Origin of the sequence: Mycobacterium sp. TY815, from assembly GCF_030755135.1 — a bacterium.
Classification (GTDB): Bacteria; Actinomycetota; Actinomycetes; order Mycobacteriales; family Mycobacteriaceae; genus Mycobacterium.
The window spans coordinates 1,612,723-2,074,095 of the sequence record NZ_JAUFRX010000001.1; the positions used below are offsets into that span (position 1 = coordinate 1,612,723).

Below are 461,373 nucleotides of genomic sequence, written 5' to 3' on the forward strand. Positions count from 1 at the left end.
CAGATCACGGTGCGTGGCCGCCCACTCGGCCCGCCCGGCAGGCACCGACATCACTACAGTGATCCGGTCGGACACCTCGAGGCCGGTCGACTTACGCAGCTCCTGCAGTTCGCGGATGCGGTCTTTGGCCCAGCCCTCTGCCTCGAGCTCCGGGGTTACCGTTCCGTCCAGTACCACCAGCCCGGCACCACCCGGCAGGGCCGCGGTGAATTCCGGGTCGGCGGCCACCAGTCGGGAGCTGTACTCCTCCGGCTGCAGGATCGCGGGTCCCGCGGTCAGGGTGCCGTCCGGGTTGACCACGCCCTCCCCCGCTTTGACGGCCTTGATCGCGGCCTGCACGTCCTTGCCCAGCCGCGGGCCGGCGACCCGCGCGTTGACGGTCAGCTCGAACCGGCCGTAGGTGTCGATCGCATCGGTCAGCTCGACCTGCTTGACGTTGAGTTCATCCCCGATCAGCCCGGTGAACGGCTGCAACTGAGCCGGATTCTCCACGGCCACCGTCAGTTTGGGCAACGGCAACCGCACCCGCAGCTTCTTGGCCTTGCGCAGTGACGACGCCGCCGAGCACACGTCCCGCACCTGGTCCATGGCGGCCACCAGTTCGGGGTCGGCGGGCAGTTCGGCCGCCTCCGGCCAGTCCGTCAGGTGCACCGAACGGCCGCCGGTCAGCCCGCGCCAGATCAGCTCGGTCATGAGCGGCAGTAGCGGTGCCGCCAGTCGTGCCGTCACCTCCAGCACCGTGTGCAGTGTGTCTATGGCGTCGACGGCTTCCACCCAGAAGCGTGAACGTGACCGTCGCACATACCAGTTCGTCAACGCCTCGGTGAACTGACGCAGCTGTTCGCAGGCGCCTGAGATGTCGCAGATATCCAGCGAAGCGGTCAGGTCGTCGCGCAGTACCGCAAGTTTGGCCAGGATGTAGCGGTCGAGCACATGCGCCGAATCGGTGCGCCATACACCGACCTTCGGCGCGTAGAGCGCCAGGAACGTGTACGCGTTCCAGAACGGCAGCAATACCTGCCGCACCCCGTCGCGGATACCTTGCTCGGTGACAATCAGGTTGCCGCCACGCAGGATCGGTGACGCCATCAGGAACCAGCGCATGGCATCGGAGCCGTCGCGGTCGAACACCTCGGTGACATCCGGGTAGTTGCGCAGCGACTTGCTCATCTTCTGGCCGTCCGAGCCCAGCACAATGCCATGCGCCACACAGGTTTTGAACGACGGCCTGTCGAACAAGGCGGTGGCCAGCACGTGCAGCGTGTAGAACCAGCCGCGGGTCTGGCCGATGTACTCGACGATGAAGTCGCCCGGATAGTGGCCGTCGACCTGCTTGTCAGGGTCGTCGCTCTGGACCCCGTCGAACCACTCCTTGTTCTCGAACGGGTAATGGACCTGTGCGTAGGGCATCGAACCGGAGTCGAACCACACGTCGAGCACGTCGGAGATGCGCCGCATCGTGCTGTGGCCGGTGGGGTCGTCGGGGTTGGGCCGGGTGAGTTCGTCGATAAATGGCCGGTGCAGGTTGTCCGGGCGCACTCCGAAGTCCCGTTCCAGCTCGTCCAGGCTTCCGTAGACGTCGATGCGCGGATAGGCCGGGTCGTCGGATTTCCACACCGGAATCGGGGTGCCCCAGTAGCGGTTTCGCGAGATGGACCAGTCGCGGGCGCCCTGCAGCCACTTGCCGAACTGTCCGTCCTTGACGTGTTCGGGGTACCAGGTGATCTGCTGGTTGAGCTCCACCATCCGGTCCCGGAACTGGGTCACCCGCACGAACCACGACGACACCGCACGGTAGATCAGCGGGTTGCGGCAGCGCCAGCAGTGCGGGTAGGGGTGCTCGTAGGTCTCGTGCCGTAGCAGCACCGCGCCGTTGGTCGCGGCGGGACCGCTCTGGCTTTTCAGGTCGCGGATGATCTGCGGGTTGGCGTCAAAGACATGCTGCCCCTGGTAGTCCGGAACCGTCGCGTCGAATCGGCCCTTGGAATCGACGGGCGTGACAGGCACGATGCCGACCGGGTCGGTGGTGGCCATGTCGTCCTCGCCGTAGGCCGGCGCCATGTGCACCAGCCCGGTGCCGTCCTCCGTGGTGACGAAGTCGGCGGACAACACCTGAAAGGCCTTGGGCGAGTCCAGGAAATAGGCGAACGGCGGTAGGTACCGGGTGCCCAACAACTCGGCGCCGTGATAGGTGCCGAGAACTTCGGGGTCCTCCCCGAGTTCGCGGGAATATGCGGCCAGCCGCGCCTCGGCCAGGATGAAGCGCCGTTCGCCGGACTGCACCTGGACGTAGCTCACGTCGGGATTGACCGCGACGGCGAGGTTCGACGGCAGGGTCCACGGCGTCGTCGTCCAGATCAGCAGGTAGGCACCGTCCAGTCCATTTTGTGAGTCGCCACCCACGACCTTGAACCCGACCGTGAGGGCGGGGTCCTGGCGGCTCTGATAGACGTCGTCGTCCATCCGCAGTTCGTGATTGGACAACGGGGTCTCGTCACGCCAGCAGTACGGCAACACCCGGTAGCCCTCGTAGGCCAGGCCCTTGTCCCACAGCTGTTTGAAGGCCCAGATCACCGACTCCATGTAGCTGGGATCGAGTGTCTTGTAGTCGTTGTCGAAATCGACCCAGCGCGCCTGGCGGGTCACATACTGCTGCCACTCGTCGGTGTAGCGCAGTACTGAGGCACGGCAGGCATCGTTGAAGGCGGCGATGCCCATCGAGTCGATCTGGGACTTGTCGGTGATGCCCAGTTGCCGCTCGACTTCCAGCTCGGCAGGCAGACCATGTGTGTCCCAGCCGAATCGGCGTTCCACCTTGTTTCCGCGCATGGTGCGATAGCGCGGCACGATGTCTTTGACGTAGCCGGTCAGCAGGTGCCCGTAGTGCGGCAGGCCGTTGGCGAACGGCGGGCCGTCGTAGAAAACATACTCCGGAGCGCCGTCGCGGCGGGCGATGCTGGCCCGGAACGTGTCGTCCCGGAACCAGTAATCGAGCACCTCGAGTTCGAGCGCCGGGAAATCCGGCGCGCCGCTGGCCAGCTTGGGGTAGGCCGTACGGCCGGCTTCGAGTTCAGCCTCGAATTCAGCTTCGTCGCTCACGTGGGTCGTCTCCGGTGCCTCGAGATCTTCAGGCACGGGGACGACGGGCGCGCTGGTGCGCGAACGCCGCGGTACCACCCCGCTTGCCACGCTGACGCGTGACCACTCGAAAGGCTGTGACGGGCCCGCCCGTTCGGTTCTACTGGGCCGATTGGCTGTTCTTCCGAAAGCTCCCCGGTGATGGCCGGATCGACGCTGGTCTGCCGTTGATTCTAATTGCGATCGCAAACCCGGCGAAGCCGGGTGCCGCGGGTCGCAATCATAACGGTCCAGTGCGATCGCAAACCCGGCGAAGCCGGGTGCCGCGGGTCGCAATCATAACGGTCCAGTGCGATCGCAAACCCGGCGAAGCCGGGTGCCGCGGGTCGCAATCAGAAGACGGGAAGCACTCCAAGGGGCCGGCCCGCCGCAGGACGCTCCTGCGGTCGGCTAGCCCCTTGGAGTGCCGGGTAGCGCACTATCCATGGGCGTCACGCCTGGACTTCGAGAACGCCGATCCGCCACAGCGCGGCGTACATGTGCCGCAGCGGGATGTTCAGCAGGCGGGCGGCGCCGGCCACCAGCGGGTCGCCTCCGGCCGCGAGCACCTGCTCGGTGCGACGGGCTTTCTTCGGCGCCGGAGCGACCGGCAGGTCGCGCACCACGTGCAGCTTGGGCGCAGCGGGAACGGCAACTACTTCGTCATACAGTGCAGCGGTCATGATCGCCTCCTCGGATAAGACGTTGGCAGGTGGAACTCAAAGGAATCTTGGGAAGTCCCGTCCCGCAACGGTTCCGACGTGGAGGCTGTGTGAAGACTCAGCCGAGAACGTCGCGCCGGAGACCGGTCAGGGACGAAACAGCGCCCGGATATCGACCCGGACTGCCACTGGAACTCATGCGTCCCTCACCTCCTCTCGGTCACGACCCACGCGAGTGCTCGCGTGATCTGCTGCGCGCACAAGGAGAACAGAATGCCGGCGATCCGCCGGAAAACCGCACCCCTCTCGTCAGAGCTTTGGCACTACCCGACGTGTCCGGTAACCCGGAAGCCACCTGGGCTCAACCCTTAAGCCGGGAGGAGCTGTCCTGACCCGGGGCGTCTTTCGACGTTCGGGGTCAGTGGCCTGTGTTCGTGTAGCCGCCTCACCTAACGAGGTGCCTGCCTGACCGATAATGCACGACGTACGGGCGCCGGTCAACGCGGCACCCCCGGGTTTCGGGATCTTTATGCTTTCACTACGCACGCCCACAGCTTCCATTCAGCAAAAACGCATCTGAGCTGCGGAAACGAGAAAGCCGCGGGACGATCTCCCAGGTTACGTTTCGGTATGAGTTCGCTATGTCACATCGTTGAGCCGGCCGATGGTGTCGATGTATTCCTCCACCATGTCGAGCACCACCGCGCGGGTCGGACGGACCCGGTCCAGCGAGCCGACCACCTGGCCGACGAAGTACGTCGCCAGCTCGCGCGCTTTCGCCCCGGGATGGGCAGCCGCCTGGTTGATCCGGACCTGAGAGTCGGTGATCAGCGCCGTCTGCAGCGGCATTCCCAACGGGTTGGGGGTGTCGGGGCGTCCCCACTCTTCGGTCCAGGCGGTGCGCAGCATGCGGGCCGGCTTCCCGGTCATGGACCGCGACCGCACGGTGTCCGACGACGTCGCCGCCAGGAACTTGTCCTTCACCACTGGCGCGGTCTCGGCTTCCTCGGTGGTGAGCCATACCGAACCGCACCACACCCCCTCGGCACCCAGGGCCATGGCGGCCGCGATCTGGCGTCCGCGGGCGATCCCACCGGCCGCCAGCACGGGCGTCGGGGCCACCGCGTCCACCACCTCGGGCACCAGCACCATGGTCGCGACCTCACCGGTGTGTCCGCCTGCCTCGGTGCCCTGCGCGACGATCAGGTCGACCCCGGCCGCCGCGTGCCGGCGGGCATGTTCGGTGGTGCCGGCCAGCGCGGCCACCAGGACGTCGTGGCTGTGCGCCCGCTCGACGAGATCGTGCGGCGGCGGACCGAGTGCACTGGCGATCAGCCGTATCTTGTGGGCGAAGGCCACCTCCAGCAGCGGTTCGTAGCCCTTGGGTGAGATGTTGAGCCCACCTCTGATCGTCTGCTCCTGTTCGCCATGTGGCGCAACGCCGTAACGGTTCAGCATCTCCTCGACGAAAGCGCGGTGCTCGGCCGGCAACAGGTCCTGGGCCTGCCGTGAGTTGACGCCACCGGTGTCGGCGCCGACGTATTTCGGCGGTAGCAGCAGATCGACACCGTAGGGCTTGCCGTGCGTCTGCTCCTCGATCCAGGTGAGCTCGCTTTCCAGCCGCTTCGGGCTGTGGGCGGTGGCACCGAGCACCCCGAACCCGCCCGCATTGGTCACTGCGGCCACCACGTCGCGGCAGTGACTGAAGGCGCAAATCGGAAACTCGACGCCGAGCATCTCGGCAACTCTGGTTCGCATGTCGCCGACGCTACGCCCTACCGATCAGGGGAGGACGGAGCCCGGCCGTCGGGCGGCCACGCGGCCACCCCGTCTTCCAGCGGCACCTCGAGGCTCTGCAAAATCGACGCAACCATCCGCCACGCACCGATGACGGTGACCAGTTCGATGAGAGCGGCTTTGCCGCCGCCCAATTCGTGTTCGCAGGCAGCCCAGTTCGCGGCACTCACCGCGCCGTCGTGCACGACGTCGTCGGTCGCCGCCAACACGGCTCGCTCGGTCGGCCCGAAACCGCTGTAGCCCTGCCAATCTCGCACGCCCAGCAGGTCGTCTGCCGAGACGCCGAGGCGGGTGGCCACCCGCCAGTGCTGTGTCCACTCGTAGGTGCACTCGGTAAGCCACCCGATCCGCATGATCACCAGTTCGCGCAGCCTGCGGTCCAGGACACCGTGCCAGAGCATGCTGGCGAGCAGGTCGTTGAATGGTCCCGCCAACACTGGATGGTTCAGCAGCGTCTGAAAGATGCTGAGTTCGGCCATGTAGTCCGGGACGCCGGCCTGGTCGGCGGCGGCCTTGGCCTCTTCGACAGGCAGCAACGGTATCCGGGCGGGCTTGCTCATGCGGGCCTGTCAGGCGTCCAACCGGGCGAACGCCTTGTCCTCGTACATCTGAACCGACTGCTGCCGGCGGATCTTGCCGCTGGTGGTGATGGGGATGGACCCGGGTGACACGAGCACCAGGTCGGCCACATTCAGCCCGTGCGAGTCGAAGATGGCGGCAGTGATGTCGCGTTTGAGCACAGCCAGTCGCTCCGCCAGCTCCTGCGCCGATTCGTCGGATTTCTGCTTGACTTCCACGATCGCCGCCAGCTTTTCGACACCGTCCTGCGGAACGGCGATTGCGGCGCAACGGCCGGCGCTGATCTCCTGAATGGTCGCTTCGATGTCGTCGGGAGAATGGTTGCGCCCGTAGACAATCAGCAGGTCCTTGATCCGGCCCATGATGAAAAGCTCACCGTTGGAAAAGAAACCGGAGTCTCCGGTACGCAACCACGGGCCTTCGGGAGTTCCCTCCGGCGGATTGACGATCGTCGCACCAAACGTGTCCGCTGTGGTCTCCGGTTTGTCCCAGTACCCCGACGCGACGTTGCCGCCCTGCACCCAGATCTCGCCGACCTTGCCTTCCGGGCACTCGGTGCGGGTGTCGCCGTCGACGATGCGAACCAGCTGTGATTTCGGCACGCCGTAGCTGACAAGCGGTGTGCCGCTGCCGCTTTCGACCCGCACGGCCTCCCCGTCCGGCAGCTTCTGTGAGTCGAAATCGACGATCTCCGGTGGATCACCCACCTTGCGCGTGGCGATGTACACGGTCGCTTCGGCCATGCCGTAGGCCGGGCGTAATGCCTTGGCGGCGAACCCGAAGCGGGCGAACCGGTCGGCGAAGCGCTTGAGGGTCGCGGGCTGGACCCTCTCGCTGCCGTTGAGCACGGTGTGCACACCGCTGAGGTCGAACCCGGTCAGGTCCTCGTCGGAGGTCTTGCGTACCGCGATGTCGAACGCGAAGTTCGGCCCCGCCGAGATGGTGGTCCCGTAGCGCGCCAGCAACTGCGGCCAGCGGGCCGGGCGCTGCAGAAACGCCACCGGGCTGGTGAGCACCGTCCGTCGGCCGGCGAGGATCGGCATGATCGCCCCGAGCAGGAGACCCATGTCGTGGTATAGCGGAAGCCAGGACACCACGTCCAGGTCCGCCGGCGGCACTCCCCCTTCGTTGACGAAGAAGTCGGCCATGATCTGCTCGAAATTGGCGAAAACGTTCGCGTTCGAGACGGTGACGCCGGCTGGCGTCCGGGTCGATCCGGACGTGTATTGCAGATACGACGTGCGCGCACCCTCGTCTGCGATGCGTTCCGGCCGGGAAGATTTCGGCCGGGAATCCAGGTCCAGCAGGTCGACCTCGATGATGGCCGGTGGATTTTCGCCGGCCTGCGGTTCGACGCACTCCTTGACGTTGGTGATGGCGGCCGACGTCGTCAGGATCACCGACGGCGCGGTATCGGCCAGCACCGAAATGGTGCGCTCGTCGTGGGCGCCGCCGTAGGGCACCGAGAGCGGTACCCCGATGAATCCGGCCTGCAGCGCACCGAGGAATCCGACGACGTACTCGAGTCCCTGCGGGGCCAGGATCAGCGCGCGGTCACCGGGCGAACCGGTCTGCTTGAGCTGCTCGGCGATGTTGAGGGTGCGACGGTGCAGCTGCGCCCAGGTGAGCGTCTCCTCGACGCCTTCCCAGTCCAGGTCGTAGTTGAGGTAGGTGAGCGCCGCACCGTTCGGATTGAGACTCGCGCGTTCGCGCAGCACAGCAGGGATAGAAGAGCCAACCACGGGATCGCACACTACCCGCCGGAACACGCCCCTCGTGGTCCGTATCGCCGAAGTCAGGCGGCCACGTCCCGGAATCACACCGGAAGCGATCACGGCGGCCCCGCGGCCAGCGCTACCCACACGGCCTGTTGGCACTGGTGGCCGATCTCTACAGCGCAGGTGCCGCCCCGGATTTCGCGGCGCTCAATCCGGACGGCCGCCTGGTGGACGCACCGCTGCCGGCATAGACCAAGCGGCCGCTGCTGCCGACTGCGCAGCCGGGCCCCGGCCACGGCCACGGCCACGGCCACGGCCACGGCCACGAATACCGTTGCAGCACAACCGCTTCCTTCCCGCGCAATCCGATCGCTTAGGATTCCGTCGCCCGGCATCTGGACACGGTGAAATCGGTCTTTCGGCGGGTGGCCGCGGGACACGAACGCGCGCCATTGCGCGACACCGCACGATTGCAGTCACAGCCGTATTGAGCCATGCCGGAAACAGGTCGACCGGATGACGCCGGTTCACCATCTCAAGGCAGGGAAGGCTGCTGCGGGCCGCATACCGCCCGGCCGTGTCGGCACAACCGTCCCACTTTCCGGTTCGAGGGCCCTATGCTGGCGTTTTGCCGCTGATCGCGAGGCTTATCCGGCCGGCTGCGGGCGGTGTGATCAGCGTCACCTTGATCGAAATTTTTTGTACGTTCGCACGATTTTTCTACATGCGGCGGAGCGACCCGATACGCTTCTGATCGCGCCTGACTATGACGTGGGCGCCGAAATGTGGGGGTCGGCGATTGCGTCCGCTGCTGCGGGTTGGGGCAGCAGGGAGCGAAGTTCGACGAGAACTTGCCGAAGATGACTTGGACGCGGGCTAAGGAGATGACGTACCACCGTGGAAAAAGCACGCTTAACGCCGGTTGCGGTCATTGGTCTGGCGTGCCGGCTGCCGGGGGGCATCGACTCACCTGACCAGCTGTGGCAGGCGTTGCTCCGAGGCGAAGACTTCGTCACCGAGGTCCCGCTCGACCGCTGGGACATCGACGAGTACTACGACCCCGAACCCGGCGTGCCCGGCCGCTCCCACTGCAAGTGGGGCGCCTTCATGGACAACCTCGGCGACTTCGATCCCGAGTTCTTCGGCATCTCCGAACGCGAAGCCATCGCCATGGATCCCCAGCACCGTCTGTTGCTGGAGACCTCATGGGAGGCCATGGAGCACGCCGGCCTCACCCCCACCCAGATGGCTGACTCCCTCACCGGAGTGTTCATCGGCTTCACCCACGCCGACTACCAGTTCGTGCAAGCCGAGACCGGCGCCCTGGAAGGCCCGTACGGCAACACCGGCACCAACTCCTGCATGGCCTCCGGCCGGGTGTCCTATGCCCTCGGACTGCGTGGTCCCGCGGTCACCGTCGACACCGCGTGCTCGTCGGGTCTGTTCGCCGCACATCTGGCCGCCCGCAGCTTGAGCGAGGGCGAAAGCGACCTGGCCTTCGCCGGCGGTGTCTACGCGATGCTCGAGCCACGCCGCTTCGCGTCTGGTTCGGCCAACGGCATGCTGTCGCGCAGCGGCCGCTGCCACGCGTTCGATGTCGAGGCCGACGGGTTCGTCTCCGGCGAGGGCGCCGTGATGCTGCTCCTCAAGCGACTGCCGGACGCGCAGCGCGACGGCGACCGGATCCTGGCGGTCATCCGCGGAACGGCCGCCAACCAGGACGGCCACACCGTCAACATCGTCACGCCCTCGGCTGAAGCGCAGGAAGCGGTGTACCGGGCGGCGCTTTCGGCCGGCGGCGTGGACCCCGCCACCGTCGGCATGGTCGAAGCCCACGGACCCGGTACCCCGGTGGGTGACCCCCTGGAATACGCGAGCCTGGCTGCCGTCTACGGGATTGACGGGCCGTGCGCGGTCGGTTCGGTCAAGACAAACTTCGGCCACACCCAATCGACCGCCGGTGCGCTCGGGTTGCTGAAGGCCATCCTGGCCGTCCAGCACGGGGTGGTGCCGCAGAACCTGCACTTCCACACCATGCCGGACAAGATGGCCGAGATTGAGACCAATCTGTTTGTGCCGCAAGAGGTTACACCGTGGCCAATCAACGACCCGAATCAGCCGCGACGGGCCGCCGTGTCGTCGTACGGCATGTCGGGCACCAACGTGCACGCGGTGTTGGAGCAGGCCCCGGCGCCGACCCCGGAACCCGTTACCGTGTCACCGGACGGCAGCACCGGCCTGGAAGGCACGCTGGTCTTTCCCGTGTCGGCGAGTTCGGAAGAGGCGCTGCGCACGACGGCCGGGCGGCTTGCCGACTGGATCGACGCGCAGGAGGACCTGTCGCTGCCGGATCTCGCCTACACACTGGCACGCCGCCGCGGTCACCGCTCGGTGCGCACGGCCGTGCTGGCCGGCACCACAACCGAGTTGTCCGAGGCGCTGCGCGAGCTCGCCGGTGGCGAGCTGCCCCTTCCGCCCGCGGTGAGCCAGGATGACCGCGGTCCGGTCTGGGTGTTCTCCGGGCAGGGTTCGCAGTGGGCCGGGATGGGCAAGGACCTGCTGGCCAACGAGCCGGTGTTCGCGGCCACCATCGCCGAGATCGAGCCGCTGATCGCCGCGGAGTCCGGTTTCTCGGTCACCGAGGCGCTGACCGCACCCGAGAAGGTCACCGGCATCGACCGCGTCCAGCCCACCATCTTCGCCATGCAGGTGGCCCTGGCCGCCACCATGAAGGACTACGGCGTCACCCCCGGCGCGGTGATCGGGCACTCCCTCGGGGAGTCCGCAGCCTCCGTCGTCGCCGGCGCGCTGTCGCTGGAAGACGGCGTCAAGGTGATCTGCCGGCGCTCCAAGCTGATGACCCGCATCGCCGGCGCCGGCGCCATGGCATCGGTGGAACTGCCCGCGCAGCAAGTCTTTTCGGAGCTCCTGGGCAGCGGCATCACCGATGTGACCGTCGCGGTGGTCGCCTCGCCGCAGTCCACCGTGATCGGCGGGGCCACGGATGCGGTCCGCGAGTTGATCGCCGCCTGGGAAGAGCGCGACGTGATGGCCCGCGAGGTGGCCGTCGACGTGGCCTCCCACTCCCCCCAGGTCGACCCGATCCTCGACGACCTGACCGAGGCGTTGGAAGAGATCAGCGGCCAGGAGCTCGCAGTCCCCTATTACTCGTCGACCTCCTTCGACCCGCGCGAGGAGCCCTACTTCGACGCGTACTACTGGGCCGACAACCTGCGCCACACCGTGCGCTTCGCCGCAGCGGTCCAGGCCGCCCTCGAAGACGGCTTCCGGGTCTTCACCGAGCTGTCCCCGCACCCGCTACTCACCCACGCCGTCGACCAGACCGCCCGGGGTATCGACATGTCGGCGGCCGCACTGGCCGCCATGCGCCGCGAGCAACCGCTGCCACACGGCCTGCGCGGCCTGGTCGGCGACCTGTACATCGCGGGCGCCGCGGTGGACTTCGCCGTGCTCTACCCGAATGGCAATCTGCTGGAGACACCGCTGCCGGCGTGGACCCACCGCCGCCTGCTGCTCGAAGAGAGCACCGACCGGCTCGCCCACGCCAACACCGTGGCAGTGCACCCGCTGCTGGGCGCGCACGTGCGCCTGCCCGAGGAGCCGGAGCGCCACGTCTGGCAGGGCGACGTCGGCACCGAAGCGCAGCCCTGGCTGGGCGATCATCAAATCCACCGCGCCGCAGCGCTTCCCGGCGCCGCGTACTGCGAGATGGCACTGGCCGCAGCCCGTACGGTGCTCGGCGACAACGCCGAGGTCCGTGACGTCCGATTCGAGCGGTTGCTGCTCCTCGACGAGGTGAGTCTTGTCGGGGCTACCGCGACGGTCGAGGCACCCGGTGTCGTTCCGTTCGTGGTGGAGACCAACGACGATGGCGAACGGTCCCGGCGGGCCTCGGCAATGCTGCATGCCGGGTCCGACGAAGACGCCGGCGCAGCACCGGCCGCCCATGACATCGAGGCGTTGCTGGCGTCGCACACGAACCCCGCCGACGGCGACGACCTTCGCCACGAGTTCGACGGGCGGGGCATCCAGTACGGTCCGGCCTTCAGCGGCCTGACCGCGGCGCACGTCACCGAGGAAGCCGGTGACACGGTGCTGGCCGAGGTCGCCGTTCCCAGCTCGATCCGCGCCCAGCAGGGCGCCTACGGCGTGCACCCCGCACTGCTGGACGCATGCTTCCAATCGGTGGCCGCGCACCCCAGCGTCGCCAGCGCCGGCGGTGGCGGCCTGCTGCTCCCGCTGGGGGTCCGGCGACTGCGGGCCTACGGTTCGGCCCGCCATGCCCGCTACTGCCTGACGACGGTGACCCCGGACGGTTCGGGGGTCAACGCCGATATCGACATCCTCGACGAGCACGGCACCGTGCTCCTGACGGTCCGCGGCCTGCAGATGGGCACCGGCGCCGCGCCCGGCAGCGAGCGCGACCGCGTGCTGGCCGAGCGGCTGCTGACTATCGAATGGCAGCAGCGCGACCTGCCGGACAAGACCGTGACCGAGCCCGGCAACTGGTTGTTGATCAGCACTTCCGACGCGGCCGACATGATGGCGACCCAGCTGACCGACACCCTGAAGATGCACGACGCCGACAGCGCGACGATCTCCTGGCTGCTGCGCGACGATCACCAGGCGCAGGCCGGACTCCTGCGCGACCAGCTCAGCGCCAATGCGTTCAACGGCGTGGTCGTTCTCACCGCACCGCAGAGCGCGGACGCGGAGGCCGGCAGCTTTGTCGACCGGGGCAGGGAATACGTCGAGCACCTCGTGCGCATCGCGCGTGAACTGCCCGACATCGAGGGCCAGACCGCCCGCCTGTACGTCGTGACCCGCAACGCCCAGACGGTGCTGACCGACGATTGCGCAAATCTCGAACAAGGCGGTCTGCGGGGCCTGCTGCGCGTCATCAGCGCCGAACACCCCCACCTGAAGGTCACCTACGTCGACGTCGACGAGCACACCGGCGCCGAGCAGGTGACCCGCCAGCTCCTGCTCACCGAGTCCGAGGAAGACGAGACGGCCTGGCGCCACGACGAGTGGTACACCGCGCGCCTGAGCCCGACCCCGCTGGGACCCGACGAGCGCCGGACCACTGTGGTCGAACACGAGAACCAGGGCATGCGCCTGCAGATCCGCACCCCGGGTGACCTGCAGACGCTGGAGTTCGCCGCATTCCAGCGCGTGGCACCCGGGCCCGGCGAAATCGAGGTCGCCGTCGGTGCCTCCAGCATCAACTTCGCCGATGTGCTGGTCACTTTCGGCCGCTACCAGACGGCCGACGGGCAGCAGCCCCAGTTGGGTACCGACTTCGCCGGGGTGGTGACCGCGGTGGGACCCGACGTCACCGACATCAAGGTCGGCGACCGCGTCGGCGGCCTGTCCGCCAGCGGCTGCTGGGCCACCTTCGTCACCTGTGACGCGCGCCTGGCCACCCCCATTCCCGACGGCCTGACCGATGCCCAGGCGGCCGCGATCACCACCGCGTCGGCCACCGCCTGGTACGGCCTGCAGGATCTGGCCCGCATCAGGCCGGGCGACAAGGTGCTCATCCACTCCGCGACCGGCGGTGTCGGGCAGGCCGCGATCGCGATCGCGCGCGCCGTCGGCGCCGAGATCTTTGCCACCGCGGGCAGCGAGCAGCGGCGAGAACTGTTGCGCTCCATGGGAATCGAGCACGTCTACGATTCGCGCAGCGTCGAGTTCGCCGAGCAGATCCGCCACGACACCGACGGCTACGGCGTGGACATCGTGCTGAACTCGGTGTTCGGCGCCGCCCAATTGGCGGGGGTCAAGCTGCTGGCCCGCGGCGGACAGTTCGTCGAGATCGGCAAACGTGACATCTACGGCGACACCAAGCTCGGGCTCTTCCCGTTCCGGCAGAACCTGTCGTTCCACGGCCTGGACCTCGGCTTGCTGTCTGCCACCGACCCGGGCGCGGTCCGCGAGTTGTTGACCACGGTGTACAACGCGACCGCCGAAGGCGTGTTGCCGATCCCCGAGAGCACCAGTTACCCGTTGGCCGATGCGGCGACCGCGATCCGCGTGATGGGTGCGGCCGAACACACCGGCAAGCTCATCCTCGAGGTGCCGCACGCGGGCCGCAGCAGCGTGGTGTTGCCGCCCGAGCAGTCGCAGGTGTTCCGTGGTGACGGCGCCTACATCATCACCGGCGGCCTGGGTGGTCTCGGCTTGTTCCTGGCCGAGAAGATGGCCGATGCCGGCGCCGGGCGCATCGTGCTGAGCTCGCGCTCTACGCCCAGCGAAAAAGCCTTGGAGACAATCGAATTGATTCGCTCCATCGGGTCGGACGTCGTCGTGGAATGCGGGGACATCACCCAGGCCGGCACGGCCGGCCGGCTGGTGTCCGCGGCCACCGCCACGGGCCTGCCGTTGCGCGGCATTCTGCACGCGGCCGCGGTCGTGGAGGACGCCACCCTGCCCAACATCACCGAAGAGCTCATCCAGCGCGACTGGGCTCCCAAGGTGCACGGCGCCTGGCACCTGCACGAGGCGACCGCAGGACATGACCTGGACTGGTTCTGCTCCTTCTCGTCGGCGGCGGCGCTGGTGGGATCGCCGGGCCAGGGTGCCTACGCCGCCGCCAACAGCTGGCTGGACGCCTTCACCCTGTGGCGGCGCGCCCAGGGGCTGCCGGCGATTTCGATCGCCTGGGGCGCCTGGGAGGAGATCGGCCGGGCGACGGCTTTCGTCGAGCAGTCCAGCGAAGGCGAGGCCATCGCCCCGGACGAAGGCGCGTACGCGTTCGATGCGCTGCTGCGTCACAACCGGGCGTACACGGGTTATGCGCCGGTGATCGGCTCGCCCTGGTTGACCGCCTTCGCTCAGCGCAGTCCGTTCGCCGAATTGTTCAAGTCGGCGAAAGGCCGCTCGGGCACCAACAAGCTCGTCGCCAAGCTCATGGAGATGCCGGTCGAAGAGTGGCCGGGCCAGTTGCGGCGGGTCATCTCCGAGGGTGTGAGCCTGATTCTGCGGCGTGCGGTCGACCCGGACTGGGCACTGTCGGAGTACGGACTCGACTCGCTGGGCAACCTCGAACTGCGCACGCACATCGAGACGGAAACCGGAATCCGGTTGACGTCCAACGAGATCACCACGGTGCGTGACCTGGCTGACCGGATCGCGGAAAGGCTCGCGGCGGCCCAGGATGTCTCGACGCCTGCTTGACGGTCGGCGGGCAACGCCGCTCCCCGGTCAGCTTGCCGCGCTGGTGTGCGAGTCGTTAACTGCACTCAAGCCGCGAGCCCAGGTTGCGCCGACTGAATCGCCCTGGAAATCCCGGAGACTGGCCTTGCAAACGGGGATGCAGGTGTGCCAAAGGAACAGTCGTCGCGGAACCTTGAGGCGCGTCGCTAGAGCCCGGCGGAAAAGGCCGCGTGCCTGGGTGCGCCAGGCAGACATCGACGATGGGTATGCGCCTGGGGTGTCTACCGCGGAGTCTCAGCGTGTCAATTTCAAGGCCGAATGGATTACCGACTGCCCGCAACGGCCCCTGGATGGACCGTCGAGGACGTCGAATTAGCGACCCTGGGCTGGGCGCACTGGCACAACATCGCCCGGCTAACTCGGCGACCTTCCGGCGGCCGAGTTCGAAGCCGGCCAACCACTGGTCGAAGTCCAATTACCGGAGCCTCCAGCACAATCAGGGCCATCCACTTGGCTCACTCTCTCCATTTGAGTCAACGCCAACGCAGGCCGAAGAAGGCATTTGTCCCATTCTCTCCTAGGCTGCCACCCGACGCACCGCCACCAGTGCCGGCCCAGCCGAGATATAGGGCATTGCCGCCATTCCCTCCGTTGCCCGACCCAACAAAGGGAAATCCACCCGTCCCACCCCTCCCGCCGAAGCCGATCACCGCATCGCCGCCGTTTCCACCCTGACCCATTGCAGAGAAGGACGCCCCCGTCCCGCCCCATCCGCCGAGGCCGATCAGCGCGTTACCACCGTTACCCCCGACCGTGCCACCGCCTCCGCTTCCACCGACGCCGAAGATGCGGGCATCGCCGCCGGCCGCACCGGTCCCGCCTTTCCCGCCCATACCGAAAAGACCGACGTCGCCGCCGACACCACTGGCGTAGCTGCTGTTTCCCGAAGCGCCGCCTTCCCCACCGAAACCGAATACCGGAGCGAGCCCGCCGGTGCCACCCCTACCGTCGACGGCGAACCCGCCCCTGCCACCCGTCCCGAACAGCCCGGCGGCACCGCCTGTGCCCCCGGCCACTCCGGCCGCTGTGCTCGCGCCCCCGCGACCGCCGTTGCCCAGCAACCACCCACCGTCGCCGCCGGCCTGCCCAACTCCGTCAACTGTTCCTCCGTCGACACCGTCGCCGATCATCGGACGACCCAACAACGCCATCGAGGGCGCATTGACCACATCCAACAGCTGTCCCTCAAACCGCTCCAACCATCCCGCCGCCGCCTGCTCGGTCTGCTCGTAAGCTCCCACCCCCGCGCCCAGCAACTGCACGAAATCTTGGTGAAACAGCGCTGCCTGCGCACCGGCCGCCTGATACTCACGCCCTAAACCGCCGAACAGCGCCGCAATCGCTGCCGACACTTCATCCCCCGCCGCCGGCAACACACCCACCGTCGCCTCCAACGCGACCACATTCGCCTGCTGCAGCCCCTCTCCCAAGCCCACAAAATCGCGCACAGCTGCGTGCACCACATCTGGAACCACACCAACGAACGACACCACACCACTCCCCTCAGCAACGGCAACATAGACGCAATATGGGCCGACCCACAGAGCGCATAAGGTCTGCAGGACAGTACAAGTCGATTCGCCCGACGACGGTTTCTAAAGCCAGACCGGACTAGATTCGCCGCACTCGAGTCGTAACTGCGCATGAATCAGACTCAGAAGCGACGAACCCGTCTTCGCCAGTGTCTCGAGCGCCGCCCTCCGCCGATGTCGGCGAGCAAGTCAGAAACCCCCCGCGTGACAACGAACACGAACACACACCCGGCTACGCCATAACGATGACCGGCGCTCAACGCGCTACTGACACACGCGACTTCGTGTTGCATCACCTACCTGCTCCGCGCACAGTGTGCTGACCGAAACCCTGGTCAACTCGTTCTTGCTCTATGCGACAGGAACTTTGGCATCTCAATACCCGCAGGTGAGATCCTCGCTCGGGACGTTCAGAGGGAGGGCCAGCTACCTAAGTCGATGCATCCACAAAGGACCGTTCACCATCACGGCGCCGGGCTTGACCAAGCGGGCCGCGCGCCGCCCAGCGACCACCGACTGAACCTCCGCGTGGGTTGCCACCTCTGTAACCTGCGGTTTTGTTGCCACCCAACGACCGGACCAGCGAGCGCGCGTTCGATGTGATTGCTGTCACCTTGGCTGATTATTTTTGTACGTTCGCACGATTTTTCCACATGTGACCAATCAACCGGTTACGCTTCTGAACGCGCCCAACTATGTAGTTGGCGCCGAAATCTGGGGGTCGGTGTACGCGTCCGTAGCTGCGGTTGGAGCAGTGCGGACCGAAGTTCGACGAGAACTTTACCGAAGAGGGTTCGAAGCGCGGGCTAAGGAGATGACGTACCACCGTGGATAAGACACGCGTACCGGTTGCGGTCATTGGTCTGGCGTGCCGGTTGCCGGGGGGCATCAATTCACCTGAACAGCTCTGGCAGGCGCTGCTGCGGGGCGAGGATTTCGTCACCGAGGTGCCGCTCGACCGCTGGGATATCGACGAGTACTACGACCCCGAGCCTGGCGTGCCCGGTCGCTCCCACTGCAAGTGGGGCGCCTTCGTGGACAATATCGGCGACTTCGACCCCGAGTTCTTCGCTATCGCGGAGAAAGAAGCAGTGGCGATGGACCCCCAGCACCGCATGCTGCTGGAAACGTCCTGGGAAGCCATGGAACATGCCGGCCTGACTCCGGCGCAGCTGGCCAACACTCAAACCGGGGTGTTCATCGGCCTCAACCACGGCGACTACCAGTTCGTGCAGGCCGAGACCGGCACCCTGGAAGGCCCGTACGGCAACACCGGCACCAACTCCTGCATGGCGTCCGGCCGGGTGTCCTATGCCCTGAGCCTGCGCGGCCCGTCGGTCACCGTGGACACCGCGTGCTCCTCCGGTCTGTTCGCCGCGCATCTGGCGTTCCGCAGCATCAATGACGGCGAGAGCGACCTCGCCTTTGCCGGTGGTGTCTACGCGATGCTCGAGCCGCGCCGCTTCGCGTCGGGTTCGGCCAACGGCATGCTGTCGCGCAGCGGCCGCTGCCACGCGTTCGACGTCGAGGCCGACGGGTTCGTCTCCGGCGAGGGCGCGGCCGTGCTGCTGCTCAAGCGCCTCGACCACGCCCAGCGCGACGGCGACCGGATTCTGGCCGTGCTGCGTGGCACCGCGGCCAACCAGGACGGTCACACCGTCAACATCGTGACTCCCTCGGTGGAGGCCCAGGAGGCCGTGTACCGCACCGCACTGGACGCCGCCGACGTAGACCCCGGCACCGTCGGCATGGTCGAGGCGCACGGGACCGGAACGCCGGTCGGCGACCCCGTCGAGTTCGAGAGCCTGGCCGCCGTCTACGGCAACGACGGCCCGTGCGCGCTCGGGTCGGTGAAGACCAACTTCGGGCACACTCAGTCGACCGCCGGTGCGCTGGGGCTCATGAAGGCGGTGCTGGCCGTTCAGCACGGCGTGGTGCCGCAGAACCTGCACTTCAACACGATGCCCGAAAAGATTGCCGCGATCGAGAGCAATCTTTTTGTGCCGCAAGAAGTTACGCCATGGCCCAAGGACGACCAGGCCGTTCCCCGGCGGGCGGCGGTGTCGTCCTACGGCATGTCGGGTACCAACGTCCACGCCATCCTGGAGCAAGCGCCGGCGGAAGCGCCCCGGGCCGGGGACGCGGGCGCCACCGGGCTGGCAGGCACCTTGATCTTCCCGGTATCGGCCAGCTCCGAGGAAGCGCTGCGCACGACCGCCGGCCAGCTCGCGGACTGGGTCGAAGCGCAGGGCCCGGACCTTCAGATCTCCGACCTGGCCTACACGCTGGCCCGTCGGCGTAGTCACCGGCCGATGCGCACCTCGGTGCTGGCCGCGTCCTCCGCCGAGCTGCGAGACGCCCTGCGTGCGGTGGCCGACGGCGAAACGCCGTACCCGCCCGCGGTCGGCCAGGACAAGCTGGGGCCCGTCTGGGTGTTCTCCGGGCAGGGTTCGCAGTGGGCCGGGATGGGCAAGGACCTGCTGGCCAACGAGCCGGTGTTCGCGGCCACCATCGCCGAGATCGAGCCGCTGATCGCCGCGGAGTCCGGTTTCTCGGTCACCGAGGCACTGACCGCACCCGAGAAGGTCACCGGCATCGACCGCGTCCAGCCCACCATCTTCGCCATGCAGGTGGCCCTGGCCGCCACCATGAAGGACTACGGCGTCACCCCCGGCGCGGTGATCGGGCACTCCCTCGGGGAGTCCGCAGCCTCCGTCGTCGCCGGCGCGCTGTCGCTGGAAGACGGCGTCAAGGTGATCTGCCGGCGCTCCAAGCTGATGACCCGCATCGCCGGAGCCGGCGCCATGGCATCGGTCGAACTGCCCGCCCAACAGGTGCTGTCGGAACTGATGGCGCGCGGTGTCAACGACGCCGTGGTCGCCGTCGTCGCCTCGCCGCAGTCCACCGTGATCGGCGGGGCCACCCACACGGTGCGCGAGCTGGTCGCCGCCTGGGAAGAGCGCGACGTGATGGCCCGCGAAGTGGCCGTCGATGTGGCCTCCCACTCCCCCCAGGTCGACCCCATCCTTGACGACCTGACCGAGGCACTCGAAGACATCACCGCACTGGAACCGCAGGTTCCCTACTACTCCGCCACGTCGTTCGACCCCCGTGAAGAGCCGTACTGCGACGCCTACTACTGGGCCGACAACCTGCGCCACACCGTACGTTTCGCCGCCGCGGTGCAGGCCGCCCTCGAAGATGGCTACCGGGTCTTCACCGAGCTGTCCCCGCACCCGCTGCTCACCCACGCCGTCGACCAGACCGCCCGCAGCCTGGACATGTCGGCTGCCGCACTGGCCGCCATGCGCCGCGAGCAACCGCTGCCGCACGGCCTGCGCGGCCTGGTGGGCGACCTGTACGCAGCGGGTGCCGCCGTGGACTTCGCGGAGCTTTACCCGGCCGGGCGCCTGGTCGATGCGACGCTGCCGGCGTGGGCCCACCGGCGTCTGATGCTGCTGGAAAGCACCGACCGCCTCGCGCACACCCATGCCGTCGCCGTGCATCCGCTGCTGGGGGCGCATGTACGCCTGCCCGAGGAGCCGGAGCGCCACGTCTGGCAGAGCGACATCGGCACCGAGGCCCTGCCCTGGCTCGCCGACCACCAGATCCACGGTGCCGCCGCGCTTCCCGGCGCCGCGTACTGCGAGATGGCGCTGACCGCGGCCCGCACCGTGCTGGGCGACGCGGCCGAGGTGCGTGACGTCACCTTCGAGCAGCTGCTGCTGCTGGACGAAGAAACCTACGTCGGCGCCACCGCCACGGTCGAGGCACCCGGAACGGTTCCGTTCACGGTGGAGACCACCCAGGGCGGGGAACGCACCCGGCGGGCGTCGGCCGTCCTGCACGCCCTGAGCGACGAAGAGGCTGCCGATCAGCCGGCTCCACGCGACATCGCTGCCCTTCTGGCCAGCCACCAGAGCGCCGTCGAGGGCGATGACCTCCGGCTCGAAGCCGACCTGCGCGGCATCCAGTTCGGGCCCGCCTTCTGCGGCCTGGCCACCGCCTACACCGCCGAAACCGACGACACCGTGCTGGCCGAGGTCGCACTGCCCGGATCCATCCGGTCACAGCAGGGCGGTTACGGCATCCATCCGGCCCTGCTGGACGCGTGCTTCCAGTCCGTCGCGGCGCACCCCAGCGCCCGCACCGCCGGTAATGGCGGCCTACTGCTGCCGTTGGGCGTCAGCCGGATTCGCTCGTACGGCTCCGCGCGCAACGCTCACTACTGCCTCACCACGGTGACCCCCGACGGCACCGGGGTGCTCGCCGACATCGACGTCCTCGACGAGCAGGGCACCGTGCTCCTGGCGGTGCGCGGCCTGCAGATGGGCACCGGCGTATCCCAGAGCGATGAGCGCGATCGCCTGCTGAGTGAGCGGCTGCTGGCCATCGAATGGCAGCAACGCGAGCTGCCCGAGAAGACCGTCACGGAGCCCGGCAACTGGCTGCTGATCAGCACCTCCGAAGCCACCGACATGATGGCCACCCAGTTGACCGACGCCCTGAAGATGCACGACGCACAGAGCACCACGATGTCCTGGCCGCTGCACGGCGACCACGACGCCGCTGCCGAGCGGCTGCGCACGCAATTCGAATCCGCCAGCTTCTCCGGTTTGGTGGTGCTCACCGAACGGCAGAGCGGCACCGATGCGGATTCGATCGTCCGCGGCCAGGAGTACGTCAAGCTTGCGGTGCGCATCGCCCGCGAACTTCCCGAACTGGTAGGCCAAGCGCCGCGGCTGTACGTGGTGACGCGCAACGCCCAGACGGTGCTGGCCGACGACTGCCCGAATCTCGAACAGGGCGGACTGCGTGGCCTGCTGCGGGTGATCGGTGCCGAACACCCCCACCTGAAGGTCAGCTACGTCGATTTGCCAAACGAGCTTGGCGACCAGAGCACCGAGAACGTGGCGCGCCAGTTGCTGCTGGCCACCGAAGAAGACGAGACCGCCTGGCGCGATGGCCAGTGGTACACCGCGCGGCTGTACCCGACGCCGCTGCGACCGGAGGAACGCCGCAACACCGTCGTCGACCACCGGGAAGAGGGCATGCGGCTGCAGGTCCGTGTTCCCGGTGACCTACAGACGATGGAGTTCACCGCGTTCGACCGGGTGCCACCGGGCCCGAACGAGATCGAGGTTGCGGTCAACGCCGCCAGCATCAACTTCGCCGACGTGCTGGCGGCCTACGGCCGCTGCCCGACCTTCGACGGCAAGCAGCCGCCACTCGGCCTCGATTTCGCCGGTGTGGTGACCGCGATCGGCTCCGACGTCACCGACCACAAGGTGGGTGACCACGTGGGCGGCCTGTCTCCGGACGGCTGCTGGTCGACTTTCGTCACGTGTGACGCAGGCCTGGCCGCCACGTTGCCCGAAGGGCTGACCGATGCCCAGGCTGCCGCTGTGACGACGGCCTCGGCCACCGCCTGGTACGGCCTGCAGGATCTGGCCCGGATCCGTTCCGGCGACAAGGTGCTCATTCACTCCGGCACGGGCGGTGTTGGCCAGGCGGCAATCGCGATCGCGCGCGCCGCCGGCGCCGAGATCTTCGCCACCGCCGGTAGCGAGAAGCGCCGGCAGATTCTGCGAGACATGGGTATCGAGCACGTCTACGACTCCCGCAGCACCGACTTCGCCGAGCAGATCCGGCGCGACACCGACGGCTACGGCGTCGACATCGTGCTCAACTCCGTGACCGGGGCCGCCCAGCTGGCCGGGATAAGGCTGCTGGCCATGGGCGGGCGGTTCGTCGAGATCGGCAAGCTGGACATCTATCAGGACACGAAGGTCGGCCTCTTCCCGTTCCGGCAGAACCTCGCGTTCTTCGGCGTCGACCTGGCGCTGATGTCGCGCACGCATCCCGCCCAGGTCCGCGGACTGCTGCAGCAGGTCTACCAGCAGACCGCCGACGGCGTGCTGCCGCTGCCCGAGGCCACCCACTACCCGTTGGCCGAGGCCGCCACCGCGGTACGGATCATGGGCGCGGCCGAGCACACCGGCAAGCTGATCCTCGACGTCCCGCACGCCGGCCGGAGCAGCGTCGTGCTTCCTCCGGAGCACGCGCAGGTGTTCCGCGGCGACGCCTCCTACATCATCACCGGTGGCCTCGGCGGCCTTGGACTGTTCCTGGCAGAGAAGATGGCCGGCGCCGGCGCGGGCCGGATAGTGCTCAGCTCCCGCTCACAGCCCAGCCAGAAGGCGCTGGAAACCATCGAGTTGATCCGCTCCATCGGCGCCGACGTCGTCGTGGAATGCGGCGACATCGCCGAACCCGGCACCGCGCAGCGGCTGGTGTCCGCCGCCACCGCTACCGGCCTGCCGCTGCGCGGTGTGCTGCACGGAGCCGCCGTGGTCGAGGACGCCACCCTGCCCAACATCACCGAGGAACTCATCGAGCGCGACTGGGCACCCAAGGTGCGTGGCGCGTGGCATCTGCACGAAGCGACCCAGGGCTGTGACCTTGACTGGTTCTGCTCCTTCTCCTCGGCGGCAGCGCTGGCCGGCTCTCCCGGTCAGGGCGCCTACGCGGCAGCCAACAGCTGGCTGGACGCCTTCACCCTGTGGCGGCGTGCTCAGGGACTCCCGGCCACCTCGGTCGCGTGGGGAGCCTGGGGCGAGATCGGCCGCGCCACCTCGTTCGCCGAGGCGGCGGGCGACGCGATCCAGCCCGAGGAGGGGGCCTACGCGTTCGAGGCGCTGCTGCGGCACAACCGCGCCTACACCGGCTACGCCCCTGTCATCGGGTCGGCGTGGCTCACCGCCTTTGCCCAGCGCACTCCGTTCGCCGAGGCATTCAAGTCCGCCGGAAAGGGTCGGTCAGGCACCAGCAAGTTCCTGGCCGAGCTCGCCGAGCTGGACCGTGAGGAATGGCCGGCCCGGCTGCGCCGGATGATCTCCGAACAAGTCGGCCTGATTCTGCGTCGATCGGTCGACGTCGACCGTCCGATTTCCGAGTTCGGTATGGACTCGCTGGGCAACCTGGAACTGCGCACCCATATCGAGTCTGAGGTCAAGATCCGCGTCACGACTACCGACATCACCACCGTTCGGGGCTTGGCAGATCACCTTTACGAGCAATTGACATCAAAAGGCGACGCAGCAACACCTGTATGAGGTAGAAAAGACCAAGCGCCGCTGCTTGGCAGCCGGCAGAAATCGAGGAGGAAGCGTGATCATAGGCGGGGGATCAGCAGACGTCACTCTCGGCGTAGGAATCGTCTACGACTGGGAGCCTGGCCCTGGTTCGGTCGTGACGTGGCAGCCGACACCGGCCTCACGCGCGAAAGCTGCAAAAGCGCCTGTCGTTGACGTGCCGCCCAGTTCGATGCAGGCCGGCCATTTGCGCGGCTATGTGGAATTCGGCGAGCGCGGACTCGACTATTCGCGTTTGGTAATGGGCTCGTGGGAAATTCCGGGCAAGTGCGATATCCGGACTATGACGCACGTCATCAACGCGCACGTGCGCCGGCACGAAACGTACCGCAGCTGGTTCGAATACAACGGTCCGAAGGACATTGTTCGGCACAAGATTCAAAACCCGCGCGACATCCAGCTCGCTCCGGTTCAGCACGGTGAAATGACGCAGCCGGAATGGCGTGAGCTGGTCGTCTCCACTCCGCCTCCGCTGGAATGGGACTGCTTCCGCTTCGGTCTGATTCAGCACGAGAACCACTGCTCGTTGTTCGCCATTGTCGACCACCTGCATTGCGACCCGGCCGTGGTCTCGTCGCTGTACGTCGAGATTCTGACCAACTACCGCGCGCTGCTTGAGGGCAAACCGCCGCTGGTCATGCCGGAACCGGGCAGCCACGACAACTTCTGCATTCGTGAAGCGAAGATCTCGGCCGAGGCGACGCTGGACACCCCCGAGGTCCGCAAATGGATCGACTTCGCCGAGAGCAACGGCGGTGGCCTGCCGGAATTCCCGTTGCCGCTGGGTGAGCAGTCACACGCCTGCGGTGGCGACATCATGATTGAGAAGCTGATGACTCCGCAGCAAACGGCCAAGTTCGAGGCCACCTGCATGGCGGCGAATGCTCGCTTCAGCGGCGGGCTGTTCGGCTGCGTGGCGCTGGCGCACTACGAGCTGACCGGCCAGGAAACCTACAGCGGCATGACTCCGGTCGACAAACGGAATTCGCCCGAGGAATACCTCTCGATGGGCTGGTTCACCGGCGCGGTGCCTTTCACCGTTGCCGTCGACCCGAATTCCTTCGCGGAAACCGCTCGCTCCACCCAGGCGTCATTCGACGACAACATGGACATGGCGAACGTGCCTTACGAGCGGGTTCTGGAATTGGCCCCCTGGCTCAAGCGGAATTCGTCGCAGTTCTTCATGACGAATTACATGGACGCCGGCCTGCCGCCCCTTTCCGCCGTAGTTGCCACCGCACTGAAGGGTGCGAATGCAACGGCTTACAACGACGGCCGGAACCCCGCTTATCTGTACTTCTCGGTGATCCGGCTTTTCGACGAGGTTTCCATCATGGTGAACTTCCCGAACAACCCGGTGGCCCGCGAATCGGTGAGCCGCTACCTTGAGGTTCTGAAGTCCGTATTCGCCCGCGCCTGCGAGGGTCAGTACGCAAAGGCAGCTGTCCAGCTGGCGCAATAGCCCTTTGTTTTACGGCCCCGTCAATCGGAACTCATCCGAATGGCGGGGCCGTAAAACGAAAAAGGGCCGGACACGGCCCGTATTCAAGCACCAAAAATCGAATTGGAACGCGCGAGAATAGAATGGTCGCGCGCTGAGCGATAACCGTCAGCAACATCGAGCGATAGCAACGCTCCAGCTACGAAGCTGCGGTGCTGAGAACCGAAGTCTATGACGCCGCTGCGCGGCTCGTGGGCGGTTTCGCAAAATCCGGCCAACTTTGCCGGTGGCGGGCGCCCAGCCGCGGGCGCATCCCGAACCGTCGCGCGGGCAGGTAAACCGCCCGGTAGCTACGTTTGCCGAACCGGCCGTTTCGGTCGTTCCTCCTTACGAACGGGTCCGCCGGCCCCGGGCGCACCGCTGCCAGACCCCACCCGGAGCGCTCGGTCCGTTCGTCACGGCGATCGTCGGCGCAGCACGCGAAGCACAGGATCCCGCAACCGCGAAAGGTCCCGCCGGCGAACCGCGAAAAAAGCCTCTACCAGCAACGTTCGCCCAGGACGCGGATGTGCGACCTGGTCTCTGATCCCTGGCGACCACGCATTCAGCCGGTTGATTGCCACTCGATTGCGGGCCCGGCCACCGCGCACGGTGCCGACCTGGCGACGAGGTGAAGATACGCACAATTCTTGTACGTCTGCACGATTTTTCCACATCCACCGAGCAAAGCGGATACGCTGCTGATCACCTCATGAATGTGAGTTGGCTTCGGCGCGGGGGCAGAGCTTGTTCGGGGCTTGATGGACGGGCTCGCTCACTCGCGCAGCGCAGCGGCGCCCCCCGAAACGAATCGAGATTCGAGCTGACCGCCGGGAAAAGCTGCACCGAGGCCTGGGTTGGACGCGCGGGTATGCACGCGGGTATGGAGAGGTGAACGACGTGGACAGGACGGGTGTCACTCCGGTTGCCGTCATCGGTATGGCGTGCAGACTGCCGGGAGGCATCGACTCCCCGGAACGGCTGTGGGAAGCGTTGCTCCGCGGCGAAGACTTCGTCACCGAGGTTCCTTCCCACCGCTGGGACGTCGAGGAGTTCTACGACCCCGAGCCGGGTGTGCCGGGCCGTACGGTCTGCAAGTGGGGCGCCTTCCTGGACGACGTCGCCGACTTCGACCCGGAGTTCTTCGGCATCACCGAGCGCGAAGCCACCGAGATGGACCCGCAGCACCGTCTGCTGCTGCAGACGTCGTGGGAGGCCATGGAGCACGCCGGCCTCACCCGTGACGCGCTGACCGCCGTCCAGACCGGCGTTTTCGTCGGTCTGATGCACGACGACTACCTGTTCATGCACGCCGATGCCGACACCCTGAGCGGCCCCTACGGATACATGGGCAACAGCTTCGCGATGGGCTCGGGCCGGGTCTCCTACGCCATGGGCCTGAGCGGCCCGGCGATGACGGTCGACACCGCGTGTTCGTCGGGTTTGTCGGCCATCCACCTGGCCTGCCAGAGCCTGGACGACGGTGAAAGCGACATCGCGCTGGCCGGCGGCGCCTCGGTGACGCTGGAGCCCCGCAAGGCGGCGTCGGGTTCTGCCATCGGGATGCTGTCCGCCACCGGCCATTGTCACGCGTTCGACGTGAAAGCAGACGGCTTCGTGTCCGGCGAGGGCGCCGTGATGCTGCTGCTCAAGCGACTCGCGGACGCCGAGCGCGACGGCGACCGGATCCTCGCGGTGATCCGCGGCACGGCCGCGAACCAGGACGGCCGCACCGTCAACATCGTCACCCCGTCGCTGCCCGCGCAGGTCGCGGCGTACCGGGCTGCGCTGGCCGCCGGCGGCGTCGACCCGGCTACCGTCGGCATGGTCGAGGCGCATGGCACCGGCACCCCGATCGGCGATCCGATCGAATACGCCAGCCTCGCCGAGGTCTACGGCACTACCGGGCCGTGCGCCCTGGCGTCGGTGAAGACCAACTTCGGGCACACCCAGTCTGCGGCCGGCGCGCTGGGCATGATGAAGGCCGTGCTGGCCGTGCAGCACGGGGTGATCCCACAGAATCTGCACTTCACCCAGCTGCCCGAGAAGTTCGCCGAGATTGAAACCAATCTCTTTGTGCCGCAAGAGAACACACCGTGGCCCCGGGGCGACGAGTCGACGCCGCGGCGGGCCGCCGTGTCGTCGTACGGCTTCTCGGGCACCAACGTGCACGCCATCATCGAACAAGCACCGCAACCACAGGCGCCCAAGACCGTCGAGCCGGACGGCGCCTCCGCGTTGCAGGGCGCGCTGATCTTCCCGATCTCGGCGAGCTCGGAAGACGGCCTGCACCAAACGGCCACCCGCCTGGCCGATTGGGTGGACGCACAGGAGGACCTGGACATCCGGGATCTGGCGTACACACTGGCCCGGCGACGTTCCCCACGCGCGGTCCGCACCACCGTCATCGCCGAAAGCCGCAGCGAGCTGACCGAGGCACTGCGCGCGGTCGCCCGGGGCGAGGTGCCCTACCCGCCGGCCACCGGGCAGGACGACAAGGGCCCGGTCTGGGTGTTCTCCGGACAGGGATCGCAGTGGGCCGAGATGGGCAAGGACCTGCTGGCCACCGAACCGGTGTTCGCGGCCAAGGTCGCCGAGATCGAGCCGCTGATCGCCGAGGAGTCCGGCTTCTCGGTCACCGAGGCGATGACCGCACCGGAGAAGGTGACCGGCATCGACCGCGTCCAGCCCACGATCTTCGCCATGCAGGTGGCGCTGGCCGCGGCGATGAAGTCCTACGGCGCCAACCCCGGCGCCGTCATCGGACACTCGCTCGGCGAGTCCGCCGCATCCGTCGTCGCCGGCGCGCTGTCGCTCGAAGACGGCGTCAGGGTGATCTGCCGGCGGTCCAAGCTGATGACCAGGATCTCCGGCGCGGGTGCCATGGCATCGGTCGAACTGCCCGCCGAGGAAGTGATCACCCAACTGGTGGCGCGCGGGGTCAGCGACGTCGTGGTCGCGGTGGTCGCCTCGCCGCAGTCCACCGTGATCGGCGGCGACACCCAGTCCGTGCGTGACCTCGTCGCCGCCTGGGAAGAGCGCGGCGTGATGGCCCGCGAAGTGGCCGTGGACGTGGCTTCGCACTCGCCGCAGGTGGACCCGATCCTCGACGAACTCTACGAAGTGCTCGCCGACATCGAACCGCTGGAGCCGGAGGTGCCCTACTACTCGGCGACCTCCTTCGACCCGCGCGAAGAACCGTACTGCGACGCCGGCTACTGGGCCGACAACCTGCGCCACACCGTGCGGTTCGCCGCGGCGGTACAGGCCGCGCTGGAGGACGACTACCGGGTGTTCACCGAGTTGTCCCCGCACCCGCTGCTGACCAATGCGGTGGACCAGACGGCGCGCAGCCTGGACAAGGCGGCCGCCGCGCTGGCGAGCATGCGCCGCGAACAGCCGCTGCCGCACGGCCTGCGCGCGCTGCTGGGCGACCTGTATGCCGCCGGCGCCGCGCTCGACTGGTCGGTGCTCTACCCCGACGGCCGGCTGCTGGATGCGCCGCTGCCCGTCTGGAGCCAGCGGTCGCTGTTCCTGGCCGGCAGCGGCCTGGACTCGGTGGCTCGCCGCAGCGCGCTGGTGCCCGCGCATCCTTTGATGGGCGTGCACGTGCGGCTGCCCGAGGAGCCGGAGCGCCACGTGTGGCAGGGCGAGGTCGGCACCGACGCACTGCCGTGGCTCAGCGATCACCAGATTCGCAACGCCGACGTGTTGCCCGGCGCCGCGTACTGCGAAATGGCGCTGGTCGCGGCCCGCACCGTGCTCGGCGACGCCGCGGAGGTACGCGAGCTGCGCTTCGAACAGACGCTGCCCCTGGACAAGCAGACCCCCGTCGGAATCACCGCCACCTTCCAGGGACCCGACGTCGTCGACTTCACGGTGGAGAGCAACCGGGAAGGGCGTTACGAGCGGCAGGCGACGGCGGTGCTGCATGCGGCCAACCCGGCGGATCAGCCGCCCGCGCTCAACCTGCCCGAGCTGCTGGCCAACCACCCGCGCCCAGTGGACGGCGACGACATCCGCAAGTGGATGGACAAGCGCGGCCACCGGCTGGGGCCCGCGTTCGCGGGCCTCGGTGGCGCGCACATCGCCGAGAACGCCGGCAACACCGTGCTGGCCGAGGTCTCGCTGCCGGGTCCGCTGCGTCCGCAGCAGGGCACCTACGGCCTGGTGCACCCGGCGTTGCTGGATGCCTGCTTCCAGGCGGTGGCCGCACACCCCAGCGTGGGCAGCGCCCTCAACGGCGGCCTGCTGCTGCCGTTGAGCATCCGCCGGCTACGCGCCTACGGTTCGGTTCGGCACGCCCGCTACTGCTACGCGACGGTGACGGCATGCGGAGCCGGCGGCGTGGAAGCCGACCTGGACATCGTCGACGAGAGCGGCACCGTCCTGATGACGGTGCGCGGCCTGCAGCTGGGCACCGGCGCTTCGCCGGACAGCGAGCGAGACCGCGTCCTGGGTGAGCGGTTGCTGACCATCGAATGGCAACCACGCGAGCTGCCCGACGTCACGGTGACCGAACCCGGCAGCTGGCTGTTAATCACCACCTCCGAGACCGCCGACCTGACGGCCACCGCACTGACCGACGCCCTGAAGGTGCACGACGCCCAGGCCACCACGCTGTTCTGGCCGTTCGCCGGCAACCATGCCGCGCATGCCGAGCAACTGCGCGCTCAACTGCAGGAAGGCGCCTTCCACGGCGTCGTGCTGATCACCGCACCGCAGCAGAACGCCGTCAACGAGTCCGGCGACCGCGGCGGGCAGTACGTCGAACACGTGGTGCGCATCGCCCGTGAGCTCCCGGACCTACTCGGATCTCCGCCGCGGCTGTACGCGTTGACGCGCAACGCGCAAACGGTGCTGGCCGAGGACCACGCCAACCTCGAGCAGGGCGGTCTGCGTGGCCTGCTGCGGGTGATCAGCTCGGAGAATCCGCAGTTGAAGGTCAGCTACATCGACCTGCCGAACGACCTTGGCGACCAGGGCGCCGAGCAGGTGGCGCGCCAGTTGTTGCAGAACACCGGCGAGGACGAGACCGCGTGGCGCAACGACGAGTGGTACACCGCCCGGATGCTGCCCACTCCCCTGCAGCCCGAGGAGCGACGCTCCACGGTCGTCGATCACGCGGACGCCGGCATGCGCCTGCAGATCCGTACGCCAGGCGATCTGGAAACGCTGGAGTTCGCCGCGTTCGACCGGGTGCCACCCGGGCCCAATGAGATCGAGGTCGCGGTGAGCGCATCCAGCGTGAACTTCGCCGACGTGCTGGCCACCTTCGGCCGCTATCAGACGTTCGACGGCCAATTGCCGGATCTGGGACTCGATTTCGGCGGCGTGGTGACCGCGGTCGGCTCCGACGTCACCGACCACAAGGTCGGCGACCGCGTGGCCGGGCTGTCCACCAACGGCTGCTGGGCCACCTTCGTCACCTGCGACGCCCGGCTGGCCGCCACCGTGCCGGACGGCATGACCGACGCCGAAGCGGCCGCGGCGACCACCGCGTACGCCACCGCCTGGTACGGCCTGACAGACCTGGCCCGGATCCGCTCCGGGGACAAGGTGTTGATCCACTCGGCCACGGGTGGCGTCGGCCAGGCGGCCATCGCCATCGCGCGCACGGTCGGAGCCCAGATCTTCGCTACGGCGGGTAGTCCGGAACGCCGGGAGAAGTTGCGCGCCATGGGAATCGAGCATGTCTACGACTCCCGCAGCAACGAGTTCGCCGAACAGATCCGCCGCGACACCAACGGCTACGGCGTAGACATCGTGCTCAACTCGCTGACCGGCGCCGCGCAACAGGCCGGGATCAAGCTGCTGGCTCTCGGTGGACGCTTCATCGAGATCGGCAAGCGCGACATCTACTCCAACACGCGGCTGGAGCTGTTCCCGTTCCGGCAGAACCTGGCGTTCTACGGTGTCGACCTGGCCCTGATGGCCGAGAGCCACCCGGCGCAGGTCCACGAGTTGCTGAGCACCGTCTACCAGCAGATCGCCGCCGGCGCGCTGCCGACGCCGGAGGTCACGCACTACCCGATGGCCGACGCCGCGACCGCGATCCGGGTGATGGGCGCGGCCGAGCACACCGGCAAGCTGGTGCTCGACGTTCCGCATGTCGGGCGCAGCAGCGTGGTGATGCCGCCCGAGCAGGCGCCGGTCTTCCGGGGCGACGGTTCCTACATCATCACCGGTGGCCTCGGCGGCCTCGGCCTGTTCCTGGCCGAAAAGATGGCCAGCGCCGGCGCCGGCCGCATCGTGCTCACCTCACGCTCCCAGCCCAACCAAAAGGCTTTGGAGACAATCGAATTGGTCCGGTCCATCGGATCCGACGTGGTGGTGGAGTGCGGCGACATCGCTGCAGCCGGTACCGCGGAAAAGCTGGTGGCCACCGCCACCGCGACGGGTCTGCCGCTGCGCGGCGTGTTGCACGCGGCCGCCGTCGTCGAGGACGCCACACTGCCCAACATCACCGAGGAACTCATCCGCCGGGACTGGGCGCCCAAGGTGCACGGCGCGTGGAACCTGCACGAGGCCACGACGGCGCAGCCACTGGACTGGTTCTGCTCGTTCTCCTCGGCGGCAGCCCTGGTGGGTTCGCCCGGCCAGGGTGCCTACGCGGCAGCCAACAGCTGGCTGGACGCCTTCACCCACTGGCGGCGGGCCCAGGGTCTGCCGGCCACTTCGATCGCGTGGGGTCCGTGGGGCGAGATCGGCCGCGCCACCTCGTTCGCCGAGGCGGCGGGCGACGCGATCCAGCCCGAGGAGGGGGCCTACGCGTTCGAGGCGCTGCTGCGGCACAACCGCGCGTACACCGGCTACGCCCCCATCATCGGATCGCCGTGGCTGAATGCGTTCGCCCAGCACAGTCCGTTCGCGGAGGCGTTCAAGGCGACCGTCAAGCACGGTGGCAACAGCAAGTTCCTCAGCGAACTGGACAAGCTTCCGCAGGAAGAGTGGCCGGCCCGGTTGCGACGCATGGTTTCCGAGCAGATCGGGCTGATCCTGCGCCGGACCATCGATGTGGACAAGATGCTCACCGAGTACGGCCTGGATTCGCTGAGCAGCCAGGAACTGCGAACCCGCATCGAGTCGGAGACGGGTGTCCGCATCACGGCGACCAACATCAACACCACGGTGCGCAGCCTGGCCGACCTGCTGTACGAGGAGCTGGCGGGGGAAGCAGTCGCGTCGGCGTGAAGTTCGTACTGGCAGTCCACGGCACCCGCGGCGATGTCGAACCCTGCGCCGCCGTCGGAATGGAGTTACAGCGGCGCGGCCATGACGTGCGAATGGCGGTGCCGCCCAACCTGATCGGGTTCGTCGAGGCGGCGGGTCTGAGCGGCGTGGCGTACGGACCGGACTCCGGGATCCAGATCAACCAGGTCGCGGCGTTCGTCCGCAACCTGACCAAGGCACAGAACCCGCTGAACCTGGCGCAGGCGGGCAAGGAGCTGTTCGTCGAAGGCTGGGCCGAGATGGGCGCGACGCTGGCCGATCTGGCCGAGGGTGCCGACCTGTTGATGACTGGCCAGACCTATCACGGCGTCGTCGCCAATGTCGCTGAATACCACGACATCCCGATGGCGGCATTGCATCACTTCCCGATGCACGTCAACGGGCAGGTCGGCATCCCGTCGCTCCCACTGCCCAGCAACGTGGTCCGTACCGTCGCCAAAGCATCATGGCGACTGTATTCGTACACCACCGGCGACGCCGATCGCACCCAGCGCCGCGAACTGGGCCTGCCGTCCACCTCGGTCCCCGCCCTGCAGCGGATCGTGAGCCGTGGTGCGCCCGAGATCCAGGCGTACGACCCGGCGCTGTTTCCGGGAATCGCGCACGAATGGAAAGTGCAGCGGCCCTTCGTCGGTGCGTTGTCGATGCGGCTGCACACCGAGCCGAACCCCGAACTGGAGGAATGGATCGCCGCGGGCACTGCCCCGATCTATTTCGGTTTCGGCAGCACCCCGGTCCAATCGCCCACCGAGACCGTCGACATGATCGCCGATGTGTGTGCCGAACTGGGCGAGCGCGCGCTGGTGTACTCCCCCGCCGCGACTGCCGCGGTACAGCCCAGTCATGTGAAATTGGTTGGGCTGGTCGACTATTCGACGGTGCTGCCGCAGTGCCGTGCGGTGGTCCACCACGGCGGGGCCGGCACCACCGCGGCCGGGTTGCGTGCCGGGATGCCCACGATGATCCTGTGGGACGTCGCCGATCAACCGATCTGGGCGGCCGCGGTGCAGCGCGTGAAAGTCGGCACGGCGAAACGTTTTGCACACGTCACCCGAAAGTCGCTGCTGCGCGGGGTGAAGACCATTCTCGAGCCAAGCTACGCCGCGCGCGCCCGCGAGATATCAACGCGGATGAGCGATCCGGCCGACGCCGTGGCCAAGGCCGCCGACCTCTTGGAAGAGGCGGTACGGGTCAGCGCTTAGCAGCTGGTGGTGCAGTTGAGCGGAAACGACTTGTACCACTTGCGCCGATGGGCAGCACCCATCTCCCGCAGGATCCCCATCGCCGCGGGCCAGCCGTGGGTGCGACTCAACCCCCGGATCATCGACGCACTCGCGCCGTACTGGTAACGCCGACCACCGAAATGGGTGTTGGCCGTCTTGCGTCCGAAGTGGTTGATGTAGGCCATTTCGGTTGTGTACAAGCCGAACCCAGCCTTGCGCGCCCGCAGCGCCAGATCGAGGTCGAGCCCCCAACCGTAGCGGCCGAAGGTGGTCAGATCCATACCGCCGACCGCATCCCAGCATTGGCGGGACATCACCAGCGCGGTTCCCTCGACAGCGGGCACGACGCGGTACAACGGTCGCGGAGTGTAGTTTTCGGCGTCCGGCTTCTCATCGGTGACCGAGTACGGGAATCCCAGATCGAACATCGGTCCCACGATTCCCACGTCGGCCGGCAGCCGCCGGTCCAGCAGGGCGTCGACGAATCCCTTAGAAATGCGGGTGTCGTTGTTCAACGTCATCGCGTGGGAGTAGCCCTCGGAGAACGCAATTCGGAAGCCGAGCTCGCTGCCGCCGGCCCAGCCCAGGTTCTCTCCGGGAGTGTTGACCCGCTCGTTGCCGATCTTGGGGTAGTCGCCACGATTGTCGACGATCAGGTACTCGGCGCCCTCCCGCTCCAAGTCGGCCACGAGTGCATGCGTGTACTCGTGCTGACCGAATACCGGCACCGTAATCAGTAGGGACACAGGCGAAGCCTACACCGACGGCCCCATGTCCGAGGCCCGTTCGGGAAGCCCTAACAGCGGCGCCGGAAGGTGTCTTCCAGCAGGTCCGCGACGGCGCAGACACTGGCGGCGGGTTTGGTCATCCGGCCCGCGAGGTCGCGGGCCCGGGATACGAATTCCGGCGCGAGAACCTTCTCCAGGTCGGACGCCAGCGAATCCGCGGTGCTGCTTGAGAAGCGCCTGCCCCAGCCGACTTTCAACTGTTTGATCTGAGCCGACCAGATCGGTTGATCGGAGGTGACCCACAGAACCAGGGTCGGAACTCCGGCGCGCAATCCCGCGGCAGTGGTCCCGGCGCCACCATGGTGAACGACGGCACGGCAGGTGGGAAAGACCGCGGCGTGGCTGACCGCACTCACCACCTTGACGTGGTCGGGCAACCGCATCCCCGCGGCGTCGTCGCGGGGGCCCGAACAGATCAACGCCCGCTCCCCCAGCCGCGCGCACGCCGCACTGATCATCGCGACCCGGTCGGCCAGTGAGCCGACCGGCATACTGCCGAATCCGAAGTAGATGGGCGGTGTGCCCGCCGCGATCCACGACGCGACTTCGTCGTCCACTTCGGTGGGCCGCTCCATGGTCAGGGCGCCGACGAACGGTCGCCGCTCATCCCACTCGGCCACCAGGCCGGGGAAGCAGAGTTCGTCATACGCCTGGATCTCCAGCACCCCGCGTTCGGCCATCCGCTGCGGCGCCGGACTCGACGCGTCCGGCAGGCCCAAGTCTCGACGCTGGGCATTCTCGACGCCCTTGGTCATGCGCCAGTACAGCTGGTCGAGCGTCTTCATCGTGGCGCGCACCACCGGGGCGGGAAACCGCGCCGGGAACGCGACCTGGCCGTTGGGCCGCATCGGGAAGAAATGCAGCGCGGCCAGCGGAATGTCATGGCGCTCAGCGACATTGGCGACGACTTCCTGATAGATCTGGCCGGTCAACAAGACGTCGGCGCCCTCGGCCAGCGGGGCCAGCGTCGTAGCCAGCTCCGCCCAGCCCCGGGTGACCGGCGCCATCGCTTCGCGCGCCAGCTTCACCGGGTTCTGAAACCGCCACCCGTTATGCAGAAACTGCTCGTCCAACTCCTGCTGCGAGTCGCGCCGCCCGTATGCGGCGGCCGCCAGACCGGCCGACTCGACGAAGCCGATCAAGTTCGGCGGGACCGCCAGCAGCACGTCATGGCCGCGACGCTGCAATTCGAGCCCCACCGCGGCGCACGGCTCGATATCGCCGCGGGTGCCGTAGCTGGCGACGACGGCCTTCATCGTCGAAGCATTTCTGAAGTGACCGTCAATCCTTCACGAAGTGGTAGATGCGGTAGGTGAAGCCGCCGTCCTTGCGCAGGTCGCGGTCCATCAGGTTGGCGGCATAGCGGGTCACTGCCCCGACGAATGCCGGCGCCCGGCTGCCGACCTGTTCCTGCGTCCGCCGGGTGATGGCAGCAAGGCCGCGCTTGGCCTCCGCCTCGATGTCGCGTTCGGAGACCTTGCGCAGTGGGGCGGCCGCCAAGACCGCTTCCCATCCGGCGATATGGGGAATCCGGCGCGAGTCGGTGTACAGGAAGTGGCCGCCCGGACGGAGCACCCGCACCACCTCTTCGAGGAACTTCGGGAAGTCGGGGTACTGGTGCGAGGCCTCGACATTGAGCAGCACGTCAAACGATCCGTCGGGGAACGGCAGGTTCATCGCATCGCCCTGGACGAAGTCCAGCCCGGGCAGCTTGTGCCGCTTCTGGCACAGCTCGATGCTGGCCGGATTGAGGTCGAGACCGGTGTACGACGCCGGGCCCAGGGTGCGCACGATGTAGGACGCTCCGCCGCCGGCGCCACAGCTGACTTCCAGCACCTTCTTGCCGGTGAGATCGATCTGGCTGGCGGTCTGGTGGTAGAGCTGGATGCCGTACCGGTTCTGCTCGTCGGCGTCTGACAGGGGCAGACCCAGCGGCGGATCTTCCTCGTAGCCGAAGTTGAAGAACACCACGTCATTGCCCACCTGGCGGGTGCCTAGCGGCAGAAAGTACTTCGTGGTGAGCTTCGCGACGATCGGGTTGGATTGCAGGCGGTATCTGAGAGCCACCGGGAGAGTGTCGCATGACTCCCGCGCGCGGCGGGCCGAAAGCGGCAACCTCGATGACCCCCGGATCAGCACATCCGTCCAACTTTACGCATGTCAAGCAACCGTTCGAGCCCGCTGAATTGAGGCCGGAAACTTCGCGAATCCTCGGCGTCGCGGCCGATCGCAAAGCTCTGATCAGGAGTTTTGTCCGGAAGGGTGTCGACACCCGAGCGTTGGAGCCGCGCAGTCTCCGAAACTCCGGAATCTTCCGTTCCCCCACCTGACCAGCGCTCCTGCCTGTACGGTGATTACGTGGCGCGGCAGGTGAAATCGCACGACGAGGCCAAGGTCGGGGGGATCTTCGACCGCGTAGGCGACTTCGTCGTCAAGCAACCATGGCTGGTGATCGGTTCCTGGATCGCGGTGGCCGTGGTGCTCGTCCTGAGTTTCCCGCCTCTGCAGGTTCAGGCCGCCAAGCACGAACCGAAGCAGCTTCCCGATAATGCGCCGACCATGATCGCCCAGCACGAGATGGCCAAGGCATTCAGCGGCGGTGCCAGCGTCGGCGGCAAGGGCGGCTCACTGCTGCTGGTCATCCTGACCGACGAAAAGGGTCTCAGTGCCGCCGACGAGGACACGTATCACAAACTGATCGACAACCTGCACGCCGATACGGCAGACAAGATGCAGGTGCAGGATTTCCTGGGCACGCCGAAAGCGCGTGAGGTCTTCGAAAGCAAGGATAAGAAGGCCTGGAACCTTCCTATTCAACTTCCGGGTGACGCCACCTCCCCCGAAAGCCAGGCGGCGCTGCGCAACATCACCGCGATCGCCAAGAAGACCGTCGCGGGAACCTCGCTCAACGCCTACATGAGCGGACCGGTCGCGACCGTCGCCGACGTGCAGAAGATCGGCGAAGAGGACGTCCAGATCATCGAGACCGGCACCATCATCAGCGTGCTGGTCATCCTGATCATCGTCTACCGAAATCTGGTCACGATGATGATGCCGCTGGCCACCATCGGTGTGTCCATCGTCGGTGCGCAGGGCCTGTTGTCCGCACTGGCCGAGATGGGCTTTGTGGTCAACATGCAGAGCATCGTGTTCATGAGCGCCGTCATGATCGGTGCCGGGACCGACTATGCCGTCTTCTTGATAAGCCGATATCACGACTTCGTCAGACACGGCGAAACATCGGACGTCGCCGTCAAAAAGGCGTTGATGTCGATCGGCAAGGTGATCGCCGCCTCGGCGGCCACGGTCGCGGTTACCTTCCTCGCGATGATCTTCACCAAGCTGGAAGTGTTCTCGGCCGTCGGCCCGGCGATCTCGATCTCGATCGTGGTGACGCTGATCGCCGCGACCACCTTCCTGCCGGCCGTCCTGGTGATCGTCGGACGACGGGGCTGGATCAAGCCGCGTCGCGATATGACCACTCGGTTCTGGCGCATCTCGGGATCGCGCATTGTGCGGCGTCCCGTGATTCACCTGGTCGGCAGCCTGGTCATCCTGCTCGCCCTGGCCGGCAGCACCAGCCTGATCAGGTTCAACTACGACGACCTCAAGACCGTCCCGCAGGACATGGACAGCGTCCGGGGGTTCAACGCCCTCAACCGGCACTTCCCGATGAACTCGATGAGTCCGATGGTGCTGTTCGTCCAGTCCAAGAACGACCTGCGGACCCCGGCAGCGCTGGCCGACCTGGAGATGATGTCCCGCCGGATCGCCGACCTACCGGACATCGTGATGGTGCGTGGCCTGACCCGGCCCAACGGCGAACCGCTGAAAGAGACCAAGGTGTCCTTCCAGGCCGGTGAGGTCGGCAGCAAGCTCAACGAGGCGTCCTCGGCCATCTCCGAACACGGCGGTGAGCTGGACCATCTGGTCGGGGGCTCCCGGCAATTGGCCGACGCGCTGGCCCAGATCAGGAGCCAGGTCAACGAAGCTGTCGCCAGCTCGGCCGGCCTGGTCAGCATGCTGCAGAACATGCTGCAGCTGATGGGTGGCGACAAGACCATCCAGCAGCTCGACCAAGCGTCCGGCGCTGTCAGCCGCATGCGGGCGCTCGGCAACAATCTGAGCGGGACCGTCAGCGATGCCCAGACCACGGCGGTGTGGGCCGCCCCCATGGTGACGGCCCTCAACGAAAGTCCGTCCTGCAACGCAGACCCCGCGTGTGTGCGATCGCGCGGACAGCTGGCGGCCATCGTCGAGTCCGGCAACAACGGCCTGCTTCGCTCGATTCAAGCGTTTGCCGTCACGCTGCAGCAGACCGATCAGTACCAGACGTTGGCGCAGACGGTCGGCAAGCTGGATGACCAACTGAAACAGATCGTCAACACCATGAAGATGGTGAAGGGCCTGCCCAATACCCTCTCGCAACTGCAGCAGGGTGCCGGCGCCCTCGCCGACGGCAGTGGCGCCGTCGCGGACGGCGTCCAGGCTCTGGTCGACCAGGTGAAAAAGATGGGCGGCGGTCTGAACGAGGCCTCCGACTTCCTGTTGGGAATGCGGCGCGACGCCGAACGTCCGAACATGGCCGGGTTCAACATTCCGCCGCAGATCCTGACCCGTGACGACTTCAAGCAGGGCGCCCAGGCGTTCCTGTCGCCCGACGGGCACGCCGCGCAGTACCTGGTGCAGAGCGGGCTGAACGGGTTCACCGTCGAGGGCATGAACCAGATCAGAAAGATCGTGGAGGTCGCCAACTCCGCGTTGCCGAACACCGAGCTCTCGGACGCCAAGATCGCCCTGATCGGCATGCCGACCGTGATGGCAGATACCCGCGATTACTACAACAGCGACATCCGGTTCATCGTCATCGCGACCATCATCATCGTGTTCCTGATTCTGGTGGCGCTGCTGCGTGCCGTCGTGGCGCCTTTGTATCTGATTGCGTCCGTTCTGGTTTCGTACCTCTCGGCGCTGGGTCTGGGCGTCATCGTCTTCCAGCTGATCTTGGGCCAGGACCTGCACTGGAGCCTGCCCGGTCTGTCGTTCATCCTCTTGGTTGCCGTCGGCGCCGACTACAACATGCTGCTCATCTCCCGAATACGTGATGAGTCGCCGCACGGGGTGCGGGTCGGCGTCATCCGTACCGTAGGCTCCACCGGTGGGGTGATTACCTCGGCGGGTCTGATCTTTGCCGCGTCCATGTTCGGTTTGTTGGCCGCCAGTGTGACCACGATGGCTCAGGCCGGCTTCACCATCGGTATCGGCATCGTGATCGACACCTTCCTGGTGCGCACCATCACCGTTCCCGCGCTGGCCGCGATGATCGGCCAGAAGAACTGGTGGCCGTCAAAGATGGGCCAGAGCAACAAGTTCCGCAAGAAGAGCAAGTGGGAGCAGCAGGCCGAGGTGTGGGTCGACCGCACCAAGCGGTTTGTCACGGGCAAAGCCCCGGCCCCACCGCCGCCCAAACCCCGCGTGGTACGGCCACCGAAACCGAAACCGGTGGGCAGCACCATCGACCTGCTGCCGGCGCATTCGCTCCCGTTGTTCGGCCTGAGCACGGTGCCCGACTACGATCTGTCGAAGTGCGCATCGCAGACCAAGCGCAAGCGCAAGGCGAAAAATATGCGCTTGGGCAAGCAACAGGCCGACCAGCTCCTCACTCATTCGTTGCCCCTATTCGGGCTCGCCGAAATGCCGGGTTATCAAGAGCTGCAACGGGAATTGAACGGCGACAGCCCGGTGGTCCAGCCCAAGCCGGACACGCCGGTCATTACCTGACTCCGTCTGCTGACCGCCTGCCCGGGTATTGCCGCCGGCCGCAGGCCGAATCTGCAGTAGCGCACTACGTAAATCGTTTCCCCTGCCACGCGTGACGATTCCCTTGGCGGGCCGCACAGTCCGCGGCCGCAGCGGGGAGACGTACGGTGGCAACTCATCCTTCAAGTCATTCGATCAGGTCCACCACGGTGGCCGCCGCCCGCCCTGTTCAGATTCTGGCGGCACAGCACCGTGTCGCACACGTAGTGGTCGCCGGTTGGACAGCGGCGTGGGCGGTCGTGCATCTCTACGTGGTGACGGTCGGATTCTCCAACGCCCTCTTCTGGCTGACGTACTACGTACCCAACTATCGGTTCGGTTTCGTGCGCCGGGGTTTGGGCGGCCAGATCATTTCCTGGCTGCCCGAGTCCTATTACTTCGCGGCCGCCCGTACCCTGCTGTGGACGTCGACCGTTTTGTGGCTGGTCTCCCTGGCCGTACTGATGTGGCGGGTGAAGTCTGCGGGCGCCCGTTGCGAGCGTCGGACGATGCTGATTCTGGCGATACCGGTATTGCCCTTCGGGTTGTCCTATGCGCTGTATTCGCCGCACCCCGAACTGTTCGGAATGGCAGCGCTGCTGGCCTTCGCCAACGGCCTCACCCGCTGTCGAACTCCCCGCGCCAGAACGGTTCTGAGCGCAGCCTATGGCGGCGCGATCGCCGTTCTGGCCTTGGCGCACGAGGCGATCCCCCTGCAACTCGCACTGGGTGCCGTGCTGGCGATAGTGGCGCTGCCCGACGGGGTGACGCGCGCCGGTACACGCGTGTGCGCCGCATTGGCCGCGGGCCCGGGCCTCGTCGCTACTGCCCTGGTGGCGGCGTTCGGCCACCGCGACGTGTCGGCGAAACTGTGTGCTCAACTGCCACACGGGAAGCTCGACAATCCCTGGGCGGTCGTCAAAACGCCTGGCGCAGCAATTGATTACCTGTTCGGCCGGATAGAAAATACGTCGGACTTCCACGACTGGGTGTGCGAGAACGCGTTGCCGATTCTTGATGCCGACACCACCGCCGCGATGCATCTGGTGGCGAGTTACGGCGCGGTACGACTGCTCGGTTCGTTCACCCTCGGACTGCTCTTCTTCCTCGGCACGATGTGGGCAATTCGCTACATCTGCGCCGTCCCGATCCAGGTTTTGTCGGGCGCGGTGCGAAGCAACACCGTGTTGGTCGCGACGGCGGCGGCGTTGTATGTCCCGATATTCGCGACCGGTGTGGACTGGACCCGTTGGTGGATCATCATCACCGCCGATGTCGCGATCGTCTACATCGTCTGCGCCGGCGCACGCCCGGAAATCGATCGAGCCCCGTCACACAGAACCGTCACCGTTTTCGTCTGGGCGGTGATGGCGTTGGCGGTGCTTCCCCTCGGCGCCGCCAATAACGTTGGCGTATAAGGGCTAAGCGTCCAGGCGGACGAACTCGCCCCTGCGGTAGAGCTCCCCGCACTGCGCGCGCCGGGGCTTGCCGCTGGTGGTGATCGGAATCGAACCCTGGGCCACTAGCACGAGGTCGGAGGCGCTCAGCCCGTGCGCTTTCGAAATGGCAGACGTCACTTCACGTTTCACGAAGCTGTAGCGCTCGGCCGCCTCCTCGGGCGTCTCGTCCTTTTGCTTGAGCTCGATAATGGCGACGAGTTTCTCGACCCCGTCCTGGGGAACCGCGATCGCCACACACCGGCCCGGACTGACCGTCTGGATGGTCGCCTCGATGTCGTCGGGCGAGTGGTTGCGCCCGTACACGATCAACAGGTCCTTGATGCGGCCCAGGATGAACAACTCACCCTCGGAATAGAACCCGGAATCGCCGGTGCGCAGCCACGGACCCTCCGGTGTACCGGGGGTGGGGTTGACGATCGACGCGCCGAAGGTGGCCGCGGTGGTCTCGGGGTTCTGCCAGTAGCCGGACGCGACGTTGCCGCCGTGCACCCACAGTTCACCGACGGTCCCCTCCGGGCATTCGATGCCGGTGTCGGGATCGACGATGCGCACTTCCTGGGTGTCCACCACGCCGTAGCTGACCAGCGGTGTGCTGCTTTCGCTGTCGCCTTCGATCCGTTCGGCGTGGCCGTCCGGCAACTTCGTCGCGTCGAAGTTGACGATCTTCGGCGGTTGCCCCGCCTGGCGGGTCGCGACGTACACCGTGGTTTCGGCCATCCCGTAGGACGGGCGGATGACCTTGGGGTCCAGCCCGTACGGGGCGAACCGGTCGACGAAACGCTTCAGCGTGACGGGCTGCACCCGCTCACTGCCGTTGAGGATCGCGTGGATCTTGCTGAGGTCGAGGCCTTCGAGGTCTTCGTCCTTGGTCTTGCGCGAGGCCAGATCGAAGGCGAAGTTCGGCGCGGCGGTGAATCCCAGTGTGTTGTTGGCAAGCATCTGCATCCACCGGGCGGGGCGCTGCAGAAATCCGATGGGGCTGGTCAGCTTCGCCGGCATGCCGGTGAGGATGGGCATGATCAGACCCAGGATGAATCCCATGTCGTGATAGAAGGGCAGCCACGACACCACGGTCGATCCCGGCGGGGCGAGTTTCCCGTAGACGCCGTAGTAGGCGGTCATGATCTGCTCGAAATTGGCCATCAGATTCTTGTTCGACACCATGACCCCGGCCGGGGTGCGGGTGGAGCCGGACGTGTACTGCAGATAGATGGTTTCCGGCTGCTCGTAGCGGGCGCGGCCGGCCGCACCGGGCCGACCGTCCAGTTGCAGCTTGTCGAGCTCGATGATCTCGGTCTTGACGTCGCCAGGCTGCGCTCGCACGTACTCGGCCACGTTGTCGACGATCGAGGAGGCGGTGAAGACCACCGCCGGCGAGGTGTCAGCGAGCACCGATGCCGTGCGTTCGTCGTGGGCGCCGCCCATCGGAACGGAAAGGGGCACCGCGATCACGCCGGCGTGCAATGACGCGAGGAAGCTCACGATGTAATCCAGGCTTTGCGGCGCCAGGATCAGCGCACGATCTCCGGTCGTCGCATGCTCCCGGATCAGCGCGGCAAGGTTGAGCATTCGCACATACAGCTGTGACCACGTCAGAGTCAGCTCGACGCCGTCCCAGGAGTGGTCATAGTCGATATAGGTCAGCGCAATGTCGTTGGGCTGCAGACTCGCACGCTCACGCACGACATTGGGAAGTGAGGATTCAACCACGGACATCAGACTACCGTTGACGGGGACTCATCTTGGGAAAACGGGATTGCGACCTTCCACATCGCCCGGGTGGACACACCCCGGTGAATAATCGCCATATCGTGGACAACCGGCTTGCGCACATGGATCAGGTGTCGTTTCTGGGTGTGCGGGCGCTCGGTTACGGGACGCTGGCCCAGGTTGTCTGGTTGTACAACCGCCAAGTCGATATCGATGCGCTGCGCCGATTCCACCGCAACCTGGGCCGCGGTCTTTTGGGCCGTCGAATCGAGCGGTCCCCCTTGCCCTTCGCGCGTGATCGATGGGTGCTGTCGCCGGGTCCCGCGGACATCGAGTCAGCAGAAGCACCACGTCCGCGCAGCGAAGTGAACGCGTGGGCCTACGAGCGGGCCTGCCTACCGATCGATCCCGAATTCGGCCCCGGCTGGCACCTTGGCGTGCTGCCGCTGCATGACAGCGGGACGGCCATCAGTCTGGTGGCCTCACACACGCTGGTCGATGGACTGGGGTTGGTGGAGGTGATCGCCGACGCGGTTACAGGTAAGACCCGCGATCTGGGCTATCCCCTTCCGGGCTCGCGCAACCGGCGGCGGGCGGTACTCGAGGATGCCCGCCTGACCCTGGCCTCCGTGCCTGAACTGGCTAAAGCGCTGGCCGCGGGGCTGCGACTGGCCCGTCAGGGTCGGCAGGAGTTCGCTTCCTCGATCGCGGGGGCTCCGCCCGCTCCGCGCGCGGCCCGCGACAACGAGCCCGTGATGGTGCCGACCCTGGTCGCCTATGTCGACCTGGCCGAGTGGGACGCGTGCGCGGCACGCCTGGGTGGCACCAGCAACTCGCTGTTCGCCGGATTCGCTGCCAAGCTCGGTGTGCGGATGGGCCGCCAGGCCGCCGACGGGACCGTCGCCCTGGCGTTTCCGGTGGGACAACGGCTGCCGGACGATACCCGCGGCAACGCGATGACCTTCGCCAATATCACCGTCGACCCCGCCGGCGCGGCATCGGATCTGGCCGAGATACGCGCCAAGCTCAAGCTCGCGCTCACCGAACGGGCAGCTCAGGCCTACGAGCTGTTGGCGCCGCTGCCGCTGGCCGCGCTCACCCCTACGTGGGCGGCGCGCAAGCTCGTGGGTGTCGGCCTGGGCTCGTCTGTTCTGCCGGTCGGCTGTTCCAACCTGGGGCCACTCGATCCTGCGGTGATCCGACCGGACGGTTCCGAGGCCGACTACGCCTACGGGCGACTGATCGAACCCGGCATCAGCAAGCGCGCGTTGGAAGGCATGGGCGGCCAGCTTTTCGTGGCGTCCGGACGTACCCCCGGAAAGGTCTTCGTCAGCGTGGTCGCCTACCAACCCGGCCGGGAGAACTCTCCGGAGGCGTTGCGCAGGCTCGTATCCGAGACGTTTGCCGAGTTCGGACTGACGGCCGAACTCGACGGTTAACCGATCGTGTCGCGGATCTGACGCGCGAGACGGAATTCCCGGAAGGGCGCCGTCGCCAGCGTCGTGACGTGCAGGCGCCGCTGCGGCCCGAGAATGGCGACTTCGATCAGCAGCGCGAGCCACGCCGGGATCCACCAGAGCGCCGCGGCGATGCGAATCCGCTTGGGCGACAACGGGTCCACCATCAACCAGGTGAGAACGCGCTGCCGGTCGAGCAGGTTGCGCCGGGTAGCCATGACTCGCGTCGTCGCCGTTGCGGTGGTGTGATTGCGCACCGAAAGCTCTTGCGGGACAAAGCGCACCGCCGATCGCAGCATCAGGCGCATCCAGAAGTCCACATCGACCAATTGAAAGATGTCGGTGCGGAAACCGCCGGCATCCAGCGCCAGCCGCCTGCGGAACATGACGCACGTCGGTTCGCCGATCCAGTTGTCCTTGGCTCCACGCGCCACCATCTGGGCGACCAACGACGCCCCCTGGTTGTACTCGCCGAGCTTGCGGAAGTGGGTGTGAATGCTGCCGTAGCGCCGCGCCCAGTCCCGGTCGTCGGTCTCCACCTGCCGGGGCGCGAACGCCACGCCCACACCCGGGTCGTCGAAGCATGCGACCAGGGTTTTCAGCGCGCCGGGAAGCAGCCAGTCGTCGCCGTGCACGAACTGGATGAGGTCGCCGCGCGCGGCCTGCAGGCACCTGTTGTGATTGGCGTTGAGACCCAGTCGGGGCTGGTTGCGAATCAATCGGTCCCCGGGTCGCAGCATCGCCGCAGCGATGGCGGCGCAATCGTCAGTGGAGTCGTCGTCGACAACCACGATCTCGAAATCGGTGCCGTCCTGATCCAGGATGCTGCGCAGGGCGCGCTCGATCGTGTCGCTGTTGTTGTACATGGGAATGCACACCGACACCCGCGGACAAGCTTCTGATTCATCCATGCTGTCGGGCTGCAACGATCATCCTCGATGCGTCAGCGCGCATCCGGCAACGGCTCAGAGAGCCGCCACACCCTGGGCCAGGAAAATGCATCCCACGCCGAAGAGGATGGTCAGGGTCATCTGACGGCGGTAGGTGCGGACCCAGTTCTGGACCCGCAGCATCACCTGCTCGGTCTTCTGGGGCACCGTCAGATGTGCGATCAGGGGAATTTCGATGACCGCGAGCACCAGGAGGACGAAGACGAAGAAGGCACTGAGCTGGGTCCCGATTCCTGAACCGGACGCCATGATGAAGGTCAGCGCGATCAGGCTCTCCAACGGCGGCACGGATGTCGCGATCCCGACGAGGAACGCCGGCCAGACCACGTCGCAGTTCAGCATCTCCTGCATGCGGGCCGACGTGCGGGCGACCAGTCCCGGCGGGCGCTGTTCCAGCACCATCGTCGGCATGCCGGGACCCCCCACGGGCACCGGGATGCCGGCCTGCGCGCGAGACCGGGCCACCGAGCGCGCCGCCAGCAGCAGGATGATCACGCCGACGATGACCTGCAGGCGTCCACCCGACAACACCACGGTCGCTTCTCTGAAGTCCTGGGCCATCGCGCCTGCGCTGTGGATCACGACGATGGCGAACTCACGAATGAAGAGCAGCACTGCCAGTGCCACCGCCGCGGCCGCCACGATGCCGCCAAGCCAGAAGGCAAACAGGTTGGTCATCGGGCGTTTGCGGGACAGCATGACCAGCGCGAGCCCCAGCCGAGCGGGGTCCAACGCCATCCCGAAGCCCATGTACAGCACCATTTGCCACATCACCGAGGACGTTACTAAAACCAAACGTCTCCCGTGGCGTTACTGAGAAACTGCTAAAAAATCGTGCCTGAGCAGCAAGGATATTCGTGTCGCGCGCCCACCCGACGCGGGCGTGGATCGAACACCCGGGCGAGTTGGCAGCACTGCACCGCCGCAGGTTCGCCAATGGTGAACACACGTTCGGTTGCGAACGGCGCCGCCGACCGCTGGCTATACTCCGCGAGCGTATGGCGGTGCCCGCCCTCTGATCCCTGGCGCAGCACATAAAGGAGGCTCGCGGTGACCGAACCAGCCGCCGGCCTGCCCGAAGCCAGCCCCAATGTCAGCCCCAAAGTCAGCATCGTCACGACCACACACAACCAGGAGGAGTACGTCCGGCAGGCCTTCGACAGCTTCGTCGAACAGCAGACCGACTTTCCTGTAGAGATCGTTGTCGCCGACGACGCCTCGACCGACAGCACCCCCGCGATCATCCGTGAGTACACCGACCGGCATCCGCACCTGTTCCGACCGATCTTCCGGCCGCAGAATCTGGGTCTCAACCGCAACCTGGTGGGAGCACTGGCGGCGTCCCGCGGCGAGTACATCGCGTTGTGCGAGGGCGACGACTACTGGATCGACCCCTTGAAGCTGAGCAAGCAGGTGGCGTTTCTCGATGAGCATCCACAGACGGCGGTGTGCTTCCATCCGGTGCGGGTGGTGTGGGAGGACGGCTACGCCAAAGACTCGAAGTTCCCTCCGATGCACGTGCGGGGCAACCTCAGCGTCGACGGGCTCATCCTGATGAACTTCATCCAGACAAACTCGGTCATGTACCGGCGCCTGCCCCGTTATGACGACATCCCCGCGGATGTCATGCCGCTGGACTGGCACCTGCATGTCCGGCACGCCGCCCGCGGCGAGATCGCGATGCTGCCCGACACCATGTCCGTCTATCGCCGCCACGCTCAGGGCATGTGGCACAACCAGGTGATGGACCCGGCGAAGTTCTGGCTGACGCAGGGCCCCGGCCATGCGGCGACGTTCGACGCGATGCTCGACGTGTTCGAAGGCGATGCGCCGCGTGAGGAGTTGATCGCGTTCATGGCCGACTGGGTGCTGCGCCACATCGCCGATATCCCGGGCCCGGACGGCGAAGCGGCTTTGCAAAACACCATCGCCGCACACCCCAGATTTGCCATGCTGGCTCTGCAACACCGCTGGGCGACGCCGGCGCGGCGGCTTAAGATCCAGTGGCGCAAGCTAGCCGCCGCCGCCCCGACCCGGAAAGGGTTGGTGGATGTTTGGCCATCCCGACTGCGACACTCAGCCGGGTCCCGCTGATCGCTCAGCAGGCACGACAAGACTACGGAAGGATCTGAGCAACACCATGGGGGCAGGAAAATCCGAGGCCGCGGTGCAATTCACCGCGCACAATGTGCGCCTTGACGACGGCACTTACACCATCCCCGGGGCAGCGCAGTCGGTGGACGAGTATTCGTGGTTCAAGTCCTCGCGCGGGATCCTCGAGACCGTATTTCCCGGAGACAAGAGCCACTTGCGTCTGGTCGACATCGGATGCCTGGAAGGCGGGTACGCAACCGAGTTCGCACGCTTGGGTTTTCAGGCCCTGGGCATCGAGATACGCGAGCTGAACATCGCTGCGTGCAACTACATCAAGTCGAAGACCGATCTGCCCAATCTGCAGTTCGTCCAAGACAACGCGCTGAACGTCGCAAATCACGGCGTCTTCGACGCAGTGTTCTGCTGCGGCCTGTACTACCACCTGGAGAACCCCAGGGAATACCTGGAAACGCTGTCGTCCGTCACCAACAAGCTGCTGATTCTGCAGACGCATTTCTCGCTCATCAACCGCAGCGACAAGCTGCTGCGGCTACCCACGACGGCGCGGCAGTTCACCGACCGGGTGCTCAGAAGGCCCGAACCGGTGAAGTTCATGCTCTCGGCGCCTACCGAACACGAGGGACTGCCGGGCAGGTGGTTCACCGAATTTTCCGACGACCGATCATTCGGCAAACGGGAAACCGCGAAATGGGCATCCTGGGACAACCGCCGATCGTTCTGGATTCAGCGCGAATACCTGCTTCAGGCGATGAAAGACGTCGGATTCGACCTGGTGTTGGAGGAGTACGCCAACCTGGAGCCCAGCATCGCGGAGTCGTTGCTCGGCGGTTCATACGCGGCGAATCTGCGCGGAACCTTCATCGGCATCAAGACCAGTTGACTTCGCGGATCGTCGCGGCGGCATTAAGGGGGAATTCGGTGACGTCGGCTCCGACCGTCTCGGTGATCACGATCTCCTTCAAGGACCTCGACGGGCTGAAGCGCACTGTCGAAAGCGTGCGGGCCCAGCGCTATGAGGGACGCATCGAGCACATCATCATCGACGGCGGGTCCGGCGACGAGGTGCGCGACTATCTGTCCGGAGTGGAGCCGCCGTTCACGTACTGGCAGTCCGAGCCCGACGGTGGACGCTACGACGCGATGAACCAGGGCATTGCGCGAGCCTCGGGTGATCTGTTGTGGTTCCTGCATTCCGCCGACCGTTTCTCCGAGCCCGACGTGGTCGCATGCGCGGTAGAAGCGCTTTCCGGCAAGGGTCCGGCCCGCGACGTGTGGGGCTTCGGCATGGATCGCCTGATCGGAATGGACCGGGTGCGCGGGCCGATACCTTTCAGCCTCCGCAAGTTCCTGGCCGGCAAGCAGGTGGTCCCGCACCAGGCCTCGTTCTTCGGATCTGCGCTGGTGGACAAGATCGGCGGCTATGACCTGGACTTCGGAATCGCCGCCGACCAGGAATTCATTCTGCGGGCAGCGTTACAACGCGAGCCCGTCACAATCCAGCGGGTGTTCTGCGAGTTCGACACCACCGGCGTGGGATCGCACCGGGAACCCAGCGCGGTGTTCGGCGACCTGCGCCGCATGGGCGATCTGCATGGCCGCTATCCCTATGGGGGAAAGCTGCTTTCGCGGGCGTACCTGCGCGGTCGCGAGCTTTACGCCTACAACAGCCGATTCTGGGAGAACGCGTTCGGGCGGTTGTCGGCGCGTAACACCGGTTAGCGGCGCGCGCGTTCAGGTCAGTCGCTGCTCCGGAAGAAGATGCCGTCGGCCTGCAACATTCGGCCGTTGCGGGGATCTGTGAAGCCGGGCACCAGGCCGGCGAGGGTGAAGCCCAGCGATTCCACCAGCTCGAGCGCTTCCCGGATCAGCATCCCCCCCTCATAGAGGGGCTGGAAGGACAGCTCGAGCTGCATACCGACACAACGGTCGCTCACTGTCGACTTGGCCCCGTCTATCACATGTTTCTCGAAGCCTTGGACGTCGATCTTCAGGAACGCAACATCGTTCGGCCCCAGAATCTCCGGAGCAACGGAGTCAAGGCGATGAATCGGTACCTGTTCGGTGCCAACGTAATTGGCCGGCGGAAACGCGTCCTGGTGCCGTTGCAACATCGGCAGTGCCGAGCTGCTGGCGCCCTCGTTGCCTGCGACGTTGATGGAAATGGTCCCGTCGGTGTCACCCAGTGCGCAGTGCCGGGTGTCCCACTTGGGGTCGGCCGAAGCGCTGCGCTGCATCACGGAATACGGCCCGGAGAGCGGTTCGAACGACACGATGCGGCCGGTGTATCCGGTCTCGCGCAGACCGGTGGCGTACTGGCCGGAGTTGGCTCCCACGTCGAGCACCACATTGACCTGGTGCGCGTGCAGTTGACGCAGAAAGTTGAGTTCCCAGTCCAGCTCCGGGAAATAGTGCGAAACCTCGATGCCTCTGCGACGCAGCGTGTTTCGCAGAATGCGCTCCAGCCTGTTCACTGCCGGACCGTGTCCGCATGCTCGCGATACCAGGCCACCGTCGCCTCAACCCCCTCGCGCAGCCCGACTTTCGGCTGCCATCCCGAATTCCGCAGTAGTGAAACGTCAAGCAGCTTGCGCGGTGTCCCATCGGGCTTGGTTGTGTCCCAACGGGTTTCGCCACTGTATCCCACCGCGTCGGCGACCATCTGTGCGATCTCGCTGATGGTGTGGTCGATGCCGGTTCCGACGTTGACCTGAGTGGGCCCGTCGAAGTGCTCGAGCAGGTGCAGACACGCGCCGGCCATGTCGTCGACGTGCAGCAGCTCGCGCCGGGGAGTTCCGGTGCCCCAGTTGGTCACTGCCGGGGCCCCGCTGGCTCTCGCCTCCTCATACCGGCGGATCAGCGCCGGCAGCAGGTGGGAGCCGGACGGTGAGAAGTTGTCGCCGGGCCCGTAGAGGTTGGTGGGCATCGCCGAGATCCACGGCAGGCCGTGCTGCCGGCGCACCGCCTGAACCTGAAGGATCCCGGCGATCTTGGCGATGGCGTACGCGTCGTTGGTCGGCTCCAGCGGGCCGGTGAGCAGGGCGCTCTCCGGGATCGGCTGGGGGCTCAGCTTCGGGTAGATGCACGACGAGCCGAGGAACAGCAATCGGGGAACCCGCGCGGCCACCGCTGCATCGAGCAGGTTGACTTGAATCTGCAGGTTTTCCGATAGGAAGTCGGCGGGATAGGTGTTGTTGGCCATGATGCCGCCGACCCTGGCCGCCGCGTCGATGACCACCTGCGGGCGCGCCTCACGGATGAAGTCGAAGGTGGCCGCGCGGTCGGTCAGATCGAGTTCAGTGCGCGACCGCAGCAGCAGATTGCTGAAGCCCTCCTCTTGAAACCGACGCAGCAGGGCCGATCCGACGAGGCCGCGATGCCCGGCGATGTAGACCGGGGCCGAGCGGTCCAGCTTGCCGATCGGGCCGGTCACGTAAGGCCCGCCAGCATCGGCTTGTCGATCCAGGGCTTGCCCTCGCACTCGAGCGCGGCGATGTCGGCATCCACCATGATCCTGGCCAATTCGCCGGTGTGCACCGACGCGCGCCAGCCCAGCGAATCAGCCGCCTTGGTCGCGTCGCCGATCAACGAGTCCACCTCGGTGGGCCGCAGATAGCGTTCGTCGAATTTGACGTATTGCTGCCAGTCCAGACCGGCGTGCCGGAATGCCGCCTCGGCGAAATCGCGCACGGTGTAACCGCGCCCGGTCGCCAGCACATAATCGTCGGGCTCGGGGGCCTGCAGCATGCGCCACATTCCTTCGACGTACTCGGGCGCGTAGCCCCAGTCCCGGACCGCGTCGAGATTGCCCATGTAAAGCTCGGATTGGACGCCGGCCTTGATCCGCGCCACCGCCCGGGTGATCTTGCGGGTTACGAATGTCTCACCGCGCCGCGGTGATTCGTGATTGAACAGGATGCCGTTGACCGCGAACAAGCCGTAGGCCTCACGGTAATTCCTTGTCGCCCAATAGGAGTAGACCTTGGCCGCGCCGTAGGGCGACCGCGGGTAGAAAGGGGTCAACTCGTTCTGCGGTGGTGGCGTGGCGCCGAACATCTCCGACGACGACGCTTGATAGAAGCGGCACTGCACGCGAGACAGCCGAACGGCTTCGAGCAGGCGCATGGATCCCATGCCGGTGGTGTCGCCGGTGTGCACCGGTTCGTCGAAGCTGACTCTCACATGTGACTGTGCTGCAAGGTTGTAGACCTCGTCGGGTTCGATGGTGCTCAACAGGGTGACCAGGCGGGTTCCGTCGATGAGGTCGCCGTAGTGCAGGAACAGTCTGGCGTCCGGCTGGTGTGGGTCGACGTAGAGATGATCGATCCGGGATGTGTTGAACGTCGAGGCACGGCGGATGAGCCCGTGCACCTCGTAACCCTTGCTGAGCAGCAGTTCGGCGAGATACGAACCGTCCTGTCCGGTGATTCCGGTGATGAGCGCCCGTTTCATCCGATTGCCTTTTCTGTCGGTGCATGCGCGTCGTCGCATGTCCGGCGATTCATCATTGAGGCCGTCTCACTTCTCGTTGGCTGCCGCGGCACGGCGCCGCTGTGGATTCATAGTAAATGTCGGGGGCGGGCGGCCGTGGAGCGATGAAGAATCGGAAGCCAGACTGCCCGTTGGCTGACCTGACGGCCACCGCTCCTGCTACCGTGTCGCGCAGAACTGGGGAGGAGCATCCAGATGAATCGACCCCTTGAGGTGCTGCGTGGTGCGGCAACCGCGTCCCGGGAGCGGATCTCGACGGTCACCTCCCAGTCCGAGCGGACGCTGCTACTCGGCACGATCCTGCTGGGGTCGGCACTCTCGGCGGTGACGGCCTACGTCCTCATCCAGTGCTACGCGGTCGACGTGGTGTCCACGCTTCTGCTGGTGCCCCAAGACTGCTGGATCGACTGGGACATGAGGATTGGTAGACACTGCTTCAGCGACTACGCCATGGTCGTTAGTGCTGGGGTCAAGCCCAACCCCGCGGACTATGTCATCTCGTTACCCCCCGATTACAAGCCGACTCCAATGGGGACATGGGCGCCCGCACGGCTGCCGTACTCCCTGTTCGGGTCGCCAGCCCATTGGCTAGGTGCCCCGCGCCTCGGTCTGATCTGTTATCTGCTTGCGTTGACCATCGCACTGATCTCACCGGCCGTTTGGGCGGCGCGACAAGCCTGTGGACCCGAGCGGGTGGCGGTCCTGCTCGCCCTAAGCGTGGCCGCGATCCCGGCGTGGGGTGCGATCGATCGTGGCAACTCGACAGGATTTTTAGTACCCATAGCTTTGGTGTTTTTCGTGGCGTTGGCTCGGGAGCGGTGGGGCCTCGTTACAGTCATGGTGATTCTGGCCGCCCTGTTAAAACCGCAGTTCGTCGTTCTCGGCGTAGTGTTGTTGGCGGCACGACAATGGCGCTGGGCCGGCATCGGCATTATCGGCGTAATTTTTTCAAATATCGGAGCTTTTCTCTTATGGCCGCGGGGCTTCCCGGGGACTATCCCCCGGTCGGTCCAGGACCTAGCGAACTTCAACAGTTCGTTTGGCGGGCTGCAGGACACACGCAACGTTTCCTTTGCTCGAGCGCTATTACTAATTCCGGACAGCATTAAGACCGCCCAGGCAGGCACGCTTCCGCAGGACTTTCTCGCTGGTCCGCGAACATTGATCGGGTTTGCCATACTGCTTGCCGTAGTTGCCGCAGTCCTGGCTCTCGGTCGGCGCATCCCGCCGGTGATGGCTGGCATTGTATTGCTAGCCACCGCTACGCTCGCCCCTTCGTACGCTGCCTTCTATTACTTGGTGTTCGCTCTCCCTATCGCGGCGATTATTGTCCGGGACCCGAATGGACCCCCTGGCGCAGGAATTTTCGACCAATTCGCCACCCACGGCGGCCGCCGTCGCTCAGTTGGCATCTGCGTGACTGCAGCAGCGGTGATCAGCATTGTCAACATCGCCCTTCCAAGCCGACCGTTCCAAGTACCGATTTACGGACAGCTGGGTGCCAGAGGCGTCATGGGCAGCACGACGCTTGTCGGGACCACTGTCACGTATACGGCTGTTTTTTGGCTAGTGGCGGTCGCTGCGATCATCGTCTCGTACGCACGACGACCGGTTGACTCAAGCGACAGTGTCGAAATATCAGTCCGCAAGGCAAGCGGGCACAATCCTGTTGGCGTCCACATCATGGACAGCTAGCCTTGTGCGAGATTCCGCGAGAGAGCAAGCACGCAGCATCGTCCGAACAGTGCGTCGTAGAGCGGGTCCGAGTCGCCCACCGACAAATGACCCGGCGCCCGGACCAATTTCACCGGACGCTCCACCCAATTCCGTGAGTGGTTGCACCCTAGAATTTCTGGTCGCGACCCAACGGCCACCCGGCAGCAGCGACGAGCGGTCCGCGCACCTCGCCTGCAGGTCAGTACATCCGGCTCGGTCAGTACACCCGGCCCTTGCGCGACGGGCGGGCCCACACAGCGCATACAGCCCAGACAGAAGGACCCACGCCCTTGGCCGCTCGCGCCTATCGATCCTGCTCGTCAACCACGACGGCAGATCCCAACGCCGGCGCACCGCCCGCTTCGACTGGTGCGGTGCCGCGTGCTCCAAGCCCGTTCGCACCACCAGCGGAGTAGGCGGTACGTAACATCGTCGCCATGCATCAAACAGCCCCGATCTCTAGAAGCACGCTCACGAGACCACTCCGGTACGACAGGGGTTTCGCGACACCGCGGCGACCGCGCCAGAAGGGCTGCACCTGGAGAACGCTTCGCTCGATCGTGCCTGCAGGGCGGCTTTGATGTTGCGCCATATCCGCATCGCCCGGAGGTTGCGTCCATGAGTCCGTCACTTGCTTTCAAATTGCTCTTTAGGCGTTTCCTCTGTCTTAAGCTCTCAAACCTCTGCCCGTTCACATCCGGGCGCATCTTCCTATACCGCCTGATGGGCATTCGGATCGGTACAGACGTCTACATGGGGTTCGACATCGAACTCGAGACAAATTTTCCCGAGCAGGTGCGAATCGGAGACCATGTCACGATCTCTCATCGGTGCATCATCACAGCTCACATGGGTAGCCCTTCGGACACACCTGTGAAACGCTCCTTTCCCCCTGGCTCGAAGCCCGTCGTCATCGAAGACGGAGCGTGGATTTGCATCGGCGCGACCATCCTGCCCGGAGTGACGATCGGCAAAAACGCGGTAGTCGCGGCAGGAGCAGTGGTATCGAGAGACGTCCCAGCTGACACTATGGTCGGCGGCATCCCAGCGCGGCATATCAAGCACCTCGCCGCACCTATCGCGGAGACCGGAGAATGACTACGGTCGGCATCGTCGGTTCCGGACACACAGCCATTGCCGTCGCGAAGGTGCTCGTCGGGCGCGGCGTACATCCGATCATTCTCGACGTGGGAGAGACGCTCGACGCGGACCGACAAGCCGTCGTATCGCGGATGAGCGGGCAAAGAAAGACAGAGTGGAGCGCCGAGGATCTGGCCGTTGTCACGCACAACCCCACTGTTTCGCAAAAGAAGGTGCTGCGACTCGCGTTTGGGTCGGAATACCCGTACGCCGGCACAAGGCCGAGTGCACCGCTAGACGTGGTCGAGGATGGCCCGAGCCCCTCGATGGCGCGCGGTGGTTACAGCACGATTTGGGGAGCCGCAATGCTACCCGCCGCGTCGTGCGACCTTCAGGCGTGGCCCTTTCCTGCGCGCGATCTCGACCAGTACTACAAGCTCGTCTTGCGGGGCTTGCCATTCTCCGCAACGAATGACGCGTTGGCCCGTCAGTTCCCCTTGTATCGAGACGACACTCAACCGCTCACCCCGTCCCCGATCGTGCAATCCTTTCTGCGGACGCTCGATAGTTCGACGTTCCTCCGAGGGCGCGACGATGTGGCCTACGGACAAGCGCGCATTGCGGTACGTACCGAAGACGGGCTGGACGGTCCCGGATGCATCTACTGCGGGCGTTGCCTCTCGGGATGCGTGTACGGATCGATCTACTCCGCGGAACAAGACCTTCAAAAGTTGATTCGAGCGGGGCAAGTCGAATACCGACCCGGCCGAACAGTGATCGAATTTTCGGAACGCGGCAACGAAGTGGAAGTCCTCTGCGATACCAGCGGAGGTCCTGAACGTGTCGTGGTGAATCGTCTGTTTGTGGCTGCCGGCGCTCTCAACTCGACTCGCCTCGTCCTAGAGTCGAAACGCCTTTACGACCGTCCAACGGTATTGAGGACGACACAGGGCTTCGTGGTCCCGATGGTCAACGTTCGGGGCGCGCCGTTTGAGTGGCCCAACGCTAACACCCTTTCAGGAGCATTCTTCGAGTTCAAACACCCGTCCCTTTCTGACAATTGGATCCATTCGCAGATCAGCCCGGCCAACGAGCTCATCCTGGCAAAATTGGGTTACCAAGCGAGTAGCGGACTTTTCGACAACGTTCGCAAGCTCGCGCTCCGACGCCTCCTTATCGCGCTAGTCAATTTTCACTCTGACCTCGCGGGTTCTTATTCGCTGCGCCTACGCGCAGGAGTCACGAGCGGGCGAAGCGTTCTTTCGGTGACAACTCAGCCTTCGAAATACTTTGCGGAAACTATGAAAAAAGGGTCGCGGCGCTTCACGCGACTCCTGTCGAGGGTCGGCGTTGTGCCTGTCACCCCGTTTATGTACGGCGACCCGCTAAAGCCGATCGGCTGGCACTTCGGCGGTACGCTGCCCATGAGGAAAGCTCCCAGCGACGAGATGCACACGGACCTACTTGGACGGCCAAAGGGATGGCAGCAAATCCATGTCGTCGATAGCAGCATCTTTCCTTCCGTGCCCGCAACGACTGTTGCGTTGCTTGCGATGGCAAACGCGTCGCGAATCGCCCAAACCACTCCACTCGAAAACTGAGGACCCCTTGGCTATTCCCCGTAGCATCGTCTACCACCCTGTGTGGTTCGACGTTAGAAACTACTTCGCTTCGTTCGGCGGCACGAACCGCGTCTCCCCCGCACAAGCGAGCCAGAAGGTCGCGGAGTTTGAACGCGCTTTTGCTCGTCACATGGGCATGAGCAGCGCGCACGCGTTTCCGTATGCACGAACCGCGCTCTACTTTGCTTTGAAGGCGCAGAACTTCGAACGGGGTTCGGAGATCATCATGCCGCCCGTCACGATCAAGCCCATGATGGATATCGTGATCAGCCTGGGCCTGAAGCCGGTCTTCGCCGACATCGAGCTTGACACGCTCTGCTTCGATCTCGACGAACTGAAGAAGGCAATCAGTCCCAAGACTCGGGCGATCCTCGTAACCTATCTGTTCGGAATCGCTCCCAACATGGAGCCGCTCATGGCTTTATGCCGCGAGCACGATTTATTCGTAGTCGAAGACTTCTCGCACGCTTTGAACGCCTCGTGGAACGACAGGAAGCTCGGCACATTCGGCGCCGTTGGCATCTACTCGTGTTCTCGGACCAAGACCGTCGACGCCTATGGCGGCGGACTGGCAATCACCAACGACCCGGTTCTCGCCAAGCGTCTAGACGAGGCGAAGGCCTCTTTGAAGCCGACGCCCCCAGCGAGACTCCGCGCGAAGATCACCCAAACCCTCATCACGAACGTCGCCACACGTCGTCCCGTCTTCACCACGGCCGTTTCGCCGATGCTCTCACTGGTCGGAAGGATCAACCCAGACAAGGCAAAGGCACTCACCGGAGCGCGGCAGAACCTCAAGCCCGATACCATGCTTCCGGAGGACTACTTCGAGCAATTCACCTGGGCTCAGGCGAAAGCCGGGTTGGCGATGCTGGAGAAGGTTGAAAGAGAAGACGACAAGCGAATCGCTAACGTTTCGGAGCTGCGCCAGCCTCTGATGGCTTTGGGTGAACCTTGCGCTAAAAGCGTCAAACACGGACGGAGCGTGTACTGGCAGTTTGTGGTGTTCGCCGCTGACGCGGAGCGTTTCCGAGAGGCCCTTGCGAGGCGCGGCATCGACACGGGGACGACCAACCTCTCGCTCGTCTGCAGCTTGGGGATCTACCCGGATTACGAAAAGACCTGTCCCAATGCTGAGCGCGTCAAGAACAACGCCATGTACATCCCCGTCTACCCGCGGCTCGGCGAGAGGGCTCTCAACCACATCATCGACGCGATTCCCTACGCACTCGAGCAATCGGGCTAATCGAAAGTCCACGAGCGACGGCCGAATCCGCGGCGCACGGTCCTCCTCTGGCCGAAGTGGCAGGCGCTGCGCAGAGTTAGCCGGGTGCTCGCGCCAGGGCGACCAGATGGATGATAATTCCTAACAAAGGACCACATAGCAGCGCAATCACGGTGCGCGTCTCCAGCGCCGACGGCAGCAACAATAGCAAGGCCGACGCAACCGTCGCGCCGACCCAACCCAGCGAATAGGCTCCGTGGAGGGCAGCCGCGACCACAGCGGTACCGGTGAGCGTAAGCATGGCTATAACTACGGCCGCCGCCGTCAACCACGCCATTAACGCTCCGCTGGCGCGGTAGTCGGGACCGAAGCCGACGCGAAGCAACCAGGGGCCAATAAGTTCTCCGGCAAGCACCCCGACCAGGCCAATCCCGCCAATGAACAGCGCCGGCGCGATCAAGGCCTTGAACCGATGGCTGCGGTTGTCAACGAAACTTGCGATCAGGTTGCCTTGCATCGCCGTCAGCGGGACCAGCAGCGGCGCACGGGTCAATGTAACCGCGAGTATGATCACGCCACCCTGCGTTCCCAAATGGTCGGAGGTTGCCTTGAGTAAGACAGGAAAACCCATCATCAGGATCGCGCTGGCACCGGCGGCGGTGATTGAATGAGCGGCACCACGCACGAAGGCCGCAAGCCCCCCGGGCGTCAGCAACCGGGCAGCAGCACGCGTCGCGGGCGATGCAAGAAGCATAAGTAGCCACACCCCTGCGCCCGCGGATGCGGCCCACAAGAAGCCGGCTAGACCCCACCCCATAACGACCGCCGCCACAGCGACCGCCATCCGGGTGGCGCCGTCGGTCACCATTAGCGTTGCGTATTGCGTCCACCGGTCAGTTCCGGCCAAGGCGCCCATCAGGGTCGCTTGCACACAGAAACCGACAAGCCCGACACTCACTAGCCCCACTGATAGCCAGTTCGCCTCGCCAAATACTTCTCGGCTCCATAGCGGTGAGCTACCTGCGATCACGGCTGCAGCGACGATACCGATCAAGCCGGCGGCCCGAAGCGGATGAGTACGGGGGCCTGCGACCATTTCGATGTCTCGCGCTAACCGGACCTCCCGGGTGGTCTCCTGAAGGAGACCGTAAGCAGCGCCGGTGACCACACCGAGCGCCCCCCAGAACACCCCAAATACCGCAAAACGATCCGGGGATAGGTCACGGGCTGCCAGGCAAAAGACCGCATAGACGCAGCCAACCGTCAACACTGTCGACATGCCGACCCGAGCAACGCTACCCCGCGCGACTGGCCCAGTGGAGGTCGTGGCGCCCCCGACGTCAGTCATCGCGATGACACGGCCGGGCCGGGCAATACGGACTAAATCTGGCCCAAAAATCAGGTCCCAACATAATTACCGCCGCGGTGTCGAAGACCAAAGGCGGGGAACACCGTGGGCGGGAAGCAGGTCACGGGCTTGTCGTACTCGTCCTGCACATTGCCAATCAGCAACGAACACCTGCCTTCATCCGCTGCACTCCATAGACCAGTGGGTGTAGGGAATCCAAGCCTGATGTCGCACTGTGCCAGCGATGCCCGTGAAAATCCCCTCTGCCAATTTACGGTAGCCCGCTTCATTTCGCACATGCTGACCGCGATCCTTGCTGATGATGAAGCGCGCAATGGGATTCTGATTTGGCGCGTAGCACGCATCGAGTGTCAGCACCCGCCCACCCGGCTTCAACGCCGCCTTCGCCAGTGTCATGAATTGCCGCGCCGTGCCGTCATCGAGGTGATGCAGCACGCCTATACCCATAACGAGGTCGAACGGTTCCAGCGTCACCGCTTCAGCCTGTTCGAGCAGGCGGCAACAGAACGTCCCGCGAGCTCCGAATTTCGCGTTTGCGGCCGCAATATACTCCGCGCTCATGTCGTACCCCGTATATGCCACATCCTGCGGCAGGAAGTCGAGTATCTCCGCTGGGCCGCAGCCGAGATCGAGAATGCGCATACCCGGAAAGGGACGAATTAAATCGCGCACGATCCGCTCGCGACCGCGTGTGGCACCCATGATCCGCTGGAACGCCTCATATACGGCTGGATGCGAAAGTACCGCGCGGACACCCGAAGTCACCTGAGCCATGCCACAACTTTCTTGCCTGAAGCACATCCACCTTGTGGTTCCGTATCGCGGGAAAACAACTTGCCAGATGATGAAGGCGTAATGCCTTCGCAGCTCGAGATTGCCAGCCATTCACTTGCCCGGCGTGCAGTTGCATTCGTTATTTGCATATCCGGTATTCGTTGCCTCCGCCGGACTGCCCAGAGAGCGCCATTCGAGTCGAAGTAATTCATTACAACTGCCGGCCGGTGCGGTGGACCCAGAACAAGCGATCGACAATCGGCACGCAGGCCGCGGTTAAATCCCTCCGGATAAGGCACTCGCGCCTGCTGACATACGAACGCTTTAACACGAAAATGCTGTCCGCTGCTTGCGCTCAAAATAGAAAATTCCATGTCATGTGCTCTCCATCTTTGAATATGCGGTGTTTTAATAGAAGCCAAATACGGCGTGGCATCCTCCGCTTCCCCGTTCTATTTTCACTTTGTTGTCGATAATTGGGGAAACCCTGCCCCTCGCGCCAATTATGAGCTGGAGGATTGGTTCGAGATAGCTGAGCCGAAAGATGTACGAAGCATCAAGGATTGCCCACTCAAGTCTCTCTCCGTCCACGTTGATTCTCGTCCATAGCAAGCGTGAGCACCAGCCGTCCACCGCTACGTTCCAGAACCACGAATCCTTCTTCGTCGATCGCCCCATTGTCGTTACCAGTCAGCAAGGTTTGTTCGATGAAAGTCGAGCTTCGAACTATGCGGTCGATGCCACGGAGGTTAACGGTTACACCCGGGTACGGGGCGACCGCCCGGACGACCTTGTGCAACTCACGAAGATCTTGCGTCTGATCTAGCGAGACGCGCTCGGCAAATCGCCGATTGGCGGGCGTCGGCGTGCCGCGTTGAGGCGTCCCTGCCGGCCGGGACTCGTCAGCAAAAAGATCAATCACCCGCGGTAGGTGGCTGGCCGCTAGCCGTGCTAGCTCGAGTCTCAATGACGCATTCGTTTCATCGGGACTGATCCGATACCTTGCTTGCACCAATATGTTCCCAGCGTCGACCTCCGGGACAGCGTAGTGAAACGTAACGCCCGTTTCGGTTGCTTCGTCGAGCAACACCGCCTGGATCGGATCGGCCCCGCGAAACTTCGGCAGAAGTGAAGGATGCATGTTAACAGCGCCTAGCCGCGGCAAATCGAGGACCGGCCGCGTAAGGATCTGATTGAATCCTGTCATCAAGATAAGGTCCGGCTCGCAGCTTCGCAGCAGCTCGAACCCGGTGCCCGAAGTGACGCGGAGATTTGTATGGCAGGGGATATCGAGCCCAGCGCACATCTCGTGAACCTGGGGAATCGGATAGTAGGGAAATGGCGCGTCGTAGCGACGCGTGAAGACGGCGCACAGCTTCAACCGCTCGTCCGCCAAGATCGCCGGAAGGACTTCGTTTGTGTAACCGGTTAAACCCAATAAGACAATTCGCATTAGCGCTCCGAAAGGTGACTGTTTAACGTCCGGCGCCGCCGCACGCCGCAGCCTCGCTCACCAGGTAAGTGGGTCTATCCATGCTGCGGAAGTGCATGCGAGCGAGGTACTCGCCGATAATTCCGAGTGCAAAAAGTTGCGCACCCGAGAAGACGGCAATAATCGAGGCCAGGAAAGCGAAGCCTGGGACAGCACTGCCATTGATTAGGAAGTTGGCGGTGACGAAGGCAAAAACTGAAATGCCGAACAATACTAAGGCAAAACCAATGTAGCTCGAGATTTGCAGTGGCAGCGTACTGAATCCAGTCATCAGGTCGACCGCATGCCGAATGAGGCGGGTGACCTTGTAGCCACTGACGCCGGCAGCGCGCGGAGCATGTCGCACCTTGATCGTGGTGAATCGAGTGGTCGTCCACGTGAGCAATACGTCGATGGAAACAGTCGGGCTACGATAGTCGCAGAAACCATCTCGCAAGCGGGTACGGAAGGCGCGGAAGGCGCTAACATTGCGGGCAGTTTCAGCTCCCATTGCGCTAGCCAGCGCCAACTTCGTAAGGCGCGAGGCCGCATTTCGAAGCAACCCGTGTTGTTCGGTCCTCGGAGCGCCATAGACTACGTCAACCTCTGGCCCAAGTGCTGCGACAAGTGGAGCAATTTCGCTTACGGGGTGCTGTAGGTCGTCGTCCATTGTAACTATCACGTCGGAATTCGCAGCGCGGATGCCGCAGAGCAAAGCATTGTGTTGACCATAGTTGCGGCTCATGCGGATGCCGCGTACCTTCCCGTCAACCGCCGCCAGTTCGCTGATGATCGACCACGACTCGTCTCCCCCGTCATCCTCCACAAAGATAATTTCGAAGTCAGGGGTTATTTGCTCCATCGCAGCCTTCAACTGTCCGTATAAGTCGCGCAAAGTCGAGGCTGCGCGATACACGGGAATAACAACACTCACACTGAGCACGACGACGCCTCCAAGATCACGTATCGAAGTCTGCCATATGCTGTACTAACAAATGCTTGTACGAACATGCCTTAAACGCCCAAAATACTGGTAGCTTGTCCGGGTATTGCGCGAGATTTACGACGATTACCAACGCAGGTCCCCCTACGGCGTCTGGAATTTCTTGGCAGATTACCGCTAAATATATGATGATCACCGCGCACCCGGTGTTTCACGAACGGCAGCGAGCGATACAATGAGCCCTCATCCAACAACACTAACTTGTAGTCGTCAGTGATCGCGATCCTTCCCGCGGTCTTACATAGGCAATATTCTTCCAAGCAGCATGATGATTGGCGCAGCTCCGTGACGATTGAAAGCTTCATCCCGGCACATAGCTGAGGTTGTAACGGAGCCTGCTCCCGCGAATGAGCAAATATGCAACAATTTTGAGATTCCTCAATTGACAGAGCTACTGACGTCGAATCAAGAATAGAATACTGAAAGTTCACGAGTCAGCCTTCTGTCAAATTGTGACGGGCTCGATAGAAATCCAAAACAGCATCACCCACTTCTTCAACCTCCGAATCAGTGAGATCGAAGTACATGGGCAATCGAAGCAATCGAGCACTTAATTCCTCGGTTACTGGCAGATCCTTCGAGATGAGGTCCAGTGTTTGCGCGAACGGCGAGGAATGCAACGGCACGTAATGGAACACAGCAAGGATCCCTCTTGCTCTCAAATGTGCTATCAGTGCGGTTCGTTCATCTATGTTTGCAGTCAAAAGGTAGAACATGTGATAATTGGGGGTGCAGGCCTCAGGCACAGCAGGAATTCTAATTAATCCACGCTGCACAAGCGGAGCCAGCATTGCTGCGTAACGGTCAAATATCTCCCCACGCCGCCTGGTTATCTTTTCCATGTTTTCGATCTGGCCCAGCAGGAATGCAGCGAGCATATCGGAAGGAAGGTAGGACGAGCCCACGTCCACCCAGGTGTACTTATCAGACTGCCCGCGCAGGAATTGGCTTCTATTAGTTCCCTTTTCCCGCAGGATTTCGGCACGTTGCTCCATGGCCGGATCGTTGATGACTAAGGCGCCGCCTTCACCGCAAGACAGATTTTTGGTCTCATGAAAGCTGTAGCAGCCGAAGTGACCAATTGTGCCCAGGTAGCGATTCTTGTAGCGGGCGTGCACGCCCTGCGCTGCATCTTCGACCACCAGTAGTCCGTGGCGGTCAGCAATATCCATGATCACGTCCATCTCACACGCCACACCTGCGTAGTGGATCGGGAAGATGGCGCGGGTGCGCGGCGTGATCGCCTGCTCGATTAAGCGCTCATCAATGTTGAGCGTGTCCGGCCTGACATCCACGAACACCGGTTGGGCGCCTCTGAGTACGAACGCATTGGCGGTGGAGACGAAGGTATAGGACGGAACGATGACCTCGTCGCCGGGTTGCAGGTCGCACAGCAATGCGGCCAGCTCGAGGGCGGAAGTGCATGATGTGGTCAGCAAGACACGGTTTGCGCCGAAGCTCTTCTCCAGCATGGCCTGTGCGCGTTTAGTGAAGGGTCCGTCGCCGCTGGCGTGTCCACCTACGACCGCTTGGCCGACGTAGGTCAGTTCCGAGCCGACCAGTGCAGGCTTGTTGAACGGAATTCGGATATTCACCAAGCTGCCCCTGTCGGCCGAAGCAGCATCGGGTCAGGCAACCACGAAGCCGGCGCAGGCCTCCTCCATCGAATAGTCATAGGGACGCCCCACTCCCCCATATGAAGCGCGGCGCGTCAGGTCCGGCCATCATCAGCAAATCTAGGATTGAGACCTGGGGATCGAAGGGTGGATGAAGCTGACCATACGGTTCGTAACCATAGTTCATGTATTCCAGCGAAATTCCGGCGTCGGCCAACTTCTCTTCCTCGAGATAGTCACGAGCCGAAGGGCCGCTGACGTAATGGGTGGCTCCGACTTGCTGCAGGATCGACACTAGCCGATCGGTTTTAGCGCCATCCGCGGTGAGCTGCGAGGAGCGGACGAATCGCCTGTCGCTGAGCCCCAGGAGTCCGGCGATCTCTATCGTCGTGTCGATCGTGAAGTCGGCAAGCATCTCGGGCTGTCGGCTGTAGATGTCTTCCAACAGGTCGCGGTAGGTCTCGAAGAAGGGCGCCTTCGCATAGGCCTGCCGGATTGTGGTCCAATGCGACTTCGTCCACGGTCGCTTCCAGTCGATGCGGATCGAGTTGATCGTCGCCCCGGTCTCGACCGAACCCTTCTTGGCCACGGGAATCGTCAGCCATACCGGGCCATTAGCCGTCTTCACGCGGTTACGGTTGCGCCAACCACCACGATCGTATTGCACGTCGTCGTAGAACACGAACACATCAGACTTCTGAATCTGATGGAAGTAACCGCGCCATGGGATGTACGAAGGCTGAAGGACCACGCAGTTCGTTACCGGTTTGGTCCCCGCTAACTGCCGTTCAACCACGTGTAATCACCGGCCGCACGCCTCCCTTTCCCGGACGGTCTGTCGTTTCCCAACAATCGGATCAGCGTGCTCCGACGACGGCAGGCCGAGGTGTAAGGTAACCCGCCGTTGCTGATGCGCTCGCCGGCTGATGTGCCACGCGAAACCACCACCTCCCCCCATCTCCCCGACCCCCGCGCATTCGTCGGCGAGATCGAACCGTCCCGGCCGCGGGGCGATCGTTGGGACGAGCGTACGAGATTTCCTCCGCCTAGATGTTGCGTTTCGCGCAAATAACGATGGTGCGCCGGTCACAGAAATTCGATGCCTTCGGCATGCGTGGGGTTTCGCTGCAGTCCGATCATGCAACTTCTACCTGTGGCGTCGCGAGATAGAAACAGGGGTCAGCTGCCCTCAGGACGGAATGTCGCCGATTCGGCGGCCGAAACTGATATCGCCGCTGTTCAGCGCTCTCTCATCTCTGACGCGACCCGGCCTGCCATCCAGCGGTGGCCGCTCCGCGATCCGGCCAGCCGCGCCGGCTACGCGTACAGCGATTGCCTTCAAAAGGCCACAAATCGACAATCGCGATTCTGCGCCAGCCCCGGGTGACGCACTCGATACACTCGTTGTCCAGATTGTCATAGTTCGTCCGGCTTCGGCCTCGGTAACGAGGAAGGCCGCGTGAGCCCAAGTCGGCACCCGGCACATCTCCTCACATTTGACTGCTGTCGGTATCACAGGCCGTGGTGAAGTGCGACTATGGATCCTCAGTAGGATCACCGTGTCGGAGGCAGGTGGCTAGGGAGGGTCAGGTGGTTCCCTGATGGGAGGGGTCCGACTCGACACGCCCGCTATCGTCACCGGTGGCCGCAGACCCGACATCCAAGGGCTTCGAGCGGTCGCGGTGCTGCTTGTTGCGTTCTTTCACGGGGGACTTCCCGTGCCCGGCGGATTTGTGGGCGTCGACGTCTTCTTCGTGATCTCCGGTTTCGTGATCACTGGCATGATCTATCGCGAGCGATCGACCACCGGGCGTTTTCGACTGGGTCACTTCTACTTCCGGCGCTTCAAACGGCTCACGCCGGCGCTGGCGCTGACAGTTGCGGTGACGATGGTCCTGTCCTTCTGCTTAATGTCGCCATTTGAAGTTCAGCAAAAGGCCGCCTCTGCTGGCGCTGCGGCAATGCTCCTGGTGGCTAATTTTGAGATCGCCCGCAGCACGGGAGATTACTTCGCGCAGCCCGCGAAAGTGAACCCGATGCTGCACACCTGGTCCCTATCGGTCGAGGAACAGTTCTACCTGGTTTTCCCCGCGATTTTGCTGCTCGGCTGGGCGCTCTCGACGCAAGGGGTGCGACGATCGCGGCGAGCAATTGTGCTGGTGAGCTTGGTGTCAGCCGCATCTTTCTGGCTGGCGGTCGCGCAACCGGGTGGGCAGACCGCGATGCAGATGAACATCACCGGCTTCTACAGCCCCTTCACCCGTGCCTGGGAGTTCGCGGTGGGTGCGTTGCTGGCGCTTGCGTTGACCAATCGCGTTTTCCGCTCGAATAAGCTCGCCGAGATCCTCGCCTGGCTCGGCGTGGCATTGCTGGTCTTCTCAGCCGCGAAAATCGACGAGGCGACGCCTTTCCCGAGCACGTGGACTTTACTTCCGGTTGGCGGTACCCTCCTGCTGATCGCCGCAGGCACCCAGCACATAACCTCGATCGGCCGGGTGCTCACGCTGCCGCCCGTCGTCAAGTTGGGCGACTGGTCGTATTCGATCTACCTCTGGCACTGGCCACTGGATGTGTTCGCCGTCCAGCTGTGGCCGGAGTCTTCGTACGCGACGGTTCTGGCAACATTACTGGCGATCGTGATCGCGGCGGCCTCCTACCGATGGGTCGAACAGCCGATACGACGGCTTCCGCCGCTCAACCGGGCCCGGAGTGGCGCTCTGATCGCTGCGGTCGTATTGCCTCCTGTGCTTCTGGCAGAAGTCGCCCTGTTCGGCGCGAACGACTTCTGGTTGCCGCGGTACGAATCCGGTGCTGTTCCGACGACGCACCACGGCAGCACCGATTGGGACGATTTCTACCAACTGTTGGGACGAATATCGTTTCCGTGTTCTGATCAGGCCGCACGAGACAGTGCTGTGCAATGGAAAGGGCTCAGCCATTGCCGACAATCCAAAGCTAGCTCGCGTGTGGATGTCGCAGTCATCGGCGATAGCCACGCCGAGCATTTGTTTCTCGGCTTGACTGAAGCGTTGCCGGATAAAAACATAATGTACTACATGGCGAACGGCCTACCGGTCGAAACCACTACTGGAATGAGCGAGGTTGTCGCCCATTTTCGCTCTGACCCGGCAATTCAAACTGTCATCATAAACGGAAGTTGGGCCGGCCGAGGTATCGGACGTGGAAATCAGCTGGCAACGACTCTCAGAGCCTTCGCGACCAAAGGCAAAGCGGTGTTTGTGACTGACGATGTTCCTTGGTTCCGCTTCGACGCGGTGGCTTGCAAATACCGCATTGCACCCGTCCTACCTTTCCCGAAATGCAGTCAGGCTCGGCAACGATTCGAGGCGGATTACGCGACCTTCTTCCCCGCGTTAAAGTCGATGGTGGACGCTGTACCAGGTGTAACGCTTCTCGAGACGGCGAAGAATTTCTGCGACAGGGACACATGTCGGATGAATGAGGGCGATGTTCTCTACTTCCGCGATTCCAATCACCTGAACGAAACGGGTAGCAGATTCCTGGCCGGCCGCATGCTCGCCGACAATCCGCAATTCCGGGCTGCCGTCACCCGCTCGTCGAATCACTGAGGTTAGAGGCAGGGGCGACCAGACTCCGAGCCGTCCCGACAGCGAAGAATAAACCGACGCCGATCGCCAGAAAAGCAGGTCCGCCCGTCAGTAAGCTGTGAGTAACCGTCGCCGTGGCGGCGGCGGGCGCACCCCGAAGCAGCAGGTGACTGCGCGCCACGCGGTTGTCCGCATCGGCGGGCCGGATATCGGGCGGCAGGATTGCCCTCAGATCAGGATCGCCGAGCACCTTTGCCTGTCGTTCTGGATACGGATGGGCAAGTGTGACACCGTGATTGGCGCTCCCGCGCTCCTTGAGCTGTTTCAGGTCTCCGGTCGCCAGATAGGCCCGAACATTGGCGGTCTGTCGATCTGCCGCCTTGCTCCAGTAACTGCAGGCGAGCACCGACACGCAACCTGCCACCGTGAATGCGGCGGCAACGGCAATCACCCAGAGCACCGGGCCACGTTGGACCCTTTTGCCCGCCTCGGCGCTGCGCGCCCTGTCTGACAGTGCGAACACGCTTACGAACGCCATGGGATACACCATCAGCACCACGTCCAAGTAGCGGGGTGCTACCACACTTCCGCGTCCGTAGGCGAACAGAACTAGTTGAATGGTGACCCAACCGGAGATTCCGAGGACGACCCAGGCGCCGTCGGAAATACTCGGGCGGGTCTTCAAGGTACGCCGACAGTACAGGGCGATCGGGATTCCTCCGGCAATCGTCAGAGCCGCGAAAATCCCAAGTCCTGCAACGAAACCCGCAGGGGTGGACATTGACTTGGCGCTTTCAGCTCCCCACGCGGTCATCGCGACGGCGATCGACGCCATTACGACGACAGCTGCGATTTCGCGGTTGCTGCGCTTCCTGCTGTTCGTCACGATTTGCAGTGCCACCAGCATCGCAGCGGCCGGCAGGGTGGCGACGCCCGTGGCAAAGGTGAAGTAGCTGAGGATTGCCGCCGATAAACCGGCAAACCAGCGCACCGAGAATGCTGGCGCAGTGGAGAAAGCGGCTAGTGCGATCAGGCCGAAGAGCAACGACAGATAGACCTGCGATTGAAATCCCCACACGGTGTTCTCGAAGTCGATCGGAAACGCGAAAATCAGCGCGACAAGACAGGTCAGGAGCACCTGAAGGTGCGGTGCGACAAGAGGAATCAGCAGGGCGGCGAGCAACGTGACTAAACCGGTGAGGACGGCTGCGCCGAAAATCATTTCGAGGCGGGTGTTCCACTCACCGGCCATCTCGAGGTGAGCCAAGGCAACGAGGCGGGTGATCAGAATGCGGTGACCGTTGTGCGATGCGACGAGATCGGCAAAGGATATGGTGCCTTTGAGGTAAGGCGAATACAGGGCTTGCCCCTCAGCGTCCCATTGATCGAGCAGTGGCACTGATGAGCTGAACGCGGAAACGATGATGAGCCGGGACCCGAAAACCGTGCAGGCCAAAGCCGCGAGCAAAGCAGACAAGCGTCGTCGTCCGACCGGCGGCCGAGTGTTTGCCTCGGTTGACATAACCTCGTCGTCTCCACGCATTGTCAGTCCCCTGGTCGTCCGGGTGCCAACTCGTCAGGACGAAAGGCTCTTTCGCCGTCGGTATCGCTGTAGCGCATTCACCGCCCCCAGCCCGGCGGCACCGCTTCCGGCCCAACGCATCACCGGACGCCGCATTGCCAGGCCATACCAGCGCAGATACGCAGGCAACCACCCGACCAGATCGAATTTGCTTTCCCCGGCGGTACGGTCCTCCCAGCTGCTCGGGACCTCGTCCACCCGGTAGCCCAGCAGATGCGCCTTCGTCGTGAGCTCCAGACCCACCTCGAATCCGCGCTCGCTTTCGACCGCGACTTCGCTGAGGAGTCGACGACTGTAGCCGCGGAAATTCGTGGTGGCGTCGTGTGTGGGCAAGCGACCGACGTAGTGCAGACTCAGGCCCGCGGTGCGCGACATGGCAGTCTTCAATCGAGGCCCACCGGCCTGCGAGCCACCCGGCATATAGCGCGAACCGCTCACGACGTCTGCGCCCTTGTCGCGAATCTTGGCCGCCATCAACGGAATCACCGATGGCGGGTCCGACAGATCAGCCATACTGCTGACAATGACATCACCCCGCGCCGCCGCAAAGCCGGCGATCAGAGCATTGGCCACGCCCTTGCCCAGGGAGTTGCGCACCAGACGGACCGTGGCGGGGCGGTCGTCCATCGCAGCCAATGCCGGCAGTGTGGTGTCCTCGTCGAAGTCGTAACAGATCAGCAATTCGTGCGGTGTGTCCACCAGTGTCTTAGCGAGCCGCCTGACGCAGACCTGGATGTTCTCGCCTTCGTTGTAGACCGGTATCACCACGCTGATCAGCCGCTCGTTGTCAGCCGAATCGGCCGGCTTGCGGGCGCGAATGACGAACTGCTTGCCGAACACCGGCCAGGCCCACCTGGATCGCACGTACAGCTGGACCAGGATCGGCGCCTTGGGCAAGGGTGAGTATGTCGAATACGGGAGAAAACGTTGGTGGGTGTCGACCACCTCAAAGTCGTTGAGCTGCAACAGCTCCGTTAAAGAGCGATCGCTGATCGGCACCGAATGATCCCAGAAATCCCAGTAGGCGCCGGCTAGGAATCTGATATTGGGCCCCAGGGCGATGAAATGTCCCCCCGGTCGCAGCACCCGCCGAACTTCGGCGATGGTGCGCTCCACTTGCGCCTTGTCCTGTAGGTGCTCCAGCATGTTGCTGCTGAAGACGACGTCCACCGAGCCGTCGGCGAGAAAGCCGAGTTCGTCTGCCCGGCTTTCGTGAAATTCGATGTCGGCATTGAGCTTGCTCGCGCTGTCGGGGTTCAGATCGACCCCGATCCGCCGTGCCGCCTTGACCTGGTTCAGGAATTCACCGTAGCCGCAACCCAGGTCGACGACGGTGTCGCTTCTTCTGATCCACGCCTGAAAGAAGTCTTGTACCAGAACGGTCCATATCTCGGATCGCGCCTCGAGGTCATGACCGAATCGGTTGCGGTACAGCTGTTGTAGGTCGGTTTCACCAGCGATTCGCATATTGTCCTCTGGGTCAGCTCGACCGCGCGTCAGATGGTGCCCGCTTCAACGGCGCTGACGACCCAGGGGATGACCTCGTCGAGCATGGCATCGAGGGATGTCGCCGCGGAAAACCCAAGCACCTCCGAAGCCTTCTGAACATCCGGCGAGCGCAACTGGACGTCGTGCTCGAACGGCGGGTCGCTTTCGTAGCGAAAGGGTGTGTCCGGACGCATCTTGCGCCAGATCACTTCCGCGAGTTCCACGACGGTGGTTGCCTCCGGGGTGGACAGGTTGAAGTCGCCGTTGAGCGCCGCAGGGTGTTCCATACAGGTACGGATACCGCGGGCCAGATCCCCGCCGTAGGTGTAGTGCCGCACCTGCGTGCCGTCGCCGAGTATGTGCAGCGGGTCCTGACCCTTCGCCACCTTCTGGATCAGATCCGGGACGACGTGACTCATGGCGAGTTTGACGTTTCCACTGGGTATTTCACGTCCGCCGATAGCCCGCTGCTCCCCCGTCCCGACACAGTTGAAGGGACGGATGATGGTGTACGGCAATCCGTACTGCTCGTAGGCGCCGTGCGCGAAGTACTCGCACGCCAGCTTCTGGAATCCGTAAGTGCTTGTCGGAGGCGGGCATTCGGTGATGTGCTTCTCCGGCGTCGGAAAGATGGTCGCGTTCTCGAACACCATCGACGAGCTGATCACGTTGATCTTCTTCAACCAGCCCTTCTTGTATGCGTAGATCGCGGCATCGAAGTGAGCGGCGGCGATGCGCTCGTTTTCAGCGAGCAGGTCGTAGGCGTACTCGTGGAAGTAGGTGATGCCGCCGATGCGTGCCGCGCTGGCGACCATCTGATCGCACCCCTCCACCAGGCGGAACATCAGGTCGACGTCTTTGACGTCACCCTCGACGAACTGATAGTTCGGATGATCGTCGTAGCTTTTCGTGACGGGGCCATATTTCGAGTAGTTGTCGATGCCGACGACTTCGTGACCCGCCCGCAGCAACTCGTCGACTACGTAACCGTTGATGAATCCCGCACTGCCCGTCACGAATACTCTCACCGGGCTGCAGCTCCCATTCCCAGGGTTGCCAATTCGGCTCCGTTGAGTGCGTTGTCATCTGCCTCGGTGAGGTCAAGGCAACCCCACACGTCCTCGACGATAGTGCCTTCGGGCACCCGCAGGCCTCGGTATTCAGAGTGCGGAACTCCGACGACGATGACGTCGGCGCGACGGATAACGGTGTCCAGGGGCAGGTAATCCGGACCGTCGAGGAACGGGTCGTGACGGATCACTTCCTTCGCTTCGAGCATCAACAGATGCCGTAATTTGAAGCTGAGCGAATCGCGCGTGTCGTCGCAATCGGCCTTGAACGTCATTCCCAGGATGCCAACGGTCTTGTCGCGCAGGTCGACTCGGCGCTTGAGCATGTTGACGATGAACTGCGGCTGGCCTTCGTTGATCAGCATGGCCGAGTGACCCAGCATGAAGTTGTTGTTGCTGAAGGCCGCCAGCTGCATCGTGTCTTTCAACAGGCAGGGGCCGGCGGCCAGGCCGGCCCTCGGCAAGCTGTCGACTCGACCGTTCTTGTGCGTTGCCGCGTGGTGGACGCGGTTGTAGTCCACCCCGGCCTCGCGGCTGAGCAGGTAGAACTGGTTGGCAACCGCGAACTGGATGTAGCGGTAGCTGTTGCAGAACAGTTTGGCCAATTCGGCTTCTTGCGGCTCCACCTCGATGATCTCGCTGGTGATCCCGGAAAACAGCTCCCGCACCACTCGCAGACCCTCGTCGTCGAATCCGCTGATGATCTGCGGAATGATCCTCAACTCACGGAGCGAGTGTCCTTGCGCGATGCGCTCCGGGCAGAAGGTCACGTGCACGCCGATGCCACGCTCCTGGAAAAGGTCATGCACGCGCTGGGTGAGCCCCGGGTACACCGTGCTTCTGAGCACCAGCGTCTGCTCGTCGTGGAAGTACGGGCTGATCTCGTTGATGATCCGAAAGAAGGTGTGCGCCTGCGGAGTCAGGAACTCATCGACCGGTGTGCCGACGACGCAGATCACGATGTCTGCATTCCTGACGATCCATGAATCTGTGCTCGCCGAGAGGCGTCCGGTGGGCAGCAGACGCTTGAGCAGTTCCTCGGCGCCGTTCTCGATGAAGGGCATGTTGCCGGCCATGATCGTCTTCAACGCCAGCGCGTTCGTATCCAGGATGTCGACCGTGTAGCCCTCGTCGGCCAGGACCAGCGCGAGCGGTAAACCGACGTGCCCCGCACCGCCGACGATGCAGATGCGCTTGTTGTGCTGATTCGCCACGCGAATCGCCCCTCCCTTTGCATACCAGGTCCCGTCCGAATGCGGACGCGACCAAACTGTCCCCAACAGCCAGGCGAAAGTGCTGGCCTGAGCGTACGAAATTTCTTGTGAGCAGATACGGCGTTTGGCGCATATACCGCAGGTATGCCGACGGCGGCCATTCCGTGCCGAATGCATGCTGTAGGTTCGGATGCTGCCCGTCTGACGTGATGCACCGTGAGGAGACCTCATATGCACTACCTCATCACCGGGCACACCGGCTTCAAGGGCCCGTGGCTTTTGCTGCTGCTCCTCGGCCGCGGCCACCAGGTGTCCGGTCTCGCTCTGGATCCACCCGGCGGCAGCCTTTTCACCCGGGCGGGCCTCGCCGACCAGATGCTGAATGACTACCGGGTTGACATCCGCGACGCCACCGCCACCGCATCAGCGATCCAGGCCGCCGCCCCAGACGTCGTGGTGCACATGGCCGCCCAATCGTTGGTACGCGAGTCCTACCGCGAACCACGCTTCACCTATGAGACCAACGCGATGGGCACGATGAACGTGCTGGAGGCGGTCGGAGCCACCCCCTCGGTCCGCGCGCATGTGGTCATCACCACCGACAAGGTCTACCGTAACGTCGACCAGGAAGCCGGCTATGTCGAAACCGATCCACTCGGCGGTGACGATCCCTACAGCGCTTCCAAAGCGATGGCCGATCTGCTGACCCAGTCCTGGATCCGCAGCTTTCCGGGGTGCCCCACCGCAATTGCCCGGGGCGGCAACGTCATCGGAGGCGGCGACGTCAGCCACGAGCGGTTGATGCCCGACCTGGTACGTGCCTATGCAAGCGGCCGGGCGCCGCTGTTGCGGTTCCCCAAGGCCGTGCGCCCCTGGCAGCACGTGCTCGACTGCCTCAACGGGTACCTCACCATCGCCGACGCACTGCTAAGCGGTACGGGGTTGGGCCAGTGGAACATCGGGCCCGGCCGGGACAGCTTCGTCGAAGTCGGCCGGGTGGCCGGACTGGCCGCGGACCTGTGGGGCGGCGGCGCCCACTGGGACCGCCAACCCGGCGAGCACCCGCACGAGGCGAACCTGCTGGCCCTCGACGCCACCAAAGCGCAGGCCGAACTCGGCTGGCGCAACCGCCTCGGCTTCCGTGACGCCGTCTCCTGGACCATCGAGTGGGAACGCCGCGTGCACGATGGCGCCGACCCGCTCACGGTCACCACGGAGCAAATCGCCGCGTTCGAAAGCCTCGATTGACCCCCGCGGCCGTATAAGGTCGCCACGATGAGCAACCACACCTACCGGGTCATCGAGATCGTCGGCACCTCACCCGACGGGATCGACGCCGCCATCCAAAGCGGTCTCACCCGAGCGAAGCAGACAATGCGGAATCTGGACTGGTTCGAGGTGGAATCCGTTCGTGGTCACCTGGTAGACGGCGAGGTTGCGCACTACCAGGTGACCATGAAAGTCGGCTTCCGCCTGGAAGATTCGTAGACCGGCTCAGCCCGCGACCTTCAATGCAAGGACGCCGTTACTTGCGTGACGAATTGTTCTAGGTCACGCAAATCTCCTAGCCTGGAGACAACGACCTCGTCCGACACCTTGACGTACTCGTGAACGAGGACATTCCTAAATCCAACTGCTTTACGCATGGAATCAGACACGTCCGCCGTGAGCATTCCATGGCGTCCAAGCACTTTCATGGCGTCCCCGTTATCAGCAGGCGGACCCCATCCTTGTGCCGCACAGATGTGCTGAGCGATGTCGATACACGCCTCGATTGACGTGATAAAGGTGTACTTCACACCGCGTAGCCACATCGGGTCGGCACGACGTTCTTCGCCGGCGTTGGCTTCTTGACGCAACACGTCGAGATCGTCTGTGATCGCACGCAGCAGCCTGAATATGCGGACGTCATCCACCACGGTGCAGCACCGCTTCAGCGAAGTCCCGGTGAGCGCGATGCAGCCGCGGCAGCTCATCGAGATAGATTTTGCGGGTGGTCGCTTCCCACACCACGCGAGCGCTCTGGTCCCGCGCGAACAGCAGCTTCCCCTGCATCGCGATCCGGCCGGCGAGTTCGAGGGGCGCGTCATTGAGTACCACTAGGTCGACGCCGGTAGGTAGGAGGACCTCGAAGGCCTCCGGATGGGGCTCATCGAAATAGGCCGCAATATCTACATCGGATTGTGGCTTGCCAGCGCCCGCGGCGCGGCTGCCGTGCAGATAAGCAAACGCGGCGCCATTTTGGCGCAGCACTTCGACTGCGTCCGCAATCCGGCTTTCAACCTGATCCACCGTCCGATTGTCTCACCGCAGCACGTTCCACGGTTGCAAGCGACGCAGACGACCTCAGTCCACCCAGCCCCGCGCCTACCCCGCGACCTGTCCGGGCTCCGTGTACGGCGCACCCAGCCCGTGCACCGGCCGGTAGCCGCGCTTGCGCGCTCTGCCGGCGGCCTGCCGGATCATCTTGTACAGCGCGAGGAACGCGGCGTGGTCGGTGGCGACGAACGGCGTCAACAACCGGTTGTGCACGACGGAGAACGCGACCCCGGTCTCCGGGTCGTTCCATCCCACCGAGCCGCCCAGACCCACGTGACCGAATCCGGGCATCACATTGCCGATCGGCAGGCTGTGGTAGCCGAGATGGAAGGCCATCGGCACGAAGATGTTGCGGTCGCGCTGGACGACCTTCTCCCCCGTCAGGCCGGCCACCAGCCGCCGCGACAGGAACCGGGTGCCGTCGACCTCTCCGCCGTTGGCGATAGCGCCGTACATCCGCGCCAGCGCGCGGGCCGTCACCACCCCGTTGGCCGCAGGGATCTCGGCGTCCAGCATCGCCATGTTGCCCTGCACCGCCGCGATGACGCCGGGAAAGTACATGGACCGGTATCCGCCGGAGAATGAGTTGGCCACCCGCTGCACCGCACAGGTCAGAAGCCGGTTGGCCGCCATGTCCTGCGGCATGATGATCTCGGCCGCGCGGGTGGGCGAGCCGGCGGGTGGGCGGCCCAGGTGGAAACCGTCGGTGCCCAGCGGTTGGGCCAGCTCCTCCCGGAACAGGACGCGCATGTCCTTGCCGGTGACCGCCCGGGCCAGCCCGGACATCAGCCAGCCGAAGGTCAGCGCGTGGTAGGCCGGCTTGCCCAGCAGCCGTCCCGGTGACGCCGCGGCCAGTCGCTCCTCCATCAGCACGTGATCCAGCAGCTCTTCCTGGGTGGCCCCGCGCAGCCCCGACAGGCCGGCGGTGTGCTTCATGACGTCGCGCACCGTCATCTTCGCTTTGCCGTTGGCCCCGAACGAGTGCCAGTACTCGGCGACCGGTGCGTCGTAGTCGATCAGCCCGCGGTCAGCCAGCCGGTGAATCACCGTGGCGGCCATGCCTTTGGTGGCCGAAAAGACCATCGGGGCGGAGTCCGCCGACCACGGCACCTTGCCGTCGCGGTCGGCCCAGCCCTTCCACACGTCGACGACGGGCTGCCCGTCGAGATAGACCGCCAGTGCCCCGCCGCCGAAGCGGTGACCAGGGAACATGGTGGAGAATGCACGAACGACGCAACCAAAGTGGGAGTCCGCGGCACCGAACACACCATGCCCTGCGTCAGGGGCATCGTGAGAAGGAACAGCGCGGCGATCGACTCCGATGTCTACCGTCACGGCTTTGAATTTACTTCGCTTTCGTAGAGTCCATGGGCGAACCCGGACAAATTTACCGATCCGTTAGGTGGTTGCGACCTCAAGTATTTGCTGGGCGGCTAAGGCCGGGGTGAGCTCGCCGTCGCGCACCTGCCGTTCGACGTCCCGGCGGATCTTTCGCACCTCGGGATTGGACATCACCTTGTCCAGCACCGTGTCGCGCACCATCTGCCAGGTCCAGTCGACCTGCTGCTCGCGCCGCCGCGCCTCGAACTGGCCGGCCCCGGTGAGCACTTCGCGATGCTTCTGAATGGTGTCCCACAGCTCGGCCAAGCCGGTACCCTCCACCGCGCTCATGGTGAGAACCGGTGGCCGCCATAGCGATTCGCGCGGATGGATCAGTCTCATCGCCCCGGCGAGTTCCCGGGCCGCCATCCGCGCGTCCTTGAGATGCTCGCCGTCGGCCTTGTTCACCACCACGATGTCGGCGAGCTCCAGCACGCCTTTCTTGATGCCCTGCAACTGATCCCCGGCGCGCGCCAGGGTCAGCAGCACGAATGTGTCGACCATGTTGGCCACCGCCACCTCGGACTGCCCGACACCGACGGTCTCGATCAGGATCACGTCAAAACCGGCCGCTTCCAACAGCACAACGGTCTCCCTGGTGGCCTTTGCTACCCCACCGAGGGTGCCCGACGTCGGAGACGGCCGGATGTAGGCGTCGGGGTGCGTCGCCAGACGCGCCATCCGGGTCTTGTCACCCAGGATGGAGCCCCCGGTGCGCGTCGAGGAGGGGTCGACGGCCAGAACCGCGACCTTGTGGCCCTGCTCGATCAGGTGCATGCCCAGGGCTTCGATGGTGGTGGACTTGCCCACCCCCGGCACCCCGGTGATGCCCACCCGGTGCGCGTTGCCGGCGTCCGGAAGCAGGGCCAGCAGCAGCTGCTGGGACCGTTCGCGATGATCGGCGCGGGTGGATTCGAGCATGGTGATGGCCCGGGGCAGCGCCGCGCGGTCGCCCGAGCGGATCGCGTCGGCGAGCTCTTCGACAGATGTCATCTACGCCGCCTGCCGCGACGTGGCCGCGACACTGAACCTGCGCACCCGACACGCCGCGCGAAGCGTGCGTCGTCGCAGTCTCGGCGAAAACTCAACGTCGCGCCAGCGAGTACGGCGTGGCTCCTGAGACAGGCGTGAAAGTTGTGGCATTCCGCACACTAGTCCAGGTCGTACCCCAGCCGGTCGGCCAGCTTGTGCAGCAGGCCGATCGCGGAGTCGGCGATCACGGTCCCCGGCGGGTAGATGGCGGCGGCACCGGCTTCATACAGCTCGTCGAAGTCGCCGGGCGGAATGACCCCGCCGACCACGATCATGATGTCCGGACGTCCCACCTCGGCCAGCGCGTCCCGCAACGCCGGCACCAGCGTGAGGTGGCCCGCGGCCAGCGAGGACACCCCGACGACGTGCACGTCGTTGTCGGCGGCCTGCCGGGCGACCTCGTCCGGCGTGGAGAACAGCGACCCGACGTCCACGTCGAACCCGATGTCGGCGAACGCCGTCGCGATCACCTTCTGACCGCGGTCGTGTCCGTCCTGGCCCATCTTGGCGATCAGGATCCTGGGACGACGGCCGTCGGCCTCGGCGAATTTCTCGACGAGTTCGGTTGCTTTGGCGATGTTCGGGGCCGTTCCCACCTCGTCACGGTAGACGCCGGCGATGGTGCGGATCTCAGCCTGGTGGCGTCCGTAGACCTTTTCCAGCGCGTCGGAAATCTCCCCCACGGTCGCCTTGGCGCGGGCCGCCTTGATGGCCAGCGCCATCAGGTTGTTGCCCAGCCCGTCATCACCGGCAGGACCTTGTGCGGCGGCTGCACGACTCAGCTCGGCCAGAGCCGCCTCGACGGCCCCCGCGTCCCGGTCTGCCCGCAACTGCTCCAGCTTGGCCAACTGCTCGGCGCGCACCCGGCTGTTCTCGACCTTGAGGACCTCGATCTCTTGGTCCTCGACCACCTGATACTTGTTGACCCCGATCACCGGCTGCTGGCCGGAGTCGATGCGGGCCTGGGTCCGCGCGGCCGCTTCCTCGATGCGCAGCTTCGGGATGCCTTCGCCGATGGCCTGGGCCATGCCGCCGTGCTCGGCGACCTCCTCGATGTGCGCCCGCGCCTTCTGGGCCAGCTGATGAGTCAGCCACTCCACGTAATACGAACCCGCCCAGGGGTCGATCGGCCGGGTGGTGCCCGATTCCTGCTGCAACACCAACTGGGTGTTGCGCGCGATACGGGCGGAGAAGTCGGTGGGCAGCGCCAGCGCCTCGTCGAGTGCGTTGGTGTGCAACGACTGGGTGTGGCCCTGAGTGGCGGCCATCGCCTCGATGCAGGTGCGGGCGACGTTGTTGAACACATCCTGAGCCGTCAGCGACCAGCCCGAGGTTTGCGAATGGGTGCGCAGGGACAGCGATTTGGAGCTCTTGGGATCGAACTTGGCCACCAGCTCGCTCCACAGCAGCCGCCCGGCCCGGAGTTTGGCGACCTCCATGAAGAAGTTCATCCCGATCCCCCAGAAGAAGGACAGTCGCGGGGCGAACTTGTCGATGTCCAGGCCGGCATCCAGGCCCGCCTTGATGTACTCGACACCGTCGGCCAGGGTGTAGGCCAGCTCCAAATCGGCTGTGGCGCCGGCCTCTTGGATGTGGTAGCCGGAGATCGAGATCGAGTTGAACTTCGGCATCTTGGCGCTGGTGTAGGCAAAGATGTCAGAGATGATCCGCATCGACGGCTTGGGCGGGTAGATATAGGTGTTGCGGACCATGAACTCTTTGAGGATGTCGTTCTGGATGGTGCCGGCCAGCTTCTCCGGCGGCACCCCCTGCTCCTCGGCGGCCACCACATACAACGCCAGGATCGGCAGCACCGCGCCGTTCATGGTCATCGACACCGACACCGACGACAGGTCGATGCCGTCGAATAGCTGGCGCATGTCGAGGATGGAATCGATTGCCACACCGGCCATTCCGACGTCACCCTGGACGCGCGGGTGGTCGGAGTCGTAGCCGCGGTGAGTCGCCAGGTCGAAGGCCACCGACAGACCCTTCTGGCCCGCGGCCAGGTTGCGGCGATAGAAAGCGTTGGATTCGGCGGCGGTGGAGAACCCCGCGTACTGCCGGATTGTCCACGGCTGGTTGACATACATGGTCGGGTAGGGCCCGCGAAGGAAGGGCACCTCACCGGGGAACGTGTTGAGTGGATAGCCTTCTTCACCGGCCGCGGCACGGTCTTCGGCGATGTATACCGGCTTGACGTCGATGCCCTCCGGGGTCTGCCACTGCAGCTGGTCGGGGGTGTACCAGTGGGCTTTTGCTGCCGCGGCGACGTGCTCTTCGACCGCCGCCTCGGTGGGCTTCGGCAAGGGCCGGTCGCTGTGCAGCGGAACGTCGGCGAAGCTTCCGATTGAAGGAACTGTAGCCGTCACCGTTATGCCCCCAATCTGGTGAGCAGACTCGAAAGCGCTTCGACTGCATTGATTTTCGCGGTCAAATACTCGTCGGGCCGATATTCGGCATCGCCCACGGCTTTTTCGGGCCCGGCCAGGTACACCCGTTCGATTCCGGCATCGCGGGCGGCCTGCACCACACCGGAAACCTCGTCGGGATAGCGCTTGTCGGTTCCGCAGATCACCGCCGCCGTGGGAGACCCCGCTGCCAGGGCGGCCTGTGCGACGCCCGCGGCGTCGACGGTGCCGGGGTTGATCGCTTCAATACCACCGGATGCCAACAGGTTTGCGGCAAAGGTGGTGCGGATGTTGTGTTCGGCCAGCGGACCCAGCGGCAGTAGCAACACCTGCGGCCGGTGGTCGTGCTCCGCGAGGTAGGCGTCGGAGCGGTCGCGCAGCGCCTCGAACTCAGCGGCGTAACGCCGCAGTTGCCCAGCCCTGCCGAGCGAATCACCCTGTGGCAGCGGAGCTTCGCCGAGGTTCGGGAATTCGTTGACGCCGGTGATCGCGATCCGGCGGTGCGCGATGTCGTCGGCGCGCCGGGCGGCCAGCGAACCGATCTCGCCGGCCAGAAAAGCGTGGGCGTCGACGAATCCACCTCGGGACTCGATGGCCTGGAAGTGTTCCCACGCCCGCTCGGCCAGCTGCCTGGTGAGGTCCTCGACGAACCACGAGCCGCCGGCCGGGTCGAGCACCCGCCCGACGTGCGACTCCTCGAGCAGCAGCAACTGGGTGTTGCGGGCGATGCGGCGCGCGAAGCTGGTGGCCGTGCCCGGCCAGCCACCGGGGATGGACACGTCGAACGCGTAGACCAGCACGGTGTCGGCGCCGCCCACACCCGCGCCGAAGGCCGCCAGCGTGCAGCGCAGCATGTTCACCCAAGGGTCGCGCTGCGTCATCATCGGCAGCGATGTCTCCGCGTGCACGACGGCCGCGCCGCCGTCGGGATCGCCCGCCACCTCGGCGACGCGGGCCCACAACTGTCGCACGGCGCGCATCTTGGCCAGCGTCATGAACTGGTCGTCGTCGGCGGCGAGCCGGAAGCTGATCTGGCGCAGCGCCTGCCCTACCGGCAACCCGGCTTCGGTGAGCTCCCGCAGATAGGCGACCGCCGCGGCGATCGTCGCGCCGAGTTCCCACGCGGCGGTGGCACCCAGGTTGTGGAAGGCGGGTCCGTCGACGGTGACCGCCCGTACCCCCTGCTGATCCGCGGCGCGTTTCGCCACCGCGATCACGTCGTCCAGTGTCGGTGCGGCGCGTTCGCTCAGCGTCGCGGTGAGCGGGTCGGCGCCCAGGTCGACCGACACGGTCGCGCGCTGGTCCGCCTCGACCTGCCCCACCAGCGCCAACACGGCGTCCGCGGCCGCAACGTAATCGGCTCCGGCGTCGATGATGACCGGGGCCATGCTCAGATAGACGCCTTCGAGCAGCCCTGACAGCTGGTCGGGAGCTACACCAGACTCCCCCACCCGCAGCAGCAGTCCGCTGACGCCTTCACCCAGCGCAGCCAGCAGCGCGCCATTGGCCTCCGCGACGGGCGCGCCGGGCAGCGGAAACGCTTCGACGACCTTCCAGCCGGACTTCACGTCGCGCGACGGGTCGCCGCCGCGCACGAAGGGCCACTGGCCCGGCAATGGCGGCTCGGGCAGTTCGTCGAACGCGGTGTACAGCGGCCGGATGACGAACCCGTCGTAGGTCGGGGTCTCCAAGCGCTCTTCGGGGTGGTCGCCCAACTCAGCCGGGTCGATCCGCGCGCTCTTGGCCAACACACCGGCAACTGCACTGCGCCAGCGCCCGCGAACCTGTTCTAGGTCGGCGAGTTCGGGTACGTCAATGGACACCGATTTGCTCCTGTTTCCGCAGCAATAAGCAGTCTTGTTGAGGCTCACTTCCGGGTTGTCGCTTAGCTAATCAGGCTAATTGATCGGCACCGGAATCCAGGAATCGAGGTGCCGCCGAGCGGAACACCGCGCCGGCGAAACGCCAGCCCTGGGAAACTCGATATTCATTTTCGCCCCGTACCCTTGGAAGCCGTGACGACCGCCGCCATCAGCAAAACCACCGATACGGTGCGCGGCATCGCCATTGCTCTGCTCGCGGCCGCACGACAGGCATCGGTGCCGCGAGTGGTGGCAACCGTGGTGGGAATCACAGTTCTGGTGGCCGTCGCACTGCTGGTTCCGCTACCGACAGCGGTGGAAATGCGTGACTGGGCCCGCTCGCTGGGGCCGTGGTTCCCGCTGGTGTTCTGGCTCGTGCACACCGTCGTCACCGTGCCGCCGTTCCCCCGCACCGCATTCACGCTGGCGGCCGGCCTGCTGTTCGGTCCGGTGGTTGGCGTGCTGATCGCGGTGACCGCGAGCACCGCCAGCGCCGTGCTGGCGACGCTGCTGATCCGCGCGACGGGCTGGCGGCTCAACCGCCTGGTGCAAAGCCGCACGATCGGACGGCTCGACCAGCGACTGCGGGAGCGGGGATGGCTGGCCATCCTCTCGCTGCGGTTCATTCCTTTCGTGCCGTTCTCGGCGATCAACTACGCCGCCGGCGCCTCGGCCGTGCGGGTGCTGCCCTACATGTGGTCCACGGTCGCCGGCCTGCTGCCCGGCACCGCGGCCGTCGTCATCCTGGGCAACGCGTTCGCCGGCGACGCCAACCCGCTGATGGTGCTGGTGTCGGTGTGCACCGGCGGGCTCGGGTTGTGCGGGCTGGGTTACGAGATCCACCAGTACCGGCAGCACCACCGGCACACGGCGGAGCAGGCGCCGGTCTCCGAGCCCGAGCAAGAACCGGCGGTGACGCCCTGACGGCTGGGCTGGCCGCGCAGGGTCGGTTCTGATGTCTCAGGCGCAGTTTTTGCGCACGGTGGCACTGCTGGCCGGCGCGTTGGTATCGGCGGTGGTCGCGTTGTGGCCGTTGCTCGCGCGTGGACAGTCGCGCGCCTACAGCTGGCGACTGTCGATCGTCGCGCTGCTGAGCACGGCAGCGTTCGTGGCCGCCATCTTTCTGCCCGGAGTCCGCAGGCCCGTCGCGCAACCCCTCGTCGACCTGCCCCCGTTGCCCACGATCGGACCAGGCACCGCGGTCGCTGTCGCCTTCGCCGACGGGACCGGCGGAATGGCTTGTACAGCAGGGTTTCTCGTGCGGACCACCGGCGGCGACACCGGACTGCTCACCGCGGGGCACTGCAACAAGGCCGGTGAGGCCAGCCGGGTGAGCATGAACTCCGGCGCCCGTCCGTACCAGAGCGTCGGGACGTTCACCCAGACCGTCAGCGAGGGCACGCGCGGCGAGGCGCACGACATCGGTCTGATCACCCTCGACTCCGACACCATCCCCCGCAGCGCCTCGATCGCCGGCTCGATGCCGGTCGCCCGCGTTGCCGACGCGGTGCAGGTCGGTCAGCAGCTGTGCAAATTCGGCATGAAGACGGGCCGGGTCGAATGCGGACAGGTCACCGAGGTCACCGAGAGCAAGGTGGTCTTTCTGGCGGCCAGCCAGTGTGGCGACTCCGGCGGACCCGTCTACCTCATCCAGCCCGACGGCGCGGCGGCGGTCGGAATACACATCCGCGGCGGGCGAATGAATGACCCGAACCCTGGATGCTCAATTCCCGCAACGTTTTCCGTTGCCGAATTGGTGCGGCCGTGGCTCGATCAGTGGGGGCTGACGGTGGTGACGGGCTGACGCGCCCCTTTCCTCTGACGGCGAGATTGCCACCACGGTTGTGCGGTTTGCCCAATGCACAGCCGTCACTGCAATCTCGACATGGACCCGGGCAGCCTGCCCAGTGGCAGACTCAGCCGGAACCGGGCGCCGCCGTCGTGCGGTAGGCATACCAGGTCACCGCCGTGCGCCCGGGCCAACGCGCGCGCGATCGGGAGTCCGAGCCCGGCGCCGCCGTGGTCGCGGGCGCGCCCCGCGTCCAGACGCACCAACCGCTCGAAAATGCGGTGCCGCTCGTCGTCGGGTATGCCCGGTCCGGTGTCGGTGACGGTCAGCTGTGCCGCCGCCGCATCCGCACTCACGTCGACCGTCACAGCGCCATCCGCGGGCGTGTGCCGCCGCGCGTTGTCCAGCAGGTTGGACAGGATCTGCGCCACCCGGGTCGGGTCCGCCGGGACCGTCAGCTGCTCGAGGCCGGTCCGCGCGACCGAGAGCTGCGGCGCCAGCATCGCGGCCCGCTGCACCTCGGCGTCGGCGACGGCCGCGACGTCGGTGTCGTGGATATCGAGCGGCAGTCCGGCGTCGATACGGCTCAGGTCCAGCATGTCTGCGACCAGCCGGCCCGCACGCCGGGCATCGGACTGCAGCAGGCTGGCCCGCCGGTACTGCGCACTCGCCTCCGACTCGCTCTCGTGGGCGGCGAGTTGTTCTGCGGCGGCTTGCATACCCGCGATCGGGGTGCGCAACTCGTGCGCGGCGTCGACCAGGAACTGCCGGGTCGCGGCTTCGGCCCGCTGTGCGGCTTCGGCCGCCTGCTGCGCACGCAACTCCGAATCTTCCAGCGCATCCAGCATGCCGTCGAAAGCGGTTGCCGCTCTGCCCAATTCGGTGTCAGCCCGAGACGGGCGCAGCCGCCGGCCACGATCACCGGTGGCAATGTCCCCGGCCAGCGTGGTCAATCGATCCAACGGCCGCAACGCGGCCTTGCTGACGGCGACGAGCAACAGCGCCGCCACCACAAGCGTCACCAACCCGGCGCCGATCATCAACTGTCGCAGCTGCCGGGTCACCTGGGTGGTCTGCGTGGTGTCCGCAACCAGGATCAAGCGGGCGCCGTCGGGCAACGGGTGCACCACCACGGTGGCACTGCCGTCGGGCGGCGGTCCGGGCGGCGGTGGCGGGGGCATCATCGGCGGCCCCGAATCCGGGCCCGACGGCGGGATCGGCAACGGCCCCGGCGGGCGACCGAGTGGGGGTGGAAACCCCGGCGGCGGCACCACCGAACCGGCTTTTGTGTCGGGGCTGATGCCGGGATCGCCGTAGGTGGCTCCGTCGGCCATGACCACCAGGGCGCGCACGGTGCCCCCGTTGAGCTGCGCGGCGAGCAGATCGGGCGGCGTGTTGGCGGCCACCAGTGCATCGGCCCTCGACGTCGCTGCGAGCAACCGGTCGTGCAAGTCGCGGCGGGCCTGCATGCCCAGCGTGACATCGATGGTCACGCCGAGCACCGCCAGCAGCACGCCGAGCAGCGCCACCACCAGCAGCACCACCCGACGCTGCAGCGACGGGGTGGCGGTGGTGGGGTCGGCGGTCATGATCGCTGCGGCTGCAGGCGGTATCCGATGCCGCGCACGGTCTGCAGAATCCGTGGCCCGTGGGTTTCGAGTTTGCGCCGCAGGCTGCTGACGTGGACCTGCACCAGATTCGCGTCGTAGGCGTCGTAACCCCACACCGCGTTCAGGATCTGGTTGGCGCTGACGATCCGGCCGCGCTGTTCGACCAGGAACTGCAGCAGCCGCAATTCGGTGGCGGTGAGGTCCAGCGGGTGTCCGTCGCGCGCCGCCACCCCGGCGTCGGCGTCGAGGATCACGTCGCCGAACTGCACCACTTTCGGCAGGCGTCCCCGTCGCCGCAGTACCGCGCCCACCCGTGACACCAGCTCGGCGAGTTCGAAGGGTTTGACGACGTAATCGTCGGCACCGCCGTCGAGGCCGCGCAGCCGGTCGGGCAGACCGTCACGCGCCGTGATCAACACGATTCCGACGTCACCGTAGTCGCGCACGACGTCGATGAGTTCGAATCCGTCCCGGCCCGGCAGCATCACGTCCAGCACCACCAGATCGGGACGAAGGCCCGCCAGCGCTTCCTCCAATCCCTCACCGTCGCAACGGGTGTCGGTGTGATAGCCGACGTCGGCCAGGGCCTCGCTGACCATTTCGCGGATGGTCTCGGAGTCCTCGACCACCAATACCCGGGGAGTGCCGACACTGAACTGATCCGTCGCCGTTCGGCTGTCCGTCATGCCCCCATTCTTATGCGCGACCACGACGTGGCCGCGAATTTGGCGCCGTTTTCGCGGTGACGGCGCACAATCCACACATGACCTCCGACCGCACCAACCCCCCAGCACCAGCTCGACGGTATTCCACCGGCGCGCTGGTGGGCGCCGGCCTGGCCGGCGTAGCAATCGGCGCGGCTGCCGCATTCGCGGTGACCGGCCTGGTCTTCACGGTTCGCGTCGAACTACCCCCGCCGCCCTACCCCCAGTTCTCGTCTGCTGTGCCGACCCCGCCCCCGGCGTTGTCGAGCGTGGTGCCGACATCGACGTCGCCCGGGCTGCTACCCGAGCGGCCCGCGCTGCCCGGACCACCCGGGCCGCCCTGATTTCTTCAGATCCACTTCAAGTTCGGCTTCTACCGTCGCGGTTACCAACTCATCCAACGACGTGAGGAGTCGCATGACCTCCGACGACAACACGACTGATCCCGCTGCCGCCCCGTCTTCAGCACCCGTTGCACCCGTTGCACCCGTCGCTGCGGACAAACGCCGCTTCTCCACCCGCGTGGTGCTCGGCGCGGGGCTGCTCGGCGGGCTTTTCGGCGCAGTCTTCACCGCCGGCGCCGCCTTTCTGATCATGGCGTTCGGTTTCGGGCCTCCCCCGCCACCGCCAGGACCCGGATTCGGCCCGCCCGGGATGTCGCACTACGGCTTCCCGCCGGGCGGCCCAGGCGGACCGGGGGGACCGGGCGGTCCCGGCGGGCCGATGGCCGCACCGAAAGGCCCGCTGGGCATGGCACCGCCGATGGGACCGGGTGGCCCCGGCTTGCGGCCGCCATTCCCCGGCGGACCGCCTCCGATGGGGCCAGGCGGACCGGGTGGACAGCCGCCGCCTGCACCGGGTCAGGTGCCGGCGCCTCCGTCAGCCGGCCCGAGCCCGTCCCCCACGGCCCCGCGGTAGTCAGTCCCCAGACCGGCGAGGGTGCGCACGGTGCGCACCCTCGCCGGTCGCGGGTATGCGCGGCGGCACGACCCTCCCCGCTGGCGCGGCGGCACGACCCTCCCCGCTGGCGCGACCATCCCCGCTGGCGCGAGCGTGCACACAATGCCACGCCCAACGGCGTGTCGTTGTACCTACCTGCACGCTCGCGGCGTGATGCAGGGCGCGTGGCATCCTCGATTAGAGGGGAGGCTTGCGATGACATCTCACGCATTCGCCCGGACCGGGGCATGGCTGTTGCGCTCCCGCCACCTGGTGCGCGCGCCGATCTGGATCTACCGGGCGCGAGCCGGGGCACTGTTCGGATCCCGCACACTCATGCTCGAGCACATCGGCCGCAAGACCGGGCGGCCACGCTACGTCGTGCTGGAGGTCGTCGACCGTCCCGCGCCCGGCAGCTACGTAGTCCCCTCGGGATTCGGGCGAAAAGCCCAGTGGTTCCGCAACATTGAGGCCAACCCGCACGTGCGGGTCTTCGTCGGCAGCCATGCGCCGGCACCCGCTACCGCACGGATCCTCAACCCTGACGAGGTGGACCGGGTACTGGCGCGGTACCGCGACCGTCATCCTCGGGCGTGGCAGCAGTTCAAGCATGTGCTGGCGGAGACACTCGGCGCGCCGATCACCGACACCGGCGCCCCGCTGCCGATGGTCGAGCTGCGGCTCGACTAACTGTCCTCGGGGCCCTTCGCCGCCATCGCCGCGAACAGCGCGAGGAACGCCACCGCCGGTGCAGCGTTGGCCACCTTGTCCCGCACCCGGATGTGAGCGCCCACAGCCAGCACGAAATAGAGGGTGAGCATCGCCGTCGTCAGCCGGGCCAACCCCGGGAAGCGGGTGACCGACGCCAGCCCCACCGCGGCGGCGGCCTTGACCACGGGCAGAACGGGCCGCACGTTGTCCGGAACTTCGACGGTGTCCAGCACCTTCTTGATCGGGGGCACCTGGACGGCGCACGCTACCGCGTCGACGGCATGAAAAGTTGCCAGCGCCGCATAGATTTTCGGTGAAGTCAGAGTGCTCATCCCCTGATCCTATTGACGCAACTCCGGGGGCGCGCCCAGCGGCCGGTCTACCGGCTTGTTCGCGATCGCCTCGGCCTTGGCGACCGCCTGAGCGACGGTCGGGTCGGTTTCAGTGGAGAACCAGTCCGCGACCTCGGCGTCCTCGGCATCAGCGGCATGCCGCGGCGGCTCTTCGGCCGGAGACGGTTCGAACCGGAACACCCCGTCCTCACCGGGCTTGCCCAGCATGCGGGTGAAGCCCTGCAACGCCGCATTGAAATCACTGGGCACCACCCACACCTTGTTCGCGTCGCCGCGGGCCATCTCCGGCAGGGTCTGCAGGTACTGGTAGGCCAGCATCTCGGGTGTGGGCCGACCGGCTTTGATCGCGGCAAACGTCTTCTCGATGGCCTTGGCCTCACCCTGGGCGCGCAGATAGGCCGCGGCGCGCTCACCCTGGGCGCGCAGCACCCGGGACTGCCGGTCGGCTTCGGCGGACAGGATCGCGGCCTGCTTGGCACCCTCAGCAGCCAGGATCTGGGACGCTTTCTGGCCTTCTGCCTGCATGATCGCGGCCTGTCGGGTGCCTTCGGCGGTGAGGATCATCGCGCGCTTCTCACGGTCGGCCTTCATCTGCTTTTCCATCGACGCCTGGATGGACGGCGGCGGGTCGATGCTGCGCAGCTCCACGCGGGCGACTCGCAGGCCCCACCGGCCGGTCGCCTCGTCGAGCACGCCACGCAACTGGGCATTGATCTGGTCGCGCGACGTCAGGGTCTGCTCGAGGGTCATGCCGCCGACCACGTTGCGCAACGTAGTGGTGGTCAGCTGCTCGACCCCGACGATGTAGTTGCTGATCTCGTAGACCGCCGCCTGCGGCACGGTGACCTGGAAGTAGACGACGGTGTCGATGTTGAGGGTCAGGTTGTCCTCGGTAATGACGGGCTGCGGCGGGAAGGAGACCACGCGCTCCCGCAGGTCCACCCGTGCCCGGATGCGGTCGATGAACGGCACCAGCAAGGTCAGCTGACCGCTGACCGTGCGGCTGTAACGGCCCAGCCGCTCAATGACCGCCGCCTCGGCCTGCGGGATCAACGCCACCGACTTGGCCACCACAATGATCGCGAAGATCACCAGAACGGCCAGCAACACCAGACCAGCTACCGCACCTTCCACCGGGATTCCCTTTCTCGAAAGCCCTACATACTCTGAAACACCACCGCGGTGGCCCCGTCGATTCTCACCACAGTGACCGACTGTCCGGGTTCGTAGACGTCGGTGTCGTTGAGCGGGCGCGCCGTCCACATCTGGCCGTCCAGCTTCACCCGTCCCTCATCCCGGGCGACCCGGTCGAGGACCACCGCATTCTTGCCCTCCAGCGCCTTGATGCCCATCGGCGGAACTTTCGCCGGCAGCAGCCGCCGCCTGAGGGTCGGGCGAACCACGGAAAGCAGCAGCACAGAGACGATCAGAAACACCAGTCCGTCGGCCCACACCGGCCAGTCGGTCAGCCAGCTGGCGCCGGCCGCGGCCAGCGCGCCGCCGCCCAGCATCAGCAGAAACATGTCTCCGGTGAGCGCTTCGGCACCGGCCAGCACCAGTGCGGCGATCAACCAGATCAGCGCGGCGGGCATGGGCACAGAATACGCGCGATCCACCTCGATGGCGGCGAACAACTACACTGCGAGGTCATGTGGTGCCCAAGTGTTTCGCTGTCCATGTGGGCCAACGCCTGGCTCGCCGGCAAGGCCGCGCCCGACGACGTCTTGGACGCGTTATCACTTTGGGCGCCAAGGCAATCGGTCGCCGCGTATGATGCGGTCGCGGCGGGTCACACCGGCCTGCCCTGGCCTGATGTCAACGATGCCGGTACGGTGTGTCTGCTGCAGACACTGCGTGGGGCGGTCGGCCGCTCCACGTCTTCGCTCCGCGGCTCGATCAACGTGGTGCTGCCGGTACCCGGTGACGTGCGGGGTCTTTTCGCCGGAACGCAGTTCGCCACCGACGCACTGACCGCCGGTGAGGCCGTGATCATCAGCCATCCGACCGATCCTCAGACGGCGATCGGCCTGGTGCCCGATTTCACCTACAGCGATACCGAAGACGGCCACGAAGTCTCGGAGCCCGAATTGTGTGCGCTCACCTGGATGGTGTACTCGCTGCCCGGCCCTCCGGCCTTCGACTACCACGATCTCGGCGGCGCCGAATACGACCTGCGGTCAGCCGTGCGGTCGGCCGCCGACGCGCTGAGTGCGATGGGACTGGGATCGTCCAGCGGCGTCGACAATCCACGCGAACTGGTCGAACAGTTGATGGAATCCCAACGCCAGCACCGGGTTCCCGATCATGCACCATCGCGTGCGCTGCGCGTGCTGGAGAACGCGGCACATGTCGACGCAATCATCGCCGTCAGCGCCGGGCTCAGCCGGCTGCCCGACCGGATGACCGCCGCGCCGGAACTCGTTGGCACCCAATCGTCCTCAGAGGGTCAGATCGCCAACGATGCATTGCGGCCGTTGACTGCCGTGGTGCGCTCAGCCCGGATGGCCGCGGTCGATGAAATCCTCCACTCAGCGTGGACTGACTAGCCGGCTGCGCAGTGCGGTGGACGGCACGGGGCGCCGTCGACACTGCCCAGACAGCCCGGCACCGGGCCGGGACCGTTGACCCGCACCGGCTCTCGGCCGTCGCGCAGTTCGTCGATCAAATCGATTGCCAGCCGGGCGAATCGAGGATCGGCGTTGGGTGTGCCGGCGCGCGCCAAAGCGACGCCCAATTCGTCGGCCTGCAGGCGCAGTTCATGATCGAGATCCCAGACCACCTCGATGTGGTCGGCGACGAACCCGATGGGACAGACGACGACGGCTTCGGTGCCGGCACCGGCCAGCGCCGCGAGATGGTCGCCGACATCCGGTTCCAGCCACGGCACCTGCGGCGGGCCGGAACGTGACTGCCACACCAGGTCGTGTTCGGCGTAGCCGGCCGCCTCGGCGACAAGCCTTGCCGCATAGGCGACTTGGCGACTGTAAAGGTTCGGCCCGCAACGCTGGTCGGCGCCGGTGGGGATGGAATGGGCGGTGAAGACCAGGCGCGCGCCCGGGGGCACCGTCGCGGCGGCCGTGGTGACCGCCTCGGCGAACATCTCGACGAACAGCGGGTGGTCGAAGTAGGTGCGCAGCTTGACCAGCTCCGGTGCCCCGGAACCGGCTGCCGCGCGCGCCCGGGCGATGTCCTCGACGTACTGGGTGCAGCTGGAGTAGCCACTCCACGCCGAGGTGGTGAAGGTGGCCGCACGGCGGATACCGTTGTCCCGCATGGCCGCAACGGTGTCCTCGATGTAAGGCGCCCAGTTCCTGTTGCCGAAGTACACCGGCAGGTCCTGCTGCCTCTGCAACTCGGCTATCAGCGCACGGTTGATGCCGTTGATCGGTGAGACACCGCCGAAATGCAGGTAGTGCTCGGCGACGTCATCGAGGCGTTCCGGCGGCACATTCCTGCCGCGGGTGACGTTCTCGAGGAACGGCCGGACCTGTTCGGGCCCTTCCGGTCCGCCGAACGACAGCAGCAAGACCGCATCGAATTGCATTGTGTGTCAGAGCAACTGAGTGTGGGCGCCGCCGTCGGCGTAGATGATGTCACCCGTGGTCGCCGGGAGCCATTCAGACAGCAGCGCGCACACCGTCTTGGCGACCGGGGTCGGATCCTTCATGTTCCAGCCGATCGGCGCGCGCTGGTCCCAGCCCTCTTCGAGCAGCTGGATCTGGGCACCCGCTTCGTCGCCCAGCGCACCGCCGACGATAGCGGCCATGGCCAGCGTCCGGATCGGCCCTGCCGCAACGAGGTTCGAACGCACGCCGTACTTCCCGGCCTCGCGCGCGACGAACCGGTTGACCGATTCCAGTGCGCTCTTGGCAACCGTCATCCAGTTGTAGGCCGGCATCGCGCGGGTGGGGTCGAAGTCCATGCCGACGATGCCGCCGCCCGGATTCATGATCGGCAGCAACGCTTTTGCCAAGGATGCGTACGAGTACGCGGAGATGTGGATGCCCTTGGACACGTCCTCGTAGGGCGCGTCGAAGAACGGGTTGATGCCCATCCCGCTCTGCGGCATGAACCCGATCGAGTGCACGACACCGTCGAGCTTGTTGCCCTCGCCGATGACCTCGGTCACCCGGGCAGCCAGACTGTCCAGGTGGTCCTGGTTCTGCACGTCGAGTTCGATCAGCGGCGCCTTCTCCGGAAGCCGGTCGCAGATCCGCTGGATCAGCCGCAGCCGGTCGAATCCCGTCAACACCAGCGAAGCGCCCTGCTCCTGAGCGACTTTGGCGATGTGGAACGCGATCGACGAGTCGGTGATGATCCCGGACACCAGGATCCGTTTGCCTTCGAGCAGTCCTGCCATTATTTCGTCCCCTCTTTGCTTCTAGTGGCCCATGCCCATGCCGCCGTCGACCGGGATGACCGCACCGGAGATGTAGCTCGCGTCCTCCGACGCCAGGAAGCTGACCACCCCGGCGACCTCGGCAGCGGTGCCCACCCGTTTCGCCGGGATGAATTGCAATGCGCCCTCCTGGATCCGCTCGTCCAGGGCACGGGTCATGTCCGTGTCGATGTAGCCCGGCGCGACCACATTCGCGGTCACGTTGACCTTCGACAGCTCCCGGGCTATCGAGCGCGCCATCCCGATCACACCGGCCTTGGAAGCCGCGTAGTTGGCCTGGTTGCCGATGCCCCAGCTGCCGGAGACCGACCCGATGTAGATCAGCCGGCCGAACTTCTTGCGCTGCATGCTGCGTGCGGCGCGCTGGGTCACCCGGAAGGCGCCGGTGAGGTTGGCGTCGATGACCTTCTCAAACCGCTCTTCGGTCATCCGGATGAGGAACGCGTCCGCGGACAGACCGGCGTTGGAGACCAGCACCTCGACCGGGCCCTGGTGCTCCTCGACCTCCTTGAAGGCGCGGTCGACGGCGTCGTTGTCGGTGACGTCACACTCGACGGCGAACAGACCCTCGGGCGCGCCCGATCCGCGGTGCGTGACGGCTACCTTGTGGCCGTCGGCGGCCAGCCGCTGCGCGATCGCCAGGCCGATCCCCCGGTTTCCGCCGGTGACCAGGACTGAACGGGATACGAAAGGGGGTCTGCCGCCCTCGGTGGCGGCCTCGCTCGTGGTGTCGGTGGCTGTGTCAGTCACCCCGACAACCTAGCGCCTCGGGGCTTTGCGGCCGAAATTGGGCCTGGGGACGGACGGGCACGTCCACCGGGGTCACCGACCAGCGGTTCGGCGCACGTTGCGCAACACCATGTCCACCGCCGCCTCGATGACGTCGTCGTCGGGCACCGTGCCGAACATCAGCGACGGGCACGCGACCACCCCGGAGAGCATCGAGATCGCCGCTTCCAGTTGCGCACCGCCGAAGGCGCCTTCCAGGATGCCGCGGATGGTCCGCTGACCGTCGGTGTTGATCTTGTCGCGGACCTCTTTCATCACGTCGTCCGTCGCCCACTGCGTCATCGCGGACAGCACCTGGTCGAGCCGGTGGTCGAGCACCGCCTGCCGGAACGTGGTGAGCTCGCCGATCAGGTCGGTGCGGAGATCTCCCGTGGGAACGTGATGCTCAACCTCGCCGAGGGCCTCCAGGGCGATCGCAGCAAGGTCGAACCGGGTAGGCCAGTGCTTGTAGAGCGTGGTCTTGGAGTAGCCGGCCCGCTGGGCCACGTGAGCGTGAGTCAGCGCGTCGGAGCCTTCCTGAACCAGTACGTCGAACGCGGTGCGCGCGACGTCGGCACGGGTTCGGATGATCCGGGCGTCCTCGCCCTGCTCACCACCCGGGGCGCCGCGGCCAGGTGTCATCGAAACGCGTCCTTCCCGCTGCCAACGTTCGCGGTCGATCATGGAGAAAGTTAGCTGATGAACATCCAGGCCAGAAGCGTATTGCCCATTCATTAATGAACGAGTAGTACATTAATGAAAGATCTGTACTGCAATGCTGCCGAGTCAGAAGGTTCGCCGATGAGTCCGAAAATCGATGCCGGCGCGGTGCTGGGCCGCCAGGCCGACGAGATCGATACCCGCTATCACCCGTCCGCGGCGCTCCGGCGTCAGTTGAACAAGGTCTTCCCGACGCACTGGTCGTTCCTGCTGGGCGAGATCGCGCTGTACAGCTTCGTCGTCCTGCTGCTGACTGGCGTCTACCTGACCTTGTTCTTCGACCCGTCGATGAGCGAAGTCACCTACAACGGCGTCTACCAGCCGTTGCGGGGAGTCGAGATGTCGCGAGCCTACGAAACGGCACTCAACATCTCGTTCGAGGTGCGGGGCGGGCTGTTCGTGCGCCAGGTTCACCACTGGGCGGCATTGCTGTTCGCCGCTTCGATCATGGTTCACATGGCGCGCATCTTCTTCACCGGCGCGTTCCGCCGGCCGCGCGAGGCCAACTGGGTGGTCGGGTCGCTGCTGCTGATCCTGGCCATGTTCGAGGGCTTCTTCGGCTACTCGCTGCCCGACGACCTGCTGTCGGGCACCGGACTGCGCGCGGCGCTGTCGTCGATCACCTTGGGAATTCCGGTGGTCGGCACCTGGCTGCACTGGCTGTTGTTCGGCGGCGATTTCCCGGGCAACATCCTGATCCCGCGGCTGTACGCCATCCACATTCTGGTCTTCCCCGGCATCATGCTGGCGCTGATCGGCGTGCACCTGGCGTTGGTGTGGTTCCAGAAGCACACCCAGTTCCCCGGCCCGCGCCGCACCGAACACAACGTCGTCGGCGTGCGGGTGATGCCGGTGTTCGCGATCAAATCGGGAGCCTTCTTCGCCGCGATCGTCGGCGTGCTCGGCCTGATGGGTGGACTGCTGCAGATCAACCCGATCTGGAACCTGGGCCCCTACAAACCTTCTCAGGTCGCGGCGGGCTCACAACCGGATTTCTACATGATGTGGACCGACGGCCTGGTCCGGCTGTGGCCGGCCTGGGAGTTGTACATCGGCCATTACACCGTTCCGGCCGCCGTCGCCGTAGCCGTGCTGATGGGCGTCATCCTGGGCACGCTCGTGGTGTATCCGTTCCTGGAGAAGCGGTTCACCGGTGACAACGCGCATCACAACCTGTTGCAGCGGCCCCGCGACGTTCCGGTGCGAACTTCGATCGGCGCCATGGCAATCGCGTTCTACATCGTGCTGACCTTCTCGTCGTTCAACGACATCATCGCCTACCAGTTCCACATCTCCTTGAACGCGATGACGTGGATTGGGCGGATCGGCATGGTGATACTGCCGCCGGTTGTGTACTTCGTCAGCTACCGCTGGTGCATCAGCCTGCAGCGCAGTGACCGCGCCGTGCTCGAGCACGGTGTCGAGACGGGCATCATCAGACGCCTGCCGCACGGCGCCTACGTCGAACTGCACCAACCGCTGGGCGCGGTCGACGAGCACGGGCATCCGATCCCGCTGGAATATCAGGGCACGCCAATTCCCAAGCGGATGAACAAACTTGGCCTGGGCGGACGACCCGGCTCGGGCAGCTTCCTGTTCGCCGATCCGCCGGCCGAAGCGGCCGCTCTGCGCGAGGCTGCCCACGCCGGGGAGCAGCGGGCCCTGACCGCGCTACGCGAGCGCCGCAATGGCGCCGGGGCCAATGGCGCCGGGGTCAATGGCGCCGACCTCAATGGCGCCCGGGGCAACGGTCACCACGCGGAGGACAGCGAGTCTTCGGTGGAGACGCCAAGATTGCGCTGAGCGCGCGCAGTGCGGCGCCGGTCCCTGTGCTTCATCGCCAGCGGCGCAGGCTCGCCGCCAGAGGCTCTGGCTTGTAGGCGCAGGCTCACCCGGGGAAGATCAGCCAGACCTTTCCGGCTGCGCAGCTGGACTACGTCGGCAAGCGGCGGTTGATCAGCAACGCAGCCAGACCGGCGATAGCCAGGACCAGAGCGCCGAGCCGCAGCCAACCCACGCTCGCGTCGCCCTTGATGGTCTCGTAGCCGATCTGCTGCTGCAGCGACGAGTACACCGCCTTGAGCTCGGCCAACGTGGCGGCGTTATAGGCGTTACCGCCGGACAGTTGCGCGACCTTCTTCAATGTCTCGTCGTCGACTGGCACGGGCTGACGCTGGTCGTTGATCTCGACGAAGCCGTACGGGGTGCCGAAGGAGATCGTCGAGATCGGCACGCCCTGGTCCTTGGCGGTGCGCGCGGCGGTGAAGGCGCCCTTGGGGTTGTCCGGGTTGGTCGGCATCGTCTCCTTGCCGTCGGAGAACAACACGATGCGCGCCGGCGGCGGCGTGTCGCCGCCACCGATCACCGCGCCGACGGTGGCGATCGCCTGCAGCGCGGTGAAGATGCCCTCCCCGGTAGCGGTCCGGTCGGCGAACTGGAGCTTGTCCAGAGCGTTCTTGGTGGCTTCCCGGTTGGTCGTCGGCGACACCAGCACGGTCGCCGTGCCTGCGTAGGCGATCAGCCCCAGGTTGATTCCGGGAGTCAGCTCGTCGGCGAACTGCTTGGCCGCTTCCTGCGCGGCCACCATCCGGTTGGGTTCGACGTCGGTGGCACGCATCGACTGCGACACGTCGATCACCAGCATCACCACGGCGCGGTTACGCGGAATCCGCACATCGTTCGTCGGCCCCGCCATCGCGATGGTGAAGAGCACCAGCGACGCCGCCAACAGAATCGCCGGAATATGCCGCCACTTCGAAGGCCGTTTCGGCGCAACGCTTTCCAGCAACTCCATGTTGGCGAAGCGCAGCATGCGCCGCTGCCGCGCCAGTTGCAGCACCACATACAGCGCGATCAGCCCGGCGACGACGAGCAGAAACAGGAAGAACCAGGAGTGTTCGAAGCCGGACAGCGACATCGGCCCCAGCAGCGGCAACGTCATAACAGACCCGTCATGTTGTAGAAGTCCGTCACCGGCGTCCCGCCATTGCCCCGCGCCGGCGGGAGGAGATGAAACGGACGATGTCTTCGATCCAGTCGCGGTCGGTGCGCAGCGTCATCACCGGGGCGCCGCAACCACGAATGGTGCGGGCCACGTCGTCACGATGTTTCGCCGCAGCCCGAGCGAAATCCGTCTGCAACTGGGCGTCGATGGTGAATTCGCGTACCGCCCCGGATTCGGCGTCCTGCAGCACCACGTCGCCGATGTCGGGCAGTTCAACGTCGCGAGGGTCGAGGACCTCGATGGCGAGCACCTCGTGACGGGCCGCGATCGCCCGCAGCGGACGCATCCAGTTGATCGGGCCCAGGAAGTCACTGATGACCACCGCCATTCCGCGCCGGCGTTCCGGCCGGCGTAGCGCGTCGATCGCCGCGGCCAGGTCGCCGCGTACCCCGACCGGCGCCTTGGGCGTGGTCGCGATGGAGCGCAACAAATTGTGCACGTGCTCCCGGCCGGACCGGGCCGGAACCCGAATCATGTTGTCGCCGTTGGAAATCAACGCGCCAAGACGATTGCCGCCGCCGACGTTGAGGTAAGCGATCGCCGCCGCGGCGGCCACCGCGAGGTCCCGCTTCTCACACACCGAGGTGCCGAAGTCGAGGCTGGCCGACATGTCGACGACCAGCCAGGTTTCCAGCTCACGGTCGGCGATCATCTGCCGGACGTGCGGATGGGTGGTGCGCGCGGTGACCGCCCAGTCCATCCGTCGCACATCGTCACCGGGCTGGTAGATCCGCGACTCCCCCGGCTCGCTGCCCGGCCCCGGGATCAAACCCAGGTGGTCGCCGTGCAGGATGCCGTCCAGCTTGCGGTTGATCGTCAGCTCGAGTGTGCGCAGCGCCGCCGACAACTTCGGGTCGTCGATGGTGCCGCGCAGCATCGAGGGCGGATGGCGAACCGCCTTTTTATCCGTCACCGACCGCCCGCCGCGGCGCCCTGCATCACCGGTGCCACCGAATGTCCTTGCTGCGGAACGGCATTCACCTGCGGCAAGGCCACCGTCTGCAGGACCCGGTTGATCACCGTCTCGGCGGTGATCTCGTCGGCGAGCGCGTCGTAGGTGAGCACCAGCCGGTGCCGCAGCACGTCGGGGATGACGTCGATGATGTCCTGCGGGATCACATAGTCGCGACCGCGCACCAGGCCAAGCGCCCGGGCCGCGGCGATGATGCCCAGCGAGGCACGGGGCGAGGCGCCGAACGCGATCCAGGTCTTGACGTCGTTCATCCCGAGTTGCTCCGGGTGGCGGGTAGCGGTCACGATGCGGACCACGTAGTCGACCAGCGCGTGGTGGACGAAGCTGTTGGCCGCGACACCCTGCAAACGCAGCAGGTCGCCGGTGTCGAGGATCTGCTTGGGCTGCGGCGGGGTGACGCCCATCCGGTAGATGATCTCGCGCTCTTCTTCGGGCGAGGGGTAGCCGACGTTGATCTTGAACAGGAAGCGGTCGCGCTGCGCCTCAGGCAGCGGGTAGACGCCCTCCTGCTCGATCGGGTTCTGCGTCGCCATCACCAGGAACGGGTTGGGCAGCGGGAACGTCTTACCGCCGATCGAGACGTGGCGCTCGGCCATCACCTCGAGCAACGCCGACTGCACCTTGGCGGGTGCACGGTTGATCTCGTCGGCGAGCAGGAAGTTGACCACCACGGGGCCCAGCTCAGTGTCGAATTCCTCTTTGCCCTGCCGGTAGATGCGGGTACCGACGATGTCGGTGGGCACCAGGTCGGGCGTGAACTGGATGCGCGCGAACGTCCCGCCGACCACGCGCGCGAAGGTCTCTACCGCGAGCGTCTTGGCGACGCCCGGAACGCCTTCCAGAAGCACGTGCCCCTTGGCGAGCAGGCCGACCAGCATCCGCTCCACCAGCTGGTCCTGGCCCACAATGATGCGCTTGACCTCGAAGATGGCCCGCTCCAGAGTGTGCACCTCGGCGGCCAACCCGTCGGCACCGCCGATTGGCGCCTCATGGGTGGGTGGGCCCGAATGAGCACCCTGGCCCGGGTAACCGCCACCTGCCGTTGTCATCAATAACCCTCCAGAGCTCATGCGGGACACAACTGCTGTCACGACCACTGTCGCGGGGCAGCGACGTGCCCGCGTTCAACTATTCCAGGCGTCTGGAATTCCGTCGACGTCGCCGGTTCCCTATTAGGCGACTCTCAGGGTCGCCCCACCGGCTCAGTACTCGATAATCCTAGTCAGATACGGCGTCATTCCCGGCTTGCGCACCGGGCTGACGGTGACTTTGCCCGCCAGGCTCGATGCCTCCAGCATCTGACCGTTACCCAGATACATGGTGACGTGCTGGCCGCCGTTCGGGCCGTAGAAGATGAGGTCTCCGCGCCGTGCCTCGTTCTGCGGAATGTGGCGCCCGGCGTTGTACTGGTCGCCGGAGAACCGCGGGATCAGCACGCCGACCCCGGCGAAGGCGTACCGCATCAAGCCGGAGCAGTCGAAACCGGTGGTGCCAGCACCGTCGTCGACGCCTTTGCTCGGACCATCCAGCGAGCCGCCACCCCAGGAGTACGGAACCCCCATCTGGGATCCGGCGCGCCGGATTACGTGCTCGATGGCCTGCCGCCCGTTGGCCCGCGGGATCCGGCTACCGCTGGTGTTGGCGGCCGCCGGAGCGGCCGAACCGCCCAGGTTGATGCCCAGCCCGGAAAGGAACTGCTGGCCGAGGTTGAGCGTGGTCTGGGTCGCCTGAGCGGTGGCCTGCAGCGAGGCGTTAGCCACGGCCAGCGGGTCGCCGGGAGCGCCCGCGCTGATCGCGGCAGGCAGGGTGGGATCCCACTCACCCGGTTCGGCCGAAGCCGGGGCCGGAGCGGCAACAGCGATCAACAGCCCGGTCACCAAGGCGGTGATCCAGACCAAGGAGAAGCGAAATCGCTTGTGACGCATGGAACCTCGTTAATACTCGATGTAGCGGATCACGAACGGCGTCATGCCGCTGGTGCGGACCGGCGCGGTGCGCACCTTCAAACCGATATCGGGCGCCTCGAGCATCTGGCCGTTGCCCAGGTAGATCGTCACGTGCTGGCTACCGCCGGGGCCGTAGAAGATGACGTCACCACGGCGCATCTGGGCGGTCGGGATCTTGCGGCCCAGGTTGTACTGCGAGCCCGAATAGTGCGGCAGCTTGATTCCCACGCCGGCAAACGAGTAGAGGACCAGTCCAGAACAGTCGAAGCCGGTGATGCCGGCACCCGAGTCGATTCCTTTGCTGGGACCCGCCGCGTTGCCACCACCCCAGGAGTAGGGCACCCCGATCTGTGACATGCCGCGCCGAATGACGTACTCGGAGGCCTGTCGCCCGTAGACCCGCGGGATGCGGCCCGACGTCGCCGCCGCCGGCGCATTGGTGATGCCGGTGTCGTCAGGTTTGAGGATGCCGAGCTGCTGCAGGAAGTTGCGCCCCATCTGGGCGGTCACCTGCGCCGACGTCGCCGAATAGCCCAGCACCTGATTCACCACGGCGATCGGGTCACCGGGGATGTTCGCGCTGGGCACCTGCGGCAGCGTGGGGTCCCAGCCGTCCCAGCGACGCCCGCCACCGGGTCCGTCGGCCGAGTCCCACATGCCTGACGGCGGCGTGCCCTGCCCGCCGGCCGCGTGCCATGCGACCAGTTGCGCGGCCTGCAGCTTGGCTTCGGCCTGCTCACGCTCAGCGGCGGCGCGGTTGACCTCTTCGCGCTGCTCGTCGAACTTGCGCCGGGTGTCACCGAGCGCCGCGACCGCCGCGTCTTGGCTGGACTTGGCGTCGGCGGCGGCTTTGTCGGCCTTCTGCTTGGCCTGGCGCGCAACGGATTCCTTATTCACCTGCTCGGTGCGCGCCCGCTGAAGCCTGGCCATCACCGCCTGCGAACTGGTGGTCATGGTCTGGGCCGCCGACGCGGCGGCGATCATGTCTTCGGGACTGCGAGCAGTGAGGAAGCCGTCCGACGGTCCGTTCATGTAGGTGGCCGCGGCGAAGGAGTTGAATCGCTGCTGGGCCGCGGCGATTGCCGCATTCGCGTCCTTGACCGATTGCTGGCTGGTTTCCAGCTCCCGCCCGGCGACCTCAGCCTGTTCCCGTGCTTCTTCGACGGCCACCAGCGCCTTGTTGACGCCCTCTTGCTCCATCTCGACGGCGTTGGCCAGGTCTTCCAGACGCTGGCTCGCCTTGGCGACGTTGGCGATGAGCACCGCCATCGAGTCAGCCGCCGGGTCCGCTCTGGCCATTCCGAGCTCGGGCGTGCCGAACAGCAGCGCGACGCTGAGCACGGTCGGCACAGCTGGCCTGACCAACCTGGCGGCGGTTCGCGAAGCAGAGCCCGGGCGTGTCCGTCTCATGCGACTTGGGTCTCCTATGGGCAAATCGGGTGTACGACGCGGGTTTTCACCTAGAGAGCAATTGGCATCAAGAGCATCAATCGCACCGTACGTCACACTTGTCGCTAAAGAAACGCAAGTCACAAATTGCACTCTGGAAGTGCGTTTACTGTGACCGAACAGTGACCTGTGGGGTTTGCCGCGATGAGCGGCGCCGACGTCGTATCAACGACGCCAAATAGATGAAAGCCAGGTTAAGTGCCCTGGCTATCGCCTGTCGAGGCAGTCTCGCTCGACGCCCCCGACGTTGCTGGCTGGCGGTTACCGAGCTGCAGCAACCTGGTGCCGACGGCTGCCGCAAACACCCCGATCAGCAAAACAATCGTCAGAGCCGTCCAGGGGAACTCGGGCGTGTTGAGTTCGTTGAGGAAATTCTGCGCAGACTGCACGGGATTGCCGGTTTTCGAGTGGTCCTCGCCGGCTTCGAGGGTCACCCGCGGGTAGTGGCTGCTGTAGCTGCCGACGTAGCTCGGACTGAGCACCAACACCGTGGAATCCGGGTAGTCGGCGCCGACAACGGTCGCGATATCGCGCAGTGGCGTGTCATTGGGCGGGTTGTGGTCGAGCAGGACGATCTTGAGGTTGATGCCATCACCGCGGGCCTGGCTGACCACTTCCTGCAGACCGGGTTCGACGTTCGGCGTGGCCGCGACACCGTCGGCGGCGACTTGCGCCTTGATCGAGTTGATGTCGACGTCCTGCGGGATGTATTCGGGCAGGAACGGGATCGTCTGCGGCAAATAGGTCTGCGGCAAATAAGTCAAAGTCGTCGCTCCTCCCACGGTGCTAGGAGCACCGTACCGGCTCCGCTTCGGGCGGCCGCGCCCCCCGCACCGCGACACTGCAACCACGCCCACGACACGCCGCCGACGGTGTGCGTGTGTTCAGTTTCGATGAACAGGGCAGCCGCCCTTTCCCCGCGAAGCCCACTGGACAAGACTGGGGGCTACGGGCAGCCCCCCGTATTGCAGGACAAGCGTACTGTTAAAGTTGCACGGCACCGTCGACACGGCCCGTCGGCGGCACAAACTGAATTTTCGGGAGTTGATGTGAGCAGCAAGAATTCGTTCGGAGCCCGCGACACACTCAAGGTCGGCGACAACAGTTACGAGATTTATCGCCTCGACGCCGTTGAGGGCACCAAGAAACTCCCCTACAGCCTCAAAGTTCTGGCCGAGAACCTGTTGCGCACCGAAGACGGCGCCAATATCACCAAAGAACACATCGAGGCGATCGCCAACTGGGACCCCGACGCCAACCCGAGCATCGAGATCCAGTTCACCCCCGCCCGGGTGGTCATGCAGGACTTCACCGGCGTCCCGTGCATCGTCGACCTGGCCACCATGCGTGAGGCCGTCGCAGATCTGGGTGGCGACCCGGAGAAGGTGAACCCGCTGGCCCCCGCCGAGCTGGTGATCGACCACTCGGTGATCCTCGACGTGTTCGGCCGCGCGGACGCCTTCGAGCGCAACGTCGAGCTGGAATACGAGCGCAACGGCGAGCGCTACCAGTTCCTGCGTTGGGGCCAAGGAGCTTTCGACGACTTCAAGGTGGTGCCCCCGGGCACCGGCATCGTGCACCAGGTCAACATCGAGTACCTGGCCCGTACGGTCATGGTCCGCGACGGCGTGGCCTACCCGGACACCTGCGTAGGCACCGACAGCCACACCACCATGGTCAACGGCCTAGGCGTGCTGGGCTGGGGTGTCGGAGGCATCGAGGCCGAGGCCGCCATGCTGGGCCAGCCCGTGTCGATGCTGATTCCGCGGGTTGTCGGCTTCAAGCTGACCGGTGAAATCAAGCCCGGCGTCACCGCCACCGACGTGGTGCTCACCGTCACCGACATGCTGCGCAAGCACGGCGTCGTCGGCAAGTTCGTCGAGTTCTACGGCAACGGCGTGGCCGAGGTGCCGTTGGCCAACCGCGCCACCCTGGGCAACATGAGCCCCGAATTCGGTTCTACCGCAGCGATTTTCCCGATCGACGAAGAGACCATCAAGTACCTGACCCTGACCGGCCGGTCCGAGGAGCAGCTCGCGCTCGTCGAGGCCTACGCCAAGGCGCAGGGCATGTGGCACGACCCCGACCATGAGCCGAAGTACTCCGAGTACCTCGAACTCGACTTGTCCACGGTGGTGCCCTCGATCGCCGGACCGAAGCGTCCGCAGGACCGGATCCCGTTGTCGGAGGCCAAGGTTGCCTTCCGCAAAGACATTCACAACTACGTGGAGGAGAACCACCCGGCGCCGGAGACCAAGCTCGACGAGGCAGTCGAGGAGTCCTTCCCGGCCAGCGACTCGGCAACGCTGTCCTTCGCCGACGACGGCGAGGGCGACCGGGTTCCCTCCGCCGCGAACGGCCACTCCGGTCGGCCCTCCAAGCCGGTCGACGTGAAGTCGGCCGACCGCGGCGAGTTCGTGCTCGACCATGGCGCCGTCGTTGTCGCGGGCATCACGTCGTGCACCAACACCTCCAACCCGTCGGTGATGCTGGGGGCCGCGCTGCTGGCCCGCAATGCCGTCGAGAAGGGCCTGACGTCCAAGCCGTGGGTGAAGACCAACATGGCTCCCGGCTCGCAGGTGGTGACCGACTACTACAACAAGGCCGGTCTGTGGCCCTACCTGGAGAAGCTGGGCTTCTACCTGGGCGGCTACGGGTGCACCACATGCATCGGCAACACCGGCCCGCTGCCCGACGAGATCTCCCAGGCGATCAACGACAACGACCTGTCGGTGACCGCGGTGCTCTCCGGTAACCGCAATTTCGAGGGCCGCATCTCCCCCGACGTCAAGATGAACTACCTGGCCTCGCCGCCGCTGGTCATCGCCTACGCCATCGCCGGCACCATGGACTTCGACTTCGAAACGGACCCGCTCGGGGTCGACAAGGATGGCACCGAGGTCTATCTCAAGGACATCTGGCCCACCACCCAGGAGATCGAGGAGACGATCGCCTCCTCGATCAACCGGGACATGTTCACCGAGTCCTACGCCGACGTCTTCAAGGGCGACGATCGCTGGCGGTCGCTGCCAACCCCGGAGGGCAACACCTTCGAATGGTCCGACGACTCGACCTACGTCCGCAAGGCGCCGTACTTCGACGGCATGCCCGCCGAGCCGGAGCCGGTCAAGGACATCAAGGGCGCCAGAGTCCTTGCACTGCTGGGTGATTCGGTGACCACCGACCACATCTCGCCGGCCGGCGCGATCAAGAAGGGCACCCCTGCGGCGCAGTACCTCGAGGAGCACGGGGTGCAGCCGAAGGACTTCAACTCCCTCGGCTCGCGACGCGGCAACCACGAGGTGATGATCCGCGGCACGTTCGCCAACATCCGGCTAAGCAACCAGGTGCTTGCCGGATTAGGGGAAGTTGTCTCCGGCGGCTACACCCGCGACTTCACCCAGGACGGCGGTCCGCAGGCGTTCATCTTCGACGCGGCGCAGAACTACGCGGCGCAGAAGATTCCGCTGGTGGTGCTGGGCGGCAAGGAGTACGGATCCGGATCGTCGCGAGACTGGGCGGCCAAGGGCACCTTGCTGCTGGGCGTGCGTGCGGTGATCACCGAATCGTTCGAGCGCATCCACCGGTCCAACCTGATCGGCATGGGCGTCATCCCGCTGCAGTTCCCCGAGGGCGAGTCGGCTAAGTCCCTGAAGCTGGACGGCACCGAGACCTACGACATCACCGGCATCGAGGCGCTCAACGAGGGCAAAACGCCGAAGACGGTGAAGGTGACCGCCACCAAGGAAGACTGCAACAAGGTCGAGTTCGACGCGGTGGTCCGCATCGACACACCTGGTGAAGCCGACTACTACCGCAACGGCGGCATCCTGCAGTACGTGCTGCGCAACATGCTCAAGTCCAGCAAGTCCGGCTAACCGAGCGCTCACACCCGCCAGTGCCGAAGGTCAGCGAGGACCATCTGGAGGCTCGGCGCCGTCAGATCCTCGACGGTGCACGCCGCTGTTTCGCCGAGTACGGCTACGAGCAAGCCACGGTGCGACGGCTGGAGCAAGAGATCGGGATGTCGCGCGGCGCGATCTTCCACCATTACCGGGACAAGGACGCCCTGTTCTTCGCGCTGGCGCGCGAGGACACCCAGCGAATGGCGGAGGTCGCGTCGCGCTCTGGTCTCATCCAGGTGATGCGCGACATGCTCGCCGCACCCGAGCAGTTCGACTGGCTGGCAACCCGACTGGAGATCGCCCGCAAGCTGCGCCATGACCCCGAGTTCAGTCGCGGCTGGGAAGAACGGTCAGCGGAACTGGCGGCGGCGACCACCGATCGGCTGCACCGGCAAAAGCAGGCGGGCCGGGTGCGCGAGGACGTCCCCGCCGACGTGCTGCACTGCTACCTGGATCTAGTGCTGGACGGACTGGTGGCCCGGTTGGCCTCAGGCGAGGATCCGCAGCGCCTGGCAGCGGTGCTCGATCTCGTCGAGAACTCGGTGCGTGTTTCCGGTCTTGACGGTCAGGCCGGGGGTTTGACTGCGCGGTGATTGGGACCGCCACGGCTGCGCATTGTGGTTCCCGACTCGCGCAGCAAGCTGTGTACCGAGCCGTACGACCGCCCGGTCGAAGCGGCCAGTTTACGGATGCTGGCGCCCTTCTCGTAGGCGTTGCGCAACTCGTGCAGCAGCTGATCGCGGGTCTCCTTTGACTTCCGCATGGCAACAGGGTAGGAATCCGCGACCCTTGGCGTGCCGCTTTGACGCAATTCGGGTGAGCGGACGCTCAGGCCAGCTCAATGAGGTCCCGATACTCCTCTGACCAGTAATCCTCGGTGCCGTCGGGCAAGAGCACGACGCGTTGCGGGTCGAGCGCCTCGGCCGCGCCCGGGTCGTGGGTGACCAGCACCACCGCGCCCTGGTAGCTGCGCAGCGCGTCGAGCACCTGCTCGCGGGAGGCGGGGTCGAGGTTGTTGGTCGGTTCGTCGAGCAGCAGGACGTTGGCCGTCGAGGCGACCAAGCCGGCCAGTGCGAGGCGGGTTTTTTCGCCGCCGGACAACGTGCCCGCGGGCTGGTCGAGTTGCGGTCCGGTGAACATGAAGGCGCCGAGCAGACCGCGCAGGTCCTGTTCGCCGGATTCGGGCGCGGCGTGCCGGATGTTCTGCCAGACGGTCGCGTCGTTGTCGAGGGTGTCGTGCTCCTGGGCGAAATAGCCGATCCGCAACCCGTGACCGGGCTCTAGGCCGCCGGTGTCCGGGGTCTCTACACCGGCCAGCAAACGCAGCAGCGTGGTCTTGCCGGCACCGTTGAGCCCGAGCACCACCACGCGCGAGCCGCGGTCGATGGCCAGGTCGAGGCCGGTGAAGACCTCAAGCGAGCCGTACGTCCGGCTCAGCCCCTTGACCACCAACGGCGTCCGCCCGCAGGGGGCCGGCGTGGGGAATTTGATGCGGGCCACCTTGTCGGCGACGCGCTCTTCGTCGAGGGCCGCCATCATGCGGTCGGCACGACGCAACATATTCTGTGCCGCAACAGCTTTCGTCGCTTTCGCACCCAGCTTCGCAGCCTGGTTGCGCAGCGCCGTGGCCTTGCGTTCGGCATTCGCCCGTTCCCGTCGGCGGCGCTGCTCGTCGGTGGCGCGCGCGTCGAGGTACTTCTGCCAGGTCATGTTGTAGACGTCGACCTCGCCCCGCACCGCGTCGAGGAACCAGACCCGGTTGACCACGTCGGCCAGCAGGTCGACGTTGTGGCTGATGATCACCAGTCCCCCGTTATGGGAGCGCAGGAATTCCCGAAGCCAGCCAACCGAATCCGCGTCCAGGTGGTTGGTCGGCTCGTCGAGCAGCAACGTCGTGGAGGACCCGGAACCGCTGTCGGATGCCGCGAACAGGATTCGCGCGAGTTCGACACGGCGGCGCTGCCCACCAGACAGGGTGCGCAGTTGCTGGGTCAGCACCCGGTCGGGCAGTCCGAGGCTGGCGCAGATGCGGCCCGCTTCGCTTTCGGCGCCGTAACCGCCGAGCGCGACGAACCGCTCCTCAAGCTGGCCGTAGCGGCGGATGGCGCGGTCGCGCGCGTCGTCGTCAGCAACCTCGGCCATCAGCGCCTGTTGCTTCTCCAGGTCGGTGAGCAACACGTCCAGACCACGGGCGGACAGCACCCGGTCGCGGGCCAGCACGTCGAGGTCGCCCTCTTTGGGATCCTGTGGCAGATAACCGATGTCGCCCTTACGCGTCACCGAGCCGGCGTATGGCTGGCCCTCCCCCGCCAAAATGCGCATGGTCGTCGTCTTGCCTGCGCCGTTCCGTCCGACCAATCCGATTCGGTCGCCGGGCTGCACCCGCAAGTCCGGACCGTCCGGGGAGAGCAGGATGCGCGCACCAGCGCGGACCTCGAGGTCCGTAGCCGTGATCACATTCGCTCCTTTTGTCCGGCGCTACTCGCCGGCGTTATTTGTCGTCAGTGAATACCGCTGGGCGCTTCTCTGCGCGTGCGGCAACCGCTTCTTCGAAGTTGGAGGTGAGCAGACGGACGAAAAGCTGTCCGAGGCCTTCGGCCTGCATGTGTCCCTCGAGGCTGCCGGCGTCCAGTCCACTCCATAGCGTGCGTTTGGTCAACTCGATACCCGGCCGCGAGAACGCCGCCATGCGCGCGGCAATCGCATAACAGGTGTCCAGCAACTGGGCTTCCGGCACCTGACAGGACACCAATCCGATCCGTTCGGCCTCCTCGGCGGAGACGTCACGGCCGGTCAGCATGATCTCGAATGCCCGCGAGGACCCGATGGCCCGGGGCAGCAGATAACTCAGGCCGAGTTCGCTGGCGGTGAGACCGTTGTTGATGCCGGCCGCCCGGAAATACGCGCTGGTCGAGGCCACCCGGATGTCGGATGCCAGCGCCAGGCACAGTCCCCCGCCGATCGCCGCGCCGTTGACCGCGGCGATCACCGGTTGGTGCAGGCGCCGCAGCTTCAGAATGATCTCGTCGAGCAGTTCCATCGACCGCAGCGCGTACGTCGGGCGGGTGAGGTCTTCGACGTGCGGGACGGTGCCGGCGGACTTGTGGTCGGCGCCCGACGAGAACCCCCGTCCCGCCCCGGTGAGGACCACCACACGCACCGAATTGTCGTAGGTGACCTCGTCGAGAGCCTCCTTGAGCGGCACCATGACGTCGAACGCCATCGAGTTCATCCGCTCGGGACGGTTCAGCGTGATCAGAGCAATCTCGGGCCGCGGGTGTTCCAGGAGGACCAAACTCACCGTGAAACGGTAACGCAGAACGGGCCCGAGTCCGCGAACGTAACCCCGGCCGGGTTCGCGCTCAGACTTCGGTCGCCTCTTCGATGTCGTAGGCCTTGAGCTGCTGCACCAGGTCCTCCAGCGCCGCCGGGGGCAGCGCACCGGCCTGGTTGAAGAGCAGCTTGCCCTTCTTGAAGGCCATCAGGGTAGGGATCGAGCGGATCTGGGCGGCCGCGGCGAGTTCCTGCTCGGCCTCGGTGTCGACCTTGGCGAAGACCACGTCGGGATGCTTCTCCGACGCAGCCTTGAAGGTGGGCGCGAAGGCGCGACACGGGCCGCACCAGGAGGCCCAGAAGTCGACCAGCACCATGTCGTTGCCGTTGACCGTTTCGTTGAACTGCGAGGCAGTGAGGTCTTGGGTAGTCACAACTGCGCTAACGCCGACGTCGTGATCGTTGTTCCCGAGCCGCTCACAACAAGCTCGGCGTCGTCTGCTGATGCCGATAGGCCCGCAACTGCTTGACCAATTCGGCCATCACCCTCGGATTGGCGATCCCCGGCTGCTTGAACACCAATGCGCCCTTTTTGAAAGCCATCAATGTCGGCAACAATGTGACCCCTGCCGTTTCGACCAATTCCTTTTCGGTTTCGAAGTTCACTTTGCCGTGCACGATGTCCGGGCAATTCTGCGCGGAAGTCTCGTAGGTAGGCGTGAACACGTCGCACGGCTGGCACAACGGCGCCCAGAAGTAAACGAACACGTTCTCGTTGCCCCTAACCGCCTGCCGGAAGTCGGCGGCGGTCAGATCACGTGTCGACCCGGTGCCCATCAGCAGTAGAGCGTACGTCAACGCGACGCGGCAGACCGCCAGCTTCGCTTACTCAACAGGCGCATCCCGTTGAGCGCCACCAGCAGTGTGGATCCCTCGTGACCGGCCACTCCCAGCGGTAACGGCAGCTGCCCAAAGAGATCCCACAGCACCAGCACCGCGATGATGCTGCTGGCGAGCGCAAGGTTGACGGTCACCACGCGGCGCGCCTGCCGGGCCAGCCCGATGATCGTCGGGATGGTGTGCAGTTCATCGCGCACCGTCACCGCGTCGGCGGTCTGCAGGGCGATGTCGGAGCCCGCACCCATCGCCATCGAGGCACACGCCGCGGCCATCGCCGGCGCGTCGTTGACGCCATCACCCACCAACAGGACCCGGTGACCGTCCGCCTGCAGCGCACGTACCGCGGCCACCTTCTGCTCGGGCAGCAGCCCGGCGCGCACGTCGGCGATCCCGGCGTCGCGGGCGACAAGTCGGGCCGCGCGGGCATTGTCGCCGGTCAGCAGCACCGGAGGTGCCGACGTCACGGCCGTCATGGCCGCGACGGAGTCCACGGCGTCGGAGCGGATCTGATCGGCGAGTCCCAGCACACCGACGGCCGCCCCGTTGAGGACGATGACCGCGGCTGTGGCCCCGGTATCGACGAGATGTGCCACTTCCCGCGGGAGCGTTCCGCGGAAGCTGTGCGGGCTGCAGACCTCGACGAAATCGCGTCCGACCATCGCACGCACCCCGCGGCCCGGCACCGCGCGGAAGTCATCGGCGGCGGGGATGGCCACACCGCGCCGGCGCGCTTCCCCGACGATCGCCCGGCCCAGCGGATGTTCGCTGAATTGCTCTGCAGCAGCGGCTAATTCGAGCAACCGCGATATGCCGACCGACTCCGGCCGCAGCGCCTGGACGGACGTCAGCCGCGGCGTCCCGCAGGTCAGCGTGCCGGTCTTGTCCAACGCGACGACGGTGGTGTCGGCAAGGCGTTCGACGACGACCGCCGACTTCACCAGGATGCCGTGCCGGCCGGCGTTGGCGATCACCGAAAGCAGCGGCGGCATGGTGGCCAACACCACCGCGCACGGGGAAGCGACGATCATGAACGTCATGGCGCGCAACAGGGTTGGCTGCAACGCAGAGCCCAGCAGCAGCGGACCCGCGATCAGAGCCAGCGAGGCCACCACCACTCCCACCGAGTATCGCTGCTCGATTTTCTCAATGAACAGTTGGGTTTTGGCCTTGGTTGCGGACGCCTCGGATACCAACTCGACGATCCTCGCGACGACGCTCTGAGATGGGTCGCGGGCGACGACCATCTGCAGCACGCCGGACCCGTTGACCGTGCCGGCGAAGACATCGTCACCGGCAGCCTTGATGACCGGCATCGATTCACCGGTGATCGAGCACTGGTCCACCTCGGACTCACCGGACAGCACCACGCCGTCGGCAGGCATCCGTTCTCCCGGCCGCACCACCAACCGGTCGCCCACCTCGAGTTCGCTCGCAGGCACCACCCGCTCGAGGCCTGCCGCGTCGACGATTACGGCCTGATCGGGCGCGAGGTCCATCAGGCCCTGCACCGAATCCGCGGTGTGCTTTGTCGCAACCTCGTCGAGGGCACCCGAGGTCGCGAAAATCACGATGAGCAAAGCTCCGTCGAATATCTGACCGATCGCCACCGCACCGATCGCCGCCACGATCATCAGCAGGTCGACGTCGAGCGCCTTGTTCCGAAGCGCCTGCGCGCCTGCCCATGCCGAGCCCCAGCCGCCGGCCAGATAACAGGCCAGATACAGCGTCCACCAGACGACGGTGGCGCACTGGCGAGTTGCGCCGCCAGCCCGCCCAGGAACAGTGTCAACGCGACGGTGGCCCAGCGCACCGACATGACCGACCACAACGCGACGCGCCAACTCATCCGGCGGACGGCGGGAACGCGGTCGAAGGAAACCTCCGGGGCGGTCTCTTCGAGAGCGGTCAAGGTCATTCCGGCGGCCTCACAACGGCTTGGGACTACGTCTGGATGCACCGAGTCTATTGACGCGGGCGTCGCCGGAGGTCTCGGTTTGGTTCCGTTATGTCATTGAATTGGCTTCTGGCACTTGGGCATACAGACCCGCACCGCAGCAGCCGCCAACTCGTTCAGCTGGGTCGGGATACGGCGCCGAATTCCTTTGATGGACTACTTAAATTCGCCGAAAAATGGTTGCCGAAAAGGATTCATCATTGCCGAATCGCGATACGATTCTGGGATCGCCGGCTCTTCGCTGTGGAGGTGCGAGATGTCGTTTGTGGTCGCCAATACCGATTTCGTATCGCAAGCAGCGGGCAATCTCGCCCGGGTCGGATCACTGATCAGCGAAGCCAACAACGCCGCGGCGGCCCAGACGACCGCCGTCGCCGCCGCCGGCGCGGACGAGGTGTCGGCCGCCGTCGCCGCCATTTTCGGTGCGCACGCGCAGACGTATCAGACCCTCAGCGCCGGAGCCACCGCATTCCACGAACAGTTCGTGCAGTTGCTCTCCGGCGGCGCCAATGCCTATGCCCTCGCCGAAGCGACCAATATCGGTCCGCTGCAGCCGATCCTGGACCTGATCAACGCACCCACGATCGCGCTCTTCGACCGGCCTCTGATCGGCAATGGCGCCGATGGAACGGCGGCGAAACCAAATGGTCAGGGCGGCGGAATCCTGTTTGGCAACGGCGGTAACGGTGTCAACGGCGGCAGCGGTGGATCTGCTCTGTTCTTCGGCAATGGCGGGGCCGGCGGTTTAGGTGTGCCGGGCGGTGCGGGCGGCGCCGGAGGCAATGGTGGGTATCTCTGGGGCAACGGCGGTGCGGGCGGAGCCGGGTTCGCCGGCGGCGGCGCGGGCGGCCGAGCCTGGTTCATCGGAGGTGGCGGCGCGGGAGGCAATTCCTTGTCCTTCGGCGGCGGCGGGGCCGGAGGCGCAGGCGGATTCTTTGTCGGTGACGGCGGCAACGGCGGTAGCGGTGGAACGACGAGCAATGGTGGGATCGGTGGCCAGGCAGGTTTGATCGGCGACGGCGGAGACGGCGGTAGAGGCGGCACGGCGACAGGCAGCGGCGGCAACGGCGGCAATGCTCTGCTGATCGGCAGCGGCGGCAACGGCGGCAACGCTACCGCCGGTAGCTCTCCTGGACTCGGCGGCCAGCGCGGGCTTTTGTTCGGCCAGAACGGTGCTAACGGCTGACATTCCCCCAGCCAAGCCAGGTGTGCGCCTACCTACGGTTGCGTACGTTTTCTCCCAGCAGCAAGACTGTGCCCGATCACCGGGCCGATCAGACTGAGTGGAAGGAACCACAGTGGGGCACTACATCGCCAACGTGCGCGATCTCGAGTTCAATCTGTTCGAGGTTCTTGACGTCGGTGCCGTACTGGGGACCGGCAAGTATGCCGACCTCGACGAAGACACGGTGCGCACCATCCTCTCGGAAGCGGCCCGGTTGGCCGAAGGCCCGGTCGCCGAGTCCTTCGCCTTCGCCGACCGCCATCCTCCGGTCTTCGACCCGGCTACGCACTCCATCAGCGTCGCACCGGAATTGGTGAAGACCGTGCAGGCCATCAAGGACGCGGAATGGTGGCGACTGGGCCTCGCCGAGGAGATCGGCGGCATGGCCGCGCCACCGCCGCTCACCTGGGCGGTCAACGAGATGATCTACTGCGCCAACCCGTCGGTCTGCTTCTTCAACCTCGGCCCCATTCTTTCGCAATCACTGTTCGTCGAGGGCAACGACGAGCAGAAGCGTTGGGCCGCAATGGGAGTCGAGCGCGGCTGGCAATCGACCATGGTACTCACCGAACCCGACGCCGGCTCGGATGTCGGAGCGGGCCGGACCAAGGCCATCGAACAGCCCGACGGCACCTGGCACATCGAGGGCGTCAAGCGATTCATCTCCGGTGGCGACGTCGGCGACACGACCGAGAACATCTTCCATCTGGTGTTGGCTCGCCCTGAGGGCGCGGGACCGGGTACCAAGGGTTTGAGCCTGTTCTACGTTCCCAACTTCCTGTTCGACCCGGACACCGGCGAGCTCGGTGCGCGCAACGGGGTCTACGTCACCGGGGTGGAACACAAGATGGGTCTGAAGTCCTCCCCCACCTGCGAGCTGACCTTCGGGGCCACCGACGTTCCGGCCGTCGGATATCTGGTCGGCGGTGTCCACGACGGGATCGCGCAGATGTTCCACGTGATCGAGAACGCGCGCATGACAATCGGCGTCAAGTCTGCGGGGACCCTGTCGACGGGCTACCTCAACGCCCTCGCCTATGCGAAGGAACGGGTGCAGGGCGCGGACATGACGCAGATGACGGACAAGACCGCGCCGCGCGTCACGATCATGCACCACCCCGACGTGCGTCGCAGCCTGATGACTCAGAAGGCGTACGCGGAGGGCCTGCGAGCCGTCTACATGTATGCCGCAGCGCATCAGGACAGCGCTGTGGCACAACATGTTTCGGGCGCCGACCCCGACCTGGCGCACCGCGTCGACGACCTGCTGCTGCCCATCGTCAAGGGCGTGGGCTCGGAGCGGGCCTACGAGGTGCTGACCGAATCGCTGCAGACGCTCGGCGGGTCCGGTTTCCTCACCGACTACCCGCTGGAGCAGTACATCCGCGACTCGAAGATCGACTCGCTCTACGAAGGCACCACCGCGATCCAGGCGATGGACTTCTTCTTCCGCAAGATCGTGCGCGACCACGGGCAGTCTCTGCAGCACGTGACGACGCAGATCAACAAGACCATCGAGACCACCACGGAGTCATTGAAGGACCAGGCCGAGCTGCTGCAGGCCGCCGTCGAAGACGTCACCGGCATGACTGGTGCGCTGATGGGATACCTGATGTCGGCCGCCCAACACCCCACTGACATCTACAAGGTAGGCCTGGGCTCGGTGCGCTACCTGCTTGCCGTCGGTGACCTGATGATCGGCTGGCGGTTGTTGGCGCAGGCCAACGTGGCGGCGGCGGCGCTGGAGGGCGATCCGTCCGCGAGCGACAAGGCCTTTTACGAGGGCAAGGTCGGTGTGTCGGCGTTCTTCGCCAAGAACATGTTGCCGAAGCTGGCCGGGGTGCGGGCGGTGCTGGAGAACATCGACGACGACATCATGCGGGTCTCCGAAGACGTCTTCTGACGCATAGGGTCCGCACAGCTCCGAGGGGTAGACCGGATCGTCGGGAACCACCGACGATTTGGGGAGACATGTTGTCATTCACTCGTATCGCGATACTTGCCGGCGCCACGGCGCTGTCGGTCGCGTCGTGCAGCTCATCCACCACCTCCAGCCCGACCACATCGCCGAGCACCGTGGTGGCGTCGCCGACGACGTCGGCCCCGGGCAAGGGCGACGCACAAGTTCGTGGCCTAATCGCGTCCGTGGCGGGCAACGCGGCGCAGGTGACGCAGCAAAGCGGAACGGCCACAGTCGACTTCACCGGGTCGACCAAGGTGACCGAGATGACGACGGCGGCCCTGACGGACGTCACTGCGGGCAGCTGTGTCACGGTGAGGACCAACGATGCCGGTCAGGCAGCGACCTGGGTGCGCGTCAGCCCGGCGGTCGACGGCAAATGCCCACAGGGCAAGCAACCCACGACTCCCGGCAAGCATGCGCCGATCCAGGGGAGCGTGGCTTCCGTTGCGGGACAAACTATTACGATCAACACCGCCGCCGCGCCCCAGACGGTGACAGTTACCGACCAGACGAAGTACACCAAAATGGCCCCGGCGACGTCACAGGCGATCGCGCAAGGCAAATGCATCACAGCCCGCGGCAGCGAGGACAACGGCACGTTGCAGGCGACGGTGATCAGCCTGCGCCCGGCCGCCAACGGCAAGTGCCCGGACGGCGTTGGGCCGCACGGGCACTAGGGGGTGCTCCGCGCCCGCCGGCTAGACCGTAAACCCGAGGGCGCGCAACTGCTCGCGGCCGTCCTCGGTGATCTTGTCCGGGCCCCACGGCGGGTTCCAGACCCAATTGATCTTGATTTCGTCGACCAGGCCCGCGCCAACCAGCGCCGACCGCGACTGGTCTTCGATGACGTCGGTCAGCGGGCAGGCCGCCGACGTCAGGGTCATATCGACCAGGGCGACGGTTCCCTCGTCACCCTTCTCCAGATTCAGACCGTAGACGAGGCCGAGGTCGACGACGTTGATCCCCAGTTCCGGGTCGACGACGTCGCGCATCGCCTCTTCCACGTCGGCGAGCAGTAGCTCGTCAGATGCAGCGGCGTCGCTCATTGTGCAACCTCCTCGAAGCCGGCGTGCGCCTGCGCAGGCGCTTGCTTTGCCGCGCTGGCCCGCGCCAGCGCATCCTTGAACGCCATCCAGCCCAGCAGTGCGCATTTGACCCGCGCCGGATACTTGGCCACTCCCGCGAATGCGATCCCGTCCCCCAGTACGTCCTCGTCGCCCTGCACGGTGCCGCGCGAGGAGACCATCTCAGTGAAGGCGTCGATGGTGTCGAGGGCCTGCGACACGCTCTGCCCGATCACCTGTTCGGTGAGCACCGATGTCGCCGCCTGGCTGATCGAACAGCCCTGCCCGTCGTAGGAGATGTCGGCGACTGTCTGGCCGTCCTCAGAGAGGCTGACACGCAGCGTGACCTCGTCACCACAGACCGGGTTGACGTGGAAGACCTCGGCACCGAAGGGTTCCCGCAGCCCGCGGTGGTGCGGGTGCTTGTAGTGGTCCAGGATCACGTCCTGGTACATCTGCTCGAGACGCAACGTCAGCCTCTCCCAAAGAATTCGAGGGATCGTTTCACGCCGGCGATCAGGCGGTCGACTTCCTCCTCGGTGTTGTACAGGGCGAAGGATGCCCGGGCCGTGGCTGCCAGGCCGAACCGGCGGTGCAGTGGCAACGCACAGTGGTGGCCGACGCGCACGGCCACGCCCTCGTCGTCGAGCACCTGGCCGACGTCGTGCGCGTGCACGCCGTCGACGATGAACGAGACTGGCGAGCCGCGGTTCTCCATTGACGTGGGTCCGACGATGCGCACACCGTCGATGCCGGACAGGCCCTCAATGGTCTTGGCAACCAGCTCACGTTCGTGCGCCTCAACGGCTTCCATGCCGACAGCGCTCAAATAGCGCGCCGCAGCCGCCAGTCCGACCACCTGTGACGTCATCGGCGTTCCCGCTTCGAAGCGCTGCGGGGCGGGAGCATAGGTCGAGGTCTCCATGGTGACGGTCTCGATCATCGACCCGCCGGTGAGAAACGGCGGCATCGTGTTGAGCAACTCGCCGCGGGCGTAGAGGACCCCGATACCGTTGGGCCCCAACATCTTGTGCCCGGAGAAGGCGGCGAAGTCCACCCCGAGTGCGTGGAAGTCGACCGGCTGGTGCGGCACCGACTGGCAGGCGTCGAGCACCGTGAGGGCACCGACGGACCGGGCTCGCCCGACCAGCTCGCCGACCGGCGCCAGCGCGCCGGTGACGTTCGAATGATGGCTGAATGTAACGACTTTGACGTTCTCGTCGAGCTGCAACGAGTCGATGTCGATACGACCGTCTTCGGTCACCCCGAACCACTTGAGAGTGGCGCCGGTGCGCCGCGCCAGCTCCTGCCAGGGCACCAGATTGGCGTGGTGCTCGAGTTCGGTGGTGACGATCACGTCGCCGGGCCCGAGGGCGCTGTCGAACCGGCTGTCTCCCAACACATACGACACGAGGTTCAGCGACTCGGTGGCGTTCTTGGTGAACACTAATTCGTCGGGTTCGGCACCCACGAAGGCAGCGATGTCGGCGCGGCCCTGCTCGTAGGCGTCGGTGGCTTCTTCCATCAGCTGGTGCGCGCCCCGGTGCACGCCGCCGTTGGAGGTGACGAGGAACTCACGCTCGGCGTCGAGCACCTGCAGGGGTCGCTGCGACGTAGCTCCGGAATCCAGATACGCCAACTGATTTCCACCGCGCATCACGCGCTTGAGGATGGGGAAATCGGCGCGGATCGCCGTGAGGTCCAACATGCTCAGGCCCCAGCGGTCGCCGTCTGGGTGAAGCGCACGTAGCCGTTTTGCTCGAGTTCGTCGGCCAGCTCCGAGCCGCCGGATTCGGCGATGCGGCCTCCGACGAAGACGTGCACGTACTCGGGCTTGATGTAGCGCAGGATGCGGGTGTAGTGCGTGATCAGCAGGATGCCGCCGTTCTCCGCCTCGGCATAGCGATTGACGCCCTCGCTGACCACCCGCAGGGCATCGACGTCCAGGCCGGAGTCGGTCTCGTCGAGGATCGCGATCTTGGGCTTGAGCAACTCGAGTTGCAGGATCTCGTGCCGCTTCTTCTCACCGCCGGAGAAGCCCTCGTTGACGTTGCGCTCTGCGAACGCCGGGTCGATCTCCAGGGCGGACATCGCGGCCTTGACCTCTTTGACCCAGTGGCGCAGCTTGGGCGCCTCACCACGGATAGCGGTGGCGGCCGAGCGCAGGAAGTTCGACACCGAGACGCCGGGCACCTCGACCGGGTACTGCATGGCCAGGAACAACCCTGCCCGCGCCCGCTCGTCGACGCTCATCGCCAGCACGTCTTCGCCGTCCAGCGTGATCGAGCCTGAGGTGACGACGTATTTGGGGTGTCCGGCGATGGCGTAGGACAGCGTCGATTTGCCGGAACCGTTGGGCCCCATCAAGGCATGCTTCTCACCGGATTTCACGGTCAGGTCGACGCCCTTGAGGATCGGGATCTCGCGTTCGCCTTCGGCGCCGCTCGGGTTTTCGACGCTGACGTGCAGGTCTCTGATTTCCAGGATTGTCATGCGGTTGTTGCCTTCTCCGTCTTTTCCAGTTCGTGTTCGATGGCCGCGGTGAGGCGCTCCCGCACTTCGGGCACCGCGATCTTCGAGATGATCTCGCCGAAGAAACCACGGATCACCAGCCGGCGGGCCTGCTCTTCAGGAATGCCGCGGGAGCGCAGGTAGAACAATTGCTCGTCGTCGAATCGCCCGGTGGCGCTGGCGTGTCCGGCGCCGGCGATTTCGCCGGTCTCGATTTCCAGGTTGGGAACCGAATCGGCGCGCGCCCCGTCGGTGAGCACCAGGTTGCGATTCATCTCGAACGTGTCGGTGCCGGTGGCCTCGGCGCGGATCAGCACGTCGCCGATCCACACGGTGTGCGCATCGGGCAGCTTCGACGACGGATCTCCTTGCAGCGCACCCTTGTACAGCACATTGGATCGGCAGTCCGGCTGGGCGTGGTCCACCAGCAGCCGCGATTCGAGGTGCTGACCGTCGTCGGCGAAGTACAGGCCCAGTAGCTCGGCGTCCCCACCCGGTCCGGCGAACCGCACGTTGGCGGCCAACCGCACCACCTCACCGCCCAGGGTGACGGTGACGTGGCGCAGCACCGCATCTCTGCCGAGGCGGGCGTGGTGTGCGCTGACGTGCGCCGTGTCGTCGGCCCAGTCGGCGATCCAGATGACGGTGAGCCGGGCCGCGTCACCGACGACGAATTCGACGTTGTCGGCATACGTTCCGCTGCCCCGGTGGTCGATGACGACCACGGCCTCACCGAGCTCTTCGACCCGGATCTGCAGGTGCCCGTAGGCGGTGGCGCCCTGACCCGGCCCGGCAACGGTGATGTTGACCGGTTCGCTGACCTGGGTGTCGCGCCCGACGGTCACCAGCGTCGCGGCGTTGAACGACGAAAACGCCTGAGCCGCAACCCGGTCCGCGGGAACGCCGCCCTGACCGAGGCGCTCGTCGCCGCGGCGCACAGACTCGGTTTGCACGCCGGGTTGCTCGCTGACCGTGATGGCCGCGCTTCCCGTGGCTACCGCGCTGCCGTCATGCAGGCCACGCAGCCGCTTGAGGGGGGTGAACCGCCAGAGTTCGTCGCGACCGTGGGGTACTTCGAACGCGTCAACATCGAAGGAGGAGAACAGCTCCCCCTTGTTCAGCGATGCGGTCATCCGACCGCGCCCTCCATCTGCAACTCGATCAGCCGGTTGAGCTCCAGCGCGTACTCCATCGGCAGTTCTTTGGCGATCGGCTCGACGAACCCGCGCACCACCATCGCCATGGCCTCGTCCTCGGTCATGCCGCGGCTCATCAGGTAGAACAGCTGGTTCTCGCTGACCTTCGAGACGGTGGCCTCGTGGCCCATCGTGACGTCGTCCTCGCGGATGTCGACGTAGGGGTAGGTGTCGCTGCGGCTGATCGTATCGACCAGCAGCGCATCGCATTTCACGCTCGACTTGGAGCCGTGCGCGCCTTTGTTCACCTGAACCAGGCCGCGGTAGGAGGTGCGCCCGCCGCCGCGCGCCACCGACTTGGACACGATGTTGCTCGACGTGTTCGGGGCCAGGTGCAGCATCTTGGCGCCGGTGTCCTGGTGCTGGTCCTCACCGGCGAAAGCGATCGACAGCACCTCCCCCTTGGCGTGCTCGCCGGTCATCCAGACCGCCGGGTACTTCATGGTCACCTTGGATCCGATGTTGCCGTCGACCCACTCCATGGTGGCGCCGGCCTCGGCCCGGGCCCGCTTGGTAACCAGGTTGTAGACGTTGTTCGACCAGTTCTGGATCGTCGTGTAACGGCAACGGCCACCGGGCTTTACGATGATCTCCACCACCGCGGAGTGCAGTGAGTCCGACTTGTAGATCGGCGCGGTACAACCCTCGATGTAGTGCACGTAGGCGTTTTCGTCGACGATGATCAGCGTCCGCTCGAACTGGCCCATGTTCTCGGTGTTGATCCGGAAGTAGGCCTGCAGCGGGATGTCGACGTGCACGCCCGGCGGCACGTAGATGAAGCTGCCGCCCGACCACACGGCCGTGTTCAGCGCGGAGAACTTGTTGTCACCCGCCGGGATCACGGTGCCGAAGTACTTCTTGAAGATGTCGGGGTGTTCCCGTAATCCGGTGTCGGTGTCGAGGAAGATGACGCCCTGAGCCTCGAGGTCTTCCCGGATCTGGTGGTACACCACCTCCGACTCGTACTGGGCGGCCACACCGGCGACCAGGCGCTGCTTTTCTGCTTCGGGGATGCCCAGCCGGTCGTAGGTGTTTTTGATGTCCTCCGGCAGTTCATCCCAGCTGGCGGCCTGCTTCTCGGTCGAGCGCACGAAGTACTTGATGTTGTCGAAGTCGATGCCCTCGAGGTTGGAGCCCCAGTTCGGCATGGGCTTCTTGTCGAAGATGCCCAGCGCCTTGAGCCGGATGTTCAGCATCCACTCCGGCTCGTTCTTCTTGGCTGAGATGTCACGCACGACCGCCTCGGACAGCCCGCGTTGCGCGCTGGCGCCCGCGATGTCCGAGTCGGCCCAGCCGTAGCCGTATTTGCCCAGCGACTCGATGGTCTGCTCCTGGGTCAATGGCTCGACGGTCCGTGCAGCTTCGAGTGTCATGAGGACGCTCCCTTGGTGCTCGTTGCGGTTGGGCGCGGGCTGGGCGCCGGGGCTAGAGGTACGTGGGTGGTGCAGGCGCAGTCACCGTTGACGATCGTCGCCAACAACTGCACGTGGGAGCCGAGCACCTCGGACATGGCCTGCTGCTCGGCTTCGCACAACTCGGGGAATTCCTCGGCGACGTGCGACACCGGGCAGTGGTGCTGGCAGATTTGCACACCGTGGATGGGGCCGCCCACCCGGGTGGTGGTGGCGACATATCCGGCTTTGGTCAGCGCTTGGGCGATCCGGTCGGCGGTTTCTTCGACGGCATCCTCGTCGTGGCCGTCAGCCGCCTCGACCCCGGACAGAATCGCGTCGATGCGGCGCCGCGCGAACGTCTTCACCGCGTCCTCGCCGCCGATCTCACGCAATTGCCGCATTGCAGCGGAGGCGAGGTCGTCGTAGGCGTGGTCAAGCTTGGCGCGACCGGCCGCGGTCAATCGGTACCGTTTGGCGGGCCGTCCGCGCCCCACCTGCTGCCAGGACGCCGCCGCAACCGACTCCGCCTCTCCCGCCTCGATCAGCGCGTCGAGATGCCGGCGGACACCCGCGGGCGCCAGGCTTAGCCGGTCGCCGATTTCGGTGGCGGTGATGGAGCCTGATTCGAGCAGCAGGCGTACGATCGTGCGCCGGGTGTGACCGTCCGAACCGACAGCACCGGCTGCGGGCGCCGCAGCAGGCTGTGTGGATTGGATTTTCACAACACCAGTGTGTCGCAATTCCGGTAATCGGTCCAGCAAGGGTGCCCTTACGTGACGAGGGCAACAGCGCTGGTTTCCCGCTCCTCGACCGGCCGCATTTTGCGGCCGGCATCGTCGCCGGCCCGATCGATGGCCCCGCTCCTCAACCGGCCGCATTTTGCGACCGGCATCGTCGCCGGGGCTAGTCTGCTCTGATGGCAGCCCGCCACCACACCCTGAGCTCGTCGATCGCCAGTCTGCACGGCGACGAGCAGACGGTGGGCAAGCCGCTCAACGCCGCCGAGTTCACCGCGATGAAGCGGACCCGGCTGTTCGGCGCAACCGGCACGGTGCTGATGGCGATCGGGGCCCTGGGCGACGGCGCCAGGCCGGTGGTCCAGGATCCGACCTTCGGCGTGCGTCTGCTGAATCTGCCGTCGCGCATCCAGACGGTGTCGCTGACCATGACCACCACCGGCGCGGTGATGATGGCGCTGGCCTGGCTGATGCTCGGGCGGTTCGCGTCCGGCAAGCGCCGGATGTCGCGCGGCGAACTGGACCGCACGCTGGTGTTGTGGATGCTGCCGCTGTTGATCGCACCACCGATGTACAGCAAGGACGTCTATTCCTATTTGGCCCAGAGCCAGATCTCACTGGAAGGACTCGACCCCTACCGGGTGGGGCCGGCGTCCGGCCTGGGCCTGGGGCATGTGTTCACGCTGTCGGTGCCAAGCCTCTGGCGAGAGACGCCGGCGCCCTACGGCCCGCTGTTCCTGTGGATCGGGCGTGGCATCTCGGGTCTCACCGGGGAGAACATCGTCGCCGCCGTGCTGTGTCACCGACTGGTGGTGCTGTGCGGTGTCGCGTTGATCGTGTGGGCGACGCCCCGACTGGCCCGCCGGTGCGGAGTCGCCGAGGTCAGCGCACTGTGGCTCGGCGCGGCCAATCCGCTGCTGTTCATGCACCTGGTCGCCGGTATCCACAATGAGGCGCTGATGCTGGGGCTGATGCTGACGGGTGCGGAGTTCGCGTTGCGCGGCCTGGACGGACAGCGGTCGGATCGCCTTATGCCTCAGTCGTGGCGGATCGGCCCGGACTGGCAACCCCTGGGGCTCCTGCTGGGCGGTTCGATCCTCATTGTGCTCTCGTCGCAGGTGAAGCTGCCGTCGCTGCTGGCGCTGGGATTCGTCACCATGGCACTGGCCTACCGGCTCGGCAGCACGGTGAAGTCCTTCTTGCTGTCGGGCACCGCAATGGCGGCGTTGACGCTGGCGGTGATGGGCCTGGTCGGCTGGGCCAGCGGGCTGGGCTTCGGCTGGATTTTCACCCTCGGCACCGCCAATGTGGTGCGCAGCTGGATGTCGCCGCCGACGCTGTTGGCACTCGGCACCGGACAGGTGGGCATTCTGCTCGGCCTAGGCGATCACACCACCGCCATCTTGTCGCTGACCCGTGCGATCGGCGTGCTGATCATCATGGTCATGGTCTGCTGGCTGCTGTTGGCGGTGTTCCGCGGTCGGCTGCACCCGATCGGCGGCCTGGGGGTTGCGCTGGGCCTCACGGTGCTGCTGTTCCCGGTCGTCCAGCCCTGGTACCTGCTGTGGGCCATCATCCCGCTCGCCGCCTGGGCCACCCGGACGAAATTCCGGGCAGCGGCGATCATCGTCACCCTCATTGTCGGCATCTTCGGCCCGACCGCCAATGGCGACCGCTTCGCGCTGTTCCAGATCGTCGACGCGACCTTGGCCAGTGCCTTCATCGTCGTCGTGCTCATCGCATTGACCTATCACCGGCTACCGTGGCAGCCCCTTCCGGAGGAAACCGTCGAACCGGAGCCCTCGGTGACACCCGTCACTGCGACGCCCACCCCTTCCCCCGCGGCGGCGCCGGACGCCTACGCTGACTCCACGTGAGCTCCATCCCCCACGACCGCGATATCGCGGTACGACTGCGCGGGGTATGCAAGCAGTACGGATCCGTGAAGGCCGTTTCGAGCCTCGATCTCGAGGTGCATGCCGCCGAGGTGTTCGCGCTGCTGGGTCCCAACGGCGCCGGAAAGACGACCACCGTCGAGATGTGCGAGGGCTTCATTCGCCCCGACTCCGGCAGCATCGAGGTGCTCGGATTGGACCCGATCGCCGACAACGCGCGCCTGCGCCCCCGCATCGGGGTGATGTTGCAGGGCGGCGGCGGTTACCCGGCAGCCCGCGCCGGCGAAATGCTGAACCTGGTGGCGTCCTACGCGGCCGATCCGCTGGACCCGAAGTGGCTGCTGGAAACCCTCGGCCTCACCGAAGCCGCGCGTACGACGTACCGGCGCCTCTCCGGTGGCCAGCAGCAACGCCTCGCGTTGGCGTGTGCACTGGTCGGACGGCCCGAGCTGGTTTTCCTCGACGAACCCACCGCGGGCATGGACGCCCACGCCCGGCTGCTGGTGTGGGAGCTGATTGACGCGCTGCGCCGCGACGGCGTCACGGTGGTGCTGACCACCCACCAGCTCAAAGAGGCCGAGGAACTGGCCGATCGGCTGGTGATCATCGACAACGGAACGACAGTCGCCGCGGGGACGCCGGCGGAGCTGATGCGCAGCGGCGCCAAGGACCAGCTGCGGTTCAGCGCACCGCCGCGCCTTGACCTTTCGTTGCTGACCGCTGCGTTGCCCGAGGGATACCGGGCTAGCGAGGTGTCACCCGGCGAGTACCTCGTCGAAGGCGCGGTCGGCCCGCAGGTGCTGGCGACGGTGACGGCATGGTGCGCCCGAATCGACGTCCTGGCCACCGACCTGCGCGTCGAACAGCGCAGCCTGGAGGACGTCTTCCTCGATCTGACCGGCAGGAGTCTGCGATCGTGAGCGACGTCTTCCCGCCCGGCACCTTCACCCCGGACCCGCGTCCCAGTGCCGTACCCCGCATGCTGGCCGCGCAGTTCAGCCTGGAGGCCAAGCTGCTGCTACGCAACGGCGAGCAGTTGCTCTTGACGATGTTCATCCCGATCACGCTGCTGATCGGACTCACCCTGCTGCCCTTCGGATCATTCGGCGAGCATCGCGCCGCGGTGTTCACGCCGGCGATCATGGCGCTCGCGGTGATCTCTACCGCCTTCACCGGCCAGGCGATCGCCGTCGCGTTCGACCGGCGCTACGGCGCATTGAAGCGGCTCGGGGCGACTCCGCTGCCAGTGTGGGGAATCATCGCCGGCAAGGCTCTGGCGGTGGTGTTCACCGTCTTCCTGCAGTCAATTGTCCTGGGCGCCATCGGTTTTGCTTTGGGCTGGCGACCGCCGCTGGCGGCGCTGGCACTCGGTGGCGCAGTGATCGCGCTGGGCACTGCCGGGTTCGCGGCACTGGGCCTGCTGCTCGGTGGCACCCTGCGCGCCGAGATCGTGCTCGCGCTGGCCAACCTGTTGTGGTTCGCCTTCGCCGGGTTCGGCGCGCTGACCCTGGAGACGGGCATGATCCCGTCCGGAGTGAAATGGGCCGCGCGGCTGACACCGTCGGGCGCGCTGACCGAGTCGCTGTCGCAGGCCATGAACCTCTCGGTGGACTGGTTCGGGCTGGCGGTGCTCGCAGTGTGGGGCGGTGTGGGCGCGCTGGCCGCACGACGCTTTTTCCGCTTCACCTGACCTCCCGGCCGCGACACTGCCACCAGGGACACGACACGCCGTCGCAGGTGTGCGTGGCTTCAATCTCGCGGGACCTCGAAGGAACCGGAGCAACGTCCACGCACATCCAAGCCCGTATGGATCGAATGTGCATTGGCAGCGAGGCGTTGCGGCAGGGAAAAGTCAGCCGGTACCAACTACGAACGCAGTACCGGGCGATCTACCCCGACGTCTACGTGGCACGCGACACGCAACTTTCGTTACGCGTTCGCTCGGCTGCGGCATGGTTATGGACCGGTCGCCGCGGGACCCTGGCCGGGTTGACCGCTGCGGCGTTGCACGGCTCGGACTGGATCGACGAGGACGAAGCCGTCGAATTGTTGTGGCGCAATCCTCGGCCGCCCACCGGAATAATCACCCGCAATGACCGGGTGGGCATTGACGAAGTCACCCGGATTGCGGGTTTGCCCGTGACCACATCTGCCCGCACGGCGTTCGACCTGGGGCGGCAACTGACCGCCGCCGATGCGATCGCCCGTCTCGACGCATTGATGCGCGCAACACCGTTCTCCACAGCAACGACGTTGATGCTGAGCACGCGATACGCCGGAGCCCGCGGCGTGCGACAGCTCAGAACGCTGCTTCCCAAGATCGACCCGGGTGCCGCATCACCGAAGGAGACATGGCTCCGGATGCTGCTGGTCGACGCTGGACTGCCCACACCGGAGACCCAGATTCCTGTCGTCGTCAATTACCGGACAGTGGCCCTGCTCGACATGGGATGGGAGCGATTCAACGTCGCCGTCGAATACGACGGCGACCAGCACCGCACCGACCGGCGCCAATACGTGCGTGACGTGCGCAGATTGAAGGAGCTTGGCGACCTCGGCTGGATCGTCATCCGGGTGATCGCCGAGGATCGACCCGACCAGATTGTGCGGCAGGTAGCCGCGGCACTGCAGGCCCGCGGCTACCGCAACACTGAAGGCCCGCGGCTGCCGCGACACTGACGCCACGTACACGACGCGCCGTCGCGGGAGTGCTTAGCGTCAATCTCGCCGCAGATAGCGCGAGAGCCCGCCGCTATGAGCGCGAGGCCCAGTTCTACTACGTGACGTAGTGGTCGTTACGATCGGGCGGTGGCCGTCGGACGATCGCTGATGCGGTTGGTGGACCTGCTCCCCAACCCCAGCCTGCGTGTCCAGCGCATTATCGCGGCACTCGTCATCCTCACACAGGGCGGCATCGCGGTCACCGGGGCGATCGTGCGGGTCACCGCCTCGGGGCTGGGCTGCCCTACCTGGCCGCAGTGTTTCCCCGGCAGCTTCACCCCGGTCGCGGTATCCGAGGTACCGCGCATCCATCAGGCCGTCGAGTTCGGCAATCGCATGATCACCTTCGCGGTCGTCATCACCGCAGCGCTGGCCGTATTGGCGGTCACCCGGGCCCGCCGGCGCAAAGAGGTGCTGTTCTACGCCTGGCTGATGCCCGCCTCGACCGTCGTACAGGCCGTGATCGGCGGCATCACCGTGCGCACCGGGCTGCTGTGGTGGACGGTGGCGATCCACCTGTTGGCGTCGATGACGATGGTGTGGTTGTCCGTATTGCTGTTCGTCAAGGTCGGTGAGCCGGACGACGGCGAGGTACACCAGCGGGTCGCCAGGCCGTTGCGGTTGCTGACGGCGCTGAGCGCGATGAACCTGTCGGTGGTGCTGGTCACCGGCACTCTGGTAACCGCGGCCGGACCGCACGCGGGCGACAAGAGCCCGAGCCGGACGGTCCCGCGGCTCAAAATCGAGATCAATACCCTGGTGCACGCACACTCGTCACTGCTGGTTTCGTATCTGTCGCTGCTGATCGGCCTGGCCTTCGGGTTGTGGGCCGTACAGGCCGACCGCGTGGTGCTGAAGCGGCTCGGCGTACTGGCAGCACTCGTTGTCGCGCAGGCCGGGGTGGGCACCGCGCAGTACTACACGGGGGTGCCCGCCGTGCTGGTGGCGCTCCACGTGGCGGGGGCCGCCGCCTGTACCGCTGCCACCGCGGCGCTATGGGCGTCGATGCGAGAAAGGGCCCAGCCCGAAGCGCTCCAGGGCTGACTCGACCCCCAGAGCGAACTCGCGCTGGGCGAGGCCCCGCGTTTCGGCGTCCAGTCGCAGCCACCCAAGCGACGGGTCGATCAGCTGCAACTCCAGCAGTCGCTGGCCGGCCAGGTGGGCCCGCGCATACAGCACCTCCCCCGGTGCGGCTGCCACCGCGGCTGCTCCCACATCCCACAGTTCGAAGTCCGCCTCCCCCTGATGAAGGCCGCCGTCCTGCGCGGTGAACGCGTGTGAGGGCTTCCCCCCGACGAAGATGAGCACCGTTTCCGGCTCGCCGCCGGCTACTTGCACGAACACACTCTCATCGCACCCGTTGATGTACGCCTCGGCGTCCAACCGGTCGGTGAAGCGCCTCAGCCCGGCGCCGGCCGCGGCACCGACGTAAACGGGGCCGTCAGACGGTAGCCGGACGGGTTGGCCGGGCTGGTGGACCTGATGCGGCACGGTCGGTACCGCCTGCAGCGCAAGGTCGTCCAGATAGCTGCGCCGGGCGTTCCAAGCGACGACGGACGGCGGGTTCAGCAGGTGCTGCACGCTGGTGGTCCAGGCGAGGAATTCGTCGAGCCGGGCGGCGTAGTCGCCGGCGTCCCGCAGGATCACCAGGTGTGCGTCGGTGACCTGCGGGTCGTCCCAGGCCAGCCACCGCGCGTGCAGGCCGCGGGTGCGCAACGCGGCCACCAATCCGGCGTCGTCTCCGGCGGCACGCTGCGCACCGCCGGCAAGCACGATGCGCGGATGGAAGGTGTCCGGTCGGGCTAGCTTCATGCCCGGGCATGATATCGGCATGCATGCGATCGAAGTCAGCGAAGCCGGCGGCCCTGAAGTCCTGAACTACCACGACATCTCCGACCCTCAACCGGGTCCGGGCGAGCTGCTGATCCGCTCCGAAGCGATCGGCGTCAACTTCATCGACACCTACTTCCGCTCCGGGCAGTACCCACGCCCGCTCCCGTTCGTCCTGGGTTCGGAGGTGTGCGGCACCGTGGTGGCGGTAGGCCCGGACACCGCAGGTGACATCGGCGTCGGGGACCGGGTGGTGAGCGCCTCGGCCAACGGTTCCTACGCCGAATCATGCACTGCGCCAGCATTTTTGACAGCCAAAGTGCCCGACGGCATCAGCTCGGAAGTGGCCGCGTCGGCCCTGTTGAAGGGTCTGACGGCGCAGTACCTGGTGAAGTCGGTGTATCCGGTGCAGCGCGGTGACGCCGTGCTGGTGCACGCCGGCGCCGGAGGCGTCGGGCTGATTCTGACGCAGTGGGCGACTCACCTGGGGGCACGGGTCATCACCACGGTGTCGACGCCCGAGAAGGAACGGCTGTCCCGGGAGGCGGGCGCCGCCGAGGTGCTGGCCTACCCCACCGACGCTTACCAGTTCGGCCAGCAGATTCGTGGTCTCACCGACGGCGCCGGGGTGGCCGCGGTCTACGACGGCGTGGGTGCCAGTACCTTCGACGCCAGCCTGGCCAGCCTGGCCGTCCGCGGGACGCTGGCCCTGTTCGGCGCGGCGAGCGGGCCCGTTCCGCCGTTCGACCCGCAGCAACTGAACTACGCCGGATCGGTGTACCTCACCCGGCCCTCGCTGGCCCACTTCATCCGTACCGGCGAGGAGTTCAGCGGGCGGGCCACCGAGCTATTCGACGCGATCGGCAGCGGGGCCGTTCGGGTCGAGATCGGCGGGACTTATCCCCTGGCCGAAGCCGCGCGTGCCCACACCGACCTGGAGGGCCGCAAGACCACCGGCTCGATCGTGTTGCTGCCCTAACTGCCTATTGAGAGGTGCGGCGCACGTACGCGCGAACGGCCATCGGCGCTAACACTACGGCGAAAGTGACGGAGTAGATCAGCGTGAACAGCGCTGGGTGGTGCATCGGTAATTGTGCGCTCGGCGGCGCAGGCGGAGCGTGCGTCGTGAGTTCACGCAGGGCCTGAGAAGCAGCGGATAGCGGGTTCCACTCGGCGATCACACGCAGCACGTGCGGCATCGGCTGTGTCGGCGCGAAGGCATTCGACAGTGCGATGACTGGCAGTGTGATTAGGAACGTTATCGTGCCTATTCCCTCGACTGTCTTCATCAACAGTCCGACGGCCATTCCGAGCCACATAAAGCCCAGACCGAACGTCAGCACCAACCCTAGGGCCAGCGCGGCATCGGCAACGCTGCAGCTGAACCGCCAACCGACAAGAAATCCGACCAGACCGATGACGACATACCCGATCATTGAATAGAGCAACGCAATCAGACCGCGTGCGATGAGCGGCGAATAATTGGAAATCGGAAGCGATCGAAATCTTATGAAGATGCAATTTTCGAGATCAAAGGAAATTGCAGCACCGACAATTACTATTGTGGAGACAATGGCTTGTGCCTGAATTCCGGGCAACAGAAATTCGCGGTAACGCGGCACCAGATCCGCGCTGATCGACCGGCCCACGACAAAAGTAAAGAACAGCACGAAAGCAACCGGCTGCAGCAGCAATTGCAGGAGTGTCTCGGGCTTCCGCCTGACCCTGATCAGGTGCCGCTTCAACATAACCGATATCTGCCGCGCGATACCAGAGCCGTGCCCATCAGAGTAATGCACAGATTGGGGATGAGTTGTGGATGCATCCCGCACAATAGTCATGCCGTCTTACCTTCCCAGGAGCCGGTGCAACGTCGGGTCAGCGCGATGAACACTTCATCAAGAGTCGGCCGCGAAAGCCGGATGTCCTCGATCCGAATCCCGCTGTGATGCAATGCTTTAGCGATTTCAGAAAGGTCCGCCAAACCGTCAGAGGTCACCATCAGTCGCCGGGCGTTTGCGTCGATAAGGACCTCCGCAGCACTCCTCCGCAACACCGCCTCGACCGGTGCGAGATCACTCGCATGAGAAACGGTTACAACCACATTCGCTTCCCCGGCTTGTTGCTTGAGCTCGAACGGTGAGCCCTGCGCGATGACCCTGCCGTTGTCTATAACGACGATATTGTCGGCGAGCCGATCGGCTTCCTCGAGGTACTGGGTAGTTACGACCAAGGTCAGTCCATCATCGACGAGACTGCGCAACAGCTTCCACAACTCGACGCGACTGTGCGGATCCAGCCCGGCAGATGGCTCATCGAGGAACAGCACCTGCGGCCGCGCAAGCAGGCTCACCGCGATATCGAATCGACGGCGCATACCCCCGGAGTAGGAATCAACACGCCTATCGGCAATTTCAGCGACGGAGAATTGTTCCAAAAGCTCATCACTTAAGCGCGTCAACTCTTTTCGCCGAAATCCGTACAAGCTGCCAATCATGTCGATATTCTCGCGGCCCGTTAGTAGCCCATCGAGAGTTGCTTCCTGGCAAGCCAATCCGATTTTTCTGCGGACCATGTCGGGAGCCATGCACACATCGTGGCCAGCGACGCGTGCGGTACCGCTCGTCGGGCGCGTCAACGTGGTCAGCAACTTCATTGTCGTGGTCTTGCCGGCACCGTTGGGTCCAAGCAGGCCCAAAACACCACCTTGCGGCACAGTGAAGCTGACGCCGTCGACAGCTGTGACGTGACCGTACCTCTTACCGAGGTCGATCACTTCCACTGCCGGATCGGACCGCAACATAAGCTTCTCCTTTGCAGCGTTCTGGATCAGCAGCGCTATCACTGTTTCGCACTATTCTTTGGTCCTACTAATTTACTCGAATAATCAGATAACTGGATGCACAAGAATCAAGGTCGAAAAGTGTGTCTATCTGTAGACGAAAATATCTATGATGCGACGTTTACGTTTCAAAATATCGGGTCATCCGCTCGCCACGAACAACTGGTACTACGCCGGTGCCGGCACATGGACGCCGAGTCGCCGGGCGTATCACCGAAAGCCGGGGAAATCAGCGCCTCCAACGAAACTCACGTGGGTCGGGCCGAGCTACCCCCGGATGTATTCGCTCGAAGCTGCAGAGAAAGTCGCATAAAACTTCCGAATCACGCCGACGAGGTGACGAGGTTGTCGGTGGCGGGTTGCGACGGTGCGGAAGTGGGTGCAGGTCTCGGCCAGGGTTGCGGGGCGGGGCGGGGGCGTACGCGTTGTGGCCACCAGAACCAGCGTCCGAGCAGTACGGCGATCGAGGGTGTGATCAGTGCGCGCACGATCAGGGTGTCAAAGAGCAGGCCCAGGCCGATGGTGGTGCCGATCTGGGCGATGGTGGTCAGTTCGCTGACGGCCATCGAGATCATGGTGAAGGCGAATACCAGGCCTGCGGAGGTGACTACCGATCCGGTGGCGCCCAGGGTGCGGATGATCGCCGTGCTGATGCCGGCGTGAATTTCTTCTTTCAGCCGCGAGACCAGCAACAAGTTGTAGTCGGCACCGACCGCCAGCAACACGATCACCGACATCGACAGAACCAGCCAGTTCAAGTCGATGCCCAGCAGGTGTTGCCACAGCAGCACCGACAACCCCAATGAGGCACCCAGTGAAGCCGCCACGGTGCCCACGATCACCAAGGCCGCGATCGCGCTGCGGGTGATGACGAGCATGATGATGAAAATCAAGCTCAACGCTGCGATGGCGGCGATCAACAAGTCATAGTCATTGCCGTCGTTGATGTCCTTGACGGTGGCGGCGGTGCCGGCGAGATAGATCTTGGCGCCTTCCAACGGGGTGCCCTTGATCGCCTCAGTAGCCGCCCGCTTGATCGCCTGCGTACTGGCCATCCCCTCCGGACTCATCGGATCACTTTGATGGGAAATGATGAACCGTACGGACTTGCCATCCGGAGAAATAAAATTCTTCATGGCCCGCTGGAAGTTCTCATTCTTGAATACTTCCGGGGGCAGGTAGAACGAGTCGTCGTTCATCGAGGCATCGAACGCCTTCCCCATGGCATTGGTGTTGTCCATGGTGGCGGCCATCTGATCCAGCATCCCCTTCTGGGAGGCATACATCGTCAGCGTCAGTGCTTTCATGTCCCGTACGGCCTGGGTCATCTGGGGCATCAGGGCCACCATCTGGGGCAGCAGCACATCCAGTCGATCCATTTCCGGAATGATCTGCTGCAGATCTCCGGTCAGCACGTCTACTCCATCAATGGCGTCAAAGATCGACCGCAGCGACCAACACACCGGAATATTGGCGCAGTGTTTCTCCCAATAAAAATAGCTGCGGATCGGCCGGAACGTATCCTCGAAATTCGCCACCGCGTCACGCAGTTCTTCGACGTCCGCCAGCATTGCATGAGTTTTCAGCACCAACCGGTGCGTGGCCGCAGCCATCTCAGCAGCGAGGCGGGTCATCTGCTCCATCGTGTCGATACTGGTTTGCATCTCGTCGGCCTGCGTCAACAGATCGGCCATCCGCTGCTGCTGATAAGGCTGATCAAGCTGCATCATGGAGCCTTGCATTCCGATCATGAACGGAATCGAGGTGTGCTTGATCGGTTTACCGTCCGGGCGGGTGATCACCTGAACCCGGGAAATCCCCTCCACCCGAAACAACGCCTTGGCGATCTTGTCGATTACCAACAAATCCGCGGAGTTCCGCAGATCATGACTCGATTCCACCAACAACACATCCGGATTCATCCGGGCCGCACCGAAACCCCGCTCCGCCGCCGCATACCCGAGATTGGCCGGCAGATCTTTCGGCAGATAATTTCGGTCGTTGAAATTCGGCCGATAACCCGGCAACGCCAACAACCCCACCAACGACAACGCACCGGCCCCGATCAGGATCGGACCCGGCCAGCGCGCAATCGCCGCACCCAGCTTGCGCCACCGACGCACCCGCAACTGCCGCCGCGGCTCCAACACCGCGCCAAACCGGCCAGCCACCGCAACAACCGCCGGCCCCAACGTCAACGCCGCCAAAACCCCCACCGTCATGCCCACCGCCAAGGGAACACCCAGCGTCTGCAAATACGGCAAACGAGTAAAACTCAAACACAACATCGCCCCCGCGATCGTCAACCCCGACCCCAACACCACATGCGCAGTCCCACCAAACATCGTGAAATACGCCGACTCACGATCCTGACCCGCCCCGCGCGCCTCCTGATACCGCCCCACCAAAAAAATCGCGTAATCAGTACCCGCCGCAATCACCAACGTCACCAAAACACTGGTGGCAAACGCCGAAAGCCCGATCAGCTCTTGGTAACCGAGTAAAGCGACCACACCCCGGGCCGCCATCAACTGCAGCACCACCATCACCAACACCACCACCACCGTGGTGACCGAACGGTAAACCAACAACAGCATCACCACGATCACCGCAAGGGTCGCCAGCTCGACGGTTTCCAGACTCCGCTTTGCGGCGATCTGCTGATCCACCATCAACGCCGCGGGCCCGGTGACATACGTTTTGACGCCCTTTGGAGCCGCCGTGCTATCGACGATCCGTTGAATGGCCTTAACCGCGCTCAGAGACCGCGCCTGCCCTTGCAGGCCAACGAGATTGACTGCGACATAAGAGAATTTCCCGTCGGCACTCTCTGCGCCTGACTCGGTGATCGGATCGCTCCAATAGTCCCGCACGTTTATCACGTGCTCTTGGTCAGCCCTGAGCTTCGTGACGAGCTGGTCATAGTAGGCGTGAGCATCGTCGCCGAGCGGTTCCTTGCCTTCAAGTACGAGCATTATCGTGCTGTCCGCACCATGCTCGGCGAACAGCTGGTTGATGCGTTTTGCGCCAATTACGGAGGGAGCGTGAACGGCAGAAGTCGACACCGCACGCATTTCCGCGACCACCTCAAGTGGGGGTACGAAGAGGATGAGGACCGCAACGAGAGCTATCCACCCTACGATGATGGGGATCGCGAGCCGGCGAATCATACTCGCGACCAAGAACCGCCTCGAGTGAGGTCCCGCCAGCTTTTTCTGGCCTACTGTCTCCGTCGATGCGGACGTCATCCCACTTTCACCAAACAAGAGGTCCCCGCATCAGGTCCTGACGCGGTTCGCCCCCGCCGGCCGTGCAATGTATAGCGGTATCCACAGAGGTGACTTCGCCTGGGAACCACTCGGGACTCAATATTCGAAGTGGCAGCTGAATTTTGCGAGCAAACATCCAGACATCATCTCCTGAAATATTTTGACAAGGCTAGTGTGGTTGGCGAGCTCGTGGCCATGAGAATAGTAGCCAGCAAAACCCACGCGCAGAGGTGACCGTTAGCTAACCGAGTGATCAGTTGAGGGCTAATCTTTCCTTCAGGCTCTTGGGCCGTATATCCGTCCAGTTCTGGTCCACGTATTCGACGCAGTCAGCGCGACTGGCTTCACCATAAACTACACGCCAGCCGGCTGGAACTTCAGCGAAAGTTGGCCACAAGCTATGCTGCTCCTCGTCGTTAATCAGGACGAAGAACAAGCCGTCCTCATTGTCGAAAGGATTATCGCTCATTTTCTCTCTACTTTCTCCCAATAATCTCAGCGCTGAAAGCTGAGGTTGTCATCGGACTTATTGATTTGTTTGACGAATGCGGCCGCTCTTAGAGCCCGCTGATGCTTCTTACCCTGACCAATTTCACCTCGCTTCCTGATGCTCACGTATTCCAAGCGCGGCCTGCCGGACAGCGGAGTTGTTGCATCTGTGATGGTTGTCCGCAGATTGGGACGGTTCAGGCCAGGCTTGCGGGGCGGGGCGGGGGCGCGCGCGTTGTGGCCACCAGAACCAGCGTCCGAGCAGTACGGCGATCGAGGGTGTGATCAGTGCGCGCACAATCAGGGTGTCAAAGAGCAGGCCCAGGCCGATGGTGGTGCCGATCTGGGCGATGGTGGTCAATTCGCTGACGGCCATCGAGATCATGGTGAAGGCGAATACCAGGCCTGCGGAGGTGACTACCGATCCGGTGGCGCCCAGGGTGCGGATGATTGCGGTGCGGATCCCGGCCTGAATTTCTTCTCTCAGCCGCGAGACCAGCAACAGGTTGTAGTCGGCACCGACCGCCAGCAACACGATCACCGACATCGACAGAACCAGCCAATGGAGCTCGATGCCCAACACGTGTTGCCACAACAGCACCGACAACCCCAATGAGGCACCCAGTGAAGCCGCCACGGTGCCCACGATCACCAAGGCCGCGATCGCGCTGCGGGTGATGACGAGCATGATGATGAAAATCAAGCTCAACGCTGCGATGGCGGCGATCAACAAGTCATAGTCATTGCCGTCGTTGATGTCCTTGATGACAGCGGCGGTGCCGGCGAGATAGATCTTGGCGCCTTCCAACGGGGTGCCCTTGATCGCCTCAGTAGCCGCCCGCTTGATCGCCTGCGTACTGGCCATCCCCTCCGGACTCATCGGATCACTTTGATGGGAAATGATGAACCGCACCGACTTGCCATCCGGAGAAATAAAATTCTTCATGGCCCGCTGAAAATCGGCATTCTGGAGGACTTCTGGGGGCAGATAGAACGAGTCGTCGTTCATCGAGGCATCGAACGCCTCACCCATGGCATTGGTGTTGTCCATGGTGGCGGCCATCTGATCCAGCATCCCTTTCTGGGTGGCATACATCGTCAGGGCCGCGACCTTCATCGCCCGCATTACCTGGGTCATCTGGGGCATTAGGGCCACCATCTGGGGCAGCAGCACATCCAGTCGATCCATTTCCGGAATGATCTGCTGCAGATCTCCGGTCAGCACGTCCACTCCATCAATGGCGTCAAAGATCGACCGCAGCGACCAACACACCGGAATATCGGCGCAGTGTTTCTCCCAATAAAAATAGCTGCGGATCGGCCGGAACGTATCCTCGAAATTCGCCACCGCGTCACGCAGTTCTTCGACGTCCGCCAGCATTGCATGAGTTTTCAGCACCAACCGGTGCGTGGCCGCGGCCATCTCAGCAGTGAGGGTAGTCATCTGCTCCATCGTGTCGATTGTGGTTTGCATCTCGTCGGCCTGCGTCAACAGATCGGCCATGCGCTGCTGCTGATAGGGCTGGTTGAGCTTTATCACCGAGCTTTGCATTCCGATCATGAACGGAATCGAGGTGTGCTTGATCGGTTTACCATCGGGGCGGGTGATCGCCTGAACCCGAGAAATCCCCTCCACCCGAAACAACGCCTTGGCGATCTTGTCGATTACCAACAATTCTGCCGAATTCCGCAGATCATGACCGGACTCGACTAACAACACATCCGGATTCATCCGCGCCGTACCAAAACTCCGTTCCGCCGCCGCATACCCGACATTGGCGGGTGCGCTTTTCGGCAGATAATTACGGTCATTGAAATTCGCCCGATAACCGGGCAACGCCGACAACCCCACCAACGACAACGCACCGGCCCCGATCAGGATCGGACCCGGCCAGCGTGCAATCGCCGCACCCAGCTTGCGCCACCGACGCACCCGCAACTGCCGCCGCGGCTCCAACACCGCGCCAAACCGGCCAGCCACCGCAATCACCGCCGGCCCCAACGTCAACGCCGCCAAAACCCCCACCGTCATGCCCACCGCCAAGGGAACACCCAGCGTCTGCAAATACGGCAAACGAGTAAAACTCAAACACAACATCGCCCCCGCGATCGTCAACCCCGACCCCAACACCACATGCGCAGTCCCACCAAACATCGTGAAATACGCCGACTCACGATCCTGACCCGCCCCGCCCGCCTCCTGATACCGCCCCACCAAAAAAATCGCGTAATCAGTACCCGCCGCAATCACCAACGTCACCAACATGTTTGTCGTGAAGATGGAGAGACCGATTAATTCGTGATAGGCGAGCAGTGCAACCACACCCCGGGCCGCCGCCAACTGCAGCACCACCATCACCAACACCAACACCACCGTGGTGACCGAACGGTAAACCAACAACAGCATCACCACGATCACCGCAAAAGTGACCACCACGATGACCCGCATGCTGCGGTCGCCGGCAAGCTGCTGATCGGCGATCACTACTGCAGGACCCGTCAGGAATGCTTTGAGTCCGCTGGGTCCGGGCGTGCCATGCAGCATCGCCTGCACGGCTTCCACTGATTCATTGGCCAGCGCCTCCCCTTGTGTGCCATTGAGGTACACCTGCGCATAGACAGATCGACCATCATTGCTTTCCGCGCCGGGAGCGGTAAGCGGGTCGCTCCACAAATCCTGCACATACTGCACATGACGGGTGTCCGCTCTCAGTTTGGCGATTAGCTCGTTGTAATACTTGCGGGAGCGGTCACTGAGCGGCGCTGTGTCCTCAATCAGCAGCATTGCCACGCTGTCGGTGTGATGTTCATTGAACATCGCACCCAGTCGTTGTATCGCGATGATGCCGGGAGCTTTGGCCGGACTCAGCGATACCGAGCGGAGATGACCGACGGTTTCCAGTTGCGGAACGAGGATGTTGAGGGCCGCTACGACGCCGATCCAGGCGACAATGATCGCAACCGCATGCCGGCGGACAAAGGAGGCCACAGAATGCGGGACTGTATCGCCGCCCAGACGCTCGTTGCTGACTTTGTGGCCTGGGTGCGAACTCATCCGGCTTTCACCAGGCAAAAGGTTTGTGCACTGGCGCCGGTCGACGTGCGTTCGTCTTTGATCTTGCCGTCGACGAAGATCCGACACCGAATCGTATCGCCGTCGCCCTGGGCCACCAGGATGGGTGCCACTGATGCGGCGACCGCGGTGATAGTGAGCGACCACGGCAGGCTTGTGTTTTTGAGGTCGCGTGGTATGGCTTCAGGGTCGAGGTAGTTGATGTCGGCGTACGTTCCCGAACCAGACACCTCGTAGGTGACTTTCTTTGGATTATGCGGATCGGGATCCTCACCGAAAACCACTGGGGTAACAATTACCGGAGTCGCCCCGAAAAAGGTACGAATACGGGAGACCGCGAAGCCGGAAGCTGCGACGACAACCGCGATTAAGATCGGAATCCATACTCGTTTAATCACGATCATCGCGACATTCCCACCGTCGCAACCAAATCAGCGATTCCAGCATATTTAGCTGTAGAAAAATGCTGTCTACGCGTGTCGCCATTTTGTTGCCAGCGACGTTGTAAAATATGCGGCGCTGCAGAAAAATGCAACCTCACCGAAACCCCGCGCATAAGTCGTTCGGGACGGCAGATTCCCACGCTGCACGCCACCGATCGCAACCGCATGCCTGGCTCCCGATCACGCCGATCCTCGCTTTACTCCAAAAGATCACCACGTAACCCACCAGCCGTCGGTGGAACCTGTGTGCGAAGTGGGTGTACACAGCGGTGCGACCGACGATAGCGGCCTTCTTATACCTTGAACAGCGCGAATACATTTTCCTCTCATTCGAGACGAGACGTACTCACCAACGCCGTGGCAACGGGCCATCGACTACACGTTGCCTGCTTCACTGAGATTCGCGAGCAAGGTCAAAGCGTCTTGCATCCCCCGGCACCGGTCAGTGGGTCAATCGACTACTCAGCCCAGCTGAGAGCATTGACATATGGTCCCGCAGCCTGCGGCGATTCCCCGCCTGAGCACGAATATCTGCCGGCTAGAGGCTCAAAGGACCGAGTGCCTACAGGCCCGCACCGCACAGCGTCAACAGTCCAATTCACCCCTCTTCGCCGCCGCGTGTGCTGCCTTGCGTAGGCGGTCGGCCCAAAGTTCTTGATGAGACGCTTCCGTCGCACAATAGCAATTTGCGTCCAGTACTGGACATTACTATCGCAATTTTTGACACAGCGTTGGCGCCAGGGATCGAGGGGAGGTATCAAACGTGAGAGAACAGAGATTTTTTCGGGCGAAGCCGACACAGCCTCCACTCCAGATCGGTTTCGTTTACTGCTTTTGGCGCGCCAAAATGTAGAAGACGATCGGCGGTCATGGACGGCACAAAATCGACGCCCGCGTTCCGCAGAACCTCGGAGATGGCCTGTGAATATCCTCCGTCTACGCGATGAACAACTCAGGGTGGGGAGAAATGGATCGGCAGCGTTGAAATCAGCTGTCCTGAGGTGAAGCAATGAACACGCAAGGCCCCTCGTTGCCCGTAACCAGGGGACAGCTCGGCATATGGCTTGATCAGCAGATCAATGGCTTCGATTCCCGCTGGCAGCTGGCCAATTTCGCGGTCATTGCCGGCTCGGTGGACCGGGCGGTCCTGATCCGCGCCGTCGAGCATGCGCTCAGTGAATGCGACGCATTACGCGTTGTTTTCGTCGAACACAACGGCGACGTCCGCCAACACATCGTGCCCAGCGCCCAAATCGACATCCCGTATTGCGACTTGCGCCCCTATTCCGATCCCGTCGACGAGGCATACCACCGCGCTGCACTGCTGCGCACCCAACCGATGCCCCTGGACCAACCGCTGTACCGATTCGCTCTCTATCAGCTCAGCACTCACCAGTTCTACTGGTTCGTCGGCGTTCACCACCTCGTCTCTGACGGCTTCGGCTTAATGCTCTTCTGTAACCGGGTTGCATCGATTTACTCCGCCCTGATCACCAGCAAACCAATTGCGCCCACACCCCTGGGATCGCTGCAAGATCTGATCACCCTGGAAGCCGACTACGAAAACTCCCCGGAGTACCACCGCGACCGCACCTACTGGAGCAACCACCTCCGGATCGCCCCCGAGCGACCCGTCCTCAACGCTGCCACCCCAGCCACCCACACCGGCGGCCTCTGCACACCAGCACCACTACCCCAGCAAGCCATCGACCACGTACAGCAACTCAGCCGAACCCTCGGCATCCGCCAATCAGCGATCTGGACCGCCGCCTGTGCCCTGCTCATCGGCAAACAAAACCCCGCCAGTTCACCCATCGTGATCGACTTCCCGCTCACCCGACGCACCCGAGCACAATCGCTGACGCTGCCCGGCCTGATGATCGGCACCGTTCCCCTCGTCCTCACCGCTGCACCGGCTACCAGCGTGGCCGAATTCTGCCAACACACCCACCAGCAGATCCAAGACGCCGTCCGCCATCAACGCTTCCCCGTCCACACACTCCACACCGGGCCCCCGGCCCTGCCCGAACCCAAAAATCGGGTCGTCGTCAATTTCCTGCCCAGCACCGCCTCACACCCCTTCGGAAATGCCCCCGCCCACGCCGAATGCGTGGCCTTCGGCGGCATTACCGGGTTAGGAGTGTTCTTCCACAGCACCGGTGACCAACTGCTGGTGAGCACTCAGTACACCACCGACCCCGCCACAGACTTCGCCACCACCGAGACCCTGGCTCAACGCCTCCACGAGCTCATCTCAGCAATGGCCACCGACCTCCACCAACCGGTGTCCGCCCTGGACCTGCTCACCCCCCTCGAGCACACCCAACTGGACACCTGGGGCAACCACCGGACACTGCACACCCCAGAACCGGCCCCGCCGGTGTCGATCCCGCAGGTCTTCGCCGAGCGCGTGGCAGCCCACCCCGACGCGCCGGCCCTGACCTTCGACGACCGGACCTGGACCTACCACGAACTCGACGCGGCCAGCACCGCGCTGGCCCAGCAACTGCACACCGCCTACGGCGCCCGCCCAGGGACCGTGGTCGCGCTGCTGCTGCCGCGTAGCGCCCACGCCATCACCGCGATCCTCGCCGTGTTGAAGACCGGCGCCGCCTACCTCCCGATCGATCCGCAGCACCCGAGCGCCCGGGTGGGGTTCATGCTCACCGACACCACCCCGGTCGCGATCCTGACCACCAGCGAACTCAGCGGCCACCTCCCCCGCAGCACGGTCCCGGTGATCACCCTGGACACCCTGACCCTGGACGATTCACCCACCACCACGTCCCCGCTGCCCGGACCCGACCCCCACGACCTGGCGTACCTGATCTACACCTCCGGCACCACCGGCACCCCCAAAGGCGTGGCCACCACCCACCACAACGCCACCGCCCTGATCACCACCTTGTCGCCGCGATTAGGGCTCGACGGCGCCGCCGTCTGGTCCCAATGCCACTCCACCAGCTTCGACTTCTCGGTCTGGGAAATCTTCGGCGCCCTCTTGGGCGGCGGCCGCCTCGTCGTCATCCCCGACCACATCGTGCACTCCCCCACCGACCTGCACCACCTCCTGATCCAGGAGCAGGTCAACATGATCAGCCAAACACCAGCAGCCCTAAACCAACTCCCCTGTGACGGCTTAGACACCGCCTCCATCGTCGTCGGTGGCGAAGCCTACGCACTGGAGTTAATCCATCGCTGGGCGCCACGATGCACACTGCGCGCTGTCTACGGCCCCACCGAAACCACCATCTTCGCAACAGCCAGTACACCCCTGACAGCCGATGAACCAGCAGTGCCCCTCGGCGCCCCCGTCCCCGGAGCTGCCCTGTTCGTCCTGGATGACTGGCTACGTCCCGTGGCCCCGGGAGTGGCCGGGGAGTTGTATGTCGCCGGTAGCGGAGTCGCGGCGGGCTATTGGCTCCGGGGCGGGTTATCGGCAGCCCGGTTTGTGGCGTGCCCGTTCGGGCCGGCGGGGTCGCGGATGTATCGCACCGGAGACCTCGTCTCCTGGGGCCCCGACGGGCAACTGCGCTACCTCGGCCGCGCCGATGAACAAGTCAAAATCCGCGGCTACCGCATCGAATGCGGCGAGATCGCCGCCGCCCTCACCGCACTGGACGGCATCGAGCAAGCCGCCGTCATCGCCCGCCACGACGGCGCGGGTGAACCGCGGCTGGTGGCCTACCTCACCACCACTGACGGTCAGACCGGGCTGGATGTAGCCCGGGTCCGCACCCAACTGAGCGAGGTCCTACCCGCCTATATGATCCCGGCCGCGTTCGTGGTGCTCAAAGCACTGCCGTTGACGGTCAACGGGAAACTCGACCGCCGCGCCCTACCCGCCCCCGACTACACCCCCACCACGCAGACTTATGTGGCCCCAGCCGGCCCCGTCCAAGAAGTCCTGGCCGGCATCTTCTCCCAGATCCTCGGCGTCCAGCGAGTCGGAGCTACCGATTCGTTCTTCGAGCTGGGGGGCGACTCCCTCTCCGCGATGCGCCTGATCGCCGCTCGCCACCACCACCTTGCACGCCGAGCTGCGGGTGGCCGACCTGTTCGAAGCCCCCACGGTGGCCGGACTCGCCCAACGCCTGACCCCCGACACCACCACCCACCTGCCGCTCGCGGCTGGGCTACGCCCAGCCCATATCCCGGTGTCGTTCGCCCAGTCCCGGTTGTGGTTCCTCGCAGCAGTTGCAGGGCCCCTCGGCGGTCTACAACATCCCCGCCGTCCTCCGGCTCGACGGGCCCCTCGATGCTGACGCCCTGAAGGCTGCCCTCGGGGATGTGATCACCCGCCACGAAGCGCTGCGCACCCGCTTCGACACCATCGACGGCATCGGCTACCAACACATCTGCGACCCCGAGAACCTCCACGTGCCCTGGCAGCTCATTGATGCCCGCACCTTCACCCCCGAACAGCTCGAGGCTGTCGTCGGCGATGCTGTGGGCTACTGCTTTGACCTCAGTGCGGAGATCCCGATCCGCACCACCCTGCTGCACACCGGCCACCACCGGCACGTGCTGGTGCTGCTGGTCCACCACATCGCCGCCGACGGCTGGTCGATGGGCCCCCTAGCGCGGGATCTGCACACCGCCTACACCGCCCGCCTGACCGGCACCGCCCCCACCTGGACACCCCTGGCGGTGCAGTACGCAGACTACACCCTGTGGCACCAAAAGGTGCTCGGCGACCCCGACCAGCCCGACAGCCGCCTTGCCGCCGAGCTGGCCTACTGGGAACACACCCTGGCCGGCCTGCCCGAACGCCTCGCTCTGCCCACCGACCGCCCCTACCCGCCCGTCGCGGACTACCGCGGCGCCACCCTGAACTTCGGCTGGCCCGCCGACCTCACCAGTCAGATCCACACCCTGGCCCGCACCCAGCAGGTCTCCCCGTTCATGGTGCTGCACGCCGCCCTGGCCGTGGTCCTGTCCGCGCTGGCCGGCACCACCGATGTCGCGATCGGAGTCCCCACCGCCGGACGCACCCACCCCGCGTTGGATGACCTGATCGGGTTCTTCGTCAACACCCTCGTCCTGCGCACCCCCATCGACCACCACGCCACCCCCACCGCGCTGCTGAACCGCATCCGCACCCGCAGCGTGGAGGCGTTCGAACACCAACACGTCCCCTTCGAACTCCTGGTGGAGCGCCTGCACCCCACCCGCTCGCGCACCCACCACCCCCTGATCCAAGTCATGCTCGCCTACCAAAACCTGCCCTGGACCCACCCAGGAACCTCAGACACCATGCGGCTGGGCGATGCGCAGATCACCGCCCACCCGGTCTCGACCGGCACCGCCCGCATGGACCTCGTCCTATCGCTCAGCGAAACCGTCGACCAGCACGGGGCCCCCACCCTCACCGGGACTGTCGAATACCGCACCGACGTCTACGACCCCGCCACCATCGAAAACCTGCTCACCCACTGGCGCCACACCCTGGAAGTCTTCACCACCACCCCCGACATTCCCCTGCACCAACTCGACCTTCTCACCCCGGTTGAGCACACCCAACTGGACACCTGGGGCAACCACCCCGCACTGCACACCCCACCACCCACCCCTGTCTCGATTCCGCAGGTCTTCGCCCACCAGGTCGCAGCCCACCCCGACGCGCCGGCGCTGACGTTCCAGGACCGGACCTGGACCTACCACCAACTCGACACGGCCAGCACCCAGTTGGCCCACCACCTGCACACCAGCTACGGCGCCGCACCCGGGGCCGTCATCGCCCTGCTGCTGCCCCGCAGCGACACCGCCATCCTGGCCATTTTGGCCGTGCTGAAAACCGGTGCCGCATACCTGCCCATCGACCCGCAGCACCCGAGTGCGCGGGTTGGGTTCATGCTCGCCGACACCACCCCGCTGGCCGTTCTGACCACCACCACCCTCACCGGCCACCTCCCCCCCACCACCGTGCCGGTCCTCACCCTGGACAGCCTGACCCTGGACGACTCGCCCACCACCACGACCCCGCTGCCCGGACCCGACCCCCGCGACCTGGCGTACCTGATCTACACCTCCGGCACCACCGGCACCCCCAAAGGCGTCGCCACCACCCACCACAACATCACTACCCTGCTCACCTCACTGCACCGCCAGCCCCACATCTACCGATCCCTGGCCGGCCCGCAAACCTGGACCCAATGCCACTCCTACGCCTTCGACTACACCATGTGGCAAATCTTCGGCGCCCTCCTCGGCGGCAGCCGGCTCGTCGTCATCCCCGAACACATCGTCAGCTCCCCCCACGACCTGCACGCCCTCCTGATTCAGGAGCAAGTCAGCGTCCTGAGCCACACCCCCACCGCCCTGCAACACCTCAGCGCCGAGGGACTCGACGGCATCACCGTCATCACCTCCGGTGAACCCTGTCCTCCCACCGTCGCCGCCCAATGGGCACCGGGCCGCACACTGCTCAACACCTACGGCCCCACTGAAACCACCATGCACACCACCGCCGCACCCCCACTCACACCCGACACCCCCATCGTCCCCATCGGCACCCCCGTCCCCGGAGCCGCCCTCTTCGTCCTCGACCACTGCCTGCGCCCTGTCCCACCCGGAGTGACCGGGGAGTTGTATGTCGCCGGCAGCGGAGTCGCGACCGGCTACTGGCGCCGCGCAGCCTTGAGCGCGGCCCGGTTTGTGGCCTGCCCCTACGGGCCGCCCGGGTCGCGGATGTACCGCACCGGGGACCTCGTCTCCTGGGGCCCCGACGGACAATTGCAGTACCTCGGCCGCGCGGATGAACAAGTCAAAATCCGCGGCTACCGCATCGAATGCGGCGAGATCGCCACCGCCCTGACCGGATTAGACGGGATCGAACACGCCGCGGTCATCGCCCGCCAAGACACCCCCGGTGAGCCGCGGCTGGTCGCCTACCTCACCACCACCACCGGCGCCGGCATCGACACCTCCCGGCTCCGCAACCAGCTGAGCGAGGTCCTACCCGGCTACATGGTGCCGACCGCGTTCGTAACCCTGGACGTCTTGCCGTTGACCGTCAACGGGAAACTGGACCGCCGCGCCCTTCCCGCCCCGGACTACACCCCCACCGAGACCTATGTGGCCCCGGCCGGCCCCGTCCAAGAAGTCCTGGCCGGCATCTTCGCCCAAATCCTCGGCGTCCAACGAGTCGGAGCCAGCGACTCGTTCTTCGAACTGGGAGGCGACTCGCTCTCAGCGATGCGCCTGATCGCCGCCGCCACCACCACCCTGCACACCGACCTACGCGTCGCCGACCTGTTCGACGCCCCCACCGTCGCCGGACTCGCCCAGCGCCTGACCCCCGACACCACCCAACACCTGCCACTGGTGGCCCAGGAGCGCCCAGCCCGGGTCCCTGTGTCGTTTGCCCAGTCCCGGCTGTGGTTCCTCGAGCAGTTGCAGGGCCCCTCGGCGGTCTACAACATCCCGGCAGTCCTGAAACTGCATGGGCCGCTGGATGCTGACGCCCTGAAGGCTGCCCTGGGCGATGTCATCACCCGCCATGAGGCCCTGCGCACCCGCTTCGACACGATCGACGGCATCGGGTATCAGCACATCGTCGATACCGACGAGCTCAAGGTGCCATGGCAGCTCATTGATGCCCGCGGTTTCACGCCCGAGCAGGTGGAGGCTGTTGTTGCCGAGGGTGTGGGCTACGGCTTTGACCTGAGTTGCGAGATCCCGATCCGCGCCACCCTGCTGCACACCGGCCACAACCGGCACGTGCTGGTGCTGCTGGTGCATCACATCGCCGCCGACGGCTGGTCGATGGGTCCGCTGGCCCGGGATCTGCAGACCGCCTACACCGCCCGCCTGACCGGCGCCGCCCCCACCTGGACACCCCTGGCGGTGCAGTACGCCGACTACACCCTGTGGCACCACCAGGTGCTGGGCGACCCCAACCAGCCCGACAGCCGCCTGGCCGGCGAGCTGGGCTACTGGGAAGACACCCTGGCCGGCCTGCCGGAACGGCTAGAACTGCCCACCGACCGCCCCTACCCGCCGGTCGCGGACTACCGCGGCGCCACCCTGGACTTCGGCTGGCCCGCCGAGCTCACCCGTGAGATCCACGCGCTGGCCCGCACCCAGCAGGTCTCCCCGTTCATGGTGGTGCACGCCGCGCTGGCCGTGGTCCTCTCTGCGCTGGCCGGCACCGACGATGTCGCGATCGGGGTCCCCACCGCCGGACGCACCCACCCCGGCCTCGATGACCTGATCGGGTTCTTCGTCAACACCCTGATCCTGCGCACCCCCATCGACCACCACGACACGGTGACCGCGCTGCTGAACCGCATCCGCACCCGCAGCGTGGAGGCGTTCGAACACCAACACGTCCCTTTCGAACTCCTGGTGGAGCGCCTGCACCCCACCCGCTCGCGCACCCACCACCCCCTGATCCAGGTCATGCTCGTTTACCAAAACCTGCCCTTTACCCACCCCGACACCACCACCGCTCTGAGGCTCGGCGAGGCGCAGGTCACCGCCTACCCGGTCTCGACCGGCACCGCCCGCATGGACCTCGTCCTGTCCCTCAGCGAGAACGTCGACGCACACGGGGCTCCCACCCTCACCGGGACTGTCGAATACCGCACCGACGTCTATGACCCCGCCACCATCAACACCCTGCTCACCCGCTGGCAACACACCCTGCACACCTTCACCACCCACCCCGAACGCCCCCTGCACCAGCTCGACCTGCTCACCACGGTTGAGCACACCCAACTGGACACCTGGGGCAACCACCGGACCCTGCACACCCCACCACCCGCCCCCGTCTCGATTCCGCAGGTCTTCGCCCACCAGGTCGCAGCCCACCCCGACGCGCCGGCGTTAACGTTCCAGGACCGGACTTGGACCTACCACCAACTCGACACGGCCAGCACCCAGTTGGCACACCACCTGCACACCAGCTACGGCGCCGCACCAGGGGCCGTCATCGCCCTGCTGCTGCCCCGCAGCGACACCGCCATCCTGGCCATCCTGGCCGTCCTGAAAACCGGCGCCGCCTACCTCCCGATCGACCCGCAGCACCCGAGTGCGCGGGTGGGGTTCATGCTCGCCGACACCACCCCGCTGGCCGTCCTGACCACCACCACCCTCACCAGCCACCTCCCCGCTAGCACTGTCCCGGTGATCACCCTGGACACCCTGACCCTCGACGATTCACCCACCACGACCCCGCTGCCCGGACCTGACCCGCAGGACCTGGCGTATCTGATCTACACCTCCGGCACCACCGGCACCCCCAAAGGCGTGGCCACCACCCACCACAACGCCACCGCGCTCCTGACTTCCTTGCACCCCCACCTCCCCACCCACGGGGTGTGGACCCAATGCCACTCCTACGCCTTTGACTACTCCGTCTGGGAAGTCTTCGGCGCCCTGCTCGGTGGCAGCCGCCTGGTCGTGGTCCCCGACCACCTCACCGCCTCACCCACAGACCTCCACCACCTCATCACCACCCACCACGTCACCGTCTTAAGCCAAACCCCCGCCGCACTACACCGCCTCCCCCACCACGGACTCGAGAACGTCACCCTCATCACCGCAGGCGAAGCCTGCCCCCCCGAGGTCGTCGCACGCTGGGCCCCACACCGGATCATGCGCAACGGCTACGGCCCCACCGAAACCACCATCTACGCCACCCTCAGCACCCCCCTAACACCCGACACCCCCACCGTCCCCATCGGCACCCCCGTCCCCACCGCCGCCCTCTTCGTCCTCGACAACTGGCTACGCCCCGTCCCGCCGGGGGCGGTGGGTGAGTTGTACGTCGCCGGCACCGGAGTCGGGGCGGGGTATTGGCGCCGCAGCGCGCTCTCCGCCTCAAGGTTCGTCGCCTGCCCCGACGGCCCACCCGGCTCCCGGATGTACCGCACCGGAGACCTCGTCTCCTGGGGTCCCGACGGGCACCTGCACTACCTCGGCCGCGCCGATGAACAAGTCAAAATCCGCGGCTACCGCATCGAATGCGGCGAAATCACCGCCACCCTCACCGCGCTCGACGGCATCGAACAAGCCGCCGTCATCGCCCGCCAAGACACCCCCGGCGAGCCCCGACTGGTCGCCTACCTCACCACCACCACCGAAGCCGGCATCAATGTGGCCCGGGTGCGAGACCAACTCACGCAGATGCTGCCGCCCTATATGGTGCCGGCCGCGTTCGTGGAGCTCAAGGAACTGCCATTGACCGTCAACGGCAAACTCGACCGCCGCGCTCTACCAGCCCCCGACTACAGCACCACCGCACAGGCTTATGTGGCCCCGGCCGGCCCAATTGAAGAGATGCTCTCCACTCTCTACGCCCACATCCTCGGCGCAGAGCAAATCTCAGCCACCGACTCGTTCTTCGACCTCGGTGGGGACTCCCTGTCCGCGATGCGCCTGATCGCCGCCGCCAACACCACCCTCAACACCGACCTCCGCGTCACAGACCTCTTCGATGCCCCTACCCTCACCGCCCTCGCCCGGCGCGTCGAAGGACGCTCCCAAACCACCGACATACCGCCGGTCCAGACCCTGCGCACCGGCAGCGGCACCCCGCTGTTCTGCATTCACGCCACCAGCGGCATCAGCTGGCCCTACCAAACCCTCGGCCACCACCTGACCACCCCCCTGATCGCCATCCACCAACCGCTCGAACCCCACGAAACCCCACCGCAGACCCTCCAAGAAATGGCGAAAAACTACGCCCAACGCATCCACACCGCCCACCCCCACGGCCCCTACCACCTCATCGGCTGGTCCTACGGCGGCGTTCTTGCCCACCACATCGCCATCGAACTCCGCCACCAAGGCCACACCAACACCCGCCTCATCCTGCTCGACTCCCTCCCCGCCCTACCGACCGTCAACCAGGACGACAACCTGCCCCCCCTGCGCTTACCCGACAACGTCGTCCCCGACGACCAACTCATCACCGACCTCACAACCAACCACCATCGAAACATCGCCCTCTACCGAAACCACCAACCCGCCGTCTACGACGGCCCCACCCTGCTCATCGCCGCCGAACACACCCCACCCCCCACCCACACCACCTACGAATCCACCCGCACCAAAGCCGCCCACCTCCTCCGATCCTGGCAACCCCACCTCACCGGCCCCACCACCGCCCACTCCATCAACTGCACACACCACCAACTCCTCAACCCCGACATCGTCATCACCTACGCCCACCACCTCAAAGCCTTCCTTCGCACGACCACCGAGCAAGCCCCACCAACATGACGACACATTCCGCATGAGGACCCCACTCATCTCAGACCCACACGCTGACTGGACGCCTCTGCCGATGCGGTCGCCGGCTACGACACATGTCACAGACCGCCATGACGCGCACCGGGCCTGATCGCGACTACTGCCCCAAGCGTTCCCAAGGCACTGTTCACAACCAGGCTGTCATCGCCCCAACCGGCCAACACACTGAAGGGCTGCGGGCCTGCTCCGCGCGAATTGAATCTAAACCGCATTAGCGCGACCGGGTGCTCGCGCGGCTTGACAGCACCATCGAGATACCCGACGGCCAGTCGATCGGCGCGAAGAGCCAGTCGCGGTCAGCATCGGCTGTTGAAACTGCCACCGGCGCCAACGTGCCCGACGTTCAGCTCGACCGATGCGTAGCAGCGAACGCCGGGACGGCACAAACCGTAAACGCCGCGACAAGCGCGAATTAGATTGATAGACAGCCTAATACGTTCTTTCCGGCATGCCCACATCGATGGATCATTGAGAAAGCGGAGGAACCACGCCGCTGGGCTGGTCCTTGGCGTCGACCCGATGTCGGTGATTACGCGCTCAACGACCGGTTGCGCGCCAATGCAACCCCCAGAACCCCGAGACGCGTCGCCACCACACCGTGAAACCACCGGACACATGCCTTCTGCGACTTGGCGGTTCACGAACGCGATTGCGGTCCCGGTCGGATAGGGGACATGGCATGACGGTCAGCCTTCGCGCGGGCTGTCACGTGATCACCGCATCTGGGACCCGAAAAAAGCTCGGCTAAGACGTCACCGGTTGGTGAGGCAGACCCGCACTTCTGGGCCGCGGCGCTTCCCGCCTAGCGGTCAGCAGAAACTCTGCTTCCGACCACGAAATGCCTTGCAATCAGATCGCTTTTACTCTGCACCCAAACCCGGCCCAGTGCGCCACGCTTGTCCGCGAGCCTGATCTGAGCGGAACCAGTACGCTGACTCTCCAAGTTGCGCAGGGCAAGACTGTATTTGAAAAGCACCATGAGCAGGAACGCGTATACCGGGTTTACTCGGCACGGAGAATCCTCCGTGTTGCCTAGTATGTCCAACGCTGCCAGCATCGTGGACTCGGCCCGCCAACAAGCCGGGAAAATCCCGTCCATCAGGGGACCGCGGTCGTCCATTTCCAGCACTTGTTGAGAATCCAAAATGTCCTGGACGCCAGCAAGATCGCGATTCGCCAGGTCACCGGCCACCCTCAGCTCAAGCTCATCCAACTGGCGGCAAAATTCTACAATCTGATCTGACGTCAGTCGCATCCTCGCACTTGTCATCTATTTCTCTTTCCGTACGTCTCGTTGAATTCATGTTCTGGATGACGTTCCAGGCAGCACGATCGCAACAGAGAGCCGTCACTCGACCGCAAGCCCCGGAACGCGGTCAGCTTCTGACACACGTCCGGCCGACGGGCATTAAGCCATGGGTCCCGCGTTACGGGCACCCGCGTCAAAGCTGCTATGTAAGAGCAAATCCCGACGTCGACATGGGAAAGACTGCTACATATCGCCGCACGCTACCGAGGTGGAATGATCGACCTACGCCGATCGTGACCACTGCCGATACGGTATCCCGTTCTCGTGCAACTCTTTCCGAACGACTCCGCTCAAGGCACTACCCGTGGTGAGGTCCATGAGTATGCAACACGTTCGTTGGCCCGTAGTAGCGAGAACATGAACCAAATGTGCACTCAAAACTACTGTGACACAAGTTGAATAGCGCGACTGTGCCGATGTTCACATGCGAAAGTCACAGTTGTGCTGATGCTCACACCCGCCGATGACATTTTTCGGGATTGAGCAGTAAACGGAGCTGCAGTCGCTTGTCAAGCAGGCATCGTGAACCAGACCAGAACCGGACGAACTCACTACGCCTATCCGGTCCGGTCACCAGCTCGGCAAAGCGCGACACACTTCCGCGGTGCGGAGATACCCTTTGCATCAACACTATTCGGCTTGCCCCAGTCATGCGCGACCCGTCATCACCACTCGACTCAACTCCACAATAGGGTCGGCGTCACCGTGCGCTGCGAATCTCCGTCCGATCTGCTGCTGAAGCAGCCTCGGCGCTCAGCACTTCCGGCGCCGGCACACGAAGCGTGCGATCACGGCCGCCGCCGCGGCACCTCCGGGCCGAGGTCGGCGGGATCATCCCCCGGCCGAAGCCGCGCGTGCGCACACCGACTTGGAGGGCCGCAAGACCACCGGCTCGATCGTGTTGCTGCCCTAAGCCTCCTCGGGCCCCTCGGTGTCCCACGTCGTCGGGATCATCGGCAATGTCGGCCCGCCGCCGAATGAGTCGCCGGCCAGGGTAATCAGGCCAGCCGCCCGCACACCGCCCTTGCGGGCCGTGCCGGTGAAGCCCAGCGCCCCGGCGCCCTGATCGGATTCGACTGCCTGCGGATCCGAATCGTCTGTTATGTCGGCGAATTCGTCGGCACAGGCGCGCTGCGGCTCCCCCTTCTGACGTCGCTTGCGCGCCTTTCTGCGGGCGGCGGCGGCGGCCGCGGCGGCGGCGCTGTCGGGTTCCGGTGCTTTGGCGCGGGCGCTTGCACTCGCGGTGCCGCGATGCACCGGCCCGAGGCCAGGACCCGGGCCGGCTCCGATGGCATAGGGCAGAAACGCGTGCCCGGCCGGTGCGGGCGGCGGCGCGGACGGCGGCGTGCTGACGGTGCTCACCGTCGTCGCGGGAGCGCCCGCCGGAACGGACGGAGATATCGAACCGGCCAGTGCCGGGGCGAAAACGGCTGGCGCCGCCGACGCCGCGGCCGCAACAGGCGCCAGTACCGGCACAACGACGGGCGCGGCGGCGGGTATCGCGGCCAGCGCGGCCAGCGCCGCCACACTGGCCGTGGCCGCGACCGCGGGCAACGTGGCGAGCGTCGACCACAACGGGGACGTTGCGAGCGCCGCCGCCAGCACCGGATGGGCGACCAGGTAGACGATGATCTGCGCGGGGGTGATGCCGCCGAGGGACTGCAGGGCCGCGACGGGGTTGGTCAACAGCAGCTGGATCCAGTTCTGCAGTCCCTGGAAGTCCTGGGCGAACAGGAAGAGTCGGGAAATCCAGTAGCCGGGCTGGCCCGGCACCGTATACGAGGCATACGGAATGCCGTTGAGGGTGCCCGCGGCGGGGTCCCAGTTGATTCCGATCAGCCGCAGGGCGAGCTGGAAGACCTGCTGCGGGATCTGCTGGAGCTGTTCAAGAGGGTTTGAGGCCGCCGCGGGCGAATTGAGAATGAGCGGCGCGGGCTGGCCGGGCGGGACTGACGCCACCGCCGAGGCGGAAACGGCTTCATACCCTGCCATGACGCCGGCGGCCTGGATCCACATGCGGACGTAGTCGGCTTCGTTGAGGGCTATTGGGATGGTGTTGATGCCGAAGAAGTTCGTTGCCACCAGCACCCCGTGTATGGCGTGGTTGGCGGCCAATTCGAGCAGCGTGGGCATGGCCGCCAGCGCGGCGGTGTACGCCGCGGCCGCCGCCTCGTGCTGTAGGGCCGTCGTGGCGCTCTGCGCGGCGGTCGCGGTCAGCCACTGCAGGTACGGCAGGTGGGCGGCGGCATACTCCTGCGCACTCGGACCCTGCCATGCGCCGGCCTGAACCGACGCCAGAATTGTGACGAGTTCGTCTGCTGCTGAGGCATATTCGGCGCTGAGTGCGCTCCATGTCTGCGCAGCGGCCAGCAGCGGGCCGGGGCCCGGGCCGTTACTCAGCAATGCCGAATGCACCTCTGGAGGCGAAGCCATCCAGATGGGGGCGGTCATGGTCAGCCGGCGGTCAACAGATACCCAGTGACCGAACAGGAGATGCACGGCCCTGTGGGAACGACGCAAGACGTCATGCCGAACACTCCTCTCGTTGTCGGGGTACCACAAAATTCGATATCGCGACGGGCGGTATCGCAAATCGTGCACGCCCAGACGGAAGGCAGCGGACGCTGCTGGCCGTTACGCGAAATACGTTGTTAGTAAACGTATTTAGTGATGACCATCGACCCGGACCGCACGCGCACGGGATTTGAATCGGGCTGGTTCTGGATCGACGGAACAACCCGCCGAGAGTGAAAACCACGACGCGTCCACCGGCGAGTCGCGTCGTAAAATTCACAGTCGGCGCCGGGTGGGCCTGGTCGGCGCCGGGTGGGGCCTGGTCGGCGCCGGGTGGGGCCTGGTCGGCGCCCGGCTGGGGCCTGGTCGGCGCCCGGGCGGCGCCCGGTCGGCGTCGGATAGGCGCCGAGGTGCAGGCGGGTCAGAACAGAGTCGGCAGCGCGATCGCCGAGTCAACGGCCAAAGCGCAGAAGACCAGCGCCAAATAGTTATTCGATTGCAGGAACAGCCGCAGCGGCTTCACCGGCTCCCCGGCCCGCACTCCCGCATACAACTGGTGGGCCATCGTGAGGAACCACACGCCGGCCACCAGTGCCACCGCCGCGTACAGCCATCCGGCCGCCAGAGCCAGCACGAACGTCGCCAGCACCGTCAGCCAGGTGTAGATCACAATCTGCTTGGTGACCTGACGCTCGGTCGCCACGGCGGGCAGCATCGGCACACCGGCGACTTTGTAGTCCTCCTTGTACCGCATGGCCAGGGCCCAGGTGTGCGGCGGAGTCCAGAAGAAGATGATCGCGAACATCGCCAGCGCCGGCCAGCCGATGGTGCCGGTGACGGCCGACCACCCGATCATGACCGGCATACAGCCGGCGGCGCCGCCCCACACCACGTTCTGCGCAGTGCGCCGCTTGAGTAGCAGCGTGTAGACGAACACGTAGAACGCGATCGTGGCCACCGCCAGCAGACCAGATAGCAGGTTCGTGGTCCACCACAGCCAGCAGAACGAGGCCACGCTCAATGCCAGGCCGAAGATCAGCGCGTGGCGCGTCGGCACCGCAGCCCGGGCCAGCGGCCGTCGCGCGGTCCGCTTCATCACTTTGTCGATGTCCGCATCGGCCACACAGTTGAGCGTGTTGGCGCCACCGGCGGCCATCATGCCGCCGACCAGTGTGTTGAGGATGAGCAGCGGGTTGACCGAGCCGCGGTGCGCGAGCAGCATCGCCGGTATCGCGGTGACCAGCAGCAGCTCGATCACCCGCGGTTTGGTCAACGCCAGGTACGCCAGAACGGTGCCGGTGATCCGGCCTGAAGTCCGGCTGGGCGCCGCAATCTCTGGGCGGCCGCGAACGCTCACGCATTAACTCCTCGGGAAATCGCAGCCGCGCGCAGCTTCTACTACGCATGATGGTAGACCGCGCCAGCACTGCCACAGCCCCGCAGGGTCGATCTGCCCGAAATTTCTCGACCTGTCTGCCTCCGCGGCGCTGATGACAGCCACCAAACCGCGACACGATATTTTCACACAGGCTTCCGCGGGTACACGCAATCTGGGCCTGCATGCGCCAGCAATCCCGCACTAGGGTGGGATTGATCAGTTTGATGACCCCAGGACTGAGGACTGAATGACCACACTTGAAGAGATCTCCGAGCTCACCCGCCCGCACCACCCCGACGACTGGACCGAGATCGATTCGGCTGCGGTCGACACGGTCCGGGTGCTGGCCGCCGACGCCGTCCAGAAAGTCGGCAACGGTCACCCCGGAACGGCGATGAGCCTGGCTCCACTGGCGTACACGCTGTTTCAGCGCGCGATGCGCCACGACCCGAGTGACGTCCACTGGCTGGGCCGTGACCGCTTCGTCCTGTCGGCCGGACACAGCAGCCTGACCCTCTACCTGCAGCTCTACCTGGGCGGCTTTGGGCTCGAACTGTCCGACATCGAGGCACTGCGCACGTGGAAGTCCAAGACTCCCGGGCACCCGGAATTCCGGCACACCGACGGGGTCGAGATCACTACCGGCCCGCTGGGCCAGGGGTTGGCCTCGGCCGTCGGCATGGCGATGGCGTCCCGCTACGAGCGCGGCCTGTTCGACCCGGACGCCGAACCTGGCACCAGTCCGTTCGACCACTACATCTACGTGATCGCCTCTGACGGCGACATCGAGGAAGGCGTTACGTCGGAAGCGTGTTCGCTGGCCGGGGTGCAGCAGCTGGGCAACCTGATCGTGTTCTACGACCGCAACCAGATCTCCATCGAGGACGACACGAACATCGCCCTCTGTGAAGACACCGCCGAGCGCTACCGCGCGTACGGCTGGCACGTGCAGGAAGTTGAGGGCGGCGAGAACGTCATCGGAATCGAGGAGGCGATCGCGAACGCGAAGGCCGAAACCGGCCGGCCGTCGTTCATCTCGCTGCGTACCATCATCGGCTTCCCGGCGCCCAACCTGATGAACACCGGCAAGGCGCACGGCGCCGCGCTCGGTGAGGACGAGGTGGCGGCCACCAAGAAGATTCTCGGGTTCGACCCGGACAAGACGTTCGAGGTTCGCGACGAGGTCATCGCGCACACCCGCAAGCTGGTGGACCGGGGCCGCGAAGCGCACCAGAAGTGGCAGACCGACTTCGACGCGTGGGCGGAGCGCGAACCCGAGCGCAAGGCACTGCTGGACCGGTTGACGGCCGAGAAGATGCCCGACGGCTGGGATGCCGACCTGCCGCACTGGGAGCCCGGCTCGGACGATGTCGCCACCCGCAAAGCCTCAAACGAGGTGCTCAACGCGGTGGGCCCGAAACTGCCGGAACTGTGGGGCGGTTCGGCCGACCTGGCCGGAAGCAACAACACCACGATCAAAGGCGCCGATTCCTTCGGTCCCCCGTCGATTTCGACCAAGGACTACACGGCGCACTGGTACGGGCGCACGCTGCACTTCGGTGTGCGTGAGCACGCGATGGGCGCCATCCTGTCCGGCATCGTGCTGCACGGCCCCACCCGGGCCTACGGCGGCACGTTCCTGCAGTTCTCCGACTACATGCGCCCCGCGGTGCGGCTCGCGTCGCTGATGGACATCGACACCATCTACGTGTGGACGCACGACTCGGTCGGCCTCGGCGAGGACGGCCCGACCCACCAGCCGATCGAGCACCTTTCGGCACTGCGGGCCATCCCGAACCTGTCGGTGGTCCGCCCGGCCGACGCCAACGAGACGGCCTACGCCTGGCGCACGGTCCTGGCCCGCGGCAACGGCAGCGGGCCGGTCGGCCTGATTCTCACGCGTCAGAACGTGCCGGTGCTGGCGGGCACGAATCTGGACGGCGTGGCCCGCGGCGGCTATGTCCTCGGTGGCACTGACGGCGATGAGGAGCCCGACGTGGTGCTGATCGGCACGGGCTCGGAGGTCCAGCTCGCCGTCGAGGCGCAGAAGTTGTTGGCAGAGCGCGACATTCTCGCGCGAGTCGTCTCGATGCCGTGTGTCGAGTGGTTCGAGTCGCAACCGCAGGACTACCGCGACAGCGTGCTGCCGCCCTCGGTGTCGGCCCGGGTGGCCGTCGAAGCCGGTGTTGCCCAGTCATGGCACAAACTTGTCGGCGACACGGGCAAGATCGTGTCGATCGAGCATTTCGGGGAATCCGCCGATTACAAGACGCTGTTCCGCGAGTACGGCTTCACCGCCGAAGCCGTTGCTGCCGCCGCGGAAGAAGCAATGGATAACTGAGAAAAGGTGATCAGATGACCCAGAACCCCAACCTTGCCGCGCTCAGCGCTGCGGGCGTATCCGTCTGGCTCGACGACTTGTCCCGGGACCGGATCAAATCGGGCAACCTGCAGGAACTGATCGACACCAAGTCCGTCGTCGGGGTGACCACCAACCCGTCGATCTTCCAGAAGGCGCTGGCCGACAGCGATACCTATGACGACCAGATCGCCGAATTGGCCGAGCGGGGCGCCGACGTCGACGCCACCATCCGCACCGTCACCACCGACGACGTCCGCAACGCCTGTGATGTGCTGAGGCCGCAGTGGGAGTCCTCCGACGGGGTCGACGGCCGGGTGTCGATCGAGGTCGACCCGCGCCTGGCCCACGACACCGACAAGACCACCCAGCAGGCGGTCGAGTTGTGGAAGATCGTCGACCGGCCGAATCTGCTGATCAAGATCCCGGCCACCGAGGAGGGCATTCCTGCTATCGCTTCGACCCTGGCGGAAGGCATTTCGGTCAACGTCACGCTGATCTTCTCCGTCGAGCGTTACCGCGCGGTGATGGGCGCCTATCTGGACGGGCTGGAGAAGGCCAAGCAAGCCGGCCACGACCTGTCCAAGATCCATTCGGTGGCTTCGTTTTTCGTCTCGCGGGTGGACACCGAGATCGACAAGCGCCTGGAGAAGATCGACTCCGACGAGGCCCGCGCCCTGCTCGGCCAGGCCGCCGTCGCCAACGCCCGACTGGCTTACGCGGCCTATCAGGAGATCTTCGAGGGCGGCGAGCGATTCAAGGGGCTGCAGGCTGACGGAGCCCGGGTTCAGCGGCCGTTGTGGGCGTCGACCGGCGTCAAGAACCCCGATTACTCCGACACGCTGTACGTCACCGAGTTGGTGGCCCCGAACACGGTGAACACCATGCCGGAGAAGACGATTGACGCCGTCGCCGATCACGGGACGATCCACGGTGACACGATCACCGGGACCGCGTCCGAAGCCCAGAAAGTGTTCGACAAGCTGGACGAGATCGGCATCGATCTGACCGACGTGTTCCTGGTGCTGGAGAACGAAGGGGTGGAGAAGTTCGAGGCTTCCTGGGGCGAACTGCTCGAGGAGACTCAGGCGCAGCTCGACTCCGCCGACAAATGAGCCCAGCCGCACCCGAGGCGCAGTGGCAGAACCCCCTGCGCGACAAGCGGGATAAGCGGCTGCCCAGGATCGCCGGCCCTTGCGGCATGGTGATTTTCGGCGTCACCGGGGACCTGGCCCGCAAGAAGGTGATGCCGGCGATCTACGACCTGGCCAACCGGGGGCTGCTGCCCCCCACCTTCTCGCTGGTGGGATTCGCGCGCCGCGACTGGGACACCGAGGACTTCGGTCAGGTGGTGCATGACGCCGTCAAGGAACACTGCCGGACCCCGTTCCGGCAGGAGAACTGGGACCGGCTGGCCGAGGGGTTCCGTTTCGTACCAGGTGCTTTCGACGACGACGATGCGTTCAGTCGGCTCGCTGAAACGCTGGAGAAGCTCGATGCCGAACGCGGCACGGGCGGGAACCACGCGTTCTATCTGGCGATTCCGCCGAAGTCGTTCCCGGTGGTCTGCGAACAGTTGGAGAAATCGGGATTGGCTCGGCCGCAAGGTAATCGGTGGAGCCGGGTGGTTATCGAGAAGCCCTTCGGCCACGACTTGAAGAGCGCGCAGGATCTCAATAAAACCGTCAACTCCGTCTTCCCGGAGGAGTCGGTCTTCCGCATCGACCACTACCTCGGCAAGGAGACGGTGCAGAACATCCTGGCTCTGCGCTTCGCCAACCAGTTGTTCGATCCGATCTGGAACTCCCACTACGTCGACCACGTGCAGATCACCATGGCCGAAGACATCGGCCTCGGTGGGCGGGCCGGCTACTACGACGGCATCGGCGCCGCCCGCGATGTCATCCAGAACCACTTGATGCAACTGCTGGCGCTCACCGCGATGGTGGAGCCGGTCAGCTTCACTCCGAAAGCGTTGCAGACGGAGAAGATCAAGGTGCTCTCGGCGACACAGCTGGCGCAGCCGCTCGACCAGACAACCAGCCGCGGCCAGTACACCGCCGGTTGGCAGGGTGGCGAGAAGGTGGTCGGACTGCTCGACGAAGAGGGGTTCGCCAAGGACTCCGTGACCGAGACGTTCGCCGCCATCACCCTCGAGGTGGACACCCGGCGCTGGGCCGGGGTGCCGTTCTACCTGCGGACCGGAAAGAGGTTGGGGCGCAGGGTCACTGAGATCGCGCTGGTTTTCAAACGAGCGCCGCACCTGCCGTTCGACGCCACCATGACCGATGAGCTCGGCACCAACGCCATGGTCATTCGGGTGCAGCCCGACGAGGGAATCACATTGCGCTTCGGTTCCAAAGTGCCCGGCACCGCGATGGAAGTCCGCGACGTCAACATGGACTTCTCCTACGGCTCGGCGTTCGCCGAGGAGTCACCGGAAGCATACGAGCGGCTGATCCTCGACGTGCTGCTCGGTGAGCCGTCGCTGTTCCCGGTGAACGAAGAAGTCGAATTGGCCTGGGAGATACTCGATCCCGCTTTGGACAACTGGGCGTCGCACGGTAAACCCGATCCGTACGAAGCGGGCACCTGGGGGCCCGATTCGGCGTTCGAGATGCTGCGCCGCACCGGCCGGGAATGGCGGCGGCCATGAGTCGCGCTGAGAACGAGGAGCGGCGCACATGATTCGCGCCGGCGACGATGCAGAACGAAGTGATGCTGAGGAGCGGCGCACATGATCGTCGAACTGCCTGACACCACCACCACGGCGGTCAACAAGAAGCTCGACGAGATGCGCGAAATGGCCGGCGTGGTCACCATGGGCCGGGTCTTGACGCTGATCATCGCGCCGGACAGCGAAGCCGTGGTGGAGGATTCGATCCAGGCCGCCAACGACGCCAGTCACGAGCATCCGAGCCGCATCATCGTGACGATGCGGGGCAACGCCTACGCCGACGAGCCCCGCCTGGACGCGCAGATCCGCGTAGGCGGTGACGCGGGCGCCGGTGAGGTGGTGGTGCTGCGACTTTCCGGGCCGCTCTCCGGGCACGCCGCCAGCGTCGTCATCCCCTTCCTGCTGCCCGACATCCCGGTGGTGGCCTGGTGGCCGGACAACGCTCCGGCGGTGCCCGCCCAGGATCCGTTGGGCAAGTTGGCTATTCGCCGCATCACCGACGCCACCAACGCGGTCGACCCGTTGGCCGCGATCAAGAGCCGGTTGCCCGGTTACAGCGCCGGCGACACCGACCTGGCCTGGAGCCGGATCACGTACTGGCGCGCGTTGTTGACCTCGGCGATCGACCTGCCACCACACGAACCGATCGAGTCGGCCCGGATCAGCGGCCTGGAAACAGAACCCGCACTTGATATTCTGGCGGGCTGGCTGGCCAGCCGGATCGACGGCCCGGTTCACCGGGAGGTCGGTGAGCTCACGGTGGAACTGGTGCGCAAGAGCGAGACCATCGTGCTCAGCCGGCCGCAGGACGGAACCACGGCAACACTGAGCCGCACGGCCAAGCCTGACGCACTGGTTCCGTTGGCGCGCAGGGTGACTGGCGAGTGCCTCGCCGAAGACCTGCGTCGGCTGGATGCCGACGAGATCTACCACGCGGCCCTGGAGGGCATCAAGAAGGTGCAATACCAATGAGCTCCGAGATCGAAGTATTCCCCGACAGCGAACGTCTGGCGCAGGCCGCGGCGCGGCGCCTGGTCGACACGATCGCCCAGGCGATGACGGCGCGGGGCCGGGCGCTGATCGTGTTGACCGGCGGCGGAAACGGCGTAGCGCTGCTGCGCGAACTCGCTTCGCATCCGGTCGACTGGTCCGGTGTGCACCTGTTCTGGGGGGACGAGCGCTACGTTCCCGAGGACGACGAGGAGCGCAACGAAAGGCAGACCCGCGAGGCGTTGCTCGATCACATCGACATTCCGGCCAGCCAGGTGCACCCGATGGCGGCCAGCGACGGCGAGTTCGGCTCCGATCTCGAGGCTGCGGCTCTGGCGTACGAGCAACTGCTGGCGGCCAACGCCGCACCCGGCGAACTGGCACCGCACTTCGACGTTCACCTCCTCGGTATGGGACCCGAAGGCCACATCAATTCGCTGTTCCCGGACACCACCGCAGTGCGGGAAACCAGCCGCATGGTGGTCTCGGTGGACGACTCCCCCAAGCCGCCACCACAACGAATCACCTTGACCTTGCCCGCAATTCAGCGTTCCCGCGAGGTGTGGCTGTTGGTCTCGGGTGAAGGCAAGGCCGACGCGGTGGCGGCGGCCGTCGGCGGCGCCGACCCGGTGTCGCTACCGGCCGCCGGGGCCATTGGTCGCGAGATCACCCGCTGGCTGCTGGACGAGGCTGCGGCGGGCAAACTCGCTCGTTGACATTGCGGGTGTTCTGACGGGTCTATATCCGCCGGTGTCAAGCTGGTATTAATGACCGCATGGCAGACAGAAGCGGCGGCCGCCCGACTCCGGCTCGGCAAAGAATGAAGACCCTCACCCAGGCGGCATTGAATGCCGACAAGACGGTCGAGCAGGTCGAAGACGTCCTCGACGGACTCGGCACCTCCCTGGTGGAATTGAACAAGTCGCTATCGGCGCTGAACCAGACCGTCTCGCGGCTGGAGAACGGCCTGGACCACCTGGATGGAACCCTGTCCAGCCTCGACGATCTCGCCAAGCGCCTGCTCACCGTGCTGCAGCCGGTGGAGGCCATCCTGGAACGGATGGACAACATCGTGAGCTGGGGCGAGACGATGATGATGCCGATCAACGCCACCGAGCACGTGATGCGCGGGGTACTGGACAGGCTCCGCAATCGGAGTGTGCGCTGACTCCGTGACCCGACCGGTTCCCACCCCGCCGCTTGCGGAAGGTACTGGCCTGCCCTGGGATGTGGCCGTCACAGATGCGGTCGCCACCATCGCTGCTGCCCGCGACCGGTACGGCGACACATTCGCGGTCGAGAGCGGCGGCGACCGCTACCTGTTCACCTTCTCCCCCACCGGCGTCGAGTCGTTCTACGCGCTGCCGGAGGAGAAGGCCAGCAAGGGCGTCGCCGATTTCCTGATGTTGCGCCGCAAGCTACCTGATGAGATCTTCGTCGGCCGCCGCACCTTGCCCACCAACCTTTTTCGCCGCGACGACGTCGCCGGCTATCTCGCAAATCTGGACATCGCGCTGCGGCAGACGACCGCCGAACTGGGTTCGGCCGGTTCCGTCGACGTTTTCGACCTCACCCGCCGGCTCGGCCACCGAATGGGCCTCGCCTCCTGGGCGGGCCCCGGATGCTCCGATGGTGCGGCCTTCGAGCGCCTGGTCCATGCCTTCGACACCTTGGACGGCTCCGATGCGTTCGTCCATCCAGACCGGATGGCGGCCGTGGCGGCCTCGGACAAGCGCGCCGAACGGGGGGCGCTGGCCGATGTCACTGCAACGGTGGCCGAGGCGGTGCGGCGTTACCAGGCCGGCGACCACGAGGGCCAGGATCTGTTCGGCAGGATCGTCAGCGCTTGGACGGGTGAGCCCGACCAGGTGCTCGGCATCGCACACGACGTCGCGCTCATACACGTCGCGTCCATGTCCAACCTCGCCGCCGCACTCGGCTGGGCGCTGGTCGACCTGATCGAACACCCCGCGCACCATCCCCGACTTCGCCACGGCGACAACGACTTTGCGCAACGCTGTGCGCTGGAGTCCACGCGGTTGGCACAGCGTTCGATCATGAGCCGAACGGTGCTCGCCCCGGTCGACCTGGACACCGGCGCCATCACCTACCGGGTGCCGCCGGGCTGGACCATCGCCACGCTGTTGCCGCTGCTCAACACCTCCGCGGCGCCCGGGCTGGCCGTGTGGGATCCGGAGAGATGGACCCGTCACCGGCTCACCGACCCCCCTGACCTGCCGTCTCCGATGCTGGTGACGGCATTCGGCCACGGACGGCATTCCTGCCCGGCGCAACCATTTTCACTGTCCGCGATGACGGCTGCGGTGACGCATCTGCTGCGCGAGTACGAGCTGACAGCAGGCTGGACCGCGCATCCACGGCCGGTCCCGGCTCAGATCGGCGGCGTAGCACGGGCCGACGGCCCCTGCCCGATCGAGTACGTCGCCGTTCGATGACCCAAGCACGCCGATCCGCGTAGCCAACACCCCGATAAGATCGCGTCATGCCGGAATTCGCCACCGCACCGCCGTGCCGCCTGCGGCGCCGCCCGATGTCCTGATCCGGAGCTTCGATGCCCACCGTCGTCGCCTTCCACGCCCATCCTGACGATGAGGTCATCCTCACCGGCGGCACCCTGGCCAAGGCGGTTGCTGCCGGTCATCGGGTAATCGTCGTCACCGCCACCGACGGCCGCATCGACAGCGAGCCCGACCCTACCCGGCTGAACGAATTGCATTCGAGCACAGCCATTCTCGGTGTGCAGCGCACGGAGTGCCTAGGCTACGCCGACAGCGGGTACGGTCCCGATTTCTACCCGGACCCACCGGGCCGGGTGCGATTCGCCAGAGCCGATGTCGAAGAGGCCGCACAACGGCTGGCGGAGATACTTCGCACCGAGGACGCCGACCTCTTGCTGGGCTATCAGGCCAACGGCGGATACGGCCACCGCGACCATATACAGGTGCATCATGTCGGCAAGCGGGCCGCTGAACTGGCCCGCACCCCAAGGGTTCTCGAGGCGACCATGCCGCGCGAAGTACTGCGCCGGTTCAACGACCTCTGCAGTCGGCTGCGGCTGCCCCCGCCGTATGACCCCGACGTGCTCGACGATGCCTATGCGCCCGGTGCCACCATCACACACCGGGTCGACGTCCGGAGGTTCGCCCGGCAGAAGCGGGACGCGGTGGCCGCCCATCGGTCCCAACTCGGTACCGGTCTAGGTGCACGTGTTTACCAGTCGCTGCTACGACTGCCACCGCCGTTGCTGGGCGCGGTTTTCCGGCACGAATGGTTTGTCGATCCCGCGGCCACGCACGGGCCGCTGCGCGACAACATCTTTGCGGGCACCAACCCCTGAGCGCGCACATCGTGGTCGAGCGGGCCGGCACAACACTGTGCGGGTCAAGGCGGCAGCGGGAATCGCCCGTTATCCGCTGTTGCGTAACGCGCTGGCGAGTCCGTTCATCGTCAGCAGGATGCCACGCTGCATCAGTTCGTCGTCTTCACCCGAGCGATAGCGGCGCAGCAGCTCCACCTGCAGGTGGTTCAGCGGCTCCAGGTACGGGAACCGGTTGAACACCGAACGCGCGAGCGCTGGGTTGTCGGCCAGCAGGTCCTCCTGGCCGGTGATGCGCTTGTACATCGCGATCGTGCGGTGGTGCTCGTCGACGATCTTGTCGAAGACCCTGCTGCGCAACGATTCGTCGTCGACCAGCTCGGAGTAGCGGGCGGCCAGCCCCAGGTCGCTCTTGGCCATCACCTGCGCCATGTTGGACAGCACGCTGCGGAAGAACGGCCACCGCTCGTACAGCTCGTGCAGCACCGCGAGCCGATCCTCTTCGCTTTCCGGTCCCGCGGTGATCCACTGCTCGAACGCCGAACCGGTGCCGTACCACCCGGGCAGCATCACCCGCGACTGGCTCCATGCCAGCACCCATGGAATGGCGCGCAGGTCCGAGATGGATTCCGTCGGCTTGCGCGACGACGGCCGGCTGCCGATGTTGAGTGACCCGATCTCACTCACCGGGGTGGAGGCCTTGAAGTACTCGACGAAACCCGGTGTGTCGTGCACCAATTCGGCGTAGGCGCGCTGGGCCAAGGTGGCGATCTCCTCGAGCACCCCATAGGCGGGCTCGGCGGCGTCACCGAGTCCTTCGACGTCGAGCAACGTCGACTCCAGGGTCGCGGCCAGCAGGCTCTCCAGGTTGCGCCGGGCCGTCTGCGGCTCGGCATACTTGGCGGCGATCACCTCGCCCTGCTCGGTGAGCCGCAGGGATCCGTTCACCGCGCCCGGCGGCTGGGCCAGGATGGCCTGGTAACTGGGGCCGCCGCCGCGTCCGACGGTGCCGCCGCGACCATGAAAGAGCCGCAGCCGGATGCCGCCCTTGCGGGCGGCTTCCACCAGGGCCAGTTCGGCGCGGTAGACCGCCCAGTTCGCGGCCAGGTAGCCGCCGTCCTTGTTGGAGTCGGAGTACCCCAGCATGACTTCCTGCATGTCGCCGCGGGCGGCCACCATGCCCCGGTAGAGCGGAAGATCCAGCATCGCCTGCAGGATCGACGCCCCGTTGTGCAGGTCGTCGATCGTCTCGAACAGCGGCGAAATGCCGACCGGGCAATACGGGTCGTCTCCCGACGCGTCCAGCAGTCCGGCCTCCTTCATCAGGATGGCCGCTTCGAGCACGTCCGACACCGACCGGCACATCGAGATGACGTAGTTGGGAACCGCTGCGGGACCGTAGGTTTGGACCGCGTGCGTGGCCGCCCCGATGATGTCGAGTTCCTTTCGGGCCAGCTCCGAGAGCTTGGCGCCGGCGCGTACCAGCGGGCGGCGGGTGCTGAGCTCGCCGACCAGCAATTCGACGCGTTCGTTTTCGGGTAGCGCGGCGTAGTCGGGGTGCACACCGGACCAGGCCAGCAGTTCGGCGACCACTTCCTCGTGCACGTCGGAGTTCTGCCGCAGGTCGAGGGCGGACAGGTGAAAACCAAAGACGTGCACGGCTTCCCGCAAGAGGGCCAGCCGGTCGTCGGCCAGCACCGTGCTGCCGTGCGTGCGCAGCGAGGCGTCGATGGTGTCGAGATCCGCCCGCAGCTCGCCGGGTGCGGCATACGCCGGCAGGCCGAGGTCGAGGGTGTGCAGCGGTTGCTCGTCGAGGATGTCGGTCGCGGTGGCGCTCAGCCGGGAACGGATCACCCGCAACGCGCGCCGGTACGGCTCGTCGTCGCGGGCCTTGTCCTGGCAGCCCTCGGCGAGTTCGGCGAGTTCGGGCGTCACCCGGAGCAGCCGCGACGACATCGACAACTCCTGCTCGAGCTGGTCGAGTTCGGCCAGGTAGTGGGCGAGCGCGGTGTAGGCCGCGCTGCCGGTCGCGAGCCGGACCACGTCGGCAGTGACATTGGGATTGCCGTCCCGGTCGCCACCGATCCAGGATCCCGGCTGCAGTATCGGGCCGGACAGCAGATCGGCGTCGGGCCAGCGGGCCCGCAGTGCCTCTCGGACTTCGGCGTTGACCTTGGGCATCACCTCGAAGAACGAGGCGGGGTAATAGCGCAGGCCCGCGGCGATCTCGTCACTGATCTGCAACCGGGACAACCGGATGATCGCGGTCTGCCACAGGGTGAGAATCTGGCGGCGCAGTTCGGTTTCCACACTGCGGCCGCTGTCGGTCTGGGTGTGACCCTCCGCGTGCAACCGCATCAGCTCGGTGATCCGGTGCTGGGTCACGAAGACGGTTCGCCGCCGGGTCTCGGTGGGGTGTGCGGTGATCACCGGAGCGACCAGCGCGCCCCTCAGGGCACCTGCGACGGTCGCCGAATCCAGTTCCGCACGATCGAGTTTCGCGTAGGTGGCGGCCAGACTACTGTCCTGCGGCGGCTCACCGGCGGCGACGTGAATGCTGCGGCGACGCTCGCGGTGGATGTCCTCGGCGACGTTGGCCAGCAGGGCGAAGTGGGTGAACGCGCGGATGACGGGGATGGCCTGGTGGATGTCGATGCCGTCGAACATGCGGGACACCTCGTTGCGGTCGATCTCCGATCGCCGCACCCGAAACGATTCCACCCGCGCTCGTTCGACGAGGTCGAAGACCTCTTCACCGTTCTGCTCGCGCACGGTGTCGCCGAGGATGGCGCCCAGCATCCTGATGTCGGCGCGCATCGGCTCGGTCGCCTCGCGTCCCAACTTGGTGCGATGGACGTCGCCGATCGGGTCCAGGGCGGTGTCGGTCACGTCAACCATGCGTCTAAGTATCAGTGCAGACCGTCGAGTCGGCTATTTGGGCGCGGGTACCGCCCTGCGCCTTGCCGGTCGTGAGCCTTTTGTCCCCGTTCGGTAGGCTGCCCGGTATGGAATTGGCTCTACAGATCACTCTGGTGGTCACCAGCGTGCTGGTGGTGTTGCTGGTGCTGCTGCACCGCGCCAAGGGTGGTGGTCTGTCGACGCTGTTCGGTGGCGGGGTTCAGTCCAGCCTTTCCGGGTCGACGGTCGTGGAGAAGAACCTGGACCGGTTGACGCTGTTCATCGTCGGTATCTGGCTGGTTTCCATCGTGGGCATGGCCCTGCTGATCAAGTACCGCTAGCCGCAGCATGAGCTGGCCCGCCCAGCAGGGACACCCGGCCTGGTCGGCTGAGGGCGTCGTTATCACCACCCAGTACATGCCGCTGTCGTTCATGCTGGCGCTGTTCAAGCCCAAACTTCTGATCGACGGCTACCAGGGGCCGCCGATGTCGTGGGGTCGCAACGTCGTGCCGGTGCGGCCCGGTCAGCACCGGGTCCACGTGCACGTGCCGTACTGGCTGCCGCCTCAGATCGGGCCGGCGGACACCCTGGTCGACATCTACCCGGGGCGATGGGTCGAACTCGAATACAAGGCGCCGGTGTGGGGCTTCAGCCCCGGTTCGCTGGGCACCCCGCCGCAGAGCTACAACGGCGTCGGAATCACCGTGGCAATGCTGGTGATCCTGCTGGCTCTGGCGTTCGTGTTTCCGCTGTTGCTGTTGCTCATCGCGATCTGACGTCGCGATATCGCGCGGTTTACGGCAGCGGTCCCCCGGCGGCGATCGCCGCCAGCGTCGCGAACTGTTCCCCGTCCAAGGACGCACCGCCGACCAGACCGCCGTCGATGTCGTCCTGAGCGACCAGGTCGCCGACGTTCTTGGCGTTCATCGAGCCGCCGTAGAGCACCCGGACGGACTGGGCGATCTGCGGTGAGGCCAGCGCGGCAAGCTCTTTGCGGATCGCCGCGCACACCTCCTGAGCGTCGGCCGAACTGGCCACCCGGCCGGTGCCGATCGCCCAGACCGGTTCGTAGGCGATGACGACCTTGTCGATCTGCTCGGCAGACAATCCGGCCAGGGACCCGCGCAGCTGCTCGACATTGTGCGACACGTGGTTTCCGGCCTCGCGGACCTCGAGATGCTCGCCGACGCAGACGATGGGGGTCAGCTCGTGCTTGAGAGCGGCAGCGGCTTTGGCGGCCACCAGCGCGTCGTCCTCGTGGTGGTAGGTGCGGCGTTCGGAGTGCCCGACCACCACGAAGCTGCATCCCAGCTTCGCCAGGAATGCCCCGCTGATCTCACCCGTGTAGGCGCCGGAGTCGTGCTGCGACAGGTCCTGCGCGCCGTAGGTCAGGCGCAGTTTGTCGCCGTCGACCAGGGTCTGCACGCTGCGCAGGTCGGTGAACGGCGGGATGACCGTGACGTCGACCTTGTCGAAGTACTTGTCCGGCAACGAGAACGCGATCTTCTGCACCAGCGCGATCGCCTCGAAGTGATTGAGGTTCATCTTCCAGTTGCCGGCGATCAACGGCTTGCGGCTCACGAGTCTCCTCCGGTCGGCTGGGGCTCACCGAGCACTTCGATGCCCGGGAGTGATTTGCCCTCAAGGTATTCCAGCGACGCGCCGCCGCCGGTGGATATGTGGGAGAACGCGTCTTCGGGGATCTTCAGGGCGCGGACCGCAGCAGCGGAGTCGCCGCCGCCGACGACGCTGAACGCGCCCTTTCCGGTCGCCTTGACGATGGCCTCGGCAACACCCCGGGTGCCCTCCGCGTAGGCCGGAAACTCGAACACCCCCATCGGCCCGTTCCAGAACACCGTCTTGGCGTTGGACAGCAGGGTGGTGAACCGCTTGACCGATCCCGGGCCGATGTCCAGACCCATCAGGTCATCCGGAATCTCGTTGGCGGACACCGTCTGTGGCGGTGATCCGGCCTCGAACTTCTCGGTCACCACGATGTCGACCGGCAGCCGCAACACGTCGTGGTAGGTCTCCAGCAGATTGCGGCAGGTCTCGACCATCTCTTCTTCCAGCAGCGACTTGCCGACCGAATAGCCTTGGGCGGCAAGGAAGGTGAAGCACATGCCGCCACCGATCACGATGCTGTCGGCTTTGGTCGCCAGCGATTCGATCACGCCCAGCTTGTCCGACACCTTCGACCCGCCCAGCACCACCGCATACGGCCGCTCGGTGGAACTGGTCAACTGCTGCAGCACCTTGATCTCGTCGGCGACGAGGTTGCCCGCATAGTGCGGAAGAAGCGTCGCGACGTCGTACACCGATGCCTGTTTGCGGTGCACCACACCGAAGCCGTCGGAGACGAAAGCTCCCCCGGGCCATACCAATTCGGCGAGCTGCCGGGCCAGGGCGAGGCGTTCTCCGTCGTCCTTGCTGGTCTCACGCTTGTCGAAGCGGATGTTCTCCAGCAGCAGGATGTCGCCGTCGGTGAGTCCTTCGGCGCGCGCCAGCGCGTCGGTGCCGACCACATCTCCGGCCAACTGCACATGCCGGCCCAACTGCTCACCGAGCGCCGCGGCCACCGGCGCCAGCGAGTACTTCGGGTCGGGCCCGTCCTTGGGACGGCCGAGGTGCGCGGTGACGACCACCTTGGCGCCGGCGTCCAGCAGCGCCTTCAACGTCGGCACCGATGCGGTGATCCGTCCGGCGTCGGTGATGTTGCCTTGCCCACCAGCAGAGTCGTCCAGGGGCACGTTCAGGTCCGAACGCACCAGCACCCCGCGGCCCGAAACACCCTCGGCCAGCAGGTCTTTGAGAGTCGGGACGCCCACGGCTAGAGCGACTTGCCGACGAGCTTGACGAGGTCGATGAGGCGGTTGGAGTAGCCCCATTCGTTGTCGTACCAGGAGACGACTTTGGCCTGGTTGTCGATGACCTTGGTCAGCCCGGAGTCGAAGATCGAGCTGTGTGGGTCGGTGACGATGTCGCTGGAGACGATCGGGGCGTCGTAGTACTTCAGGATGCCCTTCATCGGGCCGTCGGCGGCGGCCTTCATCGCGGCGTTGATCTGCTCGGCGGTGCCCGGCTTGGCCAGCTCGGCAGTCAGGTCGGTCACCGAGCCGGTAGGGATCGGCACCCGCAGCGCGTACCCGTCGAGCTTGCCCTTGAGCTCGGGCAACACCAGTCCGATGGCCTTGGCCGCCCCGGTGGAGGTCGGCACGATGTTCAGCGCCGCCGCCCGCGCGCGCCGCAGGTCCTTGTGCGGGCCGTCCTGCAGGTTCTGGTCCTGGGTGTAGGCGTGGATGGTGGTCATCAGGCCCTTGACGATGCCGAACTCGTCGTTGAGGACCTTGGCGATCGGGCCCAGGCAGTTTGTGGTGCACGAGGCGTTGGAGATGATGTTCTGGCTGCCGTCGTACTTGTCGTCATTGACCCCGAGCACGATGGTGATGTCCTCATCGGTGGCCGGGGCAGAGATGATGACTTTCTTGGCACCGGCGTCGAGGTGCCCCTTGGCCTTGGCCGCATTGGTGAACAGGCCGGTGGATTCGACCACCACGTCCACGCCCAGATCACCCCAGGGCAGCGCGGCCGGTCCCTCGCGGACCTCCAGCGCCTTGATCTTGGCCGGACCCACCACGATGGTGTCCTCGCCCTCCAGGCTGACGTCGTAGGGCAGCCGGCCCAGGATCGAGTCGAACTTCAACAGATGCGCCAGGGTGTGGTTGTCGGTGATGTCGTTGACGGCCACCACCTCGATGTCCGCGGTACCTTGCTCCTGCTGAGCCAGTAGGGCCCGGTAGAAGTTGCGTCCGATTCGACCAAAGCCGTTGATGCCAACTCGGACCGTCACGTGTCTCTCCTCTTTCCTTGTGTCCGCTGCTAAGCGCTCGTGGTCAGCCTAGATCAGTGCGGAAATCGTGGCGCGGCCTGACCGGTGACGGCGTTGTCATTTAACGATCGCAACGTGTGACGGGAGTCAAATCATCCCGAACGTCACCATTTGGAAACGGCACGGTGCGGCGCGGTTGGAGTGGTGGATCGGCGTCTAACAATCGAACCGGTCATCACGACCAGACGGATCTGCTGGAGCGCGAATAAAGGAGTTGACGTTGATGACGATCTTCGATCGATTCAACCTCAAAGTGATCGCTGCCGCCGCGGGGGTGTGCGGGGCCGCATTGTCGCTGAGCCCGACTGCGGCGGCCGTGCCGCTGAAGACGGGTGGCCACGCGTGCATCCAGGGAATGTCGGGAACGGCCGGCGCGGTCGAAGGCGCGCCCGCGGGAGCCGCCGGAGCCGGAGCTGCCGGAGCGGGAGGAGCCGCGGCCGGAGCACCGGCGTGCTGCGCCTACGGAGGCCCGGCCGCAGCTGCGGGCGGAGCGCCGGCCGCTGGCGGAGCCGCCGGGGCCGGTGGAGCCCCGGCCGGTGGGCCGGCAGCCCCCGCAGGTGGGCCCGGTGGACCGGCCCCCGCCGCGGGAACCACGCCGGTGGAGAACTGCGGCCCGGCAAGCGCTCCCATCACCGGCATGTCCGGCGTCGGTGCGCCTGTGGTGGTGCCCGGACCGGTGGGCGCAGCAGCCGTACCGGCCGCCGCCCCGGTCGTGGTGCCCGGGCCGATCGCGGCTCCGGTGCCGGTAGGCGCCCCGGTCCCGATCGGCGCACCCGTGCCCGTCGGCGCCCCGGTCCCCGTCGGCGCACCCGTGCCGGTCGGGGCACCCGTGCCGATCGGCGCACCCGTGCCCGTCGGCGCACCCGTCCCCGTCGGCGCACCCGTCCCCATCGGCGCACCCGTGCCCGTCGGGGCCCCGGTCCCCGTCGCCGGACCCGTCCCGGTGGGGGCACCAGTGCCGGCCGGCGTGCCGGTGGCCCCGATCACCACGATGTCCGGGACCGGGAAGGGCGCACCGACCGGACCGGCGCCGGCGGGTGGACCGGTGGCCGGCCAGCCCGTCATGCCCGGTCCGACCGGGTGACTCTTCCCGCAGCTGACGCTGAGGGGGCGGTGTCACGTCGTCTGCAGCCAGCGCAGCGCTGACTCGGCGGCGTGGTAACCGCACAGACCGTGAATGCCGGCTCCCGGCGGCGCCGATTGTGAGCAGAGATACACCCCCGGCACGCCGATCCGGTAGGGATCGACGGCGATCCGCGGCCGGAACAGGATCTGCAGCTTGTCGTTGGAACCGCCGATGATGTCGCCGCCGATGTGGGTGGCGTTGCGGGCCTCCAGTTCGGCCGTGCCGGTGCTCACGGTGGCGACGATGCGGTCGCGGAATCCCGGGGCGAACCGCTCGATCTGGTCCACGACCGCCGCGGTCGCGTCGCCGGTGTAACCGAACGGCACATGCGCGTAGGCGTAGATCGGGTTGATGTTGCCCGCCGATCGCGTCGGGTCGGCCAGATACTGCTGACCGAGCAGCACGAACGGGCGCTCGACCATGGCGCCTTGGGCGCGCCGCCGTTCGGTGTCGGCGACCTCCGCGAAGCTGCCGCCGAGATGCACGGTGCCCGCTTTGGCACAGTCGGGATTGGTCCAGGGGATGTCACCTTCGATGGCGAAGTCGACTTTGAAAGCCGAGGAACCTTCGCGGTACCGGCGATAGGACCGCCTGATCCGGGTGGGCATCGCATCGCCGTAGATCCCCAGCACCTGGGCGGGACTCAGGTCGAGCATGACGATGTCGGCGGTCGGGATGTCGCGACGGCGGGTCACCTTGACACCGGTGGTGACCCGTCCGCCCGCGGCGTCCAGGGCCGCGGCCAGCGCCCGGGTGATCGCGCCGGACCCGCCTTCGGCCACGGGCCAGCCGTACCGGTGCCCACTGGCCAGGATCATCAACCCCAGGGAGGCGGTCAGGGGCCGGTCCAGCCGGGTGTAGGCGTGCGCGGCCGCTCCGCCGTACAGCGCGCGTGCCTGCTCGGTGCGGAAATAGCCGGCCACCGCGGTGGCGGGCAGCAGTGCGCGCGGACCGAACGACGCAAGCCGCAGCGGATGCCGCGGAATATTGATGACCGGCCGCAGCAGGTCCTCGGCCAGGTCGTCGAAACCCTTGGCCAACCCGCCCACGGCAGCCCGCCAGCGTCGGCGGTCGGCACCCAACCCCTTGGCGGTCTTGGCGACCGACTGATACAACACCCCGGCGGAACCGTCGTCGAGCGGATGGGCGCAGTCGGCCTCCGGCCATTTCCAGGTCAATCCGTAGCTGAGCAGGTCGATCTCCTGCCAGAACGGTGATCCGACACCCAGCGGGTGGAAGGCGGAGCAGTGGTCGTGGATGACGCCGGGCACCGTCAGTTCGCCCGACCGCACTCCCCCGCCGATGGTGTCCTGCGCTTCCAGGACGTGCACGTCGATGCCCTGGCGGGCAAGGTGGATCGCCGCGGCCAGACCATTGGGACCGGCGCCGACGATGATCGCCTTCGTCATGAGGTTCCGTGCACGACGGGCTCGGTCGTGACGTGCACCGGAAACCGATCACCCGGCTCGGGCCACGGTTGACGCGTCAGCATGTCGCTAACGTCGACGTAGCCGGACTCGATGACACCGGTCTTGGCGTCGACGATCCGGTACCACTGCTTCTGAATGTGGATCGGCTGACCCTCGAGGACGATGACACGGACGTCGCCGTCCTCGAAGTTGCAGCGCCGCTGCAGCGCCTCCAGGAGTTGCTCATTGTGCAGGTGTCCTTCGCCGAAGTTCCATCCGACCAACGGTCCGGCCACGATTTCGCCGTCCCGCACCCGGTAATCGGCTTCGTTGTCGATTGCCCGGGCCAGCAGGCCGTTGAGCGCGCGTCCGTGGGTATGCATGGCCCGGAACGCCCCCACTTTGTCCGACATCACCTCGGCGGTGGCCGCGCCGTACAGCTTGGTGAGCTGATTGACCACCAGCGCAGAGCTTTTCACCACGTCGGCTTCGATCTTGTCCTCGGCCCCGGCGCGGAAGCACCAGGTACTCGTCGCCCAGTTGCCGGCGTAGTAGCGCATCGACGGCAGGAACGAAATCTTTTCGGGGAACATGTTTCCTACGATGACAATGGCGACCGCGATCGCGATCAGCGCCAGCAACAGCGGCGATCTCAGATCGGTGGCGCGGATCGCGCCGTAATGCCCGAACAGATAGAACAGCGAAAAGATGAAGAACACGTTCCACTCCAACGGCACCCCCATCGGGAGGTTGGACAGGATGTTGAGGTGGAACAGCACCATGAAGCCGATCAGGAACCACCGCCACGGATGGTCGCCGGCGAAGAAGACCAGCACCGTGGGAACGATGAATTCCGCTGTGGTGCCGCCGACATGGGCCATCAGTTTCGGTAACCAGGTGGGTCGCAGGTCGTTGACGTGGTCCCGGTAGAGCAGGTGCTTGACCGGGAGGAACAGCCGGCTGCGCAGTAGCGCGTTGTTGCTCGTCATCACGGCCACGACATAGGGGAAGTGGTGGTTGAGCTTGGACGTCGCCGCGCCCCACCACAGGCACAGCATGATGATCTTGAACGCCGCGACCTGGTCGGTGAACGGGAAGAAGAAGACGAACAGCTTGAGCCAGTAGTGTTCGCCGCGCGCGGCCAGAAATATGGTCTTGTCACGCAAGCCGAGTAGCGCCAGCGCGACGATCGTCGGGATGACCAGGACCGGGTCGATCAGGCCGACGTCACCGGTACCGGTCACCGGGCCGCCGTGTCCGGGCGATATCAGCGCCCACACCGCGCTGGCCAGCACGATGGCATACAACGCAACGTCGACGATGCCGCGGGAATCGCCACGGGTCAAGGGCACCTTGTCAGGCCAGGCCGGCAGGCGAATTGTCTTGGGACGCAACCAGTACAGGACACCGCCGATCGGCGGCATGAAGCGCCCGGTGAGTGGTCCGGACCCGCAACCCAACCCGAGCACCTCGAACAGCAGCGTGAAGACAACGACCTTCTGATACACGATCGGTTGCGTCCACCACTGGGCGATGTGGCTGAGCCCGCCCAGACCAGGAGTCAGCGAGATGATCGCGGCCGGAACCGCCACATACAGGCCGATCTTGATCAGGTAGAGCAGGTAGACCGCATACGGCGTACCGAAGCCGTTCTCCGCCCAGTGCCGGGTGACGACCTGCAGTCGCGTTGCCCGTGGCAGCGTCAGCCAGGTTTCGTGATCGACGTCGGGAAGGTCCGGTGAGATGAATCCCATGGCTGGCCCCATTCCAAGAGCGTTCGTGGCCATTCCAATGTATCGGCACGATAAGGCCCACCCGAAGGCCCATCGGCGAGTTCTCGGAAGCCCGACCCCGTCCCGGTGAAAGCTATTGCCATAAAGGGTGATTCACCGAGACACCGGACCTCCCGCGCCTTCAGGGCCGGACAGCGCCGGCCGGTCACCCGGTCGGACGCGCTGTGCCGCCCCGGAAGCCTGCCGGCGGGAACGCCATCCGCGCGACCCCTCAGCGCGCACGGATGGCTTGCCCGCCGCCACCCCCAGCGGCCGCGGGCGGTCACCACCCGCACACCGTGGCCGCTGCGAAACCTTCGGATCCCTCAGTCGTTCAATCAACTCCAGCAGGAGTTTTCGGTCCTGGCGCTGGATGCCGAGAAACCGCCGCAGATCACGTGCCTGGTCAGGACGGCCCGCTGCCTCGGCGAGGACGATCGCCCTGTGATAGATGTCCATCTGCAAGTTGGTTCTCTTGCAGATCTGGGTGATCAGGCGCAGCACAACATCGGCCTGGCTACTGCTATCGGTGGCCCGGTCCATGTGTGCCTCTTTCGGTTTGGCGCTTGACGTTGGCAAACGCTAACCGGCCGGAGCCGTTGCACGGCTATGCGCCGAAACCGAACTTGACCTTTACTTTTGTGCGCGCAGCACAGCCGGCGACATCCAGCGGCAGACCTCCAGCGCGGTCTGGACCTTGAACACCGCGTCAGGGTCGTCGAAATCCTGACCGCACAGTTCCATTGCCTGGCCAACGCGGTATTGAATAGTGTTGCGGTGCAAGATCATTGCGTCCGCCGTCGCCACATAGCTGCGGTTGCGGACCAGGAATTCGCGCAGTGTGGCACGCAACCATTCGTTGCGCTCGTCGGCGCCGGCCAGGTCGCCCAATACGTCACCGACGAACCGCCGCAGCTCGTCCACGTCGCCGGCCATCAACGCCACCGGGGCGACGTCGTCGTAGAAGACAACGGGCTCGCCGTGACGGTCCCCGCCCGCCAGCACGACCGTCTTCACCAGCTCGGCCTGCTTTATGGACGCCCGGAAACCGCGCAACCCGCTACCGGACCGGCCGCACGCCACCCGGGCACCGATACATGCCGACTCGAACGCGCCGCGCAGGGCCGACAGATCGGGGGTACCCGCGACCGAGAACCACAGCTTGGCCTCCCGCTCGTCGGTGGGCACCAGCAGCGATCGGCCGGCCGCATCCAGCTCGGCGGCCATCAGGCAGCGCACCTCGTCGAAGCGTGCCACGACCTGGTCGATCGGCACCGCGTCGTCCACCCACACCACGGCGGCCACGTGCCGTCCGTCAAGCCCGTAGCGCAGCACCTTTTCGGCACGCTGCACATCGACCGGAGTCCCGGCGAGCACCTCGCTGATCCAGTGCTGCTGCAATCCGCTGCGCCGGCTCAGCCAGCGGTCGTGCTCCTCCTCATAGGCGCGGATCAGCTGGTCAGCGACCAGATCGATCACCCGGGCGGACCGGTTCACCAAGGCGATGATCGTCGGAAGCTGCTGGTGGGGCTCCAGACGCAGCACATACTGCATCGCCACTTCCAGGAACCGCGCGTGCCCGAGCCGATGTGCCCGGACCAACGGCGCCAACGGGATGTCCCGCTGCGCGGAGGCCCGCGCGTAGGCGAGTGCGGCAGCGGGCGCCTCGAGCAGCGCTGTCGGCACATCCCGCTCCAGGTAGTGCACCGCGGCGACGAAGTTCTCGGTCAGGCTCGCGCGCCACAGCTCCATCATCCGCGGGTCGTGTTTGAGCCCTTGAATCTCGCCCTTCATCATGTCGAACAGCTCGGCGGTGAAAGTGTCGCGGATCGCGTCCATCTGTCGGGCGATCACCGAAACGCACCCGGGACCCACCGCATTGCCCGCTTCGGCCACCCTCGGTGTCCCTTCTACAGCCGCGTGAACCTGGAACCCAAGCACACTGTGCACCTTCGGGCGCTTCCACGCGACCGTTTCGGGCACGATGCCGGCACACAATCGCAGAGGTGGTCGCTACGATCTGAGGGACTCGACGGCAAGGGAGCCTCAGTGAGCAACGAGAACGACGACCCGCACAGCGGCGATATCGCGAAGTTCGATCCGGGAATGACCCGACGCATGATCAGCGTCATGCGGCCCGTCCTGAAGACCTATTTCCGGTCGGAGGTGCACGGGCTCGACGGCTTCCCGCCCGGAGGGGCGCTGGTGGTCGCCAATCACTCCGGCGGTCAATTCCCGATGGACGTCCCGATCTTCAGCACCGACTTCTACGACAAGTTCGGCTACGACCGCCCGGTACTGACACTGAGCCACGACATCCTCTTCATGGGTCCGACCGCCGACTTCTTCCGCAAGACGGGCTACATCCGGGCCAACCGGGAGAACGCCGCGGCGGCGCTGCGCTCCGGCGGCGTGGTCGTCGTCTTCCCGGGCGGCGACTACGACGCCTACCGCCCGACCACGGTGGAGAACGTCATCGACTTCAACGGCCGCAAGGGCTACGTCCGCACCGCGATCGAGGCGGGCGTTCCCATCGTGCCGATGGTCGGAATCGGCGGTCAGGAAACCCAGCTGTATCTCACCCGCGGTACCTGGCTGGCGCGCAATCTGGGCATCAAGAAGTTGCTCCGCAGCGATATCCTGCCGCTCTCTTTCGGATTCCCGTTCGGCTTCAGCGCCGCCATCCCGCCCAATCTGCCCCTGCCGGCCAAGATTGTGATGCAGGTGCTCAAACCCATCGACATCGCAGCACAATTCGGCGACGACCCGGACGTCGACCAAGTCGACGAGTATGTGCGGTCGGTGATGCAAGAGGGGCTCAACCAGCTCGCCGCCAAGCGTCGATTCCCGATTGTGGGCTGAGCCATGGCATCTCGTCTTGAAGAGGGCCTCGCAGAGATGCTGGGCGTGTTCTCCACGCTGAGGCGTGCGGGCATGATCGCGCCCATGCGCCCCGACCGCTACCTGCGGGTGGTTGCGGCGATGCGCCGTGAGGGCATCGGTTTCACCTCGGGCTTCGCCGGCGCGGCGCAACGCTGCCCTGATCGCCCCGGCTTCATCGACGAACTCGGCACTCTGACCTGGCGGGAGCTCGACGACCGCGGCGACGCCTTCGCTGCCGCGCTGCAAGCCCAGCCGGGTGGACCTCCCAAGGTGGTCGGCATCATGTGCCGCAATCACCGCGGATTCGTCGATGCACTCCTGGCGGCCAATCGGGTCGGCGCCGACGTCCTGCTGCTCAACACCTCCTTCGCCGGTCCCGCGCTGGCCGAGGTGGTCAGCCGCGAGGGTGTCGACGCGATCGTGTACGACGAGGAGTTCACCCCCACGGTGGATCGGGCACTGGCCGACGCGCCGAACGCGACCCGCATCGTGGCGTGGGCCGACCAGCCGCACGAGCTGACCGTGGAGAAACTCATCACATCGCATGCCGGCCAGCGGCCGCAGCGCACCGGCGGCAAGGGCAAGTTGATTCTGCTCACCTCCGGAACCACCGGAACACCGAAGGGCGCCAAGCATTCCGGCGGCAGCGGAGGGATCAAGACCCTCAAGGGGGTGCTGGACCGCACGCCCTGGCGCGCCGAGGAGCCGATCGTGATCGTGGCGCCGATGTTCCACGCCTGGGGTTTCTCGCAATTGGTGCTCGCCTCGTCGCTGGCCTGCACGGTGGTGACCAGACGCAAGTTCGATCCGGAGGCCACGCTGGCACTGGTCGACAAGTACCGGGCGACCGGTTTGGCGGTGGTGCCGGTGATGTTCGACCGCATCATGGAGTTGCCCGAAGAGGTCCGAAACAAGTACAGCTGCCGGTCGTTGCGTTTCGCCGCGGCATCGGGTTCGCGGATGCGGCCCGACGTCGTCGTTGCTTTCATGGACCAGTTCGGCGACGTGATCTACAACAACTACAACGCCACCGAAGCGGGAATGATCGCGACCGCCACTCCGGCCGACCTGCGCGCGGCCCCCGATACCGCGGGCAAGCCGGCCGACGGAACCGACATCCGGATCCTGGACTCCGATTTCAAGGAAGTGCCCACCGGCGAGGTCGGAACCATCTACGTGCACAACGGCAGTCAGTTCGACGGCTATACGTCCGGCACCACCAAGGATTTTCACGCCGGCTACATGTCGTCGGGTGACGTCGGCTACCTCGACGCGAACGGGCGGCTGTTCGTGGTGGGCCGTGACGACGAGATGATCGTCTCCGGCGGGGAGAACATCTATCCGATCGAAGTGGAGAAGACGCTGGCCGCCCACCCCGAGGTCGCCGAGGCGTCGGTGATCGGCGTGGACGACGAGCAGTACGGCCAGCGGTTGTCGGCGTTCGTGGTGCTCGAGCCGGGTGCCTCGGCGACGGTCGAGACGCTCAAGCAGCATGTCCGGGACAACCTCGCCAACTACAAAGTGCCGCGCGAAATCACGGTGCTCGACGAGCTCCCCCGCGGCAGTACCGGCAAGATCCTGCGCAACGAGCTCAAGGCCCGGGTGAGCGGCTCATGATGCGGCGGCTGTTGCAGCAACTGCGCCGGCCCCGCCCGCTGACCCGGGCGACAGTGGAACTGGTGAATGCGGCCAACGGATTACACCCGATCACCCGCAACCCGTACGCGTCGCCGACGGTGTTCTGGTTCGGCTGGCCCACTTCCGAGGTGCCCGGCCTGTATGCGTCGGTGTCCGCGCTGGACGCGGTGCGCCGGGGCCGCCGGGGTGACTTCGCCGGCCCGAAGGGCAAGCTGGCGCTGGCAATGACGGCGGCGTCCTGGGCGATCCTGGCCGTCATCCGCTATCGCGGAATCACCACTCCGGGACCGATATTGGAAGCCGGGCCGACCGAGCAGCTCGGGTCCGACTACGCCGACCAGCTCAAGGCCCTGCCCACCGAGCCGACCCGGCGGGGGCGGCGCAATCTGCCGCTGCGCACCACCGTGGCACGGCGCCGCTTCGTCGACAAGCAGAACATCGTCTCCTACGGACCGCACGGCCGAGCGAACCTGGCCGACATATGGCGCCGCAGGGATCTGCCGCGGGACGGCAAAGCACCTGTCCTGCTACAGATTCCCGGCGGCGCCTGGATGATCGGGTGGCGCCGTCCACAGGCGTATCCCTTGATGAGTCACCTGGTTTCACGGGGCTGGGTGTGTGTGTCAATGAACTACCGCGTGTCACCCTGGCACACCTGGCCCGCCCACATCGTCGACGTCAAACGCGCGCTGGCCTGGGTCAAGGAGAACATCGCCGCCTACGGGGGTGACCCGAATTTCGTTGTGCTCAGCGGTGGTTCGGCTGGCGGTCACCTGACCGCACTGGCCGCGCTGACCCCCAACGACCCCAAGTTCCAGCCCGGCTTCGAAGACGCCGATACGTCGGTGATGGCGGCCGTGCCGTTCTACGGCCGCTACGACTGGTACTCCACCGAGGCCCCCGGGCGCGCCCAGTTCGTGCAGGTGCTCGAAAGATTGGTGGTCAAGCACAAACTCGACACCCACCGGGAGATCTACGAAGAGGCGTCGCCGTTGCGCTACGTCCACGTGGACGCACCACCGTTTTTCGTGTTGCACGGTACCGACGACTCCCTGATCCCGGTGGCCGAGGCACGGGAGTTCGTCGAAGAGCTGCGATCGGTGTCGAAGGCCCCGGTCGCGTACGCCGAGCTGCCCAACGCGCAGCACGCATTCGACATCTTCGGATCCCCGCGCGCCAACAAAGCCGCCGAGGCGGTCGCGCGGTTCCTGTCCTGGGTGTACGTGACGAACTATTCCAGCGACCGCTAAAGGCCGGCGGCGCGCTCCAGCTCGGCCAGCGCAGGCTCGATGGCATCGGCCATTTCGTCGATGTCGCTGGCAACCTCCGGCGTCGTGACAAATCCGAAGTCCAGGTGCTTCTGGTAGGAGAAGCAGGTGATGTTGAGCGCCACGTCCATCACCGGCGGTCCCAGCGGCACCAGCGAATCGAGCTTGGCCCCGGCCATGTAGAGCGGGATCGGCGGACCGGGCACATTGGACACGACCAGGTTGATCGGAGCCAGGTTGCGCGACAGCCCGGTGGCTGTGTAGGCGCGCGCCGCCAGCTGCAACAGGCCCGGGGGTGTGGTCTCGGTGAGGCCCATGATCTGGTGCGCGGACAGCGCTTTGGCCATCTCCTTGGCGTTCTGCGTGCTCTCGTGAATGGCTTTGAGCCGCTCGGCCGGGTCGTCGATGTCGGTGGCCAGCGATGCGGTCATCGAGCTGATCTGGTTGCCGACGTCCGATTTGCTCTCCTCGGTGCGGGTGGACACCGGAATCTGGGCGATCAGCGGCTTGTAGGGCAGCTCGTCGCGCTTCTGCAGGTATTCGCGCGCCGCACCGGCCACCAGCGCGAGAACCACGTCGTTGAGCTTGACCCCGAAGGCGTCCTTGACCGCCTTGACCCTGTCCAGCTCCACCCGGCACCCCGTGATGCGCCGGTGCGGCGACACCGGTGCGTTGAACCGGGTCTTGGGGGCCTCGAAGTAGCGTGGCGGCCGCGCGCCGACGCCGAGGGCGGCGATCTGCTGGCGCACCGTCTGCTCGAGCAACCGGGCGATACGGAACGGGGTCATGACGCCGACGTTGATCAGTGCGCCGAGCGCACGCCGCTCCAGTCCGGGGATGGTGAAGCCGACAAATCCCACCGTTTCCTTCTGCGGCGGCCGCGGTTCGACAGTGACGTCCAGCAGGATCTCGCCGAGGCCGGCGCCCGAGACGCCGTCGACGATCGCGTGGTGCATCTTGGTCAAGGTGGCGATACGGCCGCCTTCGACGCCTTCGATGACCCACAGTTCCCACAGTGGCCGCGAGCGGTCCAGCTTGTAGGACATCAGTCGGCCGACGAGTTCCTCGAGTTCGCGCCGGCCACCCGGAGCCGGTACACCGATTCGCCGGACGTGGAAGTCGATGTCGAGTTCTTCGTCCTCGACGAACCACGGCCGGTCCAGGCCGAGCGGAGCGCCGGTCACCCGCCAGCGCAACTGAGGTATCTCGGGCAACCGCTCGATGAGCAGTTCACGCAGGCGTTGGAAGCTGTAGTCGGGCGCTTTGCGTGGATCGCAGATCGCCAGGGCACCGACATGCATGTGCCAGCCTGCAGTTTCGGCAGACCAGAACGCCGCGTCAACACTCGAGAGCCGTTTCATCCCACGACCGTAGCCCGCAGCCACCCGACGAAGCCAATATTTCTTTCTCCCCGGGCGCGCCAGTCGTTCTCACAGCGCGCATCAGTCAGGCCGAGCAGACGGAATCTCGCACAGAAACTAGCGGTTCTGTGCGAGATTCCGTCTGCTCGCCGAAATTAGGCGACTCAGGCGTCTTCGAGGAGGTCCGGAGTGACCGCGGATTCGGTGTCCGGAATCCCGTCCACTTTCGCCTTCCGGTCGGCCATCGACAGTAAGCGCCGAATCCGTCCTGCCACAGCATCTTTGGTCATCGGCGGATCGGCGAGCCGGCCGAGTTCTTCCAGCGATGCCTGCCGGTGCTCGACCCGCAGCTGGCCCGCGGTGGCCAGGTGGTCGGGCACCGTGTCACCGAGTATCTCCAGCGCGCGCTCCACCCGGGCCGCTGCGGCCACGGCCGCACGCGCCGAGCGGCGCAGGTTGGCGTCGTCGAAATTCGCCAGGCGGTTGGCCGTGGCGCGAACCTCACGACGCAGCCGCCGCTCCTCCCAGACCAGCCGGGTGTCCTGGGCACCCATCCGGGTGAGCAGGGCGCCGATCGCCTCGCCGTCGCGCACCACCACCCGGTCCGCGCCGCGCACCTCGCGGGCCTTGGCGCTGACCCCGAGCCGCCGCGCCGCACCGACAAGCGCCAGGGCCGCCTCCGGCCCGGGGCAGCTCACCTCCAGAGCCGAGGAACGCCCGGGTTCGGTCAGCGACCCGTGCGCCAGGAAAGCTCCCCGCCACGCGGCCTCGGCGTCCGCGATGCTGCCGCCGACGACCTGCGCCGGCAGGCCGCGCACCGGACGTCCGCGCATGTCCAGCAAGCCGGTCTGCCGGGCCAGCGCCTCACCGTCGTTGGCCACCCGCAACACATACCGGGTGTTCTTGCGGATTCCGCTGGCCGACAACACATGCACCACCGCGTTGTAGCCGTACAGGTCGAAGATGTCCTTGCGCAGCCGCCGCGCGATGCTGCCCAGATCGACCTCGGCCTCGACGACCACGCGGCCCGCCACGATGTGCAGGCCGCCGGCGAACCGAAGCAAGGACGTGACTTCCGCACGCCGCGCGCTGACCGACTTGACTACCAGACGGCTCAGCTCGTCCTTGACTTCAGTCGTCATCGCCACGCGTCGTCACCCCTCGGTAGTACACCGTCGATCGGTATCTCTTCTGTGGCCTTCACCGCGGGCGCCGCCGGATCCCTGTCTCGCACACGCACCCCGTCCAGGACTGCCGCCAGCTTGCCCGGGTCATGTAAAGGTGTACCAGGTCGGGCCACGTCGGCGAAGTGGACCTCGGCCTGCAGCAGTGTCGCGGTGCGTCGCAGTTGGTCGCGTTCGCGGTCGCTGGGGACTCGCTCGGCGTCGATGATGATGTCGTCCACGGTGAATCCCGGCGCATGCTGCGCCAGGACGTGGAGATGACGTTCCACCGAGAAACCCGCCGTCTCCCCCGGCTCGGCGACGAGGTTGAGCACCAGGGCCTTGCGGGCCGTCGTGGCCTGCAACGCCTGCAGCAGGCCGGGAACCATGACGTGAGGGATCACGCTGGTGAACCAGGAACCCGGTCCCAGCACCACCAACTCGGCCGCCATGATGGCGTCGACGGCCTGCCGGGTCGCCGGCGGAGCGGCCGGCAACAGGCGCACCCGGCGCACCTTGCCCGGCGTCGATGCGATGGCGACCTGACCGCGGATGACCCGGAACATGCGCGGGTCGGACTCCAGCCCGGACACGTCGGCCTCGATCTGCAGGGCGATTGGGCACATCGGCAGCACCCGGCCTTTGACGCCGAGAATGCGCCCGATCTCGTCGAGGGCGGCGACCGGATCGGCCAGCACCTCCGAGAGCCCGGCCAGCAACAGGTTTCCGATCGGGTGCCCGGCCAGCGCGCCGCTCCCGCCGAACCGGTGTTGCAGGATGGTGGCCCACAGCCTGCCGTGCGGACTGTCGGATGCCAACGCGGCCAACGCCATTCGTAAATCACCCGGCGGAACCACGTCCAGCTCGCTGCGGAGCCGGCCCGATGAGCCGCCGTCGTCGGCGACCGTCACGATCGCGGTCACGTGCGGGGTCAGGCGGCGCGCCGCCGACAGCGTCGCGTACAGGCCGTGTCCGCCGCCGAGCGCGACGATGCTGTCACTCATTCGCGACCCAGATCCCGGTGCAGCGCCCGTACGGTCAGCTGCGGATCGGATCCCAGCAGGCCCATCAAGGCCTCCGCGATTGCCACGCTGCGGTGCTTACCGCCGGTGCAGCCGATCGCGACCGTCATGTAACGCTTCCCCTCCCGGCGGTAGCCGTCGACCACCAGCGATAGCAACCGATGGTAAGTCTCCAGGAACTCCGCCGCGCCCGGTTGGCTCAAGACGTAGTCGCGCACCGGCTCATGCTGGCCGGTCAGCGGGCGCAACTCGTCCACCCAGTGCGGGTTGGGGAGGAACCGCACATCCATCACCATGTCTGCGTCCATCGGCAGGCCGTATTTGAAGCCGAAGGACTCGACCGTGACGCTGGTGGTCGCGCCCCCGTTGCCGCCGAACGCCCGCTCGATGCTCTCCCGCAGACCGCGCACCGACAGGGTCGACGTGTCGATGATCAGATCCGCGGTGGCACGCACCGGAGCCAGCATCCGACGTTCCGCGGCGATGCCTTCGGCCAGGGTCTGTTCGCCCTGCAGTGGATGACTGCGGCGATTGTTCTCATAGCGGCGCACCAGCATGTCGTCGGACGCCTCCATGAACACCACCCGCGGCGTGATGTTGCGGGTCGCCAATTCGTTGCGCACCTCGTCCAGATCCCCGGTGAACCCGCGGGACCGCACGTCCATGACGACCGCGAGCTGGGTGATCCGGGATCCGGCGGCCAAGCCGAAATCGACCATGCGAGTGATCAACTGGGGTGGCAGATTGTCGGCCACGTACCACCCGAGGTCCTCGAGCACCTTGGCGGCGGTGCCGCGTCCGGCACCCGACAATCCGGTCACCAGAACGACATCGATGCCGCTGGAGTTCTCGCCGTTGGTCATTCCGCAGCTCCCGTCGCGTCAGGCCGTAGTGCCTCGAGTACGGCGGTGGCGGTGGCGACACCGATACCCGGAACGGCGGTGATCTGGTCGACAGTGGCCTCCTTGAGGCGGGCTATCGATCCGAAGTGGGTGACCAGCGCCTTGCGCCGGTGCTCGCCCAATCCGGGTACGGAGTCCAGCGCCGACGCCGTCATTCGCTTGGATCGCTTGCTGCGATGGTAGGCGATGGCGAAACGGTGCGCCTCGTCGCGCACCCGCTGCAACAGGTACAGCCCCTCGCTGTTGCGGGGCATGATGACCGGATCGGGCTCGGCGGGCACCCAGATCTCTTCGAGCCGCTTGGCCAGCCCGATCACCGCGACGTCGGTGATGCCCAGCTCCTCCAGCACGGCGCTGGCCGCGTTGACCTGCGGCGCCCCGCCGTCCACCACGTAGAGGTTGGGCGGGTAGGCGAACCGGCGCGACTTGCCTTCTGGGGAAAGCACATTCGTGTCACTCTGGTCGCTGAGATGCCGCACGAAGCGGCGCCGCGTCACCTCGGCGATCGAGGCCACATCATCCGAGCGACCCTCCCCCGCGGCCTCCCGGATGCCGAAGTGCCGGTAATCGGACTTGCGCGGCAGGCCGTCTTCGAACACCACCAATGAGCCGACGACGTCGGTGCCCTGCACGTGGCTGATATCGACGCACTCGATGCGCAACGGCGCGTCGGCCAGACCGAGCGCATCCTGAATATTCTGCAGCGCAGCCGATCTGGCGTTGAAGTCACCCGCCCGTTTCAGCTTGTGTTGCTGCAGAGCCTCTTTCGCATTGCGTTCCACCGTTTCGGCGAGCGCGCGCTTGTCGCCGCGGCGCGGCACCCGCAGGGTGACCTTGGCGCCACGCAGCCCGGACAGCCAGCTGGCCAGCTCATCGTGGTTGGACGGCAGGCACGGCACCAGCACCTCGCGCGGCACCGGATTGACGGATTCGTCGGCCGCTCCGCCCAATTCAGCCTGCTCACCGTAGAACTGCGTCAGGAACTGCTCGACCAGCTGCTCGGCGCCGGAATCCCCCGGGTCGCCGGACTTTTCGACGATCCAGCCCCGCTGACCCCGGACCCGTCCCCCGCGGACGTGGAAGACCTGCACCGCGGCCTCGAGATCGTCGTCGGCGAAGGCGACGACGTCGGCGTCGGTACCGTCGCCGAACACCACGGCCTGCTTCTCCATCGCCCGCCGCAACGCACCCAGGTCGTCACGTAACCGGGCCGCGCGCTCGAAGTCCAGCTCGGCGGACGCCGCGTGCATCTGTTGCTCCAGCTCGCGCGCGAAGCGTTCGGTCTTGCCGGACAGGAAGTCGCAGAAGTCGAGCACGATCTGGCGGTGCTGCTCGGCGCTCACCCGGCCGACGCACGGCGCCGAGCATTTGTCGATGTAGCCGAGCAAGCAGGGACGGTCGATCTGGTTGTGCCGCTTGAAGACTCCGTTGGAGCAGGTGCGGGCGGGGAACACCCGGGTAAGTAGGTCGAGCGTTTCGCGGATGGCCCACGCGTGGGAGTAGGGCCCGAAATAGCGCACCCCTTTGCGCCGCGGTCCGCGGTAGACCATCAACCGCGGGTACTCCTCGTTGAGGGTGACGGCCAGCACCGGGTAGGACTTGTCGTCGCGGTAGCGGACGTTGAAGCGCGGGTCGAATTCTTTGATCCAGTTGTATTCCAGCTGGAGCGCCTCGACCTCGGTGTTGACCACCGTCCACTCGACCTTGGCGGCCGTGGTCACCATCTGGCGGGTCCGTGGGTGCAGTCCGGCGATGTCGGCGAAGTATGACGTGAGCCGACTGCGCAGGCTCTTGGCCTTTCCGACGTAGATCACGCGGCCGTGCGTATCCCGGAACCGGTAGACGCCCGGCTCGACCGGGATGGACCCGGGCGCGGGACGGTAAGTAGCGGGATCTGGCACGTGTCCAGGCTAATGGTCGGCGGAAGACGACTTGGAGAGACCGTAGCTCTGTCGCGCGGGTGGTCCCGCAGCCAGAAGGCATTTTACGACTTGCGCGAACTCCCATGAAACACGAACGGAGCGCAGGTCTTTCTGTTTATCGTGGATGGGCTAGGGGGGCATGCACGTAACACTGCGTGGGGGGTCAAATGTCTTTTCTCACAGTCGTGCCGGACATCGTGACGGGCGCGGCGGCCGATGTCGCCGGCATCGAGTCGGTGCTTCGCAGGGCCAATCAAGCGGCCGCCGCTTCCACCACCGAGGTCCTGTCCGCAGCCGGCGACGAAGTGTCCAGGGCGATCGCCCAAATGTTCTCCGGTCACGCCCAGGAGTACCAGGCGCTCAGCATGCGGGCAACGGCCTTTCAGAGCGAGCTGGCGCGGACGCTGAGCGCGGCCGCGAGCCGGTACGTGGCGGCCGAGGCCGCCGCCGCTGCTGACATGTCGGCGCAGAGCATCGAGCAGGGCCTGCTCGACGTCATCAACCTGCCCACCAATGCGTTGCTGGGGCGGCCCCTGATCGGGGACGGCGCCAGCGGGACGACGAACGCGCAGGGGGTCGGAACGCCCGGTGGCGGCGGTGGCCTCCTGATCGGAAACGGCGGCCGCGGCGGCGACAGCATCGCAGCGGGCGTCGTGGGGGGCGCCGGCGGTCCGGCCGGGCTGCTGGGCACGGGCGGCACCGGCGGCATGGGCGGCTTCGGTGCCGCAGGCGGAGTCGGCGGCACCGGAGGCTGGCTGTACGGAAACGGCGGTATCGGTGGCATCGGCGGTCCCTACAGCACCGGCGGCACCGGCGGTAGCGCACTGTTGTTCGGCGCCGGAGGAACCGGTGGCCTGGGTGGGGCACTCGGCGGCGCCGGCGGGATGGGTGGCCGCGGCGGGTGGCTGATCGGAGATGGCGGCACCGGCGGCACCGGCGGAGTCTCCGGCGGGCCCGGTGGAGCCGCCGCGGGCCCGGGCGGAGCTGGAGGCGCCGCGAGCCTCGGCGCACCCGGCGCTACCGGCGCCACCGGCGGCCCGCCCGCCATTGCGGTAGTGGTTGACCAGCAGTTGCACCGACCGTATGTCAACGTGTCCATCGGTGGCGGTCCGATTTCGCAGGTGGTTCTCGACACCGGGTCGGTAGGCCTGATCGTTCCGCCGCAGGATGTGAACTTCGCGTCGCTCGGGCCGGTCACTCATGCGGGGTACAGCATCACCTACGGCGACTTCGCCAATCAGATCACCGAAACGTACGACACCTACGCGACGACTGTGAATTTCGGGAACGGGATCATCACCGCGCCCACCACCATCGGGGTGATCACGTCCGTCGCCCAGACAGTCAACGGTGTGACCACCTTTCTCCCGACATCAGCAGGGGTGCCAGTGCTCGGAATCGGAGCAACCCAGTTGGGCGGGTCACCCATTGCCGGTCCGATACAGGCACTTCCGGGCACCTTGAACCAGGGCATCCTGATCAACGAGCCCGCGGGGCTCGTTCAGTTCGGTGCTAACCCGGGCACCGCCTTCGCCCTCTCGAATGGCGCTCCGATCACCAACCTGCTGGTGAGCGTCAACGGAGGCGCTCCGCTGCCGGTCTTCGGCGCGCTGGTCGATACCGGTGGCCTGTCGGGTCTCCTGCCCTTTTACCTGGGGACCGGAGCGGTCAACGGGTTGGTACCGGCCGGCACCCACCTGACGTTCTACAACGACGGCGGCGTGCTGCTGTATCAGCAGACCGTCGGCACGGGCTCCGACGCGCCGCGCGTCGGGTTCCTGAGTCTGAATACCGGCAACACACCCTTCGAACTGATGCCGATCTATTTCTCCTACAGCACGCCGGCGGGAACCATTTTCTACAACCGCTAAGCCACGCGACTGTTCAACTGCGCCTTGCGGATTGGCGCCCACTCGGCCATCGGGAAACCAGCCGAGGAATTGCACGCCGTGATCACCAGGACCACCTTGGGCACGGCGACCAAGCCAAAACTGCATGTCCAGTCCGGACGCCCCATGCTCCACATCATGACGTCGTCCTGTGGCGCGCCGAACTCGGTGACACGCATCGGCTGGAAGTCCCCGCGCGGGCTTACCCCGATCGCGTCGTCCCGGCAGTCGGAGACTTCACTGAAAGCCCGCCAGGCCACACCGTAGGGATTCAGTTCGTAGTCGTACACGCTGATCGATTCGGCGTACATCGACGGACCGCCGAACGTATAGGCCGACTCGGCGTAGTCCGCAGCATCCGACGGCCGCAGCGGCGATCCCCGGAAAAGCAGGGCCGCCGCGCATTCCTTGGGGCGGACGCTGGTGAAATAGTCGTCGCCCACGGGCGCCGGGCGGCCGGGCCCCCACGGCGTCTCGTCCCCGTCCCGGAGCAGCAAGTCGCGAGCCGAAGCCGCTTGTCCAGACTGGCCAGTCGCTCGCATGCCGTGCCCGTCGACCGCTCGGGTGCAGCCGACCAGCATCAGCGCGGCGAGACAGACGGTGATGATCCGGCGCTGCCGGGCACGTGTCATCAGCGAGCGTGCAGGTCCGGCCGGTAGCGGGCCAGTTGCGCGCGAACGGCGTCCATTGCCTGCACGGCGCGCTCCTTGTCCACCGACTGAATCGCCATGATGGGAATGTATTCGTCGTCGGGTAGATCCACGCGAGCCCAGCGGCTGCCCACCGGGAAGGACACACCGACCACGTCGCCCCACGGTATCAGCTTGTCGCTGAACACATTCCGCACCGAAAGCCCGGCGGCGCCGACGCGCAACCGGGGCCGCGTGAACAGTAGGGCCAGGCCGGCCAGCACCACACCCAGCACACCCATCGCCACCTGGTCGGCCGTCTGGAAAACGACGCCACTGGAGCCGACCTTGAGGACCAACCCGATCGCGATGTGCGCCACCACGAGCAGAACCGCCGCGGCGTAGGCGAACATCGGCGTCAGGTGGGGACGGCAGACCAGGTCCCAGGTGGGGCTCCGGTCGTCGGGCGACTCGGTCACGATCGAGCGCGCAGATCGCGCAGGGTCAGCGCGGTGGTCAGGGCCGCGGCGGCCGCCTGGGCGCCCTTGTCTTCGGCGGACGACGGCAGGCCGGCCCGATCCAGGGCCTGCGCCTCGGTGTTAGTGGTCAGCACGCCGTTGGCGACCGGCGTCGACGCGTCCAACGAGACCCGTGTGAGGCCCTGGGTGACCGCGTCGCAGACGTAGTCGAAGTGCGGTGTCTCGCCCCGGATTACCACCCCGAGCGCGACGACGGCGTCATGAGTGCGGGCCAACTCCTGGGCGACCACCGGGATCTCGATCGCGCCGAGCACCCGCACCACTGTCGGATTGTCGATGCCGGAGTCGGTTGCCACCTTGCGGGCGCCGGCCAACAGGGCGTCGCAGATCTTGTCGTGCCAGGTGCTGGCGACGATGGCCAGCTTGGTGCCGGACGCGTCCAGCACCGGCATATCCGGCACGCCGGCGCCACCACTCATTTGCGCCGCTCCTTCTCATTGCTGCGCAATGCATCGTCGCCGCCGCGCCCGCTCATTTGCGCCGCTCCTTCTCATTGCTGCGCAATGCATCGTCGCCGCCGCGCCCACTCATTTGCGCCGCTCCTTCTCATTGCTGCGCAATGCATCGTCGCCGGCGCGCCCGCTCATTTGCGCCTCACAGAGCACCGCCGAATTCGCCTGGCAGATGCACGGATTCGTGGAAGTCGTCCAGGCCGGCCAGGTCGTGGCCCATCTTGTCGCGCTTGGTCATCAGGTACCGGATATTCTCCGCGTTGGCGCGCACCGGCAACGGCACCCTTTCGATGATGTGCAATCCGTAACCGTCCAGGCCGACCCGCTTGGCCGGATTGTTGGTCAGCAACCGCATCGAGCGGACCCCGAGGTCGACGAGGATCTGCGCACCGATGCCGTAATCCCTTGCGTCAGCCGGCAATCCGAGCTTGAGGTTGGCGTCCACGGTGTCTTCGCCGGCGTCCTGCAGCTGATAGGCCTGCAATTTGTGCATCAGGCCGATGCCACGGCCCTCGTGTCCGCGCATGTACAGCACCACACCACGCCCCTCACGGGCCACCATGGCCATCGCGGCGTCCAGCTGCGGCCCGCAGTCGCACCGGCGCGACCCGAACACGTCGCCGGTCAGGCACTCCGAGTGCACGCGCACCAGCACGTCGTCGCCGTCACCGGTGGGCCCGGCGATGTCACCGCGGACCAGCGCCACATGCTCGACGTCCTCGTAAAGGCTGGAATATCCGATCGCGCGGAACTCCCCGTGCCGGGTGGGGATCCGGGCCTCGGCGATGCGCTCGATGTGCTTTTCGTGCTTGCGGCGCCACTCGATCAGGTCCGCGATGGTGATCAGGGCGAGCCCGTGTTCGTCGGCGAACACCCGCAACTCATCGGTCTGGGCCATCGAGCCCTCGTCTTTTTGGCTGACGATCTCGCAGATCGCGCCGGCCGGTTGCAGTCCGGCCATCCGGGCCAGGTCGACCGCAGCCTCGGTGTGTCCGGGGCGGCGCAGCACCCCGCCGTCCTTGGCCCGCAACGGAACCACGTGCCCGGGGCGGGTGAAATCGGTGGCGATACTGGCCGGATCGGCCAGCAGGCGCATCGTCGTCGCCCGGTCGGAGGCCGAAATTCCGGTTCCCACACCAATTCTCGCGTCGACCGTCACGGTGTAGGCGGTGCCGTGCTTGTCCTGGTTCACCGCGTACATGGGCAACAGACCCAGCCGGTCGCAGATATCGCCGTCCAACGGCACGCATAGATATCCGGAGGTGTAGCGGACCATGAAGGCGACCAGTTCGGGAGTGGCCTTTTCGGCCGCAAAGATCAGGTCGCCTTCGTTCTCGCGATCCTCGTCATCGATGACGACGACGGCCTTGCCCGCCGCAATGTCGGCAACCGCCCTTTCGACGGAGTCCAACCTCGTCATCTTGTGTCCTCACCTGGCTGCTGTTGCTCTCAAGTATGAACCACCGCAGCCCCGCAGTTATTGCCCCTGCTCGTTGAGCGGGAGCCGCAGCCTCAGCTTCCGGCCTGCAAAAGCCGTTCCACGTACTTTGCAATCACGTCCACCTCGAGGTTCACCTGGGTGCCCACCGGCGCCGAACCGAGCGTCGTCAGCTCGCGCGTGGTCGGGATCAGCGAGACCTCGAACCAGTCCCTGGGCTCGGCGCCCAGCCCGGAGACGGTCAGCGATATCCCGTCGACGGTGATCGAGCCCTTCTCCACCACGTAGCGCGCCACCGGGGCGGGCATCTCGATCCGCACCACCTCCCAGTGCTCGGAGGGGGTCCGGGCCACGATCTCGCCGGTGCCGTCGACGTGCCCCTGCACGATGTGCCCACCCAGCCGGCTGTTGATCGCCGCGGCGCGTTCCAGGTTCACCCGGCTGCCGGGCCGCAGCTCACCCAGGTTGGACCGATTAAGCGTCTCGGCCATCACGTCGGCGCTGAACTGGCCGTCCGGCAGCACGTCCACCACGGTCAGGCACACCCCGTTGACGGCGATCGAGTCCCCGTGGCCGGCATCGGAGGTGACCCGCGGACCGCGGATGATCAGTCGCGAAGCGTCGGCCAGCGCATCGCGGCCGGTCACCTCTCCGAGCTCCTCGACAATTCCGGTGAACATCGCACCAGGTTAATGAGTGTCCGACCGGGCCTGCACCCGCCTGGCTCCCTGGCCGGGTCGGGGGCACCCTCTACGATGCAGGGTATGCAAAAATCCCGCCGCCTTCTGGCTGTCCTGGCTGCGCTGGTCGTCGCGATCACGTTTGCCGCAGGGTGCTCGATCAAAAAGAAAGACAGCGGCGGGCCACTTCCGGACGCCGCAGCCACCCAGACTCTGGTCACCCAGGCCACCCAAACCAGCAAGGGCGTCAAGAGCGCACACATCGTTCTGACGGTCAACGGCAAGATCCCGGGACTGTCTATCAAGACCCTGACCGGCGACCTCAACACCGAGCCCACCGCCGCCAAGGGCAACGTCAAGCTGACGTTCGCCGGATCGGACATCGACGCCGACTTCGTGGTGATCGACGGAATCCTGTACGCCACGCTCACCCCGAACAAATGGAGCGACTTCGGAAAGGCGTCGGACGTCTACGACCCCTCGCAGATCCTGAGCCAGGACAAGGGCGTGGCCAACGTGCTGGCGAACTTCAGCGAGGCGAAAGCCGATGGGCGCGAGAACATCAACGGCCTGAACACCGTGCGGATCACCGGGAAGACCACTGCCGAGGCGGTGAACGCGATCGCACCGCCGTTCAGCGCGTCGGAGGCGGTCCCGACGACGATCTGGGTTCAAGACGGCGGTGATCACCAGCTGGTGCAGGCCCGATTGGAGCGCGGCACCGGCAACTGGGTGCAGATGACCCTGTCGAACTGGGGCCAGCAGGTCCAGGTCACCAAGCCCCCGCTGAGCTGATGACCATGCGGGCAGGACGTCGAATCGCAATCAGTGCGGGCAGCCTCGCGGTGCTGCTGGGTGCCCTCGACACCTATGTCGTGGTCACGATCATGCGCGACATCATGAACAGCGTCGGCATTCCGGTGAACCAGCTGCAGCGGATCACCTGGATCGTGACGATGTACCTGCTGGGTTACATCGCCGCGATGCCGCTTCTGGGCCGGGCCTCTGACCGGTTCGGCCGCAAGTTCGTGCTGCAGGCCAGTCTGCTGATGTTCATTGTCGGCTCGGTGGTGACCGCGCTGTCGGTGCAGATCGGAAACTGGACCATCGAGGCCGGCGACTACATCCTGCTGTCACCGGATCCGAACCGGGCTTTCCACGTGCTGATCGTCGGCCGCACCATTCAGGGCATCGCCAGCGGCGCCCTGTTGCCGGTGACGCTGGCCCTGGGTGCCGACCTGTGGTCGGAGCGCAACCGCGCCGGCGTCCTCGGCGGCATCGGAGCGGCACAGGAACTGGGCAGCGTGCTGGGCCCGCTGTACGGCATCTTCATCGTCTTTCTGTTCCACGACTGGCGCCACGTGTTCTGGATCAACGTCCCGTTGACCCTGATCGCCATGGTGATGATCCATTTCAGCCTGCCCTCGCACGACCGCAGCGACTCGCCGGAGAAGATCGACATCACCGGCGGCCTGCTGCTGGCGCTCGCGCTGGGTCTGGCCGTGATCGGTCTGTACAACCCCAACCCCGACGGCAAGCAGGTGCTGCCGAGTTACGGGTTGCCGCTGGTGATCGGGGCGGTCGTCGCCGCCGTCGCGTTCTTCGCCTGGGAGCGTTTCGCCCGTACCCGGCTCATCGAGCCCGCCGGCGTCCATTTCCGTCCGTTCCTGTCTGCGCTGGGCACGTCGGTCTGCGCCGGCGCGGCCCTGATGGTGACGCTGGTGAACGTCGAGTTGTTCGGCCAGGGCGTGCTGCAGATGGACCAGACCCAGGCGGCGGGCCTGCTGTTGTGGTTCCTGATCGCGCTGCCGATCGGCGCGGTACTCGGCGGGTGGATCGCCACCCGGGCCGGCGACCGGGTCGTGGCGTTCGTCGGGATGCTGATCGCGGGCGCCGGCTACTGGCTGATCTCGCACTGGCGCGGCGACCTGATGCAGCGCAAGCACGACATCTTGGGGCTGATGCTGCCCGCCGTACACACCGACCTGCTGGTCGCAGGCCTGGGACTCGGTCTGGTGATCGGACCGCTGTCCTCGGCGGCGCTGCGCGTGGTGCCCGCGGCCCAGCACGGTATCGCCTCAGCCGCCGTGGTGGTGGCCCGCATGACCGGCATGCTGATCGGCGTCGCGGCACTGAGCGCGTGGGGGCTCTACCGGTTCAACCAGAACCTGGCTCACCTCTCGGCGACCATTCCTCCGGACGCCAGCGTGTTGGAGCGCGTCAGCATTCAGGGCAAGCAGTACCTGCAGGCGTTCGCCGATATGTACGGCGACATCTTCGAGGTCACCGTGGTGATCTGCGTCGTGGGTGCGCTGCTGGGACTGCTGATCGGCGGCCGCAATGAGCACGCCGACGACGACGTGGACGACGTGGACGAGCGGCCGGCCGTCGAGGCGCAGCCGGTGCGGGAGCCCGCTAGCGAGCCACCAGGCTGAGCAGCAGGTCCGGTCCGACCTGCTCGACGCTGTCGAACTGCCAGCGCAACGCGTGCGACATGCTGGACACTCCGACATCGTCGACGGCCGTCACCGGACCGCCCAGCAGGATCGGCGCGACATAGGCCAGGATCCGGTTGATCGCACCCGCCCGCAGGAACGCCCCGGCCAGGGTGGGTCCGCCTTCCAACAGCACATCGGTGCGGTCCGCGAGCGCCCTGAGCACCTCGATGGGTTCACGGGTGCGGATCACCATGGTGCGTGAATCGTCGTTGAGCACATTGGCTTCCGGCGGGATCTCGCGTCTGCCCACCACCACCCGCAGCGGTTGCTGCGGGGCCAACGAACCGTCCGGCAACCGCGCAGTCAGGGTCGGATTGTCGGCCAGCACGGTGCCGGTGCCGACGATGATCGCGTCCGCGATCGCGCGGCGCCGATGCAAATCTGCGCGCGCGGCCTCGCTGGAAATCCACTGACTCGATCCGTCGGCCGCGGCGCTGCGCCCGTCGATGCTGGTCGCGTACTTCCAGGTGACATGCGGAAAACCGGTGCGCTGCTTGAACAGCCACTCCCGTAGCGGACCGGCGGCCACCTGATCGGCCATGATGCCCGACCGCACCTGCAGCCCCGCCGCCGTCAGTCGCCCGGCCCCGCCACCGGCAATGCCGTTCGGGTCGTTGAGGGCGTAGATCACCGTGCCCACCCGCGCCTCGATGAGTGCGTTCACGCACGGCGGTGTCTTGCCGTAGTGGTTGCACGGCTCCATGGTGATCACCGCGATACCACCGGCGGCCAGACCGCCGGCCCGGCGCAGCGCGATGACCTCGGCGTGGTCGCCGCCGGCCGGCTGGGTGGCGCCGACGCCGACGACCCGGCCTTCCTGGTCCACGATCACGGCCCCGACCGGCGGATTCGGATAGGTGGTGCCCTTGACCTGATAGGAGTGCTCGATGGCCAGCTTCATGGCCTCTTCGATGCTTTTGACCTGCTCGGGGACGTTCGGTCCGGTCATGACCGGCTCCCCAGGTGGCGTGACGCCGCGCTGGCCTGCCGGCGCAGCGCCGCCACCGCGGCGGCCGGATCCTGCGCGCCGTACACCGACGAACCGGCGACGAAACAGTCGACGCCGGCTTCGGCGGCCTGCTCGATGGTGTCCTCGTTGATACCGCCGTCGATCTCGACCAGGATCGTCAGCTCCCCCGCGTCGACCAGCTTGCGCACTGTCCGCACCTTGCTCAGCACCTCCGGGATGAAGCTCTGCCCGCCGAAACCGGGCTCGACGGACATGATCAGCAGGGTGTCGAACTGGGGCAGGATTTCCAGGTACGGCTCCAACGCGGTGCCGGGCTTGACGCTAATTCCGGCCTTGGCCCCGGCGGCGCGGATGTCACGGGCGACGCCGACCGGGTTGTCGGTGGCCTCGGCGTGGAAGGTGACGTTGTAAGCGCCGGCCTCGGCGTACGGCGGTGCCCAGCGGTCCGGGTTCTCGATCATCAGATGGCAGTCCATCGGAATGTCGGTGGCCGCCAGCAGGCTCTCCACCACCGGCAGACCGATGGTCAGGTTGGGCACGAAGTGAGCGTCCATCACGTCGACGTGCAGCCAGTCGGCGCCGTGCACTGCGGCGGCTTCGTCGGCAAGCCGAGCGAAGTCAGCCGCCAGGATTGACGGCGCTATCAGCGGACCCCCCGTACCAGGCATGTGCGACAGACTACTAATCCTCCGGAAGCCGGCGCAGGGCAGCCGCGAACATGGCGTCCGTGCCGTGCCGGTGCGGCCACAACTGCACGTACGGACCCTCACCCAACCCATCGACCGGTTCGAACAGCGGCCGGGTGTCCAGCGCCGCCACCGGGTGCCGGCGCAGCGCGTCGGCGACCACTCCCACCGTCTCGGCCAGGTGTGGAGAGCACGTCGCGTACAGCACCACCCCACCCGGGCGGGTGAGCGAGATCGCGGCGGCCAGCAGTTCACGTTGCAACCTGGCCAGTGCGGGCACGTCCGACGGCTGTCGTCGCCAGCGTGCCTCGGGCCTGCGTCGCAGCGCGCCCAGCCCGGTGCACGGCACGTCGACCAATACCCGGTCGAACACCGGTTCCAGTCCCGTCTCCCGACCGTCGGCCCGCAATACCTCGACGGGCAGGCCCCGGGTGTTCTCCACGACCAGATCCGCCCGATGCTCGGCGGGTTCCACCGCGGTCACCGTCGCGCCCCGTTGCGCGGCGAGGGCGGCCAGCAGTGCGGTCTTGCCGCCCGGGCCAGCGCACAGATCCAGCCAGCGCCCGGTGTCGCCGTCGACCGGAACCAGGGTCAGCGCCCGCGCCACCAACTGGCTGCCCTCGTCCTGCACCAGCGCCTGCGCCTGGCGTACCGGCTCCAGCTGCCCGGGGTCACCTCCGGGCAGGTATACCGCGTAGGGCGAGTACCGCCCGACGGTGCCGTGCACCGTCTCGGCGAGATCGGCGGCCGACAGTACCCCGGGGCGGGCCGCCAGATGCACCAGGGGTCGTTCGTCGTCGCTGGCCAGCACGTCGTCCAGCTCGGCGGCCGATGCTCCCAGCGCATCGGCGAACGCCTGAGCGATCCAGCGTGGGTGAGCGTGCACGAAGGCCGAGTGACCGACCGGGTCGTTGCGCGGTGCCAATTCCTGCACCCAGGACTGCTCGTCCCTGCCCGAGATGGTGCGCAACACGCCGTTGACGAAACCGGCTCGCGCCGAATCGAATTCGATACCCGCCTGGTCGACGGTGGTCGATACCGCGGCATGCGCATCGACCCGGGTGCGCAGCAGCTGATATGCCCCGAGCCGCAGCAGGTCAAGCAGAACCGGACTGATCGTGTCCGGCGCACGGCCGGCGGCGGCCCCGATCACGGCGTCCAGCAGCCCGGCGCTGCGGCACGTTCCGTAGGTGAGTTCGGTTGCGAACGCGGCGTCACGGCCGGTGATCCCGCGTTCGCGCAGCAGCGCCGGCAGCACCAGATTCGCGTAGGCGTTGCGTTCCCGGACCGCACGCAGCGCATCGAACGCGGCCCGGCGAGCGGGGTCCAGCGGCTTCCGGCGCGGTCGCTGCTGGGGCTTCTGCGGTTTGCGGTCGGGCCGTTTGTGGTAGGGCCGGTCCTGGGTCATGACGCCCGGATCTCAGGGGCGAGCCGGGCACCTCGCGCCCAGTCGGCGGCGTTCATCGGCTTCTTCCCGGGAGGCTGGATCTGGCCGAGCCGCACCGGTTGGGACGCCGTGCCGACCCACACCTGGTTGCGGCCGATGTGTATGCCACCCGGCGACAGGGGCTGCGGAGCTTCCGAATCCACTTGCACCGGACCAACTTTCACTCTCATGTCACCGATGAGGGTCCACGCCCCGGGGTTCGGTGTGACGGCCCGGATGCGCCGCTCGACCACCTGCGCAGGCAGGTCCCAGCGCACCCGGGCCTGCTCGACGGTGATCTTGGGCGCCAGGCTGACCCCGTCGGCGGGCTGCGGGCGTGGGGTCAACGCCCGGTCCTCGATACCGTCCATGGTCGCCGCCAGGAGCTCCGCACCGGACACCGCAAGTCGCCCCAGCAGATCACCGGCCGTGTCGGTCGGCCGGATGGTTTCGGTGACGGTGCCATACACCGGCCCGGAGTCCAGGCTCGGCTCGATCTGGAAGGTGGTGGCCCCGGTGACGGTGTCACCCGCGGCGATCGCGGCCTGTACCGGTGCGGCGCCTCGCCAGGCCGGCAGCAGCGAGAAGTGCAGGTTGACCCAACCGTCCGGAGGAACCGCCAGCAGCGGAACGCCGAGCAGCGCGCCGTAGGCCACCACCGCGCAACACTGCGGGGCCAGCTCCGCCAGTTCGGCCACGAACTCCGGCGAGTTCGGCCGCGCAGGCCGCAACACCGGGATCCCGCGGTCGAGGGCCTCCCGCGCCACCGGCGACGGTTGCGGTGTGCCGCGGCGCCCCGCCGCCGCATCGGGCCGGGTCAGGACCGCGATGACCTCGTGTCGGGGCGAGTCCATGAGCCGACGTAGGGCGGGCAACGCGGGTTCGGGGGTACCGGCGAAGACGAGGCGCACCGGCACAGTCTATGAACTTCGGACTCAGGCAACGCGCCCCGCAGTCACCCAGCGACATCACAGCTATCTACAAACTTGCCTATGCATACTGTGTCCGTACGACACAAATTCCGGGTCTTTACTCCCTCAAAGGAGCCACGCATGACAATTGACACCCCCGTTCTCGCCTACGAGACACTCGAGGCCACCCACCGGGCCATGTGGGCGCTGGGCGACTACGCACTGATGGCCGAAGAGGTGATGGCACCCCTGGGCCCCCTGCTGGTGGCCGCCGCAGGTATCGGACCGGGTGTCCGGGTGCTCGACGTCGCCGCCGGGTCGGGCAACATCTCGCTGCCCGCGGCCCGGACGGGCGCCACCGTCACGTCGACCGATCTCACCCCGGAGCTGCTGCAGCGCTCCCAGACGCGCGCGTTCGCGGAGCGCCTGAAGCTGCACTACCAGGAGGCCAACGCTCAGGCACTTCCGTTCGGCGACAACACATTCGACGCAGTGATCTCCGCGATCGGGGTGATGTTCGCTCCGGATCACCAGTGTGCCGCCGATGAGCTTGTCCGGGTGTGCCGGCCGGACGGAACGATCGGGCTGATCAGCTGGACACAGGAGGGCTTCTTCGGCCGGATGCTGGCGACCATCAGGCCCTACCGGCCCAGTCTGTCGTCGGACCTGCCGCCCTCTGCGCTGTGGGGGCGTGAGGCCTACATCACCGGACTGCTCGGCGACCGCGTCACCGACGTCGACACGCGGCGCGGGCTGCTCGAGGTGACGCGGTTCGACACCGCCCGCGACGTGCACGACTACTTCAAGAACAACTACGGCCCGACGATCGAGGCGTACGAGAACATCGGTGGGAATCGGGTGCTGGCAGCCGAACTCGACGCCCAGCTCGTCGAACTCGCCGACGAGTACCTGACGAACGGCGTGATGGAGTGGGAGTACCTGCTGCTCACCGCACACAAGCGCTGAGAGCCGCGGCGGTCCGGCGCTTACAGCTCGCTGAAGTCGACGTGAGCGTCGGGTTCGCCGCCGGCGGCGGTGAACGCGGTGAGCGCCCGGACCAGTCCGTGCCGCTCCGCCGGCGGCATCTTCTCGACGATGCGGGCGATCTCGCTCCGCCGGTTTGCCGTCACCTTTGCGACCACTTCACGACCGCGCTTGGTCAGCGAAGCGAGCAACTCCCGGCGGGACGTCGGATGTGGCAGGCGGTCGATCAAGCCGGCGCTGACCAGCCGGTCGACCATCCGGCCGGTGGCCGAGGGTTGCACACCCAGGGAAGTCGCCAGTGTCGCCAGATTCACCGGACCGCGGTTGGACAGGATGACCAAGGTGCGGAACTGCGGGATGGTGATGGAGTCGTCTACTGCCGCAATCGAATTCGCCGAAATCCCAACTAACAGCCTGGACGCTGTCAACAACGCGTCGGTGATCATGTCCAGCGACTCTGTCGTCGCGTTCTCTGTTGCCATCGAAGCCCCCTTCCCCGGTGCCGAGCTAGAGCACAGAAATTGTAACAGCCTCCTACAATCGAACACCTTAATTGTTGCTTGCCCATATAATTTCCTATGGATCCGTTCGCGACCGGGGCAGGCGCCACAACCGCAGGAGATCCGATGACCAGCTACGTCTGTGAGGCGCCCGTCACCGTCACCCGATGTGCAGCGGATCGATCTGGACCCGAACCGGCTCACTGGTCTGCCGGGCACTGAGCACCCCGACGGCGCCGCGCAGCGCCGCCGCCAGTCGCAGTCCGTCCGCACGCGGGACCCGCACCAGCATCCTGGTGACCGCGGCATCGGCCGCGATGCCCGCCGGGCGGCGTGCGCCCGCCGGCAGGTCCACCGGGCCCAGCAACTCCGCGTGGTCGGGCAGCCGCGCTTCCTCGAGCAGGGCGGCCACCGCCTCGGCGGTGCCGTCCAAGGCGGCGATGTGCACACTCGGCGGTAGGCCCACTTCGGCGCGCGCCGCGAGTTCGGCATCGGCGTGGCCCACCGGATCCCAGCGAATCAGCGACTGAACCGTCGGAAGCGCCGACTCGGCGATCACCGTCACCACCCCGCCGTCACCGCGGGGCCGCACCAGGGCGGCCGCGTTCATCCATCGCCATAACGCGTCCTCGGCCGCGCGCAGGTCCTGGCGGCCCAGCAGCGCCCAGGTATCCAGCAGCAGCGCCGCCCCGTAACCACCCGCGGCGCACGGTTCGGCGCCGGGCGTGGCGACGACCAGGGCCGGACGTGCCGGAACCTGAGGCACGATGACATCAGCCGCTGAGGTCACCACGGGGGTGCCCGGGAACGCCCTGCCGAGTTCCTCAGCGGTGCGGCGGGCACCGACCACCACCGCACGTACCGCGTCGGACCCGCATTTCGAGCAGCGCACCGCCGGATCCACCCGACCGCACCACCGGCACATCGCAGCGCCGCCGCGATCCGTCAACCCCAATGGACCGGTGCAGTGCCGGCAGCGTGCGATCGTCCGGCAGCGCCCACACGCCAGCGACGGCACATATCCGCGCCGGGGCACCTGGACCAGCACCGGCGCCCCTGCCTCCAGCGCGGAGCGGGCGGCGCGCAGCGCGATCGAGGGCAGTCGTGCCGTGTGCGCCGCCGGGTCGCGCTCCTCGGCATATCCGCTGTCGTCGAGCGCCACCACTCGCGGCGTACGGGCGCGCACCACCGGCCGTGGCGCGACCACATCCTGGGCCCACCCGCTGCGCACCAGCGCCTGCGCCTCCGCGGTACGGGAGTAGCCGCCGATCAGCGCGGCGCAGCGGGCCTGGTGTGCGCGCAGCATCGCCACCTCACGGGCATGCGGGTAGGGCGCCCGCGGTTCGGCCAGGCTGTCGTCGGCGTCGGACCAGACCATGACCAGCCCGAGGTCGGTGACCGGGGCAAAGACCGCACTACGGGTGCCGATCACCACGCGTGCGCTGCCGCGGAGCGCGGCCAGCCACCGCCGGTAGCGGGCCGCGGGCCCGAGCCCGGCTGACAACGCCACGACGCTGGACTCGTCGACCCATGCCACGGCCGCCTGCCATAACATGTCCAGATCGCGCTGATCGGGCACGATCGCCAGCACCGAATGCCCGGCCGCGACCGTCTGGGCCGCCGCCTCGGCGAACCGGTCCGCCCACCGCTCCCCCGGCAACGCCTGCCACACCGCGCGAGCGGCCCGCGATTGCGCCAGCGCATCCAGGAACTGACCGCCCCGGCCGTAGCCCTGCCAGCCGGCGGGGTCCACCGGCTGCACCACCGGCAGGGCCGGAATCGGGGCTAGTTCCTTCTCGACCCTGGCGTGCCGGGCCGGCACCGCCAGGCGCAGCACGTCCGGCCTGGTGCCGGCATAGCGGGCGGCGACCGCTTCGACCAGTCGGCGGATCTCCGGAGTGAGAACGGGCTCGGCCGATACCACCCGGTCCAGCCAGCCAAGCCTGCCCTGATGGTCGGTGTCGTGGCGGCGTTCCAGCACGAACGCGTCGACCAGCCGGCCGTGGAAACGCACCCGGACCCGCACCCCGGGCTGGGCATCGTCGGACTGCTCCGGCGGTACCAGGTAGTCGAATTCGCGATCCAGGTGTGGCACCGACAGCATGGGCAGCACCCGCGCGATCGGCTCCACGTCGGCGACCGCGCCGGCGGTATGCCGAGTTATGTTGTCAGACAGGCTTTTTCTCGTCACGGTGGGTCCACCGTAACCACAGGCAGCGACAACTAGCTGTCGGCGGCCGCGGCAATGTCGGTACGACCGAAGAAGAAACCGGCCGTGATCAGGATCTCGGCGGCGGCGTACGACCACCAGATCGGCACCGCCAATGCCTCGTTGCCGAGGATGAATCGGCTGATCGCGATCATCGAATCCGATGCCGCGAAGCACACCGCGCCCACGGCGGTCCAGATGGTGGGCAGCTTGGCCAGCAGCGCGGCGCACACCATTGCCGACAACACGGTGATGTAGACCGTCACGGGCAGAGCCAGGTTTTCCTTGCCGTCGTCCAGGTGTGGCCAGAACCAGATCAGCATCGACGCCGACGCCACCACCATCAGCGCGGCAGCGGCGACGCGGGGCCGCGTCGGAGCGGCGTGGGGTACCAGCGCTCCGAGAAAACAGATGTGCGCCAACAGGAATGAACCAAGGCCGAGGACGAACGACTGCGTCCACCACGGGATCGCCAGCAGCCAGTCACCGCCGGCCGAGAACAGCAACGCCGGCACCAGCCAGCGCCGCTCGCGGACGACGGGGTGCGCGAACGCGGCGACCATCAGCAGCAGCGCCATCGACGCCTTGAACGGCGGCTGCAGGATCCAATGTCCGGTGAGTTCGCTGCCGGGCGGCACGCGCAGTGCGATGACCGTCAGATAGACGCCGTAGGCGATCCCCGCCCAGCCGGCCGCCACCCAGCCGCCGACCATCAGACGCGATGCGTACGGTACCTCCATGCCGAATTTCGACAACACCGCATTACCTCGGGATGATGAGAAACCCGGAGTCGATCCCATCCTGCTGAAGGTACTGGATGCGGTTCCGTTTCGGCTATCAACCGACGACGGAATCGATGCGGTGCGACAGCGGCTGCGCGACCTGCCGCGCCGGGCGCTTCATCCCGAGCTACGCGTCGAAGACCGGGCGATCCCGGGACCGACTGGGTCCATCGGTGTGCGAATCTATTGGCCACCAACGAAATCCGTTGCACCGGTCGTCTTGTTCTTCCACGGCGGCGGCTTCGTGATGGGCGACCTCGACACGCACGACGGCACCTCACGCCAGCACGCCGTCGGCGCCGAGGCCATTGTGGTGTCCGTCGACTACCGCCTGGCACCCGAGCACCCCTACCCCGCCGCCGTGGAGGATGCCTGGGCCGCGGTGCGGTGGGTGGCCGAGTTCGGTGCTGAGATCGGCGCCGACACCAGCCGCATCGCCGTCTCGGGGGATTCGGCGGGCGGCACGATCGCCGCGGCGGTGGCACAGCGGGCCCGCGACGAAGGCGCGCCGGCCATCACCTTTCAATTGCTGTGGTACCCCTCCACCATGTGGGACTCGTCGCTGCCGTCGTTCACCGAGAATGCCGACGCGCTGATCCTGGACGCGAAGGCCATTTCCGACTTCTCCCGTTGGTACGCAGGCGAAGTCGACATGGCCAACCCACCGGCAGCCATGGCGCCGGGACGGGCTGACGACTTGTCGGGGCTGCCGGCCGCCTATATCGCCGTCGCCGGTTTCGACCCGCTGCGCGACGACGGCATCAAGTACGGCGAGCTGCTGGCGAACGCCGGCGTGCCCACCGAGGTGCACAACGCGGAGACGATGGTGCACGGCTACGTGGGCTACGCCGGAGTGGTGCCCGCGGCCACCGCAGCGATGGAGCGCGGTCTGTCCGCATTGCGCGTTGCGCTACATGGATAGTTGCCCGCATGCATACGCTAGTTGCATGACGGAGCCGACCGATGCCCGACCAGAGATCGATCCGCTGCTGAAGATGCTGCTCGATGCCGTGCCGATGACGTTCAAGGCGTCCGACGGCGTCGAAGTGGCCCGCGCCCAGCTCGCCGCGCTGAAGGCGCCACCCGAGTTGCTGCCGGACCTGCGCATCGAGGACCGGACGGTGGGATACGGCGAACACGCCGACATCCCGGTGCGGATCTACTGGCCGCCCACCGCAGCGGTGGACAACCTGCCGGTGGTCGTCTTCTATCACGGTGGCGGGTGGGCACTGGGCGACCTGGACACCCACGACCACGTGGCGAGGGCCCATGCCGTGGGCGCGGAGGCCATCGTGGTGTCGGTGGACTACCGGCTTGCCCCGGAGCACCCGCACCCGGCCGCAGTCGAGGACAGTTGGGCCGCCCTGCGCTGGGTCGGCGAGAACGCCGCCGAGCTGGGTGGTGACCCGAGCCGGATCGCCGTGGCCGGCGACTCGGCCGGCGGGAATCTTTCCGCGATCATGGCGCACTTGGCCCGCGACCACGGCGGACCGTCGGTGGTCTTCCAACTGCTGTGGTACCCGTCGTGCATCGGCGATCGGACGCTGCCCTCGTTCAGCGAGAACGCCAACGCGCACATCCTCGACGACGACGTGATCGACGCATTCCTGAGCTGGTACGTCCCGCACCTCGACGTCAGCGACCACACCACGCTGCCAACCAACCTGGCTCCCGGCAACGGCGTGCTGGCCGGCCTGCCGCCGGCGTTCATCGGCACGGCCCATCACGATCCGTTGCGTGACGACGGCGCCTTATATGCCGAATTGCTCAGCGCTGCAGGCGTTCCGGTGGAATTGGTCAACGAGCCGAACATGGTGCACGGCTACGTCAGCTTCGGGCTGGTGGTGCCGGCGGCCGCCGAGGCGACCAACCGCGGCCTGGCCGCGCTGAAGAAGGCCTTGTACCCCTGAGATTCGCTCTCTGGCAATGTCTTTCGCGCATTTCACGGAATTGGCACTCTAACGCGGTGGTGACAATACGATATCCCGATCGGGCTTGACGCTACCTGTCGGGAGGTACGCAATGTCGTTTGTGATCGCTGCGCCGGAGTGGGTGGCTGCGGCAGCTTCGGACCTGGCGAATATCGGGTCGACGCTCAGCGCGGCCAATGCCGCCGCAGCGTTTCCCACCAGCACCGTGCTGGCCGCTGGCGCCGACGAGGTGTCCGTGCTCATCGCGGCCATGTTCGGCGGTCACGCGCAGGCGTATCAAGCGTTGAGCGTGCAGGCATCGGCCTTCCACGCCCAGTTCGTCGAGTTGATGACCGGCGGTGCGGGCGCCTATGCGGCCGCCGAAGCCTCCAACGTCGAGCAGACGCTGCTCAACGCCATCAACACCCCCACTCAGTTGCTGCTCGGTCGGCCGCTGATCGGCAACGGCGCCGACGGCGCCACACCCGGGGCGGCCGGCGGGGCGGGCGGGCTGCTGTACGGCAATGGCGGCAACGGAGCGGCCGGAGTGTTTGGCGGGGTGGCCGGCGGCCCGGGCGGGTCTGCCGGTCTGATCGGCAATGGTGGCGCCGGCGGGGTCGGTGGCGCCGGGGCGGCGGGCGGTACCGGGGGCAATGGGGGGTGGCTGTACGGCAACGGCGGCGCCGGCGGGACGGGCGGTACAGGCATCGTCTCCACCGGTATCGGTCGTGCCGGTGGACTCGGAGGAGCCGGCGGCATGGCCGGTTTGTTCGGTGACGGGGGCGCCGGCGGGGCGGGCGGTGCGGGCGGCGGCGGCCCCGACGCCGGTTTCGGTGGTGCCGGTGCGGCTGGCGGTGCGGGTGGTATGGCGTTCTTCGGCAATGGTGGCGCCGGCGGATCGGGCGGCACCGGGGGTGCCGGCTCGCTCGGCGCCGCCGCTGGCGGCGCGGGGGGCACTGGCGGCGCGGTTCAGTTGGTCGGTCACGGTGGCGCCGGCGGCAACGGCGGCACCGAAGTCGGCGGCGGCAGTAGCGGCGGCGGCGCAGGTGGTGCGGGTGGTTCCGTCGGCCTCCTCGGCGATGGTGGGGCAGGTGGCGCCGGTGGAACCGGCGTGTCCAGCGACGCGGGCGGCGGCGGCAATGGGGGCATCGGCGGGTTGCTGGGAGGCAACGGAGGGGCCGGCGGAATTGGCGGCGAGACGGACTACAGTGCCGGCGGTGCCGGCGGGTCCGGCGGCGCAGCCCGGCTGTTCGGCAATGGCGGTGCTGGCGGCGCAGGCGGCTTCGGGCCTCGGGCCGGCGGAAACGGCGGCGCGGGTGGCACCGCCGGGCAGTTCGGAGACGGTGGGTCTGGTGGGAACGCCGGAGATGGAACGGGCTCACGGGGCCTCGGCGGAATCGGCGGGGTCGGCGGTTCGGCCAACCTGTTCGGCAACGGTGGGGTCGGCGGTGCCGGCGGAACCAGCGGCTTTGAGCCCCTTGCCTTTGCCGGTCTCAAGGGCGGCGCAGGCGGCGCGGGTGGATCCGCCGGCCTAATCGGTGCTGGTGGGGCAGGCGGCGCCGGGGGTGCCGGAGGAGATGCCAGCGCATTCCTCAACGCTGACGGAGGTGCCGGTGGGCCGGGCGGAACTGGCGGCGCCGCAAAACTGCTGGGCACTGGCGGCAACGGCGGGAACGGCGGGTCCGGTGGGGCTGCCGGTGGGGGTGGCGCCCCCGGAGCTGGCGGAACCGCCGGCAACGGCGGCACTCGGGGCCTGCTGCTCGGCGCGGGCGGCGCCACCGGTCTGCCCGGCGCACCGGGCTGAACAATTCAGCGCGAATATCCGCTGGGCGCAACGCCATACCAGCGCTTGAACGCGTGCGAGAAGGTCGAGACTTCGGTGTAACCCAGCCGCCTGGACACCTCGTCGACGGTCAGCCCCACATTGCACAGCAAATCGACCGCCACCGCCGAGCGCGCCTCGTTGAGCAGGTCACGAAAGGACGTGCCCTCCTCGGCCAGCCGGCGCCGCAGCGTCCGCGGATGCATGTCGAGCCCGGCGGCGATGTCGGAAAGCGTTGGGAATGAACCGGAGTCGCGAAACAGTTTGGTGCGCACCAATGCGGTAATGCCGCGTCGCTGCTCGTTGCGCTGCATCAGCACGTCGCATTGCGCAATACACATCTCCAAGGTGTGCCGGTCGGCCTGCGGCAGTGGCTCGTCGAACATGGCGCGCGGGAAGTGCAGCCGGTTGTGGGCGCGGCCGAACGCGACGTCGTGCACGGGGATCACCCCGAGCAGCGGACGCAGCAGTTCCTCGTCGATGGCCAGTTCGGCCGACACCTGTTCCGCGTATTTCTCGGCCACCGATATCGCGAAGCTCATTGTCGTGGTGAGTATTCCGGCGATGTCGCGTTCGATGAAAAAGGTGCGGACATCGTCAGGGAGGTGGCTGGCGTCCAGTTCGATCAGGCAGTCGTCGGCGGTTTCGAGGAAGGTGATGCCGATATGCATGGTGGTCAGGGCGAAGTAGCGCATCGCGATACCGAGTAGTTCGCGCAGGGTGCCGCAGGACATCACCGCGAACCCGAACAAGCCGAAGTGGGTAAGCGTGAACCGGCTCCCCACGTCGATGCCCAGGCCGGTTGCGTCGGGCAGTCGGCTCAGCACCCGGCGAACCACCGTGATTTCATCCAGCCCACTGACCACGGCGTCGGGATCGTCCAGGTCCGCCGGGCCGATCGCCGTGCCCGCCAGGACGTCGGCGGTCGGGACTCCCCGCTCGCGGGCGACCTCGCACAGCACCCGGGTCGGATACACCGGATGCCGTACCTCGGCCGGCGGTGGCAAGTGCTGCATGTGTCCCAAAATCCCAACTCTGTGTCCCATAGTCCCATTACGGGTCGCGGTCACCGTCCCTAGGGTGGGGACCATGGCCACCCTCACCGCCGAACGGCCCCTGCGCGGCCCGGCCAGAAGACTGAGCACCTGGACGATGACCCGGGAGGCACTCACCATCGGATTCGACGCCGGCGACGGGTTCCTGGGCCGGTTGCGCGGCAGCGATATCACCAGGTTCCGTTGTGGTGGAAGGCGATTCGTTGCGCTCAGCCATCCCGACTACGTCGACCATGTGCTGCACGAGGCCCGGCTGAAGTACGTCAAGTCCAACGAGTACGCGCCGATCAAGGCTGCCGCCGGCATCAATCTGCTGACCGACGAGGGCGACTCGTGGGCCGGTCACCGCGGTGTGCTGAACCCGACGTTCGCCCGCCGCCACCTCAACGAACTCGTCGACCTGATGATCGACCCGATCGCCGACGTCACCGCAGCGCTGCCCGTCGGCGCACCGTTCGACATGCACGAGATCATGGTCGAAACGACGTTACGGGTGGTGGCCAACGCCTTGTTCAGCCAGGACTTCGGGCCGCTGATCGAGAGCATGAACGATCTCGCCACCCGCGGATTGCGCCGGGCCGAGAAGCTGGAGCGCCTGGGGCTGTGGGGACTGATGCCGCAGCCGGTTTACGACGCCCTGGTGTGGCGCACCTATTCGGGTGTACACCTGCCTCCGCCGTTACGTGAGGTCCAGGAGATCACCCTCGAACTCGACCGCGCTGTGAATGCGGTGATCGACCAGCGGTTGGCGGCGCCGACCGAATCCGCCGACCTGCTCAACGTGCTGTTGCGGGCCGACGGCGGCACGTGGCCACGACAGCGCGTCCGTGACGAGGCGCTGACGTTCATGCTGGCCGGTCATGAGACCACCGCCAACGCCATGTCCTGGTTCTGGCATCTGATGACGCTCAACCCGGCAGCCCGCGACCGGATGATCGCCGAGGTCGACGACGTGCTGGGCACGCGCCGCCCGGTCGCCGCGGATCTGGGCAACCTCCCGTGGACTACCGCATGCTTGCAGGAGGCGCAGCGCTATTTCTCCGCGGTGTGGATCATCGCGCGTGAGGCCGTCGAGGACGACGTGATCGACGGGCACCACATCCGCCGGGGCACCACCGTCGTCATCCCGATCCATCACATTCACCACGACCCGCGGTGGTGGCCCGACCCGGAAACGTTCGACCCGAACAGGTTTCTTGATACCGTCCGGGCTCGCCCCCGGTCGGCCTACTTGCCGTTCGGCGGCGGCCGGCGCATCTGCATCGGGCAGAGCTTCGCGCTGATGGAGATGGTGCTGATCGCCGCGATCATGAGCCAGCGGTTCACTATGGCCACCGCACCTGGCCATCCGGTCGAACTCGAAGCAACATTGACACTGCGCCCCAAATACGGGGTCCACCTCATCGCGGAGAGCCGTTCATGACAATCACGCCTGACCACCAAGTCCTGATCGTCGGCGCCGGGTTCTCCGGCATCGGCGCCGCCATCAAGCTCGATGAGGCGGGATTCTCCGACTACCAGATCGTCGAGGCCGGCGACGGCGTCGGCGGCACCTGGTACTGGAACACCTACCCGGGGATTGCCGTCGACATCCCATCGTTCTCCTACCAGTTCTCGTTCGAGCAGAGCCCGGACTGGTCGCGCACCTACGCGCCCGGGCGCGAACTACGCGCCTACGCCGAGCACTGCGTCGACAAGTACCGCATTCGCTCCCGAATCCGGTTCAACACCAAGGTGATTGCCGCCGAGTTCGACGAACAACACAATCTGTGGCGGGTCCAGACCGACCCGGGCGGTGAAATCACCGCGCGCTACATCATCAGCGCCAGCGGCGTCCTGACGGTGCCCAAGCTGCCCGACATCGACGGAGTCGACTCGTTCGACGGCATCACCATGCACACCGCGCGCTGGGATCACAGCCAGGACTTGACCGGCAAGCGCGTCGGGATCATCGGCACCGGCGCCTCGGCCGTCCAGATCATTCCGGAGATCGCACCCGTCGTCTCGAACCTGACCGTTTTCCAGCGCACACCGATCTGGTGCTTCCCCAAGTTCGATGTCCCGCTGCCCGCCGCGGCGCGCTGGGCAATGCGGATTCCCGGCGGCAAAGCGGTGCAGCGGGCACTCAGCCAGGCTTTCGTCGAAGCGACATTCCCGATCTCGGCGCACTACTTCAAGGTGTTCCCGCTGGCCAAGTGGACGGCGGCGGCGGGACGGCGGTACCTGCGTCAGGAGGTCGACGACCCCGAGGTTCGTGCGCAACTCACGCCGCAATATGCGGTCGGATGCAAACGGCCGGGTTTCCACAACACGTACCTGTCCACCTTCAACCGCGACAACGTGCAGCTGGTCACCACCCCTATCGACAAGATCACCCCGTCGTCGGTCGCCACCGACGACGGCACGCATTTCGACGTCGACGTGCTGATCCTGGCCACCGGGTTCAAGGTGCTCGACAGCGACGACGTGCTGACCTACGCCGTGTCCGGCGTCGGCGGGCAGTCGTTGAGCCGGTTCTGGGACGAGCACCGCACGCAGGCCTACGAGGGCGTCAGCGTTCCGGGTTTCCCGAACTTCTTCGCCGTGTTCGGGCCCTACGGTTACGTCGGCTCGTCGTACTTCGCGCTGATCGAGACCCAGACGCATCACATCCTGCGTTGTTTGAAGCGGGCGCGCGCCAAGGGTTCGACGCGGGTGGAGGTCACCGCGGAGGCCAACGACCGCTACTTCGCCGAGATGATGCGCAAGCGCTACCGTCAGGTGTTCTGGCAGGACAGCTGCCGGCTGGCCAACAGCTACTACTTCGACAAGAACGGCGACGTACCGCTGCGGCCCACGACGACCGTCGAGGCACACTGGCGGAGTAGGCATTTCGATCTGGACGACTACCGATACACGGGATAGCCCGCGCCGCTCTCGCGACACTGAACCTGCGCACATGACACGCGGTGCGAGGTGTACCTGGTTTATGTTTCGACGAGGCCGTCGGCTGCCAGCGGCCTGCCGCTAGGCTTTGGCCATGGCGAAAGTGTTCTCCCATATCGACGACTCGCTGCGGGCATTCATCGACGAACAGGCGATGTTCTTCGTCGCCACCGCTCCGTCTGAGGGTGGCCGAATCAATCTGTCGCCCAAGGGATACGCCGATACCTTCGCGGTGCTCGACGACCACACGGTCGCCTATCTGGACCTGTTCGGCAGCGGCGTGGAGACCATCGCACACCTGCGGGACAACGGCCGCATCACGCTGATGTTCTGCTCGTTCACCCGCAACTCACGCATTCTGCGGCTGTTCGGCACCGGGCGGGTGCTGCGCCCGGACGACGACGAATTCGCTCGCGTGCGAAGCCATTTCGGGGAACTGCGGCCGGGCATTCGGGCGGCCATTGTCGTCGACGTGGAACGGATCGCGGACGCGTGCGGGTTCGCGGTGCCCTACTACGAGCTCGTCGATGACCGGCCGGTGCTCGACAACTATCACGGCAAGCAGCCGCTCGAGGCCTACGCCGGCACGATCGGGCGCAATCAGCACAGCATCGATGGCCTGGCCGGGCTGGAACCGGACCACCCGCTACCGCCCCGTTAGTTGCCCAGCAGACGCAAACTCGCACGAACCCTAGGGGGTTTCGTGCGAGTTTGCGACTGCTCGCGGTGAAACGCTAGATCGCGCGCTTGAGGTCGTCGACCTTGTTCAGCTGCTCCCACGGCAACTCGATGTCGGTCCGCCCGAAGTGCCCGTACGCGGCGGTCGGCGCGTAAATGGGGCGCAGCAGGTCCAGGTCGCGGATGATCGCGCCGGGCCGCAGGTCGAACACCTCCGGAATGATCTTCTCGATCTTGACCGGGTCGACCGCCTCGGTGCCAAAGGTCTCGATGAACAGCCCCACCGGGGCGGCCTTGCCGATGGCGTAGGCCACCTGCACCTCGACGCGCTCCGCGAGCCCGGCGGCGACGACGTTCTTGGCCACCCAGCGCATCGCGTACGCAGCCGAGCGGTCCACCTTCGACGGGTCCTTGCCGGAGAACGCCCCACCACCGTGCCGGGCCCAGCCGCCGTAGGTGTCGACGATGATCTTGCGGCCGGTCAGGCCGGCGTCGCCCATCGGGCCGCCGAGGACGAACTTGCCGGTCGGGTTCACCAGCACGCGTGTCGACGACGAGTCCAGGGTTTCGTGGGCCAGTTCCTCGAGCACGGTCTGCAGCACGTGCCGGCGGATGTCTGGGTCCAGCGTGTTCTCCAGGTCGATGCCGTCGGCGTGCTGGGTGGAGACGACGACGGTGTCCAGCCGCACCGGGACATTGTCCTCGTAGGCGATGGTGACCTGGGTCTTGCCGTCCGGCCGCAGATAGTCCAGCGTGCCGTTCTTGCGAACCTCGGTCAGCTTCCGCGACAGCCGGTGCGCCAGCGCGATCGGCAGCGGCATCAGCTCCGGGGTGTCGTTGATCGCATAGCCGAACATCAGGCCCTGGTCGCCGGCGCCCTGGGAGTCCAGCGGGTCCGCCGCGCCCTCGACGCGTGCCTCGTGGGCGGTGTCAACGCCCTGGGCGATGTCCGGCGACTGCGCGCCGATCCCGATGTTGACCCCGCACGACGCGCCGTCGAAGCCCTTGTCCGACGAGTCGTAGCCGATGTCGAGGATGCGGGCGCGCACCGTGTTGGTGATGTCGGCGAACGCCTCCTTCGCCGAGGTCGTCACCTCCCCCACCACGTGCACCTGCCCGGTGGTCACCAGCGTCTCGACCGCCACACGTGAGCGCGGGTCGCCCGCCAGCAGCGCGTCGAGGACCGAGTCACTGATCGCGTCACAGATCTTGTCTGGATGCCCCTCGGTCACCGACTCGCTGGTAAATAGCCGACCCTTCTCGCTCACCCTGGTACGTCCTTCCAGTCCATGCCCGCCCAACGGTTAGTTAGGCGAATTATTTTCCGATGCCTTCAAGCAAACCGGACCTGACGGCCCGTCTGCAAATTCTCGGGGCTTCCCGACGGGCCACGCTGCCCGGCACACGTTATCTGTCTGAGGCCCCGTCCCCATGCAAGTCCCCGTGCAGGAACGTGGCGATCGCATCAACGATACGACTCGCCATCAGCGTCTTGGACCCGTGCTGCAGCGCCGATTCGGTTCCATCGGCAGCCAGCAGCCAGCCGTCGTTGCTGTCCACCTCGAACGCCCTGCCGTCACCGACCGCGTTGACGACCAGCAGGTCGCACCCCTTGCGCCGGAGTTTGGCGCGGGCGTGGAACAGCACGTCGCCGTTGGCGTCACCGGTCTCGGCCGCGAACCCGACGATCGCCCGCATATTGGGCAGCTGACCGTGTGAGCGGGCCTGCACCGCGCCGGCCAGCACGTCGTCGTTGCGAACCAGCTCGATGGTCGGGGGGCCCTGGTCACTCTTTTTGATCTTTGCGGTGGCAACCTGGGTCGGCCGGAAATCGGCCACCGCCGCCGCCATCACCAGCACGTTGGCCTCCGGGGCGTGCTTGGACACCGCACTGCCGAGCTGTTCGGCGGAGCTGACGTGCACCACGTTCACCCCGGCCGGATCGATGAGCCCCGCGGTGTGCCCGGCGATGAGCGTGACCTCGGCGCCACGCTGTGCGGCCACCCGCGCGACGGCATAACCCTGCTTGCCGGAGCTGCGGTTGCCGATGAAGCGCACCGGGTCGATCGCCTCGCGGGTACCGCCGGCCGTCACCAGCATCTTGCAGCCCGCCAGGTCATACGGCAGCGCATCATGGCGCTCCAGCAACAGGTGGGCCAGCGTGGTGATCTCCTCGGCCTCGGGCAGGCGGCCCGCGCCGCTGTCCGAGCCGGTGAGACGACCCGAGGCGGGTTCCAGCACCACCGCGCCGCGGCGCCGCAAAGTCGCGACGTTGTCGACGGTGGCGGGGTGCAACCACATTTCGGTGTGCATGGCCGGTGCGAACATCACCGGACAGCGGGCGGTGAGCAGTGTTCCGGTCAGCAGGTCGTCAGCGCGGCCGGCGACCGCCCGGGCCAGCAGATCCGCGGTCGCCGGAGCGACGACCACCAGATCGGCCTGCTGGCCGAGCCGGACGTGCGGCACTTGGGGGACGTCCTGGAAGACACCGGTGCGCACCGGCTCGCCCGACAGCGCCTCGAAAGTGGCGGCTCCGACGAAGTTCAGCGCGGAGTCGGTGGGGATGACCCGGACGCGGTGGCCGGCTTCAGCGAGCTGACGGACGACAGTGCAGGCCTTGTAGGCCGCGATACCGCCGGATACGCCGACGATGACGCGCTTGCTGCGCTCACTGTCCACGGCGCGCCAGACCCTGTTACTCGCCCTCGGTGTGTTCGAGCAGGTCGGCGTGGATTTCGCGCATCGCGATCGAAAGCGGCTTCTCCTGCAAACCGGGCTCGACCAACGGGCCGACGTACTCGAGGATGCCTTCGCCGAGCTGGTTGTAGTAGTCGTTGATCTGGCGGGCCCGCTTGGCCGCGTAGATCACCAGCGCGTACTTGCTCGAGACGCGGTCCAGCAACTCGTCGATGGGCGGGTTGGTGATGCCCAGCGGGGTGTCGTAGGCGCCCGCCACACCGGCCGACGAATCGAACTGATCTGCGGCTGCGACGGCGGCCAACGACGTGTCGGACTGCGGAATGGTCACGTAAAAAATCTCCTGGCGCTCGGACGTTCGTAGTGCGTTCAAAGGTTTTGAACGGTTGAAAAAATCGATTGTGAAATTTCGGGGACCCGCTAAACGGAGTCAGGGACGGTTCCCACCAGCAAGGATACCAATTCGGCGCACGCAGACTCTAATCGACTGTTCACCACCACCACGTCGAAGTCGCCTTGTGCAGCCAATTCGATGCGGGCGGTGTCCAGCCGGCGCTCGATGACGTCGGGTGTTTCGGTGCCCCGGCCGATCAGCCGGGCTTCCAGATCCGCCCAGCTGGGCGGGGCCAGAAACACGGTGAGGGCTTCCGGCATTGCCTGCTTGACCGCGCGGGCCCCGGCCAGATCGACCTCGATCAGTACCGGAAAACCGGCCGCCGTAGCGGCACGCACCGGTGCGGCCAGAGTGCCCGAGCGGTGCAATCCCCCGTGGATTTCCGCCCATTCCAGCAGTTCGCCCTGATCAATGAGCTGCTGGAATCGGGCGGGGCTGACGAAGTGATAGTCGACGCCGTCGACCTCCCCCGGCCTTGGTGCTCGCGTCGTGGCCGAGACGCTGAAGTGCAGGTTCGGTATCTGCTCGCGCAGACACCGGACCACCGTCGACTTGCCGACCGCGGAGGGACCGGACAGTACGACTGTTCTCCCAACAGGCGTCGTACCTTCCGGTCCCTCGCCGGCGCTCACCGGCGCTCCTGGGTCGGGGGCCCGACTAGGAGCCGAACTTTTCCAGCAGAGCCTTGCGCTGGCGGTCACCCAGACCGCGCAGGCGACGGGTCGGCGCGATCTCGAGCTCGGTCATGATCTCCTGCGCCTTGACCTTGCCCACCTTCGGCAACGCTTCCAGCAGCGCAGAGACCTTCATCTTGCCGAGAACTTCGTCGCTCTCGGCGTCCTTGAGCACCTGGGTGAGGTTGGTGCCGCCACGCTTGAGCCGATCCTTGAGCTCAGCTCGTGCTCGACGTGCGGCAGCAGCCTTCTCCAACGCGGCAGCGCGCTGCTCGTCGGTCAACTGGGGAAGGGCCACGATTCCTCCGTCTCTCGTCGATAACTATCGATCGTTTCTTGTCTTGGCCGGGTACTCCAGCCAGCGCAGACGACCGTACCCACGCTTCCTGACGAAATCTAACCCGACCCCCCGGTTTCCGGGTCATTTGTCCAGCGTGGCGAGGCAGGGAGGCACCTGACGCGCCCGCGCGGCGATCCACCCAGCAACGTCGGCGAACGGTCCTGAAACGGCGCGCGACGGGTGCCCACGGCGCCGCTGCGATCCCGAAAAAGCGCCTTCACCTGCGAATTATTGGTTTCCGGCGAGGCCCGCCGGTCGACCGGGAGCTCCCGAGGTGGCGACGGCAGCAGACACCCGCAGGTCACAGTGCCGCGGATCACGCATTTGCGCGGCGCGTCGCGCGTGTCGCGCCGTCAGCTCCCGTTCAGGTAGCCGACAGCGTCGAGCATGCGTTCACCGGCGGCACGCAACTCGGCCACGCCGGGCCCGGCCCTCAGCACCTCGCGCGACACCGCGGGCCACAGCTGGCTCAACGGCGCCCCGCCCAGGCCGGCCAGCGCCTCGGCACGCCCGCCCTGGGCCCCCACGCCGGGCACCAGCACCGGGCCGCCCAGTTCGCTCAGATCGGGGGCCTGCAGCACCGTGGCGCCGACGACCACGCCCACGGAACCCGGGCTGGCCCCCTTATTAGCCGACGCCACGTGGTCCACGATCAGCTGCGCCACCGTGCGTCCACCGGCATCGGCGCGCTGCACCGTCGGGCCCTCGGGGTTGGAGGTTGCCGCCAGGACGAACACTCCGCGGTCGTGTGCCGCGGCGACTTCCAGCAACGGCCGCAGCGAGCCGAACCCCAGATAGGGCGACGCCGTCACCGCGTCGGCGGCCAGCGGCGAGTCGCCGGCCCATGCAGTCGCATAGGCCGCCATGGTCGACCCGATGTCGCCGCGCTTGGCGTCGGCCAGCACCAGCACACCGTTGGAACGCAGCGCGGCGGTGGTGCGCTCGAGCACCGCGAAACCGGCCGACCCGTACGCCTCGAAGAACGCGACTTGGGGCTTCACCATCGCGAAGCCCGCGTAGGCCTCGACGCAGACGTCGCAGAACGCGGCGAGGCCCTCGGCAGTGACCGGCAGCTCCCAGGCCCGTAACAGCTCGGGATGCGGGTCGATGCCCAGGCACAGCGGTCCGCGACTCGACCGCGCCTGCGCCAGCCGCGCCCCGAAACCGGTCACCTTCTGGTACCGATGGCGCGATGCAGTTCCTGCAGTGATTGCACGTCGATGTCGCCGCGGATCCCGGCTTCGATCCCCTGCACGGCGGCCGAGGCGCCCTGCACCGTGGTGATGCAGGGAATGTTGACGGCCACCGCCACCGACCGGATCTCATAGCCGTCCACCCGGGGACCCGAGTTGCCGTAGGGCGTGTTGATCACCATGTCGACCTCACCGGCCCGGATGGCGTCGACCGCCGACATCGCCGGACGGCCTTCCTGCGGCGCCTCGAAGTGCTTTCGCACCTCGTCGCAGGGAATCCCGTTGCGCCGCAGCATCTCTGCCGTCCCCTCGGTGGCCAGCACCCGAAAGCCCAAGTCCGCCAGCCGTTTCACCGGAAAAACCAGGGATCGCTTGTCCCGGTTGGCAACCGAGACGAATACCGTGCCCTGGGCGGGCAATGAGCCGTAGGCGGCCGTCTGGCTCTTGGCGAAGGCGCTGCCGAAGTCCCGGTCGATGCCCATCACCTCGCCGGTGGACTTCATCTCCGGGCCGAGCAGCGAGTCGATCGCGGCACCGTCGGCGCGCCGGAACCGGTGGAATGGCAGCACCGCTTCCTTGACCGCGATCGGGGCGTCCGGCGGAACACTCGCGCCGTCTCCGGACTCGGCCAGCAATCCCTCTTCACGAAGCTTAGAAATGCTGGCGCCCAACATGACTCGTGCGCAGGCTTTGGCCAGCGGGATCGCGGTGGCCTTGGACACGAAGGGAACGGTACGGCTCGCTCTCGGATTGGCTTCCAGCACGTAGAGCACGTCGTCCTTGAGTGCGTACTGCACGTTGAGCAGGCCGACCACACCGATACCGTGCGCGATGGCCTCGGTGGCCTTGCGCACCTTCTCGATATCGCTGCGGCCCAGCGTCACCGGCGGGAGCGCGCACGCCGAGTCCCCGGAGTGGATTCCGGCCTCCTCGATGTGCTCCATGATGCCGCCGATGTAGACCTCGGTGCCGTCGCACAGCGCGTCGACGTCGATCTCGACCGCGTCCTCGAGGAAGCGGTCGACGAGCACCGGATGTTCCGGGGACAGTTCGGTGGCCCGGGTGATGTAGCCCTTGAGGGTCTCCTCGTCGTAGACGATCTCCATGCCGCGACCGCCGAGCACGTAGGAGGGCCGCACCAGCACCGGGTATCCGATGTCGGCGGCGATGCGGCGGGCCTGCTCGAATGTGGTTGCCGTGCCGTACTTGGGCGCGGGCAGACCGGCCGAGTTCAGCACGTCACCGAAGGCGCCGCGGTCCTCGGCCAGGTCGATAGCTTCCGGCGGGGTGCCGACGATGGGCACCCCGGCATCAGCGAGCCGTTGCGCCAGACCGAGAGGGGTCTGGCCGCCCAGCTGCACGATGACCCCGACCACGCCCGGTCCGCCGGTGCCGGACTGTTCCTCGGCGTGGTAGACCTCGAGCACGTCCTCGAACGTCAGCGGCTCGAAGTACAACCGGTCGGCGGTGTCGTAGTCGGTGGACACCGTCTCCGGGTTGCAGTTGACCATCACCGTCTCAAAACCGGCCTGGCTCAACGTGGTTGCCGCGTGCACGCAGCTGTAGTCGAACTCGATGCCCTGTCCGATGCGGTTGGGCCCGGAACCCAGAATCAGCACCTTGGGCCGCTCGGTCTGCGGGGCCACCTCGGTCTCGGCGGCGGGGTCGAGTTCGTAGCTGCTGTAGTGATACGGCGTCCTGGCTTCGAACTCGGCCGCACAGGTGTCCACCGTTTTGTAGACGGGGTGGATGCCCAGCCGCTCACGTAGCGACCGCACCCCGTTCTCGCCCGCCAATTCCGGCCGCAGAGCCGCGATCTGGCGGTCGGACAACCCGCAATGCTTGGCGTGGCGCAGCAGCTCGGCATCGAGGACGGGGGCGTCGACGAGTTCGGCTCGCAGCGCCACCAGTTCGTCGATCTGGGCGACGAACCACGGGTCGACGCCGCTGGCCTGGGCTACCTGTTCCACCGACCCGCCCAGCCGCAGCGCCAGTTCGATGTCGTAGAGCCTGCCCTCGGTGGGAGTCTGCAGCCGGGTCAGCACGTCGTCGAGTTGACCTTCGGCGTCCGGTTTCGTCCAGAATCCCGCGCGGGTGGTTTCCAGCGAGCGCATCACCTTGCCGAGCGCCTCGACGAAGTTGCGGCCCAACGACATCGCCTCACCGACCGACTTCATGGTGGTGGTCAGCGTGTCGTCGGCACCGGGGAACTTCTCGAAGGCGAAGCGCGGCGCCTTGACCACGACGTAGTCGAGCGTCGGCTCGAAGCAGGCCGGGGTTTCCTTGGTGATGTCGTTGACGATCTCGTCGAGGGTGTAGCCGATGGCCAGTTTGGCGGCGATCTTGGCGATCGGGAATCCGGTGGCCTTGGACGCCAGCGCGCTCGATCGCGAGACCCGCGGGTTCATCTCGATGACGATGAGCCGGCCGTCTTTGGGGTTGACCGCGAACTGGATGTTGCAGCCGCCGGTGTCGACGCCGACTTCGCGCAGAATCGCGATGCCCAGATCCCGCATCCGCTGGTATTCGCGGTCGGTCAGCGTCATCGCGGGCGCCACGGTGACCGAGTCACCGGTGTGCACACCCATGGGGTCCACGTTCTCGATCGAGCACACCACCACCACGTTGTCGTGGCCGTCGCGCATCAGCTCGAGTTCGAATTCCTTCCAGCCGTAGATCGATTCCTCGATGAGCACGTTGGCGCTGGGGCTGGCGGCCAGCCCGGCGCCGGCCATCCGGTCGACCTCCTCGACCGACCGCGCCATGCCCGAACCCAGCCCACCCATGGTGAAACTGGGCCGCACCACGACCGGCAGACCGACCTCCTCGACCGTCTCACGCACTTCTTCCATCGTGAAACAGACTCGGCTGCGGGCAGATTCGCCACCGACCTTGGCGACGATGTCCTTGAACTTCTGCCGGTCCTCGCCGCGCTGAATGGCGTCGAAGTCGGCGCCGATGAGTTCGATCCCGTAGCGCTCCAGCGCCCCGTTCTCGTAGAGCGCGACCGCGGTGTTCAGGGCGGTCTGGCCGCCCAGGGTGGCCAACAGTGCGTCGATCTTGTTGCCACGCTCGGCCTGCTGGGCCATCACCCGCTCGACGAATGCGGGCGTGATGGGCTCGACATAGGTGTGATCGGCGAACTCCGGGTCCGTCATGATGGTTGCCGGGTTGGAGTTCACCAGGCTGACCTGCAGCCCCTCGGCTCGCAACACCCGGCAGGCCTGGGTGCCGGAGTAGTCGAACTCGCAGGCCTGGCCGATGACGATCGGCCCGGAGCCGATCACCAGCACGTGGTTGAGGTCAGTGCGGCGCGGCACTAGCGGTTCCCTTCCATGAGGTCGATGAACTGGTCGAACAGGTATTCCGCATCGTGCGGTCCGGCCGCGGCCTCCGGGTGGTACTGCACCGAAAAGGCGCGCCCGTCAACGAGTCTGACTCCTTCGACCACCCCGTCGTTGGCACAGGTATGACTGACCTGCGCCGCGCCGAACGGGGTGTCGAACGTCTGGCCGGCCTCCCCCTCCAGTGCGAAGCCGTGATTCTGGGAGGTCACGGCGACCCGGCCGGTGGCATGGTCGATGACCGGGATGTTGATGCCCCGGTGGCCGAACACCATCTTGTAGGTCGACAAGCCGAGCGCGCGGCCCAGGATCTGGTTCCCGAAACAGATTCCGAACAGCGGTATCCCGGCACTCAGCACCTCGCGGGTGAGCGCGACGGTGTGGTCGGCGGTGGCCGGGTCGCCCGGCCCGTTCGACAGGAACACCCCGTCCGGCTTGATCGCGGCGATCTGGTCGAAGGTTGCCGAACTCGGCAGCACATGGCTGCGGATGCCGCGGCGGGCGAAGTTGCGCGGCGTGTTGGTCTTGATGCCGAGGTCGAGCGCGGCCACGGTGAAGCGCTGTGGGACTTCGGGTTCGACGATGTATGTCTCCGGTGTGCTGACCTCGCCGGCCAGGTCGGCGCCCAGCATCGGCTGCTGTCCGCGGACGCGTTCGACCAGCTGCTCGGGGTCGGCCAGCGCCGCGCCCGAGAAGACACCCGCCTTCATCGAGCCGCGGCTGCGCAGATGGCGCACCACCGCCCGGGTGTCGATTCCGGCGATGCCGACGATGCGCTGGCGGACCAGTTCGGCCTCCAGCGTGCTGGTGGCGCGCCAGTTGGAGGCGCGCGGCGACGGGTCGCGCACCGCATAGCCGGCCACCCAGATCTTGTCGCCGCGACTTTCGGCGTCCTCGTCGTTCCACCCGGTGTTGCCGATCTGCGGGGCGGTGGCCACCACGATCTGACGGTGGTAGCTGGGGTCGGTCAGGGTTTCCTGGTAGCCCGACATGCCGGTGCTGAACACGGCTTCGCCCAGCGTCTGGCCGATCGCCCCGAATGTGGTGCCGGTGAAGACGCGGCCGTCTTCGAGCACCAGCAGAGCTTTACTCATCTGCGCCACTCCTCACGCGGCATCCTCCTCTATCCAGTGCACGTACTCGTCCCGGTTGTCCGCCCGGAACCCGGTGTCGATCTCGGTGCCCGACGGCAGGCGCCAGCGGATCGCCAGGATCCCGTTGCGGGCCGCGACCTTTCCGGCGACTCCGCGCTCGGTGCGGATAGCCGTGATGGACTCCGCCGGAATCCAAATGGGTTGCGCACGAATGCGTTCCACCAGAACGCCCTCGGGGTAGCGGATCAGAAACGCCTTACTCCGGTAACCCAGATCACCCACCGCGACCCGGTCGTTCCAGGCCGGCGACAACGTAGTGCCGACATACAGGCCCTGGGTGGTGACCGCCGGGGCGCCGACCGCGTCGGGCAGGCGGGGCAGCTCGCCGATCAGCTCGACCTGGGCTTCGGCCCGTCGCCGCCAGCCTCGCATCATCAGCTGGATCGCCACCGCCAGCACCACCACCAGCACCGCCGCGAAAATCAGCGAACCCACCAGGGTGCCTGAATTCATGCGGGACTCTTCCCGTCCCGGGCGGTGATCTTGCCGCGCAGCATTGTCGCCGTCACCGTGGCCGGCAGCGTCATCGACTCGTAGGGAGTGTTGTCCGAGCGGCTGGCCAGGTCGGAGCCGGCGACGGTCCAGCTGCCCTCGGGATCGACGACGGTCAGATTCGCCGGCTCGCCCACTTCGAGGGGACGGCCGTGGTCAGGCAGTCCGACGATGCGCGCCGGATTCTCACTCATCACCCGCGCGACATCGCGCCAGGTGAGCAATCCGGGCTGCACCATCGTCTGCACCACCACCGACAGCGCGGTCTGCAGCCCCAGCATGCCCGGGCGGGCGGCGGCGAACTCCACACACTTCTCGTGTTCGGCGTGCGGCGCGTGATCGGTCGCCACACAATCGATGACCCCTTCGGCCAGCGCCTGGCGAAGCGCCTGCGCGTCGGAGGCCTCACGCAGCGGCGGGTTGACCCGGTTACGCCCGTCGTAGCTGACCAGCCGGGCGTCATCGAGCAGCAGGTGGTGCGGTGTGACCTCAGCGGTGATCGAAATGCCTTGTTCCTTGGCCCATTTCACGATCTCCACGGTGCCCGCGGTGGAAGCGTGGCAGATGTGCACCCGGGCGCCGGCATCACGGGCCAGCAGGGCGTCGCGGGCCACGATGGATTCCTCGGCGGCCCTGGGCCATCCGGCGAGTCCGAGGCGGGCGGCGGTAGGCCCTTCGTGCGCGACCGCGCCGACGGTGAGCCGGGGTTCCTCGGCGTGCTGGGCGATCAGCAGGCCCAGGCCGGTGGCGTATTCCAGCGCCCGGCGCATCACCAGCGGATCGTGCACGCAGATGCCGTCATCGGAGAACATCCGCACCTGCGCGGCGCCGGCGTGCATCATGCCCATCTCGGTCAGCTCGACGCCGGCCAATCCGACGGTGACCGCACCGACGGGATGGACGTCGACCAGGCCGATCTGGCGACCGCGGTGCCACACATGGTCGGTCACCACCGGGCTGTCGGCCACCGGGTTGGTGTTCGCCATCGCGAACACCGCGGTGTAACCGCCCAGAGCCGCTGCCGCCGAACCGGTTTCGATGTCTTCGGCGTATTCCCGGCCGGGTTCACGCAGGTGGGTGTGCAGGTCGACGAAGCCGGGCAACAGCACCTGGCCGGTGGCGTCGATGACATCTGCAGTGTCGGGAATGTCGAGCCCGGCACCGATGTCCGCGATCTGACCGTCATCGACCAGGACGTCGACCGGGTCTCCTTCGCCGTACAACCGGACACCCCGGATCAGCACACTCATGCCGCGACTTCCTCCGCCCCGACCAGCACGTGGAACAGCACCGCCATCCGCACGTGCACTCCGTTGGAAACCTGTTGCAGCACAGCGGATTGCGACGAGTCAGCCACCGACGACGAGATCTCCATGCCGCGCAGCATCGGCCCCGGGTGCAGCACCACGGCGTGATCGGGCAGCAGCGCCTGGCGCCGGGCGGACAAACCGTAGAGCGTCGAGTACTCCCGCACCGACGGGAAGAAGCCGCCGTTCATCCGCTCGGCCTGCACCCGCAGCATCAGGACTGCGTCCGCGGCGGGAAGTTCGGCGTCGAAGTCGTTGGAGACGGTGACCGGCCACCCCTCGACGCCGCGCGGCAGCAGCGTCGGCGGAGCCACCAGCACGACCTCGGCGCCCAGCGTGTCCAGCAGCATCACATTGGAACGCGCGACCCGGCTGTGCAGGATGTCGCCGACGATCACGATGCGCCGCCCCTCGATCCCGCCGAGGCGCTGGCGGATGGTCAACGCGTCCAGCAACGCCTGGGTGGGGTGCTCGTGCGTGCCGTCCCCGGCGTTGATCACCGATGGAGACCCATCGGCGACGCGGGTCCAGTCGGCGAGCAGGTGCGCGGCCCCCGATGCGGGGTGCCGGATGATCAGCGCGTCGGCGCCGGCGGCCCGCAGCGTGAGCGCGGTGTCGCGCAGCGACTCTCCTTTGCCCACAGACGATCCGGATGCGCTGACGTTGACCACGTCGGCGCTCATCCACTTGCCGGCCACCTCGAACGACACCCGCGTGCGGGTGGAGTTCTCGTAGAACATCGTGACCACGGTGCGGCCGCGCAGCGTCGGCAGCTTCTTGACGTCCCTGCCGACCAGCGCCTGGGCGAAGCGGTCGGCGTCGTCGAGGATCGCGGTGGCTTCGTCGCGGCTCAGGTCGCCCGCGGCCAGCAGATGTCTTGGGGTCATCGGGTGATCACCACGCCGTCTCGTCCGTCGTCTTCCTTGAGTTGCACGTGCACGCTTTCGTTACGTGAGGTGGGCACGTTCTTGCCGACGTAGTCGGCACGTATCGGTAGTTCGCGGTGGCCGCGGTCGACCAGTACGGCCAGCTGCACGGCCCGCGGCCGGCCCACGTCACGCAGCGCGTCAAGAGCGGAGCGGGTGGAGCGTCCGGAGTACAGCACGTCGTCGACGAGGATCACCAGCGCGTCGTCGATGCCGCCGGCCGGGATCGAGGTGGCTTCCAGCGGACGCGGCGGTTTGATCATCAGGTCGTCGCGGTAGAGCGTGATGTCCAGCGAGCCGTGGCCGACGTCCACGCCGCTGTATTCGGCGATGTTGGCGGCCAGGCGGCTGGCCAGCGTCACTCCGCGTGTCGGAATCCCGAGCAGCACCACCCGGTTGGAATCAGGATTGTCCAGCGCGGTCTTTTCGATGATCTGGTGCGCCATACGGGAAATGGTGCGACCGACATCGGCCGCTGACATCAATTCCCGCGGATCGTTAGCACCCATGCGAGATCTTGACCTCCTTCTCCGCCTCTCCGGACGGATCGTTAAAGGATGTCGACTTGCGGGGGCAGCCTAACACGGTCTGACCCCGGGTACGCGAGGCGCTCAGCCGGCGCGGGCGCGACGGACGGCATCGCCGTATCGATCGCCGTCTGATCTACTGGCCGAACGAGATGTCGAGCAGAACCTTCTTCTGCTCGGTGTATTCCTGTTCGCTCAGCAGTCCAGCGGCGCGCTGTGCGGCGATATCGCGGATCGCGGCGGCAACGCCGGTCATGACGGTCCGCGGCGCTGGCATTACCTCGACCTCCTCAGCCGGCGCATCCTCGTTGCGGCCAATGAGCTGCGCCGCAGCGGTGTTCTTCTGCCCACCCGCGGCGGCAGGTGGGCCTACCATCGGTTGCCCGGCCATGGCGCCGATTCCCATCTGATTCAACGTGTTCGCCTCGTTGAATTCTGCCGCAGGCCCCGCTGCCGTGTTCGCACTCGTCAGCGGTGTGACCAGTGCGGTCGGGCGTACTTCGGATACGGCAGGGGCGATTTGGGTCCAGCTCGGCGGCACCCTCAATCCCCCGACCGTGTTCGCCGCGCCGAAGGCCGCTGACATCGTCGCCGTGGAAATGCCTACAGTCGGCAGGTTCGCAACGGGCGCCACAAACGGCTCTTCCGGCGTCGGTTCGGTCCCCAACAAGGGCTCTACCCCGTCCCAGTCACTGACGGTCTCATCGTCATCGGCACCGGAAACAGCCATGAAGGCGGCGAGAGGAAAATCCCCGAATGTACCGATCACGTCCGCCGGGACGATCGCGAAGAGGGCCGCCGCGTCGATTGGCGCAATGAAAAAGAGATCGAGCAAGAGCGTCACGAATTCCAACTCGACCGGTACCGCCATCGCCGACAAGGCCTGTGGCACAACCGATATGGCATCTTGCGCGGCACCGGCGAGGGTGCCGATCTGGCTGATCGCGGCGGCCTGGCCGGCCGTCCCGCCCGGGTCGGTGTTCTGGTGCGGAGGGGTGAAGGGAGTCAGCACCGACGCGGCCGCCGACGAAGCTGCGTAGTTGTACATCGCCAGGCTGTCCTGCGCCCACATCTCGGCGTAAACCGCCTCGGTGGCCGCGATCGCCGGTGTGTTCTGTCCCAGAAAGTTGGTCGCCACCAGCACCGTCAGCAGGGCACGGTTGGCGGCGATCTCCGGCGGTGGCACCGTGGCTGCGAACGCCGCCTCGTAGGCGGCGACCGCGGTCCATGCCTGGGCGGCGGTCTGTTCCGTCCGCGCAGCGGTGGCGCTCAGCCATTCCACGTAGGAACCCGCCGCTGCGCTCATCGCCGCGGCCGACGGACCCGACCAAGCCCCCTCCGTGAGTTCGGACACCGCCGACTGATATCCGCCGACCGTCGTGTACAGCTGGTCCGCCACGCTCTGCCAGGCCTGTGCGGCCGCCAGCATCGGCCCCGCGCCCGGACCGGCATAGATCCGACCGGAGTTGATCTCCGGCGGATAGATCCCGAAATCCATTGCTGCGCTTACCTTTTCTCGATGACCGCGGCAGTTGCCCGACGGGCGGTTCAGCGACCGAGCAACCGGTTCTTCTGCTCGGTGTATTCCTCGTCGGTCAAAATCCCCTCGTCACGGAGCTTGGTGAACTCACGTAGCTCGGCCGCGACTCCGGTGACCACAGCCCGAGGCTTGTCGCTGGGTGCCTCGTCGACTTCGCGAGATGCCTTATCACCGGCGGCCGCCGCGGTTCTGGCGCGAGCGGCCCCGGTTGCCTCCTTGGCCTCCTTGCCGGCGCTCCGGCCGGTACCAACAGTTCCGGCCATCGCCCGTCCGGCCATGCCCGCCATCGCCATCTGGGCCAGCATGGTGCCTGTCCCGGCTCCCGCCGCCGGCGCGGCGGCGGCGCCGGACGGGGTCCCGCCCAGCGCCGGCAGCGAGTACGCCACTGGGCGCACCGCCGGCGTTGCAGCGGTCCACGCTGCCGGCACCGATAACGCCCCGACGGCGTTCGCCTCGCCCAGTCCCGCCGACAACCTTTGCGCCGGAACGGCGCCTGCCTGCAAGTTGAGCGGCGGCGACGGCAACGGCTTCACTGGCGCCACCTCCGAACCCGGAAAGGCCTCCACGTCATCCAAATCGCTGAGGACCTCGTCGCTGTGTAATCCCACCAGGGTGCTGTAGACAGCCACCGGAAGATTCACTATGCCGAGCACAGCGGCAGGCACGCCGATACCAATGGTGGCGACTCCCGCCGATACGCCGAAGGTGAGGGCGGACAGATCGGCCAGCAGGGACAGCAGGAACAAAGGGTCGTCCGTGGCCGCTGCCGGGGCCGCCGCGCTCTGCAGCGCGCTGGGCACCGCGGAGAAGGCTTGCTGGACTTTGCTCGCCACGGTGCCGGCGATACCGTTGGCAGGGACAGCGGCGGCTTGGTTGGCCAGGCCCTCCGGGTTAGTGGTCTGCGGGGGTGGGTTGAACGGCGTCAGCGACGTCGACGAGGCCGACGAGGCGGCGTAGCCGTACATCGCCGCCGCGTCCTGGGCCCACATCTCCGCGTACTGCGCTTCGGTGGCCGCGATCGCCGGGGTGTTTATTCCGAACACATCGGTCGCTATCAGGATCATCAGTTGACTGCGGTTGGCCGCCACGATCGGCGGCGGAACCGTCGCGGAAAATGCGGTTTGATAGGCAGCGGCCGCGACCTTGGCCTGCGCAGAGGTTTCTTCGGCCTGTGCGGCGGTGACTCGCAACCACGCCGCATACGACGCCGCTGCGGCGCTCATCGACGCCGACGACGGCCCCAACCAGGGACCAGCGGTCAATGCCGATACCACCGACTGGAAAGAATTCGCCGCCGATTGCAGTCCGGCGGCAAGCGCAGCCCACGCCTCGGCCGCGGCCAAGAACGGTCCTGACCCGGCACCGGCATACATGCGGCCCGAGTTGACCTCCGGCGGATAGCTCCCGAAATCCATGGCTCGTTGCTCCCTGTAACGCACCGCGGTCACGGCGAGCTTAGCGGCACCGCTCACGCTCTGCGACCCGACAGCGAAACCCCCTGCGAGTCAACGCTACATTAGCTGGCCGGGTGGCGGGCTGCGTTCGGCTACGGGATGCGCCGCAACCATTTTCGCCACTGCGACAACTTCGCCTCCCGATCTTGTGCGCCTCGGCGCGAAAATGACCGGGCTGAAGGCACTCTCAACACGCGCGAGAGTGCCCCCAGCCCGCACAGGCTTACCATGGCGGAAATGAGCTCTTCCAGTTCCACCCCACACATCGATTTCGACGCCCTCTACCGCGGTGAGAGTCCGGGCGAAGGACTTGCGCCGGTGCACACGCCACCGTGGGATACCAAGGCGCCCAAGGAGAACGTCGTCGCCTGGCACAACGCCGGTTGGGTGCATGGCGATGTGCTCGACATCGGCTGCGGGCTCGGCGACAACGCGATCTACCTGGCTCAGCAGGGCTACCACGTGACGGGTCTGGACATCTCCCCGACGGCGCTGATCACCGCCGAGCGGCGCGCCCACGACGCCGGCGTCGATATCCGGTTCGCGGTGGCCGACTCCACCAAACTCGACGGCTACTCCGACCGATTCGACACCGTCATCGACAGCGGCATGTTCCACTGCCTGGACGACGACGGCAAACGCAGCTACGCCGCCGCTGTACATGGGGCGACCCGGTCCGGCGCGACCTTGTTGATCAGCTGCTTCTCCGACGCCAACCAGCCTAGCGAGCAGTGGCCGCGGCCCTCGGTGTCAGAGCAGACCCTTCATGACGTCCTGGGCGGCGCCGGTTGGGACATCGACTCGGCCGATCAGGTCACGCTGACCCGCGAGATGGACGGCGCCGAGGTCGAGATGACGTTCTGGTACGTGCGCGCACTGCGGCACGATTTAACCGGGTAAGCCGGCTAAACCAGCGGTGCCGAACAGCGACCCACCGTTGCCGCCAAGCCCGCCGGCCGCATCGACCCCGTCCGTCCCGCCGCTGTTGCCGGCCCCGCCGGACCCGCCCGCGCCACCGGACCCGCCATTGCCGATCAGTTGTGCGGTGCCGCCGACACCGCCGGCACCGCCGTCGCCGCCGTCGCTGGTGGCACCGACGCCGTTGTTCCCGCCGCCTCCGCCGGCGCCACCGGACCCACCGGCACCGCCGTTGCCGTTGAGCATTCCGCCACTGCCGCCGCCACCGCCGGCTCCGCCAGCACCGCCGTCGCCGCCGGGGATCCCGAGAGCGTTTCCTGGGCCGATGCCGATCCGGCCGCCCTTGCCGCCGCCGCCGCCGGACCCACCCGCGCCGCCATTGCCGATCAGTGTTCCGCCGGCACCGCCGCTGCCGCCGGCCCCGCCCCGACTGCCGTTACCGCCGGCGCCATTGTTGCCACCGCCTCCGGGTCCCCCGTCACCACCGTTGCTGCCGAGCCCGCCGGAGCCTCCTGCCCCACCGTCGCCGAACATCCCAGCGGAACCGCCCCTGCCGCCACCGCCGGCGGCGCCGGCCGAACCGCCGGCGGCTCCTTCGCCACCTTTGCCAGGGCCGGCACCAAGCCCGCCGGAGCCAGCGTTTCCGCCCTCCGCACCGGTCCCGCCAGTGCCGCCGGCCCCCCCGTTGCCATAGAGCATGCCGCCGTCACCGCCCAGGCCACCGGTGCCGCCCGCCCCTCCGTTACCGCCGGCGCCGGCGGCTCCCCCGACCGTGCCGTCCGTGCCGTTGCCACCCAACCCACCGACCCCGCCGGCCCCACCGCTGCCACCGGCACCGCCATGTCCGAACAGCATTCCGCCACGAGCACCCGCGCCGGCGGCCCCGCCGGTGCCGCCGTTGCCGGCAGCCCCGCCGGCCGAGCCTGCGGATGTCGGGTCGATACCGGCGCTACCGGCCCCGCCATGCCCACCGGCCCCACCCACCCCGCCGTTGCCTATCAATCCGGCCACACCACCGGTCCCACCAACGCCGCCGATGCCGCCGTCCCCACTGGGTAGTCCGACAACACTGGCCGCGCCGGCCCCGCCTGCTCCCCCGGCGCCGCCCGCCCCACCATTGCCGGACAAGGAGCCGCCAGAACCTCCAGCACCACCCGCACCGCCCAGGCCGCCGGTCCCCCCCGCCGGGCCAAATATCGCGCCCTGACCACCGACCCCGCCCTGCCCGGCGTCACCGCCATTGCCCCAGAGGCCCGCATTTCCGCCGGCACCGCCTACCCCGCCGGCTCCGCCGGCGGCCCCGACAGGCGCATTGCCCTCTCCGCCCATACCGCCTCCCCCGCCGTAACCGCCCATCCCGCCGTCACCCCACAACCACCCACCGTGCCCACCTGCCCCACCTATCCCACCAATCCCACCAGCACCGCCAATGGCCTGCGGGCCCGACGGACTCATCGTCGTGCCGCCAATGCCACCGGTGCCGGCCATACCCCCAGCTCCACCCGCACCGATCAATCCGGCGGCACCGCCGTGGCCGCCGTTGCCCCCGGCCCCACCAATTACCGCGAGGGCGGGACCCATTTCGCCCCGAAAGCCGGCACCGCCAGAGCCGCCGGTCCCTCCGTCGCCGAGAAGCCAACCGCCGGCTCCTCCATTGCCGCCCGCGCCTCCGGCCATGCCGAACTCGCCGTTAGGGCCGAGCCCGGCGTTGCCGCCATTCCCGCCCGCCCCACCGTTGCCGATAAGACCCGCGGCACCACCGTTGCCGCCCTTTTGACCTGCCGCGCCCGATCCACCGGCCCCGCCGTTGCCGTACAACAGACCGCCGGCCCCGCCGTCGGCCCCGGTCCCTGCCGCGCCGTCGGTGCCGTTACCGATCAACGGACGGCCCAGGAGCAGCTGGGTGGGCCCGTTGATCGCGTCGAGGACTTGCTGAGCGACATTGGCCGATTCGGCTGCCGCATAAGCGTTTCCGCCTGCATGGAGCGCCTGCACGAATTGCTCGTGCACCGCCGCCGCCTGGACGCTGATCGCTTGATATGCCTGCCCGTGCGACCCGAACAGCGCCGCGATGGCCCGCGACACCTCATCGGCGCCCGCGGCCAACACCGCAGTGGTTGAGCGCGCGGCGGCCGCATTGACCGCGTTGATCGTGGAACCGATATCGGCTGCCTGCGCGGCCGCCGCCACCATCACCTCGGGCATCACCACGACATATGACATCGACTGTCCTCCGAACGCCCGCGCAATGCATTTAATTCCGGGTATTTTTTTCGCGCGCGAAATAACGGCGTCCACGCATCAATCCAACGCCCGTAATCGCGAGATCAGCTCAGCGTAGAGACCTTTCGGAAAGTCACGCCGATGCGTTATGGATATGAAATTATTTCGTTATACGAAAGTTATCAGAAATACCGCACCTGACAAATTGCTTTACAAAATCGCCAAAATGCCATTTGGAAGCATTCCAGTTTTCGCCCTGCCGCACGAATCTCGCGGCAACGCCTCGATGGAACCGCTCAACAAAAAACGCCAGCGGCGGCGGGTTCGCGCCCGCGACGACCCTCATGCGCCCACGCCAACAGGTCCGGCGGGGCGAGCTGGTTGATGCGGTCGTTGTAACGCCGGTACTCGGCGGGACCGAAATAGTGTTGCCACTCCCCACAGCCCCCGTTGCGGAAAAACCGCTCGTTGCTGTGCCAGATGCCGTCGGTGGTGTTCGGCGCGACGTCGGCCGCTCGCGAGCGCATCTCATCCAATGACGCGTACCGGGCCAACTCGCGCGCCCGATCGTCATTGACATCGAAACCGAGGACAGCGCCGAGCCGGATCAGTTCACCGACCAGGTCTTGCTGGAGATCCGCGTAGTGGAACAACGCGACGTTGGGCAGATGCCGGCGCTCCCAGCTCTTGCCGAACTGGTCGAGAATGTTGGCGAGCGTTCCGATTCCCCTCGGCGGCGCGAAACCGACACCCGGGGGCGGGTGCGCAGGACCTTCCATCCAGTCGCGGAACTCCTCGACAGGGCCGCGTTCAGCGGGCTCGTGGGCGGGTGCGGGGCCGGGCGGTCCATGCCGGTGCTGCGCGGGTACGGCGGCATCATGCAGCACGCGCATCCGGTCCCGATCCATATTGGCGGTTTGGAACAACATCGACACCGCCGCGTCGCGCGGATCGCGTCCGACACAGATGTAGGTCACCCGGTCGTCGAGGATCAGCCCGTCCAGTGGGGTGTGCGTCTTCATGAACCGGCGATGGGTCTGAGCCTCCAGAACCGCGACCACCTCATCGAGCGGCCGGATGGTCTGGTCGAACCAGGGCGACACCGTCGACAGCGGCCCCGGCAGGTCCGGCCCGTCGAAGACGAGCAGCGACACCAGCCGCTGCATCCAGGTCATCCCGCACTTCGACGGCGTCGAGATGATGATGTCGCCCTCGCGCAACCGCAGTGCGTCCCAACGCAGGTTGTCGCTCATCAGCGAGCGGTACAAGACACGGGTCATCTCAGTCACCGCCGGACGATGTCGAAGAGGATGCCCTCGACGGTAACCCCCGGCGCGAACGCGAAGGCGATGCCCGTCGAAATGGGTTTGGCCGATTCCTGTTGCCGCACCATCGTTTCCAGCACGAAGATCAGCGACACGCTCAGCATGTTGCCGAACCGGGCCAGCACATCCCAGCTCTGGGCCGCACAGTCAGCCGGAATCCCCAGCGATCGCACGGACTGCTCGATGATCTTCGGCCCACCCGGATGAACGGCCCACAGATCGATGTCGGATTTCGCCAAGCCGTTGTCCCGCAACACCTCCGCGACCACCGGTTCGACTCCGCGGTAGATGTAGTCGGGCAGATTCTCGGATAGCTCGCAGGTGATGCCGTTGTGGTTGACGCCGAGCACGATGCCGTCTTCGGCGTCGTCGAGCAACTGGGTGAAGCTGCTGCGGATCACCACACTGCCGACCGGCAGCGGCTGCTGAACCTGGCTGGCGCCGATCACCAGCGCACCGCAACCGTCGCCGAACAGGCTGTGAATGACGACGTCGTTGATGTCGTCAGCGAAAACGGCGTTCACCGAGCACAATTCGATGCACACCACCAACGCCTTCATGCTCGGATGAGCGCGCACATAGGTAGCGGCGGTACGGATCGCGTTCATCGCGGCCGCGCACCCCATGAAGTTGACCACCACGCGCGACACCGAGCGGGACAACCCCAGCTCCTTGACGACCGCGACATCCACTCCCGGCGCGATGAACCCGGTGCTGGTGACAAACACCAGCAGACCGATCTCGTCGGCGCCGTACGGGAGGCCGGCCAGTGCACGCCTGGCCGTGTCGACCGCCAGTGGCACCGCGTTCTCGAAGAAGAGGTTCATCCGGTCCCGGATGGTCCCGGGATTGCGCCGGAATTCGTCGAAATCAGGATTGAGCGGGTCGACCGCCATGCGGCGGGTGTCGATTCGCGTCTTCTGGTATAGGCGCGGAATTCGTTCCCGCTGTTCGGGATCGACGAAAAGCTCGGCGACCCGGCCGGCGGCGGAAGTCTGCTCCACTTCACGCTGCGGGCCACCAGTCGCGATGCCCTCGATAACCGCCACCGTTGTCGGTGGAGCGGGCGGCAACTGGGTCAGATCGATTGCGGACTGCTCTGCACGCGGCGACACGATGCCGCTCTCGGCTGCGGTGCTCATACCGACCCGATTCCAACGAATCCGGCGGCCACGTACTGGGCACTCTCTTTGAAGGCCGCGGGCGACAGGTGCTCGCGCACAACACCCCAGCGGTTTTCGCGGGCAACACGCGACGGCGACAACAGGTAGGTGCGGCACAGCTTGGGCAGCCGGTCGGTGAGGAAACTCTTCGCGGGTAGCCACTCGACACCGGACTTCGCCGCTTCTTCGCGCAACACATCCTCGGTGACGATGTTGGCGAATCCACTGCGCTGGAACGGCAGTACGTGATGGACGCGGTGCGAACTGAGCCCCGCCGACAGGAAGCAGTCGACATAGCGGTTTCCGATCACCATAAGGTCGTTGGCGTGCTCGACCTGATCGACTCCCCAATCCGGCCCGGCTGCGTCATCGGAATCGTCGTCCTCGAACTCGTGGCTGGCCACGACCAGGAACGTGCTGACCCACAACGTCGCCACGAATTGCAGTGCCCAGGCCCAGAAATCGCCGGCTGCAAGGAAGATGACCATCTCCGTCACCAGCATCAGACGCACCCCCGACGAGCCGAGAAAGTGCGGCAACGCGTTGCGCCAGCTTCCATACCCTTCCTGCACACCGACTTTGCGTGTCATGTTCCACACGTCGGCAATCCGGATGGCCATACCGGTGACCAGGTGGCCGAACTTGTGCAGGGTATGCACCGGAACGCGATACAGCCGCGGCAGCCGCATCATCATGGTGAACACGTTCTTCTTGATGTCCACGTCGCTCTGGGTGTAGGGATGGTGCAGCAGCGTGTGCCCGTCGGCGACCACCAGGGCGAGCGCGATGTAGTTCAGATCGAAGGTGTTGGAGAACACCCGATTCAGTCCGCGCTGGGCCCGGTGCAACGCGTAGTGACCGTACCCCACCAGCGAGCTGCGCAGTAGCACCATCGCAATCACGAAGGCCCACAGCGGCATCCACGCCGGTTCGACCAGTCGCACACCCTGAACGGCGAAGTAGGCGACGGCCAGCAGGGCGACCACGATGTTGAAAAGCCGGTCCATCCACTTGATCCGGGCGGCCAGCGCGGGTTCGGTCAGCCGCGCCTTGACCCGATGCATCAGGTCGTCTTTGTTGTCGAAGCAGTATTTCGGAGTGTCGCGCCAGCTGTTGAAGTCGTCCTTGAACAGGAAAGGCGGTGCGTTGTGCTTGGGGTGAATATCGCGCGGCTTCGCCTCACGGCCGAGCGAGTACCTGCTTTCCAGGATCCGCTCCACGACGGCCGGGTCGCGATGATAGGAGGCGATGATCGCAGTGATGTCACGGTTTTTGGTGCGCCCGATAAAGAAGGCGCCGCCCGGATGCTTGGATATCCAGTCACTCAGGTCGTAGGCCCGCCCGTTGTACACCCACACATCCGGCAGCACGGGAGGCCCACCCGGCGGCGGCCCGAGGTGTGGACCCGGGCCGCGCTCCTGAACTTCAGGGAGGTCGTTGGTCATTCGTGCTCCTGCAGATTCGTCGGGGTGATGTCGGCTGCGCGCCGGCAAGCCCGGCGAGCTGGCCCAATCGTCGGAGCGCGACCTCAAAGGATTCTCGGCGGATTCTCAAAGGGTGTGTGCCGATCACCAAACCGTCACTGCCCCAAGCACGCTCACCCGACTGAAGCGTGACCAGAACCCCCCGGCCCGTAGTAAGGCCGGCTCCGACGCCGATCGAGCCGCGCCGCGGAAGTGAACCGACCCGGCGCGCATGACTTGTCGCCATGCCGCACGTCCGGGCCGGTTCCTGATCCGCCGCTACCCGGCCGGGTTCGGGATGGTAACCGGCGCTCCCCAGTTGGACAGCGTGATCGTGACGTGGCCCTGGTCCTTGTCGATCACCATTCGGACCAGGTAGGCGCTCGGCGGCGTTCCGGGCGCACCTGGCGCCTTGACGTCGGCGATGTACAGGGTCACCGGGAGCGGGCCCTTCGCGTCCTTGCCGATCTGCGGCACCAGCGGGTCGATGATCGCCGGGTCGATGGTCCCCGTCACCTTGGTGGTGGCGACGCCGTCGATGGTTTCACTGCCGCCGGCCTGCGGGTTCGCGACCTTGCCGATCACCGCACCGATGCCCTTGTCCTTGTCCAAAACGACACCCGGGTCATAGATCTTGTCGGCCGGCCCGACCGACGTGTAGGCCCCGGACTCGTTCTTGGTGTACATGGTCTTGTTGGTGACGATGAACTGCTTGGGCACCGCCGGGGTCTTGGGCTGCAGCCTGATCATGGCGTCACCGACGGCCTGGCCGTTGCCTTCCGGCTGATTGGTGACGTCGGCGTTGACCGCTTCCATCGGCAAGGTGGTGATATCGGCGGTCTGCAGGTTGACGTGCAGGGAGTGCAACGCGGTGGTCGCCTTGGAGGCGTCCTTGAGGAGCTGCTGCGCTTCCGGCGACTGGGCGGCGGAAGTTCCGGATGCTCCGGAGGTCGCCCCGGACGACGTCGCAGCAGAGGTTCCCGATGAACCTGAAGTCTGGGAGGTCGCAGTGGAGGATTTGTGTCCACATCCGGCGATCGCCGCGACAAGAGCTGCTGCGAACACGATCGCAACAACGGGAGTCGAGTGTCGACGGGAGACACGTCGGTGGGAGATTTGCGCTTGTGACATCAAGCCATTCATGGCCAGCCTTTGCTGAGTTATCCAACCGGTGGTGATGACCAGCGGGTCGCTACCTTCGTCGTACGGTTTGAACGAGGCCCGTTATCCGGCCCCCGGCCAATGGTCGCGGATCTCGGTGACTGCACACCCGCACCCTGGTTCACCAGCAACGACAATGCGGTCTACCGCACGCCGCCGCCCTCGCAGCACGTTCCCCAGATTGCTTTTGCCGGAGAGCGCGACACTAACACGAGGCTGCTGCCCTGCAAACCGATTCGCGGAAGTAACTGTCGCCGGACCACCAGGCCCGCTGCGAGCCGCTCCGTTCTTTGCCGCAGTTCATATAGATTTCATACTCGCGCAGCGGCGATCCCACCTCGAGCACGATTACTTCGACCGGCTAACCTCATCCCGGTGAAGCTCGAAGGCAATCAGGCAACCATCCGTGAGGTCTGCGACGCGGGGCTGCTCTCGGGCGCGGTCACCGTCGTCTGGCAGCACGGAGAAATGTTGCAGGTCAACGAGATCGGCTACCGCGACGTCGACGCGAAGCTGCCGATGCAGCGCGACACCCTGTTTCGTATCGCATCGATGACCAAGCCCGTCACCGTAGCGGTGATCATGAGCATGGTCGACGAAGGGAAACTCGCGCTGCACGATCCGATCGCCCGGTGGGTGCCGGAGCTGGCGAACCTGCGGGTGCTCGACGACCCGCATGGCGAGCTGGACCGCACCCACCCCGCCCGGCGCCCCATCGTGATCGAAGATCTGCTCACCCACACCAGCGGTCTGGCCTACGGCTTCTCGGTGACCGGGCCGATCGCGCGGGCCTACCTGCGGCTGCCGTTCAACCAGGGCTCGGATGTCTGGCTGTCCGAGCTGGCCGCGCTCCCCCTCGTTCACCAGCCCGGCGAGAAGATGACCTACAGCCACTCCACCGATGTGTTGGGCGTGATCGCGTCCCGCATCGACGGCAAGCCGCTGTACGAGGTGTTCGACGATCGGGTGCTGGGCCCGGTGGGGATGCCGGACACCGGCTTCTTCGTCACGCCCGAGTCGCGACCGCGGGCGGCGACCATGTACCGCCATGACGAGCACGACCGCCTGCAGCACGACGTGATGGGGCCGCCGCACGTCAAACCCCCGTCGTTCTGCAACGCAGGAGGCGGGTTGTGGTCGTCGGCAGACGACTACCTGCGCTTTGCGCGAATGCTGCTGGGCGACGGTTCAATCGACGGCGTGCAGGTGCTGTCGCAGGACTCGGCGCGGCTGATGCGTACCGACCAATTGACGGACGACCACAAACGCCACAATTTTCTAGGGGCGCCGTACTGGGTGGGCCGGGGGTTCGGGCTGAACCTGTCGGTGGTGACCGATCCCGTCAAGTCCACGCCGTTGTTCGGACCGGGCGGCGTCGGGACATTCGGCTGGCCCGGCGCGTACGGAACGTGGTGGCAGGCCGACCCGGGCGCGGACCTGATTCTGCTGTACCTCATTCAGTACTGCCCCGACATAACCGCCAACGCCGCCGCCGCCGTCGCGGGCAACCCGGTAATGGCCCGGCTGCGTACCGCGCAGCCGAACTTCGTTCGCCACACCTATCGCGCTCTCGGCCTGCTGTGAGCGGTTACTCCTACAGCCGGCCGCCGACGCATCTGGAAGGGCCCCGGCTGCTGCTGCGCCCAGCCGTCGTCGAGGACGCCGACGAGATATTCGAAAGCGTGTCCGGCGATCCCGAAGTCACGCGGTTCCTGCTGTGGACCGCCCACCCGGATGCGGTCGAGACGCGCCGGGTGCTCATCGAGCAGCTCATCTCGACGAAGAACGACCGGAACTGGGTGATCGCGTTGCGCAACACCGGCGATATCGTCGGCCTGATCAGCTGCCGTCGTCCGGTGAGCCACTCCGTCGAGGTCGGCTACTGCCTCGGCCGTCGCTGGTGGGACATGGGCTACATGGCGGAAGCGATCAAGCTGGTGCTCGACGAGTTGGCAGCCGACCCCAGCGTGTTCCGCGTATGGGCGACCTGCCATGTCGACAACTCGCGGTCGGCGCGACTGCTGCAGCGTGCGGGGTTCGTCCTGGAAGGACGGCTACGCCGGCACGCGGTTTACCCCATGATGGGGACCGACCCGCACGACAGCCTGATCTACGCCAAGATCATGCACTGAGCGCTCCCGCCCGCCGCCAGCGCCGAGCGTGAAGCTGGCCGCACGTTCGGCGCCGAGCGTGAAGCTGGCCGCACGTTCGGCGGGTGCGGGGACCGCCGCTAATTCACCTGGACCGCATGCTCGTTGGCCAGCATCGGCGCTTCGGGCGCCCGGGCGGGCTCGGAGGACCCATTCGCGGACACTTTGGTGGCGCGGGTGACCGCTTCGCGGGCCGCCTCCATACGGGCCAGCGCCTCCTGGGTGAACACCGAAAGACCGAGCTCGTGGTTGTAGCCGTGGATCTCCTTGACGTCGAGCTGGGCCAGGAAGTACACGATCTCCTTGGACACCACCTGACCCGGCACCAGCACCGGGAAGCCCGGCGGATACGGCACCACAAAAGTAGTGGAAACCAACGTCTTTCCCTCGGCGATGCGACGTCCCGCCGTGCCGATCAGCACGTATTCGCGGTCCTTCTCCTCGTAGCCCGCGTAGAACGCCGAGCGGGTGTCGCCGTAGACGCTGCCCTCGTCGGGCCGGAAGGCCACGTCGAACTGGCTGAAGTCGGGCAGGTGCGGGAGATCCTCGGTGATCTCCTCGACCCGGCGCTCGTGCAGTTTCCAGTCGGCGGCGCTGGCTGCGGCTTGCGTGCGATCGAAATCGGTTGCCACCCTGCGCAGTACATCCAGCAGATGGTGAACGCTCGACCAGGTGACGCCGATGGTGAAGATCAGTAGCACGCTGTTGATCGACGTCTTGTTGATCTGAATGCCGAAGCGGTCCATCAGGATCTTCTCGCGGAAGTCGTAGCCGTTCATCCCGGTCTTGCCCAGGAACAGCGTGACCCGCGTCGGGTCCAGCACGAACTGATCCGAACGCCACGCCTCGTTCCACTCGTCGAGTGCGCCCTGCCTGACTTCGCGGTAGGAGCTGACATGGGAGGCTTGGCGATACTCCTCGGGCACCAGATCGGACTCGTCGAGGATGCGGAACCACTTGCTGATCAGGCGGTCCTTGCGGACCCGGTGCCGAAATACCAGGGCCATGTCGTAGGTCTGCCGCACCAGTTGGAAGCCTTCGATGTCGACCTGGCGGCGGGCCAGGTCCAGCGACGCCAGCAGTTGCTGGTTCGGCGACGTCGACGTGTGCGTCAGGAACGCCTCGCCGAACGCGTCCCGGGCCAGGGCGTTGAAGTCCTGGTCGCGCACGTGGATCATCGAGGCCTGCCGGAACGCGGAAAGCGATTTGTGGGTGGAGTGCGTGGCATATACCCGCACCCTGGCCTTCGCGGGATCGGGCAGCAGGCGGTGGTTCACCCACTCCGAACGGGGCACCCCTTCCATGGACGCCTGCCAATTGCGGTATTCCTCAGCGTATTCCGGCGACGCGAGCATCTGCTCGAGCCGCTCGGCCGACACCATCGCGGTGCGCTGCCGGGCCCAGGGCACGGCGGTAGCGAACGCGTACCACGCCTCGTCCCAGAGGAAGACGATGTCGGGCTTGATCGCCAGCACCTCTTCCATCACCCGCCGCGGGTTGTAGACGACACCGTCGAAGATGCAGTTGGTCAGCAGCAGCATGCGGACCTTGTCCAGGTGCCCGGCCTCTTCGAGATCGAGCAGCGCCTTCTTGATGGTGCTCAGCGGCACCGCCCCGTAGATGGCGAACTCCGGCAGCGCGTAGGACTCCAGGTACCGGGGATACGCGCCGGCCAGTACCAGGCCGTAGTGGTGGGATTTGTGGCAGTTCCGGTCGATCAGCACGATGTCACCCGGCCGCGTCAACGACTGCACCACAATCTTGTTGGCGGTGGAGGTGCCGTTGGTGACGAAGTAGGTGTGGTTGGCGTTCCAGGTGACCGCGGCCTTGTCCATCGCCTTCTTGATGTTGCCGTGCGGGTCCAGCAGCGAGTCCAATCCACCTGAGGTGGTTGATGTTTCGGCCATAAATATGTTGCGGCCGTAGAACTCGCCCATGTCCTGCAACGACTTCGAGTTGAAGATGCTGGCGCCGCGCGCGACGGGCAACGCGTGGAACTGACCGACCGGCGCCGACGCATACGCCCGCAATGCGTCGAAAAACGGTGTGGAGAACCGGTTGCGGAGTCCTGCGATCACGGTGCTGTGCAGGTCGGTGACGTCGTTGAGCCGGTAGAAGGTGCGGTCGTAGACATCGGGCTCGTCGTCGTTGCCCGCGGCGATCGACTCGTCGGTGAGCAGGTAGAGGTCGATGTGGGGCCGCAGTTCGCGGATCCACGCGCCGCATTCGACCCAGTCGTGCGACCGGTCGGACACCCTGGATGTCGAAGTGTCGTCGTTGGCGCCCAGCAACGTGTTCATCAACGGCACCCGGTCGCGCGAGCGCAGCGGCAGGTCGTGGCGGATGATGGCGGCCTGGATTTCACCGTTGAGGGCCACCGCGGTGATGGCGTCCTCGACGCTGGGGGCCAACAACACCTCGAACTGAATGTCGTCGGACGCGGTGCGCAGCGCGCGCAGCGCTTCGGCCAGGCAGTCGGGCGCCGTGCACGGGGAATCGTCGGCGAGCAGCACCGTGTAGAACTGCTGCTGTTTGGCCTGCGCTACCAGTTCCTGGTCGGCGAGCGGCGCCGAGAGGTCGAATAGCGCTGTGCGGTCGCCGTATTCGGACAGCAGCCGCACGGCCTGCGACACCTCTTCGGCAAGGCGGACCGTGGACAGGCTTTCCAGGTGCGCGCGGAAGATGGCCAGGTTTGCCGCGCCGGGGTACAGCCAGTACCGCTCGTAGGCCGCGATGCGGTCCATCAGCCGCTTTACCTTGGCCAGGTCGTGGGTTTTGTCGAGGCCGGCCAGATCCACCTCGGCGAGGTGACGGCAGGCGTCGTCGAGCAGGTTCCAGGTGTCGACGCGCGTGTACGACGGATTGGCCACCGCCGCAAGAGCGGAGACGCGGAGTCGTCGGGTGCGGGCACTGTCACGATTCATGTCGTCACCTGTTCTCGAGCGTCAGTTCAGCTCGTAGGTATCGCGGGAGAGTTGGAAAGAATGGCCCGAAGCGTCGTCAGTACATGTGATGCCGGACTGCCGGCTCTCGCAGGTTATCGAGTTGAGTGAGCGGGTCTGGCCGTACTGCAGCACCGGGTATCCGGTGCCCCGGACAGTATCGCTGTGGCAGCTCATCTTGGCCGCGCTGCCCTGGCGCAAGCTGAGCCGATCCCCGAACGCGCCCATGCAGGGCGACGGGCGCGCCGGCACCGCATAGGTGTAATCGCTGATCTCGCACTGGGCAAGGGCGGAGCCGTCCACCAGGCCCAGGGCGCAGCCGATGTTGCCCGACGGCGTCTGGAAGAACTCGAAGCCGTCGGCGTGCGCCGTGGCCGGCGCAACAGCTGCCACCGCCATCCAGGCGGCGATCAGAACGACCGCGGATCTCATTGACTTCACTGTCGACAGCTTTCCGTTGGTAACCAACGGCCATTCTGTCGCGCCCGCGCGCAAAGCGCGATCATTTCGATCGGTTATTTTGACGGCCGCGACCTCACCGAGGAATCAGCCCTCGAACTCGTCGTCGCTGTCGATGATCTGTCGATTGCCTTTGCTCAGCGGGTTTTCCATCCACTTGAACAGCGGCAGTTGCGGAAGCTCGAACCGCTTGCCGGGCAGGTCGGTGACGTCACCGAGCGAACGCACCACGCCCTGGGTCAGGCCCATGATCGCTGCCATGACCGGCAGCAGCGGCTGCAGCGGCTTGGCGGCGGTGCGCACGGTACTGATGCGGCGGGCCAGGATCAGACGTTCGACCGTGTGGTAAACCGCGGCACCCACGCCAAGCCCGAAGATCGCCAGCACCGAGGCGACGATCGTCCAGCCGAAGGCGGCGCTGACCACCGCTCCCACGACGACCGTCACCGCGGCCACGACGGCCATGACGACACGCAGTTCCAGCCGGGTCATGAGGCACCTCCTCGCACGGCCCGAGCAGCCGCGCGGATTTGCGGTGTCACCAACATCACCTGACCCAGCACGCCGTTGATGAAGCCCGGGGAATCATCGGTGGACAGTTCCTTGGCCAGCTCCACAGCCTCGTCGACGGCGACCGGCTCCGGTACGTCGTCGGCGTAGAGCAACTCCCACACGGCGACCCGCAGGATCGCGCGGTCCACCGCGGGCAGGCGGTCCAATGTCCAGGACTGCAGGTGCGAGGTGATCAGCTCGTCGACGTGTGCCGCGTGCTCGGCGACACCGCGAGCGACGACCGCAGCGTACGGAAGCAACGGGGACACGTCGGAATTCGACTGCGCCAACGCGTTGCGCATGTCGACCATCTCGAGTGGACTCAGGCCGCGTGCCTCGGCCTCGAACAGCACATCGACCGCGCCCTTGCGCGCCAGATGCCGGCCTTTGAAAGGTCGCGCCGGTCGCGACGGCCGCTCAGCCCGTTTAGCCGCGTGTTCATCCTGCATGGTCAGGTGTTGACCCGCCCCAGGTAGCTGCCGTCGCGGGTGTCCACCTTGAGCTTGTCGCCGGTGTTGATGAACAACGGCACCTGGATCTCCGCACCGGTTTCCACGGTGGCCGGCTTGGTTCCCGCGCTGGACCGGTCGCCCTGCAATCCGGGCTCGGTGTGGGACACCACGAGTTCGACGGACACCGGCAGCTCGATGTAGAGCGGCGCGCCGTTGTGGAACGCCACCTGCACCGGCAGGCCCTCCAGCAGGAACCGGGCGGCGTCGCCGACCAACGACTCGGGCAGCGGGTGCTGCTCGTAGTCCTGGCTGTCCATGAACACGAAGTCCGAACCGTCGCGGTACAGGTAGGTGGTGTCGCGCCGGTCGACGGTGGCGGTGTCGACCTTGACGCCGGCGTTATAGGTCTTGTCGACGACCTTGCCGGAGAGCACGTTCTTCAGCTTGGTCCGCACGAAGGCGGGACCCTTGCCGGGTTTGACGTGCTGGAACTCGGTAATGGTCCACAGCTGGCCGTCGATCACCAGGACGAGTCCGTTCTTGAAGTCAGCAGTGGTCGCCACGTCTTCTAAATCTCCTACAAAATGGCCAGTTCCTTCGGGAACCGGGTCAACAATTCCGGGGTCTGCCCGGGGTGCGGGGTGTTGCTGGGCACCACCAATGTGTCCTCGATGCGGACACCGCCACGGCCGGGTAAATAGACGCCGGGCTCCACGGTCACCACGGAGCCCGCAAGTAGTGTACCGGCGGATGTCGCCCCGATGCCCGGCGCTTCGTGTATCTGCAGGCCGACGCCGTGTCCCAGGCCGTGGCCGAAGTGGTCGCCGTAGCCCGCGTCCGCGATCATCCGCCGCGCGGCGCCGTCCACCTCGCGCAGCTCGATGCCGGGGCGCAGCGCCTCCCGGCCCGCGCGTTGGGCCTCGGCGACCAGCTCATAGATCTCCAGCTGCCAGTCGGCGGCGTTGCCGAGCACGAAGGTGCGGGTCATATCGGAGTGGTAGCCCGCGACCAGGGCGCCGAAGTCGATCTTGACGAAGTCGCCCGACGCCAGCACCGCGTCGGTGGGCCGGTGGTGCGGGATGGCCGAATTCGGCCCGGCCGCCACGATCGTCTCGAACGAGATGGCGTCGGCGCCGTGGTCGAGCATCAGACCTTCGAGCTCGCGGCTCACCTCGCGCTCGGTGCGGCCCGGCCGCAGACCACCGCGCTCCACCAGGTCGGCCAGCGCGGCGTCGGCCGCTTCACAGGCCAGGCGCAACAGCGCCAGCTCACCGGCGTCTTTGATTTCGCGCAGCGTCTCCACCGTCCCGGACGCCCGCACCAATTCGGTGTTGCAGCCGTCCAGCTCGCCGGCCAGCGCGTCCAGGCCGTCAACGGTGACCACGTGGCTCTCGTAGCCCAGCTTTCCGACGCCGTCCTGTCCTGCCCGCGCGGCCAGTGAGCGCCCGACTGCGCGCTCGATGGCGACCTCGAGATCGGGTGCCTGCTGCGCGGCCTGGGTGCGGTAGCGACCATCGGTGGCCAGCACGGCCTCGCGGTCGTCAGCAAACACCAGCAACGCGCCGTTGGACCCGCTGAAGCCGGATAGATACCGCACATTTATCAAGTCCGTGACCAGCATCGCGTCTAGTCCGGCGGCACTGATTTTGGTTTTCAGGTTGTGTCGGCGCTGGGAATGTGTCACGACCCTTGACCGTACTCGCTACGCTGTTTGCCCATGAACAAGTGGATGCTGCGTGGATTGATCTTTGCCGCCGGGATGGTCGTTCTTCGCCTGTTTCAAGGGGCGCTGATCAACGCGTGGCAGACACAGTCGGCGCTGATCAGCATAGTGCTGCTGACGATATTCGTAATCTGTGCCGCGATATGGGGCTATTTCGACGGCCGGGCCGACGCGAAGGCCAATCCGGACCCCGACCGCCGCGAGGACCTGGCCATGGTCTGGTTGCTCGGCGGTTTGGTGGCCGGTGTGGTCAGCGGGCTGGTGGCCTGGATCATCGCCCTCTTCTACAAGGGCATCTACACCGGCGGTTTGCTCAACGAGCTAACTACTTTTGCGGCATTCACCGCGCTGATCGTGTTCTTGTTCGCGATCGTCGGGGTGGCCGTCGGACGCTGGCGCGTCGACCGTAACGCCCCCCTCTGGAGAAGCCCGACCACGACCCGAACCGTGATCGCAGCGCCGACACCGATGTGTTCTCCGCGGTGCGCGCCGACGACAGTCCCACCGGGGAGATCCGGACGTCCGGCGCCCAGACCGAGGAGCGGACGTCGTCGGTGGCCACCGTCGAGCGCGAGCACGACGCTCCCACTGAGGTCATCCGCACCGGCGACCACGGCGAAGACTCCAAGACCGAGGTCATACGCACCGGCAGCCACGGTCACGAGGACAAGACCGAGGTCATCCGTACCGGCGACAACAGTGACGCCAAGACCGAGGTAATCAACCTCGACAAGCCGGACAAGAAGTAGCTACGGCGCTGCCAGGTAGCGCAGGGCGAGCAGGTAGCCCTGCACACCCAGGCCCACGATCACCCCGGTCGCCACGGGGCTGAGGTAGGAGTGGTGCCGAAACTCCTCGCGCGCATGCACGTTGGAGATGTGCACCTCGATAAGGGGTGCACTCAACTCCGCGCAGGCGTCGCGCAGGGCCACCGACGTATGCGTCAGACCGCCGGCGTTGAGGATCACCGGTTCCGACGCATCGGCGGCCCGGTGAATCCAGTCCAGGAGTTCGGCTTCGCTGTCGCTCTGCCGCACAACGACTTCGAGTCCGAGTTGGGCGGCTTCGGCTTCGATCAGGGCGACCAGGTCGTCATGCGTCGTGCTGCCGTAGACGGCGGGCTCCCGCTTGCCGAGCCGGCCCAGGTTTGGGCCGTTGATCACGTTGATCGTCATGGGGCACACACTCCCGCGTAGGCCGTGACCAGCAGACCCGGGTCCGGTCCCACCAGCCGGCCGGGCTTGGCCAGGCCGTCCAGCACTACGAACCGCAACACACCGGCGCGGGTTTTCTTGTCTCCCGCCATGTATTCCAGCAGCTGCGGCAGCGCGTCCGGGTCGTAGCTCACCGGCAGGCCCAGCGACGTCAGGATGTCGCGGTGGCGTGCGGCGGTCGCGTCGTCGAGGCGGCCGGTGAGGCGGGCCAGCTCAGCGGCGAACACCAGTCCCACCGAAACGGCGGCCCCGTGGCGCCACTGGTATCGCTCGCGGCGTTCGATCGCGTGGGCCAAAGTGTGCCCGTAGTTCAGGATTTCGCGCAGCTCGGATTCCTTCTCGTCAGCCGCGACCACTTCGGCCTTGACGGCGATCGCGCGGCGGACAAGTTCGGGCAGCACGTCGCCTTCGGGATCCACTGCCGCTTCCGGGTCGGCCTCGATGAGGTCCAGGATTACCGGGTCGGCGATGAATCCGGCCTTCACCACCTCGGCCATGCCCGCGACGATCTCGTTGTGCGGCAACGTTTTCAGCGTCGAAAGATCGACCAGTACGGCCAGCGGCTGGTGGAACGCGCCGACCAGGTTCTTGCCTGCGTCGGTGTTGATGCCGGTCTTGCCGCCGACGGCGGCGTCGACCATGCCGAGCAGCGTGGTGGGCACGTGCACGATCGAGACGCCGCGCAGCCAGGTGGCGGCCGCGAATCCGGCGACGTCGGTGGCGGCCCCGCCACCCAGGCTGACCAGCGCATCCTTGCGGCCAATCCCGATGCGGCCCAACACTTCCCAGATGAAGCCCACGACCGGCAGCTCTTTACCCGCCTCGGCGTCCGGGATTTCGATGCGATGCGCGTCGATCCCGTTGTCCGCCAAGCGAGCTCGCATTTCCTCTGCGGTGTGCGCCAGCACCGGCTGGTGCAGGATCGCGACCTTGTGCCGTCCGGCCAGCAGCTGCTGCAGCTGATCGAGCAGTCCGGTGCCGATCACCACGGGATACGGCGGATCGACGGCCACCTCGACGGTGACCGGTGCGTTGTCTGTCATTTGGTTGCCTCTACCTGGGTCTGCAGCCGGGACACGATGTAGCGGACCACCGCGCCGGGATTGCGGCGGTTGGTGTCCACCCGGATCGTCGCGACCCGGCGGTACAACGGAATGCGTTTGGACATCAGCTCTCGGAACTTCTCGGCGCGGTCGGGCCCGGCCAACAGCGGCCGGACGGTGTTGCCACCGGTGCGCCGCACGCCTTCGGCGGCGCTGATCTCGAGATAGACGACCGTGTGTCCGGCCAGCGCCGCGCACACCCCCGGGCTGGTGACCGCGCCACCGCCCAGCGACAGCACACCGTCGTGCTCGTCGAGCGCCGCACGGATCACCTCTTCCTCGATGCGCCGGAACTCCGGTTCGCCGTCGGTGGCGAAGATGTCGGCAATGGTGCGCCCGGTCTGCTGCTCGATGGCCGCATCGGTGTCGAGCAGACTCACCCCGAGCGCCTTGGCCAACCGACGGCCGATGGTCGACTTGCCCGAACCCGGTAGGCCGACAAGTACCGCCCTGGGAGCCATCTCCGGCTAGCTTCCGGCGGCGCGGGCGGCCGGCGCCTCCCGGTCGGCGACCGTGCGCTGGTAGGAATCGATGTTGCGGCGGGTCTCGGCCAGCGAATCGCCACCGAACTTCTCCAGTGCCGCGCGAGCCAGGACCAGCGCCACCATCGTCTCGACGACCACTCCCGCCGCCGGCACCGCGCACACGTCCGAGCGCTGGTGAATGGCGACAGCCTCGTCGCCCGTCGCTAGATCGACGGTGGCCAGCGCCCGCGGCACGGTGGAGATGGGCTTCATCGCCGCGCGAACCCGCAGCGGCTGCCCGTTGGTCATGCCGCCTTCGAGCCCGCCGGCCCGGTTGGTCGACCGGACCACCCCGTCGGGCCCGGGATACATCTCGTCGTGGGCGCGGCTGCCCCGACGGCGGGCGGTCTCGAAGCCGTCGCCGATCTCGACGCCCTTGATCGCCTGAATGCCCATCACCGCCGCGGCCAGCTGGCTGTCCAGCCGGTTGTCGCCGCTGGTGAACGAGCCCAAGCCGACCGGCAGGCCCGATGCCACTACCTCGACCACGCCACCGAGGGTGTCGCCGTCCTTCTTGGCCGCCTCGATCTCGCTGATCATCGACTTCTCGGCCTCGGCGTCATAGGCGCGGACCGGGCTGGCATCGATCGCGGCCAAGTCCTCGGGGCGCGGCGGCGGGCCGTCGTACGGCGTCGAGGCACCGATGGAGATGACGTGCGAGAGCACCTCCACACCCAGCGCCTGGCGCAGGAACGCCCGGGCGATGGTGCCGGCTGCGACGCGGGCCGCGGTCTCGCGGGCGCTGGCACGCTCGAGCACCGGCCGGGCGTCATCGAATCCGTACTTGAGCATGCCGGCGTAGTCGGCGTGGCCGGGCCGCGGCCGAGTCAGCGGTTCGTTGCGCGCGCTGTCGGCCAGCTGTGCCGGATCGACGGGGTCGGGCGCCATCACCGTCTCCCACTTCGGCCACTCGGTGTTGCCGATCTCGATGGCGATGGGCCCACCCAGCGTGAGGCCGTGCCGAACGCCGGACAACATGGTCACCGCGTCGCGCTCGAACTTCATCCGGGCGCCGCGGCCGTAGCCCAAGCGGCGACGGGCCAACTCGTCGGCGATTTCAGAGGACGTCACCTCGACGCCGGCGACCATGCCCTCGACCATGGCCACCAGCGCGCGGCCATGGGATTCCCCAGCAGTGATCCAGCGCAACACCCGAACATCTTCCCACGTGTGCGGCGGTGTGCTTTCACGCCCTTGAGTCTGCAGCCAGGGTGAAGAAGTTCGAGTAGAAGCGGCACAGGCGCAGAACCAGCGCCACGCCGCGGGGCGCTACGCGATGGCAAGCGCCATTGCGAACCCCGTCGCCACACACATGGACGGCCCGTGCGGCACGGTCCGCAACCCGCAGAGCAACCCGACCGCGGCGGTCAGCAGCGGCGCGCCCAGCGCCGCCAGCAGCCACACCTCGACCCCGAAACAGCCGCTCAACTCGCCGAGGCCCACCGCGAGCTTGACGTCTCCGGCTCCCATGGCCGCCGGCGCCGCCAGATGGACGGCGAGGTACACCGCCGTCAACGCCAACCCACCCATCAGCGCCTGTGTGCCGCGACCGGCCAGCACCGCCGCGATCAGGATCACCGCACCGCCGGGCAGCGTCAGCCAGTTGGGCAACCGCCGCTCCCGAACGTCGTAATAGCTGAGGGCGACCAGCCACGCCGCCACGATCCCGATCCCGATCCCGATCGCGATCCGCATGCGCGGCAGGCTAAATCAATTCCTCGAGTGCGCAAGTCATGGCCTCACGGGGCGCGGGCATCCCGGTGAACTGCTCCACCTGCGCGAAGGCCTGGTGCAGCAGCATCTGCAGGCCGCTGATCACCCGTCCGCCGGCGTCGCGCACCGCGGCGGCAAGCGGTGTGGGCCACGGGTTGTAGATGGCGTCCAGCAGCACCGGGACGGCGGCGAAAGTGGTGGCATAGTGAGCGGCGACATCGGCCGGCAGGGTGCTGACCAGGACCTGCGCGGCCGCCACCTCCTCGGGCAGCGCGCCGTCGTCCAGGCCGCAGTGCCGCGTCGCAACGCCCAACCGGGTGCCCAGCTCCACCAGTCGGGCCGCCTTCTCCGCATTGCGGGCCACCACCGCGATGCTGGCGATCCCGAGGTTGGCCAGCCCCACCACGGCCGCCGGCGCGGTGCCACCCGACCCGGCGACCAGGGCATGTCCCGACGCCTGACCGAGCGCGCCCGCGACACCGTCGATGTCGGTGTTGTCCGCGCGCCACCCGGTGGCCGTGCGTACCAGGGTGTTGGCGGAACCGACCTGCTCGGCGCGGGCGGTGCGCTCGTCGGCGAATCGCAGCGCGGCGAATTTGCCCGGCATGGTCACCGACACGCCGACCCACTCGGGGCCGAATCCCCCGACGATGCCCGGCAGTTGCTCGGCGCTGCACTCGATGCGGTCGTAGGTCCAGTCGTGCAGGCCCAGCGCGCGGTAGGCGGCCAGGTGCAACTGAGGGGACTTAGAATGGGCGATCGGCGAGCCGAGCACCCCGGCCTTTCTAGCGCCGCTCATCGCGCGGAGTCCTCATCGCGCGGAGTCTTCATCGCGCGGAGTCTTCATCGCGCGGAGTCGAGCACACCGTTGCGTTTGGCCAGTTCAATGTTCGCCAGATGCTGCTGATAGTCGCGGGTGAACAGCGTGGTCCCCTGGGCGTCGATGGTGACGAAGTACAACCAGTCACCCGCCGCCGGATGCTCGGCCGCGCGCAGCGCGTCGATCCCGGGTGAGCAGATCGCGGTGGCCGGCAGGCCTTCGGACATGTAGGTGTTCCACGGGGTCCGCTGCGCGCGATCGGCGTCGCTGGTGGCGACCTCCCGGCGGTCCAGCGGATAGTTCACCGTCGAGTCGAACTCCAGCTTCCGGTGCTCATGCAGCCGGTTGTAGATCACCTGCGCGACCTTGGTGAAGTCCTGCACGTTGGCTTCCTGCTGCACCAGCGACGCCACCACCAGGATGTCGTACGGCGACAGGCCGATCGCCTTGGCGGTGTCCTCCAGCCCCGACGTCAGGTATTCCACGGTGCCCGCGCTGATGAGGCTGGCCAGGATGGTTTCCGCCGAAGCGGCCGGGTCGATGTTGAAGGTGCCGGGTGCGATCAGACCCTCCAGCCGGCGGTGATCATCGCGCAGCTCCCCGACCGGCTCAAGAGCCCACTTCGGCACCTGCAGCGCCGCTGGAGTGCTCTTGCTCGCCGACGCCTTGAGGTCGGCCAGCGACACGCACCGCTGATTGCCATCCAGATCCACGCACGTGGCCCGCGAGATCAGGGTGAGGATCCCCGGCGTCGTCTTGTTGGTCTTCATGTCGGTGGTGTCGTCGAGCTGGCGGCCCTCCGGAATCACCAGCTTGCCCACCCGGCTGTTCGGGTCGGCCAGGCGCGACACCGCGTTGGCCGCCGGGATCTCGGTACGCATCCGGTAGTACCCGGGCTGAATCGCCGATATCGCGGCGTTGCCGTGGGCGGCATCGACGAACGCCCGCACGGTGCGCACCACCCCACGCTTGAGCAGCGTCTCCCCCACCGCGGTCGTGGAGTCACCGGCCTGGATCTGGATCACCACGTCGTTCTTGCCGGTACCGGTGTAGTCGTCCTCGTTGCCGGAGAAGACCTGCCAGAGCTTCGCGCCGACGACGACGGCCGCCACCACCACGACGACGAGCACCCCGGCGGCGAACCCGCCGGCCACCCGGCGGCGACGGCGGGTGCGTTGCTCCTTCTTGCGGGCCGCGCGCGTACGGCGGTGCCGGCTCGGCTCGACTGCCATCGGCTTGGCCTTTTCCCGCTCAGACATCGGAGGCCTCTCTGCCGGCGGGGCCTGCGATGAGGGTGCGGCGCTGATCGAGCCAGCCCTGCAGAATCGCCACGGCCGCAGCCTGGTCGATAACCGACCGCTGCTGTTTGGCCCTGACTCCCGCGTCGCGCAGGGACCGTTGCGCGGTGACCGTGGTCAGCCGCTCGTCGGCAAGCCGGACCGGTGTGGGCGCGACCCGTTCGGCCAGTGCGTCGGCCACCTCGATGGCGTCCTGTGCCGACTGGCCGATGCGGTCGGCGAGGGTGCGCGGCAGGCCCACGATCACCTCGACGACCTCGAGATCGGCCGCCAGCGTCGCCAACCGGCGCAGGTGCCTGCCGGACCGGTCGCGGCGCACGGTTTCCACCGGGGTGGCCAGAATGCCGTCCGGATCGCTGGCGGCCACACCGATACGCACCGTGCCCACGTCGACGCCGAGTCGCCGGCCCCTGCCGGGGTCTGATTCGCCCGGCCGGTCAGGCTGGCGCTGCGGCGATCGCGAGGGCGGCGAAGCCGGGCGAAGCGGGTCGCCGCCGTGTGCCTGCGGTAATTCGACCACTCAAGCGACCCGCGCTATCACGGCGATCTCCGAGCGCAGCGCGTCCAGGGCCGCGTCGATGCCGGCCGGGTTCTTGCCCGAACCCTGGGCCAGGTCAGCCTTGCCGCCGCCCCGGCCGTCAACACTTCCGGCGAGCTGTTTGACCAGTTCGTTGGCATTGAGCCCCAGATCCTGAGCGGCCGGGTTGGCGGCCACCGCGTACGGAACCGTCGGCCCGTCACCTTCGGCGATCAGGGCGACCACCGCGGGGTCGCTGCCCAGCTTGCCGCGAATGTCGCCGGCCAAGGAGCGCAGATCCGCCGCCGTCATCCCGGCCGACATGCGCTGCGCGACCACCCGGACGTTGCCGATGCGCTCGGCCCCGGCGGCGGCGTTGGTGGCTGCCGCGCGGGCGGTGGCCAGCCGGGCGCGTTCCAGTTCTTTTTCGGCTGCCTTGAGCCGTTCCACCAGACTCGCCACCCGCGCCGGCACCTCCTCGGACGGCACCTTCAGTGACGACGCCAATCCGGCCATCAGGGCCCGTTCCTTGGCGAGGTGCCGGAAGGAATCCAGCCCGACGTAGGCCTCCACGCGTCGCACCCCGGAACCGATGGAGGATTCGCCGAGGATGGTCACCGGCCCGATCTGCGCCGTGTTGTGCACGTGGGTACCTCCGCACAGCTCCAGCGAGAACGGCCCACCCATCTCGACCACCCGCACCTGTTCGGGGTAGGCCTCGCCGAACAGCGCCATGGCGCCCATCGCCTTGGCCTTCTCGAGCTTCTCGAGGAACGTATGGACCTCGAAGTCGGCCTGGACGGCCTCGTTGGTCACCTCTTCTATCTGGGTGCGCTGGTCCTCCGAGAGCGGTCCCTGCCAGTTGAAGTCGAAGCGCAGGTAGCCCGGGCGGTTCAGCGATCCGGCCTGAACAGCGTTGGGGCCCAACACCTGTCGCAGCGCGGCGTGCACCATGTGGGTGCCGGAATGCCCTTGCGTCGCGCCCTTGCGCCAGCCGGGGTCCACCGCCGCGACGACGGTGTCGCCTTCGACGAACTCCCCGGACTCGACGTTGACGCGGTGAGCGTGCAAGGTCTTGGCGATCTTCTGCACGTCGGTGACCGCGGCGCGGGCGCTGGATCCCGAACCGGTGCCGCTGATGCTGCCGGCGTCGGCGATCTGACCGCCCGACTCGGCGTACAGCGGTGTGCGGTCCAGGATCAGTTCCACCCGGTCGGCGTTCACCGCGTCGGCATGGGCCACCACGGGCACTCGCTTGCCGTCCACGAAGATGCCGAGAATCTTTGCCTCGGAGGTCAATTCGTCGAAGCCGGTGAACTCGGTCGGTCCCGCGTCGACCAGTTCGCGGTAGGCGGTGAGGTCGGCATGCGCGTGCTTACGCGCGGCGGCGTCGGCCTTGGCGCGCCGGCGCTGCTCGGCCATCAGTTCGCGAAAGCCTGCCTCGTCGACCGTCAGGCCGGATTCGGCGGCCATCTCCAGGGTGAGCTCGATCGGGAAGCCGTAGGTGTCGTGCAGGGTGAAGGCATCGGAGCCTTTGACGACCGTGGAGCCCGCGGACTTGGTGGCGCCGGCCACGTCGTCGAACAACTTCGAGCCCGAGGCCAGGGTGCGGTTGAACGCGGTCTCCTCGGCGACGGCGATGCGGTTGATCCGCTCGAAGTCGTTGACCAGTTCGGGATACGACGGGCCCATCGCGTCGCGCACGGTGGCCATCAGGTCGGCGACGATCGGGGTGTCGATGCCCAGCAGTTTGGCCGACCGGATGACCCGGCGCAGCAGCCGCCGCAGCACGTAGCCGCGGCCGTCGTTGCCGGGGCTGACGCCGTCGCCGATCAGGATCGCAGCGGTGCGGCTGTGGTCGGCGATGATGCGGTAGCGCACGTCGTCGGCATGGTTGCCGACGTCATAGCCGCGCGGCGCCCGGCCGGCGACCAGGTCGATGACCGGACGCAGCAGGTCGGTCTCGTAGACGTTGTGCACGTTCTGCAGCACCAGCGCGATGCGCTCGACGCCCATGCCGGTGTCGATGTTCTTGCGGGGCAACGGCCCGAGGATCTCGTAGTCCTCTTTCGAGGTGCCCTCGCCGCGCTCGTTCTGCATGAACACGAGGTTCCACACCTCGAGATAGCGGTCCTCGTTGGCGATCGGGCCGCCGTCGACGCCGAACTCGGGACCGCGGTCGTAGTAGATCTCCGAGGACGGCCCGCACGGACCGGGTATCCCCATCGACCAGTAGTTGTCGGCCATGCCGCGGCGCTGAATGCGCTCGGGCGGCAGACCCGCGATGTCCTGCCACAGCTGAGCGGCCTCGTCATCGTCGAGATAGACTGTCGCCCAGAGCTTTTCGGGATCAAGACCGTAGCCGCCGTCGGCAACCGGATTGGTCAGCAGTGCCCAGGCCAGCTCGATGGCGCCACGCTTGAAGTAGTCGCCGAAAGAGAAGTTGCCGGCCATCTGGAAGAAGGTGTTGTGCCGGGTGGTGATCCCGACCTCGTCGATGTCAGGGGTGCGGATGCACTTCTGGATGCTGGTGGCCGTGGCGTAGGGAGGCGTGCGCTGGCCGAGGAAGAATGGCACGAACTGGACCATGCCGGCGTTGACGAACAACAGGTTGGGGTCGTCGAGGATCACCGAGGCGCTGGGCACCTCGGTGTGGCCCGCCTTCACGAAATGATCAAGGAACCGCTTCCTGATCTCGTGTGTCTGCACTGTGCTTCTTCCTTAGTTTCCTGGGCTGGCTGGCGACAGTCGGGTATCAGCCTATTCGCCGGAGCTTCCCGCCGAACACGCAATGAGGCCCGCTTAGCCTTCCATCTAGCCGTCGACGAAGGTCAACCGGACCGACCGCCGCGGATTATCGCGGTTCAGGTCGACCAGCACGACGCTCTGCCACGTGCCCAACAGCGGCTCGCCGCCACTGACCGGCACCGTCACCGAGGGCGAAACAATCGCCGGCAACACGTGGTCGGCGCCGTGCCCCGGCGAGCCGTGCGAGTGCCGGTACCGGTCGTCGCGGGGCAACAGCCGCTCCAGTGTCTCCACCAGGTCGTCGTCGGACCCGGCACCAGTTTCGATGATGGCCAGCCCGGCGGTCGCGTGGGGGACGAACACATTGCACAGCCCGTCCACGTGGTTGCCGCAAAATTCGCGTACCTCGTCGGTGAGGTCAACGATGCGGCGACGCGCGGTGTCCACATCCAGCACATCGGTATCCATCCTGACCAGCCTACGGGGCTTGATCAGCCGACAGTGCCGGAGGAAGGTGGTGGTGGACCGGTGGCGCCGCCGGTGGCGCCGCCCCGACCGAGAGGAGGGGTCGATCGTGTTTGCACGTTCCACAACCATCCAGGCGCAGCGCTCGTCGATCAACATGGGCATCGAATATGTTCGCGACGTGGTGATGCCGGCCCTCGATGACATGGAGGGCTGCCTGGGCCTCTCGCTGTTGGTCGATCGCGAGTCGGGCCGCTGCATTGCCACCAGCTCATGGGAAACCGAATCGGCGATGCAGCGCAGCGCCGAGCGCGTATGGCCGGTGCGCTACCGCGCGGTCGAGATCTTCGGCGGCAGCGCCGTCGTCGACCAGTGGCGCATCGCGGTGTTGCATCGCGACCACCGCTCCGCCCCGGGCGCCTGTGTGCGCGCCACGTGGTTGCGAACGCGGCCCGAGCAGTTCGAGCGCGGCATCGACTACTACCGGTGGGCGGTGCTGCCGGCCATCGAGGAGTTCGACGGGTTCTGCAGCGCCAGCCTGATGGTCGACCAGACGTCGGCACGGGCTGTCGTCTCGGTGACCTACGACAGCCATGAGGCGATGGAGCGCTGCACAGACGCCGCCCGCTCGATGCGGACGGCGATGATGCGCGATCTCGGCCTCGACCAGGACGACGTCGGGGAGTTCGAGCTGGCGCTGGCGCACCTGCGGGTGCCGGAATTGGTCTGAGGGGCCCAGGCTCACCGAGCCTGCACGATTGGCGGGAAAGTACGCGTAACGCCCACCCGATCTACAGGCTCGACGGGACACGTGGGTTTCTCATGACCTCCCCCGCGTTCCGCGGATGATCGCGCGCAACCGGTCCAGCCGGCCGGCGATCTCCCGTTCCCCACCCCGCCCGGTCGGCCGATAGTAGTCCACACCTACCAGCTCATCCGGTGAATACTGTTGTGCGACAACGCCATCGGGGTCATCGTGGGAGTACTTGTAGCCTTGCGCGTTGCCCAGCTTGGCCGCACCGGAATAGTGTCCGTCGCGCAGATGGGGCGGCACCAGACCGGCCTTACCCGCCTTGATGTCGGCCATCGCCGCGCCCAGCGCCGTCGTCACCGCGTTGGACTTCGGCGCGGTGGCCAGATGGATGGTGGCGTGGGCCAGCGTCAACTGCGCCTCGGGCATGCCGATCAGCGCAACCGTCTGTGCCGCGGAGACGGCCACCAGCAGTGCCGTCGAATCCGCCATGCCGATGTCCTCGCTGGCCAGGATCATCAGCCGCCGGGCAATGAACCGCGGGTCTTCGCCCGCCACCAGCATCCGGGCCAAATAGTGCAGTGCCGCGTCGACGTCCGAGCCGCGCACCGACTTGATGAAGGCGCTGACGACGTCGTAGTGCTGATCGCCGTCCCGGTCGTAGCGCACCGCTGCCCGGTCCAGGGACTGCTCGATGGTTTCGACGACAACGTGATCGGAAGCCTCGGCGGCCACCTCGAGCGCGGTCAGCGCGCGCCGGGCATCACCGGCGGCCAGTTGCACCAACAGCTCGAGAGCCTCGGGCGCGACCGTCACCTTGCCGCCCAGTCCGCGCGGGTCGTCGATCGCCCGCTGCACCACCGTGCGGATGTCGTCGGGGGTCAGCGGCCGCAGCTGCAGGATCAGCGAGCGCGACAGCAACGGGGCGACCACCGAGAACGACGGATTCTCGGTGGTGGCCGCGACCAGCAGCACCACCCGGTTCTCCACCGCAGCCAGCAGGGCGTCCTGCTGGGTCTTGGAGAACCGGTGCACCTCGTCGATGAACAACACCGTCTGCTCGCCACGGAGCAGCCCGGTTCGAGCCGAATCAATAACGGCCCGAACATCTTTGACACCGGCCGACAACGCCGACAGCGCCTCGAAACGTCGTCCGGTGGCGTGTGAGATGAGCGCCGCCAGCGTCGTCTTCCCGCTCCCCGGCGGCCCGTAGAGGATGGCCGACGCGACACCCGACCCTTCAACCAGGCGCCGCAGGGGTGACCCGGCGGCCAGCAGGTGCTCCTGACCCACCACCTCTTCGAGCGAGGCCGGGCGCATCCGCACCGCCAACGGGGCACCGGCACCCGACACACTCAACGCGGAATCGGTCGATTTCGGCGCACCGGGCAGGTCGAACAGACCGTCGGACACGACTTCAGGCATACCACGCAGCGCGGACACGCCAACCACAAGGAAGCCGCCCACGACCAATGCGAGCATCCAGGGCGCACATTTGCTAAGTTCCCGTTTGCTACGCCCCGATCGACCCGAGCGAACTACGAGGCAACGAGGACAGCCATGAGCCAGCCGCCAGAACATCCCGGCAACCCGGCCGACCCTCAGGGCGGCAACCCGCCGGGCTACCAACCCCCGCCGCGGTACAGCCCACCGCCGCCTCCCGGCTACGGGGCGCCCCCGCCCCCGCCGCCCGGCTACGGCGCTCCCCCGCCACCGCCCGAATACGGCCAGCAGAGCCCCGGCGGCTACCAGGCTCCGGGATACGGGACTCCCCCTCCGCCGCCACCACCGCCGGGTTACGGCGCTCCGCCGCAGGGTTACCCGCCGCAGTCAGGCCTGGGAGGAGGTCCCGGCGGCCCACCGTTCAGCGTCGGCGACGCCTTCAACTGGTCGTGGGGCAAGTTCAAGAACAACGCCGCCGCGCTGGCCGCGCCGGTCGCGATCTACTTCCTGATCCTTGCCGCCGTCATCGGCATCCCGCTGGGGATCGCATTCGCGACCGCCGACACCACGACCACCACCACGGATTACGGGTACGGCGTCAGCTACGAGTCGAGCAGCACCGAGTTCGGCCTGATCAGCTGGATCGTGATGACGGTCGGCATCATCCTCGCCCTGGTCGTCGCGGCATTCCTGCAGGCCGGTCTGACCACCGCTGCCCTGGACCTCGCTGACGGCCGTCCAGTCAGCATCGGGACCTTCTTCAAGCCGCGCAACGTGGTCGGAGTGCTGCTCACCACCCTGCTGATCGTGCTGGCGTCGTCGCTGCTGTCCTGCACCATCATCGGGCCGCTGGTCATCGCCTTCTTCACCCAGTTCGCCGTCGCGTACGTCGTCGACAAGAACCTGTCGCCGTTGGACGCGATCAAGGCCAGCTTTGCGACCGTGCGCGCCAACATGGGGCCGAGCGCATTGTCCTGGCTGGTTCAGTACGCGGCCGTGGCGGTCGGCCAGCTCGCCTGCTACATCGGTCTGGTGGTGGGGGCGCCCGTCGCGGCCCTGGTGCAGATCTACACCTACCGCAAGCTGACGGGCGGACACGTCGCCGAGCTGGAGCAGGCCGGTGTTCCGGGCCAGTACCCGCCGGGCCCACCGCCGGGACAGTACCCGCCGGGTCCGCCGCCCGGGCAGTACCCGCCGCCGCAACAGTATTCCTAACTGTCGGGCACAGCTGCCACCAGCGGTAAAACGACCGAAACAGGCCGTTCACACGGAGCGGCCGGACAGCCGAATGACAGCCGCCCGCAACGCAAGCCACCATAGGCGCGCGCTGCGGGCGGCTGTCTCTTGTGATGGGATCAGCGGTTATGAGCATCAAAGTTGCACTGGAGCACCGCACCAGTTACACCTTTGACAAGCTGGTCCAGGTCTATCCGCACGTGGTGCGCCTGCGCCCGGCTCCGCACTCCCGCACGCCCATCGAGGCCTATTCGCTGCGGGTCGAGCCGGCCGAACACTTCATCAACTGGCAGCAGGACGCGCTGGGCAACTTCCTCGCCCGGTTGGTGTTCCCCAAACCCACCCGCGAGCTGACCATCACCGTCGGCCTCATCGCCGACCTCAAGGTGATCAACCCGTTCGACTTCTTCATCGAGGACTGGGCCGAGACGTGGCACCCGGACCGGTCGCTGTACCCCAAGCCGCTGGCCGACGACCTGGAGCCGTACCTGCGGCCCGTCGACGAGGACGGCGAGGGATCCGGTCCCGGTGACCTGGCACAGGCCTGGGTGCGCAACTTCTCGGTGCCCGAGGGCACCCGCACCATCGACTTCCTCGTCGCGCTGAACCGAGCGATCAACGTCGACGTCACCTACAGCCTGCGGATGGAGCCCGGCGTCCAGACTCCGGACTTCACCTTGCGCAGCGGCGTCGGCTCGTGCCGCGACTCGGCGTGGCTGCTGGTGTCGATCCTGCGGCAGCTCGGGCTCGCCGCCCGGTTCGTCTCGGGCTACCTGGTCCAGTTGACCTCCGACATCGAAGCCCTCGACGGCCCGTCCGGGCCCGCCGCCGACTTCACCGACCTGCACGCGTGGACCGAGGTGTACATCCCGGGCGCCGGCTGGATCGGCCTGGACCCGACGTCAGGGCTGTTTGCCGGGGAAGGACACATCCCGCTGGCGGCCACCCCGCACCCGGCGTCCGCGGCTCCCATCACCGGCAGCACCGAACCCTGCAGTTCGGTGATGGAGTTCTCCAACACCGTCACCCGCGTCCACGAGGACCCGCGGGTCACGTTGCCCTACAGCGACGACGCGTGGGACACCATCTGCGCGGTGGGCCACCACGTCGACGAGCGGCTGGCCGCCGGCGATGTCCGGCTGACCGTCGGCGGTGAGCCGACGTTCGTGTCGGTGGACAACCAGGTCGACCCGGAATGGCGCACCGCCGCCGACGGCCCGCACAAGCGGAAGCTGGCATCGGAACTGGCCGCCCGGTTGAAGGCGAAGTGGGCGCCGCAGGGCCTGGTGCAGCGCAGCCAGGGCAAGTGGTATCCGGGAGAGCCGTTGCCGCGCTGGCAGATCGGGCTGTACTGGCGCACCGACGGCCGGCCGCTGTGGACCAACGAGGCACTGTTCGCCGATCCCTGGGGGCCTGACGAGGTCGATCCGGTCGAGATCGACACCGCGCAAGAAGTGCTGGCCGGCATCGCCGAGAGCCTGGGGCTGCCGCTGTCGCAGGTGCGCCCGGCCTTCGAGGACCCGCTGGCCCGGCTGTCCGCCGCGGTGCGGTTGCCGGCGGGCGACGCGGTGGCACCCGACGACGACCTGGCTGACGACGGGGTCGCGCGCCGGGCCGAGTTGCTGGCGCGTCTGGACGAAGCCGTCACCAGCCCGTCGGCCTTCGTGCTGCCCCTGCACCGCCGCGACGACGGCAGCGGCTGGGCCAGCGCCGACTGGCGCCTGCGCCGGGGCCGTCTGGTGCTGACCGAAGGCGACTCGCCGGCAGGTCTGCGGCTGCCGCTGAACTCGATCAGCTGGAGCCCGCCGCCGGCCTCGTTCGCCGTCGACCCGGTGGCCATCAGCGACCCGCTGCCCCCCGCTGCACCCGATCAGGCCGTCCTCGTCGAACCCCACAACGCACCGACGACCGCGCTCGTCGCCGAGGTCCGCAACGGCTTGCTCTATGTGTTCATGCCGCCGACCGAAGCACTGGAAGACTTCGTCGACCTGGTCGCGCGCATCGAGACCGCCGTGGCGAAGGTCGACACCACGGTGGTGATCGAGGGGTACGGCCCGCCGCCGGACCCACGGCTGACCTCGACGACGATCACCCCGGACCCGGGCGTGATCGAGGTCAATGTCGCGCCGACAGCCAGCTTCGACGATCAGCGCCAGCAGCTGGAAACCCTGTACGCGCAGGCGCGGCTGGCGCGGCTGTCCACCGAGTCGTTCGACATCGACGGCACCCACGGCGGCACCGGCGGCGGCAATCACATCACGCTGGGCGGAGTGACTCCCGCCGATTCACCGCTGCTGCGCCGCCCGGACCTGCTGGTGTCGCTGCTGACCTACTGGCAGCGGCACCCGTCGCTGTCGTACCTGTTCGCGGGGCGGTTCGTCGGCACCACTTCACAGGCTCCCCGGGTCGATGAGGGCCGCGCCGAGGCCCTCTACGAACTCGAGATCGCCTTCGCCGAGATCGCCCGCCTGAGTGCGGGTGGGGCCGCCAAGCCGTGGGTGACCGACCGCGCGCTGCGCCATCTGCTCACCGACATCACCGGCAACACCCACCGCGCCGAGTTCTGCATCGACAAGCTCTACAGCCCCGAAGGTGCCCGCGGCCGGCTCGGGCTGCTGGAGCTGCGCGGCTTCGAGATGCCGCCGCACCTGCGGATGGCGATGGTGCAGTCGCTGCTGGTGCGCTCGCTGGTGGCATGGTTCTGGGAGCAGCCGCTGCGCGCCCCGCTGATCCGGCACGGCGCCAACCTGCACGGGCGATACTTGTTGCCGCACTTCCTGATTCACGATATCGCCGATGTGGCGGCCGATCTGCGCGCCCAAGGTATCGCGTTCGAGACCAGCTGGCTGGACCCGTTCACCGAGTTCCGGTTCCCGCGGATCGGCACGGCCGTCTTCGACGGCGTGGAGATCGAGTTGCGGGGTGCCATCGAACCGTGGAACACCCTGGGCGAGGAGTCGACCGCCACCGGAACGGCCCGCTACGTCGACTCGTCGGTGGAACGCGTCCAGGTCCGCGTCATCGGCGCCGACCGGCACCGCTACGCCGTGATCTGCAACGGATATCCCGTCCCCCTGCTGGCCACCGACAACCCCGACATCCACGTCGGCGGGGTGCGGTTCAAGGCCTGGCAGCCGCCCAGCGCCCTGCACCCGACCATCTCGACCGACGTCCCGCTGCAGTTCGAGCTGGTCGACCTGACCGCCGGGACCTCGCGCGGCGGCTGCACCTACCACGTCGCCCACCCCGGCGGGCGCGCCTACGACGAGCCGCCGGTCAACGCCGTGGAAGCCGAATCCCGCCGCGCGCGCCGCTTCGAAGCGGCCGGGTTCACCCCCGGCAAATTCGATCTCGCCGGGCTGCGGGAGAAGCAGGCCCGATTCCTCACCGACATCGGCGCGCCGGGCATCCTCGACCTGCGGCGCGTGCGTACCGTGCAGCAGTAATGGCGCTTCCAGATTTCTCGGTCGGTGACCGCTACGACGTCGACCGCCTGCTGGCCGGTTACCGGACCGCGCGCGCCCAGGAAGCCCTGTTCGACCTGCGAGACGGCCCGGGCGGCGGGTACGACGAGTTCGTCGACGCCGACGGCGACGTGCGCGAGACCTGGACGGAGCTGGCCGACACCATCTCCCACGGCGGCCGGGTGGGGCTGGACCGGATGCGTTCGGTGGTGCACAGCCTCATCGACCATGACGGCATCACCTACACCGGCGTGGACCCGTCGCGCGAGGCGCAGCCGGCCCCCGGCCACGGGCCGGAGCCGGGGCCCTGGAGTCTGGACACGTTGCCACTGGTCGTCTCCGCAGCCGACTGGGAAGTGCTGGAAGCCGGGCTGGTACAACGCTCGCGCCTGCTCGATGCCGTGCTCGCCGACCTGTACGGGCCGCGCAGCCTGCTCACCGAGGGCCTGCTGCCGGCCCCGCTGGTGTTCGCCCATCCGGGCTATGTGCGGCCCGCCAACGGCATCAAGGTGCCCGGACACCACCAGCTGTTCATGCACGGCTGCGATCTGAGCCGGTTGCCTTATGGCGGGTTCCAGGTCAACGCCGACTGGACACAGGCTCCCTCGGGCGCCGGTTATGCGCTGGCCGACCGCCGGGTGCTGGCCCACGCGATTCCCGATCTGTACGAGCGCATCGCACCGCGGCCGACCACGCCGTTCGCGCAGGCGCTGCGGCTCGGCCTGATCGATGCCGCGCCCGACGTGGTGCAGGACCCGGTGGTGGTGGTACTGAGCCCCGGCATCTACTCCGAGACGGCATTCGACCAGGCGTATCTGGCGACCCTGCTGGGCTTCCCGTTGGTGGAAAGCGCCGACCTGGTGGTGCGCGAGGGCAAGTTGTGGATGCGCTCGCTGGGCACCCTCAAGCGTGTCGACGTCGTGCTGCGGCGGGTCGACGCGCTGTACGCGGACCCGCTGGATCTGCGTGCCGACTCCCGGCTCGGCGTGGTCGGACTGGTCGAAGCGCTGCATCGCGGGACGGTGACCGTGGTCAACACACTGGGCAGCGGCATCCTGGAAAGCCCTGGGCTGCTTCGGTTTCTGCCCGAGATGGCCGAGCGCCTGCTCGGCGAAGAGCCGCTGCTGCCCACCGCGCCGGTCTACTGGGGCGGCATTCCCAACGAACTCTCCCACCTGCTGGCCAACCTGTCGTCGCTGCTGATCAAACCGACCGATGGCGGGGAAACCCTTGTCGGACCGACACTTTCGTCGGCGCAGTTGGCCGAGCTGGCGGCCCAGATCGAGGCGGTGCCCTGGCGCTGGGCCGGCCAGGAACTGCCGACGTTCTCCTCGGCCCCCACCGACCACGCGGGCGTGTTGTCCTCTGCCGGGGTGGGAATGCGGTTGTTCACGGTCGCTCAACGCAGCGGATACGCGCCGATGATCGGCGGACTGGGCTACGTGGTGGCTCCGGAGCCGGATGCCTTCACGCTGAAAACGGTTGCCGCGAAAGATATCTGGGTTCGGCCGACGGAACGGGCGATCGCCGAGAAGGTGATCTCCCTCCCGTCGGCGCCGCAACCCGCCGCCGCGGCCGGCGCGGGGCGATGGACCGTCAGTTCTCCGCGTGTGCTGTCCGACCTGTTCTGGATGGGGCGTTACGGCGAGCGGGCGGAGAACATGGCCCGGTTGCTGATCGTGGCGCGCGAGCGCTACCACGTTTACCGCCACCATCAGGACACCGAAGAAAGCGAGTGCGTGCCGGTCCTGATGGCCGCGCTGGGCCAGATCACCGGGACCGACACCGGGGCCAGCGGCGACGGCGACTCCGACAAGGCCGAGATGATCGCCGTGGCCCCCTCCATGCTGTGGTCGATGACGGTGGATCTGGACCGGCCGGGTTCGCTGATCCAGTCGGTGGAAGGGCTGGCATTGTCCGCCCGGGCGGTGCGCGACCAACTGTCCAACGACACCTGGATGGTGCTGGCCAACGTGGAACGTGCCGTGGGACTGCGATCTGATCCGCCGCAGTCGCTGGCCGAGGCGGACGCGTTGCTGGCCTCGGCACAGTCGCAGGCGCTGGCCGGCATGCTGACGCTGTCCGGGGTGGCCGGCGAGTCCATGGTGCACGACGTCGGCTGGACCATGATGGACATCGGCAAACGCATCGAACGGGGACTGTGGCTGACCGCGTTGCTGGCCGACACACTGAGCGAAGTGCGGGGCACCGTCGCCGAACAGTCGGTGGTCGAGGCGATGCTGGAGGCCTGCGAATCGTCGGTCATCTACCGGCGGCGCACGTTGGGCAAGATCAGCATCGCCGCGGTGACCGACCTGATGCTGTTCGACGGACAGAACCCGCGCTCGCTGCAGTTCCAGCTGGAGCGGCTGCGCATCAACCTCAAAAACCTGCCCAGTTCGACCGGTTCGTCGCGCCCGGAACGGATCGTCGATGAGATCAGCGCCCGGCTGCGGCGTTCGGATCCCGCCGAGCTGGAAGAGATCACCGACGGCGCCCGCGAGGAACTGGCTGAGCTGCTCGGCGCGGTGCATGCCGGGCTGCGCGACCTCTCCGACGTGATCACCGCGACACAGTTGGCCCTGCCCGGCGGGATGCAGCCGCTGTGGGGCGGACCCGACGAGCGCCGGACGATGCCGGCCTAAGTCCGGCAGGTTGCGCGAGCAGACACAAAATCACCACGGAGCGTGCGCTCCACGGTGATTTTGTGTCTGCTCGGCTCGGGGAGGTAACCCCTGCCACATTTCTCACATTTTGTGAGAAATGGGTGCTACGGTGAGTGCATGTCCGATTACGAGTTCTTCGCCCTCGACACCGAAGCCTTGACACCCGAACCGATCGAGGTGTTCGCCTACCCGATGGGTGACGTGACGGTGCGGCGCACCGGCGACGCCGAACTCTCCCCTGGATTCCAGGTGCTGTGGGTTCGCACGCCGGCCCCGGATTGGTCCGTCGTCTTCAACTGGGCATCGCTGGTCGGTGACAGCGACCGACGGGTGCTGGTGATGCCTTACCTGCCGAGCGCACGGGGCGACAAGGATCTGCCGAGCCCCGCCCGCACCAACGCCAGGCTGGCGGCCCTGTCCGGTATCACCGACATCGTCACCGTCGATCCACACTCGACGGTGTGGTTGGACGCGTTGAGTGCCGCTAATCCGGCCGTCGGCCGCTGGGAACTCGACCTGGCGACAATCGTCGGGGACGCCGTCGCCGCCAGCGGCCCCTACCAGGGCGTCATCGGGCCGGATGCCGGATCGAAAGCTCGTGCGTCGCTGGTGGGCGAGCAGCTGGAGATACCGGTACTCATCGCTTCCAAGTCACGAGACCAGGCCACCGGGAAGCTCAAGGGATACCAGGCGCCTGACGGCGTGCAGACCGGCCGGTATCTGGTGATGGACGACATTTGCGACGGTGGAGGGACGTTCGCGTTGTTGCGGGACGCGATGCCTCCCGAGGTGACGCTGGACCTGTGGGTGACCCATGGCGGGTTCACCGGTCCGGAACACTCCCGCAAGGCGCTGTCCGGGTACCGCCGCGTCCACACCACCGACTCGCTGTCCGGGGCCCGTGACGCGCACGTCCACATCACCAGGCTGGCGCCGTACGTGACGCAAACCATCCGCCGCATCGCCGGCAATTCCGAAGGGACACAACGATGATGAACGACCGGCAGGACCGCGCCCTGGACACGCTGCTGTCCACCGACGCCTACAAGCTGGACCACCGCCGCCAGTACCCGAAGGGCACCGAGTTCGTCTACTCGAATCTGACCGCACGCGGAAGCCGGCTTCCCGACGTCGACGCCACCGTGTTCTTCGGGCTGCAAGCCTATCTGCGCCAACTGCAGAAACGCTGGCAAGTGTTCTTCGACCTCTCCCCCGACGAACTCGACGCGGTACTGGCCGGATACGAGGAGTTCGTGACGGCGCTGCTCGGCACGAATGATATTGGTGCAGAACACTTCCGGCAGCTGCACACACTGGGTTACCTACCGCTTCGGGTGCGGGCCGCCAAGGAAGGGGCGCTGATCCCGTTGCGGGTGCCCTACCTGACGGTGGAGAACACCGACAGCCGGTTCTTCTGGCTGACCAACTATCTGGAGACCGAGATGTCGGCCCAGCTGTGGCAGCCGATCACCAGCGCCACCCTCGCCTGGCGCAACCGCGTACTGCTGGACGAGCGCGCGGCGGAGTCCGGCGACGAGGACGCGGTGAAATTCCAGGGGCACGAGTTCGCCTATCGCGGCATGAGCGGTACCGAGGCGGCAGCGGCATCGGGCGCCGGCCACCTGATCAGTTTCAGCGGCACCGACACCCTGCCGGCCATCCGGTATATCCAGCAGTACTACCCGGGGAACGACGGCAAACTGATCGGGGCCAGTGTCCCGGCCACCGAGCACTCGGTGATGTGCGCCGGCGGCCAAGACGGCGAACTGCAGACCTTCGACCGGCTGCTCCAGCTGTACCCGACGGGCACTCTGTCCGTAGTGTCCGACACCTGGAATCTGTGGCGGGTGCTCACCGAGTACCTGCCCGCGCGCGCCGAGGAGATCAGGACCCGCGACGGCAAGCTGGTGATCAGGCCAGACTCCGGCGACCCCGAGCTCATCCTGTGTGGCGATCCGGATGCCCCGGCCGGCACACCCGAAAACAAGGGCGTCGTGCTGCTGCTCGCGGAGACGTTCGGCACCGTCGTCAACGACAAGGGCTACCGCGAACTGGATCCGCACGTGGGCGCGATCTACGGCGACTCGATCACCTATGAACGGGCCGACTCCATCACCGGGAACCTGATGGCCCAGGGATTCGCCTCTACGGCAGTCGTTTTCGGTTTCGGCTCGTACACCTACCAGTATCAGACCCGGGACACGTTCAAAATGGCCGTCAAAGCCACCTGGGTTCAGGTCGACGGGCAGGGCCGCGACATTCTCAAGGATCCCATCACCGACGACGGCTCCAAGAAGTCGGCCACCGGACGCCTCGCGGTCCGTCGTGACACTGACGGCCGCCCGTACCTGATCGAACACGCCGATCGGGAAGCCGACGATGAACTGCAGCTCGTCTTCGAAGACGGAAAGTTGCTGCGCACCCAGACTTTCGCCGAGGTACGCGCAAACCTGAGGCAGGAGAACGCGATCCGCGATCGCTGGAGCCGACCGTGACGCAGACCTGGCTCAGCGTCGACGTGGTGGCGCTCACCGGAGACGAGCCGGTGCCGCGCATCGTTCTGATTCGGCGCGCCGGCACCCCGCACCGCGGGGCCACCACCCTGCCGGGGGGACTGCTGGCCGCCCAGGCCGGTGAAACCGTCGAGCAGGCCGCCAGGAGGATCGTGCGGGAAAAGGCCGGCGCGGAGATCACCAGCGGCGTCACGGTCGTCGACGTGGTCAGCGACCCGGCACGCGACGAACGCGGACACACCGTGTCGATCGTCGTGGCCGCCCGGGTCGCCGCCGGTACCGAGGGCGCGCTATCCGTGACCGAGATCCCCGACGCGATGCCGTTCCACCACACCGCGATGGCGAGGTCTGCGTTGTCCCGGATCGGTGAGCGCCTGCTCACCGATGCCGGCACAACCTACGCGCTGTTGGGCCCGGAAACGACCTTCGTGGAGGTCTTTTCGTTGCTGCGGGCCTGCACCTCGATCACCGATACGGCCGCGCGGGCACGCCTGGACCGCTCCCCGCTCTATGTCCGGACCGACCGGTACCGCAAACCCGCCGGGGCCGGCCGGCCCGCCCGCGTCTACCGCGCCAGACCCGCCTAGGCGGCACCTAGGTGGAAGCCTAGGTGGAGCCGCTTCAGTGGCGCCAGCAGACGCAGAATCGCCCTGGAACGGATGTTCCAGGGCGATTCTGCGTCTGCTCGCCAGGGTCAGCTAGCCGCCTGCAACTGCGAGGTCACCTGCTCGATCACGTTGTGGACGAACTGCATCTTGTCGAGCACCGCGGGCGGCAACACGAACGGATACAGGTCATCGTGACCCATCGACCGGTTCACCATGTTCAGCGACCACGACAGCGGCAGCCACATCTCGATGATGGTGGGAAACGCGCTGGGCCCCAAGGGCGGTCGATCGAACGTGGCGGCCGCCGGGGCCAGACCGCAGGATGCCGAGGTGTCCAGAGTGTCCCGGATGTGCAGGTAGTGCGCGAACGTCTCGGCCCAGTCCTCGGCCGGGTGCATGGTCGCGTACGAGGAGACGAATGTCTCCTGCCAGCCCTCCGGCGCGCCCTGGCTGTAATGACGGTCCAGCGCGGCCTGGTAGTCGGCGTCGGGATCGCCGAACAACTCATTGAACCGCTGCAGGTACTCGGGTGACCTGACCAGTCGGTAGAAGTAGTAGTGCCCGACCTCGTGGCGGAAGTGCCCCAGCAGGGTGCGGTACGGCTCTTCCATCTCGACCCGCAACTGTTCGCGGTGCACATCGTCGCCCTCGGCCAAATCCAAAGTGATGACGCCGTTTTCGTGCCCGGTGATCACATTCTCGTGCGCACTGGACAGCAGCCGAAACGCCAGTCCGTAGTCCGGGTCCTGGTCGCGTCCGATGATCGGCAGGTGCAGTTCGTGCAGTTCGGCGACCAGCCGCCGTTTGGCCGCCTCGGCGCGGGCGAATTCCGCCAGCCCGACGGTGTCATTGTCATTAGGACGTTCGATGGTCAGCGCGCACGACTCGCACAACCCGCCCGGATGACCCACCGGAACGAGCCAATTACATTCGGCGACGTAAAGATTCGCGCAGAGTTGATACTGGTCCGCGGGCACCGCACCGGCGTGGTCGCTTTCTTCGTCGCGTTTGGCGATCACCAGCAGCGCCATCTGGTCCAGGGAGAACCCCAGCGAGCTGCCGCACGACAGGCATTCGGAGTTCTCGAACGCCAGTCGCTGGCCGCAGTTAGGGCAATGGAAGTCACGCATGCAGCGCATCTCCTTCGAACGGGACGACGTCGACACCGACGTCGATCACGCTACGTTCCGAGTTCGTGTAGATGATGCCGCGCAACGGTGGAACGTCTGCGTAGTCGCGGCCGCGGCCGACCACGATGTAGCGCTGGTCGACCAGTTGGTCGTTGGTCGGGTCAAGTCCAAGCCATTCGAACTGACCCGGCTGCTGCGGCGTCCACACCGACGCCCAGGCGTGGGTGGCGTCAATGCCTATCATGCGATCCTTTCCAGGGGGTGGGTCAGTAGCCAGATAACCGGATACGTAGCAGGCCGCCAACCCATGGGCACGCAAGCAGGCGATCGCCAGCCGCGCGAAGTCCTGGCATACCCCTTCCCGGGCCGTCAGAACCTCATTGACGCGTGTCGAAACCGTCGTCGACCCCGAACGGTAGGTGAAATCGCGGAAAATCCGTGATGCGAGGTCACGCAACACCTCCACGAGCGGACGTCCGGGCTCGAAGCTGGGAGCCGCATACTCGCGAACCGCATCGGTGATTTCCGGCGGTGTCAGGTCCAGGACGAAGTCGCTGGCCAGCGCGCCTTGCGCTCCGGTGGGACGCGCCTTCTCCCACGGCTGCAGCGCCGGCCCGGTGGTGTAGATGCCGGTCGCCTGCGGCGCGACGTCGACGATCGAGTCGCTGACGATGGTCAGGGCCCGGTGCGGCTCGGTGACGTGGAAGTAGGAGCTGATGTTGCCGTACGTGTCGCGGCTGGTCGAGCTGTCGGCCGGAGCCGGGTCGATGATCAGTTCGTGCGCCACGCAGCGCTGCCGCAACGAGTCCCGGGGGGTGAGGAACCCGCGCCCGTATGAGCTGGTCACGACGTCGGAGTAGCGGTACTCCGTGCGGTGTGTGACCCGGTAGCGTTTCGCGGCCAACGGCGCCGACCAGCCGTTTAACTCCTCGGACGGCTCCTCAGACGGCAAGACCAACCTCCATGTCTACGGGTGGCGGCATGTAGGGCTCACACCGCATGCTGACAGTCTGTACTCCTGGTCTAGTCCCGGGCGAAACGGGAACCCTATCCGACAAGTCAGAAAGGAGTTGGCCCGTGCAGGGACACGAATTGAAGTCGCTGGCCGACCTTGCGGGTGAAGGCACGCGGGTACTGACGACGCTGGTCCGTGATGTGCATCACGGCATCGCCAGTCGCGTGTTCACCTCGATCGGCCCGGCGGCCAAACCCGTGCAGCTGATCCACGACACCACCGCCTCGACGATCTACACCCTGGTCGACGGCGCGGTCCGCGGTTCTCTCTACGGCGCGGGGGCGCTGGCGGCGCACACCTTGAGCAATGACGACGACGAGACCGTCCTGGCACGCCCGCGAGTTGCCGGGGCGCTCGCCGCGGTCAACGGGATCTACGGCGACGAGATGACCAACCGGGAGAACGGATTCGCGCTGTCCATGCAGGTCCGGCGTCGGGGCCAGCCGGTTGAATTGACCCCCGAGGGAATCGCCGAGGCCTTCCCTCGTGCCACCGGGCGGATCGCGGTGTTCGTCCACGGCTGGTGCATGACCGAACGGTCATGGTGGCGCACGCCGCGCACCGGGGAGACGCTGCGTCCGTACGGAAAACGGCTGCGCAAGGACCTCGGATTCACCCCGGTATTCGTGCGGTCCAACAGCGGTCATCACATCTCCGAAAACGGTCATGCGCTGGCCGGTTTGCTGCACCGGCTGCACGAGGTGTGGCCGACGGCGGTGGAAGACGTCGTGCTGGTCGGCCACTCGATGGGTGGCCTGGTGTCCCGCAGTGCCTGCCACTACGGCCGTGAGCAGCAACACGCCTGGACCGACGCCATCCGGCATGTCGTGTGCCTCGGGTCCCCGCACCTGGGCGCCGACTTGGAGAAGGGCGTCAACATCGCCGCATGGGCGCTGGCCAAGCTGCCCGAGACGCGGGGCGTGGCGGCGTTTCTGAACACCCGCAGCGCCGGGGTGAAGGACCTGCGGTTCGGCGCACTGGTCCACGAGGACTGGCGCGACTGCGACCCGGACGAGTTCCTGCGCGACCGCTGCCGGGAAGTGCCCTTCCTGCCCCACGCGGTGTACCACTTCGTCTCCACCACCGCCGCCCCCAAGGCGGTCGGCCTGCTCATGGGCGACCATCTGGTGCGGCCCAGAAGCGCGTCCGGTCGGGGCAGGTCGCGCAAGGTTCCGTTCGAGGCCGCACACGGGCTCACGTTGACCGGTCTCAACCACTTCGACCTGCTCAACCATCCGTCGATCTACGACAGGCTGGTGACGTGGCTCAGTCACTCGCCGGCGCGGCCGCACGACGACTCGCTGGTTATGAGCACGGCTCTCGAAGCGGGCAGTTCCTCGTGAGTCAGCTGAGCGGCAAGACGGCGCTCGTCACCGGCGGCAACTCGGGCATCGGCCTGGCGGCCGCCCAGCGGCTGGCAGCCGAAGGCGCGCATGTCTTCCTGACCGGCCGCAACCAGCAAACGATCGAGGCCGCGGTGGCCTCGATCGGTGACAATGCGAGCCGCGAGCAAGGCGGCGATTCGCTCGTTCGGCCGTACCTGGGCTGCCGAACTCGTGAGCCGCGGCATCCGCGTCAACACCGTCGTACCGGGACCGGTAGAGACACCGGGCCTCAAAGGCCTCGCGCCCGCCGGCCAGGAGCAGGAACTCCTGGACAACGAGGCTGCGAAAGTTCCGATGAGCCGCCTCGGCAGGCCGGAAGAGATCGCGGCCGCGGTGCTCTTCCTCGCCTCAGATCAAAGTAGCTTCATGACAGGCACCGAATTGTTCGTCGACGGCGGCGCCGAACAGATCTGACCGTGCACGTTTGCCGCCCAGGCAATTCCGGATAATGCGCCGAACTGCGGCGTTGGGGCGCACAATCGAACTGTGGCCACCTGGGAAGACGTGGCCCGCGTCGTCGGTGCACTGCCGCTGACCGCCGAGCAGTCACCGCGCGACTGGCGGGTGGGTAAGAAGTTGATCGCGTGGGAGCGTCCGCTGCGAAAATCCGACATCGACGCGCTGATGAGTAACGGGGTGCATCCCCCGTCTGGCGACATCCTGGGCGTGCGGGTACCGGACGAAGGGGTCAAGTTCGCGCTGGTTGCCGACGAGCCGGAGGTGTACTTCACCACCCCGCACTTTGACGGTTACCCGGCGGTGCTGGTTCGGCTGGCCGAGATCGGCGTCCGTGACCTGCGTGAGCTGATCACCGAAGCCTGGCTGGCCCAGGCGCCGAAACAGCTGGTCAAGGAGTTTTTGGCGCAGTCACCGGCCGATCGATGACCTGTTGCAGATCGTCGGCGCACCCCGAGACGACGTCGGCGACCACCACTTCGGCCCGGTCTCGGGCGCCGGCCTGCAGCTCCGCGGCATAGCGGCGCGCGGCTGCCAGGTGGGCGGCCGCCGCCGCAGGATCGGCATCGGCCAGACCGGTCGCGTGGGTGAGTTCCGCCACCGCTGTCTTCAGCGCCGGTGCGGCTTCTCTCCCCCGCGGCCGGGTGACCGAGCGCGCGAGATGCAGTACGCAACTGGCGAACAGACCCAGCTGCGCGGACTGGGCGTCGATCTCCCGAATCAACCCGCGCGACGCCCACCGGCGTGGTGCGCGACGCGCGGCCACTTCCGCCGTTGACCGCGCCTCGATCAGCGCACCGACTTCCTGATGCAGGTGATCGGAGATCGTCCGGAGCCAAGCCGGAGTGCTGGCGTCGGAATTCTCGAGGATTTCCGCGGTCTGCAGCAGCGTCTGGTGGGCCGCCGCCAGGACAGCCGCACGCGCATCGCTCAACAGCCGCTCGGGATCGGCGGGGAACAGCAGCAGGGCGAACACCAGCGCCAGACCGCCGCCGATCAGCGAGTCGAACAGGCGCTCGGTCACCACGATGCCGGTGTGCGAGAAGACGAGGACCAGCAACGCCGAGACGGCGGTCTGGTTGGCGAACATCAAGCCCTGCCCGATCGCGCCCCGGCCGACGAGCATCGCCACCGTCAGCGCCGCGAATACGGCCACGCCGATACCGAACTGTCCGGGACCGAAGAAGCCGTCCGCCCCGCCACCCACCGCGATACCCAGAGCGACGCCCACCATCATCTGGGTGGCGCGGCGCGCACGCAGGACATTGCTCGCCGACATGCACACCACCGCCGAGATCGGCGCGAAGAACGGTTGCTTGTGGTGCAGCAGGTCGTGGGTCAGGTACCACGCCAGCGCGGCGGCGACCGATGTCTGGGTGATCGGCCACAGCGCGGCACGCAGTCGGTGGACGGCCGCGGTTCCTTCGCCGGCCGCCCCGGCCAGCAGCGAGCTTTTCATCCCGCTTGCTTACCGCATGCCAGGCCCGGCGCGCCTGCCGGGACAATCGCCCAACAGAAGCATCCCCCGGGGCGCTGTGTCGGCCTATACGCGCCGCAACTCGAACAGCGGGATGACCCGTCTGGTCTTGGCCTGGTACTCGGCGAAGCCCGGTGCGGCCGCGGTGATCTGGTCGAAGATCGCGTCACGCTCGGCGCGGTCCAGCTCGTGCGCGGTCGCGTCGAACGCCTCGGTGCCGACTTCCACATGTGCCTGAGGCCGGGCACGTAGGTTGTGCACCCAGCCCGGGTCGACCGGTGCGCCGGCGAACGACCCGATGATGATCAGCCGCCCGTCGACGCGCAAGTAGGCCAGCGGCGCGATCCGGAGCTGGCCCGACTTGGCACCGGTGGTGGTGAGCAGCAGCAGGTCGGCATTGGCGAATTGGCCGCCGACTTTGCCGCCGTTGGCGCGGAATTCCTCGACGATGCCCTGGTTGAACGCTTTGAGGGTGTCGGTGTCAGGCGTTGTCATGCTTGGTCAAGCCGCTTGGGCTTGGCGTCTATTCCCGATTCCTTGCGCTGCTGAGCCGTGATGGGGGCCGGCGCATCGGTCAGCGGGTCGACGCCCCCGCCGGTCTTGGGGAACGCGATCACCTCGCGGATCGAGTCGACGCGCGACAGCAGCGCGTTGATCCGGTCCCAGCCGAAGGCGATTCCGCCGTGCGGCGGCGCACCAAAGGTGAACGCCTCCAACAGGAATCCGAACTTCTCCTCGGCCTCGGCCCGATCCAGGCCCATCACCGCGAACACCCGTTCCTGAATGTCGCGACGGTGGATACGGATCGAACCTCCGCCGATCTCGTTGCCGTTGCAGACGATGTCGTAGGCATCGGCCAGCACGGCACCGGGGTCGTTTTCGATGCTGCCCTCGTGTTCACGCTTGGGCGAGGTGAATGCGTGGTGCACCGCCGTCCAGGCTCCTGCACCGACGGCCACGTCACCCGAGGCAGTGGCGTCCTCCGCGGGCTCGAACAGCGGCGGGTCGACGATCCACACGAACTTCCAGTCGTCCGGATCGATCAGGCCCAGACGGTGCGCGATCTCGATGCGCGCCGCGCCCAACAGCGCCCGAGACGTCTTGACCGGCCCGGCGGAGAAGAAGATGCAGTCACCGGGGTTGGCGCCGACGTGGCCGGCCAGGCCGTCGCGCTCGGCGTCGGACAGGTTCTTGGCCACCGGGCCACCCAGCGTCCCGTCCTCGCCGACGAGGACATAGGCCAGGCCGCGGTGTCCGCGCTGCTTGGCCCACTCCTGCCAACCGTCCAGCGTGCGCCGCGGTTGCGAGGCGCCGCCCGGCATCACGACGGCACCGACGTAGGGCGCCTGGAACACCCGGAATGTGGTGTCTTTGAAGAACTCTGCGCATTCGACCAGCTCCAGCCCGAACCGCAGATCGGGTTTGTCGGACCCGTACCGGCGCATCGCCTCGGCATACGTCATCCGCGGGATGGGCGTCGGGATCTGGTAGCCGATCAGCGCCCAGAGCGCGGACAGGATCTCCTCGGAGACCGCGATGACGTCCTCGACGTCAACGAAGCTGAGCTCCATGTCGAGTTGGGTGAATTCCGGCTGGCGGTCGGCGCGGAAATCCTCGTCTCGGTAGCAGCGTGCGATCTGGTAGTACCGCTCCATCCCGGCCACCATCAGCAGCTGCTTGAACAGCTGGGGGCTCTGCGGCAGCGCGTAGAACATCCCGGGATGCAGCCGCGCCGGGACCAGGAAGTCGCGCGCCCCTTCCGGCGTCGACCGGGTGATCGTCGGCGTCTCGACCTCCACGAAGTCGTGCCGCCCCAGCACCTCACGCGCGGCGGCATTGACCTTGGAGCGCAACCGAATTGCCGCAGCCGGGCCCTCGCGGCGCAGGTCCAGGTAGCGGTATTTCAGCCGCAGCTCCTCCCCCGCCGGCTCATCGAGCTGGAACGGCAGCGGCGCGGATTCACCCAGCACGGTCAGCGACGTGGCGTTGACCTCGATGTCACCGGTGGCGATGTCGGGGTTGGCGTTGCCTTCCGGACGGATCTCGACGACACCGGTGACCGCGACGCAGAACTCCGAGCGCAGCCGGTGCGCCTGCGCCAGCACCTCAGGTTCACGAAACACCACCTGGGCGACGCCCGACGCGTCCCGGAGATCGATGAAGATGACACCGCCGTGGTCGCGGCGGCGGGCCACCCACCCGGCCAAGGTCACCTGCTGCCCGGCATCGCCGTCCCGAAGCGATCCCGCGGCGTGGCTGCGCAGCACAAATACTCCTTTACACCGGGTGAGATTGACTGCTTAGTCTAGAGGGCCGGTTGATTTGCCCGATCCTGCCGGTACTTTTGGCTGCATCGCAACCGAAATTGCACTCGTTGGCCCCGGCGCCGTCGGCACGACCGTCGCGGCGTTGCTTCACGCCGCCGGACACCATGTGCTGCTGTGCGGGCACACACCGCGTGACGGCATCGAACTGCGCCCGGACGACGCCGAACCGATCGTGGTACCGGGCCCGGTGCATACCGATCCCGACGCCGTCAGCGGTCCGGTGGACGTGCTCATCCTCGCGGTCAAAGCCACCCAGAACGCCGCAGCGGCCGGCTGGCTCGCCCGGTTGTGCGACGAAAACAGCGTCGTCGCCGTCCTGCAGAACGGCGTCGAACAGGTCGAGCAGGTGGCGCCGCTCTCGCCGTCCGCGCACGTCATACCGGGCAGCGTGTGGTTCTCGGCCGAGACCCAGCCGGCCGGCTGGGTGCGGTTGCGCGGTGAGGCCGCGCTGGTAGTGCCTACCGGGCGCGCCGCGGAATCATTCGCCGAACTGCTGAGCGGCGCGGGATGCCAAGTGGAGTGCAACCCCGACTTCGTCACCGTCAACTGGCGCAAACTGCTGCTCAACGCGCTGGCCGGACTGATGGCATTATCGGGCCGACGCTCCGGCATGTTCCGCCGGGACGACGTGGCCGAACTGGGCCGCCAATACATGGCCGAGTGTGTGGCGGTGGCGCGCGCCGAGGGCGCCCAACTCAGCGACGATGTGGCCGAGCAACTGGTCGAGTCCTTCCGCGCGGTACCGGAAGACATGGGCACCTCGATCCTGACCGACCGGGAAGCACACCGCCGGATGGAGTGGGACCTGCGCAACGGGGTGATCGTCCGCAAAGCCCGGGCGCACGGCCTGCCCACCCCGATCAGTGACGTGCTGGTACCGCTGCTCGCCGCTGCCAGCGACGGACCCGGTTAAGTTGATGCCATGCATCCCTGCGAACGCGTCGACCTGAGCTTCATCGAGACGGCGCCCTACCGCTTCCGCAACAGTGTCGATCTGGCCATCACACCCGAGCAGCTCTTCGAAGTGCTCGCGGACGCCGACTCCTGGCCGCGCTGGGCCAAGGTGATCACCAAGGTCACCTGGACCAGTCCGGAACCCCGGGGCATCGGCACCACCCGCGTTGTCGAGATGCGGGGCGGAATCGTCGGCGACGAAGAGTTCATCGCCTGGGAGCCGTTCACGCACATGGCATTCCGGTTCAACGAGTGCTCCACCAAGGCGGTCGCGGCGTTCGCCGAGGACTACCGGGTACAGGTGTTACCGGGCGGCTGCCGACTCACCTGGACCATGGCCCAGCGGCCGACCCGCGGCGCGGGCCTGGGCATGGTGCTGTTCGGCCCGCTGCTCAACCTGTCGCTGCGCCGGTTCCTACGCAACCTGCGGACTTACACCGACACCCGGTTCGCTGCCACACAGCAGCGATAGGCTGTGTCGGCGCGGTTGAAACTCTAGCTCCGGGGAGCGTGCGATGACCTTCAACGAGGGTATGCAGATCGACACCAGTTCCGCGACGTCCTCGGGCGGCGGCGGAATGGGCCGGATGGCCATCGGTGGCGGCATCGGCGGCCTGCTGCTGGTCGTCGTGGCCATGCTGCTCGGCGTCGATCCCGGCGGCGTGATCAGCCAGCAGCCGCTGGACTCCCGCGAGGACGTGGCGCCCGGTTTCGACTTGAACCGGTGCAAGACGGGTGCGGACGCCAACAAATACGTGCAGTGCCGCGTGGTCGCCACCAGCAACTCGCTGGACGCGGTGTGGAAGCAGCTGATGCCGAAGTACACCCGCCCACACCTGCGGCTGTTCAGCGGCCAGGTGAGCACCGGGTGCGGGCCCGCCAGCAGTGACGTCGGTCCGTTCTACTGCCCGGTGGACAAGACGGCCTACTTCGACACCGATTTCTTCCAGGTTCTCGTCACCCAATTCGGTTCCAGCGGAGGGCCTTTCGCGGAGGAATACGTGGTGGCCCACGAATACGGGCACCACGTGCAGAACCTGCTCGGGGTGCTCGGACGGGCCCAGTCCGGGGCGCAGGGCGCCACCGGCAGCGGGGTTCGCACCGAGCTGCAGGCCGACTGTTACGCCGGGGTGTGGGCGCACTACGCCTCCACCGTCAAGCAGGACAGCACCGGCCAGCCGTTCCTTCAGCCGTTGACCGACAAGGACATTCAGGATGCCCTGTCGGCGGCGGCATCGGTGGGTGACGACCGGATTCAGCAGCAGGTGAACGGGCGGGTGAACCCGGAGTCCTGGACGCACGGCTCGTCCGCGCAGCGGCAGAAGTGGTTCACCACCGGGTACTCCACCGGCGAACCCAACAAGTGCGACACGTTCAACACCAACGATCTGGGGTGAATCTCGAGCACCCGATCACGGTCGGGACGGCTGAGTTCAACGCGGACCAGCACCGGTATTACGACTGGATGCGCCGGGAGGCGCCGGTTTACCGGGGGCGGCTGGCGCTGCGCCCACCCGATCAGGACGTCTATTTCGTCTCCCGCTACCAGGATTGCGCGAACCTGGTCACCGATCCGCGGATCCGCCGCGTGCTGGACGGTGCCGCCGAAGACGCCTCGGTGGTACCCGAGGCGATCCGCGTGCTGACCACCGACACCATGGTCTACCAGGACGACCCGTCGCACCTGCGCCTGCGCAAGCTGGTGAGCCGGCCGTTCACCCCGCGCGCAATCGAGCGGCTCGGTGACCGGATTCGCACGGTCGCGCGCGAACTGCTGGACGGTTTCGAGCCCGGGCAGCGCATCGAGTTGCATCAGCAGTACGCGCTGCCGGTGCCGACCACAGTGATCAGCGAAATAGTGGGTGTCGCAAGCGAAGACCGGTCCACGTTCTACGCCTTCATCGAGCTGCTGTTCGAGGCGATGCTGAACCACAACGCGGCCGGCGCCGCCCAGCAGATGGAAGCCTTCGTCGCCTATCTGCGCGAAATGGTCGAGCAACGTCGGGCCGACCCCGGCGCGGACATCATCACCGAGTTGATCACCGCCAGGGAAGATGGTGGCCTCACCGACGACGAAATCGTCGCGATGGTGTTCCTGCTCATCACCGGCGACTACCAAACCACCCCCAACGTGATCACCAACGGCGTCGCGGCACTACTCGCCCACCCTGACCAACTGCGCCTGCTGCACCAGCGACCCGAACTCATCGGCAGCGCCGTGGAAGAGATCCTCCGCTACTCCGGCACCGTCGGCGGTACCGAAGCCACCACGTTCGCCGGTGAGGACATCACGCTGCACGGAGTCACGATCCCCCGGGGGTCCATGGTGACGACGCTTCTCACGTCAGCCAATCGCGACCCCGCTCAATTTCCCGACCCCGACCGCTTCGACATCACCCGCAGCCCGAACAACCACCTCGCATTCAGCAAGGGCACCCACTTCTGTCTCGGTTCACATCTGGCACGGCTGGAAACGGGGATCATCATCGGCGAGCTGATCGGGCGTTTCCCGAATCTGACGCTGGCGTTTGCCCCGGAAGATCTTCGGCTGCAACCGATTCCGCTGCTCAACCGGTTCGACGAGGTGCCCTTGGTACTGGCTTGAGGTTCACGAACCGGCCAGCAGAGCCTGCAACTCGGCACGACGCCGCTCGTCGAGTGCCAGCAGCGGCGGCCGCGGGTCGCCGGCCGGGAAGCCGAGCAGATCCAGGCCGGCCTTGACGGTGGTGGGCAGCCCGCCCGCAACGATGAACTGCAGCAACGGCTTTAGGTCGTCGTAGCGGAGCTGCGCCTTCTCGAGGTCGTCGGCGCGCACCGCGTTGTACAGGTCGATACACGGCTGCGGGCGCAGATTCGGTGCGGCCGTGCACCATCCGGACGCGCCCACCCTGAGCGCGTCGAGCACAAGCGGATTGCTGCCGTTGTAGAAGGGCAACTCGCCGCCGCTGAGTTCGGCGATGCGCCGCATCCGGTTCAGGTCACCGGTGGATTCTTTCACCATGGTGACGTTGTCGATGTTGTCGAACAGGGTGACCAGCAGTTCGGGGCTCATGTCCACACCACTGGTGGCCGGGTTGTTGTAGGCCATGATCGGGATTCCGATCGACTCACCGATGCTGCGGTAGTGCTGAGCGATCTCGCGATCGCTGAGCTTCCAGTACGAGACGGGCAGGATCATCACCGCGTCGGCGCCGGCCTGCTCCGCGTACCGGGCGCGCCGAATTGTGTTGGTGGTGGTCAGATCTGACACCCCGACCACCACCGGAGCACGGCCGTTGACGGCGGTCAGCGTGGTGTCGACGACGGCATCGAACTCGGGTTCATCGAGATAGGCCAGTTCGCCGGTGCTGCCGAGCGGGGCGATCGCGTGAACACCGGAGGCCACCAGCCGGTCGACGAGGGCGGCGAGCCGGTCGGTGTCGACGCCGGACGTGTCGGCTGTGAACGGGGTGATCGGGTAGGCGATGATGCCGTGGATCTCGGGCACGTTTCCTCGAATTCAGTTGGCGGGCAGAGTAGTCAGGGCGTCGGGGTGCCGCGTCAGCGCACGCCGGGCGTAGTAGGCGAAATTGGCGCGGCTGCGTGAAGGCGTCAGCGTCCAGTCATGGGCCTCTCGGGCGAGTGCTTCGGGGAGCTCTTTGACGTCGCCTGCGGCCATCGCGGCGAGCTGCAACTTGGCGGCACGTTCCATCAGCACCGCCAGGGAACAGGCCTCCTCGATGCTGGCGCCGGCCACCACCTGTCCGTGATGCGCGAGCAGGACGGCCTTCTTGTCGCCCAGCGCGGCGGAGATGATCTCGCCCTCCTCGTTACCGACGGGCACGCCGGGCCACTGCGCCAGGAACGCGCAATCGTCATAGAGCGGGGTGGTGTCCATGTGCGACACGACCAGGGGCACCTCCAGCATCGACAGGGCTGCCACATGGAAGGGATGCGTGTGCACGATGCACTGGACGTCAGCTCGGGCGCGGTAGATCCAGCTGTGAAAACGATTGGCCGGGTTGGCGATTCCGGAACCTTCCAGGACATCGAGATCCTCGTCGACGAGCAGCAGATTGTCCTCGGTGATCTCGTCGAAGCCCAGACCCAGCCGCTGGGTGTAGTAGGTGCCCGGCTTTTCGGCACGTGCGGTGATCTGACCGGCCAAACCGGACTCATGACCGGCGTCGAACAGCGCGCGGCAGGTGAGCGCGATCTTCTGGCGGGTGCTCAGTCCGGAATCGGCATTCTCGGCATCGAGGAGTTCCTGGGCGCGACGCATCAGGTCGGCTTTTGCCGCGGAAAAAGTGGTTGCCATCAACGACTCCCTCGATCGGGAAAGTGTGACACAATAGTAGCACTATAGGAAACTTTGTGTCATAGGGGGCCTCGCCGATGACCGCTCTCCTGCGGACGGTGCGCAAGCAGCGCGGGCTCACCCTCGAGCAACTGGCCGATCAGACCGGCCTGACCAAGAGCTACCTGTCCAAGATCGAGCGCGGCCAGAGCACGCCGTCGATCGCGGTGGCCCTCAAGGTGGCACGGGCACTCGACGTCGATGTCGGTCGGCTGTTCTCCGACGATGCCACTGAGGAGCGGATCACCGTCGACCGCGCCGATCCGGCCGGCGGTCGCTACCGGGCACTGGCCACCACGCTGCTGGGCAAATCGATGTCACCCTTCCTGGTACGGCCGACCCACGATGCCTCCGACGATCCCCACCCCGAGCACACCGGCCAGGAATTCATTTTCGTGCACGCCGGGAGCATCGAACTGAGCTACGGCGAGCACGTCATCTCATTGGCGCCGGGCGACAGCGCATACTTCGACGCGTCCGTGGGCCACCGACTCAGAGCCGTCGGCGGGCCCGCTGAGGTCGTCGTCATCACCGCACCCGGCCCGTAGCCCGCTGTCCCCCGATTGGGGGACAGAAGACGACCCGGTCGTGGGATACACACCGGGTCGGACTTCGCCCACACTTGACGTTACAGATTGACATGTTTCGTCACTATGTAATGACCACCGGGTCAGAGATTCGTGAAGGAGAAGGATTATGTCCTACGAAATGCTGTTCGCCGCCGAGGAGGCCACGTACGGTTTGATCTCGTTCATCGTCGACGAGATCGCCGAGTGAACACGGCCCGCGGCCGACGGAAGGCCTTCGTCTCCGCGGGCACTCGCCGGCAAACCTCACACGAGTTCGGAACCACTATGGCCTCAGACAACACTTCCGCCAGCCCGATCACCCGCGACGGCAGCCTCGTCGAGATCTACCGACGCGTGTCGGTGACCGACGAGATCAGCCTCATCACCACGCTGCTCGAGCCCGGCGGCTCGGTACTGGACCTGGGCTCCGGCGCCGGACGCATCGCTAATCCGTTGGGAGAAAAAGGATTCGAGGTCACGGCGGTAGACGACTCGGCCGATATGCTCGCGCACGTGCGCGCCGCGAGGACCGTTGAGGCCCGCATCGAGGACCTGCGACTGTCCGAGAAGTACGACCTCGTGCTGCTGGCGAGCAGCCTGGTCAACTACCCCGGCGTGGACGGGCGAAGGGGCCTGCTGGCCACGGTTGCCCACCATCTCAAGCCGACCGGCAAAGCGCTCATCCAGTGGCGACCACCGGAGTGGTTCACCTTGCGACCGGCGGGCAGCTACCACCGCGCCGACGGCGACATGCAGCAGACCATGACCATCCTGCACAACGATGGCGACCGGGTCCTCGGCGAGTTCACCCTCGCCTACGGCGGGCAGAGCCTGACCCAGTCGTTCGAGGCACACCGGATCGGCGTCGACGAGTTCCGCTCGTTGCTCGACGAGGTCGGCCTGACGCTGGAGACTGAGAACCCCGAATCCTCCGAATGGCTCACCGTCTCCGCTCGGAGTTGATCCGCCCGGTGGAGGGCTCTGTACGTCGTTCGGGGGACCAGAATTAGGACCATCCGTAGGCTGCCCAGAACCCCTGGGCGCGTTGCACCATTGAGGCTCAATCACATTGAGCGAAAGGTGGTGTGTGCACCCATGGCACACGAAGTTCTGTTCTTCGACGAAGAGGCCTCGTACTCGTTGTTCGGCTTCGTCGTCGGCGAGATCGCGGAGTAAGCCTGCGAACCCGTCAAGGACTGACGACGCCGGCGGGACCGCATTCCCCCGCCGGCGTTTGTCTGTCTGCTACCAGGGCCGCGTCGAGCAGGTGACGCCGGTGGTGGCGCTGCGGGTATCCACCACCTGGCCGTCGACGGAAATCTCACAGCGCAACTCCGGCGTGCTTCCCGAGCCGCAGTCCGGCCAGTGGCAGCCGCCGCTGGCGCTGACGAAGGCCCACTGGCTCGGGTTCGCGAGAGTGGCGGTGTAGACCAATGGTTGGTCGGCGCTGAAAGTGGCCGCCACGGTCGTCAAGAATTGCGAGGAGTTCGCGTCGAAAGCTCCCTGACTGGGCGGATCGGCGCTCATGTAACGGACGTTGCCGGTGAGGTTGCCGGTGGTGGTGATCGTGTAGGTCACCTGGTGGCCGGCAGGGTCCGCGTGCGCGGTCGGGCTTACGGCCACGAAAGCCGCACCCAGGAGTCCCGCGGCGACCGCGCTGGCCAGTTTGTGCACGTTCGTCATATCGGAAACGCTACCGGATTCGTTACCCGCCGATTTTGGACAAACGTCTCTACCATCTAGCTGTGCCCACAGCGTTCGTGTTGTCCGGTGGCGCCAGCCTGGGAGCAATCCATGTAGGGATGCTGCGTGCCCTCGCCGACGAGGGGATCACCCCTGACCTGATCGTGGGCACGTCCGTGGGCGCGGTCAACGGCGGCTGGCTCGCCTCCCGGGCCGACGCCGCCGGCATCCGCGGGCTCGCCGACCTGTGGATATCGCTGACCCGCCAGCAGGTGTTTCCCGCTCACCCACTGTCGGGTGTGCTGGGCATGTTCGGGCGACGAACACACCTGGTGCCCAATTCCGGCCTGCGACGCATCCTCTCCGAGAAGCTGCAGTTCGCCCGCCTCGAGGACGCCCCGATCCCGCTGCACGTGGTGGCGACGGACGTGGTCTCGGGCACCGACGTGTTGCTTTCGTCGGGCGACGCGGTGGACGCGATCGCGGCCAGCGCCGCCATCCCGGGCATCTTCCCCCCGGTCAAGATCAACGGACGCGACCTGATGGACGGAGGTGTCGTGAACAACACACCGGTTTCGCACGCCGTCGCCCTCGGCGCCGATCGGGTCTGGGTTTTGCCGACGGGCTACTCCTGCAACCTGCCCGCGACACCGAAGTCGGCGGTCAACATGGCGCTGCACGCCATGACGATCGCCCTGAACCACCGCCTCGCTGACGACATCTCCCGCTACGAAACCACCTGCGAGCTGCACGTCATTCGCCCGCTGTGCCCGGTCAGCATCTCCGGGTCGGACTTCTCGCACGCGGCAACGTTGATCGAGCGCTCGCACGCCGCGACCCGAGAGTGGCTGTCGGCGCACGCGCCGTCCACGGGGCAGGGCGCGTTGCTGGAGCCGCACCGGCACTAGCTGCCCGCGCTCACCCAGTTCTGGCGACGTTCACCCGGGTCGGGTAAGAAGCACCCCATGAGCGACGATCCGGAACAGGGCGAACCGCCGGGCTTCAGCCGCCGCGCGCTGATTACGACCGGCGCGGTGGCCGGTGTGCTCGGTGCGGGCGTCGGGGTGGGCGGCGCCACGCTGCTGCGGTCGAATCGCTCGGAGGTCTGGTCGCAGCCGGATCGCGCCGGCGCGCCGCCCGTGGGCGGGCTACATCTGCAGTTCGGCCGGGATGCCGGCACTGAGGCGGTGGTGTCCTGGCACACCACCGACGCCGTCCGCAATCCGCGAGTGATGGTGGGCGCGCCGACGTCCGGATTCGGCAGCACGGTGACGGCCGAAACCCGGACCTACCGAGATGCCAAGTCCAATACGGAGGTTCGCGTCAATCACGCGCGTCTGACGGGCCTTCAGCCGGACACCGACTACATCTATGCCGCGGTGCACGACGGCGCCCAACCCGAGCTGGGCACTTTGCGAACGGCGCCGACGGGACGAAAGCCCTTCCGCTTCACCAGTTTCGGCGATCAGTCGACACCGACGCTGAGCACCCTGACCGACGGCCGCTACGTCAACGACCACCTCGGATCGCCGGCGGCCGGCGACACCACGGCGGCAATCGAACGGATGGCGCCGCTGTTCAACCTCGTCAACGGCGACCTCTGTTACGCCAACCTGGCTCAAGACCGGATTCGCACCTGGTCGGACTGGTTCGTCAACAACAGCCGTTCGGCACGCCACCGGCCGTGGATGCCTGCCGCGGGCAACCATGAGAACGAATTGGGTAACGGCCCCGTGGGTTACGGCGCCTACCAGACATACTTCGCGGTGCCGGACTCAGGAGCGAGTACGCAATTCCGGGGGTTGTGGTACTCGTTCACCGCGGGGGCCGTGCGGGTGATCAGCCTCAACAATGACGACGTGGCCTACCAGGACGGTGGCAACTCCTACATCCACGCCTACTCCGGTGGAGAGCAGAAGCGTTGGCTAGCAGCCGAATTGGACGCCGCGCGGCACGATCCAGGGATCGACTGGGTGGTGGTGTGCATGCACCAGACGGCGATCTCCACCGCCAAAGCCAACGGGGCGGACCTGGGCATCCGCCAGGAGTGGCTGCCGCTGTTCGATCAGTACCAGGTCGACTTGGTGGTGTGCGGGCACGAACACCACTACGAGCGGTCGCATCCGTTGCGCGGCGCCCTCGGTGGTGATACGCGGACACCGATACCCGTGGACACCCGCATGGATGTGATTGACGTGACCAAGGGCACCGTGCACCTGGTGATCGGCGGGGGCGGTACGTCGCACCCGACCAACGGTCTGTTCTTCCCCGACCTGCGCTGCCAGGTGATCACCGGGGTGGGCGCCTTCGACCCGGCGGTCAGGCGCAAGCCGCCGATCTACGTGATGGAGGACGCGCCGTGGTCGGCATTCCGTGACCGCGACAACGCGTACGGATTCGTGGCTTTCGACGTCGATCCGGGTACGCCGGGCGGCCGGACGTCGATCAAGGCGACCTACTACGCGGTGCGGGGACCGTACGGCGCCGTTGTCCCGATCGACCAGTTCACCTTGACCAAGCCGCGCGGGGGCTAGAAGAGGGCCTGCTGCAACGGTTCCGGGTTAGTTGCGATTGCGGCCGGCGGTGTCGACGGTCGCGGATCGCTGCCCAGCCGATATTTGGCGATCAGCGGTCTGGCGCGTTCCCGAAGCATGTCCCGGTAGCTCTGCGGCAGGTACGCACCGCGGCGATAGAGGTCGCGGTACCGGCCGGTCAGCTCAGGGTGCGCGAGAGCCAGCCAGGCCATGAACCAGCCCCGGGTGGCACCGCGCAGGTGTAGCCCGAACACGGTGACGCTGGTGGCGCCGGCGGACGCGATCTGTCCGAGTAGAGCGTCGAGGTGTTCGGTCGAATCGGTCAGGTGCGGCAGCACCGGCGCGACCATGACGTGACAGCCGAGACCTGCTTCGAGAATGGCGGTGATGAGCGCCAGCCGAGCCTGCGGCGTCGGCGTGCCCGGCTCGACATCGCGGTGCAGGTCCGGATCGCCTACCGCGAGCGAGATCGCGACCGACAGCGGAACCTGTTGAGCGGCTTGGGCTATCAGCGGCAGGTCGCGGCGGAGCAGGGTGCCTTTGGTGAGGATGGACATCGGCGTGCCCGACTCGGCGAGCGCCGAGATGATGCCGGGCATCAGTGCGTAGCGGCCCTCGGCGCGCTGGTAAGGGTCGGTGTTGGTGCCCAGCGCGACCGTTTCGCGTTGCCACGACGGCCTGCGCAGTTCCTGCCGCAATACCTCGACGACGTTGGTTTTGACGACGATCTGCGTGTCGAAATCGGTGCCGACGTCGAAGTCCAGGTATTCGTGGGTGGGACGCGCGAAGCAGTATCGGCAGGCGTGTGAGCAGCCGCGATAGCCGTTGACCGTGTAGCGGAATGGCAGGGCGGACGCGTTGGGCACCTTGTTCAGCGCCGACTTGCACAGCACCTCGTGAAACGTCATGCCCTCGAACTGCGGCACCCGCACGCTCTTGACCAGGCCCAGCCGCTGCAGCCCCGGCAGCGCTCCGTCGTCGACCGGCGTCCCGTTGACCGCCACCGCTTGGCCTGCCCAGCGCATGCCTCCATTCGAACAATAGTTCGATGCGGCGTCAAGTGGGTGAGCGAGGCGCGCCGTCGGGTGGCTTGGCGAGGGTGCGCAGATGAACGCGATCGACGACGTGTCGCCGGCATTATGCGCACCCTCGCCGCCCGGCAGCCCAGGCCCCCTCGCCACCGGGCAGCCCAGGCCCCAGTAGCTACAACCGCGAGAGCACCTCAGCGACGACCGAATCCACCGGCACCGACACCTGCTCCCCCGACCTCAGGTCCTTGACGCCGATCGTGCCGGCACCCAGATCCCGATCTCCGGCAACGAGCGCCACCACCGCACCCGAGCGGTCGGCTGCGCGCATCGCACCCTTGAGGCCGCGGTCTCCGTAGGCCAAGTCGACCCGAACTCCGGCGCCCCGCAGCGCGGCACCCAGCACCGCCAACCGCAACTTGGCGGCCTCGCTCAACGGCACACCGAACACGTCACATCGTGCCGCGGACCCCACGCTCTTGCCCTCGGCGCGCAGAGCCAGCAGCGTCCGGTCCACCCCGAGTCCGAAACCGATGCCGGAAAGGTCTTGCCCGCCAAGCTGTTTCATCAGGCCGTCGTAGCGGCCGCCGCCACCGATGCCGGACTGCGCGCCCAATCCGTCGTGCACGAACTCGAAGGTGGTCTTGGTGTAGTAATCCAGGCCGCGGACCATGCGCGGGTTGATGACGTAGGGAACCCCGAGCGCATCCAAATGCGCCAGCACCGTGTCGAAGTGCTGTTTGGCGGCATCGGACAGGTGATCGAGCAGCACCGGCGCATCGGCGGTCATCGCCTTCACCTCCGGACGCTTGTCGTCGAGCACCCGCAGCGGGTTCAACGCAGCCCGCTGTCTGGTCGGCTCATCGAGGTCGAGGCGGAAAAGGAACTCCTGCAACAATTCCCGGTATTGCGGACGGCAGCTCTCGTCACCGAGCGAGGTGATCTCCAACCGGAACCCGTCGAGCCCCAGCGACCGGAACCCGGCGTCGGCCACGGCGATCACCTCGGCGTCCAACGCGGGGTCGTCGACCCCGATCGCTTCGACACCCACCTGCTGCAACTGCCGGTACCGGCCGGCCTGCGGACGTTCGTAGCGGAAGAACGGACCCGCGTAGCACAGCTTGACCGGCAGCGCTCCCCGGTCGAGGCTGTGCTCGATCACCGCGCGCACCACACCGGCAGTGCCCTCGGGTCGCAGCGTCACCGAGCGGTCGCCGCGGTCGGAGAACGTGTACATCTCTTTGGACACCACATCGGTGGACTCCCCCACCCCCCGCGCGAACAGCGCGGTGTCCTCGAAGATCGGTAGCTCGATGTGTCCGTAGCCGGCCCGCCGGGCCGACGCGAGCAACCCGTCGCGCACCGCGACGAACTCCGCTGAATCCGGCGGGATGTAATCCGGAACACCCTTGGGAGCAACGAATTCCGTCACGGGCTCAGGCCTTCGATGAACGGGTTGAAGCGGCGTTCGGCGCCGATCGTGGTGGAGTTGCCATGTCCGGGTAGTACCACGGTCTTGTCCTCGAGCACCAACAGTTTATTGACGATCGAGTGCAACAGGTCCCGTCCACTGCCGCCGAACAGGTCGCTGCGGCCGATGGACCGTTCGAACAAGGTGTCGCCACTGAATACGACGTCAGCCTCCTTCTCCGCCGCCTGCAGCACGCGGAAACACACCGAACCGCGGGTGTGCCCCGGGGTGTGGTCGATATTGACCGAGATGCCTCCCAGGTCGATCTTGTCGCCGTCGCGGTCCAGTTCGACGACCTGCTTGGGCTCCCGGAAGAACGCGCCGGCGAACACCTGCGCGACCCGCGGCCCCATGCCGTAGATCGGGTCTTTCAGCATGAACCGGTCCTCGGGATGAATGTAGGTGGGGCACCCGAAGGTGTCCGAGACCTTCTGGGCCGACCACATGTGGTCGATGTGACCGTGGGTGATCAACACCGCCGCCGGAGTCAACCGATTCTTGTCGAGTATCTGCCGCAACTGGCCCATCGCGCGCTGGCCGGGGTCGACGATGATGGCGTCGGCGCCTGGCCGCTCGGCCAGCACATAGCAGTTGCACTGCAACAACCCGGCCGGAAATCCGGTGATCAACACGGTCCCAGTTTCCCATCCCGCAAGCCATGGAAAGATAGCGGCCGTGCCGACCAATCAGCAGCGACGTGCGACAGCAAAGCGCAAACTCGAGCGGCAGCTGGAGCGCCGCGCCAAGCAGGCCAAGAGGCGCCGCATCCTGACGATCGCCGGTGGCGCGGTCGCCGCGGTGGCGGTGGTGGCGGCCGTGGTGGTTGCCGTCGTCGTCACCAAGGACGACAACAAAGGCAACCCGTCGGCGTCGAGCACGTCGAGCAGCGCCGCGCCCAGCTCGTCGGCCGCCGGCCTGCCGCCGGTGCAGCTCGGTAATGCCGTGCCGTTGCCGCAGTTCAAGGCGCCGGCCAACCTTGGCGCCAACTGCCAATACCCGGCGTCCCCGGACAAGGCTGTCAAGCCCGTCAAGCCGCCGCGCACCGGCAAGGTCCCGACCGAGCCCGCACAGGTCAGCGTCAGCATGGTGACCAGTCAGGGCAATCTGGGCCTGATGCTGGCCAACAACGAATCGCCTTGCACGGTCAACAGTTTCGCCAGCCTGACCAACCAAGGGTTCTTCAAGGACACCAAATGCCACCGGTTGACCACCTCACCGTCGCTGTCGGTGTTGCAGTGCGGCGACCCCAAGGGCGACGGCACCGGCGGGCCGGGCTACCAGTTCGCCAACGAATACCCCACCGACCAGTACCCCGCCAATGACCCGAAGCTCAAGGAGCCGGTGATCTATCCCCGCGGCACCCTGGCCATGGCCAACGCGGGACCCAACACCAACAGCAGTCAGTTCTTCCTGGTCTACCGCGACTCGGCGCTGCCGCCGGAGTACACGGTGTTCGGCAAAATTCAGGACGACGGGCTGGCCACGCTGGACAAGATCGCTGCGGCGGGTGTCGCCGGAGGCGGAGAGGACGGCCCGCCCGCCCTCGACGTGACCATCACCTCGATGTTGCTCGACTAACCTGGGACCCCGGGGCGGCGGCGGCTTACCGGGAGGAGATTCGTGGCCGAGAGCTCGTTCGGTCGGTACCAGCTGCAGGGGCTGCTGGGTCGAGGCGGCATGGGTCAGGTGTATCGCGCCTACGACACCCAGACTGACCGCGTCGTCGCCATCAAGCTGCTGCCACCGAATCTGGCCGAGGACAAAGAGTTCGAGCACCGATTCCGCCGCGAGGCGCGCATCGCAGCCAGCCTCAACGACCCGCACGTGGTGCCGATCCACAGCTTCGGCGAGATCGACGGCCAACTCTATGTCGACATGCGTCTGGTCGAGGGCCGCGATCTGGCGCGGTTCATCGCCGAGAACGGCGGCCGGCTCAGCCCGGCGCAGACCGTCGCGATCATCGAACAGGCCGCGGCTGCGCTCGACAGCGCGCACCAGGCGGGGTTGGTGCACCGCGACGTCAAGCCGTCGAACATCCTGGTCGCCAAAGCCCGCGACTTCGTCTACCTGATCGACTTCGGCATCGCCCGCGCGACCACCGACACGGCCCTGACGCAGACCGGGCTCACGATGGGCACGCTGGCCTATCTGGCTCCCGAACGCTTCCGCGGCATCACCGACCCACGCGCCGATGTCTATGCGCTGGCCTGCACCCTCTATGAATGCCTCACCGGCAAGCGGCCCTATCCCGGTGACAGCTTCGAAGAGCAGATCTCCGGGCACCTCCACGCACCGCCGCCGCGCCCCACGGCCATCGCTCGTGATGTGCCGCCAGCCTTCGACGCGGTGATCGCGCGCGGGATGGCCAAGGACCCGGAGGCCCGGTACCAGACGGTGACCGACCTCGCCGATGCCGCCCGGGCGGCGTTGGGTGGCGCCGGCCTGGCATTGCCTCCCCCGCCGCCCCCCGAGGCACACACCGGCCTGGCCCCGGCGGGCCCCGACGCGCCGGCCCCGGACAAGGCGAGCCGCACCATGCTGATCGCAACGGTCGCGGGCTCAGGGCTGGCGCTGGTCCTGGTCGCTGCCCTGGTCGCGTTTTTCGCCGGCGGCGACGACAACGGCTCGAACACCCCCACGACCCGCACGACAGTGACGACTACGACGCAGGCGCCAGAGACGACCACCGAGACAACCGCGGACCAGTCGGACAGGGGCAAAACCGAGTCCACCGACACGGTCGACACGACCGACGTGTCGGGTACGCCCTAAGAATTACATCCAGCAACCCGAGATAAATATTCTGGGGCGGCCATCATCGCCAATAAAGGCCCCAGTCTGCGCTTATTACGCCAGATATTGAATTCAAATTTCACGCGGGGTCGAAGGCACAAACTTTGAGCTGGGAGTGCCCGATGCAATGTCAGCGTGACGCCTAAACTCCGCTTTCATTGTGTAAGGGCGCAAATCTGTCGGCAGACGGATAGCGAACTTCGCATCATGTCCATTCGAGACAGTAGGTGGTTGCCGTGTCGTGGGTGAACGTTGGGCTGGACAACTTGGCAACGGCCGCAACGGATCTGGGCACGATAAGCGCCGCAATCCAGACTGCCGGTACCGCCGCCGCCCTACCCACGACCGCCATCCTGCCGGCGGCCGCTGATGACGTATCGGCAGCCATTGCGGCATTGTTCGGCGGCTACGCCGTGGATTTTCAACAACTCAATAGCCGCCTGGTGGCAATACAGGAACAATTCGCATCGGGCATCAATGCCGCGGCGAATGCCTATGCGCAGACAGAACTGGCCAGCGTGCAACGGCAGCTCCTGGATGCGACGAATGCGCAGTCGCGGGCGCTGTTAGGCCGGCCACTCATCGGCAACGGTGTCGACGCCACGGCGCCGGGCCAAGCGGGCGAACCCGGTGGGCTGCTGTACGGCAATGGCGGAAAGGGCATGGCCGGGTCCACTCCCGGGATGGCCGGTGGCGCCGGCGGTGCTGCGGGACTGCTCGGAAGCGGCGGACAAGGGGCCGCAGGGGGTGCGGGCGCCCCGGGAGGCGCGGGCGGCGCGGGCGGCTGGTTGTTCGGCAACGGCGGCAGCGGCGGCAGCGGCGGGGTGGCGGGTGGATCAGGTGGGCTGGGCGGACGCGCCTGGCTGGTGGGCAACGGTGGCGCGGGTGGCGCCGGAGGGGCGACAGCGGTTGGCGGCGCAGGCGGCGTAGGCGGATGGCTGTTCGGCAACGGCGGCGCCGGCGGCAGCGCAGCGGCCGGCGGGGTTGGCGGCCAGGGTGGCCAAGCCTGGTTGTTCGGCAACGGCGGCGCCGGCGGTGACGGAGGTGGTGGAGCCGCCGGCGGCAACGGCGGCCGAGGCGGCTGGCTGATCGGCGACGGCGGTGACGGCGGGATCGGCGGGGCGGCCCTCGACCCGGGCCAGGCCGGCGGGAGCGGCGGAAACGGCGGTGCCGCGGGACTGATCGGGGCCGGCGGATTCGGCGGCGCCGGGGGTAACGGCCTGGCCGGAAAGGCCGGACTGGCGGCCACTGTCGCAGGCAACTCCGGCACTGCCGGTAGCACGGGCGGGGCCGGGGGCGACGGGGGTGCAGGCGGCGCCGGCGGGTTGCTGTTCGGCAAAGGCGGACCGGGCGGAGACGGCGGCCTGGGCGGCGCCGGTGGTGCCGCCGGTGCCGGCGCGAACGGAGTAGATGCTGCGGCTGTGCCCGGCGGTACCGGTGGCACGGGTGGTGACGGGGGCGCCGGCGGGACGGGCGGCGCCGGCGGCAATGGCGGGGTCGGTGGTGCCGGTGGTCTGACCGGTAGTGCCGGCAAGAACGGCGTCGGCGGCGCAGGCGGCGCAGGCGGCGCGGGCGGAGACGGCGGTAACGGCGCCGTCGGTGCCCGCGGCATCGACGGCGGTCCCAACGGAGGAACCGGTGGTGACGGCCGGGACGGAGGCGCCGGCGGTGCCGGCGGAAAAGGCGGCGACGGCGGCGCGGGTGGCGCGACGCCGGCGGGCAAGGCCGGCCTACAGGGCGCTGGTGGGGCCGGCGGCAAGGGCGGATCCGGGGCCGCCGGTGGTGACGGCGGGCGCGGTGGCGACGGGTCTGTGGGCCCTGGCGCCGGCGGCAGAGGCGGCAACGGCGGAAATCCGGGTGGCGGCGGCGCAGGCGGGCTAGGCGGCTCTGGCTCCACTCCTGGCGCCAAGGGTCTCGACGGCAGCGCGGCCCTGACCGGGGGTAACGGTGGTGCGGGTGGCAACGGCGGCAACGGCTTCGAATTCGCCGGTGTGAGCACACCAGGCGGTGCCGGTGGCGACGGCGGCAATGGCGGGCTGGTGGGCAATGGCGGGGCAGGCGGCAACGGCGGCGAAGGAGGCCCCGGCGGCGAGGGCGCGATCGAGACCCAACCAGGCGCGAAAGGGCAGGTCGGCGCTACCGGCGCCGCCGGGGGCGACGGCGGGAAAGGGGGCGCCGGCGGAGCACTCGCGGGCAACGGCGGCGCCGGCGGACATGGCGGAACCGGCGGGTCCGGCGGGACTGGCGGCCAAGGCGCCGACGGAGCCGATGCCACAGTCCTGGGTGTCGACGGAAACCGGGGCGGTGACGGAGGCAAAGGGGGTACCGGCGGAGCGGGCGGCAACGGCGGCCTCGGTGGCGCCGCGCCGGCGGGCAAAGCGGGCGCTCAAGGGGTTGGCGGGGCCGGTGGCCAAGGTGGGACCGGTGGCGTCGCGGGCAACGGCGGCAAAGGCCAGCTCGGCGTTCAGGGCACCAACAGCGGCGCGGGCGGCAACGGCGGAAACGGCGGCGATCCCGGACAGGGCGGGGACGGTGGAATCGGAGGTCTCGGGTCCACCCCCGGCGCGAAAGGCGGAATCGGCGCCGGCGCCGTCAGCGGGGGCAACGGCGGCGAGGGCGGACAGGGCGCGGCAGCCACCACGGTCGGCGGCACGGGTGCGACCGGCGGCAAGGGCGGCGACGGCGGTTTGGTCGGCAACGGCGGCAAAGGCGGAACCGGCGGCACCGGCGGGCCGGGCTCGGTATCGAGTGATCCAAACGCGCCGGGTGGCGCCGGTGGAACGGGCGGGATCGGAGGCAGCGGCGGCCGGGGTGGGTCATGGGCCGGCGACGGCGGCGCCGGCGGCGTCGGTGGTACCGGAGGGACCGGCGGCACCGGCGCCAACGGCACCAACGGTGGCCTCGGTGCGCCGTCTGGCGGGGCCGGCGGCGACGGCGGCAAAGGCAGCGATGGCGGCATCGGTGGGAAGGGCGGGACCGGCGGAAGCGGCGGGGCAGCCCCCGCCGGCAAGGCCGGAATCCAGGGTGCCGGCGGAACCGGAGGTGTGGGCGGCACCGGGGGCAACGGCGGAAACGGCGGCAACGGCGGACCCGGGCCCGGGGTCACGATCAACACGCCGCCGAACGGTAGCGGCGGCACCGGCGGACGGGGTGGCGACGCCGGCAACGGCGGAACCGGCGGCGCCGGCGGGTCGGGCTCCAGCGTGGGAGCCACCGGCGCCACTGGCATCCGCGGCAATGGTGGAGACGGCGGAAACGGCGGCAACGGTGGCGACGGCGTCGCAATCTTCTTCCCCGACCCCGGCAACGGTGGTAACGGCGGTTTCGGAGGCAGCGGCAACATCGGCGGTAACGGCGGAAACGGCGGTACCGGCGGCGACGGGGTGCAGGCGCGAATCGGCGGCAAAGGCGGCAGAGGCGGAGACGGCGGCGCCGGTGTGGTCAACGGGGGTAACGGCGGCAACGGCGGCAACGGCGGCAGAGGCTCGGACGGTAGTTCCGGAATCTTTGGCTTTCCCGGCGAAGCCGGGGGTTCCGGGGGTGATGGGGGTAGCGGCGGCAGCGTTTCCGTCAATGGAAAAGCGGTGCCGGGAGGCTTCCCGAGCGGGGGCTTGTCCGGCAACCCGCCCACCGGAATCGGTGGCATCTTCGGCGGGAGCGGCGGCGCCGGCGGAAAGGGTGGGACCGGCGCGAAGGCCTAGGCGGCATCAGACAGCGGACATCACTCGTATCCGTGGTGCACCCCGCAACGGTCGTCCGCGTGTTTCGGCACCGGCGCCTCATGCGCCCGCAGGACGAACTACGAAGCTGACGTCACCCGGTACACGTCGTACACACCCTCGACGTTGCGCACCACGTTGAGCAGATGCCCCAGATGCTTGGGGTCGCCCATCTCGAAAGTGAATCGGCTGATCGCCACCCGGTCACCTGATGTGGTGACCGACGCCGACAGGATGTTCACCTTCTCGTCGGCCAGCACCCGGGTGATGTCGGACAGCAAGCGGTGCCGGTCGAGCGCCTCGACCTGGATCGCCACCAGGAATACCGAGGACGCCGACGGCGCCCACAGCACCTCGATGATGCGCTCGGCCTGCTGCTGGAGCGACGCGGCGTTGGTGCAGTCGGTGCGGTGCACGCTGACACCGCCGCCGCGGGTGACGAACCCCATGATCTGGTCGCCGGGCACCGGCGTGCAGCACTTGGCCAGCTTGGTCAGCACACCCGGCGCCCCGGGCACCGACACCCCGACATCCTCGGTACTGCGGGGACGGCGCAGCATGGTCGTCGGAGTGGAGCGCTCGGCCAGTTCCTCTTCGGCCTGGTCGATGCCGCCGAGTTCGGCCAGCAGCCGCTGTACCACGTGGCGGGCCGAGACGTGACCCTCCCCAATCGCGGTGTACATCGCCGACACGTCGGTATAGTGCAGTTCGCGGGCCACCGCGGCCATCGACTCACCATTGACCAAGCGCTGCAACGGAAGTCCGCCCCGGCGCACCTCGCGGGCCATGACTTCCTTGCCGGCCTCCAGCGCCTCCTCACGGCGCTCCTTGGCGAACCACTGCCGGATCTTCGTCTTCGCCCGCGGCGACACCACGAACTGCTGCCAGTCCCGCGACGGCCCCGCGTTCTGCGCCTTGGAGGTGAAAACCTCGACGACTTCCCCGTTCTCCAGCTTGCGTTCCAGCGCCACCAGTCGTCCATTGACCCGGGCGCCGATGCAGCGGTGGCCGACTTCGGTGTGCACCGCGTACGCGAAGTCCACCGGCGTGGACCCCGCCGGCAACGTGAAGACGTCACCCTTGGGCGAGAACACGAAAATCTCTTGCACCGCAAGGTCGTAACGCAACGACTCGAGGAACTCCCCGGGGTCGGCGGCCTCCCGCTGCCAGTCGAGCAGCTGACGCATCCAGGCCATGTCGTCGATCTCGGCGGCAGCGTGGGGATGCGGAACACCGTTGCGGCCCTTGGCTTCCTTGTACCGCCAGTGCGCGGCGATACCGAACTCGGCCGTCTTGTGCATGTCGCGGGTGCGGATCTGCACCTCCAGCGGCTTGCCCTCCGGTCCGACGACCGTGGTGTGCAGCGACTGGTACACGCCGTAGCGGGGCTGGGCGATGTAGTCCTTGAACCGCCCCGCCATCGGCTGCCACAGCGAATGCACCACGCCCACAGCGGCGTAGCAGTCGCGGATCTCATCGCACAGGATGCGGATGCCGACCAGGTCGTGGATGTCGTCGAAGTCACGGCCCTTGACGATCATCTTCTGATAGATCGACCAGTAGTGCTTGGGCCGGCCCTCCACCGTCGCCTTGATCTTCGACCCGTTCAAGGTGTTGGTGATCTCGGTGCGCACCTTGGCCAGGTAGGTGTCCCGGGACGGAGCGCGGCCGGCGACCAGGCGGACGATCTCTTCGTACTTCTTGGGGTGCAGGATCGCGAACGACAGGTCTTCCAGTTCCCACTTGACGCTCGCCATGCCGAGTCGATGGGCAAGCGGGGCAATGACTTCCAGTGTTTCACGGGCCTTGCGTGCCTGCTTCTCCGGCGGCAGGAAGCGCATGGTGCGCATGTTGTGCAGCCGGTCGGCCACTTTGATCACCAGCACGCGCGGATCGCGGGCCATGGCGGTGATCATTTTGCGGATCGTCTCGCCCTCGGCTGCGCTGCCCAACACGACCCGGTCCAGCTTGGTCACGCCGTCGACGAGGTGGCCCACCTCGTCGCCGAAGTCCTCGGACAGTTGCTCGATGGTGTAGCCGGTGTCCTCGACGGTGTCGTGCAGCAGAGCGGCCACCAGCGTGGTGGTGTCCATGCCCAACTCGGCCAGGATGTTGGCGACGGCCAGCGGGTGGGTGATGTAGGGGTCGCCGGAGTGGCGGAACTGGGTAGCGTGCCGTTGGTCGGCGACCTCGTAGGCACGCTGCAGGATTGCCAGATCCGCTTTCGGATAGACCTCGCGGTGTACCGCCACCAACGGCTCGAGAACCGGGTTGATGGCGCCGCTGCGTGCGGTCATGCGTCGCGCCAACCGGGCGCGAACCCGTCGGGATGCGCTGGTGGTCGTCTTCAGCGGCTCTGCCGGCGGCTCGGGGATCTCCGCGACGGGCAGCGGCTCGGTCGGTGGCGCGGCAGCCTGCAACGTGCTCTGGTCTTCCGCCACGTCAGTCACCTCCGCCTAGAGGATATCCGGTCCGCGCACATCGTTCAGTTATCCGTTGTTCTCGTCGGGGCGGGCTTCATGGTGTGGCCGGCCGGCCGTGCGGCGGTCTTCCTTCATCTCCGATTCGAAAAGATGCCGCAGGCCGCCCTGCAGCTCGTCGCGCACCCGGCGCTCGTGATCGCGTAACACCGACCAGTAGTCGTCGTCGAACTCCTCGACGATCTGAAAGGTCCATCGCCCCTGAAGCACGTTGCGGCCCACCATGTCGGTCTCCAGCCGATCGGCGATGTCGTCGTGTCCTGCGGCACGCAATTTGTCGCACGCTTCGCCGAGCAGCAGATCCGCGTGCCCCATCAATTGGTGAAACGAATACAGGTGTCCGCGGGCCCGTTCCACCCACTCCAGCGCTTCGGTCACCGCCCCGACCGCCTCTACCGTGTCGTCGCTCACCCCGGCGGGACGCGGCCGCGGGTTCTTGGCACCGCTCATCAGACTCCCCTTCCGTTGGCGAACCGCTTACGAGCGGCTCAAGCTGTGCAGGGGCAGCGGAGCGATCGCGTCGCGACCGCCCAGTGCCTCCAGTTCCATGACCACCGCCGCGCCGGTGACGACAGCGCCGACCCGCTCGAGCAACCGCTGCGCGGCTCCCACGCTGCCTCCGGTGGCCAGCACGTCGTCGATGACCATGACGCGCAGACCCGCCAATTCGATTCCGTCGGCGGGAATCTCGATGGTGGCGGCGCCGTACTCCCGCTGGTAGTCCTCGCTCAAGACCGGCGGCGGGAGCTTTCCGCCCTTGCGGATCGCCAGCACGCCGGTGTGCAGCCGGGTGGCGACGGCGGCGGCAAGCAGGAACCCTCGCGAATCGATGCCGGCCACCAGGTCGGCTCCCTCGGAAGCTCGGGCCAGCCCGTCGGTGATGGCGGCCATCGCGTCGCGGTCGGCGAACACCGGGGTGAGGTCGCGAAACAGCACGCCGGGTTCGGGGAAATCAGGGACGGTGCGGGCGAGTGAGGTGATCATGGCGGGGACGCTGCTCACTGCGACCTCATTGCATCAGGGCCCATCGGTCCATGTTCCAGCCGACCCCCCAGCGCGTGGGGTTGCGGCTGACGGCGTACATCTTCTTGGACATCAGCAATGTGCGCTGCTGCCGGTACAGCGGCAAGGTCGGCATGTCACCCCACAGGATCGGGGCGCCTTCACCCAGCAGCCGTGCCCGTTCGGCAGGGTCGGCCGAGACCGCGAGCGCACCGATGATGCCGTCGACCTGCGGGTTCGCATAGCCGGACAAGTTGTTTCCGTTGCCGCTGTGCAGGTCGTAGGCATCTATCGACGACGATCCGGTGGACCCGCTGCCGCTCGCTCCCCCGGTGCTGGCCAGCAGCACGTCGATCTTGCCGTCGCGCAGTGCCTGTGGCCCGGACGTGTCCAGCGTCACGTTGGAGACGGTGATTCCGGCCGGCGCGCACGAGGCCGCGATGGATCCGACGGTGGCGGCCAGGCGGGCATTGGGTCCGCGGTAGCCGATCCGTACCGTCAGCGCCGCGTTGTTCAGCGCAGCCCGTGCGGCGTTCGGGTCGGCCTTGGTGAACTGGGCCGCCTCGTTGGCGCCCTCGGCCGCGGACAGCGCGTCCTCCGCAGCCGGCGACAGCCGCGAGTTGGCGATCGGCACGCCGGCGTCGCGGGCGATCGTGTCCCGCGGTGTGCACAGTGCGAACGCGTGCCGGGCAGCGCTGGTCGCAAGTGGGCCCTGCGCGGCGAAGATCAGCTGCTCGATGCCGGCCGACGGCGCGTCGGAGCGCTCGTAGTTATCCGGAGTGGCCAGCGATCCCGACGATCCGGCGGCCACGTCGACGACGTCGACGCTGCGGTTGTTCACCCGGTCCTGGATGTCACCGCCCTGCGGCCACACCGTGATGCGTTTGGTGATCGCCTTGGCGCCCCACCAGCGGTCGTTGGCCACGAGCACCACCGCGCCGCCGTCGAGCACCCGCTCGATCTTGTACGGGCCGGATGACGGGAAGCGCTTGAGGTCCACACCCGGTTTGAGGTCCCAGGTGCTGTTCCACACCTTCGCGACCTGTTCCACCACCGCGCCCTTGTTGGTCAGGAGCGCCGTGGTGATGTCGGTGCCGAGGGTGTCGGCGATGACGTGTGACGGCATCATCGAGGTGGCGGTGAACAGCTGCGTGTAGTCGACGACGCCGCGATCCGGGATGAACGAGACCCGGGCTTTCTTCTGGCCGGGTGTGCACTCGATGTTGGCGATGTCGACGTAGCCCGCCTGAGTCGCGGCGTCGAACCCGCCGAAGCGCCCGGACTGCGCCGCCCAGGCCAGTACCAGGTCGTCACACGTCACCGGCTTGCCGTCGGAATAGACCGCGTTGTCCGCGATCTGGTAGTCGAGCACCAGCGGCGAGCCGCCCACCACCGAGATGGTTCCGAAGTCGTGGTCAGCGACCACCTGCCCGTCGGGACCGTGATAGCCGAACCCGGTGAGGGTGCGGGCGAACGCCTGGGCACCGGCCGAGGCCGCACCGACCACGGTGTTGGCGTTGTAGGTCGACAGGACGCCGTCCACCACGTAATCGACGCGCCCCGCGGCGCTACCCGAGCATGCGGTGAGGGTGGACGCCGCCAGCACTGCCGTCGCTCCAGTGGCCAGCATGGCGCCCCGCCAGCGAGACCAGGTGGACATGCGAGCTACCGCTTGCCGGCGTTTCGCTTGCCGGTGGGACGCCGCGTGCCGGTGGGACGAGCCGGCCGCGCACCGGGTGCCGGTTTGTTGGTGGCGGCGGGCTTGCTGACGGTGACGGCCTCGGTGACCTGCTCCGGCGCGTCAGAGGCGTCCTCGTCGTCACTGTCGGCGGGCTCATCCTTGGGGGCGGGGTGCTCGGTGACTGCACCGGCACTGCGCCGTCTGAGCACCCGCCGGGTGTGCGTGCGCACCAGCTCGGTGCGTTCCCGCAGCGTGACCAACAGCGGGGTGGCGAAGAAGATCGACGAGTAGGTGCCCACGATGATGCCGATGAGCTGTACCAGAGCCAGGTCCTTCAGCGTGCCCACACCCAGCAACCACACCGCCACCACCATCAGCGCCAGCACCGGCAACACCGAGATCAGGCTGGTGTTGATGGAGCGCATGAACGTCTGGTTGACGGCCAGATTGGCCTGTTCGGCGAAGGTGCGCCGGGTGGTGTGCTGGAAACCGTGGGTGTTCTCCTCGACCTTGTCGAACACGATGACCGTGTCGTAGAGGGAGAACCCGAGGATGGTCAGCAGGCCGATCACCGTCGCCGGGGTGACCTCGAATCCCACCAGTGCATAGACGCCCGCAGTGACGGTCAGGTCGAAGACCATGGCCGCCAGCGCCGACATCGTCATGTAGCGCTCGTAGCGCACGGTGATGTAGACGGCGACCAGCACCAGGAACACCACCAGGGCGATCACCGCCTTGGTGGTGATCTGACCGCCCCAGGTCTCCGACACCGCCGCGTCGCTGATGGCCTTCTTGCTGGGGTTACCGTCGGTGCCCTTGGGGTGGAACGCGTCGAACAGGGCGTTGCGAAGTTGCTCGGTCTGCTGGTTGGACAGGGTCTCCGACCGGATCTGCACGGTGGCCGAGGATCCCTTGCCGACCGTGACCACCGACTCGGGGTCCTTGCCGATCGTCTTGTGGAAGACGTCCACCACCTGGCTGACCTGAATTGTGCCCGACGTGCCCGCAGACGGCATGGAGACCGTTGTGCCGCCCTTGAAGTCGATACCGAACGTGAATCCGCGGATCAGGATCGCCAGGATGGCGATGGCCATGATCGCCCCGCTGACGCCGTACCAGAGCTTGCGACGCCCGACCACCTCGAAAGCGCCGGTGCCGGTGTACAGCCGGGAGAGGAAACTGTGTTGCGACCCAGCGGTTTTCGAGTCGTCGTCGAGTGCGATGACTGTTGTCTTCGTGTCGGCCTTGGACGCCATGGCTCAACCCCGTCCCGTCTTGGCGGCCGAACTCGACGCCCGGCGTTCACGTGCGACCTGCTGGACTGCACCCAGGCCGTTGTACGCCGGCTTGCCCAACCTCGGGGACTTGGAAGCCAGGTACACCAGCGGCCAGGTGACCAGGAATACGACCACGAGGTCGAGGATCGTGGTGAGGCCCAAGGTGAAGGCGAATCCCTTGACCTGCCCGATCGCGAGGAAGTACAGCACGGCGGCGGCCAGGAAGGTCACCGCGTTGCCGGACACGATGGTCTTGCGCGCCCGCGCCCACCCTCGCGGAACGGCTGAGCGGAACGAACGGCCTTCGCGTATCTCATCTTTGATGCGTTCGAAGAACACCACGAACGAGTCGGCGGTGGTACCGATACCGATGATCAGACCCGCGATGCCGGCCAGGTCCAGGGTGTAGTTGATGTACCGGCCCAGCAACACCAGGATCGCGAAAATCATTGCGCCGGAAGCAACCAACGACAACGCGGTGAGTAGCCCCAGCACCCGGTAGTACAGCAGCGAGTACACCAGGACCAGTAGCAGTCCGATTCCGCCGGCGATCAGTCCGGCACGCAGCGACGTCAGACCCAGTGTCGCCGAGACGGTTTGGGCTTCCGACGACTCGAATGACAGCGGCAGCGACCCGTACTTCAGGACGTTGGCCAGCTGCTTGGCGGTGGCCGCGCTGAACGGTGGATCACCGCCACTGATCTGGGTCCGGCCGCCGGGGATGGGTTCCCGGATCATCGGGGCACTGACCACCTGAGAGTCCAGCGTGAAGGCGGTCTGGGTGCCGGTATGGGCTGCGGTGTAGTCGGCCCAGACGTTGGCCGCGGCGCTCTTGAACTGCAGGTCCACCACGTAGCCCAGGCTGCTCTGGTTCATCCCGGAGGTCGCGTCCTGAATCTGGTCACCGCTGATGATCGACGGCCCCAGCAGGTAGGCGGTCTTGTGGTCGGTGGAGCAGGTGACCAACGGCAACTTGGGGTCGTCGTTGCCGGCCAGGATATCGTCCTTGTCGCACCGGGTGGCCTCGAACTGCAGGGCGATCATCTGGATGTACTGGCTGGTGTTCTGCCGCCACTTCTTCTCCTGCGCAATGCGCTCGGCGAGGTCCTTGCGTGGATCCGGTGCGGCGGGTGCATCCGTCGGCGGCACGTCGGACGGTGGCGCCTGACCGGTCGGCGACGGCGCGGGGGCCGGGCTGGGCGCCGGCGAACCGCTGGGCGCCGGGGAACCGCTGGGCGCCGGCGCGGGACTCGGGGCGGGCGAGGGGCTGGGCGCCGGATCTTGCGGGTAGGGCCTGGGCTGCCCGCGGGGCGGCGCCGGAGCGGGGGCGCCCGACTGTGGCGGCGCGGGAGCGGGAGCACCCGGAGCCGGAGCCGGAGCCGGAGCGCCCGGCGCGCCGGCACCGGGGGCGCCCGGAGCGGGACCGGGACCGCCTGGCTCACCGCCGGCGGGCGGTTGACCGGGCTTCGGCTCTTCGGGAGCTTTCTGGGCCGGCATCGAGTTGAGCACCGGCCGGATGTACAGCCGCGCAGTCTGACCGAGGTCACGCGCCTCGTTGCCGTCACTGCCGGGCACGGTGATGACCAGGTTGTCGCCGTCGACGACGACCTCCGAGCCGGAGACACCCAGCCCGTTTACCCGGGAACTGATGATCTGTTGAGCCTGCGCCAGCGCGTCCCGGCTCGGCCGCGAGCCATCCGGGGTGCGCGCCGTCAGCGTCACGCGGGTGCCGCCCTGCAGATCGATGCCCAGCTTGGGCGTGGCCTTTTTATCCCCGGTGAGAAACACCAGCAGGTAGACGCCGACGAGCATGAGCAGGAACACCGACAGGTAGCGGGCAGGCTGCACCGGCGCCGAAGACGATGCCACGTTCCTTCTGTCTCCTTGAGAATCGGTCTTGAGGATCCGTCCAGCCCTGGACAGAACCTCCGAAAAGACTACGTGCCGCGGTGGGGCGCATGTCCCGCACGCGGCAGTCGGTGTCGGTCAGGAGTCCTTGATGACGCGGCTGGTGTCCGAATCCGCGTCTTCGTCTTCATCGGCCGCCTCGAGCGCGGGACTCTCCTCGTAGTCCTCATCGTCGTCGGGCAGGATCCGGTCCCGCACCGCCAGCTTCATCCACGTCGTGATGACGCCGGGTGCGATCTCGAGGTCGACGGTGTCGTCGGTGAAGCTGACGACGGTCGCTTCCAGTCCGGATGTCGTGTGCACCCGATCCCCCGGCTGCAACGACTCGTGCAGGTCGATGGTCGCCTGCATCGCCTTGCGTTGCCGCCGCGACGCGAAGTACATGAACCCGCCCATGATGAGCAGGAACGGCAGAAACAGGACAAAACTCTCCATCAGAACGCCCGTCTTTCATATCGGTGGTGCTCGAATTTCCCCGCATAATCCGGGGCTGGCGCCGGTCTGACCCGGGCTCGCTCGCGTCGCTAGGGGTCCAGTCTGCCATTCCCGCAGGTCGCAAACCGACCGGCATCGTCCTGGCCGGGGGTCGGCACAGCTGAAGCCGCTTGCGCGCCGGTCACCGGCTAGGCTTTTGATCGCGACGTGACCTGCGCGTCCGCGGGAGGAGGAGTCCGTGGCCAGCCTCGAGCAGAGCCGTCATTTGGCCACTGAAATCCCTGGTCCCGCGTCTTTGGAGCTGAACAAGCGACGGACCGCCGCGGTGTCGCACGGCGTCGGGGTCACCCTGCCGGTGTTCGTGGCACGCGCCGGCGGGGGCATCGTCGAGGACGTAGACGGCAACCGGCTCATCGACTTGGGCTCCGGCATCGCCGTGACCACGATCGGCAACGCGGCGCCACCCGTTGTGGAAGCGGTGCGCCAGCAGGTAGCCGAGTTCACCCACACCTGCTTCATGGTGACGCCGTACGAGGGTTACGTCGCCGTGGCCGAGGAACTGAACCGGATCACCCCTGGTGAGGGCGAGAAGCGTTCGGTGCTGTTCAACTCCGGCGCCGAGGCGGTCGAGAGTGCGATCAAGGTCGCGCGGTCCTACACCGGCAGGTCCGCCGTCGTTGCGTTCGACCACGCCTACCACGGCCGCACCAACCTCACGATGGCGCTGACCGCCAAGTCCATGCCCTACAAGAGCGGCTTCGGCCCGTTCGCCCCGGAGATCTATCGGGCGCCGCTGTCCTATCCGTACCGCGACAGCCTGCTCGACAAGGAATTGGCCACCGACGGCGAGAAGGCCGCGGCGCGTGCCATCAGCATGATCGACAAGCAGGTCGGGGCGAAAAACCTGGCGGCGGTCATCATCGAGCCCATCCAGGGCGAGGGCGGGTTCATCGTCCCCGCCGAGGGATTCCTTCCCGCTCTGCTGCGCTGGTGCCGCGAAAACGACGTGGTGTTCATCGCCGACGAGGTGCAATCCGGCTTTGCGCGCACCGGCGCCATGTTCGCCTGCGAGCACGAAGGCATCCAGCCCGACGTCATCGTGACGGCCAAAGGGATTGCCGACGGGCTGCCGCTGTCGGGAATCACCGGCCGGGCCGAGGTGATGGACGCGCCGCACGCGGGCGGCCTGGGCGGAACGTTCGGCGGCAATCCCGTCGCGTGTGCGGCGGCGCTGGCCACCATCGCGACCATCGAGTCCGAGGGACTTATCGGGCGCGCGCAGGAGATCGAGCGCCTGATCACCGAGCCACTGCTGCGATTGCAGGCGGGAGACGACCGGGTCGGCGATGTACGTGGACGCGGCGCGATGATCGCCATGGAGCTGGTCAAGTCCGGCACCTCCGACCCCGATCCTGAGCTCACGTCGAAGCTCGCCACCGCCGCGCACGCGGCTGGGATCATCGTGTTGACCTGCGGGATGTACGGCAACATCATCCGCCTGTTGCCGCCCTTGACGATCAGCGACGAGCTGCTGACCGAGGGGTTGGACGTGCTGACCGGGCTACTCGCGGACCTCTGAGCCGACCCGGCGTTCGAGATTGACACCAGGCACACCCTCGGCGGCGTGTCGTGTGCCTTGGTTCAGTGTCGCGGCGGAGCAGTCGCGGTAGACCAGAAGTCGACCAGCGTCCGCGCGATCGTCTGCGCGTCGATCAGCAGGGGCGCCACCCGGCCGCCACCCCTCACGACGCCGACGCGGGCGTCGCGCATCGCGGCGCAGGCTGCCCTGGCCTGTTCCGGCGGCCAGCCTTCGTCGTCGTCGTGAGCGGCAAGCATCAGGGTCGGTGCCGCGATCTGCGGCAGTCGGTTATGCAGGCTCGGGCGCTTGAGCATCATCGAGCGCACGGCGTGATACATCCCGACGCGGTCGGCCTGGCGGAACGCCTCCATCACGCCGGTCGAGCCGTCCGGCCCCAGCAGCGCGTCCGACAGCGGATCGCAGACGAGGCTGACAGGTCCGAAAAGGCGATACAGAGCCACCAGGGGCAACCCCTTCGTCAGGCGAAATCGGGTGTCGGTGCCGTGTACGGGGGTGCCGATGGTGGTGAGCGTTCGGATCCGCTGCGGTTGCGACGCGGCGAGCACGATGCCGACGTGACCGCCCCAGGCGTTGCCCACCCAGTCCACCGGCCCGCCGCCACACATCCCGTCCAAGACGTCGGCAGCGGCCTGCGCACACTCGTCGAATGTGAAGTCGCGGTTCAGTGGCTCGCTGCGCCCGTGTGACGGCCCGTCGACGGCGATGACGGTGCGATCCGGCGCCAGATCGGCGAGCGCGCCGATCAGCGGAACCCACGAGCGGGAGTCCAGGAACAGGCTGTGCCACAGGAGGGTGACCGGTCCGGTGCCCCGGCGCAGTACGTGAAGCCGCCCCAGATCAGTCTCGACATACTCGTCGTTAAGGCTGCTCATGATCACCCCATTTACTTCGGAAACCGAAACTTCGGTATCCGTAGTATCTTCGTGAACCATGGCGGCGTCAAGTGGGCTCCCGACGGATCGGCAGGCGATCGGTCAATTGCTGGTGCGGCTGACGCGGCAGTTCCGCACCGATCTCGCGGCACCGCATATCGAGCAGGGCTACGGCGACATCCGGGACCCGCACCTGCAGATATTCGGCAACATCCGGATGGGCGGCATCCGGCTGACCGAGCTGGCGGCGCGGGCGCAGCTGAGCCTGGCGGCGACGTCTGAACTGGTCAACGACCTCGCGACACTGGGATATCTGACCCGCCGCCCCGACCCGAACGACGGCCGCGCCAAACTCATCGATCTGACCGACCGCGGACGACGCCTGCTCGCCGATGCCGGCGATCGTGTAGCCGACATTGAGACTCGGTGGTCACGACTGGTCGGCCCCGATGACTTCGCGCACATGTGCGCCACCATGCAACGACTACTCGACGCTCTCGACCCGGCCGACTCCCGGGCGTGAGGCTGGTGGCGCAACTCACAGCGAACTCGCAGTGGCCCACCATTGAGGAATATCTTTACTTTAGCTAACGTTCTTTCTATCAGCGCAGCGTTGCGCCACTTAGATTTCATTCTTTCCAGTTCATTTCAAAGAGGATCTGATATGACGACCACACAAGACGAGCGGATCGCCCGCCGCGCCGAGGAGCTTGCTGCCACCGACCCCCAGTTCGCCGCCGCCCAGCCCGACCCTGCGGTGGCCGAAGCGCTGGAGAACCCCGACCTGCGACTTCCCCAGGTCATCCAGACCGTCCTCGACGGCTACGCCGACCGGCCGGCGCTGGGCCAGCGGGCAGTCGAGTTGGTCGCGGACCCGGTGACCGGCCGCACTTCGCTGAACCTGCTCCCCCGGTTCGAGACCGTCACCTACCGCGAACTGGGCGATCGGATCGCGTCATTCGGGCGCGCCGTGACCGCCGCTGATGTTCAACCGGGCGACCGCGTCTGCGTGCTGGGCTTCAACAGCGTGGACTACGCCACGATCGACATGGCGCTGGGGCAGATCGGGGCCATCTCGGTGCCGCTGCAGACCAGCGCCGCGATCGCCCAGCTACAGCCGATCGTCACGGAGACCGAGCCCAGCCTGATCGCCGCGAGTGTCAACCAGTTGAGCGACGCGGTCGAGCTGATCCGCCGGGCCGAGCAGGCACCCCGGAAGCTGGTGGTGTTCGACTACCACCCGCAGGTCGACGACGAGCGGGAGGCTGTGGACTCCGCCGTGGCCGCCCTGGCGAACACCGGTGTCGCGGTCGAAACGCTGGCCGACATCCTGCAGCGCGGCGCGGACTCGCCGGCGCAACCGCTTACCGAACTGGCCGACGACGCGCTCGCCCTGCTGATCTACACCTCCGGCAGCACCGGCGCCCCCAAGGGCGCGATGTACCCGCAGCAAAACGTCGGCAAAATGTTCCGCCGGTCCGCTAAGAACTGGTTCGGACCGACCGCCGCGTCGATCACGCTGAACTTCATGCCGATGAGCCACGTCATGGGCCGCGGCATCCTGTACGGCACGCTCGGCAACGGTGGCACCGCATACTTCGCCGCCAAGAGCGACCTGTCCACCTTCCTGGAAGACCTGGCCCTGGTGCGGCCCACGGAGATGAACTTCGTGCCGCGAATCTGGGAGACCTTGTACGGCGAATTCCAGAGCGAGGTGGACCGCCGCCTGGCGACGATGCCGACGAGGCACGAGTCGGAGGAGGAGTCAGGCCATCAAGCCCGGCTTCTCGAGGGGGGCGACCGTGCCGCCGTCGAGGCCGAGGTCCTGGTGGACCAACGGGAGAACCTGCTCGGCGGACGATTCATCTTCGCGATGACGGGATCAGCGCCCATCTCCCCCGAGCTCAAGACCTGGGTGGAATCGCTGCTGGAAATGCACCTGCTGGACGGCTACGGCTCCACCGAAGCCGGAATGGTGCTCTTCGACGGCGAGGTGCAGCGCCCGCCGGTGATCGACTACAAGCTGGTCGACGTTCCGGACCTGGGTTACTTCACCACCGACCGGCCTCACCCACGGGGTGAGCTGCTACTGAAGACCGAGAACCTGTTCCCCGGCTACTACAAGCGCCCCGAGATCACGGAAAGCGTGTTCGACGAGGACGGGTACTACCGCACCGGCGACGTCGTGGCCGAGGTGGCGCCGAATCAGGTGCGCTACGTCGACCGCCGCAACAACGTGCTCAAGCTCGCTCAGGGCGAGTTCGTCACCGTCGCCAAGCTGGAGGCGGTGTTCGGCAACAGCCCGCTGGTCCGGCAGATCTACGTCTATGGCAACAGCGCGCACCCTTACCTGCTGGCAGTCGTGGTGCCGACCGCGGACGCACTGGCCGCGCACGGCGTCGAAGCGCTCAAGCCGATGATCGCCGATTCGCTGCAGAGCGTCGCCAAGGAGGCCGGACTGCAGTCCTACGAGGTGCCGCGCGACTTCCTCCTCGAGACCACCCCGTTCACCCTGGAGAACGGTCTGCTGACCGGTATCCGCAAGCTGGCGTGGCCGAAGCTGAAGGCGCACTACGGCGAGCGGCTGGAGCAGCTCTACGCCGACCTGGCCGCCGGCCAGGCCAGCGAACTCAGCGAGCTGCGTCGCGGCGGGGCCGACGGGCCGGTGCTGGAGACGGTGAGCCGGGCCGCGGCCGCAATGCTGGGCACAGCCAGCAGCGATCTGTCCCCCGACTCGCACTTCACCGATCTCGGCGGAGACTCGTTGTCCGCGTTGACCTTCGCCAACCTGCTGCAGGAGATCTTCGGGGTCGAGGTGCCGGTCGGCGTCATCGTCAGCCCGGCCAACGACCTGCAGGCGCTGGCCGCCTACATCGAGGCGGAGCGTCAGCCCGGTTCCAAGCGGCCCACGTTCACCTCGGTGCACGGCCGGGACGCCGTCGAGGTGCACGCCAGTGACCTCACGCTGGACAAGTTCATCGACGCCGACACCCTGGCCGCGGCACCCGGCCTGCCGGCGCCGAGCGACCAGGTGCGCACCGTGCTGCTGACCGGAGCCACCGGCTTCCTGGGCCGCTACCTGGCGCTGGAATGGCTGCAGCGGATGTCCCTGGTCGACGGCAAGGTGATCTGCCTGGTTCGGGCCAAGTCGGACGAGGACGCCCGCGCCCGCCTGGACAGCACCTTCGACAGCGGGGACCCCAAGCTGCTGGCGCACTACCGGGAACTGGCCGACAAGCACCTCGAGGTGCTCGCCGGCGACAAGGGTGAGGCCGACCTCGGCCTGGACCGCGTCACCTGGCAGCGGCTGGCCGACACCGTCGACGTCATCGTGGACCCGGCGGCCCTGGTCAACCACGTGCTGCCCTACAGCCAGTTGTTCGGGCCCAACGCGCTGGGAACCGCGGAGCTGATCCGGTTGGCCCTGACCACCAAGATCAAGCCCTTCAGCTACACCTCGACGATCGCGGTGGGCGGCGGAATCGAGCCGGGTGCGTTCACCGAGGACGCCGACATCCGGACGATCAGTGCCACACGCCAGATCGACGACGGCTACGCCAACGGCTACGCGAACAGCAAGTGGGCCGGCGAGGTGCTGCTGCGGGAGGCGCACGACCTGTGTGGCCTGCCGGTCGCGGTGTTCCGCTGCGACATGATCCTGGCCGACACCACCTGGGCGGGTCAGCTCAACGTGCCGGACATGTTCACCCGGACGATCTTGAGCCTGGCCGCCACCGGTATCGCCCCCGGATCGTTCTACGAACTGGACGACGACGGCAACCGGCAGCGCGCCCACTATGACGGTCTGCCGGTCGAGTTCATCGCCGAAGCCGTGGCCGTGCTCGGCGCACAGAGCGGCGACGGGTTCGCCACCTACCACGTGATGAACCCCTACGACGACGGCATCGGGTTCGACGAGTTCGTCGATTGGATGATCTCTCCGACTAACGGTGCCGGATGCGCCATCCAGCGGATCGCCGACTACGGCGAATGGTTGCAGCGGTTCGAGACGTCGCTGCGGTCGCTGCCGGAGAAGCAGCGTCAGGCCTCGTTGCTGCCGCTGCTGCACAACTACCAGAAGCCGGAACGGCCGATCAACGGATCGATCGCACCGACCGTCGTGTTCCGCTCGGCGGTGCAGGAGGCGAAGATCGGCCCGGACAAGGACATCCCGCATGTCACCCCGGCGATCATCGCCAAGTACGTCAGCGATCTGCGGTTGCTCGGGCTGCTCTGATTCCACAGCCGGGGGCAGGCGTTCGGAGATTTCCGCCGAATGCCTGCCCCCGGCTTTTGGATCGTGGGTCGGTTTGACGACCGGTGGCGGTGGGGAAACTCAAGGCCATGTCTGAGCCGTCCAACCACGATCTGGCAGTGCGCATGGCCGACCTGGCTCGCGTCGTCGCGGCGCCCCGGCGGGCCGGGGACATCCTCGCCGAGGTCACCGCGGCGGCCGTGGAACTGATTGCCGGTGTCGACACCGCGGGCATTCTTCTGATCAGCAAAGGCGGCCAGTTCGAGTCGGTCGCCACCACCGATAACGTGCCGCACGAACTCGACGAACTGCAGTATGCGCTCAACGAAGGACCCTGTATCGAGGCGGCGTCATCGTCGGACTACGACGTAGTGCGCACCGACGACTTTCGTCACGAGACGCGCTGGCCCTCCTACTCGGCAGCCGTCTGCAAGCTGGGCGTGCTCAGCGGCCTGTCTTTCCGGCTGTACACCCATGAGCGCACCGCCGGCGCGCTGAACTTGTTCGGGTACCAGCCGACGACCTGGGATGTCGAGCAGCAGACGATCGGGACGGTCCTGGCCGCCCATGCCGCCGCGGCCATCATGTCGAACAGACAGAGCGAGAATCTGCGCTCCGCGGTGGCCAGCAGGGACCGGATCGGACAGGCCAAGGGCATCATCATGGAACGCTATGACGTCGACGACGTGCGGGCCTTCGACATGCTGCGGCGGCTGTCCCAGGAGAGCAACACCTCGTTGGTGGAGATCGCGCAACGGGTCGTCAACACGCGCGGTGACCGCTGAGCGCTGCGGGTTCGCTCAATTCGCGGCGATCATCCTTGCGGGTGGGGCCACCGCAGATACGCGTTGGAGCGGCCCGCCCCGACGTTTTCACGCGGACGGCGAACCTCCCGCCAGCGCCGGGGGTCGTTGGCGGGGGTGACCTGTCCGCGGGGCTTTGTCGCTGCGTCCGGAGTCGGCTCGGTCTTGGGCGCCACAGCAGCGACGGGCTCGCGGGTGACGTCCTGCGCAACCGGCGCCGGGAGGTCGCGTGCCAACCGGGCGGCGGTGCCGGCCAGCGCGAATCCGCCGATCAAGACGATCAGGGTTCCTAAGCCGGTGAAGTAGCAAAGCTCCAGGACGGCGCGCTTACGTTCGGTCGATGCGACGGGATCGCCGATGGTTCCCAGGTGCAGCAGCGGCGCGATCCGCTGACCGAGAACGAACCAGGCACCGGCCAGCGCCGCCACGAAGCCGCCGGCCATGGCGACAACCCGGTTCCGGGACAGGATCAGGAGCAGACCGCCCAACACCGCGGCCGCTCCGGGCAGCACTTCGAACCACCCGCGTGCCGCTGTCCACGCCCAATCCTGGGCGGGTGTGAAGGCGAAGTGAAAGCGCGGCCCGACGAACGGGATCAGCGCCCCCCAAGCACCCGCGACAACCAGCAGCAGTCCACTGACGGCGCCGCGGGACCGGGGCATCTGCAGTCGATGTTCATGCTCTGCACTTTTCATGGCCGCCGGGTACCCGACATCGCTCGATATAACCGGCGATGCCGACAAGATCATTGCGCCGCCGACGACGACTCCGGATCCGTCCGCATAGGCACGACGCTTGGTCGCCGGTCGCTCCCAAGTGCTCCCGTCCGCGGCCGCAAGAAGGTTGCTGCAAGACGGGACCATAACCAGTGATCGCCGGGATGAATTGAAAACTGATTCTAAAATGAGGTCGGCACATTTTTCGCGCGCCGTCCAAACGCGACCGGCTGACACCACGAAGGTCGACCAGCGACTCTCCAAATTGCTTGCTTCAAAAGCATTTACACGCGATTTAACTGCTTAGTGACCTTTCAACGGTGACCGCCACAGCAATCGCACGAGCGGCGCAAGGTTGACGAGAGCTTTTTTGCGCAACCGGGATCTTTGATTTTGTATGCAAATTGACGGAATCGCTGAAAATTCCTCACGACGCGCGATAACGTTCGCGGCGCAGTCCCATCGGGGATCTGTCCCAAGCGAGGCCAAGGGAGCCGGATTTGTCTTCTTACGTGATCGCTACACCCGAGACCTTGGCCGCAGCGGCGAGCAATTTACGCGGGATCGGAGAGGTACTGCGGGCCGCCGGCGCGACCGCGGCGCCCCTCACGACGAACATCGCCGCGTTGGGCGGTGACGAGGTCTCGGCGGCGGTGACACGACTGTTCGGCGCCTTAGGCGAGGAGTACCAGGCACTCAGCGCACAGGTGGCCCAGTTCCATGGCCAGTTCACGCAAACCGTTGCTGGCGGCGCACACGCCTACGCTGCCGCTGAAGCTCTGAACGCTGCACCGCTGCGCGTGCTTGAGCAGAACGTGCTGGGGTTCATCAATGCACCGACCAACACGTTCTTGGGGCGCCCGCTTATCGGTGACGGCGTCAACGGCGCCGCGGGCACCGGGGCGGCAGGCGGGGCGGGCGGGATTCTCTGGGGCAACGGCGGCGCGGGCGGATCGGGCGCGCCCGGCTCAATCGGTGGGCGTGGTGGCGATGCGGGCCTCTTCGGCAACGGCGGCGCTGGCGGCGCCGGGGGCGTGGGTGCGGCCGGCCTGGTGGGCGGTACCGGTGGAGCGGGCGGCTCCGGTGGTCTGCTGAGTGGGTTCGGTGGAGTGGGAGGTGCCGGAGGCGCCGGCGGTGTTGGTGTGGCTGGTGTCGGGGGTGCCGGCGGGACCGGCGGCCTCGGAGGGGCAGGGCGAGCCCTGTTCGGCGGCGGCGCCGGAGCCGGCGGCGCTGGCGGAACCGGAGGTGCAGGTGCGATCGGCGCTGCCGGCGCCGACGGGGCAGGTCCGCTGGGCGGCCAGGGTGGCCTCGGTTTTGCCGGCGGTGCAGGCGGAGCGGGCGGCGATGGCGGGGCCAGCGCCGGGTTGATGAGTGCCGGTGGCGCCGGCGGAGCCGGCGGACTGGGCGGAGCCGGCGGCCAGGGTGGGTTCGGCGGCAGCGGCGTGGGGTTCGACGCCGACGGCGGCAACGGCGGTACCGGGGGTCACGGCGGCGCGGCAGGGGTGGGAGGAGCCGGCGGATCCGGCGGTTACCTCGGGGCAGCAGGTCACGCGGGTGGCACCGGATCCGGCGGCGTCGGTGGCACCGGCGGCACCGGTGGCCAGGGCGACGCCGGGGCGATCGGCAGCTCCACTGCGACCCCGACGGCCGGCGGCATGGGCCGAATGGGGGGCGCCGGCGGCCAGGGAGGTGGCGGCGGCGCGGGTATCGGCGGACTCAACGGAGGAGCCGGCGGCCAGGGCGGCGACGGTGGCGGCGGCGGCGCCGGCGGCCACGGCGGCAATGCCACCGCCACGACAACCACCGGCGCGACCGGAGGCGGCGCGGGCGCCGACGGCGGACATGGCGGCGCCGGGGGTGCCGCGGGGGCCGCAGGAAGCGGCGTGGACGGCGGGGCGAACGGCGGTGTCGGCACCGGCGGGACGGGCGGCGCGGGTGGTGCCGGCGGATCGGGAGCGAACGGAGCCAGTGGTACCGACGGCGCCACCACGCCCACGGTCGGTTTACAGGGCGGCCACGGAGGCACCGGCGGGACGGGCGGCGACGGCGGCGCCGGGATCGGCGGAATCGGTGGCGGCAAAGCCGGTGCCGGCGGCTCCGGGGGCGAGGGCGGTGCGGGCGGCCAAGGTGGTTCATTTCTGGGCACCACGTCGACCGGCGCCACCGGTGGCGGTATAGGCGCCGCGGGCGGCAAGGGCGGCACCGGCGGCGCTGCCGGTGCCGCCGGCCAGATCACCGACGGCGGAGCTGTCGGCCTCAACGGCACCGGCGGCGCCGGCGGGCACGGCGGCGCAGGCGGCGACGGCGCGACCGGCACTGCCGGCAAGAACTCCATCGCCAACCCGACCTCGGGTAACCAGGGCGGCCAAGGTGGAGCCGGTGGTGCCGGCGGCACCGGCGGTGCCGGGATCAACGGCCTCGGCGGCGGCCAAGCCGGCGACGGCGGCGACGGCGGACGCGGCGGGGGCGGCGGCAACGGCGGTACCAACACCGGCATCACTACGACCGGAGCAACCGGCGGAGGCATCGGCGGCCAGGGCGGACAAGGCGGAACGGGCGGCAGTGCGGGAGCCGCCGGCACCCGCGCCGACGGCGGTGCCGCCGGCGCTCACGGTACCGGCGGCACCGGTGGTCTCGGTGGCAATGGCGGCAACGGCGCCACGGGCGCCAACGGCTCCGATGACGTCATCAACCCGACCGCCGGTCGCCAGGGCGGCCAAGGTGGCACCGGCGGCGCCGGAGGTACCGGCGGTGCGGGCATTGACGGCGCCGGTGGCGGCAAAGCCGGCGGTGGCGGCCGCGGCGGAAACGGCGGCACCGGGGGTAACGGCGGCAGCAACTACGGGTTCACCGCTACCAGCGGCGGGGGCGCCGGCGCTCAAGGAGGTCAGGGCGGCACCGGCGGTAACGCCGGAGCAGCGGGCACCCAAGTCGCAGGAGGTGCGGCTGGCACCCACGGCACCGGTGGCACCGGCGGCCTCGGCGGAAACGGCGGCAACGGCGCAGCCGGCGCGAGCAGCCCCAGCGACCCGGTCAGCCCTGCCCAGGGCATTCAGGGCGGCCAAGGAGGAACCGGCGGGCAGGGCGGTACGAGCGGCGCGGGCTCTAACGGCGTCGGGGGCGGGCAGGCAGGCAACGGCGGCGTCGGCGGAAACGGCGGAAACGGCGGCAATGGCGGCACCAACTCCGGCGTCACCGGCGGCGACGGCGTAGCAGGCGGCCAGGGTGGCACCGGCGGAACTGCCGGCTCGGCCGGCATCACCCGTGACGGCGGCGCGACCGGCCTCAATGGCACCGGCGGCAATGGCGGTCTGGGGGGCAACGGGGGCGATGGCGGCACCGGCGCCAACGGTGTCACCGGCAATCTCGCCACCGCAGGCCAACAGGGCGGCCAGGGTGGTGCCGGCGGCGCCGGCGGCACCAGCGGCGCCGGCTTTAACGGCCTCGGTGGCGGCAAAGCCGGTAACGGCGGCGTCGGCGGAAACGGCGGCATCGGCGGAAACGGCGGCACCAACACCGGCGACAGCGGCGGCGACGGCGGCAACGGCGGACAAGGCGGCACTGGCGGCACAGCCGGCGCAGCGGGCGCCACCCGCGATAGCGGCGCGGCCGGCCTCAATGGCACCGGCGGCAACGGCGGCCTGGGCGGCAACGGCGGCGATGGCGGAACCGGCACCAGCGGCCTCAACAGCGCGACAAATGCCACCGCCGGCGGACAGGGTGGCCAAGGCGGCACCGGCGGCCAGGGTGGCACCAGCGGTGCCGGCATCAACGGCGTCGGCGGCGGGCAAGCGGGCAACGGGGGCGTCGGGGGCAAGGGCGGCATCGGCGGGAACGGCGGCAACAACACCGGCAGCACCAGCGGAGCCGGCGCGGCTGCCGGACATGGCGGCACCGGTGGCACGGCCGGTGCCGCGGGCATTGAGCTCGACGGAGGAGCGGCAGGCGCCAACGGGACGGGGGGCAACGGCGGCACCGGCGGGAAAGGCGGCGCAGGCGGCACCGGGTTGAGCGGCGCCTCGGGCACCACGCCCGCTGTGGGTGGCCGTGGTGGTGACGGCGGCACCGGCGGCACAGGCGGAGCCGGCATAAATGGCGTTGGTGGAGGCGTCGGCGGCAACGGTGGCACCGGAGGCACTGCCGGTAATGGCGGCCAAGGGGCCCCCGACGCCGATGGCAAGGGAGGTACACAGGGCGGGCTAGGAGGCAGGGGCGGCGTTGGTGGCAATGGGGGTGCGCCGGGGTGGGGCAACACTGTTGGAGGACAGGGTGGCCAAGGCGGCACCGGCGGCAATGGCGGCAATGGCGGCAATGATCAAAACATCAGCGGCTCGCTGAACTACGGGGGCGGCGGTGGCGGAGGCGGCGCGGGCGGTCAAGGCGGCAACGGCGGCGGCGGAGCGGCCCTCGGGGGTCAAGGTGGCAGCGGCGGCGCAGGGGGCAACGGCGGCCTCGCCTCCAACTCTGGCACCGCGGTGGCTTACGGCGGCACGGGCGGCGGAGGTGGCGTAGGCGGCGCCATCGCGTCGGCAACTAGCGGCGGAAACGGCGGCGCCGGCGGCGGTGGCGGGGCAGGCGGCACGGCCGCGGAAAATGGGGCGTTCGGCGGGGGCGGAGGCGGAGGAGGCGCTGCAGGAGACATCGGCAGCACCGGCGGATCAGGAGGAACTGGCGGGCTGGCTTCAGTGACCAGTCAGATTCTCATCGCTGAGGGCGGCTCCGGCGGTCGTGGAAGTGTCATCGGGGGCGGCGGGGGCGGCGGCGCGGGCGGATATGCCGCGGCGCCGTCTGGCGGCTCCCCCACCCTCACCAACGGCGCTGCAGGCAAACCGGGTGGCACCTTCAGTGGTGGTGACGGTGGCATCGGACCTGCGGGCATGAACGGAGGCAACGGTAGCGCGCTCGGCTCGGGGAGCGGAGGGATCGGCGGCGTAGGCTACTTCTTCTACGGAGGCGCTGCGGGCGGCGTCGGGCAAGGTAGTTGAGCTCGATCGCGCCAGCCCATCGCGGCGGTGCTTTAGTACTGTCAGCGGGTCGGACGCGCAGCGATCTGCAGGGAAGCGCCGATACGCAGACGATTCCCCCGCGACACAGCGACACAGGCCGACACCTCTTGCGCGGCCAGCCTGTGCGGTGAAGTCCGGCTACGGGTGCGACACCGGCGAGCGATGCCGCCGGAACAGCCCCCGCCGCTGCTCGGTCCCCTCGGCCGGCGCCGCAAATCGGTCCCGCGGCGTGGTCAATGCGTCGGTCGACACCTCGCGTTCGGGTTCGACCAATCCGCTGTACTGCGGCTGCGCCGGGACCTGCTCCACCGGGTGGGCGACGGGCGCAACGGGTTCGAGGGGCCGGACGTCACGTGCCAGCCGGAACGCCATCCGGGCCAACGCGGCCCCGGCGAGGAAGGCGATCAGGACGCCCAGTCCAGAGAAGTACGCGAGTTCCACCGCGACCCGCTTGCGATCGGTGGCACCGACCGGGTCACCGACCGAGCCGATGCCCGACAACGGCGCAAAGGTACGGCCGACCACGAACCAGGCCCCGCCCAGTGCCGCCAGCCAACCACCGAGCATGGCGCTGCCGCGATTACGCGAAACGATGAGCAACAGGCCGCCGACCGCGGTGGCAACACCGGGCAGGACCTCCAGCCAGCCGCGGGCGGCGGTCCAGGCCTGGCCGGGCGTATAAGAAAAGTCGAAGTTCGGGCCGATGAATGGGATCAGTGCTCCCCAGACGCCCAGGATCACCAGCAGCAGTCCGATCACGGCGCCACGCGAGCGCGGGATTCGTCCCCGGGTGGGGCGGTCCTCGATGGTTTTCATGACATCTCCCTCGGTAGGTACCGGGCTGGGTACCCGGACGCGGAGACGTTGAAGCATGCCGCTCAGCGTGTCCTGGTGGCGAAGAAAGTGCCTGATCGCCGCCGTGAGCGCCCGTCCGAGGTGAGCGACTACCGGAGCCCGATCAGCAGCAGCGCAACCGCGATCACCGGGAACAGGCCCTGCGTCACCGCCGCCCGTGCCTTGTCTCGCGCCGAGAGCAGCAACACCACCGCGGCCGCTGCCATCGATCCGACGCCGGCGAAAACCAGCGCCGCCCCGACGTCACGGTGACCGGCGAACATCGCGGCGATACCGATCCCGGAGACGATGGCCAGGAACAGGTTGTAGAAACCCTGGTTGAACGCCAGCAGCTTGGTGGTCTCGGCTTCCTCCGCCGTGGTGCCGAAGGTGGCACGGGTGCGCTTGGAGGTCCACGTCAGCGACTCCATGGTGAAGATGTAGACGTGCAGGACCGCGGCCAGCGCGGCGAAAATCAAAGCGGCGGTGACCATCTGCGTTCTCCTAGTCGAAAAGCCCGGGCTGCGAGACCCCGGCCGGCGGCGTCATGCCCAGATGTGTCCAGGCCAACGCCGTGGCCACCCGGCCTCGCGGCGTGCGCGCGACCATACCGGCGCGCACCAGGAAAGGCTCGCACACCTCTTCCACCGTCGCAGCCTCTTCCCCCACCGCCACCGCCAGCGTCGACACCCCCACCGGACCGCCGCCGAAACTGCGGGTCAACGCCGACAGCACCGCCCGGTCCAGCCGGTCCAACCCCAACTCGTCGACGTCGTAGACCTGCAGCGCGAATTTCGCAACGTCCCGGGTGATGATGCCGTCGGCGCGCACCTCGGCGTAGTCCCGCACCCGGCGCAGCAACCGGTTGGCGATCCGCGGTGTGCCCCGCGAGCGGCGCGCGATCTCCGCCCCCGCCTCGGCACCCAACTCGATACCCAGGATCCGGGCGGAGCGAGCCAGCACCCGCTCCAGTTCGGACGGCTCATAGAAGTCCATATGCGCGGTGAAGCCGAAGCGGTCGCGCAGGGGGCCGGTCAGAGCGCCGGACCGCGTGGTCGCCCCGACCAGCGTGAACGGCGCCACCTCCAGCGGAATCGACGTCGCGCCCGGGCCTTTGCCGACGACCACGTCGACCCGGAAGTCCTCCATCGCCAGATACAGCATCTCCTCGGCGGGCCGGGCAATGCGGTGGATCTCATCGATGAACAGCACGTCGTGTTCCACCAGGTTGGACAGCATGGCGGCCAGGTCGCCGGCGCGTTCCAGCGCCGGCCCCGACGTCACCCGCAGTGAGGACCCGAGTTCTGCGGCGATGATCATGGCCAACGACGTCTTGCCCAGGCCGGGCGGCCCGGACAGCAGAATGTGGTCCGGGGTGCCGCCGCGGTTCTTGGCTCCCTCGATAACCAGTTGCAGCTGCTCACGTACCCGCGGCTGACCGATGAACTCCTGCAGCGAGCGGGGCCGCAGGCTGCCGTCGATGTCGCCTTCGCCGACCGCCAGGGCCGGTGACACGTCGCGCTCGTCGAAGTCTTCGGGATCGTTCATTTCGCCTTGCCCAGCAGCGACAACGCGGCCCGCAGGGCCGTCGACGTCGACGCCTCACGATCGGCGGCGAGCACCTTGTCGGTGGCGTCTTCGGCCTGCTTGGCCGCAAACCCCAGGCCGACCAGCGCCTCCACCACCGGGGCACGCACGGCGTGACCGTTCACCGCCGGTGCGGCGCCGGACCCGGTGACCAGGCCCACCTTGTCGCGCAGTTCCAGCACCATCCGCTCGGCACTGCGCTTGCCGATGCCGGGCACCCGGCAGAGCGCGGTGACGTCGCCGTCTGCCAGGGCCTGGCGCAGCGCCGTCGCATCGTGCACGGCCAGGGTCGCCATCGCCAGCCGCGGCCCGACGCCCGAGACCGACAACAGCGTCTGGAACAGGTCGCGGGTCTCCGCGTCGCAGAACCCGTACAGCGTCATCGAATCCTCGCGCACAATCATCGCCGTGATCAGCCGCGCCTCGCTGCCCGACCGCAGCGTGGCCAGCGTCGACGGCGTCGCATTGACCCGGTATCCGACCCCCGCGGCCTCGATCACGACGTGGTCCAGCGCCACCTCCAGCACCTCACCGCGCACCGAGGCGATCATCGGGCCGCCTTCAACTTGGCCAGATACTTGCTGCGCTGCTGCGCGGCCTGCGCCTCGGCAGCGGCCATCCGAGTCAGCATCGGCGCCCGCCAGCAGTGACAGATCGCCAGCGCCAGCGCGTCGGCGGCGTCGGCCGGGGTCGGTTTGGCCTGTAGCGCAAGGATTCTGGTGACCATCGCGGTGACCTGCGCCTTATCAGCGTTGCCATTGCCGGTGACCGCCGCCTTAACCTCGCTCGGCGTATGGAAGTGGACGTCGATGCCGCGTTTGGCGGCCGCCAGCGCAATCACCCCGCCGGCCTGCGCCGTACCCATCACCGTGCTGACATTCAGCTGCGAGAACACCCGCTCGATGGCAAGCACATCCGGGTGGTGGGTATCGAGCCAGTGATCGACGGCGTCACTGATGGCCAGCAACCGCCGGTGCAGCGGCTCGCCCGACGGAGTGCGCACCACGTCGACGTCCAGCGCGGTGATCTGCCGCCCTCGCCCGCTTTCCACCAGCGACAACCCGCACCGTGTCAAGCCGGGGTCGACGCCCATCACCCGCACCGTAGCTCCCCACGTCATCGTCAGCCGAAGTTCCGAACAGCTGTTCGATAGCGTAGCCGCTGGATGCGACATCACCGATGAGGGACACGCGCTGGGGGCGTGAGTTACGTTATGCGCACTACGGAAGGGTTCGCGTGGGAGCACAACTGATCGTGATAGCGATGGCGCTGTTCATCGCATCGCTTCTGGTTCTCGTCTACGCCCTCAAGAAGAAGCCCAAAACGCCCAAGACGCCCGCACCCCGGCAGGACCCACTCGCGTTCGCCACGCCGCACGAATACGGTCCCCGCCAGCTCGGCCCCGGTGCCATCGTCAGCTACGGCGGCGTCGACTATGTGGTGCGCGGATCGGTCACCTACCGCGAAGGCCCGTTCGTGTGGTGGGAACACCTGCTCGAAGGTGGACCGGAAACCAGCAGCGAGCCGATCTGGTTCAGCGTCGAGGAGGACGACGGCCGACTCGAGCTGGCGATGTGGTTCAAACGTACTGACCTCGACCTGCAACCCGGCGGGCCGCACACGGTCGACGGCACCGCTCTGCATGAAGTGGAGCGCGGTCACGCCGGTTACACAACCGAGGGCACCACCGGCCTCCCGCCCGGCGGCGAGATGGATTACGTCGACTACGCGAGCGCCGACAATGCAGCGCTGCTCTCCTTCGAGCGGTGGGCCCCGGACATGCCGTGGGAGATATCCACCGGCAAGACCGTGCGCACCGGGGAAATGACCGTCTACCCCGCGCCCGCGGGCTGATCGAGGTGCCGCTTCACCACCTGGCGGTGGCTCCGGCCGATGTGTCCGGAGCCCGACTGGCGTTGGTGCTCAACGCGGCGGCGCCGCCCACCCTGGCCAGCTACCGGCTGGAGCACCCCCGCGGCGGCGCCCTGGTGCTCGGCGTCCTGGGCGCCTCGCATGTCGTCACCGTGCAACACGGCATGGGCGAGTTCTCCGAACAGGTCTCCTGCGCCGCGGGGGACGGTCTGCCCGCCCGATCGGAGGCGCCGGGCTATCACCTGGAATCACACAGCACGACGCATAACGAAGCCGCGTTCCGCGCGCTGGCCAGGGACTTGCGGCAACGGTGTGCCCGCGAACCCGGCTGGCTGGGCGGCGTGTTCCCGGGCGACGATGCCGCACTGACCGCCCTGGGCGCCGAGCCCGACGGCGACGGCTGGCAGTGGCGGACCTGGCACCTCTACCCCACCGGCGCGGGGGGGACGGTGGTCTACACGGCAAGCCGGTGGCATCCGTGAGCCGCAACCGACTGCTGCTGCTCGCATTCGGGCTGGCCGTCGCCGGGAGCGCATTCCTGGGCGTCGGGCTGGTGCTGGTCAACCGCGACGTCGGCTCCTACATCGCCGACCACTATCAGGAATACGTGCACGACGCCAATGCACGTCGCTACATCTGCTCGGGATCACCCAGGCAGGTTGCCGACACGCTGGCCCACTACAAAACCCCCGCGGCGCGGGCGTCCAGTGGCGGCACCGAATATCTGCGGTACCGCGACCACATAGTGGTGATCGGACCCGACGGCACGCGCCCCTGCAGCATCCGGGTTGAAGACCTGGGCGCCGGTTACAGCCACGGCTCCTATGTCTTCCTCGGCCCCGGGTTCACCCCCGGATCCCCGTCTGGCGGCTCGGGCGGCAGACCCGGTGGGCCGGGTGGCGTCAAGTAGGTAATCGCGAAGGAGGACTGTCATGTACAACAGCGCGGTGGAGTTCGGCAGCGTCAGCGTCGATCCGATCCTGCACGGGGCCGTCGCCACCGTCCTCTACTTCGCGGTCGGCGTCGTCGTGCTCATCGCAGGGTTCGTGATGGTCGACGTCCTGACACCGGGAAATCTGCGTCGGCTGGTGTTCATCGAGCGCCGGCCCAACGCCGCCATCCTGGCTACCGCGATGTACGCGGCTCTGGGCACGGTGATCATCGCGGCCATCTCCACCAGCTCCAATCAGCTGGGCGAGGGCCTGCTCGGTGTGGCGATCTACGGCGGCATCGGCGTCATCCTGCAGGGACTGGCTCTGGTCATATTGCGGGTCGCGGTGCCGGGCAACTTCCACGAACATGTCCAGGAACCTCAGCTGCATCCGGCGGCCTTCGCCACAGCGGCGATGCTGCTGGCGGTGGGAGGGGTCAACGCGGCCGCGTTGTTATGACGACGACCGCTGCGGCCGAACCCGTCTCGCCGTCACTGGGCCGGTGGCGCGCAGTCCTGCTGGCCGCCGTGGCGGCGTGCGCGGCCTGCGGGATCGTCTACGAGCTGGCGATGCTGACACTCTCGACCAGCCTGAACGGCGGCGGCATCGTGGCGACGTCGCTGATCGTGGCAGGGTATATCGCCGCACTCGGGCTGGGCGCGCTGCTGATCAAGCCGTTGTTGGCGCGCGCTGCGATCACTTTCATCGCAGTGGAGGTGCTGCTCGGCATCGTCGGCGGCCTGTCCGCCGCAGCCCTGTACATCGCCTTCGCCTTCGTCGACGGCTCGACGTTGGTGCTGGCCGTCAGCACCGGGCTGATCGGGTGCCTGGTGGGTGCCGAAGTGCCGCTGCTGATGACGCTGTTGCAGCGCGGACGGGCATCAGGCCCCACCGATCTGGCCACCGACACCGGTCGCACGCTGGCCAATCTGAACGCGGCCGACTACCTGGGCGCACTGGTGGGCGGCCTGGCATGGCCCTTCCTGCTGCTTCCGCATCTGGGGATGATCCGCGGCGCGGCGGCCACCGGCATCATCAACCTGGCGGCAGCGGCGATCGTCGCCGTTTTCCTGCTCCGCCGCGTCGGCTCGGCGCGGCAGTTGGCGGCGGCGCTGACGGCGCTGGCTGCGGCGTTGGCCGTACTGGTGACGCTGCTGATCCGCGCGCAGGACATCGAGGTCTCCACCCGCCAACAGCTCTACGCCGACCCGATCATCGCCCACCGGCACTCGGCGTACCAGGACATCGTGGTCACCCGCCGCGACAGCGATATGCGCCTGTATCTGGACGGCGACCTGCAGTTCTCCACCCGCGACGAATACCGCTACACCGAGAGCCTGGTCTACCCGGCGCTCGGGGCCGGCACCCGCTCGGTGCTGGTGCTCGGCGGCGGCGACGGGCTGGCGGCGCGCGAGCTGCTGCGCCTGCCGGGTCTGCAGCGGATCGTCCAGGTGGAGCTGGACCCGGCGGTCGTCGAACTGGCGCGCACCACCATGCGCGACGCCAACGGCGGGTCGCTGGACAACCCACGGGTGCAGGTGGTGATCGACGACGCGATGACCTGGCTGCGGGGCGGCCGGTCCGACCGCTTCGACGCGGTAATCGTCGATCTGCCCGATCCGGACACCCCGGTGCTCGGGCGCCTCTATTCGACCGAGTTCTATGCGCTGGTCGGGCGGGTGCTGTCCCCCGGCGGGCTGCTGGTGGTGCAGGCAGGCAGCCCCTTCTCGACGCGCACGGCGTTCTGGCGCACCGTCTCGACGATCCATTCCGGCGGCTACGCGGTCACGCCCTACCACGTCTACGTGCCCACCTTCGGCGACTGGGGATTCGTCCTGGCCCGCCGCGGTGATGCCGCTCCCGTGGCGGCGCTCCCGCGAGACGTCCCGCCACTGCGCTACCTCGACCAGCACGTGCTGGACGCCGCCACAGTGTTCTCCGAGGACGTACGGCCGCGTCCGGTGGAGCCGTCGACACTGGAAAACCCGCGGATCGTCGACGACATGCGGCGCGGATACGACTGACTCAGCTGGCGCCCCCGCCACCGGCGCCGCCCTGACCGCCAGTGGTCCCATTCGGCAGCCCTCCGGCTTCTGCCTGGCCCGGGAACTCTCCGTCGCCACTGAAGCCGCCGGCGCCTCCGCCACCGCCCTTGCCGCCGACGCCGGAGCCGAGCGGCACACCGATGCCGTTGCCGCCGTTGCCGCCGCGCCCACCGTTGCCGCCCGCTCCGCCGAGGCCGGGCAAACTCCCCTTGCCCCCGCCTCCGGCGTTGCCGCCGATGCCACCGTCACCTGCATCGAACGCGACAGACGCGTCCCCGCCGTTGCCGCTGTCGCCTCCGTTACCGCCCCTGCCGCCGAAGCCCTGCAGGCCGGTGCCGCCGACACCGCCGGTGCCACCGCGCGCACCGTCGGCGTTGATACCGGTGCCGCCATCACCGCCGCGACCACCGGCGCCGGCGTTGCCACCGTTGGCTCCGGTTCCGCCATTGCCACCGTTACCGCCCTGTCCGCCGGCGGGGTTGATGACGCCACCCACGTCGCCGTTGCCGCCGCTGCCGCCGTTGCCGCCCTGGCCGCCGTTGCCCTGAATACCGGCTCCGCCCGTAGCGCCCTGGTTCGCGCCCGACCCGCCACCGATTCCGCCTGCTCCGGCGGCACCGCCCTCGCCACCGTCACCTCCCCGGCCGCCCTGACCGGCCTGGGGCCGGCCTGCGGTGGACTCGCCCCCGTCGCCGCCGGTGCCCCCGGTGCCGCCGGTGCCACCGGTCCCGCCCTGGCCGCCGGCGCCACCCATGCCGATGGCGCCGTCTTTGCCGTTACCGATGAAACTGCCCTTGCCGGCTGCGCCGCCTTCTCCGCCGGTACCGCCCTGCCCGCCTCTGCCCCCGGTACCGCCGTTGTCGGCAATGCCACCGTCGCCGCCACCGGGACCCCGGTCAGCGCCGTTACCGCCGGTCGTACCCTGTCCGCCCTGGCCACCCTTGCCGCCGACCCCGCCGGCACCACCGTCGCCGCCGTCACCGCCGAACAGTCCGCCGTTGCCGCCGGCGCCGCCCTTGCCGCCGCTCCCGCCGGTGCCGCCCGTCGCCGCGGTGGCAGTCACGTTGGTACCGATGCCACCCCTGCCGCCCGTTCCGCCGTCGCCGCCGTTCCCGACGATGCCCGCGTTGCCACCGGCTCCACCGTTGCCGCCGGTCCCGGTGACGGCGTCGGCACCGTTGCCGCCCTTGCCACCGTCCCCACCGCTGGTACCGAAACTGCCGGACCCCCCGGCGCCGCCGGCGCTTGCACCGGGGCCGCCACCGGCACCTCCTGCGCCGCCGGTACCGCCCGCCCCGCGGTCCCCACCATTGCCGCCCGCTCCGCCGGTGCCATCGCCGCCGGTGAAGGTGCCCCTGGCGCCGTTTCCGCCGTTTCCTGCGTTGCCGCCGTTGCCGCCCTTGCCGCCGGCCCCACCGGTGCCCGCGACACCGTTGCCGTCCTTACCGGTGCCCGCCGCGCCGCCCTTTCCGCCCTGCCCGCCTTGTCCGCCGACGCCGCCGTCCCCACCGTCGCCACCCGCGGCTCCGTTCGAGTTGGCCGAGTTGTCGAGGCCGTTGGTGCCGCTGGCGGCGTTCCCGCCATTGCCACCGATACCGCCGGTCCCCCCGTTTCCGCCCTTGCCGGCGACGCTGCCGCCCTTGCCGCCGGCGCCGCCCGCTCCGCCGGTCCCACCGGTCCCGCCGTCGCCGCCGTTCAGTCCGGCGCCGGCGACCGGAATGCCTGAATTGCCCACTCCACCGGATCCGCCGGTGCCCCCGTTGCCGCCGTTGCCGACCGATCCGGCGTTGCCTCCCGCGCCGCCGGCGGCGCCGCTGAGGCCGGCGGCGGGCGCGTCGGCACCCCTGCCGCCGTTGCCCCCGTTTCCGCCGCTGGTGGGTGCGCTTCCGGCCTTGCCGCCGGCGGCGAAGGTGCCGCCACCGCTGCTGCCGCCGGCGCCACCTGCCCCGCCGTAACCCGGGTTGCCACCGTCACCTCCCCGGCCGCCGACACCGCCATTGACGCTGATCGTGCCGTCGCGGCCGTGACCGCCGTCACCAGGTGTTCCGCCGTTACCGCCATCGCCGCCGGCTCCGCCCACGCCGTGCGCACCGGCTTTGCCGGCGGGCGCGCTGCCGCCGGCGCCACCGGCGCCGCCGGCGCCGCCGTGGCCGCCGTTTCCGCCGCTGGCGCCGTTGCCTCCGTTTGCACCGGGGCTGAACCCGTCGAAGCCGTCGAAACCGTTGCCGCCGTCCGCGCCCCGGCCACCCAGGCCGCCCGCACCACCGGCGCCACCGTTGCCGGCGGCCGCTCCCCCGTTGCCGCCGGCGCCGCCCGCGCCACCTGCGCCGCCGTCGCCACCGTTGCCGGGGGTCGCGCTGGAGAAGGCGGGATTGCCGGACATGCCCCTGCCGCCATCGCCGCCCGCCCCGCCGTTGCCGAACGTTCCGCCGTTGCCGCCGCGCCCGCCGTTGCCGCCGGCCTGACTGGTGCCGATCGCGTCGGAACCGTTGCCCCCGTGGCCGCCGTCGCCGCCACTGGTGGGACGGCTACCCGTCAGCCCGTTCGGACCGGCCCCACCCTTGGCGCTCGTCCCGCCGGCGCCGCCCGCCCCGCCGAAGCCCGGGTTACCGCCGTCGCCGCCATTGCCGCCGGCCCCGCCGTTGGTGCCGTTGGCACCGTTGCCGCCGTTGCCCGGCATGCCGCCGTTACCACCGTTGCCGCCGCTACCGCCCGCGCCTTCGCCGCCGGTAGGTGTCAACAGGCTGTTCAGCCAGCCGCCAGTGCCGCCCGCTCCACCGGTCCCGCCGGCGCCGCCGTTGCCGCCGTTGCCGCCGGACTGGCCATGAGCGCCGGCGGCCGACGGACTGGCGCCGCTGCCGCCCGCACCGCCGTCGCCACCGTGACCGCCGAGACCGCCCGCTCCGCCGGTGCCGATGAGCGCGCCACCGCGGCCGCCCACACCACCCGCGCCGCCAGTTCCCCCGATCAAACCGGACTCTCCCGCTGAGCCAGTGGCGCCCGCGGCCCCGTTGCCCCCGAAGCCGCCGGCACCACCATTGCCGTAGAGAATGCCGCCGAGGCCGCCGCTGCCGCCGGTGCCACCATGTGGGGTTCCCGTGGCGCTACCGTCTCCGCCGGCCCCTCCGGCCCCACCCATTCCCAGGAACCGGGCGTTACCGCCGAGCCCTCCGGCACCACCAGCCTGACCGGCACCTCCCACACCGCCGTCACCGAACCAACCGGCCGTGCCTCCGGCGCCGCCAGCGCCGCCTTGGCCACCGACACCGGCACCGCCCGTCCCACCCGCACCGCCGTTGCCGAACGCGCCGCCTTCACCCCCGGCGCCCCCGGCGCCGCCGAACCGTCCCTCCCCGCCGGCGCCACCGACGGCTCCGGGTCCGAACAATCCGGCGGTACCGCCACCCCCTCCGGCCCCGGCCGTTCCCCCGGGCGCGTTTCCGCCGGCGCCTCCGGCCCCGGGAGCACCAATCAGGTAGGAGTGTCCGCCGCCACCGCCGTTGCCGGCGACACCGAGAGCACCCGCCTGTCCGCCGGTGCCGCCGACGCCGCCGTTGCCCCAGAGCAAGCCGCCGCTACCGCCACTGCCACCGCTGCCGGCCACGCCGTTCGGCGTGGCCGCCGCGCCACCGGCACCGCCGGCACCGCCGTGGCCGATGAGCCCTCCCGCACCACCGGCGCCGCCGGATTGTCCGGCCGCTCCGGACCCGCCGGCGCCACCATTGCCGTACAGAAGCCCCCCGGGCGCGCCTGCCTGACCGGTTCCCGGCGCTCCGTTGGCCCCGTCGCCGATCAGCGCGCGCCCGAACAACAACCGCGTGGGCGCGTTGATCGCGCCCAGTGCCTGCTCTTGGACGGACTGCAGCGGGTTGGCGTTGATCGCCTCGGCCAGGGCATAGGTACCGCTCGATGAGATCATGAGCTGGACGAAACGCTCGTGGAACAGCGCCGCCTGAGCGCTCGCCGCCTGATACTGCTGGGCGTGGGTGCCGAACAGGGCCGCGATGGCGGCGGACACTTCGTCGGCGCCGGCGGCCAGCAAGTCCACCGTCGGCGCCAGCGCGACCGCGTTGGCGGCCTCCACCGCCGTGCCGATTCCGTACAGGTCGGCGGCTGCTGCGCTCAACAATTCTGAATCAGCGACCAAAAAAGCCATCGGACTGCCTCTCATCCCCCCGGGCGACACAGAAATTGGGAATCCCGATGAAGATGATCACGAGCGCCGGACAGGACCCGCAAAGTCAAATTGCACAGAGCCCCGGGGCTGAATAGGGCAATGTGCACAGCGCCCTAGAACACCGCAACGCGGTCAAACGCCGGCGTTGCGGGCGGGGTCCTCCGAAGGTGTGCAGAGTGCACACGCGCGCGTGGCTGGCGAGCAGCTTCTCCGCAGGTCTATGGGGCCTGCTTCCGGCTAACCCGGGCTCAGTCCTCGTCGAGCGCGGCCAGCACCTCGTCGGACAAATCGACGTTGGTCCACACGTTCTGCACGTCGTCGCTGTCCTCCAGCGCGTCGACCAGTTTGAACACCTTGCGGGCACCTTCGACGTCCACCGGGACACTCACGGAGGGCTGGAAGCTCGCCTCGGCCGACTCGTAGTCGATGCCGGCCTCCTGCAGCGCGGTTCGCACGGCCACCAGGTCGGTCGGCTCGGAGATGACCTCGAAACTGTCGCCGAGGTCGTTGACGTCCTCGGCGCCGGCCTCGAGCACGGCGGTCAACACGTCGTCTTCGGTGAGGCCGTTCTTCTCCAACGTCACCATGCCTTTGCGGGAGAACAGGTAGGCGACCGAACCGGGATCGGCCATGGTGCCGCCGTTGCGGGTCATCGCCACCCGCACCTCGCTGGCCGCGCGGTTGCGGTTGTCGGTCAGGCACTCGACCAGAACCGCGACGCCGTTGGGCCCGTAGCCCTCGTACATGATCGTCTGGTAGTCGGCGCCGCCGGCTTCCTCACCCGCGCCGCGCTTGCGCGCCCGCTCGATGTTGTCGTTGGGCACCGAGGTCTTCTTCGCCTTCTGGATGGCGTCGTACAGCGTCGGGTTGCCCGCCGGGTCGCCGCCGCCGGTGCGGGCGGCGACCTCGATGTTCTTGATCAGCCGGGCGAACTCCTTGCCACGGCGCGCGTCTTTCACGGCCTTCTGGTGCTTGGTGGTTGCCCACTTGGAATGGCCGCTCATCGGTGCCTCGTACCTCTTTCGCCGGAAAAGTCGCCTTCAGAGTCTACGTGGCCACTCAGCGACGCCGTCCGCCAGCGCGGCGCCGGCCGGCGAACGTCGCGCGCGATCGCCGATATGAGTTCAACCCACCGAGAACGCGGTCGCAGCCGTCAGTCGACCACCCCTGCCGTACATCCGGAAGAGTTTCATCTTGTGTTGAAACTAGTTTCAACGTACGGTGAAATTAACCTGTTGAGCATTGGTGAGGACCTGAGGATCGCAATGAACGCAACTGTTTCGACGCCCATCTCGACGAACTTTTCGACAACTTTTTCCGCGAAGCCGCATTACACCGAGTTGCCCGAGCGCATCGTGCCGGCGTTGGCCTCCTACCGAGCCGATCCCTCCCTGGTCGAGGAACGGCTCGCGAGACTGGGCGTCCCGGCCCCGCGCGACCCCGACGTCGAGGGCGCCACCGAACTACTCGACGACGTGACCTTCACCCACCGGTTCGTCGACGTCGACGGCACGGACGGCGAAACTGTCCGATTCCACTACGTGGAAGCCGGGCCGGCCGACTCCGAAATAGTCGTCTTTCTCCATGGCCTACCCGACTCCTGGTACCAGTGGCACCACCAGATGGCGGCGTTCGCCGGCGAATACCGTTGCATCGCCTTCGATCTCAAGGGCTACGGACAGTCGAGCAAGGCCGAGGGCGACTACCGCCACGAGGCGGCGGCCGAGCAACTGGTGGCCGCACTGGACCGCGTCGGCGTCGACCGATTCAACTTGATCGCCCACGACCGCGGCAGCGTGCAGGGCGACTTCATCGCCGCCAATCATCCCGACCGCGTGCTGCGGTACGGCCGCGGCGAGCAGCACCTCTACCACTTCCACCCGGCACTGGCCCCGCAGGCCGCGATGTTCCGGGATGCGCCGTTCACCGGACTGATGGCCGACCGGACCCGGTTCGTCGTCCTGGTGTACGCGTGGATAGGCCGCATCGACCTGCCGGACCACGAAATGCTCCGGGTGATCCAGGAATTCAGCTACCCCGACATCGAGAAGGCCGTACCGCGCTACTTCAACACCACCACGTTCCACATGGAGTGGATTGCCCGGCGAACGCGACTCCTCGAGCGCTGGACATGCCCGGTCATGGTGCTACAGAGCTACGAAGGCACCGTCCAGCCCCGCGAGTACTACGTGGACGCCCGCGACCACATCCCCCACGCGGCCGAAGTCCTGGTCCGTTTCGTCGACGCGGGCCACTTCTGGAGTCTGGAAGACCCGACGACCACCACCGCGCATCTGCGCGAACTGCTGGCCCTGCCCATCGCCGGCGTATCGGGGAGCTAGCGCTTCCTGACCATGTCCACGAACAACTGGTGCACCCGCCGGTCGCCCGTCACCTCCGGATGGAACGCCGTCGCCAACACGGCACCTTGGCGCACCGCGACGGGGTGCCCCGCGGCCTCGGCGAGCACCCGCACACCGGCGCCGATCCGCTCGACCCACGGCGCCCGGATGAACACCGCGCGCACCGTCCCGTCCAGCCCCTCGAACCGGATGTCGCCCTCGAACGAATCGACCTGACGTCCGAAAGCGTTGCGCCGCACCGTCATATCGATCCCGCTGAGGGGCACCGCTGCCCGGCCCTCCGCGCCGGCGTCCAGGATCTCGCTGGCCAGCAGAATCATTCCGGCACACGCCCCATAGGCGGGCAGCCCCTCGGCCAACCGGGCCCGCAGCGGGTCGAGCAGATCGAAGTCACGCAGCAGGTGACTCATCGCTGTGGACTCGCCGCCGGGTAGCACCAACCCATCCACGGCGTCCAGTTCGGCGCGGCGGCGCACCGTGACGGCCTCGGCGCCGGCTTCGCGCAGCGCGGCCAGGTGCTCGCGGGTGTCGCCCTGCAGCGCCAGCACACCGACCAGCGGCGCACTCACGGGGTGGTCGGCTGGTATCCGCGCTTGAAGCGGGTCAGCCCCTCCTGCATCACCGCGGCCACCATCTCACCGCTCTGGTTGAAGATCTTGCCCTGGCACAGCGAGCGGCCCCCACTGGCGGACGGCGAGGACTGGTCGTAGAGCAGCCATTCGTCAGCCCGGAAGGCCCGCATGAACCACATCGCGTGGTCCAGTGACGACACCTGCAGGTGCTCGCGCTCGGCCATGTGGGTGACCTGCGCCGAACCCAGCAGTGTCAGATCGCTCATGTAGGCCAGCGCGCAGATGTGCAGGACCGGGTCGTCAGGCAGCGGATCACGATGCCGGAACCATACCTGCTGCTGAGAAGCCTTGCCGGGCAACAGTTTCAAGCGATCACGGGGGACGATGCAGACGTCCCATTCCTCGAACTGCTTGAAACCCGCGTCATCGAAGACCTTGACCGAGGACAGGCCCGGCAGCCCGTCCGGTGGCGGCGCCGCGGGCATGGCGTCCTGGTGGTTGATGCCTTCCTGGTCGACCTGGAAGGAGGCCCCCATGCTGAAGATGATCTCGCCGTGCTGGATCGCGTTGACCCGCCGGGTGGCGAACGATCCGCCGTCTCGGGTGCGCTCCACGATGAAAACCGTGGGCTCCTTTGCGTCCCCGGGCCGCAGGAAATAGCCGTGCAGCGAATGCACCTGGTAGCGCGGGTCGACGGTACGCACCGCCGACACCAGCGACTGCCCGGCCACGTGCCCGCCGAAGGTGCGCTGCAGGAATCCCGATTCGGGGCTGAACACGCTGCCGCGGTAGATATTGACCTCGAGTTGTTCGAGATCGAGGATCTCTTCGATCGCCACGGACTGTTTTTACCAGCCGCCCGTCATCAGCCGCCCGTCACCAACCGCGTTGTGCCAGGCGATGCGGCTGCGGGATCTCCTCCACGTTGATGCCGACCATCGCCTCGCCCAGCCCGCGTGACACCTTGGCCAGCACATCCGGGTCGTCGAAGAACGTGGTCGCCTTGACGATCGCCGCGGCGCGCTGCTCCGGGTCGCCGGCCTTGAAGATCCCGGACCCGACGAACACCCCTTCGGCGCCGAGCTGCATCATCATCGCGGCGTCGGCGGGGGTGGCGATACCGCCGGCGGTGAACAACGTGACCGGCAGCTTGCCGGCCCGGGCCACCTCCACCACCAGATCGTAGGGCGCCTGTAATTCCTTTGCGGCGACAAACAATTCGTCCTCGGACAGCGACGTGAGCCGACGGATCTCCCCACCGATCGCGCGCATGTGCGTCGTGGCATTGGAGACGTCGCCGGTGCCGGCCTCACCCTTGGAGCGGATCATCGCCGCGCCCTCGGCGATACGCCGCAGCGCCTCTCCGAGGTTGGTGGCCCCACACACGAACGGCACGGTGAACTTCCACTTGTCGATGTGGTGGATGTAGTCGGCCGGGGTGAGCACCTCGGACTCGTCGATGTAGTCCACCCCGAGGCTCTGCAGGATCTGCGCCTCGACGAAATGCCCGATGCGGGCCTTGGCCATGACCGGAATGGTCACCGCGTCGATGATGCCCTCGATCATGTCGGGGTCGCTCATCCGCGACACCCCGCCCTGGGCCCGGATATCGGCGGGCACCCGTTCCAGCGCCATGACGGCGACGGCACCCGCGCCTTCGGCGATGCGGGCCTGCTCAGGAGTGACGACGTCCATGATGACGCCGCCCTTGAGCATTTCTGCCATGCCGCGCTTGACGCGCGCGGTTCCGGTTTGGGCCCCGGTTTTGCTCAAAGCCGGCTGGGCGCCGTTCTGCTGGCTGTTCACTACGCTCCTTGAATTTCGGGAAGTGACCACCAGTCTAAAGGGGACCGACAACCGGATTTACCCGCAGCGAAGGCCCACGTTGCCTTAAGCTCCGCGTTGTTGGCCAGCGAGTTGGGGAGCCTCGCGATGAATTTCGCTGTTCTGCCGCCGGAACTCACGTCGGCGCGCATCTTCGCAGGTGCGGGGCTGCAGCCCTTGCTGTCCGCGGCCGGCTCGTGGGACGGGTTGGCAGCCGAGCTGGAGGCCGCGGCGCGCTCGTTCAGCGCGGTCACCTCGGGGCTGGTTGACAGTGCCTGGCAGGGCCCGGCGATGCTGGCGATGACCCGCGCCGCGGCCCCGTATGTGACGTGGTTAACGACGGCGGCGACGCAGGCGGGCCAGACGGCCGCACAGGCGCGAGCGGCGGCGGCCGCGTTCGAGACCGCGCAGGCGGCCGTCGTGCACCCCGCGATGGTCGCCGCCAACCGGTCGGGACTGGTGTCACTGGTGGCGGGCAACCTGTTCGGCCAGAACAGCCCGGCGATCGCCGCCGCCGAGGCCCACTACGAGCAGATGTGGGCCCAGGACGTCGCCGCCATGGCCGGCTATCACGCCGAAGCGTCGGAGGTGGCCGCCCAGCTGGCCGGCGCCTATGCCGCCACCGGGCTGCCGGGCCTGAGCATCGACTGGGCCAACGGCACCTTCAACCTGGGCTCGGGCAACAAGGGCGCCAACAACATCGGGTTCGACAACGTCGGCAACGGAAACATCGGGATCGGAAACCGCGGCGACGGCAACATCGGCGTCCAGAACCGGGGCAACTGGAACGTCGGGCTGATCAACACGGGTAACCGGCTGATCGGGTACGGACTTCCGGGCGACGGCAACATCGGCGTCAACCTCATCGACCTCAACCCGGTGGGCGGTGGCAGCCCGACGACAACCGCCCTGCTGATGGGCGGGACGGGGCCCAGCCCGCTGCCCTGGTCAGGCTTCCAGACGCTGGCGAACAGCTTCATCACCCCGACCCATCCGTCCTACGACGCGCAGTTCCTGGTGACGCCGTCGAAGATGTTCCCACTCACCGGGCCGACCAGCCTGACCTTCGATGCCTCGATCGCCGAGGGCATGCAGCGTCTGAACGCCGCGATCATGAGCCTGCACGCGGCGGGCAAAGACACCGTGGTCTTCGGCCTGTCGCAGAGCTCCACGGTGGCGACGCTGGAAATGCGCTACCTGCAGTCGCTGCCGGCGGCATTGCGCCCGGGGACCGACGAATTGTCTTTCGTGCTGGTGGCCAACCCCAACCGGCCCGACGGCGGCCTGTTGTCGCGCTTTCCGGGCCTGTCGATACCGTTCATGGGCTTCACGTTCAACGGCGCGACGCCGGCCAACGTCTACCCCACCATCGATTACGCGATCCAGTACGACGGCGCCGCCGACTTCCCGCGCTACCCCCTCAATCTGCTGGCAACGGCCAACGCGCTGGCCGGCTTCGCCTACATCCACCCCTCGTACTCGCTGTCAGCGGCCCAGTTCGCGACGGGCATCGTGCAGCCGGTGTCCCCGGACAGCCTCACCACGTACATCCTGATCCCGACGCACGACCTGCCCCTGCTCAACCCGCTGCGCGCCGTGCCGTTCGTGGGCAACCCGCTGGCCGACCTGATCCAGCCGGACCTGCGGGTGCTCGTCGAGCTGGGCTACGACCGCACCGCCTACCAGGATGTGCCGGCGCCGTTCGGGCTGTTCCCGCAGATCGATCCGGCAGCGCTCGCCGCGCAGCTGCAGCAGGGCGCGGTGCAAGGAGTCGACGACGCGCTGAGCGGCCTCGGGTGGCCGCTGCGCTTACCGTGAGGCGGCGGCCGCGGGACTGACTACAGAGCGCCGTAATCCGGGCTCGCAGTCTGCGCGAACGGGGCCTCAGCTGATGGACTGCGGGACGACGGCGTCGCGCGGGGCCGAGTCGACCAGCTCGTTGGCGGTGGGCAGCAGCTCCGCCAGTTGCCGCGGGTACACGATTTCACCGGAGGCGACCAACTCGGCAATATCGGCCGGGCCGCACCACCGGGCGCCGTGAATGTAGCTGCGTTCCAACGCCGTTCGGCCGTCCAGCGCCGGCTCGAAACGCCGGGTGCGGTGCACGAGGTAGAACTCTTCGCTGTCGATCATCGAACCGTTGAACTCGAATACCTCGTCGCGCCGCCAGACGGGTCCGACCAGCGCGGCCGGCGGGACCTGCAGGCCGGTCTCCTCCGCCAGCTCCCGGGCCGCCGCTTCGGCCAGCCGCTCCCCCGGCCTGACTTCGCCGCCGACGGTGAACCACCACCGCGGGGCATGGGCGATCGCGGGATCCGACCCGCACAACAACAACACCGCGCCGCACTCATCGAGCAGTACCACCCGCGCCGAGGTGCGATGGTTGAGCTTGTCGCCGGTATGCCGCTGCGCGTGCGGCCGCTCGGCGATCTCGAAATAGGTTGGCAGCGGCGCCCTTCCGCCCAGATGGAACAACCGCACCATACGGCGCTCGGCCAGCACCAGGGTGTCGCGCACCGCGTCGTTGTGGAACCGGCGAGCCAGCAACACCCGTGCCTCGGCGTCGGCCAGCTCGGCCACCAGGGCCGCCGGCACCGACGCCGGGTCGACCAGTGCCAGGGCGGCCGACAGCTCGTTCTCCGCGGTCTCCCGCATGCCGCGCGGCGCCCGCTCGGCGACATCGGCCAGCGTCGCCAACCGTTGTCCCTCCGGCGAGCCGCCGTAGGCATCGATGGCGACCGCGCGCGCCACCACCGCGCGCCGCGCCAGCGCGCTGTCCAGTGCCTGCCAGGACAGGTCGTAGCGGACGTTGAGCCGGTCCAGCCGGTTGGCCCGCTGGTAGCCCCAGGCGCCGAACACCACCAGCACCACGAACAGCCCGGCAGCCAGAGCCCACAGCAGCCACGTCATCAGCTGGCCACCTGGACCTTCACGCCCGACCCGGCAACCGTCTCGTACACCCGCATGATCTGGCTCGCCACCACCGACCAGTCGTAGCGGTGCACCGCCTCACTGCCCGCGGCGACGTAACGCTCGCGCAGCGCGTCGTCCTGCAGCACCGCGATCAACGCCTCGGCCAGGGCATCTCCGTCTTCGATCGGAACGAGCCGTCCGAGTTCACCGTCCTGAAGCACCCGCCGGAACGCGTCGAGATCACTGGCCACCACGGCGGTGCCGGCGGCCATGGCCTCCACCAGGACGATGCCGAAGCTCTCACCGCCGGTGTTCGGTGCGCAGTACACGTCGGCGCTGCGCATCGCCGACGCCTTTCCGGCGTCGTCGACCTGACCCAGGAATTTCAGGTGGTCCACGAATCCCGTTGCTTGAGAACGTAATTCGTCCTCATCACCGCGGCCCACGATAAGCAGTTGCACGTCCGGAAAACGCTGCACGACGGCAGGCATGGCGGCCAGCAGCGTCGCCATGCCCTTACGCGGCTCGTCGTAGCGCCCGAGGAACAGCACCGTCTTGCCGGGCCGCGGATATCCCTCCAAGAGTGGTGCTGACGCGAAGGAACCGACGTCGACGCCGTTGGGGATCTCCACCGCATCCGATCCCACCGACTCCATCTGCCAGCGCCGCGCCAGGTCGGACACCGCGATCCGGCCGACGATCTTTTCGAACCTGGGGCGCAGCATGCCGCCCAGGACCGACATGGCCATCGACTTGGTGGTCGAGGTGTGAAACGTCGCCACGATCGGGCCTTCGGCGATGTCCAGAGCCAGCAGGGACAGGCTCGGAGCGCCCGGCTCGTGCAGGTGCAGCACGTCGAAATCGCCTTCGGCGAGCCACTTCTTCACCTTGCGATAGGTGACCGGGCCGAACCGCAGCCGGGCCACCGACCCGTTGTAGGGAATCGGGACGGCCTTGCCGGCGGACACGACGTAGTCCGGCAGTGAGGTCTCCGGAGACATCGGCGCCAGCACGCTGACCTGGTGTCCGCGCTCGATCATGACCTCGGCCAGCTGCAACACGTGCGACTGCACCCCGCCGGGCACGTCGAACGAGTAGGGGCAGACCATCCCGATCCGCATCAGCCGTCCTTCAACCAGGCCTGCCGGTCGTCCGACAGATCCGCCAGCCACTGCGGTTGCAGCATGTGCCAGTCTGCGGGATGGGCAGCGATATTGCGCGCGAACTCATCGGCCAGCGCCTGGGTGATGGCGCCGACGTCGCCGCTGCTGCAGTCCAGGGGCTCCTGCATCTTGCATTCCCAGCCGTCGCCGGAGAACCAGCAGTGCGAAGGCAGCAACGCCGCGCCCGTCTCGATCGCAAGCTTGGCCGGCCCGGCGGGCATCCGGGTGGGTTCGCCGAAGAACTCGACCTCGACGCCGGTGCGGGTGAGGTCGCGCTCGGCCATCAAAGCCACGATTTGGTTGCTGCGCAACCGGTCACAGAGCACCTCGAACGGCGGTCGTTTCCCGCCGGAGTGCGGAATGACCTCGAATCCGAGGGTCTCCCGGTAGTCGATGAAGCGCTGGTACAGCGATTCCGGTTTGAGACGCTCGGCCACCGTGGCGAAGGTGCTGTAGGTCTGCGCCAGCCAGACACCGTTCATGTCCCAGTTGCCGCTGTGCGGTAGTGCCAAGACCACGCCGCGGCCAGCGGCCAGCCCGCCGTTGAGATTGTCCTGGCCGTGGGTACCGCTGTCGAGCTGGCGCGTCAGCTCCTGCAGATCCATCGTCGGCAGCCGAAACGCCTCACGCCAGTACCGCGCGTAGGACGCCAGCGAGGCGCGCATCAGCGAGTCCGGAACCCGCGCAGGCGGCACCCCGGTGACGCGCGCCAGGTTCTTGCGTAGCTGCTCGGGCCCCCCGTTGCGGGCCGCATAGCGGGCACCGGCCTCAAAAGCGTTGCGCGCGGCGAACTCCGGCAGCACCCGCACAGCCCGCCATCCGGTGGCATAGGCCCAGTCGGTGGCCTTGCCGGTCAACAGATCACGGGGGCGGCCGGGCAGTTTGAGGCCTACTGATGGCGGAATCACTGCTCGTTCTTTCCTGGGATCTCGTTCTTTCCTGGGATGGGGATACGGTCGACGGCCCCGGGCGAGGTGCGGACCGCGTACAGGCGCTGCCCGCAGGTGACCACGCTGAGCACAGCCAGCAACCACATCGCGATCGGCAGCGCCGGCGGCCAGGGCACGAACGGGAAATCCGAAACCCCGGCCCCGACCAGCACGATGATGAGCCGCTCGGGGCGCTCGATGAACCCGCCGTCACCTCGCAGACCGCTGGCTTCGGCCCGGGCCTTGATATAGGAGATGACCTGCGAGGTGACCAGGCAGATCAACGTCGCCGCGGTCAAGAGCATGTCGTGCATGTGGAAGGCGATCCACCACGCCAGTCCGCAGAACACCGCTCCGTCGCTGATGCGGTCGCAGGTGGCGTCCAGCACCGCGCCGAACCTCGTGCCGCCGCCGCGGATGCGCGCCATCGCCCCGTCAGCCATGTCGAACAGCGTGAAGAACCACACCACACACCCGCCGACGAACAGCTTGCCCATCGGAAAGAACACCAGGGCGCCGGCCATCGAGCCGACGGTGCCGATGACGGTGACGAGGTCCGGGGTCAGGCCGACCTTCAAGGCGCCCCTGGCGACCGGGTCGGTGGCGCGGGCGAAGAACGCCCGGGACAGGAACGGCAATTTGCTCATGAGTGCCTCATGGCTGGTTCGCCCACTCGTCGGCGAGCAACCGGCGGGTTTCGCGCAGCAACTGCGGTATCACCTTGGAGCCGCCGACGATGGTGATGAAGTTGGCGTCGCCACCCCACCGCGGGACGACGTGCACGTGCAGGTGTTCGGCCAGCGAACCACCTGCCGAGGTGCCCAGATTCATGCCGACGTTGAAGCCGTGCGGACGCGACACCGTCTTGATCACCCGGATCGCCTTCTGGGTGAAGGCCATAACCTCGGCACTCTCGGCTTCGGAGAGGTCCTCGAGTTCCGACACCCGCCGGTAGGGCACCACCATCAGGTGACCCGGGTTGTACGGGTAGAGGTTCAGCACGGCGTAGACCAGTTCGCCGCGCGCCACCACCAGTCCCTCTTCGTCGGACATTCGCGGGATGTCAGTGAACGGCTCGCCGCGGCTGGCACTGTCGCGGGTCGCGGGCGCTTCGGCCAGATAGTTCATCCGGTACGGAGTCCACAACCGCTGCAGGTGGTCGCGCTCGCCGGCGCCGCGGTCGTGAATGGTGTCTTCGCCACTCGGATCAGTCACTGCCACTCTCCACGACTTTCACCAGTTCGGCTGTGGGAGTGGCGTTCTCGCGGCGGGCGATCCAGTCGACGATGGCCGCCACCGCGGTGTCCCGGGGCACCCCGTTGATCTGGGTGCGGTCACCGAAGCGGAAACTCACCGCCCCGGCCTGCACGTCGCGGTCACCGGCCAGCAGCATGAACGGCACCTTCTGGTTGGTGTGGTTCACGATCTTCTTGGCCATCCGGTCGTCGCTGGTGTCCACCTCGACCCGCACACCATGCGATCTCAGTTGTGCCGCAACATCTTCCAGGTACGGGATGTGCTCGTCTGCCACGGGTATGCCGACCACTTGATGCGGCGCCAGCCAGGCCGGGAACGCGCCCGCATAGTGTTCGGTGAGGATGCCGAAGAACCGTTCGATCGATCCGAACAGCGCCCGGTGGATCAGCACCGGACGCTGCCGGGTTCCATCGCTGGCGGTGTATTCCAGCTCGAAGCGGTCCGGCATGTTGAAGTCGACCTGCAGCGTCGACATCTGCCAACTGCGACCCAGCGCGTCCTTGACCTGCACGGAGATCTTTGGGCCGTAGAACGCCGCGCCACCCGGGTCGGGCACCAGTTCCAGGCCGGAAGCCTCACCGACCTCTCGCAGGATCTCGGTGGCCTGCTCCCACACCTCGTCGGAGCCGACGTACTTGTCCGGGTCCTTGGTGGAGAGCTCCAGGTAGTAGTCGTCCAGGCCGTAGTCGGCCAGCAGGTCGAGCACGAACCGCAGCACCGAGGTGAGTTCGTCGCGCATCTGGTCGAGGGTGCAGTAGATGTGCGCGTCGTCCTGGGTCATGCCGCGCACCCGGGTCAGGCCGTGGATGACGCCGGATTTCTCATAGCGGTAGACGCTGCCGAACTCGAAGAGCCGCAACGGAAGTTCGCGGTAGGACCGGCCGCGGGAGCGGTAGATCAGGTGGTGCATCGGGCAGTTCATCGGCTTGAGGTAGTAGTCCTGGCCGGGCTTGCGCACGGTGCCGTCCGGGTTGAACTCGGCGTCGAGTTGCATCGGCGGATACATCCCGTCGGCGTACCACTCCAGGTGTCCCGAGGTGATGTACAGCTGTTCCTTGGTGATATGCGGGGTATTGACGAACTCGTACCCGGCCTGCTCGTGCTTACGCCGCGAGTACTCCTCCAGTTCCCGACGGATGATGCCACCCTTGGGGTGGAAAACCGCCAGGCCGGAACCGATTTCGTCCGGGAAGCTGAACAGGTCGAGCTCGACGCCCAGCTTGCGGTGGTCGCGGCGCTGGGCTTCGGCGATCAGCTCCAAATGGTGGTCGAGGGCCTCCTGCGACTCCCATGCGGTGCCGTAGATGCGTTGCAGGCTCGCGTTGTTCTGGTCTCCGCGCCAGTACGCGGCCGAGCTTCGGGTCAGCTTGAACGCGGGGATGTGCTTGGTGGTGGGGATGTGCGGTCCGCGGCACAGATCGCCCCACACCCGTTCGCGGGTGCGCGGATTGAGGTTGTCGTAGGCGGTGAGCTCGTCTCCCCCGACTTCCATGACGTCCGGGTCACCGGACTTGTCGTCGACGAGCTCGAGCTTGAACGGCTCGTTGGCCAGTTCCTCGCGCGCCTCGTCCTTGGACGCGAAGACGCGGCGGTCGAAAAGCTGGCCTTCCTTGACGATCTGGCGCATCCGCTTTTCCAGCTTGTCCAGATCGTCGGGGGTGAACGGTTCGGCGACGTCGAAGTCGTAGTAGAAGCCGTCGGTGATGGGCGGGCCGATGCCGAGTTTGGCGTGTGGAAACAGGTCCTGCACGGCCTGGGCCAGCACGTGTGCCGCCGAGTGCCGGATGACGCTGCGGCCGTCGTCGGTGTTGGCTGCCACCGGGGTGACCTCGGCGTCGGCGTCCGGCACCCAGCTGAGGTCGCGCAGCTTGCCGTCCGCGTCCCGGACGACCACGATCGCGTCGGGCGAACCACGCCTGGGCAGCCCGGCCTCGCCGACAGCGGCCGCCGCGGTAGTCCCGGCGGGAACCCGGATCGGGGCTTCAACGGCTCCTGAGACGGGCTGTGCGGGGACGCTCATTGCGTGGTTCTCCGTGGCTTGGGCATGTTCGCGGGCATGGCGGAATCGATCGCGACCATGCTATGCCGAACGAGACGGGCCCGAGCCGATGCCCCCGGAGCGGTTCACAAATCGGCGGGGCGGGCCCAGTAGCCGCCCAAGAGCGTCCTAGTGGCCGAGCATCGCCACTGCCACTGCCGGCCGCAGCGCGTGGGCGGGCCGGAACGAGCCGGTCCGCGCGCCGACGAGCCTGCCGCTTACCTGCCGGTGCGTGCGCCCGTGGCGCCTCGAGTCGTGCAGCTTCGCCAACGTAAATCGGTTGCTCTCGCCGTCGTAAAACAAGCGCAAGATATGAGCCGGAAAGTATCCCATCAACAGAATCGCGATGGTCATCAGCGCAGTGCGGCTGTTGACGCGGTGCACCTTGGTGGTTCGCAGATAGCGCGTCGCATAGCGGTAGAAATCGCGCGGCGAATTCTCGACCCGCCGTCCGGACAGGCCGGCGATCAAGCTGCGCTCGTATTCGATGTCACAGCCATTCTTGAACAACACCAGGGCGAGGTCGATATCTTCATGCAGTTGGTCTTCGAGGTCCAGCCGGGTGAGGTGGCGAACCGCGCGCCACGCCGACGCCCGGACCGCCATATTGGAGCCGAACAGGAACCGTTGGTCTTTCGCCTTGCGGTGCAACCTGTCGCGCACGGCACGGTCGAGACGAAAGGTCGCTTGCCGCAACGGCATATCGTAATAGAACACCGGACCGGTGACCGCGTCGACAGCCGGATCGCGGAATCGGCGGCGTATCGTCGCGACCCAGTTGGGCGCTATGACGGAATCAGCGTCGATCCGGCCGATGACCGTGCTGCGCACCTGGTCGAAGCCGCAGTTGCGGGTGGGCGTGATGCCCTGATATTCGTTTTGGGTCAATATCCGGATAGGGATATGACGGTTCTCGGCTTGCAGCCGACGCACAATCGTTTCGGTGCCGTCGGTGGACCTGTTGTTGACGACGATGATTTCGTCCGGAAGCGATGTCTGGCGGAGACAGGACGCGACGCACCTGCCGATAAAACGTTCCTCGTTATAGGCGGGAATGACGATTGCGACGGAGGGTCCCGATCGCTCGGCTGACCGCGCTGGACGATTTACCGCATTCACGATTTCGGTCATGGTCCCGACCCATTGCCTCTGCTGCCGCATATTGCCCGATGCGTCCCCACGAGATGCGATAGGGACGCCCAGGTCGATCAGCGAGCGGCCATCGATCGACCTTCATCAATATTCGACACCTATGCAATGATTTGTCAAGGACATTATTTCTGACGAATATTCAGTTTTCGGACAGGTGCATCAACCGCCCCGTGTTACGGCTGCCCCGGCTTGAGTCGCACGAAAAGGGCGTTCGCCTCGGTCAGCAAGGTGTCCCCGTCGCGCAACCGGCCGGACACGAAGATCTTGCGTCCGTCCTCGACATCGACTCCCGCGTCGAACTGCAACTCCCTTTCGATCGGCACGATATTGCGGTAGTCGATCTTGAGGTATGCGGTGCGCTGACGGCGGCTGCCGGTGAGCACCGACGCCGTCAGCCCGAGCACCGTGTCGAACAGCATGCCGAGCGATCCGCCGTGTACGGCTCCGTTGCGGCCGAGGTGGAAGCGGGCGAACCGGGCCCAGCCCTCGATGCGGCCCGCGTCGGTCTTGTGCGCCTGCATCGGGATGGTCAGGACGTTGCCCCGCATCGGCAGGTCCATCCGCCGCCCCGACGGCGACTGCCATTCGTCGGCGTCGAACGGGGCCAGCAGTGCGGACAGTTCTTCGAGCCGGTTGGCTGCTTCCGTGATCACCTCGTCCGGCGCGTCGACAGCCCGGGCGTGGTCCTGCAGCCTGCGCACCCCTTCGATGAAACGGTGGTAATCCGGGCCGCCCTTGTCGGTGGGTTCAGGGGGGTTGAATCCCCCGCCGGGGTGCGGGGCCGCGTTGCTCGTCACCAAGACACCGTATGCGAGCCCCGAGGGGCGCCGGTCGCGCTAACCGGGTTGGCCGGGGGCGCCCTGAACGCCCGCTTTCCCGGAGGCACCGCCGGCTCCGACGCCGGACGACCCGTCACCGCCCTTGCCGCCGGCGCCCAGGGCACCGCCCGCCCCTCCGGCGCCACCCCCGCCACCCCCGCTGGCCGCACCGTTTGTGCCCGTATGACCAAACAACATGCCGGCCGATCCGCCGATCCCACCGCCACCGCTGCCGCCGCCATCGCCGCCGGCGCCACCGGCACCGCCGTCGCCACCCGCGCCGCCCGGTCCGCCCTGTCCGCCCTGACCGGCAAAGCCGCCGCCGCCGTTGCCACCAGTTGCTCCGGCGCCACCCACGCCGCCTGTGCCGCCGACGCCGCCCAGACCCGACCCACCGCCGCTGCCGCCGTCACCGATCAACAGGCCGCCGCGTCCGCCGTTGCCGCCGTCGCCGCCCAGACCGCCGACGCCTCCGGTGCCGCCGGCGCCACCGGGACCCGCGTTGCCGCCAAAACCACCGCTGGCAAAGTTGGCCCCGCCTGCGGTAGCGGAGCCGCCCTCACCGCCACTGCCTGCAGTACCGCCCGTGGCTCCCGAGCCACCTCCACCGCCCGTGCCCCCCAGGCCGCCGGCACCGCCGTTCCCGATAAGCAGCCCCGCATTGCCGCCGTGACCGCCCGCGCCACCGGTCCCGCCGGCACCGCCCGACACCCCGGTTGCGCCACCGCCACCCGCTCCGCCACTGCCGCCAACGCTGTTGCCGGAAATGTTGCTGAGCGCCCCGCCGCCGGCACCGCCTGCACCGCCTGCACCACCGGGCGCGCTGGCGATGTTCCCATTGCCGCCGATGTGCCTCCATTGCTGGCCCCGTTGTCAACGAACACGAACCCACCCTCGCCGCCGGCGCCGCCGTTTCCGCCCGCTCCGCCCGTGCCCCCGTTGCCACCGATACCGTCTCCGACCGCGCCGGCGAAGATTCCCGCGAAACCGCCGGCACCACCGGTACCGCCGGTGGAGCCGAGGCCGACGTCCGCCCCGTCTCCCCCGGTGCCCCCGACCACTCTTCCGTTGACACCGCTCAACACGTCAATGCTGCCGGGGGCGCCCGTGGCGCCGACTCCACTGATGCTCGGATTGATGCCCGCCGCACCGGTGAGGCCGGTACCGCCTTGACCGCCAACTCCGCCGTCGCCGAACAAGAGGGCACTGCCGCCAGCGCCTCCATGCCCGGCGATTCCTCCCTTGATGCCTGCCATCGCCGCCCCGCCGTTTCCTCCCGCGCCACCGTTACCGAACAGCAGTCCACCGGTGCCGCCGGAGCCACCCGCCACGCCGGCGCCACCCGTACCGCCGGCACCGCCGTTACCCAGCAGGCCCGCCGCGCCACCATTGCCGCCCACCTGACCCGGCAGGCCGTCGCCGCCGCGGCCACCGTTGCCGAAGAGCAACCCGCCCGCACCGCCGTTCTGCCCTGGTCCGCCGTTGCTGCCGTCGCCGATCAACGGTCGCCCCAGCAGCGCCTGCGTCGGTGCGTTGACCACACCGAGGATTTGTTGTTCCACGGCTTGCAGCGGCGAGGCGTTGGCCGCCTCGGCGCCCGCGTACGTCCCGGCGCCCGCGATCAATGCCTGCACAAATTGCCCGTGAAACGTCGCGGCCTGCGCGCTGACCACTTGGTACGCCTGCGCGTATCCACCGAATAGAGCTGCAACGGCCTCCGACACCTCGTCGGCCCCGGCGGCCAGCACCGACGTCGTCGGGCCCAGCGCTGTCGCGCCGGCCCCGGCAAGTGCGTCGCCAATACGGCCCACATCCCCTGCCGTGGCGGACAATAACGCCGGTATCGCAACTACGTATGACATGAGAACCTCCTGCAACGAATCAGTGCTGGATGAACACGAACGGCCATATTCAGGGCTCCTTTCGTCGGAGATAGGGAACTCGGAGATAGGGAACAAAGCCCTTCACCGTTGACCATGACGTGGACGCCTGCGTGTCAGGCAACGCATGCATCAACCGTGCTGCCCGGTCCCGCCGGGGCTGCCGGGGCTCCCGTCAGTGCCGTTCAGGCCGCTCGAGGTGTTCCCGACGCCCTTGGCCCCGCCCTTGCCGAAGGCGCCGCCCGCTCCACCCTGCCCACCGGCACCGCCCTGGCCGGCGGTTCCGTTGGTGCCCTCTTCGCCGAAAAGCAGTCCGCCGGCACCGCCCAAGCCCCCGACGCCGCTGCCGCCCCCGGCACCCCCCGTACCACCGGTGCCTCCGTCACCACCTCCGCCCCCGGAGCCGCCCGCGCCGGCAACGCCGGTACCGGTTGCGCCACCTCCGTTACCCCCAAACCCGCCGGCACCGCCCACGCCGCCGGTACCGCCGGCGCCACCAACGCCCGCAGCGCCACCGGCACCGCCATTGCCGAACAGGAAACCGCCGGCACCGCCGTTTCCACCCCGCCCACCCGATCCCCCGGTTCCTCCGAACCCGCCCGTACCGCCGTCTCCTGCGGCGCCGCCATTGCCCCCCTTCGCGCCGCTACTCCCACCGAGGGCTGTCGCCTTCCCACCATTGCCCGCGTCACCACCGTCACCACCGGCCGCACCAACTCCCCCGATCCCGCCCTGCCCACCGACGCCGCCGTGACCCCCCTGCCCGACGAAGACGCCACCACGCCCGCCGTCACCGCCCGCACCCCCGGCACCACCCGCACCGCCAGCGGTGCCGAAGCCACCGTCACCGCCTCTACCGCCGGCACCGCCGAAACCCCCGGCTCCTATGCTGTCGGCGCTGGCGCCATGGCCTCCGGCCCCGCCAACCCCACCGGACGCCTGCGCGGCGGCGCCATCTCCGCCGATGCCGCCGATTGCGGTACCGCCCCCGCCGTACGCCGTTCCGCCACTGCCGCCATTTCCCCCGTTGCCACCGGCGCCGCCGGCGCCGCCGTTGCCGCCGATCGCGAAATTCGTCAGGGAATTGGCGCTGCCACCATTTCCTCCGGTGCCGCCGCCGGCACTGAGCCCACCGTCGCCGCCGGTGCCTCCTGAGGTGCCGTAGGCGCTGCCGCTCACGGAATCATTCAGGCCCGGCGTCCCGGAAGCGGTCGGGCCGTTCACCACCGGATTCACGCCGTTGACTCCCGCCCGGCCGCTACCGCCCTGTCCGCCGGCCCCACCGTCGCCAAACAGCAGGGCGTTGCCGCCATGGCCGCCCTGGCCGGGAATGCCGCCGTTGATACCGGCCAGCGCGGCGCCACCCTGTCCACCCGCGCCTCCGTTGCCGAACAGCCATCCACCGCTGCCACCGTTGCCGCCGACCGCACCGGCTCCCCCGGTGCCTCCGGCTCCGCCGCTGCCAATCAATCCGGCCGCGCCGCCGTTGCCGCCCACCTGTCCCGGCAGCCCGTCGCCCCCGCGCCCGCCGTTGCCGAACAGCAATCCGCCGGCCCCGCCGTTACGGCCGGGCGCGCCGGCGGCGCCGTCGCCGATCAGCGGGCGGCCCAGCAGCGCTTGGGCGGGCGCATTCACCACGCCCAGCAGAAGTTGGTCAGCGCTGGTGGCCTCGGCACCGGAATACGCCAGGGCACCGGCATTGAGTGCCTGCACGAACTGTGCGTGAAATACGGCGCTCTGCGCGCTAACGGCCTGATAGGCCTGCGCGTGCCGACCGAACACGGTCGCGATCGCCGCCGATACTTCGTCGGCCGCTGCAACCAGCACCTCAGCCGTCGGGGCGAAAGCCGCTGCGTTGGCCGCCCCGAGCGCGGCGCGGATGCTGGCGAGATCCGTTGCTGCGGTGGCTAATAGCTGCGGGTGAGCGACGACAAACGGCATGGCGGCCTCCAGTTAGGACCCACTCCCGGTTCGGGCACACGTATTGTGCGCCGCTGGACCGCTATGCGTTTGCGTTTCGGACTGAACCTAAATCAGTTCGCACTCCACCGGCGAAATTGAATTCAATTGCTTTGTGCGGCACCGGCCGCCGACAATGCCTCGAATTCTTCATCGGTGAGGTCGATGTCCGCGGCAGCGACGTTCTCTTCCAGGTGCGCGACCTTGGACGTGCCCGGGATCGGCAGCATCACCGGTGACCGTTTGAGCAGCCAGGCCAGCGCCAGCTGTGACGGCGTCGCGCCGTGCGCGGCGGCGATCTTGTGCAGCGGCCCGTCCGGTGCCGCCAGCGGACCGGACGCCAGCGGAAACCACGGGATGAATCCGATGCCCTGCGTCGTCGCGGCGTCGAGCAGCGGTTCGGCGGTACGGGTCGTCAGGTTGTACATGTTCTGCACCGACACGATCGCGGCGATCTCGCGGGCGGCGTTGAGTTGGTCCACGTCGATTTCGGACAGGCCGATATGGCGGATCTTGCCTTCGCCCTGCAGCGTCACCAATTCACCCAATTGGTCGCTCAGCGGAAAATTCGGGTCGATGCGATGCAACTGGAACAGATCGATCGTCTCGACGCCGAGCCGACGCAGGCTCATCTCGCACTCTTGCCGGAGATAACTCGGATTCCCCAGGGGAATCCAGACATTCGGCCCGGTGCGCAGCAGCCCGGCCTTTGTGGCGATCACCAGACCCGGGTAAGGGTGCAACGCCTCGCGGATGATCTCTTCGGACACGTAGGGGCCGTAGGAATCGGCGGTGTCGATGAAATTCACGCCGAGGTCGACGGCCCGACGCAGCACACGCACACATTCGTCGCGGTCAGCCGGCGGCCCCCAGACGCCGTCGCCGGTCAACCGCATGGCGCCGAATCCGAGTCGATTGACGGTCAGGTCGCTTCCCAGGGTGAATCTTCCCGATACGTGTGCAGCCACGGTGTCGACCGTACGCGCGTTGGGCGGCGAGTTCTGCTCTACAACCGCGCGACCTCAGCTCAACCACGGCGCGACGAAGCGGCGGACGATCGCCTCTTCCGCGCCGTCAATGCCGGTGACCGGCCAATAGAGCAGGCCCAGCACTACCCGCACCATCCATAATGCGGCGAGCTTGTCATCACCGGGTAGGCCGGCGATAACGGCCGCCGCCTCGGGAATGCGCGGCGAACCGATCAGCGTCTGTTCCACCAGTCGGCCCGTCTCCCGCGAAGCACCTACCGACGCGAATACCGGATGCGAGCGAAGGACCTTGAGTGACACCAGGATTGCTCCCACAGTGCGTTCCTCTGCGGGCAGCGCTTTGACCGTCTGCGCCACCGTTTCGGCCACCTGGTTGGTCGCCCGAATCAAGATCGCATCCCGGATCGCGTCAATCCCGCCCGCGTGCCGGTACACAGTCGCGCGTGAACAACCGACGTTCCGGGCAATCAGATCGATACTGAGCCGATCAAAGCCACGAGTCTCCACCAGTGCAGCAGCGGAATCGTAGATGCGCTCCCGCGCGTGATGACGCCTATCGCCGGCCAGCCAATCCACGGCCCTGATACTAACGACATCGATCGCGCGATCGGCGCGCATTTGTGATCAAATGTTCACGGCGTTGCTCAATTGTCCGTGCGTGCCGATGTTTAGCACCGAATCGAGCCCCGTACACCGTTGATCAATATGTCTCGCGCTGAGACGCCGCCGCGCTGCACCCGGGGCAAAAGCGCTGGTCGAGCGGTCGAGGTGAGACACCGCGGCGCCACCGAATTCACGGCCGATTATCGATTCCCGGCAACCGCTTGACACTTTCCATCACTACACCGAATGATCCTGTTATGCAAATGAATTCGGCCGCGTTGCCACAGCATGGCGGCGTGCCGAATGGGCATTGCGCGGCCCCACAACGGTCGGGCACGGCCGGGGTTGCAGTGCGCGACCTCACCTTCTTTCGTGGACATCGAACCCCACGCCACGAATAGGTGACGCGGCCGGCCCCGAATCCGTAAATCGGATAGTGACAGCTCGCGCTGTGGCCTGCACCCGGATCACTTATTGCCGTCGTGCGCCGGTTAACCGTGCGCACGGCTATTTCCGCTCGGCAGATTGAATTAGTTGGAGGATGGCGATGTCTCTGGTAACCGCGACCCCGGAATTGATTGCAGCGGCGGTGACAGATCTCAACCGGCTGGGTGCTGCGATCAGTACGGCGAATGCGACGGCCGCCCGGTCTACCACCACACTGGCCGCCGCCGCCGAGGACGAGGTATCAGCCGCCATTGCAGCGCTTTTCGGCAACCACGGTCGCGAGTACCAGGCTCTGGGCAGTCGACTGTCGGCATTTCACGAGCAGTTTTCGGCCCTCATGACCTCAAGCGCGCAGTCATATGCGAGCGCCGAGCTCGTCAACGCCGAACAGCTGCTGCTCAACGTCATCAATACGCCCACCTCGACATTGCTGGGACGTCCTTTGATCGGTAAGGGCGCCGACGGCACGGCACCGGGCCAGGCGGGCGGCGCCGGCGGGCTGCTGTGGGGCAACGGTGGTAACGGGGCCGACGGGGTCGCCCCCGGGGTCGCCGGCGGCTCCGGAGGCGCAGCCGGGTTGATCGGCCGCGGCGGCGCGGGTGGAACGGGCGGAGCGGGTGCCATGGGCGGCGCGGGCGGCCGCGGTGGGTGGCTGTTCGGTCACGGCGGAACCGGTGGTGCGGGCGGTGTTGCGGCGTTGCCCGGTGCCGTCGGCGGCACCGGGGGTACCGGCGGCGCCGGCGGAATGTTGTGGGGCAACGGCGGAGCGGGTGGCGCGGGCGCAACCGCCACCACGCTCGATGCCGTGGGTGGAGCGGGCGGGCAGGGCGGTCGGGCGGTCCTGTTCGGCAACGGTGGCACCGGCGGCGCGGGCGGCGCCGGTGCCGCCGGCATCGCCGGTATCGCAGGCGGTCTGGGGACAGGCGCCGACGGGACGGCCGGCGGTGCCGGGGGCAACGGTGGTCAGGGCGGCAACGGCGGCTCTGGCGGCTGGCTGATCGGCAACGGCGGCTTCGGCGGCGCAGGCGGGACGGGCGGTGCCGGCGGCTCCGGCGGGGCCGGCGGCAGCGGGGCCGACGCGTTGGTCGCCGGCGGGACAGGCATGACCGGCGGTAACGGGGGCGACGGCGGGTCCGGCGGAGCCGGTGGCGAAGCCGGCACGGGCGGCAGCGGCGGACTGCTGGGCGTGAGTCGCGGACCCGGTGTCGGCGGGGCAGGCGGAGCCGGTGGCGCCGGCGGTGTGGCCGGCGATGGCGGCGCCGGGGCCAACGGTACGGCGGGCCATCTCGACGGCGGCGCCGGCGGTCAGGGCGGTGACCCGGGCTCCGGTGGCAGGGGCGGCGCCGGCGGGACCGGTGCCAACCCCGGAACTGCCGGCGCAACCGGCAGCACTCCCGGCACCGGTGGCAACGGCGGCTCCGGCGGCCGTGGCGCCGATGCCACCACCCCGGGCGGCACCGGCGGTGCCGGCGGCAGAGGCGGTGACGCGGGCAGCGTCGGCAACGGCGGCGCGGGCGGTAACGGTGGCGACGGCCTGGCCGGCGAGGCGGGCGACGCAGCCATCGCAGCGGGAAGTTCGGGTACCGCCGGCACCCACGGCGGGTCCGGCGGCCGCGGCGGGGATGGCGGCCTGGGCGGCACTATTTCCGGTGATGGCGGCGCCGGCGGCGGTGGCGGGAAAGGCGCGGCCGGCGGAGCCGGCGGAGCAGGCGCCTTGGGCACCACCGCCACCACAGCCGGCACCGCGGGCATGACCGGCGGCGATGGCGGCACCGGAGGAGCCGGCGGTGCGGGCGGTGACGGCGGCCAGGGCGGCGCGGCACGGGCCGCCACCGGCCAGACCGGCAGTCACGGGGCCGGCGGCGTAGGCGGCAACGGAGGAGCCGGCGGTCAAGCCGGCGACGGCGGCAACGGCGCCGACGGGACCTTCGCCGGCGGTGGCACCGGCAACGGCGGAGCCGGCGGTTCCGGCGGCAATGCCGGGACCGGTGGAACCGGCGGGAGCGGCGGCGCCAGCGGCGCTACCACCCGCGCCGCCGACGGCGCGGCGGGACTCAGCCCGACCAGTGGCAATGGCGGGACCGGCGGCCGCGGGGCAGACGCCACCACCCCGGGCGGCACTGGCGGTGCCGGTGGCAGGGGCGGCAGCGGCGGGTCGTTCGGCAACGGCGGGGACGGCGGCGCGGGTGGTCGCGGTGCGGCCGGCGGTGTCGGCTCGGATGCCGGGACGCCCGGCGGCACCGGCGGAACCGGGCACAGCGGCGGCGTCGGGGGTGCCGGGGGCAGCGGCGGCGACGGCGGAACCCAGGCGGGCAACGGCGGCGCCGGCGGCGCCGGGGGCGGTGGCGGTGACGGCGGTGCAGGAGGTCGCGGCGCACGGGGCGCCGACGCCACTGCGGCGGGCGCGGCCGGCGATGCGGGCGGCACCGGCGGTACGGGCGGAACCGGCGGGGCCGGGGGCACCGGCGGGGCAGGTGGAGCCGCGCGGTCGGCGTCCGGGCTTGCGGGCAGCCAGGGCGTCGGCGGAGCCGGCGGCACCGGCGGGATCGGGGGCGTCGCCGGCGACGGAGGTACCGGGGCTGCCGGCGACCTGACCGTCAACGGCGGTGTCGGCGGAGCCGGGGGTGCCGGTGGCGACCCGGGCACCGGCGGCGCGGGCGGCGCCGGGGGTGCCGGTGCCAGCACCGGTAAGCAGGGCGCCACCGGCGGCACCGCCACCAGCGGCGGCAACGGCGGCAACGGCGGCGCCGGCGCCTCCGCCTCCACGCCCGGCGGCGCCGGGGCGGCCGGCGGCGAGGGCGGTGACGGCGGGCGAGTCGGCAACGGCGGAGCGGGCGGCACCGGCGGCAACGGCGCAACCGGCACCACGGGATCAGCTGCGGCCGCGGCGGGGGCAACCGGCGGGACCGGTGGCACTGGCGGCGCCGGTGGTCAGGGCGGCGTCGGCGGTCAGGGCGGAACAGAGGCCGGTAACGGCGGTGCCGGTGGCGCCGGCGGACTCGGTGGCGCGGGCGGGACGGGAGGCACCGGTGGACGCGGTGCCGATGCCACCGCTCCGGCCGCAACCGGTGGCGAAGGCGGTGACGGCGGCAGCGGCGGAGCCGGTGGCGTAGGCGGTGCCGGTGGAGCGGGCGGCGCCGCCCGCTCCGGTACGGGCCTGGCCGGCGATCGTGGTGCCGGTGGCACCGGCGGCACCGGCGGCACCGGCGGGACGGCCGGTGACGGCGGCACCGGGGGCAACGGCAGCCTGTCGATCAACGGGGGCACCGGCGGGACCGGCGGCACCGGCGGCGACCCCGGCGCCGGTGGTGCCGGCGGGGCCGGCGGAAAGGGCTCCATCGCCGGCAAAGACGGTGCGGCCGGCAACGCCGCCACCACCGGCGGCAACGGCGGCCGGGGCGGCACTGGCGCCGATGCGACCGTGCTGGGTGGCACGGGCGCGGCGGGGGGTAGAGGTGGCGACGGCGGGCTGGTCGGCAACGGCGGCATGGGCGGGACCGGCGGCGCCGGCGGCACCGGTGTTGCCGGCGACTCGGCGGTCGCCTTCGGCGACTCGGGTCACCAGGGCAAGACCGGCGGTACAGGCGGCGTCGGCGGCGCCGGAGGTAGGGGTGGCACCCTCGCCGGCGACGGCGGAGCCGGCGGCATGGGCGGGACCGGCGGGGTCGGCGGTGCCGGCGGCTTCGGCCAGTCGGGCTTGTCCGGCCTGTTCGCCGACGGCTCGGGGCAAAACGGTGGCAGTGGCGGCGCTGGGGGAACTGGCGGAACCGGCGGGGCGGGCGGCGCCGGCGGAACCGCGGTAGCCGCGAGCGGGAAGAACGGCAGCCAGGGCGCGGGCGGGACCGGCGGGGCGGGCGGTGCCGGAGGTGCCCCCGGTTATGGCGGCGCCGGTCTCGCGGGCGACTGGGCAGTCAACAATGGCGTCGGCGGCACCGGCGGCAACGGTGGCAACCCCGGCGCTGGTGGAACCGGCGGGGCCGGCGGCGCCGGCTCCAGTGCCGGTAAGCAGGGCGCTGCCGGCAGCGCTCCCGGCAGCGGCGGCGACGGTGGTGCGGGCGGCGCCGGCGCGAACGCCACCACTCCCGGGGGCACCGGCGCGGCCGGCGGCCGAGGAGGCAACGGCGGTCTCGTCGGCAACGGAGGTAACGGCGGCAACGGCGGCAACGGCGGAACCGGCAACGCGGGCGCTGACACCTCCCCCGGCGGTACCGGGAATACGGGCGGAGTTGGCGGCACCGGCGGAGCCGGCGGTCAGGGCGGCAAGGGCGGGACCCTGGCCGGCAACGGCGGGAACGGCGGCACGGGCGGAACAGGCGGCACCGGCGGCACCGGGGGCACCGGCGGTCGCGGCACCGACGGCAGCTTGTTCGGCGCAGCAGGCGGCGACGGCGGCGACGGCGGCAAGGGCGGATTCGGTGGTGGCGGCGGCGCCGGCGGAGCCGGTGGCGTCGCCCAGTCCGCGACCGGCAAGGCCGGCAGCCAGGGCGCCGGCGGCGCGGGCGGAGCGGGCGGCACCGGCGGCGTCGCGGGCGACGGCGGCAACGGCGCGGCGAACATCAACGGTGACACGGGCGGTGCGGGCGGCAACGGCGGTGACCCAGGCTCCGGCGGCACCGGCGGCCTGGGCGGGTCCGGCTCGAGCGCCGGCAAACAGGGCGCCGCCGGCGTGTCCCCCACCAGCGGCGGCAACGGCGGGAAGGGCGGCAACGGCGGCGTCGCCGGCACGCCTGGCGGCACCGGCGGCATCGGCGGCAAGGGCGGCAATGGCGGCCTGGTCGGCAATGGCGGCGCCGGAGGGAACGGCGGCGCGGGCGGCCAAGGTCAGCAGGGTCCTGGGGGCGCCTCGCCCGGGGCGTCGGGAGGATCCGGAAGCACCGGTGGAATCGGCGGCGCCGGCGGCGCCGGCGGGTTGGGTGGCGCGCAGGCCGGCAATGGCGGAGCCGGCGGAACCGGTGGCGTCGGCGGAGTCGGCGGCACCGGCGGCACGGGTGCCGACGGCTCTGACGCCACCGCCGCCGGCGCCACCGGCGGGAAAGGTGGCGGCGGCGGTGTCGGAGGCACCGGCGGTAAAGGTGGTGCCGGAGGCCAGGGCGGCCAGGCGCTGGCCGGTTCGGGCAAGAGCGGCGGCCAAGGCGCTGGTGGAGCGGGTGGCGCGGGCGGCACCGGAGGAACTGCCGGTGACGGCGGCCGTGGTGGCGACGGCGGCGTGACGGTCAACGGCGGTGTCGGCGGTCGGGGTGGCGACGGCGGTAACCCCGGCACTGGCGGCTCCGGCGGAGCCGGCGGCACCGGTTCGAGCACCGGCAAGCAGGGCGCCGCGGGTGCCGTGCCTACCAGTGGCGGCAACGGTGGAACGGGCGGCACCGGTGCGGCCGCCACCACGCCGGGCGGTGCCGGAGCTGCTGGCGGCCGAGGTGGTGACGGCGGACAGGTCGGCAACGGCGGAACCGGCGGCACCGGCGGTGCCGGCGCTGACGGCGTCGACGGCGAGAACGGCAGCGCCCCGGGCATCCGCGGTACCGATGCGAGTGCCGGTGGGACAGGCGGCATCGGCGGGGCCGGCGGCAAGGGCGGCACGCTGGCCGGCAACGGCGGACTGGGTGGCGCCGGCGGCGCCGGCGGGAACGGCGGCACCGGCGGGAACGGCGTGGACGGCATGGACGGAATCGGTACCGGCGTGAGCGGTCAGAGCGGCGGCAGCGGAGGGCGCGGCGCAGACGGCGGCGCGGGCGGCGCCGGGGGCGCCGGAGGAGCCGCGCAAGCCGCCACCGGCAAGGCTGGAATCCAGGGCGTCGGCGGGGCCGGCGGCAACGGCGGTAACGGTGGCACCGCAGGCAACGGCGGCAATGGCACCGACGGCAAGGGCGGCGGTGAAGGCGGCGGTTACGGCGGGGCCGGCGGCTACGCAAGCAAGGGCGGCGTGGGCGGTGTCGGGGGCGCCGGCTCCACAGCCGGCAAGACGGGCGCGGCCGGCGTGCAACAAGCGGGCGGCAACGGCGGTCGCGGGGGTGACGGTGGAGGCGCCGGCCTCTCCGGCAAGGGCGGAATGGGTGGCTGGGGCGGCTCCGGCGGCGACGGTGCGACGGGTGGCCACGGCGGCGACGCGGGCAATGGCGGTGCCGGCGGGCTGGTCGGCACGGGCGGTCAGGGCGGAAAGGGCGGCCATGGGGGCTACGGCCAAGTCGGCGCCGGCGGCTCCGGCGGCGACGGCGGCGACGGCGGCAAAGGATCGCAGGGCACCGGCAACGGCGGTGCCGGCGGGGACGGCGGGACCGGCACCACCACGGGCGGCCGCGGCGGCAATGGCGGGCGAGGTGGTGATGGCCTCGGCGGTGAGGCCACCGGAACGGGCGGCGACGGCGGCGACGGCGGCAACGGCGGCTCGGGCCTGACCGGGGCCGGCGGCAAGGGCGGCAACGGCGGTGCCGGCGGTACAGGCGGCAGTGGTCCGTTACCGCCGTTCGGACAGGGTGGCTCACCGGGTGGCAAGGGCGGCGACGGCGGCAACGGCGGCAGCGGCAACATCCTCGGCAACCTGGAACCCGGCGGCGGCGGCCGGACGGGCCAGGACGGCCTCCCCCCCGATGGCTTCAGCGGTGCGGGTGGCAGAGGCGGCGCCGGCGGCACCGGAGGATCCGGCGGCGGATCCTGAGCGGATTAGTGGCAAGCTGGGCCGGGTGGACCTGCACGCGCTCGCCCAGGAACAGCTGACCTATCAGGAAGTGGGCGCCACCGCCGCCGATCAGCTTCCGCCGGGCTACGACCACATGAGCGCGTCGGCGCAGATCGGCACTGGGCGGGACCGCTTCGAGCAGGCAGCCAAGGCGCTCATGCATTGGGGCATGCAACGAGGCGCCGGGCTGCGGGTGAACGCCAGCACCGACACCGTCGCCGTCTCCTCGGTGGTCGTCGTCACGATGCTGGGCGTCCTGCGCGCGCCGTGCCGGGTGGTGTACGTGATCGAAGAGCCCGACGTCCGCGGCTTCGCCTACGGCACACTGCCGGGCCATCCGGAGTCCGGCGAGGAGCGATTCGCCGTCCTCTACGACCCGGGCACCTCGGCGGTCTATGCCGAAGTCTCCGCGTTCTCCCGGCCGGCCACCTGGTACAGCAAGCTGGGCGGGCCTTTCGTCACGGTCGCGCAACGGGTGATCGCCAAGCGCTATCTGCGCGGGGTCTGACGCGCCTTACCCCGTCCACCGGGTCAGCAGGTGTCGGGCTCCCGAACACAGCGCCTCGATGACCTCAGCCACGCTGGCATCGTCGCGAATCATCCCGACCCCCTGGCCCGCGTCGACCGGTGTCAGCGGCCCGGCACACGCCGCCGGGTCGCGGGCAAGAGCCTCCTCACGGCCCGTCCAGCGCGCGACGAACTCGTCGGCCAGCACCCGCGACGGAAACCTCTGCGGCCACGGCAGCCCGGCGGCGACATCGAAGACGCGGGTGACCCGCGTGTCGGTCGCGGCCGCGTCGATCAGGGCTTGCCGGCCCGGGGCGCCGGTCAGCGCCTCCGGACAGGCGGCCAACCGGGTGCCGATCCACGCCCCGTCGGCGCCGGCGGCCAGCACCGCCGCCAGACTTCGCGGTGACGCGATCCCGCCGCCCGCCAGGACCGGGACATCCACGGCATCGAGCACGACGTCCAGCAACGGCAGCGTCGCCAACCGCACCTCGCCGTGGCCGCCGCCTTCCGCCCCGCGCGCCACCAGAACGTCCACCCCTGCATCAACTGCCCGGCGGGCGCCTTCCGCGTCGTAAACCTGTGTGGCGGTGGGTATTCCGACGTCGCGCGCGGCAGAAACCCAGGACAGGTCGGTGCCGAAACTGACCGACAACAGCGCCGGCCGGGCGGCCAGCGCGTCGTCGAGCAGTCCGCCCTGACTCCGCATCACCCAGTCGACCAGGCCGATCCCGAACCGCCCGCGCACCTGGCGCAGTTCGGCCGCCAGCGACGACCGGGTTGCGGTACTGCCCATCCCCACCATGCCCAAACCGCCGGCCGCCGTCACCGCCGTCGCCAGCCGTCCCCCCGCGACCCCGCCCATCGGCGCGTTGACGATCGGTACCCGCAACCCGAGGTCTCGCGACCACGGCGTGGCCAACACGGTCAGTGCGAGGCGCCCGGTTGTGACTTCAGCACGGTCAGCATCACCACCGAGTCCTGCACCGCCAGGAGGGCGTGACGCACCTGAGGGATGGCCAGATAGTCACCTGCCTTGCCCTCCCACGTGTCCTCGGCTGCGGTCAACCGCACATGACCCTCCAGCACCTGCAGGGTCGCCTCACCCGGGCTGTCATGTTCGGACAGCTCGTGCTCGGCCAGCAGGGCCAGCACGGTCTGGCGCAGTTCGTGGGTGTGACCCCCGTGGATGGTGTGGGCGGCGCGGCCGCTGTGCGTCGTGCGCGCCTCGGCAAGCTTTTCGGACGCCAGGTCTGTCAGCGAGATAGATTCCACGGCCCTCACCTTTCAGTTGTTCAGTAGCAGTATCCCCGCCACAAGCAACGCCACCACCTTGACCACCTCTAACCCGACGTAGGCGTAGTGGGCCCGGGAACGTGGTGCATCCAGCCCGGCGAGGACTTGGTCGGAGCGCCGGGTCAGACGGGGTCGCACGGCGATCAACTGCGCGGCCAGGACGACGGCGGCGACCGAAAACGCGGCCACGATCCGCGGCGGGGTCGGACCGGCCACCACCAGAGCCCCGATGGTCAGGGCGAATGCGACTTCTACGGTGTTGAGCGCGCGGAAGACCAGTCGGCCGATACCCAGCCCGATCTGCAATGTCACGTTCGGAGCCCGAAATTTCAGCGGAGCCTCCAGGAACGAGATGGCCAGCACCATGCCGAGCCAGACGAAAGTGACAGCGACCTCGATGGAGCGGCCCGCGTTCATGTCGTTGAGACGGCCGGTGCGAGGTGCGCAAGACACAGGTCGGGTGCGGCGAACGCTTCCAGGCGCTCCACGGTCACCGGCGCCGCCCAGGTTTCCAGGGCGCCGCGCATTAACCCGAGATGGACGGGGCAGATCACGCTCGACTGCCGTTCGGCGAGTTCGAGAAACGGGCAATGCCGCAGACCGAGCTGCCGCTTTCCGTCGGCGGCTTGCAGCTCGGGCTCAAAACCCAGATCGTCGAGAACGCCGATCAGGTGGGCGATGGATTGTTCAGCGTCCGGCTGAGGTCCGGGAGATCCGAGCCGCTCGCCCCACGCGCGGCCGGCAGCCACCGCCCGGGAGGCGGAATCGGGTTCGGCGGCAAGCCCGATGGCGAGGATCTCGGCCAACAGCCGGTATTGCCGGGTGCCTTCACGATCCATCTGCGCCACCGCCCGGAACATCAGGGGCGGGCGACCAGGGCCGCGACGAGACGGCTGCACGTGCTCCACGCGCCCCTCACCGACCAGGGTGTCCAGGTGGAAGCGCACGGTATTCGGGTGCACCCCGAGCTTCTTCGCGATCGCAGCGATGCTCAGCGGTGTGCGGGACGCCCGCAGAATCCGCAGCACCTCGCGACGGCGCCCGGTCGACTCTGGTCCCGAATCAGGATCTGCCATGGCGAGTCACTCACCCCTTCCGAGCGCGTGCGGCGTGGACTAGCGAGTTTACACAAGTAATATTGTACAAATACAGCACTGCCGTCTCCGGTATACCGGCTGCGCTACCTTTCTGTTCAGCAACACACTCCACTATGAACTCCGAAAAAGACCCGCTTCCGCTCTCCGCCCGGGACGATGCACACGTCCCCGGCCATTGGCTGCTGGCGCGGTTGGGCAAGCGGGTGCTGCGGCCCGGCGGCGTGGAGCTCACCCGCACCCTGCTGGCCCGCGCCGAGATCGCCAATGCCGACGTGCTGGAGCTGGCTCCGGGGCTGGGCCGCACGGCTGCGGAGATCATTGCCCGGGGGCCCAGGTCCTACGTCGGTGCGGAAGCCGACCCGGACGCGGCGAACCGGGTTCGCGGTGTGGTGGCGGGGCACGGTGAAGTGAAGAACATCGACGCAGCCGATACCGGTCTGCCCGACGCCAGCGCCGACGTGGTGATCGGCGAGGCGATGCTGACCATGCAAAGCGATACGGCCAAGCACGCCATCGTTGCCGAAGCCGCGCGGGTACTGCGGCCACGGGGACGTTACGCGATCCACGAGCTTGCCCTGACACCCGACGATCTGCCCGAAGAGGTGACCACCGATGTGCGGCAGTCGCTGGCCCGCGCGATCAAAGTCAATGCGCGCCCGCTGACGGTCGCGGAGTGGTCGGAGCTGCTCGGGGGCCATGGGCTGGTGGTGCAGCACGTCGCGACAGCGCCGATGGCGCTGCTGGCACCGCGGCGCGTGATTGCCGACGAAGGACTCCGGGGCGCAATCACATTCGGCAAGAACGTGCTCACCCAACCCGACGCCCGTAAACGGGTGCTGGCGATGCGCGAAACGTTCCGCAGGCACCGCGAGCGGTTGGCCGCGGTGGCCATCGTCGCGCAGAAGCCCGGTTAACCTCCCAGAGCGCGCCGGGCTCGCTGCAGGCTCTGCTCGATCAACCTGTCGGTTGCGCCGACGTAGCTCGGCGAAGGCTGCCGCCCGGCGAGTTCGGCGATCGCCCGTTGCTCTCCGAGAACGTCTGCCTTGCAGAGGTTTTCGTTCATCCGACCGGTGTGCACCTGCAGCCCGGCCAGCAGTTCGCCGCATTGCGAACCCGCCACCAGCGTGCGCCGGCCCAACGTGCGCACGGTGTCCCATTCGACATGCCAGGCGCCGTCGGGTCGCTCATCGTTGGCCAGTGCGGCCACCTGATGCAGCGTGGCGGCCAGCGGCGGGGCCGCCAGCGCGGCCCGCCGGATCAGGATGGACAGCACGGGGTTTCGCTTGTGGGGCATCGCCGACGAACCGCCCCGGCCCTCGGCGGCAGGCTCGTTCAGCTCACCGACCTCGGGGCGGGCCAGGGTGACGACGTCGGAGGCGATGCGACCCCAGCCATCGGTGCATGTCACCAGCGCATCGGCTACGGCGGTGAAGGGAGCCCGTGCGGTATGCCAGGGCGCACGGTAGTCCAGTCCCAACGTCGTCGCTGCGGTGCGCGCGACGCGTTCGGCGAGTTCGCCGGGGTCGGTGGCGCCGGTGCGCAGGGCGGCCAATTCCGCCGTGGCCGCCCACGTTCCGACTGCCCCGCCAAACTGGGCGGGGGTGGACAGGGCAGCAAGCCGGTCATGGGCGTCGAGTACGCCGGCAAGCCAGCCGGCCGCCTTGGCGCCGAACGTGGTCGGCGCGGCATGCTGGGTGAGGGTGCGGGCGACCATGGACGTGTCCCGATGCGTCTCGGCAAGTGCGGACAACGTGCCGATCTGTGTTTCCAGCTGGGTCCGCAGTTCGGCGAGGACGCCGCGCAACGCCAGCATCAGGGCGGTGTCGATGACATCCTGGCTGGTCAGTCCCCGGTGGATCCACGGGCTCACCGCCGGTACTGCCCGCCGGCGCAGCAGGGCCACCAGACCGATCACCGGAGTGCCGCCGTCCTCGGCGGTGACGGCGAGACGCTCGCAGTCCTGCTCCCCCACCAGCTTCCGCAGGTCGGCGCCCGATACGGGTGCCAAGCCGGCAGTCCCCAGCGCGCCCAACCAGGCAGACTCCACCGCGACCATCGACTGCAACAGCGCCCGATCGCTCATCTGCTCACCGGCACGTTCGTCACCGGGCCACAGCAGGTTGCTCACGTCCGGTCGTCCCGATAGGCCAGGAACACCGTCTGGTCAGGACCTTGCAGGCGCACATCGAAACGGTATCGCGTTCGGCGGGAATCACTTTCGGCGACACAGCGCATCGTCATCCGGCGCCGCGGTGCCAGGCCGCCCAGCTCCGGGACGGTGTCCAGGTCGGCATCAGGCAGATAGGCGCGGGTGAACAGCCGATCCAACAATCCCCGGGCGAAGACGGTGACCGCGAAGTACGGCGGCCTCCCGGCACCCGTCGGACCCGGGGCGAGCGTGGTGAACGCGTAGCGTCCGTCCGGGTCGGTCGCCGCCCGGCCCCAGCCGGTAAATGATTGACCGTCACGGCGCAGCAAACCTGACGACCGAAGGATCCGGCCTTCGCTATCGGGCTGCCAGATCTCCACCAGTGCGTCCGGCACCGCAGCTCCGGCGCCGTCGTACACGGTGCCGTACAGTTCCACCGCACCGGGGAATGCGGCGCCGACTAGTTCGCGGTCGCGCGGGAACGGCAGCCCGATGCCGAAGAATGGTCCGACCGTTTGCCCTGGGGTGCAACGGAATTCGGCCATCGCATCAACCCCGGCTCAAGACGATGTCCCAGCGGTAGCCGGTTGCGTACTCCGGCTCGGTGACGTCATGGTCGTAGTGGGCCACCAACTGGTGCCGCGCCACGGGATCGAGGACGGACTGGACGATCGGATCCAGCGCGATGAGCGGGTCACCGGGAAAATACATCTGGGTGACCAGGCGCTGGGTGAAAGCGGTTCCGAACACCGAGAAGTGGATGTGCGCCGGCCGCCACGCGTTGTGGTGGTTGCGCCAGGGATAGGGGCCCGGCTTGATGGTCGTAAAGCGATAGGAACCGTCGGGACCGGTCAGACAGCGGCCGGCGCCGGTGAAATTCGGGTCGAGCGGGGCGGGGTGCTGGTCGCCTTCGTGGCGGTAACGCCCGCCGGCATTGGCCTGCCAGATTTCCAACAGCTGTCCGGCCAGCGGCCGGCCCTCATCGTCCAACAGGCGTCCGGTCACGATGATGCGTTCCCCGATCGGTTCACCCCGGTGCCCGGCCGTCAGGTCGGCGTCAAGCGGGTCGACATCCTGATGGCCGAAACACGGTGCCGATCGCTCGATCTCGTCGGGGTCGATGGCCAACAGTGGGTTGTCGGGGTGGCGCAGGATGCTACTGCGATAGGGCGGGTAATTCAGGCGCGGCGTTGCGTCGGCGCTGCCCGGCTGGTGGCCGGCCGCGAGGGCGGCAATCTGCGCGGAGATGTCACGCTGCGACGCGACGCGCTCCCCGGCCTCCACACCGCGTGAGGCTACTCGCTGCGCCGCCGCCGACAAGTCCGGTTTGGTTGATACCCGCTGCGATCCCGTGTGCCGCCACGGCGAATTGACGTTTTTGTCAAAACGCCAACCCAGAGCAAATGCCAATGTTAGATTCCGGCACGCTGGCAAACACGTTCGTGGCAATTTCTCTCAACTGCTCGTTGGAAGGACATCCATGTCATATGTCGTCACCGTGCCCGAGTTCGTCGGATCTGCCGTCGGAGATCTGACCAACCTCGCGTCATCGATCAACGCGGCCAGGGCTGCGGCGGCAGGCTCGACCACCGGCGTCTTGGCGGCCGGCGCCGACGAGGTGTCGGCGGCTATCGCGAGCGTCTTCAGCTCGCACGCCCACAGCTTTCAGTCGCTGAGCGCGCAGGCTTCGGCCTTCCACAGCCAGTTCGTGTAAACCCTGAGCTCCAGTGCGGCGTCGTACGCCGGGGCCGAAGCCGCGAACCTGGCGAGCATCGCCGCGGCGCAGCCCGGCCTGGAGCTGTTCGGAGTGCTGCTCGTCGGAGACGGCGCAGCTGGGACCGCGGCGAATCCCAACGGCGGCAGAGGCGGCCTGCTGTGGGGCAATGGCGGTGCCGGCTACACCCAAACGGGGGCGTCCGGACTGGCCGGCGGTAACGGCGGCCGCGCGGGTCTGATCGGCAACGGCGGGGCGGGCGGCGGTGGCGGCTTCGGTGCGGCCGGCGGTCAGGGCGGGGCCGGCGGTTGGCTCTACGGCAACGGCGGCGCCGGCGGTGTCGGCGGCGCGGCGGCGTCGGGCTTCAACGGCGGATTGGCTGGCGCCGGCGGCCTCGGTGGAAACGCGGTCTTGTTCGGCAGCGGCGGCGCCGGCGGCAGCGGCGGCGCGGGCCTGGCCGGCGCCAACGCGATTACGCCCAACAACGGCACCGCCGCGTCCGGCGGCGATGGGGCAGCAGCCTCGGGTGGTGCATTTCCGCCGGCCGTTAGCGGTGGCTCAGCCCAGCCCGGCGACCCTGGAACGCTCGGCCAGGTTGGTGGCACCGGCGGAGTCGGCGGTAGCGCGTCCTCAGCCAATGGCGGCATCCCGAGCGGGGTCTACCTGGCCCAAGGGGCGCCCGGTGGCCAGGGCGGTTTCGGCGGGGCCGGGATCGACGCAGGTGTCGCCGGCGCCGGTGGCGTCGGTGGAATCGGCGGAGCCGGTGGCAACGCGGGACTCTTTTACGGTGACGGCGGCAATGGCGGACTCGGCGGCGTCGGTGGAATCGGCGGCTCGGGTGGCACCGCCGCCAACGGCGGCGTCGGCGGTACCGGCGGCGCCGCGACGGTCAGTACCATCGCCAACTTCTCCGCAAGCGGTCAGGCCGTCGGTGGCCAGGGCGGCACCGGCGGCCAGGGCGGAACCGGCGGCACCGGCGGCACCGGCGGCACCGGGGGCGCCGGCGGAGCCGGAGGCCGAGGAGCATTCTTCTTCGGCAGCGGCGGGGACGCGGGCTACGGCGGCGCCGGCGGCGGCGGCGGCACCGGCGGAATCGGCGGCGTCGGAGGCGGAGGTGGAGCCGGGGGCAACGCAGCGATCACCGGTGCAAGTGCGTTCAACGCGTCCGACGGCGGTTTCGGCGGCAACGGCGGCCGGGGCGGGACCGGCGGCGACGGGGGTGCCGGCGGCAGCGGCGGCGCGGCCGGCACGGCCGGGGCAGGCGGGTTGTTCGGCCTGGCGGGCGCCGCCGCCACCGGTGGCGCGGGTGGCTTCGGCGGTGACGGCGGGGCGGCCGGTGCTGCGGGCGCCGGATCGACGGTCGTCGGCACCGCGACCGGAACCAACCCGGCACCGGGGCAGCCGGGCGTCGCGGGTCCCGCGGGCAGCAACGGCAACGACGGCGCCCCCGGCGCGAACGGCTGACCATAGCCAGGAGCAGCACCTTCTTCGACACGGCCGGGCATGGCGTCATCCGTCATGCCCGGCCGTGTCGCATTCCCGCACCGTTGCTGCGCGACTCTGGGCCCGATCATCGCTGAACTAATCTTCGTGGTTGAAGATTTGTTCATAATCGGATAAAACCTTCACTAGATCGGTTCCGCCCGGCGGGCAAAGAAGGTTTTCCGCGATGTCATATCTGCTCAGCACACCGGACTTAATCGGAGTCGCCGTCGGTGACCTGACCACGCTGGCGTCGTCCATCGACGCGGCGAGAGCGGCTGCGGCGTGCTCCACCACCACCATCGCGGCAGCCGGCGCCGACGAAGTCTCGTCGGCCATCGCGGCACTGTTCAGTACGCACGCCCAGAGTTTTCAGGCGCTGAGCAGTCAGGTGTCGGCGTTCCACAATCAGTTCGTCCAGACTCTGCACGACAGCGTGGCGTCCTACGCCAGCGCCGAGGCCACCAACCTCGCCGGCCTCGCCGCCGCCGAACCCAGTCTGGATCTGTTCGGTGTGCGGCTCGTCGGCAACGGAGCCAACGGCACCGCGGCGAATCCGGACGGCGGCAACGGCGGGCTGCTGTGGGGCAACGGCGGCGCCGGCTACACCCAGCCGGGTTCATCCGGACTGACCGGCGGCAACGGCGGCAACGCCGGCCTGTTCGGCAACGGCGGACGCGGCGGTGGTGGCGGATACGGCGCCGCCGGTGGCCGCGGTGGCGCCGGCGGGTGGCTCTTCGGCAACGGCGGCGCGGGCGGAACCGGGGGCGCCGCCGTCGCGGGCTTTCACGCCGGATCCGCCGGCAACGGCGGCGCTGGCGGTAGCGCGAATCTGTTCGGCAATGGCGGCGCCGGCGGCCTGGGCGGCACGGGCCTGGCCGGAACGGGTGTTGCGACACCGGTCAGCGGCCCCGCCGCCATTGGTAGCAGCGGTGGCGATCACATCGGCACGGTGCCCGGGCTGTTCACCGGCGGTGACGGCGCTGTCGGCACGTCCGGATCCGCGGGACAGGTTGGTGGCACCGGTGGCAGCGGCGGTACGGGCGGCAATTCCGGCACCAACAACGCGCTCTACCTCGCCGAAGGCGGCGCCGGGGGCCAGGGCGGTATGGGCGGTCTGGGCAGTAACGCCGCCATCGCGGGAGCCGGCGGTCACGGCGGGGCCGGCGGCAATGCCGGGCTGTTGTTCGGAGACGGTGGGGCCGGTGGGGCCGGCGGTGTCGGCGGCCTCGGCGGCTCGGGCGGCGCCGGCGCGACAGGCGGCGCGGGCGGTGCCGGAGGTGCGGCGTCCGTCAGTGCCGCCGCCCCGGGCATCGGGCAGGCTAGCGGCGGTGTCGGCGGCACCGGAGGCGTCGGCGGCACCGGAGGTGTCGGGGGCACCGGCGGGGCCGGCGGTGACGGGGGCAACGGCGGGCGCGGCGGGATGCTGATCGGCCATGGCGGCGATGCCGGGCACGGCGGCGCCGGCGGCATTGGTGGCGCCGGCGGTGTGGGCGCTGCCGGCGGGGCCGGTGGAGTCGGCGGCAACGCCACCGCTGCCGGTACCGGAGACAACGATTCGACCGGCGGCACCGGCGGCACCGGTGGATCAGGCGGCACAGGCGGGGCCGGTGGCACCGGCGGCACCGGCGGTGCGGCTGGCACGGCGGGGGCCGGGGGGTTGCTCGGCTCGGTGGGTGACGGCGCGACCGGCGGCGCAGGCGGTGCGGGCGGTGCCGGTGGTGCGGGCGGCGCGGGCGGCGCCGGAGGGGCGGGTGGTCGCGCCGCCGGCGGCAACGCGACCGCGGGCAGCGTAGGCGGCAACGGCGCCAACGGAAGCACCGGTAGCCAGGGCGCGAGCGGCGCCAGCGGGTGACACGGGACCCTCGCCGACCGATACCCTGAGCGCCATGCCGAGCGACTACGTGTACGACCAGGACTTCGCCGAGGAACGGACCCGGTTGGGCGCCATGGAGAGCCTGTGGGACGCGGGAACCCAGGCGCTGCTCGAAGAACTCGGGCTCGGTCGTTCCGAAAAGTCCTGGCGCTGTTTGGAAGTCGGTGCCGGGGGCGGGTCACTACTGCACTGGATGACCGGTCGCGGCGCTTCTGTGGTGGCCGTCGACATCGACACCCGCTTCATCGAACCACTGGCCAGTGACGCCATCGACGTGCGCCGCCTCGACATCCGCACCGATGAACTCCCCGAAGGCCAATTCGACCTGGTGCACTCGCGCCTGGTGCTCGAGCATCTGCCGGACCGGCGACAGATCATCGACCGCCTGGCGACGACCCTGCGCCCCGGCGGATGGATGGTGATCGAAGATCTGGACTGGACACCGTTCGGCTTCGACAAAGCCGACGCCCAACTCGAGCTCGTCACCGATGCCATCCTGTCGTTCATGCAGCAGGCCGGTTTCGAGCCGCGTTACGGCCGTCGCGTGGTCGCCGATCTTGCCGCCGCCGGGCTGACCGAAGTCCGCGGCGAAGGCCGGGCGCGGGTAATCGATTCCAGCGCAGCGGGTTTCGACTTTTTCAGGTTGTCCTTCGAGAGTCTGCGCGCGGCCGTCGTCGAGGCTGGGCTGATCGCGAGTGCGGACGCCGATGCGGCCGCGGCACGCTTCACCGGCGACGTCCGCGTTTTCACGCCGATCATGATGGCCGGCATCGGACGACGGCCGCTGGACTAAATCGCCTTGAACAGCGCGGCTTTGCCCCGGGTACGCAGCTTGTGCAGGGACGAACCGCGCAACTGGGCGATCCGCGCCGCCATCTTGTTCCCGAGTTCCTCGAGTTCGGCGTCAGTGATCTGCACCGGCGGCGGCGCGGGAATCATGTCGCGTTCCTCTTCGTCGGCATGCGCCTCCAGCACGGTCTTGAACGTGTTCCACTCGTCCTCGTAAGCCGATGAACTCTGCGGGGTCCGCAGCAGCACGCCCAACTGATCCACCACCTGGCGATGTTCGGCGTGGGCAACCGCGATCAACTCACTGGCCGCCGCCAACGCCGGGTAATACAGGTCATCCTCGATCCGGAAGTGAATATCGAGTTCCAGCAGCATCTCATCGAACAGTTCATGGCGCTCCTGACTGTTCACCGGCGCCTCACTGACCTTGCGCCCCAAGCCTTTCAGCACCACATGGTGATCCTTGAGCACTTCATATGCATTCAATTGGCCACTCCGCGCACTTCCACATTTCCCTCCCTCAATCGAGCCTCGTAGCACGGCAACGGTGCGGCCGACGGACCACGCAGCACTTCGCCGGACTCCAGCGCGAATCGTGATCCATGCCAGGGACACACGATCCGACCGCGATCGACCCAGCCGTCGGCCATCGGCGCCGCCAGGTGGGGACAGAACTCGCCGAATGCCGCCACTTCTCCCGGCTTGCTCTGGCACACAACCAGTCCGACGCCGTCCACCTCCACGCGAACCGGCTTGCCGTTGAGTGCGCCGGCCGGCAGCACCGGTGTCCACTGCCGGGTGCGTAACCGCTCACCGCTCTGGTCGACGCCGATGCCGGAATCGAACACCAACGCACCACCGAGGTAGCTGCCGCCCAGCGTGATCGCATACCCGGCCGCCGCCAGCCCCGCTCCCCGCAGACGGTGCCCGTGGTGGCGGTCCCGCCAGGACAGTACGTAGAGCAGCGTCGCGACGGAATTCACCGCACCGTGCACCAACCCGACGCGTCGATCCGCCTGGTGGGTGTGCTGCCAATCGGACACCCCGGTGACCGACGACGCGATGCTGGCCGCAATCCCGAGGCCGAGGGCATGCGAGGCGATCTGAGCGGTGTTCCGCTCGGCGCCCGGTCGCCGTGCCGGCACCAGACTCAACGCATCCAGCGCCACTGCCGTGCCGAGTGCTCCGCTGGCCAGCGATGCCAGGGGCGGATGCACCGGATGCCCGAGCCAGACGCCGTTCAGCGCGTTCATCACCCGGTCCCTCATCCGCCCCAGAGCGTTGAACAGGAAAGCCATGATGTGCTCGAGGCGATAGCTGGGCCGATCGAGCCACTCCTGTCGTTCGATCATGGCCAGCACCCGCGGACCGAACTTCCGCATGTAATCCTCCCCTGGTGCGACGACCGATTGGGCCGCAAATGCCAGAATTCCCTGTCATCGCCGCGGTTTGAATGTGAGGCGCCTGTGAGTTGCCGTTTGAACTGCTGTGGCCGCAGGGCAGAATGGCTCTCTGTAGAACAGAAGGATGCCGGGAGCGAGGCGAGGTGCAGGTGAGCGATCAACTCTTCGACCATGTCCGTCGGGGCATGATCCCCGCGCACATCTACAACGACGCCGACCTGTTCGCACTGGAAAAGGAGAAGCTTTTCAGCCGAGCGTGGATGTTCGTGGCGCACGAGTCCGAAGTTCCGCACGACGGTGACTACGTGGTGCGCCGGGTGCTCGACGATTCGTTCATCGTCACCCGCGACTCCGGTGGCCGGGTACGGGCCCTGTTCAACATGTGCCTGCACCGCGGGATGCAGGTGTGCCGCGCCGAGATGGGCAACGCCTCCAATTTCCGCTGCCCCTACCACGGTTGGACGTACCGCAACGACGGCCGCCTCACCGGTCTGCCGTTCCATCGGGAAGCCTACGGCGGCGACCAGGGCTTCGACAAAAGCCAAACGCTGCTTCCTGCAACGAATTTGGACAGCTACAACGGCATGATCTTCGTCAGTCTGGACCCGCACGCTCCGCCGTTACGGGAATTTCTCGGCGACTTCGCGTTCTACCTCGACTTCTACACCAAGCAGAGCACCCAGGGACTGCAGGTGCGGGGTCCGCAGCGGTGGCGGATCAAGGCCAACTGGAAGATCGGGGCGGAGAACTTCTCCGGCGACATGTACCACACACCGCACACGCACGCCTCGATCGTCGACATCGGCCTGTTCCGGGAACCCAAGGCGCAGAAGCGCAAAGACGGCGCCACCTACTGGGCCCACCGCGGCGGCGGAACCACCTACAAGCTGCCCCCGGGTGACTTCGACGAGCGCATGCGCTACGTCGGATATCCCGACGAGATGATTGACCGGATCAAGTCGGTCTGGTCGCCGGCACACCAACAGCTGGTGGCCCAGGACGGCTTCATGTTCTCGGCGGCAACCTGTTTCCCGAACCTGAGCTTTGTGCACAACTGGCCCAAGCTCCCTCATAGCGAGCAGGTACTGCCGTTCATCTCGATCAGGCAGTGGCAACCGATCAGCGAGAACGAGACCGAGGTGTGTTCGTGGTTCGCCGTCGACGCGGCCGCCCCGGAGCAGTTCAAGAAAGACTCCTACCAGGCGTATTTGATGTGCTTCGGGTCGACCGGCATGTTCGAGCAGGACGACGTGGAGAACTGGGTGTCGCTGACCACCACCGCGGGCGGTTCGATGGCGCGGCGGCTACTGCTGAACAGCAGGATGGGACTGCTCTCCGACGACAGCCCGGTGATCGAGGCGCTGCCCCCGGAGTCGTTCCACGGGCCCGGCAGGGCGCAGGTCGGCTACAACGAGTACAACCAGCGGGAGCTGCTCAAGCTGTGGGCGCAGCAATTGGAGTCGGTATGAGTAAACCACTGCCTTTCAACGATATTCGGCATAACCAGGCACACCAGTTCTTGGTGGACGAGGCTTACCTGCTGGACGCGCAGCAGTACGAGGCCTGGCTGGACACCATGACCGACGACATCCGCTACGTCATGCCGGTGCGGGTTACCACCGCCCGCAACGCGGGATTCGACACCTCTCCGGGCATGGACCACTTCGCCGAGGACAAGTACTCGCTGACCCAGCGGGTGGCCCGGATGGGCACCGAACACGTATGGGCCGAAGATCCGCCGTCACGACTACGGCACTTCATCACCAACGTGCGCACCTTCGAACAGGATCCGGCGCACCTGCTCGTCGAGTCCGCCGAGCTGCTGTTCCGCAGCCGCGGCGACGTGAACGAGAGCGCCCTGCTGTCCTGCGGGCGCGAAGACCTGCTGCGCTGGGACGAGAGTCAAAGTTCCTGGAAGTTGGCCCGCCGCAGGATCTTTGTCGACGAATCGGTGTTGCGGATGCAGAATTTGGCGGTGTTCCTGTGATCCCTGCCGGTGAGCCCATCATGCTGGCGAATGAATTCACCGAAGTCGTGGTGCAGCGGGTCGACACGCGCAACGGCGCGCGACTGCTGATCCGCTCGCCCCGCATTGGGCGGTCGATCACGCTGGATGCCTTGGAGGTGGAGGCTCTCACCTGGCAGAACCCCCGTACCCTGGCGGCCATGGTCGGCAACTCCCAGGCCCCGCTGCTGCCCGATGAGCCAGAGGACCACGATGACCGGATGGCTTGACGGCAAACGCGCCCTGGTCATCGGCGCCGGGTCGGGAATCGGGCGGGCGGTGGTCGACGCGTTCCTCGGCGAAGGCGCCACAGTGGCTGTGCTGGAACGTGATCCGGACAAATGCGAGCGGCTGCGCGCGGAGCTGCCCGACGTTCCCGTGGTGGAGGGTGACGCCACCACCCGCGCCGACAACGACCGGGCGGTCACCGCGACGGCCGATGCCTATGGCGGCCTGGACACGCTCGTCAACTGCGTCGGAGTGTTCGACTTCTACCGCGGCATCGACGATATCGACGCCGACGACCTGTCCGCGGCGTTCGACGAGATGTTCCGCACCAACGTGCTGAGTCATCTGCAATCGGCCAAAGCCGCGCTGCCGTTGCTGCGTAACGGGACCGGACCCGCGATCGTGCTGACGGAATCCACGTCGGCCTACTACCCGGGCCGTGGCGGCGTGCTGTACGTGCCGTCAAAGTTCGCGGTCCGCGGCCTGGTGACGGCGCTGGCACACGATCTGGCCCCCCAAATCCGGGTCAACGGCGTGGCGCCGGGCGGCACCCTGAACACCGACCTGCGGGGGCTGGCCAGCCTCGGACTCGGCGATGTCCGCCTCGACGACTCTCCTGGCCGGGCAACCGATCTCGCCGCCCGCACCCCGCTCCATGTCGCCCTGACCGGCGCAGATCATGCCTGGAGCTACGTGTTCCTGGCCTCGGATCGGTCACGCGGTATCACCGGCGAGACGGTCCACCCCGACGGCGGATTCCGCTTGGGCGCACCGAAATGAGCCTGGAGGCGCAGCGCGAGCTGGTGGCACAGGGTTGTCGCGTCGCGGCAGCCCGCGGCTTGGTGGACGGCATGCTGGGGCATCTGAGCCTGCGGATCGACGACCATCACTTGCTGGTCCGCTGCCGCAGCGACACCGACACCGGGGTGGCCTTTACCCGGCCCGGCGACATCCGGCTCATCACCTTCGCCGGAACCGAAGGCGCCCCAGGGGAACTCGACGGTTACCGGGTGCCCAACGAGCTACCGATCCACCTCGAAACGATGCGGGCCGACGCCAGGCACCAGGCCGTCGCCCATTTGCACCCGCCGGACGTCGTCGCCGCCGATCTGGCCGGTATCGCCATCCGGCCCCTCTACGGCGCCTTCGATATTCCCGGCGCGTGGCTGGCCCGCGGCGGTGTGCCGGTCTACCAGCGCGCGGTGCTGATCCGGAATGCGCTGCTGGCCAACGAGATGGTGGCCGCCATGGCCGGCAGGCCCGTGGTGATTTTGCGTGGCCACGGCATCACCAGCGCCGCCCCCGGCATCGAACAGGCGGTGTTGCAAGCGATCAGCATCGACGCGCTGGCGCGCATGTCGTTGCGGGTGCGCGCCGCCGGGGGGTCCCTGCGCGATATCGATGACGCCGACTGGGATGAATTGCCGGACTTGGGGTCTGGTTTCAACGTCGAGTCGGCCTGGCGGCATGAGGTCGCTCGACTGGGTGCTCAGCCCAGCTGATCGCCGATCTCTTCGGCAGCCTCGGTTAGTGCGGCCGCCACCGACGAATACTTCGACGTGGGCAAGCGCTGCAACGGCGCGGCGGCATTGAGCGCGAGGCGCAGGCCGGGCGCGCGGGTCGGAATCTGCACCGCGACCGAGGCGACACCCTCCTCACTTTCCTCGCGGTTGGTGGCGTAGCCCTGTCTGCGGATGCGAGACAACTCGCCGCGCAGGCGGGCCCGGGTGTCGATCGACCGCTCGGTGACGCGCTCCAGTGGCTCATGCGAAAAGAGTTGCTGCAGTTCGTCTTCCGGCAATCCGGCCAGCAGGACCTTGCCCGTCGACGTGCAGTGCGCCGGCATGGTGCGCCCCAGCCGGGAGGCCACCCGCACCGCTTTGGGACCCTCGACCGCGGCGACGAAGCGAACCGTGGCACCGTCGAGCATCCCCACGTGGATCGACTCGCCGAGGCGTTCGCTGAGTCGCCGCATGACGGGCATGGCGGTGCGCGGGATGTCGAGGCGGCCGAAGATCGCGAACGCCACGCTGGTCAGCGCCGGCCCCGGGAGGTATGCCTTGGATTCGGGGTCCTGGCGCACGAAGCCGCGGTAGGTCAGCATCGCCAGCAGTCGGTGCGCGGTCGACGACGCGACGCCCAGGTACCGGGTGGCCTCGGTCAATCGGATCTGGGGTTGCTCGCCAAGGAGCAGTAGCAATTTGAGCGCGTTGTCGACCGACTCGATCGGGTACTGCGGCACCTCATTCGGCACTTCGCGAGCGTAGCCCGCCGCCGGCGGGAATCTCTAAACGAACTGCCCGGCCTTCCCGTTACTGCCCGACACCCCCGACAACCCGGTGCTCCCGGTGCTGCCACCTGGACCGCCGGCGGCACCGCCGAGGCCGCCCTGTCCCCCGAGCGCCAGATTTCCGCCTGAGCCGACCGCGCCACCCGTGGTCGCGTCCCCGCCGTTGCCGCCGTTGCCGCCGATGCCACCCTGGCCACCGGTGCCACCGGAGCCGCCGGCTCCCGCGGCGCCCGAGGCGCCGGCCCACCCGATCAGACCTCCGGCTCCCCCGCTGCCGCCGCCGGTTCCCCCGGCACCGCCCGCTCCGCCGGCGCCGCCGTCACCGCCGAGGGCACCGTTGTTGCCCTGGCCGCCGGTCGCTCCCGACGGCGCGGCCGTCATCATGACTCCACCGCCCCCGCCGCCATCGCCCCCGGCACCACCGATGCCACCGACTCCGCCGACTCCCCCGGCGCCGGCGGCGCCGCCGGCGCCGCCGATTCCGAGGAATCCGGCCGCACCGCCATTTCCGCCGATGCCACCGATGCCACCCGTGCCGCCCGTTCCACCGATACCGCCGTGGCCTGCGGTCCCGCCGTCACCACCGATCGCGCTTCCGGTCGCGGTGTTGACGGCAGAGCCGCCTCCGCCGCCGTCGCCACCCGCAAAACCGGACGCCCCGGCACCGCCGGTGCCGCCGATCCCTCCGGCTCCTCCGGCACCTCCATTGCCGACGAACAACCCGCCATGTCCCCCGGTGCCGCCCGCGCCGCCAGTGCCGCCGCTACCGCCGGCGGACCCGGCTGCCGTACTCGCCGCACCACCGGCGCCGCCGTCACCGCCGGTCGCGGTCCCCGCATAGGGGCTGTTCGCGAAGCCGCCCAGGCCGCCCGCGCCACCCGCACCGCCGGTGGGGCCGCCGGAGGCACCGCTTCCGCCGGTCCCGCCGGAAACCGTAGTCACGCCTCCCACGGTGCCGCTCGCCACGATCAGCGAATTGCCGCCCCTTCCGCCCGCGCCCCCGTCGCCGCCAACGCCGGCCGAACCTCCGTTGCCCCCTGGCCCGCTGCCGATGGTGAGGGTCCCCGTGATACCGGGCGACCCAACGGTGACAATAAGATCCATCCCGGTTCCACCGGTGCCGCCCGTCTCGCCCACGCCGCCGGTGCCTCCGGTACCGCCGCCGGTGCCCTGCACAGTTACGTTGCCCAGGTTGCTAATAGTTAGTGGAGCGAGGGTGGGACTGTTGCCGGGTGCGGCCGTGCCGGTCGGCACGGGATTCACCCCCGCGACGCCGGTCAGACCCGTACCACCCTGCCCGCCGGCGCCGCCGGAGCCGAACCAGTTGGCATTGCCGCCGTGACCCCCGGTGCCGGGAGTTCCACCGAGCACCCCCGCGGCCGCGGACCCACCCTGCCCACCCGCACCACCGTCGCCGAACAACGTCCCGCCGGCACCGCCGTTCCCGCCGGCGGCGCCCGCCCCTCCATGGCCACCGGCACCGCCGTTTCCGATCAGCAGCGGTCCCGCGCCACCGTCGCCGCCGTGCGCGCCGGCGCCGCCCACACCGCCGACACCACCGCAACCGACAAAACGTGCCGCACCACCTACACCGCCGACCCCACCGACGGCCGTCGCGCCCTGCGCCCCACCGAGTCCACCGGTGCCGCCGTTGCCGAACAACCAGCCACCTCGACCGCCCGCGCCACCGGCGGCACCCGACACGGTCACACCCGCGCCTCCGGCACCGCCGATGCCGCCGTTACCGAACAGGCCCGCATCTCCACCGGCCCCGCCGGCCTGGCCGGGCGCGCCCGAACCACCGCGACCACCGTTGCCGAACAACAACCCGCCGGCACCACCAGGTGCCCCCGAAAAGTCCGGTGCATCAACGCCATTGCCGATCAACGGGCGCCCCAACAGCGTCTGCGTCGGAGCGTTGACCAACCCCAGCAGACTCTCCAGCGGCGACGCGCCGGCCGCATCGGCGGCGGTGTACGCACCCGCCGCAGCGGCCAACGACCGCACAAACTGCTCGTGAAACGCCGCGGCCTGCGCACTGAGAGCCTGGTAACCGCGACCGTGTGCCGCGAACAACGCCGTAACCGCCGCCGACACCTCGTCCCCGGCCGCCGCAACGATCCCGGTCGTCGGCGCGGCCGCCGCCGCGCCGGCCGAAGACAACGCCGATCCGATCCCCGCCAGATCGCCCACGGCCGTCGCGACCAACTCGGGCACAGCAATGACGAACGACATCAGCAACCTCCCGACAGGCCTGGCGACGGCTTCAGAGTAGACCCGACGCGAACACCGCGATGGACATTGCGTGACGAAGCCGCAGAAAAGCAGCGCGGCTACCCCAGGATTCCCGGTCCTGACCGGATGTCGCGCCCACCCGGCGGGTTCACCACAGCAAAGCCGCAAGCGTTTCAGGATGTGGCCTGCGAGTGCTGGATGCACCTGGGCAGTGTTCTGGCTGGCGCTGCCCCCCGAACAAACTCGACCTGGCCCGGGTGCGCCCCGAGTACCACACCTGGGACTGCGCGCTCGAGGACGACGGCCTGCACCTCCACGGGCTTTACCAGACCTGCCCCGAGCCACAGGCGTTCGACCGGCTGCGCCGGCGCCTGCTGCCGACAACGGTTTTCACCGAAAACGCCCCTATGGACTCGTGATTCTCGGTACGGTTGGCCTGCGTCGCGTTGCAGAGTGGTCGGGGAATCAAGACTGGTTGGCAACGCGGCGCCCACTTTGCCGGGTAATGTCGGCCCGGGCCTCAATCCCCTTCTCTAACTTGCCCTTTCGCTGACAAGCGGTGTTCCGGCGCACCATTTCTACGCGTCGGGCGCCCCGGGCGCCGACTCAGCGCGCGATGGCACCGGTCTGTCGCGCCGAGCTGGCAGATGCGGTGCGGCATCCCGAACGATCCAGCGAAACGCGAATATTAGCCAGGCGCGTCATATACAGTCCCGCGGTATGCAAAACCGGTCATGACGTGACCCGGGGAAGTCGCTGGAGTCTGTTATGAACTTTTTGGTATCGCCGCCGGAGGTGAATTCGCTGCGCATCTTCAGCGGAGCGGGTTCGGCACCGATGTTGGGGGCGTCGGCCGCCTGGGATGGGCTGGCTGCCGAACTGGCCTCGGCGGCCGAGTCCTTCGCATCAGTGACGTCTGTGCTGGCGGGGCAGGCGTGGCAGGGTCCCGCGGCGACGGCCATGACCGCGGTTGCCGCACCCTATGCCCAGTGGCTCAGCGCCGCGGCAACCCGGGCCAGTGAGGCGTCCGGTCAAGCGATGGCGGTGGCCGACTTGTTCGAGGCCGCACGGGCGGGCACCATTCATCCAGCGGTGGTGGCGGCCAATCGCAAAGCGCTTGTCCAGCTGGTGATGTCGAACTTGTTCGGGCAGAACGCGCCCGCGATCGCAGCCGCCGAGAGCAGCTACGAACAGATGTGGATCCAGGACGTGACCGCGATGGTCGGCTATCACTCCGGCGCATCCGCGGCCGCAGCCGAGTTGACACCGTGGCAGTCTCTGGGGGGTCTGGCAGATCTGAACACCAGCATCGGCAACAGCGGTGCATGGAATCTCGGCGTCGGGAACACTGGCGACAACAACCTCGGCAGCGGAAACACCGGAAAAGCCAACGTGGGCAGTGGAAACTACGGCAACGCCAACCTGGGCAGCGGCAACGGCGGCAACACCAATCTGGGCAGCGGAAATACCGGTAACGCCAACCTGGGCAGTGGCAACTGGGGCAACACCAACTTCGGCAACGGCAACTACGGCAATCTCAACCTGGGTGGCGGAAACCAGGGCAATGGAAACCTCGGCCCCGGAAACGTCGGCGACGGCAACCGCGGTGGTGGAAACATCGGCTCCACCAACGTGGGCAGCGGAAGCCTCGGCTCCTTCAACCTCGGTAGCGGCAACGCCGGCGACTCGAATGTCGGCTTCGGGAACAAGGGCAGTTTCAACTTCGGGTTCGGCAACAACGGCAACAACGACGTGGGGTTCGGGCTCACTGGTGACAACCAGGTCGGTATCGGCGCGCTGAATGCCGGCATCGGAAACCTGGGATTCGGCAACTCAGGCAACAACAACATCGGCTTCTTCAACTCCGGCGACAACAACGTCGGCTTCTTCAATTCCGGCAACGGCAACTGGGGATTCGGCAACGCTGGGACCACCAACACCGGCTTCTGGAATGCGGGATCGGTCAACACGGGTTTCGGTAACGGTGGCAGCACCAACTTCGGCTTCGACAACGCCGGCATCGCCAACGTGGGCGCGGGCAACGCGACATACAACAGCGTCGGCTTCGGTAACGCAGGCTCGGGCAACACCGGATTCTTCAACTCGGCCCAATACGGAACGAACACCGGCGCATTCAACTCGGGCTACTGGAACACCGGTCTGTTCAGTTCCGGCAACACCAACACCGGCCTGTTCAATTCAGGAAGTCTGAATACCGGGTTCGCCAGCTCGGAAACACCTGTGGGCGTGACGAATTCAGGATTCGGCAACGTCGGCAGCAATTTGTCCGGCTTCTACAACACCGGCTCGGACTCGTCAGGGTTCCAGAACAGCACCGCTGACGCCTTCGGCTACACCTCCGGTTGGGGCAACTCCGACGGCCGGGGCAATGTCGGGTTCCACAACACGGGCTTCGCACTGTCCGGCTTCGGTAACACGGGTTCCTACAACGCCGGGATCAACAACTCGGGTAGCTCCAACTCCGGTCTGGCCAACGCCGGCAACACCAGTTCCGGCGGCGGGCACCGGGGCGACGACCAGTCGGGATTCTTCAACTAGCCTGTGTCGCCTGCTGTTTCGCCCACCGATAGTCGGCCTTGCCGGACGGCGACCGCTGCAGCTTGGCGCAGAAGATCACCTCTTTGGGCAGCTTGTAGCGCGCGACGTGACGGGCCGCCTCGGCGATGATGCTCTCGGCGTCGACCTGCTCGCCGTCCGCCAGCTGCACCAGCGCGACCACCTCGTTTCCCCACCGCTCACTCGGACGGCCGGTCACCACCACGTCGTAAACGGCAGGGTGCTCGTTGATCGCGGCTTCCACCTCCTCGGCGAAGATCTTCTCGCCGCCAGAGTTGATGGTCACCGAATCCCGGCCCAGCAGTTCGATCTGGCCATCGGCGTCCCACCGGGCGCGATCACCGGGGACCGAATGACGCACCCCGTCGATGACCGGGAACGTCCGGGCGGTCTTGGCCGGATCGCCGAGGTATCCCAACGGGATCGGGCCCTGTTGGGCGAGCCAGCCGATCTCGTCGTCACCGGGTGACAGGATCCGCGTCAGGTCCTCGCTGACCACCACGGCACCCGGATTGGGCGCGAACCTGCCCGACGCCTGCTGGGCCGCACTCGACACCTGGCCCATCTGGGCCCCCGATTCCGACGAGCCGCCCGCGTCCAGGATGGTCAGGTGCGGCAGCAGCTCCACGAACCGCTGCTTCAGCGGGGCGCTCAGCGCCGCACCGCCAGTGACCAGCACGAACAGCCCGGAAAGGTCGTAGTCGCCGGTCTGCAGTTCGTCGAGCAGCGGGCGGCCGAAGGCGTCGCCGACGATCGATAACGACACCACGCGTTCGCGGCTGGCCAGCGCCCACACCTCGGCCGGATCCAGATGGGTGGTTGTCGGCGCCATCACAAACGGCCGTCCCGCGCACAGGTTGATGAACGCCGCCCACTGCGCTGCGCCGTGCATCAGCGGTGCGGCCGTCATCGACCCCGGCCCGTCGGGCCGCGAGCGCTCCACGATCTCCTCCAGGCTGCTCACCGGCTCGCCGGTGCCGAAGGTCCGCCCGCCCATCGCGTTCATGAAGATGTCGTTCTGACGCCACAGCACCGCCTTCGGCATGCCGGTGGTGCCCCCGGTGTAGAGCATGTAGAGGTCGTCGGGTGAGGGCACCACGTCCAGGGGTTCGTCGGACACCGACGCCAGCAGTTCCTCGTAGCGCACCGCCCCGGGCAACGGCGCGTTGCCGGACTCGTCGTCGACGTGGATCAGCCGAACCGGCCGGGACACCCGTTCCAGCGCCTGCGCCAGTGTCGGCGCGAAGCGCGCCTGATAGAGCAGCGCATCCGCATCGGCGTTGCCGATCAGATACACCAACTCGTCGGCGACGTAGCGGTAGTTGACGTTGAACGGAGCGACCCGGGCCTGGTATGCCCCGAGCATCGCCTCCAGAAACTCATTGCAGTTGGCCAGATACAGACCCAGATGACTCTGCCCGGATTCGTGCGGCGCCAACTCGGCGCGTTCCTTGCGGGCACCGAATCCCCACCCGTGCAGCGCACGCGCGAACCGGCGGGCCCGTTCCTCGGTCTGGGCGAAGTTGAAGCGCCGGTCGCCGAACACGATGGCGTCCCGGTCCGGATTAGCCGCGGCGACCGCCGAAACCACCTGGGCGAGGTTGAATTCCACCGGAACCTCCCGAGCCGTCCTGACGTCGTGACCTCACGACAGTATCGACACCGGGATCCGCTGACACCGTTGCGCCGCGCGGCCGGGCGCGGTCAGGCATTCTTTATTCATGGATCTGGACGCCCTGCTGCATTCAATCCCGCCGCTTGCGGTCTATCTGCTGGTCGGCGGCGTCGTCGGAGTGGAGAGCCTGGGCATTCCGCTGCCCGGCGAGATCGTGCTCGTCAGCGCGGCGCTGATGTCCTCGCATCACGAAATCGGGGTCAACCCGATCGGTGTCGGCGCGGCTGCGGTGATCGGCGCGGTGGTGGGCGACTCGATCGGTTACTCGATCGGCCGCCGCTTCGGGATGCCCTTGTTCGACCGCCTGGGCCGCAGGTTCCCGAAGCACTTCGGTCCCGGCCATGTCGCGCTCGCCGAGCGAACGTTCGAGCGCTGGGGTGTCCGCGCGGTGTTCTTCGGACGGTTCATCGCCTTGCTGCGTATCTTCGCCGGGCCGCTGGCCGGGGCGCTGAAGATGCCCTACCCGCGCTTCCTGGCAGCCAACGTGAGCGGCGGCATCTGCTGGGCCGGAGGCACCACCGCCCTGGTCTACTACGCCGGTGTCGCCGCCGAACGCTGGATGTCGCGGTTCTCCTGGGTCGCCCTGGTGATCGCGGTCGTCTGCGGCGTCACCGCGGCGATCCTGCTGCGCGAACGCACGTCGCGCGCGATCGCCGAACTCGAGGAAGAGCACTACCGCAAGACCGGGACTCCAGCTCCGGAAAAGGCCGCCTGACTCAGCTGAGCGCCCCTTGGGGGTCGTGCTCAGGTTGAACGCCGTCCCGCGGCCGGTGCTGCTCGATGAGGCCGCGGGCCATGGTGCGCGAGCGCATGGCGGCGTCGATGTCGCCGACCGCCGCCAGGATGATCGCGCCCTTCATGAGGATCTGCCAGGAGCGCGCGAAGTCCTCGACGTCGCGTAGACCGGCGGCCACCGCCCGCTTAAGGACGATTTCCCGCACGTTGTTGATATGGACGATGCTTGCCTTTCCGGCGGGGTGGTCGGCGCCCAGTTCCAGCAGCACGTTGATGAAGGAGCAGCCCTCGAATCCGTCGCGGTTCTGGAACCACTCGTGCAGGACGTCGAAGATCGCCAGCAACTGTTCCTCCGGGGTGCTGCCGAGCGAGGCGGAGCGCTCCTCGATCAGACCGTGCGTCCACAGCACTTCCCGACGTTCGAGCACCGCCAGGACCAGCGCGTTCTTGGTCGCGAAGTGCCGGTACAGCGTCGCCTTGGCCACGCCGGCGCGCTCGATAACTTCCTCGGTGCCTACCGCCCGGATTCCACGCCGGCTGAACAACTCGTAGGCGGCAGTCAGAATCCGTTCGCGCGCGGGCACGGCGGGCCCCCCGGGACCCGTGACGTCGGGCGTTGTCATAACGAGTTTTACCGTACTCTTACCGAAGCCATGTAGACAGACAGCCCTGTCTTGTTATACAAATGGAACTTACACGGCGATCAAGCTGTCTGTCTTCAGATATGCAGGGCGGGCATCCATCGCGGCGCGATCTGCGCCAGCCGATTAGGAGTGCACCATGAGCCTGGTCATTGCAGAATCTTTTTCCACACATCTCACACTCAGCACCCGCCTGGTCTATCAACTCGGCGAACCACGCAGCACCTTGCGTGCGATCACCGATCGCAGCGGCGATGCGGTGGTGATTCACGCCGGCGGCGAAATTGACGCGTGCAACGAGAACACCTGGCACCAGCTGGTGACCGAAGCGGCCGCCACAGCCACCGCACCGGGTCCCTTCGTCGTCGACGTCACCGACGTCGATTTCATGGGCTGCTGCGCCTACAGCGTGCTCGCCGAAGCCGCCGAGCACTGCCGTCAGCGCGGCGTCGAGTTGCGTCTGGTGAGCCATGCGCCGATCGTCGGCCGCATCGTGGCAGCCTGCGGGCTGAGCGCGGTGCTACCGATCTACCCGACGGTGGACAACGCCCTGGCGATGGCCTGACGACGGTTACGCCGCGCCGTGGCGAGCACCGCTGGTAGCCAGCTCGCGGTCCGGCCCGGCGGGCGGCGGGCCCACCTCCAGCACCGAGCGCACCGCCGCGCGCAGGTACTCACGCAGATTGGGCAGGCTGTACCGCCCGCCACGCAGACCGATCCACTTCGGCAGATCGATGATGCAGGTTGCGATCAGGTCGACCGCCCCGTCGTCGCTGCGTCCCCAAAGCCCTTCTGCCAGTTGGGCCATCACGGCGGCCAGCTCACGCTCGAGAGCCTGCAGGTGCTCGGCGATATCGGCCGGCATCGGCTGACTCACGACGTCGTCACGACGCACGGTCATCAGGCAGGCCGACGAGCCCGGATACAGGTCCGGGTACAGCAACGAGGTCTCGGCGGCGGCGTAGACGGCGTCCAGGGGCTCGCTGCCAGGCTGGGACCTGGCCTCCTCGATCAAACTGATCAGCTGGTCCAGGAAGCGCCGTTCCGCGCGGATCCAGACCCGGCCGAGCAGGCCGCCACGGGATTCAAAGGTGCGGTAGATGGCGCCGTTGGACACGCCGGTGGCCTTGGTGAGCGCACGAATCGTCACCGCTTCGATGCCGTCCTGGGCGACCAGGTCCTCGGTGGAATCAAGGACGTAGTCATGTTCTTGCAACCGGGGACTCAACACTGCTAGATCGCTCCTTCATTGGGACGTGCTTCGCACGCCGCCGAACCCACCCAAGAGACCCCGTAAGAGTCGAACTCTCGGTTCCCTCCGAGGCCATTGTCCCCAACGAGGCGGCTTCGTACTGGGAAATGGCCGACATGGCCAACTTCTCCGTCCTAACGCACATGAACGGCAGGTTTGCCCCGCCGTCGCAGGGGTAGGTTGCGGGCATGAGCACGCGGCGCTCGGGGGGCGGCCTTCCGACGGTGGGTGTGGAGGAAGAGTTTCTCCTGGTCGACCCGGACACCGGGGAACCGGCGCCGCGCAACCGCGAGGTGGCCGCCGAGGCCGCTCGCCGCGGAGTCGAGCTCGAGCTGGAATTGGCCAGCTGCCAGGTGGAGACGACCTCCAGCGTGGCGACCAGCGCCGCACAGCTGCACGAAGAGCTCACCCGGCTGCGGCGCACGGCCGCCCGGGCCGCTGCGGCCGTCGGCGTGCGCCTGCTGGCACTGGGATTGCCTCCCGTGACACCCCACGAGTTCCCGGTCACCGACACACCGCGTTACCGGCAGATCGGTGACCAGTACGGGATGGTGGCCCATGAGCAGGGCATCTGCGGGTGTCACGTCCACGTCGAGGTGCCCGACCGCGCCGCGGCCGTCCACGCCGGCAACTGGCTACGCCCATGGCTCCCGACTTTGCTTGCGCTGTCGGCGAATTCGGCGATCTACCGCAACAGCGACTCCGGTTACGCAAGCTGGCGCAGCGTGCTGTGGCGGCGCTGGCCGGTCGCCGGTCCCCCGCCGTACTTCACCTCCATCGACGAGTACGACCGCACGGTGCGCATGCTGGTCGATACCGGAGTGATCCTGGATAGCGGGATGGTCTACTGGGACGTGCGCCCCTCGGCGGATTTTCCGACCGTAGAGGTCCGGGTGGCCGATGTTCCGGCGACCGCGGCCGACACCGTGCTGCTGGCCACGCTGATCCGGGCGGCCGTGATCACGGCGGTCGACGAGCGCGACCGTAGCGTCGACCGGTTGGCGCCGGCCGCGCTACGGGCCGCGTACTGGAAGGCCGCCCATGACGGTTTGGCCGGCAGCACTTTGGATCTGGTCGGCGACCGCGAGGCAGTGCCGGTGCGCGAGCAATTGAGTGCGTTGGTTCATCGGGTCCGCCCGGCGCTGGACGCGCTCGGCGAATACCACCACGTCGTCGACCAACTCGACCGCGTGACGACGCAGGGCAACGGGGCGATGCGACAACGTCAGGCATGGCACCGCCGGGAGACGGCACTGGACGTCATCGAGGACGCAGCGGCGGCGACGGTCAGCTGAAAAACGTTGCCGCGCCTAGTGTGATGCCTATGGAGTAGGCCGGGTGGTGGTGGTGGGCGCTTGCGCCGGGGCTCCCGGTCGCCCGGGACCCATCGTTGCGCCAGGGCCCATCATTCCCCCCGGTCCCATCCCTCCGCCGGGTTGCATCGTTCCCCCGGAGCCCATCATCGGGCAGGTTCCGGTGCGCCCGCCGCCGGAGCCGCCCTGACCCCATGGGTGGCCATCCTGCGACCACGCCACGGAGAAGCCCGCGAAAAAGACCACCGCAACGATGAAAACGACACCGGCCACGATGCCCACCCAGGCCGCCAATTGCCCCAGCCAACGACCTTCGGTCGCGGAGGCGGCCGCCGAGGTGGATTCGGATTCTTGCGTCATATGTCAACGCTAAGGTGCAGATACCCCTCCGGGGTAGGGCATTAAGTCCCTGATCGTCAGGTGTGCGGCGCTCCCGGGCCACGGTCGACGCCGGCACGCAACTTCACCGACGCGGAGTAGGCCAGGGTGCGGAAGTGCAGCACCGGATCCTCGGAGGGTTCGATGCCGTCGGTGACCCGCATCGGGTCGAAGACCACGATGTCGCCGCCGTGTTCGCGCTCGGTGTCCACGCCGGTGACCTCGATCGTGCCGACGCTGATGGTGTCGGCGCTGTGCCAGGGCGCCGACGGATCAACCGTCGAATCCTCCGGTCCGGCGAGCTGAACACGGAAATCGAACCGCACCGGACCGTCGCCGAGGCGGGTGTGCAGTTCGTCGTCGAGGAAGTCCCGGTCCTTCTTGCGGGCCGCCCGCAGTGGCAGGTGCTGTACTCCGGCCGCCGGAATCAAGTGGTAGCGAACGAATCTGGCGCTGCCGTCGGCGGCGACCCAGCGAAAAGCGTGCAAACCGTGGTATTCGATGGTGGCGTAACTTGCCGGCGTCTTGCCGGCGGCCGCCAGGACCGGCAGAGCACGCAGCAACGCCGGGCGGGTCGCGAAAAGGCGGGCCAGCCGGGCCGGCATCGCCGGGCCGGGCCGCAGCGCCTTGAGCAGATCGACGAATCCCTCCGGCCCGCTCGCCGCGAACAGCCGGGCAGTCTGGGTGGAGACATCGGTCGTCGTGCCGTCCGGCAGCGTGAACTTCACCGCCAGCCCGCGCACGCCCGGCGCCCCGTCCGGCTGGGCGGGGTTGCCCGATCCGTTGGAGAACCGCACCAGCACCGGCACCGGTGAGCCGTCGAGATGCCTTGCGCGCGAGAGACCTGCGGCCTCTGGCGTCGCAATGAAGGTACCCCGGTACAGGGCGCCTTTGGCGTGCAGCGCCCGATAGCCCGGACACGCGCCGCCGCCGTCCCGGATCGCGGCGATTGCGTCATCAGGAGTAACCGGCATTGCCGAATCGTATGTCCTCGCGACCGCATTTACACGGCGAGCAACCGGTACAGACCGATCAACCCGACCACCACGATGGTGCCGCGCAGCGCATTTGACGAGAGCCTTCGTCCGTAGCGCGCGCCGATCAAACCCCCGATCAGTGACCCTACCGCGATCAGTCCGGCCACCGGCCAGCTGATGCGCTCCCAGGCGACGAGCGTATAGCTCACCGCGGCAACGATATTCACAATCAGCGTGAGCAGATTCTTCGCGGCGTTCATGCGCTGCACCGATTCCGGCAGCAGCGCGCCCATCACCCCGACCAATAGAATGCCCTGCGCCGCGGTGAAATAGCCTCCGTAGGCACCCACCAGGAACGTGCCGATCACCAGGGCCGCCATCCTGGCCGGCGTGATGTGCTCGGCGGAGCGGCCCGCGTCTTCAGCGCGCCGGCGCGCCCACGACTGGATGCGCGGTCCGATGACCACCAGGATCAAGGCCAGCACCAGCAGCACGGGCACGATCCGGGTGAAAACCTTCTCGGGCAGGTGCAGCAGCAGGTATGCGCCCAGCACGGCGCCGGCCAGCGATGCAGGGATTTGCCATCGCAACCGGTTCCACTGCCCGCGCAGTTCCCTGCGGTAGCCCCAGGTGCCCGATACGCTGCCGGCCACCAGCCCGATCGCATTCGACATGGTGGACGTCACCGGCGGATAGCCCAGCGCGACCAGTGTCGGAAAGGTGATGAGGGTGCCCGATCCGACGAGCGCATTGATGGCGCCGGCCCCGAGCCCGGCGAGTCCGATCAGGAGCATGTGGGAAACCGACACCCGAAAACCCTAGACTGCCTAGCGAATCAGTGTCTGACCGCCGTATGCACCGATGCGCTCGGGCCGGTCGATGTGGTGTCGATCAGCGATGACGAGCATCCCCTACCCACGGTCTGTCTCAGCGGCGACAACGCCTCGATCGACGGTGGCCAGGCCGGGATCAGCGGTGTGCCCGGGCTGGCCGCCCACGGCGAATGGATCGACTGGATCGACCCGGGCACCCGCTGATTCCGCTTAGCTACCGGTGTAGGGAATGTTGGGGATGTTGGGGATGTGGGGAAGGCTGTCCAGCGACGGCATCGGTCCGCCCTGCTGGAATAGCTGGACCGCGGCGTTCTGACCGTTCTCGTTGGCGACCCAATCCCGCACCGTGGTGTACAGGTTGGTGCTGGCCTGGGTGGCCAGCTTCGCCGCCAGGTCATACATCGTCATGCTCGTGCCCGGGATGACCTGGCTGCCCCGCGGGGTGTGTGGGCCGTCCTTGTTCAGCACCGTGTGGCACTCCTGGAATCCGGGCGGCGGTCCGCCGGCCGGGCAGCCCTCGAGGGGGAACTGCTGGGAGAAGTCGATGTTGTAGTAGCCGGTGTGCAGATCCGCCGGGAAGTCCGCCGGGTTGCAGGTCGGGAAGATCGGCGGTGCGAGCCGGTCCAGTTGGCCGATGGCGACGTTCTCCTCGACCCAGTTGGAGTGCGCGTAGAAGTCCTGCTGCGTATGCAGCAGGGCGCCGAAGGCGGCGCGGGCGCCCGGTCCGTCAGCCTCGACGTTGCCGTTGAGCACCGATCCGCTCAGCACGATGGGCGAGAAGACGTCCCAGGCCTGGCGGGCCCGGTTGCAGATGTCAACGGGGTTGATGGAGTTGTCCAGGTGACGGAACTCGTCCGTGGCGAACACGTCACTGCCCATCGCTCCCCCGCCGGGCGGCGGGCCGATGAGGATCTGGTTGACCGCCAGCTGGCTGACCTGGTCGGCGGGCAGGGCGTTGCGGGTGATCGTCTCGTGGTACTTGACGTAGAAGGCTTGCGCCGTCGGGGCCCCGAAAGATGCGACCGCGGCGAGGCTCGCCACTATCGCGACGAGGACACCCATCGGGCGTCTGCGGATGAGCGTCATGAAATCTCCGTGCTAGTAGGACCGAGAAGGACGTGCTGGCGTGCGCTTTCGTAGACGTTTCCTGATGAACCTTACGAAATCAATAAATGGTCGGCGATATCAGCATGGGCGAATACCAGCGACTCTTACTGCGCAAGCGTCAAATAGGAGTCGGCCGACCGTTACGCAGGCGGACCTTCGGAAGCTCGGAAGATGTTGCGCTGGTGCGTATTAGAGGTACGGCAGCGTGGTGGTGCGGTACGTCTCGCCGGTGTCGGCGAGCAGCTCGGTGAACTTCTCCCGCAACGTCACCGTGGCCTCGCCCACCGGCCTGTCGCAGAATCGGCAGTGCGCCGTGAACTGCGTCTGCTCGCTTTCCTCGGGCCAGAACCGGCGGGGTCCGACCGTGGCCCCGGGGTCGTACTGGACCGACTGGTGCGCGGTTTCGCGCAGGATCCTTCCCACCGGATGAGCCTGCGGGCATTCGAGTTTGAGCGTGCCTATGCCTTCGGAAAAGCTCATGCGGATGAGGGTAGGCCGTCGTGCTGGCGCTCGCCCGCCCTAGACGTCTGCGGTGGTGTACCTCGTCTTGTTCGGCGGCGCAGCCAACAGCGGCGGAAGCTCGGTCACCTTGCCTTCACCGGCACGGAAACGGCGGTACGCCTCATCGGCTTCGACGGATTCCCAGACCTCATAGATGAGCCAGTGCGCTTCGTCGTCCTCGTCGATCCACACATCGGTCTGCAGGTTGCCGTCAAACGCACGGGTGACTTCCAGGGTGCGGCCCATCAGCTCGCGGCCGGCAGCCACCGACTCGGGCTTGAACCGGAGCTCGAGAATCACCGTGACCGCCATGTCGTCTCCCTTTCGCGCATCTGGATGCGTTGCTCAGTCAGGCGCATCACCGAGAATGTATTTCTGCAGGCCTCCACTCGCACTTTCGCTGCAGATTTGCAGCCTCGGCGACTGGACGCGTGCTGGTGGTGCGAGCCAGTCTCTAGTTATAGACGGGCCGACATCTGGGACGTCAGCCGGCAGCCCACTCCTTGGCCTGTTCCAGCTCGTCGAGGCCGAACACGGCAAGCTCGCCGGGAACGAGCCAAGCCAGCGCATGCAGCACGTGAGCGACCCATTCGAGGTCGGTGACGATCGCGATGCGCTTGAAAGCGGCATGGTGCGGCAAGACGGTGCCGAAGCCGAGCTTCAGGTCCTCGATCAGCCCGCCGGGCCCGAAACCCTCGTAGTCGGACGGGATAACCTCGACAATCCTGATCTCGCCGGTGTTCAGCCGCTCCTGCAGGCTTGGCCTCATCTCGCGTAGCTCGTCGCCACGAAGTCGGCCTGATACGCGGATGCCGGTTACTCCCTCCGGCATGTCCGGCAACAGTTCAATCATCGGAATCTTCTTTCTGTGGCGGGGTCCCAACCCCTACCGCCAGTCAACCCCCGCGTCATCATGCGCGCAATGGAGGCCGTTTCATCCGGGCAATGCTGTTGTTCCGTAAGGCATTTCGGGGTGCACGAAGACGTCGTTCAATGTCACGGTGCGGAGCCTGCGCGCGCGGATGATGTCGACCAGTTGACCGTAGACATGCGTGACCGGTGTGTGGTTGAGGTGGCCGATCACGATGTTCTGGGCAGCAAAGTACTGGTATGCCAGCCGGACGATGGTGTCTTCCGGGAGCAGCGCGGAATCCCGCAGGTCGCCGCTCCACAACGTGGGGTTCTGATAGCCCAGATCGGCAGCTACCGCGTCGACCGACGCGTTGTGGTGGCCGTACGGCGGGCGGAAGTACGGCGCGGCATCGACTCCGTAGGTGTTACGCAGGAACACGTCGGTGCTTTTGAGTTCGTCCGCGATCTGTCGCGGCGTGAGTTTCGTCAGGTCCGGGTGCGTCCAGGTGTGATTGGCCAGCTGGATCTGACCGGATTCCACAAGCGGTCGCAGGGATGCGGCATTCTCCGTCCAGGCGCGATAGGCGCCGGTGACGAAGTAGGTGAGCCGCACGCCGGTGTCCCTGGCGAATTGCGTGTAGAGCCGGACCACTTCGGTGTCAGCGCCGTCATCGACCGTCCAGGCCAGCAGATCGCCGGCCCCGGGAAGCTGCTTGAGCACCGCGCCTCGCGCCAGCGGCACCCGCGCGCCCGGATCAGGCGGCGGCAACACCTTCAGTGACGACGGGTTGGGATCAGGCGCCGAACCGAGGACGTCAGCGTGCGCCACCGGCACGCCGGTGGCCGCGACGGTTGCGGCCAGGGCGATCAGGAACCGCCGCCGCTCCAGTTCGCTCACGTCTGCGCTCCTCAGCCCGCGGCGCCGGTCAGGGCGGCACGGCACATCATCGGTCCAAGTGCCAGACAGGTTAGGCCGCCGGCCGCCTCGCGCGGCCGTTCAACAGCCGGGTGTCGCGGTCAGGTACGGACTTGTGACCTCGGGGTGCTCAGGCCGCAACCAGGCCGAGCGTCAAGGACGGTGAGGAGGCAGGGTTTGGGAGTGGTCCCGGCTGGGATCGAACCAGCGACCTTCCGCGTGTGAAGCGGACGCTCTTCCACTGAGCCACGGGACCGGCGCCGAGAGGCGAACGACGTCGAACACTAGCACGGTCACGGCGAGGGCCGGACGGGCCAGGGGTTTCCACGCCCGTCCGGAGCCCCCGTCGACATGCTCTGACCAAGCAATTTGTGCGGGACTGCTCACTGGACTATCGTCGTGCTTCGCACCGGGCGACGATCTCGCCCGTTGCGCGCGGATGTAGCGCAGTTGGTAGCGCATCACCTTGCCAAGGTGAGGGTCGCGGGTTCGAATCCCGTCATCCGCTCGAAGGTGCGAATTGGCATCAATCCCAGCGGTGGAGTGGCCGAGTGGTGAGGCAACGGCCTGCAAAGCCGTGCACACGGGTTCGATTCCCGTCTCCACCTCCGATTTCGATCCCCCAGCGCGATTAGCTCAGCGGGAGAGCGCTTCCCTGACACGGAAGAGGTCACTGGTTCAATCCCAGTATCGCGCACCACGTTCTAACTCCGGTTTCATCCGCAAAATCAGTCCGCGTGAACTCAATGTGAACTGCTCGGCGCAAACCTCAAAGGTTTCGCCATGTCCAGTGCCGCCGCCGAAACGGCGCTGAGCGACCACCTGCACGACGCCCGTAAGCATCTTCTGCACGCCTATGTAGCCGTCGATGAGTCCGACCGCGATGTTGTCGGCGCCCTCATCAACGACGTTGACCGGGTGTTGGCCGGCGTGACTGCGCGGCAGTTGCGCCGTTCCTGAAATATGCCCGCTTCCGGCATTTGCGCTGCTAGCGACATATTTCTGAGTTTCGTTGCAGCCCTTGGCAATTCGCCATTTTCGTGGGTTAGCTTGGCGGCATGACAACTCCCACCAGCACCCCACCGACCGGTCCCGAAACCGCAGCGCTGGACTACCTCGTTCGCATCGGCGAAGCCGTTCCCAAAGCGACGGCCCTCGCCGGTGCGCTGCGCGACTTCGCCGGCGCCCTGCACGTCGAGGGCGCACTTGCCGGCCTCACCACCGCCGCCGATGCACGGCTCGCCGCCGCGACTATCGCCGAGGCGGCCTGCACGGCCGACGATCCCGCCGCCGCGCTCAGGATCCGCGCCGCCGCGATCCGTGCCGGGTGCTGGGACTGCGCCAATCCCGACGGGCTCGCCCAGGCGCTCGACGGCGCCGCAACCGTGCTGGACGTGATGTGAGCGGGCCCGCGCCGCGATCGTTCCCGCCGGCGTGGGCCGGCCTGGTCGACGCCATCCTCAGGGCCTGGGCTGTTCGTACAAACGGCAACGCCCGATGAGGATCTCTGCCAGCCGTTCAGGTTCGCTCACCATCAGCATGTGGCAGGTGTCGATCTCAATGAGCGTCTGCACTCCGCCAAGCGCGGCGATGCACTCGCGTTGAATCTTCACCGAGACGGCGCGATCACGCCGAGTGAGTATCCACGTACGTGGCACATCGTCGGGCATTCCACTGCGGTCAACTTTTTCAATCATTATTGAGGGTGATTCCTGACAGGACCGAGCCAGCGTGAACCTGCGCTGTGCGGGAGTCATTCCGTTGCAGAATACAAACCTCGCCAACGCAGTAGGCAAACCTCCCGGGCGTAATGAACGGGATTTCTGCACATGACGTTTCGCGGTGCGACGTGCGTACCAGCTCTGCGCCCCGGAAAGCGTGTCCACCAGGGCGCTGCCGTTGGTTGGTACTTGCGCGGTGGCCAAGATCATCTCCCGCACCCGCGCCGAGCCGAGCTTGGTGACAACACCGGGGACGATCACGCCCGCCAGCGAATGGCCGACGATCACGAGGTCGTCGAGCGCAGCATTCTCGATGTCCGACACCACCGAATCGACCCACCCATCGACACAAGCGGTGATCAAGTCACCGCCTTTAGTTCCCCGACCCGGCAAATCAACGGTGAGCACCTTTAGTTCCGGCTCCAGGATGCGGATCACGTCGATGGTTGGGTCCCAAGAATCAGCGGCGAACCCGCCTCCGTGCACGAGAACCAATGCGGGCAATCCCATCGCCAGGTCCTCCTTCAGCGTCGTGAGCCCAGGACCGCATCGTAAAGCGCTGCCACGACGGAGCGGTATACCGCGGTCGACAACGACGCGATTCGGGCCGCGGCGTTGTCTGCGCTCCAGGCGTCGTCTGGCCGGCGTTCGGGCGTCTGATCGGCTCCGCCGCGTAGGTACTCGGCCAACGTCTTTCGTATCGCGGCTGGTGTAACACCCAGATTCAGGATTCGTGCGCCAGCAGGTCTCTGAGCGCCCCACCAATCGAGCGCATTCCAGCAACCACCGTGTCCCGCAGATCTGAGCCGCCGGCATCCCAGTTGGCAATGACGGCATAGGAGAACGAGGTGCCATTTCGTTCGACGGTGCCCACGTCGGCTCTGACGGCTGCGTCGGTCCCGGTCTTATTGCGGATGGTGAAGCCGCGATCGGGTTCGGTATGCGCCAGCGGATCAAGGCCGAATGCGGACGCCACCATCGACAGATCCACGCCCGTCGCCAGCCACGCGTTCAACTCGTTGGAGACCGACGACGAGATGAGCCGCTTGGCGGCCAGGTGACACATGAAATCGGACAACTCGGCGGCCGAACCCACCGAGAACGTCCACGCGTCATCGGGGCCGCGCTGGTCCCGAACCCGATCGAGCAGCGCAGTCTTGGTGAAACCAATTGCCCCACCGAGTTCTTGGACGCTCTGCAATCCCACACGGTTCAGCAACACGTTGGTGGCGAGGTTGTCGCTGACCGACGCGACCAGCACGCACAGATCGCGGACACATAACTGCTGAACCTGCAGATGCTGCCAGATACCCGAATCGGCAACGTGCACGGCAGGATTGCGGTCCAGTACTTCGTCGAAGTCCATCGTGCCGTCGTCGCACCGCCGCGCAACTTCGGCTAATAGCAACAGCTTTCCGACACTGGCAGTCTTCATGGCCGCATCGCAATTGTGGTGAACCAGCGGGCGACCGGCGGCGTCTCGAATACAGATCGACCAATTGATGTCGGGCGTGCTGCCGACGGTGTTGCTGATCGACCGGTGCAGCGCGGCGTGCGGAATCGGCAGCCCATGCGGCATCACAGCACCGTAGATCGACTGAGCGTTATGGCGCCAGCGTGATGATCCCCGGCTCCAGAGGCGGCATCGGGGAGACCCCACCGGTGCCACCGCCGGTGCCTCCTCCCCCACCGCCACCGCCGGGCGGAGGGCCGACAACGGGAGGTGCCGGCTTCCTCGGCTGGGGCGGGGCCACTACGGCCGGTGGCGTGAGGTTCTGCGCCTCAACTCCCGGTCCCGGCGGAGCCGGGATTTCCGGATTGGCGCCTTTGATCAGCGAAGAAGCCAGCACCACAACATGTTTCGACTGACTCCAGGCTGCGGGATTGGTGAACACCACCCGTCCCCGGTTGTTCGGGCAGTAGGCCTCCACTGCCGCGTCGAGAAATCGCGATTCGGTACGCACCAGGCGGGCCGGGTCGGCGCCGGGGGTGACGGTGTTCGCGGTATCCACCAGCGCATCCAGTAGGGCGTCCGCCGACATGCCGGACGCGAGCCCGCCGCAAATTTGATGCGCTGTGGCGATGAGGGCCGGCACACCGGAGATGGCCGAGACGCCCTTTTGGTCGAGCAGAGCCAGGAACTGATCATCCTGGGCCGTGTCGGCCCACGATGCGGCGGCGTTCACAGCGGCGGCGCCATACAGCAGCGAGACGCCAGCTAGTAGGGACCCGGCAGCGAGGGTGATGCGGGTGGACATAGCGGGGCTCCGATTGGCTCGAGACCGGTAATCCAGACTCCCAATACATCGGGAGTTAGCAGAAAGTTTACCTCACGTTAACCCTTAAAATCACCCTGCGCTGATGTTCGGCGAGTCTTATCTCGGCGTTGTCAGCGTCGCGTGATCAGCACCGTCGCCGCCCATGTACTGCGCGAACCTGGAAGAGTGACCAGGTATGTCACTGCTCGCAATCCTGCTCGTCGTCGGTCTCGTCGGACTCGGCCTCGTCGCCGGACTCATTGCGTTGGTGGTGCGTATGACGAGATCACCGAAGCCCCAGCCCTACGTGCCGCACGCGTGGCAACCGGCTGCGGGCTGGTATCCCGATCCGTCGACACCGAACGTGTTGCGCTACTTCGATGGTCAGACCTGGACGCAGGCTACGAAGCCCACGGGCCAGGGCTGACCCGAAGCCGCACGGCGATAGTCGGTGACCAACCGGTCTAAGCCGTCAGCGATTCGATGACCTTGACCAGCTCATCGGGGGCCTCCCAGTTCAGCGCGTGCCCCGCGTCGGCCACTGTGACCAGCCGGGCGCCGGGAATGCCGTCAGCCATCCGGCGCGAGTGATTGGGCGGTGTAGTGCGATCCGCCGCCCCGACCATGACGACGGTCGGCACCGTGATCTCGCCTAGGCGCGGATAGCGGTCTTCACGCGAAAAGGCCCGCACGATCGGAATATGCGGACCGTGTTCGTCGACGTGCTGCCGGAAGCCCTCGGTGAACACCGAGACCATTGCCGGGGACGGTCGCTTGCCGCACTGGGCGGCGCCGAATAGCACTGCCATCGTCCGGTAGCGCAGCAACCGCGGCAGTATCCCGCGCTCCAGCAGCGGCATCTGCACCTTGTTCTGAGGCGCTCCGTCCATCACACGGCCGGCCCAGGTGGCGAACAGCACCAGGCCTCGCAGACGCTCCGAGACGTCGGCATGGTCGAGCATTGCGCGGATGGAGACGAATCCGCCCATCGAATGGCCGACGAGCACCGCGTCGTCGACGCCGAAATGTTCGAGCACCGCGGCGATGTCGGCGGCCATGGGCCCAGAACCGATCCCCTCGGAGCCGAGCGTGGACCTGCCGTGCCCGCGCTGATCGAAAGCGATAACGCGATACCCCCTGGCCAACAACGCATCCCACACGACGTTCCACTCGGCGAGGGTGACGGTGTAACCGTGCACGAGTACGACCGGCGAACCCTCGCCCGCGGACAGCGCGCGCAGCACCGTCCCGTCGGGGCGGGTGATCGTGACCTCGTCGCCTTCCGGCTCGGCCAGCAGTTGCTCCCGGGTGAGCGGATCGGGGTTGCGTTCGATCCACCCGACAAGTGCGCGCAGTCCGGCCCAGCTCAACACGCCGGTGGTCCCCAGTGCCGCGCCCGCGGCCAATCCCGTCCTCACCGGCGATAGTCCTGCGTCATCACGGCACACTCTCCCTCACGCACGCGGGTGTCTTCCGCCCTCCTTGGTACACCGGGTGCACACGCCCGGGCTACCGGTGGGGACGCACTTGCCGCGCAGGATGTCGCGGACCCCGCCTGCGCCCGAGGGACGCCGGCTGAGGCTCAGCCGCCGTTGCCGGCCGGTTGTGCCGGCGGCAACTGCGACGGGCAGTACACGCCGGCCGAGATCGCGGTGAAACGGGCCGCATTCACTTGCGACAAAGCGGGGTTCGCGTCCTGCAGCACCTTGACGACCTCGACCCCCGTCTTGCCCTCGTTGGCCATATCGCACACCTTCTTGCCGGCTGCGATCGCACTCTCGGGGTCCTTGTAGGTGAGCCCGGCCGCACCCAGGGAGACCAGAAAGGCCTGATCCTGGTTGGCATCTGCGTGCGCGGGGGCCGCCCAGCCGATGACGGCCACCGCGGCGGCCGCGCAAACGAGGATTCTCATAGCCCTGAGATTCTCCCAAACCCGAGGTCAGGCCGCATCTCGAGCGACGACGAACGCGAGGTGAACTTTCCCGGCGAAGTGCGCTGCGGCCAGCGATAAGCTGGCCGACACCTACGACTACGGTGCGCTGGCGCAGTTGGCCGCCGACATCGTCGGCGTCAACCCCAGGTTGACAAACCAGCAATCGTCAACCTAGCGTTGACGGCATGGTCGAGCCCGCCAAGATCACCCATCCCGTCCGTCTCGACGAGCTGATCGACACCATCAAAAAAGTCCACAGCGACGCCCTGGACCAACTCAGCGACGCCGTCCTCACCGCGGAGAGCCTCGGCGAGGTCGCCGACCACCTCATCGGACACTTCGTCGATCAGGCGCGGCGCTCGGGTGCTTCCTGGACCGACATCGGCAAGGCGATGGGAGTTACCAAGCAGGCTGCCCAGAAACGGTTCGTCCCCAAGGCCGACGCCACCCCGCTCGACCCGGAGCAGGGCTTCTCCCGGTTCACCCCACGGGCCCGAAACGCCGTGGTGGCCGCGCAGAATGCCGCACACGAAGCGGGCAACGACCTGATCACCCCCGACCATCTGCTGCTGGGCACGCTCGGCGACCCCGCGGCGCTGGCCACCGTGTTGATCCGCCAACAGAAGATCGACGCCGAGGCCCTGCAGAAGTCGATAGAACTTCCCGCGCGCGCGGCGGAAATCCCCGCGCTGATCCCCTTCAGCGGCCCGGCCCGCAAAGTGCTCGAGTTGACCTTCCGTGAGGCACTTCGGTTGAGCCACAACTACATCGGGACCGAACACATGCTGCTCGCGCTGCTCGAAGCCGAGGGCGGTGCCGGTCCGCTGCACCGCGCCGGCGTCGACAAGGAACGCGTCGAGGCAGACCTTGCCACCGCTCTGCAATCCTTCACCGCTCCCCCGGACGCACAGACCTGAGGGGACCAACCCTGCCCGCAGCAAAGCTGCGTGTGTAATCATGCGAAGGTCCGGAGAACAGGCAGCCCAGGAGGCGAAGATGCACCGCTGGCTGATCGTCCTTTCCGCGTTCCTCGTCATGGCGGCGGGCGTGTTGTCGGTAGACGCCGCCCTTCCCCGGGCGCGGGCCGGCGACGCACCGATCGGCCACATCGGCGACACGTTGCGAGTGGACACAGGTACCTACGTCGCTGACGTCACCGTGACCAGCGTGGTCCCCGTCGACCCGCCACCGGGATTCGGCTACACCCGCAGCGGCGTTCCGGTGAAAAGCTTCCCGGACAGTTCGGTGAACCGCGCCGACGTGGTGGTCCGTGCGGTCCGGGTGCCCAACTCCTACGTCATGGCGACCAACTTCAGCTTCGACGGTGTCACCCCGTTCGCTGATGCCTACAAGCCGCGGCCGTGTGATGCGCCGGATTGGCTCGACGCCGCGCTGGGCAATGCGCCACAAGGTGCGGTGGTCCGGGGCGGGGTGTACTGGGACGCCTACCGCGACCCGGTGTCGGTGGTCGTGCTGCTGGACCGCAAGACCGGTGAGCACCTCGCACAGTGGAACCTCTGATCTGCGCGACGATCTGCACGAAGCTCGTTACGACGATCCGGATAGCGTAGCCGCCGCCGTTGCCGCGGATGCCGACCAGCTCGCCACCCTTGCGGCCCAGACATTTCCGTTGGCATGCCCGGCTTCGGTGGCGCCCGAGCACGTCGCCGCGTTCGTCGACGCGTACCTGTCCCCGAACCGGTTCGCCGAATACCTGACCGACCCGCAGCGCGCGATTCTGGCCGCCCGCCGTAACGGCCGGATCGTCGGCTACGCGATGCTGGTTCGCTCAGCACCGGGTGAGCCCGTGGAACTGTCAAAGCTCTACACGCTCAGCGACTTCCACGGCACCGGGGTCGCCGCTGCATTGATGACGGCCGCACTCGCCCGCGCCGCCGCCTGGGGAGCACGCCAGGTCTGGCTGGGTGTGAACCAGAAGAATCAACGCGCGCAACGCTTTTACGCGAAGAACGGCTTCGCGGTCAGTGGCACCCGCACCTTCCAGCTGGGCCCCCACCTGGAGGATGACTACATCATGATCCGGGAGGTCGGGTAGTCAATGCGAGCAGCCGCGAGGTGGCCCGCAGGTACTTCTTCCGGTAGCCCCCCGACAGCATCTCCTCGCTGAAGATGGTGTCCAGCTTCGCACCGGAAGCCACCACCGGGATGCCGGCGTCGTAGAGCCGGTCGGTCAGCGCCACCAGCCGCAGCGCCACGTTCTGGTCGTCCAGCGCGTGCACACCGGTGACGAATACCGCTGTCACGCCTTCGATCAGGGTCAGGTAGCGCGACGGGTGCATGGTCGCCAGATGCGCGCACAGCGCATCGAAATCATCGAGCGTCGCCCCGGCAACGCCGATGGCGCGGGCGGCGACCTCCTCATCGCTCAGCGGCGGCGGCGCGGGCGGCAGATCCCGGTGCCGGTAGTCCGGGCCCTCGATCCGAACTGTAGTGAAAATGCTTGCCAGCGTGTTGATTTCACGCAGAAAGTCCTGAGCCGCGAAGCGGCCCTCACCGAGTTGCTCGGGCAGCGTGTTGGAGGTCGCGGCGACCGACACGCCCCGTTCGACCAATGACGACAACATCCGCGAGATCAGCGTGGTGTTGCCCGGATCGTCCAATTCGAACTCGTCGATGCAGACCGCGGTGTAGCCGGCCAACAGGTCGATGCACTCGACGAACCCGAACACCCCGGCCAGTTGGGTCAGCTCACCGAAAGTGGCGAACGCCTTGGGACTGTCGTCGGTGCCCGGTCCGCTGCCAGGCAACTGGTAGTACGCGGATGCCAGCAGGTGCGTCTTGCCCACCCCGAACCCGCCATCCAGATAAAGCCCGACCCCGGGCAGGACCTCGCGCCGGCCGAATAGCTTCTTGCGCCCGGCCCGTCGCTCCTGCGCCTGCCGGCAGAACTCCTGACACGCCACCACGGCCGCGGACTGAGTCGGCTCGGCCGGATCGGGCCGGTAGCTGGCGAAGCTCACCTCCGCGAATGTCGGCGGCGGCCGCAACTGGGCGATCAACCGCTCCGGTGACACCGCCGGACGCCGGTCCACCAAGTGACCCACCGCGGCCGAAGAGGTGGACCCGTGCATGGTGGCACTGTAGCGACGTGCTGCAATCGAGCACATGTCCGACTTCGAGGCCGGTATCGCATCCGGTCTGGCCGCTGAGACGTCACTGAATCTGCTCGGGTCCCAACGCCAACTCGACCACGCCGAATTACCCCAGCTCTATGCCTATCCGGAAGGGGCAGCCCGGGTACGGGCGAACTTCATCACCAGCCTGGACGGCGGCGCCACCGTCGAGGGGCTGTCCGGCGCACTGGCGGGGCCCGGCGACCGGGCCGTTTTCGTGGTGCTGCGCGAACTCGCCGACGTGATCGTGGTCGGGGCGGGCACGGTGCGCTCGGAGGGTTACTCGGGTGCGCAGCTGAGCGTGGGGCAGCGCCAACAACGGCAGGCGCGCGGCCAGAGCGAGATCCCGCCGCTGGCCATCGTCACCAAATCCGGTCATCTGGACCGCGATCTCGCGGTGTTCACTCGCACCGAGGTGCCGCCGCTGATCCTGACCTGCACGGCCGCCGCCGACGACACCCGGCGTCACCTCGTCGGGCTGGGCGCCGAGGTGATCGACTGCTCGGGCGACGATCCCGCCGAGGTCGACGTGTCCGTCCTGGTGACCGCGCTGGCCGACCGGAACCTGCGCCACGTGCTGACCGAGGGTGGCCCGACGTTGCTCGGCGCGTTCATCGAGGCCGACCTGCTTGACGAGTTGTGCCTGACCATCGCGCCGCTGGTGGTCGGTGGCGAGGCGCACCGGATCGCCTCGGGACCCGGGCAGGTGACGACGCGGATGCGCTGCTCCCACGTCCTCACCGATGACGCCGGCTATCTCTACACGCGCTACGTCAAGGAGTAGTCGGCGGTTCCCGCTACTGTGGTCGGCATGCGTCGGCACCTCACGTCCGCCACGATCCTGCTGGCAGTGACCACAGTGCTGGCCGGCTGCGTCCCGGTATTCGGCGCCGACCCGCGCTTCGCCACCAATTCCGGCGCCCGCCCGCAAGGCGCCGTCACCACGAAACCACCACCGAGCGGTCCGCCGCCCATCGCGGCACCGAAGAACGACCTGTCCTGGCGCGACTGCACGTCGAAAGTCAACGCCGACGCGGGCGTCCCCGCCGCACCTGGCGTCAAGCTGGACTGCGCCACATTCGACGCAGACCTGGACCCGGTCAACGGCGGGTCGGGGTCGGTGAGCATCGGCGTGGTCCGCGCCCGCTCCCCCAAGACACCCAAGGACGCGGGACCGCTGGTCTTCACGACCGGCACCGACATCGCGTCTTCCACCCAACTTCCGGTCTGGTTGTCCCGCGCCGGCACCGACGTGCTGGACGCTCACCCGATCGTGGCCATCGACCGCCGCGGCATGGGTACGTCGAGTCCCATCGACTGCCGCGACCGGCTCGACCGCGACAACATGCGCGATCAGGCCCAGTTCGAGACCGGTGACGACCCGGTGGCCAACCTTTCCGAAATCTCCAACACCGCCACCACCAATTGCACCGACGCCATCGCGCCCGGCGATTCCGCCTACGACAACGCGCACGCGGCCTCCGACATCGAGCGCCTGCGCAACCTGTGGGACGTACCGTCGGTCGCGCTCGTCGGTATCGGCAACGGCGCGCAGCTCGCGCTGACCTACGCCGGCTCCCGTCCCGACAAGGTGGCCAGACTGATCCTCGACTCGCCCGTCGCCATCGGCGCCAGCGCTGAGGCCGCGGCCGAACAACAGGTCAAGGGCCAGCAGGCCGCGTTGGACGCCTTCGCGGCGCAGTGCGTGGCGGTGAACTGCGCTCTGGGTCCCGACCCCAAGGGCGCGGTCAGTGCGTTGCTCGCCGACGCCAGGACCAGCAAGGGTGTGCGCGCGTCGGTCGCCTCGATCGCCAACGCGATCAGCACCGCCCTCGGATTTCCCACCGGCGACCGGGTCAACACCACCGTGGAGCTGGCGAACGCGCTGGCGGCAGCCCGTTCCGGTGACGAGAACCCACTGAACAACCTCGTCAACCGCGCCGAAAGTATCCGGGACAGTGACGGCCAGTTCGTCAACCGCTGCAGCGACGCGCTGAACCGGCCCACCCCGGACCGGGTGCGCGAGCTGGTGGTCGCCTGGGGCAAGCTCTACCCGCAGTTCGGTGCCGTCGCCGCCCTGAATCTGGTCAAGTGCGTGCACTGGCCCACCGGCTCGACCCCCCAGGCGCCGAAAGAACTCAAGATCGACGTGCTGCTGCTCGGCGTGCAGAACGACCCGATCGCGGGCAACGAGGGCGTCGCGGCGACGGCGGCCACCGTCATCAACGCGAACGCCGCCAGCAAGCGGGTGATGTGGCAGGGCATCGGTCACGGCGCCAGCATCTATTCGTCGTGCGCGGTTCCTCCGCTGGTCGGCTATCTGGACACCGGAAGGCTGCCCGGCACCGACACCTACTGTCCGGCGTAATCAGCGCCCAGACCGCCTGGCGCCCACCCAGAAGCCGATTTGTCCGGCTTCTCCCCGGCCCCTGCACGGCCGGGCGAACGCGACGCCGGTGTACGGTGCGCTGGTGACGGCAGCTGACTCGACCAGAACCGGCTTACGCGCATCAGTGCAGGCCGCATTCCGTCCCGGCCCATCGACCACCGCATCGGTGCTGCGAGCGGTCCTATGGCCGGCGGCCATTCTGTCGGTGCTCCACCGCAGCATCGTGCTCACCACCAACGGCAACATCACCGACGATTTCAAGCCGGTGTACCGGGCGGTGCTGAATTTCCGGCATGGCTGGGACATCTACAACGAGCACTTCGACTACGTCGACCCGCACTACCTGTATCCGCCCGGCGGCACGCTGCTGATGGCACCCTTCGGCTATCTGCCGTTCGCGCCGTCGCGCTATCTGTTCATTTCCATCAACACCGTCGCCATCCTGGTCGCTGCCTACCTGCTGCTGCGGATGTTCCACTTCACGCTGTCCTCGGTGGCCGCACCGGCGCTGATCCTGGCCATGTTCTGCACCGAGACCGTCACCAACACACTCGTTTTCACCAACATCAACGGCTGCATCCTGCTGCTGGAAGTGCTTTTCCTGCGGTGGCTGCTCGATGGCCGGTCCAGCCGTCAGTGGTGGGCGGGCCTGGCCATCGGGCTGACACTGGTGCTCAAACCGTTGCTGGGACCGCTGTTGTTGCTGCCGTTGCTCAACCGCCAGTGGCGGGCGCTGGTGATGGCGTTCCTGGTGCCGCTGGCCGCCAACCTTGCCGCGCTGCCGCTGGTGCCGCACCCGATGGACTTCTTCACCCGCACGGTGCCCTACATCCTGGGCACCCGCGACTACTTCAACAGCTCGATCGAGGGCAATGGGGTCTATTTCGGCCTGCCCTTCTGGCTGATCATCGCGCTGCGGCTGCTGTTCACCGCGATCGCTATCGGCGCCCTGTGGCTGCTGTACCGGTACTACCGCACCCGCGACCCGCTGTTCTGGTTCACCACGTCCTCCGGGGTGCTGATGCTGTGGTCGTGGCTGGTGATGTCGCTGGCCCAGGGCTACTACTCGATGATGCTGTTCCCGTTCCTGATGACCGTCGTGCTGCCCAACTCGGTGATCCGCAACTGGCCGGCGTGGCTGGGCATCTACGGTTTCATGACGCTGGACCGCTGGCTGCTCTTCAACTGGATGCGATGGGGACGGGCGCTGGAATACCTGAAGATCACCTACGGTTGGTCTCTGGTGCTGATCGTGACGTTCACGGTGCTGTACTTCCGGTTCCTGGATGCCAAGGCGGAGAACAGGCTCGAGGACGGGATCGATCCGCCGTGGCTGCTCGCCGAGCGTGAGCGAGCTAGCGTGGGAGAGGGACCGCCAAGCGATTGAGGAGAAGCGATGACTGAACTCGCGCGACCGAAACTGCAACTCTCCGACGACGAGTGGCGCAAGAAACTCAACCCGCAGGAGTTCGAGGTGCTGCGGCGTGCCGGCACCGAGCGCCCGTTCGTCGGAAAATACACCGACACCAAGACCAGAGGTGTGTACAACTGCCGGGCCTGCGGTGCCGAATTGTTCCGCAGCACAGAAAAATTCGAGTCGCACTGCGGGTGGCCGTCGTTCTTCGACCCGTCGAGCTCCGAGGCGGTGGTGCTGCGTCCCGACCATTCGATGGGCACCACCCGCACCGAGGTGCTGTGCGCGAACTGCCACAGTCATCTGGGCCACGTGTTCGCCGGCGAGGGCTACCCGACGCCGACCGACTTGCGGTATTGCATCAACTCGATTTCGCTGACGCTGGTGCCGGACGAGGGCTGACACCCGCCGCGTCGCCCACATCGCCGCGCCGCGCCGCCCACATCGCCGCGCCGCCCCGCCCACATCGCCGCGCCGCCCCGCCCACATCGCCGCGCCGACTGTGAATTGGGCGACGCTTCGTCGGCTTGTCGCGGCGCCGAATTCACACTCGCCGAGCCGACGCGGCGGCCACACTCCGCGGCCGAGCTCGGCAACCCGATCAATCCACGCGGGTCGCGTGCACTTCCCAGAACGGCGCGTGCACCCGCCCACCGGCCAGCCACGGCTCCATCGCCCGGTACTGCGCGAGCATCGACTCCACCTCTTCGGCCATGTCGGGATTGCGCGCGGCGAGCAACGCGATCGATTCGGGGCTCACGTTGATCAGATAGGTGGTCGGGCCCATATAGGTGATCTCCCAACCGCCCAACGGCAGGATCTCCCGGAAGTCATCGGCGGACACCGACCGCAACATCGTGAATCCGTTGACCTCGCCCACGCCGAACTCGTACATGAACAACCGCGCCCCCGGCCGGGTTGCGCGGTGCAGCGCTTGCACGTAGGACTTCTGCAGTTCCGGCGCGGTGATGAAGGTGTGAAAGAACGCGCAATCCACGACGGTGTCGAAGCGGCCGTCCAAACCTTCCAGCTTGGTGGCGTCGGCGACCTGGAAATCGACAGTCACCCCGGCCTTCGCCGCGTTGTCACGGGCCCGTTCGATCGCGGTGGCCGACCCATCAATGCCCGTCGCCGAAAGGCCTTGCGAGGCATAGTAAATCGCGTGGTGGCCGGGCCCCGTTCCGGGGTCGAGCACCTCCCCCCGCACGGCACCCACAGCGACGAGTTGCTGCACGACGGGCTGCGGGCCGCCGATGTCCCATGGCGTTGCGGCGGGCAGGCCGCGCACGACGCGTTCGTCGCGGTAGCTCTCTTCGAAGCGGGCCGGGTCGGTGGAATCGAAAGGGGCACTCACGGCAGCGCGTTCACCAACTGCTCGACTCCCACCCGGGGGCCGGTGAAGAACGGCGTCTCCTCGCGGGTGTGCCGGCGAGCGTCGGTGGCGCGCAGTTCCCGCATCAGGTCGACGATCCGGTACAACTCGGGCGCCTCGAACGCCAAGAGCCACTCGTAGTCGCCCAGCGCGAAGGCCGGCACGGTGTTGGCGCGCACGTCCTTGTACTCGCGCGCGGCCATCCCGTGCTCGGCGAGCATCCGGCGCCGTTCGTCATCCGGCAGCAGATACCACTCATAGGACCGCACAAAGGGATACACGCAGATGTAGTTCCCCGGCTCCTCGCCCGCGAGGAACGCCGGGATGTGGCTCTTGTTGAATTCGGCCGGCCGGTGCAGCGCCACACTGCTCCACACCGGTGCGCAGGCACGGCCCAGCGTGGTGGTGCGGCGGAAGTCGGCATACGTCGCCTGCAACGCCTCGATCCGTTCGGCGTGGGTCCAGATCATGAAGTCGGCGTCGGCGCGCAGCCCAGCCACGTCGTAAAGGCCGCGCACCACCACGCCGCCCTCTTCCTGCTGCTTGAGGAAGGTGGCGGTCTCGTCGATGATGGCGTCGCGCTGATCGCCCAGCTCACCGGGCCGCACGGAGAACACCGAAAACATCAGGTAGCGAATGGTTGCGTTGAGGGCGTCGAAGTCGAGGCGTGCCATGACTCCTATGGTGCCACCAGGCCGGTGACCGCCCGCCCGGCCGCCCCGACGCAGGCCGGCACACCGATCCCGTCGAGGTAGCTGCCCGCCACGGCCAGCGTCGGCGGCAAACCCGCCCGCAGCTCGGCGATAAGGTCCGCGTGCCCCGGCCCGTACTGCGGCATCGCATCGAGCCAGCGCTGCACGCGCGCGTCGATCGGTTCCACGGTCAGCCCGAACACGTCGGCGATGTCCTGGCGGGCCCAGGCCAGCAGCTCGTCGTCAGGGGTGGCCGCGGCGATGTCATCACCGAACCGTCCATACGACAGCCGCAACAACTGCACGTCGCCACCGCCGCCCCATTTGCGCGACGACAGGGTTATCGCCTTGGCGTGCAAGGGCTCTCCGCTGGCCACCAGCACGCCGGAGGACTGCGGGAAGGCCGTGTCGCCCGGCACCGCCAGGGCCACCACCGCCGCCGAGGCGGTCATGATCCGGCCCGCGGCCGCAGCCGTGCGCGGCGCGATCGTCTGCACCAGGCGGGCCAGCTGTGCCGCCGGGACGGCGAGGATCACGGCGTCCGCGGCCCAGCCGGCGCCGGTCTCGTCGTGCAGGGTCCAGCCGGGTTCCAGACTGCGGATCCCCGTGCGCACCCAACGGATTCGGCTGCGTGCCACGAGTTCGTCGAGCAGCACCTGGTAGCCGCCCTGCAACGACCCGAACACCGCTCCCCCGCCGGCCGGCGGCAGGCAATGCAGGACCGCATCGGTGAGGCTGGTGGCGCCGCGGTCCAGGGCTGCGGCCACGGTGGGCACTGCCGCCCGCAACCCGATCGTCGCCGCGGAGCCCGCGTAGACCCCGGCCAGCAACGGCTCCACCGAGCGGTCCACCACCTGCTCCCCGAACCGGTCTGCCACCAACTCGCCCACTGCGGGATCGCTGCCGGGTGTCCAGTGCAGCGGCCGCTGCGGTTCCGCTTCGATGCGGGCCAGCGTCTCGTCGTCGACCAGCCCGCTCACCGACGCGGCCGATGACGGAATCCCGGCCACGGTGTCCGACGGCAGGGCGTGCAACCGCCGGCCGCTGTAGATCAGTGGCCGCACCCCCGTGGTTGCGCGCTGCAGGTCCGACAGCCCCAGCTCGGCCAGCAGCGCCGGCATCTCGGGCCGGCGCGCCACGAACGCCTCGGCCCCCAGGTCCATGCGCTGGCCGCCCACCACGTCGGTGCGCAGGATGCCGCCGAGTCGGTCGGCCGGCTCGAACAGCGTGATGGTGGCGTCGTCGCCGACCGCGGCGCGCAGCCGGTACGCTGCCGTAAGACCCGAAATGCCGCCGCCTACAACGCAATACGAGCGGGTCATAACGATTGGACCAGCGCCACCAGTTCGGTCAGCACACCGGGGTCGGTTTCCGGCAGCACGCCGTGTCCGAGGTTGAAGACGTGACCCGCCGCTCCCGCGTCGACGGCGCGACGTCCGTCGTCGACGACCGCGCGCGCAGCACGCTGGGCCACATCCCAGCCGGCCAGCACCACCACCGGGTCGAGGTTGCCCTGTAGCGCCGTGCCGGGAACGACCCGGCTCGCGGCGTCGGTCAACGAGGTCCGCCAGTCGACACCGACGACGCGCGCACGCCCGGGTTGCACGGCCTCCGACATGGCGCCCAGCAACTCGGCGGTCCCGACACCGAAATGCGTCATCGGCACGCCGTGCTCGGCCAGGGTGGCGAAAACCCGGGAGCTGTGCGGCAGCACATACCGGCGGTAGTCCGCCAGCGACAGCGTTCCGGCCCACGAGTCGAACATCTGGATCGCGTCCACCCCGGCCTCGATCTGGCCGCGCAGGAACGCGATGGTGAGGTCGGTCAGTTTCGTCAGCAGCGCGTGCCAGGTGTCCGTCTCTGCCAGCATCATCGCCTTGGTGCGGGCGTGATTGCGGCTCGGCCCGCCCTCGACCAGGTATGAGGCCAGCGTGAACGGCGCCCCGGCGAACCCGATCAGCGGTACGTCACCCAGCGCGGCCACCAGCAGGCCGACGGTGTCCAGCACCGGTTGAACCGCTTGCATGTCAAGGGGTTTCATGGCGTCGACATCGGCCGCGGTGCGGATCGGATCGGCGATCACCGGCCCCACGTCGGGGACGATGTCCAGATCCACTCCCGCGGCGCGCAGCGGCACCACGATGTCGGAGAACAGAATTGCGGCGTCCACGCCGTAACGCCGGACCGGCTGCAGGGTGATCTCGCAGGCCACGTCCGGCTCGAAGCACGCGGCCAGCATGCTGTGCTGTTTGCGCAGCGCCCGGTACTCGGGCAGCGAACGGCCGGCCTGCCGCATGAACCACACCGGCACCCGGGTGGGTTTGCGGCCGGCGACCGCGGCCAGATACGGCGACGAGGGGAGGTCGCGACGGGTTGTGTTCATCGCGCTCAATGCTGCCAGAAGCGAACGCCGCCGCCACCGCTGCGTAACATCAGCCGGGATGCCCGCAACCTATGACGACTTCCCCAGCCTGCGCTGCGAACCCGGCGACAACGGAATCCTCAACCTGGTGCTCGACGCCCCCGGGCTGAACTCGGTCGGACCACAGATGCACCGCGACCTCGCCGACGTCTGGCCGGTGATCAACCGCGATCCCAACGTCAACGTCGTCCTGGTCCGAGGCGAAGGCAAGGCGTTCTCCTCCGGCGGCAGCTTCGACCTGATCGACGAGACGATCGGTGACTACGAGGGCCGGATCCGCATCATGCGTGAGGCCCGCGACCTGGTGCTCAACCTGGTCAACTTCGACAAGCCGGTGGTGTCGGCGATCAGGGGCCCCGCCGTCGGCGCCGGCCTGGTGGTGGCGCTGCTGGCTGACATCTCGGTGGCGGGGCGGACGGCGAAGATCATCGACGGGCACACCAAGCTGGGCGTGGCCGCCGGGGACCATGCGGCGATCTGCTGGCCGCTGCTGGTCGGCATGGCCAAGGCCAAGTACTACCTGCTGACCTGCGAGACGCTCTCCGGCGAAGAGGCCGAACGGATCGGCCTGGTGTCGACCTGCGTCGATGACGACGACGTGCTGGCCACCGCCACCAAGCTGGCGGAAAATCTGGCCGCCGGCGCGCAGCAGGCGATCCGCTGGACCAAGCACAGCCTCAACCACTGGTATCGCATGTTCGCCCCGGCCTTCGAGACCTCACTCGGCCTGGAATTCATCGGCTTCAGCGGCCCTGACGTGCAGGAAGGGTTGGCCGCGCACCGCGAGAAGCGCCCGGCCCGGTTTGACAGCCGTCCGTCGAGCTGAGCCCGATTCGGCGCGCCTGTGCGCGCGTGTCGACCGATGGGTCTACCGTCGAAATTCATGACATCAGCGGTCGAACCCGAGCCATTCCGCGAAGCGGTCGCGGCGATGAACGGTGTCACCGTGCGGCCCGAGATCGAGCTGGGCCCGATTCGCCCACCCCAGCGCCTGGCGCCGTTCAGCTATGCGCTGGGCGCCGAGGTCAAGCACCCGGACCTGGAAATCGTTCCCGAGCGATCCGAAGGTGACGCGTTCGGCCGGCTCATCCTGCTGTACGACCCCGAGGGCTCCGATGCCTGGGACGGCACCATCCGCCTGGTCGCCTACATCCAGGCGGACCTGGACTCCCACGAGGCCATTGATCCCCTGCTGCCGGAAGTCGCGTGGAGTTGGCTGTCCGAGGCGCTGGACTCGCACACCAAACACATGACCGCGCTGGGCGGGACGGTCACCGCCACTACGTCGGTGCGTTACGGCGACATCTCCGGTCCTCCGCGCGCCCACCAGCTGGAGCTGCGCGCATCGTGGACTGCCACCACCCCGGATGTGGGCAGCCACGTCCAGGCGTTCTGCGACGTTCTCGAGCACGCCGCGGGTCTGCCGCCGGCCGGTGTCACCGACCTGAGTTCACGGTCACGCGCCTGACATGTGCCCCGACCCGTCTCCGGCGGAGACCGATCCGCCGGGCAGCACGGAGCCCGAAGTTCCGCTGCTCTTGCACCCGGCCGACGGCATGCCGAATCTGTCCGTGTACGCCAGCGACATCGCCGCGGCCGCCGAACAGCTCGACCGGGGCCACGGCCCCTTCGCCGTGGATGCCGAACGGGCCTCGGGGTTCCGCTATTCCAACCGCGCCTATCTGATCCAGATTCGCCGGTCCGGCGCCGGCACCGTGCTGATCGACCCGGTCAGTCACGGCGGTGATCCGCTCGACGTCCTGCAACCGGTGGCCGAGGTGCTCGGCCAAGACGAATGGATTCTGCACTCCGCCGACCAGGACCTGCCCTGCCTGGCCGAGGTCGGCATGCGGCCGCCGGCGCTGTATGACACCGAATTGGCCGGCCGCCTGGCCGGATTCGATCGGGTCAACCTGGCGACCATGGTCGAACGGTTACTGGGCCAGGGCCTGGCCAAAGGACACGGCGCCGCCGACTGGTCCAAACGCCCGCTGCCGTCGGCCTGGCTCAACTACGCCGCACTGGACGTGGAACTGCTCATCGAGTTGCGCCACGCGATCGCTCAGGTGCTCGCCGAGCAAGGCAAAACCGATTGGGCCGCACAGGAATTCGAACATCTGCGGACATCCGAGGAGCGGCTGTCCGCCGCGCCCACCCGGCGTGACCGCTGGCGCCGCACCTCGGGCATCCACAAGGTGCACGATCGCCGGGCGCTGGCCGCGGTCCGCGAGTTGTGGACCACCCGCGACCGGATCGCCCAGCGGCGTGACATCGCGCCGCGCCGGATCCTGCCGGATTCGGCCATCATCGACGCCGCGTTGGCCGACCCGAAGTCCGTCGACGAACTGGTGGCGTTACCGGTGTTCGGTGGCCGCAATCAGCGCCGCAGTGCGCCGATGTGGTTGGCGGCGTTGGAGGCGGCCCGGCAGAATCACGATCTGCCGGACGTCGCGGAGCAGTCCGCCGGACCGCCACCGCCCGCGCGGTGGAGCCGCCGCAAGCCTGACGCCGCCGCGCGACTGGAAGTCGCCCGCGCAGCGCTGGCCGGATTGTCGGAGCGGGTGAGTATCCCGACCGAGAACCTGGTCTCGCCGGACCTCGTGCGCCGGCTGTGCTGGGACTGGGAGAGCCTCGCCGCGGCGGGCGACGACGCCGTCGCCGTTGCCGAGGAGTACCTGCACGCCGGGCAGGCGCGGCCCTGGCAGCGCGAGCTCGTCGTCCCCGTGCTGGCCGCTGCGGTGACGCGGGCCCCGCAGGCCGGCTCCGGAGCCGACTAGTCCAGCTGCTCGCTGATCGCGGACTGTTCGACCGGCGAAGTGCCCAGTGCGGCAACCCAACCCGTGATGCGACGGGCTACATCCTGGTCGGTGAGCCCCAGGTCGGCCAGCACCTCACCGCGCGACGCGTGGTCGTAGAACTCCTGCGGCAGGCCGACATCGCGGCACGGGATATCGATATCCACGGCACGCAGCGCCGCCGACACCGCCGAACCGACACCGCCGGCCACTCCGTTGTCCTCCAGCGTGACCAGCAGCTTGTGCTGAGAGGCCATGTCGCGCAGCACGTCGGGAACCGGCAACACCCAGCGCGGGTCGATCACCGTCACACCGATCCCCTGGTCGAGCAAGCGCTTGGCTACGGCGAGCGCCATCGACGCGAACGCACCGACCGCCACCAGCAGCACGTCGTTGTTCAGGCCGTCCGCCGGCACCGCCAGCACGTCCACCCCGTCGCGCCGTTCGAGGGCCGGAATGTCTTCGCCCACATCACCTTTGGGGAAACGCAGGGCCGTCGGCCCGTCACTGACGTCGAGCGCCTCGCCGAGTTCCTCCCGCAACCGGGTGGCGTCGCGCGGGGCGGCCACCCGCATGCCCGGCACCACACCCAGAATCGACAGGTCCCACATGCCGTTGTGGCTGGGGCCGTCGTTGCCGGTGACGCCGGCGCGGTCGAGGACCATGGTGACCGGCAGTTTGTGCAGCGCCACATCCATCATGATCTGGTCGAACGCCCGATTCAGGAACGTCGAATAGATCGCGACCACCGGGTGCATGCCGCCCATGGCCAGCCCGGCCGCCGACGTCATCGCGTGCTGCTCGGCGATGCCGACGTCGAACAACCGGTCCGGGAACGCTTCCCCGAAGGCCGACAGGCCGGTCGGCCCGGGCATCGCCGCGGTGATGGCCACGATGTCGCGGCGCTTGCGGCCCACATCGATCAGTGCCTCGGCGAACGTCGACGTCCAACCCGGGCCCGCCACCTTGGTCGCCACCCCGGTGACGGGGTCGATCGGCACGGTGGAGTGCATCTGCTCGGCTACGTCGGCCTCGGCCGGGCCGTACCCCATGCCCTTGCGCGTGACGACGTGCACGATCACCGGGGCGCCGAAACCACGGGCGCTGCGCAGCGCCACTTCTACCGCCCGCTCGTCGTGACCGTCGACCGGGCCGACGTATTTCAGGCCGAGATCGGTGAACAGCAGCTGCGGGGACAGCGAGTCCTTGATGCCGGCCTTCACGCTGTGCATGAAGTGGTAGGCCACGTCACCGACCACCGGCACCGCCTGCATCGCGTTGCGTCCGCGCTCGAGCAACCGCTCGTAGGCCGGCTGCAACCGCAGGGTGGCCAGGTGATCGGCCACGCCCCCGATCGTCGGCGCGTAGCTGCGCCCGTTGTCGTTGACGACGATGATCACCGGACGGCGGGAACCGGCGATGTTGTTCAGCGCCTCCCAGCACATGCCGCCGGTGAGCGCGCCGTCGCCGACCACCGCCACCACGTGCCGGTTGCGGTGTCCGGTGAGTTCGAACGCCTTGGCCAGGCCGTCGGCGTACGACAGCGCCGCGCTGGCATGGCTGGATTCGACCCAGTCGTGTTCGCTCTCGGACCGGGACGGATATCCCGACAGGCCGCCCTTCTTGCGCAGGGTCTCGAAGTCCTGGGCGCGGCCGGTCAGCATCTTGTGGACGTAGGCCTGGTGGCCGGTGTCGAAGATGATCGGGTCGTGCGGTGAATCGAACACCCGGTGCAACGCGAGGGTCAGTTCGACGACACCGAGGTTGGGGCCAAGGTGTCCTCCGGTGGCAGCAACCTTATGGATCAGAAACTCGCGGATCTCTTGGGCCAAGTCCCGGAGTTGCTGTTGCGAAAGGTGCTGCAGATCGGCGGGCCCGCGGATCTGTTCCAGCATCTGGCCAGTCTACGCAGCGCGCGCAACCGGAGCAGGGTGAGCGGCCGGTCTAGGCGGCTCCGAACAGTTCGGCGAGCGTGTCGTGCAATTCGGGATCTGCCAGGACGACGACCTCGTCGCCGGCCTGCAGTTCGGTATCGCCGCGCACCGGCACCAGGCCGGTGGTGCGCACGACGATGCTCACCCAAATGTCGCCGACCTGGTCACTGAGCCCCTCGACGGTGCATCCCTGGGCTGTGGAGCCCGGAGCGACGGTGAAGCGGTGGACTCCGTGCGGCTCGTCCGCGAGCCGGACACCGATCTCCCAGGGCTGCGTCTCAACCGTCCGCATCGGCAACCGCAACAGCCTCGCGACTCCGGGCACCGCGCTGCCCTGCACCAGTACCGAGAAGATGACGACGACGACAACGATGCCGTACAGCCGCTCGGCTTCGGGGATGTGCGCGGCGCGCAGGAATTCCCCGAGCAGGATCGGCACCGCACCCTTGAGGCCGGCGAACAGGATGAAACTGCGTTCGTTGCGCTCCAGTCGCACCGGCACCAGGCACGCGCCCACCGCCAGCGGCCGGATCAACGCGGTCAGGCCCACCCCCAGCACCAGCCCGGGAATCCACACGTCCGGGTGGGTGAGTACCCGGAGGTCGACGGTCAGCCCCAGCACCGTGAAGGCGATGATCTCGGCCAGTCCCGCCAGTGCAGCATGGAACCGCTTGATCTCGGGCTTGTACGGGGCGCGCGCGTCCCCGATCACGATGCCCGCGACGAACACCGCCAAGAATCCCGAGCCGTGGGCCAGTGTGGCGATGCCGTACAGCATCAGCGCGCACGCCAGGGTTCGCAGCGGGTAGAGACCTTCGCTGGGCAGGGCGACGCGGCGCATGAAGACGAGCAGGGCGCGCCCGCCGATGAGACCGACGGCCCCGCCGACAGCCATCTGAAGGACGAATTGGGTTCCCACGCCGGCGAAGCCCGCGGCGCTGAGGCCACCGGCGGCGATCAGGCTCGCCATCAGGGAGATGCCCACCGGGTCGTTCGCGCCGGACTCGCCTTCCAGGATGGTGCTGCTGCGACCGGAGATCTCGCGCTTGCCCAACACCGAGAAGACCACGGCCGGATCAGTGGGCGCCACCGCGGTAGCCACCAGAACCGCGGCGTACCAATCGATTCCACACGCGTAATGCAGCATCAGCGTCGCCCCGGCCGCGGTGAGCGCGGTCCCGAGGACGCCGACCGACAGAATCGGGGCCGTCGCCGCGCGGAAGCGCGCGGGGCCGATATGCATGCCGCCGTCGAACAGCACCAACACCAGCGCGATGGTCAGCACCCGCTCCACGGTCCGCTCGGCCGGCGGCTGCACCACCGGCACCGCGTGTACCGTCACCGCTGCGCCCACCAGAACGAGCAGGGGCACCGGAATTTTCACCCGCTCGGTCAGACGGTTCGCCAGCACAGCGATCAATCCGACGCCACTGGAGAACAAGACGATCAGTGCGTAGCGGGCGCTCTCGTTCATCGGAGCCGCCTCTGACCCTCACGATTCACAGCCGGTACGTTAGCGGCGATGTGCTGCGGCCGTCCGGCAGCGGAACCTTCGGTGTTAAGGCGCCGGCCGGTAGCACATTCCGGCACCAGCGCTCCGTGGATGCGGCCAACACTGACCACCCGCACGGACCGTTCTTCGGTGGTAGGCACCTACGCCTTTCGATCGGTCGACACAAGCGTCGCCGACCAGACTTCCCGGCACACCGCGACGGAGTATATCAGCGGGCTGCGGTAGCACCTTTTGCTTGAGCTTCGATCACAGCCGCGGACTGCGGGATGTGGCGCAGCAGCCCTGTGCCGCTGGCGCGCTACAGGTTTGATGTAAAAACGACTGCTGCACAGAGCACTTCGCACACCGATGAGGTTAGGACGACCCCGCGCACCGCATTCGCCAGGAGCTGTCAGGACAACCTACAGATCGACGATCGCGGCAGAGCCCTGCGTCGGGACAGTATCGTTCTGCTGGTGGCCACGCAGACGGTTTCCCTGAAACGTGTTGGCAGCGTTGCGTTGAACGACCTTATCGGTATGTGCGCCGAGTCTGGCGACGGTGTGCCGTACCCGCTGTGGCGCACGGAAAGGGAGCCGTACTGGGGCGAGCTCGAACAGGCGACGGTGCCCTTCACCGCGCGAATGGATGCCGACTTCCGGCACCTTCGTCAATGGGCGGAGACGTACAAGGAAGCTGACATCTGGGTTGAGTGCCGGCTCAAGCCGTTCGCGCCCGCGATTCCCCCTGTCCGGCTGGTTGCCCACCGAGCAGGTGAAGCCGGCTTTGTCGCGGTACAGCGTCCGACCGCTGAAGTCGTTGACGTGTACAGCCTTTCGCCGTTGGATATTGGAGCGGCGACCGCAGGTTTGACCGGGCTCACCCAGCCGGGGAGGCGTTCGGCCATCTGCATACCAGGCTTTCTGGCGAACTTCGGCGACCGCGACCTCGGGTGGGCAGGCGGTTCAGAGGACGAAAGCTACGCCGATGTGAACATCCGCGAGCGGCCGAATGTGCGAAGCACCACCACAATTTCCGACTTCGACGACGTGACGCTGATGGCAACCGTGCAGTCCCGTGCTGAACCTTCGGCGGTCCGCGGGGTGGACTGGGCGCGCGGCGTTGTGGTCTTGGTGCGGATCACGGGAGACGGAGACTATGTGTACACACCGGATCGCAGCCGGGCAGTACCCGTGACGGCACAAAGCCTGCGGGCTCGAATCGACGATCTCATCGCTGCCGATGTGGCAATCCTTCGACGACGCCGCGGCCTTACCTGAGGCAGTTCGCTCACTGCTGAGGCTATTTACTTGCCAACTTTCGCCAGGGTCCGCTTCGCCTGCAGTCGCACTTCGCTGTCAGGGTCCTCGAGAAGTGGCTCGATGTGCGGACGCAGGGACGCCGGTAGATGCTTGATGACCCGCAGCGACCGCAGGATGTACGGCCGGACCGACGGGTCGTCGAGTTCACTGAGGGCCACCGACAACCCATCGTCGGGGTCGGCGCGCAGCAACCACTCGAAGATCTGTGCTCGTCCGTAGCCCAACGTGCGGTCGACCGCCAATTGGCGCATCCGCGGGTAGTCGGTCGGCGCCGCGAGATACTTCAGTGCAGTCCCGATCGTTGCCAGGATGATCGGGGGGGCGGGTGGCTGCAGATAGAAGCTGTCGAACAAGAGTGGCACTGCTTCGGTGCCCATCGCGTCGATCGTGGTCAACGACCGGTAGAGAGCTTCTCGGAAATCGTGCAGCTCGGCTGGAGTAGTAAGCCCGCTTTTTGCCTCGACGTTCTGGAGCCAGTCGATCAGGACGGGTAGCAACTCCGGATACCGTTTGTCGGTATTGATGAGATCTGTGATGGTGCGAAACGGCAGTCCTGCCTTTTTGGCAGCTTTAGCAATGTCGTGACTGAGCCGTTCATGCGCCCGTATCCATTGCGCTGGTGCAGGCATTAGTTCAACGCCATTCTGATAAGGCGCAGTTGACCACTGTTGACCAGCTGCTGAAGGGGTCCCGAAATTGCGGTACGCGTATCGACTACCAAAGTCATGGTATAGCCTCTTTGACTAGCATAAGCCAACATGTCCTCGATTTGTTTCGTTTTACCCACGGAATTTACATTCTTTACTTCGGTAAGTTCTCGGGATATCGGATCGATTCTATCAGGTATTCTTGTTCGCCCGTTGATAACAATCTCCGTCTTTGGAACATTGGGATCGATCCCGGCTTTCAGCTCACCGATCCGACCTTTGAGGTTGTTTTTCATGCCCTGCGTCCGGGCACTCTTCAGCTGCATCTGAAGAAATCTGATGAGCTTCTCATTCTGGCTTGACGCGCGAGACCCGGCAAAGAACTCTGATATCTTCTTAAACGCCTTCAGTCTCTTGACCGCCTGGATGACGTCTCTGATTTTCATGGCATACCGCGCGATCGTAGCGGCGGCCTTCCCACCTGCTACTGCAGCACCAGCTCCGAAGGATACGAATGACGAAAGAATGCCTATCGCGGCAGTAACGGCAAGGTCGATCGCAAGTGATTGTAGAATATCGTCAAGTTCGTTGCGTAATTCAGTGAGATATTCGAAGTGGTTGGCGCATGCATCTCTGAGCGAGTTGGCGAGGCTTGTGTAGTCTTGGACGAGCGAACCAAGTTCCTCCAGATCCTCGACGATGATATCGACCTCGTCGCCGTTGAGTTCGTCGAACTTCGATGAAATCGCATTGACCTTGTCGGCGAAGTTCATCGACTGACCTGATCCGAGTCGGGCCCAGGCGTTCTCTGCTTTTTTCAGTTTCTCCGTATCGCCGTCGGGAACGGGGATGCCGATCTCTTCGAGCAGACCGATGTTCTCCATCAATCCGTCGCTGCTACCACCGCTGGCTCGCGGAATGTTGACGCACGAGGCGAGAAGCTCGCCGGGATCGGCGGGCGGGGGCATCGGGGCGCCACCGTTGATATTCGAATCGGCCTCCGCGTCGGCGTGATTTATACCCGCTTGACGCAGCACGCGACCGTAGTTTTGCACCGCGGCCGCAAGATCGCGGCCGAACATTTCGATCCGACTGGCTTGCTCGTCGTAGGCCTCGCCGAATTCTTTGCCGCGCTCGTCCTTCCCCGCCATGCCTTCGGTGCCGGCAAGATCCTCGGCGAGGGTGGCCTGCGCGCGCTGCAGCGCCTGGGCGACGTCGAAAAGTGCGGTCGCGCCGTCAAAGTAACTCTGGGTGTTGATCCTGTCGACCACGAACTACCGCCCGAGCATGGCGCGGTTTGCCGACTTCGCGGCCGAATAGTTGTCATGTGCTCGCTGAGCCGCAGCCCGCATCTCCGCCATTTCACCGTTGGCACGCGTAATCAGCTCGGACCATTGAGCGTGCCTGTCCTGGAACGCATCGCCCGTCTGCCCCATGAGTGCCTCCTGGCATGGAGCAGCGACGTCGCTATGCACTGTCTCGATCGCCGTCGTGATATCGCGCACGAGGCGTTCGATCCTGTCAGTTGTCTCCTGCAGCAGCTTGAGATCGACGGAATACTCGACCACCGGAACCCCCTGCCGTCACTCGACCAGGTCTGACTCGACGAAGGCGGCAGTGCTGCGGCTGACGTGCTCGCCGAGGCGATCAAGCTCCGCGGCCATCGACTGCAGCAACGGCAAAAGCTCGCGCCAAGCATCCGAATAGGCCATCGCGGCATCGCCTTTCCAGGTAGCCACGAGGTCTTCGACATCCTGGTCGACGGACCTGAGGTACGCGGTCACCGCCTCCGACTGTTCGCGCGCAACGGCGCCCGCATGCAGTGCTGCACCCGGATCGACGAACAGGGGCCTGCTCATCAGCGGTACTCGCGGGTGAACAGCCGATGGTCCGCGACCGCTGAGCGGGGCGTGCCGAGATCGAAGGTGGCGCTGTCCGGGATCTCGTAGGGGAAAACCATCTGAATGGCGATGTCGCGGTGCTCGAGGTGAATCTCGATCAACGTGTCCGCGGAGTCATCGCTGACTCTGCTGACAATGGCGAACGATCTGATTGCCGACGCCGAACTCCGCAGGGAGTTCACCAATTCCTCGCGGCTGGACAGGCCGTGTGAATCCTCAGCCATCACGACCGACTTGCCGCCTCTTGCGTCGACCGCGATTGCGGTCGGGTCCAACCCCCAGTTGCGTACCAGGTTGTTCGCTGCGATGCCGATACACTCATCCAGCAGCGCATCGAAGTCAGCCTGACAATCGTCGCTGGCCGTTTCCCGCCACGACACACTCATTCGATCTCCGCTCTGGTCTTCTCGCGCGGGCCTCCGAACCGTACCGGCCGGCCCGGCCCGGCGTCCCCTCCATGTGCCTGCGCGCTGACCCCACTGCCGTCAGCTCACGTCCCCGTGTAGGGCAAATCCTAACAACGGGCTGACGTACATTTCGGCGCCAATTCATGCGTCACCCCGTCTGCCACCCCCTAACGGGTCAACAGCGCCACGCACTCGACGTGATGGGTCAGCGGGAACGCATCGAACACCCGGATCTTCTCGACGGCGTAGCCGTGCCCCCGGTACAAGCCGATGTCACGGGCGAAAGACGCCGCCTCACAACCGATGTGAACCACCCTCGGCACGCCGGCAGCGGCCAGCAGATCGACCACTTCGCGGCCGGCGCCGGTGCGCGGCGGGTCGAGCACCGCAACGTCGGCGCAGCTGTCCTGCGCTGTCAGCGCGCGGCGCACCGAATCAGTGACAACCTCGACCTGCGGCAGGTCAGCCAAGGCGGCACGCGCCGCTCCCGTCGCCCCACGCGCGGTGTCGACCGAAAGCACCCGGCCCGCCTCCCCCACCGCGGCGCCGAGCACCGCGGCGAACACTCCGGCACCGCCATAGAGGTCCCATGCCGTCGCACCGGACGCGGGTTGTGCCCAGTCGGCGACCAAGTCGCTGTAGACGCGGGCGCCCTCGCGATGTGACTGCCAGAACGCCGTCACCGGTACGCGCCAGCTGCGTGCACCGACCCGCTGCACGGCGTGGTAGTCACCTTCGATCACCTGCGACACCGCGCGTTTGCCGTGTCGCACCGTACGCAGCACATGACGCTCACCGTCGTCGTCGACGACGACGTGCACGTGGGCGCCGGCCGGCCAGTCGGCCCCGGACAGCCCGTCGAGCATCCCCACCGGCAACTGGCCGCAGCGCAGATCGGTGACCAACTGGTCGCTGTGGTAGCGATGAAATCCGGGGCGCCCGTCGGATCCGACGTCGAGGCGAACCCGGGTTCGCCACCCGGTCGACCCGGCGGAGAGCGCTTCGGCCGCGCCCGTCCAGCTGTGTCCGCCGAGACGGTCCAGCTGATTCGACACCACCTGCGCCTTGAGGTCGCGTGCCGCCGCCGGCGCGGCGAAAGCCAGGTCGCAGCATCCGGCGCCGTCCACACCGGCGATCGGGCATAACGAGTCCGTGCGGCTCTCGGACGCCTCGAGAACCTCGATAACCTCTGCGTGCCAATAAGATCCGCGATCGGCCGTCACCCGGGCCCGCACCCGTTCGCCGGGCAGCGCATAGCGGACGAAGACCACGCGGCCCTCGTGATGCGCAATGCAACTGCCGCCGTTCGCGGGGGCGCCGGTGACCAAAGTCAGTTCCCCGCCGGCGGATTCGAGGTTCAATCGAATATGCCCCGTCGGGCGTCCCCGGGTGCGACACGCGGCTGCAGCGTCTTGATCCGTTCCGAGGACGTCAGCTGCCAGGGCACCGAGGTGACCATGACGCCCGGCATGAACAGCAGACGCCCTTTGAGCCGCAGCGCACTCTGGTTGTGCAACAACTGTTCCCACCAGCGACCCACCACGTACTCCGGGATGAACACCGTCACCACCGTGCGCGGCGATTCCTTGCTAACCCGTTTGACGTAATCGAGTACCGGACGGGTGATTTCACGGTAGGGGGAGGCGATCACCTTCAACGGGACGCTGATGTCGCTTTCTTCCCATTCGTGCTTGAGTTCGCGGGTCTCGCCGTCGTCGACGCTCACCGTGACGGCCTCGAGCACATCGGGCCGGGTGGCGCGGGCATAGGCCAGGGCCCGCAGCGTGGGCAGATGCAGCTTCGACACCAGCACCAGAGCGTGGTTGCGACTGGGCAGCACTATTTCGTCGCCGTGCTCGGCGGCCTGCTCGGCCAATTCGCGGGTGACGCCGTCGTAATGCCGGCGGATCAGCTTCATCAGTGCGAACAGCAGTGTCATGGCGACCAGAGCGATCCAGGCACCGGCCAGGAATTTGGTGACCATGACGACCAACAACACCGCGCCGGTCGCGAGGAACCCGATCGTATTGACGATCCGCGAACGGTGCATCCGCCGCCGCGCCGCCGGATCGGTTTCGGTGCGCAGCAGCCGGGTCCAGTGCCGCACCATGCCAATCTGACTCAGCGTGAAGGAAATGAACACGCCGACGATGTAGAGCTGGATCAAGGCGCTCAGTTCAGCACGGAACGCAACGATCGCCAGCAGCGCAGACAGGGACAGGAACGCGATTCCGTTGGAGAACGCCAATCGGTCGCCGCGCGTATGGAACTGGCGGGGCAGGTAGCTGTGCTGGGCCAGCACCGAACCGAGCACCGGGAAGCCGTTGAACGCGGTGTTGGCCGCCAGCACCAAGATCAAGGCGGTTACGGCGGTGATCAGCACGAAACCGATGTGGAAGTTGCCGAATACCGTTTCCGCCAGTTGAGTAACCAGCGTCTTCTGGTAGTAGCCGGCCGGGGCCCCGGCCAGTTGTGTCGCCGGATCGCTGACCAGCTGCACGCCGATCTTCTTGGCCAGCACGATGATGCCCATCAGCAGAGTGACCGCGATGGCGCCGAGCATCAGCAGGGTGGTGGCGGCGTTCTTGGACTTGGGCTTTTCGAATGCGGGCACGCCGTTGCTGATCGCCTCGACACCGGTGAGCGCCGCGCACCCCGAGGAGAACGCCCGCGCCATCAGGAAAACCAGCGCGAAGCCCAGGATCTTGCCGTGCTCGGCATGCATGTGGAAGCCGGCGGACTCGGCCCGCAGCGGGTTTCCCAACACGAAGATGCGGAACAGGCCCCAGCCGATCATGGCCGTGACGCCGATGATGAAGCCGTAGGTGGGGATGGCGAACGCCAGCCCGGATTCCCGCACGCCGCGCAGATTCATCGCCGTCACCAGCAGGATCGCGGCCACACAGAACCACACCTTGTGGTGGGCCACGATCGGCACCGCCGAGCCGATGTTCGACATCGCTGACGCCGTCGAAACCGCAACGGTGAGAACGTAATCCACCATCAGGGCACTGGCCACCGTCAGGCCGGCGTTGGGCCCGAGATTGGTGGTGACCACCTCATAGTCACCGCCGCCGGAGGGGTAGGCGTGCACGTTCTGCCGGTAGCTGGCCACCACCACCAACATGACCGCCGCCACCGCCAGACCGATCCACGGCGCCAGCGCGTAGGCCGCCAGTCCGCCGATCGACAGCATGAGGAAGACCTCTTCAGGGGCATAGGCCACCGAGGACAGCGCGTCGGAGGCGAACACCGGCAGCGCGATGCGCTTTGGCAGCAGCGTGTGGGCCAGCCGGTCGCTGCGAAACGGCCGTCCGATCAGCAGCCGGCGCGCAGCGGTTGAAAGTTTGGACACGAGAGCCAAGAGTAAGCCCACCTGGCTTTAGCGGTAGCGTTCCGTAGGCGAGAATTCTCACGACCGAAATCGGCCCGCCAGCGAAGGTTGCCGATCACAATGACGCGCAGGACACAACCGAAAGGACCTCCGAGTGAAGGTGGTTGTGATGGGTTGCGGCCGGGTCGGTTCTTCGGTGGCAGACGGACTGTACCGAATCGGCCATGACGTGTCGGTCATCGACCGCGACAGCGCCGCGTTCAACCGGCTCAGTCCGGAGTTCGATGGCGACCGGGTGCTCGGTCAGGGTTTCGACCGCGACGTGCTGCTGCGGGCCGGCATCGAGGGAGCCGACGCATTCGCCGCGGTGTCCTCCGGCGACAACTCCAACATCATCTCGGCGCGGCTGGCCCGCGAGACCTTCGGCGTGCGGCGCGTGGTCGCGCGAATCTATGACGCCAAGCGTGCCGAGGTCTACGAACGCCTGGGCATCCCGACGATCGCGACCGTCCCGTGGACCACCGATCGCCTGCTCAACGCCCTGACTCAGGAGACTGAGACGGCGAAATGGCGAGATCCGACGGGTACCGTCGCGGTCGCGCAGGTGGTGCTGCACGAAGACTGGGTCGGACACCGCGCGACCGACTTGGAGCAGGCCACCGGCGCCCGGGTGGCATTCCTGATCCGCTTCGGGACCGGCATCCTGCCCGAACCCAAGACCGTGCTGCAGGCCGGCGATCAGGTCTATGTCGCCGCTATCTCCGGGCGCGCCGCCGAAGCCGTGGCCATTGCGGCTTTGCCGCCGAGCGAGGACTTGGACAAGTGAAACGCGGGCCTAAGGACGCCGACTTGCCCTATTTCCAAGCCGGCGTTAAGGAGTGGCGCAAATGAAGGTAGCTGTTGCCGGCGCCGGTGCCGTCGGGCGCTCGGTCACCCGCGAACTCGTCGCCAACAATCACGACGTGACGCTGATCGAGCGCAACGCCGATCATCTCGACACCGACGCCATCCCGGCCGCGCACTGGCTGCTGGGTGACGCCTGCGAGTTGAGCCTGCTCGAGCATATGCATCTCGAGGATTTCGACGTGGTCGTCGCCGCCACCGGTGACGACAAGGTGAACGTGGTGCTCAGCCTGCTGGCCAAGACCGAATTCGCGGTCCCGCGGGTGGTGGCCCGGGTCAACGACCCGCGCAACGAATGGCTGTTCACCGATGCGTGGGGCGTCGATGTGGCGGTGTCCACACCACGGATGCTCGCCTCGCTGATCGAGGAGGCCGTCGCGGTGGGCGATCTGGTGCGGCTCATGGAGTTCCGCAAGGGCCAGGCCAATCTGGTCGAGATCACCCTGCCCGACGACACCCCGTGGGGCGGCAAGCCGGTGCGCAAGCTGCAGTTGCCGCGCGACGTCTCACTGGTGACCATCTTGCGGGGTCCGCGGGTGATCGTCCCGGAGGGCGACGAGCCGCTGGAAGGCGGGGACGAGTTGCTGTTCGTCGCGGTCACCGAAGCCGAAGAGGAGCTGCGCAGGCTGCTGCTGCCCAGCAGCTAGTCGCGAACGGGCTCGCCGTCGATCTCGGCCGCCACCGGGCGCTCCGCGGCCGGTAATGCCCTCAGCACGACCTTGATCGCCCCGTACGTCACCAGGGCGGCCAGCGCCGTCAGCGGCCACCCCATGGCGATCCGCGTCACCCCCAGCCAGCCGGTCTTGCCGAGCTCGTACAGATGGCCCTGGACGCCGAAACGCGCGATGAACACGACCGTCCAGCACAGCGTCGCGATGTCGAACGCGTACACCGCCCGCGACACCGCGCGCCAGCCGTTGTCGCGGCCGCTCGCCCAGCTCCAGAGGTAACCGACCAACGGACGCCGGATCACGATCGACGCCGCGAAGACGACCGCCCAGACCAGCGACATCCAGATGCCCAGCAGGAAGTAGCCCTTGGACTGTCCGACCAGATACGCGATCAACGCGCACACGGCCACACCGAAGAATCCGGACAGCGCCGGCTGCAGGGAATCTCGACGGATCAGCCGCCACAGCAGAACCAGGGCCGCCGCGGCCAGCGCGCTGGCGATGGCGGCCAGCAGGCCGGCGACGCTGGAAGCGATCACGAACGTGACGACGGGAAGCGTGGAATAGACCAGGCCGCTCACGCCGCCGGCCTGTGCCAGCATGCGCTCGGCACTGAAACGATTAGCGCTCACGGTAATTCGGTGCGCTGGTGACGGCGGAAATCGTCACCGCTGAATTTCGTAGTGCGGGTTGTAGATGGCCTTGGTGCCGTTCTCCATCTTGCCCATCCGGCCCCGGACCCGCAGGGTGCGTCCCGACTCGATGCCGGGGATGCGCCGCTGCCCCAACCAGACCAGCGTGACTGTGTCGCTGCCGTCGAACAATTCCGCACGAACCCCGCCGGAGCACCCCTTGCCGTTCGTCTCGACGCTGCGCAGCGTGCCCACCATCGTGACCTCCTGGCCCCGCTGGCAGTCGATTGCTCGCTGCGCGCCGGTACTGAGGACTTCGTCGGACAGTTCTTCGACGTCGCGTTGCTCCGGGTCCTCCGTCAACCGACGGGTGAGCCGGCGTAGATAACCTTGGGCCCCCATGGCCACTCCTGACACCTCGACGTCGTTAAGAAAGCTATGTCTCAAATCAGCATTCCACCATGCCAACGGTCACCGTAGACCTGTTGGTTCCCGCATGCCACACAGATGAAACCACTGATATTCGGGTGTCTCACAACACCAGGCACTATGGGGAGGTGGTGATCGACCTGAGCGGTGTCACAACGGTGCTGCTGGCGGGCACCGGATCCGACGACAACTACGTCTACCGGGCCTTTTCAACCCCGTTGCAGGCATCCGGTGCGGTGTTGGTCACACCTGCGCCGCAACCACAGGGATTGATCGACGGCTATCTGGCCGCGCTCGACGACGCGGCGCAATCCGGACCCATCGCGGTCGGCGGAGTGTCGATCGGTGCGGCCGTTGCGGCGACCTGGGCGCTGGCTCACCCCGAGCGCACCGTGGCCGTGCTGGCGGCGCTGCCGGCCTGGACCGGGGACCCAGGCCCGGCACCGGCGGCTCTCGCCGCGCAGTACACGGCTTCGCAGTTGCGCCGCGACGGCCTGGAAGCCACGACGGCACAGATGCGGGCCTCGAGCCCGCCGTGGCTGGCCGACGAGCTGGCCCGGTCCTGGGCGGTGCAGTGGCCGCTACTGCCGGACGCCATGGAGGAGGCGGCGTCGTACGTGGCACCGAGCTGCGCCGAACTGACGCGGCTGGTCCCGCCGTTGGGCGTGGCGGCCGCGGTCGACGACCCGATTCACCCCTTGCAGGTCGGCGCGGACTGGGCGAGCGCCGCACCCCGCGCCGCCTTGCGCACGGTCACCCTCGACGAGATCGGCGCGCACCCGGCGGCCCTGGGGGCCGCGTGCCTGGCGGCGCTGGAGGACGCCCGCAGTCTCGATCGCTGACCGGTAAAAGTCAGCCGCCGGTCGAGGTGCTGCGCAGCTGCTGCATCGCCGAACCTTCGGTGCTGCGACGCGCCGCGGGCTCATTGGACGGGGCTGGCGCCTCAGGCTGATCGGGCGCCTGCTCACCGGCCTGCTGAGCGGCTGCGGCCTCACGCAGCTGCTGCACCATCGGTTCGGGCAGCTGCACCGGCAGCGGGGTGCGTACCGGCAGCGGAGTGTCGCCACGGCGAACCACGGTGTCCGCCAACGCCTCACGCGCCTCGTCGGTCAGCGCGTCGATGGTCTCGTGCGGTCCGTTGACCACGCACCGGATCATCCAGCGGTAGCCGTCGACGCCGATGAAGCGCACCGCACCGGATGCGCTGCCCACGACTTCACGTCCCCACGGACCGTCCTTGATGGACACCGTGGCCGAGTCTTTGCGCAAGGAGTCGGCCAACTCGCCGGCCACCTCCCGCCACAGCCCCGCCGTCTTCGGCGCCGCGTAGGCGGCGATGGTGAATCGTCCGTTGGGCGTGACGACCCACACCGCACTGGGCACCCCGGTCTCAGTCAGCTCGACCTGCACCTGACCCGCCGCGGGCATGGGTATCAGTACCGAGCCCAGGTCGAGGCGCGCCGTCTCGGCGTCGGCCGGATCGTCGAAATCCTCGATGTCGAATGGGCCTTCGACCGCCTCGTCGCCGTCGGCGGGGTCGTCCCCGGCGGCGCTGACGGGCGGATCGGCCGGCTGCGGTTTCGAAGCGCTGTCGTCCTTGCGTGTGCGTCTACCGAATGCTGGCATCAGCCCCGCTCCTTCTCATCGCTTCGTCTCCCGCTCACAGACTCGCGTGGCCGCCGGACGAACCGTGACCACCTTCGCCACGCGACGTTTCGGCCAGCCCGGCTTCATCGAACGACGAAACCTCGACCAATTCGACCAATTCGACCCGCTGCACCAGCAACTGGGCAATCCGGTCGCCGCGGTGCACCACGATCGGGGTGGTGGGGTCGAGGTTGATCAGCGCGACCTTGATCTCGCCGCGATATCCGGCATCGATGGTGCCGGGACTGTTGACGATCGACAGCCCCACCCTCGAGGCCAGTCCTGAACGCGGGTGGATCAACCCGACCATGCCGAACGGGATGGCAACCGCGATGCCGGTGGGCACGAGAGCCCGGTGGCCGGGTGCCAGCTCGACGTCTGCGGCGCTGAACAGGTCGACGCCGGCGTCACCGTGGTGAGCGCGACTGGGCATCGGAAGGCCCGGGTCGAGACGGACTATGGCCAGACTGGTCGACACGGGGGCACAGACTACCCTTGACCGCGTGTCCGATACGCGCGTCGCGCCGCAAAGCGTGCGATATCGCGAGCGGCTGTGGGTGCCCTGGTGGTGGTGGCCACTGGGGTTCACGCTCGCGGCAATCATCGCGTACGAGGTCAACCTGGGCATACGGTCGCTGCCCGGCTGGCTCCCGTTTGCCACCCTGTTCGCCGTGGCGACCGGCGTGTTGCTGTGGCTGGGCCGCGTCGAGGTCCGGGTCACCGCTGGTGATTCCGGCGTCGAACTGTGGGCCGGCGATGCGCATCTGCCGGTCACTGTGGTCTCCCGATCGGCTGAGATTGCGCGTACCGCCAAATCGGCAGCTCTGGGCCGCCAGCTCGACCCGGCGGCCTACGTCCTGCACCGCGCATGGGTCGGCCCGATGGTACTGCTGGTGCTCGATGATCCCGATGACCCGACGCCGTACTGGCTCGTGAGTTGCCGCCACCCGGAGCGGGTGCTGTCGGCGCTGCGGAGCTGAGAACGTCCCCGAAGCTGAGTGCGGCGGTCAGGCCGCGCAGTCGGTACAGATCATCACGCCGTTCTTCTCGCTGGCCAGCCGGCTGCGGTGTTGCACCAAAAAGCAACTCGAGCAGGTGAATTCGTCGGCCTGCTTGGGAATCACGCGCACCGACAACTCTTCGCCCGAAAGATCGGCACCAGGTAGCTCGAAATTCTCGGCGGACTCGGATTCGTCGACGTCAACCACGGCTGACGCCGCCTCGTTGCGTCGTGCTTTGAGCTCCTCCAGCGAGTCTTCCGAGACGTCGTCGGTCTCGGTACGCCGTGGAGCGTCATAGTCGGTAGGCATCTTCTTCCCCGTCCTTATCCCCTCAGGGCCCTCATAAGCTCAAGGAACGCTTTGTACCAGCGTCGAACGCGTGCACCAAACTATTCGTGCCCGGAATGCGGATGGATTGGTTGTGATTTACGTCACACCGCTGGAATAGCCCTTGTACTTGGCCTTAAACGGTGCGATTACGGTGCGATTAGAGTGCATGTGTGGTTGCACACATCACCGAGGGTACCGCCTTCGACAAGCACGGTCGGCCCTTCCGGCGCCGCAATCCCCGCCCCGCCATCATCGTGGTGATTTTCCTGGTGGTGGTCACCGGTGTGGTGTGGACCGTCGCCCTGACCCGGCCGGCGGACGTCCGCGAGGTCGCGGTCTGCAATCCTCCTCCGCAGTCGACCGGAAGCGAGACGCCCGCCAAGCTCGGCGAGCAGGTGTCCCGGACAGAGATGATCGACGTCGCGCCCGCCAAGCTCAGCGATACCAAGGTGCGGGTCCTCAACGCCAGCGGCAGAGGTGGCCAGGCCGGCGACATCGCCGGTGCGCTACAGGATTTGGGCTTCGCGCAACCCACGTCCGCCAACGACCCGATCTACGCAGGAACCCGGCTGAACTGCCAGGGACAGATCCGTTTCGGCACGGCCGGGCAAGCCACCGCGGCGGCACTGTGGCTGGTGGCGCCCTGCACGGAGCTGTTCCACGACAGCCGCGGTGACGACTCCGTCGATCTCGCGCTGGGTACCGACTTCAATTCCCTGGCCCACAACGACGACATCGACGCCGTCCTGGCGACCTTGCGCCCCGGGGCCAGCGAGCCCGCAGATCACACGCTGCTGGCAAAGATTCACTCCAACAGCTGCTGAGCTCACTCGATCGGATCCAGGCCTCCCACGCGGCGCAGGGCCGCCAGCAAGGCGTCGGCGATGCCCGGCGCGGCGGCGACCACCAGGCCGGCCCCGTCCGCGTCCGGCGGCGGCAACACCACGCGTGCGCCCGCCTCCGCGGCGATCAGGGCGCCCGCCGCGCTATCCCACACCTGCAAGCCGTGCTCGTAGTACGCGTCCAGTTGGCCGGCGGCAACCATGCACAGGTCCAGGGCCGCCGAACCGATGCGGCGCACATCGCGGACCACCGGCAACATCTGCGCCACCAGTTCGGCCTGGCGTACCCGGCGCGTCGGTGAATATCCGAATCCGGTACCCAGCAACGCCATTGAGAGCTCGGCCACGGCGGTGCACCGCAACTCCAGGGTGCTTTGCCCGTCGGTGACGTGCGCCCCGAGCCCGCTGCCCGCCGAATACACCCGGTCGGCAACGACATCGGCTACCGCGCCGGCCACCGACACACCGTCGACCTGCGCGCCGACCGACACCGCGTAGGCCGGGATGCCATAGACGAAATTCACCGTCCCGTCGATGGGATCGAGTACCCAGGTGACCGCCCCGGCGGCGTCGGACGCCGCACCACTCGGCCCACCGCCCTCCTCGCCGAGGATGGGGTCACCCGGGCGGAGTACGGCCAGCCGTTCGCGCAGAAACTGCTCGGTATCGGTGTCGACGACGGTTACCGGATCGGTCGGAGTGGTCTTGGCGCGCACTTCGGCGGCATCGGGGGCAAGGTCTCTGCTCGGCCCGAACACTTCGGCGCGGCGGCTCCGCACGAAAGCGGCCGCCTCGGTGGCGACCGTCACGGCTATTTCGCGCAGCAGCGCGGGCTCCGGTCCGGCGGGGCTTGTCACCGGTCTATCGGACCACACGCGCCGAGTCCGCAACGGACGCAACCCGCCTCACCCCGTTTGCCGCAGCGGGTCGATAAGGTGAGCGGACCACCCAGTCTCGCCGAGGAGATTTCGATGACCAGCACCGCCTCTGGGACCGATGCCGGCACTGCACAGCGCCGAGGATTCGGTATCGACGTCGGCGGCAGCGGCATCAAAGGTGCAATTGTCGATCTGGACACCGGACAGTTGATCGGCGACCGCATCAAACTGCTCACTCCCCAGCCCGCCACGCCCGACGCGGTCGCCAAGACCATCGCCGAGGTCGTCAACGGTTTCGGCTGGACCGGCCCGCTCGGGGTCACCTATCCCGGCGTCGTCACCCACGGCATCGTGCAGACGGCGGCCAACGTCGACAAGTCCTGGATCGGAACCAACGCCCGCGACATCATCAGCGCCGAACTCGCGGGCCAGGACGTCACGATTCTCAACGACGCCGACGCCGCGGGGCTGGCCGAGGAACGCTACGGCGCCGGCAAAGGCCATGAGGGTCTGGTCGTGCTGCTCACCTTCGGCACCGGCATCGGTTCGGCGCTCATACACAACGGAAAGCTGATTCCCAACACCGAGTTCGGCCACCTCGAGGTCGGCGGAAAAGAAGCCGAGGAACGTGCTGCCTCGTCGGTGAAGGAGCGCAACGACTGGAGCTATGAGAAATGGACCAAGCAGGTGACCAGGGTGCTGGTTGCCATCGAGAACGCGATCTGGCCCGACCTGTTCATCGTCGGCGGCGGGATCAGCCGCAAGGCCGACAAATGGGTGCACCTGCTGGAAAATCGCACCCCCGTGGTGCCCGCCGCGCTGCAGAATGCGGCCGGTATCGTCGGCGCGGCAATGGCGTCAGTGGGAGACGTGACGCACTGAATTTCGTCCGCTCGGCCAGTCAAACGGCATCGTGAAGTTACAATGGTCGTCGGCGGCCGCCCAAACCGATAGCGCGCGATACTCACGCTGATATCAAACGCCGACATTCGACATAGCAGACACTTTCGGTCTTCCATGCCCAGACCCACCGGAAGTGCGTCCAACTGAAGGGGTGTATGTGGCACCGACCAAGGCAAGTGCGGCGACCGAAGAGCCGGTGAAGCGCACCGCCACGAAGTCTCCTGCCAAGCGCACGGCGGCCAAGGCCGCCACCAGTTCCGCTCCGGCAAAGCGGGCTGCGAAGGCCGCCGGTCCCGCGGCAGACGGCGCGCCCGGCGCCGCTCCGAGGAAGACCCGCGCCAAGGCCGCGGCCAAGGCGCCGGCCAAGTCCAAGGACGCCGACGGCGTATCGCCTGAAGACCTCGCCGTCGACACTGAAGTACTCGACACCGACCTCGACGTGGAGCCTGGCGAAGACCTGGAGATCGACGCCGGCGACCTGAGCCTGGACGATCTGGACGAAGAGGTGACTCCCGACGCCGAGGACGGCGAGATCGAGGAGGGTGAAGCCGAGGATGGCGAGGCCGTGACGACCGCTGTGGTCACCGCCGCCCCCGTCGAGGAAGACGAGGACATCTCCGAGCCCACCGAAAAGGACAAGGCATCCGGTGATTTCGTCTGGGACGAAGACGAGTCCGAGGCACTGCGCCAGGCGCGCAAGGACGCCGAGCTCACGGCGTCGGCTGACTCGGTGCGTGCCTACCTCAAGCAGATCGGCAAGGTGGCGCTGCTCAACGCCGAAGAAGAGGTCGAGCTCGCCAAGCGCATCGAAGCAGGCCTGTACGCCACACAGCTGATGGTCGAGCTGACCGAGCGCGGCGAGAAGCTGCCCGCGGCTCAGCGCCGCGACATGATGTGGATCTGCCGCGACGGCGATCGCGCGAAAAACCATCTGCTGGAAGCCAACCTGCGTCTGGTCGTGTCGCTGGCCAAGCGTTACACCGGTCGCGGCATGGCGTTCCTGGACCTCATCCAGGAGGGCAACCTCGGCCTGATCCGTGCGGTGGAGAAGTTCGACTACACCAAGGGCTACAAGTTCTCCACCTACGCCACCTGGTGGATCCGCCAGGCCATCACCCGCGCCATGGCCGACCAGGCCCGCACCATCCGCATCCCGGTGCACATGGTCGAGGTCATCAACAAGCTGGGCCGCATCCAGCGCGAGCTACTCCAGGACCTGGGCCGCGAGCCCACTCCGGAGGAGCTCGCCAAGGAAATGGACATCACGCCGGAGAAGGTGCTGGAGATCCAGCAGTACGCCCGTGAGCCCATCTCGCTGGACCAGACCATCGGCGATGAGGGTGACAGTCAGCTCGGCGACTTCATCGAAGACAGCGAGGCCGTCGTCGCGGTGGACGCCGTGTCGTTCACGCTGCTGCAGGATCAGCTGCAGTCGGTGCTGGACACGTTGTCCGAGCGCGAGGCCGGCGTCGTGCGGCTGCGCTTCGGGCTCACCGACGGCCAGCCGCGCACCCTGGACGAGATCGGCCAGGTGTACGGGGTGACCCGTGAGCGGATCCGTCAGATCGAGTCCAAGACCATGTCCAAGCTGCGCCACCCCAGCCGCTCGCAGGTGTTGCGCGACTACCTGGACTAGGGTTCAGACCCCACCCAGCAGCGTCACACTGACGCCCCGGGAGTACGGCGAGTCGCGTAGTTCGATGGCGGCGGGCAGCGTTCCGGACGGCACGTCGAACGCACACTTGACGAGCGCCTTCGTGCCGGGGCCGAGCGAGACGAGGTCGGCGGCAGAGTCGAGGTTCACCGCGTTCGTGTACCGCTTGCCTGCGTGATCTTTGAGCGTCTGGTCCTGGCAGAACAGCGAACGCGGCCGATCGCCCTTGTTGTCCACCATGACGTTGACGATCACGAAGACGCCCTGCGCGCTTCGGTGACCTGTCTGCGCAACCCCGATATTGATCGCCGTCACGGTGAAGGCAAGGTCGCCGATGCGGACCTCGTCGTTCAGTGAGGGCGCGGAGGTGTGCCCGGCGCCGAGGCAACCCGAGGTCGCCAGCGCTACAGCGATCCACACCAGTGGCCGATTGCCACGCACCAAAGCACAGCTACCAGCAGATGCCCAGCGGGTAAAGGGCGGTCTGCACGCGACGTCAAGATCCGTCACTCCGTACTGTGACGCCATGTCCGCCACCCGCCAGAACGTTTCTTCGGACTCCGCCTTCGAATCGGCCGTCGGTTACTCCCGAGCGGTCCGCGTCGGCCCAATGGTCGCCGTGGCCGGCACCACCGGACACGGTGACGGTCTGGCCGCTCAGACGCGGGATGCCCTGCGCCGCATCGAGACTGCGCTCGGGCAGGCGGGCGCGACGCTGGCCGACGTCATTCGCACCCGCATCTACGTGACCGACATCTCCCGGTGGCGCGAAGTCGGCGACGTGCATGCCGAGGTGTTCGGTGAGATCCGTCCGGTCGCCACCATGGTCGAGGTGCCGGCGCTGATCGCACCCGAATTACTGGTGGAGATCGAGGCGGACGCCGACCTCGAGTGTTGAGTAGTCGGGTCCTGGGTCCGGGTGCCGCCAAGACGCGGCGTCAGTCACGGGCCGTGAGCCTTGAGGGCCGGGAAGCTGCCGTCGTTGGCCGGCGGGTAGGGCACGACCTCAGTGACCGCTTCGACCGGCAGCGGCCCGTACAAGTGGGGAAAAAGCATGGATTCCGGATCGCTCGGCACCCCCGGCTCCCACCGGACCGGCCCCGGCAGAGCCGACGCGTCGACGTACAACAGGACCATGTCGTCGCGGCCGTGGTAGATCCGGTTGGCCGGCAGATGGACCTGCTCGATCGTCGACAGGTGAACGAACGGCTCCGCTTGCGGCTCCGGGGGTTCCGCGGGGATCAGGCCGCGCTCCCTGGCGTCGGCCCACTCCTGCTCAGAGCACAATCGCACTAAAAAATCGGCAGTTGGTAACACGGTGATTACCCTGCCCCAATTGTGGGCAAATATTCGTGAGAAACGACACACCCCATAACGGTCGGGGAACAAGGCGAAAACTCTGAACGTCTGTCAGAGTGAAATTATCGCCAGAACGGAGGAGCCATGAACGCAACTCTGACCAGTCCCGAGCTCACTCGAGCGGACCGCTGCGACCGCTGCGGCGCCGCTGCCCGGGTCCGCGCCAAGCTGCCTTCGGGCGCTGAGCTCCTCTTCTGCCAGCACCACGCCAACAAGCACGAGGCCAAGTTGGCCGAGCTGGCGGCGGTGCTGGAGGTCAGCAGCCAGTAATTGCCGCAGAACTCGCCCGGCGCAATGTCGCGCGTGCGAGGTCTGATGGGCAATGCTGGGGGGGTATGAACGACCAGGTCCCAAAACCGTCCCGCCACCACGTCTGGCAAATCAGTCGTAGAACACTGTCCAAGGCGTGGGACGATTCCATTTTCTCCGAATCGGCAGAAGCCGGTTTTTGGACCTGTTTGTCGACCCCACCGCTACTGCTGGGCATTTTGGGGGCTTTGGCGTGGGTCGCGCCGCTGTTCGGCGCGGACACGCTGCCCTCGATCATCAAGAGCACGCTGTCGACTGCCCGAAACTTCTTCTCGCCCAACGTCGTCAACGAGATCATCGAGCCGTCCATCCGCGACATCACCGAGACCGCGGGCGGCGAGGTGGTGTCGCTGGGTTTCCTGATCTCACTATGGGCGGGCTCGTCGGCGATTTCGTCGTTCGTCGACGCGGTTGTGGAGGCCCACGACCAGACGCCCTTGCGTCACCCGGTGCGCCAGCGCTTCTTCGCGCTGTTCCTGTACATCATGATGCTGGCGTTCGTGGTGATCACTGCGCCGGTGGCGGTGGTCGGTCCGCGCAAGGTGAGCGAGCACATTCCGCTCGGCCTGCAGAACCTGTTGCACTACGGCTACTACCCTGCGTTGATCCTCGGCCTGATGGCCGGGGTGACGGTGCTCTACCGGGTGGCGTTGCCGGTGCCGCTACCGACGCACCGGTTGATCCCCGGGACGGTACTGGCCTCGGTAGTGTTCCTGGTCGCCACCCTCGGCCTGCGGTTCTACCTGCGGTGGATCGGCAGCACGGGCTACACCTACGGCGCACTGGCCACGCCGATCGCGTTCCTGCTCTTCGCGTTCTTCGGCGGCTTCTCGATCATGATCGGCGCCGAGCTCAATGCTGCGATTCAAGAGGAATGGCCGGCTCCGGCCACCCACGCCCACCGACTGCGCAACTGGCTGGTTCGCCGCACCGCAGCGCTGACCGGCTCGACCGATCCGGCGCCACCCCAGTCGAACATCCCCGCGATGCAAGCGCCGGACCCGGTCGAACCGAAGTCCTGATCAGCCCTTCTTGAGCCGCTCGTAGATCTGCTTGCACTCCGGGCACACCGGCGAGCCCGGCTTGGCGGCCTTGGTGACGGGAAATACCTCGCCACACAACGCGACAACGTGATTGCCCATGACCGCGCTCTCGGCGATCTTGTCCTTCTTGACGTAGTGGAAGTACTTCGGCGTATCGCTCCCGGTCCCGTCGTCGGTGCGTTCGCGGGTATCGGTGCGCTCGATCGTCTGGGTGTCCATCCCACATATTGTGCCCCCTGACCTGCCGTCAGACACCGGGGAAACGGGAATCGGCAGAGTGTGCAACAGTGGAGGTATGAAGCGGGGCCCGGAGTTCGACGGCTTCGACCATGAGGGCCGGCCTGTACTGATCACTGCTGCCGCACCGTCCTACGAGGTGCAGCATCGCGCTCGGGTGCGTAAGTACCTGTCCATCATGGCTTTTCGTATTCCGGCACTGCTGCTGGCCGCGCTCGCGTACGGCGCCTGGCACAACGGTCTGGTGTCACTGTTGATCGTGGCGGCCTCTATTCCGTTGCCGTGGATCGCCGTTCTAATCGCCAACGACCGGCCGCCGCGCAGCGCCGACGAACCACGGCGCTTCGATCACGTCAGGCAACGCACGCCGTTGTTCCCGACGGCCGAGCGTCCGGCCCTGGCGCCGCGACCGCACGTCGCACCGCGGCCCGAACCGCAGACAATCGACCCGGACGGTTCCGACTAACCGTCCCTGCGCGCCACTTCTCAGGACATTCTCAGGTCTGCGCCGTATTTCTGCACGTCACGGGGTGTGAGATGACGATCCCGTGGGAACTCAACCGGCGGGCTTCTCGTTAACCACATGACAAGACAAGCCAATCGGGAGGGCGCAATGGCCGAACTCACTGCACGGGCCACCACAAGCCGGTTCGACGGCGATCTGGATGCTCAAAGCCCAGCGGCAGACTTGGTGCGCGTGTATCTGAACGGCATCGGCAAGACGGCGTTGCTCAACGCCGCCGACGAGGTCGAGTTGGCCAAGCGCATCGAGGCCGGGCTGTACGCCGAACATCTGCTGGAAACGCGGAAGCGCCTCGGCGAGAACCGGAAACGCGATCTGCAGGCAGTGGTCCGCGATGGTCAGGCGGCGCGTCGTCACCTGCTGGAAGCGAACCTCCGACTGGTGGTGTCGCTGGCCAAGCGCTACACCGGCCGCGGAATGCCGTTGCTGGATTTGATCCAGGAGGGCAACCTGGGTCTCATCCGTGCGATGGAAAAGTTCGACTACGCAAAGGGATTCAAGTTCTCCACCTACGCGACCTGGTGGATCCGGCAAGCCATCACCCGCGGCATGGCCGACCAGAGCCGCACTATCCGGCTCCCGGTCCACCTCGTCGAGCAGGTCAACAAGTTGGCGCGGATCAAGCGGGAGATGCACCAGAACCTGGGCCGCGAGGCGACCGACGAGGAACTGGCCGAAGAATCCGGCATTCCGATCGAGAAGATCAACGACCTGCTGGAGCACAGTCGCGACCCGGTGAGCCTGGACATGCCGGTCGGCTCGGAGGAGGAAGCCCCGCTGGGCGACTTCATCGAGGACGCCGAAGCCATGTCCGCGGAGAACGCGGTGATCGCCGAACTACTGCACACCGACATCCGCAGCGTGCTCGCCACGCTGGACGAACGTGAACACCAGGTGATCCGGCTGAGGTTCGGCCTGGATGACGGTCAGCCGCGCACCCTCGACCAGATCGGTAAGCTGTTCGGGCTGTCGCGCGAACGGGTGCGCCAGATCGAGCGTGACGTGATGTGCAAGTTGCGCCACGGCGAGCGGGCCGACCGGCTGCGGTCATACGCCAGCTAGGTGTAGCTCACGCCAGTTTGGCAAGCTTGGTAGGAGACGGTGTGCCCGCCGCGCATGCGCGGCGGGCATACTGCTGCCGGTGGGGCGTTTTGGACAAACCACTCGCGCGGCTGGCGAAGTAGACTCGGCGGCAACGGAGGATGCTGAATGAACGATCTGGTCGATACCACCGAGATGTACCTACGGACGATCTACGACCTCGAAGAAGAGGGCGTGACGCCGCTGCGTGCACGCATTGCCGAGCGGCTTGAGCAGAGTGGACCGACCGTCAGCCAAACCGTCTCCCGGATGGAGCGTGACGGGTTGCTCCGTGTCGCGGGCGACCGGCATCTGGAGCTCACCGACAAGGGCCGGGCACTGGCCATCTCGGTGATGCGGAAGCACCGGCTCGCCGAGCGCCTCTTGGTCGACGTCATCGGGCTGCCCTGGGAGGAAGTGCACGCCGAGGCATGCCGCTGGGAGCACGTGATGAGCGAGGACGTCGAGCGCCGACTGGTCAAGGTGCTCAACAACCCGACGACATCACCGTTCGGCAACCCGATTCCCGGTCTTCTGGACCTTGGCGTCGGCCCGGACTCCGGCGCCGACGACGTCAGCCTGGTGCGGCTGACCGAACTTCCGCCTGGATCGCCGGTCGCCGTCGTGGTCCGTCAGCTCACCGAGCACGTGCAGGGCGACATCGACCTGATCGCGCGCCTCAAGGACGCCGGCGTGGTGCCCAATGCGCGCGTCACCGTGGAGAACGGCCAGAGCGGCGGGGTGACCATCCTCATCCCCGGCCACGAGAACGTCACCCTGCCACACGAGATGGCGCACGCCGTCAAGGTCGAGAAGGTCTGACCGCGCCCCTACGCCTAACCCGCCCGCTGCCCGAAGGACTGCCGCGGCGGCAACCGCACGCCGAGTTGCTCGGCCAGCCGGTAACCCGTGCCGCCCAGTCGCCGAATGTCATTGGGCCGCAAGCCTGACTGCAGCGCCTGGTCCAGCATGCCCGCCATCCGGTGCTGCGGGTCGTCGCGCAGCGCCGCGTCCAGCGACAATCCCGCCAGCGGCCCGTCGCCGCGCACGTACGCGCTGAACGCCAGCAGTACCAGCGCCTCGATCCGCCACGGCAGCGGCAACAGGCGCGCCAGCAGCGCCCACAACGACTCGGCCGCGTCGGCGTCCTCCCCCACGGCCAGCGCGTACAGCGTGTCGCGCACCTGGACGTCGGTCAGCGCACAGCCCACCTCGGCCAGGTCGCCGTCGGACAACAGTTCGCCGTCGCTCACCCGCGCGGCGACCGCCATCGCGTTCTCCACGTCGCGGCGACTACAGCCGGTCGGGTCGGCGTCGTGCTCGATCGCGCGTGCGCGTGCTGCCTGATCCACGGCCCAGGCCAGAGCGGCGCTGCGCGCTGTATCCGGGGCGATCACCGCCTGCAGGTCGGCCCGCCGCGCGTAGAGGCGGCGGCCTTCCAGTACCGCAGCGGCGGCCAGCGGCGACGCCGAAGGGTCGTCGATCTGGCCGCTCGCGCCGCAACCGTCGACGCAATGCCAACGTCCGCCCGCGACAACGAAATCCACTACGTGCGCCGCGTAGTGCTCGATCCCGTGCTGCGCCAGGGCGTCGGCGAGCGCGCCGCACAGCAGCCGATGGTCCTCGTTGCATCCCGGACATTGCGCGCCCTCGGCGTCGACGATCACCGCGATCGCCGCCTCCGGATCCGCCATGGCGGCGAGCCGCGCCAAGTCGTCCACCCGGCCGGTGAGGTCTTCAGACAGGTCGGCCCGCATCACCGCCCCCAGCAACCCGTCTTCGATAGTCACCAACACCAGCGATTTCTCCGGCACGAAGCCGAGGACGGCCGGTAGCGCGGCGATCAAAGCGCCGGGTCGATTCAGTGCAAAGTCGGGTTCATGCGTCGTCATGGCATCCACGGTGACGACCGGCTCCGTCACTTCGTGCTCGCGCAACGTGATTCAGCAGCCCGCTTGTGGAGAAAGTCACGACTGTGGGCTTTATCGTCTACACATGACTTCGATGCGCGAGTACGACCTGGTCGTTATCGGATCCGGGCCCGGTGGCCAGAAGGCCGCCATCGCGGCGGCCAAGCTGGGCAAGTCAGTCGCTATTGTCGAGCGCGGCCGAATGGTCGGCGGCGTCTGCGTCAACACCGGCACCATTCCGTCGAAGACCCTGCGCGAGGCGGTCGTCTACCTGACCGGGATGAGCCAGCGCGAACTCTACGGCGCGAGCTACCGGGTCAAGGACAAGATCACCCCCGCCGACCTGCTGGCGCGCACCCAGCACGTGATCGGCAAGCAGGTGGACGTGGTGCGCTCGCAGCTGATGCGCAACCGGATCGACCTGGTACTGGGGCACGGCCGCTTCGTCGACCCGCACACCGTCCTGGTCGAGGAGGACGCCCAGGGCGAGCGGGTGACGGTCAGCGGCGACTACATCGTCATCGCCACCGGCACCAAGCCGGTGCGGCCGTCCGGGGTGGAGTTCGACGAGAAGCGGGTGCTGGACTCCGACGGGATCCTTGACCTGAAGTCGCTGCCGGCGTCGATGGTCGTCGTCGGCGCGGGTGTGATCGGCATCGAGTACGCCTCGATGTTCGCCGCGTTGGGCACCAAGGTCACTGTCGTGGAGAAGCGGGACACCATGCTCGACTTCTGCGACCCGGAGATCGTCGAGGCGCTGAAGTTCCACCTGCGCGACCTGGCGGTCACCTTCCGGTTCGGCGAGGAGGTCACCGCGGTAGACGTCGGCGCGTCGGGCACCGTCACCACCCTGGGTAGCGGCAAGCAGATCCCCGCTGAGACGGTGATGTACTCCGCAGGCCGGGAAGGCCAGACCGAGCACCTGGGCCTGGAGAACGCCGGCCTCGAAACCGACCACCGCGGACGGATTTTCGTCGACGACCAGTTCCAGACCAAGGTCGAGCACATCTACGCCGTCGGCGACGTCATCGGGTTCCCGGCGCTGGCCGCGACCTCGATGGATCAGGGCCGGTTGGCCGCCTACCACGCGTTCGGAGAGCCGACGGACGGCATTACCGCACTGCAGCCGATCGGGATCTACTCCATCCCCGAGGTGTCCTACGTCGGGAAGACCGAGGTTGAGCTCACCAAGGACTCGATCCCGTACGAGGTGGGTGTGTGCCGGTACCGGGAACTGGCGCGCGGCCAGATCGCCGGCGACTCCTACGGCATGCTCAAGCTGCTGGTGTCCACCACCGACCGCACCCTGCTGGGCGCACACATATTCGGCACCAGCGCCACCGAGATGGTGCACATCGGACAGGCCGTCATGGGATGCGGAGGCACCGTCGACTACCTGGTGGATGCGGTGTTCAACTATCCGACGTTCTCCGAGGCATACAAGGTCGCCGCGCTGGACGTCACGAACAAGATGCGCGCGCTGCACCAGTTCCGGCGCTAGCGATGCGTCAGCAGGTGTCGCTGTAGTCGGCCGGCGGACTGTCACCGGGACCACCGGCTTCGGCGCGGGCCAGGAGTTGGGCGGTGCGTTCGTCGAAAGGCGCTGAGTACGAGATGTTCTCGGTACACCCCCCGCCTTCAAAGCCGCCGACCACGCCGACGACCGTCGCGCCGCTCACCCAGGGCGCGCCACTGGTTCCATCGACCAGCCCCTTGCACGGAAGCGACGGAAACCCGTCGTCGGTGAGCCCGGTGGTGCCTTCACAGGCGACGGGCCGCCCGCCGACGCCGACGGGATAACCCGTGACACCGACCCGGCTGCCGGGCGGCGGCGCGGTGCCCAGCGATAGCGCCGCGCCGGCCCGCCGCTCCACCGATCCGGTGCCGCTGACCTTGGCGATCGCGTTGTCCGCGCGCGGATCCCGGCTGGCGATCCAGCGGGCGTCGAAGTAGACCTCGTCAACGGTGAAGGTGTCGGTGGTCGTCGCTTCTCCGGCGAAACCGGGCACGAAGGTGGCGTCGATCTCACCGAGCAGACAGTGCGCAGCGGTGAGCACCAGGTCGCCGCCCGTCGAATGGACCACTGACCCGGTGCAGACGTGCAGATTGCCGCCCTCTTGAGAGACACCCCGAAATATCGCGCCCACCCGCGGGTCCGGTGCCGCGCTTCCGGGTTCGCCGAGCCGCTGCACCGAGCTGCCCGGCTTTGGCACCGGCGCACTGCTCACCGACGCATGATGGGCCGGCCGGGCGCATGACGTGAATAACACCGTCAGGCTGACCGGCAGGCACAGGATCCCCGTCACGGCGCGCATTGAGCTCCATCATGCCTGATGGCACGCCCCGGCAAGCGAATAGAAACCGGCTGCGATGCGTTGCTGAAGGGGCGGCACACACAGCTTGGGTGTTCGGCGATGTAGCCCGCCTCGATTGAGCGACACTGGACAGGGCACCCTGGAGTGACCTTGCGAGACCCCGAGAGGAGGCAGCACCGATGTCCGACCACTACGACCCCGAAGAGGCGCAGGAGTACCAGCCAGGACAACCCGGCATGTACGAGCTGGAGTTCCCGGCGCCTGTGTTGTCCACGTCCGACGGCCGCGGTCCGGTGTTGATCCACGCCTTGGAAGGCTTCTCCGATGCCGGCCACGCGATCCGGCTGGCTTCGCGTCACCTGAGGGCGGCGCTGGACACCGAACTGGTCGCGTCGTTCGCCATCGACGAGCTGCTGGACTACCGCTCGCGGCGGCCCTTGATGACGTTCAAGACCGATCACTTCACCCACTACGACGACCCCGAGCTGAGCCTGTACGCCCTGCGCGACACCGTCGGCACGCCGTTTCTGCTGCTGGCCGGCATGGAGCCGGACCTGAAATGGGAGCGGTTCATCACCGCGGTGCGACTGCTCGCCGAACGACTGGGCGTGCGTCAGACCATCGGACTCGGCACGGTGCCGATGGCGGTCCCGCACACCCGCCCCGTCACGATGACCGCACACTCCAACAACCCGGCACTGATCGCGGACTTCCAGCCCTGGATCTCCGAAATCCAGGTTCCCGGTAGCGCTTCCAACCTGCTGGAGTACCGGATGGCACAACACGGCCACGAAGTCGTCGGCTTCACGGTGCACGTCCCCCACTACCTGACGCAGACCGACTACCCCGCCGCCGCCCAGGCATTACTCGAGCAGGTGGCCAAAACCGGAGCGCTGGAGCTGCCGCTGACCGCACTCACCGAGGCGGCCACCGACATTCGGGCCAAGATCGATGAGCAGGTACAAGGGAGCGCCGAAGTCGCTCAAGTGGTGGCCGCACTCGAGCGCCAGTACGATGCTTTCATTGACGCTCAGGAAAACAGATCCTTACTGACGAACGACGAGGATCTTCCTAGCGGCGATGAGCTTGGCGCCGAGTTCGAGCGGTTCCTGGCTCAGCAGGCTGAGAAGAAATTCGACGACGACGACTCGAATTAACCCGACACGCCTACCCGGCCCGACAACGAGGTTGCCGACATGACCGAGCGGACGCGCAATCTCCGCCCGGTGCGAGAAGTGACATCCCCGTCGCTGCAGTTCCGCACCATTCACGGCTACAAGAGGGCCTTCCGGATCGCCGGCTCCGGACCGGCGATCCTGCTCATTCACGGTATCGGTGACAACTCGACCACGTGGACCGGCGTCCACGCCAAGCTCGCCCAGCGATTTACCGTCATCGCTCCGGACCTGCTCGGCCACGGCAAGTCCGACAAGCCGCGCGCCGACTACTCGGCCGCGGCCTACGCCAACGGCATGCGGGACCTGCTCAGCGTGCTGGACATCGAACGGGTGACCATCGTCGGCCATTCCCTTGGAGGCGGGGTCGCGATGCAATTCGCTTACCAGTTCCCGCATTTGGTGGACCGGCTGATCCTGGTCGGGGCCGGCGGCGTCACCAAGGACGTCAACATCGCCTTGCGGTTCGCGTCGTTGCCGATGGGCGCCGAGGCGCTCGCGCTGCTCCGGCTGCCCATGGTGCTCCCGGCGGTCCAGATCCTGGGCCAGGTGGCGGGGCTGGCGCTCGGCTCGACGGCCATCGGCCGGGATCTCCCCAACATGCTCCGCATTCTCAATGACCTGCCGGAGCCGACAGCGTCCTCGGCCTTCACCCGCACGCTGCGGGCCGTGGTGGATTGGCGCGGCCAGATCGTCACGATGCTCGACCGATGTTATTTGACCGAAGCTATTCCGGTTCAGATCATCTGGGGTGAGAAGGACTCGGTGATCCCGGTGCGGCACGCCCACATGGCGCACGCCGCGATGCCGGGCTCCCGGCTCGAGATCTTCGAGGATTCCGCCCACTTTCCCTTCCACGACGACCCGGCCCGCTTCCTCGACGTCGTCCAGCGGTTCATCGACACCACCGAACCGCCCGAATACGACCAGACAGCGCTGCGGCAACTGCTGCGCAGTGGTGGTGGCGAACGCACCGTGTCCGGGCCGACCGACACCCGCGTCGCCGTTCTCAACGCCATGGGAGCCGACGAGCGCAGCGCCACCTGACCGATCCCCCGTAGGGTCGGTGCATGAGCATCGACGTCACCGTTCTGCGGGTGTTCACCGACACGGACGGAAACTTCGGCAATCCGCTGGGCGTGGTCGACGCCAGCCTGGTCGACTCGTCCGACCGCCAGCGAGTGGCACACGAATTGGGTTACAGCGAAACAATTTTCGTCGAAATGCCCGCGGCGGGCGTGACCACCGCGCGCGCAACCATCTATACCCCGCGCACCGAGCTGCCCTTCGCCGGCCACCCGAGCGTGGGCGCGGCATGGTGGCTACGCCACCGGGGAACTCCGATCAACACGCTGCAGGTGCCCGCCGGCCTGGTGCGGGTGGGTTACTCCGGCGATTTCACCGCGATCAGCGCCCCTGCGGAATGGGCACCGGAGTTCGCCATCCACGACCTGCCTTCCCCGGATGCGGTGTTGCAGGCCGATCCCGACGATTTCCCGGACGACATCGCGCACTATCTGTGGGCGTGGACGGATCAGGCGAGCGGCGCGGTGCGCAGCCGGATGTTCGCACCGAATCTGGGAGTGCCTGAAGACGAGGCGACCGGCTCGGCGGCGGTCCGCGTCACCGAGTACCTGAGCCGTGATCTCGTGATCACGCAGGGCCGCGGCTCGCTCATCACGACCACGTGGAGCCCGGAGGGCTGGGTGCAGGTAGCCGGCCGAGTCACCGAGGACGGTGTGCGCCGGCTGGATTGACCCCCCGGCTCAGTGCTGCCGGCGCAGCACGGCGGACAGGTGATGCTGCTCTGGCTGCCCGACCGCACCCATCCGCAGCGAGTAGGACAGTTCGTCGCCGTCGATCCGGAACGAACGGCTCAGGGCGGTCACCTCTTTGGCGGTAGGCGTGAGCCCGATGTCGACGGTCGCCAGCTCGATCTCGATCACGGGACCGGTGACCTCGTAGGTACCGACCTCGATCTCGGTGATGCCACTGGGATGGGCGAGCACCAGCTCAAGCCTTCCGGGCTGCGGTACCCGCAGGTAACCGGTCTCGGCGTGCAGGGGTCGGCCGTCGGCGACGGCATTGGTCTTGTGCCCGTAGACCAGAAAAGGCTTACCGACGTGGGTGAAGACCGCTTCTTCGAGGTACTCGAAGGGCTCGATCGTCGGATACTCGCCGGCGCCCCGCCCCACCCAGGTGCCCAGCAAGGGCGCTAGCGCTGCGAGATCGGGATGCAGATCGACGGGCATGTGAGAAGCCTATGGCTGTGCTCAGCCCGCAGTCGACACGTTGCGGTGGGCACGCAGCGCCTCGATCTCCCGCTCGAAGTCGTCGGCCGACGAAAAAGACCGGTAGACCGAGGCGAAGCGCAGGTACGCGACTTCGTCGAGATCGCGCAACGGCCCCAGAATGGCAAGACCCACCTCGTGACTGGGCACTTCCGGCCCCGCGGCCCGCACTGAATCCTCTACCTGCTGGGCCAGCAGGTTCAGCGCATCGTCGTCGACCTGTCGGCCCTGGCAGGCCCGGCGAACACCACTGATCACCTTTTCCCGGCTGAAGGGTTCGGTGACGCCACTACGCTTGACGACGGCCAGCACCGCGGTCTCCACGGTGGTGAATCTGCGTCCGCACTCGGGACATGACCGGCGCCGGCGGATCGCCTGACCTTCATCGGTCTCTCGCGAGTCGATTACCCGCGAATCGGGATGGCGGCAGAACGGGCAGTGCATAACCGCTCCTTCGCTGCGCCTGACTTCGGGGTACCGCAGAACCACCCCGAGAGTACCTGCGCACCCCCGGCGGGGCCACTGCTGGCACGCCCGTTCACACGCTGGCCGGAACGGGCCGAGCAACGTTGGTGCAGAGCGCTATTCGGCCGGGCTTCACCCGATCGGAGCGATCAACGTCTGGCCGGCCGCCACCGAATTGGAGTCCAGGGCGTTGAGGTTGCGGATGCGCTCCACGACGTCGCGGACCGGTGCGCCGGGTGCCACCCGGGAGGCCAGCTGCTGCAACGACTCTCCGGGTTCCACGCGGACCACCGCGAGTGCGGCGGGCACCTGCGCCGCCGCCTCAGCGGGCTCGTCGTTCAGCACGCTGCCGAAGTTGGCCATCAAACCGAGCCAGAGCGTGATGATGCCGGCGAGCAGGGCCAATCCCACCGTCGTCAACACTGAGACCGGACGGCGGCGGTGCGATGCCGTCGACACCGCGACACCGGTTCCGTAGTACCGCATGGGCGTGCCGCCTGGACGGGTGGGGCCCGGCCTGGTCGAACGGATCTGCCCCGCGCGGTAGTAAGGCGACTCGTCGAACGGCCTGTTGGCAGGCCTGGTCACCAGCCTTTGCCCGTTCCAGGTGCGCTGCGGGCCCGCGTAGCTGATTGTCATGTCGTTGCCTCCGGTCGACGAAAAATCGCTCGTGTGTTCGACCTTAGTCGCTCAGGTGTTCGATATCGAACACCTGAGCGACGCGTGTCGTACGAGCAAAACGGTAGACCTCACCACCGACAGGATTTTGTCGGTGCAACCAGCTGGGTGAATTTCGGATACCCGATCCACCGGAAAGTTACACACTTGTGATTCCGCAGATCCGGGCCGATAGAGGCGCTGCCGACGCCGGCCTGACACGCCCGTCGAACACATGTTTGATTCTTCGGTCGGAGGCGGTTACATTCAGTGGCATGAGCGACAGCAACGACCCCCCAGTAGCTGATCGAGCCGGTTCCCGCGGAACCACCGCAGACGGACGGCTGCACTCCGTCGACTCCGCGCTGACCGAGCGGCAGCGCACCATCCTCGAAGTCATCAGGGCCTCGGTCACCACCCGCGGGTATCCGCCGAGTATTCGCGAGATCGGCGACGCGGTGGGCCTGACGTCGACATCCTCGGTGGCTCATCAATTGCGCACGCTGGAGCGCAAGGGCTACCTGCGCCGGGACGCGAATCGACCGCGGGCCGTGGATGTGCGGGCGGCTGACGACGCCGTGACTGCACCCACCACCGATGTGGCCGGCTCGGATGCCCTCCCGGAACCCACTTTCGTGCCCGTACTGGGCCGCATCGCCGCCGGTGGGCCCATCCTCGCCGAGGAAGCCGTCGAGGACGTCTTTCCGCTACCCCGTGAGCTGGTCGGCGAGGGGACGTTGTTCCTTCTCAAGGTCGTCGGCGACTCGATGGTGGAAGCCGCCATCTGCGACGGCGACTGGGTGGTGGTACGTCAGCAGAACGTCGCGGACAACGGCGACATCGTGGCCGCCATGATCGACGGCGAGGCCACCGTCAAGACCTTCAAGCGAGCAGGTGGCCAAGTGTGGCTGATGCCCCACAACCCGGCGTTCGACCCGATCCCCGGGAATGACGCGACCGTGCTCGGGAAGGTCGTCACGGTCATCCGCAAGGTGTAAGGCTGAACCGCTCCAGCAGGCCTATGGCTCAGTCGGCCCTGACGAAGCCGTTGGCCTGCGCCACTGCCTCGTTGGCGAACCAAATCTCGGCCAGAGTGTCGTGGTACAACGCGCTGTTGGGCGTGTAGTACAGGCCGAATCGGGCGCTGGCCTTGATCGGGTAGCCATCCGGGGCCCGGTACGGGTCATCCTCGAGAGGCAGGTGGATGGTTGGCCGCACTGCAGCACCCTCCGCGCCTCGGGCCGCCTCGGCCTGCGGCGCCGCGGCGTAAGCCGCCTCGGTCGCTGCCGGCGCATAACCCGGGTCATCGGCGGCGGCATGCCGCCCCTTCCTCGGCTCAGGCGCCACGTTCGCGTCCTCCGGCGCCACGTCGGGCACCTCCTCTTCCGCGGGACCTCCACGCGGATAGAAGATGTCCGGAAATTCGTGCTCCGGATGGGCCTCGGGAACGTCCGGCGCCGCAGCACCTTCGCTGTGCGGTATCGAGGACTCCTCCGCGAACGCTTCCGGCGAGACCGTTTCCGCAACGTGGGGCTCGGCCTCCACGAGCTGGCCGAATGCGCCGCGTGTGACGATGGGTGTCGGGGTGGTGTCCACCGCGTCGGGGTCTTCATCGCCTTCGAACCCGCCGGACTCGTCGTGCTCCTCGAAGTCCGTGTCCTGCTCGGCCGCAGCCACGTATTCCTCGGATCCGGCGGCGTAATCGTCGGCGCCGTGCGCGTAGTCGTCGGCGCCGTGCGCGTAATCGTCGGCGCCATGCGCATAGTCGTCGGCGTATTCGGCGCTGCGGTCGTGCTCGTCGTGGTATTCCTCACGGCCCAGACCGCGCTCGTCGGGCGCGGCCACGGTCCCGCCCCCTCTGGACCAGCTCACCCGCGGCGCTGCACCGTACTCCGGCATCTCGTGCTCTTCAGGGTGGTGCTCGACTGGCGGGAAGCGCTCGGAGCCGTAATCGATGTCGTCGTGCGACCAGCGCCCGTCGGCGCCCCTGTCGAACTCGTCGGCCACATCGTGACCGTGGTCGTACGCGGGCACTGCCCGGCCGGCGCGACGGCGGCGCAGACCGAACACCACCAGCACAGTCATCAGAACAAGCAGCAACACCGGCACCGCCACCGCCAACCACCACCAGTGGAAGGTGAACTTCTTGCCGGGCGGTGGCGACGCGGTGGTGCTGGGCTGGTTCTGCCCCGACACCTGCAGGCCGGACAGCAGCGGCGCCAAGTTCGCCGGATCGGTGGTGAAGGTGTTCTTCGCACGGTTCCACGACACCTTGCCGCCGGTGAACTTCTGCGAGACCACGTCTCCGTCGACGCTCTGGTCGCCGACGGGGGCGCCCAGTTTGCCGGTGGCCCCCTTCAGCTTGTCCCATGCCGCCTTCATGGCGCCGCGCACGACGAACGCGCCGTGATCAGGAGTCCAGAAGATCACCGGCTTGTCGGCGGCGGAGAAGGTGGCGATCCGGCTGGCCGGGGTGATGCCGCCGTCCGCCTCATTCGAGATCGGGAAGCCCAGGTCACTGCTGACCGGTCCGCCCAACGACTCGTACTTCTGCAGGATCGGCCCTTCGACGGCGTTGGCGCCGGTGGCCGGGCTGAAGAAGATCTTGCCGCCGTTGAACTCCTGGACGATGCCGTCGCCACCGATCGGATTCGGGCCGCCCTTCTTGGCGCCCAGCGGACCGTTCGCGCCGCCGGCCGCACGCCAGGCCATGTTGATGGCGGCGGTGGGGTCGATCGCTATCTGCAGGCCCTTGAGCTGATCGGCCAGGGCCGGCGGGTTGGTGCTGAATTCCTTGGTCTTCCTGTTCCAGGACACCTCTCCGCCGGTGAACTTCTGCGACGCCACTTCACCGTCGTAGGTTTCGTCGCCGACCGGCGCCCCCAGCACCCCGCCCGAGCTGCCGAGTTTGTCCCAGGCGGCGTTGAGTGCGCCGCGGACCACGAATGCGCCGTGATCGGGTGTCCAGAAGATCACCGGGTTGTCGCTGGCCGCGAATGTGCTCACCCGGCTGTCGGGCCCGGCGAGTCCGGGCACCTCGTTGATGGTCGGAAATCCGAGATCGCTGTTGGCCGGACCGCCCAGTGACTCGTATTTGTCCAGGATGGGGCCGAACATGTACCTGGCACCGGTGGCGGGAGTGAAGTACATCTTGCCGCCGTCGAAGTCCAGAGCGAATCCGTCCCCGAGGGGGTAGACGTCGCCTTTTCTGGCGCCGAGCGTGGACGAGGCACCGCCCGCCTTATCCCATGCGGCCATCATGGCCGCCTCGGCGTCGCCGATCGGCGACGCGGACGCGGCAGGCGCCAGCAACCCCAGGGCCAAACCGGTCGCCAACGCGGCGGCCGTCAGGCCGACCAGCGCACGCCCAACCAACTTGTTCAATTGACCCCTCTGCCCGTTCACCAAGCCTCCAAGCCGACGCCCTGCCCACCTGGCAAGCAGGCGGATTCACCGCCGTGGGCCGTTTCCCGGCCACGATTCACATCGCCACCGGGCTCGCATAACTTTGCTCTAGCGAACGAGATATGCGAAGTCAAATCGTACATATTACGGAAACGGATACCGAGCCGATGTCGAAATGATGCCGGCCCGCGCTCGTGTCGCGAGAAACCGGTGAAACCGCGCTGCGCCCCTGTCACCCATTGGGTTACCGTGCCGGAGACAACATCCCGCCTGGCATGCCGGCCGATCCCGTGAGAGGAAATCCAGCGCGCATGGGCGTTTCCGGACTTGGCTGGGCCGTCACCATCGTCCTCATCGCCGGGTTGATGCTGTTCGACTATGTCTTTCAGGTACGCAAGACGCACGTGCCGACGCTACGTGAGGCCGCGATCTGGTCGGCGACCTATATCGGCATAGCGGTGATCTTCGGTGTGGGCGTCGCCGTCCTGGGCAGCCCCCACATGGCGGTCGAGTATTTCGCCGGCTACCTGAGCAACGAAGCCCTTTCCGTGGACAACCTTTTCGTCTTCCTGGTGATCATCAGCAGCTTCGCGGTGCCCAGGGTGGCGCAGCAGAAGGTGCTGTTGTTCGGTATCGCTTTCGCGCTGATCGCGCGCACCGTCTTCATCATTCTGGGCGGCGCACTCCTCAACAGCTTCAACGCGGTCTTCTACGTATTCGGCCTGGGCCTGCTGGTGATGGCCGGCAAACTCGCCAAACCGGCAGAGACAGAAGACAGTAACGCCGACAACCTGGTCATCCGATTGGCCAACCGCTTCCTGCGGACATCCACCGAGTACGACGGCGACGGGCTGTTCGTGGTGCAGGACGGTCGGCGGGTGATGACGCCGCTGCTGCTGGTCATGATCGCCGTCGGCGGTACCGACCTGTTGTTCGCGTTCGATTCGGTGCCCGCGATGTTCGGTCTGACGCAGAACATTTACCTGGTGTTCGCCGCGACCGCGTTCTCACTACTCGGCCTTCGCCAACTGTACTTTCTGATCGACAATCTGCTGGACCGGCTGGTCTACCTGACCTACGGACTGGCCGTGGTACTGGGCTTCATCGGTGTGAAGCTGATTCTGGAAGCGCTGCACGACAACAACCTTCCCTTCATCAACCACGGCAGGCCAGTTCCGGTCGTCGAATTGAGCATCACGGTGTCGCTGCTGGTGATCGTCGCGGTGCTGCTGATAACGACGCTGGTGTCGTTGTATTCGGCGCGCGGCCGCAGACAGAACGCCGTCAGCCGGGCACGCCGGCATGCGAACGAGTACCTGGCCTCGATGCAGGATCCGGCGCAACGCGACGAGGCCTACGCCGCGCTGCTGCAGGCGGAACGCGAAATAGACGTGCTGGCAACCAAATACAACGACAAGCTCAGACCGGACGACGAGCTGGCGGAGCTACTGCGGCGGGTGCACGAGGCGCACCGCGACGCGGACTAAGCGCTAGACGCCCAGCCCGCGGCCGATGATCTCTTTCATGATCTCGGTCGTGCCGCCGTAGATGGTCTGCACCCGGGCGTCGAGATAGGCACGGGCAACATCGTATTCGCGCATGTAGCCGTACCCACCATGCAGTTGCAGGCAGCGGTCGATCAGATGAACCTGCTTTTCGGTGGAGTACCACTTGGCCATCGCGGCCTGCTCGGCCGTCAGCTTCCCCTCCAGGTGGAGCGCGATGAAGTTGTCCACCATGATGCGTACCACGGTGGCCTCGGTCGCCAGCTCGGCCAGCACGAACCGGCTGTTCTGGAAGCTACCGATCGGCTTGCCAAAAGCCTTGCGCTCCTTGGTGTATTGCAGCGTCTGCTCGAGCACCGTTTCCATGGCCGTTGCCGCCATGACGGCGATGTTCAGCCGTTCCTGCGGCAGGTTCTGCATCAGGTAGATGAAGCCCATGCCCTCCTGGCCGAGCAGGTTCTCGGCCGGAACCTTCACGTCTGTGAAAGACAGTTCGGCGGTGTCCTGGGCGTCCAGGCCGATCTTGTCGAGGTGACGGCCGCGTTCGAAGCCCTCCATGCCGCGCTCGACGGCCAGCAGGCTGAAGCCCTGCGCGCCCTTCTCCGGGTCGGTCTGCGCCACGACGATCACCAGGTCGGAGTTGATTCCGTTGGTGATGAACGTCTTTGACCCGTTGAGCACGTAGTGGTCGCCCTCTTTGACCGCGCGGGTCTTGATGCCCTGCAGGTCACTTCCGGTTCCCGGCTCGGTCATCGCGATCGCGGTGATCAGTTCTCCGGTGCAGAATTTCGGCAGCCAGCGCTGCTTCTGCTCTTCGGTGGCCAGGTGCAGCAGGTAGGGCGCAATGATGTCGTTGTGCAGGCCGAACCCGATGCCGCTGTAGCGACCGCGGGTGGTCTCCTCGGTGACGATCGTGTTGTAGCGAAAATCCGGGTTTCCCCCGCCGCCGTACTCCTCCGGCACCGCCATGCCCAGGAAGCCCTGTTTGCCGGCTTCCAGCCACACTCCGCGGTCGACGATGTGGGCCTTCTCCCATTCATCGTGATACGGCGCGACGTGCCGATCGAGGAATGCGCGATACGACTCCCGGAACAGCTCGTGCTCCGGTTCGAAAAGTGTGCGCTGATACTTGACGGCGCTGCCCATGGGTGCGACCTCCGGCTGTCATAGGTGGAAGACTCTTGAGCCCAACATATACCAACCGGGCGGTTGGTCGAGCGGGCGCGTCTGCCTGGTTAGGCTTCCGACCCGAATTGCCGCAGCGCAGCGGCCAGCGCCACCGGGACCCGCGCCTGGATGCGGGTGCCGTCGGCCTGATGGTCTGCCTGGTGGACCCGCCCGTCGGAGTGAACCCTGGCCACCAGGTCGCCACGGTCGTAGGGGATGACGACATCCACGGCCGTATCGGTGGGCACGGCGAGTTCGGCCATCCGCTGGCGCAGCGCGTCGATACCATCGCCGGTGCGAGCGGAGACGAAGACCGCGCCGGGAAGTTCGTGGCGCAGCCTGGCCAGCATCAGATCACCGGCGGCGTCGATTTTGTTGACCACCACCAGTTCCGGCGGAGCTTCGGCTCCGTGATCGGCGACCACGTCGGAGATCACCTGCCGCACGGCACTGATCTGGGCCAACGGGTTGACGTCCGACCCGTCGACGACGTGCACCAGCAGATCCGCGTCGACGACCTCCTCCAAGGTGGAGCGGAACGCCTCGACCAGCTGGGTAGGCAGATGACGCACGAAGCCGACAGTGTCGGTGAGCACGAATGGGCGGCCGTCGTCGAATTCGGCGCGCCGGGTGGTGGGTTCCAGGGTGGCGAACAGCGCGTCCTGGACGAGCACGCCGGCCCCCGTGAGCGCATTGAGAACGCTGGATTTGCCGGCGTTGGTGTAGCCCACGATGGCGATGGACGGCATGTCGGAGTGCAGGCGACGGCTGCGCTGGGTGTCGCGGACCTGCTTCATCGCCCTGATCTCGCGCTTGAGTTTGGACATGCGCTCGCGGATGCGGCGCCGGTCGGTTTCGATCTTGGTTTCACCCGGGCCACGAAGGCCCACACCGCCGCCGCTACCACCGGCTCGACCGCCGGCCTGCCGGGACATCGACTCACCCCAGCCGCGCAGCCGCGGCAGCATGTACTCCATCTGTGCCAGCGAGACCTGCGCCTTGCCTTCCCGGCTGGTGGCGTGCTGCGCGAAGATGTCCAGGATCAACGCGGTCCGGTCGATGACTTTGACCTTCACCGCCTTTTCCAGCGCGGTCAGCTGGGCCGGGGACAGTTCGCCGTCGCAGATCACGGTGTCGGCGCCGGTGGCCAGCACCACCTCGCGAAGCTCCTGGGCCTTGCCCGAACCGATGTAGGTCGACGGATCGGGGCGATCGCGGCGCTGAATGAGCCCCTCGAGCACCTGGGAACCCGCGGTTTCGGCCAGCGCCGCCAACTCGGCGAGGCTGGCCTGGTTGTCGGCTGAGGTGCCCTCGGTCCAGACGCCGACCAGCACCACGCGTTCCAGGCGCAGCTGGCGGTACTCGACCTCGGAGATGTCGGTGAGTTCGGTCGACAGCCCCGCGACCCGGCGCAATGCAGATCGGTCTTCCAGGGCAAGTTCGCCAGTGCTGGGCTCCGGCCCGATGGTCTCGGGAAACTCGGGAAATGAATCAGAATTTTTCATAGGCAATTAGCAATGTTGCACGCCGAATCGGCGTCATGCACCTGATTTAACGCTCTTGCGCGCGCCACCATTCCCCGCTCACTTCGCCGTGTGCCACCAGTACCGACGGCCCGCGCAGGAAGCTGGTCGATTCGGTGACGGTGACGGTGACGTCACCGCCGGGCACCCGCACGGTCAGGACGCCGGTGTCGGCGCCGGTGGTGGCCAGCGCGGCGACCGCGGCCGCCACCGTTCCGGTGCCGCAGGAGCGGGTCTCCCCCACGCCGCGTTCGTGCACCCGCATGCAGACCAGGCCATCGACCGGCACGGTGAGCACTTCGACGTTGACGCCCTCGGGGAACTGGTCCGCGTCGAAGTGCACCGGCGCCGCCACGTCCAGAGCCGCCAGAGCCTCCACCGTGAGCCCCGGATCGGCGCACGCGAGATGCGGGTTGCCGACGTCGACGGCCACACCGGTAAACCGCCGGCCGCCGACCACGGCATGGCCGGTGCCCAGTTTGTTGGCCTTGCCCATGTCCACGGCGACATCGGCGTCGGTCGCATCGACGTGGTGCAGAGTGACCGGCCGCGGCCCGGCGAGCGAGCCGACGACGAACTCGTCGCGCGACTCCAGCCCGCTGGCCCGAAGGTAGTGCGCGAACACGCGCACGCCGTTGCCGCACATCTGCGCCCTCGACCCGTCGGCGTTGCGGTAGTCCATGTACCAATCCGATTCGGCGACCCCGTCCGGCAGACGGTCGAGCACACCGGAGCCCAGGGCCGCACCGGCGGTAGTGACCCTCAGGACGCCGTCGGCGCCCAGTCCCCGGCGCCGGTCACACAGGGCGGCAACGCGCGCGGCGGACAGGGTCAACCGACAATCCACGTCGGGCAACAGCACGAAGTCGTTCTGCGTGCCGTGGCCCTTGGCGAAGATCATGGGCGCTCCTTGATGCCGCGTCTGATCCGCAGGGCGTCGGCGCGGATCACCCGGTCAGGATACGTGTCGCCAGACACGCAGCGCCTCGTCGACGGCACCGGCAGCAGACGGGTCGATCCAGTGCACGCGGTGGTCGCGGCGAAACCAGGACCGCTGGCGTCGCACGTAGCGGCGGGTGCCGACGAAAGTCTGCTCCTGCGCCTCGTGCAGCAACTCCGGTGTGCCGCCGGCATCCAGTGCGGTTATCACCTGGGCATAACCCAGGGCCCGCGAAGCGGTGACGCCGTCACGCAGCCCGCGGCCGAGCAGACCACGCACCTCCTCGACCAGCCCTTCGGCGAACATCAGCTCGGTGCGTCGCGCCAACCTCTGATCCAGAATCGTTGTCTCGCAATCCAACCCGATGATGGCCGTGCCCCAGCGCGGCGCACCGATGCGCGGCGCCGACGCCGCGAACGGCTGTCCGGTCAGCTCGATCACTTCCAGGGCCCGCACCGTGCGTCTGCCGTCGGTGGGCAGGATGACGGCCGCCGCGGCCGGATCCCGACGGGCCAGTTCGGCGTGCAGTTCGGCGACACCGATCTCGGCCAGCCGCTGCTCCCAGCGGGCCCGCACTGCCGGATCGGTCGCGGGAAAGGTCCAGTCGTCCAGCAGCGACTGGATGTAGAGCATCGAGCCGCCGACCACGACCGGCACGGCTCCCCTGCGCTGGATCCCTTCGATGTCGGCGACCGCCGCCTGCTGGTAGCGGGCCACGGTCGCGGTCTGGGTGACGTCGAGGACGTCGAGTTGGTGATGCGGGATGCCGCGGCGCTGCCCGACGCGCAGCTTGGCGGTCCCGATGTCCATACCGCGATAGAGCTGCATCGCGTCGGCGTTGACGATTTCGGCTGCGCCGCCGAGTCGTTCGACCACATCGAGCGCCAGCTGCGACTTCCCGGCACCGGTGGGGCCGATGATCGCCAGTGGCCTCACGGCTGCCAGACGCCGACGAAGTAACCCACGCCGTAGGGGGCGCCACGGTACAGCTCCTTGGCCGAGCGCGGTCCGGGTCCGGCCAGGCCGGCCACGACGTTGAAAGCCACCCGTCCGAGAATCCGCTGTGGCAACCGGCTCAGGGCTGCGACGTCCCCACCGGCCAGCGCATCGTCGAGCAGTCGCTGGGCATCCGCGCCGCCGGGGTCGTAGCCGCCGGGCGCTCTGTCGGTCAGGGTGTTGGCACCGTCGGCCACGACCAGTACGCCGACCTGGTCCGGATGCTCGTCGATCTCGGCCCGCAAGTCGCGGCCGCGGTGCACCGCGGCGCCGGGGTCCTGGTCGCCCGCGTAGACCCGCACCTCGACAGAGGCGTCAGGGCGCGCCTGACCACGCACCCAGCCGGCCATCAGCGCGCACAGGGGCATGTCCATCCCCGCGCCCGCAGCCTGGGGCGTCAGGCGGACCGGCACGTCAACGCCGAATCCGGCGAAGGTGCCGGCGCTGTCCGGGCCCACCACGGCGTCCACCGGGCCGGTTCCCACGGCGACCCAGCGATCCGGCAGCACGGCTGCCGCGGCGAGGACAGCGGCCGACAGATCGGCGATCTCGGCAGCGGCGGCTCCGGCAAGTTCGGGAACGAGCACCGGCGCGCACGGGATGACGGCGATGGCGCTCAGCACGCCATCAAACTAACGTCTCGGCGCGCGGGACATGCGAAGCAGTGCGCCTACCCGTCAGCGGCGGTGATGACCGGGGCTCCCTTGTCCGGCCCGTCGACCCGATGCACCTCTTCGGCGTCGGCTTCCATATTGGCGGCCTCGCCGCGGGCCAGCGCCACCGTCGCGGTGATCACCACGGCCGCGGCGATGGCGAGCACCACGCCTTCAATACCGTCGGTGTCCAGCGTCTCACCGAGCACGAGGACCCCCAGGATGGTCGCCACCACCGGTTTGGCGACGGTCATCGTGGGCAGCGAGGCGGTCAGCGAACCGGCGCGGAATGCCGACTGCTGGAAGATCATCCCGCACAGCATGACGACCAGCCAGGGAAAGAACTCCGGGGTGGTCACGGCGGCCCCCAGACCCTGGTGGTGCAGAACGTCGACCACGCCCTTGGTCAGCACAGCGAACAGCGCCAAAGACGAACCGGCCACCAGCGCCAGGAGCGCCGCGGCCTGCGGACGGCCGTGCCACACCTTGGCGGCCACCACGCAGGACACCAGGATCGGTCCCATCACCGCCGCCACCACCATCCAGGTGCCCAGCGGCGCCCGGTCGTGGCCGGCGGCCGGATCGCCGACGATGATCACCACGGCCAGCGACGCGGCCAGCACAGTTGCCCACAGCCACTGCGACCGCGTGATCCGATGGCGTGCCAGCCGGGCGTAGATCGGCAGGGCAAACAGCAGCGCGGTCACCTGTAACGCGGTCACCAGCACCACTGACGCAAAGGCCAGGGCCATCGCCTGCAGGCTGTAGTTGAGCACCGCGCACCCGCCGCCCGTCCACCACTTGGCGTCGCGCAGCGACATGCCGAAGAGCTTGAGGTGGCCGACTTCTTCATCGGTGATCTCATGAGCCGATCGCTGCCGGATCACGTCTCCGGTGGCCGATGCGAGCGCCGCGAACAACGCGATTATCGCGGAGATTCCGACCATTGACATGGCGACCCTCAATTCCCCAACTTCGCCACCAGCGTTCCCGCGATGTTCGCCGGCAGTTCATCAAACACTCTATGGCTCTGCCCGTGGTCTGGACAGTGATCGTGCTCCGCTCAGACTTTCCAACCGAGCTGAGATCCTCCCAGAACCAGCTAAGAGGCAGCTGTGAAAACCCGAGCGGACGCCCTAGGTAACGGTACCCAACCGCGCAGGATCGCTATCAGCCGCAATTGAACGGGAACCGAGTTGTTACCCAGGGCCCGCGCGCCGACCGGTTCAGAAAAGGGCCCGATTGTCCTGGGGGTTTCACGCCGTCGCGGTACGGCTCCGGCATGGCGGCCTCGTCGCGAGCACAGGGGGTCCCAGCCTGGAACAGCTCAATACCCGGGTGGAAAACGCACCGGTGCGCAGAAGGTGGCGGCACACCGCCGTCCAAGCTGCTTGAATACTTGTTGGAAACCGGTCGGAAACTGCGGGGGTTCGCACCACAATGCCGACCGGACGGGTGCCGCTTCGCGCGGCAGCTGCGCGGGAAGTAGACCGCGCTACTGGCAGAGGGTAGGTGACGAGCGCAATGACGGGTGAGCAGCCCAGCAGCAACGACGCAGCAATAGCCGAACCGGTTTCCAGGCCGGTTCCAGGGCCACGGCCCGGGCCACGACCCGGCCCCCGACCGGGTGCAGCGCCCAGACCCGCCGCGCACGCGTCGCCACATCCGACGTCGACGTTGCCGCACAGCGATCCCCACCGGTTCGGACGGGTCGACGACGACGGCACGGTGTGGTTGCTCAGCGCCGCCGGAGAGCGGGTCGTGGGTTCGTGGCAGGCCGGTGACCCGGAGGCGGCATTCGCCTATTTCGGCAGGCGCTACGACGATCTGAGCACCGAGATCGCTTTGATGGAGGAGCGGTTGGTGTCGGGAACCGGGGATCCCCGCAAGATCAACGCCAACGCGGGGGCCCTGCTCGAGACGCTGCCGACCGCCTGCGTGCTGGGTGACATCGATGCGCTGGCCGGCCGGTTATCCGACATCCGCGCCCGTATCGACGTCTATGTCACCGCGCACCGCTCCCGCCGCATGGAGCACCGGGCCGCCCAGACCGCCCGCAAGGAGGCACTGGCCGCCGAGGCCGAGGACATCGCCGCCAACTCGACGCAATGGAAGGCCGCCGGCGACCGGATGCGGGCGATCCTCGACGAATGGAAGACGATCACCGGGCTGGACCGCAAGGTCGACGACGCGCTGTGGAAGCGCTACTCGGCGGCCCGGGAGATCTTCAACCGCCGGCGCGGATCCCACTTCGCCGAACTCGACCGGGAGCGGTCCGGAGTGCGCCAGTCCAAGGAGCGGCTGTGCGAGCGGGCCGAGGCGTTGTCCGACTCCACGGACTGGACCGCGACCAGCGCGGAGTTCCGCAAGCTGCTCACCGAGTGGAAGGCGGCGGGCCGCGCCAGCAAGGACGTCGACGACGCGCTGTGGCGCCGGTTCAAGGCCGCCCAGGACTCGTTCTTCACCGCCCGAAACGCCGTCACCGCGGAGAAGGACGCCGAGTTCAAGGCCAACGCGGCCGCCAAGGAGGCGCTGCTGGCCGAGGCCGAGAAGATCGACACCAGCAATCACGACGCCGCCCGGGCCGCGCTGCGGAGCATCGCCGATAAGTGGGACGCGATCGGCAAGGTCCCCCGGGAGCGGTCCGCGGAATTGGAGCGGCGACTGCGCGCGATCGAGAAGAAGGTGCGCGACGCCGGCGAATCGGACTGGGCCGACCCGCAGGCCCAGGCCCGCGCCGAGCAGTTCCGCGCCCGCGCCGAGCAGTTCGAACAGCAGGCCGCGAAGGCGGCCGCGGCCGGTAAGACCAAGGAAGCCGACGAGGCGAGGGCGAACGCCGAGCAATGGCGTCAGTGGGCTGACGCCGCGGCCAAGGCTTTGACCCGCCGGTCTTAAGGGTCCTTCGGTTCGGCGCCGGCATCGGCGTCGGGAGTGCCGGTCCCCAGACTGTCCAGCAGCGTCCTGGACTGCTCTTGCGCGACGATACGGCGGCGCTGCTCCTCGGCGGCCAGCTGCACGATGGTGCGCTGCCACACCACCCGGGCCCAGTGGAACGTCAGCAGTATCACGGTGATCCACGCGACGAACAGGCCGATGCCCGGTCCGGGATGGCCCGCCGGCACGGTCTGGCGCGACCAGACCGCAAGCAGACCCGTACCGCTGGCGAGCATGGAACCGGCCAGTGCCACCCAGGCCACCGCCCAGAGCCGGGTCAGTAAGGCCAGAATCGAGAAGCCGACGCTGAACACCAGCGCCAGCCAGGTGAATACCTGCGAGGGCAGCCCCACCGCGGCGTAGCCGGCGCCGTGGGTGCCGAACAGCACGTCCCAGCCCCGCACGCTGCCTGTGTGCGGCAGGATGAACGAGCCCAGCAGCACGAACACCAGGATCGCGACGACGAGAGCCCTGGCACCGGGCTCGATTTCGCGAGCAACCCGGCGCTCGGCCGCCTCGATTTCAGACCGGTAGGCGTCGAATTCCGCCACGTGAAGTTCTCCGTTCATTCATTGGCCGCAACCGGCTGGCTGGGCCGGCACGGCGACGGGCACCCCGACACCAGGCATACCCAGTCCGACGCCGGTTCGACCCGAAAGGTGCGCATCGCCGGCGCGCGTGCGGCGGTGGGTCAGGATGCCGGCGTCAGCGATGAGATGGTGCGGCGCGGCGTCGGTGACCACGGCGGTGACGACGTCGCCAGGACGCACCTCACGGGCTCCGGCGGTGAAGTGGACTAGCCGGCCGTCGCGGGCGCGGCCGGTCATGCGCGCGGTGCGGCTGTCCTTGCGTCCTTCGCCGGCGGCGACCAGCAGCTCGACGGTCTGGCCCACCACCGCGCGGTTGTGCTGCAGAGAGATGCTCTCCTGCAACTCCACGAGGCGCTCGTAGCGTTGCTGTACAACGGCTTTGGGCACCTGATCGGGAAGCTCGGCGGCGGGCGTGCCGGGGCGCGGGGAGTACTGGAAGGTGAACGCGGCCGCGAAGCGCGCCTGGGCCACCACGTCGAGGGTGGCGGCGAAGTCCTCTTCGGTCTCGCCGGGGAAGCCGACGATGAGGTCGGTGGTGATCGCGGCGTGCGGCATGGCCGCCCGCACCCGCTCGATGATGCCGAGATAGCGATCGGCCCGGTAGGAACGCCGCATGGCACGCAGAATCCGGTCCGACCCCGATTGCAACGGCATGTGCAGGGCCGGGCAGACGTTCGGTGTCTGCGCCATCGCCTCGATCACGTCGTCGGTGAACTCGGCCGGGTGCGGCGAGGTGAACCGGACCCGCTCCAGGCCGTCGATGTCGCCACAGGCCCGCAGCAACTCGGCGAACGCGCCCCGGTTGCGCGGAATCGCCGGGTCGGCGAACGAGACGCCGTAGGCGTTGACGTTCTGGCCCAGCAGGGTGACCTCGAGCACGCCGGTATCCACCAGCGACCGCACTTCGGCCAGGATGTCGGCCGGGCTGCGATCGACCTCCTTGCCCCGCAGCGACGGCACGATGCAGAACGTGCAGCTGTTGTTGCAGCCCACCGAGATGGAAACCCAAGCGGCATAAGCGGATTCGCGGGCACTGGGTAGCGACGACGGGAACTGCTGCAGCGCCTCGGCGATCTCCACCTGGGCTTCGTTGTTGTGCCGGGCCCGCTCCAGCAGCGCCGGCAGCGATCCGATGTTGTGGGTGCCGAAGACGACGTCGACCCACGGCGCCTTGCGCAGTACGGCGTCGCGGTCCTTTTGTGCCAGACAGCCGCCGACCGCGATCTGCATGTCGGGGTTGCTGCGCTTGCGCGGCGCCAGGTGGCTGAGGTTGCCGTACAGCTTGTTGTCGGCGTTCTCTCGGACCGCACAGGTGTTAAAGACGACGATGTCGGCGTCGTCACCCTCTGCCGCGCGGCGGTAGCCGGCGGCTTCGAGCAGTCCGGCGAGCCGCTCCGAGTCGTGCACGTTCATCTGACAGCCGTAGGTGCGGACCTGGTACGTGCGGCCCGAGTCGCTGGCAGGCGCGCCATCGCCTGTCACACCCGCAGCGCCCGGTGCCACCGTCGAAGTCACGGGGCCATCGTACTGGCGGGCGACACAGAGCCTGGTTGTCGGCCGTTGCGGTGGGCCCCTCAGACCCGCCGGCGCTCCCGTTCGGCCGCTAACTCACCCAGCACCACCTCGCACGCCACCGTCTGGCTGTACCCGCGGCGGGCCAGCATCCCGACCAGGCGGCGAGTCACCTTGGCGTCGTCCTCACTCAGCACCTCGCGCCGCAATTTTGTCCGGACCAACTGCTCTGCCCGCTCACGTTCGGCACCGGCGTCGATACCGGCCAGCACCGTGTCGATCACCTCGTTGTCCACGCCTTTGGTGTGCAACTCGGCGGCCAGTGCTCGCTTGCTCTTTCCGGCGTTCACGCGGCGGGACCGCACCCACTGCTCGGCGAAGTCGGCGTCGTCGATCAGACCGACGCCGGCCAGCCGATCCAGCACCCGGTTGCTGACGTCGTCGGGGTATCCCCGCTTGGCCAGCTGGCCGGCCAACTCGGCCCTGGTTCGTGATCGCGCGGTGAGCAGGCGCAGGCACAGGGCCCGCGCCTGCTCGTCGCGACGAGACGACTCAGAAGTCGACGGGGGCGGGCAGGACGCCGTCATCGGTCACCACGGCACCAATGCCGAGCTTTTCCTTGATCTTCTTCTCGATCTCGTTGGCGATATCGCCGTTTTCGAGCAAGAAGTTGCGAGCGTTCTCCTTGCCCTGACCGAGTTGCTCACCCTCATAGGTGAACCAGGCGCCGGACTTACGAATGAAGCCCTGATCGACGCCCATGTCGATCAGCGATCCTTCCCTGCTGATGCCCCTGCCGTAGAGAATGTCGAACTCGGCCTGTTTGAACGGCGGTGAAACCTTGTTCTTGACTACCTTGACCCGGGTGCGGTTACCCACTGCGTTGGTGCCGTCCTTGAGCGTCTCGATCCGCCGCACGTCCAAGCGCACCGACGCGTAGAACTTCAGCGCCTTGCCACCGGTCGTCGTCTCGGGCGAGCCGAACATCACGCCGATCTTGTCCCGGAGCTGGTTGATGAAGATCGCCGTGGTGCCCGAATTGTTCAGTGCCCCCGTCATTTTCCGCAGCGCCTGGCTCATCAGCCGGGCCTGCAGTCCGACGTGGCTGTCACCCATCTCGCCTTCGAGTTCCGCGCGCGGCACCAGCGCTGCCACCGAGTCGATGACCACGATGTCGAGCGCACCCGAACGGATCAGCATGTCGGCGATCTCGAGCGCCTGCTCTCCGGTGTCCGGCTGGCTGACCAGCAACGAATCGGTGTCGACGCCCAACTTCTTGGCGTAGTCCGGATCCAGCGCGTGCTCGGCGTCGATGAACGCCGCCACACCGCCGGCAGCCTGGGCGTTGGCCACCGCGTGCAGTGCGACGGTGGTCTTACCCGAGGACTCCGGGCCGTAGATCTCGACAACCCGGCCCCGGGGCAGGCCACCGATGCCCAGAGCCACGTCCAGTGCGATGGACCCGGTGGGGATCACTGAGATCGGCTGGCGCACCTCGTCCCCGAGGCGCATCACCGAGCCTTTGCCGTAACTCTTCTCGATCTGGGCCATAGCCAGTTCGAGAGCCTTCTCGCGATCGGGGGCTTGAGCCATGATGCCTCTCCTGTAGTCGGTGTTCCGGTGACCGGTATCGGTCGGTTGGCCGTGACACTAAAGAAGGCCACCGACAAGTTGAGATCTCCGAGTGATCACCACAGTAGCCGAACACCTGTTCGACTCAAGTTCGACACGCCGCGTGTGGCAGGATCACCTCGAAGAACACATGAACATCGCTGCGGAACTGGCCGAAATTTCCACCTATGGCGGGTTTTTCGCCTTGACCGTGGGCGGAGATCCGGCCGGGTGGCACCCCGTCACGCGGTCCTACGCCACCGGCTGCGCTGACCTCATCGAGGCCACCTCCCGGCACTACGGCACCGCCGACCTGCGCATCGGCGCTTCCCTGGTACACCTCGGCCACGCCGCCCGGCTGTGGTCGCCGGTTCTCGCGTGCGCGCTGGCCCACGGGGTCGTTCCGGACCTGACCGACCTCCAACGCGCCGACGACGGCGCCCGGTTGAGGCTGCCGGAGCCCGTCGGAGTGCCTGTCGAGACCGTCTCCCCCGAACTGATGTACCGGATCGTGGTGCGGGACCACCTGGACCGGCTTGCGGCCGGCTTGCGGGTCGGCCTGGCGCCCGGACTGCTCTATGGCAACGTCGCGTCGGCACTGGTGGGCACGTCGCGGCAACTGGTGCTGGCGCGCCCCGATCTCCGCGTGACGATCGCGCGGACCACGTCCGCGTTGCTGGACATCGGCAACCTGGCCGGCACCGGCGTGATCACCAGCGCGAACCTGGATTTCCGGCGGAACAGCTGCTGCCTGTACTGCCGCATCCCGGGCGGGGGCACGTGCGGCGACTGCGCACTCGGCTGACGACGACGGCGCCGATTCTGCGGTGAGGGCGGGTGTTTTCGACTGACTGTCACCCTGAACGCAGACTCAACGCATCCAGTAAAAGTCACCACTGATCGCGAGGCACGTCGAAGTCGGCGCACAACGCGCGCCACACCTCGCGGGGCTCGATCCCCTCTTCGATCGCCTGGGCCGCGGTACGGCCGCCCAGCCCGGTCAGCACGTGATCGACCAGCACCGAAGATCCATATGCAGCGCCGAAGCGCAGCACCACCCGCTCGTTGAACTCGGTCAGCCGCACGCCCGCCAACCTACCGTTCAGCGGGCGACCGCCAACGCCTCGTGACACACCCGCACCGGATCGGCGACCTCGGCGAGGCTGGCGGCGGCCTGCCGGGCCGCCGCCCGATACCGCGGTGACGCCAGCACCTCGCTGACCTCCGCCGCCAGCGCGTCGCCGGTCAACGGCCTGATCAGCCGCCCGCTGCCCTGACGC

Annotated in this window: 384 protein-coding genes, 4 tRNA genes, 10 pseudogenes and 1 riboswitch (2 of these 399 cut by a window edge); of the genes and pseudogenes, 156 read left to right on the forward strand and 242 right to left on the reverse strand. The window is 67.1% G+C overall.

The features are described from left to right. The 5 genes from ileS to QXK92_RS06670 all read right to left on the reverse strand — a co-directional run. On the reverse strand, positions 1–3,099 hold the 5' portion of the coding sequence (gene ileS / locus QXK92_RS06650) for an isoleucine--tRNA ligase (protein WP_306240877.1). Its footprint begins 108 nt before the window's first position; only the first 3,099 of its 3,207 coding nucleotides appear in the window; its start codon is at positions 3,097–3,099; its stop codon lies beyond the left edge, outside the window. 470 nt (positions 3,100–3,569) lie between these two features. Then, positions 3,570–3,800 carry an Rv1535 family protein gene (locus QXK92_RS06655; protein ID WP_306240878.1) on the reverse strand — a complete coding sequence of 77 codons (231 nt, stop codon included), beginning with the start codon at positions 3,798–3,800 and terminating at the stop codon, positions 3,570–3,572. Positions 3,801–4,073: 273 nt separating this feature from the next. Next, positions 4,074–4,243, reverse strand: a riboswitch (M-box (ykoK) riboswitch). Between the two features lie 175 nt (positions 4,244–4,418). Next, positions 4,419–5,537, reverse strand: a complete 1,119-nt coding sequence (locus tag QXK92_RS06660; protein ID WP_306240879.1) for a nitronate monooxygenase family protein — start codon at positions 5,535–5,537, stop codon at positions 4,419–4,421. 17 nt (positions 5,538–5,554) lie between these two features. Then, positions 5,555–6,136 (reverse strand): carboxymuconolactone decarboxylase family protein, encoded by a 582-nt coding sequence (locus QXK92_RS06665; RefSeq protein WP_306240880.1) that lies wholly within the window; start codon positions 6,134–6,136, stop codon positions 5,555–5,557. Between the two features lie 9 nt (positions 6,137–6,145). Continuing rightward, a complete protein-coding gene (locus tag QXK92_RS06670; RefSeq protein ID WP_306240881.1) occupies positions 6,146–7,897 on the reverse strand; it encodes an AMP-binding protein in 1,752 nt (583 codons plus the stop codon). A gap of 873 nt (positions 7,898–8,770) precedes the next feature. Here QXK92_RS06670 and pks2 (QXK92_RS06675) point away from each other — a divergent pair. Together pks2 (QXK92_RS06675) and QXK92_RS06680 are read left to right on the forward strand one after the other, a co-directional pair. Then, positions 8,771–15,073, forward strand: a complete 6,303-nt coding sequence (pks2, locus tag QXK92_RS06675; RefSeq protein ID WP_306240882.1) for a sulfolipid-1 biosynthesis phthioceranic/hydroxyphthioceranic acid synthase — start codon at positions 8,771–8,773, stop codon at positions 15,071–15,073. A gap of 312 nt (positions 15,074–15,385) precedes the next feature. Then, positions 15,386–15,584: pseudogene (locus QXK92_RS06680) on the forward strand (hypothetical protein); the annotation flags it as partial. A gap of 1 nt (position 15,585) precedes the next feature. On the opposite strand, the gene QXK92_RS06685 reads toward QXK92_RS06680, so the two are convergent. Further along, positions 15,586–16,602, reverse strand: a complete 1,017-nt coding sequence (locus tag QXK92_RS06685; protein ID WP_306240884.1) for a PE family protein — start codon at positions 16,600–16,602, stop codon at positions 15,586–15,588. Between the two features lie 869 nt (positions 16,603–17,471). On the opposite strand from QXK92_RS06685, the gene pks2 (QXK92_RS06690) reads away from it, so the two are divergent. From pks2 (QXK92_RS06690) to QXK92_RS06705, 4 genes are all read left to right on the forward strand, one after another. Continuing rightward, positions 17,472–23,759, forward strand: coding sequence for a sulfolipid-1 biosynthesis phthioceranic/hydroxyphthioceranic acid synthase (gene pks2, locus QXK92_RS06690; protein WP_306240885.1), 6,288 nt, complete (start codon positions 17,472–17,474; stop codon positions 23,757–23,759). A gap of 136 nt (positions 23,760–23,895) precedes the next feature. Further along, positions 23,896–25,260 carry a condensation domain-containing protein gene (locus tag QXK92_RS06695; RefSeq protein WP_306240886.1) on the forward strand — a complete coding sequence of 455 codons (1,365 nt, stop codon included), beginning with the start codon at positions 23,896–23,898 and terminating at the stop codon, positions 25,258–25,260. A gap of 909 nt (positions 25,261–26,169) precedes the next feature. Beyond that, complete coding sequence (gene pks2, locus QXK92_RS06700; RefSeq protein WP_371934497.1) at positions 26,170–32,472, forward strand: sulfolipid-1 biosynthesis phthioceranic/hydroxyphthioceranic acid synthase; 6,303 nt, start codon at positions 26,170–26,172, stop codon at positions 32,470–32,472. Continuing rightward, positions 32,469–33,713, forward strand: coding sequence for a glycosyltransferase (locus QXK92_RS06705; protein ID WP_306240888.1), 1,245 nt, complete (start codon positions 32,469–32,471; stop codon positions 33,711–33,713). Before pks2 (QXK92_RS06700) ends, QXK92_RS06705 begins: the two co-directional genes overlap by 4 nt. On the opposite strand, the gene QXK92_RS06710 is transcribed toward QXK92_RS06705, so the two are convergent. Genes QXK92_RS06710 through QXK92_RS06720 form a run of 3 tightly spaced genes read right to left on the reverse strand, consistent with a single transcriptional unit; the run spans position 33,710 to position 36,661 of the window. Beyond that, on the reverse strand, positions 33,710–34,480 hold the full coding sequence (locus tag QXK92_RS06710; protein ID WP_306240889.1) for a glycosyltransferase family 2 protein: 771 nt from the start codon (positions 34,478–34,480) through the stop codon (positions 33,710–33,712). The genes QXK92_RS06705 and QXK92_RS06710 overlap by 4 nt on opposite strands. Positions 34,481–34,530: 50 nt before the next feature. Further along, positions 34,531–35,778, reverse strand: a complete 1,248-nt coding sequence (locus tag QXK92_RS06715; RefSeq protein ID WP_306240890.1) for a glycosyltransferase — start codon at positions 35,776–35,778, stop codon at positions 34,531–34,533. A 25-nt stretch (positions 35,779–35,803) separates the two neighbouring features. Continuing rightward, positions 35,804–36,661, reverse strand: coding sequence for a phthiotriol/phenolphthiotriol dimycocerosates methyltransferase (locus QXK92_RS06720; RefSeq protein ID WP_306240891.1), 858 nt, complete (start codon positions 36,659–36,661; stop codon positions 35,804–35,806). Positions 36,662–36,892: 231 nt separating this feature from the next. Between QXK92_RS06720 and QXK92_RS06725 the strand changes: the two genes are divergently transcribed. Together QXK92_RS06725 and QXK92_RS06730 are read left to right on the forward strand one after the other, a co-directional pair. Then, positions 36,893–40,303: an RND family transporter gene (locus QXK92_RS06725; protein WP_306244239.1), complete on the forward strand. Its 3,411-nt coding sequence runs from the start codon at positions 36,893–36,895 to the stop codon at positions 40,301–40,303. A 146-nt stretch (positions 40,304–40,449) separates the two neighbouring features. Then, the gene (locus tag QXK92_RS06730; protein WP_306240892.1) at positions 40,450–41,739 is read left to right on the forward strand and encodes a hypothetical protein; all 1,290 of its coding nucleotides are present in this window, start codon (positions 40,450–40,452) and stop codon (positions 41,737–41,739) included. A 3-nt stretch (positions 41,740–41,742) separates the two neighbouring features. On the opposite strand, the gene QXK92_RS06735 is transcribed toward QXK92_RS06730, so the two are convergent. Then, entirely contained in the window at positions 41,743–43,497 is a 1,755-nt protein-coding gene (locus QXK92_RS06735) for an AMP-binding protein (protein ID WP_306240893.1), read from the reverse strand. Between the two features lie 77 nt (positions 43,498–43,574). Here QXK92_RS06735 and QXK92_RS06740 point away from each other — a divergent pair, with 77 nt between their 5' ends. Next, complete coding sequence (locus QXK92_RS06740; protein ID WP_306240894.1) at positions 43,575–44,930, forward strand: hypothetical protein; 1,356 nt, start codon at positions 43,575–43,577, stop codon at positions 44,928–44,930. Here QXK92_RS06740 and QXK92_RS06745 read toward each other — a convergent pair. After that, entirely contained in the window at positions 44,927–45,859 is a 933-nt protein-coding gene (locus QXK92_RS06745; protein WP_306240895.1) for a glycosyltransferase family 2 protein, read from the reverse strand. The genes QXK92_RS06740 and QXK92_RS06745 overlap by 4 nt on opposite strands. A gap of 54 nt (positions 45,860–45,913) precedes the next feature. Continuing rightward, the gene (locus QXK92_RS06750; protein ID WP_306240896.1) at positions 45,914–46,669 is read right to left on the reverse strand and encodes a GAP family protein; all 756 of its coding nucleotides are present in this window, start codon (positions 46,667–46,669) and stop codon (positions 45,914–45,916) included. Positions 46,670–46,969: 300 nt separating this feature from the next. Here QXK92_RS06750 and QXK92_RS06755 point away from each other — a divergent pair, with 300 nt between their 5' ends. Genes QXK92_RS06755 through QXK92_RS06765 form a run of 3 tightly spaced genes read left to right on the forward strand, consistent with a single transcriptional unit; the run spans position 46,970 to position 49,732 of the window. Then, complete coding sequence (locus QXK92_RS06755; RefSeq protein ID WP_306244240.1) at positions 46,970–47,992, forward strand: glycosyltransferase; 1,023 nt, start codon at positions 46,970–46,972, stop codon at positions 47,990–47,992. Further along, entirely contained in the window at positions 47,949–48,893 is a 945-nt protein-coding gene (locus QXK92_RS06760; RefSeq protein ID WP_371934498.1) for a class I SAM-dependent methyltransferase, read from the forward strand. The genes QXK92_RS06755 and QXK92_RS06760 overlap by 44 nt, the downstream gene beginning before the upstream one ends. A gap of 38 nt (positions 48,894–48,931) precedes the next feature. After that, a complete protein-coding gene (locus tag QXK92_RS06765; RefSeq protein WP_306240898.1) occupies positions 48,932–49,732 on the forward strand; it encodes a glycosyltransferase family 2 protein in 801 nt (266 codons plus the stop codon). Positions 49,733–49,749: 17 nt separating this feature from the next. Here QXK92_RS06765 and QXK92_RS06770 read toward each other — a convergent pair whose 3' ends face one another. The 3 genes from QXK92_RS06770 to gmd are packed head-to-tail and all read right to left on the reverse strand — an operon-like array spanning position 49,750 to position 52,462. After that, the gene (locus QXK92_RS06770; protein WP_306240900.1) at positions 49,750–50,484 is read right to left on the reverse strand and encodes an FkbM family methyltransferase; all 735 of its coding nucleotides are present in this window, start codon (positions 50,482–50,484) and stop codon (positions 49,750–49,752) included. Continuing rightward, positions 50,481–51,443, reverse strand: a complete 963-nt coding sequence (locus QXK92_RS06775) for a GDP-L-fucose synthase (protein ID WP_306240901.1) — start codon at positions 51,441–51,443, stop codon at positions 50,481–50,483. Before QXK92_RS06775 ends, QXK92_RS06770 begins: the two co-directional genes overlap by 4 nt. Further along, a complete protein-coding gene (gene gmd, locus QXK92_RS06780; protein ID WP_306240902.1) occupies positions 51,440–52,462 on the reverse strand; it encodes a GDP-mannose 4,6-dehydratase in 1,023 nt (340 codons plus the stop codon). The genes QXK92_RS06775 and gmd overlap by 4 nt, the downstream gene beginning before the upstream one ends. Before the next feature lie 234 nt (positions 52,463–52,696). Here gmd and QXK92_RS06785 point away from each other — a divergent pair, with 234 nt between their 5' ends. The 4 genes from QXK92_RS06785 to QXK92_RS06800 all read left to right on the forward strand — a co-directional run bounded on the left by QXK92_RS06785 (position 52,697) and on the right by QXK92_RS06800 (position 58,165). Beyond that, entirely contained in the window at positions 52,697–54,196 is a 1,500-nt protein-coding gene (locus QXK92_RS06785; protein WP_306240904.1) for a glycosyltransferase family 87 protein, read from the forward strand. A 639-nt stretch (positions 54,197–54,835) separates the two neighbouring features. Further along, the gene (locus tag QXK92_RS06790; protein WP_306240905.1) at positions 54,836–55,315 is read left to right on the forward strand and encodes a DapH/DapD/GlmU-related protein; all 480 of its coding nucleotides are present in this window, start codon (positions 54,836–54,838) and stop codon (positions 55,313–55,315) included. Next, complete coding sequence (locus tag QXK92_RS06795; RefSeq protein WP_306240907.1) at positions 55,312–56,898, forward strand: GMC oxidoreductase; 1,587 nt, start codon at positions 55,312–55,314, stop codon at positions 56,896–56,898. The genes QXK92_RS06790 and QXK92_RS06795 overlap by 4 nt, the downstream gene beginning before the upstream one ends. A gap of 40 nt (positions 56,899–56,938) precedes the next feature. Next, a complete protein-coding gene (locus QXK92_RS06800) occupies positions 56,939–58,165 on the forward strand; it encodes a DegT/DnrJ/EryC1/StrS aminotransferase family protein (protein ID WP_306240908.1) in 1,227 nt (408 codons plus the stop codon). A 76-nt stretch (positions 58,166–58,241) separates the two neighbouring features. Here QXK92_RS06800 and QXK92_RS06805 read toward each other — a convergent pair whose 3' ends face one another. From QXK92_RS06805 to QXK92_RS06830, 6 genes are all read right to left on the reverse strand, one after another. After that, a complete protein-coding gene (locus QXK92_RS06805; RefSeq protein ID WP_306240909.1) occupies positions 58,242–59,492 on the reverse strand; it encodes a hypothetical protein in 1,251 nt (416 codons plus the stop codon). Between the two features lie 177 nt (positions 59,493–59,669). Next, entirely contained in the window at positions 59,670–60,287 is a 618-nt protein-coding gene (locus tag QXK92_RS06810; protein WP_306240910.1) for a bifunctional 2-polyprenyl-6-hydroxyphenol methylase/3-demethylubiquinol 3-O-methyltransferase UbiG, read from the reverse strand. 571 nt (positions 60,288–60,858) lie between these two features. Further along, positions 60,859–61,740, reverse strand: a complete 882-nt coding sequence (locus tag QXK92_RS06815) for a methionyl-tRNA formyltransferase (protein WP_306240911.1) — start codon at positions 61,738–61,740, stop codon at positions 60,859–60,861. Positions 61,741–61,762: 22 nt separating this feature from the next. Then, complete coding sequence (locus QXK92_RS06820; protein ID WP_306240912.1) at positions 61,763–62,701, reverse strand: glycosyltransferase family 2 protein; 939 nt, start codon at positions 62,699–62,701, stop codon at positions 61,763–61,765. A 494-nt stretch (positions 62,702–63,195) separates the two neighbouring features. Next, positions 63,196–64,356, reverse strand: coding sequence for a dTDP-4-amino-4,6-dideoxygalactose transaminase (rffA, locus tag QXK92_RS06825; RefSeq protein ID WP_306240913.1), 1,161 nt, complete (start codon positions 64,354–64,356; stop codon positions 63,196–63,198). Positions 64,357–64,432: 76 nt separating this feature from the next. After that, the gene (locus tag QXK92_RS06830) at positions 64,433–65,173 is read right to left on the reverse strand and encodes a WbqC family protein (RefSeq protein WP_306240914.1); all 741 of its coding nucleotides are present in this window, start codon (positions 65,171–65,173) and stop codon (positions 64,433–64,435) included. 805 nt (positions 65,174–65,978) lie between these two features. Here QXK92_RS06830 and QXK92_RS06835 point away from each other — a divergent pair. Then, a complete protein-coding gene (locus QXK92_RS06835) occupies positions 65,979–67,967 on the forward strand; it encodes an acyltransferase family protein (RefSeq protein ID WP_306240915.1) in 1,989 nt (662 codons plus the stop codon). On the opposite strand, the gene QXK92_RS06840 is transcribed toward QXK92_RS06835, so the two are convergent. From QXK92_RS06840 to QXK92_RS06855, 4 genes are all read right to left on the reverse strand, one after another. Next, positions 67,945–69,423 (reverse strand): hypothetical protein, encoded by a 1,479-nt coding sequence (locus QXK92_RS06840; RefSeq protein WP_306240916.1) that lies wholly within the window; start codon positions 69,421–69,423, stop codon positions 67,945–67,947. The two genes, QXK92_RS06835 and QXK92_RS06840, sit on opposite strands and share 23 nt — an antisense overlap. Before the next feature lie 99 nt (positions 69,424–69,522). Then, a complete protein-coding gene (locus QXK92_RS06845) occupies positions 69,523–70,995 on the reverse strand; it encodes a glycosyltransferase (protein WP_306240917.1) in 1,473 nt (490 codons plus the stop codon). Between the two features lie 29 nt (positions 70,996–71,024). Continuing rightward, positions 71,025–72,044, reverse strand: a complete 1,020-nt coding sequence (locus tag QXK92_RS06850; RefSeq protein WP_306240918.1) for an NAD(P)-dependent oxidoreductase — start codon at positions 72,042–72,044, stop codon at positions 71,025–71,027. Continuing rightward, the gene (locus QXK92_RS06855) at positions 72,041–73,606 is read right to left on the reverse strand and encodes a nucleotide sugar dehydrogenase (protein ID WP_306240919.1); all 1,566 of its coding nucleotides are present in this window, start codon (positions 73,604–73,606) and stop codon (positions 72,041–72,043) included. Before QXK92_RS06855 ends, QXK92_RS06850 begins: the two co-directional genes overlap by 4 nt. Here QXK92_RS06855 and rfbG point away from each other — a divergent pair. Next, positions 73,532–74,548: a CDP-glucose 4,6-dehydratase gene (gene rfbG, locus QXK92_RS06860; RefSeq protein ID WP_306240920.1), complete on the forward strand. Its 1,017-nt coding sequence runs from the start codon at positions 73,532–73,534 to the stop codon at positions 74,546–74,548. The two genes, QXK92_RS06855 and rfbG, sit on opposite strands and share 75 nt — an antisense overlap. Before the next feature lie 27 nt (positions 74,549–74,575). Then, positions 74,576–74,788 (forward strand): dodecin, encoded by a 213-nt coding sequence (locus tag QXK92_RS06865; protein WP_055579412.1) that lies wholly within the window; start codon positions 74,576–74,578, stop codon positions 74,786–74,788. Positions 74,789–74,808: 20 nt separating this feature from the next. On the opposite strand, the gene QXK92_RS06870 is transcribed toward QXK92_RS06865, so the two are convergent. The 6 genes and pseudogenes from QXK92_RS06870 to mutA form a co-directional block, all read right to left on the reverse strand. Continuing rightward, on the reverse strand, positions 74,809–75,219 hold the full coding sequence (locus QXK92_RS06870; protein WP_306240921.1) for a DUF86 domain-containing protein: 411 nt from the start codon (positions 75,217–75,219) through the stop codon (positions 74,809–74,811). Next, entirely contained in the window at positions 75,209–75,592 is a 384-nt protein-coding gene (locus QXK92_RS06875; protein WP_306240922.1) for a nucleotidyltransferase domain-containing protein, read from the reverse strand. The genes QXK92_RS06870 and QXK92_RS06875 overlap by 11 nt, the downstream gene beginning before the upstream one ends. A 75-nt stretch (positions 75,593–75,667) precedes the next feature. Next, positions 75,668–76,954 (reverse strand): serine hydrolase domain-containing protein, encoded by a 1,287-nt coding sequence (locus QXK92_RS06880; RefSeq protein WP_306240923.1) that lies wholly within the window; start codon positions 76,952–76,954, stop codon positions 75,668–75,670. 52 nt (positions 76,955–77,006) lie between these two features. After that, positions 77,007–77,992 (reverse strand): annotated as a pseudogene (meaB, locus tag QXK92_RS06885) (methylmalonyl Co-A mutase-associated GTPase MeaB). Positions 77,993–78,150: 158 nt separating this feature from the next. Beyond that, positions 78,151–80,403, reverse strand: a complete 2,253-nt coding sequence (scpA, locus tag QXK92_RS06890; RefSeq protein ID WP_306240925.1) for a methylmalonyl-CoA mutase — start codon at positions 80,401–80,403, stop codon at positions 78,151–78,153. Positions 80,404–80,405: 2 nt separating this feature from the next. Continuing rightward, a complete protein-coding gene (mutA, locus tag QXK92_RS06895; protein WP_306240926.1) occupies positions 80,406–82,265 on the reverse strand; it encodes a methylmalonyl-CoA mutase small subunit in 1,860 nt (619 codons plus the stop codon). Positions 82,266–82,457: 192 nt separating this feature from the next. On the opposite strand from mutA, the gene QXK92_RS06900 reads away from it, so the two are divergent. After that, a complete protein-coding gene (locus QXK92_RS06900) occupies positions 82,458–83,228 on the forward strand; it encodes a TVP38/TMEM64 family protein (RefSeq protein WP_306240928.1) in 771 nt (256 codons plus the stop codon). 31 nt (positions 83,229–83,259) lie between these two features. Beyond that, entirely contained in the window at positions 83,260–84,108 is an 849-nt protein-coding gene (locus QXK92_RS06905; RefSeq protein WP_306240929.1) for a S1 family peptidase, read from the forward strand. A gap of 65 nt (positions 84,109–84,173) precedes the next feature. Here the strand turns inward: QXK92_RS06905 and QXK92_RS06910 are convergent, their stop codons facing one another. After that, positions 84,174–85,682 carry a HAMP domain-containing sensor histidine kinase gene (locus tag QXK92_RS06910; RefSeq protein ID WP_306240930.1) on the reverse strand — a complete coding sequence of 503 codons (1,509 nt, stop codon included), beginning with the start codon at positions 85,680–85,682 and terminating at the stop codon, positions 84,174–84,176. Further along, positions 85,679–86,389: a response regulator transcription factor gene (locus QXK92_RS06915; RefSeq protein ID WP_306240931.1), complete on the reverse strand. Its 711-nt coding sequence runs from the start codon at positions 86,387–86,389 to the stop codon at positions 85,679–85,681. The genes QXK92_RS06910 and QXK92_RS06915 overlap by 4 nt, the downstream gene beginning before the upstream one ends. 77 nt (positions 86,390–86,466) lie before the next feature. Here QXK92_RS06915 and QXK92_RS06920 point away from each other — a divergent pair, with 77 nt between their 5' ends. The 3 genes from QXK92_RS06920 (at position 86,467) to QXK92_RS06930 (ending at position 88,036) form a co-directional block, all read left to right on the forward strand. Then, entirely contained in the window at positions 86,467–86,751 is a 285-nt protein-coding gene (locus QXK92_RS06920) for a hypothetical protein (protein WP_306240932.1), read from the forward strand. Between the two features lie 73 nt (positions 86,752–86,824). Further along, complete coding sequence (locus tag QXK92_RS06925; RefSeq protein ID WP_306240933.1) at positions 86,825–87,325, forward strand: hypothetical protein; 501 nt, start codon at positions 86,825–86,827, stop codon at positions 87,323–87,325. Positions 87,326–87,562: 237 nt separating this feature from the next. Next, on the forward strand, positions 87,563–88,036 hold the full coding sequence (locus tag QXK92_RS06930; protein WP_306240934.1) for a nitroreductase family deazaflavin-dependent oxidoreductase: 474 nt from the start codon (positions 87,563–87,565) through the stop codon (positions 88,034–88,036). Here the strand turns inward: QXK92_RS06930 and QXK92_RS06935 are convergent. From QXK92_RS06935 to QXK92_RS06945, 3 genes are read right to left on the reverse strand one after another with little or no spacing between them, the layout of a single operon-like run. Then, positions 88,033–88,389 carry a DoxX family protein gene (locus QXK92_RS06935; protein ID WP_306240935.1) on the reverse strand — a complete coding sequence of 119 codons (357 nt, stop codon included), beginning with the start codon at positions 88,387–88,389 and terminating at the stop codon, positions 88,033–88,035. The two genes, QXK92_RS06930 and QXK92_RS06935, sit on opposite strands and share 4 nt — an antisense overlap. Positions 88,390–88,398: 9 nt before the next feature. After that, the gene (locus QXK92_RS06940) at positions 88,399–89,544 is read right to left on the reverse strand and encodes an SPFH domain-containing protein (protein WP_306240936.1); all 1,146 of its coding nucleotides are present in this window, start codon (positions 89,542–89,544) and stop codon (positions 88,399–88,401) included. A 23-nt stretch (positions 89,545–89,567) separates the two neighbouring features. Continuing rightward, complete coding sequence (locus QXK92_RS06945; protein ID WP_306240938.1) at positions 89,568–90,002, reverse strand: NfeD family protein; 435 nt, start codon at positions 90,000–90,002, stop codon at positions 89,568–89,570. Between the two features lie 57 nt (positions 90,003–90,059). Here QXK92_RS06945 and QXK92_RS06950 point away from each other — a divergent pair, with 57 nt between their 5' ends. Beyond that, a complete protein-coding gene (locus tag QXK92_RS06950) occupies positions 90,060–90,956 on the forward strand; it encodes a hypothetical protein (protein WP_306240940.1) in 897 nt (298 codons plus the stop codon). On the opposite strand, the gene QXK92_RS06955 is transcribed toward QXK92_RS06950, so the two are convergent. The 4 genes from QXK92_RS06955 to QXK92_RS06970 all read right to left on the reverse strand — a co-directional run bounded on the left by QXK92_RS06955 (position 90,953) and on the right by QXK92_RS06970 (position 94,219). Next, entirely contained in the window at positions 90,953–91,954 is a 1,002-nt protein-coding gene (locus QXK92_RS06955; protein ID WP_306240941.1) for a ferrochelatase, read from the reverse strand. The two genes, QXK92_RS06950 and QXK92_RS06955, sit on opposite strands and share 4 nt — an antisense overlap. 6 nt (positions 91,955–91,960) lie before the next feature. Continuing rightward, positions 91,961–92,770 carry an NADH-dependent enoyl-ACP reductase InhA gene (inhA, locus tag QXK92_RS06960; RefSeq protein ID WP_306240943.1) on the reverse strand — a complete coding sequence of 270 codons (810 nt, stop codon included), beginning with the start codon at positions 92,768–92,770 and terminating at the stop codon, positions 91,961–91,963. Positions 92,771–92,791: 21 nt separating this feature from the next. Next, complete coding sequence (fabG1, locus tag QXK92_RS06965) at positions 92,792–93,559, reverse strand: 3-oxoacyl-ACP reductase FabG1 (RefSeq protein WP_306240945.1); 768 nt, start codon at positions 93,557–93,559, stop codon at positions 92,792–92,794. Between the two features lie 72 nt (positions 93,560–93,631). Then, a complete protein-coding gene (locus QXK92_RS06970; RefSeq protein WP_306240946.1) occupies positions 93,632–94,219 on the reverse strand; it encodes a TetR/AcrR family transcriptional regulator in 588 nt (195 codons plus the stop codon). A 159-nt stretch (positions 94,220–94,378) separates the two neighbouring features. Here QXK92_RS06970 and QXK92_RS06975 point away from each other — a divergent pair, with 159 nt between their 5' ends. Beyond that, positions 94,379–96,100: a cytochrome bc complex cytochrome b subunit gene (locus QXK92_RS06975; protein WP_306240947.1), complete on the forward strand. Its 1,722-nt coding sequence runs from the start codon at positions 94,379–94,381 to the stop codon at positions 96,098–96,100. 130 nt (positions 96,101–96,230) lie between these two features. On the opposite strand, the gene QXK92_RS06980 is transcribed toward QXK92_RS06975, so the two are convergent. From QXK92_RS06980 to QXK92_RS07005, 6 genes are all read right to left on the reverse strand, one after another. Then, positions 96,231–97,238, reverse strand: coding sequence for a VWA domain-containing protein (locus QXK92_RS06980; protein ID WP_306240948.1), 1,008 nt, complete (start codon positions 97,236–97,238; stop codon positions 96,231–96,233). A gap of 28 nt (positions 97,239–97,266) precedes the next feature. Continuing rightward, the gene (locus tag QXK92_RS06985) at positions 97,267–98,178 is read right to left on the reverse strand and encodes a DUF58 domain-containing protein (RefSeq protein WP_371934195.1); all 912 of its coding nucleotides are present in this window, start codon (positions 98,176–98,178) and stop codon (positions 97,267–97,269) included. Between the two features lie 32 nt (positions 98,179–98,210). Next, positions 98,211–99,323, reverse strand: a complete 1,113-nt coding sequence (locus QXK92_RS06990) for a MoxR family ATPase (protein ID WP_306240950.1) — start codon at positions 99,321–99,323, stop codon at positions 98,211–98,213. A 153-nt stretch (positions 99,324–99,476) separates the two neighbouring features. Then, entirely contained in the window at positions 99,477–100,199 is a 723-nt protein-coding gene (gene ripB / locus QXK92_RS06995; RefSeq protein WP_306240951.1) for an NlpC/P60 family peptidoglycan endopeptidase RipB, read from the reverse strand. A 9-nt stretch (positions 100,200–100,208) separates the two neighbouring features. Then, on the reverse strand, positions 100,209–101,630 hold the full coding sequence (ripA, locus tag QXK92_RS07000; RefSeq protein ID WP_306240952.1) for an NlpC/P60 family peptidoglycan endopeptidase RipA: 1,422 nt from the start codon (positions 101,628–101,630) through the stop codon (positions 100,209–100,211). Between the two features lie 233 nt (positions 101,631–101,863). Continuing rightward, positions 101,864–102,424 (reverse strand): DUF6676 family protein, encoded by a 561-nt coding sequence (locus tag QXK92_RS07005; RefSeq protein ID WP_306244241.1) that lies wholly within the window; start codon positions 102,422–102,424, stop codon positions 101,864–101,866. A 294-nt stretch (positions 102,425–102,718) separates the two neighbouring features. On the opposite strand from QXK92_RS07005, the gene QXK92_RS07010 reads away from it, so the two are divergent. Continuing rightward, positions 102,719–105,547, forward strand: a complete 2,829-nt coding sequence (locus QXK92_RS07010) for an aconitate hydratase (RefSeq protein WP_306240953.1) — start codon at positions 102,719–102,721, stop codon at positions 105,545–105,547. 20 nt (positions 105,548–105,567) lie between these two features. Then, entirely contained in the window at positions 105,568–106,167 is a 600-nt protein-coding gene (locus QXK92_RS07015; protein WP_306240955.1) for a TetR/AcrR family transcriptional regulator, read from the forward strand. On the opposite strand, the gene QXK92_RS07020 is transcribed toward QXK92_RS07015, so the two are convergent. The 6 genes and pseudogenes from QXK92_RS07020 to QXK92_RS07045 all read right to left on the reverse strand — a co-directional run bounded on the left by QXK92_RS07020 (position 106,140) and on the right by QXK92_RS07045 (position 111,662). Further along, positions 106,140–106,337 (reverse strand): helix-turn-helix domain-containing protein, encoded by a 198-nt coding sequence (locus QXK92_RS07020; protein ID WP_306240956.1) that lies wholly within the window; start codon positions 106,335–106,337, stop codon positions 106,140–106,142. The genes QXK92_RS07015 and QXK92_RS07020 overlap by 28 nt on opposite strands. Before the next feature lie 65 nt (positions 106,338–106,402). Next, complete coding sequence (locus QXK92_RS07025; RefSeq protein ID WP_306240957.1) at positions 106,403–108,031, reverse strand: ABC-F family ATP-binding cassette domain-containing protein; 1,629 nt, start codon at positions 108,029–108,031, stop codon at positions 106,403–106,405. 34 nt (positions 108,032–108,065) lie between these two features. Continuing rightward, positions 108,066–108,893, reverse strand: coding sequence for an enoyl-CoA hydratase (locus QXK92_RS07030; RefSeq protein WP_306244242.1), 828 nt, complete (start codon positions 108,891–108,893; stop codon positions 108,066–108,068). A 43-nt stretch (positions 108,894–108,936) separates the two neighbouring features. Continuing rightward, positions 108,937–109,281: a thioredoxin gene (trxA, locus tag QXK92_RS07035; RefSeq protein ID WP_306240959.1), complete on the reverse strand. Its 345-nt coding sequence runs from the start codon at positions 109,279–109,281 to the stop codon at positions 108,937–108,939. A 43-nt stretch (positions 109,282–109,324) separates the two neighbouring features. Then, positions 109,325–109,684 carry a co-chaperone YbbN gene (locus tag QXK92_RS07040; protein WP_306244243.1) on the reverse strand — a complete coding sequence of 120 codons (360 nt, stop codon included), beginning with the start codon at positions 109,682–109,684 and terminating at the stop codon, positions 109,325–109,327. A 17-nt stretch (positions 109,685–109,701) separates the two neighbouring features. Further along, positions 109,702–111,662, reverse strand: a pseudogene (locus QXK92_RS07045) (heavy metal translocating P-type ATPase). A 295-nt stretch (positions 111,663–111,957) separates the two neighbouring features. Between QXK92_RS07045 and QXK92_RS07050 the strand changes: the two are divergent. The 3 genes from QXK92_RS07050 to QXK92_RS07060 all read left to right on the forward strand — a co-directional run bounded on the left by QXK92_RS07050 (position 111,958) and on the right by QXK92_RS07060 (position 115,566). Beyond that, positions 111,958–112,887 carry a PE family protein gene (locus QXK92_RS07050; protein ID WP_306240961.1) on the forward strand — a complete coding sequence of 310 codons (930 nt, stop codon included), beginning with the start codon at positions 111,958–111,960 and terminating at the stop codon, positions 112,885–112,887. Positions 112,888–112,999: 112 nt separating this feature from the next. After that, the gene (locus QXK92_RS07055) at positions 113,000–114,829 is read left to right on the forward strand and encodes an acyl-CoA dehydrogenase (protein ID WP_306240962.1); all 1,830 of its coding nucleotides are present in this window, start codon (positions 113,000–113,002) and stop codon (positions 114,827–114,829) included. Positions 114,830–114,900: 71 nt separating this feature from the next. Continuing rightward, entirely contained in the window at positions 114,901–115,566 is a 666-nt protein-coding gene (locus QXK92_RS07060; protein WP_306240963.1) for a DUF5666 domain-containing protein, read from the forward strand. A 21-nt stretch (positions 115,567–115,587) separates the two neighbouring features. Here QXK92_RS07060 and QXK92_RS07065 read toward each other — a convergent pair whose 3' ends face one another. The 7 genes from QXK92_RS07065 to QXK92_RS07095 are packed head-to-tail and all read right to left on the reverse strand — an operon-like array spanning position 115,588 to position 121,812. Further along, positions 115,588–115,935 (reverse strand): metal-sulfur cluster assembly factor, encoded by a 348-nt coding sequence (locus QXK92_RS07065; protein ID WP_306240964.1) that lies wholly within the window; start codon positions 115,933–115,935, stop codon positions 115,588–115,590. Then, on the reverse strand, positions 115,932–116,429 hold the full coding sequence (sufU, locus tag QXK92_RS07070; RefSeq protein WP_306244245.1) for a Fe-S cluster assembly sulfur transfer protein SufU: 498 nt from the start codon (positions 116,427–116,429) through the stop codon (positions 115,932–115,934). Before sufU ends, QXK92_RS07065 begins: the two co-directional genes overlap by 4 nt. Beyond that, positions 116,426–117,661 carry a cysteine desulfurase gene (locus QXK92_RS07075; protein ID WP_306240965.1) on the reverse strand — a complete coding sequence of 412 codons (1,236 nt, stop codon included), beginning with the start codon at positions 117,659–117,661 and terminating at the stop codon, positions 116,426–116,428. Before QXK92_RS07075 ends, sufU begins: the two co-directional genes overlap by 4 nt. 2 nt (positions 117,662–117,663) lie before the next feature. Beyond that, positions 117,664–118,446, reverse strand: a complete 783-nt coding sequence (gene sufC / locus QXK92_RS07080; RefSeq protein ID WP_306240966.1) for a Fe-S cluster assembly ATPase SufC — start codon at positions 118,444–118,446, stop codon at positions 117,664–117,666. Next, positions 118,443–119,597, reverse strand: coding sequence for a Fe-S cluster assembly protein SufD (gene sufD / locus QXK92_RS07085; RefSeq protein WP_306240967.1), 1,155 nt, complete (start codon positions 119,595–119,597; stop codon positions 118,443–118,445). Before sufD ends, sufC begins: the two co-directional genes overlap by 4 nt. Beyond that, positions 119,594–121,033: a Fe-S cluster assembly protein SufB gene (gene sufB, locus QXK92_RS07090; RefSeq protein WP_306240968.1), complete on the reverse strand. Its 1,440-nt coding sequence runs from the start codon at positions 121,031–121,033 to the stop codon at positions 119,594–119,596. The genes sufD and sufB overlap by 4 nt, the downstream gene beginning before the upstream one ends. Beyond that, a complete protein-coding gene (locus QXK92_RS07095) occupies positions 121,030–121,812 on the reverse strand; it encodes a helix-turn-helix transcriptional regulator (protein ID WP_371934540.1) in 783 nt (260 codons plus the stop codon). The genes sufB and QXK92_RS07095 overlap by 4 nt, the downstream gene beginning before the upstream one ends. A gap of 158 nt (positions 121,813–121,970) precedes the next feature. On the opposite strand from QXK92_RS07095, the gene mptB reads away from it, so the two are divergent. The 5 genes from mptB (at position 121,971) to QXK92_RS07120 (ending at position 127,451) form a co-directional block, all read left to right on the forward strand. Then, complete coding sequence (gene mptB / locus QXK92_RS07100; protein WP_306240970.1) at positions 121,971–123,668, forward strand: polyprenol phosphomannose-dependent alpha 1,6 mannosyltransferase MptB; 1,698 nt, start codon at positions 121,971–121,973, stop codon at positions 123,666–123,668. Further along, positions 123,665–124,606 carry an ABC transporter ATP-binding protein gene (locus QXK92_RS07105; RefSeq protein ID WP_306240971.1) on the forward strand — a complete coding sequence of 314 codons (942 nt, stop codon included), beginning with the start codon at positions 123,665–123,667 and terminating at the stop codon, positions 124,604–124,606. Before mptB ends, QXK92_RS07105 begins: the two co-directional genes overlap by 4 nt. A 59-nt stretch (positions 124,607–124,665) precedes the next feature. Beyond that, entirely contained in the window at positions 124,666–125,376 is a 711-nt protein-coding gene (locus QXK92_RS07110; protein WP_306244246.1) for an ABC transporter permease, read from the forward strand. 116 nt (positions 125,377–125,492) lie between these two features. Continuing rightward, entirely contained in the window at positions 125,493–126,365 is an 873-nt protein-coding gene (locus QXK92_RS07115; RefSeq protein ID WP_306240972.1) for an endonuclease domain-containing protein, read from the forward strand. Positions 126,366–126,515: 150 nt separating this feature from the next. Continuing rightward, a complete protein-coding gene (locus QXK92_RS07120; protein WP_306244247.1) occupies positions 126,516–127,451 on the forward strand; it encodes a heme A synthase in 936 nt (311 codons plus the stop codon). On the opposite strand, the gene QXK92_RS07125 is transcribed toward QXK92_RS07120, so the two are convergent. Continuing rightward, complete coding sequence (locus tag QXK92_RS07125; protein WP_306240973.1) at positions 127,401–128,219, reverse strand: hypothetical protein; 819 nt, start codon at positions 128,217–128,219, stop codon at positions 127,401–127,403. The genes QXK92_RS07120 and QXK92_RS07125 overlap by 51 nt on opposite strands. Positions 128,220–128,238: 19 nt before the next feature. Between QXK92_RS07125 and QXK92_RS07130 the strand changes: the two genes are divergently transcribed. Continuing rightward, a complete protein-coding gene (locus tag QXK92_RS07130; RefSeq protein ID WP_306240975.1) occupies positions 128,239–129,216 on the forward strand; it encodes a quinone oxidoreductase in 978 nt (325 codons plus the stop codon). 4 nt (positions 129,217–129,220) lie between these two features. Here the strand turns inward: QXK92_RS07130 and QXK92_RS07135 are convergent, their stop codons facing one another. The 6 genes from QXK92_RS07135 to QXK92_RS07160 form a co-directional block, all read right to left on the reverse strand. After that, a complete protein-coding gene (locus QXK92_RS07135; protein ID WP_306240976.1) occupies positions 129,221–130,078 on the reverse strand; it encodes an ABC transporter permease in 858 nt (285 codons plus the stop codon). Next, a complete protein-coding gene (locus tag QXK92_RS07140) occupies positions 130,075–131,040 on the reverse strand; it encodes an ATP-binding cassette domain-containing protein (RefSeq protein WP_306244248.1) in 966 nt (321 codons plus the stop codon). The genes QXK92_RS07135 and QXK92_RS07140 overlap by 4 nt, the downstream gene beginning before the upstream one ends. 362 nt (positions 131,041–131,402) lie before the next feature. Further along, complete coding sequence (locus QXK92_RS07145; protein WP_306240977.1) at positions 131,403–134,327, reverse strand: RND family transporter; 2,925 nt, start codon at positions 134,325–134,327, stop codon at positions 131,403–131,405. Between the two features lie 274 nt (positions 134,328–134,601). Further along, a complete protein-coding gene (locus QXK92_RS07150) occupies positions 134,602–134,817 on the reverse strand; it encodes an MbtH family protein (protein ID WP_306240978.1) in 216 nt (71 codons plus the stop codon). A 123-nt stretch (positions 134,818–134,940) separates the two neighbouring features. Beyond that, the gene (locus tag QXK92_RS07155; RefSeq protein WP_306240980.1) at positions 134,941–137,892 is read right to left on the reverse strand and encodes an RND family transporter; all 2,952 of its coding nucleotides are present in this window, start codon (positions 137,890–137,892) and stop codon (positions 134,941–134,943) included. Continuing rightward, complete coding sequence (locus QXK92_RS07160) at positions 137,889–138,314, reverse strand: MmpS family transport accessory protein (RefSeq protein ID WP_306240981.1); 426 nt, start codon at positions 138,312–138,314, stop codon at positions 137,889–137,891. The genes QXK92_RS07155 and QXK92_RS07160 overlap by 4 nt, the downstream gene beginning before the upstream one ends. A 1,048-nt stretch (positions 138,315–139,362) precedes the next feature. On the opposite strand from QXK92_RS07160, the gene QXK92_RS07165 reads away from it, so the two are divergent. Beyond that, positions 139,363–142,626 carry an amino acid adenylation domain-containing protein gene (locus tag QXK92_RS07165; protein ID WP_306240982.1) on the forward strand — a complete coding sequence of 1,088 codons (3,264 nt, stop codon included), beginning with the start codon at positions 139,363–139,365 and terminating at the stop codon, positions 142,624–142,626. After that, entirely contained in the window at positions 142,551–149,582 is a 7,032-nt protein-coding gene (locus tag QXK92_RS07170; RefSeq protein ID WP_306240983.1) for a non-ribosomal peptide synthetase, read from the forward strand. Before QXK92_RS07165 ends, QXK92_RS07170 begins: the two co-directional genes overlap by 76 nt. 832 nt (positions 149,583–150,414) lie before the next feature. Here the strand turns inward: QXK92_RS07170 and QXK92_RS07175 are convergent. The 3 genes from QXK92_RS07175 to QXK92_RS07185 form a co-directional block, all read right to left on the reverse strand. After that, a complete protein-coding gene (locus tag QXK92_RS07175; RefSeq protein ID WP_306240985.1) occupies positions 150,415–150,882 on the reverse strand; it encodes a hypothetical protein in 468 nt (155 codons plus the stop codon). Between the two features lie 948 nt (positions 150,883–151,830). Beyond that, positions 151,831–153,372 carry a PPE family protein gene (locus tag QXK92_RS07180; protein WP_306240986.1) on the reverse strand — a complete coding sequence of 514 codons (1,542 nt, stop codon included), beginning with the start codon at positions 153,370–153,372 and terminating at the stop codon, positions 151,831–151,833. 484 nt (positions 153,373–153,856) lie between these two features. Then, positions 153,857–154,792: a heme o synthase gene (locus tag QXK92_RS07185; protein WP_306240987.1), complete on the reverse strand. Its 936-nt coding sequence runs from the start codon at positions 154,790–154,792 to the stop codon at positions 153,857–153,859. 268 nt (positions 154,793–155,060) lie between these two features. Here QXK92_RS07185 and tkt point away from each other — a divergent pair, with 268 nt between their 5' ends. The 8 genes from tkt to QXK92_RS07225 all read left to right on the forward strand — a co-directional run bounded on the left by tkt (position 155,061) and on the right by QXK92_RS07225 (position 164,197). Next, entirely contained in the window at positions 155,061–157,154 is a 2,094-nt protein-coding gene (gene tkt, locus QXK92_RS07190; RefSeq protein WP_306240988.1) for a transketolase, read from the forward strand. A 14-nt stretch (positions 157,155–157,168) separates the two neighbouring features. Then, complete coding sequence (gene tal / locus QXK92_RS07195; RefSeq protein WP_306240990.1) at positions 157,169–158,287, forward strand: transaldolase; 1,119 nt, start codon at positions 157,169–157,171, stop codon at positions 158,285–158,287. Further along, positions 158,284–159,828: a glucose-6-phosphate dehydrogenase gene (gene zwf, locus QXK92_RS07200; protein ID WP_306240991.1), complete on the forward strand. Its 1,545-nt coding sequence runs from the start codon at positions 158,284–158,286 to the stop codon at positions 159,826–159,828. The genes tal and zwf overlap by 4 nt, the downstream gene beginning before the upstream one ends. 81 nt (positions 159,829–159,909) lie before the next feature. Beyond that, positions 159,910–160,821: a glucose-6-phosphate dehydrogenase assembly protein OpcA gene (opcA, locus tag QXK92_RS07205; protein ID WP_306240992.1), complete on the forward strand. Its 912-nt coding sequence runs from the start codon at positions 159,910–159,912 to the stop codon at positions 160,819–160,821. After that, positions 160,818–161,555, forward strand: coding sequence for a 6-phosphogluconolactonase (pgl, locus tag QXK92_RS07210; RefSeq protein ID WP_306240993.1), 738 nt, complete (start codon positions 160,818–160,820; stop codon positions 161,553–161,555). The genes opcA and pgl overlap by 4 nt, the downstream gene beginning before the upstream one ends. Before the next feature lie 59 nt (positions 161,556–161,614). Continuing rightward, positions 161,615–162,007, forward strand: a complete 393-nt coding sequence (locus QXK92_RS07215; RefSeq protein ID WP_306240995.1) for an ATPase — start codon at positions 161,615–161,617, stop codon at positions 162,005–162,007. Positions 162,008–162,011: 4 nt separating this feature from the next. Then, positions 162,012–163,295, forward strand: coding sequence for a cytochrome P450 (locus QXK92_RS07220; protein WP_306240997.1), 1,284 nt, complete (start codon positions 162,012–162,014; stop codon positions 163,293–163,295). A gap of 116 nt (positions 163,296–163,411) precedes the next feature. Continuing rightward, on the forward strand, positions 163,412–164,197 hold the full coding sequence (locus QXK92_RS07225; protein WP_306240998.1) for a PIG-L deacetylase family protein: 786 nt from the start codon (positions 163,412–163,414) through the stop codon (positions 164,195–164,197). A gap of 69 nt (positions 164,198–164,266) precedes the next feature. Here the strand turns inward: QXK92_RS07225 and ppc are convergent, their stop codons facing one another. Then, the gene (gene ppc, locus QXK92_RS07230; protein ID WP_306240999.1) at positions 164,267–167,074 is read right to left on the reverse strand and encodes a phosphoenolpyruvate carboxylase; all 2,808 of its coding nucleotides are present in this window, start codon (positions 167,072–167,074) and stop codon (positions 164,267–164,269) included. Positions 167,075–167,181: 107 nt separating this feature from the next. Between ppc and secG the strand changes: the two genes are divergently transcribed. Both secG and QXK92_RS07240 read left to right on the forward strand, forming a co-directional pair. After that, a complete protein-coding gene (gene secG, locus QXK92_RS07235; protein WP_065133648.1) occupies positions 167,182–167,415 on the forward strand; it encodes a preprotein translocase subunit SecG in 234 nt (77 codons plus the stop codon). A gap of 7 nt (positions 167,416–167,422) precedes the next feature. Next, positions 167,423–167,851 carry a hypothetical protein gene (locus tag QXK92_RS07240; protein WP_306241000.1) on the forward strand — a complete coding sequence of 143 codons (429 nt, stop codon included), beginning with the start codon at positions 167,423–167,425 and terminating at the stop codon, positions 167,849–167,851. A 19-nt stretch (positions 167,852–167,870) separates the two neighbouring features. On the opposite strand, the gene tpiA is transcribed toward QXK92_RS07240, so the two are convergent. Genes tpiA through gap form a run of 3 tightly spaced genes read right to left on the reverse strand, consistent with a single transcriptional unit; the run spans position 167,871 to position 170,925 of the window. Beyond that, positions 167,871–168,656 carry a triose-phosphate isomerase gene (gene tpiA / locus QXK92_RS07245; RefSeq protein ID WP_306241002.1) on the reverse strand — a complete coding sequence of 262 codons (786 nt, stop codon included), beginning with the start codon at positions 168,654–168,656 and terminating at the stop codon, positions 167,871–167,873. Next, a complete protein-coding gene (pgk, locus tag QXK92_RS07250; RefSeq protein ID WP_306241003.1) occupies positions 168,653–169,903 on the reverse strand; it encodes a phosphoglycerate kinase in 1,251 nt (416 codons plus the stop codon). Before pgk ends, tpiA begins: the two co-directional genes overlap by 4 nt. A gap of 2 nt (positions 169,904–169,905) precedes the next feature. Beyond that, positions 169,906–170,925, reverse strand: coding sequence for a type I glyceraldehyde-3-phosphate dehydrogenase (gap, locus tag QXK92_RS07255; RefSeq protein WP_306241004.1), 1,020 nt, complete (start codon positions 170,923–170,925; stop codon positions 169,906–169,908). A gap of 262 nt (positions 170,926–171,187) precedes the next feature. Here gap and QXK92_RS07260 point away from each other — a divergent pair, with 262 nt between their 5' ends. Then, positions 171,188–172,048 carry a beta-xylosidase gene (locus QXK92_RS07260; RefSeq protein ID WP_306241005.1) on the forward strand — a complete coding sequence of 287 codons (861 nt, stop codon included), beginning with the start codon at positions 171,188–171,190 and terminating at the stop codon, positions 172,046–172,048. A gap of 32 nt (positions 172,049–172,080) precedes the next feature. On the opposite strand, the gene QXK92_RS07265 is transcribed toward QXK92_RS07260, so the two are convergent. From QXK92_RS07265 to QXK92_RS07280, 4 genes are all read right to left on the reverse strand, one after another. Next, positions 172,081–173,499: an NAD(P)/FAD-dependent oxidoreductase gene (locus QXK92_RS07265; RefSeq protein ID WP_306241006.1), complete on the reverse strand. Its 1,419-nt coding sequence runs from the start codon at positions 173,497–173,499 to the stop codon at positions 172,081–172,083. Further along, positions 173,496–175,253 (reverse strand): DUF3556 domain-containing protein, encoded by a 1,758-nt coding sequence (locus QXK92_RS07270; RefSeq protein WP_306241007.1) that lies wholly within the window; start codon positions 175,251–175,253, stop codon positions 173,496–173,498. The genes QXK92_RS07265 and QXK92_RS07270 overlap by 4 nt, the downstream gene beginning before the upstream one ends. Before the next feature lie 132 nt (positions 175,254–175,385). Further along, positions 175,386–175,814, reverse strand: a complete 429-nt coding sequence (locus tag QXK92_RS07275; RefSeq protein ID WP_306241008.1) for a hypothetical protein — start codon at positions 175,812–175,814, stop codon at positions 175,386–175,388. Positions 175,815–175,904: 90 nt separating this feature from the next. Continuing rightward, positions 175,905–177,167: a CdaR family transcriptional regulator gene (locus tag QXK92_RS07280; RefSeq protein WP_306241009.1), complete on the reverse strand. Its 1,263-nt coding sequence runs from the start codon at positions 177,165–177,167 to the stop codon at positions 175,905–175,907. A 210-nt stretch (positions 177,168–177,377) separates the two neighbouring features. Between QXK92_RS07280 and QXK92_RS07285 the strand changes: the two genes are divergently transcribed. Genes QXK92_RS07285 through QXK92_RS07295 form a run of 3 tightly spaced genes read left to right on the forward strand, consistent with a single transcriptional unit; the run spans position 177,378 to position 181,042 of the window. Beyond that, positions 177,378–178,133: a 1-acyl-sn-glycerol-3-phosphate acyltransferase gene (locus QXK92_RS07285; protein WP_306244249.1), complete on the forward strand. Its 756-nt coding sequence runs from the start codon at positions 177,378–177,380 to the stop codon at positions 178,131–178,133. Between the two features lie 36 nt (positions 178,134–178,169). Then, complete coding sequence (fadD12, locus tag QXK92_RS07290; protein ID WP_306244251.1) at positions 178,170–179,771, forward strand: acyl-CoA ligase FadD12; 1,602 nt, start codon at positions 178,170–178,172, stop codon at positions 179,769–179,771. Beyond that, positions 179,771–181,042, forward strand: coding sequence for an alpha/beta hydrolase (locus QXK92_RS07295; protein WP_306241010.1), 1,272 nt, complete (start codon positions 179,771–179,773; stop codon positions 181,040–181,042). Before fadD12 ends, QXK92_RS07295 begins: the two co-directional genes overlap by 1 nt. On the opposite strand, the gene QXK92_RS07300 is transcribed toward QXK92_RS07295, so the two are convergent. From QXK92_RS07300 to uvrC, 5 genes are all read right to left on the reverse strand, one after another. Further along, positions 181,039–182,421 (reverse strand): wax ester/triacylglycerol synthase family O-acyltransferase, encoded by a 1,383-nt coding sequence (locus tag QXK92_RS07300; protein ID WP_306241011.1) that lies wholly within the window; start codon positions 182,419–182,421, stop codon positions 181,039–181,041. The genes QXK92_RS07295 and QXK92_RS07300 overlap by 4 nt on opposite strands. Before the next feature lie 164 nt (positions 182,422–182,585). Further along, entirely contained in the window at positions 182,586–183,563 is a 978-nt protein-coding gene (gene whiA / locus QXK92_RS07305) for a DNA-binding protein WhiA (protein WP_055579598.1), read from the reverse strand. Next, entirely contained in the window at positions 183,560–184,588 is a 1,029-nt protein-coding gene (yvcK, locus tag QXK92_RS07310) for a uridine diphosphate-N-acetylglucosamine-binding protein YvcK (RefSeq protein WP_306241012.1), read from the reverse strand. Before yvcK ends, whiA begins: the two co-directional genes overlap by 4 nt. After that, on the reverse strand, positions 184,585–185,469 hold the full coding sequence (rapZ, locus tag QXK92_RS07315) for an RNase adapter RapZ (RefSeq protein ID WP_306241013.1): 885 nt from the start codon (positions 185,467–185,469) through the stop codon (positions 184,585–184,587). The genes yvcK and rapZ overlap by 4 nt, the downstream gene beginning before the upstream one ends. After that, positions 185,466–187,409 (reverse strand): excinuclease ABC subunit UvrC, encoded by a 1,944-nt coding sequence (gene uvrC, locus QXK92_RS07320; RefSeq protein ID WP_306241014.1) that lies wholly within the window; start codon positions 187,407–187,409, stop codon positions 185,466–185,468. The genes rapZ and uvrC overlap by 4 nt, the downstream gene beginning before the upstream one ends. A gap of 188 nt (positions 187,410–187,597) precedes the next feature. Between uvrC and QXK92_RS07325 the strand changes: the two genes are divergently transcribed. Further along, the gene (locus QXK92_RS07325) at positions 187,598–189,301 is read left to right on the forward strand and encodes a PecA family PE domain-processing aspartic protease (RefSeq protein WP_306241015.1); all 1,704 of its coding nucleotides are present in this window, start codon (positions 187,598–187,600) and stop codon (positions 189,299–189,301) included. On the opposite strand, the gene QXK92_RS07330 is transcribed toward QXK92_RS07325, so the two are convergent. The 5 genes from QXK92_RS07330 to QXK92_RS07350 form a co-directional block, all read right to left on the reverse strand. Further along, positions 189,298–189,951 carry a hypothetical protein gene (locus QXK92_RS07330; protein WP_306241016.1) on the reverse strand — a complete coding sequence of 218 codons (654 nt, stop codon included), beginning with the start codon at positions 189,949–189,951 and terminating at the stop codon, positions 189,298–189,300. The genes QXK92_RS07325 and QXK92_RS07330 overlap by 4 nt on opposite strands. Beyond that, complete coding sequence (locus QXK92_RS07335; protein WP_371934196.1) at positions 189,951–190,361, reverse strand: PH domain-containing protein; 411 nt, start codon at positions 190,359–190,361, stop codon at positions 189,951–189,953. The genes QXK92_RS07330 and QXK92_RS07335 overlap by 1 nt, the downstream gene beginning before the upstream one ends. 62 nt (positions 190,362–190,423) lie before the next feature. Beyond that, positions 190,424–190,906 (reverse strand): 6,7-dimethyl-8-ribityllumazine synthase, encoded by a 483-nt coding sequence (gene ribH / locus QXK92_RS07340; protein ID WP_306241018.1) that lies wholly within the window; start codon positions 190,904–190,906, stop codon positions 190,424–190,426. 175 nt (positions 190,907–191,081) lie between these two features. Next, a complete protein-coding gene (locus QXK92_RS07345) occupies positions 191,082–192,359 on the reverse strand; it encodes a bifunctional 3,4-dihydroxy-2-butanone-4-phosphate synthase/GTP cyclohydrolase II (RefSeq protein ID WP_306241019.1) in 1,278 nt (425 codons plus the stop codon). 92 nt (positions 192,360–192,451) lie between these two features. After that, positions 192,452–193,057: a riboflavin synthase gene (locus tag QXK92_RS07350; RefSeq protein WP_306241020.1), complete on the reverse strand. Its 606-nt coding sequence runs from the start codon at positions 193,055–193,057 to the stop codon at positions 192,452–192,454. 75 nt (positions 193,058–193,132) lie between these two features. Between QXK92_RS07350 and QXK92_RS07355 the strand changes: the two genes are divergently transcribed. Then, a complete protein-coding gene (locus tag QXK92_RS07355; RefSeq protein ID WP_306241021.1) occupies positions 193,133–193,852 on the forward strand; it encodes an LppX_LprAFG lipoprotein in 720 nt (239 codons plus the stop codon). 5 nt (positions 193,853–193,857) lie between these two features. After that, positions 193,858–195,492, forward strand: coding sequence for an MFS transporter (locus QXK92_RS07360; RefSeq protein WP_306241022.1), 1,635 nt, complete (start codon positions 193,858–193,860; stop codon positions 195,490–195,492). Here the strand turns inward: QXK92_RS07360 and ribD are convergent. From ribD to fmt, 4 genes are read right to left on the reverse strand one after another with little or no spacing between them, the layout of a single operon-like run. After that, positions 195,473–196,504, reverse strand: a complete 1,032-nt coding sequence (gene ribD / locus QXK92_RS07365; RefSeq protein WP_306241023.1) for a bifunctional diaminohydroxyphosphoribosylaminopyrimidine deaminase/5-amino-6-(5-phosphoribosylamino)uracil reductase RibD — start codon at positions 196,502–196,504, stop codon at positions 195,473–195,475. The genes QXK92_RS07360 and ribD overlap by 20 nt on opposite strands. Continuing rightward, positions 196,501–197,202: a ribulose-phosphate 3-epimerase gene (rpe, locus tag QXK92_RS07370; protein ID WP_306244253.1), complete on the reverse strand. Its 702-nt coding sequence runs from the start codon at positions 197,200–197,202 to the stop codon at positions 196,501–196,503. The genes ribD and rpe overlap by 4 nt, the downstream gene beginning before the upstream one ends. Positions 197,203–197,206: 4 nt before the next feature. Continuing rightward, positions 197,207–198,619, reverse strand: coding sequence for an RsmB/NOP family class I SAM-dependent RNA methyltransferase (locus QXK92_RS07375; protein WP_306241024.1), 1,413 nt, complete (start codon positions 198,617–198,619; stop codon positions 197,207–197,209). Further along, on the reverse strand, positions 198,616–199,548 hold the full coding sequence (fmt, locus tag QXK92_RS07380; protein WP_306241025.1) for a methionyl-tRNA formyltransferase: 933 nt from the start codon (positions 199,546–199,548) through the stop codon (positions 198,616–198,618). Before fmt ends, QXK92_RS07375 begins: the two co-directional genes overlap by 4 nt. 141 nt (positions 199,549–199,689) lie before the next feature. On the opposite strand from fmt, the gene QXK92_RS07385 reads away from it, so the two are divergent. After that, positions 199,690–200,514 carry a class I SAM-dependent methyltransferase gene (locus tag QXK92_RS07385; RefSeq protein WP_306241026.1) on the forward strand — a complete coding sequence of 275 codons (825 nt, stop codon included), beginning with the start codon at positions 199,690–199,692 and terminating at the stop codon, positions 200,512–200,514. A 20-nt stretch (positions 200,515–200,534) separates the two neighbouring features. On the opposite strand, the gene QXK92_RS07390 is transcribed toward QXK92_RS07385, so the two are convergent. From QXK92_RS07390 to QXK92_RS07400, 3 genes are all read right to left on the reverse strand, one after another. Further along, on the reverse strand, positions 200,535–201,014 hold the full coding sequence (locus QXK92_RS07390; protein ID WP_306241027.1) for a MarR family transcriptional regulator: 480 nt from the start codon (positions 201,012–201,014) through the stop codon (positions 200,535–200,537). 178 nt (positions 201,015–201,192) lie between these two features. Next, positions 201,193–203,136, reverse strand: coding sequence for a primosomal protein N' (locus tag QXK92_RS07395; protein WP_306244255.1), 1,944 nt, complete (start codon positions 203,134–203,136; stop codon positions 201,193–201,195). A gap of 119 nt (positions 203,137–203,255) precedes the next feature. Then, positions 203,256–203,981, reverse strand: coding sequence for a lysoplasmalogenase (locus QXK92_RS07400; protein ID WP_306241028.1), 726 nt, complete (start codon positions 203,979–203,981; stop codon positions 203,256–203,258). Between QXK92_RS07400 and QXK92_RS07405 the strand changes: the two genes are divergently transcribed. The 3 genes from QXK92_RS07405 (at position 203,980) to QXK92_RS07415 (ending at position 207,737) form a co-directional block, all read left to right on the forward strand. Next, positions 203,980–204,945, forward strand: coding sequence for an alpha/beta hydrolase (locus QXK92_RS07405; RefSeq protein WP_306241029.1), 966 nt, complete (start codon positions 203,980–203,982; stop codon positions 204,943–204,945). The genes QXK92_RS07400 and QXK92_RS07405 overlap by 2 nt on opposite strands. 25 nt (positions 204,946–204,970) lie before the next feature. Further along, entirely contained in the window at positions 204,971–205,933 is a 963-nt protein-coding gene (locus QXK92_RS07410) for an alpha/beta hydrolase (RefSeq protein WP_306241030.1), read from the forward strand. A gap of 112 nt (positions 205,934–206,045) precedes the next feature. Beyond that, complete coding sequence (locus QXK92_RS07415; protein WP_306241031.1) at positions 206,046–207,737, forward strand: PE family protein; 1,692 nt, start codon at positions 206,046–206,048, stop codon at positions 207,735–207,737. A 5-nt stretch (positions 207,738–207,742) separates the two neighbouring features. Here QXK92_RS07415 and QXK92_RS07420 read toward each other — a convergent pair whose 3' ends face one another. Beyond that, positions 207,743–208,771, reverse strand: coding sequence for an AraC family transcriptional regulator (locus QXK92_RS07420; RefSeq protein WP_306241032.1), 1,029 nt, complete (start codon positions 208,769–208,771; stop codon positions 207,743–207,745). A 73-nt stretch (positions 208,772–208,844) separates the two neighbouring features. On the opposite strand from QXK92_RS07420, the gene QXK92_RS07425 reads away from it, so the two are divergent. The 3 genes from QXK92_RS07425 (at position 208,845) to QXK92_RS07435 (ending at position 212,396) form a co-directional block, all read left to right on the forward strand. Next, positions 208,845–210,233, forward strand: a complete 1,389-nt coding sequence (locus QXK92_RS07425; protein ID WP_306241033.1) for a cytochrome P450 — start codon at positions 208,845–208,847, stop codon at positions 210,231–210,233. Beyond that, a complete protein-coding gene (locus QXK92_RS07430) occupies positions 210,230–211,714 on the forward strand; it encodes a flavin-containing monooxygenase (RefSeq protein WP_371934144.1) in 1,485 nt (494 codons plus the stop codon). The genes QXK92_RS07425 and QXK92_RS07430 overlap by 4 nt, the downstream gene beginning before the upstream one ends. Positions 211,715–211,829: 115 nt before the next feature. After that, a complete protein-coding gene (locus QXK92_RS07435) occupies positions 211,830–212,396 on the forward strand; it encodes a pyridoxamine 5'-phosphate oxidase family protein (protein WP_306241034.1) in 567 nt (188 codons plus the stop codon). A 73-nt stretch (positions 212,397–212,469) separates the two neighbouring features. Here QXK92_RS07435 and metK read toward each other — a convergent pair whose 3' ends face one another. The 14 genes from metK to QXK92_RS07505 form a co-directional block, all read right to left on the reverse strand. Further along, on the reverse strand, positions 212,470–213,681 hold the full coding sequence (gene metK / locus QXK92_RS07440) for a methionine adenosyltransferase (RefSeq protein WP_306241035.1): 1,212 nt from the start codon (positions 213,679–213,681) through the stop codon (positions 212,470–212,472). 139 nt (positions 213,682–213,820) lie between these two features. Continuing rightward, positions 213,821–215,092: a bifunctional phosphopantothenoylcysteine decarboxylase/phosphopantothenate--cysteine ligase CoaBC gene (gene coaBC / locus QXK92_RS07445; RefSeq protein ID WP_306241036.1), complete on the reverse strand. Its 1,272-nt coding sequence runs from the start codon at positions 215,090–215,092 to the stop codon at positions 213,821–213,823. Positions 215,093–215,108: 16 nt separating this feature from the next. Then, positions 215,109–215,441 (reverse strand): DNA-directed RNA polymerase subunit omega, encoded by a 333-nt coding sequence (rpoZ, locus tag QXK92_RS07450; RefSeq protein ID WP_306241037.1) that lies wholly within the window; start codon positions 215,439–215,441, stop codon positions 215,109–215,111. An 89-nt stretch (positions 215,442–215,530) separates the two neighbouring features. Next, positions 215,531–216,136, reverse strand: coding sequence for a guanylate kinase (gene gmk / locus QXK92_RS07455; protein ID WP_306241038.1), 606 nt, complete (start codon positions 216,134–216,136; stop codon positions 215,531–215,533). Positions 216,137–216,161: 25 nt separating this feature from the next. Continuing rightward, positions 216,162–216,476 (reverse strand): integration host factor, actinobacterial type, encoded by a 315-nt coding sequence (gene mihF / locus QXK92_RS07460; RefSeq protein WP_036355303.1) that lies wholly within the window; start codon positions 216,474–216,476, stop codon positions 216,162–216,164. 395 nt (positions 216,477–216,871) lie between these two features. Further along, positions 216,872–217,690 carry an orotidine-5'-phosphate decarboxylase gene (pyrF, locus tag QXK92_RS07465; protein ID WP_306241039.1) on the reverse strand — a complete coding sequence of 273 codons (819 nt, stop codon included), beginning with the start codon at positions 217,688–217,690 and terminating at the stop codon, positions 216,872–216,874. Next, a complete protein-coding gene (gene carB, locus QXK92_RS07470) occupies positions 217,687–221,031 on the reverse strand; it encodes a carbamoyl-phosphate synthase large subunit (protein WP_306241040.1) in 3,345 nt (1,114 codons plus the stop codon). Before carB ends, pyrF begins: the two co-directional genes overlap by 4 nt. After that, positions 221,031–222,149, reverse strand: coding sequence for a glutamine-hydrolyzing carbamoyl-phosphate synthase small subunit (gene carA / locus QXK92_RS07475; protein ID WP_306241041.1), 1,119 nt, complete (start codon positions 222,147–222,149; stop codon positions 221,031–221,033). The genes carB and carA overlap by 1 nt, the downstream gene beginning before the upstream one ends. A 12-nt stretch (positions 222,150–222,161) precedes the next feature. Continuing rightward, the gene (locus tag QXK92_RS07480; protein ID WP_306241042.1) at positions 222,162–222,662 is read right to left on the reverse strand and encodes a transporter; all 501 of its coding nucleotides are present in this window, start codon (positions 222,660–222,662) and stop codon (positions 222,162–222,164) included. Further along, entirely contained in the window at positions 222,659–223,951 is a 1,293-nt protein-coding gene (locus QXK92_RS07485) for a dihydroorotase (protein ID WP_306241043.1), read from the reverse strand. Before QXK92_RS07485 ends, QXK92_RS07480 begins: the two co-directional genes overlap by 4 nt. Beyond that, positions 223,948–224,895, reverse strand: coding sequence for an aspartate carbamoyltransferase catalytic subunit (locus QXK92_RS07490; RefSeq protein WP_306241044.1), 948 nt, complete (start codon positions 224,893–224,895; stop codon positions 223,948–223,950). Before QXK92_RS07490 ends, QXK92_RS07485 begins: the two co-directional genes overlap by 4 nt. After that, positions 224,892–225,443 carry a bifunctional pyr operon transcriptional regulator/uracil phosphoribosyltransferase PyrR gene (pyrR, locus tag QXK92_RS07495; RefSeq protein WP_306241045.1) on the reverse strand — a complete coding sequence of 184 codons (552 nt, stop codon included), beginning with the start codon at positions 225,441–225,443 and terminating at the stop codon, positions 224,892–224,894. The genes QXK92_RS07490 and pyrR overlap by 4 nt, the downstream gene beginning before the upstream one ends. Positions 225,444–225,597: 154 nt before the next feature. Then, the gene (locus tag QXK92_RS07500; protein ID WP_306241046.1) at positions 225,598–226,959 is read right to left on the reverse strand and encodes a PPE family protein; all 1,362 of its coding nucleotides are present in this window, start codon (positions 226,957–226,959) and stop codon (positions 225,598–225,600) included. 50 nt (positions 226,960–227,009) lie between these two features. Continuing rightward, positions 227,010–228,416 carry a PPE domain-containing protein gene (locus QXK92_RS07505; protein ID WP_306241047.1) on the reverse strand — a complete coding sequence of 469 codons (1,407 nt, stop codon included), beginning with the start codon at positions 228,414–228,416 and terminating at the stop codon, positions 227,010–227,012. A gap of 276 nt (positions 228,417–228,692) precedes the next feature. Between QXK92_RS07505 and QXK92_RS07510 the strand changes: the two genes are divergently transcribed. Then, on the forward strand, positions 228,693–229,355 hold the full coding sequence (locus QXK92_RS07510) for a bifunctional 2-polyprenyl-6-hydroxyphenol methylase/3-demethylubiquinol 3-O-methyltransferase UbiG (protein ID WP_306241048.1): 663 nt from the start codon (positions 228,693–228,695) through the stop codon (positions 229,353–229,355). Here QXK92_RS07510 and QXK92_RS07515 read toward each other — a convergent pair. From QXK92_RS07515 to QXK92_RS07535, 5 genes are all read right to left on the reverse strand, one after another. After that, complete coding sequence (locus tag QXK92_RS07515; RefSeq protein WP_306241049.1) at positions 229,344–231,596, reverse strand: PE family protein; 2,253 nt, start codon at positions 231,594–231,596, stop codon at positions 229,344–229,346. The two genes, QXK92_RS07510 and QXK92_RS07515, sit on opposite strands and share 12 nt — an antisense overlap. A 296-nt stretch (positions 231,597–231,892) precedes the next feature. Continuing rightward, positions 231,893–232,876: a sulfotransferase domain-containing protein gene (locus QXK92_RS07520; RefSeq protein WP_306241050.1), complete on the reverse strand. Its 984-nt coding sequence runs from the start codon at positions 232,874–232,876 to the stop codon at positions 231,893–231,895. A gap of 5 nt (positions 232,877–232,881) precedes the next feature. Then, positions 232,882–234,063, reverse strand: a complete 1,182-nt coding sequence (locus tag QXK92_RS07525; protein WP_306241051.1) for a type III polyketide synthase — start codon at positions 234,061–234,063, stop codon at positions 232,882–232,884. Then, positions 234,060–235,529 (reverse strand): fatty acid desaturase, encoded by a 1,470-nt coding sequence (locus tag QXK92_RS07530; RefSeq protein ID WP_306241052.1) that lies wholly within the window; start codon positions 235,527–235,529, stop codon positions 234,060–234,062. The genes QXK92_RS07525 and QXK92_RS07530 overlap by 4 nt, the downstream gene beginning before the upstream one ends. A 297-nt stretch (positions 235,530–235,826) precedes the next feature. Then, on the reverse strand, positions 235,827–236,690 hold the full coding sequence (locus QXK92_RS07535) for an LppX_LprAFG lipoprotein (RefSeq protein WP_306241053.1): 864 nt from the start codon (positions 236,688–236,690) through the stop codon (positions 235,827–235,829). 393 nt (positions 236,691–237,083) lie between these two features. Between QXK92_RS07535 and QXK92_RS07540 the strand changes: the two genes are divergently transcribed. Continuing rightward, positions 237,084–238,292, forward strand: a complete 1,209-nt coding sequence (locus QXK92_RS07540; protein WP_306241054.1) for a serine hydrolase — start codon at positions 237,084–237,086, stop codon at positions 238,290–238,292. Then, the gene (locus tag QXK92_RS07545; protein ID WP_306241055.1) at positions 238,289–238,840 is read left to right on the forward strand and encodes a GNAT family N-acetyltransferase; all 552 of its coding nucleotides are present in this window, start codon (positions 238,289–238,291) and stop codon (positions 238,838–238,840) included. The genes QXK92_RS07540 and QXK92_RS07545 overlap by 4 nt, the downstream gene beginning before the upstream one ends. 98 nt (positions 238,841–238,938) lie before the next feature. On the opposite strand, the gene QXK92_RS07550 is transcribed toward QXK92_RS07545, so the two are convergent. The 6 genes from QXK92_RS07550 to QXK92_RS07575 form a co-directional block, all read right to left on the reverse strand. After that, positions 238,939–241,782 carry an aminotransferase class I/II-fold pyridoxal phosphate-dependent enzyme gene (locus QXK92_RS07550; RefSeq protein WP_371934145.1) on the reverse strand — a complete coding sequence of 948 codons (2,844 nt, stop codon included), beginning with the start codon at positions 241,780–241,782 and terminating at the stop codon, positions 238,939–238,941. 21 nt (positions 241,783–241,803) lie between these two features. Continuing rightward, the gene (locus tag QXK92_RS07555; protein WP_306241056.1) at positions 241,804–242,232 is read right to left on the reverse strand and encodes a DUF6636 domain-containing protein; all 429 of its coding nucleotides are present in this window, start codon (positions 242,230–242,232) and stop codon (positions 241,804–241,806) included. 114 nt (positions 242,233–242,346) lie between these two features. Beyond that, complete coding sequence (locus QXK92_RS07560; RefSeq protein ID WP_306241057.1) at positions 242,347–242,751, reverse strand: antitermination protein NusB; 405 nt, start codon at positions 242,749–242,751, stop codon at positions 242,347–242,349. Further along, positions 242,748–243,260, reverse strand: a complete 513-nt coding sequence (nusB, locus tag QXK92_RS07565; protein ID WP_306241058.1) for a transcription antitermination factor NusB — start codon at positions 243,258–243,260, stop codon at positions 242,748–242,750. The genes QXK92_RS07560 and nusB overlap by 4 nt, the downstream gene beginning before the upstream one ends. A gap of 2 nt (positions 243,261–243,262) precedes the next feature. Next, positions 243,263–243,826: an elongation factor P gene (gene efp / locus QXK92_RS07570; protein WP_205877699.1), complete on the reverse strand. Its 564-nt coding sequence runs from the start codon at positions 243,824–243,826 to the stop codon at positions 243,263–243,265. A gap of 14 nt (positions 243,827–243,840) precedes the next feature. Continuing rightward, a complete protein-coding gene (locus QXK92_RS07575) occupies positions 243,841–244,947 on the reverse strand; it encodes a Xaa-Pro peptidase family protein (protein ID WP_306241059.1) in 1,107 nt (368 codons plus the stop codon). A 33-nt stretch (positions 244,948–244,980) separates the two neighbouring features. Between QXK92_RS07575 and QXK92_RS07580 the strand changes: the two are divergent. After that, positions 244,981–245,735 (forward strand): annotated as a pseudogene (locus tag QXK92_RS07580) (B-4DMT family transporter). On the opposite strand, the gene aroQ reads toward QXK92_RS07580, so the two are convergent. The 10 genes from aroQ to QXK92_RS07630 all read right to left on the reverse strand — a co-directional run bounded on the left by aroQ (position 245,736) and on the right by QXK92_RS07630 (position 255,379). Next, positions 245,736–246,161, reverse strand: coding sequence for a type II 3-dehydroquinate dehydratase (aroQ, locus tag QXK92_RS07585; protein WP_371934146.1), 426 nt, complete (start codon positions 246,159–246,161; stop codon positions 245,736–245,738). After that, positions 246,158–247,243: a 3-dehydroquinate synthase gene (gene aroB, locus QXK92_RS07590; RefSeq protein ID WP_306241061.1), complete on the reverse strand. Its 1,086-nt coding sequence runs from the start codon at positions 247,241–247,243 to the stop codon at positions 246,158–246,160. The genes aroQ and aroB overlap by 4 nt, the downstream gene beginning before the upstream one ends. Continuing rightward, positions 247,240–247,764, reverse strand: coding sequence for a shikimate kinase (locus QXK92_RS07595; RefSeq protein ID WP_306241062.1), 525 nt, complete (start codon positions 247,762–247,764; stop codon positions 247,240–247,242). The genes aroB and QXK92_RS07595 overlap by 4 nt, the downstream gene beginning before the upstream one ends. A 6-nt stretch (positions 247,765–247,770) precedes the next feature. After that, the gene (gene aroC, locus QXK92_RS07600; protein WP_306241063.1) at positions 247,771–248,979 is read right to left on the reverse strand and encodes a chorismate synthase; all 1,209 of its coding nucleotides are present in this window, start codon (positions 248,977–248,979) and stop codon (positions 247,771–247,773) included. 117 nt (positions 248,980–249,096) lie between these two features. After that, positions 249,097–249,522: an A24 family peptidase gene (locus QXK92_RS07605; protein ID WP_306241064.1), complete on the reverse strand. Its 426-nt coding sequence runs from the start codon at positions 249,520–249,522 to the stop codon at positions 249,097–249,099. A 10-nt stretch (positions 249,523–249,532) separates the two neighbouring features. After that, complete coding sequence (locus QXK92_RS07610; RefSeq protein ID WP_306241065.1) at positions 249,533–250,339, reverse strand: shikimate dehydrogenase; 807 nt, start codon at positions 250,337–250,339, stop codon at positions 249,533–249,535. Positions 250,340–250,383: 44 nt separating this feature from the next. Next, the gene (gene mltG, locus QXK92_RS07615; protein WP_306241066.1) at positions 250,384–251,619 is read right to left on the reverse strand and encodes an endolytic transglycosylase MltG; all 1,236 of its coding nucleotides are present in this window, start codon (positions 251,617–251,619) and stop codon (positions 250,384–250,386) included. After that, positions 251,612–252,178, reverse strand: a complete 567-nt coding sequence (gene ruvX / locus QXK92_RS07620; protein WP_306241067.1) for a Holliday junction resolvase RuvX — start codon at positions 252,176–252,178, stop codon at positions 251,612–251,614. Before ruvX ends, mltG begins: the two co-directional genes overlap by 8 nt. Further along, positions 252,179–254,884: an alanine--tRNA ligase gene (gene alaS, locus QXK92_RS07625; protein WP_306241068.1), complete on the reverse strand. Its 2,706-nt coding sequence runs from the start codon at positions 254,882–254,884 to the stop codon at positions 252,179–252,181. A gap of 105 nt (positions 254,885–254,989) precedes the next feature. Further along, positions 254,990–255,379, reverse strand: a complete 390-nt coding sequence (locus QXK92_RS07630; protein WP_306244258.1) for a secondary thiamine-phosphate synthase enzyme YjbQ — start codon at positions 255,377–255,379, stop codon at positions 254,990–254,992. A gap of 118 nt (positions 255,380–255,497) precedes the next feature. On the opposite strand from QXK92_RS07630, the gene QXK92_RS07635 reads away from it, so the two are divergent. Further along, positions 255,498–256,118, forward strand: a complete 621-nt coding sequence (locus QXK92_RS07635; RefSeq protein WP_306241069.1) for a hypothetical protein — start codon at positions 255,498–255,500, stop codon at positions 256,116–256,118. A gap of 90 nt (positions 256,119–256,208) precedes the next feature. On the opposite strand, the gene QXK92_RS07640 is transcribed toward QXK92_RS07635, so the two are convergent. Then, positions 256,209–257,564: a replication-associated recombination protein A gene (locus QXK92_RS07640; protein ID WP_306244260.1), complete on the reverse strand. Its 1,356-nt coding sequence runs from the start codon at positions 257,562–257,564 to the stop codon at positions 256,209–256,211. A 135-nt stretch (positions 257,565–257,699) separates the two neighbouring features. Between QXK92_RS07640 and QXK92_RS07645 the strand changes: the two genes are divergently transcribed. From QXK92_RS07645 to QXK92_RS07670, 6 genes are all read left to right on the forward strand, one after another. Further along, positions 257,700–258,797, forward strand: a complete 1,098-nt coding sequence (locus QXK92_RS07645; RefSeq protein ID WP_306241070.1) for a hypothetical protein — start codon at positions 257,700–257,702, stop codon at positions 258,795–258,797. A 149-nt stretch (positions 258,798–258,946) separates the two neighbouring features. Then, on the forward strand, positions 258,947–262,264 hold the full coding sequence (locus QXK92_RS07650) for a DUF2126 domain-containing protein (RefSeq protein ID WP_306241071.1): 3,318 nt from the start codon (positions 258,947–258,949) through the stop codon (positions 262,262–262,264). After that, on the forward strand, positions 262,264–264,927 hold the full coding sequence (locus QXK92_RS07655; RefSeq protein ID WP_306241072.1) for a circularly permuted type 2 ATP-grasp protein: 2,664 nt from the start codon (positions 262,264–262,266) through the stop codon (positions 264,925–264,927). The genes QXK92_RS07650 and QXK92_RS07655 overlap by 1 nt, the downstream gene beginning before the upstream one ends. Before the next feature lie 138 nt (positions 264,928–265,065). Next, positions 265,066–265,941: a ribose-phosphate pyrophosphokinase gene (locus tag QXK92_RS07660; RefSeq protein ID WP_306241073.1), complete on the forward strand. Its 876-nt coding sequence runs from the start codon at positions 265,066–265,068 to the stop codon at positions 265,939–265,941. Next, complete coding sequence (locus QXK92_RS07665; RefSeq protein ID WP_306244262.1) at positions 265,941–267,443, forward strand: nicotinate phosphoribosyltransferase; 1,503 nt, start codon at positions 265,941–265,943, stop codon at positions 267,441–267,443. The genes QXK92_RS07660 and QXK92_RS07665 overlap by 1 nt, the downstream gene beginning before the upstream one ends. Continuing rightward, positions 267,440–268,048, forward strand: coding sequence for an NUDIX domain-containing protein (locus QXK92_RS07670; RefSeq protein WP_306241074.1), 609 nt, complete (start codon positions 267,440–267,442; stop codon positions 268,046–268,048). The genes QXK92_RS07665 and QXK92_RS07670 overlap by 4 nt, the downstream gene beginning before the upstream one ends. 107 nt (positions 268,049–268,155) lie before the next feature. Here the strand turns inward: QXK92_RS07670 and QXK92_RS07675 are convergent, their stop codons facing one another. Beyond that, on the reverse strand, positions 268,156–269,199 hold the full coding sequence (locus QXK92_RS07675; RefSeq protein ID WP_306241075.1) for a putative zinc-binding metallopeptidase: 1,044 nt from the start codon (positions 269,197–269,199) through the stop codon (positions 268,156–268,158). Continuing rightward, a complete protein-coding gene (locus tag QXK92_RS07680) occupies positions 269,192–270,103 on the reverse strand; it encodes a transglutaminase family protein (protein WP_306244264.1) in 912 nt (303 codons plus the stop codon). The genes QXK92_RS07675 and QXK92_RS07680 overlap by 8 nt, the downstream gene beginning before the upstream one ends. A 173-nt stretch (positions 270,104–270,276) precedes the next feature. On the opposite strand from QXK92_RS07680, the gene QXK92_RS07685 reads away from it, so the two are divergent. The 3 genes and pseudogenes from QXK92_RS07685 (at position 270,277) to QXK92_RS07695 (ending at position 272,484) form a co-directional block, all read left to right on the forward strand. Further along, positions 270,277–271,557, forward strand: a complete 1,281-nt coding sequence (locus QXK92_RS07685; protein ID WP_306241076.1) for a triacylglycerol lipase — start codon at positions 270,277–270,279, stop codon at positions 271,555–271,557. Next, positions 271,554–272,013, forward strand: a pseudogene (locus QXK92_RS07690) (SDR family oxidoreductase). The gene QXK92_RS07685 and the pseudogene QXK92_RS07690 overlap by 4 nt, the downstream one beginning before the upstream one ends. Before the next feature lie 72 nt (positions 272,014–272,085). After that, positions 272,086–272,484, forward strand: coding sequence for an MmcQ/YjbR family DNA-binding protein (locus tag QXK92_RS07695; RefSeq protein ID WP_306241077.1), 399 nt, complete (start codon positions 272,086–272,088; stop codon positions 272,482–272,484). On the opposite strand, the gene QXK92_RS07700 is transcribed toward QXK92_RS07695, so the two are convergent. The 3 genes from QXK92_RS07700 to aspS all read right to left on the reverse strand — a co-directional run bounded on the left by QXK92_RS07700 (position 272,447) and on the right by aspS (position 275,799). Continuing rightward, on the reverse strand, positions 272,447–273,514 hold the full coding sequence (locus QXK92_RS07700; RefSeq protein WP_306241078.1) for an aromatic acid exporter family protein: 1,068 nt from the start codon (positions 273,512–273,514) through the stop codon (positions 272,447–272,449). The two genes, QXK92_RS07695 and QXK92_RS07700, sit on opposite strands and share 38 nt — an antisense overlap. An 84-nt stretch (positions 273,515–273,598) precedes the next feature. Next, entirely contained in the window at positions 273,599–274,027 is a 429-nt protein-coding gene (locus QXK92_RS07705) for a nitroreductase family deazaflavin-dependent oxidoreductase (RefSeq protein WP_306241079.1), read from the reverse strand. After that, positions 274,024–275,799 (reverse strand): aspartate--tRNA ligase, encoded by a 1,776-nt coding sequence (gene aspS, locus QXK92_RS07710; protein WP_306241080.1) that lies wholly within the window; start codon positions 275,797–275,799, stop codon positions 274,024–274,026. The genes QXK92_RS07705 and aspS overlap by 4 nt, the downstream gene beginning before the upstream one ends. A gap of 85 nt (positions 275,800–275,884) precedes the next feature. On the opposite strand from aspS, the gene QXK92_RS07715 reads away from it, so the two are divergent. Genes QXK92_RS07715 through QXK92_RS07730 form a run of 4 tightly spaced genes read left to right on the forward strand, consistent with a single transcriptional unit; the run spans position 275,885 to position 279,418 of the window. After that, positions 275,885–276,772: an oxidoreductase gene (locus QXK92_RS07715; protein WP_306244265.1), complete on the forward strand. Its 888-nt coding sequence runs from the start codon at positions 275,885–275,887 to the stop codon at positions 276,770–276,772. 9 nt (positions 276,773–276,781) lie between these two features. Then, entirely contained in the window at positions 276,782–277,285 is a 504-nt protein-coding gene (locus QXK92_RS07720; RefSeq protein WP_306241081.1) for an SRPBCC family protein, read from the forward strand. 43 nt (positions 277,286–277,328) lie between these two features. Further along, the gene (locus QXK92_RS07725) at positions 277,329–278,210 is read left to right on the forward strand and encodes a neutral zinc metallopeptidase (RefSeq protein WP_306241082.1); all 882 of its coding nucleotides are present in this window, start codon (positions 277,329–277,331) and stop codon (positions 278,208–278,210) included. Next, positions 278,207–279,418, forward strand: a complete 1,212-nt coding sequence (locus QXK92_RS07730; RefSeq protein ID WP_306241083.1) for a cytochrome P450 — start codon at positions 278,207–278,209, stop codon at positions 279,416–279,418. The genes QXK92_RS07725 and QXK92_RS07730 overlap by 4 nt, the downstream gene beginning before the upstream one ends. A 3-nt stretch (positions 279,419–279,421) precedes the next feature. Here QXK92_RS07730 and QXK92_RS07735 read toward each other — a convergent pair whose 3' ends face one another. Beyond that, entirely contained in the window at positions 279,422–280,300 is an 879-nt protein-coding gene (locus tag QXK92_RS07735; RefSeq protein ID WP_306241084.1) for a dihydrodipicolinate synthase family protein, read from the reverse strand. Between the two features lie 12 nt (positions 280,301–280,312). Continuing rightward, complete coding sequence (locus tag QXK92_RS07740) at positions 280,313–281,110, reverse strand: aldolase (RefSeq protein WP_306241085.1); 798 nt, start codon at positions 281,108–281,110, stop codon at positions 280,313–280,315. A 77-nt stretch (positions 281,111–281,187) separates the two neighbouring features. Between QXK92_RS07740 and QXK92_RS07745 the strand changes: the two genes are divergently transcribed. Then, entirely contained in the window at positions 281,188–281,697 is a 510-nt protein-coding gene (locus QXK92_RS07745; protein ID WP_306241086.1) for a helix-turn-helix domain-containing protein, read from the forward strand. Positions 281,698–282,003: 306 nt separating this feature from the next. Then, on the forward strand, positions 282,004–282,681 hold the full coding sequence (locus QXK92_RS07750; protein ID WP_306241087.1) for a trans-aconitate 2-methyltransferase: 678 nt from the start codon (positions 282,004–282,006) through the stop codon (positions 282,679–282,681). A 282-nt stretch (positions 282,682–282,963) separates the two neighbouring features. On the opposite strand, the gene QXK92_RS07755 is transcribed toward QXK92_RS07750, so the two are convergent. After that, entirely contained in the window at positions 282,964–283,401 is a 438-nt protein-coding gene (locus QXK92_RS07755) for a hypothetical protein (RefSeq protein ID WP_306241088.1), read from the reverse strand. 62 nt (positions 283,402–283,463) lie between these two features. Here QXK92_RS07755 and QXK92_RS07760 point away from each other — a divergent pair, with 62 nt between their 5' ends. Then, the gene (locus QXK92_RS07760; protein ID WP_306241089.1) at positions 283,464–284,309 is read left to right on the forward strand and encodes a patatin-like phospholipase family protein; all 846 of its coding nucleotides are present in this window, start codon (positions 283,464–283,466) and stop codon (positions 284,307–284,309) included. 57 nt (positions 284,310–284,366) lie between these two features. Continuing rightward, the gene (locus QXK92_RS07765) at positions 284,367–285,935 is read left to right on the forward strand and encodes a metallophosphoesterase family protein (RefSeq protein WP_306241090.1); all 1,569 of its coding nucleotides are present in this window, start codon (positions 284,367–284,369) and stop codon (positions 285,933–285,935) included. On the opposite strand, the gene QXK92_RS07770 is transcribed toward QXK92_RS07765, so the two are convergent. From QXK92_RS07770 to QXK92_RS07780, 3 genes are all read right to left on the reverse strand, one after another. Then, a complete protein-coding gene (locus QXK92_RS07770) occupies positions 285,932–286,960 on the reverse strand; it encodes an Rv2578c family radical SAM protein (RefSeq protein ID WP_306241091.1) in 1,029 nt (342 codons plus the stop codon). The two genes, QXK92_RS07765 and QXK92_RS07770, sit on opposite strands and share 4 nt — an antisense overlap. 178 nt (positions 286,961–287,138) lie before the next feature. After that, the gene (gene hisS, locus QXK92_RS07775) at positions 287,139–288,395 is read right to left on the reverse strand and encodes a histidine--tRNA ligase (protein WP_306241092.1); all 1,257 of its coding nucleotides are present in this window, start codon (positions 288,393–288,395) and stop codon (positions 287,139–287,141) included. Continuing rightward, entirely contained in the window at positions 288,392–289,066 is a 675-nt protein-coding gene (locus QXK92_RS07780; protein WP_306241093.1) for an MBL fold metallo-hydrolase, read from the reverse strand. Before QXK92_RS07780 ends, hisS begins: the two co-directional genes overlap by 4 nt. A 43-nt stretch (positions 289,067–289,109) precedes the next feature. On the opposite strand from QXK92_RS07780, the gene QXK92_RS07785 reads away from it, so the two are divergent. The 3 genes and pseudogenes from QXK92_RS07785 (at position 289,110) to QXK92_RS07795 (ending at position 294,928) form a co-directional block, all read left to right on the forward strand. Next, positions 289,110–290,012 (forward strand): peptidylprolyl isomerase, encoded by a 903-nt coding sequence (locus QXK92_RS07785; RefSeq protein ID WP_306241094.1) that lies wholly within the window; start codon positions 289,110–289,112, stop codon positions 290,010–290,012. Between the two features lie 99 nt (positions 290,013–290,111). After that, positions 290,112–290,868 (forward strand): annotated as a pseudogene (locus tag QXK92_RS07790) (serine/threonine-protein kinase); the annotation flags it as partial. A 595-nt stretch (positions 290,869–291,463) separates the two neighbouring features. Then, on the forward strand, positions 291,464–294,928 hold the full coding sequence (locus QXK92_RS07795; protein WP_306241095.1) for a PE family protein: 3,465 nt from the start codon (positions 291,464–291,466) through the stop codon (positions 294,926–294,928). Positions 294,929–295,026: 98 nt separating this feature from the next. Here QXK92_RS07795 and QXK92_RS07800 read toward each other — a convergent pair whose 3' ends face one another. The 7 genes from QXK92_RS07800 to yajC form a co-directional block, all read right to left on the reverse strand. Further along, positions 295,027–297,387: a bifunctional (p)ppGpp synthetase/guanosine-3',5'-bis(diphosphate) 3'-pyrophosphohydrolase gene (locus QXK92_RS07800; protein ID WP_306244267.1), complete on the reverse strand. Its 2,361-nt coding sequence runs from the start codon at positions 297,385–297,387 to the stop codon at positions 295,027–295,029. A 48-nt stretch (positions 297,388–297,435) separates the two neighbouring features. Beyond that, entirely contained in the window at positions 297,436–297,876 is a 441-nt protein-coding gene (locus QXK92_RS07805; RefSeq protein WP_306241096.1) for a hypothetical protein, read from the reverse strand. A 27-nt stretch (positions 297,877–297,903) separates the two neighbouring features. Beyond that, on the reverse strand, positions 297,904–298,410 hold the full coding sequence (locus tag QXK92_RS07810; RefSeq protein WP_306244269.1) for an adenine phosphoribosyltransferase: 507 nt from the start codon (positions 298,408–298,410) through the stop codon (positions 297,904–297,906). 25 nt (positions 298,411–298,435) lie between these two features. After that, positions 298,436–300,088 carry an ABC transporter substrate-binding protein gene (locus QXK92_RS07815; protein WP_306241097.1) on the reverse strand — a complete coding sequence of 551 codons (1,653 nt, stop codon included), beginning with the start codon at positions 300,086–300,088 and terminating at the stop codon, positions 298,436–298,438. Between the two features lie 5 nt (positions 300,089–300,093). Then, complete coding sequence (gene secF, locus QXK92_RS07820) at positions 300,094–301,365, reverse strand: protein translocase subunit SecF (protein WP_306241098.1); 1,272 nt, start codon at positions 301,363–301,365, stop codon at positions 300,094–300,096. Between the two features lie 3 nt (positions 301,366–301,368). Continuing rightward, the gene (gene secD, locus QXK92_RS07825) at positions 301,369–303,255 is read right to left on the reverse strand and encodes a protein translocase subunit SecD (protein ID WP_306241099.1); all 1,887 of its coding nucleotides are present in this window, start codon (positions 303,253–303,255) and stop codon (positions 301,369–301,371) included. Between the two features lie 117 nt (positions 303,256–303,372). Then, positions 303,373–303,729: a preprotein translocase subunit YajC gene (gene yajC, locus QXK92_RS07830; protein WP_306241100.1), complete on the reverse strand. Its 357-nt coding sequence runs from the start codon at positions 303,727–303,729 to the stop codon at positions 303,373–303,375. A 238-nt stretch (positions 303,730–303,967) separates the two neighbouring features. Between yajC and gabT the strand changes: the two genes are divergently transcribed. Then, the gene (gabT, locus tag QXK92_RS07835) at positions 303,968–305,308 is read left to right on the forward strand and encodes a 4-aminobutyrate--2-oxoglutarate transaminase (protein ID WP_306241101.1); all 1,341 of its coding nucleotides are present in this window, start codon (positions 303,968–303,970) and stop codon (positions 305,306–305,308) included. A 62-nt stretch (positions 305,309–305,370) separates the two neighbouring features. Here gabT and QXK92_RS07840 read toward each other — a convergent pair whose 3' ends face one another. After that, on the reverse strand, positions 305,371–306,201 hold the full coding sequence (locus tag QXK92_RS07840) for an alpha/beta fold hydrolase (RefSeq protein ID WP_306241102.1): 831 nt from the start codon (positions 306,199–306,201) through the stop codon (positions 305,371–305,373). Positions 306,202–306,259: 58 nt separating this feature from the next. Here QXK92_RS07840 and QXK92_RS07845 point away from each other — a divergent pair, with 58 nt between their 5' ends. The 3 genes from QXK92_RS07845 to QXK92_RS07855 all read left to right on the forward strand — a co-directional run bounded on the left by QXK92_RS07845 (position 306,260) and on the right by QXK92_RS07855 (position 311,241). Continuing rightward, positions 306,260–306,724 carry a MarR family winged helix-turn-helix transcriptional regulator gene (locus QXK92_RS07845; protein ID WP_306241103.1) on the forward strand — a complete coding sequence of 155 codons (465 nt, stop codon included), beginning with the start codon at positions 306,260–306,262 and terminating at the stop codon, positions 306,722–306,724. Between the two features lie 141 nt (positions 306,725–306,865). Then, positions 306,866–310,438, forward strand: coding sequence for a carboxylic acid reductase (car, locus tag QXK92_RS07850; RefSeq protein ID WP_306241104.1), 3,573 nt, complete (start codon positions 306,866–306,868; stop codon positions 310,436–310,438). A 107-nt stretch (positions 310,439–310,545) separates the two neighbouring features. Next, on the forward strand, positions 310,546–311,241 hold the full coding sequence (locus tag QXK92_RS07855; RefSeq protein ID WP_306241105.1) for a GAF and ANTAR domain-containing protein: 696 nt from the start codon (positions 310,546–310,548) through the stop codon (positions 311,239–311,241). A gap of 29 nt (positions 311,242–311,270) precedes the next feature. Here QXK92_RS07855 and QXK92_RS07860 read toward each other — a convergent pair whose 3' ends face one another. Beyond that, the gene (locus QXK92_RS07860; protein ID WP_306241106.1) at positions 311,271–311,954 is read right to left on the reverse strand and encodes a hypothetical protein; all 684 of its coding nucleotides are present in this window, start codon (positions 311,952–311,954) and stop codon (positions 311,271–311,273) included. A 521-nt stretch (positions 311,955–312,475) separates the two neighbouring features. Between QXK92_RS07860 and QXK92_RS07865 the strand changes: the two genes are divergently transcribed. After that, a complete protein-coding gene (locus QXK92_RS07865) occupies positions 312,476–316,960 on the forward strand; it encodes a PE family protein (RefSeq protein WP_306241107.1) in 4,485 nt (1,494 codons plus the stop codon). A 159-nt stretch (positions 316,961–317,119) separates the two neighbouring features. Here the strand turns inward: QXK92_RS07865 and QXK92_RS07870 are convergent, their stop codons facing one another. The 5 genes from QXK92_RS07870 to ruvC all read right to left on the reverse strand — a co-directional run bounded on the left by QXK92_RS07870 (position 317,120) and on the right by ruvC (position 320,504). Beyond that, positions 317,120–317,797 (reverse strand): hypothetical protein, encoded by a 678-nt coding sequence (locus tag QXK92_RS07870; protein ID WP_306241108.1) that lies wholly within the window; start codon positions 317,795–317,797, stop codon positions 317,120–317,122. A 128-nt stretch (positions 317,798–317,925) separates the two neighbouring features. Then, positions 317,926–318,309 (reverse strand): DUF1304 domain-containing protein, encoded by a 384-nt coding sequence (locus QXK92_RS07875; protein ID WP_306241109.1) that lies wholly within the window; start codon positions 318,307–318,309, stop codon positions 317,926–317,928. 10 nt (positions 318,310–318,319) lie between these two features. After that, positions 318,320–319,363, reverse strand: coding sequence for a Holliday junction branch migration DNA helicase RuvB (ruvB, locus tag QXK92_RS07880; protein WP_306241110.1), 1,044 nt, complete (start codon positions 319,361–319,363; stop codon positions 318,320–318,322). Further along, complete coding sequence (gene ruvA, locus QXK92_RS07885) at positions 319,360–319,953, reverse strand: Holliday junction branch migration protein RuvA (protein WP_306241111.1); 594 nt, start codon at positions 319,951–319,953, stop codon at positions 319,360–319,362. The genes ruvB and ruvA overlap by 4 nt, the downstream gene beginning before the upstream one ends. Beyond that, positions 319,950–320,504, reverse strand: coding sequence for a crossover junction endodeoxyribonuclease RuvC (gene ruvC / locus QXK92_RS07890; protein WP_306244270.1), 555 nt, complete (start codon positions 320,502–320,504; stop codon positions 319,950–319,952). The genes ruvA and ruvC overlap by 4 nt, the downstream gene beginning before the upstream one ends. A 134-nt stretch (positions 320,505–320,638) precedes the next feature. Between ruvC and QXK92_RS07895 the strand changes: the two genes are divergently transcribed. Genes QXK92_RS07895 through QXK92_RS07915 form a run of 5 tightly spaced genes read left to right on the forward strand, consistent with a single transcriptional unit; the run spans position 320,639 to position 324,230 of the window. Further along, positions 320,639–321,256, forward strand: a complete 618-nt coding sequence (locus tag QXK92_RS07895) for a DUF4178 domain-containing protein (protein WP_306241112.1) — start codon at positions 320,639–320,641, stop codon at positions 321,254–321,256. 5 nt (positions 321,257–321,261) lie between these two features. Next, the gene (locus QXK92_RS07900; RefSeq protein ID WP_306241113.1) at positions 321,262–321,756 is read left to right on the forward strand and encodes a DUF2617 family protein; all 495 of its coding nucleotides are present in this window, start codon (positions 321,262–321,264) and stop codon (positions 321,754–321,756) included. Beyond that, a complete protein-coding gene (locus QXK92_RS07905) occupies positions 321,753–322,184 on the forward strand; it encodes a DUF4247 domain-containing protein (RefSeq protein ID WP_306241114.1) in 432 nt (143 codons plus the stop codon). The genes QXK92_RS07900 and QXK92_RS07905 overlap by 4 nt, the downstream gene beginning before the upstream one ends. Before the next feature lie 22 nt (positions 322,185–322,206). Then, positions 322,207–322,665, forward strand: a complete 459-nt coding sequence (locus tag QXK92_RS07910; RefSeq protein WP_306241115.1) for a DUF350 domain-containing protein — start codon at positions 322,207–322,209, stop codon at positions 322,663–322,665. Further along, positions 322,662–324,230, forward strand: coding sequence for a polyamine aminopropyltransferase (locus QXK92_RS07915; protein WP_306241116.1), 1,569 nt, complete (start codon positions 322,662–322,664; stop codon positions 324,228–324,230). The genes QXK92_RS07910 and QXK92_RS07915 overlap by 4 nt, the downstream gene beginning before the upstream one ends. A gap of 1 nt (position 324,231) precedes the next feature. On the opposite strand, the gene QXK92_RS07920 is transcribed toward QXK92_RS07915, so the two are convergent. Then, the gene (locus QXK92_RS07920; RefSeq protein WP_306241117.1) at positions 324,232–328,407 is read right to left on the reverse strand and encodes a PE family protein; all 4,176 of its coding nucleotides are present in this window, start codon (positions 328,405–328,407) and stop codon (positions 324,232–324,234) included. Between the two features lie 269 nt (positions 328,408–328,676). Then, positions 328,677–329,432, reverse strand: coding sequence for a YebC/PmpR family DNA-binding transcriptional regulator (locus QXK92_RS07925; protein WP_306241118.1), 756 nt, complete (start codon positions 329,430–329,432; stop codon positions 328,677–328,679). A 261-nt stretch (positions 329,433–329,693) separates the two neighbouring features. On the opposite strand from QXK92_RS07925, the gene QXK92_RS07930 reads away from it, so the two are divergent. Further along, complete coding sequence (locus QXK92_RS07930; protein ID WP_306241119.1) at positions 329,694–330,770, forward strand: alpha/beta fold hydrolase; 1,077 nt, start codon at positions 329,694–329,696, stop codon at positions 330,768–330,770. Here QXK92_RS07930 and pdxT read toward each other — a convergent pair. From pdxT to pdxS, 3 genes are read right to left on the reverse strand one after another with little or no spacing between them, the layout of a single operon-like run. Then, positions 330,767–331,360: a pyridoxal 5'-phosphate synthase glutaminase subunit PdxT gene (pdxT, locus tag QXK92_RS07935; RefSeq protein ID WP_306241120.1), complete on the reverse strand. Its 594-nt coding sequence runs from the start codon at positions 331,358–331,360 to the stop codon at positions 330,767–330,769. The two genes, QXK92_RS07930 and pdxT, sit on opposite strands and share 4 nt — an antisense overlap. Then, positions 331,357–332,202 carry an acyl-CoA thioesterase II gene (gene tesB, locus QXK92_RS07940; protein WP_306241121.1) on the reverse strand — a complete coding sequence of 282 codons (846 nt, stop codon included), beginning with the start codon at positions 332,200–332,202 and terminating at the stop codon, positions 331,357–331,359. Before tesB ends, pdxT begins: the two co-directional genes overlap by 4 nt. Positions 332,203–332,239: 37 nt before the next feature. Continuing rightward, complete coding sequence (gene pdxS / locus QXK92_RS07945) at positions 332,240–333,088, reverse strand: pyridoxal 5'-phosphate synthase lyase subunit PdxS (RefSeq protein ID WP_371934198.1); 849 nt, start codon at positions 333,086–333,088, stop codon at positions 332,240–332,242. A 207-nt stretch (positions 333,089–333,295) separates the two neighbouring features. Here pdxS and QXK92_RS07950 point away from each other — a divergent pair, with 207 nt between their 5' ends. Continuing rightward, a complete protein-coding gene (locus QXK92_RS07950; protein ID WP_306241122.1) occupies positions 333,296–335,005 on the forward strand; it encodes a PE-PPE domain-containing protein in 1,710 nt (569 codons plus the stop codon). Positions 335,006–335,071: 66 nt separating this feature from the next. Here QXK92_RS07950 and QXK92_RS07955 read toward each other — a convergent pair whose 3' ends face one another. From QXK92_RS07955 to QXK92_RS08015, 12 genes and pseudogenes are all read right to left on the reverse strand, one after another. Next, entirely contained in the window at positions 335,072–336,097 is a 1,026-nt protein-coding gene (locus QXK92_RS07955) for an NUDIX domain-containing protein (protein WP_306241123.1), read from the reverse strand. Then, on the reverse strand, positions 336,097–337,221 hold the full coding sequence (locus QXK92_RS07960) for a glycosyltransferase family 4 protein (RefSeq protein ID WP_306241124.1): 1,125 nt from the start codon (positions 337,219–337,221) through the stop codon (positions 336,097–336,099). Before QXK92_RS07960 ends, QXK92_RS07955 begins: the two co-directional genes overlap by 1 nt. After that, positions 337,221–338,171 (reverse strand): phosphatidylinositol mannoside acyltransferase, encoded by a 951-nt coding sequence (locus QXK92_RS07965; RefSeq protein ID WP_306241125.1) that lies wholly within the window; start codon positions 338,169–338,171, stop codon positions 337,221–337,223. The genes QXK92_RS07960 and QXK92_RS07965 overlap by 1 nt, the downstream gene beginning before the upstream one ends. Next, positions 338,168–338,839, reverse strand: a complete 672-nt coding sequence (gene pgsA / locus QXK92_RS07970; protein WP_306241126.1) for a phosphatidylinositol phosphate synthase — start codon at positions 338,837–338,839, stop codon at positions 338,168–338,170. The genes QXK92_RS07965 and pgsA overlap by 4 nt, the downstream gene beginning before the upstream one ends. 7 nt (positions 338,840–338,846) lie before the next feature. After that, complete coding sequence (locus QXK92_RS07975) at positions 338,847–339,407, reverse strand: HIT domain-containing protein (RefSeq protein WP_306241127.1); 561 nt, start codon at positions 339,405–339,407, stop codon at positions 338,847–338,849. Continuing rightward, entirely contained in the window at positions 339,400–341,469 is a 2,070-nt protein-coding gene (gene thrS / locus QXK92_RS07980; RefSeq protein WP_306241128.1) for a threonine--tRNA ligase, read from the reverse strand. The genes QXK92_RS07975 and thrS overlap by 8 nt, the downstream gene beginning before the upstream one ends. 147 nt (positions 341,470–341,616) lie before the next feature. Beyond that, the gene (locus QXK92_RS07985; protein ID WP_306241129.1) at positions 341,617–342,618 is read right to left on the reverse strand and encodes a glycosyltransferase family 2 protein; all 1,002 of its coding nucleotides are present in this window, start codon (positions 342,616–342,618) and stop codon (positions 341,617–341,619) included. A gap of 194 nt (positions 342,619–342,812) precedes the next feature. Then, the gene (locus QXK92_RS07990; protein ID WP_306241130.1) at positions 342,813–343,436 is read right to left on the reverse strand and encodes a PaaI family thioesterase; all 624 of its coding nucleotides are present in this window, start codon (positions 343,434–343,436) and stop codon (positions 342,813–342,815) included. A 39-nt stretch (positions 343,437–343,475) separates the two neighbouring features. After that, positions 343,476–345,319: pseudogene (locus QXK92_RS08000) on the reverse strand (PE family protein). Positions 345,320–345,469: 150 nt separating this feature from the next. Further along, entirely contained in the window at positions 345,470–347,278 is a 1,809-nt protein-coding gene (locus QXK92_RS08005) for a PE family protein (RefSeq protein ID WP_306241134.1), read from the reverse strand. A gap of 122 nt (positions 347,279–347,400) precedes the next feature. Further along, positions 347,401–348,264, reverse strand: coding sequence for an aldo/keto reductase (locus QXK92_RS08010; protein WP_306241135.1), 864 nt, complete (start codon positions 348,262–348,264; stop codon positions 347,401–347,403). Positions 348,265–348,318: 54 nt separating this feature from the next. Next, a complete protein-coding gene (locus QXK92_RS08015; RefSeq protein WP_306241136.1) occupies positions 348,319–348,861 on the reverse strand; it encodes a TetR/AcrR family transcriptional regulator in 543 nt (180 codons plus the stop codon). Positions 348,862–349,435: 574 nt separating this feature from the next. On the opposite strand from QXK92_RS08015, the gene QXK92_RS08020 reads away from it, so the two are divergent. Together QXK92_RS08020 and QXK92_RS08025 are read left to right on the forward strand one after the other, a co-directional pair. Further along, positions 349,436–355,987: a PE family protein gene (locus QXK92_RS08020; protein WP_306241137.1), complete on the forward strand. Its 6,552-nt coding sequence runs from the start codon at positions 349,436–349,438 to the stop codon at positions 355,985–355,987. A 25-nt stretch (positions 355,988–356,012) separates the two neighbouring features. Then, entirely contained in the window at positions 356,013–356,516 is a 504-nt protein-coding gene (locus QXK92_RS08025; RefSeq protein ID WP_306244272.1) for a DUF1990 domain-containing protein, read from the forward strand. Positions 356,517–356,522: 6 nt separating this feature from the next. Here QXK92_RS08025 and QXK92_RS08030 read toward each other — a convergent pair whose 3' ends face one another. Genes QXK92_RS08030 through QXK92_RS08045 form a run of 4 tightly spaced genes read right to left on the reverse strand, consistent with a single transcriptional unit; the run spans position 356,523 to position 358,887 of the window. Next, entirely contained in the window at positions 356,523–357,440 is a 918-nt protein-coding gene (locus QXK92_RS08030) for a nitronate monooxygenase family protein (protein WP_306241138.1), read from the reverse strand. A gap of 2 nt (positions 357,441–357,442) precedes the next feature. After that, complete coding sequence (locus QXK92_RS08035; protein ID WP_306241139.1) at positions 357,443–357,790, reverse strand: cupin domain-containing protein; 348 nt, start codon at positions 357,788–357,790, stop codon at positions 357,443–357,445. A 12-nt stretch (positions 357,791–357,802) separates the two neighbouring features. Next, positions 357,803–358,228 (reverse strand): hypothetical protein, encoded by a 426-nt coding sequence (locus QXK92_RS08040; RefSeq protein ID WP_306241140.1) that lies wholly within the window; start codon positions 358,226–358,228, stop codon positions 357,803–357,805. Continuing rightward, entirely contained in the window at positions 358,225–358,887 is a 663-nt protein-coding gene (locus QXK92_RS08045; protein WP_306241141.1) for a metalloregulator ArsR/SmtB family transcription factor, read from the reverse strand. The genes QXK92_RS08040 and QXK92_RS08045 overlap by 4 nt, the downstream gene beginning before the upstream one ends. A 134-nt stretch (positions 358,888–359,021) precedes the next feature. Here QXK92_RS08045 and QXK92_RS08050 point away from each other — a divergent pair, with 134 nt between their 5' ends. Further along, positions 359,022–359,822 (forward strand): class I SAM-dependent methyltransferase, encoded by an 801-nt coding sequence (locus QXK92_RS08050; protein WP_306241142.1) that lies wholly within the window; start codon positions 359,022–359,024, stop codon positions 359,820–359,822. Here QXK92_RS08050 and QXK92_RS08055 read toward each other — a convergent pair. Genes QXK92_RS08055 through pcaH form a run of 3 tightly spaced genes read right to left on the reverse strand, consistent with a single transcriptional unit; the run spans position 359,819 to position 362,341 of the window. Further along, positions 359,819–361,036 (reverse strand): lyase family protein, encoded by a 1,218-nt coding sequence (locus QXK92_RS08055; RefSeq protein WP_306241143.1) that lies wholly within the window; start codon positions 361,034–361,036, stop codon positions 359,819–359,821. The genes QXK92_RS08050 and QXK92_RS08055 overlap by 4 nt on opposite strands. Next, a complete protein-coding gene (gene pcaG / locus QXK92_RS08060; RefSeq protein WP_306241144.1) occupies positions 361,033–361,602 on the reverse strand; it encodes a protocatechuate 3,4-dioxygenase subunit alpha in 570 nt (189 codons plus the stop codon). The genes QXK92_RS08055 and pcaG overlap by 4 nt, the downstream gene beginning before the upstream one ends. Before the next feature lie 4 nt (positions 361,603–361,606). Next, positions 361,607–362,341 (reverse strand): protocatechuate 3,4-dioxygenase subunit beta, encoded by a 735-nt coding sequence (gene pcaH, locus QXK92_RS08065; RefSeq protein WP_306241145.1) that lies wholly within the window; start codon positions 362,339–362,341, stop codon positions 361,607–361,609. Between the two features lie 196 nt (positions 362,342–362,537). Between pcaH and QXK92_RS08070 the strand changes: the two are divergent. The 3 genes and pseudogenes from QXK92_RS08070 (at position 362,538) to QXK92_RS08080 (ending at position 366,922) form a co-directional block, all read left to right on the forward strand. After that, a pseudogene (locus QXK92_RS08070) lies at positions 362,538–364,235 on the forward strand (PE family protein). Positions 364,236–364,440: 205 nt separating this feature from the next. Further along, entirely contained in the window at positions 364,441–366,108 is a 1,668-nt protein-coding gene (locus QXK92_RS08075; RefSeq protein WP_306241146.1) for a PE family protein, read from the forward strand. A gap of 34 nt (positions 366,109–366,142) precedes the next feature. Beyond that, positions 366,143–366,922 carry a bifunctional 2-polyprenyl-6-hydroxyphenol methylase/3-demethylubiquinol 3-O-methyltransferase UbiG gene (locus QXK92_RS08080; RefSeq protein ID WP_306241147.1) on the forward strand — a complete coding sequence of 260 codons (780 nt, stop codon included), beginning with the start codon at positions 366,143–366,145 and terminating at the stop codon, positions 366,920–366,922. Here QXK92_RS08080 and QXK92_RS08085 read toward each other — a convergent pair. Both QXK92_RS08085 and QXK92_RS08090 read right to left on the reverse strand, forming a co-directional pair. Further along, positions 366,919–367,404 (reverse strand): hemerythrin domain-containing protein, encoded by a 486-nt coding sequence (locus QXK92_RS08085; protein WP_306241148.1) that lies wholly within the window; start codon positions 367,402–367,404, stop codon positions 366,919–366,921. The genes QXK92_RS08080 and QXK92_RS08085 overlap by 4 nt on opposite strands. Further along, positions 367,401–368,300 (reverse strand): Rieske (2Fe-2S) protein, encoded by a 900-nt coding sequence (locus QXK92_RS08090; protein WP_306241149.1) that lies wholly within the window; start codon positions 368,298–368,300, stop codon positions 367,401–367,403. Before QXK92_RS08090 ends, QXK92_RS08085 begins: the two co-directional genes overlap by 4 nt. 206 nt (positions 368,301–368,506) lie before the next feature. Here QXK92_RS08090 and QXK92_RS08095 point away from each other — a divergent pair, with 206 nt between their 5' ends. From QXK92_RS08095 to QXK92_RS08115, 5 genes are read left to right on the forward strand one after another with little or no spacing between them, the layout of a single operon-like run. Continuing rightward, on the forward strand, positions 368,507–369,790 hold the full coding sequence (locus QXK92_RS08095) for a Rieske 2Fe-2S domain-containing protein (RefSeq protein WP_306244273.1): 1,284 nt from the start codon (positions 368,507–368,509) through the stop codon (positions 369,788–369,790). After that, positions 369,787–370,308, forward strand: coding sequence for a 3-phenylpropionate/cinnamic acid dioxygenase subunit beta (locus QXK92_RS08100; RefSeq protein WP_306241150.1), 522 nt, complete (start codon positions 369,787–369,789; stop codon positions 370,306–370,308). Before QXK92_RS08095 ends, QXK92_RS08100 begins: the two co-directional genes overlap by 4 nt. Beyond that, on the forward strand, positions 370,305–370,556 hold the full coding sequence (locus QXK92_RS08105) for a dihydrodiol dehydrogenase (RefSeq protein ID WP_306241151.1): 252 nt from the start codon (positions 370,305–370,307) through the stop codon (positions 370,554–370,556). The genes QXK92_RS08100 and QXK92_RS08105 overlap by 4 nt, the downstream gene beginning before the upstream one ends. Then, the gene (gene hcaB, locus QXK92_RS08110) at positions 370,540–371,334 is read left to right on the forward strand and encodes a 3-(cis-5,6-dihydroxycyclohexa-1,3-dien-1-yl)propanoate dehydrogenase (RefSeq protein ID WP_306241152.1); all 795 of its coding nucleotides are present in this window, start codon (positions 370,540–370,542) and stop codon (positions 371,332–371,334) included. The genes QXK92_RS08105 and hcaB overlap by 17 nt, the downstream gene beginning before the upstream one ends. After that, positions 371,331–372,056: a class II aldolase/adducin family protein gene (locus tag QXK92_RS08115; RefSeq protein ID WP_306241153.1), complete on the forward strand. Its 726-nt coding sequence runs from the start codon at positions 371,331–371,333 to the stop codon at positions 372,054–372,056. The genes hcaB and QXK92_RS08115 overlap by 4 nt, the downstream gene beginning before the upstream one ends. On the opposite strand, the gene QXK92_RS08120 is transcribed toward QXK92_RS08115, so the two are convergent. Then, positions 372,044–372,808 carry an IclR family transcriptional regulator gene (locus QXK92_RS08120; RefSeq protein WP_306241154.1) on the reverse strand — a complete coding sequence of 255 codons (765 nt, stop codon included), beginning with the start codon at positions 372,806–372,808 and terminating at the stop codon, positions 372,044–372,046. The two genes, QXK92_RS08115 and QXK92_RS08120, sit on opposite strands and share 13 nt — an antisense overlap. A gap of 33 nt (positions 372,809–372,841) precedes the next feature. Next, a complete protein-coding gene (locus QXK92_RS08125) occupies positions 372,842–375,079 on the reverse strand; it encodes a PE family protein (RefSeq protein WP_306241155.1) in 2,238 nt (745 codons plus the stop codon). Between the two features lie 126 nt (positions 375,080–375,205). Here QXK92_RS08125 and QXK92_RS08130 point away from each other — a divergent pair. Then, a pseudogene (locus QXK92_RS08130) lies at positions 375,206–375,387 on the forward strand (hypothetical protein); the annotation flags it as partial. Positions 375,388–375,847: 460 nt separating this feature from the next. After that, entirely contained in the window at positions 375,848–377,638 is a 1,791-nt protein-coding gene (locus tag QXK92_RS08135) for a PPE family protein (RefSeq protein WP_306241156.1), read from the forward strand. Here the strand turns inward: QXK92_RS08135 and QXK92_RS08140 are convergent. Then, on the reverse strand, positions 377,631–379,268 hold the full coding sequence (locus QXK92_RS08140; RefSeq protein WP_306241158.1) for an acyl-CoA synthetase: 1,638 nt from the start codon (positions 379,266–379,268) through the stop codon (positions 377,631–377,633). The genes QXK92_RS08135 and QXK92_RS08140 overlap by 8 nt on opposite strands. 109 nt (positions 379,269–379,377) lie before the next feature. On the opposite strand from QXK92_RS08140, the gene QXK92_RS08145 reads away from it, so the two are divergent. Beyond that, entirely contained in the window at positions 379,378–380,046 is a 669-nt protein-coding gene (locus tag QXK92_RS08145; RefSeq protein WP_306241159.1) for a DedA family protein, read from the forward strand. 1 nt (position 380,047) lies between these two features. Here the strand turns inward: QXK92_RS08145 and QXK92_RS08150 are convergent, their stop codons facing one another. Beyond that, entirely contained in the window at positions 380,048–380,689 is a 642-nt protein-coding gene (locus QXK92_RS08150; protein ID WP_306241160.1) for a TetR/AcrR family transcriptional regulator, read from the reverse strand. A 157-nt stretch (positions 380,690–380,846) separates the two neighbouring features. On the opposite strand from QXK92_RS08150, the gene QXK92_RS08155 reads away from it, so the two are divergent. Further along, on the forward strand, positions 380,847–381,272 hold the full coding sequence (locus QXK92_RS08155; protein ID WP_306241161.1) for an anti-sigma factor antagonist: 426 nt from the start codon (positions 380,847–380,849) through the stop codon (positions 381,270–381,272). A 6-nt stretch (positions 381,273–381,278) separates the two neighbouring features. Here QXK92_RS08155 and QXK92_RS08160 read toward each other — a convergent pair whose 3' ends face one another. After that, positions 381,279–381,938, reverse strand: coding sequence for a TetR/AcrR family transcriptional regulator (locus tag QXK92_RS08160; RefSeq protein ID WP_306241162.1), 660 nt, complete (start codon positions 381,936–381,938; stop codon positions 381,279–381,281). Positions 381,939–382,147: 209 nt separating this feature from the next. Between QXK92_RS08160 and QXK92_RS08165 the strand changes: the two genes are divergently transcribed. Then, positions 382,148–383,254: a glutamate--cysteine ligase gene (locus QXK92_RS08165; protein ID WP_306241163.1), complete on the forward strand. Its 1,107-nt coding sequence runs from the start codon at positions 382,148–382,150 to the stop codon at positions 383,252–383,254. Between the two features lie 27 nt (positions 383,255–383,281). Here QXK92_RS08165 and QXK92_RS08170 read toward each other — a convergent pair whose 3' ends face one another. The 3 genes from QXK92_RS08170 to QXK92_RS08180 are packed head-to-tail and all read right to left on the reverse strand — an operon-like array spanning position 383,282 to position 385,436. Then, complete coding sequence (locus QXK92_RS08170; RefSeq protein WP_306241164.1) at positions 383,282–383,632, reverse strand: hypothetical protein; 351 nt, start codon at positions 383,630–383,632, stop codon at positions 383,282–383,284. 56 nt (positions 383,633–383,688) lie between these two features. Beyond that, on the reverse strand, positions 383,689–384,624 hold the full coding sequence (locus QXK92_RS08175; RefSeq protein ID WP_306241165.1) for a catalase family peroxidase: 936 nt from the start codon (positions 384,622–384,624) through the stop codon (positions 383,689–383,691). 29 nt (positions 384,625–384,653) lie between these two features. Then, positions 384,654–385,436, reverse strand: coding sequence for a sulfite exporter TauE/SafE family protein (locus tag QXK92_RS08180; RefSeq protein WP_306241166.1), 783 nt, complete (start codon positions 385,434–385,436; stop codon positions 384,654–384,656). A 75-nt stretch (positions 385,437–385,511) separates the two neighbouring features. Here QXK92_RS08180 and QXK92_RS08185 point away from each other — a divergent pair, with 75 nt between their 5' ends. Continuing rightward, positions 385,512–385,664, forward strand: a complete 153-nt coding sequence (locus tag QXK92_RS08185) for a hypothetical protein (RefSeq protein ID WP_306241167.1) — start codon at positions 385,512–385,514, stop codon at positions 385,662–385,664. Between the two features lie 6 nt (positions 385,665–385,670). Here the strand turns inward: QXK92_RS08185 and QXK92_RS08190 are convergent, their stop codons facing one another. The 6 genes from QXK92_RS08190 to QXK92_RS08215 all read right to left on the reverse strand — a co-directional run bounded on the left by QXK92_RS08190 (position 385,671) and on the right by QXK92_RS08215 (position 389,092). Further along, entirely contained in the window at positions 385,671–386,546 is an 876-nt protein-coding gene (locus QXK92_RS08190) for a hypothetical protein (protein WP_306241168.1), read from the reverse strand. A 210-nt stretch (positions 386,547–386,756) separates the two neighbouring features. Then, positions 386,757–387,047 (reverse strand): hypothetical protein, encoded by a 291-nt coding sequence (locus QXK92_RS08195; RefSeq protein ID WP_306241169.1) that lies wholly within the window; start codon positions 387,045–387,047, stop codon positions 386,757–386,759. A 39-nt stretch (positions 387,048–387,086) separates the two neighbouring features. Further along, positions 387,087–387,380 carry a putative quinol monooxygenase gene (locus QXK92_RS08200; RefSeq protein WP_306241170.1) on the reverse strand — a complete coding sequence of 98 codons (294 nt, stop codon included), beginning with the start codon at positions 387,378–387,380 and terminating at the stop codon, positions 387,087–387,089. 172 nt (positions 387,381–387,552) lie between these two features. Beyond that, positions 387,553–387,921, reverse strand: a complete 369-nt coding sequence (locus QXK92_RS08205) for an STAS/SEC14 domain-containing protein (RefSeq protein ID WP_306241171.1) — start codon at positions 387,919–387,921, stop codon at positions 387,553–387,555. 81 nt (positions 387,922–388,002) lie between these two features. After that, the gene (locus QXK92_RS08210; RefSeq protein WP_371934199.1) at positions 388,003–388,749 is read right to left on the reverse strand and encodes a polysaccharide deacetylase family protein; all 747 of its coding nucleotides are present in this window, start codon (positions 388,747–388,749) and stop codon (positions 388,003–388,005) included. A gap of 271 nt (positions 388,750–389,020) precedes the next feature. Next, positions 389,021–389,092: transfer RNA gene (locus QXK92_RS08215), tRNA-Val, on the reverse strand. A gap of 179 nt (positions 389,093–389,271) precedes the next feature. On the opposite strand from QXK92_RS08215, the gene QXK92_RS08220 reads away from it, so the two are divergent. From QXK92_RS08220 to QXK92_RS08240, 5 genes are all read left to right on the forward strand, one after another. Beyond that, a tRNA-Gly gene (locus QXK92_RS08220) sits at positions 389,272–389,344 on the forward strand. 29 nt (positions 389,345–389,373) lie between these two features. Beyond that, positions 389,374–389,444: transfer RNA gene (locus tag QXK92_RS08225), tRNA-Cys, on the forward strand. Positions 389,445–389,461: 17 nt separating this feature from the next. After that, positions 389,462–389,536: transfer RNA gene (locus tag QXK92_RS08230), tRNA-Val, on the forward strand. Positions 389,537–389,619: 83 nt separating this feature from the next. After that, positions 389,620–389,796, forward strand: a complete 177-nt coding sequence (locus QXK92_RS08235; protein WP_306241172.1) for a hypothetical protein — start codon at positions 389,620–389,622, stop codon at positions 389,794–389,796. 98 nt (positions 389,797–389,894) lie between these two features. After that, the gene (locus QXK92_RS08240) at positions 389,895–390,239 is read left to right on the forward strand and encodes an amino acid aminotransferase (RefSeq protein ID WP_306241173.1); all 345 of its coding nucleotides are present in this window, start codon (positions 389,895–389,897) and stop codon (positions 390,237–390,239) included. Between the two features lie 57 nt (positions 390,240–390,296). Here the strand turns inward: QXK92_RS08240 and QXK92_RS08245 are convergent, their stop codons facing one another. The 3 genes from QXK92_RS08245 to QXK92_RS08255 form a co-directional block, all read right to left on the reverse strand. Next, positions 390,297–391,067, reverse strand: a complete 771-nt coding sequence (locus QXK92_RS08245) for an alpha/beta fold hydrolase (protein ID WP_306241174.1) — start codon at positions 391,065–391,067, stop codon at positions 390,297–390,299. A 214-nt stretch (positions 391,068–391,281) separates the two neighbouring features. Beyond that, positions 391,282–392,136 (reverse strand): serine hydrolase, encoded by an 855-nt coding sequence (locus tag QXK92_RS08250; RefSeq protein WP_306241175.1) that lies wholly within the window; start codon positions 392,134–392,136, stop codon positions 391,282–391,284. A 25-nt stretch (positions 392,137–392,161) separates the two neighbouring features. After that, on the reverse strand, positions 392,162–392,815 hold the full coding sequence (locus QXK92_RS08255) for a DUF732 domain-containing protein (RefSeq protein WP_306241176.1): 654 nt from the start codon (positions 392,813–392,815) through the stop codon (positions 392,162–392,164). 196 nt (positions 392,816–393,011) lie between these two features. Between QXK92_RS08255 and QXK92_RS08260 the strand changes: the two genes are divergently transcribed. Further along, positions 393,012–393,242: a DUF2510 domain-containing protein gene (locus tag QXK92_RS08260; RefSeq protein ID WP_306241177.1), complete on the forward strand. Its 231-nt coding sequence runs from the start codon at positions 393,012–393,014 to the stop codon at positions 393,240–393,242. A 37-nt stretch (positions 393,243–393,279) separates the two neighbouring features. On the opposite strand, the gene QXK92_RS08265 is transcribed toward QXK92_RS08260, so the two are convergent. Beyond that, on the reverse strand, positions 393,280–394,233 hold the full coding sequence (locus QXK92_RS08265; RefSeq protein ID WP_306241178.1) for an alpha/beta fold hydrolase: 954 nt from the start codon (positions 394,231–394,233) through the stop codon (positions 393,280–393,282). A gap of 164 nt (positions 394,234–394,397) precedes the next feature. Continuing rightward, the gene (locus QXK92_RS08270) at positions 394,398–394,727 is read right to left on the reverse strand and encodes a DUF732 domain-containing protein (RefSeq protein WP_306241179.1); all 330 of its coding nucleotides are present in this window, start codon (positions 394,725–394,727) and stop codon (positions 394,398–394,400) included. 82 nt (positions 394,728–394,809) lie between these two features. Here QXK92_RS08270 and QXK92_RS08275 point away from each other — a divergent pair. The 4 genes and pseudogenes from QXK92_RS08275 to QXK92_RS08290 all read left to right on the forward strand — a co-directional run. Beyond that, positions 394,810–394,896, forward strand: a pseudogene (locus tag QXK92_RS08275) (dihydroneopterin aldolase); the annotation flags it as partial. Positions 394,897–394,933: 37 nt separating this feature from the next. After that, positions 394,934–395,665: a Clp protease N-terminal domain-containing protein gene (locus QXK92_RS08280; RefSeq protein WP_306241180.1), complete on the forward strand. Its 732-nt coding sequence runs from the start codon at positions 394,934–394,936 to the stop codon at positions 395,663–395,665. 79 nt (positions 395,666–395,744) lie between these two features. Further along, on the forward strand, positions 395,745–396,269 hold the full coding sequence (locus QXK92_RS08285) for a hypothetical protein (RefSeq protein WP_306244275.1): 525 nt from the start codon (positions 395,745–395,747) through the stop codon (positions 396,267–396,269). Positions 396,270–396,282: 13 nt separating this feature from the next. After that, positions 396,283–396,804, forward strand: coding sequence for a GNAT family N-acetyltransferase (locus QXK92_RS08290; protein ID WP_371934541.1), 522 nt, complete (start codon positions 396,283–396,285; stop codon positions 396,802–396,804). Here QXK92_RS08290 and zapE read toward each other — a convergent pair. Further along, a complete protein-coding gene (gene zapE, locus QXK92_RS08295; protein WP_306241181.1) occupies positions 396,782–397,876 on the reverse strand; it encodes a cell division protein ZapE in 1,095 nt (364 codons plus the stop codon). The two genes, QXK92_RS08290 and zapE, sit on opposite strands and share 23 nt — an antisense overlap. On the opposite strand from zapE, the gene QXK92_RS08300 reads away from it, so the two are divergent. From QXK92_RS08300 to msrB, 4 genes are all read left to right on the forward strand, one after another. Next, a complete protein-coding gene (locus QXK92_RS08300; RefSeq protein ID WP_306241182.1) occupies positions 397,875–398,666 on the forward strand; it encodes a pyrimidine reductase family protein in 792 nt (263 codons plus the stop codon). The two genes, zapE and QXK92_RS08300, sit on opposite strands and share 2 nt — an antisense overlap. Before the next feature lie 27 nt (positions 398,667–398,693). Continuing rightward, positions 398,694–400,250, forward strand: coding sequence for an alpha/beta hydrolase (locus QXK92_RS08305; RefSeq protein ID WP_306241183.1), 1,557 nt, complete (start codon positions 398,694–398,696; stop codon positions 400,248–400,250). An 88-nt stretch (positions 400,251–400,338) separates the two neighbouring features. Continuing rightward, positions 400,339–401,658, forward strand: a complete 1,320-nt coding sequence (gene aftC / locus QXK92_RS08310) for an arabinofuranan 3-O-arabinosyltransferase (RefSeq protein ID WP_306241184.1) — start codon at positions 400,339–400,341, stop codon at positions 401,656–401,658. Positions 401,659–401,667: 9 nt separating this feature from the next. Continuing rightward, entirely contained in the window at positions 401,668–402,087 is a 420-nt protein-coding gene (gene msrB / locus QXK92_RS08315) for a peptide-methionine (R)-S-oxide reductase MsrB (protein ID WP_306241185.1), read from the forward strand. A 199-nt stretch (positions 402,088–402,286) separates the two neighbouring features. Here the strand turns inward: msrB and QXK92_RS08320 are convergent, their stop codons facing one another. From QXK92_RS08320 to hemE, 4 genes are read right to left on the reverse strand one after another with little or no spacing between them, the layout of a single operon-like run. Beyond that, the gene (locus QXK92_RS08320) at positions 402,287–403,039 is read right to left on the reverse strand and encodes a class I SAM-dependent methyltransferase (protein WP_306241186.1); all 753 of its coding nucleotides are present in this window, start codon (positions 403,037–403,039) and stop codon (positions 402,287–402,289) included. Further along, positions 403,036–403,731: a hydrogen peroxide-dependent heme synthase gene (hemQ, locus tag QXK92_RS08325; RefSeq protein ID WP_306241187.1), complete on the reverse strand. Its 696-nt coding sequence runs from the start codon at positions 403,729–403,731 to the stop codon at positions 403,036–403,038. Before hemQ ends, QXK92_RS08320 begins: the two co-directional genes overlap by 4 nt. A gap of 5 nt (positions 403,732–403,736) precedes the next feature. After that, entirely contained in the window at positions 403,737–405,071 is a 1,335-nt protein-coding gene (locus tag QXK92_RS08330) for a protoporphyrinogen oxidase (RefSeq protein WP_306241188.1), read from the reverse strand. Continuing rightward, positions 405,068–406,132, reverse strand: coding sequence for a uroporphyrinogen decarboxylase (hemE, locus tag QXK92_RS08335; RefSeq protein WP_306241189.1), 1,065 nt, complete (start codon positions 406,130–406,132; stop codon positions 405,068–405,070). The genes QXK92_RS08330 and hemE overlap by 4 nt, the downstream gene beginning before the upstream one ends. Before the next feature lie 58 nt (positions 406,133–406,190). Between hemE and QXK92_RS08340 the strand changes: the two genes are divergently transcribed. Genes QXK92_RS08340 through QXK92_RS08350 form a run of 3 tightly spaced genes read left to right on the forward strand, consistent with a single transcriptional unit; the run spans position 406,191 to position 408,948 of the window. After that, a complete protein-coding gene (locus tag QXK92_RS08340) occupies positions 406,191–406,997 on the forward strand; it encodes an enoyl-CoA hydratase/isomerase family protein (protein WP_306241190.1) in 807 nt (268 codons plus the stop codon). 57 nt (positions 406,998–407,054) lie between these two features. Next, on the forward strand, positions 407,055–407,639 hold the full coding sequence (locus QXK92_RS08345; RefSeq protein WP_306241191.1) for a DUF3000 domain-containing protein: 585 nt from the start codon (positions 407,055–407,057) through the stop codon (positions 407,637–407,639). A 1-nt stretch (position 407,640) separates the two neighbouring features. Next, on the forward strand, positions 407,641–408,948 hold the full coding sequence (locus QXK92_RS08350; protein ID WP_306241192.1) for a ribonuclease D: 1,308 nt from the start codon (positions 407,641–407,643) through the stop codon (positions 408,946–408,948). Here QXK92_RS08350 and dxs read toward each other — a convergent pair. Next, positions 408,945–410,861, reverse strand: a complete 1,917-nt coding sequence (gene dxs, locus QXK92_RS08355) for a 1-deoxy-D-xylulose-5-phosphate synthase (RefSeq protein ID WP_306241193.1) — start codon at positions 410,859–410,861, stop codon at positions 408,945–408,947. The two genes, QXK92_RS08350 and dxs, sit on opposite strands and share 4 nt — an antisense overlap. Before the next feature lie 49 nt (positions 410,862–410,910). Next, positions 410,911–412,374, reverse strand: a complete 1,464-nt coding sequence (locus tag QXK92_RS08360) for a cation:proton antiporter (protein WP_306241194.1) — start codon at positions 412,372–412,374, stop codon at positions 410,911–410,913. A gap of 494 nt (positions 412,375–412,868) precedes the next feature. Here QXK92_RS08360 and QXK92_RS08365 point away from each other — a divergent pair, with 494 nt between their 5' ends. Then, the gene (locus QXK92_RS08365; protein ID WP_306241195.1) at positions 412,869–413,672 is read left to right on the forward strand and encodes a hypothetical protein; all 804 of its coding nucleotides are present in this window, start codon (positions 412,869–412,871) and stop codon (positions 413,670–413,672) included. A 26-nt stretch (positions 413,673–413,698) separates the two neighbouring features. Here the strand turns inward: QXK92_RS08365 and QXK92_RS08370 are convergent, their stop codons facing one another. The 7 genes from QXK92_RS08370 to QXK92_RS08400 form a co-directional block, all read right to left on the reverse strand. Further along, entirely contained in the window at positions 413,699–414,343 is a 645-nt protein-coding gene (locus tag QXK92_RS08370) for a hypothetical protein (protein ID WP_306241196.1), read from the reverse strand. After that, complete coding sequence (locus QXK92_RS08375; protein WP_306241197.1) at positions 414,343–415,632, reverse strand: putative toxin; 1,290 nt, start codon at positions 415,630–415,632, stop codon at positions 414,343–414,345. Before QXK92_RS08375 ends, QXK92_RS08370 begins: the two co-directional genes overlap by 1 nt. A gap of 3 nt (positions 415,633–415,635) precedes the next feature. Continuing rightward, on the reverse strand, positions 415,636–415,929 hold the full coding sequence (locus QXK92_RS08380) for a WXG100 family type VII secretion target (protein WP_306241198.1): 294 nt from the start codon (positions 415,927–415,929) through the stop codon (positions 415,636–415,638). Positions 415,930–415,944: 15 nt separating this feature from the next. Further along, complete coding sequence (locus QXK92_RS08385; RefSeq protein WP_306241199.1) at positions 415,945–416,220, reverse strand: WXG100 family type VII secretion target; 276 nt, start codon at positions 416,218–416,220, stop codon at positions 415,945–415,947. Continuing rightward, positions 416,220–416,648, reverse strand: a complete 429-nt coding sequence (locus tag QXK92_RS08390) for a hypothetical protein (protein WP_306241200.1) — start codon at positions 416,646–416,648, stop codon at positions 416,220–416,222. Before QXK92_RS08390 ends, QXK92_RS08385 begins: the two co-directional genes overlap by 1 nt. A 188-nt stretch (positions 416,649–416,836) precedes the next feature. Beyond that, positions 416,837–418,030, reverse strand: coding sequence for a class I SAM-dependent RNA methyltransferase (locus tag QXK92_RS08395; protein ID WP_306241201.1), 1,194 nt, complete (start codon positions 418,028–418,030; stop codon positions 416,837–416,839). After that, a complete protein-coding gene (locus QXK92_RS08400; RefSeq protein ID WP_306241203.1) occupies positions 418,027–420,024 on the reverse strand; it encodes an APC family permease in 1,998 nt (665 codons plus the stop codon). Before QXK92_RS08400 ends, QXK92_RS08395 begins: the two co-directional genes overlap by 4 nt. A gap of 133 nt (positions 420,025–420,157) precedes the next feature. Between QXK92_RS08400 and QXK92_RS08405 the strand changes: the two genes are divergently transcribed. Together QXK92_RS08405 and QXK92_RS08410 are read left to right on the forward strand one after the other, a co-directional pair. After that, positions 420,158–420,829, forward strand: a complete 672-nt coding sequence (locus QXK92_RS08405; RefSeq protein ID WP_133435350.1) for a TrkA family potassium uptake protein — start codon at positions 420,158–420,160, stop codon at positions 420,827–420,829. A 61-nt stretch (positions 420,830–420,890) separates the two neighbouring features. Next, positions 420,891–421,553: a TrkA family potassium uptake protein gene (locus QXK92_RS08410; protein ID WP_306241204.1), complete on the forward strand. Its 663-nt coding sequence runs from the start codon at positions 420,891–420,893 to the stop codon at positions 421,551–421,553. Here QXK92_RS08410 and QXK92_RS08415 read toward each other — a convergent pair. Together QXK92_RS08415 and QXK92_RS08420 are read right to left on the reverse strand one after the other, a co-directional pair. Then, complete coding sequence (locus QXK92_RS08415) at positions 421,550–422,209, reverse strand: DUF3159 domain-containing protein (RefSeq protein ID WP_306241205.1); 660 nt, start codon at positions 422,207–422,209, stop codon at positions 421,550–421,552. The two genes, QXK92_RS08410 and QXK92_RS08415, sit on opposite strands and share 4 nt — an antisense overlap. Positions 422,210–422,242: 33 nt before the next feature. Further along, a complete protein-coding gene (locus tag QXK92_RS08420; protein ID WP_205877551.1) occupies positions 422,243–422,611 on the reverse strand; it encodes an OB-fold nucleic acid binding domain-containing protein in 369 nt (122 codons plus the stop codon). A 155-nt stretch (positions 422,612–422,766) separates the two neighbouring features. On the opposite strand from QXK92_RS08420, the gene QXK92_RS08425 reads away from it, so the two are divergent. Beyond that, a complete protein-coding gene (locus QXK92_RS08425; protein WP_306241206.1) occupies positions 422,767–423,480 on the forward strand; it encodes an alpha/beta hydrolase in 714 nt (237 codons plus the stop codon). Between the two features lie 10 nt (positions 423,481–423,490). Here QXK92_RS08425 and QXK92_RS08430 read toward each other — a convergent pair whose 3' ends face one another. Together QXK92_RS08430 and dut are read right to left on the reverse strand one after the other, a co-directional pair. After that, positions 423,491–424,264: a DUF3710 domain-containing protein gene (locus QXK92_RS08430; protein WP_306241207.1), complete on the reverse strand. Its 774-nt coding sequence runs from the start codon at positions 424,262–424,264 to the stop codon at positions 423,491–423,493. 34 nt (positions 424,265–424,298) lie between these two features. Beyond that, positions 424,299–424,763 carry a dUTP diphosphatase gene (dut, locus tag QXK92_RS08435; protein WP_306241208.1) on the reverse strand — a complete coding sequence of 155 codons (465 nt, stop codon included), beginning with the start codon at positions 424,761–424,763 and terminating at the stop codon, positions 424,299–424,301. A gap of 25 nt (positions 424,764–424,788) precedes the next feature. Between dut and QXK92_RS08440 the strand changes: the two genes are divergently transcribed. Continuing rightward, a complete protein-coding gene (locus tag QXK92_RS08440) occupies positions 424,789–425,265 on the forward strand; it encodes a DUF3093 domain-containing protein (RefSeq protein ID WP_306241209.1) in 477 nt (158 codons plus the stop codon). Positions 425,266–425,292: 27 nt separating this feature from the next. On the opposite strand, the gene QXK92_RS08445 is transcribed toward QXK92_RS08440, so the two are convergent. Next, entirely contained in the window at positions 425,293–425,595 is a 303-nt protein-coding gene (locus QXK92_RS08445; protein WP_036468275.1) for a DUF4193 domain-containing protein, read from the reverse strand. Between the two features lie 191 nt (positions 425,596–425,786). On the opposite strand from QXK92_RS08445, the gene cei reads away from it, so the two are divergent. Then, positions 425,787–426,440 (forward strand): envelope integrity protein Cei, encoded by a 654-nt coding sequence (gene cei / locus QXK92_RS08450; RefSeq protein WP_306241210.1) that lies wholly within the window; start codon positions 425,787–425,789, stop codon positions 426,438–426,440. Between the two features lie 2 nt (positions 426,441–426,442). Here the strand turns inward: cei and QXK92_RS08455 are convergent, their stop codons facing one another. Continuing rightward, a complete protein-coding gene (locus tag QXK92_RS08455; RefSeq protein WP_306241211.1) occupies positions 426,443–427,315 on the reverse strand; it encodes an inositol monophosphatase family protein in 873 nt (290 codons plus the stop codon). A 114-nt stretch (positions 427,316–427,429) separates the two neighbouring features. Here QXK92_RS08455 and ppgK point away from each other — a divergent pair, with 114 nt between their 5' ends. Continuing rightward, entirely contained in the window at positions 427,430–428,218 is a 789-nt protein-coding gene (gene ppgK, locus QXK92_RS08460) for a polyphosphate--glucose phosphotransferase (protein WP_306241212.1), read from the forward strand. Positions 428,219–428,396: 178 nt separating this feature from the next. Further along, on the forward strand, positions 428,397–429,875 hold the full coding sequence (locus QXK92_RS08465; protein WP_306241213.1) for an RNA polymerase sigma factor: 1,479 nt from the start codon (positions 428,397–428,399) through the stop codon (positions 429,873–429,875). A 3-nt stretch (positions 429,876–429,878) separates the two neighbouring features. On the opposite strand, the gene QXK92_RS08470 is transcribed toward QXK92_RS08465, so the two are convergent. Further along, complete coding sequence (locus QXK92_RS08470) at positions 429,879–430,313, reverse strand: DUF4352 domain-containing protein (protein WP_306241214.1); 435 nt, start codon at positions 430,311–430,313, stop codon at positions 429,879–429,881. 106 nt (positions 430,314–430,419) lie between these two features. On the opposite strand from QXK92_RS08470, the gene QXK92_RS08475 reads away from it, so the two are divergent. Then, entirely contained in the window at positions 430,420–430,791 is a 372-nt protein-coding gene (locus QXK92_RS08475; RefSeq protein WP_306241215.1) for a RidA family protein, read from the forward strand. A 44-nt stretch (positions 430,792–430,835) separates the two neighbouring features. Here QXK92_RS08475 and QXK92_RS08480 read toward each other — a convergent pair whose 3' ends face one another. Then, positions 430,836–431,216 (reverse strand): DUF952 domain-containing protein, encoded by a 381-nt coding sequence (locus tag QXK92_RS08480; RefSeq protein ID WP_306244277.1) that lies wholly within the window; start codon positions 431,214–431,216, stop codon positions 430,836–430,838. A gap of 120 nt (positions 431,217–431,336) precedes the next feature. On the opposite strand from QXK92_RS08480, the gene QXK92_RS08485 reads away from it, so the two are divergent. Beyond that, positions 431,337–431,522 carry a hypothetical protein gene (locus tag QXK92_RS08485; RefSeq protein ID WP_306241216.1) on the forward strand — a complete coding sequence of 62 codons (186 nt, stop codon included), beginning with the start codon at positions 431,337–431,339 and terminating at the stop codon, positions 431,520–431,522. Between the two features lie 65 nt (positions 431,523–431,587). Further along, complete coding sequence (locus QXK92_RS08490) at positions 431,588–432,583, forward strand: YihY/virulence factor BrkB family protein (RefSeq protein WP_306241217.1); 996 nt, start codon at positions 431,588–431,590, stop codon at positions 432,581–432,583. Here QXK92_RS08490 and QXK92_RS08495 read toward each other — a convergent pair whose 3' ends face one another. Next, a complete protein-coding gene (locus QXK92_RS08495) occupies positions 432,584–432,823 on the reverse strand; it encodes a DUF3039 domain-containing protein (protein ID WP_065043172.1) in 240 nt (79 codons plus the stop codon). A gap of 76 nt (positions 432,824–432,899) precedes the next feature. On the opposite strand from QXK92_RS08495, the gene QXK92_RS08500 reads away from it, so the two are divergent. The 3 genes from QXK92_RS08500 (at position 432,900) to QXK92_RS08510 (ending at position 435,266) form a co-directional block, all read left to right on the forward strand. Beyond that, entirely contained in the window at positions 432,900–433,307 is a 408-nt protein-coding gene (locus QXK92_RS08500; protein ID WP_306241218.1) for a DUF3099 domain-containing protein, read from the forward strand. A 147-nt stretch (positions 433,308–433,454) separates the two neighbouring features. Then, the gene (gene sigB, locus QXK92_RS08505; protein WP_306241219.1) at positions 433,455–434,426 is read left to right on the forward strand and encodes a sigma-70 family RNA polymerase sigma factor SigB; all 972 of its coding nucleotides are present in this window, start codon (positions 433,455–433,457) and stop codon (positions 434,424–434,426) included. A gap of 147 nt (positions 434,427–434,573) precedes the next feature. After that, positions 434,574–435,266, forward strand: coding sequence for a metal-dependent transcriptional regulator (locus tag QXK92_RS08510; protein WP_055578414.1), 693 nt, complete (start codon positions 434,574–434,576; stop codon positions 435,264–435,266). Between the two features lie 14 nt (positions 435,267–435,280). On the opposite strand, the gene QXK92_RS08515 is transcribed toward QXK92_RS08510, so the two are convergent. Continuing rightward, positions 435,281–436,336 (reverse strand): DUF4192 domain-containing protein, encoded by a 1,056-nt coding sequence (locus tag QXK92_RS08515; protein WP_306241220.1) that lies wholly within the window; start codon positions 436,334–436,336, stop codon positions 435,281–435,283. A gap of 112 nt (positions 436,337–436,448) precedes the next feature. Between QXK92_RS08515 and sthA the strand changes: the two genes are divergently transcribed. Further along, entirely contained in the window at positions 436,449–437,855 is a 1,407-nt protein-coding gene (gene sthA, locus QXK92_RS08520; RefSeq protein WP_306244279.1) for a Si-specific NAD(P)(+) transhydrogenase, read from the forward strand. Between the two features lie 7 nt (positions 437,856–437,862). Here sthA and QXK92_RS08525 read toward each other — a convergent pair whose 3' ends face one another. Continuing rightward, a complete protein-coding gene (locus tag QXK92_RS08525; protein WP_306241221.1) occupies positions 437,863–438,669 on the reverse strand; it encodes a serine protease in 807 nt (268 codons plus the stop codon). Positions 438,670–438,848: 179 nt separating this feature from the next. On the opposite strand from QXK92_RS08525, the gene QXK92_RS08530 reads away from it, so the two are divergent. From QXK92_RS08530 to QXK92_RS08540, 3 genes are read left to right on the forward strand one after another with little or no spacing between them, the layout of a single operon-like run. Beyond that, a complete protein-coding gene (locus QXK92_RS08530; RefSeq protein WP_306241222.1) occupies positions 438,849–439,826 on the forward strand; it encodes a proteasome assembly chaperone family protein in 978 nt (325 codons plus the stop codon). A 39-nt stretch (positions 439,827–439,865) separates the two neighbouring features. Continuing rightward, positions 439,866–440,891 carry an alpha/beta fold hydrolase gene (locus QXK92_RS08535; protein ID WP_306241223.1) on the forward strand — a complete coding sequence of 342 codons (1,026 nt, stop codon included), beginning with the start codon at positions 439,866–439,868 and terminating at the stop codon, positions 440,889–440,891. 23 nt (positions 440,892–440,914) lie between these two features. Beyond that, positions 440,915–441,601 carry a PhzF family phenazine biosynthesis protein gene (locus QXK92_RS08540; protein WP_306241224.1) on the forward strand — a complete coding sequence of 229 codons (687 nt, stop codon included), beginning with the start codon at positions 440,915–440,917 and terminating at the stop codon, positions 441,599–441,601. A gap of 9 nt (positions 441,602–441,610) precedes the next feature. Here the strand turns inward: QXK92_RS08540 and QXK92_RS08545 are convergent, their stop codons facing one another. The 3 genes from QXK92_RS08545 to QXK92_RS08555 form a co-directional block, all read right to left on the reverse strand. Beyond that, a complete protein-coding gene (locus tag QXK92_RS08545; protein ID WP_306241225.1) occupies positions 441,611–442,096 on the reverse strand; it encodes a peroxynitrite isomerase in 486 nt (161 codons plus the stop codon). 21 nt (positions 442,097–442,117) lie between these two features. Continuing rightward, on the reverse strand, positions 442,118–442,579 hold the full coding sequence (gene nrdR, locus QXK92_RS08550) for a transcriptional regulator NrdR (RefSeq protein ID WP_306241226.1): 462 nt from the start codon (positions 442,577–442,579) through the stop codon (positions 442,118–442,120). A gap of 153 nt (positions 442,580–442,732) precedes the next feature. Next, a complete protein-coding gene (locus QXK92_RS08555; RefSeq protein ID WP_306241227.1) occupies positions 442,733–443,239 on the reverse strand; it encodes a LysM peptidoglycan-binding domain-containing protein in 507 nt (168 codons plus the stop codon). Positions 443,240–443,532: 293 nt separating this feature from the next. Between QXK92_RS08555 and lexA the strand changes: the two genes are divergently transcribed. Beyond that, positions 443,533–444,255: a transcriptional repressor LexA gene (lexA, locus tag QXK92_RS08560; protein WP_306241228.1), complete on the forward strand. Its 723-nt coding sequence runs from the start codon at positions 443,533–443,535 to the stop codon at positions 444,253–444,255. 28 nt (positions 444,256–444,283) lie between these two features. On the opposite strand, the gene QXK92_RS08565 is transcribed toward lexA, so the two are convergent. Beyond that, complete coding sequence (locus QXK92_RS08565) at positions 444,284–446,662, reverse strand: LGFP repeat-containing protein (protein ID WP_306241229.1); 2,379 nt, start codon at positions 446,660–446,662, stop codon at positions 444,284–444,286. Between the two features lie 311 nt (positions 446,663–446,973). Between QXK92_RS08565 and QXK92_RS08570 the strand changes: the two genes are divergently transcribed. Then, on the forward strand, positions 446,974–448,149 hold the full coding sequence (locus QXK92_RS08570; RefSeq protein ID WP_306241230.1) for a TerC/Alx family metal homeostasis membrane protein: 1,176 nt from the start codon (positions 446,974–446,976) through the stop codon (positions 448,147–448,149). Positions 448,150–448,152: 3 nt separating this feature from the next. On the opposite strand, the gene QXK92_RS08575 is transcribed toward QXK92_RS08570, so the two are convergent. The 6 genes from QXK92_RS08575 to QXK92_RS08600 all read right to left on the reverse strand — a co-directional run bounded on the left by QXK92_RS08575 (position 448,153) and on the right by QXK92_RS08600 (position 454,399). Continuing rightward, positions 448,153–449,313: an acyl-CoA dehydrogenase family protein gene (locus tag QXK92_RS08575; RefSeq protein WP_306241231.1), complete on the reverse strand. Its 1,161-nt coding sequence runs from the start codon at positions 449,311–449,313 to the stop codon at positions 448,153–448,155. A gap of 89 nt (positions 449,314–449,402) precedes the next feature. After that, positions 449,403–450,839: a GTPase HflX gene (gene hflX, locus QXK92_RS08580; protein WP_306241232.1), complete on the reverse strand. Its 1,437-nt coding sequence runs from the start codon at positions 450,837–450,839 to the stop codon at positions 449,403–449,405. Between the two features lie 46 nt (positions 450,840–450,885). Next, positions 450,886–451,758 (reverse strand): diaminopimelate epimerase, encoded by an 873-nt coding sequence (dapF, locus tag QXK92_RS08585; protein ID WP_306241233.1) that lies wholly within the window; start codon positions 451,756–451,758, stop codon positions 450,886–450,888. Positions 451,759–451,812: 54 nt separating this feature from the next. Beyond that, positions 451,813–452,733, reverse strand: a complete 921-nt coding sequence (gene miaA, locus QXK92_RS08590; RefSeq protein ID WP_306241234.1) for a tRNA (adenosine(37)-N6)-dimethylallyltransferase MiaA — start codon at positions 452,731–452,733, stop codon at positions 451,813–451,815. Beyond that, positions 452,730–453,416: a hypothetical protein gene (locus QXK92_RS08595; protein ID WP_306241235.1), complete on the reverse strand. Its 687-nt coding sequence runs from the start codon at positions 453,414–453,416 to the stop codon at positions 452,730–452,732. Before QXK92_RS08595 ends, miaA begins: the two co-directional genes overlap by 4 nt. Positions 453,417–453,463: 47 nt before the next feature. Beyond that, positions 453,464–454,399 (reverse strand): DMT family transporter, encoded by a 936-nt coding sequence (locus tag QXK92_RS08600; protein WP_306241236.1) that lies wholly within the window; start codon positions 454,397–454,399, stop codon positions 453,464–453,466. 571 nt (positions 454,400–454,970) lie between these two features. Here QXK92_RS08600 and QXK92_RS08605 point away from each other — a divergent pair. Beyond that, a complete protein-coding gene (locus QXK92_RS08605; protein ID WP_306241237.1) occupies positions 454,971–456,341 on the forward strand; it encodes a DUF349 domain-containing protein in 1,371 nt (456 codons plus the stop codon). On the opposite strand, the gene QXK92_RS08610 is transcribed toward QXK92_RS08605, so the two are convergent. Genes QXK92_RS08610 through recA form a run of 4 tightly spaced genes read right to left on the reverse strand, consistent with a single transcriptional unit; the run spans position 456,338 to position 460,075 of the window. Then, positions 456,338–456,949, reverse strand: a complete 612-nt coding sequence (locus tag QXK92_RS08610; protein ID WP_306241238.1) for a hypothetical protein — start codon at positions 456,947–456,949, stop codon at positions 456,338–456,340. The genes QXK92_RS08605 and QXK92_RS08610 overlap by 4 nt on opposite strands. Next, positions 456,950–458,485 (reverse strand): tRNA (N6-isopentenyl adenosine(37)-C2)-methylthiotransferase MiaB, encoded by a 1,536-nt coding sequence (miaB, locus tag QXK92_RS08615; protein WP_371934499.1) that lies wholly within the window; start codon positions 458,483–458,485, stop codon positions 456,950–456,952. It lies immediately after the preceding gene. 59 nt (positions 458,486–458,544) lie between these two features. Then, positions 458,545–459,069: a recombination regulator RecX gene (gene recX / locus QXK92_RS08620; protein ID WP_306241239.1), complete on the reverse strand. Its 525-nt coding sequence runs from the start codon at positions 459,067–459,069 to the stop codon at positions 458,545–458,547. Beyond that, complete coding sequence (gene recA, locus QXK92_RS08625) at positions 459,035–460,075, reverse strand: recombinase RecA (RefSeq protein WP_306241241.1); 1,041 nt, start codon at positions 460,073–460,075, stop codon at positions 459,035–459,037. Before recA ends, recX begins: the two co-directional genes overlap by 35 nt. A 169-nt stretch (positions 460,076–460,244) precedes the next feature. Between recA and QXK92_RS08630 the strand changes: the two genes are divergently transcribed. Further along, positions 460,245–460,898 (forward strand): (2Fe-2S)-binding protein, encoded by a 654-nt coding sequence (locus QXK92_RS08630; protein WP_306244282.1) that lies wholly within the window; start codon positions 460,245–460,247, stop codon positions 460,896–460,898. Positions 460,899–460,983: 85 nt separating this feature from the next. On the opposite strand, the gene QXK92_RS08635 is transcribed toward QXK92_RS08630, so the two are convergent. Next, entirely contained in the window at positions 460,984–461,187 is a 204-nt protein-coding gene (locus QXK92_RS08635) for a DUF3046 domain-containing protein (RefSeq protein ID WP_156452565.1), read from the reverse strand. Between the two features lie 8 nt (positions 461,188–461,195). After that, a protein-coding gene (locus QXK92_RS08640; RefSeq protein WP_306241243.1) for a glycosyltransferase crosses the window boundary here: on the reverse strand, positions 461,196–461,373 show its 3' portion. Its footprint extends 989 nt past the window's final position; only the last 178 of its 1,167 coding nucleotides appear in the window; the start codon falls outside the window, past its right edge; it ends in the stop codon at positions 461,196–461,198.

Excerpts from the sequence above, each read along its gene's own strand:
- QXK92_RS07655 (WP_306241072.1), top strand. The coding sequence starts at position 262,264 with ATGGCGCTTCCAGATTTCTCGGTCGGTGACCGCTACGACGTCGACCGC.
- QXK92_RS07770 (WP_306241091.1), bottom strand. The coding sequence starts at position 286,960 with ATGCGCTGGGCAGGCCAAGCGGTGGCGGTCAACGGGACGCCGGTCGAC.
- QXK92_RS07295 (WP_306241010.1), top strand. The coding sequence starts at position 179,771 with ATGCGGCGGCTGTTGCAGCAACTGCGCCGGCCCCGCCCGCTGACCCGG.
- QXK92_RS07160 (WP_306240981.1), bottom strand. The coding sequence starts at position 138,314 with ATGATCGTGATTAAACGAGTATGGATTCCGATCTTAATCGCGGTTGTC.
- QXK92_RS06790 (WP_306240905.1), top strand. The coding sequence starts at position 54,836 with ATGAGTCCGTCACTTGCTTTCAAATTGCTCTTTAGGCGTTTCCTCTGT.
- whiA (WP_055579598.1), bottom strand. The coding sequence starts at position 183,563 with ATGACGACTGAAGTCAAGGACGAGCTGAGCCGTCTGGTAGTCAAGTCG.
- QXK92_RS07860 (WP_306241106.1), bottom strand. The coding sequence starts at position 311,954 with ATGAAAAGTGCAGAGCATGAACATCGACTGCAGATGCCCCGGTCCCGC.
- QXK92_RS07645 (WP_306241070.1), top strand. The coding sequence starts at position 257,700 with ATGAGCCAGCCGCCAGAACATCCCGGCAACCCGGCCGACCCTCAGGGC.
- QXK92_RS08005 (WP_306241134.1), bottom strand. The coding sequence starts at position 347,278 with ATGCCGTTTGTCGTCGCTCACCCGCAGCTATTAGCCACCGCAGCAACG.
- QXK92_RS07925 (WP_306241118.1), bottom strand. The coding sequence starts at position 329,432 with ATGAGCGGCCATTCCAAGTGGGCAACCACCAAGCACCAGAAGGCCGTG.
- QXK92_RS07705 (WP_306241079.1), bottom strand. The coding sequence starts at position 274,027 with ATGACAACGCCTGACACCGACACCCTCAAAGCGTTCAACCAGGGCATC.
- QXK92_RS08570 (WP_306241230.1), top strand. The coding sequence starts at position 446,974 with ATGGGCGTTTCCGGACTTGGCTGGGCCGTCACCATCGTCCTCATCGCC.
- QXK92_RS07125 (WP_306240973.1), bottom strand. The coding sequence starts at position 128,219 with ATGAAGCTAGCCCGACCGGACACCTTCCATCCGCGCATCGTGCTTGCC.
- tal (WP_306240990.1), top strand. The coding sequence starts at position 157,169 with ATGACCCAGAACCCCAACCTTGCCGCGCTCAGCGCTGCGGGCGTATCC.
- QXK92_RS06845 (WP_306240917.1), bottom strand. The coding sequence starts at position 70,995 with ATGCGAATCGCTGGTGAAACCGACCTACAACAGCTGTACCGCAACCGA.
- car (WP_306241104.1), top strand. The coding sequence starts at position 306,866 with ATGACGACCACACAAGACGAGCGGATCGCCCGCCGCGCCGAGGAGCTT.
- QXK92_RS08490 (WP_306241217.1), top strand. The coding sequence starts at position 431,588 with ATGAACGACCAGGTCCCAAAACCGTCCCGCCACCACGTCTGGCAAATC.
- QXK92_RS07120 (WP_306244247.1), top strand. The coding sequence starts at position 126,516 with ATGCGGTTGGTGGACCTGCTCCCCAACCCCAGCCTGCGTGTCCAGCGC.
- QXK92_RS08410 (WP_306241204.1), top strand. The coding sequence starts at position 420,891 with ATGAAGGTAGCTGTTGCCGGCGCCGGTGCCGTCGGGCGCTCGGTCACC.
- QXK92_RS07725 (WP_306241082.1), top strand. The coding sequence starts at position 277,329 with ATGACCTTCAACGAGGGTATGCAGATCGACACCAGTTCCGCGACGTCC.
- ppgK (WP_306241212.1), top strand. The coding sequence starts at position 427,430 with ATGACCAGCACCGCCTCTGGGACCGATGCCGGCACTGCACAGCGCCGA.
- QXK92_RS07740 (WP_306241085.1), bottom strand. The coding sequence starts at position 281,110 with ATGGCAACCACTTTTTCCGCGGCAAAAGCCGACCTGATGCGTCGCGCC.
- QXK92_RS08555 (WP_306241227.1), bottom strand. The coding sequence starts at position 443,239 with ATGACAATCAGCTACGCGGGCCCGCAGCGCACCTGGAACGGGCAAAGG.
- ribD (WP_306241023.1), bottom strand. The coding sequence starts at position 196,504 with ATGACCGGACCGAACGTCCCCGAGCAGGTCAAAAGCATCGAAGAGGCC.
- QXK92_RS08175 (WP_306241165.1), bottom strand. The coding sequence starts at position 384,624 with ATGCCGGTTACTCCTGATGACGCAATCGCCGCGATCCGGGACGGCGGC.
- pgl (WP_306240993.1), top strand. The coding sequence starts at position 160,818 with ATGAGCTCCGAGATCGAAGTATTCCCCGACAGCGAACGTCTGGCGCAG.
- QXK92_RS07480 (WP_306241042.1), bottom strand. The coding sequence starts at position 222,662 with ATGAATTCAGGCACCCTGGTGGGTTCGCTGATTTTCGCGGCGGTGCTG.
- QXK92_RS07385 (WP_306241026.1), top strand. The coding sequence starts at position 199,690 with ATGACAATTGACACCCCCGTTCTCGCCTACGAGACACTCGAGGCCACC.
- QXK92_RS06750 (WP_306240896.1), bottom strand. The coding sequence starts at position 46,669 with ATGTGGCAAATGGTGCTGTACATGGGCTTCGGGATGGCGTTGGACCCC.
- QXK92_RS08090 (WP_306241149.1), bottom strand. The coding sequence starts at position 368,300 with ATGCGGAAGTTCGGTCCGCGGGTGCTGGCCATGATCGAACGACAGGAG.
- QXK92_RS07870 (WP_306241108.1), bottom strand. The coding sequence starts at position 317,797 with ATGAAAACCATCGAGGACCGCCCCACCCGGGGACGAATCCCGCGCTCG.
- QXK92_RS07605 (WP_306241064.1), bottom strand. The coding sequence starts at position 249,522 with ATGCGGATCGCGATCGGGATCGGGATCGGGATCGTGGCGGCGTGGCTG.
- QXK92_RS06810 (WP_306240910.1), bottom strand. The coding sequence starts at position 60,287 with ATGGCTCAGGTGACTTCGGGTGTCCGCGCGGTACTTTCGCATCCAGCC.
- QXK92_RS07875 (WP_306241109.1), bottom strand. The coding sequence starts at position 318,309 with ATGGTCACCGCCGCTTTGATTTTCGCCGCGCTGGCCGCGGTCCTGCAC.
- QXK92_RS07275 (WP_306241008.1), bottom strand. The coding sequence starts at position 175,814 with ATGGACCGGGCCACCGATAGCAGTAGCCAGGCCGATGTTGTGCTGCGC.
- QXK92_RS08515 (WP_306241220.1), bottom strand. The coding sequence starts at position 436,336 with ATGACGACGCATGAACCCGACTTTGCACTGAATCGACCCGGCGCTTTG.
- QXK92_RS07335 (WP_371934196.1), bottom strand. The coding sequence starts at position 190,361 with ATGTTCGCCTACGCCGCGGCGGTTCTGCTCGTGGTGGCGCACATCGCG.
- QXK92_RS07020 (WP_306240956.1), bottom strand. The coding sequence starts at position 106,337 with ATGCGGAAGTCAAAGGAGACCCGCGATCAGCTGCTGCACGAGTTGCGC.
- QXK92_RS07520 (WP_306241050.1), bottom strand. The coding sequence starts at position 232,876 with ATGACCCGTGTCTTGTACCGCTCGCTGATGAGCGACAACCTGCGTTGG.
- QXK92_RS07500 (WP_306241046.1), bottom strand. The coding sequence starts at position 226,959 with ATGGATTTCGGGATCTATCCGCCGGAGATCAACTCCGGTCGGATCTAT.
- hemE (WP_306241189.1), bottom strand. The coding sequence starts at position 406,132 with ATGAACACAACCCGTCGCGACCTCCCCTCGTCGCCGTATCTGGCCGCG.
- sigB (WP_306241219.1), top strand. The coding sequence starts at position 433,455 with ATGGCCGAACTCACTGCACGGGCCACCACAAGCCGGTTCGACGGCGAT.
- QXK92_RS07110 (WP_306244246.1), top strand. The coding sequence starts at position 124,666 with ATGCTGGCCGCGCAGTTCAGCCTGGAGGCCAAGCTGCTGCTACGCAAC.
- QXK92_RS07915 (WP_306241116.1), top strand. The coding sequence starts at position 322,662 with ATGACGACGACCGCTGCGGCCGAACCCGTCTCGCCGTCACTGGGCCGG.
- QXK92_RS07420 (WP_306241032.1), bottom strand. The coding sequence starts at position 208,771 with ATGCAGCACTTGCCACCGCCGGCCGAGGTACGGCATCCGGTGTATCCG.
- QXK92_RS07140 (WP_306244248.1), bottom strand. The coding sequence starts at position 131,040 with ATGTTGCGGTCCGATCCGGCAGTGGAAGTGATCGACCTCGGTAAGAGG.
- QXK92_RS07375 (WP_306241024.1), bottom strand. The coding sequence starts at position 198,619 with ATGACCCAGGACCGGCCCTACCACAAACGGCCCGACCGCAAACCGCAG.
- recX (WP_306241239.1), bottom strand. The coding sequence starts at position 459,069 with ATGACGGCGTCCTGCCCGCCCCCGTCGACTTCTGAGTCGTCTCGTCGC.
- QXK92_RS08420 (WP_205877551.1), bottom strand. The coding sequence starts at position 422,611 with ATGGGGGCCCAAGGTTATCTACGCCGGCTCACCCGTCGGTTGACGGAG.
- ruvA (WP_306241111.1), bottom strand. The coding sequence starts at position 319,953 with ATGATCGCCTCGGTGCGCGGTGAGGTGCTGGAGGTGGCGCTGGACCAC.
- QXK92_RS07960 (WP_306241124.1), bottom strand. The coding sequence starts at position 337,221 with ATGCGGATCGGGATGGTCTGCCCCTACTCGTTCGACGTGCCCGGCGGG.
- QXK92_RS06835 (WP_306240915.1), top strand. The coding sequence starts at position 65,979 with ATGGGAGGGGTCCGACTCGACACGCCCGCTATCGTCACCGGTGGCCGC.
- QXK92_RS07350 (WP_306241020.1), bottom strand. The coding sequence starts at position 193,057 with ATGTTCACCGGAATTGTCGAGGAGCTCGGAGAGGTGACCGGCCGCGAT.
- QXK92_RS07130 (WP_306240975.1), top strand. The coding sequence starts at position 128,239 with ATGCATGCGATCGAAGTCAGCGAAGCCGGCGGCCCTGAAGTCCTGAAC.
- QXK92_RS07955 (WP_306241123.1), bottom strand. The coding sequence starts at position 336,097 with ATGACGTGGCTGCTGTGGGCTCTGGCTGCCGGGCTGTTCGTGGTGCTG.
- aroQ (WP_371934146.1), bottom strand. The coding sequence starts at position 246,161 with ATGACGATCAACGTGATCAACGGCCCAAACCTGGGCCGGCTCGGCAAG.
- nusB (WP_306241058.1), bottom strand. The coding sequence starts at position 243,260 with ATGCAGGATGAACACGCGGCTAAACGGGCTGAGCGGCCGTCGCGACCG.
- QXK92_RS08370 (WP_306241196.1), bottom strand. The coding sequence starts at position 414,343 with ATGCCTGCACCAGCGCAATGGATACGGGCGCATGAACGGCTCAGTCAC.
- QXK92_RS07415 (WP_306241031.1), top strand. The coding sequence starts at position 206,046 with ATGTCGTTTGTGATCGCTGCGCCGGAGTGGGTGGCTGCGGCAGCTTCG.
- QXK92_RS08260 (WP_306241177.1), top strand. The coding sequence starts at position 393,012 with ATGTCACTGCTCGCAATCCTGCTCGTCGTCGGTCTCGTCGGACTCGGC.
- sufD (WP_306240967.1), bottom strand. The coding sequence starts at position 119,597 with ATGACCGCATCGCTGAACAAGGGGGAGCTGTTCTCCTCCTTCGATGTT.
- pyrR (WP_306241045.1), bottom strand. The coding sequence starts at position 225,443 with ATGGGTGCTAACGATCCGCGGGAATTGATGTCAGCGGCCGATGTCGGT.
- QXK92_RS08475 (WP_306241215.1), top strand. The coding sequence starts at position 430,420 with ATGTCCGCCACCCGCCAGAACGTTTCTTCGGACTCCGCCTTCGAATCG.
- QXK92_RS08360 (WP_306241194.1), bottom strand. The coding sequence starts at position 412,374 with ATGAACGAGAGCGCCCGCTACGCACTGATCGTCTTGTTCTCCAGTGGC.
- QXK92_RS07650 (WP_306241071.1), top strand. The coding sequence starts at position 258,947 with ATGAGCATCAAAGTTGCACTGGAGCACCGCACCAGTTACACCTTTGAC.
- QXK92_RS07700 (WP_306241078.1), bottom strand. The coding sequence starts at position 273,514 with ATGAAAAGCTCGCTGCTGGCCGGGGCGGCCGGCGAAGGAACCGCGGCC.
- QXK92_RS06905 (WP_306240929.1), top strand. The coding sequence starts at position 83,260 with ATGTCTCAGGCGCAGTTTTTGCGCACGGTGGCACTGCTGGCCGGCGCG.
- QXK92_RS08045 (WP_306241141.1), bottom strand. The coding sequence starts at position 358,887 with ATGGCAGATCCTGATTCGGGACCAGAGTCGACCGGGCGCCGTCGCGAG.
- QXK92_RS07400 (WP_306241028.1), bottom strand. The coding sequence starts at position 203,981 with ATGGAGGTACCGTACGCATCGCGTCTGATGGTCGGCGGCTGGGTGGCG.
- QXK92_RS07355 (WP_306241021.1), top strand. The coding sequence starts at position 193,133 with ATGCAGGGTATGCAAAAATCCCGCCGCCTTCTGGCTGTCCTGGCTGCG.
- QXK92_RS07395 (WP_306244255.1), bottom strand. The coding sequence starts at position 203,136 with ATGCTGTCGGTGCCACACCTGGATCGCGAATTCGACTACCTGGTACCG.
- QXK92_RS07175 (WP_306240985.1), bottom strand. The coding sequence starts at position 150,882 with ATGACAAGTGCGAGGATGCGACTGACGTCAGATCAGATTGTAGAATTT.
- QXK92_RS08510 (WP_055578414.1), top strand. The coding sequence starts at position 434,574 with ATGAACGATCTGGTCGATACCACCGAGATGTACCTACGGACGATCTAC.
- QXK92_RS07550 (WP_371934145.1), bottom strand. The coding sequence starts at position 241,782 with ATGAATCGTGACAGTGCCCGCACCCGACGACTCCGCGTCTCCGCTCTT.
- QXK92_RS07765 (WP_306241090.1), top strand. The coding sequence starts at position 284,367 with ATGAGCGACGATCCGGAACAGGGCGAACCGCCGGGCTTCAGCCGCCGC.
- QXK92_RS07660 (WP_306241073.1), top strand. The coding sequence starts at position 265,066 with ATGTCCGATTACGAGTTCTTCGCCCTCGACACCGAAGCCTTGACACCC.
- QXK92_RS07745 (WP_306241086.1), top strand. The coding sequence starts at position 281,188 with ATGACCGCTCTCCTGCGGACGGTGCGCAAGCAGCGCGGGCTCACCCTC.
- QXK92_RS07135 (WP_306240976.1), bottom strand. The coding sequence starts at position 130,078 with ATGACTATTGTGCGGGATGCATCCACAACTCATCCCCAATCTGTGCAT.
- QXK92_RS08155 (WP_306241161.1), top strand. The coding sequence starts at position 380,847 with ATGAGCCTGGTCATTGCAGAATCTTTTTCCACACATCTCACACTCAGC.
- QXK92_RS06665 (WP_306240880.1), bottom strand. The coding sequence starts at position 6,136 with ATGAGCAAGCCCGCCCGGATACCGTTGCTGCCTGTCGAAGAGGCCAAG.
- ripB (WP_306240951.1), bottom strand. The coding sequence starts at position 100,199 with ATGCGTCACAAGCGATTTCGCTTCTCCTTGGTCTGGATCACCGCCTTG.
- mptB (WP_306240970.1), top strand. The coding sequence starts at position 121,971 with ATGGCAGCCCGCCACCACACCCTGAGCTCGTCGATCGCCAGTCTGCAC.
- QXK92_RS08535 (WP_306241223.1), top strand. The coding sequence starts at position 439,866 with ATGACCGAGCGGACGCGCAATCTCCGCCCGGTGCGAGAAGTGACATCC.
- QXK92_RS08530 (WP_306241222.1), top strand. The coding sequence starts at position 438,849 with ATGTCCGACCACTACGACCCCGAAGAGGCGCAGGAGTACCAGCCAGGA.
- QXK92_RS07285 (WP_306244249.1), top strand. The coding sequence starts at position 177,378 with ATGACCCGACGCATGATCAGCGTCATGCGGCCCGTCCTGAAGACCTAT.
- sthA (WP_306244279.1), top strand. The coding sequence starts at position 436,449 with ATGCGCGAGTACGACCTGGTCGTTATCGGATCCGGGCCCGGTGGCCAG.
- QXK92_RS08125 (WP_306241155.1), bottom strand. The coding sequence starts at position 375,079 with ATGTCGTTCGTCATTGCTGTGCCCGAGTTGGTCGCGACGGCCGTGGGC.
- QXK92_RS07595 (WP_306241062.1), bottom strand. The coding sequence starts at position 247,764 with ATGGCTCCCAGGGCGGTACTTGTCGGCCTACCGGGTTCGGGCAAGTCG.
- QXK92_RS07260 (WP_306241005.1), top strand. The coding sequence starts at position 171,188 with ATGACGATCTTCGATCGATTCAACCTCAAAGTGATCGCTGCCGCCGCG.
- QXK92_RS08195 (WP_306241169.1), bottom strand. The coding sequence starts at position 387,047 with ATGAGCTTTTCCGAAGGCATAGGCACGCTCAAACTCGAATGCCCGCAG.
- QXK92_RS06815 (WP_306240911.1), bottom strand. The coding sequence starts at position 61,740 with ATGCGAATTGTCTTATTGGGTTTAACCGGTTACACAAACGAAGTCCTT.
- QXK92_RS08100 (WP_306241150.1), top strand. The coding sequence starts at position 369,787 with ATGAGTAAACCACTGCCTTTCAACGATATTCGGCATAACCAGGCACAC.
- inhA (WP_306240943.1), bottom strand. The coding sequence starts at position 92,770 with ATGGCAGGACTGCTCGAAGGCAAACGGATCCTGGTGTCCGGGATCATC.
- hemQ (WP_306241187.1), bottom strand. The coding sequence starts at position 403,731 with ATGGCACGCCTCGACTTCGACGCCCTCAACGCAACCATTCGCTACCTG.
- rapZ (WP_306241013.1), bottom strand. The coding sequence starts at position 185,469 with ATGACCAACGGCGAGAACTCCAGCGGCATCGATGTCGTTCTGGTGACC.
- QXK92_RS08500 (WP_306241218.1), top strand. The coding sequence starts at position 432,900 with ATGAAGCGGGGCCCGGAGTTCGACGGCTTCGACCATGAGGGCCGGCCT.
- QXK92_RS06715 (WP_306240890.1), bottom strand. The coding sequence starts at position 35,778 with ATGAAGGCCGTCGTCGCCAGCTACGGCACCCGCGGCGATATCGAGCCG.
- QXK92_RS07930 (WP_306241119.1), top strand. The coding sequence starts at position 329,694 with ATGAACGCAACTGTTTCGACGCCCATCTCGACGAACTTTTCGACAACT.
- QXK92_RS07675 (WP_306241075.1), bottom strand. The coding sequence starts at position 269,199 with ATGCGTGACTTCCATTGCCCTAACTGCGGCCAGCGACTGGCGTTCGAG.
- QXK92_RS06945 (WP_306240938.1), bottom strand. The coding sequence starts at position 90,002 with ATGCCCGCCGCGCTGATCTGGTTGATCGCCGCACTGGTGCTGGCCGGT.
- zapE (WP_306241181.1), bottom strand. The coding sequence starts at position 397,876 with ATGTGCTCGATTGCAGCACGTCGCTACAGTGCCACCATGCACGGGTCC.
- QXK92_RS07435 (WP_306241034.1), top strand. The coding sequence starts at position 211,830 with ATGGCGAAAGTGTTCTCCCATATCGACGACTCGCTGCGGGCATTCATC.
- QXK92_RS08540 (WP_306241224.1), top strand. The coding sequence starts at position 440,915 with ATGAGCATCGACGTCACCGTTCTGCGGGTGTTCACCGACACGGACGGA.
- pcaG (WP_306241144.1), bottom strand. The coding sequence starts at position 361,602 with ATGGCCGAATTCCGTTGCACCCCAGGGCAAACGGTCGGACCATTCTTC.
- QXK92_RS07410 (WP_306241030.1), top strand. The coding sequence starts at position 204,971 with ATGACGGAGCCGACCGATGCCCGACCAGAGATCGATCCGCTGCTGAAG.
- QXK92_RS07845 (WP_306241103.1), top strand. The coding sequence starts at position 306,260 with ATGGCGGCGTCAAGTGGGCTCCCGACGGATCGGCAGGCGATCGGTCAA.
- QXK92_RS07985 (WP_306241129.1), bottom strand. The coding sequence starts at position 342,618 with ATGACCGAAATCGTGAATGCGGTAAATCGTCCAGCGCGGTCAGCCGAG.
- QXK92_RS07755 (WP_306241088.1), bottom strand. The coding sequence starts at position 283,401 with ATGACGAACGTGCACAAACTGGCCAGCGCGGTCGCCGCGGGACTCCTG.
- QXK92_RS07360 (WP_306241022.1), top strand. The coding sequence starts at position 193,858 with ATGCGGGCAGGACGTCGAATCGCAATCAGTGCGGGCAGCCTCGCGGTG.
- QXK92_RS07840 (WP_306241102.1), bottom strand. The coding sequence starts at position 306,201 with ATGAGCAGCCTTAACGACGAGTATGTCGAGACTGATCTGGGGCGGCTT.
- thrS (WP_306241128.1), bottom strand. The coding sequence starts at position 341,469 with ATGAGCGTCCCCGCACAGCCCGTCTCAGGAGCCGTTGAAGCCCCGATC.
- QXK92_RS08270 (WP_306241179.1), bottom strand. The coding sequence starts at position 394,727 with ATGAGAATCCTCGTTTGCGCGGCCGCCGCGGTGGCCGTCATCGGCTGG.
- QXK92_RS06925 (WP_306240933.1), top strand. The coding sequence starts at position 86,825 with ATGACCTCCGACGACAACACGACTGATCCCGCTGCCGCCCCGTCTTCA.
- QXK92_RS07180 (WP_306240986.1), bottom strand. The coding sequence starts at position 153,372 with ATGACCGCCCCCATCTGGATGGCTTCGCCTCCAGAGGTGCATTCGGCA.
- zwf (WP_306240991.1), top strand. The coding sequence starts at position 158,284 with ATGAGCCCAGCCGCACCCGAGGCGCAGTGGCAGAACCCCCTGCGCGAC.
- QXK92_RS08190 (WP_306241168.1), bottom strand. The coding sequence starts at position 386,546 with ATGACGCTCATCCGCAGACGCCCGATGGGTGTCCTCGTCGCGATAGTG.
- QXK92_RS08050 (WP_306241142.1), top strand. The coding sequence starts at position 359,022 with ATGAACTCCGAAAAAGACCCGCTTCCGCTCTCCGCCCGGGACGATGCA.
- QXK92_RS07425 (WP_306241033.1), top strand. The coding sequence starts at position 208,845 with ATGGCCACCCTCACCGCCGAACGGCCCCTGCGCGGCCCGGCCAGAAGA.
- QXK92_RS06785 (WP_306240904.1), top strand. The coding sequence starts at position 52,697 with ATGAATCGACCCCTTGAGGTGCTGCGTGGTGCGGCAACCGCGTCCCGG.
- hcaB (WP_306241152.1), top strand. The coding sequence starts at position 370,540 with ATGACCGGATGGCTTGACGGCAAACGCGCCCTGGTCATCGGCGCCGGG.
- QXK92_RS06930 (WP_306240934.1), top strand. The coding sequence starts at position 87,563 with ATGACATCTCACGCATTCGCCCGGACCGGGGCATGGCTGTTGCGCTCC.
- nrdR (WP_306241226.1), bottom strand. The coding sequence starts at position 442,579 with ATGCACTGCCCGTTCTGCCGCCATCCCGATTCGCGGGTAATCGACTCG.
- QXK92_RS07910 (WP_306241115.1), top strand. The coding sequence starts at position 322,207 with ATGTACAACAGCGCGGTGGAGTTCGGCAGCGTCAGCGTCGATCCGATC.
- QXK92_RS08300 (WP_306241182.1), top strand. The coding sequence starts at position 397,875 with ATGTCCGACTTCGAGGCCGGTATCGCATCCGGTCTGGCCGCTGAGACG.
- QXK92_RS06915 (WP_306240931.1), bottom strand. The coding sequence starts at position 86,389 with ATGACGGACAGCCGAACGGCGACGGATCAGTTCAGTGTCGGCACTCCC.
- QXK92_RS06990 (WP_306240950.1), bottom strand. The coding sequence starts at position 99,323 with ATGACAACGGCAGGTGGCGGTTACCCGGGCCAGGGTGCTCATTCGGGC.
- QXK92_RS08385 (WP_306241199.1), bottom strand. The coding sequence starts at position 416,220 with ATGAGCAGGCCCCTGTTCGTCGATCCGGGTGCAGCACTGCATGCGGGC.
- QXK92_RS07075 (WP_306240965.1), bottom strand. The coding sequence starts at position 117,661 with ATGTTGGACCTCACGGCGATCCGCGCCGATTTCCCCATCCTCAAGCGC.
- QXK92_RS08170 (WP_306241164.1), bottom strand. The coding sequence starts at position 383,632 with ATGACGCAAGAATCCGAATCCACCTCGGCGGCCGCCTCCGCGACCGAA.
- carA (WP_306241041.1), bottom strand. The coding sequence starts at position 222,149 with ATGAGTAAAGCTCTGCTGGTGCTCGAAGACGGCCGCGTCTTCACCGGC.
- dxs (WP_306241193.1), bottom strand. The coding sequence starts at position 410,861 with ATGCTGGAACAGATCCGCGGGCCCGCCGATCTGCAGCACCTTTCGCAA.
- QXK92_RS06950 (WP_306240940.1), top strand. The coding sequence starts at position 90,060 with ATGTGGTGCCCAAGTGTTTCGCTGTCCATGTGGGCCAACGCCTGGCTC.
- QXK92_RS08445 (WP_036468275.1), bottom strand. The coding sequence starts at position 425,595 with ATGCCTACCGACTATGACGCTCCACGGCGTACCGAGACCGACGACGTC.
- QXK92_RS07270 (WP_306241007.1), bottom strand. The coding sequence starts at position 175,253 with ATGGGATTCATCTCACCGGACCTTCCCGACGTCGATCACGAAACCTGG.
- QXK92_RS08145 (WP_306241159.1), top strand. The coding sequence starts at position 379,378 with ATGGATCTGGACGCCCTGCTGCATTCAATCCCGCCGCTTGCGGTCTAT.
- QXK92_RS08255 (WP_306241176.1), bottom strand. The coding sequence starts at position 392,815 with ATGTCCACCCGCATCACCCTCGCTGCCGGGTCCCTACTAGCTGGCGTC.
- sufB (WP_306240968.1), bottom strand. The coding sequence starts at position 121,033 with ATGACACTCGAAGCTGCACGGACCGTCGAGCCATTGACCCAGGAGCAG.
- QXK92_RS06980 (WP_306240948.1), bottom strand. The coding sequence starts at position 97,238 with ATGACGTTGCCGCTGCTGGGGCCGATGTCGCTGTCCGGCTTCGAACAC.
- QXK92_RS06975 (WP_306240947.1), top strand. The coding sequence starts at position 94,379 with ATGAGTCCGAAAATCGATGCCGGCGCGGTGCTGGGCCGCCAGGCCGAC.
- QXK92_RS08080 (WP_306241147.1), top strand. The coding sequence starts at position 366,143 with ATGCCGAGCGACTACGTGTACGACCAGGACTTCGCCGAGGAACGGACC.
- QXK92_RS08525 (WP_306241221.1), bottom strand. The coding sequence starts at position 438,669 with ATGCGCGCCGTGACGGGGATCCTGTGCCTGCCGGTCAGCCTGACGGTG.
- msrB (WP_306241185.1), top strand. The coding sequence starts at position 401,668 with ATGACTGAACTCGCGCGACCGAAACTGCAACTCTCCGACGACGAGTGG.
- pdxS (WP_371934198.1), bottom strand. The coding sequence starts at position 333,088 with ATGGCAGAAATGCTCAAGGGCGGCGTCATCATGGACGTCGTCACTCCT.
- QXK92_RS07805 (WP_306241096.1), bottom strand. The coding sequence starts at position 297,876 with ATGAGCGGTGCCAAGAACCCGCGGCCGCGTCCCGCCGGGGTGAGCGAC.
- QXK92_RS08200 (WP_306241170.1), bottom strand. The coding sequence starts at position 387,380 with ATGGCGGTCACGGTGATTCTCGAGCTCCGGTTCAAGCCCGAGTCGGTG.
- QXK92_RS06745 (WP_306240895.1), bottom strand. The coding sequence starts at position 45,859 with ATGGATGAATCAGAAGCTTGTCCGCGGGTGTCGGTGTGCATTCCCATG.
- QXK92_RS07950 (WP_306241122.1), top strand. The coding sequence starts at position 333,296 with ATGAATTTCGCTGTTCTGCCGCCGGAACTCACGTCGGCGCGCATCTTC.
- QXK92_RS07430 (WP_371934144.1), top strand. The coding sequence starts at position 210,230 with ATGACAATCACGCCTGACCACCAAGTCCTGATCGTCGGCGCCGGGTTC.
- opcA (WP_306240992.1), top strand. The coding sequence starts at position 159,910 with ATGATCGTCGAACTGCCTGACACCACCACCACGGCGGTCAACAAGAAG.
- lexA (WP_306241228.1), top strand. The coding sequence starts at position 443,533 with ATGAGCGACAGCAACGACCCCCCAGTAGCTGATCGAGCCGGTTCCCGC.
- QXK92_RS08020 (WP_306241137.1), top strand. The coding sequence starts at position 349,436 with ATGTCTCTGGTAACCGCGACCCCGGAATTGATTGCAGCGGCGGTGACA.
- QXK92_RS08250 (WP_306241175.1), bottom strand. The coding sequence starts at position 392,136 with ATGCCGCATGGGCTGCCGATTCCGCACGCCGCGCTGCACCGGTCGATC.
- QXK92_RS06910 (WP_306240930.1), bottom strand. The coding sequence starts at position 85,682 with ATGACCGCCGACCCCACCACCGCCACCCCGTCGCTGCAGCGTCGGGTG.
- ribH (WP_306241018.1), bottom strand. The coding sequence starts at position 190,906 with ATGAGTGGTGGCGCCGGCGTGCCGGATATGCCGGTGCTGGACGCGTCC.
- QXK92_RS07115 (WP_306240972.1), top strand. The coding sequence starts at position 125,493 with ATGGATCGAATGTGCATTGGCAGCGAGGCGTTGCGGCAGGGAAAAGTC.
- QXK92_RS08345 (WP_306241191.1), top strand. The coding sequence starts at position 407,055 with ATGACATCAGCGGTCGAACCCGAGCCATTCCGCGAAGCGGTCGCGGCG.
- QXK92_RS07720 (WP_306241081.1), top strand. The coding sequence starts at position 276,782 with ATGCATCCCTGCGAACGCGTCGACCTGAGCTTCATCGAGACGGCGCCC.
- QXK92_RS08115 (WP_306241153.1), top strand. The coding sequence starts at position 371,331 with ATGAGCCTGGAGGCGCAGCGCGAGCTGGTGGCACAGGGTTGTCGCGTC.
- QXK92_RS07750 (WP_306241087.1), top strand. The coding sequence starts at position 282,004 with ATGGCCTCAGACAACACTTCCGCCAGCCCGATCACCCGCGACGGCAGC.
- QXK92_RS07665 (WP_306244262.1), top strand. The coding sequence starts at position 265,941 with ATGAACGACCGGCAGGACCGCGCCCTGGACACGCTGCTGTCCACCGAC.
- QXK92_RS08075 (WP_306241146.1), top strand. The coding sequence starts at position 364,441 with ATGTCATATCTGCTCAGCACACCGGACTTAATCGGAGTCGCCGTCGGT.
- QXK92_RS07330 (WP_306241016.1), bottom strand. The coding sequence starts at position 189,951 with ATGACACGTGCCCGGCAGCGCCGGATCATCACCGTCTGTCTCGCCGCG.
- QXK92_RS08630 (WP_306244282.1), top strand. The coding sequence starts at position 460,245 with ATGAACATCGCTGCGGAACTGGCCGAAATTTCCACCTATGGCGGGTTT.
- QXK92_RS08150 (WP_306241160.1), bottom strand. The coding sequence starts at position 380,689 with ATGACAACGCCCGACGTCACGGGTCCCGGGGGGCCCGCCGTGCCCGCG.
- QXK92_RS06935 (WP_306240935.1), bottom strand. The coding sequence starts at position 88,389 with ATGAGCACTCTGACTTCACCGAAAATCTATGCGGCGCTGGCAACTTTT.
- QXK92_RS07640 (WP_306244260.1), bottom strand. The coding sequence starts at position 257,564 with ATGCCTGAAGTCGTGTCCGACGGTCTGTTCGACCTGCCCGGTGCGCCG.
- QXK92_RS07165 (WP_306240982.1), top strand. The coding sequence starts at position 139,363 with ATGAACACGCAAGGCCCCTCGTTGCCCGTAACCAGGGGACAGCTCGGC.
- QXK92_RS08245 (WP_306241174.1), bottom strand. The coding sequence starts at position 391,067 with ATGGGATTGCCCGCATTGGTTCTCGTGCACGGAGGCGGGTTCGCCGCT.
- QXK92_RS08165 (WP_306241163.1), top strand. The coding sequence starts at position 382,148 with ATGAGCACGCGGCGCTCGGGGGGCGGCCTTCCGACGGTGGGTGTGGAG.
- QXK92_RS07815 (WP_306241097.1), bottom strand. The coding sequence starts at position 300,088 with ATGTCCACCTGGTCTCGCTGGCGGGGCGCCATGCTGGCCACTGGAGCG.
- tkt (WP_306240988.1), top strand. The coding sequence starts at position 155,061 with ATGACCACACTTGAAGAGATCTCCGAGCTCACCCGCCCGCACCACCCC.
- QXK92_RS06735 (WP_306240893.1), bottom strand. The coding sequence starts at position 43,497 with ATGTCCGTGGTTGAATCCTCACTTCCCAATGTCGTGCGTGAGCGTGCG.
- QXK92_RS07155 (WP_306240980.1), bottom strand. The coding sequence starts at position 137,892 with ATGAGTTCGCACCCAGGCCACAAAGTCAGCAACGAGCGTCTGGGCGGC.
- QXK92_RS06805 (WP_306240909.1), bottom strand. The coding sequence starts at position 59,492 with ATGACTGACGTCGGGGGCGCCACGACCTCCACTGGGCCAGTCGCGCGG.
- QXK92_RS08285 (WP_306244275.1), top strand. The coding sequence starts at position 395,745 with ATGCACCGCTGGCTGATCGTCCTTTCCGCGTTCCTCGTCATGGCGGCG.
- QXK92_RS08095 (WP_306244273.1), top strand. The coding sequence starts at position 368,507 with ATGATCCCCGCGCACATCTACAACGACGCCGACCTGTTCGCACTGGAA.
- QXK92_RS07050 (WP_306240961.1), top strand. The coding sequence starts at position 111,958 with ATGTCGTTTGTGGTCGCCAATACCGATTTCGTATCGCAAGCAGCGGGC.
- QXK92_RS06795 (WP_306240907.1), top strand. The coding sequence starts at position 55,312 with ATGACTACGGTCGGCATCGTCGGTTCCGGACACACAGCCATTGCCGTC.
- QXK92_RS08485 (WP_306241216.1), top strand. The coding sequence starts at position 431,337 with ATGAACGCAACTCTGACCAGTCCCGAGCTCACTCGAGCGGACCGCTGC.
- QXK92_RS07040 (WP_306244243.1), bottom strand. The coding sequence starts at position 109,684 with ATGGGCACCGGGTCGACACGTGATCTGACCGCCGCCGACTTCCGGCAG.
- fadD12 (WP_306244251.1), top strand. The coding sequence starts at position 178,170 with ATGCTGGGCGTGTTCTCCACGCTGAGGCGTGCGGGCATGATCGCGCCC.
- QXK92_RS08495 (WP_065043172.1), bottom strand. The coding sequence starts at position 432,823 with ATGGACACCCAGACGATCGAGCGCACCGATACCCGCGAACGCACCGAC.
- QXK92_RS06865 (WP_055579412.1), top strand. The coding sequence starts at position 74,576 with ATGAGCAACCACACCTACCGGGTCATCGAGATCGTCGGCACCTCACCC.
- QXK92_RS07325 (WP_306241015.1), top strand. The coding sequence starts at position 187,598 with ATGTCTTTTCTCACAGTCGTGCCGGACATCGTGACGGGCGCGGCGGCC.
- QXK92_RS08235 (WP_306241172.1), top strand. The coding sequence starts at position 389,620 with ATGTCCAGTGCCGCCGCCGAAACGGCGCTGAGCGACCACCTGCACGAC.
- QXK92_RS08040 (WP_306241140.1), bottom strand. The coding sequence starts at position 358,228 with ATGAACGCGGGCCGCTCCATCGAGGTCGCTGTCACTTTCGTCTGGCTC.
- QXK92_RS06955 (WP_306240941.1), bottom strand. The coding sequence starts at position 91,954 with ATGCAATTCGATGCGGTCTTGCTGCTGTCGTTCGGCGGACCGGAAGGG.
- QXK92_RS07405 (WP_306241029.1), top strand. The coding sequence starts at position 203,980 with ATGCCGAATTTCGACAACACCGCATTACCTCGGGATGATGAGAAACCC.
- QXK92_RS07240 (WP_306241000.1), top strand. The coding sequence starts at position 167,423 with ATGAGCTGGCCCGCCCAGCAGGGACACCCGGCCTGGTCGGCTGAGGGC.
- secF (WP_306241098.1), bottom strand. The coding sequence starts at position 301,365 with ATGGCGTCCAAGGCCGACACGAAGACAACAGTCATCGCACTCGACGAC.
- pgsA (WP_306241126.1), bottom strand. The coding sequence starts at position 338,839 with ATGAGCAAATTGCCGTTCCTGTCCCGGGCGTTCTTCGCCCGCGCCACC.
- QXK92_RS06985 (WP_371934195.1), bottom strand. The coding sequence starts at position 98,178 with ATGCTGCGCGGCACCATCGACGACCCGAAGTTGTCGGCGGCGCTGCGC.
- QXK92_RS08340 (WP_306241190.1), top strand. The coding sequence starts at position 406,191 with ATGCCCGCAACCTATGACGACTTCCCCAGCCTGCGCTGCGAACCCGGC.
- mltG (WP_306241066.1), bottom strand. The coding sequence starts at position 251,619 with ATGTCTGAGCGGGAAAAGGCCAAGCCGATGGCAGTCGAGCCGAGCCGG.
- QXK92_RS08605 (WP_306241237.1), top strand. The coding sequence starts at position 454,971 with ATGACGGGTGAGCAGCCCAGCAGCAACGACGCAGCAATAGCCGAACCG.
- QXK92_RS08575 (WP_306241231.1), bottom strand. The coding sequence starts at position 449,313 with ATGGGCAGCGCCGTCAAGTATCAGCGCACACTTTTCGAACCGGAGCAC.
- QXK92_RS08280 (WP_306241180.1), top strand. The coding sequence starts at position 394,934 with ATGGTCGAGCCCGCCAAGATCACCCATCCCGTCCGTCTCGACGAGCTG.
- QXK92_RS08205 (WP_306241171.1), bottom strand. The coding sequence starts at position 387,921 with ATGATTGAACTGTTGCCGGACATGCCGGAGGGAGTAACCGGCATCCGC.
- yvcK (WP_306241012.1), bottom strand. The coding sequence starts at position 184,588 with ATGAGTGACAGCATCGTCGCGCTCGGCGGCGGACACGGCCTGTACGCG.
- QXK92_RS06655 (WP_306240878.1), bottom strand. The coding sequence starts at position 3,800 with ATGACCGCTGCACTGTATGACGAAGTAGTTGCCGTTCCCGCTGCGCCC.
- dapF (WP_306241233.1), bottom strand. The coding sequence starts at position 451,758 with ATGATCTTCGCCAAGGGCCACGGCACGCAGAACGACTTCGTGCTGTTG.
- QXK92_RS07145 (WP_306240977.1), bottom strand. The coding sequence starts at position 134,327 with ATGACGTCCGCATCGACGGAGACAGTAGGCCAGAAAAAGCTGGCGGGA.
- QXK92_RS07515 (WP_306241049.1), bottom strand. The coding sequence starts at position 231,596 with ATGTCATATGTCGTGGTGATGCCCGAGGTGATGGTGGCGGCGGCCGCG.
- QXK92_RS07560 (WP_306241057.1), bottom strand. The coding sequence starts at position 242,751 with ATGACCCGGCTGGAACTGCGTGTCGTCATGGCCGTCGTGGCCGCGGTG.
- QXK92_RS07555 (WP_306241056.1), bottom strand. The coding sequence starts at position 242,232 with ATGAGATCCGCGGTCGTTCTGATCGCCGCCTGGATGGCGGTGGCAGCT.
- QXK92_RS06970 (WP_306240946.1), bottom strand. The coding sequence starts at position 94,219 with ATGACACCTGGCCGCGGCGCCCCGGGTGGTGAGCAGGGCGAGGACGCC.
- QXK92_RS07065 (WP_306240964.1), bottom strand. The coding sequence starts at position 115,935 with ATGAGCGACGCCGCTGCATCTGACGAGCTACTGCTCGCCGACGTGGAA.
- QXK92_RS07530 (WP_306241052.1), bottom strand. The coding sequence starts at position 235,529 with ATGACCAACGACCTCCCTGAAGTTCAGGAGCGCGGCCCGGGTCCACAC.
- ppc (WP_306240999.1), bottom strand. The coding sequence starts at position 167,074 with ATGGTTGACGTGACCGACACCGCCCTGGACCCGATCGGCGACGTCCAT.
- yajC (WP_306241100.1), bottom strand. The coding sequence starts at position 303,729 with ATGGAGAGTTTTGTCCTGTTTCTGCCGTTCCTGCTCATCATGGGCGGG.
- QXK92_RS07510 (WP_306241048.1), top strand. The coding sequence starts at position 228,693 with ATGAGCTCTTCCAGTTCCACCCCACACATCGATTTCGACGCCCTCTAC.
- sufC (WP_306240966.1), bottom strand. The coding sequence starts at position 118,446 with ATGACAATCCTGGAAATCAGAGACCTGCACGTCAGCGTCGAAAACCCG.
- QXK92_RS07535 (WP_306241053.1), bottom strand. The coding sequence starts at position 236,690 with ATGAATGGCTTGATGTCACAAGCGCAAATCTCCCACCGACGTGTCTCC.
- QXK92_RS07855 (WP_306241105.1), top strand. The coding sequence starts at position 310,546 with ATGTCTGAGCCGTCCAACCACGATCTGGCAGTGCGCATGGCCGACCTG.
- recA (WP_306241241.1), bottom strand. The coding sequence starts at position 460,075 with ATGGCTCAAGCCCCCGATCGCGAGAAGGCTCTCGAACTGGCTATGGCC.
- QXK92_RS07525 (WP_306241051.1), bottom strand. The coding sequence starts at position 234,063 with ATGAGCACCGCAGCCGAGAGCGGCATCGTGTCGCCGCGTGCAGAGCAG.
- QXK92_RS07485 (WP_306241043.1), bottom strand. The coding sequence starts at position 223,951 with ATGAGTGTGCTGATCCGGGGTGTCCGGTTGTACGGCGAAGGAGACCCG.
- QXK92_RS07300 (WP_306241011.1), bottom strand. The coding sequence starts at position 182,421 with ATGAAACGGCTCTCGAGTGTTGACGCGGCGTTCTGGTCTGCCGAAACT.
- QXK92_RS08305 (WP_306241183.1), top strand. The coding sequence starts at position 398,694 with ATGCGTCGGCACCTCACGTCCGCCACGATCCTGCTGGCAGTGACCACA.
- QXK92_RS07345 (WP_306241019.1), bottom strand. The coding sequence starts at position 192,359 with ATGACGAGGTTGGACTCCGTCGAAAGGGCGGTTGCCGACATTGCGGCG.
- QXK92_RS08135 (WP_306241156.1), top strand. The coding sequence starts at position 375,848 with ATGAACTTTTTGGTATCGCCGCCGGAGGTGAATTCGCTGCGCATCTTC.
- QXK92_RS08240 (WP_306241173.1), top strand. The coding sequence starts at position 389,895 with ATGACAACTCCCACCAGCACCCCACCGACCGGTCCCGAAACCGCAGCG.
- gmd (WP_306240902.1), bottom strand. The coding sequence starts at position 52,462 with ATGAAACGGGCGCTCATCACCGGAATCACCGGACAGGACGGTTCGTAT.
- secG (WP_065133648.1), top strand. The coding sequence starts at position 167,182 with ATGGAATTGGCTCTACAGATCACTCTGGTGGTCACCAGCGTGCTGGTG.
- QXK92_RS07920 (WP_306241117.1), bottom strand. The coding sequence starts at position 328,407 with ATGGCTTTTTTGGTCGCTGATTCAGAATTGTTGAGCGCAGCAGCCGCC.
- QXK92_RS07265 (WP_306241006.1), bottom strand. The coding sequence starts at position 173,499 with ATGACGAAGGCGATCATCGTCGGCGCCGGTCCCAATGGTCTGGCCGCG.
- QXK92_RS07490 (WP_306241044.1), bottom strand. The coding sequence starts at position 224,895 with ATGACCCCAAGACATCTGCTGGCCGCGGGCGACCTGAGCCGCGACGAA.
- ripA (WP_306240952.1), bottom strand. The coding sequence starts at position 101,630 with ATGAGACGGACACGCCCGGGCTCTGCTTCGCGAACCGCCGCCAGGTTG.
- rfbG (WP_306240920.1), top strand. The coding sequence starts at position 73,532 with ATGCACTACCTCATCACCGGGCACACCGGCTTCAAGGGCCCGTGGCTT.
- QXK92_RS08350 (WP_306241192.1), top strand. The coding sequence starts at position 407,641 with ATGTGCCCCGACCCGTCTCCGGCGGAGACCGATCCGCCGGGCAGCACG.
- QXK92_RS07150 (WP_306240978.1), bottom strand. The coding sequence starts at position 134,817 with ATGAGCGATAATCCTTTCGACAATGAGGACGGCTTGTTCTTCGTCCTG.
- QXK92_RS07610 (WP_306241065.1), bottom strand. The coding sequence starts at position 250,339 with ATGAGCGGCGCTAGAAAGGCCGGGGTGCTCGGCTCGCCGATCGCCCAT.
- QXK92_RS08545 (WP_306241225.1), bottom strand. The coding sequence starts at position 442,096 with ATGCCCGTCGATCTGCATCCCGATCTCGCAGCGCTAGCGCCCTTGCTG.
- QXK92_RS07215 (WP_306240995.1), top strand. The coding sequence starts at position 161,615 with ATGGCAGACAGAAGCGGCGGCCGCCCGACTCCGGCTCGGCAAAGAATG.
- ruvB (WP_306241110.1), bottom strand. The coding sequence starts at position 319,363 with ATGAACGATCCCGAAGACTTCGACGAGCGCGACGTGTCACCGGCCCTG.
- QXK92_RS06920 (WP_306240932.1), top strand. The coding sequence starts at position 86,467 with ATGACCTCCGACCGCACCAACCCCCCAGCACCAGCTCGACGGTATTCC.
- QXK92_RS08330 (WP_306241188.1), bottom strand. The coding sequence starts at position 405,071 with ATGACCCGCTCGTATTGCGTTGTAGGCGGCGGCATTTCGGGTCTTACG.
- QXK92_RS08430 (WP_306241207.1), bottom strand. The coding sequence starts at position 424,264 with ATGCCAGCATTCGGTAGACGCACACGCAAGGACGACAGCGCTTCGAAA.
- QXK92_RS07810 (WP_306244269.1), bottom strand. The coding sequence starts at position 298,410 with ATGATCACCTCACTCGCCCGCACCGTCCCTGATTTCCCCGAACCCGGC.
- QXK92_RS07505 (WP_306241047.1), bottom strand. The coding sequence starts at position 228,416 with ATGGATTTCGGGAGCTATCCGCCGGAGGTCAACTCGGGCCGCATGTAT.
- QXK92_RS08390 (WP_306241200.1), bottom strand. The coding sequence starts at position 416,648 with ATGAGTGTGTCGTGGCGGGAAACGGCCAGCGACGATTGTCAGGCTGAC.
- QXK92_RS08600 (WP_306241236.1), bottom strand. The coding sequence starts at position 454,399 with ATGTCAATGGTCGGAATCTCCGCGATAATCGCGTTGTTCGCGGCGCTC.
- QXK92_RS06760 (WP_371934498.1), top strand. The coding sequence starts at position 47,949 with ATGTTTGGCCATCCCGACTGCGACACTCAGCCGGGTCCCGCTGATCGC.
- QXK92_RS07390 (WP_306241027.1), bottom strand. The coding sequence starts at position 201,014 with ATGGCAACAGAGAACGCGACGACAGAGTCGCTGGACATGATCACCGAC.
- QXK92_RS08610 (WP_306241238.1), bottom strand. The coding sequence starts at position 456,949 with ATGAACGGAGAACTTCACGTGGCGGAATTCGACGCCTACCGGTCTGAA.
- QXK92_RS07225 (WP_306240998.1), top strand. The coding sequence starts at position 163,412 with ATGCCCACCGTCGTCGCCTTCCACGCCCATCCTGACGATGAGGTCATC.
- QXK92_RS06660 (WP_306240879.1), bottom strand. The coding sequence starts at position 5,537 with ATGCGAACCAGAGTTGCCGAGATGCTCGGCGTCGAGTTTCCGATTTGC.
- aroB (WP_306241061.1), bottom strand. The coding sequence starts at position 247,243 with ATGACAGACAACGCACCGGTCACCGTCGAGGTGGCCGTCGATCCGCCG.
- hflX (WP_306241232.1), bottom strand. The coding sequence starts at position 450,839 with ATGAAAAATTCTGATTCATTTCCCGAGTTTCCCGAGACCATCGGGCCG.